This is a genomic window from Serratia sp. OLAL2 (genome assembly GCF_002752475.1).
Taxonomy (GTDB): Bacteria; Pseudomonadota; Gammaproteobacteria; order Enterobacterales; family Enterobacteriaceae; genus Serratia; species Serratia bockelmannii.
Genome location: NZ_MSTL01000001.1, coordinates 113,634 through 445,886, shown reverse-complemented (window position 1 = coordinate 445,886; position 332,253 = coordinate 113,634). Strand labels below are relative to the sequence as shown.

The following is a 332,253-nucleotide window of genomic DNA, read 5'->3' as shown; positions in this document are numbered from 1 at the left end:
TTTGCCTGGCGGCAATAGCGCGGTGGTCCCACCTGACCCCATGCCGAACTCAGAAGTGAAACGCCGTAGCGCCGATGGTAGTGTGGGGTCTCCCCATGCGAGAGTAGGACACTGCCAGGCATCAAATTAAGCGTGCTGATATGGCTCAGTTGGTAGAGCGCACCCTTGGTAAGGGTGAGGTCCCCAGTTCGACTCTGGGTATCAGCACCACTTTATTTAAAGTGGGTTTAGAAGTTCGGCAGAAAAAAAGAATTTGCTTGGCGGCAATAGCGCGGTGGTCCCACCTGACCCCATGCCGAACTCAGAAGTGAAACGCCGTAGCGCCGATGGTAGTGTGGGGTCTCCCCATGCGAGAGTAGGACACTGCCAAGCATCAAATAAAACAACAAGCCTCATGCGAAAGCATGGGGCTTTTTGTTTTGTCTGTTATTTGGTGTTCTGCTCGAGCATGGGCATGCGAAAGGCCCGTCGGGAACGGGCCTTAACGCCGCTTGCGGCGGCCCCGCAGGGGAGAGTCTCAGGATGAGACGAATACTGTAGGACACTGCCAAGCACCAAATAAGCCAAGAGGCCATCCGAAAGGATGGCCTTTTTGCTTTCAGTACCTCTCATCCTCCCTGCCAAAGATCCTGACGCAGTTCGCGCAATGAAACATTTTCACCTTTCCGCTGAATGCTCGACAGCGACGGAAAAAAACGCTATCTTCGGGCATCTAGAAGTCTAAACGTATAAATGGATGTGTGAGGGTTAAGCAATGCCGATTCGTGTTCCTGATGAGTTACCTGCGGTCAATTTCTTGCGCGGTGAGAATGTCTTCGTGATGACATCCTCGCGGGCAAAAACACAGGAAATCAGGCCGCTGAAAGTGCTGATCCTTAACCTGATGCCAAAGAAGATCGAAACGGAAAACCAGTTTCTGCGCCTGCTTTCCAACTCGCCGCTGCAGATTGATATCCAGCTGCTGCGCATCGACAGCCGCGAATCGAAGAATACGCCGGCCGAGCATCTGAATAACTTCTACTGCGACTTCGAGGATATTCAGAATGAGAACTTCGATGGTTTGATCGTCACTGGCGCGCCGCTGGGGCTGGTCGATTTCTGCGATGTTGCCTACTGGCCGCAGATCGAACGGGTGATCGACTGGGCTAAGAACCACGTTACCTCCACGCTGTTCGTGTGCTGGGCGGTACAGGCGGCGTTGAATATTCTGTACGGCATTCCCAAGATGACGCGCGAGGTGAAGCTCTCCGGGGTTTATCCGCACCAAACGCTACAGCAGCATGCGTTGCTGACGCGCGGCTTCGACGAAAGCTTCCTGGCGCCGCATTCACGCTATGCCGATTTCCCGACCGAGGTGATTCGCCAATATACCGACCTGGACATCCTGGCCGAATCCGAGCAGGCCGGCGCCTACCTGTTCGCCAGCAGGGATAAGCGCCTGGCGTTCGTCACCGGCCATCCGGAATACGATACAATGACGCTGGCGGGAGAGTATTGTCGCGACAACGAAGCTGGCCTCGATCCTGCCGTACCGCTCAACTACTTCCCCGATGACAACCCCGCACTGATACCGAAAGCCACCTGGCGCAGCCATGGCCACCTGCTGTTTTCCAATTGGCTCAACTATTACGTCTACCAGATCACGCCTTACGATCTGCGCCATATGAATCCGACGCTCGACTGATCTTTTCTGCCTGCCGGCGGCTGAATCGAGGCCGCCGCACTGCTCATCCTCTGCACGATCCTCTTTTTATCCGTCCTTTTATCCAAAAAACCATTTCACGACAAGGCGTTAGCGCGTCTTTATTAAATTATTGGAACCAGTTTCCTTACCTGTCATTGTTGTTATTTTGTCTAACCAATTGATAATAAAGTGTTAATAAAATATTTGATAATAAAATGGAAATGGTTTTTGATTTTTATTTTTTGTTGAGTATTCTTAGAGCTATCGGGATGAGATCTGACCAGTTGAGGATCGTTTCATCCGCCCTGATCCACAGTGATTTCTGATGAAAATGCGCCGGTCGCGCGGGCGCAACGATGGGAAGGAGCAAGGTCATGACGCAACAGATAGCAGGCACGGAATTAAGGTTTACGCAGGGTTTCGCCGCAGCGGAGCGCCAGGTGTTAACGGATGAAGCGGTTGAATTCCTGGCGGACCTGGTGGGAAAATTCACGCCGCGGCGCAACGAGCTGCTGGCGGCGCGTGTCCGCTGGCAACAAAATATCGATCGCGGTGAACTGCCGGGATTTATTTCGGAAACCGCTTCCATTCGTGAAGGTGACTGGCAAATCCGCGGCATTCCGCAAGACCTGCGTGACCGCAGGGTCGAGATCACCGGGCCGGTCGAGCGCAAGATGGTGATCAATGCGCTGAACGCCAACGTAAAAGTGTTTATGGCGGACTTCGAAGACTCGCTGGCGCCAAGCTGGGACAAAGTCATCGACGGTCAAATCAACCTGCACGATGCGGTTAACGGCACCATCTCTTACACCAATGAAGCCGGCAAGATCTACCAGCTGAAACCGAATCCGGCGGTGTTGATCGCTCGCGTGCGCGGCTTGCACCTGCCGGAGAAACACGTCTTGTGGCGTGATGAAGCCATCCCCGGCGGCCTGTTCGATTTCGCGCTGTACTTCTACCACAACTATCGCCAGCTGTTGGCCAAGGGCAGCGGCCCGTATTTCTATCTGCCGAAAACCCAGTCCTGGGAGGAAGCTGCCTGGTGGAGCGATGTCTTCAGCTTTACCGAGGATCGTTTCGATCTGCCGCGCGGCACCATCAAGGCGACCGTGCTGATCGAAACCTTGCCGGCGGTGTTCCAGATGGACGAGATCCTCTACCACCTGCGCGATCACATCGTCGGTCTGAACTGCGGCCGTTGGGATTACATCTTCAGCTACATCAAAACGCTGAAGAACCACGGCGATCGCGTGCTGCCGGATCGTCAGTCGGTGACCATGGAAAAACCTTTCCTCAGCGCCTATTCGCGCCTGTTGATCAAAACCTGTCATAAGCGCGGCGCGTTCGCCATGGGCGGCATGGCGGCGTTTATCCCGAGCAAAGACGCCGAAAAAAACGCCTGGGTGCTGAACAAGGTACGGGCGGACAAAGAGCTGGAGGCCAACAATGGCCACGACGGCACCTGGGTGGCGCACCCGGGCTTGGCGGACACGGTGATGGAGGTGTTCGGCAACGCATTGGGCGATCGTCAAAACCAGCTGGACGTGCTGCGTGAGCAGGATGCGCCGATCAGCGCCGCACAGCTGCTGGAACCGTGCGACGGCGAACGCACCGAAGCAGGGATGCGCGCCAATATCCGCGTGGCGGTGCAGTACATTGAAGCCTGGATCTCCGGCAACGGCTGCGTACCTATTTACGGTTTGATGGAGGATGCGGCGACGGCGGAGATCTCCCGCACGTCTATCTGGCAGTGGATCCACCACGAGAAGAGCCTGAACGACGGGCGCCCGGTCACCAAGGCGCTGTTCCGCCAGATGCTGCAAGAAGAGATGTTGGTGGTGCGTGAAGAAGTAGGGGAAGCGCGCTTTAACGCCGGCCGGTTCGAAGAGGCGGCGCGCCTGATGGAGCGCATCACCACGCAAGATGAATTAATCGATTTCCTGACGCTGCCCGGCTATGAGCTGCTGGCCTGAATTTTCCTAATCAACCCTACATGACTGAAAGGATAAAAATTATGTCTACCTCTCGCTCTCAACAGATCCAGCAGCTGGAACAGGAATGGAAATCGGCCCGTTGGGAAGGCATTACCCGCCCCTATAGCGCCGAAGACGTGATCAACCTGCGCGGTTCGGTCAACCCGGAATGCACCCTGGCGCAAAACGGCGCCGCCAAACTGTGGGCATTGTTGAACGGCAAGGCGCGCAAAGGCTACGTGAACTGCCTGGGCGCGCTGACCGGCGGCCAGGCGCTGCAGCAGGCCAAAGCCGGCGTCGAGGCCATCTACTTGTCCGGTTGGCAGGTGGCGGCCGACGCCAACAGCGCGGCGGCCATGTACCCTGACCAATCGCTGTATCCGGTGGACTCGGTGCCGAAGGTGGTCGAGCGCATCAACAACACCTTCCGCCGTGCCGATCAGATCCAATGGGCGAACCAGATTGAGCCGGGCAGCAAAGGGTACACCGATTATTTCCTGCCGATCGTCGCCGATGCGGAAGCCGGCTTCGGCGGCGTGTTGAACGCCTTTGAGCTGATGAAAGCGATGATTACCGCCGGAGCCGCCGGGGTGCACTTCGAAGATCAGCTGGCGGCGGTGAAGAAATGCGGCCATATGGGCGGCAAAGTGCTGGTGCCGACGCAAGAAGCGATCCAGAAACTGGTCGCCGCGCGCCTGGCGGCCGACGTGCTCGGCGTGCCGACGCTGGTGATCGCCCGCACCGACGCCGACGCGGCCGACCTGCTGACCTCTGACTGCGATCCGTATGACAGTGCCTTTGTCACCGGCGAGCGTACGGCGGAAGGCTTCTTCCGCACCCATGCCGGCGTCGAGCAGGCGATCAGCCGCGGCCTGGCCTATGCCCCTTACGCGGATATGGTGTGGTGTGAAACCTCAACGCCGGATCTGGATGCCGCCCAGCGCTTCGCCGACGCCATCCACGCCAAATACCCGGGCAAGCTGCTGGCCTACAACTGCTCGCCATCGTTCAACTGGAAGAAGAACCTCGACGACCAGACCATCGCCCGCTTCCAGCAGGCGCTGTCGGACATGGGCTACAAGTATCAGTTCATCACGCTGGCGGGCATCCACAGCATGTGGTTCAACATGTTCGACCTGGCGCACGCCTATGCGCAGGGCGAGGGGATGAAACACTACGTCGAGAAGGTGCAGCAGGCGGAGTTCGCCGCGGTGGATCGCGGTTACACCTTCGCGTCGCACCAGCAGGAGGTGGGTACCGGCTACTTCGACAAGGTCACCACCGTCATTCAGGGCGGCGCCTCTTCGGTCACCGCGCTGACCGGTTCGACGGAAGAACAGCAGTTCTGATGCGGCAAGCTTGAAGACGTTTCACCCGGAGCCTGCATGCGCAGGCTTCTTTTTCTGGCGGGGGTAAGGATGGCGGCAAAACTGGAGTTGTTGATCGCACAGACGATCCTGCAGGGCTTCGATGCGCAGTACGGCCGCTTTCTGGAAGTGACCGCCGGCGCGCAGCAGCGCTTCGAGCAGGCGGACTGGCCGGCGGTGCAGCAGGCGATGAAAAAGCGCATCCATCTGTATGACCATCACGTCGGCCTGGTGGTGGAGCAGCTCAAATGCATCACCGGGCAGAAATACTTCGATGCCGACTTCCCCAGCCGGGTTAAAGCGGTTTATATCGACCTGCTGCCGGACTATCCGCGTTTCGAGATCGCCGAAAGCTTCTTTAACTCGGTCTATTGCCGGCTGTTCAAGCACCGCGATCTGACGCCGGACAAGCTGTTCGTCTTCAGTTCGCAGCCGGAACGGCGCTTTCGCGACATACCGCGTCCGCTGGCGCGCGATTTTACCCCCAATGGCGATCTGCCGGCGATGCTGCGCAGCGTGCTGAGCGATCTGCCGCTGCGGCTGCCGTGGGAGGACTTGGCGCGCGATATTCGCGACATCACTCAGGCGCTGCAACGCGCCTTCAGCGCACCGCAGCTGGCGGGCGCAACCTTCCAGATAGCCAACGAACTGTTCTATCGCAACAAGGCCGCCTGGCTGGTCGGCAAGCTGCGCCTGGCCGACGGTGTTTATCCGTTCTTGCTCCCGATCCACCACAGCGAGTCGGGCGCGCTGTTTATCGATGCCTGCCTGACCGGAAAGGCCGAGGCCAGCATTGTCTTCGGCTTCGCCCGCTCTTATTTCATGGTCTACGCGCCGCTGCCGGCGGCGATGGTGGAGTGGCTGCGCGAGATCCTGCCGGGCAAAACCACCGCCGAGCTGTACATGGCGATCGGCTGCCAGAAGCACGGTAAAACCGAATGCTATCGCGAATACCTGACCTTTATGGCGCACTCACAGGAACAGTTCATCATCGCGCCGGGCGTGAAAGGCATGGTGATGCTGGTGTTCACCCTGCCGTCCTTCGATCGGGTGTTTAAAGTGATCAAGGATGAGTTCGCCCCGCAGAAAGAGGTGACGCAGGCGCAGGTGATGGCTTGCTATCAGCTGGTGAAAGAGCACGATCGCGTCGGGCGCATGGCGGATACCCAGGAGTACGAAAATTTCGTCGTCGACAAGGCGCGTCTCAGCCCTGAGCTGTTGGCGGAGCTGCGGCGTGAAGTGCCGGGCAAGCTGGAAGATCTCGGCGATCGCATCGTGATCAAACATTTGTATATGGAACGGCGCATGACGCCGCTGAACCTGTATCTGGAGCAGGCCAACGACCAGCAAATGCGCGATGCGATTGAAGAGTACGGCAACGCGATCAAGCAGTTGGCCGCTGCCAATATTTTCCCCGGCGACATGCTGTTCAAGAACTTCGGCGTGACGCGCCACGGGCGGGTGGTGTTCTACGACTACGACGAAATTTGCTACATGACCGAGGTCAACTTCCGCGACATTCCGCCGCCGCGTTATCCGGAGGACGAGCTGGCCAGCGAGCCGTGGTACAGCATCGCGCCCAACGATGTGTTCCCGGAAGAGTTCCGCCACTTCCTGTGCGGCGATCGGCGCATTCGGCAGGTGTTTGAAGAGTTGCACAGCGATCTGTTTACCGCGGAGTATTGGCGCGGGTTGCAGCAGCGCATCCGCGAAGGGCATGTGGAAGACGTATTTGCTTATCGCAAGAAGCAGCGGTTCAGCCAGCGCAGCGGGGCGGCGCTGCCGGCCGCCACCGCTGCGATGTAAATCAGGCCTGGGCGCCCGCGACGGCGGCGCGCGCCAGTTCGGTAATGCGCGCGTAGTCGCCGCTTTCGAGTGCGTCCGCCGGCACCAGCCAGGAGCCGCCGATGCACAGCACGCTTTTCAGCGCCAGATAGCTGCGGTAATTGTCCGGCGAGATGCCGCCGGTCGGGCAGAAACGCACCTGCGGGAACGGGCCGCCGATCGCCTGCAGCGCTTTTACGCCGCCGTTGGCTTCCGCCGGGAAGAATTTAAACTCGCGCAGGCCGTAATCCATGCCCTGCATCAGTTCGGAAACGGTGCTGATGCCCGGAATCAGCGGAATGGACCCGGCGGTGGCCGCCTTGAGCAGCTCGTCGGTCAATCCTGGGCTGATGGCGAACTGCGCGCCGGCTTCGGTCACTTCCCGCAGCTGCTGCGGATTGATCACCGTACCGGCGCCGATGATCGCTTCCGGCACCTCTTGAGCGATGGCGCGAATGGCGTCCATGGCGCAGGCGGTGCGCAGCGTCACCTCCAGCACCCGTACGCCACCGGCGACCAGCGCTTTCGCCAACGGCACCGCATGTTCCAGCTTGTTGATCACGATGACCGGCACCACCGGCCCCGCCGTCAGGATCTGCTCGGCGCTTGTTGTCCACTTGTTCATGCTGACGTTCTCCTCTGTGGCCGCCGCCAGGCGGCGATGCGGCCAGGCTATCGATTAAAATTTGATGCAGCAGGCGCCCTGCTCGGCGCCTGACAGCTGGCTGCGCAGCGCGCCGAACAGCTCGCGGCCGCAGCCGATGTGTTCCGCGCTCAGATCGGGTTGGCATGGCGTGCGCCGCGCCAGCTCGTCGGCGTCGACCAGCACCTGCAGCTCGCCGCTGCGGCCGTTGACGCGGATCGGATCGCCGTCGCGCACTTTCGCCAGCAGGCCGCCGCTATAGGCTTCCGGGGTGACGTGGATGGCGGAAGGCACCTTGCCGGAGGCGCCGGACAGGCGGCCGTCGGTCACCAGCGCCACTTTGAAACCGCGATCCATCAGCACGCCCAGCGGCGGCATCAGCTTGTGCAGCTCCGGCATGCCATTGGCCTGCGGCCCCTGGAAGCGCACCACCACCACGCAATCGCGATCCAGCTTGCCGGCTTCGAACGCCGGCACGATATCGTGCTGGCTGTCGAACACCACCGCCGGCGCTTCGATGATCTGGTTATCGGCGGGCACCGCCGAGGTTTTCATCACCGCGCGGCCCAGATTGCCGGCCATCACTTTGGTGCCGCCATGATGTTCGAACGGCTGGGCCACGCTGGCGATCACGCTGGCGTCGAGCGAGCCGGCCACGCCTTCGCGCCATACCAATTGGCCGTTGTCCAGCCACGGTTCCTGGGTGTAGCGGCGCAGGCCGAAACCGGCCACGGTGTGCACGTCTTCGTGCAGCAGGCCGTGTTGCAGCAGTTCGCGCACCACCAGCGGCACGCCGCCGGCGGCCTGGAATTGGTTGATGTCGGCCGGGCCGTTCGGGTAGATGCGGCACAGCAGCGGCACCGCCTCCGACAGCTCCGAGAAATCGTCCCAGGTGATGATGATGCCCGCCGCCCGCGCCATCGCCACCAGATGCATGGTCAGGTTGGTGGAGCCGCCGGTGGCCAGCAGCGAGACGATGCCGTTCACCACCACTTTCTCGTCCACCAGGCAGCCGATCGGCAGGTAGTTGCCGGCGGTATCGGTCAGTCGGGTCACCTGGCGCGCGGCGGCGTCGTTCAGCGCGTCGCGCAGCGGCGTGTCCGGATGGACGAAGGAGGCGCCCGGCAGATGCAGACCCATCACTTCCATCACCATCTGGTTGGTGTTGGCGGTGCCATAGAAGGTGCAGGTGCCGATGCCGTGATAAGAGGCCGCCTCGGCCTCCAGCAGCGCCAAACGGTCGGCCTTGCCCTCGGCGTACAGCTGGCGCACGCGCACTTTTTCCTTGTTCGGCAGGCCGCTGCTCATCGGGCCGGCCGGCACGAACAGCGCGGGCAGGTGGCCGAAGGAGAGGGCGGCCATCACCAGCCCCGGCACGATCTTGTCGCAGATGCCGAGGAACAGCGCGCCGTCGAACATATTGTGCGACAGGCCGACGGCGGCCGACATGGCGATCACGTCACGGCTCATCAGCGACAGCTCCATGCCGTCCTGCCCCTGCGTCACGCCGTCGCACATCGCCGGCACGCCGCCGGCCACCTGGCCTACGGCGCCGACCGCTTTCAGCGCCTGCTTCAGCCGCTGCGGGTAGTGTTCGTACGGCTGGTGGGCCGACAGCATGTCGTTATAGGCGGTGATGATGGCGATATCGCTGCGCACCATGTTTTTCAGCGACGCCTTGTCATCAGGCTGACAGGCGGCGAAGCCGTGGGCCAGGTTGCCGCAGGCGAGCTGCGCGCGGTGGACGGTTTGGGCGCGGGCCGCCTCGATACGCGCCAGATAGGCGGCGCGGCTGGCCTGGGAACGGTCGATGATGCGCTGTGTGACACGGGACAAGGTTGGATTAATCATGCCTTCCTCACATTGCTGTTGTTATAGTCGCCGCCTGTGGCGGTGCCCCCGGGGGTGATTTGCAGCCCTGGTGTGCAAGGCCGGGGGCGATTCAGGATTTAAAACATCGTGAATGCAATCATGCCGATGGCGCCGCCGACGCTGCCCAGAATGGTTTCCATCACCGTCCAGGTTTTCAGCGTTTGCAGTTCGTTGGCGCCGGTGAATTTGCCGAACAGCCAGAAACCGGCGTCGTTGACGTGGCTCAGCACGATGGAGCCACCGGCGATGCAGATGGCCAGCGCGGCCAACTGCCCGCCGTTCAGCCCGAGCTGGCTGGTGACCGGCAGCACCAGGCCGACGGTGGTCAGGCAGGCGACGGTGGCCGAGCCCTGGATCACCCGCACCATGGCGGACAGCGCGAAGGCGGCCACGGCGATCGGCAGGCCGGCGCCGATCATGGCGTCACCCAGCGCCGGCCCTACACCGGAATCCACCAGGATCTGCTTGAACACCCCGCCGGCGCCGGTCATCAGCAGGATGATTCCGGCCGGCTGCACGGCGGCGGAGCAGATGGCCAGGGTCTGTTCGTTGCTCATGCCGCGCGGTTTCGCCAGACCGTAAATCACGATCAGGCAGGCCAGCAGAATGGCGGTGAACGGGTGGCCGATAAACTCCAGCCACTGCTGCAGCTGCGAACCCGGGGTGACCAGCCGCGCGCCGATAGTCTTCATGCCGACCAGTACCAGCGGGCACAGCACCAGCGCCAGGCTGAAGCCGAACGACGGCAGATTGCCCTTGGTCAGCGTCGGCTCGTTCTCTTCCGGCGGCATTGGCCAGTTGACGAAGCGGCTGATAAAGCTGCCGTAAAGCGGGCCGGCGATCAGCATGCCGAGCACGGCCGCCACCAGGCCGATGGCGATCATCCAGCCGAAATCGGCCTTCATCTGCGATGCCAGCAGCATCGGCACCGGCCCCGGCAGCAGGAAGGAGGCGGCAGCGGCCACACCGGCGAACAGCGGGATGGCCAGCTTGACGATATTGCCGTCGGTGCGGCGCGCCACGGCGAACACGATGCCGATCAGCAGCACCACCGCCACGTCGAAGAACAGCGGCAGCGCGCAGATCAGGCCGGCGATGCCGAGCGCGTAGTGCGCCTTGCTTTGTCCGAATCGTTTCAGCAATTGCGCCGCAATTTGATCGAGCGCGCCGACCTCATGCAGGATCTTGCCGAACATCGCCCCGAGCGCCACCACGATCGCCAGGAAGCCCAGCGTGTCGCCCATGCCTTTTTGCATGGTGTCGGCGATGTGTTCCAGCGGCATGCCGGAGAAAATGCCGGCGGCGATGGACACCAGCATCAGCGCGACGAAGGCGTGCATGCGCGCTTTCATCACCAGGAATAACAGCAGTAAAACCGAGCCGACTGCGGTACCGACCAGCGTTACGGTACTCACGCGCACACGTCCTGCGGCAGGAAGCTCTGGATATGGCGCACGGTATCGGCGATCACCGCGTCCAGCGGCTGATTGATGTCGATCGCCATCACGTCGTTCTCGTCGGCGCCCGGTTGCTCCAGCGCGGCGAACTGGGTGACCAGCATCTGCGGCTTGAAGAAGTGGCCGTTGCGCGCCGCCAGGCGGGATTCGATCACCGGGAACTCACCGTGCAGATAGATGAATGACAGGTTGCCGTTGCCGGCGCGCAGGCGGTCGCGATACTGCTTTTTCAACGCCGAACAGACGATGATCGACACGTTGTTGGTGCGCTGCATGGCGAAGGCGGCGTCGTTGAGCGCGGCCAGCCACGGCGCGCGATCGTCGTCGTTCAACGCCTCGCCGGCGGCCATCTTCAGGATATTGCTGCGCGGGTGCAGGAAGTCGCCGTCGAGGAAGCCGGCGGAGAGTTGGCGGGCCGCGGCGGCGGCGACGGCGGACTTGCCGCTGCCGGAAACGCCCATAACGACGTAAATGCGATTTTGATTGTTGGTCATGGTTTGGCTCCAAAACACCGGGTGACGTTACCTTCGTTCAGTCTGATTGTTACCGGTAACATGTTATCGGTAACATTGTCGAAGGAAGTTTGAGCGGTTGCAATGGGCTTTCGCCGTGAGGATCGTTAACTGTGATCGGCTTCAAGCTTTTTGCCTGTGTGCTAAATAGGATGCCGACAGCCTGTTACATGCTGACAACAGAGCATGGCAGGGGAGCTGGGGCGCGCTGGGGCGCCCCTCGGATGGGCGGGATTAGCGCACGCCGCCGTAGGCCAGGCTGATCTCTTTCGCCGCGTGGATCACCAGCGCGCCCAGCTCGATCACGCGATCGTCGGTGATGCGCGACACCGGGCCGGAGATGGAAATGGCGGCGAAGGCTTCGCGGTGCTCGTCGAAGATGCAGGCCGCCACGCAGCGCAGGCCGAGCGCGTGCTCTTCGTCGTCAAAGGAGAAGCCCTGTTTGCGGATCTGCGCCAGCCCCTCTTTCAGGTTGTGTGGCGTCAGGGTATGCGGCGTGTAGGTGTGCATGCCTTTCTTGTGCAGCAGTTTGGTCACCTGATCGTCCGGCAGGGTGGCGAGGAACGCTTTGCCGGCGCCGGAGGCGTGCATCGGCAGTTTGCCGCCGATCGGCGCCGACATGCGCATCAGCGCCGTGCACTGCACCTGATCGATGATGATCGCCTGGTACTCGCTGGTATCCAGCACCGCCAGGTTGACGGTTTCGCCGGACTCCTCCATCAGGCGGCGCAGAGTCGGATGCACCATCGCCAGCAGGTTGCGGCTTTGCAGGAAGCTGCTGCCGACCACAAAGGCGTGCGAGCCGATGGTCCACAGGCCGAGATCGCCGACCTGGCGCACGAATCCCTGCTGCTGCATGGTGGTGAGCAGGCGGTGAGTAGTGGAATTCGGCAGGCCGGCCTGCTGGGCCAGATCGGTCAGCGCCACGTTGCCCTGGGCTTCCGAAATGTATTCCAACAGTTTCAGGCCACGGGTCAACGATTGTACCTGACCGGTCGCCGCACTGGCGGCGGGGGCTGCTGCGCGGGGCTTCTTGCCGCGCTTGGCGGGAGCAGGGGTGGCCATGGGTGAGATTCCTTTTTCCGTATGATGGAATTCATTTTCGTTTTTTGTCGATGAATTGCAAGCCGCCGTCAGCTCATCGGAGGTGTTGGCGCACAACCTGAAAAACTCTCAATTGTCGCCTGGCCCTTTGTCCTTACAAGCTGTGCTAGGATGACTCGTTGGTTTTTGCGGCAGTTGAGCAATGGGCTGGATGGCAATGGAAGGGGTTACAGTGACGAATCGAGTAGAACAACTGCGCCGCCAGTTAGCGCAGCGCATTTTGGTGTTGGACGGCGGCATGGGCACCATGATCCAGAGCTACCGTCTGGATGAGCGCGATTTCCGCGGTGAGCGTTTCGCCGACTGGCGCAGCGATCTGAAAGGCAATAACGATCTGCTGGTGCTGACCAAGCCGGAAGTGATCACCGCCATTCATTACGCCTATCTTGAGGCGGGCGCCGATATCCTTGAGACCAATACCTTCAACTCCACCTCCATCGCCATGGCCGACTACCACATGGAGTCGCTGTCCGCCGAGATTAACTATCAGGCCGCCTGTCTGGCGCGCGCCTGCGCCGACGAATGGACGGCGCGCACGCCGGAAAAACCGCGCTACGTCGCCGGGGTGTTGGGGCCGACCAACCGCACTGCGTCCATCTCGCCGAACGTCAACGATCCGGCGTTCCGCAACATCTCGTTCGATGAACTGGTGGCGGCTTACCGCGAATCGACTCGCGCGCTGGTGGAAGGCGGCGTCGATCTGATCATGATCGAAACCATCTTCGACACCCTGAACGCCAAGGCCGCTGCTTTTGCGGTGGAAACCGAATTCGAAGCGCTGGGGGTGGAACTGCCGATCATGATTTCCGGCACCATCACCGACGCCTCCGGCCGCACCCTGTCCGGCCAGACCACCGAAGCGTTTTACAATTCGCTGCGCCACGTCAAGCCGCTGACCTTCGGCCTGAACTGCGCCCTGGGCCCGGACGAGCTGCGCCAGTACGTCGCCGAGCTGGCGCGCATCTCGGAGACCTACGTCACCGCGCACCCGAACGCCGGTTTGCCGAACGCCTTCGGCGAATACGATCTGGATGCGGCCGAGATGGCGCGCCAGGTCGGGGAGTGGGCGCAGGCCGGCTTTCTCAATATCATCGGCGGCTGCTGCGGCACCACGCCGGAACATATCGCCGCGATGGCCAAGGCGGTCGAGGGCGTGCCGCCGCGCCGGCTGCCGGAGCTCCCGGTCGCCTGCCGCCTGGCCGGTCTGGAGCCGCTGACCATCGACGCCAACACGCTGTTCGTCAACGTCGGCGAGCGCACCAACGTCACCGGTTCGGCGCGCTTCAAGCGCCTGATCAAAGAAGAGAAATACAACGAGGCGCTCGACGTGGCGCGTCAGCAGGTCGAGAGCGGCGCGCAGATCATCGACATCAACATGGACGAGGGGATGCTCGACGCCGAAGCGGCGATGGTGCGCTTCCTCAACCTGATCGCCGGCGAGCCGGATATCGCTCGGGTGCCGATCATGATCGACTCCTCCAAGTGGTCCGTTATCGAGAAAGGCCTGAAGTGCATTCAGGGCAAGGGCATCGTCAATTCGATCTCGATGAAGGAGGGCGAAGAAGCCTTTATCCATCACGCCAAACTGGTGCGCCGCTACGGCGCCGCGGTGGTGGTGATGGCGTTCGACGAAGTGGGCCAGGCGGACACCCGCGAGCGCAAGTTCGAGATCTGCCGCCGCGCCTATAAAATTTTGACCGAACGCGTTGGCTTCCCGCCGGAAGACATCATTTTCGATCCGAACATCTTCGCCGTCGCCACCGGCATCGACGAGCACAACAACTACGCCGTCGACTTTATCGAAGCCTGCGCCGACATCAAAACCCACCTGCCGCACGCGATGATCTCCGGCGGGGTGTCCAACGTGTCGTTCTCGTTCCGCGGCAACGATCCGGTGCGTGAAGCGATCCATGCGGTGTTCCTGTATCACGCCATTCGCAACGGCATGGACATGGGCATCGTCAACGCCGGGCAGTTGGCGATTTACGACGATCTGCCTACTGAGCTGCGCGAGGCGGTAGAAGACGTGATCCTCAACCGTCGCGAGGACGGCACCGAACGCCTGCTGGAGCTGGCGGAAAAGTACCGCGGCAGCAAAGACGGCGAAGCGGCGGTGCAGCAGGCGGAGTGGCGCGGCTGGCCGGTGGAGAAGCGGCTGGAATACTCGCTGGTGAAGGGCATCACCGAGTTTATCGAGCTGGACACCGAAGAAGCGCGGCAGCAGGCCGAACGCCCAATCGAAGTGATCGAAGGGCCGCTGATGGCCGGGATGAACGTGGTCGGCGATCTGTTTGGCGAGGGCAAGATGTTCCTGCCGCAGGTGGTGAAATCCGCCCGCGTGATGAAGCAGGCGGTGGCCTACCTGGAACCGTACATCGAGGCCAGCAAGCAGCAAGGCACCTCTGCGGGGAAAATCCTGTTGGCGACGGTGAAGGGCGACGTGCACGACATCGGCAAGAACATCGTCGGCGTGGTGCTGCAGTGCAATAACTATGAAATCGTCGATCTGGGCGTGATGGTGCCGACGGAGAAAATCCTGCGCACCGCGCGCGAGGAGAACGTGGACATCATCGGCCTGTCGGGGCTGATCACGCCGTCGCTCGACGAGATGGTCAACGTGGCCAAAGAGATGGAGCGCCAGGGCTTTACGCTGCCGCTGCTGATCGGCGGCGCCACCACCTCCAAGGCGCACACCGCGGTGAAAATCGAGCAGAACTACAGCGGCCCGACCACCTACGTGCAGAACGCTTCGCGCACCGTGGGCGTGGTGTCGGCACTGCTGTCCGCCACCCAGCGCGACGAGTTTGTGGCGCGCACCCGCAAAGAGTATGAAACGGTGCGCATTCAGCACGCGCGCAAAAAACCGCGCACGCCGCCGGTCGATTTGCAGAAGGCGCGCGCCAACGCCATGGCGCTGGACTGGGCCGATTATCAGCCGCCGGCGCCGCGGCAACTCGGCGTGTTTCCGGTGGCGGCCAGCATCGAGACGCTGCGCCACTACATCGACTGGACACCGTTCTTCATGACCTGGTCGTTGGCGGGCAAATACCCGCGCATCCTGGAAGACGAGGTGGTGGGGGAAGAGGCCAAGCGCCTGTTCCACGACGCCAATCAGATGCTGGATCGGCTGGCCGCCGAGCGCAGCCTCAACCCGCGCGGCGTTTACGGCCTGTTCCCGGCCAACCGCGTCGGCGACGACGTGGAAGTATACCGCGACGAACGGCGTGACGAGGTGCTGGCGGTGAGCCGCCATCTGCGTCAGCAGACGGAAAAAACCGACTTCCCGAACTACTGCCTGGCGGACTTTGTGGCGCCGAAAAGCAGCGGCAAGGCTGACTACTTCGGCGCCTTCGCGGTGACCGGCGGGCTGGAGGAAGACGCGCTGGCGGCGGCCTACGACGCGCAGCACGACGATTACAACAAAATCATGGTCAAAGCGCTGGCGGATCGCTTGGCGGAGGCCTTCGCCGAATACCTGCATGAGCAGGTGCGCAAGCTGCACTGGGGCTATGCCGCCGACGAGAGCCTGAGCAACGAGGAACTGATCCGCGAGAACTATCAGGGCATCCGGCCGGCGCCGGGTTACCCGGCCTGCCCGGAGCACACCGAGAAAGCGACCATCTGGCAGCTGCTGGACGTCAACCGCCACACCGGCATGGAGCTGACGGAGTCCTTCGCCATGTGGCCGGGGGCGGCGGTGTCCGGCTGGTACTTCAGCCATCCTGAGAGCAAGTACTTCGCGGTGGCGCAGATCCAGCGCGATCAGGTGGAAGACTACGCGGCGCGTAAAGGGATGAGCGTGAGCGAGGTCGAACGCTGGCTGGCGCCAAACCTCGGCTACGACGCCGACTGATTTCCTCTTTAAGGGCGCAGCGATGCGCCCTTGTCATTTACTGCGCTTCCACGTCGATGTGCAGCGCGTCGTAACGCCAATATTCCAGGTCGCAATCGATCACTCTGTCGTGCTGATCGCGATTCACCCGCGTAATGAACAGCGCCGGGCTGCCGTAGGTCACCTTCAGCATGGCGGCGGCCTGCTGCGGCAGCAGGGTGGGCAGCATGTCGAAACGCACCCGCCCGTAGTGAATGCCGTAGCGCGCGGCGTACAGCGCGGTCAGCGACTGGGTCAGGTCTTCGTCCAGAATGCCGGGGAAATAGGCCGGGTTGAGGTAGTGCTCGCAGTACAGCACCGCGCGTCCGTCGATGTAGCGCAGCCGGCGAATGCGATAGGCCTCGGCGCCGGAGGGCAGCGCCAGGCGGCCGGCCAGCGGTGCGTCAAGCGTGACTACCGCGCTGTCGATCGCTTCGGTATGGGCGGCGCGCCCCTGTTGCTGCGCCATGGCGTGAAAATGGCTGCGCTGCAGCGGGTTGTAGATAAGACGTGGAGGCGAGATGAACCAGCCGCGCCGCACCTGACGGTAGATGACGCCCTGCGCCTCCAGCTGGCCGAGCGCCTCCTGCAAGGTAATGCGGGTGGTGGCGAACTGTTCGCTCAGGGCGCGTTCGGAGGGCAGCTTGCCGCCTACGGCAAACTCGCCCGCGGTGATGCGGGCGTTCAGCGTTTGGCAGATGGTGGCGACGGTCGTCGGTGCTTCACTCATACAGCGGGTGTCCCGTTTCAGTGCGTTTGGCCTTCCTTAAGGTAGACCAGCGTCGCGTTTTCGCCGTTGCAATGGGTGATAAAACTGTCGCTTTTTTAAGCTGACATATAATTATCACATTCGTCCGTTAGATTGGTTTGGTCCTTGCTGGACTAGTCCAGCCATCCCCACACTACCACCTGGAGCATCAGTTATGAAACGTTTGTGCGCTTCTGTGTTAACCAGTGCCATCGTGTTATCCAGCCAGATGAGCTGGGCCGCGGATACCGATCTGGCGGCGCTGGAGCAGGCCGCGAAGAAAGAAGGCGAAGTCAACAGCGTCGGCATGCCGGACAGCTGGGCCAACTGGAAAGGCACCTGGCAAGATCTGTTGAGCAAGTACGGCCTGAAGCATGTCGATACCGACATGAGCTCCGCGCAGGAGATCGCCAAATTCGATGCGGAAAAGAACAACGCTACGGCGGACATCGGTGACGTCGGCGCGGCCTTTGGCCCGGTGGCGGTGCAGAAGGGCGTAACGCAGCCCTACAAACCCTCTACCTGGGATCAGGTGCCGGACTGGGCGAAAGACAAAGATGGGCACTGGGCGCTGGCTTACACCGGCACCATCGCCTTTATCATCAATAAACAGCAGGTGAAAGACATCCCGCACAGCTGGGCCGATCTGCTCAAGGGCAGCTATCAGGTCACCATCGGCGACGTCGGCACCGCGTCGCAGGCGGCCAGCGGCGTGCTGGCCGCCACCTACGCCATGGGCGGCAACGAGAAAAACCTCAAGCCGGGCCTGGAATTCTTCGGCAAGCTGGCCAAGGCCGGCCGCCTGAGCCTGAGTAACCCGGTGATCGCATCGCTGGAGAAAGGGGAAGTGCAGGTTGGCGTGGTGTGGGACTTCAACGGCCTGAACTACCGCGATCAGATCGACAAAACCCGTTTTGAAGTGCTGATCCCGTCGGACGGCTCGATCACCTCCGGCTACACCACCATCATCAATAAATACGCCAAGCACCCGAACGCCGCCAAGCTGGCGCGCGAATACATCTTCTCCGACGCCGGCCAGATCAACCTGGCGCGCGGCTATGCCCGCCCGATCCGCGCCGAACATCTGACGCTGCCGGACGACGTCAAGGCCAAGCTGCTGCCGGCCGAGCAGTACAAGAATGCGCACCCGATCGCCGATCCGGCGGCCTGGGAACAGAGCGCCAAAGCGCTGCCGCGCCTGTGGCAGGAAAACGTCATTATGTTTATGCAGCAGTGAGTTAACGCACCATGAAAACGATCCTCGTGCTGCTGGACGGCCTCAACTACCGGGTGGCGCATGACGCCATGGGGTATCTGCAGGCCGAATGTGCGGCGGGACGCGGGCGGTTGTACCTGCTGGAGAGCGAGTTGCCCTCGCTCTCCCGGCCGCTGTATGAATGCATCCTCACCGGCGTCACGCCGGTGGAGAGCGGCGTGGTGCACAACCACGTCTCGCGCCTTTCTCATCAACAAAGCGTGTTTCATTACGCGCGCGCCGCCGGGCTGACCACCGCCGCCGCCGCGTATCATTGGTTCAGCGAATTGTATAACCGCACGCCGTTCGACGCCGCGCGCGACCGCCACACCGACGCTCCCGAGCTGCCGATTCAGCACGGCCATTTCTATTACGACGACGGCTATCCCGACAGCCATCTGTTCGACGACGCCGAAAGCCTGCGCCAGCGTCATCAGCCGGATTTCCTGCTGATCCACCCGATGAACATCGACGACGCCGGGCACCGCTTCGGCCTCTCTTCGCCGCAGTACCGCAACGCGGCGCGGCGCGCCGACGGCTCGCTGTCGCGCTACCTGCCCGAGTGGCTGGCGGCCGGTTATCAGGTGCTGGTCACCGCCGACCACGGCATGAACGACGATCGCAGCCACGGCGGGGTGTTGCCGGAAGAGCGCCAGGTGCCGCTGTTCGTGTTCGGCGCGGGCTTCAGCCTGGACGACGCCGATCCGCAGCAAACCGAGCTGTGCGGCACGATCTGCGATCTGCTGCAGGCGGCGCATGACAAGCCGCGCTGCCGGGCGCTGCTGGCGCAGGATGCGCGATGAACAGCAAAACCAAATGGATCGCCGCACTGTGCCTGCTGCCGTTTATCGTGCTGTTCGGCGCGTTTCAGATCGCCCCGCTGGTGTGGATCGCGGTTCACAGCTTTTTCAGCGAGACCAGCGGCTGGGGATGGGGCAACTATGTCGATATCCTCACGTCGCCGTTCTACCTGCAGGCCTTTCAGTTCTCGCTGGAGATCTCGCTGTGGTCGAGCGTCTACGGCTTGCTGATTGCATTAGTGGGCAGTTACTCACTTCGCCAGCTCGGCCAGACCCGCTTTCATGACTTCGTGATGTCGTTCACCAACATGACCAGCAACTTCGCCGGGGTGCCGCTGGCGTTCGCCTTCGTCATTCTGCTGGGGTTGAACGGCTGCCTGACGCTGCTGCTGCGCAAATACGGTTTGATGGAGAGCTTCAACCTCTATTCGAAGAGCGGCCTGATCGTGCTGTATACCTACTTCCAGATCCCGTTGGGCGTGCTGTTGCTGTATCCGGCGTTCGATGCGCTGCGCGCCGATTGGCGTGAGTCGGCGGCGCTGCTCGGCGCCGGCCCCTGGCGCTACTGGCGGCATATCGGCCTGCCGGTGCTGGCGCCGGCGCTGATGGGCACCTTCGTCATCCTGCTGGCCAACGCGCTGGGCGCCTACGCCACGGTGTACGCGCTGACCACCGGCAACTTCAACGTGATCCCGATCCGCATCTCGGCGTTGGTGGCGGGGGACATCTCCCTCGATCCGAACCTGGCCAGCGCGCTGGCGATGCTGCTGGTGGTGATGATGGCGTTTATCACGGTAATCCACCAATGGATGCTGCGCAGGAGCTACCTCAATGCGCGCTCATAATCGGATGGAGAATGCGCATGTCGCGTGCTGAACGCCTCTATCACCGCACGGTGACCGGCTTGCTGCTGCTGATCCTGCTGCTGCCGCTGGCGGCGACGCTGATTTATGCGCTGGCCACCCAGTGGGGCGCCACCATTTTACCGGACGGTTTTACCCTGAAGTGGCTGACGGCGCTGTGGAGCGACCCGCGCTTTTTGCAGGCGCTGTGGCATTCGCTGCTGATCTGCTTCGGCACGCTGCTGCTGTCGGTGGTGGTGATCCTGCCGGCGATGTTTGTGATTGCTTACTATTTTCCCAAGCTGGACGCGGTGATGAACGTGCTGATCCTGCTGCCGTTCGCCGTGCCGCCGGTGGTGTCGGCGGTGGGGCTGATGCAGCTGTTCGCCGCCGATCCGCTGCCGCTGCTCGGCACCCCCTGGATTTTGGTGGGCTGCTATTTCACCATCGCGCTGCCGTTTATCTACCGCGCCATCAGCAACAACATGCAGGCGATCAACCTGCGCGATCTGATGGACGCCGCGCACCTGCTCGGCGCCAGTACCTGGCAGGCGGCGCTGTGGGTGGTGCTGCCGAACCTGCGCAAGGGCGGAACGATCGCCGTGCTGCTGTCGTTCTCGTTCCTGATCGGCGAGTTCGTGTTCGCCAACCTGCTGGTGGGCAGCCAGTATGAAACGCTGCAGGTCTACCTGTTTAATATGCGCAACGGCAGCGGGCATTTCACCAGCGCGCTGGTCATCTCCTATTTCGCCGTGGTGCTGCTCGTCACCTGGCTGGCGAACTTGCTGAATAAAAACAAGGGCTAACCCGATGGCTTATCTCAACGTCACCCGCCTGAACAAACACTATGGCCAGACCCAGGTGTTTCAGGATATCGATTTCACAGCCGAAGAGGGGGAGTTCGTCACCCTGCTGGGGCCGAGCGGCTGCGGCAAATCGACGCTGCTGCGCTGCCTGGCCGGCCTGACACCGGTCGACAGCGGGCAAATTTTATTGCAGGGCCAGGATCTGGTACCGCTGGCGCCGCAAAAGCGCGGCATCGGCATGGTGTTCCAAAGTTATGCGCTGTTCCCCAATATGACGGTGGAAGGCAACGTGGCATTCGGCCTGAAAATGCAGAAGCTGGCGGCCGGGCAGATCGGCCAGCGGGTGCAGGAGGTACTGGCGCTGGTGGAGCTGAGCGATCTGGCAAAGCGCTATCCGCATCAGCTGTCGGGCGGCCAGTGTCAGCGCGTGGCGCTGGCGCGATCGCTGGTCACTCGCCCGCGTCTGCTGCTGCTCGACGAACCGCTGTCGGCGCTGGATGCGCGTATTCGCAAACACCTGCGCGAGCAGATCCGGCGCATTCAGCGCGAGCTGAACCTGACGGCGATCTTCGTCACCCACGATCAGGAAGAGGCGCTGACCCTGTCGGATCGCATCGTGCTGATGAACAAGGGGCAGATCGTGCAGAGCGGCGACGCGGAAACCCTGTATACCCAGCCGGCGGACGCCTTCGCCGCCGGATTTATCGGCAACTATAACCTGTTGACCGCCGAACAGGCCGCCCAACTGACCGGGCGCAGCTATGTCGGCAAGGTGGCGATCCGCCCCGAGTCGATCGGCCTGTTGCCGGCCGGACAGGGGATCGGCGGGGTGATCCTGGGTCACAGTTTGCTCGGGAATGTGGTACGGTATCGGATTCAGGTTTGCGAGGTAGAATTGCTGGTTGACGTGCTCAACCGTTCGGTGGCCGACCTGCGGCCCGACGGCGCGGAAATTGGGCTACACTTGGAACCTGTTGTATTGCGGGAAGTTGCATGACTTCGCAGCGCGGCGCCGGGGCCTTCCCGCCGCCGCATTAACCCTTCTCTTCTGCGGTCTGCCGCCCGCCCGCTGTCCTGCCAGACCCACGCCCGGCAGGCGGGACCGCGCGCTGTACCCGTCATCCTTTGGCTCGCCTCTCTGCGTCGCGTGACAAGCATCGGGTATCAGCCTCCTTTGGCCGGGCGTTAATGGAGCGTATCTTCCGTGCTGACCCTTCTTCACCTGCTTTCGTCCGTGGCGCTGTTGGTGTGGGGTACCCACATCGTGCGCACCGGGATCATGCGGGTTTACGGCGCCAATCTGCGGCGCGTGTTGAGCGACAGCGTTGAGAAAAAGCCGCTGGCGTTCGTTTCCGGCATCGGCGTGACCGCGCTGGTGCAAAGCAGCAACGCCACCGCGCTGCTGGTGACCTCTTTCGTCGCGCAGGGGCTGGTGGGGCTGGCGCCTGCGCTGGTGATCATGCTGGGCGCCGACGTCGGCACCGCGCTGATGGCGCGCGTGCTGACCTTCGATCTTTCCTGGCTGTCGCCGCTGCTGATCCTGGTCGGCGTCTTCCTGTTCCTCAGCCGCAAGCAAATGCGGATCGGCCAGATCGGACGCGTCCTGATCGGCCTTGGGCTGATCGTGCTGGCGCTGGAGCTGATCGTCGCCGCCGCCACGCCGATCACCCAGGCGGCCGGGGTGAAAGTGCTGTTCTCGTCGCTGACCGGCGACGTGATGCTGGACGCCCTGACCGGCGCGCTGTTCGCCATCGTCAGCTATTCCAGCCTGGCGGCGGTGCTGCTGACCGCCACCCTGACCGCCACCGGCGTGATTTCTCTGAAGGTGGCGCTCTGTCTGGTGATCGGCGCCAACCTCGGCAGCGGCCTGCTGGCGATGATCAACGCCAGCGGGCAGAACGCCGCCGGGCGGCGCGTAGCGCTCGGCAGCCTGCTGTTCAAGCTGGTGGGCTGCATACTGGTGCTGCCGTTCGTCTCCTATCTGGCGGATTTGATGGCTCAGCTGCCGGGCGGCAGCGAAGAGCTGGTGATCTATTTCCACGTGTTCTACAACCTGATCCGCTGCCTGGTGATGATCCCACTGGCCGGGCCGATGGCGACGCTGTGCGAGCGGCTGATCGTCGACGAAGCGGCCGACGATCCGCGCATGCGGCCGCGCCATCTGGACGCCAGCGCGCTGGACACGCCGACGCTGGCGCTGGCCAATGCGGCGCGCGAAACGCTGCGCATGGGCGACGTGGTGGAACACATGATGATCCTGCAACGTGAAGTGCTGCACGGTAAGCAGGGGGTCGATAAAGAGGTGCGGCGCCTCGACGATGACGTCGACGTGCTGTACACCGCCATCAAGCTGTATCTGGCGCAGATCCAGAAGGAAGATCTGGGCGAGGAAGACTCGCGCCGCTGGGCGGAGATCATCGAAATGGCGCTCAACCTGGAACAGGCGGGCGACATCATCGAGCGCATGGCCGGCGACGTGGGCGCCAAGTCGCACGCCGCGCGCCGCGCCTTCTCGGCGGAAGGGTTGGCGGAGCTGGACGGGCTGCACGAACGGCTGATCGGCAACCTGCGCCTGGGGCTGTCGGTGTTCCTGTCCGGCGACGTCACCAGCGCCAAACGCCTGCGCCGTTCCAAGCACCGCTTCCGCATTCTGGATCGCCGCTACGCGCACGCGCACGTCGATCGTTTGCACCAGCAAAACGTGCAGAGCATCGAGACCAGTTCGTTGCATTTGGGATTGTTGGGGGACATGAAGCGCCTGAACTCGCTGTTCTGCGCGGTGGCTTACAACGTGTTGGATCAGGATGCCAAGGACGACGATCGCGACTGGGAAGACACCCCGAGCACGCTGTAAAAAAACGCCCCCGGTTTTAACCGGGGCGTTGTGCAGGAAAGGCGCGTTATTTGCCGCTGAACACGCCGGCTTTGGCATCCGCCTGTTTTGTTGAGGCATGGCCGCTGACGAACGGCACGTTGCCGTCAACGCCCTGTTTCGCCGCACCGGCGGCCAGGCCGCCAACCGTGGCCGCCGCATCGACGCGGCCGCCGCCCTGATAGCGTTGGCCGTTGACGTCCTGCTGGCTGACCTGGCTACCGCCCAGTTCCACCTTGCCTTGCTGGCTGCGGATCTCGCCGCCGGTCAGTTGGGTTTGGCCGCCGACCTGCAGCGCCACGCCGTTCTTACCGGTGATCGCCGATTGCTCGCCGACCGCGTTGTTGTTCACCACGTCGGCATTGACCTTGAGGTGCCCCTGGCGACCGGCCGGCCCGGTGATGCTGTCTTTCACCGCGCCGCCGACGGTGCGTGCGCCGCGATCCCACAGCGGGCCTTGCGGTTTTTCGCCGGTCGGCGTTGCCGGCAGCGTGACTTTGCCTTCGGCCTTGCTGAAGCTGACCGCGCCGGTGGTGTCCTGCTGCGGATCGAGGCGACGCGCCACGCTGTTATACTTGTCGGTGGTGGCGTCGGCCACTTTGTTCACTCCGGCCTCCAGTTTCTCTTTCACCTTACCGGCGTAACGCGGTGTGCCGACCTTCGACAGCTTGGAGGTGATGCTGCTGCCCGGATCGTTGCTGTGGCTCAGGCCGGCATCCACATCGACCTTCACACCGTTCTCAACGTCTTTGCGGCTTTCAACGTGCAGATTGCCGCCCACCTTGCCTTGTACGCTGTCGGCATCGACACGCGCGCCGGCGAGACGGGTGTCTTTGCCGCTGTTGATCGCCACGTCGCCCGCGGTGATGCCGGTGTTGGCGTGGATGGTTTTATCCTGCTGTTCCACGCCGACCTTCAGACCGGCACCCAGCGTGTGGGTATCTTTGCCAGTGTTCGGATCGACCTTGCCGCCGGCGTCCTTATTGAAGGTTTGGCCGCCTTTGGCGTTGGCTTTGATGCCCAGGCTCCAGTTGTCCTTATGCTGCTCGTTTTTGGCTGACTCCAGCAGGATGCCGCCGTTTTTCGCCTCGAGCGCGGCGCTGCCGCCGCTGACTTTGGCCCCCTGCAGATGCAGTGCGTCATCGCCTTTGCCGTTGGCGGACAGGGTGACCTTGCCGTCTGAGGCGATAGTGGCGCCCTGACGCTCGGTCGTGGACTCATTCACCTTGGCGATGTCGAAGGCGCCGCCGGCGGAGAGGTTGCCGCCGGTTTTTTCCTTGCTGTCGCTGCTGCCGGCGCCCAGATCGATATTGCCGGACAGCTTGCTTTCCTTACGCGTTTGGGTCGATTCTGCCGCCTGCAGTGCGACCTTGTTACCCGCGCTCAGGCTGACGTCGCCCTGGCTCTTGACGTTGGTGCCCTGCAGCGTCAGATCACGGCCCGCCTTCAGCTCAACGCCCTGTTGGCCACTGACGTTGCCGACCTGCGCGGTGCTGCTGCTGCTTTCGCCGTTGTGGGTGCCGCCGCCGAACCCGGCGCCGAAGTTTTTACTGTCGGCGGTGAAACCGCCCTTGGCGGAGGCTTTGACGTTAAAGCCGCTGTGGCTTTCGCTCTGCTTGTCGCTGGCCTGATCAAGGCGGATATCGCCGCCGGCGTTGACGGCGGTTTTACCGCTGCCGCCGTTCAGCGCGGTGCCCTGATAGACCGCGTCTTTTTTCACGTTGACGTTGATGCCGTTGGCCGCGTCGATCGAGCCGGTCACCGCCTGGCTGGCGCTGCTGTTGCTGCGCTGGGTGCCGCCTTCGCCCTTGGCGTCCACGGTCAGATCGCTGCCGGTGGAGGTGTAGACGCGCACGCCGGCGCTGCCGCGGGTATCGCGGCTCTGCTCTTCCTGACGATTTGTCGCAGCTTCGCTGCGGTGGCTGTCCGCCGTCAGCGTGACCGCGCCTTTGTTGGCTTGATATTGCGTGCCCTGATCGCGCACTTTGCCTTTGGCGTTGATGTCGATGCTGCCGGCTTTCACCGAGCTGACGACCGCCTGCGAGCTGCTGCTGCGTTTTTCGCTGCTGCCGCCCTGTGCGCCGATATCCAGGCCGACGTTAGGCGCGCCGATGCCACCGATGTCGTTGATGACGCCCGTGGCGTCCAGCTTGGCCGCCTTGCCGACCGCACGCTCGACCGGACGGGTCACGGCGCTGTAATCGACGTTGGCACCGATGTTCACGCCGACGTCGGTTTTGGTGGTGTTGCTGCTGGTGGTGTCGGCAGCGGCCAGGTGATCGACGTCCGCGGCGTTTTCTTGATAGGTGCCGCCGACGCTGTGCTGCGCACCTTGCTGGGTCAGCTTGTCACGGGCGTTGACAGTCAGGTTGCCTTTGACGTCGCTGCCGGAGGTGACGGCCTTGCTGCTCTGCGCCTGTGTTTTGCTGTTCTCGTAGCCGGCCTCCACGCCGCTGCCGAGCTTGTCGATGCCGCCGGTGTAGTAGAAACCGCCGCCGACCTTGGTCTGCTCGGTATTCGAGGTGGTTTTGTCGTCGGCCGCCAGGAACGAAACCTTATTGCCGCTGACGCTGGCGTCGCCTTTGTCGGCGACCAATTTGGATCCGCTGAAGGTCACGTCCTTATCCGCGTCGAGCTTCACGCTGCCGCCGCTGAGGGTGGCGCCGCGGTTCTCGGTGCGGGTGGTTTTCTCGCTGTTGCGGGTGTGTTCGATGCGTAAACCGGCGCGGTATTGCTTGTCGCCGGCTTCTTTGGCGTAGCCGTTGACGGTGAGCGCGGTTTTCTGCTCGTCGATGTTCTGCTGCTGCTCGGCAGCCTTGACGTTGATATTGCCGGTCTGCGACGTGACGCTCAGCTCGCCGCCGCTGGCGACCTGGCTGCCGATCACGTCGGTGTCCTTACGGCTGACCAGCTTCAGGTTGGTGTCGGACTTCAGCTCGCTGGCGGTGCTGCTCTGATAACTGTTATCGGCCTTGTGCGAACTGCTGGTGATGTTGAAGGCGGTGCCGGTACGCGCGTCGATTTTATCCACGGTGGTGCTCAGCGCGTTGTCGATGCGCAGGCCGCCGTGGGTGGCGGTGACTTCGCCGCCTTTCTGGCCGCGCGCCTTACTGCCGGTAATGGTGACGCCTTGCTGACCGTTCAGGCGCAGGGTGCCGCCGCTGGTCAATTCGGAAGCGTGGCTGACTTCGCGGCGATTGCTGTTGTTCTTGTTGTCGCCGCCGCCGATGCCGCCCCAGGAGGTTTTGTCATCGCGCACCGCTTTGGCGTTGGCGGTTTTCTGCACCCCGACCTGGATTTGGTTATCTGCGTCGATCGTCAGATCGCGCTGGGCGTGGACCTTGGCACCCTGAGTCGAGACATTGCGGCCGGCTTTCACCGCCAGTTCGCCCTGGCTGCGCAGTTCACTGGCCTTCAGGCTTTCGCTTTCGTCGCTGCTGCTCCAACTGCCGGTGCGCAGGCTGGAGGTGTGGTTGCGCTGATAGCCGCGTTCGCTGGACTTATCTTTCTCCACCAGCCCGGCGAGGTGCACATCGCGAGCCGCTTTGACGCTCAACGCCCGGTCGGCGCTGACGCTGGCGCCCAACAGGTTCACGTCTTCCCGAGTACTGACGAGTTTGGCGTTGCCGCTGGCGGCGACGGTGCTGCCCGCCTGCTGCAGTTGCTCGCGTTCGCGGGTGATGTCGTATTGCCAGGAATAGAACCAGCGGTCGTCGGTGTGACCTTGCGTCTGCTTCAACTGCTGGCCGTCGAGCGTCAGCTTGCCGCCCTGCAGGGTGATGTCTTCGCCGCGAATATCGGTGGCGGTGAGGTGCGCGTGATTATCCGCCACCAGGCTGATGTTCTTGCCTTTCAGCTCGGTGCGGGTCAACTTCTGGCTGCTGCTGCGATCGTTGACATAGATGCCACCGCGGTAGTTCTGGTAGTTGTCGCCGCCGTTGCGGTTGCTGCTGGCATCTTCAATGCGGCTTTCGCTGCGAATATCGTAGGCTTTCACCTTGAGTTCGTCGCCGGCAGCCAGCGTGCCGGCCAGCTTCACGCCGCTGCCTTGCGCGGTGTTGATGATGTTGATGCGCCCGGCCTGCATGCTGCCGAGGTAGTAGCTGTCCAGCGCGGTCGTCGGCTGTTCGCTGGCCAGCACCTTGCCGTCGCGCGCCACGCGGTTAAGGCCGCTGATGGCGTTGATCGCCGCCGGCGTCACTTTGCCGTTGCGGTGGGTGAAGTCTTGTACGATCACGTCGCCGCGGCTGTCTATCTTCGGCGCGATCAGATCCAGCACGCCGCTGGCGTTCAGGGTGCCGTTGAGGCTCAGGGTATTGCGGTTGCCCAGGGTGCTGTAGCCCTGCAACAGGCCGTTTTCCACCAGCGGGTTGCCGACCACCAGCGAGGAGCGGCTGGTGTTGATGAACCCGCAGCCCTGGCAGCTGATGCCGTTCGGGTTGGCCAGCACGTAGTCGGCCGCCATGCCGAAGATCTCTTGCTGGCCGTGCAGCAGCGACGGGTTGCGGCCGATCACTTCATTAAGGATCACACTGGCTTCGCGTCCGCCCAGATTCGGGTTGGCACCCAGTTGCCCGGCCAGCTGCGACAGCCCCGCCTCGCGGGAGTTGTTCAGCACCGCGCCGGGTTGGTTGACGTTGAAGTCCTGGTATTGGTTATGCGACAGCCCGCTGCCGTTCGGCGCGACGATGTCGACCACCTGGGCGCCGGTGGCGGCGGTGGAAACGCCGGGGCCGTTGGCGCCGTTGGCCGCGACGATCTCTCCGGCGTAGGCGCCGGTGGAAGCGGCGAGAATTATCGCCAGCGCGGCGGCCAGTTTGCCTGCCGCCGAAAGTCTGAAGTTATTATTTTTCATCCATGTATCTCCGTATATTGCCGTGGGGTCCTGCAAAACTGCTGATTAAAAGGTGTAAGAAAAGCGCGCCAGCACCTGAACGGGATCCTCGGGCGTGGCGTGGTTCGACAAGATCCAGCCGCGGCTGACCTCCAGATCGACCAGCGCCTGGCGGTAGCGTAACGTGGCGCCGCTGCTCAGCCCGGCGCTGCTGCGCCAGCCCGAGTTATCCTGACGCGGCAAAATGCGGCCGACGTCGGCGCCAAGGCGCGGCGTCAGCGTGGCGGTGCCTAAATTGAAGCTGCGCGACAGCGTATTCTGCAGATACCAGCCGTTGTCGCCGGACTGGGTACTGCGGCTGAAGCCGCGTACGGCGCTGCGATCGGTGAGGCTCAGCCACTCCACGCCGGGCAGCGGGTCGCGGCTGTACTGGCCATAGAACAGGTTGTTGAGCTGATAGGTGGCATCACCCAGCTTGAGACGCTGGCTGAGGTTGGCGAACAGCTTGCCTTTGGTGAACTGGCTGTCGAGGTGCACCGAGCTCGGGTGGCGATCGGCGCCCAGCCATGGTAGGCCCTGTTCGACGCTGAGGTTGGCGCTGAACACCCCGTTGGGCAGAATCTGCAGGTGGCTGGCGCTCAGCTCGGCCAGGGTCAGCGTGGGGCTGCTGACCTCGAGGCGCACGCTTTCGAAGTAGTTATCGATGCGCTTGTAGGTCAGCTGTCCGCTCAGGCTGTCTATCTGATCGTGATCGCGGTAAAACACGTAGTCGCTGCGCAGACCGTACTGTTGGGTCTGGCCGTGCAGTTTGACCACGTTGTGCGGCAGCTGCTGGTGGTTCTCATAGGACGAGAAGCTGGCGAACCCGCTGAAGGTGAACGCGCCGTACGGCAGCGAATAGAGCAGGGTATAGGCGCGATTATAGCGGTGGGCCGGGTTTTCCAGCGTGCTGTTGGCATTCAGGCTGACGAAGTCCGACAGGCCGAACGGGCTGTCCAGCGTGGCGGTGGCACGTGCCAGCCACTGGCCGGTGCTTTTTTGGCCGTAATTATCCGTGCCGGCGGTAATCAGCCAGGGCTTGGCATGCTGGTTGCGCAAACGAATGACCGAACCGCCAACCTGATGGCCGGGCAATATATCCAGCTTGGTGGTATTAGATTGCAAACGGTTGGCCTGATCCAATCCCTGGTCGAGTTCGGTTAATTTCAACGGCTTGCCTTCCAGCCCCGGAAATAATAAACGACTGTTGACCCAGCGATCGCCGCCTTCTATTTTCTCGATAAATCCTTCGGTGACGCTTAACCCCAATTCTCCTTGTGAATTAGGGCGAACAATCTGCACGCGCGCGGTGATATAGCCCTTTTGCACATAAAGACGCGTTAATTCACGGGTCAGGCGATTGATATCGTTGCTGCTGATGCACTGTTCCGGCAACGCGCTCAGGGCGGATAAATCGCTCGGCGAGAGCAGGGTGACGCCCTGCAGATAAACGCCGGCGATCGGCAGGCACTGCGCGGACTGCGGCAGGGCGGGCGCGGCCGGCTCCGGCTCCGCCAGCAGGCGTTGCTGCTTCAGCTGCTGGTAACGGCGTTGCTCAATCAACTGGTTGACTTCACGCGTGCTGTCTTGCAGCGCGCGGCGCGACTCGCCCATCGACATATCCCGCATCATGTGGGCATCCGGCAGGGTTTCGGCGGAAAGGGCCGTGCTGACCAACAGCGTCAAGGCGGTGATTTTTTTTATCATTGTAATCCATTATGAGAGGCCGCCGGGGCAGCCAGCCCAATCCATGAGGTTAACCACGGGCGGCCGAGGGCCGGCCCGAAATAATGAGCGACATGCACATTGCGAGGTATCTTGATTTGCCGCAGCAAATAAGACGGTGGGTATATATCTAAATAATAATTAGGCTGCTTCTTTTATGGCGGGCAACCCTGGTGACTTAATTAATTAAAAAAAGTAGAACGTCTCTTCCTCTTGCCAACATTATCGGCATGGATAGGAAGAATCTGAATTTTTATTTTTCACGGATGATAGGGGATGAGGGGAATTATGACAATCCGACCAGTGGGAAATACGAAATTTCGCAGGGAAGAAACGGGACGCAATTGTTTGCGTCCCTCCAGGGGTTTATTTTTTCTTGATAGGGCGGCCGGACCAATACCCTGCCAGCAGTGAACCGGAGAGGTTGTGCCAGACCGAGAACAGTGCGCCCGGCAGCGCGGCCAGCGGCGAGAAGTAGATTTTGCCCAGCGTGGCCGCCAGCCCGGAGTTCTGCATCCCGACTTCGATCGCCAGCGTGCGGCAGGTGGACTCGTCGAAGCCGAACAGTTTGCCGCCCCAGTAGCCGCTCAGCAGACCGATGCCGTTGTGCAGGATCACCGCGACGATCACCACCAGACCGACCGAGGCGATATGGCTTTGGCTGCCCGCCACCACCGCGCTGATGATCGCCAGAATGCACACCATCGACAGCGCCGGCAGCAGCGGCTCGATGCGCTTCACCGTTTTGGTCAGGGTATGGTGGACGAGCAGACCCAGGCCGATCGGTATCACCACGATCTGCAGAATGCTCAACAGCATGCCCATGATATCGACGCTGATTTCGGCGTCGACGTACAGGCGGGTCAGCAGCGGCGTGGCGAACACCCCCACCAGCGTTGAGACCGCCGAGATGGTTACCGACAGCGCCACGTCGCCCTTGGCCAGATAGATCATCACGTTGGAGGCGGTGCCGCTGGCCACGCTGCCCACCAGCACCATGCCGGCGGACAGATCCGGCGGCATGCGAAACAGCATCGCCAGGATCCAGGCCGCCAGCGGCATGATCAGATAGTGCAGGAAGATGCCGGCCGCCACCGGGCCGGGGCGCGCCAGCACGCGTTTGAAGTCGTCCAGTCGCAGCGTGACGCCCATGGCGAACATGATCAGCATCAGCAGCGGGCTGACGTAGGGGCCGATGCCGGTAAAGGTGGTCGGGGTGTAATAGGCGGCGACGGACAGCAGTATCGCCCACAGGGGGAAGAGACGCGTGAGTAGAGCCAACATGCAGGTTTTCCTTAGCCAGATTGAGAACGATGGGTGTGGTTGTGTTTTTTGCGGGTTCAGCAGGCTGAACCCCTGCAGGTTTTGAACGGATTTTTTAGACGCAGGGGCGCAGCATGCTGCGCCCGCAATCAGGGATAATGACTTATTCGAACAGGTTGTGATGCAGGGTACGCACCACCTGTTCGGCTTCTTCGCCCGGCACCAGGAAGCACAGGTTATAGCTGCTGGCGCCGTAGCAGATCAGGCGGATATTGAACGGATCGAGCACGCCGAACACCTCTTTGCCCACGCCGCAGGCGCGCGACAGCTGGTTACCGATGATCGCCACCAGCGCCAGGTTTTCTTCCACTTCCACCCGGCACAGCGACGACAGTTCGGTCAGCAGTGAGGTGGTCAGCAGGCTGCCGCCGACGGAGGTGGCGCCGGTGGTGTCCATGGTCAGCGCGATGCTGACTTCCGAAGTGGTGATAAGATCGACGGAGACATTATGGCGCGCCAGGATGTTGAACACCTCGGCCAGGAAACCGCGCGCGTGCAGCATGTTCAGGCTGTGCAGCGTCAGCAGCGTTTGCTTGCGGCGCAGCGCCAGCGCGCGGAACAGCGGCGGATTCTCGGTGGTGTTGCACACCAGCGTGCCGCCGGCCGCCGGATCCTTGCTGGAGCCGACGAACACCGGAATGTCGCTGCGCACCGCCGGTAGCAGGGTGGCCGGATGCAGCACTTTGGCGCCGAAGGTGGCCATTTCCGCCGCCTCTTCGAAACCGATTTTGTCGATGCGCTTGGCCGCCGGCACCACCCGCGGATCGGTGGTGTAGATGCCCGGCACGTCGGTCCAGATATCTACCCGGCCAGCGCCGAGCGCCTCGCCGAGCAGCGCGGCGGTATAGTCGCTGCCGCCGCGGCCGAGCGTGGTAGTGCGGCCTTTCGGCTCGCTGCCGATAAAGCCCTGGGTGACCACCAGCGCTTCCTGCAGGCGTGGCTGCAACTGCGATCGGGCCAGTTCGCTGAGCGCGGCGCTGTCCGGCACGGCGCGGCCAAAGTGATCGTCGGTGCGCATCACTTTACGCACGTCGAACCATTCGGCCTGCACGTTGCGGGCGCGCAGGATTTCCACGAACAGCAGGGTGGACATCAGCTCCCCATGGCTGACCAGCTCGTCGGTCAACGCCGTCGAGGTGGCCAGCGACGCGGCCTCCGACAGCATGGCGATGTTTTCCAGCAGGCGGTCTATCTCGTCGCGGATCACCGCAGGCGCCGCGAGGCGATCGAGGATGGCGTACTGGATGCGACGAATTTCATCAAGCTGGTAGTTGCGCTTGTCGGCCTCGCAGCCTTCGGCCAGGGCGACCAACAGGTTGGTGACGCCCGCCGAGGCGGACAACACCACCAGGCGGACCTGCGGGTTGGCCAGCACGACGTCGGCGCTGCGGTTCATGGCTTCAAAGTCGGCGACGCTGGTGCCGCCGAACTTGGCTACCACGGTGGAATTCTGGGGTACTGCTTGGTTCATGTAGAAACCTCGTGTCAGGGATGCCCGTTTGGGGGCACTGTAATTCCATAGCCTTGGCACAAGGGGAGAGCGGTAAACAGGGGGCAGGCGTAGAGGTCAGGCTACGATACACCCAGAAGCGCCCCACCTTGTCGATCGCCCTGTGGCGATCCCCTGGTGACAACCCAGGGGATTCAGCCCCTGTAGTCGATACGATAATGGCCGGCCATTATCGTACCTCGGCGTCGCTCCCCCTCGGGTGCCGTCAACGGAGAAACGGCTCCTCTGACACTCTACCTGGGCGACGCGCCTCTTCTGGCTTGCGCACCGGGTGCGCAAGTAGGCTGTTAGGAATAGCCGGTTATCGCCATTCTGTCAACGTACAGACGGTGAGGGATTTTCATCTTGTACCAGCGCGATAAGCGTACAGGGCATCGTGGGCGTGGAACCGGCGCCAATCGGGTGCAGAGAACCGTCCTCCTTTTGGCTGAATAACGGGATAACGCCCTGATGTTTCTCCAAATACTCCAGCCAACCGAAATTTTCATTCAATTTGGTTGCTTTGATGGTGGCCCCCCTGGCGAGCAGGCTGCTCAGGCGGCCGTAGGTGGCTTCCTGATTAAATAAAATTTCATGCCGGCGGAAACGCGAACTTTCCGCGCTGGCACCGCGCCCTTTCAGCGGCGCCCCCGAACGGATGGCAAACACGTGATCCTCGCCGAAGAGATGGCCGAAGTGGTAGACCGCCAGCGCGTTCTGGTGGCGATTGGGCGACAGCGCCAACACCTGGGCGATATTGCTCAGATCGAGGTAGTTCTCGGCGTGTTCGGAGTAGGCGTGGCCATAATAGGCCGGAATGCCGTCCATACGCGCCTGACGGTAGTATTCCCAACTGCTGTCGGTGACTATCACCGGCACGTTCAGCTTGATCAGCGCCTGTGCCAGCATGCGCGCCACGCTGTTGGCGCCGACGATCAGTACGCCGCGCGGCTTTTGCTGCTGCACCCGCAGCCAGCGCGCCATCATGCCGCTGGTCAGGCTTTGCAACACCACGGTACCGATGATGATGGCGAACACCACGGTCACCAGCCGGTCGGCGCCCTGATAGCCGTTGCGCTGCAGCGTCAGCGCGAACAGCGAGCTGACCGCCGCGGCCACGATGCCGCGCGGGGCGATCCAGCACAGCAGCAGCCGATCGCGCCAGTGCAGGGAAGAGCGCCAGGTCGAGACCGCGATGCACAGCGGCCGGGCGATAAACTGCACCGCCAGCAGCAGCAGGAGCAGCGGCCAGCCCATATTCCACAGCGCCTGGATGTCGAGCCGCGCCGCCAGAATGATGAACAGCGCCGAGATCAGGATCGCCGACAGTTCTTCTTTGAACGCCAGAATATCGCTGGTATCGACGTCGCGCATGTTGGCCAGCCAGATGCCCATCACCGTGACGGTCAACAGGCCGGATTCGTCGGCGATGGCGTTGGAAACGCCGAAGGCGGTCAGCATGATCGCCAGCACCGCCAGGTTCTGCAGGTAGCGTGGCAGCCAGACGCGGCGCAGCGCCAGGCCGAGCAGGTAGCCGAACAGCGCGCCGGCGATAAGGCCGACGGCGGCAGTCACGCCCAGCGTCCAAAACAGGTGGGTATAGGACTCCGCATTCTGCTTCAGTACGATGAACTCGAACACCAGCAGGGTGAAGATGGCGCCAACCGGATCGATGACGATCCCTTCCCAACGCAACACCTGGTTAATGTTGGCGTTCGGTCGCACCACGCGCATCAGCGGAGCGATCACCGTCGGCCCGGTCACCACCGTCACCGCGCCGATCAGCGCCGCCAGCTCCGGCGGGAAATCCAGCAACCACCAGCTGGCGAGGCTGATGACCAGAAAGGTGACCAGCATGCCGACGGTGACCAGATTACGCACCACGCCGCCGAGGCCGCGTATCTCCTCGAAGCGCAGCGTCAGCGCCCCCTCGAACAGGATGATCGCCACCGACAGCGACACCAGTGGAAACAGCAGATCGCCGAACAGCAGATCCGGCTGCACCAGATGCACCGTCGGGCCGAGCACGATGCCGAACAGCAGCAACGGCAAAATGGCCGGCAGACGCAGCAGCCAGGCCAGCCACTGCGCCAGCAGCGACGCCAGGCCGATAAGCACCAACATAAGCGGGGCGGATAATTCCATAAGCGAGATCCCTTTCAAATGACGAAATAAGTAACGATGACACAGCCTGATGACAATTCGGCAACCCCGATAACAGGCCGTTAGCCAAAAGTATAGAGTGAAAGCTGAAACGAGGCGGCAATGCGTTGACAGTTAGCGCCTATCGCAAGAAAAGCGATCATAATCACAGTCGAACAGGCTACAATCGGACAAACGCGTCATTTTTATTCTCAAGCCTAAGAGTGTTGCTATGAAAAATATCAATCCTAGTCAAACCGCTGCTTGGCAAGCCCTGCAGCAACATTATGCACAGATGAAAGACGTACGGATCGCCGACCTGTTCGCCGAGGACAGCGATCGTTTCTCCAGGTTCTCCGCGACCTTCAACGATCAAATGTTGGTGGACTATTCCAAGAATCGCATCACGCAGGAAACCCTGGAGAAGCTGCAGGCGCTGGCGAAAGAAACCGATCTGCAAGGCGCCATCAAATCGATGTTCGCCGGTGAGAAGATCAACCGCACCGAAGATCGCGCGGTGCTGCATATTGCCCTGCGCAATCGCAGCAACAGCCCGATCCTGGTCGACGGCAAAGACGTGATGCCGGAAGTGAACGCGGTGCTGGCCAAGATCAAACAGTTCTGCGCGCGCGTCATCGGCGGCGAGTGGAAAGGCTACACCGGCAAGCCGATTACCGACGTGGTGAACATCGGCATCGGCGGTTCGGATCTCGGCCCTTACATGGTGACCGAAGCGCTGCGCCCGTATAAAAACCACCTGAACATGCACTTCGTCTCCAACGTTGACGGTACCCACATCGCCGAAACGCTGCAGCCGCTGAATCCGGAAACTACGCTGTTCCTGGTGGCGTCCAAAACCTTCACTACTCAGGAAACCATGACCAACGCCCACAGCGCGCGCGACTGGTTCCTGAGCAGCGCCGCCGATCAACAGCACGTGGCCAAGCACTTCGCTGCGTTGTCCACCAACGGCAAAGCGGTGGCCGAGTTCGGCATCGATACCGACAACATGTTCGAGTTCTGGGACTGGGTAGGGGGCCGTTACTCCCTGTGGTCGGCGATCGGTCTGTCGATTGCGCTGTCCATCGGTTACGACAACTTCGAGCAGTTGCTGAGCGGCGCGCACGCCATGGACAAGCACTTCGCCGAAACGCCGGCGGAGAAAAACCTGCCGGTGCTGTTGGCGCTGATCGGTATCTGGTACAACAACTTCTTCGGCGCCGAAACCGAAGCCATTCTGCCGTACGATCAGTACATGCACCGTTTTGCCGCTTACTTCCAGCAGGGCAACATGGAATCCAACGGCAAGTACGTCGACCGCAACGGCAATCCGGTGGATTACCAGACCGGCCCTATCATCTGGGGCGAGCCGGGCACCAACGGCCAGCATGCGTTCTACCAGTTGATCCACCAGGGCACCAAGCTGGTGCCGTGCGATTTCATCGCGCCGGCCATCAGCCATAACCCGCTGGGCGATCACCACGCCAAACTGCTGTCCAACTTCTTCGCGCAGACCGAGGCCCTGGCGTTCGGCAAGTCGCTGGAAGTGGTGGAGGCGGAGTTCGCGGCGCAGGGTAAAACCCCTGAGCAGGTTAAACACGTGGCGCCGTTCAAAGTGTTTGAAGGCAACCGTCCGACCAACTCGATCCTGCTGCGTGAAATCACCCCGTTCAGCCTGGGTAGCCTGATCGCGCTGTACGAGCACAAGATCTTTACTCAGGGCGCGATCCTGAACATCTTCACCTTCGATCAGTGGGGCGTGGAGCTGGGCAAACAGCTGGCTAACCGCATCCTGCCGGAGCTGGCGGGCAGCGAGAAAATCAGCAGTCACGACAGCTCGACCAATGCGCTGATCAACCGCTTCAAGGAATGGCGCTAATCGCCTGATCTGAAGCCAATAAAAAACCCGCCGCGGCGGGTTTTTTTACGTCTGCGAAAGTTACAGATTGATTGGCACTTCGAAGCTGACGCCCGCGCCCACGTCATCGGCGGTGCTGTGATCGTTGTCGGTGTACCACAGGCTGGTATCAAACTTAACCTGAGACGGGAAGGTGTAACCCCAGCCGACCTGAATGCCCTTCAGCGTATCGGATTTCGGGAACGCCTTGTTATAGTTCTGATTGCTTGGGTTCACTTTGGCGTATACCAGACGAGTGCTCCAGCGCTGGCTATCGTCCAGCACCAGTTCTACACGGCCAGACAGCATTTGGCCATCGCCGCCCATCGCATGGCCCAACGGGTAGCCTTGCTGATAGTAACCGCCGCGATAAACATAGTGTTGATAGATGACATTCTTGGTACTGAATTCAGAGCGTGTATCCGCCCCTTCAATATACCAGTTGATGGTGGTTGGACCCCATTCAGGGTGGCCTTCCAGCCCCAGCAAATAGGCGTTATGCGAAGGCAGCATACCGGCCTCGTCTTCTCCGATGGCCTGGCCGTATAAACTAACCGGTATGCCGAGCAAAGGTTGCAGTTTCAGCTTGAAGTCGAAACCGCCCAGCTGGTTGCTCGGATCGTTTTTCGGATCGCCGGTGTTGTCGTTACCGGTTACGCCATCCCAGAAGGAGCGCCACGACTGTGGACGACCTTCACCGCCCCACATCATGATGCGTGAAGCACCCAATTCAACGAAGTCGGTCGGCATCATGGTGAAACGGCCGCCGATCAGTTTGGTGTGCGGTACTGAACTGTACTGTGACAGCTGACCGGCGGTCAGCTGGTATTGCCAGCGGCCGATCCACGACAGCCACGGGGTTTCAAACGGCGATTGGTCTGCGCGCTGCAGCATAAAGCCCGCCACCGGGCGTGCGGCATCGGAGCGGATCAGACTGCCGTCGTAGCCAGGGCCCCACCACTGGGAAACTTCGCCGAAGGAGAGCCACTGATTCCAGATTTTCACCGCGCCGTAGGAGCCGTTCATATTGAATTTGGAGCCGTCGCTGACGCGCTGATCGCCTTCCACCGAGCCCTGCAGACGCACGTCCCAGAACTCGCCGTTGGCACCGGCGCCGATGGTCAGGCGATCGTCGGCGTACTCATTTTGGCCGAAGCCCTGCGGGGTGCCGGGTTTATCCGTCGAGGCGTAACCGCTGACGCGGATGTTGGCTTTCAAGGCATCGACACGGCGCTGCACGCGGTCGATGACGTTTTTCTCGGTATTGGTGACCGGCTTGGCCTGCGCGATAACGGAGCTGATCTCTTCCTGGCTCAGCGGCCAAGTGGACAGGCTGACGTTGATGACGCCGCGGTCAGACAACCAGGCGAGATCGTTACGCAGATCGTTGTCAGGAGTTACCAGGCCGGCGGCGTGGCCGGACAATGCACAGGTAAACAGGCCCGCAGCGACCAGTCCGTTAAGTTTAGCGCGCATAAAGAATTCCCTTGTTAATTCGAGGTTATTAGTTTTATGTAAAGATCTCTGTGACCCATGATAGTTGACATTTCGATTTGCTACAAATCTATAAGCCAGAAACATCTTATTATAACTTTATGAATTAAATGGGGTTTAAAGTGCTTTCGCGCGGGGCATAATTTTTAAGACAATGCCTATATTGGCACGGTTGAATCATATTAGCGGTATTCTGAGAGAGGTTTTATGGCAAAAACGTCGCGTTCGATCATGATAGCGAAAGGGCTGCAGCGGGTACTGAACGTAGGTTTGCTGCTGCTGGCGGCAATTCTGGCGGTGTTTCTGGTCAAGGAAACCCTCCACCTGGCGAAGGTGTTATTTATCAACAGCGAAGAGTCTTCTTCATACCTGTTGATTGAAGGCATTGTGATTTATTTCTTGTACTTTGAATTTATCGCCTTGATCGTCAAGTATTTTGAGTCGGGTTATCATTTCCCGCTGCGCTATTTTATTTATATCGGCATTACCGCGATTATTCGTTTGATTATCGTGGACCACAAGAATCCCATCGATACCCTGATCTACGCCGCGGCGATATTGGTGCTGGTGGTGACGCTCTATCTGGCCAACACCGATCGGCTGAAACGGGAGTAGCGATAAAAATGGCGGCCAAAGGCCGCCAAAGACACAGGATATCATTACCCGTCGTCTTTCAAGCGACAGCGTTGTTGACTGCACTCGCTAACCCCAGTTACTTACTGAAGTAAGCGCCTGGGCTTAGCGAGCTGGTTGCCTAGCTGTAACTTGAAATCCATAGGGTAAAAGATAAGGAAAGACATCAAACGCACTGCAGTGGCACAAATTACCCCTTCACGCCGCCGGCCGTCAGGCCGCCCACCAGCCAGCGCTGCGCCAGCAGGAACACGGCGGTAATCGGTATCGCCGACAGCACCGCGGCGGCGGCGAAGTCGCCCCACAGGTAGTTCTGCGGGTTGAGATATTGCTGCATCCCCACCGCCAGCGTGTAGCTGTTCACATCGCGCAGCAGCAGCGACGCGACCGGCACTTCGGTGATGGCGGCGATAAACGACAGAATGAACACCACCGCCAGAATCGGCACCGACAGCGGCAGCAGCACCAGACGGAACGCTTGCCACGGCGTGGCGCCGTCCAGCGCCGCCGCCTCTTCCAGCGAATTGTCGATGGTTTCGAAATAGCCCTTGATGGTCCAGACGTGCAGCGCGATGCCGCCCATGTAGGCGAAGATCACGCCGCCGTGGGTGTTCAGGCCGATAAACGGAATGTACTGGCCCAGGCGATCGAACAGAGCGTACAGCGCCACCAGCGACAGCACCGCCGGGAACATCTGGAAGATCAGCATGCTTTTCAGCAGCGTGCTCTTGCCGCGAAAGCGCATACGGGCGAAGGCGTAGGCGCAGGTGGTGGACAGCGTCACGATGCCGATGGCGGTGATCGCCGCGATCTTGATGGAGTTCCACAGCCACAGCAGCACCGGGAATGGCGGCGGCGTCACGCTGCCGTCGGCGTGGGTGACGCTGAAGCCGAGCGCCAGCCGCCAGTGATCCCAGGAGAGGGTTTCCGGTATCAGGCTGCCGGTGGCGAAGTTGCCGGCGCGCAGCGAGATAGCGATCACCATCAGCAGCGGGAACATGATCAGGGCGATAAAGCACAGCATCAAAATATGGGTGATCCACAGGCGCAGGCGCTGGGACTTGGGTTGAACCATGGCCATCGTTATTCTCCCTAATCGAAGTTCATCTTGCTGGCTTTCAAATTCAGGATCGCCAGCGCGCCCACCAACAGGAAGATCAGCGTGGCGATGGCGGCCGCCAGCCCGAAGTCTTGCCCGCCGCCGCCTTCGAAGGCGATGCGGTAGGTGTAGCTGACCAGCAGATCGGTATAGCCGGCCGGCGTGGTGGTGCCGATCATGTCCGGACCGCCGTTGGTCAGCAGCTGGATCAGCACGAAGTTGTTAAAGTTGAAGGCGAAGCTGGCGATCATCAGCGGCGTCAGCGGCTTGATCAGCAGCGGTAAGGTGATGCGGAAGAAGTTTTGCCACGGGTTGGCGCCGTCCATCGCCGAGGCTTCGTACAGATCGTCCGGGATCGCCTTCAGCAGCCCCATGCACAGGATCATCATGTAGGGGTAGCCGAGCCAGGTGTTGACGATCAGGATCATGCTCTTGGCGGTGAGCGGATCGCTGAACCAGGCCGGTTTGATGCCGAATAGATGGCTGAGCATCATGTTGATCTCGCCGAAGCTTTGGTTGAACAAACCTTTGAAGATCAGGATCGAGATGAACGATGGCACCGCATAGGGCAGGATCAGCAGCACGCGGTAGATCGCCTTGCCTTTCAGCGCCTCCCACTGCACCACGCAGGCCAGCACCATGCCGACCGCCACGGTGAGGATCACCGTCATCACCGAGAACACGATGGTCCAGATGAAGATCGACACGAACGGTTTTTTGATGCCCTCGTCCTGCAGCACCCGCAGGAAGTTTTTCCAGCCGGTGGTGACGGTATAACCCGGGCTCAGGGTTTCCTGCGCCCAGCCGCCGTCGGCGTTGATCGCCTGATAGAAGCCGATGTCGCCGTTTGGCCGGTAGCGTACCTGGGTCTGATTGTTGGTCAGCGTGCTGCCGTCTTTGTCCAGCGCATACAGCGGGCGGGTGCCGGAGAACTGGCGCAGGGAGCTCATGCGCAATTCCCCGCCGTCGGGCAGTTGCGCCACCAGCTGGCTCAGCGCCTGCCGGTTCTGGGTAATCACCCGCAGCGTGGCGCGTTCGCCCTGCGGCGCGGCGTTCTGCGCCGTCAGTTTCAGGGTTTGCGGCGCGGCGGCGTCGAGGCGGAAAGGCTCGGAGATCAGCGGCTGTTCACTGTCCGGTGGCGTCAGCTGCAGGCGCCACTGCTGGTTTTCCGCCGGGTAGAGGCCAAAGGTAAAGGTTTGGCCGCTCTGGAACTGGCGCTGCATCAGCACCGATTGCGCGCGTTCAAAAGTCAGCTGGTTGGTGCTGCTGTAGTTGGTGAAAGCGATGGCGATGGTGCAAATCAGCGGGAACAGGACGAACAGCCCCATGCCGGCGACGCCGGGATACACATAGCGCCAGGCGTAGGCGCGGCGGTTGGCGAAGACGTAAAGCCCGGCGCTGACCAGGATCAGCGTCAGGATGGCGAACAGGTATTCACCCTGTGCATACATCAACACAATCAGGTAGCAGGTCACCAGGCTGAACAGGCCGACCACCAGCCATTTCAGCGCGTCGCTTTGCCACCACTTCGATTTTTTACGCGCGGGCGTCCCGGCGTGAGCGAATTGCATAGGGCGTTCCTTTCTGTGAAGCAACGGCGGGGCACCGTGGCACCCCGCACGACGTCGTTACTTGGTGATACGGGTCTGCACGTCGTCCAGCGCGGCTTTCACCGTCTGACGGCCGCTGACGGCGTTGATCACCGCGCTGCGTTCGGCGTACCAGAAGGCGCTCATCTGCGGGATGTTCGGCATGATTTCCCCGTTTTGCGAGTTCTGCATGGTGGCCGCTATCTTCGGATCTTTGGCCAGCGCTTCCTGATAGGACTTCAGCGCCACCGCGCCCAGCGGCTTGTCTTTGTTGACGTCCGCCAGCCCTTCGTTGGTCAGCAGGTAGTTCTCGAGGAACTCGGTCGCCAGCTCTTTATTCGGGCTGGCGGCGTTGATGCCGGCGGTCAGCACGCCGACGAACGGCTTGGACGGCTTGCCTTTGAAGGTCGGCAGCAGCGTCACGCCGTAGTTGATTTTGCTCTGCTCGATGTTGTTCCAGGCCCACGGCCCGTTGATGGTCATCGCGGTCTGGCCTTTGTTGAACGCGGCTTCGGCGATCGAGTAGTCGGTATCGGCGTTGATGTGTTTGTTTTTCACCAGATCGACGATGAACTGCAGACCGGCCTGCGAACCGGCGTTGGCGACGCCGACATCCTTGATGTTGTATTTGCCGTTTTCATACTTGAAGGCATAACCGCCGTCGGCGGCGATGATAGGCCAGGTGAAGTAGGGTTCCTGCAGGTTCCACATGATGGCGCTCTTGCCGTTGGCGCGCAGCTGTTTGTCCAGCGCCGGGATTTCTTCCCAGGTCTTCGGCGGCTGTTTGACCAGGTCTTTGTTATAAATCAGCGACAGCGCTTCGACGGCGATCGGGTAGCCGATCAGCTTGCCGTCATAGCGCACGGCGTCCCAGGTGAACGGGAACAGCTTGTCCTGGAAGGCTTTGGACGGGTGGATTTCGGCCAGCAGGCCGGACTGCGCATAGCCGCCGAAGCGGTCGTGGGCCCAGAAGATGATGTCAGGGCCGTCGCCGGTGGCGGCCACCTGCGGGTATTTCTCTTCCAGCTTGTCCGGGTGCTCGACGGTGACTTTGATGCCGGTGTCTTTTTCGAATTTCTTGCCGACTTCGGCCAGGCCGTTATAGCCCTTGTCGCCGTTGATCCAGATAACCAGTTTGCCTTCCTCGATCTTGGCGAAGGCGGAAGAAGAGAGCACCAGGGTGGCCAGTGCCGAGAGTGCCAGCGTGCGGGCGAGGGTAATGCTGCGAGTCATAATCCAGTCCTTCTTTTTGTGGGCACATAAATCAAGGAGAGACGTTTCGCGGTAATAGTGGGTCACAACGCGACATATTCTCATCCTCCCCCCCTCTACGCCCCTGAGATGAGGAGTGTGATCCAGTTAACGTTGCGCTCTATTCTGTGGCGTCAGGCACAAAATAGGGGGGCGATTTTTGCCAGCCGGATCACAGAATTGCCTTAAGCGCGGAACTTCTCATCGCCGCGGTCGTTCTCTCATCCTCCCGCCTCCTCCCCCATGAAAAATCTTGTTACGGATGATTACCCTTTCCGGCGACTCCCGCACTATCGGCCCATTGATTTTCAACGCTACGCGCAGCAGGGATACCGGATTTATGTCGTCAACGCCTATCGCTACTCAGCCCACCCTGTACCGGATCCATCCGGCCAGTTTCCGTGACGGAAACGGGGACGGCGTGGGCGACGCGCACGGCATGCTGGCGGCGCTGCCGTATCTGAAAGCGCTGTCGATCGACGGCCTGTTGCTGCCGCAGACGCTGGCGCCGAGGGCCGAGGCGACGGTGACGGGCGAAGGGCTGACGCTGTGGTACGGCGATGAAGCCAACCGCGTTCGCAATGCCGTCGCGCCGCGGCGGTTCGCCCACGGTGCGCTGGCGCTGGACGTGATGCCGTTCAGCGCGGAGAAGCTGGTGGCGGTGCTGTACGCCCGTCGTGCCACGTTGGCGGACAGCCTGTGGAGCACCGGGGACGCCGATCAGCCCCGTGTGGTCAGCCGCTGGGGGCAGGGCGACCTGCGTTCCGCCGCCGCCTTTCTGACGCTGCTGGCGATGCTACCGGCGCCAATCTGCCTGTATCAGGGCGAGGAGCTGGGGCTGCCGCATGCCGCCGGCCTGCAAGATCCGCGCGGCGCGCAAACGCCGATGCCGTGGCACGAAGCCCCCGAACAGGTCACCGCCGGCGAAATCAGCTGGTATCAACAGGTGGCGATCGAACACCGCGCATTGGCCATCAGCCGCCAACAGCACGACAGCCACTCCACCTTACGTTACTGCCAGGCGCTGTTGGCCCTGCGTCGTTCGCCGCTCATCCAGCACGGCGAACTGAACGAAGTCAGCCAGCGCGATGGCGTGGTGCGCTTACTTATTACCCATCAGGATCAATGCCTTGAAGCGCTGATAAACCTGCAGCCTTATACTCAGGCGGCCGCGCCGTCTGAGGCGACCTTGCCGTTGGCATGGCAGCACGGCGCGCAGCAAGAGGGTCATCAATGGGTTTTGGCGGGCTTTGCCTCCGCCATTTTCACACGACATGTTAACTGCGAAAGCAGGGGAGTAACGCATGGCTAGCGTGACACTGCGCAGCGTTTATAAGGCCTTCGGTGAGGCCGTGATTTCCAAAGACGTCAATCTGACCATCGAAGACGGCGAGTTTGTGGTGTTTGTCGGGCCTTCGGGCTGCGGTAAATCGACGCTGCTGCGCATGATCGCCGGGCTGGAGGACATCACCTCCGGCGAACTGCTGATCGGCGAGAAACGTATGAATGAGGTGCCGCCTTCCGAGCGCGGCATCGGCATGGTGTTCCAGTCCTACGCGCTGTATCCGCACCTGTCGGTGGCGGACAACATGTCGTTCGGCCTGAAGCTGGCCGGCGCCAAGAAAGCGGAAATCAATCAACGGGTGAACCAGGTTTCCGAGGTGCTGCAACTGGCGCACCTGCTCGACCGGCGGCCGAAGGCGCTGTCCGGCGGGCAGCGTCAGCGCGTGGCGATCGGCCGCACGCTGGTGGCCGAGCCGGACGTATTCCTGCTTGACGAACCGCTGTCCAACCTCGACGCCGCGCTGCGGGTGCAGATGCGCATCGAGATCTCCCGTCTGCACAAGCGCCTGCAGCGCACCATGATTTACGTCACCCACGATCAGGTCGAGGCGATGACGCTGGCCGACAAGATCGTGGTGCTCGACGCCGGTCGCGTGGCGCAGGTCGGCAAGCCGCTGGAACTGTATCACTACCCGGCCAACCGCTTCGTCGCCGGGTTTATCGGCTCGCCGAAGATGAACTTCCTGCCGGTCAAGGTGACCGCGGCGGAGCCGCAACAGGTGCAGGTCGAACTGCCCAACCGCCAGCTGGTGTGGCTGCCGGTGGAAGGCGCGGGCGTTCAACCCGGCGCCAACCTGTCACTGGGCATTCGCCCTGAACATCTGCTGCCCGGCGAAGCCTCAGAAGTGCGGCTTACCGGCGACGTACAGGTGGTGGAGCAGCTCGGCAACGAGACGCAAATCCACATCCAAATCCCGGCCATCCGTCAAAACCTGGTGTACCGCCAGAATGACGTGGTGCTGGTAGAAGAAGGTGCCACATTCGCCATCGGCCTGCCGCCTCACCGCTGCCACCTGTTCCGTGAAGACGGTACGGCATGTAAACGGCTGCACCAGGAGCCGGGCGTTTAAAGCATCAAAGTCGGTATAACAGGAGAATAATGATGACTACTCTGCGCAAACTTCCTCTGGCACTGGCTGTCGCCGCCGGTGTTCTCTCTACTCAGGCGCTGGCCGTGGATTTCCACGGTTACGCCCGTTCCGGCATCGGCTGGACCGGCAGCGGCGGTGAGCAACAGTGTTTCAAGGCCACCGGCGCCGCGAGTAAATACCGTCTCGGCAACGAATGCGAAACCTACGCCGAACTGAAACTGGGGCAGGAAGTGTGGAAAGAAGGCGACAAGAGCTTCTATTTCGACACTAACCTGGCCTATTCGGTCTCGCAGCGTTCTGACTGGGAAGACGTGACCCCGGGCTTCCGCGAAGTCAACGTGCAGGGTAAAAACCTGATCGAGTGGCTGCCGGGCTCCACGCTGTGGGCCGGTAAGCGCTTCTATCAGCGTCATGACGTTCATATGATCGACTTCTACTACTGGGATATCTCCGGCCCGGGCGCCGGTCTGGAAAATATCGATCTGGGCTTCGGCAAGCTGTCCGCTGCCGTGACCCGCAACTCGGAGTCCGGCGGCTCTTACGGCTACCTGGATAACGAATGGAAACAGCGTCCAACCGTCAACGACACCTTCGACGTGCGCTTGGCCGGGCTGGAGCTGAACCCGGGCGGCACCCTGGAGCTGGGCGTGGACTACGGCCGCGCCAATGCGCAGGATAACTACCGCCTGGCCGACGGCGCCAGCAAAGACGGCTGGATGTTCACCGCCGAACACACGCAGAGTATCCTGAACGGTTACAACAAGTTCGTGCTGCAGTACGCCACCGACTCGATGACCTCGCAGAACAACGGCCGCAACGAAGGCGCCACCATTGATAACAACGGCAAGATGATCCGCGTGTTGGATCACGGCGCCATCGACTTCAACGATCAGTGGGCACTGATGTACGTCGCCATGTTCCAGGACATCGACCGCGACAACAACAACGGCACCACCTGGTACACCGTGGGCGTGCGCCCGATGTACAAATGGACGCCGATCATGAGCACCTTGCTGGAGGCGGGCTATGACAACGTCAAATCCCAGCGCACCGGCGATCGCAACGGCCAGTATAAAGTGACCCTGGCGCAGCAATGGCAGGCGGGCAACAGCATCTGGTCGCGTCCGGCCATCCGCCTGTTCGCCACCTACGCCAAGTGGGACGAGAAGTGGGGCTACGCCACCGGCGATGACACCGGGTATAACGCCGGCACCGCTTACAACGACACCAGCATGCATACCTTCAGCCGCGGCAAGGATGACGAAGTCACCTTCGGCGCCCAGATGGAAATTTGGTGGTAACGACGACAGGACGGGGAGGGCCGCCGGCTCTCCCCCAACCGCATTCGCCGCGGCCGGATCTCTTGCCTGATCCGCCGCGGCGCTGAAAGAGGATATAACGATGAAAAAGAATCTGCTGTCACTCTGCCTGTCGCTGGCGCTGACCGCCGGCGCGCCTCTGGCGGCCAACGCCGAGACGCCGGCTAACGTTTCCGTCGCGCCGGCCATCAGCGCCGCCACGCTGCAAAGCCTGCCGTGGCAGCCGCTGCAGCCGCCGGTGTCGCAAGAAGTGAAGCTCGACGCCGTCAGCCCGCAGCTCAATCAGGGCGAGATCCAGGGGGCGATCGCCGCCTATACGCTGCCGGCCGATCGCGGCTCGCTGGAAGTGACGCTGAGCAGCCTCGCTAAAAACAATTCGCTGTACGCGCCGAGCGTGCTGGTGCTGGACGAGCATCTGCGCCCGGCGGCGTATTACCCGAGCAGCTATTTCCCTTACCAGCCGCCGGGAGCAATGTCCTCCGATCGCCTCGAAGGCACGTTGAAACTGACGCCGGCGCTTGGTCAAAAACAGATTTACCTGCTGGTGTACACCACTCGGCAGGACTTGGCGAAAACCACGCAGTTGACCAATCCGGCTAAGGCCTATGCGCAGGGCGTGGGCAACGCGGTGCCGGATATCCCGGATCCAATCGCCGGCCACGCGACGAGCGGCACGCTGAAGCTCAAGGTGACCGCGGAACAGGGCACCGGCAACGTGATGATCGGTATGCTGCAGCCTGCGCCGACCGTGGCGCCGGTGGTGGTAGGATCAACCGCACCGGCCGCTGTGGCGGCGCCGGCACCGACCCCAGAGAAACCGGCGGAGCCGATGCTCAACGATACCGAAAGCTACTTCAATAATGGCATCAAGCAGGCGGTGAAGGCGGGCGATATCGACAAGGCGCTGAAACTGATGAATGAGGCCGAGAAGTTGGGCTCGACCACTGCGCGTAAAACGTTTATCAGCAGCGTTAAAGGCAAGGGGTAACACCCAGCGCTGCCGATGCTGGCTCGATGATTGGTGCGCCTTGGCGCACCTTTTTTCATCCGCGCGCCAGCGTTGCGCCGATCAACGCCAGTAGACGGGCGTTGTCCACCTGCTGCATGATGCGCACCGGCTTGCCCTGCGGCGGCGGCATGCCGACCGTCAGGCGTAGGCTGTCCGGCCGCCAACGGCGTGAGCTGCCGCGCGTCAACGCCCCTTCCAGCGCCACATCCACATGGAACATTTCGGTCGTGACCAGCTGCGGTTCCAGCAGCCAGGCGATCACCAGCGCATCATGGATCCAGCAGCCTGGCAGGCGCCGCGTATGGCGCGAATAGTCGATCCACGGCTGCGTGGTGGCGCGCAAATAGCGGCACAGCGGCGTATCCGGCTGCGTCAGTGCGGCCAGATCCGCCTGGGTCAGCATGGTCTGGGTGGTGACATCCAGCGGCGCCAGCGTGATAGCGGCGCCGCTGTTCAGCACCAGCCGTGCCGCTTCCGGATCCAGGCCGAAATTGGTGTCCTTGATGTACCCGTCGACGTTGAATACGCCACCCATGATTACGATCTCTTTCACCGCCTGCGCCATCTGCGGGTAAAGCTGCATGGCGTGCGCAACGTTGGTCAGCGGGCCGATCGCCGCCAGCGTGATCTCGCCGGGATGGCGGCAGATCAGCTCGCCGATGGCGATGGCGGCGTCCGGTGCGGGCGCGTTGGCGAGTGAGGGCGCGGGCAAGTCGCGCCACAGCGCTGCCAGCTTGGGATCGGCGATCGGGCGGTCCAGATGCGCGCGCCACGGCTCCGGCGGCTCACTCAGGGCGCGCGCCGCGCCGAGGGCGACAGGAACCTGATAGCCGCTCTGCGCCAGCAGATCGGTGGCGACGGCGAAGCCCACTTCGCGCGGGGTGTTGCCGGCCACGATGCTGATCAGCTCCAGCTGCAGCTGCGGTTTGGCCGCCAGCGCCAGGGCCAGCGCCAGCCCGTCGTCGACGTTGGCGCCGGGGACGCCATTGCCGGGATCGCAATCAATGATTAAACGCATATAAGGTGTCCTGAAAACCCGCTAACAGCCGCATGAATGGCGGATGCGCAGTTGAAAAGCGAATTCATGCAGCTCGGCGGGCGCGGCACCGGCGGCCAGCATGGCGATGGCCCGCTTGGCCATGGCGTCGATCGGCTGCTCGACCGCGCTGAGCGGCGGCACGCTGAATTCGGATTGCTGCGTGCCGTTAAAACAAATCAGCGCCAGATCGTCCGGTGCGCGCAACCCATGCTCTGCCAACGCCGACAGGCAGCCGAGCGCCTGCTGTTCGTTAGAGGTGAAAACGGCGCGTGGGCGTGGGCCTTGCACCAGGCACTGGGTGGCCTGGTAGCCGCCCTGGCGGGTGTAGGGCACCTCGAAAATCCACTCGTCGCGCGGCGCAATGCCCGCCTCCAGCAGCGCATCGCGCCAGCCGTTCAGGCGATCCTGCGCGTTGAGCATGGTCAGCGGGCCGATAAAAATGCCGATGTCGCGATAGCCGTGCTGCAGCAGATGGCGGGTCGCCTGGCAGGCGGCGTCGCGCTCGTCGACGCGGATGGCGCAGACGCCGGCCTGGCTGTCGATGGTGTCTATCATCACGCAGGGCGTGCCGGAGGCGCGGATCAGCTCGAACCACGGATGGCGATCGACGCTGGTGTACAGCAGGCCGTCGACCTGGCGGCGCAGCAGGTTGTTGATCAGCTCATACTCACGCTGCCGGTCATCGCCGGCGTCACCCAGCAGCAGCACGCGGCCGCGGCTGAAGGCCTCTTGCTGCAGCGCCCGCGCCAGCGTGGCGAAGAAAGGGTTGGAAATATCCGGCACCACCAGCCCGTAGGTTTGCGTGCTGCCGGAGGCCAATGCCCGCGCGATGTCGTTAGGCCGGTAGCCGGTCTGCTCGATCGCCGCCAGCACGCGCAGCCGGGTGGCTTCCGCCACCGGGCGCGGGCCGTTGTTGATCACATAGCTGACCACGGCGACGGAGGTGCCCGCTACGCGGGCCACGTCGGCGCGGGTAACGCGTCGCGCGGAGTGATTATCCAAATTGGGTTCCTGTTCGCCTTCTCGCTACGCGGCATCCTGCGGCAGGTTGAGATCGCGGCCGCGGGTTTCGGGAGCAAAGAAGGTGGTGATTAAGCCGATGGCCGCCATTACAACAAAATAGCAGGCGACAGGCCACCAGTGACCGAAACCGGACAGCAGCGCGGTGGCGATCAGCGGCGCGGTGCCGCCGGAGAGGATCGAACCGAGCTCCTTGGCGAACGCCATCTTGGAGTAGCGATTCTTCACGCCGAACAGTTCGACGCCGTAGGCCGCCTGCACGCCGAAGATCCCCAGCGATGCGATGCACATGCCGACCACGATCACCGAGATGACGATCGCCGGTTCACGGCTGTCGAGCAACCAGAACGCCGGGAAGGCGTACAGCACCAGCAGCAGGCAGAACCAGCGGTAGGTGATGCGGCGGCCGAAGCGATCGGACAGCCAGCCGGCCAGCGGGATCACCAGAAAACCGCACAGCGAGGCGATCAACACCGCCAGCGCCGGCACCGATTTATCGACCATCAGCACCTTGGCGACATAGCCGACGATAAAGCCCTGGCACAGGTAGGAAGGGCCGTTTTCGCCGATGCGCAGGCCGAGCATCACCCAGAACGCCTTGGTGCGCTGCAGGTAGCTGCGCGTATCCGGCGCGGCCTGGGCGGCGTCCAGCATGCGCTGGTGGTTTTGTTGCAGCTCGCGTTCGAAGACCGGCGTTTCCCGCACGTGGCGACGCAGGTACAGCGCCGCACCGGCGATCAGAATGCTGGCGAGGAACGGAATGCGCCAGCCCCAGCTCATCAGATCTTCCTTGTCCAGCTGCAGTACCAGCAGCCATACCAGCGACGCCAGCAGGGTGCCGCTGTTCGAGCCGATGGCGATGATCGACGCCACCAGCCCGCGTCGTTTGGCCGGCGCGTATTCCGCCAGCATCACCGCGCCGCCGGACAGTTCCGCACCGGCGCCGAACCCCTGCGCGAAGCGCAGGATCACTAGGCAGGTAGGCGCCCAGACGCCGATTTGCGCATAGGACGGGATCAGGCCGATCAGCGTGGTGGAGAGGCCCATCAGCGCCACGGTGGTGATCAGCACCACGCGGCGGCCTTTGCGATCGCCGATCCAGCCGAACACCAGCGCACCGATCGGCCGCGCGACGAAGCCGACGGAGTAGGTGGCGAAGCTGGCCAGCAGCGCCACCAGCGGCGTGGCTTCCGGGAAGAACACGTCGCCGAACACCATGCCGGCCGCCAGGCCGTACAGCGCAAAATCGACGTATTCCATGGCGGTACCGAGCCAGCAAGAGAAGGTGGCGCGCCAAAATTGGCTACGCCCCTCTTTGGTTGCCAGGCGTTCATCGGCCGCCAGCGCGGCGTCGGCGGTCTGTGAAGGGGCAAGCGTTGTTTCGCTCATGGCAGTGCTATCCTCTTTTGTTCTGCGCCTGGAGGGGCGCGGCTAAAGATGGTTTCCCTGGTGCCGGCAACAAAGGTGTGCCGACAAATCATGTCGGACGCATGGCGATTCAACGCTGCTGTATCAGGGTATCTACGCGCGTAGATAACACAACGCGAGGAAGCTGAAACTTTGCGGGCGATCACAGAATCGTCAGCGCGCCGGGAAATGAAGATAGAGAAGGCGGATGGCAAAAAGATGACAGAACCCCGGTTTTTCCGGCCGATAGGCCTGCCGTTTTCGCCACGAATCAGCCTGCCGCTTTCGCATTTCTGCGCTACAATGGGGGCCTGTTAACAGTTTGTATCGCCTGGCGCGCCACACCGGCCGCGGTTCAGGCGAGGAGTAAAACAATGTCTGGCATCAGGGATTCCATCCTGCCGCCGCTGGAGTGGTTGTCCGAACAGGATCCTCCGGCGCCCGCCGCCGTCAGCGACTGGCTGATGGAGTTAGGCTCCATGACCCGCCGATTTGAACGCCATTGCGCCCAGGTGCGCGTTGAACCGCAGCGCGAATGCTTCGTCACGCGCGAGGCGCTGGGCGACGAGGCGAACCACCTGCCCGACAGCCCGCGCTACTGGCTGCGCGAAGTGGTGCTGCTGGGCGACGACCAGCCCTGGCTGCTTGGGCGCACGGTGATCCCGGAACATACGCTGACCGGCCCCGATCAGGCGTTGGTGGATCTGGGGACGCTGCCGCTCGGGCGCTATCTGTTCAGCAGCGGCGAGCTGACGCGCGACTATATCCATATCGGCCGGCAGGACGCGCTGTGGGCGCGTCGTTCACGGCTGCGGCTGGCGGGCAAGCCGCTGTTGCTGACCGAACTGTTTTTACCGGCTTCGCCGCTGTATTCAGCGGTCCCCGCATAAAGAGAGGAGAGCAAGACGTTGGAGGGAAGCGTGACTCAAAGTAAATGGCGGGCTTACAGCCATTTGATGCGCATTGATAAACCGATCGGCACGCTGTTGCTGTTGTGGCCGACGCTGTGGGCGCTGTGGCTGGCCGGGAAAGGCGTGCCGCCGCTCTCGATTCTGGTGGTGTTCGTGCTCGGCGTGTTCCTGATGCGCGCCGCCGGTTGCGTGGTGAATGACTACGCCGATCGCGCGGTGGACGGCTACGTAAAGCGCACCGCCGGGCGGCCGATGCCGAGCGGTCGGGTGAGCGCGAAAGAGGCCAAGGTGCTGTTCGTGGTGCTGGTGCTGATCTCCTTCTGCCTGGTATTGACGCTGAACGCTATGACCATCTGGCTGTCGCTGGCGGCGCTGGCGCTAGCCTGGGTGTATCCGTTTATGAAGCGGGTGACCAACCTGCCGCAGTTCGTGCTGGGTGCCGCGTTCGGCTGGGGCATTCCGATGGGCTATGCGGCGGTCAGCGAATCGCTGCCGCTTAGCTGCTGGCTGCTGCTGCTGGCCAACATCTGCTGGACGGTGGCCTATGACACGCTGTATGCGATGGTCGATCGCGACGATGATCTGAAAATAGGCATCAAGTCCACCGCTATCCTGTTCGGGCGTTATGACAAGCTGATCGTCGGGCTGTTGCAGTTCGCGACGCTGTTGCTGCTGGTGTGGGTCGGTTATCTGGCGCAGCTCGGCGGCGCGTTTTACTGGTCGCTGTTGCTGGCGGGCGCACTGTTCATTCACCAGCAAAAGCAGATTGCCGGGCGCGAGCGCGAAGCCTGCTTCAAGGCCTTCCTGCAGAACAATTATGTCGGGCTGGTGGTATTTATCGGCATCGCACTGAGCTATCTGCCGGCGTAACGGTTTCCTGCAGCAAGAAAAAAGGCACCTCTCGGGGTGCCTTTTGTGTTTCTGCGCCGGGCGAAATCACTCGTCTTGCTCTTCTCCCGCATCGGTTTGCGGCAGGATGGTGGTCTCTTCCGGCATGTTGACGCTTTCGATGGTCAGCTTGATTTCCGGCGTGATCAGATCGCTCAGCATGTTGTACACCTCGAGGGTGTGCTCGCGGATCGCATCGCCGCTGTCGTTGATATAGCCTTCTTCGCGCAGCGTCGCCACCAGGGTGGAGAATACCGCCTTGTCGAAGAACTCCGGCGCGTTGATGCCGTGCAGCACCGACAGACGCTGCGCCATGATGCGGCTCTCTTTCTCCAGCGCGCCGCGGTTGATGCTCGGGTTGGCGCTGAGGATCGACATGGTGATGGCGTAGCGTTGCAGGGTTTCGCGCACCCCGGCGGCCAGCAGCTGCAGCGGGCGAATGCGCGCCGGGTTCAGCACCAGCTCGTCGCCTTTGTCGCAGATAAGCTGTTGACGGATCAGCTCGTCGATCATCGGCCGCAGCACGTCCGGCAGCTGCTCCTTGTCGTTATGCAGGAACAGCTCGGCTTTCAGCATCGGGTAAATCATGCCAATCTGGCGCAGCAGTTCGGCGCGCGATACCCGGCGATGATGCATGACGATGCTGGCGATCAGCGACGGCAACACCAGCAGGTGGTGGATGTTGTTGCGGTAATAGGTCATCAGCACCGCCTGCTCGCGCGGCAGGATGATGATGTCGCCGATGTTGTCCTTTTCCACCTCGAACTTGTTCATGTTCAGCGCGTGATCCAGCAGCTCGTCCGGCGTCTGCGTCGGTACGGTGACATCATGGGCGTAAGGCGCGTTGCGCATCAGCTGCAGGTAACACTCGAGCTGCTCGAGCAGCTGTTCGCGGGTCAGCGAACGCTGGCGCGAGGCCAGCAGCGCGGTGGAACACAGGTTCATGGCGTTGGCCGCGGCGGCGTTGTTGATGCGCACCATGATCTGGCCGGCCAGATCGTTGACCGTCGGCGTCAGCCAGCTTGGGCGTTGAGCTTCGATCGGATCGATCGACTCGCGCCACTGCGGCACGTGCTGGTTGAGGTAAGCGGTCAACGGCAGCGGTTCGCCGAAGTTGACGTAACCCTGGCCCAGATTGCGCAGCTTGCGCAGGCCGCGCAGCATCTGCAGCAGGCTCTCTTTTTCCTTGGTGGCGCCGCGCAGCTCTTTGGCGTAGGTGCCCACTTCCATCACATGCTCGTAGCCGATGTAGATCGGCACCAGCGTGATCGGACGGGCGCCGCCGCGCAGCATCGCCTGGATGGTCATCGACAGGGTGCCGGTTTTCGGTTCCAGCAGACGCCCGGTGCGGGAACGGCCGCCTTCCACGAAATATTCCACCGAGTAACCGCGAGTGAACAGCTCGCCGAGGTATTCGCGGAACACCGTCGAGTACAGCTTGTTGCCTTTAAAGGTGCGGCGGATGAAGAACGCGCCCAGGCGACGGAAGATCGGGCCGGCCGGCCAGAAGTTGAGGTTGATGCCCGCAGCGATGTGCGGCGGCACCAGGCCCTGATGATACAGCACGTAGGACAGCAGCAGATAGTCCATGTGACTGCGGTGGCAGGGCACGTAGACGATCTCGTGGCCGTCCTGCGCCAGCTGGCGCACGCGCTCGGCGTTGGTGACGTTGATGCCCTGATACAGCCGGTTCCAGGTCCAGCTCAGCACGCGGTCGGACAGACGCACGGTTTCGTAGGAGAAATCGGCGGCGATCTCTTCCATCAGCGCGATGGCGTTCTGCTGGGCCTTCTCGTGCGAGATCTTCTTGCTGCGCGCTTCGTCCTCGACCGCTTTTTCGATCGCTTTGGACGCCAACAGCTTGTTGAACAGGTCCTGACGGGCCGGCAGGCTCGGGCCTACCGCGGCCAGGCGCTGACGCGAGAAGTGCATGCGCGCCACGCGCGCCAGTTTCTGCGCGATGGTTTTATCCGTGCCGTGCTCGGTGGCCATGCGGCGCAGCGAAACGGTGTTGGAGAAACGCACGAAGCTGTCGCGGCCGAGCCACAGTACGGCGAAGAATTTCTGCACGCCGTTCAACAGACGCAGGTGTGGCGTGCCGTGACCTTCGCGGCCCGGCGAACGGCCGAACATGACCGAAACCGGCAGCATCTGAATGTCGAGATCCGGATTGCTGCGATGCAGATCCAGATAGTCGTGGAACAGCTTTACCGACTCTTCTTTCGGGGTGTAGTAGCGGAACACGCGCGGGCCGTCGTGAATGAACACGTAGCTCGGCAGCACGGTGCCGTCGATCTCCAGCGCGTTGAGCGGATCGGGCAGATCCTGCGCCAGGCACTGGGTGCGCAGCGTCAGCAAATCCGCCTTGGAATTGTAAGGTAAAACATACAAAATCGGCCGTGAGGGATCCAACCCTAGCTCGGTAACCGGATCTGAAGGGATGACCTTACTTCTTACCAACAATTTAAGTGGTAAATTCAATATTTTATAATAAATTTTACGCCAACCTGACATAACAACGTGAAGCCTCTTGTTAGCAATGCGCCGCAAGCATACCAGAAACCGGGTAGCAGATCTGTGGTGTTCGAAAACCGAGAGCCGTCAGCGCGGACTGTTCTAGACTCTTTTTATTATGACCGACCTCTGAGAAAGGCACGAAAACATGGCAAACCAAGCAACCGGATTGACCCGCATCATCAAGGCCGCCGGCTATTCTTATAAAGGGCTTTCCGCCGCCTGGCAACACGAGGCGGCGTTCCGCCAGGAACTGGTGGTGACCCTCCTGGCTATCATACTGGCTGTCTGGCTGGACGTGGGTGCGATAGCGCGCATTTTATTGATCGGATCGGTGGCGCTGGTGATGATCGTCGAGATCCTGAACAGCGCGATCGAGGCGGTGGTGGATCGCATCGGCAGCGAACACCATGAGCTGTCCGGGCGGGCCAAGGACATGGGATCGGCGGCGGTGTCGCTGGCGATCGTGCTGGCGCTGTTCGTATGGGGCACGGTCTTGTGGCAGCATTTTGGCTGACGAAAGTCGCCTACTGACTGATTTTTATTTATTCTTCGGTTCCCAATCCGCGCTTACCTGTATATACTCACAGCAAGACTGTATAAACAAACAGGGGGCGGAATGAAAGCACTAACTACCAGACAGCAAGAGGTCTACGATCTGATTCGCGATCATATTTCGCAAACGGGCATGCCGCCAACGCGTGCCGAGATCGCGATGCGTCTGGGGTTCCGTTCGCCTAACGCCGCCGAAGAGCACCTGAAGGCGCTGGCACGCAAAGGCGTGATCGAAATCGTCTCCGGTGCGTCGCGCGGTATCCGCCTGTTGATGGAAGAAGAAGAAGGGTTGCCGCTGATCGGTCGCGTCGCCGCCGGCGAACCGCTGCTGGCGCAGCAGCACATCGAAGGGCACTACCAGGTGGATCCTTCCCTGTTTAAACCGAGCGCCGATTTCCTGTTGCGGGTGAACGGCATGTCGATGCGCGACATCGGCATTCTGGACGGCGATCTGCTGGCGGTGCACAAAACGCAAGACGTGCGCAACGGCCAGGTCGTGGTCGCGCGCATCGAAGACGAAGTGACGGTCAAGCGCTTGAAAAAGCACGGTAACGTGGTTGAGCTGCTGCCGGAGAACAATGAATTCCAACCGATCGTGGTCGATCTGCGCCAGCAGAATTTCACGATCGAAGGGCTGGCGGTCGGCGTGATCCGCAACGGCGACTGGATTTAATCGCCGCGCCATCACCGCCGCTCCCTGTATCAATCGCCCCTGTTTTGGGGCGTTTTTGTTTCTGACCTCGCCCTTCGTCACTCTGTCACAGGAACATCCCATCATGCGCCTGATTTCCGCCTTCACCAGCGACACCGATAAAGCCCTGTGGCGCCTCGCCCTGCCGATGATTTTCTCCAATATCACCGTGCCGCTGCTCGGGCTGGTGGACACCGCGGTGATCGGCCACCTCGACAGCCCGATCTATTTGGGAGGCGTGGCGATCGGCGCGGTGGCGACCAGCTTCCTGTTCATGCTGCTGCTGTTCCTGCGCATGAGCACCACCGGCCTCGCGGCGCAGGCGCTGGGAGCGAAGAACCCGCAGGCGCTGGCGCGCGCCTTTATGCAACCGCTGCTGCTGGCGTTGTTGGCCGGGGGGGCGATCGTCCTGTTGCGCTACCCGCTGATTGAACTGGCGCTGCGGATCGTCGGCGGCGATGGCGAGGTGCTGGAGCAGGCGCGGCGTTTTCTTGAGATCCGCTGGTTGAGCGCACCGGCGGCGCTGGCCAACCTGGTGCTGCTGGGCTGGCTGCTCGGCGTGCAGTACGTGCGTGCGCCGGTGATCCTGCTGATCGTCGGCAACCTGCTGAACATCGTGCTGGATATCTGGCTGGTGATGGGCCTGGGCTGGAACGTACGAGGGGCGGCGGCGGCCACCGCCATCGCCGAATATGCCACGCTATTGCTCGGCCTGTGGCTGGCGTGGCGAGTGATGCGTCTGCGCGGTATTACCCTGGCGATGCTGCGTCAGGCCTGGCGTGGCGATCTGCGCCGCCTGCTGGCGCTCAATCGCGACATCATGTTGCGCTCATTGCTGCTGCAGCTGTGTTTTGCGTCGCTGACCATTTTCGGCGCTCGCCTGGGGAGCGATGTGGTGGCGGTTAACGCGGTGTTGATGAACCTGCTGACGTTTACCGCCTATGCGCTCGACGGCTTCGCTTATGCGGTGGAGGCCCATTCCGGCCACGCCTACGGTGCCCGGGACGGCAGCCAACTGCGTAAGGTGTGGCACGCGGCCTGCAGGCAGGCTGGGCTGGTCGCGTTGGCTTTCGGCCTGGCGTATGCCGTTACCGGCCAGCAGATCGTGGCGGCGTTGACCTCCTTGCCGGAGCTGCGTGCGTTGGCCGCCCACTATTTACCGTGGCAGGTCATTCTGCCGCTGGTCGGGGTGTGGTGCTATTTGCTGGACGGCATGTTTATCGGTGCCACGCGCGGCGCCGAGATGCGTAACAGTATGGCGGTGGCCGCGGCAGGATATGGTCTGACGCTGTTCAGCGTGCCGCTGCTAGGCAACCACGGGCTCTGGCTGGCGCTGGCGGTGTTTCTGACGTTGCGTGGCGTGGCGCTGGGTTGGATTTGGCACCGTCATCAGGTGCGCGGCAGCTGGTTTGCTGCACGTTAGACCGGACGCTTTGTTGGGTTAATTATTAATTTATCTTATGTTTTTATTCATGTTTGCTTACATGTTTCCAGCCTGAATATTTCCGGTTTAGTTCGTTGTTTGTTAGCGTTTTTTGTGTTTATTTTTCTTTTTAATGGTTTTTTATTCTGATATTTGGCTTTTTTATTTCCATGTTTAACTAGAATGAATCATGTGGCTGGTGAATGAAGGGGAGCGGTGCTTCTTAAGGTGAAGGGAGTATCAACCAGAAAAACTTCTGTTTAACCCCGGCCGGCGACAGGGATCACTGATTCACCACAGGTTAACGGAGAGACTATGAATAAAGATCAAGCCGACGGTAACTGGAAGCAGCTGAAAGGCAAAGTGAAGGAAAAATGGGGCAAGCTGACCGATGACGATCTGACGGTCATCGAAGGGAAACGCGAACAGCTAGTCGGTAAAATCCAGGAGCGCTACGGTTACCAGAAAGAGGCGGCCGAGAAAGAGGTGAAAGCCTGGGAAGATCACACCAAACACCGCTGGTAACACGCAGGGCCGCCACTGACGGCGGCCGGCAACAGCGCAGGCCGGCGTCGCTCCATCCTCTGGCGCCCCGGCTGCAGGTACAGGGAAGTACCTGACTTCGTCTTACTTCTTCTTGATGGCGATGCTGTGATCGTGTTCGGCGCAGTCATGCTTGCTGTCACAAGCCTCAACTTCAACGCAACCGGCGCACAGACCGTGCGCTTCCACCACGCTGTGCCGCAGCGCAAATCCGGCTTCCTGCGCCAGCTTCTGCAGCGTTTCCTCCACGCCTTCGGTGGTGCGTTCGGTCACCTGGCCGCAGCGGTCGCAGATAAACAGCGCGGACGTATGCATCGGCTGTTCGAAATGGTGGCACAGCACGTAGCTGTTGGCCGATTCCACTCTATGGATAAACCCTTGCTCCAGCAGAAAATCCAGCGCGCGGTAGACCGTCGGCGGCTTGGCCTGCGGTTCGGCGACGCGCAGCAGATCGAGCAGGTCATATGCGCTGATTGCACCGGGTTGCTGAGTCATCAGACGCAGCACTTCCAGCCGTTGCGGCGTCAATCGCACATTGCGTTGCTGGCAGAGGCGTTCAGCCTGCGCCAGCAGCTTTTCCTGGGTGGTTGAGTTCATCGCAAATATCCCGGTACGTAAAAAAGCCGATTTTACCATGATTACGGCGAATCGCCGAGAGTTGCCCCCTTTTCCCCTGAGGATAGCGCAGGGAAAGGCGCGTCGATCGCGCGAAAAGAGAGTTGCATCACAACTTTTCCCCGCCGTCGGGCGGCAAATCAACGTTGCCGGTTTTAGCGCTGGAGAGCGGGGGACGAGAGCGGTATAACGCCTTTCACCCGCGTGATGAGCAGGAGCCCTGTGTGATGACGGAAAGAGAGAAGCTGTTAAGCGGCCTGGAGTACAACAGCCGCGATGAAGAACTGATCGCCCTGTACCATCGGGCGAGGGCGTTGACCAAAAGCTTGGGGGCGCTGGACTCGCATCAGGCGGACGAGAAAAACCGCCTGCTCGGCGAGCTGTTTGGCGCCTGGGGGAAGGCGAGTTGGATTGAAACGCCATTCTGGTGCGACTACGGGCAGCATGTCCGCATCGGTAAAAACTGTTTTATCAACGTCAATGCGGTGTTCCTCGATTGTAATACCATCACCATCGGCGACAACACGCTGATCGGCCCCAACGTGCAAATCTATACGCCGAGCCACCCGCTGAAGGCCGCAGAGCGCTTCACCGGCGATCCGGATTTCCCTTTCCGCACCTCGGCGCAGCCGGTGTCCATTGGCAACAACGTCTGGATCGGCGGCAACGTAGTGATCCTGCCGGGAGTGACCATCGGCGACGGCACGACCATCGGCGCGGGCAGCATCGTCACCGGCGACATCCCGGCCAACGTGCTGGCGCTGGGGCAGCCATGCCGGGTTATCCGCTCGTTGGAATAGGGCGTTATCGACGAGCAGGAGGCAAGGGGGCGGGATGGCTCTCTTTGCGGTGCGGGCCGTCGTTTGCCAACGGGCGGTCATCGGCCAACGCCAAGCGTGCGGCCGCCAGGCGGCTCATGACGGTGCCGATTGGCACCGCCAGCACTTTCGAGGCCTCCCGATAGGATAGCCCTTCGATATACACCAGAAACAGCGCGTTGCGCTGAGCCGCCGGCAGCCGGCTGACGCGTCGCATCACTTCATGGAGCCAGACCGGCTGTTCACCGTTGTCCGCATCGCCCAGCTCTTCCGCCGCCATGCAGCCTTGCCCCTGGCGAAGATGTTGGGCGCGAACTTCATTGAGCCAGATGGAGTGCAGGATGGAAAACAACCAGCGATCCAGGTGCGAACCGGGAGTGAATTGCGCAGCGCGCTCCAGCGCACGCAGGCAGGTCGCCTGCACCAGATCGTCGGCGATATCCCGCCGGTGCGAAAGCACCAGTGCATAGCGCCACAGGCGGGAGAGATAGTGGCCGAGTTCATCGCGTATCGCATCGCCGCTGATAGTCACCTCCGCAGGCGCGTCGGATCAAGATTCCGGGTGGCGGTCGATGGCCGCCGCCAAATCGCGGTACTCCTCGCATTTGGTGCCGCACAGCGACTGGATCACCTGCAGCTGCTGGCGCGCCAGATCGGGTCGGCCTTTCAGCATGTAGGCTTCCCCCAGGTACTCGCGCACTTTAGGGTATTTCGGATCGAGAGCTACTGATTTTAAATAATAGCCGATACCCTCATCGGTGCGGCCAAGTTTGCGCGTGGCGTAGCCGCGATAGTTCAGCGCAACGGCGGTGTTGGGATCTTTCAGCGTGTTGAGCATATCGAGCGCTTCCTGATAGCGGCCGCTTTTCGCCAGCGCATAGGCGTAGTTAGTGCGGTCGACGTCGTCGACCTTGCCGCTTTTATCCACCATGCAGGTCTGAGTTTTGCTGTCGTAGACCTGGCCTTTCGGGCAGGTCGGCGGGGTTTGGCTGCTGCCGTCGCCGCCCATCGCCAGCGCCGCGCCGGAAAACAGCAGGCAGCCGGCAATGGCCGATGCCAGCAGGCGTTTAATGAAGCTGTTCATGGTTGTGTCCTCAAGGCAGAGGCGCCGTGCGCGCCCGTAATGATATAACACCTGAACGAGTGGGTTTATTCGCCTTGTCTCCGCTTATTTTTGCCGGCGGCAAGCGGGTTTTCCCAACGGCGCCGATTGTCGTTATAATAGCCGTTTGCGGCCGCGCGCCGTTCGTTGAACCCAGACAGACTCAGGTAGCCAGTAACTCAGCATGACGAAAGACAACCACGCCCCAACCTACGCCGCCAATCGTTTCTCCATCGCGCCGATGCTCGACTGGACCGATCGTCATTGCCGTTACTTCCACCGCCTGCTGACCAAGGAAACGCTGCTGTACACCGAAATGGTGACCACCGGCGCGATCATCCACGGCAAGGGCGACTATCTGGCCTACAGCGAAGAAGAGCATCCGGTGGCGCTGCAGCTGGGCGGCAGCGATCCGGCCGCGCTGGCGCATTGCGCCAAGCTGGCGGAGCAGCGCGGTTACGACGAGATTAACCTCAACGTCGGCTGCCCGTCCGATCGCGTGCAAAACGGCATGTTCGGCGCCTGTCTGATGGGCCAGGCGGCGCTGGTCGCCGACTGCATCAAGGCAATGCGCGACGTCGTATCGATACCGGTGACGGTGAAGACCCGCATCGGCATCGACGATCAGGACAGCTACGCCTTCCTGTGCGACTTTATCCAGACCGTCGCCGGGCGCGGCGAGTGCGACATGTTCACTATCCACGCTCGCAAAGCCTGGCTCTCCGGCCTCAGCCCGAAAGAGAACCGCGAAGTGCCGCCGCTGGACTACCCGCGCGTTTATCAGCTGAAGCGGGATTTCCCGGCGCTGACCATCGCCATTAACGGCGGGGTGAAAACGCTGGAAGAGGCGCGGCAGCATCTGCAGCATCTGGACGGTGTGATGATGGGGCGCGAGGCGTATCAGAATCCGGGTATCCTGGCGCGGGTCGACAGCGAACTGTTCGGCGCGCAGACCGCGGTGCCGGACAGCGTGGCGATCGTCGAAGCGCTGTATCCGTATATCGAGCGCGAGCTGTCCAACGGCACCTATCTCGGCCACATCACCCGTCACATCCTCGGTCTGTTCCAGGGCGTGCCGGGCGCGCGCCAGTGGCGTCGCCACCTGAGCGAGAACGCCCACAAGCCGGGCGCCGATGCGCGGGTGGTGGAGCAGGCGCTGGCGCTGGTGCGTCAGCCGCGCGTCGAAATGGCGTAACCCACCAAAAATTTGACCAACAGTTAGTCTTTTTCGCCAGGTATTCGGTACGTTACCGGATGCCTGTCCTATTTTTTCAATAGGTTAGCCCCTCCGCCATTCTGGCACGCTTCTTGTAATCCACTCTGCAGATACGTTGTATTGCAAAGGAGCAATCATGTTGGAAATCTTCTTTCTCATTGGCTTTGTGGTGATGCTGATGGTGACCGGCATCTCGCTGCTGGGGATCTTCGCCGCGTTGTTGGTGGCGGCGGCGTTCATGCTGTTGGGCGGGTTGTTCGCGGTGGTGATTAAGCTGCTGCCGTGGCTAATTTTGGCGGTGGTCGGGGTATGGATTTACCGTTCGATGCAGAAACCGCAGGCCAGGCGTTACTGATTTTTTGCTGAATAATCAGTCAGTCGCGATGAAACTTGCATAACTGCCCGCCACGCTAATGCGGCAGCGATCACAGCTTGGCAGTTTTACCCGGCGATGTGGCACATAAAGCGTGTTTTTTGCCGCACGGGGCTGTTAGGATGTGGGTCGATGCAGTGATGCGACCGATTTCATCACCGTGAGAGACAACCAAAATTCGTGTTGCTGAAGCAACCCCCTGTCTCTGGCGGACTCTGCTCTACCCCTACAAAACGCAGTAACAGAAAGGGCTCCGTAAGGAGCCCTTTTCTTTGGCCGCGATCAGGGGATCAGCAGGCTGGAGCCACTGGTGCTGCGGCTTTCCAATACTTGGTGTGCCCGCTGGGCGTCGGCCAGCGCGAATTTCTGCTCGTCTTTCACTTCTACCCGAATGGCGCCGCTGCCGATCAGGGAGAACAGCTCGTTGCTGGCGTACTGCAGCTCGGCGCGGTTGGTGATATAGCCGTTGAGGGAAGGGCGGGTGACGTACAGCGAGCCCTTCTGATTCAGCAGCGCCAGATCGACGCCGGTCACCGGGCCTGAGGCGTTGCCGAAGCTGACCATCAGGCCGCGACGCTTCAGGCTGTCGAGCGAGGCCAGCCAGGTGCTTTTACCCACCGAATCGTACACCACGCCGACCTTCTCGCCCTGCGTCAGCTCGGCCACCCGCTGGGCGATATCCTCTTTGTGGTAGTTGATGGTGGCCCAGGCGCCGGCCTGTTTCGCCAGCGCGGCCTTCTCGTCGGAACCGACGCTGCCGATCAGGCGCGCACCCAGCGCTTTCGCCCACTGGCAGGCGATCAGCCCGACGCCGCCGGACGCGGCATGGAACAGGAACACTTCACCCGGTTGCACGTCATAGGTCTGGCGCAGCAGGTAGTATACCGTCAGCCCTTTGAGGAAAGAGGCTGCACCCTGTTCAAAGCTAAGGTTGCCCGGCAGCAGCGCCACGCGTTCTGCCGAGACGTTGTGGATCTCGCTGTAGGCGCCGAGCGCCGATTGCGCATACACCACCCGGTCGCCCGGTTTGAGGACGCTGACCCCGGCGCCGACCTTGGTCACCACGCCGGCCGCTTCGGTGCCGAGGCCGCTCGGCAGGCTGGCCGGCGCGTACAGTCCGCTGCGCACATAGGTGTCGATGTAGTTGATGCCGATCGCCTTGTTCTCGATCTGCACTTCGCCGGCAGCCGGATCGAGCGGTGTAAAATCAACGTATTGCAAGACTTCCGGCCCGCCGGTGGCGGAGAATTGAATGCGCTTGGCCATGTTCTACCCTCATTTGGTTATCTGAATTCACCCTATGCCTTTTGGCTGCGGAGATCTAGCCTGCCCGTGCGCCGGCCTGTGGCAATTATGCGGCGGAATCGTGCGGAAAAATCACGTATACTCTTGCGTCAGCAGCTTCACCCTCATTCGCAACCGGATAAAGACTACGTTTCATGGCAGGAAAAAAACCAACCAACAAAACAAACGCGGACGAAACCAGAGAGCGTTCCAGAGATCGTCAGATGGAAGGGCTGAAGATGCCGCCGCACTCGCTGGAGGCCGAGCAGTCGGTGTTGGGCGGTTTGATGCTGGATAACGAGCGCTGGGACAACGTGGCGGAGCGCGTGGTCGCCAACGACTTCTTCAGCCGCCCACATCGCCTGATCTTTACCGAGATGCAGCGTCTGCTGGAGATGAGCAAGCCTATCGACCTCATCACCCTGTCCGAATCGCTCGAGCAGAAGGGTGAACTGGACTCGGTCGGCGGCTTCGCCTACCTGGCCGAGCTGTCGAAAAACACCCCGAGCGCCGCCAACATCGGCGCCTACGCCGACATCGTGCGCGAGCGCGCGGTGGTGCGCGAAATGATCTCGGTGGCTAACGAAATCGCCGACGCCGGCTACGATCCGCAGGGGCGCAGCAGCGAAGACCTGCTCGATCTGGCGGAATCCCGCGTATTCCAAATCGCCGAGAACCGCGCCAGCAAAGACGAAGGCCCGAAGGGCATCGAACGCATCCTGGAGGACACCGTATCGCGCATCGAACAGCTGTATCAGCAGCCGCACGACGGCGTGACCGGGGTCGATACCGGCTATCAGGACCTCAACAAGAAAACCGCGGGCATGCAAAAGTCCGATCTGATCATCGTCGCCGCCCGTCCATCGATGGGGAAAACCACCTTCGCCATGAACCTGTGCGAAAACGCCGCGATGACCCAGGAAAAACCGGTGCTGATCTTCAGCCTGGAGATGCCCGGCGAGCAGATCATGATGCGTATGCTGGCGTCGCTGTCGCGCGTGGATCAGACGCGCATCCGTACCGGTCAGCTCGACGACGAGGACTGGGCGCGCATTTCCAGCACCATGGGTATCCTGCTGGAGAAGCGCAACATGTACATCGACGACTCCTCCGGCCTGACGCCGACCGAAGTGCGCTCGCGCGCGCGGCGCATTTTCCGCGAGCACGACGGGCTTAGCCTCATCATGATTGACTACCTGCAGCTGATGCGCGTGCCGGCCCTGTCCGACAACCGTACGCTGGAGATCGCCGAGATTTCGCGCTCGCTGAAGGCGCTGGCGAAAGAGCTGCAGGTGCCGGTGGTGGCGCTGTCGCAGCTGAACCGTAGCCTGGAGCAGCGCGCCGACAAACGCCCGGTTAACTCCGACCTGCGTGAATCCGGCTCTATCGAGCAGGACGCCGACCTGATTATGTTCATCTATCGTGATGAGGTGTATCACGAGAACAGCGATCTGAAAGGGATCGCGGAAATTATTATCGGTAAGCAGCGTAACGGCCCGATCGGTACCGTGCGCCTTACCTTTAACGGCCAGTGGTCGCGTTTCGACAACTACGCGGGGCCACAATACGATGACGAATAATCAGCTAAGGAACTGAAATGAAAGCGGCAACCGCTGTAATCGACCGCCGCGCTCTGCGACATAATCTGCAACAGGTGCGCCGCCAGGCGCCGCAAAGCCGCCTGATTGCCGTTGTGAAAGCAAACGCTTATGGACATGGCCTGCTGGAAACAGCACACACCCTGCAAGACGCCGACTGCTACGGCGTGGCGCGCATCGACGAGGCGCTGATGCTGCGTTCCGGCGGCATCGTCAAACCGATCCTGCTGCTGGAAGGCTTCTTCAGTGCCGAAGATCTGCCGGTGCTGGTGGCGAACAACATCGAAACCGCGGTGCACTGCATCGAACAGCTCGAAGCGCTGGAGCAGGCCGAGCTGGCGCGCCCGGTGCCGGTGTGGATGAAGCTCGATACCGGCATGCATCGGCTGGGGGTGCGCCCCGAACACGCGGAGGCGTTTTATCAGCGCCTGTGCGCCTGCCGCAACGTGGCGCAGCCGGTCAATATCATGAGCCACTTCAGCCGCGCCGATGAACCGGAGTCCGACACCACGTTGAAACAGATCGCCTGCTTTGAGCAGTTCGCGCGCGGTAAACCGGGCCAGCGCTCGGTCGCCGCCTCCGGTGGCACGCTGCTGTGGCCGGATGCCCACAATGAGTGGGTGCGCCCCGGCATCATTCTGTACGGCGTGTCGCCGCTGGATAACGGCAGCGGCGCCGAGCATGGTCTGCAGCCGGCGATGACCCTGAAATCCAGCCTGATCGCGGTGCGCGAGCACAAGGCCGGCGAAGCGGTCGGCTACGGCGGCACCTGGGTCAGCCCGCGCGATACCCGGCTGGGCGTGGTGGCGATGGGATACGGCGACGGTTACCCGCGCAGCGCGCCGACCGGTACGCCAATCCTGATCAACGGCCGCGAAGTGCCGATCGTCGGCCGGGTGTCGATGGACATGATTTCGGTCGATCTCGGGCCGGACGCCGCCGATAAGGTGGGGGATGAAGCGGTGCTGTGGGGCCAGGCGCTGCCGGTCGAACGCATCGCCGCCTGCACCGGCATCAGCGCTTACGAACTGATCACCAAGCTCACGCAGCGTGTGGCGATGGAATACATCGGCGACTGATGCGCCGCAGGGGCCGACGCGCGTCGGCCCCGTTTCTCAGCGGGTTACTTCTTTACCGCCAACCACTTGTCGATAACCTTCTGATACTCGCCGGTCGCCTTGGCCAGGTGCAGCCACTGATCCACATACAGTTTCCAGCTCAGATCGTCGCGCGGCAGCATGTAAGCCTTCTCGCCGTACTGCATCGGTTTGGTCGGATTCACCGCGCACAGCTTCGGATAGCGCTTCTGCTGGTACAGCGCCTCGGAGGCGTCGGTGATCATCACGTCCGCCTTGCGATCCACCAGCTGCTGGAAAATGCTCATGTTGTCGTGCGTCAGCGTGAGTTTGGCCTTCGGCAGATAGGCGTGCACGAAGGCTTCGTTGGTGCCGCCCGCCGGTTCCAACAGACGCACCGACGGCTTGTTGATCTGTTCGATAGTGCGGTATTTCTTCACGTCGGTGCAGCGCACCAGCGGGATTTTGCCGTCGGTATCCAGCTTGTCAGCGAAGAACACCTGTTTTTGCCGCTCCAGCGTGACGGAGATGCCGCCCATCGCGATGTCGCACTTGCCGGAGGCGAAGTCCGGCGTCAGGGTTTTCCAGCTGGTTTTCACCCACTTCACATTGGCGCCCAGGCTCTTGGCCAGCGATTGCGCCATGTCGATGTCGATGCCTTCATAGCTGCCGTCTTCCTTGAGGAAGGTATAGGGCTTGTAGTCGCCGGTGGTGCAGACCTCCAGGGTCTTTTGCTGCAGCACTTTGTCCAGGTGGGATTGCGCGCTGGCGCTGCCGGCGCCGAGCAGCAGCGCGAGGGGGAGTAGCTTTTTCATCTGGCGTCCTTTTTATACATTCGTGGTTTTATGCGTTACTTCGCCGTTAATTGTCGTTTGTCTGCATGAGTTAGCCGTTTTTTATGCCGCTTACCGGCGAAAACGCCGGGCGTTGCTGCTGTACGCGATTCAAGCGCCAGGGTGTGACGTCGGCAACGGTAAAAAAACTGGTAGGCTGTAACGTCAACATTTATTAACACAGTTTACAGGTGGCTATGTACAACATTGACGATTTTGATATGAAAATCCTGACGCTGTTACAGGCCAACGGCCGTCTGACCAATCAGGAGCTGAGCGAGCTGGTCGGGCTCTCGGCCTCCCAATGTTCGCGGCGGCGCATCAGCCTGGAGCAGGCGCAGCTGATTCGCGGCTACCACGCGCGGCTGGCGCCGGAGGCGGTCGGCCTGGGGCTGGTGGGGCTGATTGAAGTCAGCCTGATCACGCACGCGCAGGAGCAAATCGACAGCTTTCATCAGATGCTGGAGGACGTGGACGCGATCCTTGACGCATACAAGACCACCGGCGACGCCGATTACCTGCTGAAAGTGGCGGTGGCTGACCTGCCGGCGCTGAGCGAATTCATCAGCCAGACGCTGTCGCCGCACAAAAGCGTGGCGCATATCAAAACGGCGGTGGTGCTCAATCGCATCAAGGAAAACGGTTTGTTGCCGGTGGCGCGAGAAAGCTGAAACCGAATGCGCTTTTCCGTCTATATTAGGAACGTAACGCTGTGCCTAAACCACAATAAATAAACCAGGAGAAAAACCCCGTGTTCCAGAACGTTGACGCCTATGCCGGCGATCCCATTCTGTCGCTGATGGAAAAATTCAAACAAGACCCGCGCGCGCACAAGGTAAACCTGAGTATCGGCCTGTACTACGATGCGCAGGGCATCATTCCGCAGATGCGGGCGGTCGCCGCGGCGGAAGCGCAGTTGAACAGCGTCGAGCACGGCGCCTCGGTATACCTGCCGATGGAAGGGCTGCAACCCTATCGCTCCGCCATCCAGCAACTGCTGTTCGGCGCGCAGCATCCGATGCTGCAGCAGGGGCGCATCGCCACCATTCAGACCGTCGGTGGTTCCGGCGCGTTGAAAGTGGGCGCCGACTTCCTGAAAAGCTACTTCCCGGATTCGCAGGTGTGGGTCAGCGATCCGACCTGGGAAAACCACGTCGCCATCTTCAGCGGCGCCGGTTTCAAAGTGAATACCTATCCGTATTTCGACAGCGAAAGCCTGGGCGTGAAGTTCGACGCCATGCTCGCCGCGCTGAAACAGCTGCCGAAGCACAGCATCGCGCTGCTGCATCCGTGCTGCCACAACCCGACCGGTTCCGACCTGACCCCTACCCAGTGGGATGAGGTGGTCAAGGTGATCGCCGATCGTGAAATCATTCCGTTCCTTGATATCGCCTATCAGGGCTTCGGCGGCGGCATGGAGCAAGACGCCTACGCCATTCGCGCCATCGCGGCGGCCGGCCTGCCGTGCCTGGTGAGCAACTCGTTCTCGAAGATCTTCTCGCTGTACGGCGAGCGCGTCGGCGGCCTGTCGGTGGTGTGCGAAAGCGAAGAGGCGGCCGGGCGCGTGCTGGGCCAGCTGAAGGCCACCGTGCGCCGCAACTACTCGAGCCCGCCGAACTTCGGCGCGCAGCTGGTGGCCAAGGTGCTGAACGACGCCCAGCTGAAAACCCAGTGGCTGGACGAAGTGGAGAGCATGCGCACCCGCATCCTCGAGATGCGTCACGCGCTGGTGGACACCCTGAAGAGCGCGCTGCCGCAGCGCAATTTCGATTACCTGCTGGCTCAGCGCGGCATGTTCAGCTACACCGGTTTCAGCGCGGCGCAGGTCGATCGCCTGCGTGAAGAGTTCGGCGTCTACCTGATCCACAGCGGCCGCATGTGCGTGGCCGGCCTGAACCACAACAACGTGCGTCAGGTGGCCGAGGCGTTTGCCGCGGTGCAGTAACGCCTGTTAGTCTGAACGGACGTTCATCGGGGAGCGATAGCGATATCGCTCCTTTTTTATTGCCGGTGCGCCGCCGAAGTTGCCGCAAACCGGAGAGAGAATATACTGATTGAGGGGCGCTCACTCATGTGGCATCAGCAAACGCTAATCCTCAGCGCAAAAGCGCGTGGCTTTCATCTGGTTACCGACGAGATCGTCAACCAGTTAACCCACTTACACCGCCTGCAAACCGGCCTGCTGCATCTGTTGCTGCAGCATACCTCGGCCTCGCTGACGCTCAACGAGAACTGCGATCCCACGGTGCGAGCCGATATGGAGCAGCATTTCCTGCGCCAGGTGCCGGAAAACGCACCCTATCAACATGACTACGAAGGGCCGGACGACATGCCGGCGCACATCAAATCCTCGCTGCTGGGCGCTTCCTTGACGCTGCCCGTCAGGCACGGGCGGCTGATGTTGGGCACATGGCAAGGCATCTGGCTGGGGGAGCACCGCATCCACGGCGGAGCACGCCGTATTGTGGCCACATTACAGGGGGAATAACCCAATGAATAACAGCGCATTGCTGGAGTACTGCATGGCGAAGCCGGGCGCGGAGCAAAGCGACCAGAACCAGTGGCAGGCCAGCCAGATCAAGGTGGGCGACGTGATGTTCGCGATGGTGTGCGAGGTCGAAGGACGGCCGGCGCTGGCAATCAAGTCCAGCCCGGAGCTGGCGGAAAGCCTGCGCGAGCACCACCCGGAGATCGTCGCCTGCGACGGCCTGAACAAGGCGCACTGGAATACGGTGTTTCTCGACGGCAACCTGCCGAACTCGCAGTTTTATACGCTGATCGACAGCTCCTATCAGCTGGTGGTGGAAGGCCTGCCCGAACACGTGCGCCAGGAACTGCGCGCCTGATTGCCGGGCGGCGGCACCGCCCGTTTTTCTCCTGCTTTTTCGTGTTAAATCGTGATCGCGGCTTTAAATTGGGAACGTTCCCTTTTTGTCGTCAGGAAAAAACGGCTACGCTTGGGCATTCAAGAAACGCGATAAGATTAAGGAGGCCGACATGGCCATCAGCGAAGAAAAGCGCAAGATGATCGCCGGGGAGCTGTACGACGCCGGTGATGACCTGCTGCGCAGCGAACGTCGGCGCGCGCGCCAGTTGACGCATCGCTATAACCACTCCTCGCCGGAAGAGGGCGAGCTGCGCAAACAATGGCTGGACGAGCTGCTGGGCGGCTATCAGGGCGGCACCATCGAGCCGACCTTCCGCTGCGACTACGGCTATAACATCTATCTCGGCAAGAACTTCTACGCCAATTTCGACTGCGTGATCCTCGACGTGTGCGAGGTGCATATTGGCGATAACTGCCTGCTGGCGCCGGGCGTGCATATCTACACCGCCACCCATCCGCTGGACGCCGAGACCCGCGTCGGCGGCGCGGAGTTCGGCAAGCCGGTCAAGATTGGCGACAACGTGTGGATCGGCGGGCGCGCGGTGATCAATCCGGGCGTGACTATCGGCGATAATGCGGTCGTGGCCTCCGGCGCGGTAGTGACCAAAGACGTGCCGGCCAACTGCGTGGTGGGCGGCAACCCGGCCAGGGTCATCAAGCAGCTATAAAAAAACGGGCGCCGCCGGGCGCCCGCTGTCATCAGGCTCGCAGCGAGTCGATATCCACCACGAAGCGGTACTTCACGTCGCTTTTCAGCATGCGCTCATAGGCCTCATTAATTTGCTGCATCGGGATCAGCTCGATATCGGACGTGATGCCGTGTTGGCCGCAGAAGTCCAGCATCTCTTGCGTTTCCGCGATGCCGCCGATCAGCGAACCGGCGATACGGCGGCGCTTCATGATCAGGTTGAACACCTGCGGCGACGGATGATCGTGCTCCGGCGCGCCGACCAGCGTGAGGGTGCCGTCGCGGCGCAGTAAGTTGAGGAACGGGTTCAGATCGTGCTGAGCCGCTACCGTGTTGAGGATGAAGTCGAAGCTATTAACGTGCTGCGCCATTTCATCCGGGTTGCGTGAAATCACCACTTCATGGGCGCCGAGGCGCTTGGCGTCTTCTATTTTCGACGGCGAGGTGGTGAACAGCACCACGTGCGCGCCCATCGCCTGCGCCAGTTTGACGCCCATGTGCCCCAGCCCACCGAGGCCGACGATGCCGACCTTTTTGCCTGGCCCCGCGCCCCACTGGCGCAGCGGCGAATAGGTGGTGATGCCGGCGCACAGCAGCGGCGCGACCCCGGCCGGATCGAGGTTTTCCGGCACGCGCAGCACGAAGTCCTGATCTACCACCAGATTGGTGGAGTAGCCGCCGTAGGTTACGGCACCGGTCTGACGATCCTGGCCGTTATAGGTGCCGGTAAAGCCGTTCTCGCAATACTGTTCCAACCCCTCATCGCAGCTCGGACAGCTGCGGCAGGAATCCACCATGCAACCGACGCCGACCAGATCGCCGACCCGGTAACGCGAGACATGGCCGCCGACGGCGCTGACGCGCCCGACGATTTCATGGCCTGGTACCACCGGGTAAATCGTATTGCTCCATTCGTTGCGAGCCTGATGCAGGTCCGAATGGCAGACACCGCAGAACAACACCTGAATTTGCACATCGTGGTCGCGCAGGGCGCGCGGTGGGTAATCGAAAGGCACCAGCGCAGACTTCGCATCATGCGCGGCATAGGCATGGGTAATGTTCATGGTCGCTCCAGTTATCAATGTAGGGGGGACAACGCTTGGCCGGCAGCGGAGTGCCGGTAAGATGCGGCCTGAATCAGACAGGGCGGCCGCCGAGGGAACATTGATGATAAAAGCGGTGAGTGCGGAGGGAAATGCCTGAAAATGTCGAAATCTTGCCCGTTTCTGTTTGATTGCAATGAAACGGGTCAGCGTGCGGGTCGCCTGAACGACGGCCCGCACGTTGGCGATATTACTTGTTCAACAGCGGTTTCAGGAAGCGCGCGGTGTGCGATTTTTCACACTCGGCCACGGTTTCTGGCGTGCCGGCGACCAGGATCTCGCCGCCGCCGCTGCCGCCTTCCGGCCCCAGATCGACGATCCAGTCGGCGGTCTTGATCACGTCCAGGTTATGCTCGATGACCACGATGGTATTGCCCTGATCGCGCAGCTGATGCAGCACCGCCAACAGCTGTTGGATATCGGCGAAGTGCAGGCCGGTAGTCGGTTCGTCGAGGATATACAGCGTCTGGCCGGTGCCGCGTTTCGACAGCTCGCGCGCCAGCTTGACGCGCTGCGCCTCCCCGCCGGAGAGCGTGGTGGCCGACTGGCCGAGGCGGATGTAGGACAGGCCGACATCCATCAGGGTCTGCAGCTTGCGCGCCAGCGCCGGCACTGCGTCGAAGAAGTCACGCGCTTCTTCGATGGTCATCTCCAGCACTTCGTGGATGCTCTTGCCTTTGTACTTCACTTCGAGCGTTTCGCGGTTATAGCGTTTGCCCTTGCACTGGTCGCACGGCACGTAGATGTCCGGCAGGAAGTGCATTTCGACCTTGATCACCCCGTCGCCCTGGCAGGCTTCACAGCGCCCACCCTTGACGTTGAAGCTGAAGCGGCCCGGCGTATAACCGCGGCTGCGCGATTCCGGCACGCCGGCGAACAGCTCGCGCACCGGGGTGAAGATACCGGTGTAGGTGGCCGGGTTGGAGCGTGGCGTACGGCCGATCGGGCTCTGATCGATGTCGATCACCTTGTCGAAATGTTCCAGGCCGGTCACTTCGCGGAACGGCGCCGGCTCGGCGATGGTGGCGCCGTTAAGCTGGCGCTGGGCGATCGGGAATAGCGTATCGTTGATCAGCGTCGATTTGCCGGAGCCGGACACGCCGGTGATGCAGGTAAACAGACCGACCGGCAGCGTCAGCGTCACGTCCTTCAGGTTGTTGCCGCGCGCGCCGCTCAGCTTCAACACTTTGGTCGGATCGGCCGGCACACGCTGCGCGGGAATGGCGATCTCGCGCTTGCCGCTGAGGAACTGGCCGGTCAGCGATTCCGGCTGCGCCATGATGTCGTCGACGGTGCCTTCTGCCACCACCTGGCCGCCGTGCACGCCGGCGCCGGGGCCGATGTCGATCACGTGGTCGGCGGCGCGGATGGCGTCTTCGTCATGCTCCACCACGATCACCGTGTTGCCGAGGTTACGCAGGTGGATCAGCGTTTCCAGCAGGCGCTCGTTATCGCGCTGGTGCAGGCCGATCGACGGCTCATCCAGCACGTACATCACGCCCACCAGGCCGGCGCCGATCTGGCTGGCCAAACGAATACGCTGCGCTTCACCGCCGGAGAGCGTTTCCGCCGACCGGGACAACGACAGGTAGTTCAGGCCGACGTTCACCAGGAATTTCAGGCGATCGCCGATCTCTTTCAGCACTTTCTCGGCGATCTTGGCGCGCTGGCCGCTGAGCTTCATGTTCTGGAAGAAGGTCATCGCATGGCCGATGCTCAGATCGGAGATTTCCGGCAGCGTGGTGTCTTCGACGAACACGTTGCGCGCTTCTTCGCGCAGACGGGTGCCGTGACACGAGGCGCAAGGGCGGTTGCTGATGAACTTCGCCAGCTCTTCGCGCACCGCGCTGGATTCGGTCTCTTTATAGCGGCGCTCCATGTTGTGCAGCACGCCTTCGAACGGATGGCGGCGCACGGTGGTGTCACCGCGATCGTTGATGTATTTGAATTCGATCGACTCTTTGCCAGAGCCGCTCAGCACCGCCTTCTGTACGTCGGCGCTCAGGGTGTTGAACGGCGCTTCGACGTCGAACTCATAGTGCTCCGCCAGTGAACGCAGCATCTGGAAATAGTAGAAGTTGCGGCGATCCCAGCCGCGGATCGCGCCGCCGGCCAGCGACAGCTCGGGGTTTTGCACCACGCGATCCGGATCGAAGAACTGCTGCACGCCCAGGCCATCGCAGGTCGGGCAGGCGCCGGCCGGGTTGTTGAAGGAAAACAGGCGCGGTTCCAGCTCGCGCATGCTGTAGCCGCAGATCGGGCAGGCGAAGTTGGCGGAGAACAGCAGCTCGTCCGCTTTTTCGTCGTCCATGTCCGCCACCACCGCGGTGCCGCCGGACAGCTCCAGCGCAGTTTCGAACGATTCGGCCAGGCGTTGCGCCATGTCGTCGCGCACCTTGAAGCGATCGACCACCACTTCGATGGTGTGTTTTTTCTGCAGCTCCAGCTTCGGCGGATCGGACAGATCGCACACTTCACCGTCGATGCGCGCGCGGATATAGCCCTGGGCGGCCAGGTTTTCCAGCGTTTTGGTGTGCTCGCCCTTGCGATCTTTCACTACTGGCGCCAGCAGCATCAGGCGCTTGCCTTCCGGCTGGCTCAGCACGTTATCGACCATCTGGCTGACGGTTTGCGCCGCCAGCGGCACATGGTGATCCGGGCAGCGTGGCTCGCCGACACGGGCGAACAGCAGGCGCAGGTAGTCGTGGATCTCGGTGATGGTGCCGACCGTGGACCGCGGGTTGTGCGAGGTGGATTTCTGCTCGATGGAGATCGCCGGCGACAGACCTTCAATATGGTCGACGTCCGGCTTTTCCATCAGCGACAGGAACTGGCGCGCATAGGCGGAGAGTGATTCGACATAGCGCCGCTGCCCTTCGGCGTACAGCGTATCGAAAGCCAGCGAAGACTTGCCGGAACCGGACAGGCCGGTGACGACGATCAGTTTGTCACGCGGGATGATCAGGTTGATGTTTTTCAGATTATGGGTTCGAGCACCACGAACTTCGATATTGTCCATTTACACTTCCCGTCTTGATGATACACCGCGCCTGTCGCGATTTTTGCGGGGGATTTTGTGATGGATCTCGCAAAAAACCGGCACAGCCAGGTCGAAACGCATAATTATGACACAAAAAAACCTGAATGAATATCCAGTATGAGAATGCAACAAGGTCGATCGAAAAGACAATTCTGGAATGCAATTCGCACTTATCAACACGGGTGTGGTTTCGTACTCAGCGTGGTAAACTGACGCGTTTATACTGTGTAGAAATCAATCATCGGGAGAAGTGCTCATGGCCAGCAGAGGCGTAAACAAAGTAATTCTGGTCGGGAATCTGGGTCAGGATCCAGAAGTCCGTTACATGCCGAACGGCGGCGCAGTGGCCAACATTACCCTGGCGACCTCCGAAAGCTGGCGTGACAAGGCGACCGGCGAACAGAAAGAGAAGACCGAGTGGCACCGCGTCGTGCTGTTCGGCAAACTGGCCGAAGTGGCGGGCGAATACCTGCGTAAAGGCTCTCAAGTCTACATCGAAGGCTCCCTGCAGACGCGTAAATGGACCGATCAGTCCGGCGTGGAAAAATACACCACCGAAGTGGTGGTTAACGTCGGCGGCACCATGCAGATGCTGGGCGGCCGTCAGGGCGGCGGCGCACCGGCAGGTCAATCTGCCGGCGGCCAGGGCGGTTGGGGCCAGCCTCAGCAGCCACAGGGCGGCAACCAGTTCAGCGGCGGCCAGCAGCAGTCTCGCCCGGCGCAGAGCAGCGCTCCGGCGGCCAGCAGCAACGAACCACCAATGGATTTCGACGACGATATTCCGTTCTAAGCCTGGCGACAGCGCTAAAAAAAACCCCGCTCAGGCGGGGTTTTTTGTGCTCGTTAGCCGCTGATTTTCTGCGGCGGTGTCGCCAGTCAGTAAATTGCTACCGGGTTGATGTTGACCTGGGTTGAACCGACATACAGCGGTTGCCCCAGTACGAACAGGAATTCCCAGGTTTTCGTGCGCACCAGTGGGCGGCTGTCGATCAGTTCCAGGTTATAGACGCCGCGCTTGGCCAGCAGGTATTGGTTGACCGGGAACTCTTCGTCATTTTTCGGGTTAGGGTACACTTCGGAAGCCCAGGTATCACCGCCAAAGGCCACGATGCCTTGGTCAGCCAGCCACTTCGCCGCTTCCATACCGATACCCGGTTCGACCTCCAGGAATTTTTTATTGTCCTTACCAATCAGCTCCAGCCAACCGGTATTAAATAAAACAACGTCGCCTTTTCTTAAGCTAATGCCCTGCTTCTTAAGCACCGCTTGAATATCCGCAACGGAAAATTCGGTGCCGCCCGGAACGATGTCTTTATGATAATAAGCCGTCATATCGAGCACCACGCCGCGGGTGACCATGGGCGGCACTTTTTCCACGCCCAATTTTTTCACGCCATCTACGGTGACGAAGTCCGCCGCCTTATTGCCGTTATAATAAACGTTGTCGATGCCGATATGGCCTATACCGTTCAACTGGGTGCCGACGCCGGTCCAGGCATTCACCAATTCATCATTAAAGGTGAATTTATTTGGGCCAAGCGTTTTGCCGTCCTGCTGACCAGGCTGAATATTATATAAACGGAAGCTACGGTGGCGGAACGCCGGGAAATCTTTATCGACGGGAACCGCCAATGACAATGTCTTGCCCTGTTTTACCAGTTGCACGGACTGTAGTACCCCTTCCGGCGTGAGCAGGTTGGCGGCGCCGATTTCGTCTTTTGCACCGTAAACAGAAGGGTACCAGTCTGACGGCTGAGCGGCGGACTCTGCGGCCTGTGCAGGCACTGTGGCAAGCAAAGGCAGCAAGAGGGAGAGGCGATACAATGATTTCATCAGTGACTCATCCTTATAACGACGTAGTGCAGAGTGAATGAAAATGAACCGTCCGGACATAGGCGACGTCAGGCCGCCGAATAATAACCGGTGGAGAAAGAGGCTCATTTTTAGTACGCGGGTGTTTTAGCGTAATGCTTTATAAAGCGTGGCGAATAACCACCCGACGATGACTTCCTTATGCGGAAATAGATAACGCCGTGCGAGCGGCGTCATTGATATTATTTTTTCAGCTCTGCACTCATGGTGACGAAATTGCCCATGTAGGCGCTGGTGATTTTGTAGCCGCTTGCACCGGCCTCTTGCGCTTTTTTAGCGATGAGAGCTTCGGTGGAGTCCAGCGTTCTACCGGTTGCGGTAACGCTTTCTGCTGCGGCGTTAAACGACAACATGGAAAACAGAGCGAGTGAAATAACGGTGGTCATGGTTTTCATATCTTTATCCTGTGTTCGACAATTCGAAAAATAAGGGTGTCCGGTACGACACGATGGAGCGAAGGATAAAGGGGACGGTGAGGTGAATAAATAACAGAATCGTCAATAAACTATTCCGTTTTTGTACATAAACTGATTCGATTGTTGTCTTTCAAGCGGTATTGGTGGGGTATAGCGGGGGTGGTGAACGGGTATGTATCGACCTTCAGGCTTACACTCCGCGGCAAGCGAATAAATAAAAAGCCCCTTACGGGGCTTGGACGTTACGCCGAGAAACCGCCGTCGATGCTCAGGCTGGCGCCGGTGATGTAACCCGCCTGCGGGCCGGCGAGGTAGGCGACGAAGCTGGCGATCTCTTCATCTTTGCCGTAGCGGCCGATCGCCATCAGCTGCTTGAGTTGATCGGCGAATTCGCCGGCGTCCGGGTTCATCTCGGTGTCTACCGGGCCGGGCTGCACGTTATTGACGGTGATGCCGCGCGGGCCGAGATCGCGCGCCATGCCTTTGGTCAGGCCGATCAGCGCCGATTTGCTCATCGCATACACCGCCGCACCGCCGAACGGCACGCGCTCGGCGTTGGTGCTGCCGATGTGGATGATGCGCCCGCCGTCATTCATGTGGCGCGCCGCTTCCTGGCTGGCGACGAACACGCTGCGCACGTTGACCGCTAGCATGCGATCCAGATCGTCCAGCGCCAGCGCTTCGGTGCTGCCCAGTGTAAACACCCCGGCGTTGTTCACCAAAATATCCAGGTTGCCGAAGTGGCTGACGGCCTGACGCACCGCCTGCTGCAGCGCCGCCGCATCGGCGCTGTCGGCCCTGATGGCGAGGGCTTTGCCGCCGGCGGCGGTAACGGCGCTTGCCACCGCTTCGGCGCGATCGGCCGAGGTGGCGTAGGTAAAGGCGACCGCGGCCCCTTCACTCGCCAACCGTTTCACGATGGCGGCGCCGATGCCGCGTGAGCCGCCTTGGACGAATGCGACTTTGCCTTGCAGAGGATGTGCTGTGGTCATGTTATTTCTCCAAAGTGGGTGAGGGTAAGGCGTTATTCCCAGTATCGGTGAAATGTCCGGCGGCCACTGTTCACAAAGAGCTTTGCCTGCCCACAACGAGAAAAGCCCCTTGCGGGGCTTCTTTCTTCCGTCGGTTGGCTGTTCGACGATCAGTTGAAGATTTCTGCGGTGCCGTACAGTTTGTTCTGGCCACCGGCGGCGACGATGCGGTAGGAACTGGCGCCCGACGCGGCGGCTTTGCTGGCCAGTTCGCTTTCCAGCGCGCTCAGGTTGGTGGCGCCGCTAACGGAGATTACGCCGATTTTTTGGGCGTCTGCAGCGGGTTGGCTGGAAGGCAGGTCAGCGGCGAAGGTAGCGAAAGAAGCGGTAGCCAGCAGCGCAGCGGTAGCAAAAATTTTGACGTTTTTCATGATGTGTTCCTCAGAGTATTTGTTAGGTGAGAGCCCGTTGCCTCTCGATGTGTTAAATAGTAGTGCACCGGGTGTGAATAAAAAATCGGAGAGTTTTGAGTATCTCTGTCAAATAAACTGATTGTTTTTCACCCGCTGGCGCGCGGTAAAAATCGCCACTACCCTTTACAGAGGATCTTTAACCGGAGAAGCGTAATGACGGTAAACGCGTTTATCGGCAGCTGGGCGCTGGTGTCGTCGGTGTTCAAAAACCAGAACGGCGAGCTGAATTACCCGCTGGGCGAGCAGGTGTTGGGGCGCATCCACTATGAGGCCAACGGCACGATGGCGGCGCAGCTGTATAGCGCCGTGCGGCCGCGTTTCGCCGCCGACGATTTGGCGCAGGGGTCTGAGCGGGAGATCCGCGCCGCCTTCATCAATATGATTTGCTACTTCGGCCACTATCAGGTGGAGGAAAGCGAACAGCGGGTGGTGCATCAGGTCGAAGGCTGTTCGTTCCCCAACTGGATAGGCAGCCGTCAGGTGCGTTTTTACGCTTTCAGCGGCGATCGGCTGACGTTGCGCACGGTGCCCTTGCAGCTCGGCAACGGCGTGCAGGTTGGCGAACTGGTGTGGCAGCGGACAGAGGCTTCGTCATGATCATTGTTCATCATCTCAACCACTCGCGATCGCAGCGCATTCTGTGGTTTTTGGAAGAGCTGGGTGTGCCCTATCAGGTGCAACGCTACGAGCGCGATCCGCAGACCCTGCTGGCGCCGGCGGCGCTGAAAAAGATCCATCCGCTGGGCAAATCGCCGGTGATCGTCGACGGCGATCTGACGCTGGCGGAATCCGGCGCCATCATCGAATATTTGCAGGAAGCCTATGACGCGCAGGGCATGTTCATGCCGACCGACTTCCACGCGCGCCAGCAGTATCGCTATTGGCTGCACTACGCCGAAGGATCGCTGATGCCGCTGTTGGTGATGAAGCTGGTGTTCAGCCGCCTTGGCCAGCCGCCGATCCCCTGGCTGCTGCGGCCGGTGGCCGGCGCGATCGGCAAGGGCGTGCAGCGCGAATACCTCGACAAACAGATCGCGCCGCACTGCGAATACCTCGAACAGCACCTGAACAAGGGCAGCTGGTTTGTCGGCAACGATTTCAGCGCGGCGGATATTCAGATGAGCTTTCCGCTGGAGGCGATGGCGGCGCGCGGCGCGTTGGACAATTGCCCGAAACTGCGCGGCTTCCTGCAGCGCATTCATGCCCGGCCCGCCTACCAGCGGGCATTGGAGCAGGGCGGCCCTTACGACCTGCTGAGTTAAGCGGATGGGCTATACTCGATGGGGTCATTCTTCATCGGAGGTAGCCCATGGCTACGCAAATCTTCGTTAACCTACCCGTACGCGATCTGCCCGCCTCGATGGCGTTTTTCACCCACCTGGGGTTCGCTTTCAACCCGCAATTTACCGACGATACCGCCGCGTGCATGGTGGTCAGCGACACGATTTACGTGATGCTGCTGACCCATGACAAATTCAGGATGTTTACCCCGAACCCGATCGGCGACGCCAAACAGGCCACCGAGGTGCTGGTGTGCCTGTCGCAACCCAGCCGGGCGGCGGTGGACGAACTGGTGCGCAAGGCGATCGCCGGTGGCGGCAACACTTATCATCAGCCACGCGACTACGGCATGATGTACGGCCATGGCTTTCAGGACCTGGACGGCCATATCTGGGAATTGATGTATATGGATCCCGCTGCGGTACAGGCGCAATAATCTCGCCGGGGCGTCCGTCGCCCCGGTTTTATCGTGCAGACGCCATTCCCGCCACTTTCTGCATAAATTGCCGCGATCTTTAGTTGATTAGACGCCATGGAAGGCAGGATAATCGTTTGCCTTGAATAAACCACCATAAATTACCCGTACCGCGCGCTGCGAGTTAAACGTTTGCCTTGGTGCGCATTGCCGTTGGCGATGCGACGGAAGGGCAAGGAAGCGGAACGTGACGTAAACGATTACGTGGCGATCGGGCGCGGGCGAGATGACAGGCCTGCTGTGACGGGCCGATTAATGAAACACAGGGGAAGTAACCTATGTCGAACTCTCAAGCGAACCACGCCGCAAAACCAACCGGCGGGCTTGATGGCTATTTTAAAATTTCCGCGCGCGGCAGCAGCGTGCGACAGGAAGTGGTGGCGGGGCTGACCACCTTCCTGGCGATGGTGTACTCGGTGATCGTGGTGCCGAGCATGCTGGGCAAAGCGGGCTTCCCGCCGGCGGCGGTGTTTGTCTCTACCTGCCTGGTGGCCGGGCTGGGCTCGCTGCTGATGGGGCTGTGGGCTAACCTGCCGATGGCCATCGGCTGTGCGATCTCATTGACCGCTTTCACCGCCTTCAGCCTGGTGCTGGGCCAGCACATCAGCATTCCGGTGGCGCTGGGCGCGGTGTTCGTGATGGGCGTGCTGTTTACCGTCATCTCGGTCACCGGCATCCGCGCCTGGATCCTGCGTAACCTGCCGATGGGCGTGGCGCACGGCACCGGCATCGGCATCGGTCTGTTCCTGCTGCTGATCGCCGCCAACGGTGTCGGCCTGGTGGTGAAGAACCCGCTGGATGGCCTGCCGGTGGCGCTTGGCGCCTTCACCTCCTTCCCGGTGGTGATGACGCTGGTCGGCCTGGCGGTGATCTTCGGCCTGGAGAAGCTGCGCGTGCCCGGCGGCATTCTGCTGGTGATCATCGCCATTTCCATCATCGGCCTGATCGTCGATCCGGCGGTGAAATACCAGGGGCTGTTCGCCATGCCGAGCCTGGCGGACGCTGACGGCAAATCGTTGATCTTCAGTCTGGATATCATGGGCGCGTTGCAACCGGTGGTGTTGCCGAGCGTGCTGGCGCTGGTGATGACTGCGGTGTTCGACGCCACCGGCACCATCCGCGCGGTGGCCGGGCAGGCCAACCTGCTGGATAAAGACGGGCAGATCATCAACGGCGGCAAGGCGCTGACCTCGGATTCCCTGAGCAGCATCTTCTCCGGCCTGGTGGGCGCCGCGCCCGCCGCGGTCTACATCGAGTCCGCTGCCGGCACCGCCGCGGGCGGCAAAACCGGCCTGACCGCCACCGTGGTCGGCATCCTGTTCCTGCTGATCCTGTTCCTGTCGCCGCTGGCCTATCTGGTGCCGGTCTACGCCACCGCGCCGGCGCTGATGTACGTCGGCCTGCTGATGCTGAGCAACGTCACCAAGCTGGACTTCAACGACTTCGTCGACGCAATGGCCGGCCTGCTGTGCGCGGTGTTCATCGTGCTGACCTGCAACATCGTCACCGGCATCATGCTGGGCTTCAGCTCGCTGGTCATCGGCCGCATCTTCTCCGGCGAATGGCGCAAGTTGAACATCGGCACCGTGCTGATCGCCGTGGCGCTGGTGGCGTTCTACGCCGGCGGCTGGGCGATTTAAGCCTCTTGGGTTTCCCTCGCCCATCGGGCGGGGGAGCCTGTGACGGCAATTCCCTTCTTAAGATAAGTCTTCTTCTGCTCTGCACCGCGTTTTGAAAGGCACAACAAGCTTTAACGGCTGTAAAAAAAGTGATCTACTATCGGGACCAACGCAGGCCCTGAGCCGATGTCGTCTGAATCGTAGAGTCTAAGGAAAGCATGGAAATCTTTTTTACAATCCTCATTTTGATCCTGGTGGTCTCCCTGTCCGGGGTGGTGACGCGCATGTTGCCGTTCCAGGTGCCGCTGCCGCTGATGCAAATCGCCATCGGGGCCCTGTTGGCCTGGCCGCATTTCGGGCTGCACGTCGACTTTGATCCCGAACTGTTCCTGGTGCTGTTCATCCCGCCGCTGCTGTTCGCCGACGGCTGGAAAACGCCGACGCGCGAGTTCCTGCATCACGGGCGTGAAATTCTCGGCCTGGCGCTGGTGCTGGTGCTGATCACCGTGGTCGGCGTCGGTTATCTGATCTACGCCATGGTGCCGGGCATTCCGCTGGTGGCGGCCTTCGCGCTGGCGGCGGTGCTGTCGCCGACCGATGCCGTGGCGCTGTCCGGCATCGTCGGCAAAGGGCGGATTCCCAAGCCGATCATGGGCGTGCTCGAGGGCGAGGCGCTGATGAACGACGCGTCCGGCCTGGTATCGCTCAAGTTCGCCATTGCGGTGGCGATGGGCACCATGGTGTTCACCGTGGGCGGCGCGACCCTTGAATTCCTCAAAGTGGCGATCGGCGGCCTGTTGGCCGGCGTGGCGGTCACCTGGACCTACAGTAAGTCGCTGCGGGTGATGAGCCGCTGGAGCGGCGACGATCCGGCGACCCAGATCGTGTTCCTGCTGCTGCTGCCGTTCGCTTCTTACCTGATTGCCGAACACATCGGCGTCTCCGGCATCCTGGCGGCGGTGGCGGCGGGGATGACCATCAGCCAATCCGGCGTGATCCGCAACGCGCCGCTGGCGATGCGTCTGCGCGCCAACAGCGTATGGGCGATGCTGGAGTTCGTGTTCAACGGCATGGTGTTCATCATGCTGGGCCTGCAGCTGCCGGGCATTCTTGAAACCTCCATCCTGCAGGCGGAGCTGGATCCGACCATCCAGACCTGGTATCTGTTCGCCGACGTGGCTACCATCTACGCCGCACTGCTGGTGCTGCGTTTCACCTGGCTGTGGGTGATGAAGAAGGCCAGTAACCGCTTTATGAAAAAGCGTCCGCTGCAGTTCGGCGATTACAGCACGCGTGAGCTGTGGGTGGCGTCGTTCGCCGGGGTGCGCGGGGCGATTACCCTGGCCGGCGTGCTGTCGATACCGCTGTTGCTGAGTGACGGCACCGCCTTCCCGGCGCGCTATCAGCTGGTGTTTATCGCCGCCGGAGTGATCCTGCTGTCGCTGATTGTCGGCGTGCTGGCGTTGCCGCTGCTGCTGCGCGGCGTGCAGGTGGCCGACAAGAGCGCCAGCAAGCACGAAGAGCGCATGGCGATCGCCATGGCGGCCGAGGTGGCGATCGAGAGCGTGAATAAAATGGAAGAGCGCCTGGTTGCCGATACCGAAGAGAACCTCGATCCGCAGGTGTTGAAAGAGGTCAGCTCGCGGGTAACGGGCATGCTGCGGCGGCGCATCGCGTCGAAAGACGATATCGAGAATGCGCTGGCGATGGAAAACCTCGAGCGGCGTTTCCGCCTGACGGCGCTGCGCGCCGAGCGCGGCGAGCTGTACCACCTGCGCGCCACGCAGAAAATCAGCAACGAGACGCTGCAAAAACTGCTGCACGATCTCGACCTGCTCGAAGCGCTGTTGATCGAACGCGAAGGGTAAACCCCAGAAGAGGAATAAACGTTTTTCCTCTTTATTTCTGTCCTGAAGGGCCGCCTGTGCGGCCCTTGTTTTTTGGCTACTTGAGCGGCGGCCAATAGTCGCGGCAGCAGGCGATCCAGGCCTGCGCGCTGTGCGACAGGTAGCTGCCCTGACGCCAGATCAGGCCGATTTTCCACTCCATGCGCGGCTCCAGCGGCAGCCAGACCAGGTTTTCCTTGTCCAGCCAGCGGCAAACCGGCTCCGGCAGCATGGCGATGCCCACGCCGGCCTGCACCATCGAGGCGAGGAAGTCCCATTGGCCGCTGCGCACCGCGATTTGCGGTTCAAAACCGGCCTGGCGAAACGCCTTCATCAGCATCTTGTAAAGCGCAAAGTCTTCGTTATAAATCAGGATCGGGCTGTCGGCCAATTCGGCGATATTGATGCGGGTGCGGTTGAGCCACTGCGGCGTGCGCGGCGCCACTACGCACATCGGATGGCCCAGCAGCGGCAGAAAGGTCAGCGGTTGTTCCGAATCGAAGGGTAACACCGTCATCGCCAGATCCAGTTCGCCGGACATCACCGCCTGTTCGACCGACAGCCCGCCCAGCTCGGAAATCTTCAATTCGATACCGGGGTAGGTTTGGCGAAAGCGGCGGATCAGATCGGCGATCTGCCTGCCCACCATTGGCGGAATGCCCAGCCGCAGCACGCCCTTTTTCACCGAGCTGATGTCTTCCAGCTCCGCCTCCAGTTGCCGGAATTCGTCGAGGATCGTCAGGCCACGCTGATACACCGCCTGGCCGCTGTCGGTCAGGCGCAGTTTGCGGCCTTCGCGGATCAGCAGCGTGCACTCCAGCTCCTCCTCCAGATGCCGCAGCATCTTGCTGATGGTGGGCTGGGTGACGAACAGTTTTTCCGCGGCGCGGGTGAAGCTTTGCTGGCGCACCACTTCAACGAAGTAGCGCAGGGTGCGGACATCCACGTTAGGGTTCTCCTTGGGGACGCTACCGGCGGGAAACTATTCCCGGACGGCATGATGTCGATAATTTTAATTCATTTCAGGCGTGGTTTCCCGGCTGCGTATACTGTAGGCCGTTAATTTATTGTTTGAGGTCATCTTTCATGTCTCTGGCGTTACGCCGCGTTGCCCCCTCCCTGCTGACCCGCTTGCAGGTGCCGATTCAGGTGGCGTTGTATGCGGCGCTGTTCCTGATCGCCGATCGTCTGGTGCAACAATTCCACCTGCCGCTCCCCGCCAATATCGTCGGCATGTTGATGCTGCTGGCGCTAATCCTGCTGCGCATTCTGCCGCTGAGCTGGGTTAAGGCCGGCTCCCGCTGGCTGCTGGCGGAAATGCTGCTGTTTTTCGTGCCGGCGGTGGTGGCGGTGGTCAACTATGCCCAGCTGTTGATGGTCGAGGGCTGGAAGATCTTTTTGGTGATCGCGGTCAGCACCATGCTGACGTTGGGCGCCACCGGGCTGGTGGTGGACAGGGTGTATCGGCTGGAGATTTGGCTGCAGCGCCGGAAGCAGCGTCATGAATGATTTTATCCTTAGCCTGGCCTGTTTTCTGGCGACGCTGGCGCTGTACTTCGCCAATAAGAAGCTGTATCGCCGCCGGCGCACGCTGTTGCTGATGCCGCTGGTGCTGACGCCAATGATCCTGGTGCTGCTGCTGGTGGTCACCCACATCTCCTATCAGGACTATATTGGTGAAACTCACTGGCTGCTGTGGCTACTGGGGCCGGCAACCATCGCTTTCGCGGTGCCGGTGTATGAGAACCTGCATATCATCCGCCGCCACTGGCTGTCGCTGACCGCCGGCGTAACGACCGCGGTGCTGGTGGCGGTGTACAGTTCGGTGTGGCTGGCGCGCCTGCTGACGTTGCCGGAAGAGGTGCAGCGCAGCCTGGCGGTGCGGTCGATCACCACGCCGTTCGCGCTGGAGGCCGCCAAACAGATGGGCGGGCAGCCGGATCTGGTGGCGCTGTTCGTGGTGATCACCGGGGTGTTCGGCATGGCGGTGGGGGATATTTTGTTTTTGCGGCTGGCGGTGCGCAGCCGTCTGGCGAAGGGCGCCGGATTTGGCGCCTCGTCGCACGGTGCCGGCACCGCTCGCGCTTATGAGCTGGGGCCGCAGGAGGGCGTAGTGTCGAGTTTGGTGATGATGCTGGCCGGCATCATTACGGTCGTGGCCGCGCCATTGATCGGCCGGCTGATGTGGTAAGACCTCTCGGGGCGGGCTCTGCCGCCCCTTTTACGTTATCTGTCGTTGGGAACGGTGCCGTTGGTGGACGCCAGAAAAAACGAAGAAATTTTTCAGCATAATTTTTCTCATCGTTATAACAAAAAACGATAGATGCGCCGCAGGCAAAATCGCCGTCCATTTTAATTGGAAGTAAATTAATTAAAAAATAAATTATTATCATTAAAACAATAAAGTATAACTTATTGATATCGAGGGGCTCTTACCGTAAGTATTGTTGCACATTAACTGTGGTGAATAATACAAAATAATATTAATCCCTCCATAATTATATCGAGTTAATAAAAACGGAATACGCTCGTCATCCCTGAGTAATATCGGGAAAATAAAATGATCATTTATCCCCTTTCGCACATTTCGCCAAAAAAAATATCCTCTCCTATACTTCACACCTCAGCAAATTGAGGCACAGGGGGAACCTCTGGATTAACCATTTCATTCTTTCTTAGTTGGGGGAGACCCAGCTTTTCTACGGTTTTTTATTCTGACTTGAACTGTCGGACGGCCAGGCTTTGCCTAAATCCGGACGGACCCTTTCATTAACGTAATGAAAACGTGCTAGAGAATATTATGAACAAACAAACTGATGTGAAGAGTGGGGAATTCCGTACGGGTGCTCATATTTCGTTGGAAAAAGTCGAACTGCATGAAATTACCACCGCTCAGCGCGAGCTTTGGCTGAGCGCCAGCATGTCTGAAGGCTTGCCATTCAATATGTGGGGATACGGCACGATACAAGGGCCGTTGCAGATAGCCCTGCTGCGCCAGGCGATAGACGCGATCATTGAAGAAACGCCGGCGATGCAGGCCCATTTCACCGAACAAGACGGCGAGCTTTATCAATACCGTGCGGCGCGCAGTCATGACCCGCTTTCCGTGCATGACTTCAGCAGCCAGGAATACCCTGAGCTGGCGGCGCAGCGCTGGATGCGGCAAGATGCCGATCGCGTGATCTCCGCGCTGGATCAGGACCTGTTCGGTTTTGCCTTACTGACGTTGGCGCCGGGCAACTATATCCTCTACCGACGTTTTCACCACATGCTGGTGGATGGCCGCAGCGCCGAAGAGTTTATGCGTCGTATCGCGCTGTATTACAACGCATTGGCTGAGAAAAAAAACATTCCTGAATTCAGTAATTGCAGTTTTACCCGGCTCTATGAACACGACCTGCAGTACCGCGATTCTTCCCGCTTCGCCACCGATAAACAGTTCTGGCAAGGCTATACGCTCGCCGCGCCTCATAGCCTGACGCGTCAGGAGAAACTCGTCCCTTATTCGTCCATGCAAATCAGCAATCACACATTAAAAATAAATGAGATAGCGGCGATTGATCGGGGGGCGGAAAAAGCCGGCGTACATCGCGCTCATATATTGGCGGCGGCCGTCGCATTATGTTTCCATAGTATTACTGGTCAGACCTTATTGAATTTCAGCCTGCCGGTGACCGGTACGCGAGAGCGAAACAGTATTGGTATGACTGCGAATGTGGTGCCACTGATTTTAGCTATTAACCCTGAAAGTCGTCTGGCTGATTTTGCACAACAGGTCGCTGCGGAAATAGCCAAAGTGGTTCGTCGGCAATTATATCGCGGTGAGGATATTCGTCGCGATCGCAGCACCATGAGTTCATCCTGGTTTGGTCCCGCCATCAATATCGTTTCCTTCGATCATGGCGATCCGTTTTGGGGATGTAAGACACGTTGGTACTACGGTGGCAACATCGCCGTCAGCGATATGCAAATTCTATTTTACGAAGATCAGCAGGCGCAAGAGTTGGACGTCATGTTTGCCGATGCGCCGCATGCCCATTCATTAAGCCAGCTTGAGAGTTTACAACGGCGTTTCCAATTTATTCTGCGGCTCCTCTCTGAACAACCTGAAGGCAGCATTGCCCAGGTGATGCAACAGATCTCTGCGCAGCCTGAAGCGGACGTCAGCGGCAGTTTCTATGATCTCCGTCGACTGCCGCCGGCCGCCGGCTTCATCCGCTGGGATCGCCCTGCTGCTGAGCTGGTGCGCCTCGCGACGTCACTCGGCCATCCTGCGGGGAATTGCCCGCTGAAAATCCTGTTGGCCGACCGGGCGCTGGGCGTTGGGCGCCTGGAAATGCTGCCTGACGCCGACAATGCGCCACCCGGTACGCTGCTCTGCGTCGACGATGCGGGTTGGAATATCGCCACGGCGGAAGGGGCGGTGCGGATCGGGGGTTGGTTCACCGCCGAAGGCGAGCTGACGGCGGGGGAAGCGCTGGCGCAGCTGCACGGTTTGACGGCGGGCGAGCCGTTACCGTTGCTTGATCCTTCGCAGGCGAAACGATTGGAGGAGCGACAGGCGGCCGGTGGGCATCATGCGGCCTTCTGGCAACCGCGATTGGCGCAGTTTGCCCCGGCGGCGTTCCCGGTGGCCTGGCAGCGCGAAGCCCGGCCGGCATGGCAGGCTACGGCCTGGCAACACGCGGGCAAGATCGAGGTTGAAGCGGTGTTGACCGGGCTGGCGCTGTATCTGGGATTGATGGGCGGCGAAAGTGATTTCCAACTTGGCTGGCTGAACGCGACGGACGACGTCATCGGCGAACCGGGCCAGGTTTGGACACTGCCGCTGCAGATCTCGCTGAATCCGACGCTGGGTTTCGCCGAGGCGCAGGTGCAGATGCGACGCGAATGGCAGCAGGCGCGCGCGCGTCGCGCCTACCATCCGGCATTGCTCGGCCTGGACACGCGTTCGCGCGCCTGGTCAACCGTCGTGACGCTATTGCGCCGCGACACCTCGCCGGGATTCGACGACAGTCAGGAGGGCGCAGCGGCGGTGAAACGCTCCGGCGCTCGGGCAGTGCTGCAAATCTGTGAAAGCAACGCCGCTTTCCGTTGGGTGTACGACAGCGCCGCGGTGGGGGACGAGCAGATGCTGCGTGCCGCGCAGCATCTGCTATTGCTGCTCCGGCAGGCCGCTGCGGCGCCGAATGCGCCGGTGCGAGGCGATCGTTTACTGAGCCAGGCGGAGCGAGAGCTATTGCTCAACGTGCGCAACCGCACGCACCGGGCTTTCCCGCAGGCGTCGAGCGTGTCGGCCCTGTTTGAAGCGCAGGCGCGGCGTACGCCGACGGTGCCGGCGCTGTCTCAGGGGGCGATGTCGCTGAGCTATGCGGAATTGAACGCGCGCGCCAACCGGCTGGCGCATTACCTGACGGCACGCGGCGTAGGGCCGGAAAGCCGCGTAGCGGTCTGCGCCGCGCGCAGCCCGGAGATGATCGTCGCACTGCTGGCGATCCTGAAAGCCGGCGGCGCCTATGTGCCGCTGGATCCGGCTTATCCCGCTGAGCGTCTGCACTATATCGTGCAGGACTGCGCGCCGGCGCTGCTGTTGGCGGATAGTACCGGCCGCGCCGCGCTGGGGGCGGTAGCAGCGCCGTTGTTGGCGCTGGAAGACGCGCTGCCAGAGCAGGATCACGACCTGCCGCCGCGCGCGCAGCCAGGCAGCCTGGCGTATGTGGTTTACACCTCGGGCTCGACCGGCAAACCGAAAGGGGTAATGGTGGAGCAGGCGCACCTGATCAACCTGATCATGTGGCACTGCGAAGCGACCGGTTTGCAGGCTGGTGAGCGAACGACCAGCATGGCCGGGTTGGGTTTTGACGCCAGCGTTTGGGAAATCTGGCCGACGTTGACGCAGGGGGCGACGCTGCTGCTGCCGCCGGCAGAGGCGGCGGGCAATGGCGAAGCGCTGCTGCAATGGTGGCGCGGCAGCGGTGTGCAGGTCGGGTTTATGGTGACGCCGCTGGCTGAGATCGCACTGATGGGCGAGATGCCTGCCGATCTGCGGATGCTGCTGATCGGCGGCGACAGCATTCGCCGCTGGCCGCTGCCGGCGCCGCCTGGTGTAACCATTGTGAATAACTATGGGCCGACGGAGACGACCGTGGTAGCGACTTCGGGCGAGCCGGCGGTCGGTACGGCGATGCCGTCTATCGGCCGGCCTATCGCCAACGGCCGGGCGTACTTGCTGGATGACGATGGCCAGCCGGTGCCGCTGGGCGCCGTGGGTGAACTGTATATCGGCGGCGCGCAGGTGGCGCGCGGTTACCTGAACCAGCCGGCGCTGACGGCGGAGCGTTTCCTGGCCGATCCTTTCGTGCCGGGCGACCGCATGTACCGCACCGGCGATCTGGCGCGCTATATGCCGGATGGCAGCCTGGAGTATCTGGGCCGCAACGATCTGCAGGTAAAAATTCGCGGCTTCCGCATTGAATGCGGTGAAATCGAGTCGCAGCTGGCTATGCATGCCGCCGTGCGCGACGCGGTGGTGGATGCGCTCACGGATGGCGAAGGCGACAAACGTCTGGTGGCCTGGATCGTGCCGCAGCCGGAGGCGGAGCGTGAGGCGCTGGCGCAGACGTTGCGCCGGGCACTCGCTACAACGTTGCCGGATTATATGGTGCCGACGGCCTTTGTGTGGCTGGAGGCGCTGCCGCTGTCGCCGAACGGCAAACTGGATCGGCGCGCGTTGCCGGTACCGGCGCCGGATGCCGCCATGCGCGAAGCCTATGTCGAGCCACAGGGGGAAACCGAAACGCTGCTGGCTCAGATTTGGCAGGGGTTGCTGAGCGTTGAACGCGTGGGGCGTCACGACAACTTCTTCGAGTTGGGCGGCCATTCGCTGCTGGCGGTGAAGCTGATGGCGCAGCTGCGCCAGGCCGGGCTGTCGGCGAGCGTTCAGGCGCTGTTCTCCACGCCAACGCTGTCGGCTCTGGCGCAAACGCTGGTGTCGCAGCAGCGGATTCAGGTGCCGGAAAACGTGATTGCGCCGGGCTGCCGTGCAATCACGCCGCAGATGTTGCCGCTGGCCGATCTGACTCAGGCGGAGATCGATCAGATCGTCGACGGTGTGGAGGGGGGCATCGACAACGTACAGGATATCTACGCCCTTTCCCCGTTGCAGGAAGGGATCTTGTTCCACCACATGCTGGCGGAAGAGGGCGACCCCTACCTGCTGTCGGCACTGCTGCGTTTCGACAGCCGGGCGCGTTTCGATCGCTGGCTGGCGGCGATGCAGCAGGTGGTGGAGCGTCATGACATTTTGCGCACGGCCTTTGTCGGTGCGGGGCTGTCCGAACCGGTACAGGTCGTCTGGCGTCGGGCGCGTTTAGCGGTGATCGAGCTGGCGCTGGATCCGGCCGAGGGGCCGGTCGGCCGTCAGCTGGAAGCGCGCTTCGACCCCCGACGGATCCGGCAGGATCTGACGCGGGCACCGCTGCTGTATTACGTTATCGCCGAAGAGAGCGACGGCAGCTGGTACGTCTTGCAGCAGTGGCACCACCTGATTGGCGACCACTCGACGCTGGCGATGATGGGAGAAGAAGTCAACGCCATTCTGGCCGGGCGAGGCGATACGCTGGGCTGCGCGCAGCCGTTCCGCAATGCGGTGGCGCAAGCGCGTTTGGGGCTCAGCGAACAGGAACATGAGCGTTTCTTCCGCGGCATGCTGGCGGACATCGATGAACCGGTACTGCCGTTCGGGCTCGGCAACGTACACGGCGACGGACAGTGCGCCAATACCGGCCGTCTGGCGCTGGCGCCTGCGCTGAATGCCGACCTGCGTCGACAGGCGAAGCGGCTGGGCGTCAGCCTGGCCAGCCTGTGCCATCTGGCCTGGGCGCAGGTGTTGGCGCGCACCAGCGGGCGTGATGCCGTGGTGTTCGGCACGGTGCTGCTGGGCCGCATGGAATCGGGCGAAGGCGCCGACCGGGCGCTGGGGTTATTCATCAATACGCTGCCGCTGCGGCTGGATATGGACGGGCGCAGCGTTGAGGCGTCGGTGCGGCAGGCGCATGCGCGCCTGAGCGGCTTGCTGGCGCATGAGCACGCCTCGCTGGCGTTGGCGCAGCGCTGCAGCGGCGTGAAAAGCGGTGCGCCGCTGTTCAGTGCGCTGCTGAACTACCGCCACAACGACGGGGAAGCCTTGGCACTGCCGGAAGGGGTCAGCCTGATCGGCGCGGACGAACGCACCAACTACCCGTTCGTGCTGTCGGTGGACGACGGCATGGATTCGCTGGCGTTGACGGCGCAGGTCATCGACCCCATTGAAGCCTCGCGGGTGTGCCGCTATATGCAACAGGCGTTGACCGCTCTGGTGAATGCGCTGGAACACACGCCGGAAATGCCGGTGCGTGAACTGTCGATTCTGCCGGACGACGAGTACGCCTTGCTGATCAATGGTTGGAACGCAACGGCACAGCCTTATCCGCAGGACGTTTGCCTGCATGGGCTATTTGAAGCGCAGGTGCGCCGCACGCCGGACGCCGTGGCGCTGGTTTGCGGCGACGCCGAACTGAGCTACGCCCAACTGAACGCGCAGGCCAATCGCCTGGCGCACGCGCTGATGCAGCGCGGCGTCGGGCCGGATTGCCGGGTGGCGGTGTGCGCTGAGCGCAGCCTGGCGATGGTGACGGCATTGTTCGGCATCCTCAAGGCCGGCGGCGCCTATGTGCCTCTGGATCCGGCTTATCCGGGCGAACGTCTGCAATATATCCTGCAGGACGCCGATCCGGTGCTGCTGCTGGCGGACGCCGCCGGCCGCGCGGCGCTGGGCGAACACGCGGTGCCGCTGCTGGCGCTGGATGAACCGTTGCCGGACGATCTGAACGCCGATAACCCGGCGCCGCGCGCGCAGCCCAATCATTTGGCTTACGTGATTTATACCTCCGGCTCGACCGGAAAACCGAAAGGCGCGATGAATGAGCATCGCGGCATCGTTAACCGCCTGATCTGGATGCAGCAGGCTTATGGGTTGACGCCGGCGGATACGGTGCTGCAGAAAACGCCGTTCGGCTTCGACGTCTCGGTGTGGGAATTCTTCTGGCCGTTGATGTATGGCGCGCGCCTGGTGATGGCGCGCCCGGAAGGCCACAAGGATCCGGAGTACCTGAGCCGCGCCATTGAACAGTATGGCGTGACAACGCTGCACTTTGTGCCGTCGATGCTGCAAAGCTTCCTGCTGTATGAAGGCGCGAGCCGCCGCTGTGGGCAGGTGGTGCGCGTCATGTGCAGCGGCGAGGCGCTGCCCGCCTCGCTGGTGGCGGAGTTCTACCGCCAGATGCCGCATGTCGAGTTGCATAACCTCTATGGTCCGACCGAAGCGGCGGTGGACGTGACCGCTTGGCACTGCACCCGCCAACCCGGGCTGGTGTCGGTGCCCATTGGGCGGCCGGTGGCCAATACGCGGATCTATCTGCTCGATGAACAAGGGCAGCCGGTGCCGCTGGGGGCGGTTGGCGAGCTGTATATCGGCGGCATCCAGGTAGCGCGCGGCTATTTCAACCGGCCTGAACTGACGGCGGAGCGCTTCCTGGCCGATCCGTTCGATGCCGGCCACGGCGGCCGCATGTACCGCACCGGCGACGTGGCCCGCTACCTGCCGGACGGCAATATCGAGTATCTGGGCCGCAACGATCAGCAGGTGAAGATCCGCGGTTTCCGTATCGAATGCGGCGAGATAGAGGCGGCGCTGGCCGCGCATCCGCAGGTGCGCGAAGCCGTGGTGGATGCGCGCGGCGGCGACGGCGGTGAGAAACGCCTGATCGCCTGGGTGGTGCCGCAGCCAGGTGCCGATGAGGCGTCGCTGGCGGAGGTGCTGCGCCGGCATTTGGCCGACAAACTGCCGGATTACATGGTGCCAGCCGCTTGCGTGCTGCTGGAGGCGCTGCCGCTGTCACCAAACGGCAAGCTCGATCGCCGCGCATTGCCCGACCCGTCGGGCGAGGCCTATCGTCGTGAAGCCTACGAGGCGCCGCTGGGGGACGTCGAGCAGCGTCTGGCTGCGCTGTGGGAAGAACTGCTGGGCGTGGATCAGGTTGGCCGCAACGACAGCTTCTTCGCCCTGGGCGGCCATTCGTTGTTGGCGGTGCGTTTGGCCAACCGCCTGCAGCAAAGCGGGTTGCCGCTGTCGCTGCAGGCGCTGTTCGCCAACCCGGTCCTGCAGGCGCTGGCGCGCCAGATCACGCAGGCGGAAAGCCTGCCGCCGATTCTGCCTGCGCCGCGCGATGCGGCCTTACCGCTGTCGTTCGCTCAGCAGCGCCTGTGGTTCCTGACCCAACTGGACGGCATGAGCGAAATTTACCACATGCCGCTGGCGCTGCGGTTGCGTGGGCCGCTGAATCTGGCCGCCTGGCAGAGCAGCCTCGACGCGCTTTATGCGCGCCACGACGCGTTGCGCACCGTCTTTATCAGCCGCGACGGCCAGCCGCAGGCGCTCATTTTGCCGATCGCCGGTTTGCCGCTGACAATCCACGATCTGCGCGGCGTCGCGGATGCGCAGGCGCGCGCCGCCATGCTGATACGGGAAGAGGCTGCGGCGCCCTTTGATCTGGCCGGGGGCCCGCTGTTGCGCGCCAGCCTTATCCGGCTGAGCGACGAGGAACAGCTGTTCGCGTTGACCTGCCACCACATCATTTCCGATGGTTGGTCGAACGGCATATTGCTGCGGGAGCTGGGTGCGTTGTATGGCGCGTTGTGTCGCGGCGAACCATCGCCGCTGCCGCCGCTGGCGTTGCAATACGCGGATTACGCCCACTGGCAGCGGCAATGGCTGCAGCCGGCGCGCTTGTCGAAGCAGGCCGATTATTGGCACCAGACGTTGGGCGATGCGCCAGCGCTGTTGACGCTGCCGACCGACCGTCCGCGCCCGGCGGTGCAGTCATTCGCCGGGGATCGGGTGGCCGTCTCGCTCGATGCCGAACTGACAGCAGCGCTGAGGCAATTCAGCCTGCGTCAGGGATGCACGCTGTTCATCACGCTGTTGACGGCGTGGAGCGTCGTGCTGTCCCGTTTGTCGGGGCAGCGCGATCTTGTGATCGGCACGCCGGAGGCCAACCGTCGCCGGCTGGAAACGGAACCGATGATCGGCTTCTTCGTCAGCACCTTGGCGCTGCGCATCGATCTGTCCGACGATCCGGATTTGTCGACGTTGGCGCTGCGCGTGCGCGATACGCTGCTGGCGGCGCGCGATCATGGCGATCTGCCTTTCGAGCAGGTGGTTGAACAGGTGAACCCGCCGCGTCATCGTGGCCATACTCCGTTGTTCCAGGTGATGCTGAGCTGGCAGGACGGTTCGGTGCACGACATCGGCCTGCCGGGGCTGCAGGCGGAAGCGATCGATGCCGGCTATGCCGCGGCGAAATATGACATGACGCTGGATCTGACCGAGATCGGCGAAGAGATCGCCGGTTCGCTGTATTACGCCACGGCGCTGTTCGATCGTGAAACCGCCGAGCGCTACGGGATCTATCTGCGCCAGGTGTTGCAGAGCATCGCGTTGGCGGCGCCGCAGCCGGTTTCGCAGCTTGCGCTGTTGCCGCAGAACGAACGGCAGCGGTTGTTGCATGGCTGGAACCGGACGCCGGACGAACCGCAGGCGGATCTCTGCCCGCACCATCACCTGGAGCGGCTGGCGCTGCGCACGCCAGAGGCGATCGCCGCGGTGTGCGGAGAAGAACGCCTCAGCTATCGGGCGCTCAATGAACGAGCCAACGCGTTGGCGCAGGTGTTGATCGCGCGCGGCGTCGGGCCCGATCGTCTGGTGGCGCTGTGTGCGGAGCGCAGCACGCCGATGTTGGTCGGGTTGCTGGCGATCCTGAAAGCGGGCGGCGCCTATGTGCCGCTCGATCCGGCTTATACCGGCGAACGTCTGGAGTACATTTTACACGATGCCCGGCCGGTGTTGCTGCTGGCCGACGCCGCAGGGCGTTCGGCGCTGAGTGGGGCTGATGTGCCGACGATGGCGCTGGAGGAAGACTGGGGCACCGAGGCCGCCAATCCGCAGGTTGCGGGGCTGACGGCGGCCAATCTGGCCTATGTGATCTATACCTCCGGATCGACCGGTAAGCCGAAAGGCGTGATGGTGGAACACCGTCAGGTTGAGCGCCTGTTTACCGCGACCGACGCCGGTTTCGGCTTTGACGCCGGGGATGTCTGGTGTCTGTTCCACTCGTTCGCCTTCGATTTCTCGGTATGGGAAATCTGGGGCGCGTGGCGCCACGGCGGCCGGTTGGTGATCGTGCCGCAGGAAACGGCGCGCTCTGCCCCCGCGTTCTATCAGTTGGTTTGTCACCAGGGCGTGACGGTGCTGAATCAGACGCCAAGCGCCTTTAAAGCGTTCATTCAAGCTCAGGACAACACGCCGCATCGGCTGCGCTACATCGTCTTCGGCGGCGAAATGCTGAATCCGGCCGATCTGGCGCCGTGGTATGCCCGTAATCGGCCGGACGCGCCGCGGTTAATCAATATGTACGGCATAACGGAAACGACGGTGCACGTCACCTACCGGGAAATGTCTCCTGCGGACATCACCGGCAGCGGCAGCCCGATCGGCCGCCGCATCCCGGATCTGCGCCTGTATCTGCTTGACGAACACGGTCAGCCGGTGGCGCAGGGCGCAGTGGGTGAGCTGTATGTCGGCGGGCTGGGCGTGGCGCGCGGCTACCTGAATCGGCCGGAGCTGAATGCGCAACGTTTCCTCGACGATCCTTTCGTGGCGGGAGAACGGATGTATCGCGCCGGCGATCTGGCGCGCTATCTGCCGAACGGTGAGCTGGAGTACCTGGGGCGCAACGACCAGCAGGTGAAAATTCGCGGTTTCCGCATTGAGTGCGGTGAGGTGGAGGCGGCGCTGCTGGACCATCCTGAGGTCCGCAGCGTGGCGGTTGACGCCTGGCAGGACAACGGCGGCGACAAACGTTTGGTGGCCTGGGCGGTGCCGGGCGAAGGGGGAGATCGGGAAACGCTGGCGCTGCGGCTGCGCCAGCATCTGGCCGGCCGTCTGCCGGACTATATGGTGCCGACGGCCTTTGTGTGGCTGGACGCGTTGCCGCTGACCACCAACGGCAAACTGGACAAACGCGCGCTGCCGGCGCCTGAGCTGGGGGCCGCCGCGCGCGCCGTTTATGAAGCGCCGGCCAATGAACGAGAACGCCTGCTGGCGTCCATTTGGCGTCAGTTGCTGAATGTTGAACGCGTAGGTCGTCATGATGATTTCTTCGCTCTGGGCGGACATTCGCTGCTGGCGGTACAGTTGGCCAATCGGGTACAGCAGGCCGGCTGGCGGCTGCCGCTGTCGGCGCTGTTCGCTGCGCCGGTGTTGCAGGCGCTGGCGCAGTGGCTGGAACGGGAGGGGGCGGCGCAGCCGACGGCCATCGTGCCGACCCCACGTCACGACGCATTGCCGTTGTCGTTTGCCCAGCAGCGGCTGTGGTTCCTGAGCCAAATGGGCGGGATCGGCGAGACTTACCATATCCCGCTGGCGTTGCGCCTTGACGGCGACCTGGATGCGCCGGCGTTCCAGCGCAGCCTCGACGCGCTGTATGCCCGCCACGAAGCCTTGCGCAGCGTGTTTGTTTGCCAGGATGGGCAACCTCAGGTGCGGATCTTACCGGAGGCGGCCATGCCGCTGGCACATCACGACTTGTGCGGCGAGCGTCATGCGGAGCAACGTTTGCACGCGCTGGCCGAGACGGCGATGAAAGCGCCGTTCGATCTGGAACGGGGGCCGCTGGTGCGGGCCAGCTTGCTACAAGTGAGCGAGCGGCGGCATCTGTTCCTGCTGACCTGCCACCATATCGTTTCCGACGGCTGGTCTACCGGGATCCTGATGCGGGAGTTGAGCGCATTGTATGGCGCCTTCCAACGCGGTGAACCGTCTCCACTGCCGCCGCTGGCGGTGCACTATGTCGATTATGCCGTTTGGCAGCGCCAGTGGCTGACGCAGGAACGGTTGGCCGAGCAGGCGGCGTTCTGGCGCCAGACGCTGGGCGATGCGCCGGCGCTGCTGACGCTGCCGACCGATCGGCAGCGTCCGGCGATGCAGTCGTTCGCCGGCGGCGAGGTGCCTCTGGTTATCGACGCGGCGCTCACCGACGCGCTGCGGCGGTTGAGCCGCCAATACGGCGGCACGCTGTTCATGACGGTGCTGGCCGCCTGGAGTTTGGTGTTGTCCCGCATGGCCGGCCAACCGCAGGTGGTGATTGGTACCCCGGAGGCCAACCGCAGCAGGCTGGAAATCGAACCGCTGGCCGGCTTCTTCGTTAGCACGCTGGCGATGCATGTCGATCTGCGCGGTGAGCCGACGCTGAAAATCTTGCTCGAACGCGTGCGCGAGACGGTATTGGCGGCGCGGGAAAACGGCGATCTGCCGTTTGAACAGGTGGTGGAGGTGGTGAATCCGCCGCGCCAGCTGGACGCGACGCCGCTGTTCCAGGTGATGCTGGCCTGGCAGGACGGCTCGGTGCGCGATATCGCATTGCCGGGCCTGCAAACGACGGATGCCGGGCTGAGCTATGACGTCGCGAAATTCGACATGACGCTCGAGTTGGCGGAAAGCGGCAGCGGCATTGTCGGCTCGTTGAACTACGCCAGCGCCTTGTTCGATCGCGAGACGGCGGTGCGCTACGGCGCGTATCTGCAGCAGGCGCTGCGAGCGATGGCGGCGGATCTTGACCAGCCGGCGGCGCGCGTCGATCTGCTGCCTGCGGCCGAACGCCAGCTGCTGCTGCACGAGTGGAACCGCACCGAGCGGGCGTATCCGGCGCAGGCGTGCGTGCATCAACTGTTCGACGAGCAGGCGCGGCGCACGCCGCAGGCGACGGCGTTGGTCGATGGCGAGCAGCTTATCTGCTACGCGCAGTTGGCGGAGCACGCCAATCGGCTGGCCTGGCGCCTGATTAAGGCGGGCGTGGAGCCCGGCCAGCGCGTGGCGGTCCGGTTTGAGCGCAGCGCCGCCCTGGTGATCGCCCAATTGGCGATCCTTAAGGCCGGTGCTGCCTATGTGCCGGTTGATCCGCAGCTGCCGGCCGGCCGCCAGAACTGGATCATCGCCGACAGCGGTGCAGTACTGTTGCTGAATGGCGGCGAGGACGACGCGCAGATCGGCGTCGGCGTCGCTCGTCTGCCTCAAAGCGATGACGCGGACCTGCTGTCCGGCGCGCCGATATTGGCGAGCAACAGTCTGGATCTGGCCTACATCATGTACACCTCCGGCTCAACCGGTAAGCCGAAAGGCGTGATGGTGCCGCATCAGGGGATCAACCGACTGGTGATCAATAACGGTTATGCGGAGTTCAGCGACTCGGATCGTATCGCTTTCGCCATCAACCCGGCGTTCGATCCGGCGACGCTGGAAGTTTGGGGAGCCTTGCTGAACGGCGCCGCGCTGGTGGTAGTGCCGCCGGCGGTCTTGCTGGACGCCTCGGCGTTCGCCGATTTGCTGACGCGCCAGGCGATTACGGTGCTGGTGCTGCCGACCTCGCTGTTCAATCAGCATGCGCACAGCATTCCCGCGACGTTAGCGGGGCTGAAATACCTGATCAGCGGCGGCGAAGCGGCGGATCCTCATGCCTATACCCGGGTGCTGAAGGAGGGGGGCCGGGTGCAGCTGATCAACGGATACGGCCCGACGGAAGCCACCACTGCCGCTACCTCGGCGCGCATCACCGTGGCGGCGGGGCGGCACCGTTTGCCGATTGGCCGGCCGATCGGTAATACGCGGGTGTATCTGCTGGACGAACATCGCCAGCCGGTGCCGCTGGGCGCGATCGGCGAGCTGTATATCGGCGGCGTGGGCGTGGCGCTGGGTTACCTGAATCGCGAAGACCTCACGGCCGAGCGTTTCCTGGCGGATCCGTTTAACGAGGGAGGCCGCATGTATCGCACCGGCGATTTAGCGCGCTATCTGCCGGACGGCAACCTCGATTACTGCGGACGCAACGATCAGCAGGTGAAGATCCGCGGCTTCCGCATCGAGTGCAGCGAGATTGAAGTCCTGCTGGAAACGCACCCGGCGGTGCGCGAAGCGGTGGTTGACGTGCGCGGTGCGCATCCTGCGTTGATCGCCTGGATCGTGCCGCAAGCCGAGGCCGAGGGCCGCGATCTGACCGACGAGCTGCGGCGGCATTTGGCGGCGCAGCTGCCGGACTACATGGTGCCGGCGGCCTGTCTGATGCTTGCCGACTTGCCGTTGACCCCGAATGGTAAAGTGGATCGCCGCGCGTTGCCGACGCCACAGGCCGGCGATTTTGCGCGCGTGGGCCATGAAGCGCCTCAGGGCGACACGGAAACCCTGTTGGCGGCGATCTGGGGCGAATTGCTCGGTCTGCCGAATGTCGCCCGACATGACAATTTCTTCGAGTTGGGCGGGCATTCGCTGCTGGCGGTGAAACTGATCGCGGAGCTGCGTCGCTGCGGCCTGACGGCGAACGTGCAAACGCTGTTTACCGCCCCGACGCTGGCCTCGCTGGCGGAGGCGCTGGAGGCGCGCTGCGAAATCGAGATCCCCGAGAACCTGCTGCGGCCGGATAGCGCGCGCATCACGCCTGAGTTGCTGCCGCTGGCCTCGCTGAACCAGGTTGAGATCGACAGCATCGTGGCGCGCGTGCCGGGCGGGGTGGCCAACGTGCAGGATATCTATGCGTTGTCACCGTTGCAGGAGGGGATTCTGTTCCACCACCTGTTGGCGGAACGGGGCGATCCGTACCTGCTGTCTACGCTGTTGCGCTTTGAGAACCGCGAGCGTCTGGATCGTTGGCGGGCCGCGATGCAACAGGTGATCGATCGCCACGATATTCTGCGCACGGCGTTCATCAGTGAGGCGATCCGCGAGCCGGTACAGGTCGTTTGGCGCGCCGCCGCGCTGCCGTGGACTGAGCTGACGCTCGATCCGGCGCAGGAGGCGATTGGCGATCAACTGCTGGCGCGCTTCGATCCGCAGCATGCGCGTCTGGATCTCAGCCGTGCGCCGCTGCTGAACGTCGTGGTGGCGCAAGATAGCGATGGCAGTTGGTGGATGCTGCAGCAATGGCATCATTTGGTGGGGGATCATTCCACGGCGGCATTGATCGAAGAAGAGATCGCCGCGATCCTCGCCGGCAAAGGCGCCGAGCTGGGCGCCGCGCCGCCGTTCCGCAATGCGGTGGCGCAGGCGCGTTTGAGCGTCAGCGCGCAAGAACATGAAACCTTCTTCCGCGCCATGCTGGCGGACATCGAAGAGCCGGTGCTGCCGTTCGGGCTCGGCAACGTGCGCGGCGATGGCAAGGGCGTCACCACGGCGCACCAGCCTATCGACAAGGCGCTGAACGAACGTCTGCGGCATCAGGCCAAACGGTTGGGCGTGAGCCTGGCCAGCCTGTGCCATTTGGCCTGGGCGCAGGTCTTGGCCCGCACCAGCGGCCACGACCGCGTGGTGTTCGGTACCGTGCTGCTGGGACGCATGCAGGCGGGGGAAGGCGCCGAGCGAGCGATGGGGCTGTTTATCAATACCTTGCCGCTGCGCCTCGACATCGGCGATGACGATGTGGCGACGGCGGCGCGCCAGGCCCACGCGCGGCTGAGCGGGTTGCTGCAGCATGAGCACGCGCCGCTGGCGCTGGCGCAGCGCTGCAGCGGCGTGGCGGCGGGGATGCCGCTGTTCAGCGCGTTGCTCAACTATCGCCACAACAACGGCAGCGAGCTGGTGTTGCCGGAAGGCATGACGCTGTTGAGCGCGCAGGAGCGCACCAACTATCCGTTCGTCCTGTCGGTGGAAGACGGCGGCGACTCTCTGGGGCTGACGGCGCAGGTCAGCGAACCGGTGCCGGCGGCGAGGATCTGCGGCTATATGCAACAGGCGCTGGCCTCATTGGCGCAGGCGTTGGAAAGCCAGCCGACCCTGCCGGCGAGCGAGCTGGAGATCCTGCCGCCGTCTGAGCGCCGGCTGCTGCTGGAGGAATGGAATCAGACGACGGCGCCTTATCCGGCAGAGCTTTGCGTGCATCAGCTGTTTGAACGCCAGGCGCAGCGTGCGCCGCAGGCTGTCGCGATCGTGCAAGGCGACCGTCGGATCGGCTATGCGGCGTTGAATGCCCAGGCTAACCGGCTGGCGCATGCTCTGATCGCCCACGGCATTCAACCGGGCGAACGCGTGGCGACGCGTCTGACGCGCAGCATCGATCTGGTGGCGACGCAGCTGGCGATCTTCAAGGCCGGCGCGGTGTATGTACCTATCGACCCGCAGCTGCCGGCGGCGCGTCAGCAGTGGATCCTGGAGGACAGCGGCGCGCGCCTTATCGTCGGTGAAGCGACGGACGGGGATACCTTGCCGCTGCTGCGGCCGGCAATCTCCGGCGGTGACGAGAACGACCCGGCGCTGTCGAGCGCTGAGGTGGCATACATCATGTACACGTCCGGCTCCACAGGGCTGCCTAAAGGTGTGATGACGCCGCACCAGGGCATCACTCGGTTGGTGATCAACAACCGTTATGCGGCGTTCGATGCGACCGAACGGGTGGCTTATGCCGCTAACCCGGCCTTCGACGCCGCGACGATGGAGGTGTGGGCGGCGCTGTTGAACGGCGGCGAACTGGTGGTGATCCCGGCGGAAACCGTGATGGATGCGGCGCGCTTGAGCGCCGCATTGACGCAGCATCGCGTGACGACGCTGTTCCTGACGACCGCGTTGTTCAATCAGTATGTGTACAGCATGGGCGCGACGCTCGCCCAGCTGCGCTATCTGATCTGCGGTGGGGAAAAGGAGGAGCCGAGCGCCTTCGAACGCCTGCTGCAGGAAGCGGGGCCGGTACAGCTGATCCATGCCTATGGGCCGACGGAAGCGACGACCTTCGCCACGACGGCGGCGATTGCCGAGGTGCAAGGCGCCATGCGTTTGCCGATCGGTAAACCGATCGGCAACACCCGCGCCTATGTGCTGGATGCGCGCGGCCGACCGGCGCCGCTGGGCGTGATTGGCGAGCTGTATATCGGCGGCGTCGGCGTGGCGCTGGGGTACCTCAACCGGCCGGAACTGACCGCGGAACGTTTCCTGAACGATCCGTTTAACCCGGGCGGGCGCATGTATCGTACCGGCGATCTGGTGCGTTACCGGGCGGACGGCAACCTCGAGTATCAGCGACGCAACGATCGTCAGGTGAAAATTCGCGGCTTCCGTATCGAGATGGGAGAGATAGAGGCGCGCCTGGCGGCGCACCCGGCGGTGAACGAAGCGGTGGTCGATGTCTGCTGCGTCGGTGCGGATACGCGGTTGATCGCCTGGATCAGCGTGCGTGAGAATGTGGCGAGCGACGGGTTGGCCGGTGAGCTGCGTCAGCACCTGGCGGCGCAGCTGCCGGACTATATGCTACCTGCGGCCTTTGTCTGGCTGGCGGCGATGCCGCTGACGCCAAACGGCAAGATTGATCGGCGGGCTCTGCCGGCGCCGGAGATGGCCGCCGCCGCAGGCGAAGCCTACGAAGCGCCGCGCGGCGATACCGAGACGCTGTTGGCGCAGGCGTGGGCGGAGTTGCTGGGGCTGCCGCAGATCGGCAGACACGACAACTTCTTCGAACTGGGCGGCCATTCGCTGCTGGCGGTCCGTCAGGCCAGCCTGGCGCAGCAGTGGGGGATCGCACTGCAGGTGCAGGCGATCTTTGACCACCCGGTGCTGGCGGATCTGGCGGCGCATGTCGAGCAGCGCACGGGCGGACAGCCGCTCAGGGCATTGCCGGCGCGCCGCAGCGGCCAGCGCCCGCCGGTCTTCTTCATGCCGACCGGTTATGGCGATCACTCCTATGTTTATGAGATAGCCAAAGAGATCGATGCGGACTTCCCGATTTATGCCGTGCCGTGGCCAGAGATGACCGACGCGCCGCCGGCAACGATGGAGGCGATGGCGGAGATCGTTGCCGGCGTTATCCGGCAGGCGCAAGCCAGCGGGCCGTATCATCTGTTCGGTTACTCTTCGGGCGGGATCTTGACCTACATGGTGGCGGAACGGCTGCAGGCGGAGGGGGAAGAGGTGGCGCTGGTGGGCCTGCTCGACACTATGCGGCCGCAGCAGGCGATGCGCGATGCGACACAGCTATTCCTCAGTTGGCTGGAGGTGGAACATCCGACGCTGGAGGCGCCGCTGTTCTCCCGCCTGCAGCCGCTGTCGGTGGAGGAGGCGTTGGCGGTGCTGCACGGCCAGGGCATCAGCACTTTCCTCGACGATCCGCTGAAGGAAGCCGCGTTATGGCGCAAGCGTTATCACTATGCGACCCTGGTCGGCGCCAGCGTCATCCGGCCGCTCGGCCTTAATCTGCACCTGTTTAAAGCGGTGGAGGAGATGCCCGGCTTGCTGAACGACGATCTGGAAGCCTACTGGCAGCGCATCAAGCCGGCGGGTTACAACCGCCGCGACGGCTCGGCACTCGGCTGGGAGGGGCATTTGCCGGCGTCGGCGGTGACGGTCAACCTGGTTGATGGCGATCATGTCACCATGATGTCGGAAGCCGTGAACCGGCGCGGCTTAGGGGAGCGCATCAGCGCCGTGCTGAATTCGCTCGTCCGACGCTGACCGCGTTGCTTGTCAATGAAGCCCTCGCAGGAGGGCTTTTTTTTACCCGTTGGCGGCTGTTTTGACGAGTTCCACCACCAGCGGTGAAAGCTCGCCGCGCAGCGCGGCGCGTTCCGACTGGAACAGCGTGGCGACGTAAAAACGCCGGCCCGGCAGTTCGATGGCGCGCACGTCGCCTTCGCTGTCGTGGCCGCTGATGATCAGCGGGAAGCGCTCAAGATCGGCGACGAATTCCGGATTCACGCCAAAGTTGCAGTGGTAGCCTTCATGGGTGTTCAGGCTGCCGTAGGCCTGTGCGACGCGGGTGTCGGGCTGAAAAACGATGTCGCCGGTTTTTTCCACCAGCGAGCAACTCAGCGGGGCGATCACCAGCCGGCCACCGCTGTCGGTTTCCGCATGGCCGGCGTCGTGCCAGCCCATCACGTTGCGGGCGTATTCGACGATGGCGTATTGAAAACCACCGCAGGAGCCGAGGAACGGCACGTCGTTTTCCCGCGCATGACGGATCGCCATAAAGGCGCCGTCGTCGTAACGATACGGGCTGCCTGGCACCACCCAGATGGCGTCGAAATTTTGCAGCGTTTCGGGGGAGATCAAGGTTTCGGTCGGTAGCCACTGGGGCTGCACGTCAATATCGAGATGGGCGGCGGTGAGCTGGAGCGCCACGGGGATGGCCTGATGGGCCACGGCTTGCGGGTTGTAATCACCGACCAGAGCAATGCGAACTTGAGCTTTCATCATTTCCGTTCCTGTGCGGGTAAAGAAGGAGATTACAGGAAAGTAGAGTGTCGAGCCGCCGTTTTTTAAAGGTGGCGCACAAAAAAGCCCGGCATTGGCCGGGCTGAAAAAAAAGGTCAGTACAGCGAGGGCGCACCAGCCGGTCGGGTTTTGAAACGGCGGTGCAGCCACATGTATTGCTCCGGCGCTCGCATGATCTCTTTCTCGATCACTTTGTTCATGTAAGCCGCCGCCGCCTGTTCGTCGCTGAGTGGATAGTCTTCCAGGGCCGGCTGGATCAGCAGGTCGTAGCCGCGGCCGCCTTCGCGGCGGATCAGCACTACCGGCACCAGCGCCGGGTTGGCCATGCGCGCCAGCATAAAGGTGCCGCTGGTGGTAGCGGCCTGATCGACGGCGAACAGCGGGGCGAATACGCTGCCGCGCGGGCCGTAGTCCTGATCCGGCGCGAACCATACCGCCTCGCCGCGCTTGAGCGCGTGCACCATGCCACGCAGATCTTTGCGGTCGATCATCGCCTTGTTGGAACGCATGCGGCCTTTGGTCTGCGCCCACTCCATCGCTTTATTGTTGTGCGGACGGTACATCGCCATCATCGGCTGGCACAGGCCCATTGCCCGGCCGCCCAGTTCCAGCGACATGAAGTGCACGCCGATCACCAGCACGCCGCGATCGTCGCGCTGCGCCATTTTGAGGTGGTTGATGCCGGAGACGTTGAACCAGCGTTTGACGCGTTTATCCGACCAGAACCAGGCCATGCCGGTTTCCAACAGGCCCATGCCGAGCGATTCGAAGTTGCCCACCACCTTGCGCTCGCGCTGCGCTTCGTCCATCTCGGGGAAACACAGCTCGAGGTTGCGACGAGTGATGGTGACGCGGCGTTTGAGAAATCGCATCGAGGTACGCCCCATCCACACTCCCAGCCGATTGAGCAACGGGTAGGGGAGCTGGACCAGCAGGAACAGCAGGGCGAGGCCGAACCAGGTTAACCAGTAGCGCGGGTGCAGCAAGGCCAGTTGAAATGCTTTGGCTGATTTCATAGAAACTCTTTTTATACGTTAAAAGGGGCAGCAAGCTGTAACGCATATAAAGGTTCCACTCGATAGCGATACGACTACTCAGACACCCAGGTACGGCCAGGGTTTAGTCGGAATTCCATAATTGACTAAACATTTACATTCGAAGGGCGGTTTGCGCTGCTATCAGGCTTCGGAGGGATAGCTGTTGGCCAGCGGAGGCGGCTCTAGGAACGTGTATGTTAACACAGGGTACGGGGTGTGGCGGAAGAGGGGCATGCGAATATTCTCATTCGCGTTGCCCCTGTGTTGACGATTGGCGACGGTTTACAGGCTGGGGAGGATGATGGCGGCGAAAATAGCGACGATCACCAGCCACTTCAGCAGGTAGTAACCACGGCGGTTGCGCGCTTTCAGGCGTTGGCCGGCATCGCGCACTGCGTTGACGTACTTGAAGATGCGGTTGATGCCGCCGGTGCGGTCCTGATCGTCGTTCGGCGAGCTGGCTGCCGACATCAGCGTGGCGCCGACCCAGTGGTTGACCGCCTGCGCCCAGCGCCATTTCATCGGCCGTTCGACGTCGCAAAACAGAATGATGCGCGTCTGATCGGTGGCGTTCTGCGCCCAGTGCACGTAGGTTTCATCAAAGATCACCGCCTCGCCGTCGCGCCAACTGTGCTGCTCGCCATCGACCTCGATGAAGCAGCGATCGTCGTTGGGCGTCATCAACCCCAGATGGTAGCGCACCGAGCCGGCGTAAGGATCGCGGTGTTTACCTAAATGGCTGCCGGGCGGCAGCTCGGCGAACATCGCGGCCTTGACCGACGGGATGCGGTTGAGCAGCTCGACGGTTTTCGGGCACAGCGTTTGCGCCGAAGGGTGGCTGTCGCTGTACCACTTCAGATAAAAACGTTTCCAGCCGCGTTTGAAGAAGGTGTTGAATCCGGCGTCGTTGTGCGACTGCGCCTTTTTGATGTGATCCTGCAAGCGCACGGCTTCCTCGCGGATCACCTGCCAGTTGTCGGTCAGCGTCTGTAGCTCCGGGAAGCCTTTTTCGTCGAAATAGGGCTGTTTGGCGGGCAAACGGGAGAAGCCGGTCATAAACATGTTGATCGGCCCCATAAAGGTGGAGTGATCGAACAGTTGGCGGGTAAGCTTTTGTTTCTCTTTGCCGCGGGAGTGTGCGTAGAGGAAGCTGATGATAAAAATGCCGATAATGATCGCGGCAACCATAGAATCCATCCCTGTTGGTGCTTGTTAAAAATTCGTACAAATTATAGTTTTGTGACAGGAAAAATTTAACTTTTTCGTGCGCTTTCCCCGCTCATACTGCTTGGTGGCATAAAAAATCAATAAAACCGTTGGTAATAAAATTTTGTATCGATTTTTTTGGTTTTAGTCCTATTCTTAAATCGTTCAAGGGGCATTTCATGCCATCTTGTTTCATGACGAATGGCACGTATCTGAGAAAAGAGGGACTTATGAAGAAATCAATCATTGCCTTGTCTGCACTGCTGCTCGCTTCCCCGGTGTTCGCTGCTGAAACCGCGACCGACACCGCCGCTCACGCCAGCAACGAGGTCGTCGCTGAGGCGCATAAAGGGGCGGATACCGCCAAAGAAAAGCTGCACCAGTCTCAGGACAAGGGTGAAGAGCTGAAGCTGAAAGCCAAGCACGCCGCCGAAGGCAAGAGCGACAGCGTCGGCAGCAAAGTGAGCGAAGGCTCGCAAAAGGCCTGGCACTCCACCAAACAGGGTACGGAGAAGGCTTGGGACAAGACCAAGCAAGGGGCGGAAAGCCTCAAGAACAAAGCGACCGAATAAGGTCTCCGCTTTACCCCAAGGGCCGCGCTGCGGCCTTTTTTATTGCCCGCAAACCAGAGCCTATGCCCCCGCTTTGTCGCCCCGAGTAAAACGTGAGAGTATTCTTCATCGATTGGCGACTCAATCGTAAGCAAGGAGGAAGCTCTATGAGATCCCACTGGGTAAGGCGTTTATTTACACCCTCACCAACCTGGACAGGCAGAGCATCGGTTATCTTGGGTCTGCTGGTGTTTGGGGTGTTGAGCGGGCTGGATAGCCTGGGTGTGGAGTTGGACGGGTGGAAGCGCTCCGTGATGGTCGCGGCCGTGGCGGGTATTTGCTATTTCATTGCCGGATATATTGATAAGCGCATTCCGCGCAAAGCCCCGCCAATGTAGGCATAAATCAGACAAAGAAAAAGGCGCTTATCAAATGAGATAAAGCGCCTTTTCAACACGTTAACTGACTAGTATCAGTTCATGCCGTATTTTTTCAGCTTCTTGCGCAGCGTGCCGCGGTTGATGCCCATCATCAGGGCTGCGCGGGTTTGGTTGCCACGGGTGTATTGCATCACCATGTCCAACAGTGGCTGTTCAACTTCAGCCAGTACCAGCTCATACAGGTCATTTACGTCTTGACCGTTCAGTTGAGCAAAATAGTTCTTCAGTGCTTGTTTAACCGAGTCACGCAGAGGCTTTTGAGTCACCTGATCTTGTGAGTTAACGGTAGAAACGGTCAGTACGTCAGAATTTACGCGTTGTTCGAACATAGTTCTGTCAGCTCTTTTTTTACGCTAAGATTTTCGAAATATGCCTCCAACGCCTCCAGCTGTTCGCTGGCATCCTCTATGGCGTTGAATGTGCGCCGAAACTGGTCATTCGGAGCGTGTTCCTGGAGATACCAGGACACGTGCTTACGAGCAATCCGGAATCCCTTGCCTTGGCCATAAAAGCCGTGCAATTCCCGAATGTGCCCAATCAACAAGCGCTTCACCTCGCCAAGCGGCAGCGGCGGCAGCAACTCCCCAGTGTCCAGATAATGCTGGATTTCCCGGAAGATCCAGGGTCTCCCCTGAGCAGCGCGGCCTATCATCAGGGCATCGGCCCCGGTGTAGTCGAGCACTGCTCTGGCTTTATGCGGGTCAGTAATATCCCCATTCGCGATAATCGGAATGGAAACACTCTGCTTAACTGCCCGAATGCTGTCGTATTCCGCGTTGCCGTTAAACAGACAGGCGCGGGTTCGGCCGTGAATCGTCAGGGCCTGAATACCACAGTCTTCGGCCAGTTGGGCAATCTCTACACAGTTACGATGCTCTGGCGCCCAGCCGGTGCGAATCTTCAGCGTTACCGGCACATCCACTGCGTCAACCACCGCGTGGAGGATCCGTTTAACCAGATCCGGGTACTGCAACAAAGCGGACCCGGCAAGCTTCCGGTTCACTTTTTTGGCCGGGCATCCCATATTGATATCGATGATCTGCGCGCCGCTGGCCACGTTGATACGCGCGGCGGCGGCCATATCATCAGGATCGCATCCGGCAATCTGCACGGAGCGGATCCCTGGTTCATCGCTATGCACCATACGCAGACGCGACTTATCCGTCCGCCACACCTCCGGGTTGGAGGAGAGCATTTCGGATACAGCCATCCCAGCACCCATTGCATGACAGAGGGTTCTGAACGGGCGATCTGTAATACCGGCCATCGGGGCCGCAATCAGGCAATTAGTAAGCTGGTGGTGTCCAATGCGCATAGACAAAGAGTGACCATACTGTGTCCGCAAGGGCGCGTATATTACGCATTTTTGCGTCGAGATGAAAGGCCAAACTTTAACCAATTGGCCCTGTATTAGGGCGAAAAATGCGCTACGCGGCGATTCATAAAAATATTATATATATTTTACAATGAGTTGACGAAAAGTGCTTATTTTGTGTGCGGCAAAATATTCGCCTTTGTGCAGAATATTATCTGCATTCGCCCGCTATTTTTGCTGGTATAGCCTGCCTGGAAGGCGCATTGTCAGGGCGATCCGTCGTTGAACGGCAAAAAATTGCATAAAATTTTGTCTCGTCCGTCTGGCGATCGCCGGACAAAAAAATCCACCGGCGCAGGGCCGGTGGATGAGGGGGCAATAGACCGTGACGCTTACTTGCGGCGGCCGGTGATACGGCACCACTCTTCGCGCTCGGCGACCGGATCGAGCGTGAACTTCTCTTCGTAGGCTTCCGCTACGCTGCTCGCCTGGCTGGCCAGCACGCCGGACAGCCCCAGATGACCGCCGGCCTTCGGCAGGCAACCAATCAGCGGCGCCAGCTCGCGCAGCGGGCCGGCGAGGATGTTGGCGACCACCACGTCCGCCAGCAGGTCCGCCGGCTGGTCTTTCGGCAGATACAGCTCCAGACGCTCTGAAACGCCGTTACGCTGTGCGTTATCGCGGCTGGCCTGAATGGCCTGGGGATCGATGTCGATGCCGATAGCGCGCGCCGCACCCAGCTTCAGCGCGGCGATCGCCAGGATGCCGGAACCGCAGCCGAAGTCGATGACGGTTTTGCCGGCCAGATCGAGGCCGTCCAGCCACTGCAGACACAGCGCGGTGGTCGGGTGGGTGCCGGTGCCGAACGCCAGGCCCGGATCGAGCATCACGTTAACCGCGTCGGGATCGGGAACGTCGCGCCAGCTCGGGCAGATCCACAAGCGCTCACCGAAGCGCATCGGGTGGAAGTTGTCCATCCACTCGCGCTCCCAGTCCTTGTCTTCCAGCTGTTCTATCTTGTGGCGGAAACCGGCGCCCAGCAGCGGGTGCTGTTCCAGCATCGCCACCACCTCGGCCATATCGGTTTCGGCGTCGTACAGGCCGATCACGTCGGTATCGCCCCACAGCAGGGTTTCACCCGGCAGCGGTTCGAACACCGGGTTGTCGTGGGTGTCCTGGAAGGTCACCGACACGGCGCCGCTTTCCACCAGCGCGTCGCTCAGGTCTTCCGCCTGGCTGCCGGTGGTGTTCAGTTTGAGTTGGATCCAAGGCATAGCAATTCTCTTTAAGAGGGTAATGATGACGCCGCCCGGCGCTTTTCGCCGACGATGTTACCGAGATAAAACGCCAACAGGCTGAGCAACAGCGAAGGCACGATAGGATGCAGCCCCGCCGGTTGCAGGTTGAAGCTGGCCAATAGCGTATAGCATACCGCACCCGACACCATTGAGCTAAGCGCTCCCTGAGCATTGGCGCGTTCCCAATACAGGCCCAGCACCAGCGGCCACAGGAAGACCGCCTCCAGCCCGCCGAAAGCCAGCAGGTTGAGCCAGATGATCATCTCAGGCGGCCGCCAGGCCGCCAGCAGCACCAGCAGACCGAGGATCAGCGTGGTCAGGCTGGAGAAGCGCTTGATCAACCGCTCGTTGTGGATCTGCTGTGGGCGTACGCCCAGGTAGAGATCCTTGATGATGGTGGCGGAGGATTGCAGCAGCTGGGCGTTGATGGTCGACATGATCGCCGCCATCGGCGCCGCCAAAAAGATCCCGGCGGCGTACGGCGGCAGCACGGTGATCATCAGCGTCGGGATCACCTGATCGGGGATCTTGAGGTCCGGCAAGACCGCGCGGCCGAGCGCGCCGGCCAGGTGCATGCCGAACATCAGCACCGCCACCACCACGGTGCCGAGCAGAATGCCGCGATGCACCGCCTTGCTGTCTTTGTAAGAGATGCAGCGCACGGCGGTGTGCGGCAGGCCGATCACCCCGAAGCACACCAGGATCCAGAACGACGCCATAAACGGCAGGCTGAGGATTTGATCGCCGCCCTGCGGCGACACTAGCGCCGGATCGATCTGCTGCAGCTTGTCCACCGCGCTGTGCAACCCACCGGCGGAGTGGATCACCGCCACCAGCAGCAGTACGGTGCCGAGCAGCATCACCAGCCCCTGCATGGCGTCGTTCAGCACGCTGGCGCGGAAGCCGCCGAAGGCGGTGTACAGCGCGATGCTGATGCCGAAGATCAGCAGGCCGGTGTCGTAGGGAATGCCGGCGGCGGTCTCCAGCAGGCGGGCGCCACCGATAAACTGCACCGTCATGGCGCCGAGGAACGCCACCAGCAGACTGAGGCTGGCCAGCCACACCAGCAGGCGGCTTTGGTAGCGGCCATACAGCATGTCATTGAGGGTGATGGCGTTGTAGCGCCGCGCCAGGATGGCGAATTTCTTGCCCAGCACGCCGAGCGACAGCCACACCGCCGGTAGCTGGATCATCGCCAGCAGCACCCAGCCCAGGCCGTATTTATAGGCGGCGCCGGGGCCGCCTATAAACGAACTGGCGCTGATGTAGGTGGCGGTCAAGGTCATCGCCAGCACAAAGCCGCCCATCGAGCGGTTGCCGAGAAAGTATTCGCTGAGGAAATTCCCGCTCTGGCGGCGGCTGTAGGCATACACCGACAGGCCGAATACCAGCAACAGGTAGGCGACCAGCGGCAGGATCACTTCAGTTTGCATCGCTGTCCTCCAGCGAAATGTCGCGGAACACCGTGCGCACCATCAGCCAGCACAGGCCGGTGAACAGCAGCGGGACCAGCAGGCAGGCCATTTCGAACCAGTGCGGCAGGCCGGTGACGCCGATGGCGCTGTCCGGCAGGTAGGCCGCCAGCCCCCAGGCCAGCAGGTAGAGCAGCGTCAGCCCCAGCGCCCAGCGCGCTTCGCGGTGCGCCTGAATAAAGCGTTTGTCCATCCGTGTCTCCCATAGGTTTACGGTGATGGATTCATCAAAGGTAGGGAATTTTACGGCATGACGGCGTTTTGCCAAGCCGTTACTGGCGGCAGCGCCAAAGAAAAAGGCCGGTGATTAACCGGCCTTTCGTCAGACGATGCTGCGTGGCTGCCTTAGGTTTCCTGCAGACCCAGCTTCTTCTCCAGATAGTGGATGTTGGTGCCACCGTGCTGGAAGTTTTCGTCGTTCATGATCTTCTGCTGCAGCTCAACGTTGGTTTTGATGCCATCGATGATCAGTTCAGCCAGGGCGTTCTTCATGCGGGCAATCGCCACGTCACGGTTTTCGCCGAAGGTGATCAGCTTGCCGATCATGGAGTCATAGTACGGCGGTACGGTATAACCGGCGTAGATATGAGATTCCCAACGCACGCCGAAACCGCCTGGCGCGTGGAAGCGGGTGATCTTGCCCGGGCTCGGCAGGAAGGTGTTCGGATCTTCGGCGTTGATGCGGCATTCTACCGCGTGGCCGTGGATCTTCACTTCTTCCTGTTTGATCGACAGCGGCTGACCGGCAGCGATGCGCAGCTGCTCTTTGATCAGATCTACGCCGGTGATCATTTCGGTAACCGGGTGTTCTACCTGAATACGGGTGTTCATTTCGATGAAATAGAACTCGCCGTTTTCATACAGGAACTCGAAGGTGCCCGCACCGCGGTAGCCGATTTCCACACAGGCTTTCGAGCAGCGCTCGCCGATGTAGCGGCGCATTTCGCTGGTGATGCCCGGCGCCGGCGCCTCTTCGACCACTTTCTGGTGGCGGCGCTGCATGGAGCAGTCGCGCTCGGCCAGATAGATGGCGTTGCCCTGGCCGTCGGCCAATACCTGAATCTCGATGTGGCGCGGATTCTCCAGGTATTTTTCCATATACACCATGTCGTTGTTGAAAGCCGCTTTGGCTTCCGCTTTCGTCATGTTGATGGACTGCTCAAGGTCTTTGTCGCTGCGCACGACGCGCATGCCGCGACCGCCGCCGCCGCCGGAGGCCTTGATGATCACCGGATAACCGATGCGCTTGGCGAAGGCACGGTTTTTATCCATGTCGTCGGTCAGCGGGCCGTCGGAGCCCGGTACGCAGGGCACGCCGGCTTTTTTCATGGCGTTGATCGCGGAAACCTTGTCGCCCATCAGGCGGATGGTTTCGGCTCTCGGGCCGATGAAGATGAAGCCGGAGCGTTCAACCTGCTCGGCGAAGTCGGCGTTCTCCGACAGGAAGCCGTAGCCCGGGTGGATCGCCACGGCGCCGGTGATTTCCGCCGCCGAGATGATGGCCGGGATGTTCAGGTAGCTTTTTACCGATGGCGCAGGACCGATGCAGACGGTCTCGTCGGCCAGCAGAACGTGTTTCAGATCGCGGTCGGCCGCGGAGTGAACCGCAACGGTCTTGATGCCCAATTCCTTACAGGCACGCAGGATGCGAAGCGCGATCTCGCCGCGGTTGGCGATAACAATTTTATCAAGCATGGGGGCGCCTCGTTATTCGATGACGACCAGCGGCTCGTCATATTCGACCGGCTGGCCGTTTTCCACCAGGATGGCTTTCACGACGCCGGACTTGTCCGCTTCGATCTGGTTCATCATTTTCATGGCTTCAACGATGCACAGGGTATCGCCGGCGTTCACTTTCTGGCCCACTTCCACGAAGGCTTTCGCGTCCGGGCTTGGGGTGCGGTAGAAGGTGCCTACCATTGGGGAACGAACGACATGGCCACTCACGGCCGCCGGTGCTGCAGGGGTTTCTGCCGCAGGCGCGGTGGCAACGGCGGTAGCCAGGGCTGGCTGCTGCTGTGCCGGCATCGCGTAGGCCTGCTGCATGACGGGATAAGCCTGCGCCGGTGCGGCACGGCTGATGCGAACCGATTCTTCGCCTTCAGAGATTTCCAGTTCAGAAATACCTGATTCTTCAACCAGTTCGATCAGTTTCTTGATTTTACGAATATCCATGAGTGTGATTCCGTACTCTTTTTGTGGAGCAATTAGTGGGTTTTCGACAGACGGTTAACCGCTGCCTGTAAAGCGAAAGCGTAGCCATCCGCGCCGAGGCCGCAAATCACGCCTACCGCTACGTCTGAGAGATAAGAGTGATGGCGGAAAGGTTCGCGGGCGTGCACGTTGGACAGGTGGATCTCGATGAACGGGATCTGCACCGCCAGCAACGCATCGCGCAGCGCCACGCTGGTATGCGTGAACGCCGCCGGGTTTATCAGAATGAAATCGGTGTTGCCGCGCGCCTGATGAATGCGATCGATCAGCTGATGCTCGGCGTTGGATTGCAGATGGCTCAGGGTAATATCCAATGCGGATGCCTGGTTTTCCAATCCGTTAACAATCTCTGTCAGCGTCGTGCTGCCGTACTTCTCCGGCTCACGCGTCCCCAGCAGATTGAGATTGGGGCCGTTCAGAAGCAAAATGTGAAACTTATCCGCCATTGTGCTGGTATCTCCGGCAATAAAACCATCATCGTAGAAAATAACCCGATGTTACCGATTTGTCACCTGTTAAGGGGCAAATTCACCCTGAGAACAGAAACAAGGTCGGGCATTATAACGATATCGTAGCAATTCGCAGCTAAATACTGGTCTTATCAGCGAAGATATTCAACCCCAAATCGAGGAACTGGGGGATCCGTGACAGGAATATGAGCGCTGGAACACAGAAAAAGTTCCCGCCGGCGGCGCGCGTTTTTCCGCGCCAATAACGCGCACCGCCGCGCGATTCAGCGCCACCAGGCGCGGAATTTCTTGTAACGCAGGCCCAACAGCGCCACCGCCAACAGCGCGTAAATGAACGGCTGGGGGGAGAATGTTTTGACCGACCACAGGTAGTGGATGGGGGCGAGGATCGCCGCCAGATAGACGAAGTTGTGCAACGTTTGCCATTTGGCCCCCAGCTTGCGCATTGCCCACAGCGTTGACGTGGCCGCCAGCGCCAGCAGGATCAGCCAGGTGAGGATGCCGAGCGTCAGATAGGGCCGGTTCACCAGTTCGCTGCCCAGCAGGCCGAGATTGCTCAGCCCCAGCTCCAGCGTGGAGTAGCTTATCAGGTGCAGCGTGCCCCAGGCAAAGCACCACAGCCCCACCAGACGGCGACAGCGGATCAGCAGCGGCTGACGGGCATAGCGCGCCAGCGGGGCGATAGCCAGCGTGGCCAGCAGCAGTTTCAGCGTCATCCTGCCGGTGAAATGCTGGATGTCCTTGGACGGATCGGCGCTGAACCAGCCTTGATCCACCGCCAACACCAGCCAGAGAAAGGGCAAAAACGCCGCCAGATGCAGGGCGGCTTTCAGCCATTTGATATGAACAGGCGTCAGGCGCACTTAGAAATTCTCCCGCAGATCCATACCGCGATACAGCGACGCTACCTGGTCGGCATAGCCGTTGAACAGCAACGTCGGTTGGCGTTTAACGTCGAGAATGCCGCCGGAGCCGATAAAACGCTCGGTGGCCTGCGACCAGCGCGGATGATCGACGTGCGGATTCACGTTGGCGTAAAAACCGTACTCGTTCGGCGCAGATTGGTTCCAGGTGGTCGGCGGTTGATCGCGCACCAAACGGATATGCACGATCGATTTGATGCCTTTGAAGCCGTATTTCCACGGCGTGATCAGCCGCAGCGGCGCGCCGTTTTGCGGCGGCAGGGTTTTGCCGTACACGCCGACGGTCAGCAGCGCCAGCGGATGCATCGCCTCGTCCAGCCGCAGCCCTTCGACGTAGGGATATTTCAGGCCACCGCCGATAAAGCGATCTTTCTGGCCGGGCATCTGCTCCGAATCGTACAGCGTCTGGAAGGCCACGTAGCGCGCGTTGCTGTTCGGTTCGGCCAGCTTGAGAAGCTTGCCCAGTTCGAAACCGATCCACGGCACCACCATCGACCAGGCCTCGACGCAGCGCATGCGGTAAATGCGCTGTTCCAGCGGGAAACGCTTCATCAGATCGTCGATATCCAGCGTGATCGGCTTCGCCACTTCGCCGTCGATGCGCACTTTCCAGCCTTCGGTCTTTAGCCCGCCGGCGTTGGCGGCCGGATCGGCTTTGTCGAGGCCGAACTCATAGAAGTTGTTGTAGCCGGTGACCTTGTCTTCCGGCGTCATCGCCAGCTGCGCCTGCCAGGCGGCCGGTTTGCTGAATTCCAGCGCTTTGCCCGGCGGCGCCTTGGGGCGATCGTTGCCCTTGAACCACGACAGCAGGTCCGCCTGTGCGCCGGTAGGCAGCGCCAGCGTGGCGGCGGTGATGCCGAGCGCCTGCAGCACTTTGCGCCGCTGATGGAATACGCTCTCCGGTGTGACGTCGGCCTCGGTCAATTTGGGGTGTTTGTTCATGCTTATGTTCTCCGCGACTGATGCCCGCCGCCCGCGAGCGGTTAACGGGGCTTTATGAAATAAGCATGGCGCTAAAGCCGGCCGGAAGCGAGGGGGCGCGGGAAAATATGAAATTTCGCAGACGCCGGTGAGCCCCCCGTCGCCGGGGGGAGTCCGTCAGCGGATTTTCACCAGGGTGCGGCCGGTGATTTGGTTGTTCAGCAGCGCGGCGGCGGTGGCCGGCGCCTGTTCGAGGGTGATTTCGTGCGTGGCTTGCTGATAGAAACTGTCCGGCAGAATACCGGCCAGCCGTTCCCAGGCGGTTTGGCGGCGGTGCAGCGGCGTATGCACCGAATCCACGCCCTGCAGGCGCACGTTGCGCAGAATGAACGGCATCACGGTGGTCGGCAGTTGATAACCGCCCGCCAGGCCGCAGGCGGCGACGGTGCCGTTATAGTTCATCTGCGCCAGCACCCGCGCCAGCAGTTTGTCGCCGACGGTGTCCACCGCGCCGGCCCACAGCTGTTTCTCCAGCGGACGCGGCGTGTCGATATAGCCATCGCGCGACATGACCTCTTTGGCGCCGAGCGCTTTCAGGTACTCGGTATTGCTGTCGCGGCCGCTGATGGCGGTCACCCGGTAACCCAGCGCCGCCAGCAGGGCGATGGCGGTGCTGCCCACGCCGCCGCTGGCGCCGGTGACCAGGATATCGCCGTCGTCCGGGTGTACGCCGCCTTCTTCCAGCGCCATCACGCACAGCATGGCGGTAAAGCCGGCGGTGCCGATGATCATCGCCTTGCGCTCATCCAGGCCGTTCGGCAGCGGCACCAGCCACTCACCGGAGACGCGCGCCTGCTCGGCCAGGCCGCCCCAATGGTGTTCGCCCACGCCCCAACCGGTGAGCACCACGCTTTGCCCCTCTTTGAAGCGATCGTCGCGGCTGTGGCGCACGGTGCCGGCGAAGTCGATGCCCGGCACCATCGGGAAGTTGCGCACGATCTTGCCTTTGCCGGTGATCGCCAGCGCATCTTTATAGTTCAGGCTTGACCAGTTGATGTCGACGGTGACATCGCCTTCCGGCAACCGATCGCTGCCGATATCTTTGATATGAGCCAGAGTTTGGTCGTCTTGTTGTTCCAATAACAGTGCACGCATGTCACTCTTCCTCTCGTTTACACTTTTCTATCAATGGCTGAATCACATTTATTTGACTATATGCATAATAAGCGGCCCAAGTCCTGATAAAGGACAAAAACGGCGCTTGCAGGTTTAATTCCTCGGCAAGGCTTGTTAGGGTTGGACGGCCCCTTTTAGCTAAAGGGTGAACACTCACTTAACCATAGCGGACAAGGCACAGGGATGCGATTTACCACCAAACTCTCTGCATTGATCACTCTGTTGGTCGCGCTGGCGATGTTTTTGATGCTGATGGGATGCTCATACAGCTTCTTTTACATTACCCAGGATCGCCAGGAGCGCCGCTTTGATTCGCTGGTCACCTCTCTCGATCAAGCCATGTTGCAGGAATCGCCGCGCGATCAGGAGAAATGGTTGCCGATTGTCATGCGTCCGCTCGGCATTGTGTCGATCCGCGTAGAGGCCGGTACCAGCAAGCTCCTCGACTATAAATTGCCGACGCTGAAAAAAGAGCCCTGGGATGCGCTGAACGGCTATCGTCAGGTCTCGCGAACTCTGTTGCAGCACCCGGGCAGTACGCTGCACATCACCTACCTCGATCCCTTCGCCAGCGACGTGCGCACGCTGCAATCCACCGCCGCCGTCACGCTGTCGATCGTCGTCATGGTGGTGGTTTTGCTGTTCAGCCTGCGCTGGCTGCGTGAGCAGGCCGACGGCGAAGATCGTCTGGAACGCCGTGCGCGGCGCATTCTGAACGGCGAGCGTGAAAACGTCATGCAGGGCGACGTGCGTGAGTGGCCTGCCAACGTCAGCGGCGCGCTCGACCGCCTGCTGGCCGATCTGGCGGAAGCGCGGGAAGAGCGCAGCCGGGTCGATACGCTGATCCGCGCCTTCGCCGCGCAGGATGCCAAAACCGGGCTGAATAATCGCCTGTTTTTCGATAACCAATTGACCACTCAGTTGGAAGATGAAGGCTCGCACGGCATCGTGATGATGGTGCGGCTGCCCGACTTCGAGACCCTGCGCGAGACGCACGGCAGCATGGCGGTGCAAGAGCTGATGTATTCGCTGGTCAACCTGCTGTCTACCTTCGTGATGCGCTACCCGTCGGCGCTGCTGGCGCGCTACTTCCACAGCGATTTTACCGTGCTGTTGCCGCATCGAACCCTGAAGGAAGCCGACGGCATCGCTTCACAGCTGGTCAACGCCATCGATGCCTTGCCTTCCACGGCGCTGATCGATCGCGAGGCCTTCCTGCACATCGGCATCGTGGCGTACCGCAGCGGTCAAACCACCGAGCAGGTAATCGACTATGCGGAGCAGGCGACGCGCCACGCTACGCTGCAGGGCGAAAACGGGTGGTATGTGTACGACAGCCAGGTGCCGGAAAAGGGGCGCGGCAGCGTCAAGTGGCGCACGCTGCTGGAACAGGTGCTGGCGCGCGGCGGCCCGCGGCTGTATCAGAAACCGGCGGTGACCGTGGAAGGCGAGGTGCACCATCGTGAGATCATGAGCCGGATCTATGACGGCACCCAGGAATTGCTGCCGGCGGAATATATGCCGCTGGTGCAGCAGTTGGGGTTGGCGGAGAGTTACGATCGCCAACAGGTGAGCCGCATCATTCCCTTGTTGGCGCAGTGGCCCGAGGAAACGCTGGCGTTTCCGCTGTGCGTGGACTCGATTTTGCAGCGCTCTTTCCAGCGCTGGCTGCGCGATACGCTGTTGCAATGCGAAAAAAGCCAACGTCGGCGAATTCTGATTGAACTTGCGGAGGCAGATGTGTGTCAACATATCGACCGTTTGCGTCCGGTGCTGAGGCTGTTGTCAGGGCTGGGCTGCCGTCTCGCGGTGTCCAAAGCGGGTTTAACCGTGGTCAGTACGTCCTATATCAAGTCGCTGCAGGTGGAGATCGTCAAGCTCCACCCGGGGCTGGTGCGGAGCATTGATAAGCGGGACGAAAACCAGCTGTTCGTGCAGAGCCTGACCGGCGCCTGCGCGGGCACGCGTGCTCAGGTGTTCGCGGCCAGCGTACGTACGCGCAACGAATGGCAGACGCTGAAAGAGCGGGGGATCCACGGCGGGCAGGGCGACTTTTTCGCATCGCCGGAACCTATCGACGCGGGGCGTAAAAAATATTCACGTCGTTATCGTGTTTAAGCTGATTGCCGGACAAAAATTGACGTAGAATGAGCGCCGGATCCATCTGGGCCATGTCACCCGTCATTTTGGAGTTTTCTCCAATCTGCCTGCGACAACGACGCCTATTTGAGATAGGCTCTTGTCAGCTTTTATCTGGTTGGCGTTGGTAGGTGCTTACCATCGGCGGCAATCAGGGAATATGTTAGATTTTATGAGCTGTGTTACGCCGTTTCGTGCGTTGACAGGGTGGTAAACTGAGCCTTTGTTCAGGGAATTCAGGCCTCATCCAATTTCCGTGCATTCGAGCAGAAACAATACAGACTATTTTTCACCGAAGTAGAACGTTTTTGCGCCTTGTCGCTGCTTCGTGTGGTTGGTAAAGTAGGCGGATTTTATTTTCCGCCCCCAGCTTGCAGGATTATCCTTTCGTTATGTTTAAGAAATTTCGTGGCATGTTTTCCAACGACTTGTCCATCGACTTGGGTACCGCCAATACCCTGATTTATGTTAAAGGGCAAGGCATCGTACTGAATGAACCTTCGGTGGTTGCCATTCGTCAGGATCGTGCCGGCTCCCCAAAGAGCGTCGCGGCCGTCGGTCATGACGCCAAACAGATGCTGGGCCGCACCCCCGGCAACATCGCGGCTATTCGCCCGATGAAAGACGGCGTGATCGCCGATTTCTTCGTGACTGAAAAAATGCTGCAGCACTTTATCAAACAGGTTCACAGCAACAGCTTTATGCGCCCAAGCCCGCGCGTGCTGGTCTGTGTGCCGGTCGGCGCGACCCAGGTTGAACGCCGCGCTATCCGCGAGTCCGCCCAAGGGGCCGGCGCGCGTGAAGTGTTCCTGATTGAAGAGCCGATGGCGGCGGCGATCGGCGCAGGTCTGCCGGTCTCCGAAGCGACCGGCTCCATGGTGGTGGATATCGGTGGCGGTACCACTGAAGTGGCGGTGATCTCGCTGAACGGCGTGGTGTACTCTTCTTCCGTGCGCATCGGCGGTGACCGCTTCGATGAAGCCATCATCAATTATGTGCGCCGCAACTACGGCTCGCTGATCGGCGAAGCCACCGCAGAGCGCATCAAGCACGAAATCGGTTCTGCCTACCCGGGCGACGAAGTGCGCGAAATCGAAGTGCGCGGCCGTAACCTGGCTGAAGGCGTACCGCGCGGCTTTACCCTGAACTCCAATGAAATCCTCGAAGCCCTGCAAGAGCCGCTGACCGGTATCGTCAGCGCGGTGATGGTTGCGCTGGAGCAGTGCCCGCCAGAATTGGCCTCCGACATTTCCGAACGCGGCATGGTATTGACCGGCGGCGGCGCGCTGCTGCGCAACCTCGATCGCCTGCTGATGGAAGAAACCGGCATTCCGGTCGTGGTGGCGGAAGATCCGCTGACCTGCGTGGCGCGCGGTGGCGGCAAGGCGTTGGAAATGATCGACATGCACGGCGGCGATTTGTTCAGCGAAGAATAGTCAGCCCCTGGAAGGAGGAATCGTATCGGATGAATGCGCACAGCGAAAATCGGGTACGGTTCCTCTTTCTGTTGTCGAGGAACTCGCATAATTTATGAAGCCGATTTTTAGCAGGGGGCCTTCCCTGCAACTGCGACTTTTTTTGGCGGTGATTGCGGCCATTGGCCTGATCGTTGCCGACAGCCGGCTCGGCACGTTCGTGAAGATACGCAACTACATGGACACCGCAGTCAGCCCTTTCTATTTTCTGGCCAACGGGCCACGTAAAGTTTTGGACAGCGTGTCAGAGACGCTGGCCACCCGCCAACAGCTGGAGCTGGAAAACCGCGCTCTGCGGCAGGAACTGCTGCTGAAAAACAGCGATATTCTTCTTCTTGGCCAATTCAAGCAGGAAAACGCCCGCTTGCGCGAGCTGCTGGGTTCTCCGCTGCGCCAGGACGAACACAAGATGGTCACCCAGGTGATCTCCACCGGCTCCGATCCTTACAGCGATCAGGTCGTTATCGACAAAGGGTCGGACAACGGCGTCTATGAAGGCCAGCCGGTGATCAGCGACAAGGGCGTGGTTGGCCAGGTGGTGGCGGTGGCGAAAGTCACCAGCCGCGTGCTGCTGATCTGCGACGCCTCGCACGCGCTGCCGATTCAGGTGCTGCGTAACGATATTCGAGTGATCGCCGCGGGCAGCGGCTGCGCCGACGATCTGCAACTGGAGCATCTGCCGAACAACACCGATATCCGCGTTGGCGACGTGCTGGTGACCTCCGGCCTCGGCGGCCGCTTCCCGGAAGGCTATCCGGTGGCGGTCGTTTCCTCGGTCAAGGTCGACAATCAGCGCGCTTACACCGTGATTCAGGCGCGGCCGACCGCCGGTCTGCAGCGCTTGCGCTACCTGCTGCTGCTGTGGGGCGCCGATCGCAACGGCGACATGCCGCTGCCGCCGGACGAAGTGCACCGCGTCGCCAATGAGCGCCTGATGCAGATGATGCCGCAGGTGTTGCCGCCTGCCGGTTCTGTTGGGCCGCAGCTGCCCGCACCGGCCACCGGCGTGGCGCCGCAACCCGCCGGCGCTACGCCATCGGCTCAGCCTGCCGCGGCGGGAGTGGTGCAATGAACAGTTACCGCAGCCACGGGCGCTGGATCATCTGGCTGTCGTTCCTGGTGGCGTTGGTGCTGCAAATCATGCCGTGGCCGGAGCAGATCTACATGTTCCGGCCTTCCTGGCTGGTGCTGATCCTGATCTACTGGGTGATGGCCTTGCCGCATCGTGTCAACGTCGGTACCGGCTTCGTGCTGGGGTTGATCATGGATCTGATCCTCGGCTCTACGCTGGGCGTACGCGCGCTGGCGCTGGGCATCATCGCCTATCTGGTGGCGTTCAAATTCCAACTGTTCCGCAATATGGCGCTGTGGCAACAGGCGCTGATCGTCGTGCTGCTGTCGCTGTCGATGGATGTGGTGGTGTTCTGGGCTGAGTTTTTAGTGATCAACGTCTCTTTCCGCCCAGAGGTATTCTGGAGTAGTGTGGTAAACGGCATTTTGTGGCCGTGGTTATTCCTGTTGATGCGCAAAATCCGCCGTCAGTTCGCCGTACAGTAAGGGTATATCAATGACTTCGCTTTATCTGGCCTCCGGCTCCCCACGTCGACGTGAACTGTTGACCCTGTTGGGCGTGTCGTTTGACATTCTGCTGACGCATACCGAAGAGCAGCGCCGGGAAGGCGAAGCCGCAGAGGCCTATGTGCGCCGTCTGGCGCAGGACAAGGCCAAGGCGGGCGTGGCGCTGGCGCAGGAAGATCGGCCGGTGCTGGGCGCAGACACCATCGTGGTGCTCAACGGCCGGGTGCTGGAGAAGCCGCGCGACGAAGCCCATGCGGCGGACATGCTGGCGGCTCTGTCGGGCAAACAGCATCAGGTGATGACGGCGGTGGCGATCGCCGATCGCCACGACGTGCGCTGCCAGCTGGTGGTGACCGACGTGACGTTCCGCAGCCTGTCACAACAGGATATCCGCGACTATATTGCTACGGGCGAACCGATGGATAAAGCGGGCGCCTATGGAATTCAAGGAAAGGGTGGTTGTTTCGTCAGAACGATAACCGGGAGTTATCACGCGGTGGTCGGTCTGCCGCTGGTCGAAACACATGAGCTGCTCAGTAATTTTGTCGCATTACGTGATGTAAGAACCGGTTGATGGGCGCTGCCATTATCGACCGGCTCTGAGGAGAAGGCATGACAGCTGAGCTACTGGTTAATATCACACCGTCTGAAACGCGGGTCGCCTATATCGATGGCGGCATTCTGCAAGAGATTCATATCGAACGCGAATCCAAACGCGGCATCGTCGGCAATATCTATAAAGGGCGCGTCAGCCGCGTCCTGCCGGGGATGCAGGCGGCGTTCGTCGACATCGGCCTGGACAAGGCCGCCTTCCTGCACGCCTCCGACATCATGCCGCATACCGAATGCGTCGCCGGCGACGAGCGGAAAAACTTTCATGTGCGCGACATCGCCGAGCTGGTGCGCCAGGGGCAAGACCTGATGGTGCAGGTGGTGAAAGATCCGCTCGGGACCAAGGGCGCGCGTCTGACCACGGATATCACGCTGCCTTCGCGCTATCTAGTCTTCATGCCGGGCGCGGCGCACGTCGGCGTTTCGCAGCGCATCGACAGCGAAGCCGAGCGCGAGCGCCTGAAGTCCATCGTTGCGCCGCACTGCGACGAGCTGGGCGGCTTTATTATCCGCACCGCGGCGGAAGGCATCGGCGAGGAAGAGCTGGCGCAGGATGCCGCGTTCCTCAAACGCCTGTGGACCAAGGTGATGGAGCGCAAGAAGCGCAACCAGACCAAATACAAGCTGTACGGCGAGCTGGCGCTGGCGCAGCGCATCTTGCGCGATTTCGCCGGCGCGGCGCTGGATCGCATTCGCGTCGATTCGCGGCTGACGCACGATCTGTTGGTGGAGTTTACCGGCGAGTACATCCCGGACATTACCAACAAGCTCGAACTCTACACCGGCAGCCAGCCAATTTTCGATCTGTACGACGTGGAAAACGAAATCCAGCGCGCGCTGGAGCGCAAGGTTGAGCTAAAGTCCGGTGGCTATCTGATCATCGATCAGACCGAGGCGATGACCACCGTCGATATCAATACCGGCGCCTTCGTCGGCCACCGCAACCTCGACGAAACCATCTTCAATACCAACATCGAGGCGACGCAGGCCATCGCGCGCCAGCTGCGGCTGCGCAACCTGGGCGGCATCATCATCATCGACTTTATCGATATGAACAACGAAGAGCATCGCCGCCGGGTGCTGCACTCGCTGGAGCAGGCATTGAGTAAAGATCGGGTAAAAACCACGATCAACGGCTTCTCTCAGCTAGGCTTAGTTGAAATGACGCGTAAACGCACGCGTGAAAGCATTGAACATGTGCTCTGTCACGATTGTCCTACTTGCAATGGGCGCGGCACCGTGAAAACGGTGGAAACCGTGTGCTACGAGATCCTGCGCGAGATTGTACGCGTGCACCATGCTTACGATTCCGATCGCTTCCTGGTGTACGCCTCCGCGGCGGTTGGCGAAGCGCTGAAGAGCGAAGAGTCGCATGCGCTGGCCGAAGTGGAGATCTTCGTCGGCAAACAGGTGAAGGTGCAGATCGAACCGTTGTACAGCCAGGAGCAGTTCGACGTCGTCATGATGTAGCCCGCCCGACATCGGTAGGGGCCCGGCACGCCGGGCCCGTCAGTGCATAGATATTCCCGTTGCCAGGCAGCGGAGCAAGGAGAACTGCGTGAGGCGACTGCCTGGGATTCTGTTAGCAACAGGCGCCACCCTAATCGTGATTGTGGCGCTGCTGATCAGCGGGCTGCGCCTGATGCTGCCGAAGCTGAACGACTATCGTCCCCAACTGCTGGCGCAGGTGGAGAAGCTATCCGGTGTGCCTGTGCAGATGGATTTCCTGCAGGGCAGTTGGGAAACGTTCGGCCCACAGCTTGAAGTGCGCAACCTGAGCGTTACGCTGCCCAAAAGCGATGTGCATATCGAACGCGTGACGCTGGCGCTGGACGTGTGGCAATCGCTGCTGCACTGGCGCTGGCAGTTCCGCGATCTGACCTTCTATCAATTCCGCCTCGATCTGAACGCCACGCTGGGCGGCGATCGTGAGGGCGACGGCCTTGAGCCCGGTAAAATCAGCGATCTGATGCTGCGCCAGCTCGACCATTTCGATCTGCGCGACAGCCGTATCTCGTTCCTGACGCCCGCCGGCGCGCGCGCCGAATTCGACATTCCCCAACTGACCTGGCTCAACGGCCGCGATCGCCACCGCGCCGAGGGGCAGATCAGCCTGTCGACGCTGAACGGCCAGCACGGTGTGGTGCAGCTGCGCATGGACCTGCGCGATAATCAGGGCCTGCTGGACACCGGCACGGTCTATCTGCAGGCCGATAACATCGACATGAAACCCTGGTTTACCCGCTGGCTGCGCGCCAACACCGGGCTGGAAAGCGCCGACTTCAGCCTGGCGGCCTGGCTGCAGGTGCAAAACGGCGAGATCGCCGGCGGCCATGCGTTGCTCAAGCAGGGGGCGGCCAACTGGAATACCGGCGCCGCGCAGCACCGGCTGGACGTAGACAATCTGGCGCTTTCGCTGCGCCGCCAGGGCACCGGTTGGCAGCTCGACGTGCCGCAGCTGCGGTTGAGCACCGACGGCCAGGCCTGGCCGCAGGGCGCGCTTTCTGCGCTGTGGCTGCCGGAAAACACCGAATTTATGGGGCCGGCGCAGAATGAAGAGCTGCGGGTGCGCGCGACCCATCTTCAGTTGGAGCGTCTATCGGCGTTGCTGCCGACCTTCTCGTTCCTCAGCCCGGACGTGCTCGATCGCTGGAACGATCTGCAGCCGCAGGGGAAGATGGAAGCGCTGGCGCTGGACATCCCGCTCAAGCAGCCGGAAAAGAGCCGTTTTCAGGCGCTGTGGCGCGATGTCAGCTGGCAGCGTTGGGAACTGCTGCCGGGCGTCAACCACTTCTCCGGCGCGTTGAGTGGCGGGGTGGAGAACGGCCGCCTGACGCTGGGGCTCACCGACAGCACCCTGCCTTACGGCGACATGTTCCGCGCCCCGCTTGAAATCAGCAGCGCGCGTGGCGCGCTGACCTGGCGTTACAACGATCAAGGCTGGGAGCTGGCGAGTCAGGGGCTGGACGTCAAGGCGAAGTCGCTGTGGGTCAACGGCGATTTCCGTTATCAGCAGCCGGCCAAGGGCGATCCGTGGCTGAATATCCTGGCGGGCATCCGCCTGTATGACGGCGCCGACGCCTGGCGCTATTTCCCGGAACCGCTGATGGGCAAGCATCTGGTGGACTACCTGGGCGGCGCCATTCAGGGCGGCCAGGTGGATAACGCCACGCTGATTTATTCCGGCGATCCGCAGCATTTCCCGTACCGCAAAAACGAAGGGCAGTTCGAAGTCTTCGTACCGCTGCGTCACGCCACCTTCCAGTTCCAACCGGGCTGGCCGGCGCTGACCGATTTGGCGATCGATCTCGATTTCGCCAACGAGGGGCTGTGGATGCATGCGCCGCAAACCCGCTTGGGCAAGGTGGCGGGCAAAAATATCAGCGCGGTGATCCCGGATTACCTGAAAGAGCGGTTGCTGATCGACGCCGAAGTCGCGGGTGCGGGCAGCGACGTACATGACTACTTCATGCAGACACCGTTGCATGATTCGCTGGGGGCGGCGCTGGATCAGCTGCAGATTGGCGGTGATGTCAGTGGGCGCTTACATCTCGATATCCCCCTGGACGGCGAGCAGGTCAGAGCCACCGGTGAAGTGGCGCTGAACAACAATTCGTTGCTGATAAAACCGCTGGAAAGCGAGCTGCAGAAGCTCAGCGGCAAGTTCCGCTTCGACAATGGCAATCTGGAGAGCGACACCCTGTCGGCCAACTGGTTCGGGCAACCGGTGGCGGTCAACTTCACTACGCAGGAAGGCGAGCGTGACTACAAGGTCAACGTCGGTCTGAAAGGAGACTGGCAGCCGGGCAAGTTCCCCGGCCTGCCAAAAGAGGCCGCCGATGCGCTCAGCGGCAGTGCGCCCTGGCAGAGCCAGGTGGCCATCACGCTGCCGCATCAGGGCTCGGCCAGCTACGATATCGGCCTTGACGCAGACCTGAAGAAAGTGAGCAGTCACTTACCTTCGCCACTGGACAAGGCGTCGGGAGAGGCGCTGCCGGTGAACGTCAAGGTCAAAGGCGGTTTGAACGGCTTTATGTTGACCGGCAGCGCGGGCAAACAGAACCGCTTCAACAGCGAATGGAACTTCGATAAAAAACAGGTGAACCTGGCGCGCGCCGCCTGGCAAACCAACGGGGGCGGCACCCCGCCTCTTCCGGCCGGCAAGTCGATGACGTTGAACCTGCCGGCGCTGGACGGCGAGCAGTGGCTGGCGCTGCTCGCGCCGGCGCTGAAACAGGGCGGCGGCAGCGGTCAGGTGGGCGGTTTCAGCTTCCCCACCACCGTGGCGCTGACCACGCCGCAGCTGCTGTTGGTCGGCCAGGCCTGGCATAAGCTGACGCTGTCGGCCGAGAAACAGCTTGGCGCTACCCTGGTGAGCGCCAAGAGCGACGAAGTGGATGGTAGCCTGCGGGTGGCCGATCGCGGGCCGTGGCGCGCCGATATCAACTACCTGTATTACAACCCGCAGTTCGCAGAGACGAAAAACGCGGCGGGCACGCCGCCGCCGTCGACCGAGAACGTTTCCTTCCGCGACTGGCCTTCGTTGATGCTGCGCTGCAAATCGTGCTGGGTGCTGGGGCAGAACCTCGGCAGGGTCGAGGCGGATCTGACCAATCGGGGCGATACCCTGACGCTGGATCACGGCCTGGTCGATACCGGCAAAGGGCGCATGACCGCCACCGGCCTGTGGAAACAAAATGCGCAGGAAGAGCGCAGCTCGCTGAAAGGCAAGCTGCTCGGCGGCAAGATCGATGAAACCGCCGCCTTCTTCGGCATCACCATTCCGCTTAAAGGCGCGCCTTATGACGTGGATTTCGATCTGTACTGGCATGGCACGCCGTGGCAGCCACGGGTCGATACGCTGAGCGGTGCGCTGCAGGTCAAGATGGGCAAGGGTGAAATCGACAGTATGGGCGGTGGCCGTGCCGGTCAGCTGCTGCGGCTGGTCAGTTTCGATGCCCTGCTGCGCAAGCTGCAGTTCGATTTCAGCGATACCTTCGGCAAAGGCTTCTACTTTGATTCCATCCGCAGTACCGCCTGGCTGAAAGATGGCATAATGCATACAGATAATCTATTGATCGACGGCTTGGCGGCGGATATTGCTATGAGCGGCCAGATCGATTTGGCGCGCCGCCGCATCGATATGGAAGCGGTGGTGGCGCCGGCGATTTCAGCGACCGTCGGTGTGGCCACGGCGTTTGTCGTTAACCCGATCGTCGGCGCGGCGGTGTTCGCCGCCTCGCAGGTGCTGGGGCCGCTGTGGAGCAAGATTTCGCTGATTCGCTACCATATCGGCGGCGATCTCGACCAGCCGAAGATCAATGAGGTACAGCGTAAGTCAAAGGAGGATAAGGCGTCATGAGGAATGCTAACGTTGCGTTGTTGCAGTTGTGCAGTGGCGATCAGGTGCGCGATAACCTGGCCCAGATTGAACAGCAGATTAAGCAGCTCAATGCCGGGGTAAAACTGGTCATGACGCCGGAGAACGCGCTGCTGTTCGCCAACTCCGCAGCCTATCGCCAACAGGCGGAAAAACAGGGCGATGGCCCGCTGCAGAATGCGGTGCGCGAACTGGCGCGCCGCTATGGCGTGTGGTTGCTGGTGGGCTCGATGCCGCTCGTCAGCCGTGAGAACCCGGAGCTTATCACCACCAGCAGCCTGTTGTTCGACGAGCAGGGCGAGATCCGCGCCCGCTACGACAAGCTGCACATGTTCGATGTGGACATCAACGACGCGCACGGCCATTACCGCGAGTCGGATACCTACCAGCACGGGCAGCACCTGACGGTGGTGGATACGCCGGTCGGGCGTTTGGGCATGACCATATGTTACGATCTGCGCTTCCCTGCGCTGTTCCAGGCGCTGCGGGCGCAGGGCGCCGAACTGATTTCGGTGCCGGCAGCCTTTACCCGGGTGACCGGCGAGGCGCATTGGGAAATCCTGCTGCGCGCCCGGGCGATCGAAAACCAGTGCATGATCCTGGCGCCGGCGCAGGTGGGGCGCCACGGGCCGACCCGCCGCACCTGGGGCCACTCGATGGCTGTCGACGGCTGGGGCAAGGTGTTGGCCGAGAACGCGGACGCCGTGGCGGCACTGAAGGTGCGTGTGGACGCCGCAAGCCTGAAAAATATTCGTGCGCAGATGCCGGTGCTGCAGCACAACCGATTCCAGACGTCGCTGACGGCGCCGTCTGACAAGTAATCCTCCAATCAAGAGTGAAACCATTATGAGCCTGACGTTTGTCAGTGAGCAGTTACTCGCTACCAACAAGCTGAGTCATCAAGACCTGTACAGGGTACTGGGTCAACTGGCAGAACGCCGTATCGACTACGCCGATCTCTATTTCCAGTCCAGCTATCACGAAGCCTGGGTGATCGAGGACGGCATCATCAAGGATGGCTCTTACAATATCGACCAGGGCGTCGGCGTGCGCGCCGTCAGCGGTGAGAAGACCGGCTTCGCCTATGCCGATCAGATCACCCTGAATGCGCTGCAGCAGAGCGCCCAGGCGGCGCGCAGCATCGTGCGTGAGCAGGGCGACGGGCGGGCGCATACTCTGGGCGAAATCGGTTATCAGGCGCTGTACCCGCTGCTCGATCCGTTGCAAAGCCTGCCGCGCGAAGAGAAAATCGCCCTGCTGCACCGCGTCGACAAGGTGGCGCGCGCCGCCGATGCGCGGGTGCAGGAAGTGAACGCCAGCATCACCGGCGTTTACGAGCAGGTGCTGGTAGCCGCCACCGACGGCACGCTGGCAGCGGACGTTCGCCCGCTGGTGCGCCTTTCCGTCAGCGTGCTGGTGGAGCAGGACGGCAAGCGTGAGCGCGGCTCCAGCGGCGGCGGCGGCCGTTTCGGCTATGACTACTTCCTGGAAGCCGTCGACGGCGAGGTGCGCGCCGATATCTATGCCCAAGAGGCGGTGCGCATGGCGCTGGTCAATCTTGGCGCAGTGGCGGCGCCGGCCGGCAATATGCCGGTGGTGCTGGGGGCCGGCTGGCCAGGCGTGCTGCTGCACGAGGCGGTGGGCCACGGCCTGGAAGGCGACTTCAACCGGCGCGGCACCTCGGTGTTCAGCGGCCATATGGGCGAGCTGGTGGCGTCCGAGCTGTGCACCGTGGTGGATGACGGCACCCTGCAAGGGCGCCGCGGCTCGCTGGCGATCGACGACGAAGGCGTGCCGGGCCAGTACAACGTACTGATCGAAAACGGCGTGCTGAAAGGCTACATGCAGGACAAGCTCAACGCGCGGCTGATGGGCGTTGCGCCGACCGGCAACGGCCGCCGCGAGTCCTACGCGCATCTGCCGATGCCGCGCATGACCAACACCTACATGCTGGCGGGCCAATCGACGCCGGAAGAGATCATCGCCAGCGTCGAGTACGGCCTGTACGCGCCGAACTTTGGCGGCGGCCAGGTGGACATCACCTCCGGCAAGTTCGTGTTCTCCACCACCGAAGCCTATCTGATCGAGAAAGGCCGTATCACTAAGCCGGTGAAAGGGGCGACGCTGATCGGCTCCGGCATTGAGGCGATGCAGCAGATCTCGATGGTCGGCAACGATCTGGCGCTTGATAAAGGCGTGGGTGTGTGCGGCAAGGAAGGCCAGAGTGTGCCGGTGGGCGTCGGCCAACCGACGCTGAAACTGGACACGCTGACCGTCGGCGGCACGGCGTAATTTTTCCTCAAGGGGCCGCATTGGCCCCTTGTTCATTCCCCATTTTGAGTTTTCTCTCGCCCGCGCAAAGAGTGCTGTGCGGCGATGATGCCGAGAAAGATGACGATGGCGTGCTTTGGTGTGTCTACCCGGCGTTGGCTGCTGGTGCTGGGGGTTCTCTCCTTGACGGGGTGCGCCCGTTCCGATGCGCTGTGGGGCGTGGTCGATAAGCTCTGCATGGCCAACTATCAGCAAAAGCGCGATCCGGCCCCGTGTGAGCAGATTTATATGCCGCAGGGGAAAGCGCAGGGCTTCAGCGTGCTGCAAAACCCGCGTTATCCCTATCACTTCATCCTGGTGCCGACGGCGCCGCTCTCCGGTATTGAAAGCCCGCAGCTGCTGGCCGGGGAACGGACGGACTATTTTGGCTATGCATGGCTGATGCGTTACCGGTTGGCCGCCGAGTATGGCGGGCCGGTGCCGGATGATATGTTGGGCATGGCGATCAACTCCGCTTACGGCCGTAGCCAGAACCAATTGCATATTCACCTGACCTGTCTGCGCGAAGATGTTCGGCGTCAATTGCAGGCGGAACGCCCCTACATACAGGAACAATGGCGGCCTTTGCCGGATAAGCTGTTGCGCCACACTTACTATGCCCGACGCGTGATGCAGCCAACCGCGATGGGCATTTACCCGATTAAGGATCTGGCGGGTTATTTCCATCTGTCGCCGCAGCAGCTGGCGGAATATGGCGTGGCGTTAGTGCCCACCACGTTTGCCGGCCAACGGGGTTTTATCTTGCTGGCCTCGAAGCGCGGCTGGGACGTTGGCAACCGCGCTTCGGTAGAGTCGCTGCTGGATAAAGAGTGCGCGATATTGCCGCGTTGATTTTACTACATAAAATGACACAGGTGAGAGCGACGAGGCATCGCTCTCACCTTGTTGTCCCTACCTAAACCGCGCATCCCGAGAAAACAGAAAAGCGGCTTCCCGCAGGCGAGCCTCGGCTTGTGCCTGATCCCCCTGATAGCGCAAGATCATGATCAGCGTGGCGTAGACGTTGGCGTCGATACGGCGCTGCAGATAGGCATTGGCCCACTGCCGATAGTCGGTCAACAGGGCATCATCGCGCGTTTGGTTATAGACCAGCAGCGCGTGAGATTGCTCGTCGAACGTTTTGCGCTCCCGATAGATCCAGGCGGCCGGCGGCGGCATCTGCTCGATGCTGTCGATGGAGGCCAGCATCGTGCGCTCCGATTGGGTGAGCGCCATGCGCCCTTGCCAGGCGAAGACCGCCATCACTAACACGCCGAGCGCCGCCATTGCTACAGGCAGACTTAGGGCTTTGGCTAACGGCAGCGGGCGTGGGGCGCCGGTTTGGCCGTCCAACAGTGCCAGCAGCAGCAGAAACGCCAGCCAATGCGGCGCAGACAGATAGAAAGGGTATTCCAGTTGGGTGTGTATCAACATTGGCAGCAGCACCAGAAACAGCCCGACGCGCGCACCGGCCGGCGCTTCGCGATCCCGTTGCCAGGCGCGTTTCAGCAGCAGCGCGCCGGCGACGATGACGATAGCGATACCTGCCAGCGCCGGCAGGCCGCCCTCAACCCACCACAGCAGGATTTCATTGTGCGGATGCCCGGCGACTTCCAGCACTTCTCGCCAGGGCATTGTCTGCAGGCGGAAGTGCGCGAAGCTGTATTCAAAGCCGCCATAGCCCCAGCCCAGCAGCGGTTTGGCGAAAATCATGGCGACGGTGTCTTGCAGCATGGTCAGACGTGAATAATTAGAGCCTTCGCGTGCGATGAGACCTGCGCGGCCATCCAGGCCAAAGCCGGTGAACAGCACCGTCAGACCGATCGCGGCGCCCAGCAGCAGCGCGCCACCCGCCCAGCGGCTTTCGAGCGTGCGGTGGCGGGCAAAGCGCCACAGCAGTAGCAGCGCCGCCAATGCGGCCCCCAACCAGGCGGCGCGCGACTGGATCAGCACCAGCAGGGCGGAGAAAGCGGCCAGCAGCGCGAGCAGCGGGATTTGCCGCCGCCGCGTTGGCGCAGAGAGGGGAGCCAGCAGCTGCCAGAGCGCCAAAGCCAACCCGGTGGCGATAAAGCTGCCCAGCACGTTCGGTTGCTGAAAGACGCCGTAGACCCGGCTGCCGTTAGGGGATACCCAAGCCAGCGCGGGGGCGAACAGTTGCAGAGCCGCCAGCAGTGCCTGAACGCCGACGGCGAACAGCAGACCGTACAGCAACAGGTTGCGCTGCCTGGGGGTTAGGCGCAGTTGCAGGCAGGCGACATAGAAAAGCCAACCACCGAGCAGACCGGCGCAGCGCCACAGGGCGTCTTCGCGCCACTCGGAGCGAGTATACAGCAGCGGCAGCGCCAGCACGGCGATGCCGAGCAGCAACAGGCGTGCGGTGGGGGTCAGCGAAAGACGGGTGCGGCCAAGGCAAACGGTGAACGTCACTATCAGCGTGGTGAGCGCCATGACGGCCCAGGCCAGAATGTTTTGCGGCAGCGCCAGACCGTCGCCGCCCATATTGGGGTAATAAATCGGCAGGATCACCGTCATCCAGATCAGCAGCAGGGGCAGCACGGCGATGGTCGCTGCGTTAGCGGGAGATTTATCGGCCATGGTTAACCTGCCATGGCCTGATAGCGTTTATTGAATGCATGTTTTTATTATTCCCTTTCCTTTGTCCTGATATTGAAATGCGTGTAATGTTCAATTCGCAAATGTCTCACGGGAAATTTAAACCGTCTTTATGGTGAAGCGATAAATAATGTTTGCCCTGAGAATGCGCGAGGCTGTGTACCCAAAGAAAGTTTAAGCCGTATTTTTCACCCGCAAAAGGTATGTTTGTTGTTTGCAAAAACAGACGCGCCATTTTCTCAAATCTATTGTGATTCAGTCAATTCATAATCTAATTCTTGTTTTTGTCAATTGAAATCAAATGGTTGATTGTGATTCCTACGTGCGCGAATATCGTGGGGTATCCCGGCAATGGCCTATATTGGCAGGCCCTGTGAAGAATAAAAGAGGTATCTGCTTTTTTAATTGACGTCGTCAGTGTCGGCGCGACGGCGGAAATTTACCTCATCGTTTCTCATTGCTGATTTTTAAATTCAATGTGATTTTCATTTTATTATTTTTATTGGGATTCTTCTTGTCTTTATCTGTTTTTTTAAATTTTCATGAAATGATTTATTATTAGGATTGTTCTGCTGCATTGGAAATAAAAGCGGTTATGACTTGAGCCTCCCCGTTGCCGCGGCAGAATACAGACTAACGCGCCTGCCCAAGCGCGTTAGTCTCGTCTCTTGTGCGCTTACTCCACGTCGCCGATCCGTTCCAGCGCATCCACCACCAGATCCCAGAATTTATCCTGATCCAGTTTGACCGCGACCTGGGTGTGGCAGTCCGGCGGCGGCGGCGCGCGGAAGTCCGCGACCGTCATGCCCAACGTCAGGGTGCCGGTCAACTCGATATCCACCGGCGCTTTGCGCACCGACATGACGCTCGGATCGATCACATAGGCCACCGCGCAAGGATCGTGCACCGGCGGGGCACTGAAGCCCTGCGCCTGCCGGTACATACGGCCAAAGAATGCCAGCAGTTCGCCGACGAAGGCGGCCGGCCGGGTGCCGAGGGCGGCGATGCGTTCGCAGACTGCCGGCGTGGCCAAAGCCTGGTGAGTGAGATCCAGCCCGACCATGGTCAGCGGCCATTTTTCGTTAAATACAATGTGCGCCGCTTCGGGATCGATTTTGATATTGAACTCCGCCACCGCGCTCCAGTTGCCCACATGGTAGCCGCCGCCCATCAGCACCACTTCCTTGACCCGCTCGGCAATGCGCGGCTCTTTACGCACCGCCATGGCGATATTGGTCAGGCCGCCGGTAGGCACCAGCGTCACGCTGCCGGGCGGGTGGGCCATCACGGTCTCGATGATCAGATCCACCGCGTGGCGCGAGTCCAGCTGCAGGTGGGGTTCCGGCAGCACCGGGCCATCGAGGCCGGAATCGCCGTGAATGTCGGGCGCCACTTCGATATTGCGCACCAGCGGGCGCGGGCAGCCGGCGGCGAAGGGTACGCCGGTGATATTGGCGATGCGGGCCACCGCCAGCGCGTTGCGCGTCACTTTGTCCAGCGTTTGGTTACCCACCACGGTGGTGACCGCCAGTAGGTCGATCTGCGGATTGCCCCAGGCCAGCAACAGGGCGATGGCGTCGTCATGCCCCGGGTCACAGTCCAGTATGATTTTTTTCATGGTTATTCCTGATGCAGGGAGAGGTTTCCGCAGCATAACGCAGCGCGGTGGCGTGGGATAATGCCGATGGTGCTTTTGTTAACGGCATCAAAGCCTTGCCACTTTTACGATGTAATGAAACGTAAATCCTGCTCGTCGGGCTTTACCCTGGAGTTTACTCCAGGGTTTACAGTGAGGTTCAGCGTCAATGCACAGAGGAGAGGCGGGATGAGCTTACTGAAACGGTTGTTGGGGCAAGGCGGTATTAACGGCGGTCATCTGCGTGCGAGCCACGGCGGTGGGCATCATGGCAACCGCTATAACCAGCATGGCGAGCCGGGGCCGCAGTGTCCGGAATGCCGGGCCGTGAATAAATCGGGCGCCCGTTATTGCCACCGCTGCGGTCAGCCGTTTGCCGCGGCGAGCGCCACCTGCGGACAGTGCGCCGCGCCGCTGCCGCCGGGGAGCCGCTTTTGTCCGCAGTGCGGCGGCGGTGTGCCGTGAACCGGGGCGGTTGGACACTCGCGCTGCTGCTGGGCGCCATGGTGCTGTGGACGCTGCTGGCCTGGGGCGTCGCCGGGGTGCTGGCCTGGCTCCCGTCGTTGGCGGAGGCGGCCGGGAACGCATCGTTGCCGGTGAACGGTGCGCTGAGCCTGGTGCCGCAGACGGTGTTGGACGTCTGGCTACCGTGGCTGAAACAGCTGGCCAGCGGGCTGGCGAGCTATTTTCCTCTGCTGCTGACCTGGGCGGGCTACGCCGTCTGGCTGCTATGGGGCCTCGGCATGCTGGCGCTGGTGCTGCTGGGCGCGCTGGCGCACCGTTATTTGAGCACGGCTCAGCGATAGCCCTGATAGACTGCCGCGACGCGTTCGAAATAGTCGGTTAAATAATTGATGCACACCTGCACCTTCAGCGGCAGTTTGTCCTTCTCGGTATAGAGCGCGTAGATCGGCCGCGGATCCGAATGGTAGCTTTTGAACAGGATCTCAATTTCGCCGCGTTTGATCTCTTCGATCACCCACATCAGCGGAGCGTAGGCGATGCCGGCGCCGTTTTTCAGCCAACGGATCATGGTGGAAGAGTCGTTGGTGACGAAGCGCCCCTGCGGGGAAATGCGCGTGGTGATGCCTTCCGGCGACATCAGTTCGAATTCGCTGTCGGGCCGCACGCTGTACTCCAGCCAGGAGAAGTTGACCATGTCGCTCGGCTTCTGCGGCGTGCCATGCTGGCTCAGGTAGCTTTTGGCGGCGCACACCACCATCGGCATCTGCCCCAGGCGGCGGGAGAACAGGCTGGAGTCCTGCAGCGCGCCGGTGCGGATCACCAGATCCAGCCCGTCGGTGATCAGGTCCGGTGCCGGAATGCCGGTCACCAGGTTGACCGTCAGACCCGGATACTCTTTCATCATCTCGGCGGTCATGTTCGCCAGCACGTTTTGCGCCATGGTGGATGAGCTGCCGATACGCAGCGTACCGGCGGGCGTATTGTTAAACGCATACAGTTGCTCATGCACTTCGCTGACTTCCTGCAGCATGCGTCGGCAGCCCTGATAGTAGATTTTGCCGGCCTCGGTCAGGCCGATGCTGCGCGTGCTGCGGTTCAACAGCTTGACCTGCAGCTCATTTTCCAGTTTCGAGACGGTTTGGCTGATCGATGAAACGCTCATGCCGAGTTGGCGCGCGGCCGCGGTAAACGACCCGAACTCAACCACTTTGGCGAATACCGACATCCGTTTTAATCTTTCCATTATTCACTCTGGCTTAAAAGTGATTTAGATCACAGATTGTTGATGCCTTGATAGTAAGCAGGCTAATATAACGTGGTCGGGTGAATAGACCTTACCAACGTGCGAGAGCGATCGGCGACGTAATCCTGCCGCTCCTCTGGCACCCTCGCAATCCCTGTCGTGGACGTCTGCCCCAAAGTTTAACCTTTTTTCGGGTTCGTGACCTGGACAAGCTGTCTGGTCAAGATTTGTGGCGCGCGCACGCTAAAATGTAAAGAGAATGTGAATGGCGAGATGTGTCTTTCCCCGGCGCAGTGAACAATAAGGAAAAAGTGATGAGTTTGCTTCCGGTTATGGTCATCTTCGGACTGTCGTTTCCGCCGGTGTTTTTCGAGCTGCTGGTGTCGCTGGCGCTGTTTTTTCTCTTGCGCCGCCTGCTGCAGCCGACGGGGATTTACGATTTTGTCTGGCATCCGGCGCTGTTTAATACCGCGCTGTATTGCTGCTTGTTTTATCTGATTTCGTGTCTTTTTGTTTGAGGTCGCTGTGAAAAATTTTTCGATAAAAATAACCCGAATCGCGATCACTTTGATTCTTGTGCTGCTGGGCATTGCCGCGGTATTCAAGGCCTGGGTGTTCTACACCGAGTCGCCGTGGACGCGTGATGCCAAGTTCACCGCCGACGTGGTGGCGATCGCGCCGGACGTCAGCGGCCTGCTGACCGACGTGCCGGTGGTGGACAACCAACTGGTGAAGAAAGGCCAAGTGCTGTTCGTGGTCGATCGGCCGCGTTATGAGCAGGCCCTGGCGGAAGCCGGCGCCGACGTCGCCTACTATCAGGCGTTGGCGGCGGAAAAACGGCGTGAGGCCGGCCGCCGCGTGAAGTTGGGCGTGCAGGCGATGTCGCAGGAAGAGATTGACCAGTCGAACAACTCGCTGCAGACCGTGCAGCACCAGCTGGCGAAGGCCATTGCGGCGCGCGAGCTGGCGCAGCTGGATCTGGAGCGCACCACGGTGCGCGCCCCGGCCGATGGCTGGATCACCAACCTCAACGTACACGCCGGTGAATACATCACTCGCGGGTCGGTCGCGGTGGCGCTGGTGAAGAAAGATTCCTTCTACATCCTGGCGTACCTGGAAGAGACCAAGCTGAATGGCCTGAATAAGGGCGATCGCGCGGAGATCACTCCGCTCGGCAGCAACCGCATCATGCACGGCACCGTCGACAGCGTGGCGGCGGCGGTGAACAACAGCAGCAGCACGGTGAACAACAAAGGGTTGGCCTCGATCGACAGCAACCTGGAGTGGGTGCGCCTGGCCCAGCGCGTGCCGGTAAAGATCCTGCTGGACGCCAAGGACCAACAGCATCCGTACCCGGCCGGCACCACAGCCACCGTGGTGATCGTTGGCAAAAACGATCGCAATGCCGACAGCGGCTCACCTTTTGTGCGCCTGATGCACCGGCTGCGTGAGTTCGGCTAATGAGCAGCCCAACCTTTATCCGGCTGAGATTCGCCTTCAAACTCAGCTTCGCGATTGTGTTTGCGCTGTTCGTCGGCTTCCATCTCAATCTGGAAACCCCGCGCTGGTCGGCGATGACCGCCGCCATCGTCGCCGCCGGCCCGGCCTTTGCCGCCGGCGGTGAACCCTTCTCCGGCGCCATCCGCCACCGCGGCTGGCTGCGTATCATCGGCACCTTTATCGGCTGCTTTGTCGGCCTGATCATTATCATCACCACCGCCCGCGCGCCGGTGGTGATGCTGCTGCTGTGCTGCATCTGGGCCGGTTTCTGCACCTGGCTTTCTTCACTCATCAAGGTGGAGAACTCCTATGCCTGGGGGCTGGCCGGATATACCGCGCTGATCATCATCGTGACGGTCGCTACCAGCGAGTCTCATCTGCTGGAAGCGCCGCAGTTCGCCATCGAGCGTTGCAGCGAGATCGTGCTGGGGATCGTCAGCGCCGTGTTGGCGGATCTGCTGTTCTCGCCGCGTTCGATCAAACAGGACATCGATCGGGCGGTGGATCAGCTGCTGGTGGCTCAATACCGCCTGATGCAGATGTGCATCAGCAACGCCGACAAAGAAGACATCGATCGCGCCTGGAGCAATCTGGTCAAGAGCACCACGGCCCTGTACGGCATGCGCAACAACCTGATGATGGAGTCCTCGCGCTGGCAGAAGGTCAATCGACGGGTGAAGGCGCTGCATACACTGTCGCTGACGTTGATCACCCAGGCCTGCGAAACCTATCTGATCTTGTTGAATCACCCGGAGGCACTGAAAGACAGCCTGCGGGAGCAACTGATGGTCCCGGCGGAAACCCCGCAGGAGATCCACAAGCGCATGAAGCTGTTGCGCCAGGTGCTGACCACGCATCGTTCCGAGGAAACGCTGCCGACCATCACCGGCTGGGTCGGCGCGGCGACGCGCTACCTGTTGCTGTCGAAAGGTGTGCACGCCAACTGCAGCATCAGCGCGGTGGAAGAAGGGGTGCTGAGCAACGAAACCGTGGTCAAACCGACCTCGGCGGAAGGGCATCACGCGATGATCAACGGCTTGCGTACCTTTGTGGCGACGGCCTTCGGCAGCCTGCTGTGGCTGTGGACCGGCTGGACGTCCGGCAGCGGTTTTATGGTGATCATCGCGGTGATCACCTCGCTGGCGATGCGCACCCCGGCGCCGCGCATGGTGGCGATGGATTTCGTGCTGGGCATGCTGGCGGCGATCCCGGTCGGTTCCCTGTTCTTCATGGTGATCCTGCCGGCGACCCAGCAGAGCATTTTGCTGCTGTGTCTCAGCCTCGGCCTGCTGGCGTTTTTCATCGGCATCGAGGTTCAGAAGCGGCGGCTCGGTTCGCTGGGGCTGCTGGCGGGGACCATCAACATTCTGGTGCTGAGCAACCCGATGGAGTTCAACGTGACCCAGTTTCTCGATGGGGCGCTGGGCCAGTTCCTCGGCAGCTGCGTTGGGCTGATGGTGCTGCTGCTGATCCGCGATAATTCGCGCGAACGCACCGGCCGCACGTTGCTCAACCAGTTCGTCAGCAGCGCGGTGTCGGCGCTGACCACCAAGGCGGCGCGCCGTCGGCAAAACCACCTGCCTGCGCTGTATCAGCAGCTTAATCAGCTGCTGATGATGTTCCCGAACGACATCGCCAAGTATCGTCTGGCGCTGAACCTGATCATCGCCCACCAGCGCATGCAGCGAGCGGAAATTCCGGCCAGCGAAGAGCTGTCTGCCTTCCACCGCCAGATCCGCAGCACCGCCGATCGGGTGGTCTCCGCCAAGAACGACGTCAAGCGCGCCTATTACTACGATCGCTTGCTGGGTGAGATGAATGAGTACCAGCAGAAGCTGGTGGACAATCAGGCGCCGCTCAGCGTCACCGGGCCCGTGAAACGCCTGGCCGATATGCTGCATCGCTATCGTCACGCCTTGATCGATTGATGCGTTCCCTCCTGTTGCGCCGCGTTGTGCGGCGCCTTCCCTGACTATACTGAAAGCAGTGCCCGATCTGGCGGGCCGTCTCATAAGAGGCGGCCCGTTTTCAGAGAGACTCCGAGTGCCAGAACGGCTGGAAAGTGGCATCATTGTCATGAATGGATGAAACGCTTACCGCCGCGAAAACGTGACGTGCCGGTCATCTTAGTTTCATCCAGGTCGACTATATACCTAACTAGCCTGGGGGAGCTGCGGCGCCTTCGGCGGCATAATTTCAGGGAATGTCATGAACAAGCGGATTCTGTTGGCGATTGTCATCGCCGTGGTCATCGCCGTCTTCAGCGCGCTGCGCGGCAACGAGCACCGTGCGATCGACGGCAATCCGGCGAGGGTGCCGGCACCGGCGGGCCAGCAGCAGAGCATCGACCGGCTCACGCAGCAGCAAACGGTGGTGAGCTACCTGCAGCAGCATCAGCGGCTGCCGGACTATTACGTCACCAAGAAGCAGGCGCGCGAGCAGGGCTGGGATCCGCGTTCAGGCAACCTCTGTGCAGTATTGCCGGGCAAGGCGATTGGCGGCGATCGATTCTCTAACCGTGAAGGGCAACTGCCGAGCGCCGGCGGCCGGATCTGGCGCGAAGCGGACATCAATTACCAGTGTGGCCGGCGCGGCGCCGATCGCCTGTTGTATTCGAGCGACGGTCTGATCTTCGTCACGCGCGACCATTACAAAAACTTCATTCGTGTGGAGTGAGTTTGATGGCAAAAGTAGAGTTTGATTTTGAGCAGATCCAGGACGTGCCAACCTTCTACCGCGATTTCGCGCACAAGTTTGCGCTGGACGAGGGGTTTGGCGCCAACCTCGACGCGCTGTGGGACGTGGTGACCGGCGATATCGGTCTGCCGGTGGAAATCGAGTTCACCCACCTCAATGCCCGCAGCAAGCGTCGTTTCGGCGCAATCATTCTGCTGTTTGAAGAAGCGGAAGAAGAGCTGGAAGGCAGCCTGCGCTTCAATATCCGCGAAAGCAGCGGCGAACCGGCGCATCACCGGGGATGAAACGGGTTCATCCCGGGACGGCGGCGGCGCTTAGTCAGCCGCTTCGGCCAGCTCGCGCAGGTATTGGAAGATCTGGCGGTAAGCCTTAGGCGGCTTGTTGGCGGCCTTCTCTTTCTGCGCGTTGCGCACCAGTGAACGCAGCTGTTGACGATCGGCTGCTGGATACAGATCCAGGATCGACGGAATGACGTCATCGCCTTCTTCCACCAGGCGGTCGCGCAGCGCTTCCAGCTTATGGAACAGCGAAACCTGCTGGTTGTGGCGGTTTTTCAGCTTGTCGAGCGCGGTCTGAATCGGCTCGATATCGCGGGCGCGCAGCATCTTGCCGATCAGCTGCAGCTGACGGCGACGGCCTTCTTTCTTGATCTTCTGCGCCAGCTCGATGGCGGCGCGCAAATCTTCGTCCAACGGAATGCGATCCAGCGCGTTTTTGCCCAGATCGACCATTTCGGCCCCCAGGTCTTTCAGCGCTTCGGCATCACGTTTAATTTCACTTTTACTGACCCAGATAATCTCGTCATCGTCCTCGTTTTCATTCTCCGGGACATCGTCGAGCCAGTCTTCAGGCTGTTTGTTCATGGTAGGCTCCGTTAAAAAGAGGCTAATCCTAACAGGTTGCCGGCTTTATGCGAAATTCAACGCGGTTCCTGTTAGACTCAACGGCAGAGATCTCAGGATTTTTGCGCGCCGCTCCGCGTGCACAACTACGCCGCTCCGGCACTTTTCTCAACGATTTTCTGATTAATTATGGCAGATTGATGAAAGTAGTCACTCAAGTTGCAGAACAGCGCAAGGCGCTGGAACAGGCCGTTTCTCAGGCGCTGGAGCTGGCCCGCGCCGGTTCCGACGCGGCGGAAGTGGCGGTCACCAAATCGACCGGCATCAGCGTCAGCACCCGCTTCGGCGAGGTGGAAAACGTCGAGTTCAACAGCGATGGCGCGCTGGGCATCACCGTGTATCACCGCCAGCGCAAAGGCAGCGCCTCTTCCACCGATCTCAGCCCGGATGCCATCGCCCGCACCGTACAGGCGGCGCTGGACATCGCGCGCTACACCTCTGAAGATCCCTGCGCCGGCCCGGCGGAGAAAGATCTGCTGGCGTTCGAGGCGCCGGATCTCGATCTGTTCCACCCGACCGAGCTGGACGCCGAGCGCGGCATCGAGCTGGCGGCGCGCGCCGAGCAGGCTTCGCTGGCGGCGGACAAACGCATTACCAATACCGAAGGCGGCAGCTTCAACAGCCACTACGGCATCAAGGTGTTCGGCAACAGCCACGGCATGCTGCAAAGCTACTGTTCCAGCCGCCACTCGCTGTCCAGCTGCGTCATTGCGGAGCAGGACGGCGATATGGAGCGGGATTACGCTTACACCATCGGCCGTGCGATGGGCGATCTGCACAGCCCCGAGTGGGTGGGGCAGGAGTGCGCCCGCCGCACGCTGGCACGTCTTGCGCCGCGCAAACTGTCGACCATGAAGGCGCCGGTGCTGTTCGCCTCCGAAGTGGCCACCGGGCTTTTCGGCCATCTGGTGGGCGCCATCAGTGGCAGCAGCGTCTACCGTAAATCCACTTTCCTGCTGGACTCGCTCGGCAAACAGATCCTGCCGGAATGGTTGACCGTCGAGGAGCATCCGCACCTGCTGAAAGGGCTGGCGTCAACGCCGTTCGACAGCGAGGGCGTGCGCACCCAGCGGCGCGATATCATCAAGGACGGCGTGCTGCAGACCTGGTTGATGACCAGCTACTCGGCGCGCAAGCTGGGCCTGCACAGCACCGGCCATGCCGGCGGCATCCATAATTGGCGCATTGCCGGGCAGGGCGCGGACTTCGCCGGCATGTTGAAACAGCTTGGCACCGGCCTGGTGGTCACCGAGTTGATGGGCCAGGGCGTCAGCGGCGTCACCGGCGATTACTCGCGCGGCGCCGCCGGTTTCTGGGTGGAAAATGGCGAGATCCAGTACCCGGTCAGCGAGATCACCATTGCCGGCAACCTGAAAGACATGCTGCGCAACATCGTCAGCGTCGGCAGCGATATTGAAACCCGCAGCAATATCCAGTGCGGTTCGGTGCTGCTGCCGGAAATGAAGATCGCCGGTCAGTGATCCTCTGCGCGGCCGGCGCCCGCCGGTCGCGCGTTATCCCGTCTCAACCTTGCTTACAAATCTCCGGTTTCGGTTTTGCCCGGCCTTGCCTATGGTAACGGTGGGTTAATTAAAACAATAACTGGAAGGTGAGCAAACATGCAGAATACCCTGAAAGCGCTGGCGGCGTTGACGCTGCTGGCAGCCAGTTCGCTGGCGGTCGCTGCCGATCTGGGCGACGATATGGACACCCTGGCGGAAAACTATAAAACGGTGCTGAATACCGATTCCGCCGCTACCCTCACACAGAGCCTGCAAAACATGCGCGCCGCCGCGCAGGATGCCAAACAGGGCACTCCGCCGAAGCTGGAAGACAAAGCCGCCGACAGCCCGGAGATGAAAGATTTCCGCAGCGGGTTGGATACCCTGATCGGCCAGATCGATCAGGCGCTGGCCCTGGCCAATCAGGGCAAAGTCGCCGAAGCGAAGCAGCTGGCGCAGGGCTTCAAGCAAACCCGCGACGCCAACCACAAGAAATTCCGCTAATCCGTCAACCGTCGCGCCCGTCTTCCGTCAAATAGGAGGAGGGCGCCTGCCCGAGCACGCGGCGAAACATGGTTGAAAACGCCGCGCTGCTGTCATATCCCATTTCCATCGCCACCTGCGTTACGCTGCGCCCTTCGGCCAGCAGCGCCAACGCCAGTACCACGCAGGCGCGCTGGCGCCATTGCGAAAACGGCAGGCCGGTCTGCGCGCGAAAGAAGCGGCTGAAGGTGCGAATGCTCATGTACAGACGAGGCGCCCACCGCTGCGCGGAGTCGTGGGCGTCGGGGTGCTGCAAAAAGGCGCGGCACAGCTCGCCTAACCGAGGATCGGCGGGTAGCGGGATGTGCAACGGCAAGGGCTGCAGCCTGGCCAGCTCATGCAGCAGCAGTGTTGCCAGCGCTCCGTCGCGCCCCTCTTGTTCATACTCCAGCGGCATGTCCACCGCCGCCATCAACAGCTGGCGCATCAGCGGAGTGACGCTGACCACCTGGCATACCTGCGGCCGTTCGGCGGGCAACGCGCCGGGTTCGAGGTATAGGCTGCGGGTGGTGACGCCGACCATCCTCACCGCGTGCGGCATCTGCGGCGGCAGCCATACCGCGTGCTGCGGCGGGACGACCCAATTGCCTTGCTGCGTGAAAACGTGCATGACGCCGGTGGCGCCGTACAGCAACTGCGCGCGCCGGTGGCTGTGCATCGGCAGCAGGTGTCCCGGCGGATAATCGGTGCCGATGGCGATCACCGCGCGCGTTACGTGGTCGATGTCATCAATGCGGACGTTGCGCATGTGTTTCCTTTGGCGGGCAGATTGGCCGAAACGCAATGATAGTTGGCCTTTCATATAAAGCAAGCCAGCGGCCGCCGCCCTACTATCGGGGCAGAAAAATAATGCTTGTTCGCGGTGCCGTTATTTTATCGGCCATAAAGCCCGTGCAAGTTTTCACACCGGGGTGGGACGAAGGTTTTCGTTCTCGCAATACAAGAAGTTAATAAGGAATAAAGCGTCATTTTATTCCAACACCTGAAGCAATAGTTCTTAGCGCAGTTCAATGACTATAAGGTGATATTTCATGTATAAGTTCGGTGTGGTTGGCGGCGGAGCCGCCGGGATCGCTTTTGCGTATAACTTTATAAAAAATAAGTCGGTTAATCATTGCAAAAGGCCGCTTTCCCTGACGGTGTTCGACAAGCAGGGCTTCAAGGGCGGAATGGCATACAGCAGCGATTTTGACAGCCATATATTAAATATGACGCCGGAAAATATGTCGGCGGATATTTTCGACGACACGCACTTCGTTGATTGGATCGCCATGCATTTCCCGCAGTTTTGCCAGGATCGTTATCCGCCGCGCTGGCTGTATCGGGAATATCTCGATTTTATTCGCGACATGACGATTTATATGGCGGCGGACAGTAACGTCGCGCTGAATTTCGTGACCGCCGAAGTAAATGCCATCGCGCCGCTCGAAGCCGGCTACCGGCTGACCACCACCTGTGGCAGCGCCGAACAGATGAATGCGCTGGTGCTGTGTTCGGGGCACAACCCGCCGGAATGTCTCTATCCGGTGGATGGCGTGATCGCTTATCAGGCCCACCAGGATCTGCCGCCGATCAACCCTTATTCGAGCATTGGCGTGATCGGCTGCAGCCTGACGGCGATTGACGCCATCGTTGAGCTGATGGAGCGCCTGGGGGCGACCGACATCTGTGCCCTGTCGCGTTCGGGCCTGTTCCCCAGCGTGCAGCCGGCGCTGATGCGTCCGCCGCCGGAAGCGTTTGTTGAGGCGCTGCGGCGCTTTGTCGCCGGCCGCGATTTTATTGACGCGCATCAGCTGGTACATGCGATCAATGCCGCGCTGGCGCGCCACTATCCGGGGCCGGAGCGGCTGACGGTGCTCTCGGCGCTGGGGGAAAGGCGCGATTGCTATCGCGATCTGGCAGACAGTCTCGATCGCGCGCGTTTTGCCCGGGAGCATATCTGCAGCTATCTGGCGGCGATCCACCCGGCGGTGTGCGCCGCCTGGGTCAAGATGGATGCCAACAACCGGCAGGTCTTCATGCGCTTTTACAACTCCTCCTGGATGCGCAATCGACATGCCATGCCGCTAAAGAACGCCAGCAAGATCGTGGCGGCGCTGGAGAGCCAACGTTTGCGTGCCTGCGGCGGCCTGGTGGATATCAGTAAGGGGGCGGACGGGTTTATCCTTCGTTGCCATGAGACGCGGGTGCATGCGCAGTATCTGTTCAACTGCACCACGCCTTCTTATCAACTGCCGCCCAACCGCCTGAGCCATCAGCTGCTGCAAGACGGACTGGTGCAAGAGAACCTGTTCGGCGGCGTGAAGTGCAACCCGCACACGCTGAAAATCGCCGACCGACGCGGCCGTGAGCAGCATCTCTACTCGCTTGGCGCGCCCGCCAAGGGCGATCTGTTTTACACCTCGGCGATGGAATCCATCACGCGGGATATCAGCAAGATCGTGTTCAACAACCCTATTTTCAATGCAAAGAAGGCTGAAGTATGAAAAACGTAGCGCTCTTTGTCGGCAACGACATTTTCTCCTGGCTGGTGTGTCAGGATTTGATCGCCGCCCTGAGGGACGAGTGTACTTTTACGGTGTATTTTCCCCTGGCGAAAAGCGCCGGGCGCACGCAGGAGCCGGCGGTTCGCCGCCTGGGGCTGTATGAGCGCGAGGTGCTGAATGATTTCGTGTTCCCGTTCGTTGGCCGCAACGCCGCCGCCTGTGAGGGCGCCTATCAGCCGCCGGCTCTGTTCCTGGCCGCCGCCGGGGTCAAAGCGCATCGCGTTCTCGACATCAATGACGCCGCGTTTATCAGCAGCCTGGGCCATATGGACGGGGTGATCTCTTTACGCTGTTATCAGAAATTTTCCGCCGACTATGTGCGCGCCTTCAGCCGACACGGCAAGCTGCTGTGGAACCTGCATCCGGGAGATTTGCCACGCTATCGCGGGGTGATGACGCTGTTCCGCGCGATGATGAACGGTGACAGGGACTGTGCGGTAACGCTGCATGAAATGGATGAGCACTGGGACGCCGGCCCGGTGATCGCCCGTCTGCCCGCCGAGCTGCGCCACGATCTGTCGTTCCTGGAAAACATGATGTTGCTGGGCGTACAAAGCGGCACCTTTTTGGCGCGCCAGCTGATGCGGGCGGAGCACAGCGAAGCGATAACGGCGGAAAAGCAGGGCGATTCGCGCTACTGGGGTTTCCCGGATGCGCAGACGCTGGCGCAGGCGGAACAGGCGGGCATTGAGCTGGTGGACCATGACGCCGTGCGTGAGCAGTATCTGGGGCTGTTCGTCGGCGATCGCTTCCACCCGCTGGCGGGGCAGTTCTGCGCCGGGTTCGACGACTTCGTGCGGGCGCACGGCCATGATTGAAACGTTGATTGTACTGGGGGCCGGTTTTCTGACCGGCATCACCACCATTCTGTTCGGCTTCGGCGGCGGCTTTGTAGTGGTGCCTTTCGTCTATCACTTGATCTCTGTGTCGGGCGAGCAGCCCGGCCAGGCGATGCATATCGCGGTGGCAACCTCGACGGCGGTGATGATCCTCAACGCGAGTTACGCGACGCTGACCAACTGGCGCAGCGGCAACCTGCTGCGCGAAACCATCGTGCCGCTGATCTTTTTCATCGGCATCGGCGCTGCGCTGGGCGCGTTCGCCTCCTCACTGCTGGCGGACGGCGTGATCCGCGGGCTGTTTGTGGTCTATATGGCGGTGACCATCGCCGACTGTCTGTTCCGCCGAGGTTTTCTGGTCAAACCGGCGCGCGCCGACCTGTCCCCCGCCACGTTGTGGGGCGGCGGCCCGCTGATAGGCGGTATCGCCACGCTGCTGGGGGTGGGCGGCAGCGTCATGACGGTGCCGCTGCTGCGCCGCCACGGCTACGACATGAAATATTGCGTCAGCGCCGCCAACCCGCTGTCGATCCCGGTGGCGGTGATCGGGGCGCTGATGTATATCGTGTTGGGGTGGCACGAGATGAGCGGGCCGCAGTATCTGGGCTACGTCAATCTGAACATTCTGGGGCTGCTGGTGGTGGCGGGGATTGCGGGGATCGTGTTTGCCAGGCGCTGTTTGCCGAAGGTGAGCGATGCGCTGCATGCCAAAATCTACGTGCTGCTGCTGATCGCCGTGCTGATCGCTATCTGCCTCTGAGACAGAAAGGGCGGCCGGATGCCGCCCTGAAAACCGCTTAACGGTGGTATTCGCCCGCCGCTTCCGGCTGGTACAACAACTCCAGCACTTCAATCCGCGCTTCTTCACCGTTCGGCAATTGCCAGGAGATCTGCTTGCCGACGTGCATGCCAAGCAGCGCTGCGCCCAGCGGCGCCATCACCGACAGCTGATCGTGGCTGTCTTTCAGCGATGCCGGGTAAACCAGCGTGCGCACGTGCTCTTCATCGGTGTGCAGATCGCGAAAACGCACGCGGCTGTTCATGGTCACCACGTTGGCCGGCATTTTCTCCGGCGGCAGGATTTCCGCGCGATCCAATTCGTCGTTCAGCGCGGCGGCGACGTCGGTATTGGCAAAGGCCGGTTGTTCCAATAGCGCATCCAGGCGTTCCGCATCCAGCTCATTAATAGTAATGATGGGTTTGGTCATTCCACTCTCCAGTCAAATCAAAGGGCGCCAGTCTGTGCGCCCATAAATTCGGAAAAACAACACAAAGCAACACCCCCGCGCCAGAGGAGCGGGGGTGTGGGTAATGTCGATTTGTCCTAGTGATAGTAGGCGGTTGGGGCAAGAAAAGAAAGAGATCCCGATCACGAAGGCTTTTATCGTCAATCGAGGCAAAAAAAACCGTTAGCCGGGTTATGTAATTGTTATCTCATTCACTTTTTCGCCGCAGCGCCGTTTTGCGAAATGGATCTCCGCGCGTCATTCGATTTCCACTTCGAACTGGAAAAAACCGGTCTACACAGAAAATCCTACCGGGAGTAGGGTAAAGACATCACAGAAAGCGGGTTATTCAGGTGATGCGCTTTACGGCTTACTGATTAATGTGGGATCTAGGGGTACTGAAAAGTGAATGATGGATCTGCTTCGATAAAAGAAATTGAACAATCCGATGTCAGCGAAGCCGGGGCGATCACCGCTCGGGTGTTGGCGGATATTACCGCGATGCTGAATGCTGAAAATATTTATACCAATGCGGTGCAGCAACAGATGCTGGAATCGCATATTCGTGCCATGGTGCTGCGTTCAATAACCGGCGAGCCGTTGCCGGAGGTAGATAAATCATTGTTCGACGAAATCTCCGCCGAATCCATGCAAATGGCGGAGCGCGTGGTGGATCAGTTTGACACATTGCCTATCGAAGAAGCCTATTTATTGTCAGTGCACTTCGAAGTGGCGAAAGATAATAACGCATAGCGGTTAATGCATCGATTTAAATCAGGAGAATATAACATGGGTCAAATTACCGTAGTGATCGGCGATCGTTTGGGCAAAGGGCAAAAAGTCGGCCAGGGTGTTGAAAACGCAGGCGGAAAAGCGGTGGTTATCCCCGGCGTGGCGGCGGACATGAAGCTGGGCGACGTCATGAAAGCGGAAAACGCGCAGCTGGGCATCTCTTTTTGCGGTAGCGGTGGCGCCGGCGCAATTACCGCGCAAACCAAATACGGCTACAAAGCCAAATACGGCATGCGTTCGGTGGAAGAGGGCGTGACGGCAATTAATGAAGGCTGCAACGTGCTGGGTTTCGGCTTTATGGATAAAGAAGAGCTGGGCCAGAAACTGGTGGAAGCCTACGTCAAAAAACATGGCAACCCATAATGAAAGAGCAATATACCACATCGGTAAAGGTGGAGGGTAAAGGCGACAGCAAAGCGAAAGCTTTTGCTTCCGCCTTGGCTAATGTGCAGGGCGCGGTATTAAAGTCCACCAACAATATTCTGCTGCGCATCGAGCCGCAGGACGTCAGCGTAGTGAAAGCGGAAGAGAAAATAACTAAAGAGAAATTTCTTTTCTTCTTTTTGCCGCGTGAAAGAAAGAGCTATGCCGTTTCTCTGGAAATAACCGTGAACGTAACCATTATCAATACCGAGAAGGTTGTCTTCGTCACGAAATAAAAACGTTAGCATAAATGAAAGGGTATACTGATGTTTTTAATCATCTTATTTAAATCGATAATTATCGGTGGGCTGGTGGGAGTCGGCGTAGGGGCCGGCGCCGCACGCATGTTCCACGCACCGACAACACAGGGCATGGGGGCGTTTCGTACCCTGGGCGAGCTGAACTCCTGCGAGGGCGATCCGGCTTCCCACTTCTCATTCGGTCTGGGCTTCTTCTTCAACGCCTGGGCGTCTTCCGTAGCGGCGGGCTCCTTCACGCAGGACGTCGATCACCGCATCATCCCGCACTGGGGCGCGGCGGCCCTGATGGTCAAGAACCGCAATCTGGCGCAAACGCTGCACGATCCGAAAAAAATGGCCATCGCCTGCGGCATCATCGGCATGCTGGTGGTGGCCTTCCTCAATACCACCGCTTCCGCCGTGCCTGCCGCGCTGCAGGTCACCGCGATCAAGGTGCTGGTGCCGGCGGCCAACCTGCTGGTGAATACCGTGATGCCGGTGATCTTCTGGCTGGCGGCGATCGACGCCGGGCGCCGTTCCGGCTTCTGGGGCACCATCTTCGGCGGCCTGGCGCAGCTGATCATGGGCAACGCCGTACCGGGCCTGGTGCTGGGCATTCTGATCGGCAAAGGCGTGGAAGAGAGCGGCTGGAACAAGATCACCAAGATCATGATGGCGGTGATCGTGCTGCTGTTCGTGCTGAGCGGCTTCTTCCGCGGCTTTGACATGAAAGTTCTCGAGTCCTTCAGCCTCGGCGTGCCGGGCTGGCTGGACGCCATTCACAACACCCTGAGCGGTAAATAAGGAGCGGGATGATGGAAGAGCAAACCCAAAAAGGCTTCTGGTACGCCGACTGGTCATTCCCGATTTTTGTTGGCCTGCTGTCCTCCGGCGTGTTCGCCGGGACGCACATGTACTACCTGTACGGCATCGGCGCCTTTAACGAAGTGGCCTTCGTCTCCATGCTGCGGGCGGGGATGGATACCGGCGTGTATGGCGCGGTGGCGGCGTTCGGCGCCAGCTTCCTGTTCGCGCGCATCATCGAAGGTTCACTGGTGGGCATCCTCGACATCGGCGGCGCGATCCAGACCGGCGTCGGGCTGGGCGTACCGGCGCTGCTTTTGGGGGCCGGCATCGTGTTCCCGGTCGCCAACTTTGCCGCTTCGCTGGCTACCGGCCTGATCATCGGCCTGGCGATCGGTTATGTGATCATTCTGGCGCGAAAATTCACCATCAATCAAAGCAACTCCACCTACGGGGCGGACGTGATGATGGGGGCGGGCAACTCCTCGGGCCGCTTCCTCGGGCCGTTGATCATCCTGTCGGCAATGACCGCCTCGATCCCGATCGGCATCGGTTCGCTGCTCGGCGCGCTGCTGTTCTATATCTGGGGTAAACCGATCACCGGCGGAGCGATCCTCGGCGCGATGATCCTGGGGGCGATCTTCCCGGTAGCCATTTCTTAAGAGGCCTGCGCCAGGCGCCGCCCGATGCTGCGGCGGCGCCCGGGCTAACAGGAGCAATGCGGTATGTATGACTTAGTAATCAGAGGCGCCAGACTGGCGGACGATACGCTGATCGATCTGGCGGTGAAAGACGGCAAAATAGCCTCGGTGGGGCGGCTGGCGGCGGACATCAGCGCCGTTCGCCAGCTGGATTTGGCGGGCAACTGCCGCCTGAGCGCCGGTTGGATCGATGCGCACGTGCACTGCTATCCCGAATCGCCGATTTATCATGACGAGCCGGATCGGGTCGGCGTCGCCAGCGGCGTCACCAGCGTGGTCGATGCCGGCAGCACCGGCGCCGACGATATCGACGCCTTTTATCAACTGACGCGCAGCGCCAAAACCAACGTTTTCGCCTTCCTCAATATCTCGCGCATCGGCCTGCTGCGGCAGAACGAGCTGGCGGAGTTGACGGACATCGACAAGCGCGAGGCCGGCCAGGCCATCGCCAACCATCCCGGTTTCATCATCGGTATCAAGGCGCGCATGAGCAGCAGCGTGGTGGGCAAGAACGGCACCCGCCCGCTGGTGTTGGCTAAAGAGATCCAGCAGGAAAACCGCCAGCTGCCGCTGATGGTGCATATCGGCAATAACCCGCCGGATCTGGACGAGATTGCCGATCTGTTGACCCGTGGCGACATCATCACCCACTGCTACAACGGCAAACCGAACCGCATTCTGACGCCGGCGGGCACGCTGCGCGAGTCTATCCAGCGCGCGCTGCGGCGCGGCGTATTGCTCGACGTGGGGCACGGCACCGCCAGCTTCAGCTTCGAGGTGGCGCGCCAGGCGATCACGCTGGGTATTTTGCCGCACACCATCAGCTCCGATATTTACTGCCGCAACCGCATGAACGGACCGGTGCACAGCCTGGCGACGGTGATGTCCAAATTCTTCAGCGTCGGCCTGACGCTGCCGCAGGTGATCGCCTGCGTGACGGAGAACGCTGCGTCGGCGCTGCAGCTGAGCGGCAAAGGGCGGCTGGAGCCGGGCTATGACGCCGATTTCACGCTGTTTGAGCTGCGCCGCGAACCGCAGGTCTTCGCTGACGCCGAAGGGCAAACCGCCGAGGGCGAACGGCTGCTGGTGCCGCTGGCTGCGGTGGTGGCCGGGGAAATCCTATTAACCGAACAAGGGGAGGCAAGCCATGTCTTCGATTTATGAAAAATACGGTTTGAAGCAGGTGATCAACACCTCCGGCCGCATGACCATTCTCGGCGTTTCCACGCCGCGCCAGGACGTGATCGACGCCGTTGATTACGGCCTGAACCACTATTTCGAAATCAAGGATCTGGTCAACAAGACCGGCGCCTACATCGCCGATCTGCTCAACGTGGAAGATGCGGTGATCGTCTCCTGCGCCTCGGCGGGCATCGCCCAGTCGGTGGCGGCGGTGATCGTTAAAGATAACGCCAATCTGCTGGTGAACCTGCACTCGATGCCGGTGACCGTGCCGCGCGAGATCGTGCTGCCGCGCGGCCACAACGTCAACTTCGGCGCGCCGGTGGACACCATGGTGGCGCTGGGCGGCGGCAAGGTGGTGGAGGCGGGGTACGCCAACGAATGTTCGCCGGAGCAGATTGAAGCCTGCATCACGCCGCAGACTGCGGCGATCCTGTACGTCAAATCGCACCACTGCGTGCAGAAAAGCATTTTGTCCGTCGAACAGGCGGCAGTGGTGGCGCGCAAGCATAACCTGCCGCTGATCGTCGACGCCGCGGCGGAAGAAGATCTGATGTGTTACTACCAGATGGGGGCCGATCTGGTGATCTACAGCGGCGCCAAAGCCATCGAGGGGCCGACCAGCGGTCTGGTTGTCGGCAAGAAACAGTACGTCGAGTGGGTGAAGTTGCAATCCGGCGGCATCGGCCGGGCGATGAAGGTCGGTAAAGAGGGCATCCTCGGCCTGACGCAGGCGATTGAAAGCTATCTGACGCTTGAGAAAACCACCGGGCAACAGATGGTGGAGCGGATGACGCCATTCCTCAACAGCCTCAACACCCTGACCGGCGTCAGCGCCAAGACCGTCTGGGACAGCGCCGGCCGCGATATCGCCCGCGCCGAGATCGCCTTTGACGAAGCGGTGCTGGGGCGTTCGACCTATGACATCGTCCAGGCGTTGAAAACCGGCGATATCGCCATCTACTTCCGCGGCTATAAGGCCAACGAGGGCAAGATTGAGGTCGACGTGCGCAGCGTCGACGAGCAACAGCTGATGACCGTCTTTAGCTGTATCAAAAACCTGTTTACGGAGAAACAAGCATGAAGCTGCAGCCTAACTACTATCGCGACCGCGTCTGCCTGAACGTGCTGGCCGGCTCCAAAGCCAACGCGCAGGACATCTACGCCGCGGCGGAAGGCCATGTGCTGGTGGGCGTGCTCTCCAAGAACTACCCGGACGTCGACAGCGCGGTGACCGACATGCTGCGCTATGCGCGCCTGATCGAAAACGCGCTGTCGGTCGGCCTGGGCGCCGGCGATCCGAAGCAGTCGGCGATGGTCAGCCTGATCGCTCAGCAGGTGCAGCCGCAGCACGTTAACCAGGTGTTTACCGGCGTCGGCGCTAGCCGCGCGCTGCTGGGCCAGAACGACAGCGTGGTCAACGGCCTGGTGTCGCCGACCGGCCGCGTCGGTTGGGTGAAGATTTCTACCGGCCCATTGAGCGCCGCGGCGCCGGACGGCATCGTGCCGGTGGAAACCGCCATCGCCTTGCTGAAGGACATGGGCGGCAGCTCCATCAAGTATTTCCCGATGGGCGGCCTGAAGTGCAAGGACGAATACCAGTACGTCGCCAAGGCCTGCGCCGAGCATGACTTTATGCTGGAGCCGACCGGCGGCATCGATCTGGAGAACTTTGAGCCGATCGTCGAGATCGCGCTGGCGGCCGGCGTGAAACGCGTGATCCCGCATATCTACAGCTCGATCATCGACGCCGCCAGCGGCGACACGCGTCCGCAGGACGTGAAAACCCTGCTGGCGATGACCAAAAAGCTGGTGGGCTGAACGCACAATGGGATGAGGTAAACGCTGGGAGGCGAAGGTTTTCCCGTGGCGCGGCATGCCGCGCCGTTACCTATAGCCTATAGCTTTCAAGTTGCAGCTAGGCGGCAAGCGCAGGAGCCCCAGGAGCTTACTTAAGTAAGTGACTGGGGTGAGTGTGGGCAGCCAACAACGCTGCGGCTTGAAAGATGACGGGTATATACTGAGGACTACTATGCGAAACTGGCAGGCTCCAACCCGACGCACCGCGTTGTTCCTGGCGCTGCTGGCCGTGACCGGCCCGGCGCTGCATGCTGAGGATGCAATGAACTCCACGTCATCTCATTTTGCCTATATCGGCACCTACAATCCCAACGGCGAAGGCGTTTACCGGGTGCAGGTCGATCCGGCCAGCGGCGCGCTGAGCCACGCCACGCTGGTCAGCAACGTGCCGAATCCGGCGCAGCTGACGCTGGGCGTCGGCGGCAAAACGCTGTATGTCGCCAGCGAAGTGGCCGATTTCAACGGCGGTAAGCACGGCGGCATCACCGCCTACCGGATCAATCCGGCCGATGGCGCACTGACACAGCTCAACCAGGTGGATTCGCAGGGGGCAGGGCCGGTGTATCTTACCTCGACGCCGGACGGCCGCCATCTGCTGGTGGCGAACTACGTCAGCGGCAGCGTGGCGGCTTTCCCGATCGAAGCGGACGGCCGCCTGGGCACCGCCAGCTCGGTGCAGCAACAACAGGGCCCGGCGGGCGCGGCCAAACCGGCGGCGGCGGTGAACGGCAGCTTCGCCATCAGCGATCACAACGGCCCGCATGCCCATATGATCGCCAGCGATCCAAGCGGCAAGTTTGTGTTCTCTACCGATCTGGGATTGGATCGCATCTACCAATGGCGCTTTGACGCCGCGAGCGGCCGGCTGACGCCGAACGATCCACCGTGGATCGCTGCCTCGTCCGCCGGCGCCGGCCCGCGTCACTTTGTGTTTCATCCGGATGGCGACACCGTGCTGCTGGTGAACGAAGAGGCTTCGACGTTGACCAGCTACCGTTTTGATCGCCAAAAAGGTACTCTGAAACAACTGCATGCAGTTTCCGCGCTGCCCGCCGACTATCAGGGTACCAGCTTCGCTTCGGGGCTGGCGCTCAGCAAGAACGGCGACACGTTGTACGTCGCCAACCGGCTGCATAACAGCATTGCCCAGTTCAGCGTGGGCGCCGGCGGCGAGTTGAAACCGGTGGCGGAAACCTGGACCCGCGGCGATTACCCGCGTTCGCTGGCGCTGAGCTTGGATGGCCGCTATCTGTATGCGTTGAACCAGCGCAGCGATAACGTCACTCGCTTCAGCGTCAACCCGACGGACGGCAAGCTCAGCTTTGTGGGCGGCTATCTGCCGATCGGCAGCCCCTCGCAAATGGCGTTTCTGCCGCCGGCGAAGTAACCCGTGGCCCGCCCGGTTCGCCGGGTGGGCCGCCTGATTGACGGATACAGAATGGTGCGATTTCCTTACCCGCGTTTGGCTTACTTGTTCGATGCTTTGCAAACCGAGACTTTGCCGCAGGATGAGCTGGCGAAGCGTTTCGCCGTGTCAACCCGCACGGTGCGGGCGGATATCACCGCGCTGAACGAGATCCTGGACAAGTACGGCGCGCGTTTCGTGCATAGCCGTGGGGCCGGCTATCGCCTGCAGGTCGATAACGCCGCGCTGTTCAGCGCCCTGCAGCATCAGGAGCGCCGCAAGCATGCTACCCCGCGCAGCGCGCAAGAGCGGGTGCATTATCTGCTGGTGCGTTTTTTGACCTCAGCCTTCTCCCTTAAACTGGAAGATCTGGCCGACGAATGGTTCGTCAGCCGCGGTACGTTGCAAAACGACATGGCTGAGGTGAGGGAACGTCTGGCTCACTATCAATTGACGATCGAAACCAAACCGCGCTACGGCATGAAGCTGTTCGGCGCCGAGATGGCGATCCGCGCCTGCCTCACCGATCTGCTGTTCCAGCTGCAGCTGGCCGATGCCGAGAACCCGCTGCTCAACAACGAGATCCTGCTGCAGCCGCAGGTAGCGGCGTTCGCCGGATTGCTGCATCCGCTGTTGTCGCAATATGCCATTCGCCTGACCGATGAGGGCGAACAGTACCTGATTTTCTACTGCGCGGTGGCGCTGCGGCGCATCAACGACGGCTATCCGCTGCCGGACTTCGAGGTGGAGGACGGCGACGACGCGGTGCGCCAGGTGTCGACCCGCCTGGCGGCGGAGCTGCGTGCGGCCTCCGGCAAAGAGATCTCGATGGCCGAAGAGGCCTATCTGCGGGTCAACATCGCCGCGCGCCGCGTGCAGGACGTGCAACCGACCGAGATCAATGCCGACGATGAAGAAGCGTTGGTGGACTACATCCTGTCCTACATCAACGCACACTATAACTATAACCTGCAGGGCGACGAGCAGCTGCGGGCCGATCTGCTCACCCATATCAAGACCATGATTACGCGGGTGAAATACCAGATCAATATCCCCAATCCGCTGTTGGCCAATATCAAGCAGCACTATCCGATGGCTTACGACGTGACGCTGGCGGCGGTCTCCAGCTGGGGCAAATACACCCCCTATACCCTGAGCGAGAACGAGATAGGCTATCTGGTGTTGCACATTGGCGTGGGGCTGGAGCGGCATTACAACATCGGTTATGAACGCCACCCGCAGGTGATGCTGGTGTGCGATACCGGCAACTCAACGGTGCGCATGATCCAGGCGCAGATTGCGCGCAAATATCCGCAGCTGGTGATGACGCGCATCGTCTCGCTGCGCGATTACGAGATGCTTGCGCATATCGACGAAGACTTCGTGATTTCCAACGCCCGTATCGGCGAAAAGAACAAGCCGGTGGTGGTAATGTCGCCGTTCCCGACCGATTATCAGCTGGAGCAACTGGGCAAGCTGGTGCTGGTGGATCGCACCAAACCGTACATGCTGGAGAAGTTCTTCGACGCCGAGCATTTCATGGTGCTCAACGAGCCGCTGACGCAGGCGGAGCTGTTCAGCCGGGTGTGCGGCCAGCTGGAGCGGGAAGGGTACGTCGGCGCGGACTTTTATCCGTCGCTGGTTGAACGTGAGGCGATCGTCTCCACGCTGCTGGGTGAAGGCATCGCGCTGCCGCACTCGCTGGGGCTGCTGGCGAAAAAGACCGTGGTAGTGACGCTGCTGGCGCCGCAGGGGGTCGCCTGGGGGGAAGGTGAGATCGCGCACGTGATTTTCCTGCTGGCGATCAGCAAGAGCGACTATGAAGAGGCGATGGCGATCTACGAGCTGTTCGTCACCTTCGTGCGTGAACGCTCAATGAGCCGCCTGCTGGGCAGCGACAGCTTCGACAGCTTCAAAGCGGTGGCGCTGGACTGCCTGAGCCGGAGTTGAGGGGCATGTGAGTGATTGGGCGCAGAAGTGCCCTCAGCGACTAATCTTCATCAAACCCGGAGTTGAACAGCTCGACCACCGCCGTCAGCGCGTTGACTTCGTCGGGGCCGGTCGCTTCGACTTCGATATGCCGGCCCTGGGCGGAGTCCAGCATCAGCAGCGCGATGACGCTGCTGGCTTCGGCCTCGGTGCCGCTTTCGTTGCGCAGCATCACTTCGGCGTCGAAGCTTTGCACCAACTCGAACAGTTTCATCGCCGGGCGCGCGTGCATGCCCAGCTTGTTTTTGATTTCAACCGTCTGTTTGACCGTCATTGTTTACGCTTTTCCAGCGTGCGGTGGCGCGACTGCACGTTCTTGCCGCGCGAGCGGAAGTAATCGGCCAGCTGTTCCGCCACGTACACCGAGCGGTGTTTACCGCCGGTACAGCCGATGGCGACCGTCAGGTAGCTGCGGTTGTTGGTTTCCAGCATCGGCAGCCATTGTTCCAGGTAGCTGCGGGTCTGGTAGATGAAGTTGTGCACTTCGGTATGGCGATCGAGGAACGACGCCACCGGCTTGTCCAGACCGGTCATCGGCCGCAGCTTCGGATCCCAGTGCGGGTTCGGCAGGAAGCGCACGTCGAACACGTAGTCGGCGTCGATCGGAATACCGTGCTTGAAGCCGAAGGATTCGAACACCATCGTCAGTTCGCGCTCGCGCTTGCCGAGCAGGCGGGTGCGCAGCATTTCGGCCAGTTCGTGCACCGACATTTCCGAGGTGTCGATAATCAGGTCGGCCCGGGAGCGCAGCGGTTCGAGGAGATCGCTCTCTTCGTCAATGGCGCTTTCTAGCGACAGGTTTTTGCTGGAGAGCGGGTGCAGGCGGCGGGTGTCGCTGTAACGGCGGATCAGCGTGTTGCGATCGGCGTCGAGAAACAGCAGCTGCGGCGAGAAGCTGTCCGGCAGTTGAGTCATCGCGTATTCGAACACTTCCGGCGATTCCGGCATGTTGCGCACGTCGATGCTGACCGCCGCGGAGATATTGCGTTCCGCCAGCGTATTGGCGAGCTGCGGCAGCAGAACCACCGGCAGGTTGTCAACGCAGTAAAAACCCATGTCTTCCAGCGCCCGCAAGGCGACGGATTTTCCGGAACCGGAACGGCCGCTGACAATCATCAGCACCATGTGGCAACTCCCCTGGCATCGCGGCGGCGTTCATCGCCACCGGTGTAAACTTTGTTATTCCGGCCGAGGCCGGATCCATCATCGTGAAACAGTAACGTTATCCGGGCTGGAAGTCACGCCGACCGGGTATCACTCGGTGATGATTTGGTAAAGTTCTTCGTCGCTTTGCGCGGCGCGCAGGCGGCGGCATACGGTTTTGTCGGCCAGGCGTTTGGCGACCAGCGACAGGGTATGCAAATGGGTTTTGCACTGATCGGCAGGCACCAGCAGCGCGAACAGCAGGTCGACCGGCTGGTTGTCGATAGCGTCGAAAGCGATGGGTTGGTCGAGACGGATAAACACGCCAACGGCCCGCAGTGTGTCCTCTTCCAGTTTGCCGTGGGGAATGGCGATACCGTTGCCGATACCGGTGCTGCCCATGCGTTCCCGGGTGAGAACCGCGTCAAACACCACCTGCGAAGGCAGATTGAGCTGTTTGGCGGCCAGTTCGCTGATAATTTCCAAAGCCCGCTTCTTGCTGGTGCAGTGTACCGAGCTTTTGGTGCACTCGATGTTTAACACCGAGCTTAATTGCATATATTCGTTGTTCATCTCATCTTCACTTAAAACCGCGCCGCCGGGCGCACCCGGCAAGGCGGTTTTTCGTCGGTTTTAACCCTGATTACCGTTCGGCGCGTCACCCATGCGGGTCACGCGCCGAAGGGCGAGGCTGCGACGGAGGCAACCTCACGGAATGGGTTAGGGTGTCAGTGTTGCTTCAATTTGTCTTTATGTTTGTTCAATTGACGTGCCAATTTATCGATCAGCGTATCAATTGCGGCATACATATTCTCGTCTTCCGAGGTGGCGTGCAACTCGCCTCCATTCACGTGCACCGTTGCTTCCGCAATTTGCTGCACTTTTTCCACACTTAATACAACATACACCTGATTGATGCGATCAAAATACTGTTCGAGTTTGGCGAACTTGTTGTTCACGAACTCGCGCAACGGATCGGTGATTTCGATGTGGTGTCCGGTAATGTTGAGCTGCATAGTGTCTTCCTTCTCAATAGAGGTCAAACCAACTGTTTACGCTGGTTCGACGGCGGGATGGACAAAGACTCTCGGTACTTGGCGACGGTGCGCCGGGCCACGATGATCCCCTGATCGGCGAGCAGGGTGGCCAGCTTGCTGTCGCTGAGTGGTTTGGCGGGGTTTTCCGCCGCAATCAATTTCTTCACCAACGCGCGGATCGCCGTCGAGGAGGCTTCGCCGCCGCTGTCGGTATTCACGTGGCTGGAGAAGAAATATTTCAATTCGAAAATGCCGCGCGGGCTGTGCAGAAACTTCTGCGTGGTAACGCGCGAGATCGTCGATTCATGCATCTCCACAGCCTGGGCGATATCCGCCAGCACCATGGGTTTCATAAACTCTTCGCCTTGCTCGAAGAACGCCTGCTGCTGGCTGACGATGCAGCGGGTGACCTTCAGCAGCGTTTCGTTACGGCTCTCCAGGCTTTTAATCAACCACTTGGCTTCCTGCAGGTTGCTGCGGATAAACTGGCCGTCGGCTTCGCTGCGGGCGCTGTTGCCCAGCGCGGCGTACTGCTGATTGATCTTCAAACGCGGCACGCTGTCGCCGTTGAGCTCGACCGTCCATTTGTTCTGCGTCTTGCGCACCAGCACGTCCGGGATCACGTATTCCGATTCGCCGGTATTGATCGACTGCCCCGGGCGCGGATCGAGCGACTGAATCAGCAGCATCGCTTCTTTCAGTGTATCTTCTTTTAGCCGGGTTGATCGCATCAGGCTGCGAAAGTCGTGGTTGGCCAACAGATCCAGATGCTCGCTGATGATCAGCCGCGCTTCGGCCAGATAAGGCGTATCTTTGGCGTATTGGGAGAGCTGCACCAGCAGGCAATCGCGCAGATCGCGCGCGGCGACGCCGATCGGATCAAAACGCTGCACGCGCTTCAGCACCGCCTCGACTTCCTCGAGGGTCACGTTCTCGTCGCCCAGGCTTTCCAGAATGTCTTCCAGGGGGACGGTGAGATAGCCGGTGTCATCCACCGCGTCGACGATGGAAGTGGCGATGGCGGCGTCGGTATCGGAGAACGGCGTCAGATCCACCTGCCACATCAGATAATCCTGCAGCGTTTGGGTGGTTTCGCCCTGATAGACCGGCAGCTCGTCGTCGCTGTAGTCGGTGCCGGTGCCGGACGGTGTGCCGGCGGTGTAGATCTCATCCCAGGTGGCGTCCAGCGGCAGCTCTTCCGGCATGTCTTTCTGTTCCAGCGCCTCGCGGGTATCGAGCCCCTCGGTCTCCTGGGTTTCTTTGGCGTCGATTTCGTCGTGCAGATCGGTCTGTTCAAGCAGCGGATTGCTCTCCAGCGCCAGCTGGATCTCTTGCTGAAGCTCAAGCGTGGACAACTGCAGCAGGCGGATCGCCTGCTGGAGCTGAGGTGTCATGGCCAGCTGTTGGCTGAGCCTGAGTTGCAAACCTTGCTTCATAGTTTTCTGTCTACTTCCGTTAACGGTGTCGCCCCACAGGGCGCGCCGGCGCTTAGAGGCGGAACTCTTCGCCCAGATAAACGCGTTTAACCTGCTCGTCGGCCAGAATAGCATCCGGCGTGCCGTGGGCAATCAGTTTGCCCTGGCTGACGATGTAGGCGCGTTCACACACGTCCAGCGTCTCGCGCACGTTGTGGTCGGTGATCAGCACGCCCAGGCCGCTGTCACGCAGGTGCTCGATGATTTTCTTGATATCGATAACGGAAATCGGATCCACCCCGGCAAAGGGTTCGTCCAGCAGAATGAATTTCGGGTTGGCCGCCAGCGCGCGGGCGATTTCGACGCGGCGGCGTTCGCCGCCGGACAGCGCCTGGCCGAGGCTGTCGCGCAGATGGGAGATATGGAACTCTTCCATCAGCTCTTTGGCGCGGTCTTCGCGCTGTTCGCTGGTGAGATCGGGACGGATCTCCAGCACCGCCATCAGGTTGTCGTACACGCTCAGGCGGCGGAAGATCGACGCTTCCTGCGGCAGATAGCCGATGCCGCGGCGCGCGCGGGCGTGCAGCGGCAGCAGGCTGATGTCTTCTTCGTCGATCACGATGCGCCCGGCGTCGCGCGGCACGATGCCGACCACCATGTAGAAGGTGGTGGTTTTACCGGCGCCGTTCGGCCCGAGCAGGCCGACGATCTCGCCGGATTTCACTTTCAGGCTGACGTCTTCGACAACTTTACGGCCTTTGTAGGCTTTCGCCAGGTTTTCTGCGATGAGTGTTGCCATAAGTGATTAGTTACTCTTTTTTTGCCCGTTTTTGTCTTGCAACTGCGACGGTACCAGAACCGTTGTCACGCGTTTGCCTTTGTCGCTAAACGCCTGCATTTGCTGCTGTTGCACCAGATAGGTGATGCGATCGCCTTTCACGTTGCTGTCGAGCTGCTCCAGATAGGCGTTGCCCGTCAGGGTCACCAGCTGGGTCGCCACGTCGTAGCGCACTTTTTGCGCGTGGCCTTTGACCGGCTTGCCGCTGTCCTGCATCTGGTAGAAGGTTACCGGGTTGCCGAACGCTTCAATATAGGTCTTATTCTGATCTCCGCCCGGGCGGGTGACGACCACCTTGTCGGCGCGAATATCGATGGTGCCCTGTTTGATCACCACGTTGTCAGTGAAGGTGCTGACGTTGCTTTGCATGTCCAACGACTGCTTGAGCGAGTCGATGCTGACCGGCTGGCTGGAGTCGGATTTCAGCGCCAGAGCGGGGGCGCTGGCGGCCAAAACTAAGCTGCCGAGCAACAGGTTACGGAGTTGGTTTTTGGTTCTGAATTTCATAGTTGGTCTTAACCTTATCAATCAGCTCAGCGGTTTTGGTCCGCAGGTTCCCACGCATTTTCATGCCGTTAGAGGTAAAATTGGTCCCGTAAAGCGTGACTTCGTCATCGGAGGTGACGTCCTGGGTGACCAGGTTTACCTGAGCGTTGTCCGTCTTAATTTTTTCCAGCTGCGAGGTGGTGGTCAGGCTGTTAACCTCGACGTGACCATACAGATACAGCATCCGGTCTTTAGTCAGTTTGGCGCGATCGGCGCGAACTGACCAGGTGGCCACCGCATTCTCATCGAACAGCGTCATCACCGGCTGGGTGAACCAGCTCAGCTCGCCGGCGGTGTAATACTTCGCGTCTTCCGCCACCAGTTTATAATTCAGCTTGCCGGCTGGGTTGTACACCACAGTGACCGTGTGCTGGCTCTGGTAAGTCGGATCCTGATCGTTGACCGGGCCCGGGGCCGTGTCGTCGCTGAAGTCCGTCATGTTCCAGCCGATCAGCGCCAGAACGATCACCGTCAACAGGATGGTGATCCACAGTTTGGTTTTACTCATATCGACAGCCCTTTGGCGTCCTCCAGCTTATTTTGAGCCAAAAGAATGATGTCGCACAGTTCGCGTACCGCACCGCGGCCGCCGGCAATGCGGGTGACGTAGTGGGCGCGCGGCGTCAGCAGCGGGTGGGCGTCCGCCACCGCGACCGCCAGGCCGACCTGCGCCATCACCGGCCAGTCGATCAGGTCATCGCCGATATAGGCGACCTGATCCGCCGTTAACGACAGTTTATCCAACAGTTCACGGAAGGCCAAAAGCTTATCGGACTGCCCCTGATACAGATGGGTGATACCGAGCGTTTGCGCACGGTCTTCCAGCAGCTTGGCGGAGCGTCCGGTAATGATCGCCACCTCGATGTCCGAGGTTTTCAAGCAGCGGATGCCGTAGCCATCGCGCACGTTGAACGCCTTCAGTTCTTCACCGTTGTTGCCCATGAAGATCAGGCCGTCCGACAGCACGCCGTCAACGTCGCAAATCAACAGGCGGATGTTACCGGCACGCGCCATAACCTCTTGTTCTACCGGCCCGTAGCAGGTTTCTACCATACCCATTCCGTTCTATTCCTTAATTAAACGACGCCGGCGCGCAGCATGTCATGCATATGTACCACACCCAGCAGTTGGTCGCCATCGGCAACCAGCAGCGCGGTGATGTGGCGTTGTTGCATCAGGTTCAATGCATCGACCGCCAGGATGTTGGGGCGCACCCGCACGCCGCCCGGCGTCATGACATCGGCGATCTTCGCCTCGTGCAGGTTGATGCCCATGTCGAACACCCGGCGCAGGTCGCCGTCGGTGAAGATGCCGGCGATTTTCATCAGGTCGTCGCAGACAACCGTCAGGCCCAGATTTTTGCGGGTGATTTCCAGCAGCGCGTCGCGCAACGAGGCGTCGGCGCTGACGTGGGGCATTTCGTCGCCGCTGTGCATGATATCGCTAACCCGCAGCAGCAGTTTGCGGCCGAGTGCGCCGCCCGGATGCGACAGCGCGAAATCTTCCGGCGTGAAACCGCGCGCCTTCAGCAGCGCGACGGCCAGCGCATCGCCCATCACCAGCGTGGCGGTGGTGCTGGTGGTCGGCGCCAGCCCCAGCGGGCAGGCCTCCTGCGGCACCTTGATGCACAGGTGGATATCCGCCGCTTTGCCCATCGAACTTTCCGGATTGTTGGTCATGCAGATGAGGGTGATCTGTTGGCGTTTCAACACCGGGATCAGCGCCAGGATCTCACTGGACTCGCCAGAGTTGGAGATGGCGAGCACGATGTCCTGCGGGGTGACCATGCCCAAATCGCCATGGCTGGCTTCCGCCGGGTGAACGAAGAATGAGGGGGTGCCGGTGCTGGCGAAGGTCGCGGCGATCTTGCAGCCGATATGGCCGGATTTGCCCATGCCCATCACCACCACTTTGCCGCCGCAGGCGGCGATCGTTTCGCAGGCGCGAGTGAAGTCCGCGTTGATGTAGCTGTCGAGCTGAGCCAGCCCTTCACGCTCTATCTGAAGCACTTCTTTGCCGGCCTGTTGAAAATCGAAGCCCGGTTGCAACTCAATGTTCGACATACTCATTCCCGTCGGTTTAGCCGAAAGTACTGAAAGGGTTAAAGAACAGCACCGCAAGATACGCAATAAAGCCGCATAATAACAGCGCGCCCGCCAGGTGGCCGATGCGATGTTTGCGGCCGATGCACAGCACGCTCAGCAGCACGCTGGCCGCCAGCATCACCCAGTAATCGCGCTGGAAGGCGGCGGCATCCACGCTGCCCGGCGACAGCAGGGCGGGTACGCCCAGCACGATAACCGTGTTGAAAATATTGGAGCCGATGATATTCCCAATCGCCATATCATCCTCGCCCTTCAGCGCCCCGGCGATGGAGGTGGCCAGTTCGGGCAGGCTGGTGCCGATGGCGATAATGGTCAAACCGACCACCAGTTCGCTCAGGCCGAAATAGTGTGCAATCACCGTCGCATTATCGACCACCATTCTGGAAGAGAGCGGCAGAATGATAAACGCCAGCACCAGCCACAGCACCGCCACGGTATTGCTGCTGTCCTGCGGCAGTTCGGCGATCTGCTCCATAGTCAGGCTGTCACTGCCCTCGCGCTGCGCCAGCCGCGCGATTTTCAGCATCAACAAGATGAAGCCGGCGGCGGCGGTCAGCAGCAGCACGCCGTCCAGCCTGCTCAGGGTACCGTCCATCAACACGAAACCGCACAATACTGTGACCGCTAACATCAGCGGCAGTTCGCGCCGCAGTATCTCGGAGCGCGCGGCCAGCGGGTGAATCAGCGCCGCCACCCCCAGGATCAATAAGATGTTGGTGATGTTGGACCCTAATACGTTGCCAACGGCCATATCTATCTGCCCGTTCAACGCGGCGGTGGTGGACACGATCAGCTCCGGCAGCGACGTGCCGATGCCGACGATGGTCATGCCGATGATCAACGGCGGTACGCCGAGCGAGCGGGAAATCACGGCAGCACCATAAACTAAGCGGTCTGCACCATACACCAGTAGAAATAAACCAACGATTAATAATGCTATCGCGAGAAACATGCAGGGTCCTTTGTCGGGTATTATCCCGGTTCGTTGGTTAAAGCCGTCAATGCGGCGGTATTGCTTGCCCTCCGTTGCACGCGTTTGAGCCGCAGCAACGGTTTTTCCCGGCTAATTGTTGAACAGTTTCGTTTTTTTTCGTTATGGCGCCAATTTTGACCGGGTGGCGCGGAAAAGTAAAACCAATGGCACCATTGGTTGCGAAATGGCAGTAAGTTTTTGTAAAGATGAGACGGATTGCGCCCATTGCTTTAACATCACGGGTAGATTCAGCAAAAGATGAGTCGTAAAGGGTCCATTAACATGCTCCAAAAGGCAGATAATTTGGTCGAAGTGCGCGACATGAGCTTCTCGCGTGGCGACCGACGGATATTTGAAGACATCAACCTGACGGTGCCTCGCGGTAAGGTCACGGCGATCATGGGGCCATCGGGCATCGGCAAAACCACGCTGCTGCGCCTGATAGGCGGCCAGCTGGCGCCGGACAGCGGGGAGATTTGGTTCGACGGCGACAACATTCCCGCGTTGTCCCGCCGTCAGTTATACGACGCGCGCAAAAAGATGAGCATGCTGTTCCAGTCGGGCGCGCTGTTTACCGATTTGACCGTATTCGAAAACGTGGCTTACCCGCTGCGCGAGCACAGCAACCTGCCGGAGCCTTTGTTGCGCAGCACGGTGCTGATGAAGCTGGAAGCCGTGGGGCTGCGCGGCGCGGCTCAGCTGATGCCCAATGAGCTTTCCGGCGGTATGGCGCGCCGGGCGGCGTTGGCGCGTGCGATCGCGCTGGACCCGGAAATGATCATGTTCGACGAACCTTTCGTTGGCCAGGATCCGATCACCATGGGGGTGCTGGTCAAGCTGATCGACGAGCTGAACCATGCGCTGGGCATTACCTGCATCGTGGTGTCGCACGACGTACCGGAGGTGCTGAGCATCGCTGACTACGCTTACATCGTGGCCGATCACCGGGTGATCGCTGAAGGCACCACGCAGCAATTGCAGAACAATCCTGATGCGCGCGTGCGCCAGTTCCTGGATGGTATAGCGGATGGGCCGGTGCCGTTCCGCTATCCGGCCGGGGATTATCAGGCCGAACTGCTAGGCTTAGGGAGTAAATAAGCTCATGTTATTAAGAGCGTTAGCGTCGTTGGGGCGCAGTGGCATCAACACCAGCGCCAGCTTCGGCCGCGCCGGGTTGATGCTGTTCAACGCGTTGATTGGCCGGCCGGAACCCGGCAAGCAGTGGCCGCTGTTGTTGAAACAGCTCTACAGCGTCGGCGTGCAGTCGCTGCTGATCATCATGGTTTCCGGGCTGTTTATCGGCATGGTGCTGGGCCTGCAGGGCTATATCGTGCTCACCACCTACAGCGCCGAGGCCAGCCTCGGCATGATGGTGGCGCTGTCGCTGCTGCGCGAACTGGGGCCGGTGGTCACGGCGCTGCTGTTCGCCGGCCGCGCCGGTTCCGCGCTCACGGCGGAAATCGGCCTGATGAAGGCGACGGAGCAGATCTCAAGCCTGGAAATGATGGCGGTCGATCCGCTGCGGCGCATCGTGGCGCCGCGCTTCTGGGCGGGGCTGATCAGCATGCCGCTGTTGACCATCATTTTCGTGGCGATCGGCATTTGGGGCGGCTCGGTGGTCGGCGTGGACTGGAAAGGCATCGACAGCGGCTTCTTCTGGTCGGCGATGCAGGGCGCCGTAGAGTGGAAAAAAGATCTGCTCAACTGCCTGATCAAGAGTGTGGTATTCGCCATTACCGTAACCTGGATTGCCATTTTCAACGGGTACGACGCCGTGCCTACCTCTGAAGGGATTAGCCGGGCGACGACGCGTACCGTGGTGCATTCGTCACTGGCGGTGTTGGGATTGGATTTCGTGCTGACAGCACTGATGTTTGGGAATTGATTCGATGCAAACGAAGAAGAGTGAAATCTGGGTTGGGGCATTTATGCTGATCGCGCTGTGCGCCATCGTGTTTATCTGCCTGCAGGTGGCGAACCTTAAATCGATCGGCAGCGAGCCGACCTACCGCATTTACGCAACGTTCGACAACATCGGCGGCCTGAAACCGCGTTCGCCGGTGAAGATTGGCGGCGTGGTGATCGGCCGCGTTGCTGACATCGAACTCGATTCGAAAACCTACACGCCGCGCGTGGCGCTGGATATCCAGAAAAAGTACGACCAAATCCCAGATACCAGCTCGCTGGCGATCCGCACCTCCGGCCTGCTGGGCGAGCAATACCTGGCGCTTAACGTGGGCTTTGAAGATCCTGAGATGGGTACCACCATCCTGAAAGACGGGGGTACCATTCAGGACACCAAATCAGCCATGGTTCTGGAAGACCTGATCGGCCAGTTCCTGTATAAAAGCGGCGGTCAGGACAGCGCCAAATCGGGAGACGCGGCCGCTGAGCCGGCTGCCGGCGCCGCACCGCAACCCGCTGTTCCAAATCATTAAGAGAGGATACCTGCATGTTTAAACGTTTACTGATGGTGGCTCTGCTGGTGGTTGCACCGCTGGCGAGCGCAGCCGACCAAACCAATCCTTACAGCATGATGCAAGACGCGGCGCAGAAGACTTTCAGCCGTTTGAAGAACGAACAGCCGAAGATCAAGCAGGACCCGAACTACCTGCGTGCCATCGTGCATCAGGAACTGATGCCGTTCGTGCAGGTGAAATACGCCGGCGCGCTGGTGCTGGGGCGTTACTACAAAGAGGCAACGCCTGCGCAGCGCGAAGCTTACTTCACCGCCTTCCAGGCTTACCTGGAGCAGGCTTACGGCCAGGCGCTGGCGATGTATCACGGCCAGACTTACCAGATCGCGCCTGAACAGCCGCTGGGCAATGCCGACATCGTGGCTATTCGCGTCACCATCATCGACAACGGCGGCCGTCCGCCGGTGCGTCTGGATTTCCAATGGCGCAAGAACAGCAAAACCGGCTACTGGCAGGCGTATGACATGATCGCCGAAGGCGTCAGCATGATCACTACCAAGCAGAACGAGTGGGCGTCTACGCTGCGTACTCAGGGCATCGACGGCCTGACCAAACAGCTGCAGGCCGCCGCCGCGCAGCCTATCACGCTGGACAAGAAAAACTGATGTCGGCAGCGCTCAGCTTCGAATCAGAGCAGCAGACGCTGATCCTGCGCGGTGAACTGGATCGGGAAACGCTGCAGCCGCTGTGGCGGCAGCGCGACGCGCTGATGGCGGATAAAACCGCGATCGACGTGGCGCAACTGCAGCGCGTGGACTCCGCCGGGCTGGCGCTGTTGCTGCATCTGCAGGAAGAGCAGCGCCAACGCGGCGTCGCGCTGAAAATTTTCGGCGCCACCGAGCGCCTGAAAACGCTGATCGCGCTCTACAACCTGCAGGCGATAATGCCTGTCGATACCGTCGGTTAGCGGCGTTTTACGCCGCCATTGCGTGGTAAAACGATACAAAGCCCCTGTTATGCAGGGGCTTTTTCTTTAGTTTAAGAAAACATCGTATTCCACTAAGATACTAGGCTGTTTATGATCCTTTAGCGGCAGAACTGGATACTATGGAAACCAACGAGATTAAAGACGTGCTGATGCAGGCATTGGCACTGGATGAAGCACATGTGACGGGCGACGGCAGCCATTTTCAAGCGATCGTGGTCGGTGAACTGTTCGCCGGCATGAGCCGCGTCAAAAAACAGCAGACGGTTTACGCACCGCTGATGGAATACATTGCTGACAACCGCATTCATGCCTTGTCTATCAAGGCGTACACCCCTGAAGAGTGGCAGCGAGACCGCAAACTCAACGGATTTTAAGGCTGTTTGCCCTGCTGGGCGGGCAGCTTCAGATTAGATAACAGAGAGTAGTCAGATGGATAAATTTCGTGTGCAGGGTCGGACCCGCCTGAGCGGTGAAGTGTCTATTTCCGGGGCCAAAAACGCCGCCCTGCCGATCCTGTTCGCCGCCCTGTTGGCGGAAGAGCCGGTCGAGCTGCAGAATGTCCCGAAGCTGAAGGACATCGACACCACCATTAAACTACTCAACCAGTTGGGTACCAAGATTGAGCGTAACGGTTCGGTCTTCGTGGACGCCAGCGGCGTGAACGAGTTCTGCGCCCCTTACGATCTGGTGAAAACCATGCGCGCTTCCATCTGGGCGCTGGGGCCGCTGGTGGCGCGCTTCGGCCGCGGTCAGGTTTCCCTGCCGGGGGGCTGCGCGATCGGCGCGCGTCCGGTCGATCTGCACATCACCGGCCTGGAGCAACTGGGTGCCGAGATCAAGCTGGAAGAAGGCTACGTTAAGGCGTCCGTCGAGGGCCGTCTGAAGGGCGCGCACATCGTCATGGACAAGGTGAGCGTGGGCGCGACCGTAACCATCATGAGCGCCGCGACTCTGGCGACCGGCACCACCGTTATAGAGAACGCCGCACGTGAGCCGGAAATTGTCGATACCGCCAACTTCCTCAATACGCTGGGCGCGAAGATCAGCGGCGCCGGTAGCGACAAGATCACCATCGAAGGCGTCGAGCGTCTGGGCGGCGGCGTGTATCGCGTGCTGCCTGACCGCATCGAGACCGGGACCTTCCTGATCGCCGCCGCGGTTTCCGGTGGCAAAGTGATGTGCCGCAACACCCGCCCGGATACGCTGGATGCGGTGCTGGCCAAGCTGCGCGAAGCCGGTGCCGATATCGAAGTGGGTGAAGACTGGATCAGCCTGGACATGCACGGTAAACGCCCGAAAGCGGTCACCGTGCGCACCGCGCCGCACCCGGGCTTCCCGACCGACATGCAGGCCCAGTTCAGCCTGTTGAACCTGGTGGCGGAAGGCACCGGCGTTATCACCGAGACCATCTTCGAAAACCGCTTCATGCACGTGCCGGAATTGATCCGCATGGGCGCACACGCGGAAATCGAGAGCAATACCGTGATCTGCCATGGCGTTGAGCAGCTGTCCGGCGCTCAGGTGATGGCGACCGATCTGCGCGCTTCCGCTAGCCTAGTGATCGCCGGCTGTATCGCCGACGGCGTGACCGTCGTCGATCGCATCTATCACATCGATCGCGGCTATGAGCGTATTGAAGACAAGCTGCGCGCGCTGGGTGCGAACATCGAGCGTGTGAAAGGCGAGTAAGGCATTAGCGCCGGCGCGACTGCGTCGGCAGGATGAAAATCAAAGGGCCGGCTATCAATGCCGGCCCTTTTTTAATTGCTGTCTTCCGGGAATTCACCCACCGTCATTTTCAGCGTAATGCGTTTGCCGTCGCGCAGCACGATGACCGGTATCTCGGTGCCCGGTCTGATCTCCGCTACCTGATCCATGGTTTCCAGCACGGACACCGCCGGTTTGTTATCCACGTTGATGATGATGTCGTTGATCTGGAAACCGGCGCTGCTCGCCGGGCCGTTCGGCGTAATTTCGGTCACGATGATGCCCTGCAGGCGATCGATGCCGGAATTGGAGGAGCGCAGCGGAATGATCTCTTTGCCCTGAATGCCGAAATAGCCACGGATCACGCGGCCGTCGCGGATCAGCTTGTCCATGATTTTGGTGGCCAGCTCGATCGGAATGGCAAAACCGAGCCCCTCCGGCGTTTCGCCGTCGGTGATTTTGTCATAGGTCAGGGTATTGATGCCGATCAGCTCACCCAGCGAGTTGACCAGCGCGCCGCCGGAGTTGCCGCGGTTGATTGAGGCGTCGGTCTGCAGGAACGTCTGGCGGCCGGTGGTGCTCATACTGATGCGCCCGGTAGCGCTGAGAATGCCCTGAGTCACGGTTTGCCCCAGGTTATACGGGTTGCCGATTGCCAGCACCACGTCGCCGACGTGGGCAACGCGATTTTTATTGGTCGGGATCACCGGTAAATTGCCGGGATCGATCTTCAGCACCGCCAAATCGGTCAGGCCGTCGGAGCCGACCAACAGTGCTTCGTAGCGGCGGCCATCCTGCAACACCACGGTGATCTGCTGAGCGTCTTTGATCACGTGGCGGTTGGTGATGATATAGCCGCGTTCGTTCATGATCACGCCGGAACCGAGCGACAGCACATTGGCGGCGCCGTTCAGGTTGCGGTTGTAGATGTTCACCACGGCGGGGGCGGCGCGGCGCACCGCCTTGTTGTAGCTCACCGGCGTTTCGTCGCTGGTATTCTCGGTTTTCTCTGCAAACAGGCCGTTGGAAGAGCGCAGCATGGGCAGAGCGACCAACAGCAGGCCGGCAACGATGAGACCGATAACGACAGAACGCAAGAGCTTAGCAAACATGGAGTTTTCGTGGTGTGGTGAACGATGTTCGGAGGATAGCATGAGTTAACCGGGCGCAGTATGTCACCGAGCCCGGTTTTTGCACAAATTAACGCAGTAGCAGATAAATGGTTTCGTTACCGCGCACGATATTGAGCGCCATCACCGGTGGCTTGGCCTCCAGCACTTTGCGCAGCGTAGTGATGTTGTCCACGCGCTGACGGTTGACGCCGATGATCACGTCGCCTTTCTGCAGGCCGATCTGCGCCGCCGTTGACCCTTTATCCACGTTCTCCACCTTCACACCCTTGTCACCGCTCGGCAACGCGCCGTTACTGAGGGAGACGCCCTGCAGCGCCGGCGACAGCGTTTCGGCATTGGTCGAGGCGCTCTCGCTGTTGTCCAGCGTGACCGAGACTTCCTGCGGTTTGCCATCGCGCAGCAGGCCCACCTTGAGGGTTTTGCCCGGCGCGGTGGTGCCCACCTTGGCGCGCAGTTCGGCGAAGCTGCTCACCGGTTTACCGTCGACGGAGACCAGGATATCCCCAGCCTTGATGCCCGCCTTGGCGGCGGCGGATTTCGGCAGCACTTCGCTGACGAAGGCGCCGCGCTGCGCGTCGGTGTTGAAGGCTTTGGCCATATCCGGGGTCATTTCGCTGCCCTTGATGCCCAGCAGGCCGCGTTTCACTTCGCCGAATTCAATCAGCTGCTGGCTCAGGTTCTGCGCCATATTGCTCGGAATGGCGAAGCCGATGCCGACGTTGCCGCCGCTCGGCGCCAAAATGGCGGTATTGATGCCGATCAGCTCGCCATTCAGATTAACCAGCGCGCCGCCGGAGTTACCGCGGTTGATGGAGGCGTCGGTCTGAATGAAGTTTTCCAGCCCTTCCAGATTCAGGCCGGAACGCCCCAGCGCCGAGATAATGCCGGAGGTGGCGGTTTGGCCCAGGCCGAACGGGTTGCCGACCGCGACGGCAAAGTCGCCGACGCGCAGCTGATCGGAGTCGGCCATCTTGATGGCGGTCAGATTCTTGGTGTCACTGAGCTGCAGCAGGGCGATGTCGGATTGCTCATCGCGGCCAACCAGCTTGGCGTCCAACTCGCGCCCGTCGTTCAACTGCACGCGAATTTTATCGGCGTTGTTGATGACGTGGTTGTTGGTCAGCACGTAGCCTTTGGCGGCGTCGATGATCACGCCGGAACCCAGCCCCTCAAACGGGCGGGAGCTCTGCTGTTGGCCGGGGAAGTTAGGGCCGAAGAAGCGTCTGAACTCTTCCGGCAGCTGTTGACGCTGCACCTGAGTGCCGGCGACATGCACGCTCACTACGGCCGGCAAGACTTTTTCTAGCATCGGCGCCAGGCTCGGCAGCGGCTGCCCCTGAACGGCGACGGGCAGGGCCGCGTTGGCCACCGGTACGGAGCTGAGCGTCAGGCCGAGGCTCATTGCCAATGCACTAAGAATTAACGACTTTTTCTTCATTGATTATAACTCTCTCAATACCTGCCGATGAAAATTTGATGATAAGGCAATCACCTTGTCATAGTGAAGGGTAAGACCGTGAATTTGCGTGCAAAGTTCAGTAAAGGTAATGCGAGGGAAGGTCAAGACGGTAAACGCGAGGAAGCCCGCGGGTGGCCCCGCGGGCGAAGGGGATCAGTCGCGGCGCGCGCTTTGCCCGCGCAGCAGGCCGGAGGCACCTTCCGAATAGTCGCGCGGCATTTCCACCGGCGCTTGATCGTTGTCTGCTTCAGCTTCGGTCAGGCGATAGCGGAACGGATTTTCCTGCATCGGCAGATCCGGCAGCAGGTTGTTCGAGCTTTTCGCCATGTGCTGATACAGCTGACGATAATCGCGCGCCATATTGTCCAGCAGCTCGGCGCTGCGGGCAAAGTGGCCGACCAGCTCCTGACGGTACTCTTCCAGCTCGGTTTTGCTCTTGTCCAGCTCGTTCTGCAGGACTTGTTGTTGACGTAATTTACGGTTGCCAAAACGCATCGCCACCGCACCAATCACGATACCGACGACCAAACCAATCAGCGCATACTCCCAGGTCATGATGACTCCTATTTTGACTTCGTTGTTCCGCAGGGATTTTTCACTTAATAATATCCACTATAACCGTTAACCTTGTCCGAGTGGAATCCTGATGCGCTTCCACCTAATTTTTACAGGGTTTTCAGCGGTGCCCGCAGCGGGCATTTGTGGCGATAACGGTGCGAATCGGCATCAACTTGCCGCCAACGTTGGCTAAATAATTTCTAAGCGTTCTTAGGGAACATCGAACAGATGCAGGCACTATCACCGTTATCTCGCTACCAGCAGGCGCTGGATGCGGGTGAATATCAGGCCGATGAGGTTCAACGCCGGGCCGTGACTCAACTGGATCGCATTTATCAGGCTCTGCTGCAAAAGCCGGCGGCGAGCGCGCCTGCCGGCGGGCTGCGCGGCAAGCTCAGCCGCTTGCTGGGCAAGGGCGGCGACACGGCGCCACAGCGCCCGGTGCAGGGGCTGTATATGTGGGGCGGCGTCGGGCGCGGCAAAACCTGGTTGATGGATATGTTCTTCCACAGTTTGCCGGGCGATCGCAAAATGCGTCTGCACTTTCACCGCTTCATGCTGCGGGTGCATGAAGAGCTGACCGAGTTGCAGGGGCGGGAAAACCCGCTGGAAATCGTCGCCGACGGCTTTAAGGCCGAGACCGACGTGCTGTGCTTCGACGAATTCTTCGTGTCCGACATCACCGACGCCATGCTGCTGGCCACGCTGCTGCAGGCGCTGTTCGCGCGCGGCATCACGCTGGTGGCCACGTCGAACATCCCGCCGGACGATCTGTACCGCAACGGTCTGCAGCGGGCGCGTTTCCTACCGGCCATCGATCTGATCAACGAGTACTGCGACGTGATGAACGTCGACGCCGGCATCGACTATCGTCTGCGTACCCTGACCCAGGCGCACCTCTACCTGACGCCGCTGAGCGACCAGACGCGCGAGACGCTGGATCGGATGTTCGTCAAGCTGGCGGGCAAGGCGGGGGAGGACGCGCCGGTGCTGCAGATCAACCATCGGCCGCTGCAGGCGATCCGTTCGGTGGACGGCGTGCTGGCGGTGGATTTCCACACGTTGTGCGAAGAGGCGCGCAGCCAACTAGACTACATCGCGCTGTCGCGGCTGTATCACAGCGTGATCCTGTATAATGTGCAGGTGATGGGGCCGCTGAAAGAGAATACCGCGCGCCGTTTCCTGGCGTTGGTGGACGAATTCTACGAACGGCACATCAAGCTGGTGATCGGCGCCGAAGCGTCGATGTTCGAGATCTATCAGGGGGTGCAGCTGAAATTTGAATTCCAGCGCTGCCTGTCGCGCCTGCAGGAAATGCAGAGCGAAGAGTACCTCAAGCTGCCGCATCTGCCCTGAGTCTGCCGGGCTTGCCGCCGCCATATCGCCGGTTGTCCGCCGCCGGCGATAAATTTATTTTCCATTCAAAAACCGTTCGATCTTTGTGAGCGACTTCTCTATAATCTTGCGACCCCACGTTACAACAAAGTTTTTTTTCCCAAAAACTTTATAGTGCCGGCAATGGCTATTCGAAGGGGTAGGTTTGCTGGACTTGTATGGTCGTGTGAGCCTCAACTGTTTTCGAGCGTTTGGGTGTTCACCAACGTGTAACTAATTATTGGGTAAGCTTTCTAATGAAAACTTTTACAGCTAAACCAGAAACCGTAAAACGCGACTGGTACGTTGTTGATGCAGATGGTAAAACTTTAGGCCGTCTCGCTACTGAACTGGCTCGTCGCCTGCGCGGCAAGCATAAAGCGGAATACACCCCGCACGTGGATACCGGTGATTACATCATCGTTCTGAACGCTGACAAAGTTGCTGTAACCGGCAACAAGCGTACAGACAAAGTGTACTACCACCACACCGGCCACATCGGTGGTATCAAGCAAGCGACCTTTGAAGAGATGATTGCCCGCCGTCCTGAGCGCGTGATTGAAATCGCGGTTAAAGGCATGCTGCCAAAGGGCCCGCTGGGTCGTGCTATGTTCCGTAAACTGAAAGTTTACGCGGGCACCGAGCACAATCACGCGGCACAGCAACCGCAAGTTCTGGACATTTAATCGGGATTAATGGCAATGGCTGAAAATCAATACTACGGCACTGGTCGCCGCAAAAGCTCCGCCGCTCGCGTCTTCATCAAGCCGGGCAACGGTAACATCGTTATCAACCAGCGCAGCCTGGAACAGTACTTCGGTCGCGAAACTGCCCGCATGGTAGTTCGTCAGCCGCTGGAACTGGTCGACATGGTTGGCAAACTGGATCTGTACATCACCGTTAAAGGTGGTGGTATCTCCGGTCAAGCTGGCGCTATCCGTCACGGTATCACCCGTGCACTGATGGAGTACGATGAGACTCTGCGTTCTGAACTGCGTAAAGCTGGCTTCGTCACCCGTGACGCTCGTCAGGTTGAACGTAAGAAAGTCGGTCTGCGTAAAGCACGTCGTCGTCCGCAGTTCTCCAAGCGTTAATTTTCGCTGCTTCGGCAGTGCGATTTACGCAAAAAACCCGGTGCTTCACCGGGTTTTTTTATGCCTGAAATCCGCCGTCCCCGACTAAAATCTGTGGCATATCAGACAATTCAACATGAATTCGCCGCACTGCCCCCACAAAACAAGCAAAATCTGGTAAACTATCACCCACTTTTGCGCCTGTTCGCCGTGCAGTTGACCTCCTGGGCCGGTTTTTTATGGGTTCGGGTCGCGCTGCGTGCTGCCGGCCTGCGGCAAGATTATTCAGGATAGCAGCCTGTCAGTTGGCTATTCGCAGTATTTTCTAGATAACTTGGAGGTTTTCATGGCTGTCGCTGCCAACAAACGTTCGGTAATGACGCTGTTCTCTGGCCCGACCGACATTTTTAGCCATCAAGTACGTATCGTACTGGCGGAGAAAGGTGTCAGCGTCGAGATCGAGCAGGTCGAAATGGATAACCTGCCGCAAGATCTGATTGACCTCAACCCTTACCAGACGGTGCCTACGCTGGTCGATCGCGAACTGACCCTGTATGAATCCCGCATCATCATGGAATATCTGGATGAGCGCTTCCCGCACCCGCCGCTGATGCCGGTTTACCCGGTTGCCCGTGGTGAGAGCCGTCTGATGATGCTGCGCATCGAGAAGAACTGGTACTCGCTGATGGACAAGATCGAGAAGAGCAGCGGTCAGGAAGCGGAATCCGCCCGTCGTCAGCTGCGTGAAGAGCTGTTGGCGATCGCGCCTATCTTCGGCCAGACGCCGTATTTCATGAGCGAAGAGTTCAGCCTGGTGGATTGCTACCTGGCACCGCTGTTGTGGCGTCTGCCGCAGCTGGGCATCGAATTGAGCGGCGCCGGCTCTAAAGAGCTGAAAGGCTATATGACCCGCGTCTTCGAACGCGACGCTTTCCTGGCTTCCCTGACCGAAGCCGAGCGTGAAATGCGCCTGCAAACCCGGGGCTAAGCGCGATGGACATGTCTCAGATGACGCCGCGTCGCCCGTATCTGCTGCGGGCGTTCTACGACTGGTTGCTGGATAACCAGCTGACGCCGCACCTGGTGGTCGACGTGACTCGCCCGGATGTTCAGGTGCCGAAGGAGTTCGCGCGTGATGGCCAGATCGTGCTGAATATCGCGCCGCGCGCGGTAGGCAACCTGGCGTTGGGCAACGAAGACGTGCAGTTTAACGCACGTTTCGGCGGCGTGCCGCGTCAGGTTTCGGTGCCGATGGCAGCCGTACTGGCGATTTATGCGCGTGAAAACGGCGCCGGCACGATGTTCGAACCGGAAGCCGCCTACGACGAGAGCGAAGGCGTGTTCGAAGGTCTGGACAATGAGACGATCCCTTCGGAAACCCTGATGTCAGTGATCGACGGCGATCGCCCGGATACCGCGGAAGATGACGGCCCGGACGACGAACCGCCGCAGCCGCCGCGCGGTGGCCGCCCGGCGCTGCGCGTGGTGAAATAAGCCCGCGTGAACAAACGAAAAAGCACCCCGTGGGGTGCTTTTTTTTGCCCGGACGAAGCGGATCAGCCTTTCAAGGCGGCAATGCAGGCATCGCGCGGCGCGCTGAGATCGCCTACGCGCACGGTGGACAGCGCGTGGGCTGCACGCTCACGGAAGCTGGTGATGGCGGTGTCGCCTTGCACTTCCGGTGGCGCGGTGCAGATGTCATTGAGCGGCAGATCGTTGCCTTTGTTGAGCGCCTGCAATACCGCTGCCGGGTTGTAGATCAGGGCCGCGGAGAGGGCAGATTTAATGCCGGCGGTAAATCCGGCATTGCCGCCGCCGGCCAGCTTGGGCGCCAGAGCAATCCAGTTGTCGTCCCCCAACCGGATGCTGTTTTCCACGGCGCTGAACTGCCCGGCCTTGCCCAACTGCGCCACGACCGGCCGCGCGCCGCGCGCTTCGATATTGTAACCGACCTCCTGCGAATCCAGCGCCAGGGCTGAGGCGCTGAAACTGACGGCCAGCAGCGCGCCGGCCAACAGGGAAATGGAGCATTTCATGTTCGCTATCCTTATCTCGGTGTCAGGCGCAGCCGCGCCCTGCAATGGTGCTAACTCAATACTATAGCGCGTTGAGGCAGTGAGGAGAGGGGCGGTTGTTACAAAGCGTGGCCGGTTAAAACAAAGGCCCGGCAACGTGCCGGGCCTTTGGCGGTACGGAAGGTTTACACTTCCAGGTAGTTCATGATGCCATCAGCCGCTTTGCGGCCTTCGGCGATCGCCGTCACCACCAGGTCGGAGCCGCGGACCGCGTCGCCACCGGCGAAGATTTTCGGGTTGCTGGTCTGGAATGCGTTGTCGCTGCCTTCCGGCGCCACGATGCGGCCCTGTTTATCGAGCTGCACGTCGTGCGCCGCCAGCCAGTCCATACGGTGTGGGCGGAAGCCGAACGCCATCACCACCGCGTCGGCGTCGATAACGTGTTCGGAACCCGGTACCTGCTCCGCCGCCTGACGGCCGTTGGCATCCGGTGCGCCCAGCTGAGTGCGCACCATTTTCACCCCGGCCACGCGGCCGGCGCTGTTCAGTTCGATGCTCAGCGGCTGCAGGTTGAACTGGAAGTCCACCCCTTCTTCCCGCGCGTTCTTCACTTCGCGCTTGGAGCCCGGCATGTTGGCCTCGTCGCGGCGGTAGGCGCAGACGACCTGCGTCGCGCCCTGACGCACCGAGGTACGCACACAGTCCATGGCGGTATCACCGCCGCCCAGCACCACTACCCGCTTGCCTTCCATGCTGACGTAAGGCTCGTGCTGCTCGGTTTCATAGCCCATCAGCTGCTTGGTGTTGGCGATCAGGAACGGCAGCGCGTCGTACACGCCCTGCGCTTCCTCATTCTCCAGGCCGCCGCGCATCGACTGATAGGTACCGACGCCGAGGAACACCGCATCGTACTCGCTCAGCAAGGTCTCCATGCTGATGTCTTTGCCCACTTCGGTGTTCAGCTGGAACTCGATGCCCATCTCGCTGAAGATGCCGCGGCGTTTGACCATCACTTCCTTTTCCAGCTTGAAGGCCGGGATACCGAAGGTCAGCAGGCCGCCGATCTCAGGATGACGGTCATACACCACCGCTTTGACGCCGTTGCGGGTCAGCACGTCGGCGCAGGCCAGCCCGGCAGGGCCGGCACCGACGATCGCCACGCGCTTGCCGGTCGGCTGCACGTGCGACATGTCCGGCTTCCAGCCCATTTCGATGGCCTTATCGCTGATGTAGCGCTCGATATTGCCGATGGTGACCGCGCCGAACTCGTCGTTCAGGGTGCAGGAGCCTTCGCACAGGCGATCCTGCGGGCATACGCGGCCGCACACTTCCGGCAGGCTGTTGGTCTGATGCGCCAGGTCCGCCGCTTCCATGATGCGGCCTTCGTTGGCCAGTTTCAGCCAGTTCGGGATGTAGTTGTGCACCGGGCACTTCCACTCGCAATACGGGTTGCCGCAGGACAGACAGCGGTCCGCCTGGGCCTTGGCCTGGGTTTCCGAAAACGGTTCGTAGATCTCGACGAACTCGATTTTGCGGATCTTCAGCGGTTTCTTTGGCGGATCAACACGCTGCAGGTCGATAAATTGATAAACGTTCTGGCTCATTAATGACCTACCTCTTACTGCGCCTGCACCCGCAGCTCGGCTGCGGAGCGGCTACGGTGACCCAACAGCGCTTTGACATCGCTAGACTTCGGTTTGACCAGGGCGAACTTTGGCGCCCACTCCGGCCAGTTGGCCAGGATCTCTTCCGCGCGGGAAGAGCCGGTCGCCTGCACGTGTTCGGTGATCAGGCCGCGCAGGTGCTCCTCATGGATCGCCAGCTGATCGACATCCAGCACTTCCACCAGCTCCGGATTCACGCGCTTGCGGAACTCGCCATCTTCGTCCAACACGTAGGCAAAGCCGCCGGTCATGCCGGCACCGAAGTTGATGCCGGTTTTACCCAGCACACAGACGATGCCGCCGGTCATGTATTCGCAGCCGTTGTCGCCGATGCCTTCCACCACGGTGATGGCGCCGGAGTTGCGCACCGCGAAGCGTTCGCCCGCGCGGCCGGCAGCGAACAGCTTGCCGCCGGTGGCGCCGTACAGGCAGGTGTTGCCGACGATACTGGCTTCATGGCTGCGGAAGGCGGAGCCGATCGGCGGACGCACTGCGATGCTGCCGCCGGCCATGCCTTTGCCGACATAGTCGTTGGCATCGCCGGTCAGGGTCAGCTCGACGCCGCCGGCGTTCCAAACGCCGAAGCTCTGCCCGGCGGTGCCGGAGAAGTGCGCCTTAATAGGATCGGCCGCCATGCCCTGATCGCCGTGCACGTCGGCGATCGCGCCGGACAGCATGGCGCCCACGGAGCGGTCGGTGTTGCGAATGTCGAAGTAGAAGGTTTTACCCTGCTTCGCTTCGATGTACGGCTGCGCCTGCGCCAGCAGCTCTTTGTTCAGCAGGCCCTTGTCGAACGCCGGGTTGCTGCTTTCGGTGCAGTACACCGCTTTGCCCGGATGCGGCGTGGCGGTTTTCAGCAGCGGCGACAGATCCAGCTTGTTCTGCTTGGCGGAGATGCCGTCCAGCTCGGTCAGGAACTCGGTGCGGCCGATCAGATCCACCAGTTGGCTCACGCCCAGTTGGGCCATGATCTCGCGGGTTTCACGCGCGATAAACTGGAAGTAATTCGTCACGCGTTCCGGCAGGCCGTGGTAGTGATCGCGGCGCAGCTTGTCGTCCTGAGTCGCGACGCCGGTCGCGCAGTTGTTGAGGTGGCAGATGCGCAGGTATTTGCAGCCCAGCGCCACCATCGGCCCGGTGCCGAAGCCGAAGCTTTCCGCGCCCAGGATCGCCGCTTTGACGATGTCCACGCCGGTTTTCAGGCCGCCGTCCACCTGCAGGCGGATCTTGTGGCGCAGGCCGTTGGCCACCAGCGCCTGCTGGGTTTCCACCAGGCCCAGTTCCCATGGGCAGCCGGCATATTTCACCGAGGACAGCGGGCTGGCGCCGGTGCCGCCGTCGTAACCGGCGATGGTGATGAGATCGGCATAGGCTTTCGCCACGCCGGTGGCGATGGTGCCCACGCCCGGCTCGGACACCAGTTTCACCGAGATCACCGCCTTCGGGTTGACCTGCTTCAGGTCGAAGATCAGCTGCGCCAGATCTTCGATCGAGTAGATGTCGTGGTGCGGCGGCGGGGAGATCAGCGTCACGCCCGGCACTGAATAACGCAATCTGGCGATGTACGGAGTGACTTTGTCGCCCGGTAGCTGGCCGCCTTCGCCCGGCTTGGCGCCTTGCGCGACCTTAATTTGGATCACGTCGGCGTTCACCAGGTAGGCCGGCGTCACGCCGAAGCGGCCGGAGGCCACCTGTTTGATGCGCGACACCTTGTTGGTGCGGTAGCGTGCCGGATCTTCGCCGCCTTCGCCAGAGTTGGAGAAGCCGCCGAGACCGTTCATGGCGATCGCCAGCGACTCGTGCGCTTCCGGGCTCAGTGCGCCGATCGACATCGCCGCGGTGTCGAAGCGTTTGAACAGCGACTCCGCCGGTTCGACCTGATCGACCGGGATCGGTTCACCTTTCGGCGTGATGGCCAGCAGATCGCGCAGCATGGCGATCGGTCGCTCGTTCACCAGCTTGGCGTAGGCCTGGTAGTCGCTGTACTCGCCGCTGTGCACCGCTTTTTGCAGTGAGTTCACCACGTCCGGGTTGTAGGCGTGGTATTCGCCGCCGTGTACGAACTTCAGCAGGCCGCCTTGCTCCAGCGGTTTGCGTTTCAGCCAGGCGCGCTTGGAGAGGTTCTGCAGATCCTGCTGGAAGTCGCTGAAGCTGGCACCGCCGATGCGGCTGACCACGCCCTGGAAGCACAGATCCGCCAGATCGCGGTGCAGGCCGACCGCTTCGAACAGCTTGGAGCAGCGGTAAGAGGCGATGGTCGAGATGCCCATCTTGGACATGATCTTGTACAGGCCTTTGTTGATGCCGTTGCGGTAGTTCAGCATCACGTCGCGGTATTTCTTGTCGATCGCCTGGCTGTCCACCAGCTTGGCCAGGGTTTCATAGGCCAGGTACGGGTAGATGGCGGTCGCGCCGAAGCCGAGCAGCACGGCGAAGTGGTGCGGATCGCGGGCGCTGGCGGTTTCAACGATCAGGTTGGCGTCGCAGCGCAGGCTCTTCTCCACCAGGCGGGTTTGCACGGCGCCCACAGCCATCGGAGCCGGTACCGGCAGGCGGCCGGGCGCGATGGCGCGGTCGGACAGCACCAACAGCACTGCGCCTTCGCGCACCTTGCGTTCCGCTTCGTCGCACAGGGCGCGAATGGTCTGCTCCAGATCCTGCTGCTGCGGATCGAAGGTCAGATCGAGCGTCTCGGCGCGATAGTATTCGCCTTCCAGCGTGGTGAGCTGTTTGAAATCGGAGTACAGCAGGATCGGCGATTTGAAGCTCAGGCGGTGCGCCTGGCCTTCGGCTTCGCAGAACACGTTCATTTCACGGCCGATGCTGGTGGCCAGCGACATGACGTGCGCTTCGCGCAGCGGATCGATCGGCGGGTTGGTGACCTGCGCGAACTGCTGGCGGAAGTAGTCGTAAACGATGCGCGGCCGGCTGGAGAGCACGGCGAACGGGGTATCGTCGCCCATCGAACCGGTGGCTTCCTGGCCAATCTCGCCCAGCACGCGGATCACCTGATCCAGCTCTTCGCTGCTGTAGCCGAACTGTTTCTGGTAGGTTTCGAGCTGCGCGTCGTCGAGCTCGCGGCTGCCGACCTGATCGTCCGGCAGATCTTCGAACGGCACCAGACGTTTGACGTTTTTCTCCATCCACTCTTTATACGGGTGGCGGCTTTTCAGATCGTTGTCGGTTTCCGCTGAGTGCAGGATGCGGCCGCTGCGGGTGTCGATCACCATCAGCTCGCCGGGGCCGACGCGGCCTTTTTCCACCACTTCATCCGGCTGGTAATCCCAGATGCCGACTTCGGAGGCGCAGGTGATCAGCTTGTCTTTGGTGATCACGTAGCGCGCCGGGCGCAGGCCGTTGCGATCGAGGTTACAGGCGGCGTAGCGGCCGTCGGACATCACGATGCCGGCCGGGCCGTCCCACGGCTCCATGTGCATCGAGTTGAAGTCGAAGAAGGCGCGCAGATCGCCATCCATGTCCGGGTTGTTTTGCCAGGCCGGCGGCACCAGCAGGCGCATGGCGCGGATGAGATCCATCCCGCCCGCCAGCAGCAGCTCCAGCATGTTGTCCAGCGAACTGGAGTCGGAGCCGGTTTCGTTGACGAACGGCGCGGCGGCCTGCAGATCCGGGATCAGCGGCGTTTGGAATTTGTAGGTACGGGCACGCGCCCATTGGCGGTTGCCGGTGATGGTATTGATTTCGCCGTTGTGCGCCAGGTAGCGGAACGGCTGCGCCAGCGGCCAGCGCGGCACGGTGTTGGTGGAGAAGCGCTGGTGGAACAGGCAAATGGCCGACTCCAGGCGCAGGTCCGCCAGATCGAGATAGAAGCGCGGCAGATCCGCAGGCATGCACAGGCCTTTATAGATCGTCACCAGGTTGGAGAAGCTGCAGACGTAGAAGCTGTCGTCCTGCACGCGTTTCTCGATGCGGCGACGCGCCACGAACAGGCGGCGTTCCATATCGCGCGGGCGCCAGCCGGCCGGGGCGTTAACAAAGATTTGCTCGATGCGCGGCAGGGAGGAGAGGGCGATCTCACCCAGCACGTCCGGGTTAGTCGGCACTTCGCGCCAGCCGACGATCGACAGCGTTTCGTTTTGCAGCTCTTCTTCCACGATGCGGCGGCTGAGGCGCGCTTCCTCTTCATTCTGGCTGAGGAACATCATGCCGACGGCGTAGTTCTTGGCCAAACGCCAGCCGCGCTCTTCCGCCACCATGCGGAAGAAGCGATCGGGTTTTTGCAGCAACAGGCCGCAGCCGTCGCCGGTCTTGCCGTCGGCCAGGATCGCGCCGCGGTGCTGCATGCGGGCCAGCGCGTGAATGGCGGTGCGCACCACCTTGTGGCTAGGTTCGCCTTCTATGTGGGCGATCAGGCCGAAACCACAGTTGTCCCTCTCTTGGGATTTATCGTACAACATATCGTGAACCTCCCCAGGCTCTGCGTGACTCTCACAACCTACTGCGAGGGGGCTTCCCAATTTCAGGCAGAAGTCCAATCAGCAAGTTAACCCCGCCAATCTGCTTTTCCGCCCTCCATCAATGGCCTCTCGTGACGGTCTCACAAGTGGTATAGGACTTGTTTTAAGAGGGAGTCTTCAATTACTGCATAAATATGACGAGACGTTTGCCCGTCCAGAAAGCTTCCAGCGGACTTCCAACTTAGCGAGAAAGAATTCGCAGGTCAAATGTGGGCTTAAGATAGATCCTTATCGAATTAATGATGTTTATTTATTTGATAAATAAGTAATTTAATGCATTTTTGCACTGTCGTGGGGCAACACCGATCCCCGCAGAAGTGTGAGCTGTCTCACTATAGTGCAACCCCTTAATCTCTGCACCATGCTAGTGCGGGGGTTAATGCCAGAATTTTATTCTATAAGATATTGCTTGGCTGATGTTTATGACTATTTTTCACCGTGTTGTCATATTGCCGTTAACGGTTGCGTGACGATTAGAATAATTCATCAGAATTATAGTGAATTGATTTGCGTTTATGATGAATAGTTATGCCTGGTGGCGCCTTGCGGGGAAAGCGTTGATCTCTGTCATCGCGGGAAAAGCCGTTTCTTATTAGCATCGCGGCTTTGAACACAGAGAATCACCAAGATTATGCAGTTGCCGCAATTAGTCAATATGTTTGGCGCAGATCTCCAGCGCCGCTATGGCGAAAAGATCCATAAACTCACGCTGCACGGCGGATTCAGCTGCCCTAACCGCGACGGCACGTTGGGGCGCGGCGGCTGTACGTTCTGCAATGTCGCCTCGTTCGCCGATGAAGCGATGCAGCGCCAGAGCATCGACGAACAGCTGGCGCAACAGGCCGCGCGGGTCGATCGGGCGCGGCGCTATCTGGCCTATTTCCAGGCCTATACCAGCACCTATGCGCAGATCGAACGGCTGGCGTCGATGTATCGGCAGGCGTTGGCGCAGAGCGCCATGGTCGGCCTGTGCGTCGGCACCCGGCCGGACTGCGTGCCGCCCGCCGCGCTGGATCTGCTGGCGGGATACCGCGAGCAAGGCTATGAAGTGTGGCTGGAGCTGGGGCTGCAGACGGCGCACGATAAAACGCTGAAGCGCATCAATCGCGGCCATGATTTTCGCTGTTATCAGCAGACGGCGCGGCTGGCCCGGCAGCGCGGGCTGAAGGTGTGCTGCCATCTGATCGTCGGGCTGCCGGGAGAAACTCAGCGCGATCATCTGCTCACGCTGCAGCGGGTGGTGGAGACTGGCGTGGATGGCATCAAACTGCATCCGCTGCACGTCGTGACCGGCAGTACCCTGGCCCGCGCGTGGCGCGCCGGGCGCTTATCCGAACTGGCGTTGGAGGACTACGCCGTCAGCGCCGGGGAGATGATCCGCCACACGCCGGGCGAGGTGGTGTATCACCGTCTTTCCGCCAGCGCCCGTCGGCCGACGCTGCTGGCGCCGCTGTGGTGCGAAAACCGCTGGAGTGGCATGCAGGCGGTCGGTGCTTATCTGCAACAGCGCGGTGGGCAGGGCAGCGCGCTGGATGAAAAGTGGCGCTACCGCCCTGGAATCCCGCTCTGAAGTGCAATCTTTGCCACACTTCGGCGTTTGCCGCCTTATCTCACCGCGGTTTTACGGTATGATTCAAAAGATTGTGTCTGATGGGAGCCGCTATGAAGCAAATCCGGGTGTTGGCCCAGTACTACGTTGATTTAATGGTGAAACTGGGGTTGGTACGCTTCTCGCTGCTGCTGGCCTCGGCGCTGGTGGTGCTGGCGATGGTGGTGCAGATGGCGGTGACCATGCTGCTGCGCGGCGAAGTGGAAAGCATCGACGTGGTGCGTTCGATCTTCTTCGGCCTGTTGATCACCCCGTGGGCGGTCTATTTTCTCTCGGTGGTGGTGGAACAGTTGGAAGAGTCGCGCCAACGGCTGGCGCGGCTGGTGGACAAGCTCGAAGAGATGCGCCACCGCGATCTGGAGCTCAATCAGCAGCTCAAAGACAATATCAGCCAGCTGAATCAGGAGATTGCCGACCGTATCAAGGCGGAAGAAGAGCGCCTGCAGGTGATGGAAAAGCTGACCGAAGAGATGGAACAGCGCGAGCTGGCGCAGATTGAGCTGGGCCAGCAATCGGCGCTGTTGCGTTCCTTCCTCGATGCCTCGCCGGATCTGGTCTACTACCGCAACGAAGACAAAGAGTTCTCCGGCTGCAACCGCGCGATGGAGCTGCTGACCGGCAAAAGCGAGAAGCAGCTGATCGGCCTGACTCCGTTCGATGTCTACGGCCAGGAGATCGCCGAAAAGGTCATTGAGACCGACGAGAAGGTGTTCCGCCACAACGTCTCGCTGACCTACGAACAGTGGCTGGTGTATCCCGACGGCCGCAAAGCCTGTTTCGAGCTGCGCAAGGTCCCGTTTTACGACCGGGTGGGCAAACGCCACGGGCTGATGGGCTTCGGCCGCGATATTACCGAGCGTAAGCGCTACCAGGACGCGCTGGAGAACGCCAGCAGGGAGAAGACCACCTTTATCTCCACCATCAGCCACGAGCTGCGTACGCCGCTTAACGGCATCGTCGGCCTGAGCCGCATCCTGCTCGATACCGAGCTGAATGACGAGCAACTGAAATACCTGAAGACCATCCACGTCAGCGCCATCACCCTCGGCAATATCTTCAACGACATTATCGAAATGGATAAGCTCGAGCGGCGCAAGGTGCAGCTCGACAACCAGCCGGTGGACTTCACTGGTTTCCTGGCAGATCTGGAGAACCTCTCCGGCCTGCTGGCGCAGCCGAAAGGGCTGCAGTTCATCATGGATCCGCAGACGCCGCTGCCGCAGCAGATCGTGACCGACGGCACGCGCCTGCGGCAGATCTTGTGGAACCTGATCGGCAACGCGGTGAAATTTACCCAGCAGGGGAAAATCGTGGTGCGCGTGCGGCGCGAGGCGCAGGAGAAGTTGGTGTTCGAGGTGGAAGATTCGGGCATGGGCATCCCGCAGGACGAGCAGGACAAGATCTTCGCCATGTATTACCAGGTGAAAGATCAGCGCGGCGGCCGTCCGGCCACCGGCACCGGCATCGGGCTGGCGGTCTCCAAGCGGCTGGCGCAGAGCATGGGGGGTGACATCACCGTGCGCAGCGAACAGGGGCACGGTTCTTGCTTCACTCTGACCATCCAGGCGCCGGCGGTGCAGGAAGCCGTCAGCGAGGTATCGGAGGAAGAGGAGCTGCCGTTGCCGGCGCTGCACATCCTGCTGGTGGAGGATATCGAACTGAACGTGATCGTGGCGCGATCGGTGCTGGAGAAATTGGGCAACAGCGTCGATGTGGCGATGAACGGCCACGATGCGCTGGCGATGTTCGACCCGGACGAGTTCGATCTGGTTCTGCTGGACATTCAACTGCCGGACATGACCGGGCTGGATATCGCCCGGGCGCTGCGCGAACGCTATGCCGGGCAGGCGCTGCCGCCGCTGGTGGCTTTGACCGCCAACGTGCTGAAAGACAAAAAAGAGTATCTCGAGGCGGGCATGGACGATGTGCTGAGCAAGCCGTTGTCGGTGCCGGCGCTGACCCAGGTCATCAAACACTATTGGGATCATCAACCTTCTCACACTTCAAAGAAAACGGAGCACAAGGCGATGCAGATTAATGAGTCGTTACTCGATACCGCGATGCTGGAACAGTACATGGATCTGGTTGGCCCGCAGCTGATCCACCAAAGCCTGGAGATGTTCGAACAGATGATGCCGGGCTACCTGGCGGTGCTGGACTCCAACATGACGGCGCGCGATCAGAAAGGCATCACCGAGGAAGGGCACAAGATCAAGGGCGCCGCCGGTTCGGTCGGTCTGCGCCATCTGCAGCAGCTGGCGCAGCAGATTCAAACGCCGACGCTGCCGGCCTGGTGGGATAACGTGCAGGATTGGGTGGATGAGTTGAAGCAAGAGTGGCGCAACGATGTGCAGGTACTGCGGGCTTGGGTTGAGAACGCTGAAAAAAAATGACCCCGACCTAAGCCGGGGTGCGCGAATATTGCGCCAACACCAGGGAAATTGTGAACCTGCGTATTGGTTTCAGTGTTCTGGTCGAGCAGGTTGTTGCGAATTCCTAAACATCATACAGCCAACAACATAGCAAATGTAAGCGCTCTTGTTAGAAGATTCATTAAAATGTGTGATGTAGATTAGTGTTTGTCAACTCAGAGCACGAACCAGTTGACAGCAGCGACAGGAGTAAGAGTGATGAAAAAGGTGGGTGTAGTCCTCAGCGGCAGCGGCGTTTATGACGGTACGGAGATCCATGAAGCGGTGCTGACGCTGCTGGCGTTGGACCGTGCCGGCGCCCAGGCGGTGTGCTTTGCGCCTGATAAACCACAATGCCATGTTATTAATCACTTATCGGGTGAGGAGATGGCGGAGTCGCGCAATGTCCTGATTGAATCGGCGCGCATTGCCCGCGGGGCAGTGCAGCCGCTGGCGCTGGCGGAAGCCGCCCAGCTGGATGCGCTGATCGTGCCCGGTGGCTTTGGCGCCGCCAAGAATCTCAGCAATTTCGCCGAAGCCGGCGCGGAATGTTGGGTCGATGAAGATTTGGCGCGTCTGACGCGCGAGATGCATAAGGCCAACAAACCAATTGGCCTGATGTGTATCGCGCCGGCGCTGTTGCCGAAACTGCTGGATCAACAAGCGCGGCTCACCATTGGCAACGATCCGGACCTGGGGGAAGTGATTGACGCCATGGGCGGCGAGCCGGTGATTTGTCCGGTGGACGACATCGTGGTGGACAGCGAGCACAAGATCGTGACTACGCCAGCCTATATGCTGGCGCCGTCGATCGCGCAGGCGGCCCTCGGCATCGATAAGCTGGTGGCGCGGGTGCTGGAACTGTCTGAATGAGAAAATCGCTCGGCGGATGGCGGCGGCTGCGCCCGTGGTATTGGCTGAAGCGCGGTGTCATCGCGATTATCGGCCTGTGGGTGTTGGGCATTGTGCTCTTTGCCTTCCTGCCGGTGCCGTTTTCCGCCGTGATGGTGGAGAGGCAAGTCAGCGCCTGGCTGAGCGGCGACTTCGGCTACGTCGCCCATTCGGACTGGGTGTCGATGGACGATATCTCGCCGCAAATGGCGCTGGCGGTGATGGCGGCGGAGGATCAGAAGTTTCCAGACCATTGGGGCTTCGATGTGGCGGCCATTGAAAAGGCGCTCAGCCACAACGAGAAACGCCCGACGCGCATCCGCGGCGCATCCACGCTGTCGCAGCAGACCGCTAAAAACCTGTTTCTGTGGGATGGCCGCAGCTGGCTGCGCAAAGGGCTGGAGGCCGGGCTGACGTCGGGCATCGAGCTGGTGTGGACCAAGCGACGTATTCTGACGGTGTATCTGAACATCGTCGAGTTCGGCGACGGGGTGTTCGGCGTGGAAGAGGCTTCACAGCGCTTTTTCCATAAGCCGGCCAAACGTCTGAGCGCGGCCGAAGCGGCGCTGCTGGCGGCGGTATTGCCGAATCCGCACCGCTTCAGGGCCGATGCGCCGTCCGGCTATGTGGTGCAGCGTCAACAATGGATTATCCGCCAAATGCGGCAACTGGGCGGGGAAGCGTTTTTACGCGAGAACAAGCTGGATTAAACGGGCGGGAGCGGCACGGTGCCGCTCCCGCCAAGCGGTTTATTTCACATAGGTAAAGGCGGTAGTGACGTGCTTCACGCCGCTGACCTGGCTAGCAATCTGCGCCGCTGACTGCCCTTCCTGCTGCGTGACCAGGCCCAGCAAGAACACTTCGCCGTTTTCGGTAGTAACCTTCACGTTGGACGATTTCACCGTATCGCTGGTGAGCAGCTGCGAACGCACCTTGGTGGTGATCCAGGTGTCGGAGGACGCGGTGCTCAGGCTGACCGGCGTGCCCTGACGGATCTCGTTATACACTTCGGTCGTGCCTTCCACGCCCATGGCGATCTGCTTGGCGCGCGCGGTGAGATCGGCGTTAGGCGACTGGCCGGTCAACAGCACTTTGCCCTGATAGGCGGTGGCGACCACCCGGGCATCTTTCTTCAACTGCTGGTCTTTGCTCAGGGCGCTTTCGACCCTGGCTTCCAGCGTGCCGTCATCCACCTGGGTTCCGACGCTGCGCGGGTCGGTGGCGGTTTTGGTTGCGACGGCTGCACTACCGACGACGACGCCGGCGATACAGCCTTGCAACAGCAGGGCGCTGGACAGCACTGCAAATGTGGCTTTTAGCTTCATCTCAGTTCCTTAATCGTCCTGGTGGGGGAATAACGTATTGTCTATCAGGTCGCACAGGCAGTTTACGGTCAGCATATGCATTTCCTGAATGCGCGAGCTGCGGTGCGACGGGATGCGGATCTCGACATCCTGCTGGCCGAGCAACCCGGCCAGTTCGCCACCGTCGTAGCCGGTGAGCGCGACGATGGTCATATCGCGCGTCACGGCCGCCTCGACCGCTTTCACAATATCACGGCTGTTGCCGCGGGTGGAAATCGCCAGCAGCACGTCACCGGTGTGCCCAAGTGCGCGCACCTGCTTGGCGTACACTTCGTCGTGCAACCGATCGTTGCTGATCGCCGTCAGCACCACGTTGTCGGCGTTGAGGGCGATGGCTGGCAGGCTGGGGCGCTCGGTTTCAAAACGGTTGATCATGCTGGCGGCGAAGTGCTGCGCGTTGGCCGCCGAGGTGCCGTTGCCGCAGCACAGGATTTTGTTGCCGTTGAGTAAGGATTGAACCAGCGTCATCGCAGCGCGGGAAATGGCGTCCGGCAGTGCTTCCGCCGCCGCGATCTGGGTTTGGATGCTTTCGGTAAAACAGACTTTAATTCTATCCAGCACGTTGTATTAATCCACTAAGTCAAAGGGCCGGTCTGCGCCGCAAAACCCCAATTAATCCGCATTGAAGGCGTTGGGTATCCATTCTAACTGGCTACCGGTAATGGCCAAAACATCAAAACGGCAAGATGATGTGTCAAAACTGGCTCCGCGCCCCGCCAGCCAGACGGCGGCGGCGTGCAGCAACCGCTGTTGTTTGCGAAAGGTGACGCTGGCGGCCGCGCCGCCGAAGGCGTCGTTGCGGCGGTAGCGCACTTCGACGAATACCCAGGTAGTGCCGTCGCGCATGATGAGGTCGAGCTCACCGCCGCGCACCGCGACGTTGGCGGCGCAGAAGGTGAGCCCGGCGTGTTCCAGGTGACGGCGGGCCAGTAACTCGTAGCCCGCCCCGGAGGCGCGTGGGTTCAAGAGACCGGAACGACCGTACCCTGACGGTATTGCAGCCAAGGCAGCTTGCGGTTGATCACGCAGTTCGGCGATGCGCTCAGCGTACCGGTGGTGCCGGAAACCTGGAAACCCGGCAGCTGGCGCATTTCAGCAAAGTGGTTGGCCAATGTCCAGGCATCCATCCCCATTGCATACAGGCGCACCAGCGAGTAATCGTTGCGGAAGCGCGCGCTGGCCTGCTGCAGCAGCTGAGGGTTTGAGCCGGCCAGCAGCGGGATATCGCTGAACTGCAGGCCTTCCATTTCCAGACGGAAGTCCGGGCCGGCGCCGGCCTGGTAGCTGCGCGAGCTGGCGTACATCGCCGGTTTGCCGCGCGAGCTGGTGGCCATGTCGATCATCGGTTTGATCAGCGTCAGTTGGGACTGGGTAGCGACGATATACACCGCGTCGACGCTGCCGCCGGTGGCGGCGGGCACGTCGCTCGGCGGCGCAGGAATGGTCAGCCCGGCGATGGTGACGCTCTGCGGCGCCGGGGCGCTCGACATCGGCGTGCCGGTCATGCGGATGCCGCCGCTGTTCACCATCTGGCGCAGCTCGCCGGCAGAGCCGATGTCCTGACGCAGCACGGTTTGCCCGCCTTGTTTCTGCCATTCCTGGTTAAAGGCCTTGGCGACGCGATCGCCGAAGGCGCCGCGCGGCACCAGCAGCAGCGGTTGACGCTTCTGCTGTTCCCAGATGTGGCGGGCGGCGTCGCGCGCTTCATCTTCCGGCGACAGGGCGAAGTAACAGATGTTCAGGTTGTCCTTCGGCGTTTCCGGCTGGTTGAGCGCCAGCACGTTCAGCGTGGTGGTGCTGGCGGACAGCTGATCGACGTTCTCTTTGAGCAGCGGCCCGACCACCAGAGTAGCGCCATCCTGCTGCGCCTGGCTCAGCAAGGCGGCCAGCGGCTGGCTGGTGGTGTCGTACACTTTGACCTGCGCATTAGCGGCCTGCAGCGGCGTTATCGGCGCGCTGGACGGTGCAGCGGGTTGCGCGGCGGTCACGGCCGGCTGGCTCTCTTGCGCCGAAGGGCTGACGGCGCCGTTGGCGTTGATGTCACCCGCTGCGGCCTGATCGGCCGGCGCCGTTTGGGCCGGTGCGCTGGCAGGTTGCGCGGCTTGAGGTTGCGGCGCCGGCATGGAACCGCCGTTTTTCGCCGCTTCGAAGCCTTGCTGGATGGCGTCGGCGAACACTTTCGCCTGGCCGTTCAACGGCAGCAGCAGGGCGATTTTCGAGGTGGAGGCCTGAGTGAAGTTCAGCACCTGGTTCAGGCGAGCCGGCAGCGTTTTGGCTGCCGGGTTCTTCGGATAACGGTTCTGCCAATCTTTGATGCCGGCCTTCAGCAGATCGGGATCCTGCTTGTTGTCCTGATAGACGCGCAGCAGATCCAGCCAGCCTTGCAGCACGTTCTCGTCGGCGTTGATCACCAGGCTGTTCATCTCCTGCGGCGTCAGCTGCAGCAGGGCCTGCCAGGTTTGATCCAGATTGTCCTGGTGCGGTTTGCCGGTCAGCAACGGCTCCTGAGCGATATAGGCGCGGATCAATGGCAGCGACGCTTTGCCTTGATTGGCGGCGATCTGCGCCTGGTAGTAGCGCACCTTCTGATTCGGCGACAGCGCACCGCTGTCCAGGTGGCCCAGCGTGCTGCGGGCGCTGACGTAGCTCTTGTTGGCGATCTGCAGTTCGGCGGTCAGCAACTGGCGCTCAGTCTGCTGTGCGCCGCTGAGGTTTTTCGGCAGCTGATTCAACTGGTCGCCGGCCTGCGGCAGTTTTCCTTCGCGCAGCAAGGCGCGAATAGCAAGTAATTGCCAGTCAGCCTTGTTATCATCGCTGCTTTGCTGCAACTGCTGCAGGTAGTAATCGGAGCTGGCGCTCGCTTCGTCCTGTATATTGGCGGGCGGCGTTTGCGGGGCCCGACTTGGACAGCCTGCCAGGAAAAGGGCGGCCGCGATGACTGCGGTAAGTCGGACAGGCTTGGAACGCCCTGCTTTGGTACGAACGAATGTTGAGGAAAGCATACTGTATCCAGTGATGTTTTTTTCAAGATGCTCAATATTAAATCGGCAACCCGGATGAAACAATGAATCAACACCAACAATCAGTCATTTCTGCATCAACGCTGTATGTGGTGCCCACCCCCATCGGCAATCTGGGCGATATCACTCACCGTGCGTTAGAGGTACTGAAAAGCGTTGATCTGATCGCGGCGGAAGACACGCGCCATACCGGATTGCTGCTGCAACACTTCGCGATCAACGCGCGTCTGTTCGCGCTGCATGACCACAACGAACAGCAAAAGGCCGATCAGCTGCTGGCGAAACTGCAGGAAGGCCAGAGCATCGCGCTGGTGTCCGACGCCGGCACGCCGCTGATCAACGATCCCGGTTATCACCTGGTGCGCCGCTGCCGCGAGGCCGGCATTCGCGTGGTGCCGCTGCCGGGCGCCTGCGCCGCCACCACCGCGCTGTGCGCTGCGGGTGTCGCTTCCGACCGCTTCTGCTACGAAGGCTTCCTGCCGGCGAAAACCAAGGGGCGCAAGGATACGCTGATGGCGCTGGCGGAGGAACCGCGCACGCTGATTTTCTACGAATCCACTCACCGTCTGCTGGAAAGTCTGCAGGACATGGTCACCGTTTGGGGCCCGCAGCGTTATGTCGTGCTGGCGCGCGAGCTGACCAAAACCTGGGAATCTATCCACGGCGCGCCGGTGGGCGAGCTGCTGGCGTGGGTGCAGGAAGATGAAGTGCGCCGCCGCGGTGAGATGGTGCTGATCGTCGAAGGCCACAAAGCGCAGGAGGATGCGTTGCCGCTCGAGGCGCTGCGCACGCTGGCGCTGCTGCAAAAAGAGCTGCCGTTGAAAAAGGCGGCGGCGCTGGCGGCGGAAATCCACGGCGTGAAGAAAAATGCGTTGTATAAGCACGCGCTGGAGCAACAACAGCCGTAAAGCGGTTGACCTGCCGCCGCCGCAACGCTACTATCCGCGCCGGAGTTGACCAGACAGTCGCCGCTTCATTGCCGTCCTCTTCGGGGAGACAGATGGAGGGGAGGAAAGTCCGGGCTCCATAGGGCAGGGTGCCAGGTAACGCCTGGGAGGCGCAAGCCTACGACTAGTGCAACAGAGAGCAAACCGCCGATGGCCCGCGCAAGCGGGATCAGGTAAGGGTGAAAGGGTGCGGTAAGAGCGCACCGCGCGGCTGGCAACAGTTCGTGGCACGGTAAACTCCACCCGGAGCAAGGCCAAATAGGGGTTCACATGGTACGGCCCGTACTGAACCCGGGTAGGCTGCTTGAGCCAGTGAGCGATTGCTGGCCTAGAGGAATGACTGTCCACGACAGAACCCGGCTTACCGGTCAACTCCCTCGACAAAAGAAAACCCCGCGCAACGCCAGTTGCGCGGGGTTTTTCGTTTTCCGGCCGGCCTTACACCGGCAGGTCAATCAACAGCGCGCGCAGCGGCGTCTCGGCGCGGATCGTCAGGCGATTCTCCTCGCGCACGAAGGCGCCGTCGCCGCAGGTCAGGCGCTGTTCCTCGTGGCGCTCGCCGGTGGCGGCGATGGTACCGTGTATCGACTGCAGATAAGCGCGCGGCCCATTAATCGTCAGCGTGTGTTCTTCGCCCGGCTGCAGATCGAGATGATGGATCCAGACCTGCTGGCGCAGCTGCAGGCTGCCCTGCGCGCCGTCAGGCGAGGCCAGCAGCAGGTTGCCTGCAGTCGGCAGCGTCAGACGTTGCACCCGCTCGTTGTTGCGTTCCGGGCAGGCATCCAGCCACAGCTGCAGACGAGTCAGCGGCGTATCGCTGCTGACGTTCTGTTCGCTGTAGCTCAGGCTTGGCTGGGTGGCCAACAGCAGCGCTTCGCCGGCTTTGGCGCGTGCGGTGTTGCCGTCGCTGTCGCGGTATTCCGCCTCGCCTTGCAGGATCAGGTTCAGGATATCGACGCTGGGATAGGTGCGCGGCTGGAACGACGCGCCCGGCGCCAGCACCTCCTGATTCAGCACGCGCAGCGACGCGTAGCCCATCAGTTTGGGATCGAAGTAATGACCAAAGGAAAAGGTGTAGCGAGCCTGCAGCCAACCAAAGTCAGCTTGCCCGCATTGTTGTGCTGTTCTGCATGTAATCATGGCAATCGGCTCTCTAAATTCATTATCCAAATGGTAAGCATCTGGACGTCGGATTGTTAGCCAGTTAATCTGGTCGGCATATTCAAATTTCCTGACAGAGGGATGCGATGGCCAGAGATCGGGCGCTCACGCTTGAGGCACTAAGGGTGATGGATGCAATCGACCGGCGCGGCAGTTTCGCCGCGGCCGCCGACGAATTGGGCCGGGTGCCGTCGGCACTCAGCTACACCATGCAAAAATTGGAAGAAGAATTGGACGTGGTGCTGTTCGACCGTTCGGGCCACCGCACCAAGTTCACCAACGTGGGGCGCATGTTGCTGGAACGCGGGCGGGTGCTGCTGGAAGCGGCCGACAAGCTGACCACCGACGCCGAGGCGCTGGCGCGCGGTTGGGAAACTCACCTGACCATCGTCAGCGAAGCGCTGTCGCCGCCGAGCCTGCTGTTCCCGCTGGTGGACAAGCTGGCGCTGAAGGCCAACACCCAGGTGTCGATTTTCACCGAGGTGCTGGCGGGCGCCTGGGAGCGGCTGGAGCAGGGGCGCGCCGACATCGTGATCGCGCCGGACATGCATTTTCGCGCGTCGTCCGAGATCAACACCCGCAAACTGTATAAGGTGATGAGCGTTTATGTCGCCGCGCCGGATCATCCTATCCACCTGGAGCCGGAGCCGCTTTCCGAAGTGACCCGCGTGAAATACCGCGGCATCGCGGTGGCGGATACCGCTCGTGAGCGCCCGGTGTTGACCGTACAGCTGCTGGATAAGCAGCAGCGTCTGACGGTGAGCACCATTGAAGATAAACGTCTGGCGCTGCTGGCCGGGTTGGGGGTGGCGACCATGCCGTATCCGATGGTGGAGAAAGATATCGAGGCCGGGCGGCTGCGCGTGGTGGGGCCGGAATACAGCCGCGAAGCCGATATCATCATGGCCTGGCGGCGCGACAGCATGGGGGAGGCGAAAGCCTGGTTCCTGCGCGAAATTCCGCGCCTGTTCGCGCAGCGTTAAGTCGGTTGGATGACATCCCCTTGCCGGGCGGCAAGGGGATTTTTTTCGCCTTAACCGAAGCGCTGGTCGCGGCCGTGCGGCTCGTCCAGATCCTGCGCCGGCCCGATGGAAATGATGCCGTGCGGGTTGATGGTGGCGTGGCTGCGGTAGTAGTGGTTGCGAATGTGCGGCAGGCTGACCGTCTCGTCGATGCCCGGCATCTGGTAGATGTCGCGCAGGAAGCCGTACAGGTTGAGGTAGTCGCTGATGCGGTGTTTATCGCACTTGAAGTGGGTGACGTACACCGGATCGAAACGCACCAGCGTGGTCCACAGACGCAGGTCGGCTTCGCTCAGCCGATCGCCGGTCAGGTAGCGATGCTGCCCCAGGATCTGCTCCAGGCGCTCCAGCGCGTTGAATACCCCGTTGACCGCTTCGTCATAGGCTTCCTGGCTGGTGGCAAAACCGGCTTTGTACACGCCGTTGTTCACTTGATCGTAAATCCAACCGTTCAGCTCATCGATCTTGCCGCGCAGCGCGGTCGGGTAGTAGTCGCCTGCCCGAGCGCCGACGCCGTCAAATGCGCTGTTGAACATGCGGATGATGTCGGCGGATTCATTGCTGACGATGGTTTGCCGCTGTTTATCCCACAGCACCGGCACGGTCACGCGCCCGCTGTAGTGCGGATCGGCCCGCAGGTAGATCTGGTACAGGAAGTCGGCGTGATACAGCGGATCGCCGGTGGTTTCCGGAAAATCCTGGCCGAAGGTCCAGCCGTTTTCCAGCATCAGCGGGTGCACCACCGAGACCGGAATGATCTGCTCCAGCCCTTTCAGTTTGCGCATCAGCAGCGTGCGATGCGCCCAAGGGCAGGCGAGAGAAACATAAAGGTGATAACGGCCCGCTTCGGCCTGGAAGCCGCCCACGCCGTGTTCGCCCGGCTGACCGTCGGCGGTCACCCAATTGCGAAACTGAGCGGTTGAACGTTTGAAACGGCCGCCGGTAGATTTGGTGTCATACCAGATGTCTTGCCAAACGCCATCGACGAGTTGTCCCATGGGAATCTCCTTGGTGTCCGAGTTAAAAAACGACAGAGCCCGGCATGCCGGGCCCTGAATGACAGTTTAGATTACCATTTCTTGTTCAGAAGACGGTCGATGCTGAAGCCGCCCGGGCCTGCGACCGCCAACACGATGAAGCCGCCGGCGATGGTCAGGTTTTTCATGAACATCAGCTGGTTTACGCCTTCCGCAAAGTCAGTGTGGAACAGCAGCGCGGTCAGGATGGTGAAACCGGCAGTGAACAGCGCCACGGTGCGGGTCAGGAAACCGAACAGGATCGCCAGACCGCCGCCAAATTCCAGCAGGATGGTCAGCGGCAGCAAGAAGCCAGGCACGCCCATCGATTGCATGTACTGTTGGGTACCGGCATATGCGTCACCCATTTTGCCGTAGCCTGCCACGATAAACAGGATTGGCATCAGAATACGAGCAACCAACAAACCTGTATCTTCTAATTTTTTCATCATCTACTCCAAAGTGTTTTTGTGCGCCTGTTCGGCGGTAGTCATATCAACGGGCGGCGTAGCGGGTCTCTGACCCTGTCCGCTCCGTATCGTATTGATGGAGTGAATGTTAAGCGGGAAGTGCTCAGGTTGTTAGCAAGTAAAACTGTCGTAATTTTTCAAAAAATCTGAATCTTTAGCGTGCTAATAAAATGCCGCCGATCAGCAGGTTGCCCGGCCCCGGGGTTGGACGCGTTGTATCAAGGGAGAAAATGCGGGCAGAGCAACAGGAGGTTTGAAGGAAAGACTAAGCGGCTTACTTGGCGGAAAACGTCTTTTTAAACAGACGGATAGCGCTCCATGCGCCGAAAGCGCGACGCGACCAGCGGATCATCTTGCTGGGATGGCGGATGCCGTACAGCGCCATGACGCTGGAACCGAGCACCAGATAGCGGCGCAGGCCAAACACCGTTTGCCAGCCGCGGTCGATGCGTTCGGTCTTTTCCAGCCACAGAGACTTGTGTTCGGCCAGATCCAGACGCTGTTGCTGGATCTGCCGAATCAGCCTCTCTTTTTTCCATTCCAGATAGCGGCGGCGGCTCATGGCTCGCGCTCCAGTTCGGCGCGGTCGAGTTCCAGCTGTTTGCGCGTGGCACCGAGCAGCGTGGTGCGACGGGCCTTGACCAGCGTCCAGATGGTGCCGACCACGGCGAGGAACAGCAGCACGCCGGTTGTCGCGCCCAGCGCCACCAGCCGGTAGACCGGATCGATGGCCCAGAAGATCAGGATCAGCAGGCTCATCAAACCGAAGGCGGTGAACAGCAGCGTCATGCCGGCCATGATCAGCAGCTGAATGAGGTTGGCTTTCTCCTCTTCCAGCTCGACCACTGCCAGCCGGACGCGGGTTTCCACCATGCCGACCAGGATCGTGATGATGCGCTGACCGATATCCAGGACCCCTTTAGCGGGGCCCTGCGCGCGCACTTGCGGTTGTTCAGCCATGATTAACGACGCGCGAGCAGCACGCCCAACACGACGCCGACCGCCGCGCCGATACCGATGCCGGTCCACGGGTTGTCGCGCACGTAGTCGTCGGCCTGGCCGGCGATCTGCTTGGTTTGCGAAGCCAGCTTGTCACCGGCGTCGCTCAGGCGAGCGCGGGTCTCTTTCAGCGCGCCTTCCGCTTTCGAGCGCAGCTTCTCCAGCTCGGCTTTCGGCTTGTCGGTGGAGGAGTTCAGCACTTCCTCCAGCGTATCGGCTAAGGACTTCAGTTCAGCGCGTAAGTTTTCTGCATTTGAATCATGTGCCATGTGATTATTCCTTAACGTTTATTTCGACAGACTTTTAACATAGCGGATTTTTTCGCCGGAGCAAAGGGGTGATGGCCAGCAGATAACACCAGACATCAATTTCATATGCTTAAGAAATCCCGTGTGATGGGGCTCTCATCGATAAATCCGCTGGTGTGAAAAAATTATTCCGCCTGGGCGCGTTTCAACTCAGCCTGCGCTTCCGCCAGCTTTTGCTGCTTCTTGGCGACCTTGTCCAGCTTGCCGGTTTGCTGCGTTTCTTTCAGTTCCTGCCGGCGCTCGTCGACCTTGCGCTGTTTCTCTGCGATGTTTTTTTGGCGTTCGGCCTGCAGGCCGGCTTCGGTGCAGTGAGTCTGCACTTCGCTCAGCGCTTTTTTTAGCCCGTCCACGCGGTGGGTGTTACCGTGCTGGGTGGCGTAGTCGATTTGCTGTTGGATGTTTTGCGCTTTGGCGGCACAACCGCCCTCAGCGGCCGCAGCGAGGGCCGGCAGCGTGCAGAGAGGCAACAGCAGTAACAGGGAGTGGCGTAATTTCATCTTTCAGTTCCTTTTCATGGGGTACCTGAACAGGCACCCGCTTTCCTGGCTGCCGAAGGTGGCAGCGCGAGAGGAGGGCGTTCATTGCCGGCTGAAGTTATCCTTCAGCATAGTCATGAAACCGGCGTGCCCCCAAAGAATCAGCCGTGACTCAGTGCTGACTGATTAATTCTTGAGCTAATCGGTGCGAATGAAAATGAAGATAATGGCAGTGAAAGGAAACCCCTTCATCTGAAGGGGGATTATCCCAGATTGAGTGGGGAACGCGCAAATTCGCGCACCCAATGCGATGGCACGGGGGATTCGCTCAACGCGATGTGGTAACCGGGCGGCAGGATGGTTTGCAGCGCTTCGCGCGCCAGCAACTGCTGCTCCGGCGAATCCAAACGGATGACCAGGCCATCACCTTCCGGCGTGATGCTTTTGATGCGGATGCCGCGCTCATCCAGGCGCTGGTAGACGTAAAAGCCGTCGGGCAGCGACAGCCCTTGCTGGCTGGCGCGAATGCGCAGCTCGCTCTCGGTGCGCACCATACAGGGCACCAGCAGCGTCGCCAACGCCAGTAGGGCGAGCGCGATCATCAAGACGTATTGCCAGCGCGGGCGCTTTGCTGTCACGCCCCTTTCCCCGGGTTCTGGCCGCTGGCGCGTTTCTTGCGCCACAGCACGATCAGCGAGCCGACCAGCCCAACCACCAGCAACACCAGCGGCAACATCATCAGGCAGAACATCAGCTGATCTTCATACTTGCGGAACACCGGGGTTTTCCCGAGGGCGAAGCCCAGCGTCGTCAGGATCAAGACCCACAGCAGGCCGCTCATCCAGTTGAAGAACTGGAAGCGCGCGTTGTTCAGGCCGGACAGGCCAGCGATGGTTGGTAGCAGGGTGCGCACGAAGGCCAGGAAGCGGCCGACCAGCAGGGCGGAAAGGCCGTGGCGGTGGAACAGGTTATGCGCACGCTGATGGTAGTGAGCCGGCAGATGCGAAAGCCAGCCTTGCACCGTTCGCGTATTGCCGAGCCACCGGCCCTGTATATAGCTGACCCAGCAGCCCAGGCTGGCGGCGACGGTCAGGATAACGATGGTCAATGGGAAGCCCATGGTGCCTTTGGCGATCAGCACGCCGACCAGGATCAGCAGGCTGTCGCCCGGCAGGAAAGCGGCCGGCAGCAGCCCGTTTTCCAAAAACAGGATCATGAACAGCAGGATGTAGAGGGTCCACACCAGCGAAGGGTTCGCCAGCGTCTCAAAATCCTGCTGCCATAAGGCATGTATCAGTTCTTTAATGATATCCATCCGGTGTTCCTAAAACGTCATTGTTTATTTTTATCTCAGCGGTGGAACGGGCGTGGGCTGAAAACGCGCGGCGATCCTGAATGCTGATAACGATGAAACGGCGTTGCTTTAAGGTTTCTAAGCGGTGCGACACCGGTCATAGGTGGTAAGTCAGCGTGCCACGGTACTGCATGTTACTTTCTTTCCAGCCGGCCTGCCGACTCTGTTGCCTGGAGGCGTCCAGCATCCCGTCGACCTGGGCAAGCCGGTTGGGAGCCGGCGTGTCCTGGCGGGGGAAGCGAATTCGGTAGCCCGGCTCTGCGGCCAGGGTATAGACCGGCACCGGCAGGGAGGAGGCGAGCAGCGAGCCGGAGAAAGAGTGCGCTCTGGGCAGCAGCAGCGGCAACTTGCCGGGGGCTTTGCGGCGCGCTTCGGCCGGCGCCCGATACACCTGATCATAGGGGGAAAGCGCCGGCTCCGCCAACAGCGGCAGGCTGCTCAGCGCGCTGGGGGTGGGCTTGGGTGACGCCACGCATAGCTGTGGGCCGGAGACCGAACCGGTCCAGCAGAAAACAGCAATCAGCATGGCAAACAACCAGCGCATTTATTCGCGTCCCGCCCCCGCAGCAATGGGTAAAAAAGTGGGCTAACTCTACCAAAATAGCACGATTGGCAACAGGGAAATCTACGTTGCCGACGGTGAAATAGTACACGGCAAACGGCGGTTCCGGCATCGATTCAGCGGATTTTACATTACCTGACATAAGCCGACGGTTTTTGACCGCCGTGGCTATTTCGGCTCGTGGCCCACGCCATCCAGATGCACCACCGGATTCTCGGCGAACAGGTAGCGATCGGCGTTGTATTCGAAGTCGTCGCTGGTGGCGTTGAACAGCATCTGCTTGGTGTTTTCCAGGTGCTGCCACATCGCCAGTTTGGCGGCGTAAGGATCTTTGCGCATCAGCGCCTTGAGGATCTGATCGTGATCGTCGCACCAGCTGGCGATCGAACGTTCGTCGATATGCTCGTGCAGTTTCTTCCAGTAAGGGTTGTTGACCCGCTGCACCCACATTTTTTCCACGATGGTGGCCATGGCGGTGTTCTGGGTGGCCAGCGCCACCTGCACGTGGAACTTCAGATCCCACTGCGAGTCGCGGAAACGATCCTCTTTGCGGGCATGCTCCTGGATCTCCATCAGTTGCACGATATCCTGCTTGGTCACCTGGGTGGCGGCAAATTCGGCGATGTTGCTTTCTATCAGTTGGCGCGCCTGCAGCAGCTCAAACGGGCCGGCGGTGGCGAACTCGATGCTGTCGCCCGGCACCACCAGGTGTTTTTGCTGGTTGGACACCACGTGGATCCCGGATCCCTTGCGCACGTCCACATAGCCTTCGACTTCCAGCATGATGATCGCCTCGCGCACCACGGTGCGGCTGACATTCATCTCTTCGGCGATGTATCGCTCGGCCGGCAGCTTGTCGCCTACCGGATAACGGCCGCTTTCGATGCGTTGCTTCAGCTCGGCGGCCAGTTGCTGATACAGGCGTCTGGTTTCAGTGAATTCCATAGTGAATGCTCTATACGGTGCGGTGGGAAGGGGCGCGTGGCCATCGGATTTGTTATACCACTTATTCGGCACCGCTGCCAGAGGAGCAAGGGGCCCGGCGCAGCGGCCGGGCGGGGGATCAGCTGCGCGCCGGGGTGGGCTGCAGCGCGGCGGGTTGCGGTTCGGTGGCCGGGCGGTTTTGCAACACCGTCCAGATGACGATGGCGCCGAGAATGTCGAAGACCGACAGCGCGGCGAACAGTGGGCTGAAGCCGAGGGTGTCCGCCAGGGCGCCGACCACCAGGGCGAACAGCGTGCTGGCGGTCCAGGCCGCCATGCCGGTCAGCCCGTTGGCGGTCGCCACCTCATTGCGGCCGAACACGTCGGAAGAGAGGGTGATCAACGCGCCGGACAGCGCCTGATGGGCGAAGCCCCCGACGCACAGCAGCGCGATAGCCGCGTAAGGGCTGGTGAACAGGCCGATCATGCCGGGGCCGATCATCAACACCGCCCCCATCGTCACCACCAGCTTGCGTGAGACGATCAGGTTGACCTTGAAATACTTCTGGAACAGCGGTGGCAGATAACCGCCGACGATGCAGCCGAGATCGGCAAACAGCATCGGCATCCAGGCGAACATGGCGATCTCTTTCAGGTTAAAGCCGTAGGCCTTGAACATGAACAGCGGGATCCAGGCGTTGAAGGTGCCCCACGCCGGCTCCGCGAGAAAGCGCGGCAACGCGATGCCCCAGAACTGGCGATTGCGCACGATCTGCCAGGCGGACATCTTTTTGGCGTTAGAGGTCTGGTGCTGCGCTTCCTGGCCTTCGAGGATGTAACGGCGTTCTTCCTGGCTCAGTTTCTTCTGATCTTTCGGGTGTTTGTAGAACAGCAGCCAGCAGATGGCCCAGATCAGGCTCAGCACGCCGGTGATAATGAACGCCATCTCCCAGCTGTGCGCGACGATGGCCCATACCACCAGCGGCGGGGCGATCATGCCGCCGATCGACGAGCCCACGTTGAAATAGCCGACGGCGATCGAACGCTCTTTGGCCGGAAACCATTCGCTGCTGGCCTTCAGCCCGGCGGGGATCATTGCCGCTTCCGCCATGCCGACCGCGCCGCGCGCCAACGCCAGCCCGCCCCAACTGTTGGCCAGTGCGGTACCCATGCAGAACAGCGCCCACAGAATGGCGAACATGGCGTAGCCGACCTTGGTGCCCAGCACGTCCAGCACGTAGCCCGCCACCGGTTGCATCACGGTGTAGCACGCGGAGTAGGCGGCGACGATATAGGAATACTGTTGGGTGGTGATGTGCAGCGTATCTTCCAGCGTCGGCGCCGCCACGGCAATGGCGTTGCGGGTCAGGTAACCCAGCACGGTGCCGATGGTCACCAGTCCGATCATGTACCAGCGTAACCCTTTAATTTTACGCATCCGAAGTGTCTCCCCGTTTGAAGGTGTGGCCGTCGATGCGGCTGGCGAGACAATAACCTGTCATACAGGTTTAAAGGTTGAGTGATATCACAAAAGGAATTATTCGCCTGAGCAATACTGTGGTCGGTGAAATAGGGCATTTTTGCCGGTAAATTGAGCGAAAAAGGGCGTAGAGAGAGGATGAACGGCAGACCTCGGGAAAAATCTGCTGGACGCTAGTGAAAATTGGTGTGATAACTTTTGTGATTCGAACCCCGTGCCGCACGGCAAGTAAGGAGCCCGAGATGGCGACGTTTTTGAGCGAAGATTTCCTGCTGGACAGCGAATTTGCCCGGCGCTTGTATCACGATTACGCGGCGCAGCAGCCGATTTTTGATTATCACTGTCATTTGCCGCCGCAGCAGATCGCGGAGAATACCCGCTTCAGCAACCTGTACGATATCTGGCTGCGGGGCGATCACTACAAATGGCGGGCGATGCGCACCAACGGCGTGGCGGAGCGGTTGTGCACCGGCGATGCGGGCGATCGCGAGAAATTCGACGCCTGGGCCGCCACGGTGCCGCACACCATCGGCAACCCGCTCTATCACTGGACGCATCTGGAGCTGCGCCGGCCGTTCGGCATCACGGATACGCTGTTGTCGCCGGCCACGGCGGATGAAATCTGGCAGCGCGGCAATGCGCTGCTGGCGCAGGATGAGTTTCGCGCACGTGGCATCATGCAGCAAATGAACGTGAAAATGGTCGGCACCACCGACGATCCGATCGACGATCTGCGCCATCATCGGGCGATCGCCGAGGATCATAGCTTCGATATCAAGGTGCTGCCGAGCTGGCGGCCGGACAAAGCTTTCACTATCGATGCGTCCGGCTTCAACGACTATCTGCGGCAGCTGGAGGCGGCGGCGGACACCGCCATCGGCCGCTTCAGCGCGCTGTGCGACGCCCTGTACAAGCGCATGGATCACTTCGCCGCTCACGGTTGCAAAGTGGCCGATCATGCGCTGGACGTGGTGGTGTTTGGCGAGGCCGATGAAGCGGCGCTGGATGCGATCCTGCTGCGCCGCCTGAACGGCGAGCTGCCGACGCCGGAACAGAGCGCCCAGTTCAAAAGCGCTGTGCTGCTGTTTTTGGCCGGCGAATACCGGCGCCGAGGCTGGGTGCAGCAGTATCACATCGGCGCGCTGCGCAATAACAACAGCCGCATGTTGGCCGCCGTCGGGCCGGATATCGGCTTCGACTCGATCAACGACCGGCCGCTGGCGGAACCGCTGTCGCGGCTGCTGGATGCTCAGGCGCGGCAGGGCGGTCTGCCAAAAACCATTCTCTATTGCCTCAATCCGCGCGATAACGAAGTGATCGGCACCATGATCGGCAATTTTCAGGGGGAAGGCACGCCGGGCAAGATGCAGTTCGGCTCCGGTTGGTGGTTCAACGATCAGAAGGACGGCATGCAGCGCCAAATGACGCAGCTGGCCCAGCTCGGGTTGCTGAGCCGCTTCGTCGGCATGCTGACCGACAGTCGCAGCTTCCTGTCGTATACGCGGCATGAATACTTCCGCCGCATCCTTTGCCAGATGATCGGCCGCTGGGTGGTGGACGGCGAAGCGCCGGCGGATATCGCGCTGCTGGGCGAGATGGTGAAAAACATCTGCTTCGACAACGCCAAAAACTATTTCGCCATCGAACTGGCGTAGCCGTTATCCGGGACTGGTTTATGCAAAGTACGATAAAGATTCACGAGCAGGATAACGTGGCGGTGGCGCTGCGCGATCTGGCCGCCGGAGAAATGCTTGAGTTGGACGGGGAGCGCATTCAGCTGGCGCAGCCGGTGGCGCGCGGGCACAAGTTTGCGCTCGGCCCGATCGCCGAGGGCGAAGACATCATCAAATACGGCCAGCCGATCGGCCATGCGCTCGCGGCCATTGCGCCTGGGGAGCACATTCATTCGCAAAACGTCAAAACCAACCTGAGCGATCTGGACAGCTACCGTTACCAGCCGCAGTTCCCAAGGTTGCCGCCGCAGGCGGCGGATCGCGAGGTGCAGCTGTACCGCCGGGCCGGCGGCGACGTGGGGATCCGCAACGAGCTGTGGATCGTGCCGACCGTCGGCTGCGTCAACGGCATCGCCCGTCAGATCCAACAGCGCTTTTTGCAGCAAACGCAGGCGGAGGGGATCGACGGCGTGCATCTGTTCAGCCATCCGTTCGGCTGCTCGCAGCTGGGGCAGGATCATGCCAACACCCGCATCATGCTGCAGAACATGGCGCGCCATCCCAATGCCGGCGCGGTGCTGGTGATCGGGTTGGGATGCGAGAACAATCAGGTAGATGCTTTTCGCGCCACGCTGGGGATGGCGGACGAGCGGCGGCTGCGCTTTATGGTGTGCCAACAACAGGACGACGAGGTGGAAGCCGGGCTGGCGCTGTTGCACGAGCTGTACCGGGAGATGCGCCACGATCGCCGCGAGCCGGGCCGCCTGAGCGAGTTGAAGTTCGGCCTGGAGTGCGGCGGTTCGGACGGATTGTCGGGTATCACCGCCAACCCGCTGCTGGGGCGCTTTTCCGACTATGTGATAGCCAACGGCGGCACCACGGTGCTGACCGAAGTGCCGGAGATGTTCGGTGCCGAGCGCATTCTGATGAGCCGCTGCCGCGATGGGGAGACCTTCGAAAAAACCGTCGATATGATCAACGATTTCAAACGCTATTTCATCGCCCATCAACAGCCAATTTATGAGAATCCGTCGCCGGGCAACAAGGCCGGTGGCATCACCACGCTGGAGGAGAAGTCGCTTGGCTGCACCCAAAAAGCGGGGCTAAGCCAGGTGGTAGACGTGCTGAAATACGGCGAGCGGCTGCGTGTGCCGGGGCTGAATCTGCTCAGCGCGCCGGGCAACGATGCGGTGGCGACCAGCGCGCTGGCCGGCGCCGGCTGCCATATGGTGCTGTTCAGCACCGGGCGCGGCACGCCGTACGGCGGCTTTGTGCCGACGGTGAAGCTGGCGACCAACAGCGAGCTGGCGGCGAAGAAACCGCATTGGATCGATTTCGACGCCGGCGGCCTGGTTCACGGCGTGGCGATGGAGACCTTGCTCGGCTGCTTCGTCGATCTGATCGTCGAGATCGCCAACGGCCGCCCGGCGCGCAATGAAGCCAACGATTTCCGCGAGCTGGCGATCTTTAAAAGCGGGGTGACGCTCTAAAGCTGACAAAAAAGGCGCTCGAGGGAGCGCCTTTTTATGAAGCAACTTGCGCTTAACGCACCTTCAGCGGGTCTTCGTTCGCCAGCCGTTGATCTTCCGCCTGGCAGGCGGCGGCGGTGAACAGCACGTCGGTGGAGGAGTTGAGGGCGGTTTCCGCCGAATCCTGCAGCACGCCGATAATAAAGCCGACCGCCACCACCTGCATCGCCACGTCGTTCGGAATGCCGAACATGTTGCACGCCAGCGGGATCAGCAACAGCGAGCCGCCGGCCACGCCGGAGGCGCCACAGGCGCACAGGGCGGCCACCACGCTCAGCAGCAGAGCGGTCGGGACGTCCACCGCGATGCCCAGCGTGTTCACCGCCGCCAGCGTCAGCACGGTGATAGTGATCGCCGCGCCGGCCATGTTGATGGTGGCGCCCAGCGGGATGGAAACCGAGTAGGTGTCCTCATTCAGGTTCAGCTTCTTGCACAGCTCCATGTTCACCGGAATGTTGGCGGCTGAGCTGCGGGTGAAGAAGGCGGTCACGCCGCTCTCGCGCAGGCAGGCGAACACCAGCGGATACGGATTGCGGCGGATTTTCCAGTAAACGATCAGCGGGTTGAGTACCAGCGCCACCAGCAACATGCAGCCGAGCAGCACCATCAGCAACTGGGCGTAGCCCCACAGCACACCGAAGCCGGTTTCCGCCAGCGTGGAAGCCACCAGGCCGAAGATGCCAAGCGGCGCACAGCGGATCACCGCTCGCACCACCAGCGTAACCGCATGGGACATGTCGTTGATCAGCCCTTTAGTGGTTTCGGAAGCGTGGCGCAGCGCCAGCCCCAGCCCGACGGCCCACGCCAGAATACCGATGTAGTTGGCGTTAATCAGCGCATGGAACGGGTTGGCCACCACGCTCATCAACAGACCCTTCATCACCTCCACAATGCCGCCCGGCGGGGTAATGTCCGTCGCGCCGGTGGTCAGCGCCAGCGTAGAAGGGAAGATAAAGCTGACGACGACCGCCACCAGCGCGGCGGCAAAGGTGCCCAGCAGGTAGAGGAACAGGATCGGGCGAATGTTGGTCTTCTGCCCCTGTTTATGGTTGGCGATCGAGGCCATCACCAGAATCAGCACCAGCACCGGCGCCACCGCTTTCAGCGCGCCGACGAACAGGGAACCGAGCAGGCCGACGGCCGCAGCGGCCGCCGGCGAAACCAGCGCCACCAGAATGCCGGCCACCAGGCCGACCATGATTTGTTTGACCAGGCTACCCTGCGTGATCCTTTGTAATAGTTTTTGCATAGTGCTTTCTTCCTGATGTTATCTGGCCGCCGCGGCGGGAACGACGTCGGGCAGCTTTATATGATTCTGTAACTAAGTGTGTTTGCCGAATTAGTATTCAGCAATCGAATGAGGTTGGAAAGAGGCGAGGGTGAAATTCTGAGCGCGGATCAACACTTGATAACATACTGGTTACATTTGTGTGATCGCAATAACGTTTGGCGTTTTGGGGGAATTGCCAAACAATCGCGGGGCGACTAGCGCCCCGGATAACAGATTATGGTTATTTCTTCGCCAGGCGATCGTTGCGGTGATTGACCCAGGCGTTGATCAGCAAAGTGAGCGTCAGGATGCCCGCCACCACGCCGAGCGAGATGCCGATCGGGATGTGGAAGAAGTCGATAATCAGCATCTTGATACCGATAAACACCAGGATCACCGACAGGCCGTATTTCAGCATCGAGAAACGTTCCGCCACGTTGGCCAGCAGGAAGTACATGGCGCGCAGGCCCATGATGGCGAACAGGTTAGAGGTCAGCACGATGAACGGGTCGGTGGTCACGGCGAAGATCGCCGGAATGCTGTCCACCGCGAAAATCACGTCGCTCAGTTCCACCAGGATCAGCACCAGCACCAGCGGGGTGGCGAACAGGATGCCGTTGCGGCGCACGAAGAAACGCTCGCCTTCCAGGCTGTCGGTCATGCGCAGGCGGCTGCGCAGCCATTTCACCAGCGGCTTGTCGCCGATCGCCGAATCATCTTCCTTCGCCAGCGCCATCTTGATACCGGTGAACAGCAGGAAAGCGCCGAACAGATACAGCAGCCACTGGAACTGGCTGACCAGCCAGCTGCCGGCGAAGATCATGATGGTGCGTAGCACGATCGCGCCCAGCACGCCGTAGATCAGCACCCGCCGTTGCAGGTTGGCCGGCACGGCGAAGTAGCTGAACAGCATCAGCCAGACGAACACGTTATCCACCGCCAGCGCTTTTTCGATCAGGTAGCCGGTCAGGAAGGCCAGCGCCTGGGTATCGGCGACGGCGCGCCCGGCGGTTTCATTCAGGTAGTACCAGAAACCGAAATTGAACAGCAGAGAGAGGCTGACCCACACCAGCGACCAGCTGGCGGCCTGCTTCAGGGTCATGGTGTGCGCGCCTTTACGGCCCTGCAACAGGAGATCGATTGCGAGCATCACGACTATGACGGCGGCGAAGCTGCCCCATAACCACGGTGTGCCAACGGAATTCATCATCAGAGGTATCCTTCAAAAACAAAAACGGCCAACGTCGGAAGACGCCAGCCGCTCTGTGAACGCTGCAAGCAAACCTCGCCTTCCGGCAAGGTCTCACTTACAACGTTGATGAAGGTGGTTACACCTTTGACATCAGGTTGCCCGGTAACCGGATGCTTGCGCATCGTAATGACGATTGACCGGCAATGAAGTTACTCCCCTTTGCAGAGCAGAAAGTAATGCAAAATGTGTCGGCGGTCAACGTGAATCGCGCTAGCCGGCCAGTGCTTTTTGCGCGCCCAGGCTGACGACGAATCCCTGCAGCAGCAGGCGGCTGAACGGTGTGTCGCTAACCTGTTGTTGTTGCTGCTGATAGCGGGCCTGCTGCTCGGGATGCAACTCGCCGAGCCACTGCAGGTACTGGCTCATCACCGCGCCGTTGAATTCCGGGTGGAACTGGGTGGTCAGGGCATGATCGCCATAGCGCAGGATCTGGTGCGCATCCTGCTGCGATCGCGCCAGCGTCTGCGCGCCGGCGGGCGGCGTCAGCACGCTCTGCGAGTGGATCAGGTTGGCTTTGAAGCGCGGCGGTAGCAGGGTGAACCGCCGGTCTTCGGCCGCGGCGGGCAGCAGTTCGATCTCCAGCGTGCCGACCTCCATGCCCTGCGGGTGGTAACCCACTTCGCCACCGAGCGCGTAGGCCAACAGCTGGTGGCCGTAGCAGACGCCAAACAGCGGCAGTTTGATCGCCATCGCCTGGCGCAGCCACTCGGCCGCCGCCTCGCTCCACGGCAGCCGTTCGGTCACCATCGCCGGCGAGCCGGTGATGACCACGCCGCAATAGGCGGCCGGCGGCAACGGCCGCTCGCCGGCGGGCAAGTGTACGATGTGCGCGCGTTCGGCGTCGATATTGCCCTGTTGCAGGAACATGCCATCAAAGTTGGCCAATTCCTGACGAATGGCCTGCGGCGCGTCGCCGGTTTGCATCACGAGCAGCGGTTTCATCTCATTCTCCGTCGGCGGGGAAAACGACGCCGGTCTGGCGGCGGATGTCGGTCAGCAGGCGGGCGACGATCAGCGAATTCTCCAGCCCTGGATGTTCCACCTGACGCTTCTCAACCAACTCGGCGAAGGCCAGCGCCTCATACAGCATGGTGTTGATGTGCTGCGGCTGGCTCAGATCCTGGCGGTTGCCGCCGCGCGGCGTCAGCGCCACGCCCTGGCACTCGGAAATCTTGTCGATAATCAGCGTGCCTTCCTCCCCCTGGATCTCGCTGGGGATCGCCGAGTCGCTGACCTTGGAATGGGAAAGCGTGACGTCGAAATCGCCGTAGTTCAGGCAGACGGTGCCGTGGGCGTCCACGCCGGTATCGAGCAGCGTGGCGCTGGCGAGCACCGACTGCGGCGCGCCGAACAGCGCCACCGCGCTGGCCAGGCAGTAGTAGCCGATGTCCATGATGGAGCCGTTGGAGAACTGTGGATTAAACGTATTGGGGTTCTCGCCGGCCAGGTAGCGCGGGTAGCGCGAAGAGTATTGGCAGTAGTTGATGAAGGCTTTGCGCAGCCGGCCGATTTTCGGCAATGCCTGTTGCAGCGCCAGAAAATTCGGCAGATAGGCGCTTTTGAACGCCTCGAACAGCACCACCTGATTTTCCCGCGCGCAGGCTACCAGCTGTTCCGCTTCGCGCTGGTTGGAGGCCAGCGGTTTTTCGCAGATCACGTGCTTTTTATGGCGCAGGAACAGCAGCGATTGCGGGCAGTGCAGGGAATTGGGGCTGGCGATATACACCGCGTCTATGGCGTCGGACTGGGCCATCGCCTCGAGAGAGTCGAAAAACTGCGTGACCTGATAGTTGGCGCCAAACGCCTGCGCCTGTTCCAGCGAGCGTGAATACACGGCGCTCAACTTGAGTTTGCCGCTTTCATGGGCGGCATCGATAAAACGTTCCGTAATCCAGTTGGTGCCGACGACGGCAAAGCGAATCATGGCGAGCTCCGGTCCAGGCTTAAAACCGCAGATTATCACGCCCTCACGCGCTATGCATACAGCTCGCCGAACAGCGAAAGGTGCGTCAGATACAGCCGGGTATCGAATTCCAACTGGTGGTAATCCGGCTCCATATGGCAGCACAGACTGTAGAATGCCTTGTTGTGATCTTTCTCTTTCAGGTGCGCCAGCTCATGCACCACGATCATGCGCAGGAACGGTTCGGGCGCGACCTTGAACACCGTCGCCACGCGGATTTCCGCCTTGGCCTTCAGCTTGCCGCCCTGCACGCGCGAGATAGCGGTATGCAGGCCGAGCGCGTGCTTCATGACGTGGATCTTGCTGTCGTAGGCTACCTTGCTCAGCGGCTGGGCGTTGCGCAGATACTGGTTTTTCAGATCGACGGTAAACTGATACAGCGATTTGTCGGTCGTGCAGTCGTGCACCTGCGGATAGCGCTGCAGCAGCACGTCCCCCAGCCGATTCTGATGGATCAGTTGTTGCACCTGGCTTTGCAGATGCGTTGGGTAGCCTTGCAGGTAGGTCAATTCAGACATTCTTGTTCCGTATCAACGGCCATTCAGCCGGTCATTCTATGCTGTTTTTTCGCTCAAATCCTGACATACGCAATTTATCCGAAAAAACATTTTACTGACGGGCGTTTTTAGGGGATAAACAGCCCAAATTTTATCAGTCAGGAGGGGCAATGAGCCAACTCGATCTGGGAACACAGCAACTTGAGCTGGAGCGTTATCCCCAACAGGAAGAATCCACCCAGCTGCAGGCGTGGGAAGCGGCGGACGAATATCTGCTGCAACAGCTTGAAAACGTAGATATCGGTGGCCGCCCGGTGCTGATTTTCAACGATAACTTCGGCACCCTGGCCTGTGCGCTGCACGCGCATCGTCCTTACAGCGTCAGCGACTCGTACATGAGCCAGCTGGCGACGCGTCACAACCTCAAGCTCAACGGTCTGGATCCTGAGCAGGTCACGCTGTTGGACAGCCTCGCCGAGCTGCCGGCGGCGCCGGCGGTGGTGCTGATTCGCGTGCCGAAAGCGCTGGCGCTGCTGGAACAGCAGCTGCGCGCGCTGCGCCACGTCGTGACCGAAGACACGCTGATCGTCGCCGGCGCCAAGGCGCGCGACGTGCATACCTCGACGATGCAGCTGTTTGAAAAGGTGCTGGGCCCGACGCGCACCAGCCTGGCGTGGAAGAAGGCGCGCCTGATCTTCTGTCAGGCGGCGGACATCGTCCCGCCGGCGGCAGCGGAAACCACCAACTGGACGCTGGACGGCACCGATTGGCTGATCCACAACCACGCCAACGTCTTCTCGCGTGGCAGCCTGGATATCGGCGCGCGCCTGTTCCTGGATCATCTGCCGCGTGGCCTGAACGGCCATATCATCGATCTGGGCTGCGGCAACGGCGTGATTGGCCTGGCGGCGCTGGCGCAAAACCCGGAAGCGCAGATGACCTTCGTCGATGAATCTTACATGGCGGTGGCTTCCAGCGAGCTGAATGTGGAGCACAACCTGCAGCAAGAGCTGGATCGCTGTCAGTTTGAGGTGAACAACGCGCTGGCGGGCATCGAGCGTGAAAGCGTGCAGGCGGTGCTGTGCAACCCACCGTTCCACCAGCAACACGCCATTACCGATCACACCGCCTGGCAGATGTTCTGCGACGCCAAGCGCTGCCTGCAGGTGGGTGGCGAATTGCGCATCGTCGGCAACCGTCACCTCGACTACCATCAGAAACTCAAGCGCCTGTTCGGCAACTGCACGCTGGTGGCCTCGAACAAGAAGTTCGTGATCCTGAAAGCGGTGAAATCCGGCGCGCGTCGCTGAGCGTGAATAACCAGGGGCGCCGGGCGCCCCTCAGTCTGTAGACAAAGGGGGAAAAAGCGTGGTTTTTCCCCCTTTGTGGTTATCAGCCGAAAATCAATAAATTGATTTTCCTTGTTTTCTTTTCGCTGGTCTCTGCCTACCCGGCATGGGGATGAGGTTTGTCATCAATATCAGGGGCGCCGGGCGCCCCTTTTTTACAGTGACATCGCCAGCCGCGTGCCCTGATCGATCGCACGGCGGGCGTCCAGCTCGGCAGCCACGTCGGCGCCGCCGATCAGGTGCACGCTTTTCCCCATCGCCAGCAGCGGCTGCTGCAGTTCGCGGCGCGGTTCCTGCCCGGCACAGACGATCACCGTGTCCACCGGCAGGCAACTTTCCTGCTCTGCGCGGGTGATATGCAGCCCTTCATCGTCGATCAGCCGGTAGCTGACGCTGTTGAGCATCTTCACGCCGCGCATCGCCAGGCTGGCGCGGTGGATCCAACCGGTGGTTTTCCCCAGGCCTTCGCCCACCTTGCTGGTTTTACGCTGCAACAGATAGATCTGCCGCGCGGCGCGTGGCGCCTGCGGGCCTTGCGCTGCAAGCCCGCCGCGTTGCTCAAGGCGACCATCGATGCCCCATTCGCGGTTGAATTCCGCCTGGTCCAAACTGCTGGATACGCCGTGCTGGCTAAGGTACTCGGCGGTGTCGAAGCCGATGCCGCCGGCGCCGATGATCGCCACCCGCTGGCCGACCGGTTTTTTATCGCGTAGCACGTCCAGATAGCTCAGCACCTTGGCGTGCCCGATGCCGGGAATATCCGGGGTGCGCGGCACGATGCCGCAGGCGAGGATCACCTCATCGAATTCGCTTAAATCCGCCGCCTCGACCTTGACGCCCAACCTGACCGTCACTTCGCGCAGCGCCAGCTGGCGGCGGAAGTAACGCAGGGTTTCATGGAATTCTTCCTTGCCGGGGATCTGTTTGGCGATGTTGAACTGGCCGCCGATCTGTTCGGCGGCGTCGAACAGCGTCACCTGATGACCACGGCTGGCGGCGGTGGTGGCAAACGCCAGCCCGGCGGGGCCAGCGCCGACCACCGCCAGTTTTTTCGGTTTCTCCGCCATCGTCAGCGGCATTTCGGTTTCGCGGCAGGCGCGCGGGTTGACCAGACAGGAAGTCAGCTTGCCTTCAAAGATCTGGTCGAGACAGGCCTGGTTGCAACCGATGCAGGTATTGATCTCGTCGGCGCGCCCCTCGGCGGCTTTCTGCACAAAGGCGGCGTCGGCGAGGAACGGGCGCGCCATCGACACCATGTCGGCGCAGCCGTCCGCCAGCACCTGCTCGGCCACCGCCGGATCGTTGATGCGGTTGGTGGTGATCAGCGGGATGCTGACCTTGCCCATCAGCTTGCGGGTCACCCAGCTGAATCCGGCGCGCGGCACCATGGTGGCGATGGTCGGAATACGTGCTTCGTGCCAGCCGATGCCGGTATTGATGATCGTGGCGCCCGCCTGTTCGATCGCCAGCGCCAGCTGCTCGATCTCCTCCCAACTGGAGCCGTCTTCCACCAGATCAAGCATCGACAGCCGGTAGATCAGAATGAATTCCGGGCCCACGGCCTGGCGTACCGCCCTGACGGTCTCGACGGCGAAGCGCATGCGGTTGGTGAAGCTGCCGCCCCATTGGTCATCGCGCTGGTTGGTGCGCGTCGTCAAGAATTGGTTGATCAGGTAGCCTTCGGAACCCATCACTTCAACGCCGTCGTAGCCGGCCTGCTGCGCCAGCGCCGCGCAGCGGGCGAAGTCGGCGATGGTCTGCGCGATCTCCGCTTCACTCAGGGCGCTCGGCGTAAACGGGTTGATTGGCGCCTGCAGCGCGGAAGGGGCCACCAGCTTGGGTTGATAGCTGTAGCGGCCGGTGTGCAGGATCTGCAGCGCAATTTTGCCGCCCGCCCGGTGGACGGCCTCGGTTACCGGGCGGTGGTGAGGCAATTGCGCTTCGCTGTTGAGGATCGAACCGCCGCGAAACACCACGCCCTGTTCGTTCGGGGCAATGCCGCCGGTGACGATCAGCGCCACGCCGGCGGCGGCGCGCTCGGCATAGAACGCGGCCAGGCGCTGCGGGCCGTCGGGCAGCTCTTCCAGGCCGGTATGCATCGATCCCATCAGCACCCGGTTTTTCAGGGTGGTGAAGCCGAGATCCAGCGGCGCCAGCAGGTGAGGGTAATTGCTCATTGCACTCTCCATCGGGTGAAATCGGGGCCCGTTGTTATAATTATGTGAACACAAGTGGTCGGATGAGATAAATCTAGCCGTTGTCATGCCGCTTGGGAATCTGCGTTGCGCCGAATGTGATAGACGTCATGAATCTCAGACTCTGTTTGCATAACGAACAAAAGATCGGTTAACCTTTGCGCGTTGTAAATTCCTTCTCTCTGCGGAGCCACTACCGAAAATGAACACCCACACCTGTTGATATCTGGTCCCACGCTGTGCGCTCTTGCGCCCTGTGGGGATGTTTTGATCTCATTCAGGAGTGCTTATGGCTCATTTTGCGCAGTCCCCTTATTTCGTTTTACATCAACTGACCTGCCAATTTGCTGACGGCGAAACGCTGTTCGGCCCGCTGGATCTCGCTTTCGATCGGCAGCGCTGTGGCCTGGTGGGGCGCAACGGCGTCGGCAAAACCCAGCTGCTGCGCCTGATCGCCGGGTTGGATCGGCCGGGTAACGGTCACGTCGAATCCCATGCCGCATTGGCTTACGTTGCGCAGCAGCCGGAGATCGCCGCGGACACCACGCTGGCCCAGCTGTTGGGCTATGGCGAGGTGTTTGCCGCGCTGGCGCGTCTCGAGCAGGGGCAGCCGCTGGCGGACGATATCGATCGTCTGGAAGGGCGCTGGGATCTCAACGATCGTCTGCAAAACGCCTTTGTCGCCGCCGGGCTGCCGGCCTTCGATCCGTTGCGATCCGCAAGCTCTCTGAGCGGCGGCGAGCGGATGCGCGCGGCGCTGTGCGGGGCGTTGCTGGGCGAAGCGGATTTTCTGCTGCTGGACGAACCGACCAACCACCTCGACAGCGTCGGGCGTGCCTGGCTGTATCAGCAGCTGGATCAGTGGCGCGGCGGGCTGCTGATCGCCAGCCATGACCGGCAGCTGCTGGCGCGCATGGAGCGCATTGTCGAACTGACACCCGGTGCGCTGCGCAGCTACGGCGGCAACTACGATGACTACCGGCGCCAGCGCGACACGGAACAGCAGGCGGCGCGCGCCGATCTGGAGCATGCGCGCGAGGAGCGTCGCCGCACCCGCGCTCGCCAGCAGAAAGAGCACGACATGAGCCAGCGGCGCTCGGCGCAAACGCTGCGCGTCGTCGATACGCTGAATATCGCCTCTTTTGAGCGGGTGGCCTACAAGTCGGCGGCGAAGGAGAGCCTTGGCACGCTGCGCAAACAGCATCAGGATCAGCGCGACGGCCTCGATGCGGCGGTGCGCGAAGCCTATCAGCGGGTGGAAGAGGAGCAGCCGGTGTTGCTGGCGCTGCCCGGCAGCGAAGTGAGCGCGAACAAGCAGGTGCTGGTGCTCGAGCAGCTGCAGCTGCCGTTCGTCAGCGCGCCGCCGCTGGATCTGCGTATCGACGGCCCGATGCGCGTGGCGTTGACCGGCCCCAACGGCTGTGGCAAGTCCACCTTACTGAAGACCGTTCTCGGTCAGCTGACGGCACTTTCCGGCCATTGTCATTGCCCGCTGTCGACGGCCTACCTCGATCAAACCCTGTCGCAGCTCGACCCGAATCTGTCGGTGATGGAGCATCTGGGGCTGCAGGATTCACCGTTGGCGGAAGGCGCGTTGCGCACCCGGTTGGCGCAGTTGCAGCTTGGCGCGGATCGCATCGCGCTGCCGCTGGGCTCGCTGAGCGGCGGCGAACGGCTCAAGGCGGCGTTGGCCTGTGCGCTGTGGCGGCGACAACCGGCGCAGCTGCTGTTGCTGGACGAGCCGACCAACCACCTGGATCTGGCGTCGTCGCTGGCGATCGAAACCGCCCTGGCGGATTTCCTCGGCGCGATGCTGGTGGTGTCGCACGACGAAGACTTCCTGCAGGCGCTGCGGCCGACACACCGTCTGCAGCGACAGATGGACGGCTGGCAGCTTCAGGCCTGGTAACGCGCGAAGGCGGCCCTAGGGGGCCGCCTTTTTCACCTCGGGCGTGTTGATGCAGGCCAGCAGCTGGGTGAAGGCCGCGGCCATCTGCTCTTCCGGTACGCAGGCAAACCCCATCAGCAGGCCGCGCCGGCGGTTGGGCAGCATGTAGTAGCGCGACAGCGGCCGCACCAGCACCCCCTGCGCGCCGGCGGCGGCGGCGATCGCCACGTCGTCGGCCTCGTCCGGCAGGTTGAGGATCAGGTGCAATCCGGCGTTGCTGTTGAATTCGCTGAGCGCCTGTTTGCCGAGGTGCTGTTCGATTAGGCCGGTCAGGAAGGCGCGCCGTCGGGCGTACAGCAGCCGCATGCGGCGGATGTGCGCGGTGTAGTGCCCCTCTTGGATGAATTCCGCCAGCGCGCTCTGGATCAGCAGGTGCCCGCCGCGATACAGCTCGGCGTGGGCGATTTTCAGCGGCTGCACCAGCGGCGGCGGCAATACCACATAGCCGAGGCGCAGCGCCGGGTAGAGCGTTTTGCTGAAGGTGCCGATGTAGATCACCGGCGCGTCGGCCTCCAGCCCTTGCAGCGCCGGGATCGGTTGGCCGGAAAAGCGGAATTCGCTGTCGTAGTCGTCCTCGACGATCCAGCCGCCGGCGTTGCGCGCCAGCGCCAGCAGCCGTTGGCGGCGCGCCAGGCTCATCACCGAGCCGAGCGGATACTGGTGCGACGGGGTGACGAAAATCAGGCGGGGTGGCGTCGTTGGCTGCTCCGGCGGCACCAGCCCGGCCTCGTCCACCGCCAGCGGGCAGATGTTCAACGCATTGATGCGCAGGATATTGCGGATCCCCCAATAGCCCGGTTCTTCGATCCAGGCGTCATCCCCCGGATTGCACAACATGCGCGTCACCAGATCGATCGCCTGATGGATGCCCTCAGTGATCAGGATCTGTTCCGGCGAACAGCGCACCGAGCGCGCCACCCGTAAATACTCCACCAACGCATGCTGCAGCTCCGGGCTGCCGCCCTGATTGCTGTAGGTCAGCCGCTGCGGCGCCGGGCGGCGGCTGAGGCGCGCCTGGATCTTGCTGAACAGCTGATGGGGAAAGGCGTTGACGTCAGGCACGCCGGGAATGAACGCCCCCCACTGTTTGGGGCTGGCGCTGGCGTGGTGCAGCAGCGTGGCGCCGCGCTCCGACAGTTCGACGCGCCGCGGTTGCCCGCTGCCGTCCGCCGGGGCGCCGCCGGTGGAGAGGCAGCTGTCCGGCACCGTGTCGGCGACGAAGGTGCCGCTACCGGCGCGCGCCGACACGTAGCCTTCCGCCAGCAGTTGTTCATAAACGGTTAATACGGTGTTGCGGGACAGGCTGAGCTCCTGCGCCAGATCGCGTGAGGCGGGCAGGCGGCTGGAGGGCGGCAGGCTGCCGTCGAGAATGCTGGTGCGGATCGCGTTGTAAAGCCGCTTGTGCAGCTTGTCATCGGGCTGTTCGCCGAGGCGCTGCAGCAACAGATCACCACTCAATGAGCGCAATTGGATCCCTCAATTATTCGTAACTGGCACTCGATTATAGGGCCACATCCTGTGTAAATAAACGGCATTGTTTCACGAATGTGAACGAAACGTGTAACTGGCACCGACCGGAGAGAACAGCATGAAAAACGCAGAATTGAACCAACGCCGTCAGGACGCCACCCCGCGCGGAGTGGGCGTGATGTGTGGTTTTTACGCCGAGCGCGCAGAGAACGCCACGCTGTGGGATGTGGAAGGCAAAGAAGTGATCGACTTTGCTTCGGGGATCGCCGTGCTGAACACCGGGCATCGCCACCCGAAAGTGATCGCCGCAATTGAAAAGCAGCTGCAGGCCTTCACCCACACCGCCTATCAGATCGTTCCTTACGAAAGCTATGTCTCGTTGGCGGAGCGCATCAACCAGCGCGCGCCGATCGCCGGTCCGTGTAAAACCGCTTTCTTCACCACCGGCGCGGAAGCGGTGGAAAACGCGGTGAAGATCGCCCGCGCTTACACCGGCCGTCCGGGCTTGATCACCTTCGGCGGCGGCTTCCACGGCCGCACCTATATGACCATGGCGCTGACCGGCAAAGTGGCGCCTTACAAACTGGGCTTTGGCCCATTCCCCGGCTCGGTGTTCCACGGCCAGTACCCGAACGCGCTGTACGGCGTGACCACCGAAGACGCGATGAACAGCCTGGATCGCCTGTTTAAAGCGGATATCGATCCCAAGCAGGTGGCGGCCATTGTGCTGGAGCCGGTGCAGGGCGAGGGCGGTTTCAACGTGGCGCCGGCCGATTTCATGCAGGCGCTGCGCGCGCTGTGCGACCAGCACGGCATCCTGCTGATCGCCGACGAAGTGCAGACCGGCTTCGCCCGTACCGGCAAGCTGTTCGCCATGGAGCACTACAGCGTTAAGCCCGATTTGATCACTATGGCGAAAAGCCTGGCGGGCGGCATGCCGCTGTCGGCGGTGGCGGGCCGCGCCGAGGTGATGGACGCGCCGGCGCCGGGCGGGCTGGGCGGCACCTACGCCGGTAACCCGCTGGCGGTGGCCGCCGCGCACGCGGTGCTGGACGTGATCGACGAAGAGCAGCTGTGCCAGCGCGCTCAGCGCTTGGGTCAGCACCTGGTGGAAGTGTTGCAGCAGGCGCGCAAAACCAGCCCGGCGATCGCCGATGTGCGCGCGCAGGGATCGATGGTGGCGGTGGAGTTCAACGATCCGGTTACCGGCAAGCCTTCGGCGGAGATCACCCGTCAGGTGCAGCAGAAGGCGATGGCGGAAGGGCTGCTGCTGTTGAGCTGCGGCGTGAACGGCAACGTGATCCGCTTCCTCTACCCGCTGACCATCCCGGACGATCAGTTCACCAAGGCGATGGGCATTCTGTCCCGCGCGCTGGCCCACTAAGGAGCTATCGGCATGAAATTGAATAATCCCGAGCTGTTGCGAAGCCAGTGTCTGATCAACGGCGAATGGTGCGATGCCCTGAGTGGCAAACGCGAAGCGGTGATCAACCCGGCCACCGGCGCCGAACTGGCCAGCATTCCGCTGGTCAGCGAAGAGGAAACCCAGCAGGCGATCGCGGCGGCGCAGCGGGCGCAAAATGACTGGAAACAGCTGACCGCCAAGCAGCGTTCTGCGCTGCTGTTGGCCTGGGCCGACAAGGTGTTGGCCGCGCAGGAAGATCTGGCGCAGCTGATGACCGCCGAGCAGGGCAAATCGCTGGCGGAAGCGCGCGGCGAAGTGGCGTACGCCGCGTCGTTCATCACCTGGTTTGCCGAAGAGGCCAAACGGGTGGACGGCGCGGTATTGCAGGCGCCGCAGGCTTCGCAACGTCTGGTGGTGGTGAAGCAGCCGATCGGCGTGTGCGCGGCCATCACCCCGTGGAATTTCCCGGCGGCGATGATCACCCGCAAGGTGGCGCCAGCGCTGGCGGCCGGTTGCGCCATCATCGTCAAACCGGCCGAGCAAACGCCGCTGACCGCGCTGGCGCTGGCCAAGCTGGCGCAGGACGCCGGCATTCCCGCCGGCGTTTTGCAGGTGGTGACCGGCGAAGCGGCGCAGGTGGGCAAGGTGCTGTGCGACAGCCCGGTGGTGCGCAAGCTGAGCTTTACCGGCTCGACCGAGGTCGGCCGCATCCTGATGGCGCAGTGCGCACCGAGCATCAAGAAACTGTCGCTGGAGCTGGGCGGCAATGCGCCGGTCATCGTGTTCGACGACGCCAATCTGGATGCGGCGGTGGCGGGCATCATGGCCTCCAAGTTCCGCAACAGCGGCCAGACCTGCGTCTGCGCCAACCGTATCTACGTGCAGGACGGCATCTACGAGCGGCTGGCGGAGAAGCTGGTGGCGGCGGTCGAGCAGTTGAAAGTGGGAGACGGCAGCCACGAAGGCACCACCCAAGGGCCGCTGATCGACAGCGATGCGGTGGCGAAGGTGCAGAGCCATATCGACGACGCGCTGATCAAAGGGGCACAGATCGCCACCGGCGGCCAGCCGCACGCGCTCGGCGGCACTTTCTTCCAGCCGACGGTGGTGACCGGCGTGACGCAGAAGATGCGCTTCGCCAAAGAAGAAACCTTCGGGCCGGTGGCGCCGCTGTTCCGCTTCCATGACGAGGCGGAAGCCATCGCCATGGCCAACGACACCGAATTCGGCCTGGCCGCCTACCTGTTCACGCAGAACGCCGCGCGCCAGTGGCGCGTGCCGGAAGCGCTGGAGTACGGCATGGTCGGCATCAACACCGGGCTGATTTCCAACGAAGTGGCGCCGTTCGGCGGCGTGAAACAGTCAGGGCTCGGGCGTGAAGGATCGCGCTACGGGATAGAAGAATATCTGGAGCTGAAATACCTGTGTATCGATGTGAGCTGTTGAGCGTCAGGACGTTAACCCATCCCGGCGGCCAGCGTCGCCGGGCGATAAAGGATGATGCATGTCTGATAATATCTCTGTTTCTCCGGCGCTTGCCGCCGGGGTGCGAGCACCTGCACCCGCCAAATCGTTAAGTTTCCTCGAAGGGGTGGCGATGATCGTCGGCACCAACATCGGCGCCGGGGTGCTCTCCATCGCCTACGCCTCCAGCAAGGCCGGCTTTCTGCCGCTGCTGTTCTGGCTGGTGCTGGTGGGAAGCCTGACCACCATCACCATGCTGTACGTTGCCGAATCCACGCTGCGCACCCGCGCGCATCTGCAGCTGAGCGGGCTGGCGAAGCGCTACGTCGGCGGCCTGGGCGCCTGGCTGATGTTCGCTTCGGTGTGCGTCAACAGCGTTGGGGCGCTCACCGCCTATATGACCGGCAGCGGCAAGCTGTTGCAATCGCTGTTCGGCATCTCGCCGGCGCTGGGCAGCCTGCTGTTCTTCGTGCCCGCCGCCGGCGTGCTGTACCTGGGGTTGAAAGCGATCGGCCGCGGCGAGAAGTTCATCAGCATCGGCATGGTGGTGATGTTGACCGCGCTGGTGGCGGCGACGCTGCTGAAAGACACCACCCAGATGCGCAACCTGCTGGACGGCGACTGGCGCTATATGGTGCCGGTGTTCAACGTGGTGGTGTTCTGCTTCTCGGCGCAGTACATCGTGCCGGAAATGGCGCGCGGCTTCGCCGACAAGCCGGAGCAGTTGCCGAAGGCGATCATCGTCGGCATGGTGGTGACCTTCATTTTGCTGGCGGCGGTGCCGATGTCGGTGATCGCGCTCAGCGGGCTGGATGACATCTCCGACGTGGCCACCATTTCCTGGGGCCAGGCGCTGGGGCAGTGGGCGTTCTTCTCCGCCAACATCTTCGCGCTGTGTGCGATGCTGACCTCGTACTGGGGATTGGGCGGCAGCTTCCTGACCAATATTTTCGACAAGTTCCGGTTGGGCAACGACGAGCTGCCGCTGCGCCGCTTCGGCGTGCTGCTGTTGGTGGTGGTGCCGCCGTTCGTGCTGGCCTACAGCGGGCTGGTGTCGTTCGTCAACGCGCTCTACTTCGCCGGGGTGTTCAGCGGGGTGATCCTGTCGATCATGCCGATGCTGATCCTGCGCGGCGCGCGCAAACAGGGCGACCAGACCCCGCGCTGGCAGTGCAACTGGATCACGCACCCGTTGCTGCAGGTCAGCATTGTGTTGCTGTATCTGGCCAGCGCGGTGTACGCCATCGCTTCATTGTTAGGCTATCTGCCCTCTGGATGGTGATTTGCCTTCCCTCAAGCAGTGATGTTGTTTCTCGGCATTGAGAACGGCGGCGTCGTGGCCGCCGATTTTTTTCTCAGGCGCGCCGTTTTTCCGACAATGCCAGCCACGCCTGCACCGACGGGCGCTGCCACTGCTTGTGCGCATAGTGGCGCACGCGCTCCGGCACCGGATCGCCGTGCATCACCAGCCGGTTGAGCATCAGCGCCAGATCGGTGTCGGCGATGCACCACTCCCTGAACAGATTATCCTGCCCGTGGCTCAGCAGCTTTTCCACGGCGGCGATCAGCTTGCGCGCGGCCTCCTGCGCGGCTTCGGACAGCGGCGGGAATTTGCCGTTGTTGAACACCACCTCGGTCGAACGCTCGGCGCGGATCGGCAGCAGATCGCTGCGCAGCCAGGCCTGGATCTCGCGCGCTTTGGCACGCAGCTTCACGTCGCGCGGGTACACGGCGTGGGCCGGGTGGATGTCTTCCAGGTATTCGGCGATCGCCGAAGACTCCGAGAGCTGGAACTCGCCGATCGCCAGCGTCGGCACCCGGCGGGTGAGCGACAGCGCCGCGTAGGCCGCCTCTTTGTTCTCTTCCTTCGCCAGATCCACCGGCTTCACGGTGAACGGAATGCCTTTTTCCGTCAGCACGACAAAGGCGGACATGGCGTACGGGCTGAAAAATTCACTGTCGGTATAAAGCTCGGTGATCGGTTGAGACATCGGCGGTTCCTCGGGGTTAAGGGGGGAACATTCATCATTGTCGAGGGGAGGCTAAAAATCAATCTGTTAGCTAAAAGTTCTTGGGCGGCGCGGTTTACGGCGCCGTGAGTTCCTTCAGGATGATGTGATATATTTGTTGCCAACAAGTGAATTGAGCCGTATTGGGTAACATGAAGACGCAGTGGATTGAACGGGTAAAAGTGGGAGTTGCGCGCCTGTGGCCGCACCCGCTGGCGGTGGGCAAGCGAGAGATGCTGATTTCCAGCGTCGGCGCCGGTTTGGGGCTGATGCTCGCCGGTTGGATCAGCCACTTTATTTTGGGCGAGGTGAACCTGTGGTTTATCGCGCCGATGGGCGCTTCGGCGGTTCTGCTGTTCGGCGTGCCCAACAGCCCGCTGGCGCAGCCCTGGTCGATCGTCGGCGGCAATGCGCTGGCGGCAACGGTGGGTGTCAGCGCTGGTCTGCTGATCCCCGATCCGGGCCTGGCTTGCGGCGCGGCGGCGGCGGTGGCCATCGGCCTGATGTTCAAGCTGCGTTGCTTGCATCCACCCGGCGGCGCGGTGGCGCTGACCGCCATCCTCGGCGGCCCCGGCATTCACCAGATGGGCTATGACTTCGTACTGTATCCGGTGCTGCTGAACTCGGTGCTGCTGGCGGCGCTGGCCATTCTGTTCAATAACCTGGCCGGGCGACGCTACCCGCATGCGCTGGCGCCGGCGGAGGCCAAACCGGCCAATCTGCCGATCGATGCCGTTTCCATCACCCGCGCCGATCTGCACGAGGCGCTGATGGAGGGGGATCTGTTCGATATCGACGAGGACGATCTGCAGGAGATCCTGCTGCGCGCCGAGCAGTTGGCGCATCAGCGGCAAAGCAAGATCGCCTGATCAGCCCAGCGTTTTATCGGATGGCGGAAGGCGCGTAACCAAAACGCTTTTGAAAGCGTTCGCTAAAACGCGCTCTGGATTTGTAACCGCAGGCCTCTGCAATGCGGGTCATATCCCATCGGGTGGTTTGAAGCAACATCATGGCGTGATGCATACGGACGTCTATCAGCAAGTCTTCGAAGCGCGTCTGTTCGGCGGCAAGGCGCCGCCGCAACGTTGCCGGGCTCATCGCTAACGTTTTTCCCGCCGTTTCTGCCGTCCAGTTTTGTTCCGGAGCCTCAAAAATCAAAGTGCGCAGGCGCTGTGATGGGCTATCCAATGGCAAATGCGTAAAAACATGTCCCCGTTCGGCCAGCGCGGTCAAAAAGTCCAGAAGGCGGTATTGCAGGCGAATATCACTGATTTCCTGTTTTTCCACGCTTTCAATCACGTGATAAAACGTCGCCGACAGGTCTTCGTCCAGAGGCAGCGTTTTCCACGCGTCATCTTTAGGGGGAATAGGGGGTGAAGCCTGCCGGGTTCGGTGAAAGACATCCAGCAGTTCTGCCGACAGCGTCAGGAGTATCGAGCGAAAAGGCCGATCGATATCGCCCGGCGTTTTGACTAAATCTGCGCGGGTGTTGGGGGGGACCAGGAGCAGTTCGCCGGGGGTCTCCAGAGACAAATGTTGTGAAGCCGATGTGATACCGAGTTGGCCCGCCACGATCAGCAAGACCGTCGCTTCATGGAAGACGAACTGCGGCGTGTGCAGCTGGCGTTTCAATGTCGGCTGGCACACCCCGCACAAGCGGCGCCTCAACACCGGAGCCCCCGACGGAGAGTGCCAGTGCAAAAGTTTCGCACCCTGCTCGCGTCTGGTTCGCACTGATCCGAAGGAACCGGTCCGGCTCATATTCGACTCCTTTATGCGATTATTTCGCCGTTGATGCTACGTTAGGGTTCAGGCTGTAAAGGCCTGTCAGGCTCGCCTGGGCTAACACCGGCGCTTCCGCCAGGGCAGCATTCACATTAGCCCCTGTCCAAGGCCCTTGTACATCCAAACCGGGGGTAGCAAGCGCATAAACCGTGAAAATATAATGATGAACTAACGTATCGTTCCACGGTGGGCATGGGCCATCGTAACCGTAGTATTCCCCCTTCATCTGCTCGTCGGCGGCAAACCAACCGGTATAGTCATTGATGCCGTGGCGATAGGCCGAAGGGGCGTTTGGCCCGGCTTTGCCACGCGGCGTTACGCCGTCCGATTGAGAGCCCGCCGCAATTTCCACGGTACTGGCCGGAATATCCAGCAGCAGCCAGTGAAAGAAATCAACGCGCGGCAACGATGCGGGCACAACCCGACCCTCTTGATTCACATCATCACCACGGCTTGGCACGTCGGGATCATGGCAGACGATCACGAAAGACTGCGTGCCTGCAGGCACTTCACTCCAGGCCAGATGGGGGTTGCGATTTCTCGATAAAGCGACATGGTTAGCGGCATCGGGGATAGCGAAGGCGAACTCACCGGGAATGAACTCTCCTTCTTTAAAGCTTTGGCTGGTCAGTTTCATAAATGCCAATCTCCTGTTCTATTGAGCGGTATCTGCGGGTATGTGATGTCCCCATTATAAGTTTTTCAAAATAAAGTAAGGCGACAAATCCAATCAAAATAGAACCAATTACGCTCATTGTGATTGTGTTTGATGGCCTTATGTCGATGGGCGACCGATACGATTGCTGTGCCGATGAGAGTGCCACGGCGAAAACGCTGGATGAGGAAGGGGGTTGGTTAATATTGGTGGGGAAGAGACTGCTGCGCGCCGAGCCGTTGACGCATCAGCGGCAACGCAAGGTGCCTGATCAGCCCAGCGTTTTGCGGTAAAACACCACCCGCTCCGTTTCGGCAAAGCCCAGCGCCGCATGCAGGCGTTGGGAATCCAGATTAGCGATGTCGGTATCCGACGCCAGCTCGCTGCACCCCTGTTGCTTCGCCCACTCCTGCACCTGCGCGATCAGGCGCGCGGCCCAGCCCTGGCGGCGGGCGCGTTCGGCGGTATAAATCCCTTCCAAAAACGCCACCGGCGACGATTCGCAGCCGTTGACATAATCGTAGCGCAGCGCGACCTCGGCAAAGCCAACGAAAGCGCCGTCCAGCCCCCGCGCCATAAACGCGGTGTGGTGCGGCGAAGCCAATATTTCGCGCATTTCTGCGCGGTGTTCTTCCCGCAGGCAGGTGGGCCACAGCGCCGAGCGCAGCGCCAGCCAGGCATCAAGGTTGTCGTGGTCGCAGTTGACGATCATGCAGGGGCCTTATGAGTCGGAATAAATCAGGAATGCCGAGAGGGAAGTGTGGCACGGCAGCGGGAAACAAAAAAGCCATTATGCCGAGGGGCGCCCTTCATTAGGATGAAAGGGGTGTTGATATTTTAAGCGAAGTTAGTATAGGGTACGGCCAGGGCGCTGATAAGGGATTGTTATGGATGCGAAAGCCGTAGCTCAAGGAATTCTTGAGGGAATAGAGTCTTTACCAAGGGGCATTGCCTATAGTGCTCGTAGGACATGGCAGGGAGCAGGGCTCGGCGGTCGAGAGCTTAAGCGCCGCAATGAAATCGAAACGGAACGGTTCATCAAGGTCGTTCGTGCCGGCTATGGTATCGAAGCCCCGCTACGTGAGCTGATAGCGGTGATTATCCGTGACTGCTATCAGCGGATGGATCTGCAAACACAAACCGTGCTAAGCCAAAAATTAAACCATGTAGAGGGTTATCTTACAGGACGTATGGGGACGCAGTTCATTCTGGTTCAGCAAATCACACACCATATTTTGAAAAAGGTTATCGGCAGCACACTTTTCAAATGGGTATTCAAAGGTGTCACCATTGCTGGGCTAAACATCATTCTTTTACAAGGAATTATTGAACAGGCCGCCGTTTCTTCGCGTCGTTTGCGGGAACAATATCCCTCAACGTACCATAAGCTCACGCCACGAAATTTGGACATGATCTACTTTCTGGCGGAGGAGTATCTTGAACCCTTTGTTGCCTATACCAGCAAATCGAAAATGTTCTGTGAAGGTGTGAATCATGAGCTATCTAAAGTCTTGGGGCAGTAAGCTCGGTAAAGGATTGTCGCACCTTGTGGAAGCGATTTTGGGCGGGATATTTTCTGTCGCTGCGTTTGGCTCACTGTTCTGGTTCGACGAATGGTGGCAACGAATTCTGAGCGCGGCAATATTCCTGTTACTGGTGTTTGTCACTATTGCTTTGTGTAGCCTTGTAAGAGGCGAGCGATAGCGGATAGATCAATCAAAAGCCAGCGGTTGGATTTTAACTAATGGTTAAGTGATGATGACTTCCTATCGTTAAGTAATAAAATCAATGAACTGGCTAAAATCCTTTCTTGTGAAGTTCGTTAAATTTGTTGGCCGACAAACTGCTGACTTGGCTGAGTCCATAGTCATTGGCCTGTTCTCTATAGCGGCATTTGTTGCCTTGTTCTGGTTTGATGAGTGGTGGAAATCTATCGCTGCGGCTGTCGCGATCTTCTTTGCCGGCTTCCTGGTAAGTCTGGCTATAGGCTGGTTAAGAGGGTAAAGATAGCTGAGAGTGTTGGCATACTGCCGCCATTTTACCGCCACTGTGAGCAAGAAATAAAAAAGCCACTTCGAGAAAAGTGGCTTTTTTATATGATTTTAAAGCAAAAATTTGGTGGCCCCTGTTGGGTTTGAACCAACGACCAAGCGATTATGAGTCGCCTGCTCTAACCACTGAGCTAAGGGGCCAAGCCGCGAGATTATAGGGAATCCTTAAGCGGCGGTCTACTGTTACCCGCCCGTATGTTGCTTTTCTGCACAGTTCTAGCCTGTTGTAATTGCTGGCGGATTTTGCGATAACCGCAGTAAATCCCTGCAATGGACTCACGATACTCATGGAACTTCTGGCGCCTGGCCTGCGGGTGGTGTTTTGCGGCATCAACCCCGGCCTTTCTTCCGCCCATCAGGGCTACCCTTTCGCCAACGGCAGCAACCGCTTCTGGAAGGTGATCCATCAGGCCGGCTTTACCGAGAGCCAGTTGGCGCCGGAGCAGTGGCAGCAGTTGAAGGATAACGGCTGCGGCATTACCGCGCTGGTGGCGCGCCCGACGGTGGCGGCCAGCGAGCTGTCGCGTGACGAGTTGCGCAGCGGCGGTGAGGCGCTGCAAGAGAAGATCCTGCGCTACCAGCCGCGCGCGCTGGCGATTTTAGGCAAGCAGGCGTTCACCACCGCCTTCGGGGTGAAAAACGCGCCCTGGGGCAAGCAGGCGATGATGCTGGGGCAAACCGAGGTGTGGGTATTGCCCAACCCCAGCGGATTGAACCGCGCCACGCTGGAGCAGCTTACCGCCAGCTATCGCGAGCTGTTCCTGGCGCTGCAATGACATAAGGGAGTTGCGATGACATCGATGATGAAAGGTTGTGTGATGGCGCTGTTATTGGTGACCGGCGCTGCACAGGCGGGGCATTCGCCACAGGAAGCGCGCAACAAGCAGAACGTGCTGGAGTTTTATCGGCAGGGGCTGAACAACAAGGATTTTGCGGCGGCGCGGCCGTTTTTGGGGGAACAGTACAAGCAGCATAACCCCAACGCCATGGACGGCGTGGCGGGTTTTCGTCAATTTGTCGAGCTGCTGAAAACGCGTTACCCCAACTCGCACAGTGAGGTAAAACAGGCGTTCGTCGACGGTGACTATGTGATTTTGCATGTGGAAGTCAGCGGGCGCGAGGCCGGCAAGACCGCGGCGATCATCGATATCTTCCGTCTCGACAGCGCCGGGAAGATCGTCGAGCACTGGGACGTGACGCAGCCGGTGCCGGAGAAGACCGCCAGCGGCAACAGCATGTTCTGAGGCATAAAAAAACCCCGGCAGGCCGGGGTTTTTGCTTTTGGTGCGGCAGCCGGACTTAATCGTCCAGGAAGCTGCGCAGCACTTCGGAACGGCTCGGGTGACGCAGCTTGCGCAGCGCCTTGGCTTCGATCTGACGAATACGCTCACGGGTAACGTCAAACTGCTTGCCTACCTCTTCCAGCGTGTGGTCGGTGTTCATGTCGATACCGAAACGCATGCGCAGCACTTTCGCTTCGCGCGCGGTCAGGCCGGCCAGCACATCGTGGGTAGCGGAACGCAGGCTCTCTGAGGTCGCGGAATCCAGCGGCAGCTCGAGGGTGGTATCCTCGATGAAGTCGCCCAGATGCGAATCTTCGTCGTCGCCGATCGGCGTTTCCATCGAGATTGGCTCTTTGGCGATCTTCAGCACCTTGCGGATCTTGTCTTCCGGCATCAGCATGCGCTCGGCCAGCTCTTCCGGCGTCGGCTCGCGGCCCATCTCTTGCAGCATCTGGCGCGAAATACGGTTGAGCTTGTTGATGGTCTCAATCATATGCACCGGAATACGGATGGTGCGCGCCTGATCGGCGATGGAGCGGGTGATAGCCTGACGGATCCACCAGGTGGCGTACGTCGAGAACTTGTAGCCGCGGCGATATTCGAACTTGTCTACCGCTTTCATCAGGCCGATGTTGCCTTCCTGGATCAGATCCAGGAACTGCAGGCCGCGGTTGGTGTATTTCTTGGCGATGGAAATAACCAGACGCAGGTTGGCCTCAACCATCTCTTTCTTCGCGCGGCGGGCTTTCGCTTCACCGATCGACATGCGACGGTTGATGTCTTTGACCTGCTCGATGGTCAGGCCGGTTTCTTCTTCGATCTGACGCAGTTTCTGCAGGCTGCGCTGCACGTCTTCGGCAACGTCTTTCAGCTTTTCCGACCATGGCTTGGCCATCGCCACTGCGGCTTCGAACCAGGAATCGCTGGTTTCGTTGCCGGCGAACAGGGTGACGAAGTTTTTCTTCGGCATTTTGCACTGTTCAACGCACAGCTTCATGATGATGCGTTCCTGGGTGCGAACGCGGTCCATCATAGTGCGCATGCTGTTGACCAGGAAGTCGAACTGTTTCGGCACCAGGCGGAACTGCTTGAACACTTCAGACAGCTTCAGGATCTCGTCCGCTGCGCTGGCGTGGCTGCGGCCGTTCTTTTTGATCACCAGACGCGTCGCTTCATACTGATCGCGCAGCTCGGCGAACTTCTGACGCGCCAGCTCAGGATCGATGCTGTTGTCGTCTTCGGTGTCGTCGTCTTCGGCGTCCTCATCTTCTTCGTCGTCGTCTTGCTCTTCGCTCGACAGTTCAGAACCGATGTGGGTCGCGGTTGGGGCGATGTCCTCTTCCGCGTTAGGATCGACGAAGCCGGTGATCAGATCGGACAGGCGCGCTTCGCCCGCTTCGACGCGATCGTACTGCTCAAGCAGGTAGGTGATGGCTTCCGGGTATTCGGCAACCGAGCACTGCACCTGGTTGATGCCGTCTTCGATGCGCTTGGCGATGTCGATTTCGCCTTCGCGCGTCAGCAGTTCGACGGTACCCATTTCGCGCATGTACATGCGCACCGGGTCGGTGGTGCGGCCGATTTCGGATTCCACGCTGGACAGAACCTGTGCGGCGGCTTCTTCCGCATCTTCGTCCGTGCTGTTCGAGTTTTCGGCGAGCAGCAGGTCATCGGCGTCCGGTGCTTCTTCCATCACCTGGATGCCCATGTCGTTAATCATCTGGATGATGTCTTCGATCTGATCGGAGTCGACGATATCTTCCGGCAGATGGTCATTGACCTCAGCATAGGTCAGATAGCCTTGCTCCTTACCACGGGTGACAAGTAGCTTCAGCTGTGACTGCGGGTTTTGCTCCATAAGACGGTATCCACACTTCAGAGTATTTAGGTTGGTGTCGGTCGGCGAAACCGCCAACAATAGCATTTGGGGCGTTTTCGTTATCGCCGCGGCCCACTATGGCGGCACTGTGCAGGGCTCTGCCCTCGCAATTATCGGCACTTAAGCCGTTTGGTATTCAGTTTTTCTTCGCTAAAACCTGGTTGAGAGAACGGACTTCCTCACGTTCCTCCGGGCTCAGGCCGCGCGTTCTGGCCTGGGCGATCAGCGTTTCCAGCCGTTGCTCGAGCACCGAGTCGTACAGGCTGGCCAACGTATCCAAAAAGGTCTGTTCGACCATGTCCTCAACGATCATATGGTTCCATGTCGCCAAGGTTTCAAGCTGCTGGCTGAATTTGTTGTCGCGATACAGCTCCAGCAATTGCCCGGTTGTCAGGCCCGGCTGCGCCAAACAGGTCTGCACCAGTTCGACGAACAGCGGCAATCCCGCCTGTTTGGTCTGCTCCAACCCTTCCAGCGAAGGGATAAGTGTAGCCAACTGCGGATTTTGCACCAGTAACCCTATCAGTATACGCATGGTTGTGCGTTTTAGCTGGGGCGCCTGATAAGGATTCGCATTTTCCGCCTGCTTGGGCATCAGCTTGTCGAGCTGGCTGTCGTCCAGCAGCCCCAGCTTGTTGCCGAGCTCCTGACGCAGGTACAAGCGCAACGTTTCGCCCGGCACCTGAGTAATCAGCGGCAGCGCCAGCGTGCTCAGCTTGGCGCGCCCGTCCGGGCTGCTCAAATCCACCTGCGGCAGCAGGCTTTCGAACAGGAAAGTGGACAGCGGCTGCGCCTGCTCCATTCGCTGTTCGAAGGCTTCTTTGCCTTCTTTGCGCACCAGGGTGTCCGGGTCTTCACCGTCGGGCAAAAACATGAACCGCAGCTGGCGCCCATCGTTCAGGTACGGCAGCGCGGTTTCCAGCGCCCGCCAGGCCGCTTCGCGGCCGGCGCGGTCGCCGTCGTAGCAGCAAACGACGTTGTCGGTAGCGCGGAACAGCAGCTGAATGTGTTCAGCCGTCGTCGAGGTCCCGAGCGAGGCGACGGCATAATCGATGCCGAATTGCGCCAACGCCACCACGTCCATATACCCTTCCACCACCAGCAGCCGCTGGAGGGTAGGGTGGTTCTGCTGTGCTTCATACAGGCCGTACAGCTGGCGGCCCTTATGGAAAACTTCGGTTTCCGGCGAGTTCAGGTACTTCGGCATACCGTCGCCCAGCACGCGGCCGCCGAAGGCGATCACGCGCCCGCGCTTGTCGCGGATGGGGAACATCACCCGTTCGCGGAAGCGGTCGTACGAACGCCCCTGATCGTTAGTCACCAGCATGCCGGCATCGTTCAATGCGCGGCGCGAGTCGGCATCGCGGCCGAAACGCTTCAGGGCGTTGTCCCATCCCGCCGGCGCGAAGCCGATGGCGAAATGGCGAATAACGTCGTCACTTAATCCGCGCTGCTGCAAATAGCTGCGCGCCGGTGCCCCGGAGGACTGCTGCAGTGACTGTTGATAGAACGCGCTGAGCTGCTCCATCAGTTGGTACAGGCTCTGGCGCTGATGGCGTTCGATCTGGGTCGGCCCGGTGCCCGCTTCGTAAGGCACTTCCAGCCCGTGCATGGTCGCCAGCTCTTCGATGGTTTCGACAAACTCGAGTCGGTCGTAATTCATCAAAAAGTCGACGGCGTTGCCGTGCGCACCACACCCAAAACAGTGATAAAACTGCTTTTCGCCATTAACGGTAAAGGAAGGCGTCTTTTCGTGGTGGAACGGACAGCACGCGTGGTAGTTCTTGCCTTGCTTCTTGAGCTTCACGCGGGCGTCGATCAAATCGACGATGTCGGTGCGAGCCAGCAAGTCATTGATAAATACGCGCGGAATTCGTCCAGCCATAAGCCCTTACTTCATTAGCCTATAAACGAGAACAAGCCGCGCATTCCTTTCGGAAAGCACGGCCTTCGTATGCAACTACTCGGTCTGCGCGATTTTGAAAATCAGAAATTCACGCGGTGGGGTTGCCCCCGAAGAATTAATACAGACGAGTGCGGCGTGCGTTTTCGCGAGCCAGTTTCTTCGCGTGACGTTTCACAGCAGAAGCTTTAGCGCGTTTACGTTCGGTAGTTGGTTTTTCATAAAACTCACGACGACGAACTTCAGCTAAAACACCCGCTTTTTCGCAAGAGCGTTTGAAACGACGCAGAGCAACGTCAAATGGCTCGTTTTCACGTACTTTAATTACCGGCATGTGCCTCTCACCTCAATAAAATTCGGTTTGCTGCTGGCCAAGCGCCAGCCTTTTCAAAATGGTGCGGAATTTTACTCCAATGGATGCTGCTTTGTAAAGCATCACAGCAAATTGAAACCCGCGTCGCTCTGCCGCAACGTGCGCATTTTTGCACCGGGCGCTGATTATAGACTAATCAGAAAAAAATGCTCGTATTTAATCGCTCGGGCATTTTCTGGATGAATCATCGACATAGGCGCAAGCCGGTGACAAGATGCGCCGCATCGGCGGTAAATGCGGCGGAATGTGGTAGACTGGCGGCCGCACGTGAATGATGGGAAATGTAATGCGAGTACTGGGTATAGAAACGTCCTGCGATGAAACCGGAATTGCAGTGTATGACGATCAAACCGGTTTGTTGGCCAACCAATTATACAGCCAGGTGAAGCTGCACGCCGACTACGGCGGCGTGGTGCCGGAACTGGCCTCCCGCGATCACGTGCGCAAAACCGTGCCGCTGATTCAGGCGGCGCTGAAAGAGGCCAACCTGACTCCGGCCGATATCGACGGCGTGGCTTATACCGCCGGGCCGGGCCTGGTAGGCGCGCTGCTGGTCGGCGCTACCGTCGGGCGTGCGCTGGCGTTCGCCTGGAACGTGCCGGCGGTGCCGGTACACCACATGGAAGGCCACTTGCTGGCGCCGATGCTGGAAGATAACCCGCCGGCGTTCCCGTTCGTCGCGCTGCTGGTCTCCGGTGGCCACACTCAGCTGATCAGCGTCACCGGCATCGGTGAGTATGCACTGCTGGGCGAGTCGATCGACGATGCCGCCGGCGAAGCGTTCGACAAAACCGCCAAGCTGCTCGGCCTGGATTATCCCGGCGGGCCGATGCTGTCGAAGATGGCGCAGCAGGGCACGGCGGGGCGTTTCACCTTCCCGCGGCCGATGACCGATCGTCCGGGGCTGGACTTCAGCTTCTCCGGGCTGAAAACCTTCGCCGCCAACACCATTCGCTCCAACGGCAACGACGATCAGACGCGTGCCGACATCGCCCGCGCCTTCGAGGATGCGGTGGTGGATACGCTGGCGATCAAATGCAAACGTGCCCTCGAGCAAACCGGCTTCAAACGCCTGGTGATGGCCGGCGGCGTGAGCGCCAACCGCACATTGCGTGCCAAGCTGGCGGAGATGATGCAGAAACGCGGCGGGGAAGTGTTCTATGCCCGCCCGGAATTTTGCACCGACAACGGCGCGATGATCGCCTATGCCGGCATGGTGCGGCTGAAGAGCGGCGCCAACCCGGAGCTGAGCGTTTCGGTGCGGCCGCGCTGGCCGCTGGCGGAACTGCCTGCGGTATAAAGCAAAGGGCCGGATAATCCGGCCCTTCTGTTATTCGTCTTCCGGCTGGTCGCCGTTATCCTCATCCGCGTCGTTTTTCTTCTTGCGGAACTTGCCCCAAATCTTGCCTTCCTGGCCGCGCCACAGGCGCTGGATATTGTCGTGATGCCGCATCAGGATCAGGCAGGAGAGCATCGCTACCGGGAAGGTGAACTGCGGTTTGAACCACCAGACGTAGAACGGGGCGATCAGCGCGCTGACGATGGCGCCGAGCGAAGAGTAGCCGCTGAGCAGCACCGTCAACAGCCAGGTGCCGGTCATCAGGCCGGTCAGATCCCAGCCGATAGGCGCGATGGCGCCAAACGCCGTCGCCACGCCTTTACCGCCGCGGAAGTGGAAGAACACCGGATAGATGTGCCCCAGACAGGCGGCGATCGCCGTCAGGCCGAGGTACAGCGGCGGTACATCGAGTTTGTAGGCCAGCCAGACCGGCAACATCCCTTTCAGAATATCGAACACCAGCACCGCCGCTGCCGCCAGCCGGCCGCCGATGCGCAGGACGTTGGTCGCCCCGGGATTTCCTGAGCCATGCTCACGCGGGTCCGGCAGCCTGGCGATCCGGCAAACCAGGATCGCGCTCGAAATCGAGCCGCACAGATACGCGAAGATAATCATGCCAAGCGCGGTAGCACTCATAACGCGGTTCCGTTTAATAATGGTCGTTTTACTCGCAACATCTATGGATAATACGCACATTCCGCTGGAAGTGGTATCCGGCAAGGCCAAAAACAGAGAATGACGTGATGGATATCGTATTTATTGAAGAGCTTACCGTAATTACCACCATTGGCGTTTATGAGTGGGAACAGGGCATTCGTCAGAAGCTGGTGTTCGATATCGAAATGGGCTGGGATAACCGGCCGGCCGCCGCCAGCGACGACGTAACTGACTGTCTGAGCTATGCCGACGTCAGCGATGCCGTGATCCAACACGTGGAGTCGAACCGCTTCGCCCTGGTGGAACGCGTGGCGGAGGAAATATCTGAAATTTTGCTTCAGCGCTTCAATTCCCCGTGGGTCCGTATTAAGGTCAGCAAACCGGGCGCTGTAGCACATGCCAATCGGGTCGGCGTGATCATTGAGCGCGGCACCCGTCCCGCATGATTTTATGTCATCTGCTTGCAACGAAAGACCGTTAAGCTGGTCTTAATCCTGAGAATTGTTTTAGCGGCATTGTCTTTAAGCACTGCCGCTTTTTTATGTGATAGCCGTTATTTTATAGGGTGAGCGAAGCACATGGCTGACATGCATTCACTGTTTATTGCGTTTGTTCTTGGGGTTGTCGAGGGGTTAACCGAATTTCTGCCGGTGTCTTCCACCGGGCATATGATTATCGTTGGCGAGTGGCTGGGCTTTACCGGCGACAAAGCCAAAACCTTTGAAGTCATCATCCAGCTGGGGTCGATCCTGGCCGTCGTCGTGATGTTCTGGCGCCGGCTGTTCGGCCTGATCGGCATCCATTTCGGCGGCAAGCCGGTGGAGCACGAGGGCAAAACCAGCGGTCAGCTGAAGTTGGGGCACATCCTGCTGGCGATGATCCCGGCGGTGGTGCTGGGCCTGGCCTTCCATGATTTCATCAAGTCGCTGTTCGCGCCGAAAAACGTGATGTACGCGTTGGTGGTCGGCGGCCTGCTGTTGCTGGCGGCGGAATGGCTGAAGCCGAAGAAACCGAGCGCGGAAGGGCTGGATGACATCACCTACCGCCAGGCGTTCATGATCGGCTGCTTCCAGTGTCTGGCGCTGTGGCCGGGCTTCTCCCGTTCGGGTTCCACTATCGCCGGCGGCATGCTGGTGGGCGTGAACCGCTATGCGGCGTCCGAATTCTCCTTCATCCTGGCGGTGCCGATGATGATTGGCGCCAGCGGCCTGGATCTGTACAAGAGCCTGCACTTCCTGACCTGGGGCGATCTGCCGATGTTCGCCGTCGGTTTCATTACAGCCTTCGTGGTGGCGCTGATTGCAATCAAGACCTTCCTGTCGCTGATCAAACGCATCTCGTTCGTGCCGTTCGCCATCTACCGCTTTATCGTGGCAGCCGTGGTTTATATGGTATTCCTGTAAGCCCGATACCAAGAAAAAACCCCGCTCTGCGGGGTTTTTTTATGCCTGATCGTTGATAATCGTTTGGCTGAGCTTCCAGTCGGCCAGCGCCTGCTGACGGCGGCGTTTGAGCTCGTCGCGGATCGCGGTGCCCTGCAGCCCGCTGGCCACCACTTCTTTAATCGATACCGCGTTCGCCACCTGATACGCCTGGCGCAGATAGTCGCCCTGCGGATAAGGATTCTCCTCAAAGCCGGTGCGGCCGCGCGCGTCCGCTTCGCTGGTCAGGATCATCTGCTCCAGCCTCTGGGGCTTGCGCCAGACGTCGATGGCGTCGAACAGCTTCAGCAGGGTCTCCGGCCGCAGCTTGTTCACGGTGTGGATCAAATCATGGTACTCGGCCACCAGCTTGCTCAGATCGCGCACCGGGTTAGGCACCCGCAGCCGCTGGCACAGCGCCTCGACCAGCCGTACGCCCGCCGGGCCGTGGCCGTGGTGATGCGGCCAGAACTCTTTTGGCGTCAACCCTTTGCCGAGGTCATGGCACAGGGTGGCGAAGCGCACGTCCACCTCCGGCGTGAGGCGGGCGGCGATCGCCAGCGCCATCAGCGTGTGCACGCCGGTGTCGATCTCCGGGTGCCACTTGGCGGGGGCCGGCACGCCGAACAGCGCGTCGATTTCCGGGAACAGCACCGCCAGCGCATCGCAGTCGCGCAGCACCTGAAAATAGACCTGCGGGCTCTGGCTTTGCAGCGCCTTTTCAGTTTCTTTCCAGACGCGTTCGGCGGTCAGCGCGGCCAGTTCACCGCCGTGCGCCATCCGGCGCATCAGGGCGAGCGTTTCGTCGGCGATGCGAAAACCCAGGTGGGCGAAGCGGGCGGTGAAGCGCGCCACGCGCAGTACGCGCAGCGGATCTTCGCCGAAGGCGTCGGAAACGTGGCGCAGCACGCGCGCCTGCAGATCGGCCACGCCGCCGTAAGGGTCAATCAGCTCCCCCTCGGCGGAACGGGCGATGGCGTTGATGGTCAGATCGCGCCGCAGCAGATCCTCCTCCAGCGTGACGTCCGGCGCGGCATAGCAGGTGAAACCGGTGTATCCCTGGCCGGATTTGCGCTCGGTGCGCGCCAGCGCGTACTCCTCGTGGGAGTCGGGGTTGAGGAACACCGGAAAATCTTTGCCGACCTGCTGGTAACCCAATGCCAGCAGCTCTGCCGGCGTGGCGCCCACCACCACCCAATCATGATCGACCACCGGAATATTGAGCAGGCTGTCGCGAACGGCGCCGCCGACCAGATAAATCTGCACTGTTGACTCCTGAATATCGTGTAAGGCTCTGTCTATCAGATTACATGAATTGACCGCGGGATGTCGGCGCCAATGAAAAGGGCGCCCGCAGGCGCCCATACTCAAACTGAACGATACTGAGATCAGTTCATCCAGCGATTGTTGTTCTTGCGACGCGGGATCAGGTGCGGCAACAGCAGACCCAACAGCAAACCGACGCCGGCAACGCCGCCGCCGTACATGAACCACTGCAGAATAATGGTGCGCTGCTTATCGTCGAGCTGCAGGTTAACGGCGTTGACCTTCTTCTGCGCGACCACCAGCTGGTTTTTCAGATCCTGGTTTTCCTTCTGCAGGCTGCTGATGGTGCTGTCGCTGCCCGCGACTTTTTCCTGCATTTCCGAGGTACGCTGGTTCCAGGTGTTATCGATGTTGGCCAGTTTGTCGGTCAGGGTTTTCACCTGCTGTTCCAGCTCGGGCACGCGGGTGCGCAGGCTTGGTGTCTGGCTGAGCTGATCGAGAGGGATCCAGGTGGTGCGGCCTTTGGGATCGCGGATCTGGCCGTAATTGGTGCTGTCGTTGACGCTCAGCAGGGTCACTTCTTCACCGGCGTTCAGAGTGCCGACAATACGGTACTGATTACCTGGGCCGCTATGGACATAAGTGCTTAACTCATCGGAGATATAGCGTTTATCTTCGGCATGTGCGGCCCAAGTGATGCTGAAGCTCAGCGCGGCAAGGAAAATCAGGCGTAATTTCTGCATTAGTTCATCGTTTCTGGGTGAATTTATGGAACGATAGTAGAGGGTTCAGTCTGACGACGCAACGCCAAAACCGGAATGAGAACTATCTTACTGTGGCTGATTCTGTGAGTTGCGCAGCGTTTTATAACGTAACAGGTTTTTTCTACAGTTAGCAGGGTTAAGGCGCCGGGAATCGCGGTAAGATAATGACAACTGTGCGTCAGTGGGCAGCATACGGCGGGCCGAGCGCGCCGCGCTGAAACCGACGCGAATGCGTAACTTATTGGTGTTAAAGAATTATGACCGTTGAAATTGAACTGAAATTCATCGCCGCGCCGCAAGCGGTGGCCGCTCTGCCACACTGGCTCGCCGCCTGGCCGCATCAGCATTCCGCGCCGCAAAAGCTGACCAACATTTACTTCGAAACGGCCGACAACTTCCTGCGTCGTCACGACATGGGGCTGCGCATTCGCGGTTTCGACGATCGCTATGAGATGACCATCAAAACCGCCGGTAAAGTGGTGGCCGGCCTGCACCAGCGCCCGGAATACAATGTCGCCATCGCCGAACCGCAGCTGGCGCTGGCGCAGTTTCCTGCCGACATCTGGCCGCAGGATTGCGATATCGCGGCGCTGCAGCAGGCGTTGCAACCGCTGTTCCGTACCGATTTTGTGCGTGAGAAGTGGGTGGTTACTTACGGCCAAAGTGAGATAGAGATTGGCCTGGATCAGGGTGAGGTGCGCGCCGGTGATCTCAGCGAAGCCCTGAGCGAGATAGAACTGGAGTTGCTGAAAGGCAACACCTCCGATCTGCTGGCATTGGCCGGTGAGCTGGCGGCGCACGATGGGCTGCGTCAGGGCAGCCTGAGCAAGGCGGCGCGTGGTTACCACCTGGCGACGGGCAATCCGCCGCGCGAGGTGCGCTCGTTGCAGGTGTTGAAGCCGGCGGCGAAGGCGACCGTGGAGCAGGGGATGATCGCCGCCTTCGAACTGGCGCTGAACCACTGGCAGTACCATGAAGAGCTGTGGCTGCGAGGCGACGCGCAGGCGCGCGGGGCGGTCATCGAAGCGGTCGGCACGATCCGCCAGGTGCTGGTGATCTTCGGCGGCCTGGTGCCGCGCAAGGCCAGCGCCGATCTGCGCGCCCGTCTGAGCGAACTCGAACCATTGTTGGCGGATAAAGCCGCGCAACCAGAGACCCTGTGCTACAGCACAGCTTACCTGCAATGTAAGTTGGCGCTCACATCATGGCTGGTGAGCGGCGCCTGGAGGCCGTTTATCGATGCCAAAGGGCAGACCAAGCTGGACGGTTCTTTCAAACGCTTTAGCGACATCATGCTGGGGCGCAGCGGCGCGGAGCTGAAAGAAGCCTTCAGCCGTACCCTGAACGAAGATGAATATCAGGAACAATTGCCGCGCCTGACGCGTCAGATTTCGGCGCTGATCCTGCTGTCGGGCGCTTACCCCGACGAGCAGACCGGGCCTTATATCGACGCCTGGCGCGAGTTGCAGGCGGCGCTGAGCGAGCGCCGCCAGGGCTGGTATGAAGCCAGCCGCAAACAGGCCTTATCGCATGCGCCATTCTGGTTAAACGGCGCGCTTCGTTAATCCAGTCGGCCCGCCAGCCGTGGGTCGCAGAACGGGTCATACACTATGTCGCCACTTTCAGCCGCGTTACAGGCTCAGGCACAGCAGGTTGTGCAGCGTTTTCAGGAAGTTCACGGCGCGGACAGCGCCTTTAGCGAGCAGGAGCAGTGGGTGCTGGCGTCGAGCGACTTCGTCAGCGACGCGCTGCTCGCCCAGCCGGCCTGGCTCGCGACGCTGCGCGAGCAGCCGCCGGCGCCCGGCGAGTGGCAACACTATGCCGCCTGGCTGCAGGACGAGCTGGAAGAGGTGCGTGACGAAGCGCAGCTGATGCGCACGCTGCGTCTGTTTCGCCGCGAGACGCTGGTGCGTATCGCCTGGGCGCAGGCGCAGGGGCTGTGTTCGACCGAAGAAACGCTGCTGCAGCTGAGCGGGCTGGCGGAGACGCTGATCGTCAGCGCACGCGACTGGCTGTACCAAACCTGCTGCCGCGAGTGGGGCACGCCGTGCAACGCCGCTGGCGAACCGCAGCCGCTGCTGATCCTCGGCATGGGCAAGCTGGGCGGCGGCGAGCTGAATTTCTCGTCGGATATCGATCTGATCTTCGCCTACCCGGAAAACGGCCAGACCCAGGGCGGAAGGCGCGAGTTGGACAATGCCCAGTTCTTCACCCGCCTCGGCCAGCGGCTGATCAAGGCGCTGGATCAACAGACCATCGACGGCTTCGTCTATCGCGTCGACATGCGGCTGCGGCCGTTCGGCGACAGCGGCCCGTTGGTGATGAGCTTCGCGGCGCTGGAAGATTATTATCAGGAGCAGGGGCGCGACTGGGAGCGCTATGCGATGGTGAAGGCGCGCCTGATGGGCGGGGCGGAAGACGCCTACAGCCAGGAGCTGCGCAAAACCCTGCGGCCGTTCGTGTTCCGCCGCTACATCGATTTCAGCGTCATCCAGTCGCTGCGCAACATGAAGGGCATGATCGCCCGTGAAGTACGGCGTCGCGGCCTGAAGGACAACATCAAGCTGGGCGCCGGCGGCATTCGCGAAATCGAATTCATTACCCAGGTATTCCAGCTGATCCGCGGCGGCCGCGAGCCGGCGCTGCAGGGGCGTTCGCTGCTGCCGACGCTGCAGGCGGTGGGTGAGCTGGGGCTGCTGGAGGCCGAGCAGGTACGGGCGCTGAGCGCCGCCTACCTGTTCCTGCGGCGGTTGGAGAACTTGCTGCAGGCGATCGGCGATCAGCAAACCCAGACGCTGCCGCAGGAGGCACTCGATCAGGCGCGGTTGGCCTACGGTATGGGATTGGCGGATTGGCCGGCGCTGATGGCGGCGCTGGACGCGCACATGCAGGCGGTGCGCGCGGTGTTCGACGACCTGATCGGCGACGATAGCCCGGATGTCGGCGAAGATCCCGATTACCAGCACTACCACAGCCTGTGGCAGGACGCGCTGGAGGAGAACGAGCTGGCGCCGCTGACGCCGCACCTCGATGAAGAGGGGCGCCGACAGATGCTGCGCACCATCGCCGATTTTCGTCACGACGTCGACAAGCGCACCATCGGCCCGCGCGGCCGCGACGTGCTCGATCAGCTGATGCCGCGCCTGCTGGCGGAGGTATGCCCGCGGCAGGACGCGCCGACCGCGTTGGTGCGGCTGGCGCAGCTGCTGCTCAGCATCGTCACCCGCACCACCTACCTCGAATTGTTGGTGGAGTACCACGCGGCGCTCAGCCATCTGATCCGCCTGTGCGCCGCGTCGCCGATGGTTGCCAACCAGCTGTCGCGTTACCCGCTGCTGCTGGACGAGCTGCTGGATCCGGCCACGCTGTATCAGCCGGTGGCGCTGGACGCCTACCGCAGCGAACTGCGCCAGTATCTGCTGCGGGTGCCGGAAGACGACGAAGAGCAAAAGCTGGAGGCGCTGCGTCAGTTCAAACAGGCACAGCAGCTGCGCATCGCCGCGGCGGATATCGCCGGCGCGCTGCCGGTGATGAAAGTGAGCGATCACCTGACTTATTTGGCGGAGGCGATCATCGACGCGGTGGTGCAACAGGCCTGGAGCGACATGGTGGCGCGCTACGGCCAGCCGACCCATCTGCAGGAACGCGAAGGGCGCGGCTTTGCGGTGATCGGCTACGGCAAGCTGGGCGGCTGGGAGCTGGGGTACAGTTCCGACCTCGATCTGGTGTTCTTGTTGGATTGCCCGCCGGAAGTGATGACCGACGGCGATCGCTGCATCGACGGCCGTCAGTTCTACCTGCGGCTGGCACAGCGGGTGATGCATCTGTTCAGCACCCGCACCTCCTCCGGCATTCTGTATGAGGTTGACGCGCGTCTGCGGCCTTCCGGTGCGGCGGGGATGCTGGTCAGCACCGTCGAAGCGTTCGCCGACTACCAGCAAAACGAAGCCTGGACCTGGGAGCATCAGGCCCTGGTGCGCGCGCGCATCGTGCATGGCGATCCGGCGCTGCATCAGCAGTTTGACGCAATCCGGCGCGAGATCCTGTGCAAAACGCGCGATGCGCAGACCCTGAAGCGCGAAGTGCGCGAGATGCGCGAAAAGATGCGCAACCATCTCGGCAGCAAGCAGCGCGATCTGTTTGATATCAAAACCGATGAGGGCGGCATAACCGACATCGAATTTATCGCCCAATATCTGGTCTTACGCTATGCGCCGGGTGAACCGCGCCTGACGCGTTGGTCGGACAACGTGCGCATCTTCGAGCTGATGGCCAATTACGACATCATGCCGGAAGAGGAAGCGCGCGCGCTGACCCAGGCCTATGTCACCATGCGCGACGAGATCCACCACCTGGCGCTGCAGGAACATTCCGGCAAGGTCGGCAGCGGGCTGTTTGCCGCCGAGCGCGAACAGGTACGCGCCAGCTGGGCCAAATGGCTGGATTAATACCTTTTTGCGGGTATTCCGGCGGTCTGTGGTAATATCTGCGCCACTAAAATTTTGTTCTTTTTTGGAGTTATCGGATGAAAGTTACGCTGCCTGATTTTCGCCGCGCCGGTGTGCTGGTGGTCGGTGACGTCATGTTGGATCGCTATTGGTATGGGCCGACCAGCCGCATTTCACCGGAAGCCCCGGTGCCGGTGGTCAAGGTCGATACCATCGAAGAGCGTCCCGGCGGCGCGGCTAACGTGGCGATGAACATCGCTTCGCTGGGCGCCACTTCCCGTCTGGTGGGCCTGACCGGCATCGACGATGCGGCGCGGGCGCTGAGCGCCAAGCTGAATGAAGTCAACGTGCGCTGCGACTTCGTCTCGGTGCCGACCCATCCGACCATCACCAAGCTGCGCGTGCTGTCCCGCAACCAGCAACTGATCCGTCTCGACTTCGAAGAAGGCTTCTCCAACGTTGATCCACAGCCGATGCTGGAGCGTATTCAGCAGGCGCTGCCGCAGATCGGCGCGCTGGTGCTGTCCGATTACGCCAAGGGCGCGCTCAGCCAGGTGCAGGGCATGATCCAACTGGCGCGCGCCGCCAAGGTGCCGGTGCTGATCGATCCGAAAGGATCTGATTTCGAGCGCTATCGCGGCGCGACGCTGCTGACGCCGAACCTGTCCGAGTTCGAAGCGGTGGTGGGCCACTGCAAGGATGAAGCGGAACTGGTGGAACGCGGTATGAAGCTGGTGGCGGATTTCGAGCTGTCGGCGCTGCTGGTTACCCGTTCAGAACACGGCATGACGCTGTTGCAGCCGGGCGTTGAACCGCTGCACTTGCCGACCCAGGCGCAGGAAGTGTTTGATGTGACCGGCGCCGGCGACACCGTGATCGGTGTGCTGGCCGCCTCGCTGGCCGCCGGTAACTCGCTGGAAGAGTCCTGTTTCCTGGCCAACGCTGCCGCCGGCGTGGTGGTGGGCAAGCTCGGTACCTCCACCGTGTCACCGATCGAGCTGGAAAACGCGGTGCGTGGCCGCGCCGAAACCGGTTTTGGCGTGATGACCGAAGCGCAGTTGAAGCATGCCGTCGCGCAGGCGCGTCAGCGCGGCGAAAAAGTGGTGATGACCAACGGCATCTTCGACATTTTGCATGCCGGCCACGTCTCTTATCTGGCCAACGCCCGCAAGCTGGGCGATCGCCTGATCGTGGCGGTGAACAGCGATGCGTCGACCAAGCGCCTGAAAGGGGAAACACGCCCGGTCAACGCGCTGGAGAACCGCATGATTGTACTGGGCGCGCTGGAAGCGGTGGATTGGGTGGTGCCGTTCGAAGAGGACACGCCGCAGCGCTTGATCGCCGACATTCTGCCGGATCTGCTGGTGAAAGGCGGCGATTACAAACCGGAAGAGATTGCCGGCAGTGCGGAAGTGTGGGCCAACGGCGGCGATGTCAAAGTGTTGAACTTTGAAGACGGCCTGTCGACCACCAACATCATCAAAGCGATTAAAGACGGGCGCGGCTAACGCCGGGTAATCTAAAGAACAAGGGCGCGCGGTTCATACAGGTGCGCGCCCTTGGCGGAAATTATTCGTCTTCCTGCTTGGCTGCCGGCGCCGTGCTCAGTTTGCTTTCCAGCTCGGCCATGCGCTGTTCCAACAGCGCCAGCTTCTCGCGGGTGCGCAACAGCACCTGAGTCTGCACGTCGAACTCTTCGCGGTTAACCAAATCCAGGCGGGTCAACTGCGATTGCAGGACCTGACGGATTTTTTTCTCAACGTCTTCCCCGAATTCACGAACGCCTTTAGGCATGGACTCATGAACCTGGCGTGCGATTTGTTCGATTTTTTTCGGGTCAATCATGGCGTATCCCTTTCAGAGTTTAATAGCTGCCGCTTAGTGTAATGCGAGTTGCCCGCCGGATAAACACCATTAAGCGCATTCGCCGCGCGTGGCCGAATTGTGCTTTTGCCAATTGCCCTGTCTATCCATTAGCGTTATAGTCATCTTGCTTATTCTCAGGGCGGGGTGAAAGTCCCCACCGGCGGTAAATCACCTTCTACGGTGAAAGCCCGCGAGCGCTCAGCCAGCCTGTAAAGGCCGGTTAGAGGTCAGCAGATCCGGTGTAATTCCGGGGCCGACGGTTATAGTCCGGATGGGAGAGAGTAACGGTATCTGCCGGGCATGCGCCCGCTTGCGTTATTTTTTTAGCTATTGCTAGCTACTCCTCAAGATCGCCCTGGTTCTGGTAATCCATAATTTTTAATGAGGTTTTTTACCATGAATCAGACGCTACTTTCAGACTTCGGCACGCCGACAGAACGCGTTGAACGCGCGATTGACGCACTGCGCAACGGGCGCGGCGTAATGGTGCTCGATGATGAAAATCGTGAAAACGAAGGTGACATGATCTTCGCCGCGGAAACCATGACCGTTGAGCAGATGGCGCTGACCATCCGCCACGGCAGCGGTATCGTGTGCCTGTGCATCACCGAAGAACGCCGTCAGCAGCTTGAGCTGCCGATGATGGTGACCAACAACTCCAGCCAGTTCCAGACCGCCTTCACCGTGACCATCGAAGCGGCGCAGGGCGTGACCACCGGGGTTTCCGCTTCCGATCGCCTGACCACCATCCGCGCGGCGGTGGCAGACAGCGCCAAGCCGAGCGACCTGAACCGTCCGGGCCACGTGTTCCCGCTGCGTGCGCAGCCGGGCGGCGTGCTGAGCCGTCGCGGCCACACCGAAGCAACCATCGATCTGGTCTCCATGGCCGGTTTCAAACCTGCCGGCGTACTGTGTGAACTGACCAATGACGACGGCAGCATGGCGCATGCGCCGGAAGTGATTACCTTCGCCAAACAGCACGACATGGTAGTGCTGACCATCGAAGATCTGGTGGCCTACCGCCAGGCGCACGAGAAAAAAGCCAGCTGATAGCCGGCCGCTTTCAACGATAAAAAAGCCGCGTAACGCGGCTTTTTTTGTGGCTACCGCTTTGACAGGCGTTCGCCGATGCGGCTGGCGTAATTCATCACGTGGAAGGTGTAGTTCTCCTCAACCGTACCCTGGAACAGATGCGCCCAGGGGCCGATGGCGTAGATGCCGAGATCTTCCCCGCCGTGCGTCTCGCTTTTCAGCGGCACCAGTGCCGGCTGAATAAAGTCGGGCGCGGTGGTTTGCTCCATGGTCAATGCCGGGCGCTCGGTCAGCGGGATCGCGCCGCCGGGGCCGTTGGCGAAACCGAGGGTGGTGTAGGGCTTGCCGTCGCTGCCCAGCCGAGGTTTATCGTCGACGCCGACGGAAATGCCGAGGATAGGATTGCCGCGCTTGGCATAGCCGGCGATGGTCAGCGTGTGGCTGTGATCGCCGGTCACGATCACCAGCGTTTCGTCCAGGTTGACCTTGCCGACGATGGTTTTCACCGCCTCGTTCAGGGCGACCGCGTCGCTCAGCGTGCGGTAGGCGTTGCCGTTATGGCTGCCGTGATCGACGCGCCCGCCTTCTACCAGCAACAGATAGCCTTCGGGATTCCTGGCCAGAATATCGATGGCCTTGCCGGTCATCTCTGCCAGTGAAGGTTCTCCCGCCGCGTCTTGCCGTCGATCGTGCTCGAAGTTCATGTGTGATGGCTCGAACAGGGCCAACAGATGGTCGACCTTACCCGGCTCGATTTTATCGAACTGTGCCTGATTCCATACGTATTGCCCACGCTCGCCGTAGCGCTGCAGCCAGGCCTGCGTCAGGTCGCGACCATCCTTTCTGGCGCCTGTTTTGCTGGGATATTCCGGATCGCTCACGCTGTCGGGCAGGAAGTTGGCGCGCCCACCGCCCATCGCCACGTTCAGGCCGTTGCCGTATTTCATTTCCACCAGCTGGCGCGCGATGTCGCGGCAGCCTGCGGCCAGGGCGTCCGCCGGCATTTTGGCGTCAGACTCCCAGTCGCGGTTGGCGATATGGGCATAGGTGGCGCCCGGCGTGGCGTGGGTAATGGTCGCGGTTGTCACGGCGCCGGTGGCCATGCCGAGCGTTGCGGCCATCTCCCAGAGCGTGGTGACGGCCTTGGTTTGCTGATCCTCGCAATTGTTGAGGGTGGCCGTATGGTTGAGGCCCATCAGATCGTTGATGGTTTTGACGCCGGTGGTCATTGCCACCGCGCTGGGCGCGGAGTCGGTGATTTGGGCGTCGGCGGAATAGGTTTTGGCCGCCGCCAAATAGGGGAAGGCTTCCCAGGCCAGCACGTTGGACTCGCCATCCACGCCGCGCTGCTGCCCTTCAAAAATGCGGGCGGCGGTCACGGTGGAAAATCCCATGCCGTCACCGACCACCAGAATGACGTTTTTGGCGCGGTTGGTGTTTGGCGTCTGCTTCAGCCGCTGTTGCAGCTGGGCTTGCGCCTGAAGGAAGTAAGGGTCTTCGCGCTGCGTCAGCGGCGCGTTGTCCACCGCGCCGGCGGCGACTGCCCCCGTGGCGAACAAGGTCATGGAAAGCGCCAGGCGGGTTGCCAGTGTGAGTCTGAACATGAATTCCTCCTTGGTGAGACGTGATTCCCGTAGCGCCGACGGGCTGCCAACACCCTGTCGACTGAAGGAGGAGTGTATAGATCGCGTTAACAAAGAGTACATAAATTGTTCACAAATTAGATCTGTGTGGCAGTAATGCCATGGTATTCACGTTGATTATTAATTATTTGAAAAATATGCATTTTTTAACTTTTTGTTTGCCAGTCTATTTTTCCGGCTTTTATTTCAAATTTATTGAATATCTTCATCACGGTTATCCGGCTGTGTTGATGCGTCAAAGCGCGTAATGTAGCGGCATAGCACAATTTGAACTGAGGATCCCACTATGAACACCTCTCGTATGCCGGCACTGTTTCTTGGCCACGGTAGCCCGATGAACGTGCTGGAAGACAACCGTTACACCCGGGCATGGCGTGCGTTGGGTGAGTCATTGCCGCGGCCGAAGGCGATCGTGGCGGTTTCTGCGCATTGGTATACCCGTGGCACTGCGGTCACTGCGATGGAAAAGCCCAAAACCATTCACGACTTCGGCGGGTTCCCGCAGGCGCTGTTTGATACCCGTTATCCGGCGCCGGGCTCTCCCGCGCTGGCCACGCAGCTGCAGCACATTCTGGCGCCGGTGCCGGTGACGGCCGATCTCGGTGAGTGGGGGTTGGATCACGGTACTTGGGGCGTATTGATCAAGATGTATCCCAATGCCGATATCCCGGTGGTGCAGCTCAGCGTCGACGGCACGCAGCCGGCAGCCTATCACTATGAGCTGGGTCGTAAACTGGCGGCGCTGCGGGATGAGGGTGTGATGATCGTCGCCAGCGGCAACGTGGTACACAACCTGCGCATGGTGAAATGGCAGGGCGATACCAGCGCCTACCCGTGGGCGGAATCGTTCAATAACTTTGTCCGGGATAACCTGCGCTATCGAGGCGACAACCACCCGCTGGTGGATTTCATGCGCCATGAGGGCGCGGCGTTGTCGAATCCGACGCCGGAACACTATCTGCCATTGCTGTACGTGCTTGGCGGCTGGGATGGAAAAGAGGCCATCAGCGTGCCGATCGACGGTATCGAAATGGGGGCGCTGAGCATGCTGTCGGTGCAGGTGGGGTAAAGAAAAAACGCCAGTCAGAGACTGGCGTTTTGTCTTCAGCGGGGTGATCAGCCGAGGATGGTGTGCGGATAGAAGCGCGACAGATCCTGCGTGATCAGCTCGCGATCTTCGCGCAGGCCGATGCCGCAGGGTTGATCGTTCACCAGCCAGCTGCCGATCAGCGTGTAGCTGTCTTCGAACTTTGGCAGCGGATGGAACTGCTGCACGATCATGCCCTCTTCGCCGTATGGCCCATCGACGCGCGCCACTTCCTGACCGTTTTCGACGATCTGGATATTGGCGCCTTCGCGTGAGAACAGCGGTTTGGTGACGTAATGATCCATCGGCGGATGATCGTCTTGCGCGAAATAAGCCGGCAACAGGTTAGGGTGGTTAGGGAACATTTCCCACAGCAGCGGCAGCAGCGCCTTGTTGGAGATGATGCTCTTCCAGGCCGGCTCCAGCCAACGCACGCCGGCGTCTTCCAGCTTGGTGGAGAACATCTCGCGCAGCATGAATTCCCACGGGTAGAGCTTGAACAGGTTGCCGATCACCTGATCCTGCAGATCGGTAAACTGGCCTTTCTCGCCAAGACCAATCTCTTCCATGAACAGGAACTCGGTCGGCAGACCGGCTTCCTGCGCGCAGTCCTGCAGATATTGCACCGTGCCGCGATCTTCTTCGCTGTCCTGGCAGCAGGCCAGGTGCAACAGGCCGAAGCCGTGATGCGCTTTCAGCTCGGCGAAACGCTCGATCAGCTTCTCCTGCAGGCTGTTGTACTGATCCGATTCCGGATCCAGCTTGCCGGCGTTGATCTGGTCTTCCAGCCACAGCCACTGGAAGAAGGCCGCCTCATACAGCGAGGTTGGCGTATCGGCGTTGTTCTCCAGCAGCTTCGGCGGGTTGACGCCGTCGTAGGCCAGATCGAGACGCGAATACAGCGACGGCTGGTTGGTGCGCCAGGAGCTGCGCACGAACTCCCAGGTGTGTTTCGGAATGCAGAACTTGGCCATCAGCTCATCGCTGCCGACCACCTTTTCCACCACCTGCAGGCACATCTGGTGCAGCTCGGCGGTGGCGTTTTCGATCTCTTCAATCTGCGCCAGCGTGAACTGGTAATAGGCGTCTTCACACCAGTACGGCTCGCCGTACATGGTGTGGAAACGGAAACCGAACTCGGTCGCTTTTTCACGCCAGTCCGGGCGCTCGGTAATAGCAATACGTTTCATGCATCAACCGCCCATGCTGCGAGAGCCGGAGTTGGAAGTGGCGCTGCTGCGCTGCATGCTGGTCTGCTTGGCCACGGTCTCGCCGAAACCACCGCGGGTCACGGTGTTGGTGACCGCAGGCTTTGGCGCCATGGCGGTTTTCGGCACCGTCATGGTGCGGCCGCCGGCGGTGGCCGGGCCGTAGCTCTTGCCGCTGGCGTCGACAAACTTGCCGTTCGCCGGGCTGGCGGCGTTCTTGGAAGTGAACAGTGGCTGCTGCGCGAAGCCGGAACCGCCCATCAGGCGGCCCATCATGTAGCCCGCCATCAGCGGCATCCAGAAGCTGCCGCTGCTTTGCGATTCCGCCGCCATGCCGGCCTGTGCCGGCGCCTGGGTGCACTGCGCTTCGCCGAACTCGGCGACGCAGTCTTCGCGGGTGGCGTATTTCGGCGCGGTTTTCGCCGCTTCTTGCAGGGCGTTGTTGTAGGAGGTGGTGCACTGCTCGCTCATCGAAGGATTGGCGCGCGAACAGTCATCGGCATTCTGATACAGGGAGACCGTTTCATCGCTCTTCTCGCAGCCGGCCAGCATAAAGACGGCGCTGATCGCCAAGGCCACGGGCGCGACACGGTAGCTGCGCCAGGATTTGCGGAACGTCTCTTGGTTGATGTTTTTTGTCCGTTTCATCGTTATCAATCCCATCATGCGGGCTGTTTTCGCCCTTTCCCAGTAGTGGCGCTAAGGATAGGGGAAACATGGTCAAAATTAAAGCTGAAACGCCCGTAGAATCCACTCTTTACGCAGTTATACGTTGGGGTGTGCGCCAGTTCGCTTTCGCGGCGAAAAAACGCGCGTTGGCGTTTCATCATGAAACGTTATCGCTATGATGATGTTCCATAATGGAACAAAAATCGCGAAGCTCGCCAGGCGGGTGGCAGGCGCTCATAGTCGAAGCACAACAACAAGCCGACGGCGAAGTCGGCGCGTCATCACCTGATATCTGAACGTTACCATCGCCAACTCCCTACAAGGATCCGGTTATGTTGAGAATCATCCAGTCACCAGGTAAATACATTCAGGGCGCCAATGCGCTAGCCGTCGTCGGCGAATACGCCAAATCCCTCGCCGATCATTACCTGGTGATCGCCGACGACTTCGTGATGCAGCTGGCGGGCGACACCCTAATGGGCAGCCTGCAGCAGCACGGCGTGAAACATCACGCGGTCCGCTTCAACGGCGAGTGCTGCCGCAAAGAGATAGACCGGCTCGGCCGCGAGCTGCAGGCCCACGGTTGCCGCGGAGTGATCGGCGTCGGCGGTGGTAAGACGCTCGACACCGCCAAGGCCGTCGCCCACTACCAACAGCTGCCGGTGGTGCTCATTCCCACCATTGCTTCCACCGATGCGCCGACCAGCGCGCTGTCGGTTCTCTACACCGAACAGGGCGAATTCGCCGAATACCTGATCTACCCGCGCAACCCAGATATGGTGGTGATGGACAGTTCCATCATCGCCAACGCGCCGGTGCGCCTGCTGGTGGCCGGCATGGGCGACGCGCTTTCCACCTATTTCGAGGCGCAGGCCTGCTTCGACGCTCAGGCCACCAGCATGGCCGGCGGCAAATCGACGCTGGCGGCGCTCAGTCTGGCGCGGCTGTGCTATGACACGCTGCTGGCCGAAGGGGTGAAGGCCAAGCTGGCGGTCGAGGCCGGCGTGGTAACGGAAGCGGTGGAGCGCATTATTGAGGCCAATACGTATTTGAGCGGCATCGGCTTCGAGAGTAGCGGGCTGGCGGCGGCGCACGCCATTCACAACGGTTTCACCGTGCTGGAAGAGTGCCACCACCTGTATCACGGCGAAAAAGTGGCGTTCGGCACCTTGGCGCAGCTGGTATTGCAGAACAGCCCGATGGCGCAGATTGAAACCGTGTTGGCGTTTTGCCATGACATCGGCCTGCCGATCACGCTGGCGCAGATGGGCGTCACCGGCGACGCGACGGCGAAGATGATGGCGGTGGCCGAGGCCAGTTGCGCCGCCGGCGAAACCATTCACAACATGCCGTTCAAGGTCACCCCTGCGGGCGTGCAGGCGGCGGTCCTGACGGCGGACAGGCTGGGCGCCACCTGGCTGCAGCGTCATTGATACCGTTGGGGCGCGGTGCGCCGCGCCCCTGGGCTTACAGAGGAAACCATCGTGAAAAAACTGATTAATCAGGTCGAGTCGGTGTTGGAAGAGCAGTTGCAGGGGTTGGCGGAGGCCCATCCCGAGTTGCTGGTGCACGCGGATCCGGTGTTCGTGACTCGCGCCGACGCGCCGGTGGCGGGCAAGGTGGCGATCCTGTCCGGCGGCGGTAGCGGCCACGAGCCGATGCACTGCGGTTTCGTCGGCGAAGGGATGCTCGACGGCGCCTGTCCGGGCGAGATTTTCACCTCGCCGACGCCGGATAAAATGTACGAGTGCGGTCAGGCGATCGACGGCGGCGCCGGCGTGTTGCTGCTGATTAAGAACTACACCGGCGACGTGCTCAACTTCGAAACCGCCACCGAACTGCTGCACGACAGCGGCGTCGCGGTGGCGACGGTGCTGGTGGATGACGACGTGGCGGTCAAAGACAGCCTGTTCACCGCCGGGCGGCGTGGGGTGGCCAATACCGTGCTGATGGAGAAACTGCTGGGCGCCGCCGCGGCGCGCGGCGACGATCTGGACAGCGTGGTGACGCTGGGGCATCGCATCAACAACCATGGGCATTCGATCGGCATTGCGCTGGGTGCCTGTACCGTCCCCGCCGCCGGCAAACCGTCGTTCACCCTGGCGGAGAACGAGATGGAGTTCGGCGTCGGCATTCACGGCGAGCCGGGCATTGCGCGCCGCCCGTTCACCACGCTCAACGCGGCGGTGGACGACATGTTCCATACGTTGATCGACCACGGCCACTATCAGCGCACGATCCGCGTCTGGGATCGTCAGCAGGGCGAGTGGCGCGACGAGATGCAGACCAAGCAGTCGCTGACGCGCGGCGATCGGGTGATCGCGTTGGTCAATAACCTGGGTGCCACGCCGCTGTCCGAGCTGTATGGCGTCTACCATCGATTGGCGGAGCGTTGCGCCGAGGCGGGCATCATTATCGAACGCAACCTGGTGGGTTCTTATTGCACCTCGCTTGATATGCAGGGCGTGTCCATCACGTTGTTGAACGTGGACGACGAGCTGTTGTCCTTGTGGGATGCGCCGGTGAAAACGCCTGCGCTGCGTTGGGGTTGCTGAGGAGGAATTATGGCGTTGACCAAACAACAGGTCGTCGATTGGCTGATGCGTTGCGGCGAAGTATTCAGCCGGGAGCGCGATTTTCTCACCCAACTGGACACCGAGATCGGCGATGCCGACCACGGTCTGAACATGAATCGCGGTTTCAATAAGGTGGTGGAAAAGCTGCCGTCGGTGGCGGACAAGGATATCGGCTTTATCCTGAAAAACACCGGTATGACGCTGCTGTCGAGCGTGGGCGGCGCCAGCGGTCCGCTGTTCGGCACCTTCTTCATCCGCGCGGCGCAGGCGGCGAACGCCAAGCAAAGCCTGGATCTGGTGGAGCTGCATCAGGTGATGCAGGAAGGGGTGGAAGGCGTGGTGATGCGCGGTAAGGCGGAGCCGGGCGACAAGACCATGTGCGACGTCTGGTGGCCGGTGGTGGAAAGCCTCGGCCAGTCCGCGCAGCAGAACCTGAGCGTGGCGGAGGCGCTGCAGCGCGCCGCCGACAGCGCCGAGCGGGCGGTGGAGAGCACCATTACCATGCAGGCGCGTAAAGGGCGGGCCAGTTACCTGGGCGAGCGTAGCATCGGCCACCAGGATCCCGGCGCCACTTCGGTGATGTTGATGATGAAAACGCTGGCCGAGGTCGCCGGCAGTTAGCAGGAGGCGAGATGATTAATATCGTGGTGGTTTCGCACAGCGCGTTGCTGGCGCGCGGCGTTGAGCAGTTGGCGCGGCAGATGATGCGCGGTGACGGCTGCAAACTGGCGCTGGCGGCGGGCGTGGATGACGAGCAGCACCCGATCGGTACCGACGCGGTCAAAGTGATGGAGGCGATCGAAGCGGTCGCCGGCGGCGACGGCGTTCTGGTGCTGATGGATCTGGGCAGCGCGCTGCTCAGTGCCGAAACCGCGCTCGATCTGCTGGACCCGGACCTGGCCGCCAAAGTGCGGCTGTGCGCGGCGCCGCTGGTTGAAGGCACCCTGGCGGCGGTGGTGGCCGCCAACTCCGGTGCTTCGCTGGAACAGGTGGTGGCGGAGGCGCAGGGGGCGCTGCAGGCCAAGCAGGCACAGCTGGGTGAGGCTTCACCGACGGCGAAAAGCGTGGCCTTGCCGCTGGCGCAGGGCAAAAGCGTAACCTGGACGGTGCAGAACCCGCACGGGCTGCATGCGCGCCCGGCGGCGCGGCTGGTCGAGACGCTGGCGCCGTTCAAGGCCGAGCTGGTGCTGGAGAAGCAGGGGCAGTGCGTCGATCCGCGCAGCCTCAATCAGCTGGCGCTGCTGCAGGTTCGTCACGGCGACACCGTTCGCCTGATCGCCGACGGTGCGCAGGCGGACGAGGCGCTGGCGGCGTTCAAAGCGCTGGCGGAACAACATTTCGGCGAGACGGTCTCCGAGCGGCAGCAGCCTTCGCTGCACGGTATCCCGGTGGCGGAAAGCGTCACCAGCGGACCCGTGTTCCAGGCCCACAGCTTCTGGCCGCCAACCGTCGATCGACGGATTGGTGCGGACGAGGTGTTGGGCGAACAGCAACGCCTGCGGGAGGCGCTACAGCACACGCTGAGCGATCTGAACCGGCTGGCGGAGCGTACCGGTACGCTGATCGGCAAGCCGCAGGCGGCGATCTTCGGCGCCCACAGCATGCTGCTGGACGATCCGGATCTGCAGCAGGCGGCTTACACCCGCATCGCGCAGCAGCTGTGCTGCGCCGAGCAGGCCTGGCGGCAGGTGCTGGGGGCGATCGCCGAAGAGTACCGTGAGCTGGATGACGACTACATGCGGGCGCGCGAATTGGACGTGCGCGACATGCTGCGCCGCACGCTGTGCCATCTGCAGGGGCTGCCGCTGCCGGCCATGGCGCTCGCAGAACCGTCAATCTTGGTGATGGACGAGCTGATGCCCTCGGAGGTGGTGATGCTCGACAGGCGGCTGGTGCTCGGCATCTGCCTGAGCGGCGGCAATGCCCTGTCGCACAGCGCCATTCTGGCGAAGGCGATGGGCATTCCTATGGTGGTCGGCATGCAGGATTGCCTGAGCAAAACCCGCAGCGGGCAGAAGGCGATGCTGGACGCCGCGCGCGGGGTATTGCAGCTCAGCCACTAGGCACGCAGCTTGAACTGGCGGATGTCGATCCCGTGCTGTTTGATCTTCCGCCACAGCGTGGTGCGGCCTATGCCCAGCAGCTGCGCCATCTCCGTCACCTGGCCACGGCTGACGGTCGCCGCGCGCAGGATCGCCTGGCGTTCCATGTCCGTCAGCGTCAACAGCGGTGCGCCGGGCTGCGGATCGCTTTCCAGCAGCGACGGCTGGCCGAGCAGGTGCGCCGGCAGATCCGCCAACTGGATGTGGTGGCCGTGGCAAATCATTGCCGCGCGCTCCACCACCCCTTTCAGTTCCAAATCGTTGCCCGGCCACAGATAAAGCGCCAACTGGGCCATCACCTCGTCATCGATCCGGAAGCGGCACTGAAAATGCTGCTCCAGCGTGCGCAAATGGTGTTTGACCAGCAGCGGAATATCGCTCAGCCGCTGGCGCAGAGGCGGGATCAGGATTTCGAACGCCTGCAGGCTGTAAAATAGCTGGCGGCGGAAACGGTTTTGCTGCACCAGCAGCGGCAGATCGGCGGCGCTGCCGGCGATCACACGCACATCGACCGGGATCACCCGGCTGGAATTGAGGCGGATCACCACGCCGGTTTTCAACACCTGCAGTAGCGCCGACTGCATCTCCGCCGGCAGGTATTCGATCTGTTCGAGGTACAGCGTGCCGCCGTTGGCCAATTCGAATTTACTGAGCTGGCCCGCCTCTTCTTCGCTGGCGTCGTTGCCCAGCAGCTCACGCAGCCCCTGCGCCTGCGTCAGCAGCTGGCAGTTGAGGGCGATATACGGCCCGGCGGCGCGTTCGCCGGCGTTGTGGATAGCCTGGCTGAGCAGCTCTTTGCCAACGCCTTCTTCCCCGCGCAACAGGATCGGATGCTGGCCTTTGGCCGCCTGCTGCCCGTAACGGATCAGTCGCCGCATTTCCAGCGAGGTGGAGGGCATCTGTTCGAAGCTGTGGCTGACGCGCCCCAGTTGGCTGCTGACATACTGGCGCAGCCGTTCGAGCGGGTGCAGCAGGGCGATGAAACTGCAGCGATCGCCGTCGAAAATCGGCTTGAGCGTCAGCAATGCGGCGATAAATTGTCGCTGACTTTCGAAGGTGACTTCGACGTGTTGCAGCGGTTGGCGATCGGCGATGGCGCGCTTGAGCAGCGCGGGCAGCGTCAACAGCTGCGTCAGCGGCTTGCCCTGGCTCTGTTGTTCGTCCAGCTTCAACAGGCCGGCGGCGCGCTGGTTGATGTATTGCAGGTAGCCGCGGTGATCCCAGGCCATGACGCCGTCGTCCACGCCGTCCAGCAGGCCGTAAAGCTGATTCAGATGGCGGTTGGATTCCGCCAGCAGGCCGTCGGCGTTCAGCGAGTTGCCGATTTCGCGGGCGATGGCCAGCGTCAGCGACAGATCGCCGGCGGCGCAGTCGGCCAGCAGACAGCCCAGCGCGATCGAGCCGCGCTGGCGGCCGCTGTTGTCGTAGACCGGCGTGGCGCAGAACGACCAGCCGTGCAGCGCCTGGCGCACATGCTCTTCACCGCTCACCCGCACCGGGTGGCCTTCCGCCGCCGCCAGCGCCGGAGCATTGGTGCCGATCTGTCCTTCGGCCCAGTAAGCGCCGGGGGCGAATCCCAGTTGCTGCAGATGTTCCCAGGTTTGGGCGTCGCCGCAATGCCACAGCGTGCAGCCGCTCTCGTCGAGGATCAGCAACAGACAACGTCGCGGCTCCATGTATTCGCAGGCGTCTTCCAGCGCCGCCTGGCCAAGCGTCAGCAGATCGTTCTTGCGGCGGCAAATCGATTCGAAGGTGGCGCCCTGAGCGCGGTGCGGTGCCTGCCAAACGTCTGGCTGCATCAGGCTGCGGCAGCGTAGCCAGGAGGCGTAAACGGCTTGTGTCGGGCGCAGCGGCGGCGGCAGTTCACCGTCGTTAATCAGCCGCTGCCAGCGTGAATCGTTGTCCATCGAACCTCATCCAGACTGCGAAAACGAGAGTGAAGATGATACCACCTGGTGTAGCGGCGGCTGTGAGGCGGTGGGCAGAAGCGGGGAAATCGGGGCAAAAAAAAACGGGGCGCGGCGCAGGCCGGACCCCGTGTTTGTCAGCGTGCGCGCATCAGTTGCGGAATGGGTTGCCGCTGTTGCGAGCCGGTTGGCTGGTGGTAACGGCCGGCGCGGATGCGCGAGTGGCCGCCGGTGCCGGCGCCGCAGTTTGTTGCATCGGCGCATTGTCCTGATAGCCGTCCGCATAGGCGTCCTGCGCGCGATTCTGCGGCGCGACGGCGTCAGGCGCGGTCGATACCGGTTTGCCCAACGCGCCGTTCAACAGCAGCAGATCGTTCTGGTTCAGCGTGCCGAGCGCCGACTTGATGTTCAGCTGGTTGATCAGATAGGTATAACGCGCGTCGGACAGTTGACGTTTGGCGTTATACAGCGTGGTGGTGGCGTCCAGCACGTCGACGATGGTGCGGGTACCGACCTGATAACCGGCTTCCATCGCGTCCAGGGAGCTTTGCGCGGAGATCACCGCCTGTTTGTAGGCGTTGATGCTGCTGATCGAAGCGTTAACGTTGTTGAACGACGAACGCACGGTCTGCACCACGCTGCGGTGTGAGCTTTCCAACTGCTCGCTGGCGCCGACGAAGCCGTACTGCGCTTGTTTCACCTGCGAATTGGTCGCGCCGCCGCTGTACAGCGGCAGGTTGAAGCTGATGCCGACCTTATTTTGGCCCGCATCGGAGTCGCTGTAGCGTGCGGCATTCGCGCCGCCGGTGTTGGAGCCGTTGTATTTGGTATTGCTGATGCCGGTCGACGCGCTGACGTCAATCGTCGGCATATAGCCAGTTTGGGCTGCACGGATTTGCTCACGCGCCAGATCCTGGCTCAGACGGGCGGACAGCAGGCTCAGGTTGCGCGCTTCCGCTTCTTTCAGCAGGTTGTTCACCGCTTCCGGGCGCTGGGTACTGAAGCGATCGGTATTCAACGAGGCCAGCTCCGGGTAGAAGGCCCCGGTCACCTGGCGCAGCGTTTCCAGCGCGTTATCCAGATCGTTGCGGGCGGAGACTTCGGCCGCCAGCACGGTGTCATAGTTCGAACGGGCGTTCTGCACGTCGGTGATCGCCACCAGGCCCACGTTGAAGCGTTGGGTGGTTTGATCCAGCGTGCGGTAGACCGCATCTTTCTGCGCCTGGGTATAGGACAGCGTGTCGATCGCTTTCAGCACGTTGAAGTAAGCGGTGGCGGTGTTGAGAATCAGCGACTGCTCTGCGGTCTGGAAGGTGACGTCAGAGATGCCGGCGGTCTTTTCCTGCAGCGTCAGCTGGCGCCATTTCGACATGTCGAAGAGGGTTTGCGTCAATGCCAGCGAACCGCTGGTCACGTTGCTGTTAACGCCATTGCTGTCACGATAACCGTTGGTGTAATCGTAACCTGCGGTTAAACCGAGCTGCGGCAACAGCGGGCTGCGCGCTTCATTGATCTTTTCGAATGCGGCGTCGCGGTCAGCAGCACTTTTGCGCAGATCCGGGTTACTTTCCCTGGCCTGTTTGTAGACCTGCAGCAGGTTCTCTGCCTGGCTCATTGCACTGAAGCCGCCCAGGCTCAGTCCGATAAGAAGGGGGAGCAGTTTCTTCATTTGCATTCCTTGTTGTGCAGCAATATTGCTATGTTAGCGCTGACGATAGACGAAATAGTTGCCGATTCTAGCAGAGTCTGCGGTACGCATCAGGTGGCTGAATGTGCCATCTCACGTAACTTTTACCTTTCAGACCGCCCATTTACCTTGGCGTACTGCCCCGGTCGACTGCAGCTGATATTATGGCTGACAATCCGGATTGTTTCCCGCTATTACCTGCGAGCGCACAAACGTGCCGCATCCGGCGGCGAGAAACAGCCTAACATAAAGCCGCGGCGGAGAGTCCCGCTGTTTCTGTCATCAAAACCGTTTATTTTATCGGCATACTCAAGCAGGAGAATTCGCGCATGAACCGTTCGCAGCCGTCGCCCGTTACTTTCGATAAAAAAGATGTAGAAATTATTGCACGCGAGACGCTGTACCGTGGTTTTTTTTCACTCAATTTATACCGGTTTCGCCATCGGTTGTTCAATGGCGAAATGAGCCCTGAAATCACGCGTGAAATTTTCGAGCGCGGCCATGCGGCGGTGCTGCTGCCCTATGACCCGGTGCGCGATGAAGTGGTGCTGATTGAACAACTGCGCATCGCCGCGGTCGATACCCGTAATTCGCCCTGGCTGCTGGAAATGGTGGCGGGTATGATCGAAACCGGCGAAAGCGTCGAAGACGTGTGCCGCCGCGAAGCGCAGGAAGAGGCCGGCGTGGTGGTCGGGCGCTGTAAGCCGGTGCTGAGCTACCTGGCCAGCCCCGGCGGTACCAGCGAACGTTTGTCGATCATGGTCGGCGAAGTGGACGCCCGCACCGCCGAGGGCATCCACGGTCTGGCGGAAGAGCATGAAGATATCCGCGTCCACGTGGTCAGCCGCGAGCAGGCTTACCGCTGGGTAGAGGAGGGCGCGATCGATAACGCCGCATCAGTGATTGCATTGCAATGGCTGGCGTTGCACCATGAATCGTTGAGAAAAGAGTGGGCCAACTAATGAAACAGCGCTATACCCCTGATTTCCCCGAAATGATGAGATTGTGCGAAACCAACTTCGCGCAATTGCGCCGCTTGCTGCCGCGCAACGACGAAGCGGGCGAAACGGTGACTTATCAGGTGAACGGCGCCGGCTATCGTTTGACCATCGTTGAGTCCACGCGTTACACGTCGCTGGTGGAGATCGAGCAGATCTTTCCGGCGGTCAGCTACTGGAGCCTGCCCGCGATGACGGTGCGGTTGTACCATGACGCCATGGTTGCGGAAGTGTGTTCCAGTCAGCAGATCTACCGCTTTAAAGCGCGTTATGATTATCCTAATAAAAAGTTGCATCAACGCGACGAAAAGCATCAAATTAACCAGTTTCTTGCTGATTGGCTGCGCTACTGTTTGGCGCATGGAGCGATGGCGGTTCCGGTTTGTTAGACAGACTGAAATAACAAAGGACACCATTTGGAAAGCCTGTTTAAACTGCCCGTGGCGAGTGGGGCCGCGGTCAGGATTCTACAAATAACAGATACCCACCTTTTTGCCGGCGAACACGAGACGTTGCTCGGCATCAATACCTATCGCAGCTATCACGCGGTGCTGGACGCAATCCAGGCGCAGCGCCGCGACGTTGATTTGATCGTCGCCACGGGAGATTTGGCGCAGGATCATTCGCAAGAGGCGTACCGCCACTTCGCCGCCGGCATCGCGCAATTGCCGGCCCCCTGCGTGTGGCTGCCGGGTAACCACGATTTCCAACCGGCGATGGTCGACGCGTTGGCCGCCGCCGGCATTGCCCCTTCCAAACAGGTGTTGCTGGGCGACGACTGGCAGGTGCTGATGCTGGACAGCCAGGTGTTCGGCGTGCCGCACGGCGAATTGAGCGAGTATCAGCTCGAGTGGATGGAGCGCTGCCTGCAGGCTCACCCCGAGCGCTATACGCTGTTGCTGCTGCACCATCATCCGCTGCCGTCCGGTTGCACCTGGCTCGATCAGCACAGCCTGCGCAACCCGCATATGCTGGGCGCGATCCTGCTGCGTTATCCGAAAGTGAATACCGTAGTGTGCGGGCACATTCATCAGGATCTGGATCTGGAATGGCAGGGCCGGCGCCTGTTGGCGACGCCGTCCACCTGCGTGCAATTCAAGCCGCACTGCACTAACTTTACCATCGACGACGTCTCGCCCGGCTGGCGTTACCTCGATCTGTTGCCGGACGGCCGCGTCGAGACGCAGGTGTTCCGCCTGGAAAACGACGATTTCCGCCCCGACATGGACTCGGATGGATACTGATGCCTTCGACGCTGCTCTACCTGCACGGTTTCAATAGTTCGCCGCAGTCGGCCAAGGCGGTGGCCTTCAAGGCCTGGCTGGCCGAACACCATCCCGACATCGAGATGCTGGTGCCGCAGCTGCCGGCCTTTCCGGCGGAGGCCGCCGAGATGCTGGAAAATATGGTGCTGGAGCGCGCCGGGCAAACGCTCGGGCTGGTCGGCTCATCGCTGGGCGGCTATTATGCCACCTGGCTGTCGCAGTGTTTTTCCCTGCCGGCGGTGGTGGTCAACCCGGCGGTCAAGCCGTTTGAGCTGCTGGTGGACTATCTCGGCGCCAACGAGAACCCCTACACCGGCCAGCAATATGTGTTAGAGTCTCGGCACGTTTACGATCTGAAAGTGATGCAGATCGATCCCTTGGAGTCGCCGGATTTAATCTGGCTGCTGCAGCAAACGGGCGATGAAATTCTCGATTACGGCCAGGCAGTGGCGTATTACACCGCGTGTCGGCAAACGGTGGAGTCGGGTGGAAACCACGCCTTCGTCGGTTTCGAGCACTACTTCCCCCAGATTGTGGATTTTTTAGGGCTAAACGCGGTCTGACGGACCGTTCCGGCACCTCCCTTTAACCACGAAAAAATAATCAACGATGACTCAATCCAGCTATAACGCTGATGCCATTGAAGTACTCAGCGGTCTAGAACCAGTGCGCCGTCGTCCCGGCATGTATACCGACACGACGCGCCCAAACCACCTCGGCCAAGAGGTGATCGATAACAGCGTCGACGAAGCGTTGGCCGGTCACGCCAAGCGTATCGACGTGATCCTGCACGCCGATCAGTCGCTGGAAGTGATCGACGACGGCCGCGGCATGCCGGTGGACATCCACCCGGAAGAGGGCGTGCAGGCGGTTGAGTTGATCCTGTGCCGGCTGCACGCCGGCGGTAAATTCTCGAATAAAAACTACCAGTTCTCCGGCGGCCTGCACGGCGTTGGGATCTCGGTGGTCAACGCCCTGTCGAAGCGGGTGGAAGTCAACGTGCGCCGCGACGGCAACGTCTATGGCATCGCCTTCGAAAACGGTGACAAAGTGCAAGACCTGACGGTGACTGGCACCTGCGGCAAACGCAACACCGGCACCAGCGTGCACTTCTGGCCGGACGAACAGTTCTTCGACAGCCCGCGTTTCTCGGTATCGCGCCTCACTCACCTGCTGAAAGCCAAAGCGGTGCTGTGCCCCGGCGTTGAGATCTATTTCATCGACAAGGTGAACAATACCGAGCAGCGCTGGTGCTACCAGGACGGCCTGACCGACTACCTGATGGAAGCGGTTAACGGCCTGATCACCCTGCCGGAAGCGCCGTTCGTCGGCAATTTCGCCGGTGATACCGAAGCGGTGGACTGGGCGCTGCTGTGGCTGCCGGAAGGCGGCGAGCTGCTGACCGAAAGCTACGTCAACCTGATCCCAACCATGCAGGGCGGCACCCACGTCAACGGCCTGCGTCAGGGGCTGCTGGACGCGATGCGCGAGTTCTGCGAATTCCGCAACATCCTGCCGCGCGGCGTGAAGCTGTCGGCGGAGGATATCTGGGATCGCTGCGCCTACGTGTTGTCGGTGAAGATGCAGGATCCGCAGTTCGCCGGGCAGACCAAAGAACGTCTCTCTTCGCGTCAGTGTGCGGCCTTCGTTTCCGGCGTGGTGAAAGACGCCTTCAGCCTGTGGCTGAACCAGAACGTTCAGGCGGCGGAACAGCTGGCCGAGCTGGCGATTTCCAGCGCCCAGCGCCGCCTGCGCGCGGCCAAGAAAGTGGTGCGCAAGAAGCTGACCAGCGGGCCGGCGCTGCCGGGCAAGCTGGCGGACTGCACCTCGCAGGATCTGGCCATGACCGAACTGTTCCTGGTGGAAGGGGACTCGGCGGGCGGATCGGCCAAGCAGGCGCGCGATCGCGAATATCAGGCGATCATGCCGCTGAAGGGCAAGATCCTGAATACCTGGGAAGTGTCCTCGGACGAAGTGCTGGCCTCGCAGGAAGTGCACGACATTTCCGTGGCGATCGGCATCGATCCGGACAGCGAAGATCTCAGCCAGCTGCGCTACGGCAAAATCTGCATCCTGGCGGATGCGGACTCCGACGGCCTGCACATCGCCACGCTGCTGTGCGCGCTGTTCGTGCGCCACTTCCGTTCGCTGGTGAAAGGCGGCCACGTTTATGTCGCCATGCCGCCGCTGTACCGCATCGATCTCGGTAAAGAAGTGTTCTACGCGCTGGATGAAGAAGAGAAGGCCGGCGTGCTGGAACAGCTGAAGCGCAAGAAGGGCAAGCCGAACGTCCAGCGCTTTAAAGGGCTGGGTGAGATGAACCCGCTGCAGCTGCGCGAAACCACCCTCGATCCGAATACCCGCCGGCTGGTGCAACTGACGGTAGCGGAAGATGATGTCGATCAGACGCTGGCGGTGATGGACATGCTGTTGGCCAAGAAGCGTTCGGAAGATCGCCGTAACTGGCTGCAAGACAAGGGCGACATGGCCGAATTGGCGGTCTGAGCCTGACCCTGGCCCGGTGAACGCCGGGCCTGCTTTCCCGCAGGGCGTTCATGCGGCGCCCGATAACCTGGGCCGAAATGCATGAAGATCACGCTCGAAGAATTGCTGGCGTTCACCTCGGTGGTCGACAGCGGTTCCATCACCTCCGCTGCCGATCGGCTCGGCCAAACGACATCCGGCATCAGCCGCGCGCTCAGCCGCCTGGAGAACAAACTCGATACCACCCTGATGCGCCGCACTACGCGTCGCCTGGAGCTGACCGAAGAGGGGGAAAGCTTCCTGAGCCATGCGCGTACGATCATCAACTCGGTGGAAAATGCCGAAGAACAAATGGCGGTGCGCCGGCAGATGCCGGCCGGGCGACTGCGGATAAACGCGGCTGCGCCTTTTATGGAGCACGTCATCGTGCCGCTGGTAGCGGGGTTCAGGGAACGTTATCCGCAAATTTCGCTCGAGCTGAATACTGACAACCTGGTTATCGATCTACTGGAAAAACGCACGGATATTGCCATTCGCATCGGTGCGTTGCGTGATTCGACCATTCATGCGCGCGCGCTGGGCGCCAGCCGGTTGCGCATCCTCGCCAGCCCGGCTTATCTGCAGCAGCACGGCACGCCGCAGAGCGTGGAGGCGTTGCATCGGCATTGTCTGCTCGGTTTTACCCAGCCGGAATCACTGAACCAGTGGCCGTTGCGCTATCGCCAGGCGCCGCATTTCACCATCACGCCAACGATCTCGGCGTCCAGCGGTGAAACGCTGCGGCAATTGGCGCTGCGGGGCGAGGGGATCGTACAGCTGGCAGACTTTATGACCCGGCGCGATCGGGAAGCCGGCAAGTTGGTGACGTTGCTGGAGCAGGAGACGCTGGACGTGCGCCAGCCAATCAATGCGGTGTATTACCGCAATACGCAATTGGCGGCGCGCATCACCTGTTTTCTTGACTACGTCAGCGCGCACATCGACGCGCAGACGTTATAAGGCGGGGCTTACAGGGCGTTTTCCAGGATGTAGATCTCGGTGTCCAGCACGCTGTCTTTGAGGGTGTCGCGGTGTTTGAGCATATGTTCAATGGCCAGGTGTTTTTCCAGATGCGCCATGCTTTCCCATTTCTCCAGCATGAACACCGAATCCGGCGACCGCTTCTGCCACGGCGCCTGGGTATTGCTGTCGACCATCGGCGTGTATTCGCCGCAGCCGTCTTCCGCCAGCACCAGCGGCACCAGTTTTTCAATGGCTTGCAGTACGGTGGCGCGGTGGCCGGGTTTCACTTTGATTTCTGCGATTACGGTGATCATGCTTACCTCGTTGATGAGAATGTTCTGCGTCAGTTAAGCAAAAATTTTCGCCAGATGCTCGCGATAACGCGTGATGTCGTCCGCGATATTCGGCTCTTTGATCACATTGTTGCAGATGAAGGTCGGCAGCGCTTCCATCCCCAGGAACTGGTTGGCCTTGTGGAAGTGCAGGTAAACGCCATCGACGCCGATGCCGTGGAAGAACTGATCGGGATCGGTGAAGGCCTCCAGCGGGGCGTTCCAGGTCAGGCTCAGCAGGTATTTTTTGCCCTGGATCAGGCCGCCGGAGCCATATTTTTTGCTTTCGTCGGAACGAGAGCGGCCGTCGTTGGCATACAGGCTGCCGTGGCCGGCGGTGAACACTTCATCGATGTATTTTTTCAGGATCCAGGGTTCGCCCATCCACCAGCCCGGCATCTGATAGATGACCGCGTCGGCCCACAGGTATTTCTGTACTTCGGCTTCGATGTCATAGCCGTCGTCGACCACGGTGACCTGCACATCGTGCTGCAGATCGCGCAGGAAGCTTTCCGCCACGTCGCTCAGGGTTTGGTTGAGTTCGCCGTTGGAATGGCCGAATTGTTTTTTAGCGTTGATAATCAGGATATTGCTCATCTTTCGCGGCTCCCGTCAGAGTTAAGATATGGCATGCTTCCCGCCGAAAAGGCGGAAACCATCTCGCTGGCGACGAGTGTAATCGTTAGTCAGGCAAGTAAAAATGCGATCCGGCGCACAACAGTGTTGACTGCCAGTCAATAAAGAAGCCGCCAGGTAGCGAAATTTTGCATAAACCGCATCGCGGAATTGGCCGTCGCCGGCGATCCTTGCGCCAACTGTGACAGCTACCCCGCAGATGGGTTACTATCGCGGGCAGAATCGACAAGCGATGCCTTTTGTCGTCCAAGGGATTGCCAAGCCACGGTCTGAGGATAATTGAGTAATGAGTGATCTGACTCATGACGGTGTAGAGCGTTTACCGCTGCACACATTCACTGAAAACGCCTATCTGAACTATTCCATGTACGTCATCATGGATCGGGCGTTGCCGTACATTGGCGACGGTTTGAAGCCGGTACAACGCCGTATCATCTACGCCATGTCTGAGCTGGGGCTGAACAACAGCGCCAAATTCAAGAAATCCGCCCGTACCGTGGGCGACGTGCTGGGTAAATACCACCCGCACGGCGACAGCGCGTGTTATGAAGCCATGGTGCTGATGGCGCAGCCGTTCTCGTATCGCTATCCGCTGGTGGACGGCCAGGGGAACTGGGGCGCGCCGGACGATCCCAAGTCGTTCGCGGCGATGCGCTATACCGAATCGCGCCTGTCCAAATACGCCGAAGTCTTGCTGGCCGAACTGGGCCAGGGCACGGTCGACTGGATCCCGAACTTTGACGGCACGCTGCAAGAGCCGAAGATGCTGCCGGCGCGTCTGCCAAACATCCTGCTGAACGGCACCACCGGCATCGCGGTCGGCATGGCGACCGACATTCCGCCGCACAACGTGCGTGAAGTCGCCGCGGCGGCGGTGGCGCTGCTCGACAAACCGGGCGCCTCGCTCGATGATCTGCTCGAGTTCGTGCAGGGGCCGGACTTCCCGACCGAAGCCGAGATCATCACTCCGCGCGATGAGATTCGCAAAATTTACCAGAGTGGCCGCGGCTCGGTGCGCATGCGCGCCGTGTGGAAGAAAGAGGATGGCAGCGCGGTGATCACCGCCTTGCCGCATCAGGTTTCCGGCGCCAAGGTGCTGGAGCAGATCGCCAGCCAGATGCGCGCCAAGAAGCTGCCGATGGTCGAGGATCTGCGCGATGAATCCGACCACGAAAACCCGACGCGTCTGGTGATCGTGCCGCGTTCCAACCGCATCGATCTGGAGCAGGTGATGAATCACCTGTTCGCTACCACCGATCTGGAACGCAGCTACCGCATCAACATGAACATGATCGGTCTGGACAACCGCCCGCAGGTGAAAGGGCTGGTGGAGATCCTCACCGAATGGCTGGCCTACCGTCGCGATACGGTGCGCCGCCGCCTGAACTACCGCCTCGAGAAAGTGCTCAAACGTCTGCATATCCTCGAAGGTTTGCTGGTGGCGTTCCTCAACATCGACGAGGTGATCCACATCATCCGCAGCGAGGATGAGCCGAAGCCGGTGCTGATGCAGCGTTTCGGCATCTCCGATACCCAGGCGGAAGCGATCCTCGAGCTGAAACTGCGTCACCTGGCCAAACTGGAAGAGGTCAAGATCCGCGGTGAGCAGGATGAGTTGGCGAAAGAGCGCGATCAGCTGCAGGCGCTGCTGGCGTCCGAGCGCAAGCTGAATACGCTGATCAAGAAAGAGATCCAGGCCGATGCGCAAACCTATGGCGACGATCGCCGTTCACCACTGACCGAGCGTGCGGAAGCCAAGGCGATGAGCGAGCATGACTTCGTGCCGTCCGAGCCGGTGACCATTGTGCTGTCGGAAATGGGCTGGGTGCGCAGCGCCAAGGGCCACGATATCGATCCTGCCGGGTTGAGCTACAAGGCCGGCGACAGTTTCCGTGGTGCGGCACGCGGCAAGAGCAACCAGCCGGTGGTGTTCATCGATTCTACCGGGCGCAGCTATGCGCTCGATCCGATGACGCTGCCGTCGGCACGCGGGCAGGGCGAGCCGTTGACCGGCAAGCTGACACCGCCGCCGGGCGCCACCATTGAGCAGGTGCTGATGGCGGCCGACGATCAGAAGCTGCTGATGGCGTCCGACGCCGGTTACGGCTTCGTCTGTACCTTCAACGATCTGGTGGCGCGCAACCGCGCCGGCAAGGTGATGATCACGCTGCCGGACAACGCCAGAGCGCTGCCGCCGATGGAAATTCACGGCGCAGACGATATGCTGCTGTCGATCACCGCCGCCGGGCGCATGCTGATGTTCCCGGTCGCCGATCTGCCGCAGCTGTCGAAGGGCAAGGGCAACAAGATCGTCTCCATTCCGGCGGCGCAGGCCGCAGCCGGTGAAGACAAGCTGGCCTGGCTGTTCGTGCTGCCGCCGCAGGCGTCCGTCACGTTGCACGTTGGCAAACGCAAGCTGACGCTGCGCCCGGAAGATCTGCAGAAGTTCCGCGCGGAGCGCGGCCGCAAGGGGACCCAGCTGCCGCGTGGCCTGCAGCGCATCGATCGCGTCGAAGTGGATGCGCCGGTGCGGGCGTCGGGTGGCGACAGCGAAGAGTAAGCGTTGGCGCTAGCGTTAACGGGCGGTCGCAGCATGCTGTGGCCGCCTTATTTATTTTTGCTGGCGTTTATTTTCCAAATAGTTAACATTTCTGCGCATAAAATTATTGTGCGTACTGCCGCCTGGCAGGAAAATAGCGAGAAATGCGGGCGACATGGGCGTGCTTATCGCCCGGCCGGCAAATAATGAGTAAAGGAATCTGCGCAGCGAAGTAAACTGCGTTGGCAGTGTGCTAATGAGGTTGTTATGTTATTGATTTTGCGTGCCGTTCTCGCCACTCTCTTCTGTATTCTGGTGTGTATTTTCGGTTCTATTTATTGCTTGTTCAGCCCGCGCAACCCCCGCCATGTGGCGACCTTCGGCCATCTTTTCGGCCGCCTGTCGACGCTGTTCGGCATCAAGGTTGAAACCCGCGTGCCGGCCGATGCGGCCAACAACGGCAAGTGCATCTATATCGCCAACCACCAAAATAACTACGACATGGTGACGGCTTCTAATATTGTGCAGCCGCGCACCGTGACCGTCGGTAAAAAAAGTCTGGTATGGATCCCGTTTTTCGGCCCGCTGTATTGGCTGACCGGTAATCTGCTGATAGATCGTGATAATCGCGCCAAGGCGCACGGCACCATCGCCCAGGTGGCGGAGCAGTTCAAAAAGAAAGACATTTCTATCTGGATGTTCCCGGAAGGAACCCGCAGCCGTGGCCGTGGGCTGATGCCGTTTAAAACCGGCGCGTTCCACGCGGCCATCGCCGCCGGCGTGCCGATTGTACCGATCTGTGTATCCACCACCAGCGGTAATATAAATCTTAATCGCTGGAATAACGGGCATGTGATCGTCGAGATGTTGGCGCCGGTGGATACCAGCAAATACGGCAAAGAAAACGTGCGCGAGCTGGCGGCCCATTGCCGCGAGCTGATGGAGGCGAAAATCGCCGAATTGGACGCTGAAGTCGCCCAGCGCAACGCCGCCAAAAAATAAGAGTCTACCGGCTTCAAAGAATAAGGTTTTAATTGGCGTTCAGCGCCGTTAACGCCTGAACGCCTGCTAATCTTGATTGGCGGGCGTTTGGGTTTTGCACACGGTTTAGTTATTGCTTTTCATGGAGAAGATATGTCACTCAGTCGACGTCAGTTTTTACAGGCATCGGGCCTGGCGCTGTGCGCTGGCGCCGTGCCGCTGAGGGCTGAAGCGAGCGGAACGCAGACCCCGTTACCCATTCCTCCGCTGCTGGAGTCTCGCCGCGGTCAGCCGCTGTTCCTGACCTTGCAGCGCGCCCACTGGGCGTTTATGGATAACCGCAAAGCGGCGGTGTGGGGCATCAACGGTATGTACCTGGGGCCGACGGTGCGGGTTTACAGCGGTGACGACGTCAAACTGATTTACAGCAACCGTCTGCAGGAGCCGGTGGCGATGACCATCAGCGGTCTGCAGGTGCCGGGCACCCTGATGGGCGGCGCGCCGCGCATGATGTCACCCAACGTTGACTGGTCGCCGGTGCTGCCCATCCGTCAGGCGGCGGCTACCTGCTGGTACCACGCCAACACCCCAAACCGTATGGCGCCGCACGTTTACAACGGGTTGGCCGGGCTGTGGCTGGTGGAGGATGCCGTCAGCAAAGCGCTGCCGCTGCCCAACCACTATGGCGTCGACGATTTCCCGTTGATCATTCAAGACAAACGCTTCGATAACTTCGGCACGCCACAATACGACGCGCCGTCGCAGGGCGGCTTTGTCGGCGATACGCTGTTGGTTAACGGCGTGCAAAACCCGTATGTCGACGTATCGCGCGGCTGGGTGCGTTTGCGCCTTCTAAATGCCTCCAACGCGCGGCGTTATACCCTGCAGCTCAGCGACGGGCGGCCGTTCAACGTGATCGCCAGCGATCAGGGCTTCTTGCCTGCGCCGGTCGCGGTGCAACAGCTTTCGCTGGCGCCGGGCGAACGCCGGGAAGTGCTGATCGACATGTCGAAGGGCGAGGAGGTGACCATCACCGCCGGTGAAGCGGCGGGCATCATGGATCGCCTGCGCGGCCTGTTCGAGCCGTCGAGCATTCTGGTGTCCACCCAGGTGCTGACGCTGCGCCCGACCGGCCTGCTGCCGCTGGTGACCGACAACCTGCCGATGCGCCTGCTGGCGGATCAGCTGTTGGACGGCAGCGCCAGTCGCACCCGCGATTTCCGCCTGGGCGACGGCGGCGCCGGCATCAACGGCGCGATTTGGGACATGAACCGCATCGACGTACAGGCACAGCAAGGCACCTGGGAACGTTGGAACATTCACGCGGATACGCCGCAGTCGTTCCATATTCAGGGCGTGCAGTTCCTGATCAAACGCGTCAACGGCGCGCAGCCGATGGCGGAAGATCGCGGCTGGAAGGACACCGTCTGGGTCGATGGCGACGTCGAGCTGTTGGTGTATTTCAACCAACCTACCTCCGAACACTTCCCGTTCCTGTATTACAGCCAGACGCTGGAGATGGCCGATCGCGGCACCGCCGGCCAGCTGATGGTACAGCCGACAATGTAACCCGCTCTGCGGGCCGCTTAGGGCGCCCGCAGCATCTCCAGGAAGGCCTGCACCACCGGCGTGACGCTGTCTGCGCGGTAAACCGCGTACAGATCCGCCGGCGGCGCCTGTTGCAGCGAGCAAAAGCGTACGCCGGGCCACGGAATGCGGCCGTAGCTGTCCGGCAGCAGCGTAATGCCGCAGCCTTCCGCCACCAGCGCCAGCAGGGTTTGCGGCTCGTTAACCTGATAAGCGACGTCCGGCAAAAATCCCTGCTGCAGGCACAGATTGTGCAGATACAGCCCCAGGCTGGCCTCATGCGGCGGCAGCACGATGAAGCTATCGTTCTGCAGCGCCGCCAGCGGAATGTTTTCCTGCTGCGCCAGCGGATGATCAAGCGGCAGCACGACGGCGATGCTTTCGCTTGCCAACCGTTGGCAGGTCAACCCCGGCAGCGTCTGTTGCTGTGCCTCTCGCCAGACCCCGATGTCGATATGCCGCTTTTGCAGCGTGATGATTTGCTGGCTGGGCGTCAGCTCGTTCAACGACCAGGTGACGCCGGCGCTCCGCTCGCTGAATCGCCGCAGCGCCGCGATCAGGCCGCCCCAGGCCGAGGTGCCGACCATACCGACCACCATATGGCCGCCTTCGCCACGCCCCATCTGTTGCACCTGATGCAGCGCGCTGTCGGCCTGATCCAGCAGTCGCTCGACGTTGCGCAGCAGCGTGCGGCCGGCCGGCGTCAGCGTCATGGAGCGGGTGGTGCGTTTGAACAGCACCACCCCGAGCTGGCTTTCCAGATCCTTGATGTGCTTGCTGAGCGGCGGCTGTGACATATTCAGCCGTCGCGCCGCTTGGGTGAAGTTCATCTCTTCCGCCACCACGCGGAAATAGTGCAGCAGGCGGAAGTTAATCCGGCCGGGATCGGGCAGGGCTTGGGGCGGGTTCATCCGGGGTAACGCCTCCTGTGACGCAGCTCAACTTATAGGTAAATGGAATAAATCGGCCGCCAAGAATGTATTGGTCTCGGCCGCGCCTCGCTCTCTACTATGGGGATTATTATCCCCCGCTGAAAGAGAGAATACGATGTTTAATCAAGAAGATGCTTTTACCTGCGCCGATGTCGTCCGCACCCGTTTGCCGGGCTTCCAGCCGAAAGCGGCCTTGATTCTCGGCTCCGGGCTCGGCGCTTTGGCGGAGGTGATGACCGAAACCGTCACCCTCGACTACGCGGAGCTGCCGGGTTTCCCGGTGAGCGGCGTCGCCGGCCACGCCGGGCAACTGGTCGCCGGCAAGCTGGAGGGCGTGCCGGTCCTGTGCATGAAAGGGCGTGGTCATTTCTATGAAGGACGCGGCATGCAGGTGATGACCACCGCAGTGCGCACCTTCAAACTGCTGGGCTGCGAATTCCTGCTGGCGACCAACGCCGCCGGTTCGCTGCGCCGCTCGGTGGCGCCGGGCAGCCTGGTGGCCATTACCGATCACATCAACTTCATGCCGGAATCGCCGCTGGTCGGCGCCAACGACGAGCGCTTCGGGCCGCGCTTCTTCAGCCTGGCGAACGCCTACGATCGCGATCTGCGCGCCCAACTGGCGGCGGTGGCCGAAAGCGCGGGCATCCCGCTGGCGGAAGGGGTATTCGCCGCCTACACCGGGCCGAATTTCGAAACGCCGGCGGAGATCCGCATGATGCGGACCCTGGGCTGCGACGTGGTGGGCATGTCGATCGTGCCGGAAGTCCTGACGGCGCGCCACTGCGGTCTCAAGGTGTTGGTGGTGTCCGCGATGACCAACTACGCCGAAGGGTTGTCGGACACGCCGCTCTCCCATGAACAAACGCTCAGCTGCGCGGCGCTGGCGGCGGACGATTTCATGCGCCTTATCCGCGAGCTGTTCAAAACGCTGTAAGACCGCAAGCAAACCGGCGGCGGGCTGCAGGGGGCCCGCCGCACCAATCATCGTTGAAAGCATAATAACAAGGTGATGGCGATGGCGATAAAAACACGATTAAAAGTCATGATTTTCCTGCAGTTCTTTATTTGGGGCGCCTGGCTGGTGACGCTGGGCTCCTACATGATCAACACGCTGCATTTCAGCGGCATGCAGGTGGGGATGGTCTACAGCGCCAAAGGCATCGCCGCGCTGATCATGCCGGGGCTGGCGGGCATCATCGCCGATCGGTGGATGAAGGCCAACTACCTGTATGCGCTTTGCCACCTGTTCGGGGCGCTGGCGCTGTACTGCGCGGCGCAGGTCGAGCAACCGATGCTGATGTTCTGGGTGATGCTGTTCAACGCCATGGTCTATATGCCGACCATCGCGCTCTCCAACGCCATTTCCTATTTTTGCCTCGAGAAGCACGGCTTTGACACGGTGAAGGACTTTCCGCCGGTGCGGGTGTACGGCACCGTGGGATTCATTCTGGCGATGTGGTTGGTCGGCTTTAGCCAAATCGAGCTCAGCAATCTGCAGCTGTATCTGGCTTCTGCGGCGTCGCTGCTGCTGTCCGCCTATTCGCTGACGCTGCCGCGCTGCCCGACCAACCGCGCGGCCGAGTCGAAGAGCTGGGTGAGCGTGCTGGGGCTGGATGCGCTGGTGTTGTTCCGCCAGCGGCGCATGGCGCTGTTTTTCCTGTTCGCCATGTTGCTTGGCGCGGCGCTGCAGATAACCAATACCTTCGGTAACCCGTTTCTGCACGATCTGTCGCTCAATCCGCTGTATCAGGACAGCCTCAGCGTCAGGTATCCAGCGGTGCTGCTGTCGCTGTCGCAGATCTCCGAAGTGTTCTTTATCCTTACCATTCCCTTCTTCCTGCGCCGTTACGGCATCAAGCAGGTGATGCTGATCAGCATGGCGGCCTGGACGCTGCGTTTCCTGTTCCTGGCGTACGGCACGCCGGTCGGCTTTGGTTTCGTTCTGCTGCTGCTGTCGATGATCGTCTACGGCTGTGCGTTCGACTTCTTTAATATCTCCGGCGCCATCTTCGTCGAGAAAGAGGCCGATCACCGCATTCGCGCCAGCGCGCAGGGGCTGTTCATGACCATGGTGAACGGGTTGGGCGCCTATGTGGGTGCGCTCGCCAGCGGCGAAGTGGTGGATTTCTTCAGTCATGACGGCGTGAAAGACTGGCAGAGCATCTGGCTGGTGTTTGCGCTGTATACACTGGTACTGGGGATTGTGTTCGCGTTGAGCTTCAACTATCGCCACTCGCCGCAGGAGAGCGCGGCGGCGGCGCACTAAGGCAGAAGGCGCCGAGTGACGGCGCCTTGAAACGTCAGGCCTGAGGGAAGCGCTGTTGCAGTTGGTGCCGGTCCGGCGGATTGGCGGCGCCGAGGCTGGCCACCACGCAAGCGGCGACCCGGTTGGCCAGATCGACCGCCTGCGGCAGCGGCCAGCCGGCGGACAGGCCCGCCAACAAACCGGCGCAGTGGGCATCGCCCGCGCCGATGGTATCGACCACGTCTACCGGATAGGCGGGAATGTGCAGCGGCGGCGTGCGGCCGTCGCAGATCCAGGCGCCGTCGCGATCCAGGCGACAGATCAACGTCAGGTTACGGGCGGCGGCATAGCGCTGCGCGGCCTCCACCGCGTCGCCGGCGCCGCACAGCGCGGCCACTTCGGCGCGGTTGAGCGTCAGCAGGGTGTGGCTGTCGCTGAGCATAGCGAAGAAATCTTCGCTGAGCTGGGCGATGCGCGGGCCGGGATCGATCAGACGCGGTTGGTCGAACGGCATGCGCGTCAGCCACTCGCGCAGCGCTTCGCCGTTTTCGCCCGCCAGCTCGTAGCCGCTGGCGTAGATCAGGGTGTGTTCCGTCAGCGGCAGCGTGGCCAGCTGCGCTTTATTCCATTGGCTTTCGCAACCGGAAACCGTGATGAAGGTGCGTTCGCCGTTCGGCTCCACCAGCGCCAGGCACCAGCCGTTGTCCATCTGGCCGTGGCGCAACAGCACCTCCAGCCCCAGTTCGCCCATGGCGGCTTCGATCGCCGCGCCCCATTCGCCGTTGCCAACCGGCATGCCGTTGATCACCGGCACTTCAAGGCGCGTCAGCGCGCGCGCCACGTTGAACGCGCAACCGCCGATTTGCCGCGCCTGCGGCTGGGCTTCGATATCTTCGCCGCTGGTCGGCAGGCGGGGCAGCGTCATCACCAGATCGCCGACCGCGCCCCCAATCACCAGGACAGGTGTTACAGCTTCCCACTCACTCATTGATGTTCTCTGCGTTGGGTCAGGTACAGACCGTAAGCGATCAGACTCACCGCAAACGACACAAACAGCCCCAGGCTGGAATCGGCAAACAAGCCTTTGGCCAGCGGGCCGTCGATAAAACCAGTTTTAGTGACCAGCAGGCCGCACAGGGCGCCGAGGAACCAGCAAAACAGCGGGGCTTTGCGCACGCCGCGGTTCTGGCCATGCAGGCCGTACAAAGCGTTGCCATCATACCCGTGGCGACGGCGCAGGCACAGGTAATCGAGCAGGAAAATCGCCTCCCAGGCCGCCAGGAACACCCCGCAGAACACCAGGAAGGAGATGAACGGCCCCATAAAGTCGCCGGAGATGAACAGCACATACAGGGCGATGCCCAGCACCACGACCGCGTCGATCGATACCGCCAACCACTGTTTGACCTGCACGCCGATGGTCAGCAGGTTAAGGCTGGCTGAATACAGGCTGAGCACCGCGATGGTGACGATGCCGGCGGTGGCGGCCAGCAGATAAGGGATCGCCATCCAGGCGGGCAGCACCGAGCCAATCAGCGCGATGGGGTTGGCGGCGCTGGCCAGATCGGGCAGCTGCACGGAAAGCAGAATACCGGCCAGCATCAGCAGCATTAGCGGCAAACAGGCGCCGCCCATCACCGCGGCGAAAATGCCTTTGCTCGACGAGCTCGGGCTTTGATAGCGGCTGTAATCGGCGCCGGCGATTGCCCAGCTGATGCCGGTGCCGGCGGCGATCACCGATACCGCCGGCAGGAAGCCGGTCAACCAACTGCCGGAAGGCAGCGCCAACACTTGGCTCCACTCGGTGTTGAACAGGATATAGAGCACCACGATCAGCGTCATGGTGCCGAAGATGCGGCTGAACCAGCTTTGCATCCAGACCACGGTATTTTGCCCCAGCAGGCTGACGACGACAGTGAGCCCGCCGAACAACAATAGGCTGAGCGCGGTCAGCAGGTGGCTGGCCCCCAACCCGAAGGCCTCGAACAGCGCCGCCAGCGTCAGGGTGCCGGTGATCACGTTGACCGCTTCCCAGCCCATCAGGTTGATCCAACTGAACAGGGTGGGCGCCACGTTGCCCTTCAGCCCGAAAATCACTCGCGACAGCGTCAGCGTAGAGGTGCGCCCGCGCTTGCCGGCGAAGCTGGTGAGGCCGACCAGCACGAAGCTGGCGACGCCGACCAGCGCGGCGAGTACCGATTGCAGAAAAGATAAGCCGAAGCCGACGATGATGGCGCCGTACACCACGCCGAGGATGCCGATATTGGCCGCCGACCAGATCCAAAATAGCTCGATGGGCTTGCCGGTCTGCTCCGCGTCCGGCACCCGGTCGATACCGGTGCTCTCTACCTTCCATGCTTCATTGCGATTGATATCGGTCATAGCAAATGATCCCTGTTGCGCAGGGCCGCGAGGGCCGCCGCAGTTGACTGAAAATCGATTCCGTTGGCGCGGTTGAGGCCGGCTATCCCGTTGTTGGGGGACGACGCTGATTCCGCGCAGTGTGTAGCGGCTGAGACCGCCAGGTCTGTCAAAATGAGGGCGGTATCCGCCTTATCGGGTGAGGCACGTCGGCCGCACGGCGCCAATGAGTGTAGCCAAAGAGTGGGTCTGCAGCGGGGGTTGGCGAAGCGGGTACGTTTCTATTTGCCGACATCAGTCCGGTTCGCTCACGCGATAGGATCCTGTGACGCGGCTATGAGCCGTGAGCAAGCTATCCATTAGCTCCGTTGCTTATTATCGGCCGTTTGTGCTGGCAGTATATGCCCGCTGCCGGCCATCAAGGGTATCCTTTAGGGCTGGCAGCGGGTTTTTTATTGTTTTTAAAGTGGGTCCCTGGTGTTGGTGCTATTGATGTATCAACATCAATAAGCACAGATTACGCGCGATCTAGATCCAATGAAAGTCCATTAGGCAAAAATTGTGATGCCACTCTGAAAACATTAGCGATATTTTAGTTAAGGTGAGGGGCTTATCGCTGGACAGGCGATAGGATAAAAATGAAATTCAGACAAATGGCATAAGCAGGAGGGCGGGCGAATGACGGATTTTATGGCCTGGCTGCGTGGCCATCTGGCGCAGGGGGCGGTAGCGCCGCGTTATATTCAGCTGGCGACGGCGATAGAAACTGCAATCAGGCAGCAGGTGTTGGCGGCGGAGGCGTTTTTGCCGCCGGAACGGCAGATGGCGGAAGGCCTGGCGCTGTCGCGCGTCACCGTCAGCAAGGCGATGAAGCTGCTGGAGGAGAAGGGGCTGATTTCGCGGCAGCAGGGCGTCGGTACCCGCGTGGCGATGCACATTGGTTATTCCCTCGATAAGGACAGCGGTTTCACCGCTCAGGCGCTGCGTCACGGCAGCCGCGTCAGCAATCGATGGCTGCTGCGCACCCGGGTCGGCGCACCGGCCAAGGCCGCGGCGGCGCTGGGGCTGGCGGAGGGAGACGAGGTGATTAAACTGCGGCGGTTGCGCTTGCTGAACGGCAGCCCGGTCTCGCTGGAAACTACCTATATACCGCCGCGCTTCCTGCCAGAACCGGGGCAGCTGGAACATTCGCTGTATGCGCTATGGCAATCGCGCGGCATCGTGCCTGAAGATAAACACTTTCTGTTGAAGGCGGTATCCTGCAGCGACGAGGTCGCCGAACTGCTCAACGTACCGTGCGGCGCGCCGTTGTTGCACATCATCCAGACCAGCCGCAACGCCCGGGGCGAGGCATTGGAGTACAGTGATATCTTGTGCCGCAGCGATGTTTATGAATTCGAGGTGAATGGTTAGCGAAATAACCATGCTCTTTTTGTCACTAGTGCGTATAATCGCCGCCCGGCGATTAATTAACCTGTAAAAAGAGCGGCAGAATGAGCACCACCAGCCTGATCCAACCCGATCGTGAACTGTTTTCCTATAAGCCTTATTGGGCGGAATGTTATGGCACCGCGCCGTTTTTACCGATGTCGCGAGCCGAGATGGATCAACTGGGCTGGGACAGCTGCGACGTGATCATCATCAGCGGCGACGCCTATGTCGACCACCCGAGCTTCGGCATGGCGATCATCGGCCGCATGCTGGAAGCGCAGGGCTTCCGCGTCGGCATCATCGCGCAGCCGGACTGGAGCAACAAAGAAGATTTCATGCGGTTGGGGAAACCGAACCTGTTCTTCGGCATCACCGCCGGCAACATGGACTCGATGATCAACCGCTATACCGCCGATCGCAAACTGCGCCACGACGATGCTTACACCGCCGGCAACGTCGGCGGCAAACGCCCGGATCGCGCCACCCTGGTCTACAGCCAGCGCTGCAAAGAAGCCTATAAAGACGTGCCGATCGTGTTGGGCGGCATCGAAGCCAGCCTGCGCCGCATCGCCCACTACGATTATTGGTCGGATACCGTGCGCCGTTCGGTGCTGGTGGACTCCAAAGCCGACATGCTGATCTACGGCAACGGCGAACGCCCGCTGGTGGAAGTGGCGCACCGTCTGGCCGCCGGCGAGAAAATCGGCGATATCCACGATATTCGCAATACCGCGGTGATGCGCAAAGAAGCGCTGCCGGGCTGGAGCGGCGTGGATTCCACCCGCCTCGACAAGCCGGGCCGCATCGAACCTATCCCGAACCCGTACGGCGAGGATCTGCCGTGCGCCGACGGCGCCAAGCCGAAAGAGCCGGAAGCCAAGCCTGTCACGGTGCGCGCCGCCAAGCCGAAGCCGTGGGAGAAGACCTACGTGCTGCTGCCGTCCTTCGAGAAAGTGAAGGGCGATAAGGTGCTGTATGCGCACACCTCGCGCATTTTGCACCATGAAACCAACCCAGGCTGCGCCCGCGCGCTGATGCAGAAACACGGTGACCGCTACGTGTGGATCAACCCGCCGGCGATCCCGCTGACCACGCCGGAGATGGACAGCGTCTTTGCCCTGCCTTATCAGCGTGTGCCGCACCCGTCCTATGGCCAGGATCGCATTCCGGCCTATGACATGATCCGTTTCTCGGTGAACATCATGCGCGGTTGCTACGGCGGCTGTTCGTTCTGTTCGATCACCGAGCATGAAGGGCGCATCATCCAGAGCCGTTCGGAAGATTCGATCGTTCGCGAAATCGAAGAGATCCGCGACAAGGTGCCGGGCTTTACCGGCGTGATCTCCGATCTGGGCGGCCCGACCGCTAACATGTACATGCTGCGCTGCACTAACCCGCGCGCCGAGCAGACCTGCCGCCGCGCCTCGTGCGTGTATCCGGAGATCTGCACTTATATGGACACTAACCACGAGCCGACCATCAAGCTTTACCGCCGCGCGCGTTCGCTGGAGGGCATCAAGAAGATCCTGATCGCTTCCGGGGTTCGTTACGATCTGGCGGTGGAAGATCCGCGCTATATCAAGGAACTGGCGACCCACCACGTCGGCGGCTACCTGAAGATCGCGCCGGAGCACACCGAAGAAGGCCCGCTGTCAAAGATGATGAAACCCGGCATGGGCAGCTACGATCGCTTCAAGCAGCTGTTTGATCACTATTCGAAGCAGGCGGGCAAAGAGCAGTACCTGATCCCGTACTTCATCTCGTCGCACCCGGGCACCCGCGATGAAGACATGGTGAACCTGGCGCTGTGGCTGAAGAAGAACCGTTTCCGCCTCGATCAGGTGCAGAACTTCTATCCTTCGCCGATGGCCAACTCCACCACCATGTATTACAGCGGCAAAAACCCGCTGAGCAAGGTGGGGTACAAGAGTGAAGACGTGGTGGTGCCGCGCGGCGAGCGCCAGCGTCGCCTGCATAAGGCGCTGCTGCGTTACCACGATCCTGCCAACTGGGCGCTGATCCGCACCGCGCTGGAAGAGATGGGGCTGAAGCACCTGATCGGCAGCCGCCGCGAGTGTCTGGTGCCGGCGCCGAGCATCGACGAGCAGCGCGAGGCGAAACGGCTGCAGCGCCACACCCGGCCGGCGCTGACCAAACATACCGATATTAATCGGCAGCGCACGCCGTCCAACCGGCCGCCGCGCAAGCCGATTCGCAAGGCCAAGCCGTAACGACCACGCCGCGTGCGCAAACAAAAAGGAGAACCCCCGGGTTCTCCTTTTTACTTTAGCTAATTACAACCGTTCGTAAGCGGCTTCCACTTTCATCAAATGGCGCGGCGCCTGCGGTGCGGGATGGTATTTGCGCACGTGCCAGTTAAAGGCTTCTGGCGACAGGTTGTTGATCATCGCGATCGCCTGCTGGCGATTACTGGAGAAGGTGCGCAGCAGCGCGCCGGTGCCGTTGACGTAGGCGATGATGGTGGCGTAGCGCAGCGTGACGGGATTGGCGATCCCTTTAAGCTGTTGTTTTTGCAAGGTGGCCAGATAGGCGGCGCCGAGATCGATATTGGTGTCGGGATCCCGCAGGTCATCGTCGTCCGGGCAGCCGCGTTTGCCTTTGTAGCGGTAGGCATCGCAGCCGGCGGTATCGGCTTTCAGCTGCATCAGGCCGATCGCATTGGATCTGCTCACTGCGGAAGGGTTGAAGCCGGACTCCACCTGGATCATGGCGGTGATCAGCTTGGCGTCCACGCCGTATTCGCTGGCGGCGTCTTTGATGGCGCTATCGAAGGCGTGGCGATCGTAGCTGACGCGCTGTTTCTTGCCGGCGCAACCCGCCAGCACCAGCATGATGCAAAGCATGCCCAGCCGTGACCCGTGTGAGAAAGAGAATTTCATGGTGCTCCGTGCTTGTCTGTTTTTTAACGGCGTTAACCGGTGGCCGGAGCCTCCGGCGTCGTCATCATAACGTCAGGCGGCGCAAAGGAGCAATGTGTGGGAAGGAAAAGCCCCCTCCGGCGGGAGAGGGCTTGAGCGTGGGTTTACAGGGTATCCGGATCCGGCCCCAGGCGGTTGCCGACGTCCAGCTTGGCGATCTCGCCCAGTTCGTCCTTATCGAGTTTGAAATCAAATACCTCGAAGTTTTCGCGAATGCGCGACGGCGTGACGGATTTCGGGATCACGATAAGACCGCTGTCCAGGTGCCAGCGCACCACGATTTGCGCCGGGGTTTTCTCGTATTTCTCGGCCAGGGCCTTGATCAGCGGCTGGTCGAATACCCCTTCACCGCCCTGCGCCAGCGGGCTCCAGGATTCGGTGGCGATATGGTGCGTAGCGTTCCAGGCGCGCAGCTGGCGCTGTTGCAGCAGCGGGTGCAGCTCGATCTGGTTGACGACCGGCGCCACGTTGGTTTCATCCAACAGACGCTGCAGGTGCGGCGTATGGAAGTTGCATACGCCGATGCTTTTCACCAGGCCTTGTTCGCGCAGTTTGATCAGCTCGCGCCAGGCGGAGACGTATTGATCCTGCTGTGGGCGCGGCCAGTGGATCAGATACAGATCCACATAGTCCAGCTTGAGCTTTTCCAGACTGGTTTCCAGCGCCGCCAGCGGATCGCCCTGATCGTCGTTCCACAGCTTGGTGGTGATGAACAGGTCGCTGCGCGGCAGCGCGCTGGACTGCAGCGCGGCGCCGACGCCTTCCTCGTTCTTGTAGATCGCGGCGGTGTCGATGGAGCGGTAACCGATCTCCAGCGCTTTGCTGACCGCGCGGGTGGTCTCTTCAATACTCGCCTGCCAAACGCCGAGACCCAACTGCGGCATCAGATTACCATCGTGGAGTTTGATGATGGGTTGTTGCGTTGTCATGCGCATCTCCTTGTGTACGGATTGCGGCGCCTGCGGCACCGAAACGGCTATAGATAAATTCTAGTTGGCAAAATGGGCGGTTGCCGGGTTTGCCAGCCTAATTTCAGCGGTGGCGGGAGGGCGATTCTCTCCCCGCTCTCCCTGCGAATGAGCGGTAAGACGAAGGGTGCGAAACGATCGGCGGCGCGCTGAGGCGCCCGACGGCGCCCGGCGATCGGCCGGGCGCCGGATGCGGCGAAAAATGGCTGACGGAGACTAAAGCCTAGCAAAAAATCGCCGTTTTGCGATTAACGCGCCGCTTCATAAATGCGGCGGCTGACGTCCAGGGTGATGTCCTGATGCTCGCCCAGTGCGGTCATGCCGTGCTGATGCAGCTTGTCGAGCAGCGCCGGAATGCTGCTGCCGTCGAGCTGATAATCCGCCATACGGGTCGGCACGCCCATCTGTTCGAAGAAGGCGCGGGTGGCGGCGATGGCGCCGTCGATGCGGCTGTCTTCGCTGCCTTCGCGCAGGTCCCAGATGCGGTCAGCGTACTGCAGCAGTTTTTCGCGCTTCTGCGCTTTCTTCTCGTGCAGCAGCGCCGGCAGCACGATGGCCAACGTTTGTGCGTGGTCGAGATCGTGCATGGCGGTCAGTTCATGGCCCAGCATGTGGGTCGCCCAGTCCTGCGGCACCCCGGCGCCGATCAGGCCGTTCAGCGCCATGGTAGCGCTCCACATCACGTTGGCGCGCACCGCATAGTTTTCCGGCTCGGCCAGCGCGCGCGGGCCGTCTTCCAACAGGGTCAGCAGCAGGCCTTCGGCGAAGCGATCCTGCACCTTGGCGTCGACCGGGTAGGTCAGATACTGTTCCAGGGTGTGTACGAAGGCGTCGACCACGCCGTTGGCTACCTGGCGCGGCGGCAGCGAGTAGGTCACGACCGGATCCAGCACGGCAAAGCGCGGCTGCACCAGCGGCGAGAAGAAGTGCTGTTTGTCGCCGCTGCTCTTCCGGGTGATCACCGCGCCGCTGTTGGACTCGGAACCGGTGGCCGGCAGCGTCAGCACGCAGCCCATCGGCACCGCGTCGGCGATGTGGCTGCCGACGGTCTGCAGAATATGCCAGGCATCGCTGTCGGCCGTATAACGGGCCGCGGCGGCGATGAACTTGGTGCCGTCAACCACCGAACCGCCGCCGACCGCCAGCAGGAAATCGATGTTTTCCGCTTTCACCACCTCGACCGCTTTCATCAGGGTTTCGTAGGTCGGGTTCGGCTCGATGCCGGAGAACTCACGCACGTCACGGCCGGCCAGCGCGCTGTACACCTGATCCAGCACGCCGTTTTTCTTCACGCTGCCGCCACCGTAGGTGATCAGGATGCGTGCGTCCGCTGGGATCTGGCCGGCCACGTCGGCAATTTGGTCCTTGCCGAACAGGATTTTGGTTGGGGTATGCAGAATGAAGTTTTGCATGGTTGATTTCTCTCTTTCTGTCAGGCGGGCGCCAACGCGGCGCAAAGGTGTCTGGCCCGTATTGTCAGGAACCTGGCGGCAACGCACAATGCACATTCCTGTTTGGTTCTTGCCTATTTCTACAACTGCCTGTAGAAATGGAGAGCTTTAAATTATGATTTATGCCGAATCGTTCTGACTGTAAGAGGGTGTTTCCGTGACTGAAATCGATGCGCTGCGCAGCCGCATGGCACGCCAGGCGATGGCTATCGCCACCGGCAACGGCTACACGTCGTCACCGGTGCCGCGGGTGAAGATCCTGTATGTCGATCGCCACTGCCCGCGTCAACCGGTAATGTACGAACCGGGGATCGTCATCATCTTTCAGGGGCACAAGGTCGGCTATTGCGGCAACAAGGTGTTCCAATACGATCCGCGCAACTACCTGCTGATGACGGTGCCGCTGCCGTTCGAGTGCGAAACCTTCGCCAGCCCGGAGTTGCCGCTGGTGGGGTTGGCGGTCAATATCGATACCCAAATGCTGCAGGATTTGCTGATCGACATCGGCGACGACGACTACCTGATGCAGCCGCGGGCGGAGAGCAACGGGGTAAATCTGGCCGAGCTGACGGAAGCGCTGCTGTGTGCCACTGAACGCCTGCTGGACGTGATGGCCAAGCCGCTCGACGCCCGGGTGCTGGGGCCGCAGATCGTGCGCGAGATCCTCTACTATGTGCTGCGCGGCACCTGCGGTGCGTCGCTGCAGGAGCTGGTTAATCGACATACCCACTTCAGCCAGATCGCCAAGGCGCTGCGGCGCATAGAAAATCAGTATGCCGACAATCTCAACGTCGAGCAGTTGGCCAGCGAGGTCAACATGAGCGTGTCGGCGTTTCACCATAACTTCAAGGCGGTGACCAACACCTCTCCGCTGCAGTACGTGAAATCGTACCGGCTGCATAAGGCGCGCCTGTTGATGGTGCATGACGGTCTGAAGGCCAGCACGGCGGCGATCCGCGTCGGTTACGAGAGCGCGTCGCAGTTCAGTCGTGAATTCAAACGGCTGTTCGGCATGACGCCGAGCGATGAAGTCGCCCGGCTGCGCGATGCCAATCCGCTGCTGCTGGAGGGCTGAGCCGCGTTTACGGGGTCAGAACGATCTTGCCGAACGGCCCGCGATCGAGATGATCCAACGCCTGCGGCAGCTGGTCGAAGCGGTATACCTGATCGATCACCGGCTGCAGGTTGACGGCGTCCACGGCGCGCACCAGATCTTCCAGCGCGCGGCGATGGCCGACGCCGATGCCCTGGATCTGCGCCGATTTCAGCAGCAGCAGGCCGGCGGGCGCGGAAATCTCGGCGCCCGCCAGCACGCCGATCACCGAGATGCGGCCGCCCACCGCCACGGCGCGTACTGAGTTGCCGAGATTCGGGCCGCCGACGGTGTCGATCACATGGTCGATGCCGCGATCCTGCGTCAGCGCATAAACCGCCTCCACCCAATCGCCGTTCAGCCGGTTGATGCCGTGACTGGCGCCCAGTGCCCGGGCGCGCGCCAGCTTTTCATCGCTGCCGGAGGTCACGTACACCTCGGCGCCGTGCGCTTTGGCGATCTGCAGCGCGAACAGCGCCACGCCACCGGTGCCTTGCACCAGCACCGTCTCGCCGGCATGCAGTTTGCCTTGCTCTACCAGCGCGAACCAGGCGGTCAGCCCGGCGCACGGCAGGGTGCTGGCCTGCGCGTCGTCCAGCGACGTCGGCGCCGCCACCAGCCAGTCTTCATGCAAAATCACGTATTCCGCCAGTACGCCCTGATAGAAGCCGCCAAGGGTGTGGTAAGGCACCTGGCGCGCATCGCCGTACGGTTTTTGCCGGCCGTCGAGCCAGCCGGGGCTGAAGGTAGAGATGACCCGGGCGCCGGGTTGGAACCGGCTGACGCCGGGCCCGACGGCGTTGACCTCGCCGGCCATGTCAGAGGCGGGGGTGAACGACTGCGGCAGCGTCAGCCCCATGCCGCTTTCAATCATCATTTTGTCGCGGTAGTTGAGCGCTACCGCTTTCACTTTCACTCTGATTTCGTGTGGCCCCGGCTGCGGAATCGCTTCGGTGGTCAGCTGCAGGTGTTCACGCCCCAGGGTATCCATCGTCCAGCGTTGCATCGTGTCGGTCATGATGTTCTCCAAAGTCAGCGATTAACGACCTGTCGATAATATCGTTGATAGAGGTTCGCCAGTGGCGATAAGATTTCCGCAGATTGTTTCTTTCAGAGCGACAAATCATGAGCGATCGATTGAGCGGCATTTCGGTATTCGTCACCGCCGTGGAGGCGGGCAGTTTTGCGTTGGCGGCCAGTCGGCTGCACCTGTCGCGTTCGGCGGTAGGGAAAACCATCGCCCGGCTGGAACAGCGGCTGGGCGTGCGGCTGTTTCATCGCACCACCCGCAGCCAGAGCCTGACCGACGACGGTGCGTTGTTCTATGAGCGCTGCCTGCGGGCGCTGGAGGAGATCCGCAGCGCGGAAACGTTGCTGGAGTCGGGCAAGCGGCAGGTCAGCGGCCGGCTGCGGGTGTCGATGCCGGTGCTGTTTGGCCGCATGTGTATTGCGCCGTTGCTGACCGATCTGACGCGTGAGCACCCTGGCCTGGAGCTGGAGCTGTCATTCAGCGATCGGGTGGTGGATCTGATTGAGGACGGTTTCGATATGGCGATCCGTAACGGCACGCTGGCCAACAGCAGCGGGCTGGTGGCGCGTCGTATCGGCGATCACCGCATGACGCTGTGCGCCTCGCCGGCCTATCTGCAGCGGTGCGGCGAACCGCATAGCATTGAGCAACTGGCTCAGCACGAGGCGGTGACCTATATGCGCGCCGGCGCGCGGCGCAGCTGGCGGGTGCTGGACGAGAACGGCAAACCGCAGGACGTGATGCCGAATAACCGGTTGCAGATGGACGATTTGCAGGCGATTGCGGATGCAGCGACGGCGGGTTTCGGCATCGCCTGGCTGCCGTGCTGGCTGGTGCGTGAGCAGCTGTTGAGCGGGGCGCTGGTGCGCTTACTGCGCGATCGGCCGGGCGCCGCCTTTGATGCGCATGCGGTATGGCCACACACGCCCCACCTGCCGCTGAAGGTGCGGCTGGCGGTGGATACGCTGGTGAGCAAGTTGCCCGCCAGTCTGGCGTTGGTCGAGAAGGCGCTGTAGTGCGCCTGGATCAGGAGGAGGAGGCGCGCTTTTTACGCCAGATCACCAGCATGGCGCCCAGCAGGCCGACGAACAGCAGCAACAGCGGCAGCAGCATCAGGCCGGTCATCACCTGGCTTTCGTAGCGTTTCACCAGAGGGATTTGGCTGAACGCGTAGCCGAGGCCGACCAGCGCGCAGACCCAGATCGCCGCACTCAGCCAGTTGAACACCTGGAAGCGCGAACTGTTGAGCCCGGAAATGCCGGCCATGGTCGGCAGCAGCGTGCGCACGAAGCCGAGGAAACGGCCGATCAGCAGCGCCGTCAGCCCGTGGCGATTGAACAGGTTATGAGCGCGCTGGTGATATTGCGCCGGCAATTGCAGCAGCCAGCCTTTCACCAGGCCGGTGTGGCCCAGCCAGCGGCCCTGGATATAGCTCAGCCAACAGCCGAGACCGGCGGCGGCGGTCAGAATCAACAGGGTGGGGGCAAAGCCCATCACGCCTTTGGCGATCAGCGCACCCGACAGCAGCAGCAGGCTGTCGCCGGGGAGGAAGGAGGCGGGCAGCAGTCCGTTTTCCAAAAACAGGGTGGTGAAAAGCACGGCATAAACCACCCAAATCACGCTAGGATCGGCGAGGGCGATAAAGTCCTGTTGCCAAAGCGCATGAATAATCTCTCGTAATACATCCATTTTATGTCCTGTTGCATGCCGGTTGCGCCCGGGGTCACGTTCTCCAGGATGCGGCGGTTACCGTATCTGACAGTTATCCGGTTAGTGTACCGCTAATAGCTTAAGCCGACATTAAACGAGACGAAGAAAATTACCGGAATCCGCCTTAGCGCACGCCGTTGAGGCGATCGAAACCGGCCGCCAGATCGGCGATCAGGTCTTCGACGTTCTCCAGGCCGATGTGTATGCGCACCAGCGTGCCGGAGAAATCGACGCCGCCCGCCGGCCGGATGGCTTCCAGCTCTTCCGGCTGGTTGGCCAGGATCAGCGACTCGAAGCCGCCCCAGGAGTAGGCCATGCTGAAGTGGCTGAAGTTGTCCAGGTAAGCGGCCAGCTGGGCATCATCCAGCCGCTCTTTCAGCACGAAAGAGAACAGCCCGTTGCAGCCGCTGAAGTCGCGGCGGTAGAACTCGTGGCCCTTGCAGCTGGGCAGGGCTGGGTGATTGACCGTCGCCACCTCCGGCCGTTCGGCCAGCCAGTTGGCGACCTCAATGCTGCTGCGCTCGTGCTGCTTCAGGCGCACGCTCAGGGTACGCAGGCCGCGGCTCGCCATGTAGGCGGTGTCGGCATCCACCATCTGCCCCATCAGATAGGAGTACTCGCGCAGTTGCTCCCAACAGCGCGCGTTGGCGACGGCGGTGCCGAGCATGTAATCGGAATGGCCGATCAGGTATTTGGTGCCGGCCTGAATGGAGATATCGATGTCGAAATCCAGCGCCTTGAACAGCACGCCTGCCGCCCAGGTGTTGTCGATCATGATCACCACCTCCGGCGCCACGGCACGAATGGCCTGCACCATGGCCGGGATATCCTGCACTTCCAGAGTGATGGAGCCGGGGGATTCCAGGAACACCACGCGGGTATTGGGTTGGATCAACGTGGCGATATCGGCGCCGATCAACGGATCGAAATAGGTGGTGCTGACGTTCATGCGACCGAGGATGTGGGTGCAGAAATCCTGGGTCGGTTCGTACGCCGAACCGGTGACCAGCAGGTGATCGCCGGCGCCGACGAACGACAGGATCGCATTGGCCACCGCCGCCGCGCCGCAGGGGTACAGCACGCAGCCGGCGCCGCCCTCCAGCTCGACCATCGCATCTTGCAGGGCGAAGTGGGTCAGCGTGCCGCGTCGGCCGTAAAACAGCTCGCCGTGGGCGCGTTGCGCGGTGGCGTGCTTTTTGGCGGCGACGGAGTCGAAGACCAAAGAAGAGGCGCGTTGCGTGACGGGATTGACGGAGCCCTGGGTGTAGCGTTTGCCGCGGCCGGCGCCGATCAGCGTGGTTTCGATGTGTTTTGACGTCATGGTACCTGGCTCACCTCTGGTTGCTCTGCACGTGCCCGTTTACGATAGCCCTTACGTTAGCATGAGTTGATATAGCCATCCAGACGTTTTAACTTCTGGATATAGAAACGGCTATAATTGGCTGTCAGCGGCGCATTTCTCGCCTCATCCTTCTGCCGAGCGGCGAGAGAGAAGCCCATTCATCGGTCGAGACGTCGTTCGGCAGGGTGGTCTTGTTGCACCGTTGTGGGAGAAAAGTAACGAAATAACCCCATAAAAGGAGCGTTTGGCGGTGAACGGGCGCGGATTGGCGCTTTGCCGCGGGGCTGGCTAAAATTTTCGCGTTTATTTGGTAAATAATAATGAGAACTACTATCAATCCCCGGTTGGTTTGATATGATCGCACGCTGAATTATTCCTTAATTTTGATCGGTAATGGGTGGAGGCACAGCGTGAAAACGGCTGGCAAGAATTTAAATCAAGGATCGTTCGGCCAGGGCCGGGCGCAGTGGGGCAAGGCCTTTGGCCGCAGCCTGATGGCTTCTATGGTGCTGGTCGTGGGGCTGGCCGGCAGCGCGCAGGCAGCGCCGGCGGCCAATCCGGCCGTTACCGAAAGCGTTGCGCCGACCACCGCGCCGGCACCTGCAGCCGCCGCGCCGGAGAACATCACGCCGGTGAACCCGGCACCGACGATCCAGCCACCGGAAACCCGCGGCATGGACCTGTCCATTTGGGGCATGTACCAGCACGCCGACGCGGTGGTGAAAGCGGTGATGATCGGCCTGGTGCTGGCGTCTATCGTGACCTGGACCATTTTGTTCGCTAAAGGCAGTGAACTGCTGCGCGCCAAGCGCCGTCTGCGCCGCGAGCAGTTGGCACTGGCCGAAGCGCGCTCGCTGGATGAAGCTTCCGAGCTGGCGCAAAACTTCTCCCCGGAGAGCGTCAGTGCGGTACTGCTGAACGATGCGCAAAATGAGCTGGAGCTGTCTGCGGAATCCAACGACAACAACGGCATCAAAGAACGCACCGGTTTCCGTCTCGAGCGCCGCGTGGCGGCCTACAGCCGTAACATGGGCCGCGGCAACGGCTTCCTCGCCACCATTGGTGCCATCTCGCCGTTCGTCGGCCTGTTCGGTACCGTCTGGGGCATCATGAACAGCTTTATCGGCATCGCCCATTCGCAGACCACCAACCTGGCGGTCGTGGCGCCGGGCATCGCAGAGGCGCTGCTGGCGACTGCGATGGGCCTGGTGGCGGCGATCCCTGCGGTCGTTATCTACAACATCTTCGCCCGCGTCATCAGCGGCCATCGCGCCCAGGTAGGCGACGTGGCGGCGCAGGTCTTGCTGCTGCAGGGCCGCGATCTGGATCTGGCCGCAACGGCGGAAGCCAAGCGCTCACAGCACGCACACCAACTGCGGGCGGGGTGAGTCATGGCGATGCGCTTAAATGAAGATCTGGACGACAGCGGCGAACTGCATGAAATCAACGTGACGCCGTTTATCGACGTCATGTTGGTGCTGTTGATCATCTTTATGGTGGCCGCGCCGCTGGCAACGGTAGATATTCGCGTCGATCTGCCGGCCTCCTCCGCCAAACCGCAGCCGCGGCCGGAAAAACCGGTGTTCCTGTCGGTGAAGGCCGACAAGCAGCTCTACGTCGGCGATCAGCCGGTGAATGCCGATCAGTTGACTTCGGTGCTGGATCAACGCACTCAGGCGAACAAAGAAACCACCATCTTCTTCCAGGCGGACAAGAGCGTGGACTATGAAACGCTGATGAGCGTGATGGACACCCTGCGTAAAGCCGGTTACCTGAAAGTGGGGCTGGTGGGCATGGAAGGTGCCGCCAAGTAGCGGCAGCACAACGATAAAGGGCGCTCAGGCGCCCTTTTTTATTGATACTGAGATATCACTCCCCGGCTAACAACGCCCGGGAACCGGCATGGCGCCAGTGGATGCGGCCCGGCAGATAAAGCGCATGCTGTTCCAGCGGCCGCTCGTCGATGAGCGCGGTCACCTGGTCGAAGCTATGCTGCGCCAGCGCCCGGCAGTCTTGCGCGACCGTATCTATCTTCAGCGTCATGCAATCGAACAGGTAGTGATCGTCGAAGCTGCACAGGTGGATATCGCTCTCCATCAGCTGATGCTGCGTCAGATAACGCAACACCCCTTCCAGCAGGCCACAGGCGGCGGTGAACAGCGCTTTGGGCGGACGCCCCAGCTGTGCGCACAGCTGAGCGAACATCTCGTAACCCGAACTGGGGTGGTAGCTGCCGTTGATGATCCATTCCGGTTTGCACGTGATGCCGGCGCGCTCCAGGCCAAGCTGGAAGCCGGCGAGGCGATCGCGGGTCGGCGAAATGCGCGGCTGCCCGCCGAGAAAATAGATCTCATCCGGATGTTGGCGCGCGACCTTTTCCACCAGGTCGGCGGTCGCATTAACCGAGTCGGTGATCACCAGCGGCAGTTCGGAACCGGCGATCAGGCGGTCCATCTGCACCACCGGTAGCCCGGCGTTGATCTTCTGGTATTCGGCATCGTTCAACTGGCTGGAGGCGACGATCAAGCCGTCCACCTGCCGCTGTACCAGACTGTTCACCGCCATCATCTCCTGCGCCGGGTTTTCATCGGTGCAGGCGATCAGCAGCTGCAGACCGGCTTCGCGGCACAGCGTTTCCAGCTCGCGCGAAATCACCGCAAAGCCGTAGTTGGTCATCTCCGGCACCACCAGCCCCAGCGTGTGGCTGCGGTTGGAGCGCAAAGAGCGGGCGTGGATGCTGGGCTGATAATGGTGTTCGTGCGCCAGCGCCAGAACGCGGTCGCGGGTGTCGTCGGACACCCGATATTCCTTGCTGCGGCCGTTCAGCACCAGGCTGGCGGTCGATTTCGACACCCCGGCCAGCGTGGCGATGTCACTGATGGTAATGCGTTTATTTTTTTTCACTGACGCCATCTGAAGTCATCGGAGGATGCGTCATTCTAGCATGCATGGCGTCAGCGGCCAGTATTCCAACGCCAGCGGCGCGCTTCCGGACAGCCGCAGTTGCGGCTCGCTGGCCGGGAAGTAGCGCGCGCTCATCACCGCCTCGCCGCGGTTGATGAAGATCTCCACGCTGGAACGATCGAACAGCAACTGCAGATGCGTGACCGGGCCGCGCCAGTAACGGTGCTCCGGCTGGCCGTCGGCCAGGGAAGCGCGCGTCAGCTGCAGCCTTTCGCCGTCCCAGTTCAGCGTCATTGCCTCGCCAAACGCGGCGCTGAACGCGCCCTGCGGCGTCAACTGCAGCTCCGCAGCCCCCAGCGCATAGGCGGGGGCATCATCGGCACAGCCTTGCCAGCATGCTCGCTCGCCGCGCAGCTGTTGCAGCTCGCGCGCCGGGCGCTGGTGGAGGCGGCCATGCCGCAGCGACAGCTCGCGTGGGCAGGTCATGGTGTGGATCCAGCCGTAACGGCGCGTCGGATGGGCTTCTTCATCTTGCTCGGGCACGCCCATCCAGCCGAACAGCAGGCGGCGGCCATCTTCCGCCAGCGTCGTCTGCGGTGCATAGAACTCGAAGCCGGCGTCCAGCTCGCGAAATTCGCCGTGGCTGAAGGCCGGCTGCAGGTAATCCAGCTTGCCGAGCAGATAGCCGGCCTGATAACGGTTGAGATAGCGTTCCGGCTGCGGCGCCAGCCCCTGCGGGCAGCATATCAACACGTCGGCGTCCTCCAGCGAGAACAGGTCTGGGCACTCCCACATGTAGCCGAATTCACCCAGGTCGTGCAGGCCGGAACCGGCGATCTCGCCCAGCGGTTGCCAGCCGCGCAGATCGCTGGAACGAAGCAGCAGCACCTTGCCGCGATCCTGCAAGTCACGCGCGCCGAGCACCATGTACCAGGTATCCTGATGACGCCACACTTTGGGATCGCGTACGTGCCCGCTGTAGCCGTCCGGCAGCGGCAGCACCGGCCCGAGCTTGCGGTATTCGCCCCGATCGCTTTCCTGAGCTAGACATTGATAGGCAGTGCGTGAGCCGTCGGGGAATTTCACATTGCCGGTGTAGATCAGCGTGATTTTATCTTCCGCCACCACCGCCGAGCCGGAATAACAGCCGTGGCTGTCGTAACAGGCACCTGGTGCCAGGGCGAGCGGCTGATGCGTCCAACGCAGCAAGTCGCTCGACTGCCAGTGTCCCCAGCACTTGTTGCGATGATCGCAGCCCAGCGGATTCCACTGATAGAACAGGTGATAAACGCCGTTGTGCTGGATGAAGCCGTTGGGATCGTTCAGCAGGCCAACGCTGGGCGCCAGATGCCAGGCCGGGCGGTGCGGATCGCGCAGCGCGCGTGGCTGGCCGTTCATGACCGCCTGCATCGCCTGTTTGATTAAGCTGAGTTCTTCCATCATTGCGCGTCCGTTTTATATTTCAACAGGAGGGAGAGTATGAAGGCGGTGCCAAACGCGATCGCCAGGCCGATGATATAGCTGACCAGCGAACTGGCCTGCACAATCGCCATGCCAGGGATCGCCGTCAGCCCGACCGCGTTCATGCCGACGTGGTTGGCCACCACCCAGGCGCCGCCGAGCGCGCCGCCCGCCAGCGCTGCCAGGAAGGGTTTCACGAAGCGCAGGTTGATACCAAACAGCGCCGCCTCGGTGATGCCGAGCATGGCGGAAAAGGCGGAAGGCACCGCGATGGCTTTGATTTTGGCGTCGCGGGTTTTGAAATACACCGCCAGGCAGGCGCCGCCCTGAGCGATGTTGGCCATCGACCAGATCGGCAGCAGGAAGTTGACGCCGATAGTGGGGTTGCCGAGCAGCCCGGCCTCTACCGCGTGGAAACTGTGGTGAATACCGGTGATGACGATAGCGGAATAGAGGCCGCCGAACAGCAGCCCGGCGAACCACCCCGCATGGGCAATCAGCGTGTTGAGCACGAAGGAGATGCCGTCACCCAGCGCGCGGCCGGCGGGGCCGATAAACAGCAGGGCGACAAACCCGGAGATCACCACCGTCAGGAACGGCGTCAGGATCAGATCGAGCGCGTTGGGGATCACCTTGCGCAGCCGTTTCTCCAACAGGCTCATGAACCACACCGTCAGCAGCACCGGGAACACGGTGCCCTGATAGCCGATCATGGCGATGTCCAGCCCGAAGAAGTTCATGGTGTGGAACCCTCCCGCGACGCCCCAGGCGTTGGTCAGCGCCGGATGCGTCAAAATGCCGCCGAGCGTGGCGCCCAGGTAGGGATTGCCGCCGAATTCGCGTGCGGCGGTGAAGCCGATCAGAATTGGCAGGATAATGAACGCCGCCGAGCTGAACATATCCAGCATGATGAACAGCGAGCTGTTGGCATCGGCCCAGCCGTAGGTTTTCACCATGCCGAGCAGCCCCATCAACAGGCCGGAAGCGACGATCGCCGGGATGATTGGCACGAAGATGTTCGACAGCAGGCGGGCGATGCGCTGCAGCGGGTTGAGCTTTTTCGCCGCGATATCGGCGGCTTCGGCCTTGCTGGATTCGCTGACGCCCGCCGCCTTGATGAATTCCGCATGCACCTTGTTGACCAGCCCGGTGCCGAAGATTACCTGGATTTGACCGGCGTTGCTGAAGCAGCCTTTGACGCCGTCCAGTTTGCCGATGGCCTCTTTGTCCACCTTGCTGTCGTCCACCAGCACCAGACGCAGGCGCGTGGCGCAGTGGGCGGCGCTGGCGATGTTCTCTTTACCGCCGAGCAGCGGCAACAGCGCGTTGGCGGTTGCGGTAATGTCCATGTTGTCCCCTTGCTAAATAAAAATGCCGCCGCGCAGTTTGCGACGCAGCGTCGTGAATCGATGTCAGAAGAAATACTTGAATCTGGCGCGCATGCCGTAACGTTGATCGTTGTCGCCGTTGGCGATCTTGTTGTCGGCGTTAGCTTCCAGCAGCGACACATAGGCGCCTAAATACAGATTGAAATTCTTCATATTCATAATGTTAGGTATCTGATACGACGCGTGAACGGTATGGATGTCGTAGTTGCCCGGTTCGCTGAGCGGGTTGTGGATATCGGCGGCGATCCCGGCGGTATTGAACTCTTTGATATTGTTATGGGCATAGATATAACCCAGTTCGAAGCGCCGCCACAGCACGTTCACGCCGGCGGTGAAGTCTTGCTCGCCTGAGGCATCCAGATAGGCGGTGCTCAGGTTGGCCACCACGCCGTTATCCGGGTTGGCGGCGCTGTTGTTCCAGCTCATCGTCATGCCGTAACCGTTGCGCTTGGACTGATCGACGAAGCGGCCCTGGCTGTCCTGATACCCGTAGGCGTTATTTACCACGTTGCTTTCCATTGCCGCCGCGATGCTGAAGGCGTCTTTTTTCCAGGCGATCACCGGGCGCAAATAGGCGACGTTTTTCTTATTGTCCAGGGCGTTGCCGTGATAGCGGCTGTCCTGGAACAGTGAAGTACCGTCCTCCACCAGCGTGTTCAGCTCGAAATAGACATCACCGGCGTATTTGCTCAACATCAGGTTGCCGCCGCTGCTGCTGCGGCCGCGGCCTTCTTTCATCATGTAGATATAGCCGAAGCCGTCGGCGTACAGATCGTTGGCGGTATTGCCGGAGTATTGAATGAAAGTGTCCTGATTCAGCGGGAACATGTCGTAGGCTTCGAAGCGGCCGATTTTGGTTTGCCAGTTCTTTTCATTGCCGAAGAAGAAGGCGGCGTCATCCAGGTTCATTTTGCCGCTCATGTCTGCCAGCGGTTGCACGCTGAAGCCGGAGAAGTTGCCGTCCGGATTGCGGCGGTAGCCGTCCAGCCCGACCAGAATGCGGCCGTTGATATCCCAGCGTTCTTTGTTGCCAGGCTTCCAGTCTTTGTGGTCGCTGCCTTTCAGCGACGTCAGCTGGCCGCTGCGGCTGGCGCCGTCCAGATTGAACTCCACGTCGCCGTACAGTTTCAGATCATTGAATCCATTCAGTTTCAGTGCGCTGATCGGGGCAATTGGCGTTTGCGGCGCGGCGGTATGCTGCGCAATCTGCGCGGTTTGCCGTTCCGTGTTGGCGGTGCGCTGCTCCAGCTGTTGCGCCCGGCGTTCCGCCGCCGTCGCGCGGGTTTCAGCCTGTGCGGCGCGCCGTTCCGCCTGCGCCAGGCGCTGTTCCAGCGCGTTGAGGCGCGCCTCGATGCTGCCGCTGCCCGAGGCCGCTGCATTGGAAGCAGAGAGGAAAAGCCCTGTTGTTATCGCCAAATAGCTGAGTTTTTTCATCATCGTCTATCATCCGGGTAAGGGTTGTTATTATTTTTTGCTAAATTGCTAAACCGGTTTTTCATGGCGAAAGATAACGATCAAGAAGCAGGCTGGCAATCAAGTTTGCTAACCCGATTCAGCTATTGTGATCGAGTGCGCAAATCGTGGGGAGTAAAAGACCACGGCGCCCAGGGGATCGCCGTGGATGCAGGGGATCAGCGCAGAAAAGCGGTGAGCTCTTCGGCGCGGGGCAGGGCGGTCATGGCGCCTTTGGCGGTGGTGGCCAGTGCGCCGCAGGCCTGAGCCTGGGCGATAACCGCCGGCCACTGCGTTTCCTGCGGCAATTCGTGAAGGCGTGCCAGCGCCGCTAACAGACCGGCGACAAACGCGTCGCCGGCGCCGGTGGTATCGACCGGCACGATCGACGGCGCGCGGAAATGGCGCAGGCGATGCCCATCGTGTACGCAGACGCCGTCGCCGCCCAGCGTCACCAGCAGCAGGCGTGTCGGGTAGGTTTGCATCATCCAGCGGATGCCGTTCTCTACATCGTCAAGGTGGCTGATGAAAGCCAGCTCTTCGCGCGACAGTTTCACCACGTCAGCCAGCAACAGCGCCTTTTGCAGGCAGGGGCGCAGCGCTTCCGGCTGGCGCCAGACCTCTTCGCGGATGTTGGGATCGAAACTGACCCGGCCACCGGCCGCCCGAATGCGTTCCATCGCCGCAAAGGCCGCGCTGCGGCTGGGTTCTTGTGAAAGCGCGATGGAGCAGAGGTGCAGCCATTCGCCCCGTTGGAAAGCCGGCAGATCGTCGGGCTGCAAAAACAGATCGGCGCTGGGCTGCACCATAAACGTGAATGAGCGCTCACCCTGCAGATCGAGATCCACCACCACCGTGGAAGTGTGGTGGTCGGGATCCGGTCTCATATGACCGATATCCACCCCTTCATCGCTCAGTACCTGCTGCAGAAAGGCGCCGAAGCCGTCTTGCCCCACACGCCCGATAAAAGCGCTGTCGCCACCGAGCCGGGCGATACCCACCGCCACATTCGCCGGCGCGCCGCCGGGGCATTTGAGATAACCGTTGGCATTTTCCGGCACCAGGTCGATCACGGCGTCGCCCAGTACCCATACGCGATTCATCATGCTTAATCCCTATTTTTGTCGTTGTCAGATGGTTAGCTAAAATAGAAGAACCGATTTAGCAAGGCAATGAAATAATCCTCAGAGCCGCTTGGGCAGTGAGGAAGATCAATCTTTCTACTGGGCTTGGGGGGAGGGAATCTGCCCCGCGAACCAGCGCGGGGCGAGATAGCAGAGCGTTTAGCCCAGCTTCGGATAGACGCCGGGACCGATTGGCAAGCCTAGCGCATACCAGACCAGCAGCAGCAAAATCCACACGCTGAAGAACACCAAAGGATAGGGCAGGATCAGCACGTAATAGGTGCCGAGCTGCGCGTCTTTGCGGTAGCGCTGCAGGAAGCCGAGGAACAGCGGCAGGAACGGCGACATTGGCGCCAGCGGCAGCACCGCAGAGTCGGCGATGCGAAAGATCATCTGGGCGAACGCCGGGTGGAAACCGAGCAGCATAAACATCGGCACGAAGATCGGCGCTAAAATTGACCAGATCGCCGAGCCGCTGGCGATGAACATGCACAGGAAGGCGGAGAGGAACATCAGGCCGAGAAATGCCGGTGCGCCACTCATGCCGGCGGCTTCCAGCATATCGGTCAGGCCGACGGCCATAAACTTGCCCATGTTGCTCCAGTTAAAGAACGCCACGAACTGCGACAGCGGAAATACCATCACGATAAAACCCGCCATGCTTTTCATCGGATCGAGCAAGTGGTGGGGAATATCGTCCGGCCGACGGATCTGTTTGGTGACTACGCCATAGGTAATGGCGACGGTGAAGAAGAACAGGATGATGATCGGCACGATACCCTTGATGAACGGGGAAGGGATCACCGAACCGGTGTTCGGGTCACGCAGCGGCGCGGCCTCCGGCACCACCAGAGCGGCGATGATGGCGATAAACACCAGCGCGGCGATACCGCTCATCATCAGCCCCCGGTTTTGCAGCGGGGTCAGCGCTGCGATTTTGTCTTCGGCGCTGCCTTGCCACTTCGGCAGACGGGGCTCGATAAATTTGTCGGTGAGCAGCGCGCCTGCGATGGTCAGCACGACCACTGAGGTGGCCATAAAGTACCAGTTGTCGATCACGCTGACGTGAACCGCGCCATCCACCGCTTTGGTGGCTTCGGTACTGATACCGGAAAGCAATACGTCGGTGGTGACGATCAACAGGTTGGCGGTAAAGCCGGAGGCGACGCCGGCGATCGCCGCCAGCAGTCCGGCTATTGGGTGGCGGCCCACCGCCACGAACATCAGTGCGCCAAGGGGCGGCATCACCACCAGCGCGGCGTCCGACGATATATGACTGAAGAAGGCGATAAACAGCACCATATAACTGGCGTAGCGGGCGCTGACGCGCGAGGCCATTTTGTACATCAGCGCCTGCAGCAGGCCGACCTTTTCCGCCAGGCCGGCGCCTATCACCAGCGCCAAAATAGCCCCCAGCGGCGCAAAGCTGCTGAAGTTATGGATGATGTTGGGAAATATCCACTGCATGCCCGCCACGCTCATCAGATTATTCACCTTGATGAGCTCGCCGGTGGCCGGATTTTTCACCGCCACGTCGAGCCAGGAAAATAGCGCGGTGGCCAGCATAAGCACCAGGATCAAATAGACGAACAGTAAAAACGGATTAGGGATCTTATTGCCGATGCGTTCCACCCAGTAAAAAACGCGTCCGGGGCTTTTATTGATTGGCGTTGTGGCCTCACTCATGATTTTACCCTCTGTGTTTGCTCTGTTGTGTGATTGTTATTATTTGATTTATTTATAATTATGCTTAGTGGCCCGGTGAACCGGGCCCTGTCTGTTCATGCTATTTCAATGGGGAGGGTTTTACCCCCTGTGGGATAGGGCATCGATACGGCTGTTCGGCGCGTTGGTGCTCAAACTCGCTGCGGCAGCTCGCCAGCAGGGCGCTGTCGCTCAGCAGATCGATGGCGGTCGCCGCCATCACCTTGCCGGCCAGGCACATGCCCTTATGGGCGATAGCGGTGCGGCCCTGCGCCACCAGTTGCCAGGTGTGCAGAGGAGTGCCGAGTGCGAAACAGGGGCTAAAGCATTGGGCGGTTGGCGCCACCCAGCTCACGTCGCCAACGTCGGTAGAACCGTACAGCAGGTCGTCGGACTCCACATAAGGAGCGACCTCGTCCATCAGCACCTTATCTCCCAGCAGTTGTACCCACTCGCGCCCGGCTGCGCCACCGGTGCGGGCTATGTTGAGTTTGGCGTTGCGCAGATCGTCGCGGCTCAGCGTCTGGCGGATTTCCTCGGCGAAGCGGCGTTCGGCGTCGCTGTACTCGGGCAGACCGAAATCACACAGGTTTTGATACATCGCGCGTTCCAGACTGCGGTTCGGCACATAGTTGGAGCAGGCTTTGTCGAAGCGCACGTCCATCTGGGTGTCAGTCATCAGCGCTGCGCCCTTGGCGATGTTAATCACCCGTTGGTAAATGTCCTGCGCCTGGTCGAGCTGCGGTGCGCGGATCAGGTACAACACCTCGGCGTCGGCCTGCACCACGTTGGGGGAGCTGCCGCCGGTGTGGGTGACCGCGTAGTGCAGCCGCGCTTCCTGCACGATATGTTCGCGCAGGAAGTTGGCGCCGGTATTCATCAGCGTCACCGCGTCCAGCGCGCTGCGCCCCAGGTGTGGCGAGTTGGCGGCATGGGCGGCGACGCCCTTGAAGTGAAACGCCGCCTGAATGTTGGCCAGTGTGCTGGTGTTGAACATGCCGCTGAAGCCTTCTGGGTGCCAGGTGAGGGCGGCGTCGACGTCGTCGAACAGACCTTCGCGCACCATAAAGGTTTTGCCGGAGCCGCCTTCTTCGCCTGGGCAGCCGTAGAAGCGCAGGGTGCCGGTCAGCCGGTTCTGCTGCATCCACGCCTTGGCGGCGAAGGCGCCCGCCAGCGCCGCAGTGCCCAGCAGGTTGTGGCCGCAGCCATGGCCGTTGCCGTTTTCCACCAGCGGCTGCGGCGTGGCGCAACCGGACCGCTGGCTCAGCCCGGCCAGCGCGTCGTACTCGCCCAGCAGCGCAATGACCGGGTGGCCGCTGCCGTAGCTGGCGATAAACGCCGTCTCGATGTCGCCCACGCCGCGTTCGACCGAGAAGCCTTCCTGTTCCAGCGCATCGGCCAGCAACGTGGCGGAATAGGTCTCGTTGAAGCGCGTTTCCGGGTGATCCCAAATCGCGTCGCTCAGCGTGCTGAAGCGGGGTTGACGTTGGTCAATGTAGTCGTCGATAAATGCCTGCAGTTCTGAGTTGCTCATGCTCCGCTCCCGAATGTCGGCAGGTTCAGCGCCAGCGACGCCAGCGTTTTCACCGCCACCGCCATCACCTGTTCGTTGAAGTCGAATTTCTCGTTATGGTGCCCGGCGCTCAGCTCGGTGCCGAAAATGACGTATGAGGCCTGGCCGCCGCGGGATTTCACCCGTTCCATCATGTAGGTGGCGTCTTCTGAACCCGCCGCCTGTTCGCGGCGATCGACCACCGAGGTCAGCTCGGTTATCTGCTGCGCCTGGCGGCGGATATAATCCACCCACGGTTGGGTCGGTTTGCTGCTCTGCGCCGCGCCCATCAGCGCGATGTCGCAGGCGACGCCGTGCATTTTGGCGGCGCCTTCGATGGCGTTCAGGGCCTGCTGATAGACGAACGTATTGATCTCATTGGTGGCGCCGCGCGTCTCCACCTTCATAAACGCCCGATCGGCGATCACGTTGCGGCCGGTGCCGGCCTGCAGCACGCCGACATTGATGCGTGAGCTGCCTTCGCTGTGGCGCGGGATGGCGTAAAGCCCTAGCGCAGCCTGCGCCGCCGCCAGCAGTGCGTTGCGACCGTCTTCCGGCTTGGCGCCGGCGTGGGAGGCGACGCCGCGGAAGGTAACGTCCAGCTTGCTGGTGGCCATAAAGCTGTCGCTGCCACATACCAGCTCACCGGCCGGCACGCCGGTGCCGATATGCACCGCGGTGAAGAAATCGACGTCGTCCACCACGCCGGCCTCCACCATCGATTTTGCGCCGCGTGTGCCTTCCTCCGCCGGCTGGAAGATCAATTTGACGGTGCCGCTAAGCAGGGACTCCAGGCTTTTGAACACGTGCGCCAGCCCCAGGCCGATGGTGGTATGGCCGTCATGACCGCATGCATGCATCATGCCGCTGTTGCAAGAGGCGAAGCCTTCACTGAACGGCAGGTGTTCGGGTTCCAGCAATTCGTTGAGATCGAGGGCGTCCATATCCACGCGGTAGGCGATAGTCGGGCCGGGGCGGCCGGTATCGAGCGTTGCGACGATGCCGGCGAAGCCGCCGGAAAAATGCGGCAACCATTTTTCCAACGCGCCCTGATTGCGGGCGCGCAGTTCCTGCGCCTCCAGCTCATCGGACGAGGGTAGTCCCATGCGCGCCTCGGCCTTGATGACCTCGCGGCCTAGCTGCAGGCGGTAACCCAGCCGATCGAGTTCTTCCGCCACCAGGGTGGCGGTGCGGAACTCAAACCAGCCGGATTCGGCATAGCGGTGGAAGTCGCGGCGCCAGGCCTGCAATTGCGGGTACAGATCGGCCACCAACATCGAAAGCGAATTAGTCATAGTGATATCTCATAAGTTATCGCGCGCTGGATCGCTCCAGGCAGCAGTTATGCTCTGAACTGAAATCAGACGGTGATGCTCTTGCAAATAAAAAGGTGTATTTGGTTACTAACTGCCGTGAATGGCGCTTATTGGCGCAGAAAATGCGCTTAATTAAGCGAAATAAGAATTTGGTTATTTATTATGTTTTTTCCGAATGTACACAATGGAATCTGGCTAAATAAGATGCCAATATCTTGCTATTGATAAATAACGGTTATCGCCTTTCGCCTATGCCAGCCTCGATAAAATTGCACCAATTACGTGCATTTGTGGACGTTAGCCGCCAGGGCAGCATCCGCGCCGCTAGCCGTACCTCACGCCTTTCCCAGCCTGCACTGACCAAAGCCATTCAGGAGCTGGAAGAGGTGCTGGGCGCCAAGTTGTTTATTCGCCGTAGCCAGGGTGTGGTATTGACCGACTGTGGCGATAACTTTTTCCAGCATGCCAGCCTGATCCTTGAGGAGCTGCGGGTGGCGCAGGAAGATATCCAGCAGCGGCTGGGGTTGGCGGGCGGCACGGTGAATATCGGCGTTGGTGGCAGCATTGCGCGTACTGTGATGCCGCAGGTGGTCACTCAGTTTCATCGTGAGTATCCCAACGTGAAGGTGCGCATCGTCGAGGGGCAGCTGGTGTCGATGATCCCTGAACTGCGTCAGGGCGAGCTGGATTTTACCGTCAATACCTATTACCCCAGCAGCCTCGACAACGAGTTGCAGTACGAACGGCTGATGGAAAAAGAGTATCGGGTGGTGGTGCGCAAAGGGCATCCGATGGAGGGGGCAACCTCGCTGAAACAGCTACAGCACTGCGACTGGACCATGCCGACGCCGAAAGGCAGTTATTACCGGCTATTGCACGATCTGTTCGGGGACTTGGGCATGGCGCCGTCGATCAGCGTAACCTGTGAGACCTTTATGGCCTGTACCAGCCTGGTGGCGCAGAGCGATTTTGTCAGCATTCTGTCGGTGGACGTGATTTCGGATCCGATTCTGGGCAAGCATTTGGTGCCGCTTGAGCTGGAAGAGAGTCTGCCGAAAGCGACGTTTTATCTTATCCAACGCAAGGACACCACCCTGACGCCGATGGGCGCGCACTTGGCGCGCCTGTTTCGTCTTTACTGTCGGTGATACCGAAGCCCCATCGGGGGCCCGGGTATCAGAAGGCGATCGACCCCTGCACGAAGAAGGTGCGCGGTTCACCGACGTACTTGCCGAAGTTATTGTCGTTGGAGCGGGTAAAGTAGCGCTGATCGAACAGGTTTTTCACCCCGGCGCCCAGCGTCAGGTTCGACAGCTGCGGCCCGAAGTTATATTCCCCGCGCATATTCCACACCATGTAACCGGCGATGTTGCCGAACTGGCCATCGGCGCTTTCCTGCGTGATGTACTCCGGCCCGGTGCCCGGCGAATGCTGTTTCGACTGCGCATAACCGTCCAGATTCCATACCCAGCTGCCGGTGGCGTAACGCGTGCCGACGGTATAGACCTGGCGCGAGTAGAACGGCAGATCTTTACCGGCGAAGTCGCCCTTGTCGGTGCTGGCTTTGGTGTAGGTATAGCTGGTGTAGACGCTGGCGCCGTCGAGCGCCCGATTCAGCTCGCTGAGATCGTAGCTGAGCGCCAGCTCGATGCCTTTGTGCTTGGTGGCGCCCATGTTGGTCCAGCCCACGTCGTTGCTGATGTACTGCAGCTGGTTATCGAAGTCGATGTAGAACAGCGTGGCCTCGGCCTTGACCACGGTGTCGTCGTAGCGGGTGCCGAACTCATAGGTGCGCGCTTTTTCCGCCGTCAGCCCCGGCGCCGGCTGGTTGCCGTTGCCGCCTTTGGTCAGTTGGAAATACTGCATGCTGCCGAACGAGGTGTTGGCGTTGGCGAACAGTTTCCAGGCGTCGGACAGGTGGTACATCACGTTCAATGACGGCAGCGGCTCGCTGTAGCTTTTCTCGCGGCTGATGTTGTTGAATGAATCGTCCACGTGGGTGCGAATGCTTTCATAACGCAGGCCCGGCGTGACCGTCCAGTTGCCGACGTTAATGGTGTCGTCGATATAGAACGCGTTGGCTGCGGTACCGCCGGAGGTATGCTGGTAATAGTCCGGGGTATCCGGCGTCGAGCCGATATTGGCCGGATTATACCAGGCGGAACGCGATGCTTTTTCGTCCATGGTTTCATTCAGATAGCGGTAACCGAGGGTGATCTCGTGCGCCATATTCCAGAAGCGAAACAGCTGCGAATAGCTTGGTTCGATCGCCCAGGTTGAATAGTGGCGCGGATAGGAGACCATGCGCCGCTGGCCCGCGTTTTTGCCGGTGCCTTCCGATTCGATGTTGCTGCCGCGGTAGCTGTCGGTGAAGTAGGTCAACACTTCGAACTGCTTGTCGTCTTCCTGATGTTTGTATTTGAACGACATATCCTTGCGGCGGCCTTCGAACTGATCCCACGGCCGCGTGGACTGGAACGGGTTCTGCGCGTATTGCGCGCTGCTCAGCCCGCCCGGCATGCCGGCTTTGGCGTCGTAGTAGTGGAAATTGGCCAGCAGTTCGTCGCGATCGGTGAACGCATAACGCGTTTTCAGCATGAAATCGTCGATGTCGGTGTTGTCGTTGTTGTCGCGGTAGCCCTGGCCGTGCAGGCCGGAATAGAGCAGCTCGGCGCCGAGGCCGTTGTCTGCGGTGCCGCCCACGGAGGCGCTGGTCAGGGTCTTCAGGCCGCCGTGGCTGGCGCCCTGGGTTTGTACGCTGGCGGTGCCGCCAAACGTTTTGGGAATGTCGCGGGTAACGAAGTTGATCACGCCGCCGACGTTTTGCGGCCCGTAGCGCACCGCACCGCCGCCGCGCACCACGTCCACCGATTGCAGGTTACCGATCGATAGCGGCGCCATCGACAGCTGCGGCTGGCCGTAAGGCGCAACCGCCAGCGGGACGCCATCCATCAGAATGGTGGAGCGCGGAGAAAGACGCGATGTCAGGCCGCGCACGCCGACGTTGAGCGAAATATCGCTGCCGCCGGTGCCGTTGCTGTCGCGCACCTGCACGCCGGGCACACCGCGCAGGCTGTCGGCGATGGTTTGGTCGCCTTGCTCATGCATCTGCTGCTGGGTGACGATGGAACGCGCGCCCGGATGGTTGAGCAGCACCGAACTGGTATCAGGGTTGTCCAGCCAGTTGCCGACGACGGTCACGGTGTCGGTATCGTTCTGAGATGAGTTATCAGTAGCAAGGACAGGGAATGCGACGGCGATGGAAGCCGTCAGCAGGGAAAGCCGAAAAAGAGGTGACATAATAATGCCTTAAGAGTTTCAGACCCGGATGTGTTTTTTTAGAAAAGACAATCTTAATGATAATTATTGGCAAGTAAATAGAATTGTTACGGGATAGTTAAGTGGGTAACTAAATAATGAATGCGGGAAACAGGACCCGACTGGCGGGCCCTGCGGGAGGTTATTGTGGCGTAAGCCAGAAGACGCCGCTGTAATCCAGCGCGGTGAATTTCTGGTGCACCATTTCGATATCCGCTTGCGGATCAATATCTTTAAACAGCGCCGGGTGCAGGAATTTGGCGATCGCTTCAACCGCGATAAAGTTGAGCGGCGTGTCGTAAAATTGATGATAAATCGCCATCACGCGTTTTTCTTTCACCGCTTTCAGCACGTTAATACCGGTACGATCCAGCAGATGCGCCAGTTTCTTTTGGCTGGTGGCTATATCGGTGGTGTAACCCAGCGGTACCGCCAGCGTGCCGCGATGGCCACGGCTCCAGTCGGCACCGGTCAGCAGATAGAAATCCGGGTTGCTGCTGATCACCTGCTCGACGTTCACTTCTCCGCCCATGTCTGAAAACAGCTTGCTGCCGATATTGTTGCCGCCGGCGGTATCGATGAACTGGCCGAAGCTGCCTTTGCCGAAGGTGTTGCAGCACTGTTCGCCTTTGATGCCGGCGCTGCGCTCGATGAAGACGCTGGGGCGCTGCTCCGGTTTCAGCGTGGCGACCCGCTGGCGCACCAGTTCGAGGCGTTGCTGATAGAGGCGGATAAAAGCATCGGCGTTGGGCTGCTCGTCAAACACTTTTCCCAACAGCGCCATGCTGGCGACGGTGTTGGTCAGCGGCTGCTGGCGAAAATCGATGATCAGCACCGGGATGCCGACTTTTTCCAGCTGGGTCAGCACGCCGCTGTCTTTCAATTTGCTCAGCAGGCCGATGTCGAAAATGATCAGATCCGGTTGGCGCACCACCGCGCTTTCCACGCTGAAATCACTGGTGTAGGGGTTGTCGAAGGTGGGGATCTGCATGACCTGCGGGAATTTTTTCGCGTAGGCCTCCACCAGATCCGGCGCTTTGACCTTCAGCGAGTTGTCCCAGGCGATGATGTTTTTCAGCGGCTCCTGCGGATGCAGAATATTCAGCGCCAGCAGCGCACGGGCATCGGCCAGGATAACGCGTTTGGCCGGTTGCGGCAGGGTGACCTGGCGGCCGGCGACATCGGTGACGACGATCGGCGCGGCTTGAGCGGTGCCGGCCAACAGCAACACACAGGCGGCCAACCAGCGGCCGGCTTTAGCGATAAGAACAGCGGGCATGAAGATCCTTGGGTAATCGGCGAAGAACGAGAACGCAATGATAAGCGATATCCTTTCGCTTTTTGAACTCCCTTGATGCCGATAGATCATCCCTGGCCCATCAGCGGGTCGCTGACGCTGTGCTCACCGTCCTCCAGCCGCCCCGCCAGGCGACGCAGCCAGCCGGGGCCTCGCAGCGTAAGATCATACCAGCCGCCGCTGGTGCGGGCGTCAAACGTTTGCTGGTGGCTGCCGCCCGCAGGCAGCGTAATAGGCCACGGGCCTTGCTGAGTGTAAGGGCAGCGTTCGAGGGTGACCGCTATCGCTTCGGTGCCCGGATTATTCAACTGCAGCTGCAGGCTGCGGCCCGTTGGGCGCAAACGCACTTCCGGCTGCGGCCGACTCAGGACGCCGCGCAGCTCGCGATGAAAGCCGTTGGGGCCGAGCAGCCATAGATGGTACTCATTGTCCGCCTGCCAGTCGTCGCTGACCGCCTTGCCGGCCTCGACGGTATAGCGGCGCGGGATTTGCGTCAGGTCTCGCCGGTCGTAGACGTGAAATACCGCTCCCTGCTCGCCGGTATTGAACAGGTTCAACGTCACGCGGCGCTGCTCGGTCGCGACGGTGGCCTCGACGTGCAGCTGGTAGGGCAGTGCGCGGGAAGGGCGCGCCAGGCGGCGTTGGTGCGGCAAACGCTGGTGGGCGGGCGATGGCAGCGGCACCTGCGGCAGCTGTTCCTGGCGCTGGCGCAGGCCATCGGCGGCGTGGCGGCTGGTGGCGGGCAGGCTTGGCAGCGCTTCGCCGTTAGGGTCGACAAAGTTGAACGCTGAGGTGAGATCGCCACACACCGCGCGGCGCCAGGCGCTGATGTTGGGTTCATGCACCTGAAAGCGCTTTTCCAGGAATTGCAGCACCGAGGTGTGATCGAAGACCTGCGAATTGACCCAGCCGCCGCGGCTCCAGGGCGATAGCACCAGCATCGGCACCCGCGGGCCGGGGCCGTAGATGCGGCCGTCCGGCGGCGGCTGATCCTGCGAGCCGGGCGGCGCCACGTGCTGGAAGATCTCGGTATCGAACGGCACCGTCGATTTACCGGCGAAGCTGCCGTCTTCGCGCAGCGACGGCGCGGAAGGTGAGGGCATATGATCGAAAAAGCCGTCGTTTTCGTCGTAGTTGACCAGCAGGACGGTTTTGCTCCACACCTCCGGGTTATCGGTCAGCGCGTTGAGGATCTCTTGCGTGAACCAGCTGCCCTGCACCGGGCTGGAGGGATCGGGATGTTCCGAATAGGCCGCCGGCGCGATGATCCAACTGACCTGCGGCAGTTTGCCCTGCTGCACGTCGGCACGGAATCCGGCCAGCATGGCGTCCAGATCGTTGCCGTCGGCGGCCGGCAGGGTGTTGCCGTTGCCCTTGTACAGCGGCGCGGTCGCGTTGAGCTCGTCGCGATAAGGTACGAAGGCGTTGAAGCCTTTCGGCGGCCGCGCCGGGTTGCCCACCTGAATGCTGGCGGCGCGGTATTGGCGGAAGCCCGCCAGCGGGTTGTCGGTAAAGTTGTCCGGCAGGAATTGGTACACCTTCCAGCTGACGCCGCTCGCCTCCAGCCGTTCCGGATAGGTTGTCCACTGGTAGCCGATCTCCGCCGGGCCGGGGCTGTCCCACTCGTTGACCACCACCGCCACGTCGGCGGCGGACGGGCCGTTGGTGCCGGTCCAGTGGAACAGCCGGTTGGTGTTGGTGCCGGCGTGGATAGCGCAGTGATAGGCGTCGCACAGGGTAAAGGCGTTGGCCAGTGCGAACTGGAACGGCAGCTCCTGCTGGCGGTAGTAGCCCATCGAGGCCGGCGTTTTGTAGGTGGGCCAGGCGCTCATGCGGCCGTGATCCCAGGCGGCTTGCTCATCCACCCACGAGTGCGGCGTGCCAGTGACGCGCTGTGCGTTGCCGCGTTTGCTGTCCAGATGGTAGGGCAGCACCAGCCGCTCGGCGCCCTGCTGCTGCCAGACGAGGCGATCGCCGGGCAATGGGATGGTAAAGCGATCGCTGAAGCCGCGTACACCCGGCAGGGTGCCGAAGTAGTGGTCGAAAGAGCGATTCTCCTGCATCAGGATCACCACGTGTTCGACGTCGCGCAGGGTGCCGGTGCGGTTATTGGCGGGAATGGCCAGCGCTTTGCGAATCGAGGCGGGCAACAGCGTGAAAGCCGATCCAATGGCGGCGGCCCGCAGTAGGTCTCTGCGAGTAAGGTCAGGCATGCGTCGTTAATCTCCGTCAGTGTGCTTTGAAGATAGCCGCTGACGACGATAATGGCGAAAAATAACAGGGAGATGAAAGCGAGGAAACAATGCTCCCTGGCGGGAGCATTGGGGGGTAACGCTTACTGCCTGATCAGGCGGCCGAGCGCTGGCGCCGTTTCGAAATCGCTGCGGAAGGGGTTGATGTCCAGGCCGCCACGGCGGGTGTAGCGCGCGAACACGCTGAGTTTTTCCGGGCGGCAGCTCTGCTTGATGTCGTTGAAAATGCGCTCGACGCACTGCTCGTGGAATTCGTTGTGCTGGCGGAAGGAGATCAGGTAGCGCAGCAGGCTTTCGCGATCGATTTTGCGGCCTTCATAGCGGATCACCACGCTGCCCCAGTCCGGCTGGTTGGTGACCAGGCAGTTGGATTTCAGCAGATTGGAAGACAGCGTCTCCGACACCGGTTCCCCTTGATCGGCCGCGCCGCTCAGGTACTCCGGTTTGAAGGCGAAGTCGTCGACCGCGATATCCAGATCGTCGATGTTGATGCCCGGCAGGCGATCGATCTGCGCGGGGTAACCTTCCAGCCCCGGATAGAGTTTGACGGTGACCTGGCCATTGGCCGCCTGCGACAGATCCTTCTGCATGGCGGCGCTCACCTGTTCCACGCTGTCGAAGCGCGTTTGGTTGAAGCTGTTGAGATACAGCTTGAACGATTTGGATTCGATCAGGTTGGAAGAAGAGTGCGGGAAGGTAAATTCGCCGATGCCCACCACCGGTTTGCCCTTGCCGTTGAGCCACGACAACTCGAAGGCGGTCCACAGATCGAAGCCGCTGAATGGCAGCTGCTGCTCGTCCACGCCGATCAGATCGCGGCCGCGCGCGCGCGGCAGGGCTTCGAGCAATGCGGGAGCATATTGATCCGGATAATCGGAGTTCGCGCCAAGATGGGTGATCTTATCTTGCTTTTGGATATGCATATTCATTGCCCTTTGCTTGTTCGGTATTGATGTAGCGGTTAAACAGACTGCGGGTGGCGTAGATCGGCCCGACGCCCAGCAGGGCGTAAACCACCTTGATCAGGAACTGCGACAGGATCATGGTTTTGATGATGTCCCAGCTCAGCACGTTGTAGAACGCCAGCGTACAGAACACCACGCTGTCGATGGCCGACGCCACTACGGTACTGGTGATCACGCGCACAAACAGGTAGCGGGAGTTGGTCAACTCTTTGATTTTGCAGAGCAGGTAGGAGTTGACGTTCTCGGAGATCAGATAGGCCGCCGACGAGGCCACCAGCACCGCCATGATGCTGTGCACGATACCGTTGTAGGTCTCGCTGTACTCCCACTGCGGAATACTCGGCACCAGCGTTGTTACCCAAACCCCCAGGACGAAGGTCAGGTTGGCGATAAACGAGATGATAATCGTGCGCCGTGCCAGCCGCAACCCGTAGAATTCGTTGAGGATATCCACCAGAATGAACGTGAGCGGGTAGATGAAGATCGCCGGCGGCGTGATGAGATTCAGCACCGGGATTTGGATCGGCTTGACGCCGCACAGCGTTGAGAAAATATAAATCACGCTGAGCGCCACGGTAATAATCAGGTAGGCGTACCAGGAGCGTTCGTGGCGATCGCTGAGCTCGTAGGCGGTTTTTTGTTGGTTGTCGCCATAGAGTTTGCGGTACAGCGCCTGCAGCTCGTGCCGGCTCAGATCTTCTGATATTTCGCTGTCGGCCAGCTCATTCAGCCCCATGGTAATGGTTTTGCCGGTGGCCAATACCATGACATTGGCCGCGATGGTGCCATGCCGGGTGAAGCCCAACAGCTTGAACTTCTGATTCGGTTCCATTTATAACCTTTCTCCAACGATGTAACCCAGGAATTGCACGGTGTCCTGAGGGCGTTTGTCCATGCTTTCGCTGTCTTTGTCGTCAACCACAAAGAAGCCGCGTTTTCCCGAGTGATACAGCAAAGGTGAATCGCAAATCAGTACCGGCGGCCTTTTGATGATGATGACCTCGCCGGGAATAAATGACCCTTTAATTTCGGTCTCTATTTTCATTGCCAACATGTTCGACTCATCGCCGAAGAAATAAGTCAGAGGAAACTCGGTGACCAGCTGCCCGATCTTGCGCTGCGAGACGGCCAGATAGCGCGACTGGGGGATCACCGGAATGGCGGAAGGGTTCTTGTTGCCTTCGGTGGACAGCGTTTCGTTGAGCAGCTCCAGTTTTTCCAGATCGTAGTCTTCGATCTCTTCACAGGAGACACCGAAGAAGTCGGAGATCCGATTCACGGTGGATTGCTGAACGTTGTTCACTCTTCCGTCAAGAATTTTGTAGAGGGTAGTGCGCGTCAGGCCGCTGCGATTGGAAAAGGAAGCCTTGGTTTCACCGCGGGTACGCATCAGATATTCAATATTTTTAATGATGTTGATTTTGCGCTGTGCGTTGGTGGTTTTCATTGGCTGTCCTTACAAACATTACGCAGGCTTCACTATATCTTACGCATTGGCGTTGTCCAGATAAAAAGGCGCAGACGAGCGGGTAACGAACTGATTATTAGCGGTAATTATTGTTTACCGTCAGCCGTTTAGCGCAGTGATGTCAGCGGGGGTAGCCTGCTTCCTCTGCGAGAAAGATAAAGCCGTGCAAATCAATTGATTAGGTTTTACTTATAGAAAAGTGAACACAAAAGCCGGTTTTATGTTTACTTTTATGTTGACCAAAGCCGATTTCATGGGCTACTGTTCATGCAAGCTGAAGTTTTTCTTTACGATCAAAATACGGAAGCCGACAGTTTTTATAATAAAAAGCTCAGAGGGGGCATTGCCACACTCTGAGCATAAATGGATAGCTTGCTACCGACACCAGGGACCCTAAACACCACGGCCGTTTGTCTGCGCGATCGGCCCCATCTTTTGCATTGAATCCCCTTTTCGAGCGTCAAACACTCCCCCGATACCGGAGGAGTGCATTACCGCGTGCGCGAAAATCAGAGAGACTTCTGCGAGGCCAGCGGTTTTTGCGCCCGACTGAAGGCCAGTTTAAGCACCCAATACAGCAGGCTGGCCGCTACCAGGGAATTGATGGTCGGTACGCCCCATTCGGTCGCCAGGCCAACGGCGCCGCCGGCGATGCTGGCGACGATCGCCGCCCAGCCGATGGTTGGCGTTTCGTTCGGCAACTGGCCCGTGCGGCGGCTCTCGTCCAGGATCTTGCGGTGGCTGCGCAGCAGGTAATAGTCCACCAACATGATGCCGATAATCGGCGGGAAGACCACGCCAAGCACCGTCAGGAAGTCGACGAAGCGGTCGAGAATGCCCAGCACCGACAGCGTAGTGCCCAGAATCCCGATCACCAACGTGGTGTAGGTGTACTTCAGCTTTTTGCCGGTGATGCCTTCCACCGCGTTGACGATGCCCAGCGAAGAGGAATACAGGTTGAGATCGTTGACGCGCAGGGTGGAGAACACCACTACCAGCAAACCGGCGCCGCCGGCCGCTTGTGACATGATGGTGACTACATCCGCGGTGCCCAGGGTTTTGGCGATCAGGATCGCCAGGCCGTTTACCACGAACTCGCCGGCGATGATGGTGAAGAGCGTGACGCCGAGCACGTGCTTGCCGTTTTTGGAGTAACGGGTCAGATCGGGGGTCATCAGGCTGGCCACGATGGCGCCGCCGACGACGATGGTGATGCCGGCGCTGATGGTCAGCGGTTCACCCGGCGGCGCCAGCTGGATGATCTCCTGCAGGTTATGCCCGGAAAGCGCGGTCACTGAAATAAAGGCCACCAGCATGATGAACATCGGCACCGCGATACGTGCGGCGATGCGCAGCGCCTTGAAACCGAATGCCACCAGGATAGTCAACAGCGTGCCCGAGAGCCCGGCGGCCAAGCCAAAGCCCAGCTTATTGCCGAGCGCGAAGTCGAGCGACTTGGCGAAAATGGCGTTCTGAATGCCGAACCATCCCAGCAGGCTGACGGCCACCACCACGCCGATCAGCACCGAGCCCAGACGGCCGAAGCCGCACCAGCGCGCCAGCAGGCTGCCGGAAATGCCTTCACGCATGCCCGCCAGCCCCAGGCCGTAGGTCACCACGCCGAAGATCAGGCTGCCGACGAAAATGGCGGTGAAAGCGTCAATCAGCGTCATGGAGTTGCCGAGTACGGCGCCGAGCATGAACTGGTCCAGCGCGGTCAACATGCCCATATGCACGATGGCCACGCTTAAAAACGAGACTCTTTTATCCTGCGGCACCCGGGTGAGCGGATAATCTTCGATCTTTATCACGGTGAGATCTTCCTTGCGGTTCAAATAAACTGAATGCCTTTGGTTATCAGGCGATCGGGAATGTAGTTATCCAGATTGGCGTATTTGCAGTATTCCTCAAATTGTTGCTGAGTATGCACGTTGGCCTTCTGGTAAATGTTATAAATGCGGTTTTCGATGGTCTTATTGCTGACGTTATAGATTTTTGCGATCTCTTTTACCGTAAATCGTTGCAGCATAAGAAAAATGACATCGAGTTCGGCACGGGTGAACAGCTCGTTATTGACTTCGGTGGTCAACACGCTGGGTTTTTGCTGATTGATGTATTTCAGCGGTGACAGGCTGTTCATCGGCTTGGCGTTCCAGATCACGCCAATCACCTGTTTGTCATCGTTGTACACCGGTAGCTTTTCGCTGATAAACGGCGTCAGGCTGTCTTTGCCGTACCAGTAGTGGGTTTCTATGACCGTGACCCGATCGCGCGCTGCTTCGGTCATCTTGTCATGCTCGATAAAGTCGGCGGCGGAGTCGGCCCAGTCGGCGGGGAATTCGTGGTCATATTTGCCGGCGACGTCGAAATTCAGCGGCGTATTGGTATAGAGATAAGCGGCACGGTTCATATAGAGGTGGCGGGACAGCTGGTCTTTGATGCCCCAGGGCTCGCTCAGGTGCTCCATCATGGTGATGAGGCCCTTAAAATAAGATTCATTATTTTTATGCGATGAATCCATACCTACCTCTGCGCCGCTCAGGCCGCGTTACAGGCTTTTAGCCAGGTAATGGCGGGTGTGGCGATGCGCGTAGTCGCCCAGCTCGCCGTAGACCCGGTAGCCCAGTTTTTCGTAGAAGCCTCGGGCCTGGAAATCGAAAGTATCGACATAGGCCATATGGCAACCGCGCTTGCGGGCTTCTTCTTCGGCCAGTTGCATCAGCTGGCGGCCGTAACCGCTTTTGCGACATTGATCGCCGACCCACAGATACTGCACTTCCAGGCCGCCCCACCAGGTGCGTGCGACCAGGCCACCGACGATCTGCTGGTTGTCGTCAGTGACGGTCAGGAACAGTGGGTGAATGTCTACGGGCTGGGTTTTATGGTTGTGAGCCCAGAGGCTGTCGATAACGAACTCTTCATCCTGCGGGTTGGGTTTGTCGGTGATATTAATATTCATTTTTAATATAATTCCCTGATTTAATTATTCAAAACTGAACTAGGCGCTTTCGCCCTAACCGCTTCTAATATCACTTTCATTAATGTATTTCAAGGGTGGTTTTCACCCTTTTCCGCCAGGTGAGAGGCCGCTTATAGTAGGTGCCACAGGGAGAAGAAAATAGTGAAACAGGCGGTATTAAAACGCTGAAATGCCCTGCTAACACCATCTTTTCCTACTTGCGCCTCACCAGGGCCCCACCGGGAAAACTGCAGTACTGTATGGCTCCACCGGATAGAGCAAGCTCACTTGCCGACGGGGGAGCCACTTTGTTTTTTGACGCCCCCACCATTCTCTGTCTCAGATAGTAAACACTCTTCTTATCAGAAGATATGCGCCGCAGATGAAAATGTGGCCGATAGCTTCTGATCCGCTGATTTAGTCCTCTGCAATGACGTTGCCCAGCGCCGGCTCGATGGCCGCACCCAGCATGGCGCCGTGTCCCAGGGCAGGCCATTCGCGATAGCCGACGGTGAGACCGTCGAGCTGTGCCAGGTGTTCGGCCAATAAACGCGTTGCGTCCGCCGGCAGAGCGGGGCTCTTCACGCCGGGCGGGGCAGCGCGATCGCGTTCTGCCAGGCCAACCCACAGTTGCAACCTGGCTGCCGGCGCCGCGCGCCGTTCTGTCATCTGCTGCGCTTCTTGCAGGATCATGCCGTTGCCCCACCACAGCGAGGGTTCCACGGCGATGTAGCGCTGAAAGGCGGTGGGATGGGTGAACAACGTATGCAGAACGAAGAGCCCGCCGTAGGAGTGCCCCCACAGCGTTTGCCGCTGAGGATCGACCGCCAGTTTGGCGGCGATCGCCGGTTTGATCTGGGTCTCAATCAATTGCAGGAACGCATCCGCGCCCCCGACGGCCCGCGGCGGTTTCTTCATGCCTGCCGGCAGAGGGAGCGTATAGTCGTAGGTGCGGCCGGCGGCATCGATGCGCAGATCGTTGTCATAGCCGATCATCACCAGCACCGGTGGCCGCTTCGTTGCTGCCAATTTGGCCAGTAAGGCGGCGTTCAACTCCATCAGCACCGCATTGCCGTCGAGGAAATAAACCGTTGGATAGCCGTCTGGCACAGGCGCCTGACGCGGTTGGGCGATGCGAACACGATAATGCCGTTGGCCATCGGCGGAGGTGAATCGCAGATCGCTGAAGCGGTAATCCGCAGTATCGCTATCGGCTACGGTAGTGCCGATCTTGCGTTCCAAATCGGGCCTGGCCATCACGGAGCCCGGCAGCCAAAGGCCGATGGCGAGCGCCAGAAGCGCGGAGATAAAATGCCGGTTGGACAATAACATGCGGATCAACATCCTCGAAAAAGGCCGATAGTAGCATCCGTTCGCGCCCGGTAAAAACCTACCTTTAGGGCGGACATTCCGGTCGCGAAGCGCTGCCAGCCGTTGCTTTGCCAGGTTAATAGCAACTCATTGTTATTATTGGTAAGTCAGGAATAAGAGGGATTACAATTAATTAGAAATAGTTATGGTTTTTATGGAGGGGGAAATGGTGAAGGTAGGTAAAAACACACGGTTATCAACGATTTTTAGCGAAAAAAGCCCTATAAAATAGGGCAAAGACACACAACAACACCAGGGAAACTTTCCTGTATCTTATATTATAGCTTCCTATACATATAGAACATTTTATTATAAATATGTAAGTGATTCTTATTAATCACTTAATACCATTGTTTTTCAAATGGTTATGTGATCTGACTGGCGTATTGCACTTGGGTCGGGTGTGGGCTGCCAGGGATAGGCAGCAGAGATTTTGCTGTAACGGTGGCATGAACAGGCGAGGTCATCGGCCCGATATCCCTCAGGGCAATACCGGCCCGCGGGCTGCAAAAAGGCCGGCCGGTATTTATCCTCAGGCGCAGCCGATCTTCACTGTGGGATGTGGGACCAGGTGAAAATCAGTGCTGTTGCAACGTCAACATCTCGCCAAGCAAAACATCGGTTGGCGGCAGAATATCCGTATCCAGCCCGGCGGATGGGGTAAAGGTCAATTCGCCGAAAATGATCTGGCCTTTGGAGATGTAGAAATCAACGCGAACAAACTCGAAGGGCGCGGACAAGCGTGAGGCGTACTCAAACAGCTCATCGTAGCCTTCTGGCTTCACGAAGGCGTCTATTTCTTCCTGGCTCAAGGCCAGGCAGTCATCGCTGTAGCACAGAAACTTGAAATCTTTGTCAAAGAAGTAATACTTCGGCGACCCGGTTTCTCTGCCGACACACAGCAACGTGCAGTAAGGTACACCGCGGAAACAATAGATTTTATAGTCTTCAGGTCCGTGACCATTGGCCGATTCGATATATTTCTCCCCAATGATCTTTTTTTGTATCCCTTTGTAGTTGAGCTCTACATAAGTTTTCCAATAATCGTCTTTCATCCAAGCGTCGATCAATTTTTTTGCGCTCTTGATATTCAGCAATTTTTTATTCTGGCAAATCAGGTTATACCCGGAACCGTGATTCCCTTTGATCACAAACTTATCCGGCAATGCGTCCCACGGAATATCGTTTACTGAATCACAGGCAAAGTACAATTCATTAAGGATCTCTTCGCACCCTTGATCTTTGATGTACTGTCTTACCGCATATTTATCTGCACACTGCTTCACCAACGCATTGTGACTATAGCCATTCAATTTCAGGTGATTGATCTTTTCATTCCAGGTGGACGGCGCCTGCAAGTTTAACGGTTTGCCAAATGCTTTTTTGTAGAGCAATCTGGCCTTGAATTCGGGGGCCAATACGGCCAGCTGCTTCGTAATAAATTTAATGACTTGTCTTTTCATATACGTAATTCCATCAAAGCGTAGTGACAATGATTAAGTCGTTCTTGTATTTAAAACGCGGGTGGTGCGCTTTCACTGCGCCATTGAATGGCTGTCGGCGTTGTTCCCAGATCAAATGGCTTGTGGTCTAACGCCCGATTAAGAATGCGAGCCGACCGCCACGCCATCAGGCTCAACTGCGGATCGGCAATGCCGTGATTGTGCATACTGGCGTTCATGGCGAATAAGCAGTTCTCCGCCGGGCCTTCCCACTCAAAGGTAAAGTCTGGGGCGATGCGGTATTCGCCCTCCGCAGTGGTTAGTAAGCGGTGGGCCAAAGGTTCAAGGAACTCTGGCGTGGCCGATTGATAACCGGTGGCAAAGATCACCACGTCCGCCTTGAAGGCTTCTTCGCCGTGATCGAGATGATGACGCGTTTCGAGTTGGTAGGCGTTATCCAGCGTGTGTTTCACGGCCGTCAGCGAACGGCTGGGCAGCAGGCGCACCCATAATTTCTCGCGCAGGACGTCGAAGCGGTGGTACATGGCGCGATAAATCGCTAGCAGCGACTCACTGGTGATGCCGTCTGAGGTCATTTTCTGTTCGGCCAGCATATGCCGTTTGGCCGCGCTATCCAGTGAGTAAAAGCTCTCGACGTAATCGGGCGTGAAGTATTCGTTGGCAAAGGCCGCTTCATCGAGCGCATTATAGTTGTTGCGGCGCGATATCCAGTCGAGCTGCTCCGGTTGCCCCCATTCCCCTTTAAAAATATTGAGGAACAGGTCTGCGCCGCTCTGGCCGCCACCGACGATCGCCACGCGTTTGCCGGTCAGATCGGGGTTGCGCAGCATCATTTCGCTGGCGTGGAAACAGCGATCGCTTTGCGTCGTCACGCAATCAGGCAGCTTTATTTTCTTGCCAATACCGATACTTACGTGCCTGGCGTGGAAGACCTTATTCGAGGTGGTCACCACGAACTGGCGCTGCCGATCGTCAAATTCGACCCGCTGAACGTCTTGATTGAATGCCAATGATCCCATCCCGGCGGCGGCCCAGGTGAGGTAATCGGCGAACTCTTCGCGCGATGCGGTGCGCTGCTCCGTCGTCAGGAAACGATAAAATTTTCTGTTTTTTACCAGATAGTTGAGAAAGCTGTAGCGATTGGTTGGGGCAACCGCGCTCACTAAATCTTTTAAAAAGTTGGTCTGCATACTGCAGTCCGCCAGGATCATCCCTGGGTGCCAGGAGAAATGAGGTTTGCGTTCAAGGAATTGTCCCGTAAATCCCTCTATTTCACTTCCTAAGGCTGCCAGGCTAAGATTCGACGGGCCAAGGCCAATACCGATGATATCCAAATGCTGATTCATTAATAAGCTCCAGTATAATGAGAATAATACCCAGAAATACGGCCGCAGATAGGGTGGCTTATAGCAACCAGGCTGCCTTTTTCTTATAAGTAAGCTTCACGAATTAAATGTAATTAAACGGTGTGCAGGCCAAAAATACCGCACTTTTAAATACCCGTTTAGAATTCGGTAGCGCATTAGGTAAAGGCTACGGGTGTATTTCTTTCCATGAAAATTCCTATGAAGGTTTTGCGCGTGTATTTAATGAATATTCCTAAGTAAAAATCCGATCTCTCCCTGATTCATCAAGCCATGAAAACGGCCACCAGGGAGGATGCCCACCGTATGAGTTCTTATCTGCTTATCTGGTGTCTATGCCATTGCATTGCCGGGATCGGTGTATTCGTTGCTTAGAATAGCCTTAAAATAGGCACGGGGAAGGTGAAATAACGTGATATTAGAGGCAGGATGCTTTTTGCAAAGATGAAATCGGAAGTGAAATTATGAAATCTGCGCATTGTGATTTAGTTTTTATCATTAAATTCAATGTGTTATTTTGTTTTTTGCGGCAGGGTATCACACTCTTTCACTAAGGTGATACGCACACTTCTGTACCTTTATCTCTTCTTGTTGCCCCCCGAATGGCAATATTTTACCCCGAGTTGCATCACCCTATGGGCGCGGATGGTTCGCGTTAACTACCGGTGTTAGGGTTCGTTTAATTAATGCCGGGCAAAGGCTGGCCGGAGAGGACGCTTGCTCGAGGCGAGTGTGAAAAACCTGGCCACGCTGGCGCAACGGTTGAATCCGATCCGGCAATCTGCCTTGTCATCATCATTGACCATTCTTACCGACAATAAAAATCTTTTGGTCAGCTCGAGGCATTTTTGCCCCCTGGACTGAATGGCTACCGTTGCGCCACAAGCGTGAAGACCTGCCAGGTTGATCAATCACGGGAGCTTCAAATTGCTGAGATAGTCATACTGGGCTTTCGAAATGTCCAGTTCCCCATCGCTGAAAAAAACTTTTATAAACATATCGCCCTGGCCGACGATATCTACACGCTCGTAGGTTCCCGTTACAAAACGGCGCACGATGGCCTGAATGGTCTCGGCATAGTTAGCAGGAACTGCATTATTATCCGTGACTTTTTGTTCAAATGTAATAGGGTACTCTGCTTGAGGATCGGGGCTGTATTGTGCGCGTTTGGCTGCGCTTTCAAACTTGAAATCATTAAAGGCATTGTGGGTAGAGTTAAACATATCGGCAAGGTTTTTGATATGCGCCGCCATCTGATTCACGACCATGGTTTTATTGGTCACGAAGCGTTTACCCAAATAAGTGCCTGTCACTACAGCGAGCTGGGCGGCATTTCGGCCTAAAATGCTGCCAACGCCAGAACCGGCTCCCGTCCATAATCCCGCGATCAAAACCAGACCGGCCCCGCCTACGGTACTCGATGCGATATTCTCAAAATGCTGAACACGGGCTCCCATTTGCCATGAGGTTCCGGGAAAAGAGACATTAATTCGGTTATCCAGGTGATTAATTCTTCCGCCTGGTCGTTGTCCTGACTCAATAGTATTGGCTGTCAACCGGCGGTTGTTTTCATCTTTGAGTTCACCCAGCGTAAACGCGATCTGGCCGGTCTCCGTTTTTGTTAATCGAAAGACTTCTTCTGGTGACAGAGACCTGACGAGGATCAGCGCCTCATTTAAAATCTCGCGGGTCAAAAAGTTGGCCGACACCCGATTATTCGATTCGTGTTGCGATGTCAGAGCTAAAATTTCATGTGACTTAGGAAATGCCATAATGCCCCCGTCATTACGATATGCACCGTAATATGATTAGCTTTCTTTATTTTGCTTAATATCCCAGCCCATCTGCACCGAAGCCCCTTTATTACCTTGCTTCGCTTGCTCCCAGTATTCCATCGACACTTTACCGGCCTGAAAAGAGTACTCAATGCCTAGCGTGGAACCGTGCTCGACACCGATGAAGTCGGTATGAGTCACCAATACATCTTCCAGGGTAATGCGGGTATATTCCACTTCCTGCCCACCGGCTTTGCAAAGAGACAACTGCACCTTGGCGAGATGTTTACCGGCCGAGCAGTATTTCAATAAGGCAGGTGTCGCTTTATCTATCAGAGCCTGTACGGTCAGATCGCGAAAGTTCACTTTACCCGCACCGCCGCCGCCGCCAACGGCCATATTGCCAGGCTGTCGCGCTCCCCAGTTAAAGGAAAAGACATCGATCCATTGCTTGTGATTCGCATTTTTCGATTCACCATTAATGCCTTCAACTTTTAAAAACATATCCATTGCCATGATTTTATCACCCGATCATTAACGTATTGTTAGGTGCCAGAATGCGCTTAGCTCTCTTTATTCTGCTTGATATCCCAACCAGATTTGCTTTCCGCGCCTTTAGTGCCGCTGCTGCCTTGTTCCCAGTAACTCATGGTGACTTTTGACGCCTGGAAGGCGTAATCAACCACGATCGCATCATTTTGGCCTACACCGTTAAAATCGGTTTGCGTCACCAGAACGTCTTCGAGAACGATTTTGGAATACTCCACCTGGTTGCCGCCCGCTTTGCATACGGAAAGCTCGATTTTCGCGACATGTTTTCCACTGGAACAATATTTGAGAATAGCGGGCGTAGATTTGTCGATAAGGGCTTGAATACGGAGGTCTTGATAATTCACTTTTCCGGAGCCACCCCCGCCACCAACAGCCATATTTCCTGGCTGTGAAGCGCCCCAGTTAAACGAAAGTACGTCGGTCCATCCTTTATGATTGCTGTCTTGGGACTCGCCCGTCATTCCTTCAACTTTCATATACATATCAATGGCCATTGTCGCCGGATCCTCCATTATTTCGTGTTGGCAGCGGAATAGGTTAAAAATGCCTTATCAATGGGTAAAATTCAGCATAGCCCTATATGAATGAATTGACAGTAATGTCGTTTTTATTCGGAATGTTCCTAGTTTTTGTGCAATATATTATTATTTAACAATGGGATGCGGTTATATGTTCGTAACTGTATCCCATCACCGTTCGACAATAAAACACTCAATAAACACGGAATATGAGCGCGTTCGTTTGACGTTCGGGTAGTTGGGGATTAGGGGCGCTCTTTCGAGAGAGTCCACCTGTAATGCGAAGTTACACCCCATCGGATGAAGCGATGGGGAATCCGTACCCCAGAAAGCGAAAAACCCGCCATAGGCGGGTTCTTCTGAATAGGGCGACCGGACTCGGACAACCGGCGCTGGCGCCGTGTTGAACAACGCTTTAGCGCTGGCCCGCAGGGTGAGGTCTTCAGACCGAATAATCGAACGCAGTTCGATGGAGAGTCCGTACTCCAGAAAGCGAAAAACCCGCCATAGGCGGGTTCTTCTGAATAGGGCGACCGGACTCGGACAACCGGCGCTGGTGCCGTGTTGAACAGCGCTTCGGCGCTGGCCCGCAGGGTGAGGCCTTTAGGCCGAATAATCGAACGCAGTTCGATGGAGAGTCCGTACTCCAGAAAGCGAAAAACCCGCCATAGGCGGGTTCTTCTGAATAGGGCGACCGGACTCGGACAACCGGCGCTGGCGCCGTGTTGAACAGCGCTTCGGCGCTGGCCCGCAGGGTGAGGCCTTTAGGCCGAATAATCGAACGCAGTTCGATGGAGAGTCCGTACTCCAGAAAGCGAAAAACCCGCCATAGGCGGGTTCTTCTGAATATGGTGCCCGGACTCGGAATCGTGGAATGTATTAACTGTTTGAAATAAATGAAAAATAATCATAATAACCTTAACTGTACCAACGAATGTACCATCAATTTATAAGCGTGAATGTAAATAAAGTCAATTATATTCAATTGGTTATGACAACATACCCTGCTAAACCTCACTGAACAATCGTCAAGTCTGGACTGATTGCTCCTCTGCTTTTCCCTGCTCTATTCAATAGATTACCGTCATCAAATCCGATATGTTTACTCATAACATATCAAAGCGATAAGTAAAGCCAGAAGGATAGATGCCACATGACCAAAGCGGAGATCGCCAGCGCTGTTAATGAATGGTTCAACATTGAGAACTACAGCGTCCTGCAAAATTTGACAGTGGAACAGCTTTTCCAAGAGATAGAGAACAGGATTGTCGCCTATCGTATGGAACAAAATCGGGCTGAGTTGTCTCCCGAAAACCTTAGTAGGCATCAGAAATATTACGAAGAGTTGATTGAAGGTAAAGTCGTCTTTGGTGATGTTTTCGGTGGACCAGAGAAAAGACTATCTTCCAGCTATGCCATCAAGCCTGTAACACACCAAGGGCTATGGGAGGTGGCGGGTTATGTTGCTGCTTTCGATAAATACGTAAACCCGGAGGGAAAACCCCTGCCTCATATGGAAGTCTCGCACTATCTGAAGGAAGCCGAGGTAAACAACGAAGGGCTGATGCTGGTTCAAATTAATCTGGCAGAAACATCACCCGAAGAAATCATCAATCACCTGAAAGTCATGGTTCCTGAGTGGAAACAGCAGCTACAGGCTCCTGAGCCTCCAGCGAGAGATTTTCGCTTTGGGGTCAGCAACCTTAAAAAAATACTCGATTACAACATTATCCCCATCATGGACCTGCTGTACTGGGCGCAGGATGAAGAGGTCAGGATTGGTATGCCACAACTGACCAGCTTTTTATACCCTGATGAGTTTAAAGACGGTATCCGTGATGTAGATAAGGTGAAGTCAACAGATCATCCTCTGGCAGTTAAGTATCTGACAAACCTTGCTCACTATCGCTCTTTTGTCGATTTTACATATAGATACGACGACAGAAGACACTGGAATATTCAGGATCTAATCAGAGCGGAACTTGGTAAGGATGAGCAATCCGATCAGGACTGATCTTCCAAAAGGCGGTGTTTTGCGCAATGTAAATATCGCCTATATTCACTAAGGCTGAACATACCCTATTTTTCCCACTCCAAAAATCTGCGTAAAAAGCTTATCCCTGAACGTCCCTCCTAAATCACAAGAAAAATCCATACAATTATCTCATCGAACAACACACCATAAAACGAAATATCATAGGTATTACGGGAAAAATAATGGAGGTAAATATGATTCAAACCAATAAAGAAAAACACCCGAAACTTATCCGGTTGCCGGAAGTAATAAGAAAAACTGGATTTGGCAGGACATGGATTTATGAGCTTATAAAGGCTGGAAGATTTCCAAAGCAAGTAAAGATAAGTGAAAGGTCTATTGCTTTTATTGAAAGTGAGATTGATGAGTGGATTGAAAAAATGATTGCGAAATCTCGCTGTGTATCTGAATTTAAACATTTTAAATAAAAGGAGAATATATGAAAAGTAAAAACGTACTGCCTTTTGTGGTGACTGTTACGAATGATGAGACAGAAGTATTTATGGAAATGGCGATCAATAACTTTAGAAAACATCTTCAGGCCATGATTGATTGTATGGGAAATGATTATGAGCGTCACTTTAAAGACAGGCGCTATATTGAAGAAGTGATTGCTAAAGTGATCGAACGAACAAAACAAGAGTTTGCTGAATCAATGAAAGATAATAAAGGAAAAGAATATTACCTGTTCTTAGATGAGGTTCGAAGGAATCTGAGAGTTATTTATTTGGCGTATCGTAAAAACTATTAATAGGAGATAAATATGGACGAAAAAAGTTTAGATTGGAATGAAATACCAGTAAAAATAACCGCGAGTAATCCTGAGACAGCAAACTTTACTACTGATGTTATAAATACCTATAACGAGTTAATACATTACTTATACTTTAATCTAAGTGAAGATGTATTTCTGAAGGAATTGATGGATGGGTTTTACAGGGAGATATTCATAATGGATATTATTAATCTCAAGCTACATGAATGGCTTGAAAGTTCTGAAGAGATAAAGATTAAATACATATCAGTCCCAGAGGTTAAAACTATACTAAGTAGCTATCATGAGTTTTTGATTAAATGCTTTAATGGTGATGGTTATGTTCGTTATTACAAAAAAGTAGAAATCAGCGCAAATAAACAGTCTGTGATGTGATATAAGAGGTAATGAGATGAGTGAAAAACTGATAAAAGAATCAAGAAAAGTATTCCTGCACCTTGCTGAGTTATTTTATGAAATGAGAATAAATACGCTGAAGGAAACACGGCCTAATGAAGCAGAGATGTTAATGGTAGATGATGCCTTCATGGAAGGTATTTATAAAGAGTGCATTAAAAATGCAAGTGCTACTTTTAAAAAAGCAGCCAGAGCTGAGTATTATGAGCAAGGGCATTCAGTAAAAATGGTTGATAAGGAGGTGGTATTGATAACACTGCGTGTTAATCATAAAAGAAGATGAGCATATAAGTTTCAAAAATATAGCCCTGTTTAGCCCCACATATGGGGCTGGAAATAATAAACCAATAAATATCATTTTAAAATGAGGAATCATTATGTCTAAAAATATTGAAATTAAAAATACATCTACTGAGCTGTTCTATGATCTGGCAAAGCGTTCTTTCGAAGCAAGCTGGAAAACAATGCAAAATATGTGTAGTGACAGCATTTCGCACCTTGTTGATGACGCTGATTTTATGAGCGCATTTATACGACTCACTATTAATCATATTTGTCATAACTTTGAGAAGTTTACTACACAAGAAGGAAATCAAGGAAACCTTACAGAGGTCAACTTTGAAGAGGTTGCAGAACGGCTTGTGCGTAATGCTTGGGTGTTTTGTTAATACTAACTGTTTTTTTATTGAATACTAAAAATCAAAAAAGAGGATATAGATGAAGAAAGATAATCTGAGTAAAAAAGATGAAACAATGATATTCGCCATTTCAGCAACGCTAATGTTGTATGTGGACAGGATATACAGCATGGCAAGTGTAAACAAAGATGATGCAGTGATTTATGTAAATGATGAAGATGTTGTTGAGTTTGCACTACGAATTCACATGAAGGAAGTATTAACTGAGTTTGAGTATTACAAGTCTGCTTATGGTACAGGAAAGGAAAAGTATGAATATATAAATATAACAGAGCTATTAAAAAGGGTGATGTTTTTTCATGATTTATATGTCAAGGATATGTTGATAAGAAATATAGAGTCGGGACGATCTTTTGATGATTATAGTGTGTTGGACTGGGATGTGGACATAAATAGATAATATCAGTAATGTTATTCAGAGGAATGTATGAGTATATCAATAGTGTAATGACGGAATGGATTCCAGTATTACATATAGCCTGATTTTTAAAACCGTCAAAATATATTGACGGCCTTAGAATGATCAGATTGCAAAGTCTTCCAATGTTTTACCTGCTTCAATAGCAGTAGCAATTGCTTTAGGAGTACGGCCCTGACCAGTCCAAGTCTGCTCATTACCGTTATCATCTGTATATTTATATTTAGCAGGGCGTGGAGTGCGTGTCGATTTGGTTTTAGGCTTAGTGGAACCTACCGCTGAAAGTAGCTCCGCAGGATCGATACCATCTTCTAACAGTTTCCGGCGGAAGGCTTCAAGCTTAGCCTGACGTTGTTCTTGTTCCTTGAGTACTGCATGTTCTTCCTCACGGCGCTCATCCACGATAACAGAGAGTTTTTCCAGCATCTCTTCCAGCGTTTCCAGATCAGTTTCACGAGCCTGTGCGCGAAGTATACGAATATTGTTCAGTACCTTTAATGCTTCACTCATACTATGCCATCCTGTGTTTGAAATGGGGGATCGAAGGGTGTCCAGTATTGTCTGATGATCGATTTAAAACACACCAACATATTAATAATATAGTAAATATTATCATTAGAGCAATCTATTAGAACCATTTCAAACGAAAAGCGGAGGACTGATTTATAGGGCCATTTTTCGTCGTAGTTGACTTGATCGTTCGAACTCTGACGATATGTTAGAAAGTTGCTCAAGACTCTGTTCAACAGAACGTTGGAACTCAAGAGCAGCTTCTGTACGCTGTTTTATGACGAGAGCGAAGAGTTCATCAGGTGTTTTTTCCAATAAAGTTTTTCTGTAGAGTATGGATTCCTGAACCTTCTCAAGGCTCTTGGATGCAAGAGCCGATGCATGGCTAATAGGATTAAGTTCTTCAATAAATTTTTCAAGCAGTGATTTTTTCTTTCGGTCTAATCTAAGGAGATTAGTGTGTGCAGATTTAAATTCTTTTGCTTCAATCAAGGGGGAGCCATTGGTTCTTAATCTGCGATATTCATCTCTGTATTCAGACATCGTTGGATATTTTTTTAATGCTTTGATGGTGTTCAGATACTGAATTAAATCATCATTGTCTAATTTTACTTTCCTCATATATACCTCGTAAATAAAACAGTGGATATATTTATATTACGAGATATAGTGTAAGTGTCAAATATAACCGGGAAATAAGAATGATAATATTCAGATGAAAACTATATTCTTTCTTTTTGATCAACATCTTCAGAATAATCAACAAAAATGTCATCTTCTGAAACAGAGTCCCAGTCAACATCTTCGTCGGGAGTAGAGAGTAAAGGTTTATCATCTTCTTTATCGATTGTTTTCTCTACGTTATTTGTAAGTACCGTATCTTTATAAACGGTGACGAATACGTCTTCTATACCTTCACTGGTCGTTCTCAGCGACTTCTTAACATATTCTTTCCTTGTGGCATTTAATGTTCTGTACTGGCCTTTCAGAAAGAGATTTGCGTTTATCATGGTATGCTTCCCTTCTTTGACCAGAATGCCTTTATTTATTAGCTTGTTCCAGCATTTACACACGTTAGATTTGCTCATATTAAGCTCTTCTGCGAGTGCCGACTGAGATATACTGGCAATGAGGTTTCCATGCTGCATGAGTTTACATAAGCGGATCATTATTGTGTATTCTGCGCCAGACATATTTTTTCCGAGCTTTTCCAGATTATCAAGAAAAGCATGAACATAGGCTATTCCCGGTTGAATATCAGAACCTCTCTCTTTTTTTACATTTACGGTTATTTTATCTTTTCTGTTTCTGTTATAAAAACTGTAAATATCCAGTTTCTGTTTGTCCGTAAAATGATTTCTGTTTATATATTCTTCCACTTCTTCACTGCTGGAGGTCATTATTGTATTGTAATCAATGCTCATCGCTTATCCTTTTATTGTTTTTATGTTTATTCTATATAATGCAGGATATACTTTTGTCAAAAATAAATGTGAAAAAAGGAAAAATAATACACTTTTGCGAAATAGCGTTCACTTCTTTCTGGAAATTTTAACTATAAAAAAGTTTCCACAGAAGAAACTTTGGTTTCCGTACAGGAAACTTCGGTTTCCACAGAAGAAACTTAAATTTCCGTACAGGAAACTTTTTCCGTGAAATCTCTTTTAAATATAATAGGTTACGCCTCCTTAATACTATAATATGTTTAATAACCTTAACGGGGAGTGTGCCGGTTAAATGGCACCGTCTATTTTTCTTTTGCTTTGTTTTTACTTGATTTTATGGACAGCAAGTGATTGTTTTATACAATCACGAAGCGCAGCTGATTTTTTAGTAAGTATACAATTGTTTTTCCTCTACGTTATAGCGGCTACGCCGCAATTCTTTATGGATAAATCCATCATTAACAGGGATGAACCCTGTTTCAGCAGTGTGATTGTCTTGAGCAATCACTAAGTGCTGCTTCTATGAATATAGTTTTCCTATGCGTTTAAGAGCAAATACTATATCTTTTAGTGCTAATGCTGTTATGAAATATAGGATCGAAAATATTTAATCATGAATAAAAGAATAGATGTTGATCCTTTTGGCTTTACCCTAAAACATAGCAAGGACCATTGTTAAATCGTTAAATATATTTTACAGAGTTAGGGCGTAGCCGTGCGTCAGCACATGAGCTTTAGCTCATAAGAGATATATCTTTTCAAAAGAATAAGAAAAAACAGGTAAAACGTTTATTAAATGAGTTAAATTTGATTTTTACCGATTCGATATGGTATTAAATAATAAAAAAGAAGGAAAATAAAGAATGAACAACATTAAGATTATTACGCTCTTTCATACAAATAAAAAAATACCATTTATGACTTGTATTGTTAAAGATGTTGAAGAGAATGAACAAGTAATAAAACTCACTTTGCAAAATGGTGATAATATTCATGTCAAAGATTATGACTATTTCTTCTTATCAGAATCAGCACATGAGTGTGATCAGGAACGAATGATTAATACATATAGAAGATTGATTTCTGAACTGAGCCAAGTTAGCGAAGAAACAATAGAGTCCTTAGTTCCGAAGATATCGAATAATATGAAAAGCAATTTCCCGGCAAGCGGTGTGAGTGCTTTGGAAGATGATTGAAAAATCTGAATGGTAGCAACCATTCCATATGAAACAGCATATTAAAACATGCGTTGCATACAGGTTTTTGCAACACCATATCGGAAGATAGCTACGTTACCTGAGATCTAACAATCCCTGTCTGCGTAATGGTCGACAGGGTATTACCTGTTCCGACTTATACCTTTCTATCTCCATCCATGTGCAAACAGCTACTGACATGGCTCTTCGTGCACATTACACCACTTATTGATCGATATAAAAGATCAATAAATTATATTTGATAGTTTTCAGCTATCAGTTGAGAGTCAATTGATCGGTGTTTTAATTGTTTATATCGATCAATTTTATATTTATGATAGCCTTTATCTATCAAATGATTTGAATTCGATCGATACAAACGATATGACGAACAGAAAAATAAATTGAATCCTATCAATTGATTAATGCTTTTTTTCAGCCCAGAGAGACCAACCTATGGGTAGGGCTGTCTTTGACATAAAGTTTCCACACATTGGGGATAGATATGAAATTACGGATAGTGATGCCACTGGTACTGTCTGCTGCCGCACTAACAGGTTGCCAGCAGCTCAACGATGGCGTGAATACAGTTAATGGAGCAATCAGTTCTTCGTTGTCTTCAGTAGGTAAAGCGCTGGGGGGAACTGCCACCACTCAAAGCCTTGGCCCGGTATCGTCTGTATCTGGCCTTGGTGCTGTTTGCAAAGACTATGAAGAAAATGCAATGGCAGCAGAAAAGAAATGGACAGGCAAAAGGATCTCTATCATCAATGCCACTGTTCTTGAAGTTACGAAGGGCAGAAGTGCCAGCGACATGATGACGGGAATGCCCAAATCAGCCCCTAACTATTATCTGCTCTTTAAAACAACCGATACCAGCTACTGCGGCGGGATGCTCTGGCTGGATTACTACTCCGGCCTTGATGATGCCGTTCTGACTTACAAGAAAGGCCAGAAAGTCAGCGTCACCGGAACTGTAAACAATTTCGAAGTCCGTGGATTCGCTACCGTCAACAATGCCGATATGCCAGTTCGTCTGGTTGTTCTGAAAAACGGCACTATCAGTCACAAAAAGGGATAAGAACCATGCGTAAATTTTTAGCCATTGCGGGCCTTACCGTGTTGTTATCAGGCTGCGGTGAAAAAGGTGATTTTGAGAAAGCTATCAATGCGAAGATTTCACATTCAAAGCTGTGCTACTCCTTG

Annotated in this window: 289 protein-coding genes, 2 tRNA genes, 2 rRNA genes, 1 other RNA gene and 2 riboswitches (1 of these 296 cut by a window edge); of the genes, 149 read left to right on the top strand and 145 right to left on the bottom strand. The window is 60.0% G+C overall.

Translation table 11 applies throughout. The annotated features are described in order from the left end of the window. Nucleotides 1-4 precede the first annotated feature (4 nt). The 7 genes from rrf (BVU99_RS02040) (at nucleotide 5) to aceK (ending at nucleotide 6,830) form a co-directional block, all read left to right on the top strand. Nucleotides 5-120 (top strand): 5S ribosomal RNA (gene rrf, locus BVU99_RS02040). A gap of 14 nt (nucleotides 121-134) precedes the next feature. Continuing rightward, a tRNA-Thr gene (locus tag BVU99_RS02035) sits at nucleotides 135-210 on the top strand. A gap of 46 nt (nucleotides 211-256) precedes the next feature. Beyond that, nucleotides 257-372, top strand: a 5S ribosomal RNA gene (gene rrf / locus BVU99_RS02030). A 382-nt stretch (nucleotides 373-754) separates the two neighbouring features. Beyond that, the gene (gene metA / locus BVU99_RS02020; RefSeq protein WP_025304485.1) at nucleotides 755-1,684 is read left to right on the top strand and encodes a homoserine O-succinyltransferase; all 930 of its coding nucleotides are present in this window, start codon (nucleotides 755-757) and stop codon (nucleotides 1,682-1,684) included. A gap of 374 nt (nucleotides 1,685-2,058) precedes the next feature. Further along, nucleotides 2,059-3,657 carry a malate synthase A gene (aceB, locus tag BVU99_RS02015; protein WP_025304484.1) on the top strand — a complete coding sequence of 533 codons (1,599 nt, stop codon included), beginning with the start codon at nucleotides 2,059-2,061 and terminating at the stop codon, nucleotides 3,655-3,657. 41 nt (nucleotides 3,658-3,698) lie between these two features. Further along, entirely contained in the window at nucleotides 3,699-5,006 is a 1,308-nt protein-coding gene (aceA, locus tag BVU99_RS02010) for an isocitrate lyase (RefSeq protein WP_025304483.1), read from the top strand. A 69-nt stretch (nucleotides 5,007-5,075) separates the two neighbouring features. Beyond that, nucleotides 5,076-6,830 (top strand): bifunctional isocitrate dehydrogenase kinase/phosphatase, encoded by a 1,755-nt coding sequence (gene aceK / locus BVU99_RS02005; protein ID WP_049296302.1) that lies wholly within the window; start codon nucleotides 5,076-5,078, stop codon nucleotides 6,828-6,830. Nucleotide 6,831: 1 nt separating this feature from the next. Here the strand turns inward: aceK and BVU99_RS02000 are convergent, their stop codons facing one another. From BVU99_RS02000 to iclR, 5 genes are all read right to left on the bottom strand, one after another. Further along, a complete protein-coding gene (locus BVU99_RS02000; RefSeq protein WP_025304481.1) occupies nucleotides 6,832-7,473 on the bottom strand; it encodes a bifunctional 4-hydroxy-2-oxoglutarate aldolase/2-dehydro-3-deoxy-phosphogluconate aldolase in 642 nt (213 codons plus the stop codon). A 54-nt stretch (nucleotides 7,474-7,527) separates the two neighbouring features. Next, nucleotides 7,528-9,342 carry a phosphogluconate dehydratase gene (edd, locus tag BVU99_RS01995; protein WP_099816675.1) on the bottom strand — a complete coding sequence of 605 codons (1,815 nt, stop codon included), beginning with the start codon at nucleotides 9,340-9,342 and terminating at the stop codon, nucleotides 7,528-7,530. A 98-nt stretch (nucleotides 9,343-9,440) separates the two neighbouring features. Beyond that, nucleotides 9,441-10,778 (bottom strand): gluconate transporter, encoded by a 1,338-nt coding sequence (gene gntU / locus BVU99_RS01990; protein WP_099816678.1) that lies wholly within the window; start codon nucleotides 10,776-10,778, stop codon nucleotides 9,441-9,443. Beyond that, nucleotides 10,775-11,314, bottom strand: coding sequence for a gluconokinase (gene gntK / locus BVU99_RS01985; protein WP_004936645.1), 540 nt, complete (start codon nucleotides 11,312-11,314; stop codon nucleotides 10,775-10,777). Before gntK ends, gntU begins: the two co-directional genes overlap by 4 nt. A gap of 252 nt (nucleotides 11,315-11,566) precedes the next feature. Continuing rightward, nucleotides 11,567-12,397, bottom strand: a complete 831-nt coding sequence (gene iclR, locus BVU99_RS01980; protein ID WP_004936648.1) for a glyoxylate bypass operon transcriptional repressor IclR — start codon at nucleotides 12,395-12,397, stop codon at nucleotides 11,567-11,569. Between the two features lie 196 nt (nucleotides 12,398-12,593). Between iclR and metH the strand changes: the two genes are divergently transcribed. Continuing rightward, on the top strand, nucleotides 12,594-16,289 hold the full coding sequence (gene metH / locus BVU99_RS01975) for a methionine synthase (RefSeq protein ID WP_099816674.1): 3,696 nt from the start codon (nucleotides 12,594-12,596) through the stop codon (nucleotides 16,287-16,289). A gap of 37 nt (nucleotides 16,290-16,326) precedes the next feature. Here the strand turns inward: metH and BVU99_RS01970 are convergent, their stop codons facing one another. After that, the gene (locus tag BVU99_RS01970; protein ID WP_099816673.1) at nucleotides 16,327-17,037 is read right to left on the bottom strand and encodes a UTRA domain-containing protein; all 711 of its coding nucleotides are present in this window, start codon (nucleotides 17,035-17,037) and stop codon (nucleotides 16,327-16,329) included. Between the two features lie 193 nt (nucleotides 17,038-17,230). Here BVU99_RS01970 and BVU99_RS01965 point away from each other — a divergent pair, with 193 nt between their 5' ends. The 6 genes from BVU99_RS01965 to BVU99_RS01940 all read left to right on the top strand — a co-directional run bounded on the left by BVU99_RS01965 (nucleotide 17,231) and on the right by BVU99_RS01940 (nucleotide 23,612). Next, on the top strand, nucleotides 17,231-18,292 hold the full coding sequence (locus tag BVU99_RS01965) for an ABC transporter substrate-binding protein (protein WP_004936660.1): 1,062 nt from the start codon (nucleotides 17,231-17,233) through the stop codon (nucleotides 18,290-18,292). Nucleotides 18,293-18,303: 11 nt separating this feature from the next. After that, entirely contained in the window at nucleotides 18,304-19,113 is an 810-nt protein-coding gene (locus BVU99_RS01960; RefSeq protein WP_043139627.1) for an alkaline phosphatase family protein, read from the top strand. Continuing rightward, entirely contained in the window at nucleotides 19,110-19,955 is an 846-nt protein-coding gene (locus BVU99_RS01955) for an ABC transporter permease subunit (protein ID WP_015379247.1), read from the top strand. The genes BVU99_RS01960 and BVU99_RS01955 overlap by 4 nt, the downstream gene beginning before the upstream one ends. A 17-nt stretch (nucleotides 19,956-19,972) precedes the next feature. Continuing rightward, nucleotides 19,973-20,758, top strand: a complete 786-nt coding sequence (locus BVU99_RS01950) for an ABC transporter permease (RefSeq protein WP_025304475.1) — start codon at nucleotides 19,973-19,975, stop codon at nucleotides 20,756-20,758. 4 nt (nucleotides 20,759-20,762) lie between these two features. Continuing rightward, complete coding sequence (locus BVU99_RS01945; RefSeq protein ID WP_099816672.1) at nucleotides 20,763-21,755, top strand: ABC transporter ATP-binding protein; 993 nt, start codon at nucleotides 20,763-20,765, stop codon at nucleotides 21,753-21,755. Nucleotides 21,756-21,962: 207 nt separating this feature from the next. After that, on the top strand, nucleotides 21,963-23,612 hold the full coding sequence (locus BVU99_RS01940; RefSeq protein WP_016930295.1) for a Na/Pi cotransporter family protein: 1,650 nt from the start codon (nucleotides 21,963-21,965) through the stop codon (nucleotides 23,610-23,612). Between the two features lie 46 nt (nucleotides 23,613-23,658). Here the strand turns inward: BVU99_RS01940 and BVU99_RS01935 are convergent, their stop codons facing one another. The 5 genes from BVU99_RS01935 to BVU99_RS01915 all read right to left on the bottom strand — a co-directional run bounded on the left by BVU99_RS01935 (nucleotide 23,659) and on the right by BVU99_RS01915 (nucleotide 35,185). After that, a complete protein-coding gene (locus BVU99_RS01935) occupies nucleotides 23,659-28,485 on the bottom strand; it encodes a hemagglutinin repeat-containing protein (RefSeq protein ID WP_099816671.1) in 4,827 nt (1,608 codons plus the stop codon). 45 nt (nucleotides 28,486-28,530) lie between these two features. After that, on the bottom strand, nucleotides 28,531-30,210 hold the full coding sequence (locus BVU99_RS01930) for a ShlB/FhaC/HecB family hemolysin secretion/activation protein (RefSeq protein WP_099816670.1): 1,680 nt from the start codon (nucleotides 30,208-30,210) through the stop codon (nucleotides 28,531-28,533). Nucleotides 30,211-30,594: 384 nt separating this feature from the next. After that, the gene (panS, locus tag BVU99_RS01925; RefSeq protein ID WP_049296295.1) at nucleotides 30,595-31,512 is read right to left on the bottom strand and encodes a ketopantoate/pantoate/pantothenate transporter PanS; all 918 of its coding nucleotides are present in this window, start codon (nucleotides 31,510-31,512) and stop codon (nucleotides 30,595-30,597) included. A gap of 142 nt (nucleotides 31,513-31,654) precedes the next feature. Continuing rightward, nucleotides 31,655-33,022 carry a lysine-sensitive aspartokinase 3 gene (lysC, locus tag BVU99_RS01920; RefSeq protein WP_060434723.1) on the bottom strand — a complete coding sequence of 456 codons (1,368 nt, stop codon included), beginning with the start codon at nucleotides 33,020-33,022 and terminating at the stop codon, nucleotides 31,655-31,657. Between the two features lie 108 nt (nucleotides 33,023-33,130). Next, nucleotides 33,131-33,324, bottom strand: a riboswitch (Lysine riboswitch). 52 nt (nucleotides 33,325-33,376) lie between these two features. Then, complete coding sequence (locus BVU99_RS01915) at nucleotides 33,377-35,185, bottom strand: sodium:proton antiporter (RefSeq protein WP_099816669.1); 1,809 nt, start codon at nucleotides 35,183-35,185, stop codon at nucleotides 33,377-33,379. A 229-nt stretch (nucleotides 35,186-35,414) separates the two neighbouring features. On the opposite strand from BVU99_RS01915, the gene pgi reads away from it, so the two are divergent. Beyond that, on the top strand, nucleotides 35,415-37,061 hold the full coding sequence (gene pgi / locus BVU99_RS01910) for a glucose-6-phosphate isomerase (RefSeq protein ID WP_004936690.1): 1,647 nt from the start codon (nucleotides 35,415-35,417) through the stop codon (nucleotides 37,059-37,061). A gap of 60 nt (nucleotides 37,062-37,121) precedes the next feature. Here the strand turns inward: pgi and BVU99_RS01905 are convergent, their stop codons facing one another. Further along, nucleotides 37,122-38,555: a capsule assembly Wzi family protein gene (locus tag BVU99_RS01905; RefSeq protein WP_099816668.1), complete on the bottom strand. Its 1,434-nt coding sequence runs from the start codon at nucleotides 38,553-38,555 to the stop codon at nucleotides 37,122-37,124. Nucleotides 38,556-38,780: 225 nt separating this feature from the next. On the opposite strand from BVU99_RS01905, the gene psiE reads away from it, so the two are divergent. Beyond that, on the top strand, nucleotides 38,781-39,188 hold the full coding sequence (gene psiE / locus BVU99_RS01900) for a phosphate-starvation-inducible protein PsiE (RefSeq protein WP_099816667.1): 408 nt from the start codon (nucleotides 38,781-38,783) through the stop codon (nucleotides 39,186-39,188). A 208-nt stretch (nucleotides 39,189-39,396) separates the two neighbouring features. Here the strand turns inward: psiE and malG are convergent, their stop codons facing one another. The 3 genes from malG to malE are packed head-to-tail and all read right to left on the bottom strand — an operon-like array spanning nucleotide 39,397 to nucleotide 43,127. Further along, on the bottom strand, nucleotides 39,397-40,287 hold the full coding sequence (malG, locus tag BVU99_RS01895) for a maltose ABC transporter permease MalG (protein ID WP_099816666.1): 891 nt from the start codon (nucleotides 40,285-40,287) through the stop codon (nucleotides 39,397-39,399). 11 nt (nucleotides 40,288-40,298) lie between these two features. Continuing rightward, nucleotides 40,299-41,876, bottom strand: coding sequence for a maltose ABC transporter permease MalF (gene malF, locus BVU99_RS01890; protein WP_099816665.1), 1,578 nt, complete (start codon nucleotides 41,874-41,876; stop codon nucleotides 40,299-40,301). A 57-nt stretch (nucleotides 41,877-41,933) separates the two neighbouring features. Then, a complete protein-coding gene (gene malE, locus BVU99_RS01885) occupies nucleotides 41,934-43,127 on the bottom strand; it encodes a maltose/maltodextrin ABC transporter substrate-binding protein MalE (RefSeq protein ID WP_025304464.1) in 1,194 nt (397 codons plus the stop codon). Between the two features lie 358 nt (nucleotides 43,128-43,485). On the opposite strand from malE, the gene BVU99_RS25385 reads away from it, so the two are divergent. From BVU99_RS25385 to malM, 4 genes are all read left to right on the top strand, one after another. After that, nucleotides 43,486-44,457 (top strand): alpha-amylase family glycosyl hydrolase, encoded by a 972-nt coding sequence (locus BVU99_RS25385; RefSeq protein WP_043139716.1) that lies wholly within the window; start codon nucleotides 43,486-43,488, stop codon nucleotides 44,455-44,457. Then, the gene (malK, locus tag BVU99_RS01875) at nucleotides 44,450-45,559 is read left to right on the top strand and encodes a maltose/maltodextrin ABC transporter ATP-binding protein MalK (RefSeq protein ID WP_025304462.1); all 1,110 of its coding nucleotides are present in this window, start codon (nucleotides 44,450-44,452) and stop codon (nucleotides 45,557-45,559) included. Before BVU99_RS25385 ends, malK begins: the two co-directional genes overlap by 8 nt. A gap of 32 nt (nucleotides 45,560-45,591) precedes the next feature. Further along, complete coding sequence (locus BVU99_RS01870; RefSeq protein WP_025304461.1) at nucleotides 45,592-46,881, top strand: maltoporin; 1,290 nt, start codon at nucleotides 45,592-45,594, stop codon at nucleotides 46,879-46,881. 100 nt (nucleotides 46,882-46,981) lie between these two features. Next, the gene (gene malM, locus BVU99_RS01865; RefSeq protein WP_099817741.1) at nucleotides 46,982-47,887 is read left to right on the top strand and encodes a maltose operon protein MalM; all 906 of its coding nucleotides are present in this window, start codon (nucleotides 46,982-46,984) and stop codon (nucleotides 47,885-47,887) included. A gap of 55 nt (nucleotides 47,888-47,942) precedes the next feature. Here malM and BVU99_RS01860 read toward each other — a convergent pair whose 3' ends face one another. From BVU99_RS01860 to BVU99_RS01850, 3 genes are read right to left on the bottom strand one after another with little or no spacing between them, the layout of a single operon-like run. Next, entirely contained in the window at nucleotides 47,943-48,926 is a 984-nt protein-coding gene (locus BVU99_RS01860) for a nucleoside hydrolase (RefSeq protein WP_043139664.1), read from the bottom strand. A gap of 21 nt (nucleotides 48,927-48,947) precedes the next feature. Next, a complete protein-coding gene (locus tag BVU99_RS01855) occupies nucleotides 48,948-49,949 on the bottom strand; it encodes a LacI family DNA-binding transcriptional regulator (protein WP_025304458.1) in 1,002 nt (333 codons plus the stop codon). A gap of 24 nt (nucleotides 49,950-49,973) precedes the next feature. Next, nucleotides 49,974-51,356, bottom strand: coding sequence for an MFS transporter (locus BVU99_RS01850; RefSeq protein WP_025304457.1), 1,383 nt, complete (start codon nucleotides 51,354-51,356; stop codon nucleotides 49,974-49,976). Nucleotides 51,357-51,748: 392 nt separating this feature from the next. On the opposite strand from BVU99_RS01850, the gene ubiC reads away from it, so the two are divergent. Together ubiC and ubiA are read left to right on the top strand one after the other, a co-directional pair. Beyond that, the gene (gene ubiC / locus BVU99_RS01845) at nucleotides 51,749-52,264 is read left to right on the top strand and encodes a chorismate lyase (RefSeq protein ID WP_025304456.1); all 516 of its coding nucleotides are present in this window, start codon (nucleotides 51,749-51,751) and stop codon (nucleotides 52,262-52,264) included. Nucleotides 52,265-52,282: 18 nt separating this feature from the next. Continuing rightward, nucleotides 52,283-53,155 (top strand): 4-hydroxybenzoate octaprenyltransferase, encoded by an 873-nt coding sequence (ubiA, locus tag BVU99_RS01840; protein ID WP_025304455.1) that lies wholly within the window; start codon nucleotides 52,283-52,285, stop codon nucleotides 53,153-53,155. Nucleotides 53,156-53,221: 66 nt separating this feature from the next. On the opposite strand, the gene plsB is transcribed toward ubiA, so the two are convergent. Next, nucleotides 53,222-55,687 carry a glycerol-3-phosphate 1-O-acyltransferase PlsB gene (plsB, locus tag BVU99_RS01835; protein ID WP_049204320.1) on the bottom strand — a complete coding sequence of 822 codons (2,466 nt, stop codon included), beginning with the start codon at nucleotides 55,685-55,687 and terminating at the stop codon, nucleotides 53,222-53,224. Between the two features lie 148 nt (nucleotides 55,688-55,835). On the opposite strand from plsB, the gene BVU99_RS01830 reads away from it, so the two are divergent. The 4 genes from BVU99_RS01830 to BVU99_RS01815 all read left to right on the top strand — a co-directional run bounded on the left by BVU99_RS01830 (nucleotide 55,836) and on the right by BVU99_RS01815 (nucleotide 58,881). Then, entirely contained in the window at nucleotides 55,836-56,204 is a 369-nt protein-coding gene (locus tag BVU99_RS01830) for a diacylglycerol kinase (RefSeq protein ID WP_015379225.1), read from the top strand. 102 nt (nucleotides 56,205-56,306) lie between these two features. Further along, nucleotides 56,307-56,915: a transcriptional repressor LexA gene (gene lexA, locus BVU99_RS01825; RefSeq protein WP_025160136.1), complete on the top strand. Its 609-nt coding sequence runs from the start codon at nucleotides 56,307-56,309 to the stop codon at nucleotides 56,913-56,915. 103 nt (nucleotides 56,916-57,018) lie between these two features. After that, nucleotides 57,019-58,356, top strand: a complete 1,338-nt coding sequence (dinF, locus tag BVU99_RS01820) for an MATE family efflux transporter DinF (RefSeq protein ID WP_025304452.1) — start codon at nucleotides 57,019-57,021, stop codon at nucleotides 58,354-58,356. A 315-nt stretch (nucleotides 58,357-58,671) separates the two neighbouring features. Next, on the top strand, nucleotides 58,672-58,881 hold the full coding sequence (locus BVU99_RS01815) for a CsbD family protein (RefSeq protein WP_004936743.1): 210 nt from the start codon (nucleotides 58,672-58,674) through the stop codon (nucleotides 58,879-58,881). A gap of 102 nt (nucleotides 58,882-58,983) precedes the next feature. Here BVU99_RS01815 and zur read toward each other — a convergent pair whose 3' ends face one another. Beyond that, nucleotides 58,984-59,496, bottom strand: a complete 513-nt coding sequence (zur, locus tag BVU99_RS01810) for a zinc uptake transcriptional repressor Zur (protein ID WP_015379223.1) — start codon at nucleotides 59,494-59,496, stop codon at nucleotides 58,984-58,986. A gap of 245 nt (nucleotides 59,497-59,741) precedes the next feature. On the opposite strand from zur, the gene BVU99_RS01805 reads away from it, so the two are divergent. Next, entirely contained in the window at nucleotides 59,742-60,314 is a 573-nt protein-coding gene (locus BVU99_RS01805; RefSeq protein ID WP_025304451.1) for a sugar O-acetyltransferase, read from the top strand. A 4-nt stretch (nucleotides 60,315-60,318) separates the two neighbouring features. Here the strand turns inward: BVU99_RS01805 and BVU99_RS01800 are convergent, their stop codons facing one another. After that, nucleotides 60,319-60,864, bottom strand: a complete 546-nt coding sequence (locus tag BVU99_RS01800) for an RNA polymerase sigma factor (protein WP_099816663.1) — start codon at nucleotides 60,862-60,864, stop codon at nucleotides 60,319-60,321. Nucleotides 60,865-60,882: 18 nt separating this feature from the next. Further along, nucleotides 60,883-61,416 (bottom strand): tetratricopeptide repeat protein, encoded by a 534-nt coding sequence (locus BVU99_RS01795; RefSeq protein ID WP_060434710.1) that lies wholly within the window; start codon nucleotides 61,414-61,416, stop codon nucleotides 60,883-60,885. A gap of 202 nt (nucleotides 61,417-61,618) precedes the next feature. On the opposite strand from BVU99_RS01795, the gene dusA reads away from it, so the two are divergent. Beyond that, a complete protein-coding gene (dusA, locus tag BVU99_RS01790; protein WP_042785464.1) occupies nucleotides 61,619-62,629 on the top strand; it encodes a tRNA dihydrouridine(20/20a) synthase DusA in 1,011 nt (336 codons plus the stop codon). Nucleotides 62,630-62,786: 157 nt separating this feature from the next. Beyond that, nucleotides 62,787-63,005: an envelope stress response protein PspG gene (pspG, locus tag BVU99_RS01785; protein WP_025304448.1), complete on the top strand. Its 219-nt coding sequence runs from the start codon at nucleotides 62,787-62,789 to the stop codon at nucleotides 63,003-63,005. Between the two features lie 300 nt (nucleotides 63,006-63,305). On the opposite strand, the gene BVU99_RS01780 is transcribed toward pspG, so the two are convergent. Further along, on the bottom strand, nucleotides 63,306-64,289 hold the full coding sequence (locus BVU99_RS01780; RefSeq protein WP_025304447.1) for a quinone oxidoreductase: 984 nt from the start codon (nucleotides 64,287-64,289) through the stop codon (nucleotides 63,306-63,308). Between the two features lie 173 nt (nucleotides 64,290-64,462). Between BVU99_RS01780 and dnaB the strand changes: the two genes are divergently transcribed. After that, nucleotides 64,463-65,887: a replicative DNA helicase gene (gene dnaB / locus BVU99_RS01775; protein ID WP_025160134.1), complete on the top strand. Its 1,425-nt coding sequence runs from the start codon at nucleotides 64,463-64,465 to the stop codon at nucleotides 65,885-65,887. A 17-nt stretch (nucleotides 65,888-65,904) separates the two neighbouring features. Beyond that, entirely contained in the window at nucleotides 65,905-66,984 is a 1,080-nt protein-coding gene (gene alr, locus BVU99_RS01770; protein WP_049204323.1) for an alanine racemase, read from the top strand. Between the two features lie 44 nt (nucleotides 66,985-67,028). On the opposite strand, the gene BVU99_RS01765 is transcribed toward alr, so the two are convergent. Then, nucleotides 67,029-67,796: a transporter substrate-binding domain-containing protein gene (locus BVU99_RS01765; protein WP_025304445.1), complete on the bottom strand. Its 768-nt coding sequence runs from the start codon at nucleotides 67,794-67,796 to the stop codon at nucleotides 67,029-67,031. Nucleotides 67,797-68,011: 215 nt separating this feature from the next. Between BVU99_RS01765 and BVU99_RS01760 the strand changes: the two genes are divergently transcribed. The 5 genes from BVU99_RS01760 to maa all read left to right on the top strand — a co-directional run bounded on the left by BVU99_RS01760 (nucleotide 68,012) and on the right by maa (nucleotide 71,369). Then, complete coding sequence (locus BVU99_RS01760; protein WP_038874314.1) at nucleotides 68,012-68,485, top strand: Lrp/AsnC family transcriptional regulator; 474 nt, start codon at nucleotides 68,012-68,014, stop codon at nucleotides 68,483-68,485. 80 nt (nucleotides 68,486-68,565) lie between these two features. Next, nucleotides 68,566-69,759 carry an amino acid aminotransferase gene (locus BVU99_RS01755; protein ID WP_049208295.1) on the top strand — a complete coding sequence of 398 codons (1,194 nt, stop codon included), beginning with the start codon at nucleotides 68,566-68,568 and terminating at the stop codon, nucleotides 69,757-69,759. Between the two features lie 126 nt (nucleotides 69,760-69,885). Continuing rightward, entirely contained in the window at nucleotides 69,886-70,302 is a 417-nt protein-coding gene (locus BVU99_RS01750; RefSeq protein WP_004936779.1) for a secondary thiamine-phosphate synthase enzyme YjbQ, read from the top strand. 4 nt (nucleotides 70,303-70,306) lie between these two features. Beyond that, nucleotides 70,307-70,660, top strand: a complete 354-nt coding sequence (locus tag BVU99_RS01745; RefSeq protein ID WP_025304442.1) for an MmcQ/YjbR family DNA-binding protein — start codon at nucleotides 70,307-70,309, stop codon at nucleotides 70,658-70,660. 151 nt (nucleotides 70,661-70,811) lie between these two features. Next, nucleotides 70,812-71,369, top strand: a complete 558-nt coding sequence (gene maa, locus BVU99_RS01740; protein WP_025304441.1) for a maltose O-acetyltransferase — start codon at nucleotides 70,812-70,814, stop codon at nucleotides 71,367-71,369. Between the two features lie 31 nt (nucleotides 71,370-71,400). Here the strand turns inward: maa and BVU99_RS01735 are convergent, their stop codons facing one another. After that, nucleotides 71,401-72,453 carry an NAD(P)-dependent alcohol dehydrogenase gene (locus BVU99_RS01735; protein ID WP_025304440.1) on the bottom strand — a complete coding sequence of 351 codons (1,053 nt, stop codon included), beginning with the start codon at nucleotides 72,451-72,453 and terminating at the stop codon, nucleotides 71,401-71,403. Between the two features lie 229 nt (nucleotides 72,454-72,682). Next, complete coding sequence (gene uvrA / locus BVU99_RS01730; protein WP_025304439.1) at nucleotides 72,683-75,511, bottom strand: excinuclease ABC subunit UvrA; 2,829 nt, start codon at nucleotides 75,509-75,511, stop codon at nucleotides 72,683-72,685. 277 nt (nucleotides 75,512-75,788) lie between these two features. On the opposite strand from uvrA, the gene ssb1 reads away from it, so the two are divergent. Next, nucleotides 75,789-76,322 carry a single-stranded DNA-binding protein SSB1 gene (ssb1, locus tag BVU99_RS01720; protein WP_025304438.1) on the top strand — a complete coding sequence of 178 codons (534 nt, stop codon included), beginning with the start codon at nucleotides 75,789-75,791 and terminating at the stop codon, nucleotides 76,320-76,322. An 86-nt stretch (nucleotides 76,323-76,408) separates the two neighbouring features. On the opposite strand, the gene BVU99_RS01715 is transcribed toward ssb1, so the two are convergent. From BVU99_RS01715 to BVU99_RS01700, 4 genes are all read right to left on the bottom strand, one after another. After that, nucleotides 76,409-77,473 (bottom strand): cyclase family protein, encoded by a 1,065-nt coding sequence (locus tag BVU99_RS01715; RefSeq protein WP_237651423.1) that lies wholly within the window; start codon nucleotides 77,471-77,473, stop codon nucleotides 76,409-76,411. A 113-nt stretch (nucleotides 77,474-77,586) separates the two neighbouring features. Further along, a complete protein-coding gene (locus BVU99_RS01710; protein ID WP_004936800.1) occupies nucleotides 77,587-77,799 on the bottom strand; it encodes a DUF1471 domain-containing protein in 213 nt (70 codons plus the stop codon). A 263-nt stretch (nucleotides 77,800-78,062) separates the two neighbouring features. Beyond that, a complete protein-coding gene (locus tag BVU99_RS01705) occupies nucleotides 78,063-78,812 on the bottom strand; it encodes a 3-oxoacyl-ACP reductase family protein (protein WP_099816662.1) in 750 nt (249 codons plus the stop codon). A gap of 149 nt (nucleotides 78,813-78,961) precedes the next feature. Then, entirely contained in the window at nucleotides 78,962-79,222 is a 261-nt protein-coding gene (locus tag BVU99_RS01700; protein WP_099816661.1) for a YdgH/BhsA/McbA-like domain containing protein, read from the bottom strand. A 195-nt stretch (nucleotides 79,223-79,417) separates the two neighbouring features. On the opposite strand from BVU99_RS01700, the gene BVU99_RS01695 reads away from it, so the two are divergent. The 5 genes from BVU99_RS01695 (at nucleotide 79,418) to BVU99_RS01675 (ending at nucleotide 84,507) form a co-directional block, all read left to right on the top strand. Further along, nucleotides 79,418-79,861 (top strand): lipocalin-like domain-containing protein, encoded by a 444-nt coding sequence (locus BVU99_RS01695; protein WP_099816660.1) that lies wholly within the window; start codon nucleotides 79,418-79,420, stop codon nucleotides 79,859-79,861. Beyond that, nucleotides 79,858-80,526 (top strand): glutathione S-transferase, encoded by a 669-nt coding sequence (locus tag BVU99_RS01690; RefSeq protein ID WP_025304433.1) that lies wholly within the window; start codon nucleotides 79,858-79,860, stop codon nucleotides 80,524-80,526. The genes BVU99_RS01695 and BVU99_RS01690 overlap by 4 nt, the downstream gene beginning before the upstream one ends. A 47-nt stretch (nucleotides 80,527-80,573) precedes the next feature. Beyond that, a complete protein-coding gene (locus tag BVU99_RS01685; RefSeq protein WP_025304432.1) occupies nucleotides 80,574-80,981 on the top strand; it encodes a VOC family protein in 408 nt (135 codons plus the stop codon). 317 nt (nucleotides 80,982-81,298) lie between these two features. Further along, nucleotides 81,299-82,660, top strand: a complete 1,362-nt coding sequence (locus BVU99_RS01680; RefSeq protein WP_025304431.1) for an NCS2 family permease — start codon at nucleotides 81,299-81,301, stop codon at nucleotides 82,658-82,660. A 197-nt stretch (nucleotides 82,661-82,857) separates the two neighbouring features. Continuing rightward, nucleotides 82,858-84,507 (top strand): Na+/H+ antiporter, encoded by a 1,650-nt coding sequence (locus tag BVU99_RS01675; protein ID WP_025304430.1) that lies wholly within the window; start codon nucleotides 82,858-82,860, stop codon nucleotides 84,505-84,507. A gap of 76 nt (nucleotides 84,508-84,583) precedes the next feature. Here the strand turns inward: BVU99_RS01675 and BVU99_RS01670 are convergent, their stop codons facing one another. Continuing rightward, nucleotides 84,584-85,471: a LysR family transcriptional regulator gene (locus BVU99_RS01670; protein ID WP_025304429.1), complete on the bottom strand. Its 888-nt coding sequence runs from the start codon at nucleotides 85,469-85,471 to the stop codon at nucleotides 84,584-84,586. Between the two features lie 140 nt (nucleotides 85,472-85,611). Here BVU99_RS01670 and BVU99_RS01665 point away from each other — a divergent pair, with 140 nt between their 5' ends. The 3 genes from BVU99_RS01665 (at nucleotide 85,612) to BVU99_RS01655 (ending at nucleotide 105,100) form a co-directional block, all read left to right on the top strand. Next, complete coding sequence (locus tag BVU99_RS01665) at nucleotides 85,612-86,034, top strand: CidA/LrgA family protein (protein WP_004936830.1); 423 nt, start codon at nucleotides 85,612-85,614, stop codon at nucleotides 86,032-86,034. Next, a complete protein-coding gene (locus BVU99_RS01660) occupies nucleotides 86,027-86,716 on the top strand; it encodes an LrgB family protein (protein ID WP_004936833.1) in 690 nt (229 codons plus the stop codon). The genes BVU99_RS01665 and BVU99_RS01660 overlap by 8 nt, the downstream gene beginning before the upstream one ends. Before the next feature lie 609 nt (nucleotides 86,717-87,325). Beyond that, entirely contained in the window at nucleotides 87,326-105,100 is a 17,775-nt protein-coding gene (locus BVU99_RS01655) for a non-ribosomal peptide synthetase (protein ID WP_099816659.1), read from the top strand. A 42-nt stretch (nucleotides 105,101-105,142) separates the two neighbouring features. Here the strand turns inward: BVU99_RS01655 and BVU99_RS01650 are convergent, their stop codons facing one another. The 3 genes from BVU99_RS01650 to lpxO all read right to left on the bottom strand — a co-directional run bounded on the left by BVU99_RS01650 (nucleotide 105,143) and on the right by lpxO (nucleotide 108,084). Then, entirely contained in the window at nucleotides 105,143-105,841 is a 699-nt protein-coding gene (locus BVU99_RS01650) for a CTP synthase (RefSeq protein ID WP_169540440.1), read from the bottom strand. A gap of 113 nt (nucleotides 105,842-105,954) precedes the next feature. Then, the gene (gene lpxP, locus BVU99_RS01645; RefSeq protein WP_016930250.1) at nucleotides 105,955-106,875 is read right to left on the bottom strand and encodes a kdo(2)-lipid IV(A) palmitoleoyltransferase; all 921 of its coding nucleotides are present in this window, start codon (nucleotides 106,873-106,875) and stop codon (nucleotides 105,955-105,957) included. 303 nt (nucleotides 106,876-107,178) lie between these two features. Then, nucleotides 107,179-108,084 (bottom strand): lipid A hydroxylase LpxO, encoded by a 906-nt coding sequence (lpxO, locus tag BVU99_RS01640; protein ID WP_025304427.1) that lies wholly within the window; start codon nucleotides 108,082-108,084, stop codon nucleotides 107,179-107,181. A 248-nt stretch (nucleotides 108,085-108,332) separates the two neighbouring features. Here lpxO and BVU99_RS01635 point away from each other — a divergent pair, with 248 nt between their 5' ends. Next, nucleotides 108,333-108,674 (top strand): hypothetical protein, encoded by a 342-nt coding sequence (locus BVU99_RS01635; protein WP_016930249.1) that lies wholly within the window; start codon nucleotides 108,333-108,335, stop codon nucleotides 108,672-108,674. A gap of 451 nt (nucleotides 108,675-109,125) precedes the next feature. On the opposite strand, the gene fis is transcribed toward BVU99_RS01635, so the two are convergent. The 11 genes from fis to BVU99_RS01580 all read right to left on the bottom strand — a co-directional run bounded on the left by fis (nucleotide 109,126) and on the right by BVU99_RS01580 (nucleotide 118,861). Further along, a complete protein-coding gene (fis, locus tag BVU99_RS01630; protein WP_000462905.1) occupies nucleotides 109,126-109,422 on the bottom strand; it encodes a DNA-binding transcriptional regulator Fis in 297 nt (98 codons plus the stop codon). Then, nucleotides 109,404-110,408 (bottom strand): tRNA dihydrouridine synthase DusB, encoded by a 1,005-nt coding sequence (dusB, locus tag BVU99_RS01625; RefSeq protein WP_025304426.1) that lies wholly within the window; start codon nucleotides 110,406-110,408, stop codon nucleotides 109,404-109,406. Before dusB ends, fis begins: the two co-directional genes overlap by 19 nt. 392 nt (nucleotides 110,409-110,800) lie before the next feature. Next, nucleotides 110,801-111,682, bottom strand: coding sequence for a 50S ribosomal protein L11 methyltransferase (gene prmA, locus BVU99_RS01620; protein ID WP_016930246.1), 882 nt, complete (start codon nucleotides 111,680-111,682; stop codon nucleotides 110,801-110,803). 11 nt (nucleotides 111,683-111,693) lie between these two features. Then, nucleotides 111,694-113,139, bottom strand: coding sequence for a sodium/pantothenate symporter (gene panF / locus BVU99_RS01615; RefSeq protein ID WP_099816658.1), 1,446 nt, complete (start codon nucleotides 113,137-113,139; stop codon nucleotides 111,694-111,696). Beyond that, on the bottom strand, nucleotides 113,129-113,371 hold the full coding sequence (locus BVU99_RS01610; RefSeq protein ID WP_025304424.1) for a YhdT family protein: 243 nt from the start codon (nucleotides 113,369-113,371) through the stop codon (nucleotides 113,129-113,131). Before BVU99_RS01610 ends, panF begins: the two co-directional genes overlap by 11 nt. A gap of 152 nt (nucleotides 113,372-113,523) precedes the next feature. After that, a complete protein-coding gene (accC, locus tag BVU99_RS01605) occupies nucleotides 113,524-114,873 on the bottom strand; it encodes an acetyl-CoA carboxylase biotin carboxylase subunit (RefSeq protein ID WP_019453177.1) in 1,350 nt (449 codons plus the stop codon). A gap of 12 nt (nucleotides 114,874-114,885) precedes the next feature. Then, nucleotides 114,886-115,353: an acetyl-CoA carboxylase biotin carboxyl carrier protein gene (gene accB / locus BVU99_RS01600; RefSeq protein WP_004936889.1), complete on the bottom strand. Its 468-nt coding sequence runs from the start codon at nucleotides 115,351-115,353 to the stop codon at nucleotides 114,886-114,888. A gap of 32 nt (nucleotides 115,354-115,385) precedes the next feature. After that, on the bottom strand, nucleotides 115,386-115,838 hold the full coding sequence (aroQ, locus tag BVU99_RS01595; protein ID WP_004936891.1) for a type II 3-dehydroquinate dehydratase: 453 nt from the start codon (nucleotides 115,836-115,838) through the stop codon (nucleotides 115,386-115,388). Nucleotides 115,839-116,125: 287 nt separating this feature from the next. Continuing rightward, entirely contained in the window at nucleotides 116,126-116,725 is a 600-nt protein-coding gene (gene msrQ / locus BVU99_RS01590) for a protein-methionine-sulfoxide reductase heme-binding subunit MsrQ (RefSeq protein ID WP_016930241.1), read from the bottom strand. Further along, nucleotides 116,726-117,727 (bottom strand): protein-methionine-sulfoxide reductase catalytic subunit MsrP, encoded by a 1,002-nt coding sequence (gene msrP / locus BVU99_RS01585; protein WP_099816657.1) that lies wholly within the window; start codon nucleotides 117,725-117,727, stop codon nucleotides 116,726-116,728. 156 nt (nucleotides 117,728-117,883) lie between these two features. Then, nucleotides 117,884-118,861, bottom strand: coding sequence for an MDR family oxidoreductase (locus BVU99_RS01580; RefSeq protein ID WP_021505125.1), 978 nt, complete (start codon nucleotides 118,859-118,861; stop codon nucleotides 117,884-117,886). A gap of 204 nt (nucleotides 118,862-119,065) precedes the next feature. Here BVU99_RS01580 and csrD point away from each other — a divergent pair, with 204 nt between their 5' ends. The 10 genes from csrD (at nucleotide 119,066) to BVU99_RS01530 (ending at nucleotide 133,228) form a co-directional block, all read left to right on the top strand. Beyond that, nucleotides 119,066-121,000, top strand: a complete 1,935-nt coding sequence (csrD, locus tag BVU99_RS01575) for an RNase E specificity factor CsrD (protein ID WP_099816656.1) — start codon at nucleotides 119,066-119,068, stop codon at nucleotides 120,998-121,000. Nucleotides 121,001-121,413: 413 nt separating this feature from the next. Next, nucleotides 121,414-122,457, top strand: a complete 1,044-nt coding sequence (mreB, locus tag BVU99_RS01570; protein ID WP_003855260.1) for a rod shape-determining protein MreB — start codon at nucleotides 121,414-121,416, stop codon at nucleotides 122,455-122,457. Nucleotides 122,458-122,551: 94 nt separating this feature from the next. Continuing rightward, nucleotides 122,552-123,568 (top strand): rod shape-determining protein MreC, encoded by a 1,017-nt coding sequence (mreC, locus tag BVU99_RS01565; protein ID WP_025304420.1) that lies wholly within the window; start codon nucleotides 122,552-122,554, stop codon nucleotides 123,566-123,568. Continuing rightward, nucleotides 123,565-124,053, top strand: a complete 489-nt coding sequence (gene mreD, locus BVU99_RS01560; RefSeq protein ID WP_004936918.1) for a rod shape-determining protein MreD — start codon at nucleotides 123,565-123,567, stop codon at nucleotides 124,051-124,053. The genes mreC and mreD overlap by 4 nt, the downstream gene beginning before the upstream one ends. A 10-nt stretch (nucleotides 124,054-124,063) precedes the next feature. Then, on the top strand, nucleotides 124,064-124,648 hold the full coding sequence (locus BVU99_RS01555; protein WP_004936921.1) for a Maf family protein: 585 nt from the start codon (nucleotides 124,064-124,066) through the stop codon (nucleotides 124,646-124,648). 38 nt (nucleotides 124,649-124,686) lie between these two features. Then, nucleotides 124,687-126,156: a ribonuclease G gene (gene rng / locus BVU99_RS01550; RefSeq protein ID WP_025304418.1), complete on the top strand. Its 1,470-nt coding sequence runs from the start codon at nucleotides 124,687-124,689 to the stop codon at nucleotides 126,154-126,156. 88 nt (nucleotides 126,157-126,244) lie between these two features. Next, entirely contained in the window at nucleotides 126,245-130,048 is a 3,804-nt protein-coding gene (yhdP, locus tag BVU99_RS01545) for an AsmA2 domain-containing protein YhdP (RefSeq protein WP_099816655.1), read from the top strand. Next, nucleotides 130,045-130,887, top strand: a complete 843-nt coding sequence (nit1, locus tag BVU99_RS01540; RefSeq protein WP_038629939.1) for a deaminated glutathione amidase — start codon at nucleotides 130,045-130,047, stop codon at nucleotides 130,885-130,887. Before yhdP ends, nit1 begins: the two co-directional genes overlap by 4 nt. A gap of 25 nt (nucleotides 130,888-130,912) precedes the next feature. Continuing rightward, complete coding sequence (gene tldD, locus BVU99_RS01535; RefSeq protein ID WP_025304416.1) at nucleotides 130,913-132,358, top strand: metalloprotease TldD; 1,446 nt, start codon at nucleotides 130,913-130,915, stop codon at nucleotides 132,356-132,358. A gap of 105 nt (nucleotides 132,359-132,463) precedes the next feature. Beyond that, nucleotides 132,464-133,228, top strand: coding sequence for a CDP-diacylglycerol diphosphatase (locus tag BVU99_RS01530; protein ID WP_043142154.1), 765 nt, complete (start codon nucleotides 132,464-132,466; stop codon nucleotides 133,226-133,228). A gap of 60 nt (nucleotides 133,229-133,288) precedes the next feature. Here the strand turns inward: BVU99_RS01530 and BVU99_RS01525 are convergent, their stop codons facing one another. Then, nucleotides 133,289-134,971 carry a Wzy polymerase domain-containing protein gene (locus BVU99_RS01525; protein WP_099816654.1) on the bottom strand — a complete coding sequence of 561 codons (1,683 nt, stop codon included), beginning with the start codon at nucleotides 134,969-134,971 and terminating at the stop codon, nucleotides 133,289-133,291. A 694-nt stretch (nucleotides 134,972-135,665) separates the two neighbouring features. Then, the gene (locus BVU99_RS01520) at nucleotides 135,666-136,607 is read right to left on the bottom strand and encodes a nucleoside hydrolase (RefSeq protein ID WP_025304397.1); all 942 of its coding nucleotides are present in this window, start codon (nucleotides 136,605-136,607) and stop codon (nucleotides 135,666-135,668) included. A 207-nt stretch (nucleotides 136,608-136,814) separates the two neighbouring features. On the opposite strand from BVU99_RS01520, the gene BVU99_RS01515 reads away from it, so the two are divergent. After that, nucleotides 136,815-137,090: a zinc ribbon domain-containing protein gene (locus BVU99_RS01515; protein ID WP_025304396.1), complete on the top strand. Its 276-nt coding sequence runs from the start codon at nucleotides 136,815-136,817 to the stop codon at nucleotides 137,088-137,090. After that, entirely contained in the window at nucleotides 137,087-137,431 is a 345-nt protein-coding gene (locus BVU99_RS01510; RefSeq protein ID WP_099816653.1) for a hypothetical protein, read from the top strand. Before BVU99_RS01515 ends, BVU99_RS01510 begins: the two co-directional genes overlap by 4 nt. Here BVU99_RS01510 and aaeR read toward each other — a convergent pair. After that, on the bottom strand, nucleotides 137,422-138,333 hold the full coding sequence (gene aaeR / locus BVU99_RS01505; protein ID WP_025304394.1) for an HTH-type transcriptional activator AaeR: 912 nt from the start codon (nucleotides 138,331-138,333) through the stop codon (nucleotides 137,422-137,424). The two genes, BVU99_RS01510 and aaeR, sit on opposite strands and share 10 nt — an antisense overlap. A gap of 314 nt (nucleotides 138,334-138,647) precedes the next feature. On the opposite strand from aaeR, the gene aaeX reads away from it, so the two are divergent. From aaeX to BVU99_RS01480, 5 genes are all read left to right on the top strand, one after another. Beyond that, entirely contained in the window at nucleotides 138,648-138,851 is a 204-nt protein-coding gene (gene aaeX, locus BVU99_RS01500) for a p-hydroxybenzoic acid efflux pump operon protein AaeX (protein ID WP_004936952.1), read from the top strand. Nucleotides 138,852-138,858: 7 nt separating this feature from the next. Then, nucleotides 138,859-139,794 (top strand): p-hydroxybenzoic acid efflux pump subunit AaeA, encoded by a 936-nt coding sequence (gene aaeA / locus BVU99_RS01495; protein WP_099816652.1) that lies wholly within the window; start codon nucleotides 138,859-138,861, stop codon nucleotides 139,792-139,794. After that, a complete protein-coding gene (gene aaeB / locus BVU99_RS01490) occupies nucleotides 139,794-141,761 on the top strand; it encodes a p-hydroxybenzoic acid efflux pump subunit AaeB (protein WP_099816651.1) in 1,968 nt (655 codons plus the stop codon). The genes aaeA and aaeB overlap by 1 nt, the downstream gene beginning before the upstream one ends. Before the next feature lie 280 nt (nucleotides 141,762-142,041). After that, nucleotides 142,042-142,509, top strand: a complete 468-nt coding sequence (locus tag BVU99_RS01485; protein ID WP_099816650.1) for a ribonuclease — start codon at nucleotides 142,042-142,044, stop codon at nucleotides 142,507-142,509. A 5-nt stretch (nucleotides 142,510-142,514) separates the two neighbouring features. After that, complete coding sequence (locus tag BVU99_RS01480; RefSeq protein WP_004936963.1) at nucleotides 142,515-142,814, top strand: barstar family protein; 300 nt, start codon at nucleotides 142,515-142,517, stop codon at nucleotides 142,812-142,814. Between the two features lie 30 nt (nucleotides 142,815-142,844). On the opposite strand, the gene yjgA is transcribed toward BVU99_RS01480, so the two are convergent. Further along, nucleotides 142,845-143,393, bottom strand: a complete 549-nt coding sequence (yjgA, locus tag BVU99_RS01475; protein WP_004936968.1) for a ribosome biogenesis factor YjgA — start codon at nucleotides 143,391-143,393, stop codon at nucleotides 142,845-142,847. 179 nt (nucleotides 143,394-143,572) lie between these two features. Here yjgA and pmbA point away from each other — a divergent pair, with 179 nt between their 5' ends. Together pmbA and cybC are read left to right on the top strand one after the other, a co-directional pair. Then, entirely contained in the window at nucleotides 143,573-144,913 is a 1,341-nt protein-coding gene (gene pmbA, locus BVU99_RS01470) for a metalloprotease PmbA (RefSeq protein WP_025304390.1), read from the top strand. Nucleotides 144,914-145,051: 138 nt separating this feature from the next. After that, nucleotides 145,052-145,438, top strand: a complete 387-nt coding sequence (cybC, locus tag BVU99_RS01465) for a cytochrome b562 (RefSeq protein ID WP_016930224.1) — start codon at nucleotides 145,052-145,054, stop codon at nucleotides 145,436-145,438. A 4-nt stretch (nucleotides 145,439-145,442) separates the two neighbouring features. Here cybC and BVU99_RS01460 read toward each other — a convergent pair whose 3' ends face one another. Continuing rightward, complete coding sequence (locus tag BVU99_RS01460) at nucleotides 145,443-146,225, bottom strand: helix-turn-helix transcriptional regulator (RefSeq protein ID WP_025304388.1); 783 nt, start codon at nucleotides 146,223-146,225, stop codon at nucleotides 145,443-145,445. Nucleotides 146,226-146,508: 283 nt separating this feature from the next. Here BVU99_RS01460 and BVU99_RS01455 point away from each other — a divergent pair, with 283 nt between their 5' ends. The 3 genes from BVU99_RS01455 to BVU99_RS01445 are packed head-to-tail and all read left to right on the top strand — an operon-like array spanning nucleotide 146,509 to nucleotide 149,622. After that, nucleotides 146,509-147,963: an FAD/NAD(P)-binding protein gene (locus BVU99_RS01455; RefSeq protein WP_025304387.1), complete on the top strand. Its 1,455-nt coding sequence runs from the start codon at nucleotides 146,509-146,511 to the stop codon at nucleotides 147,961-147,963. After that, nucleotides 147,960-148,841, top strand: coding sequence for a formyltransferase family protein (locus BVU99_RS01450; RefSeq protein ID WP_060448025.1), 882 nt, complete (start codon nucleotides 147,960-147,962; stop codon nucleotides 148,839-148,841). The genes BVU99_RS01455 and BVU99_RS01450 overlap by 4 nt, the downstream gene beginning before the upstream one ends. Then, nucleotides 148,834-149,622: a sulfite exporter TauE/SafE family protein gene (locus BVU99_RS01445; protein ID WP_025304385.1), complete on the top strand. Its 789-nt coding sequence runs from the start codon at nucleotides 148,834-148,836 to the stop codon at nucleotides 149,620-149,622. Before BVU99_RS01450 ends, BVU99_RS01445 begins: the two co-directional genes overlap by 8 nt. Nucleotides 149,623-149,659: 37 nt before the next feature. Here BVU99_RS01445 and rnk read toward each other — a convergent pair whose 3' ends face one another. Then, nucleotides 149,660-150,070 carry a nucleoside diphosphate kinase regulator gene (rnk, locus tag BVU99_RS01440; protein WP_004936993.1) on the bottom strand — a complete coding sequence of 137 codons (411 nt, stop codon included), beginning with the start codon at nucleotides 150,068-150,070 and terminating at the stop codon, nucleotides 149,660-149,662. Between the two features lie 423 nt (nucleotides 150,071-150,493). On the opposite strand from rnk, the gene BVU99_RS01435 reads away from it, so the two are divergent. The 10 genes from BVU99_RS01435 (at nucleotide 150,494) to BVU99_RS01385 (ending at nucleotide 159,444) form a co-directional block, all read left to right on the top strand. After that, nucleotides 150,494-150,841: a glycine dehydrogenase gene (locus tag BVU99_RS01435; protein ID WP_025304384.1), complete on the top strand. Its 348-nt coding sequence runs from the start codon at nucleotides 150,494-150,496 to the stop codon at nucleotides 150,839-150,841. Between the two features lie 36 nt (nucleotides 150,842-150,877). Continuing rightward, nucleotides 150,878-151,243, top strand: a complete 366-nt coding sequence (locus BVU99_RS01430; protein ID WP_004937000.1) for a glycine-rich SFCGS family protein — start codon at nucleotides 150,878-150,880, stop codon at nucleotides 151,241-151,243. Continuing rightward, on the top strand, nucleotides 151,243-151,539 hold the full coding sequence (locus tag BVU99_RS01425) for a DUF4312 family protein (protein WP_004937003.1): 297 nt from the start codon (nucleotides 151,243-151,245) through the stop codon (nucleotides 151,537-151,539). The genes BVU99_RS01430 and BVU99_RS01425 overlap by 1 nt, the downstream gene beginning before the upstream one ends. Before the next feature lie 30 nt (nucleotides 151,540-151,569). Then, nucleotides 151,570-152,346 (top strand): DUF4311 domain-containing protein, encoded by a 777-nt coding sequence (locus tag BVU99_RS01420; protein WP_004937006.1) that lies wholly within the window; start codon nucleotides 151,570-151,572, stop codon nucleotides 152,344-152,346. An 11-nt stretch (nucleotides 152,347-152,357) separates the two neighbouring features. Beyond that, nucleotides 152,358-153,008, top strand: coding sequence for a DUF4310 family protein (locus BVU99_RS01415; RefSeq protein ID WP_004937013.1), 651 nt, complete (start codon nucleotides 152,358-152,360; stop codon nucleotides 153,006-153,008). 63 nt (nucleotides 153,009-153,071) lie between these two features. Continuing rightward, entirely contained in the window at nucleotides 153,072-154,211 is a 1,140-nt protein-coding gene (locus BVU99_RS01410) for an amidohydrolase/deacetylase family metallohydrolase (protein WP_099816649.1), read from the top strand. Beyond that, complete coding sequence (locus BVU99_RS01405) at nucleotides 154,195-155,313, top strand: DgaE family pyridoxal phosphate-dependent ammonia lyase (protein WP_099816648.1); 1,119 nt, start codon at nucleotides 154,195-154,197, stop codon at nucleotides 155,311-155,313. The genes BVU99_RS01410 and BVU99_RS01405 overlap by 17 nt, the downstream gene beginning before the upstream one ends. Next, nucleotides 155,310-156,050: a KDGP aldolase family protein gene (locus tag BVU99_RS01400; protein ID WP_025304381.1), complete on the top strand. Its 741-nt coding sequence runs from the start codon at nucleotides 155,310-155,312 to the stop codon at nucleotides 156,048-156,050. The genes BVU99_RS01405 and BVU99_RS01400 overlap by 4 nt, the downstream gene beginning before the upstream one ends. 211 nt (nucleotides 156,051-156,261) lie before the next feature. Next, a complete protein-coding gene (locus tag BVU99_RS01390) occupies nucleotides 156,262-157,476 on the top strand; it encodes a lactonase family protein (protein WP_099816647.1) in 1,215 nt (404 codons plus the stop codon). A 51-nt stretch (nucleotides 157,477-157,527) separates the two neighbouring features. Continuing rightward, the gene (locus BVU99_RS01385; protein ID WP_038629931.1) at nucleotides 157,528-159,444 is read left to right on the top strand and encodes a PRD domain-containing protein; all 1,917 of its coding nucleotides are present in this window, start codon (nucleotides 157,528-157,530) and stop codon (nucleotides 159,442-159,444) included. Between the two features lie 40 nt (nucleotides 159,445-159,484). Here BVU99_RS01385 and npr read toward each other — a convergent pair whose 3' ends face one another. From npr to BVU99_RS01330, 11 genes are all read right to left on the bottom strand, one after another. Next, nucleotides 159,485-159,757, bottom strand: coding sequence for a PTS phosphocarrier protein NPr (gene npr, locus BVU99_RS01380; RefSeq protein ID WP_043141958.1), 273 nt, complete (start codon nucleotides 159,755-159,757; stop codon nucleotides 159,485-159,487). After that, a complete protein-coding gene (rapZ, locus tag BVU99_RS01375; protein WP_015379177.1) occupies nucleotides 159,754-160,608 on the bottom strand; it encodes an RNase adapter RapZ in 855 nt (284 codons plus the stop codon). Before rapZ ends, npr begins: the two co-directional genes overlap by 4 nt. A 129-nt stretch (nucleotides 160,609-160,737) precedes the next feature. Next, nucleotides 160,738-161,199, bottom strand: coding sequence for a PTS IIA-like nitrogen regulatory protein PtsN (gene ptsN / locus BVU99_RS01370; RefSeq protein WP_016930212.1), 462 nt, complete (start codon nucleotides 161,197-161,199; stop codon nucleotides 160,738-160,740). A 155-nt stretch (nucleotides 161,200-161,354) separates the two neighbouring features. Beyond that, complete coding sequence (hpf, locus tag BVU99_RS01365) at nucleotides 161,355-161,642, bottom strand: ribosome hibernation promoting factor (protein ID WP_004937038.1); 288 nt, start codon at nucleotides 161,640-161,642, stop codon at nucleotides 161,355-161,357. 23 nt (nucleotides 161,643-161,665) lie between these two features. Then, nucleotides 161,666-163,099 (bottom strand): RNA polymerase factor sigma-54, encoded by a 1,434-nt coding sequence (gene rpoN / locus BVU99_RS01360; protein WP_043141961.1) that lies wholly within the window; start codon nucleotides 163,097-163,099, stop codon nucleotides 161,666-161,668. Nucleotides 163,100-163,151: 52 nt separating this feature from the next. Then, a complete protein-coding gene (gene lptB / locus BVU99_RS01355; protein WP_004937040.1) occupies nucleotides 163,152-163,877 on the bottom strand; it encodes an LPS export ABC transporter ATP-binding protein in 726 nt (241 codons plus the stop codon). Between the two features lie 6 nt (nucleotides 163,878-163,883). Continuing rightward, nucleotides 163,884-164,423, bottom strand: coding sequence for a lipopolysaccharide ABC transporter substrate-binding protein LptA (gene lptA, locus BVU99_RS01350; protein WP_025304377.1), 540 nt, complete (start codon nucleotides 164,421-164,423; stop codon nucleotides 163,884-163,886). Continuing rightward, the gene (lptC, locus tag BVU99_RS01345) at nucleotides 164,392-164,970 is read right to left on the bottom strand and encodes an LPS export ABC transporter periplasmic protein LptC (protein WP_004937047.1); all 579 of its coding nucleotides are present in this window, start codon (nucleotides 164,968-164,970) and stop codon (nucleotides 164,392-164,394) included. The genes lptA and lptC overlap by 32 nt, the downstream gene beginning before the upstream one ends. Continuing rightward, entirely contained in the window at nucleotides 164,967-165,521 is a 555-nt protein-coding gene (gene kdsC / locus BVU99_RS01340) for a 3-deoxy-manno-octulosonate-8-phosphatase KdsC (RefSeq protein WP_021505108.1), read from the bottom strand. Before kdsC ends, lptC begins: the two co-directional genes overlap by 4 nt. A gap of 17 nt (nucleotides 165,522-165,538) precedes the next feature. Then, a complete protein-coding gene (gene kdsD / locus BVU99_RS01335; RefSeq protein WP_025304376.1) occupies nucleotides 165,539-166,525 on the bottom strand; it encodes an arabinose-5-phosphate isomerase KdsD in 987 nt (328 codons plus the stop codon). Nucleotides 166,526-166,541: 16 nt separating this feature from the next. Further along, nucleotides 166,542-167,519, bottom strand: a complete 978-nt coding sequence (locus tag BVU99_RS01330; RefSeq protein WP_033644493.1) for a calcium/sodium antiporter — start codon at nucleotides 167,517-167,519, stop codon at nucleotides 166,542-166,544. Between the two features lie 303 nt (nucleotides 167,520-167,822). Here BVU99_RS01330 and mlaF point away from each other — a divergent pair, with 303 nt between their 5' ends. From mlaF to murA, 7 genes are all read left to right on the top strand, one after another. Next, nucleotides 167,823-168,638, top strand: a complete 816-nt coding sequence (mlaF, locus tag BVU99_RS01325) for a phospholipid ABC transporter ATP-binding protein MlaF (protein ID WP_043141965.1) — start codon at nucleotides 167,823-167,825, stop codon at nucleotides 168,636-168,638. Nucleotides 168,639-168,642: 4 nt separating this feature from the next. Continuing rightward, nucleotides 168,643-169,425, top strand: coding sequence for a lipid asymmetry maintenance ABC transporter permease subunit MlaE (gene mlaE / locus BVU99_RS01320; RefSeq protein ID WP_004937059.1), 783 nt, complete (start codon nucleotides 168,643-168,645; stop codon nucleotides 169,423-169,425). 4 nt (nucleotides 169,426-169,429) lie between these two features. After that, complete coding sequence (mlaD, locus tag BVU99_RS01315) at nucleotides 169,430-169,978, top strand: outer membrane lipid asymmetry maintenance protein MlaD (protein ID WP_025304373.1); 549 nt, start codon at nucleotides 169,430-169,432, stop codon at nucleotides 169,976-169,978. Nucleotides 169,979-169,992: 14 nt separating this feature from the next. After that, nucleotides 169,993-170,622 carry a phospholipid-binding protein MlaC gene (gene mlaC / locus BVU99_RS01310; RefSeq protein ID WP_025304372.1) on the top strand — a complete coding sequence of 210 codons (630 nt, stop codon included), beginning with the start codon at nucleotides 169,993-169,995 and terminating at the stop codon, nucleotides 170,620-170,622. Beyond that, nucleotides 170,622-170,924, top strand: coding sequence for a lipid asymmetry maintenance protein MlaB (gene mlaB / locus BVU99_RS01305; protein ID WP_025304371.1), 303 nt, complete (start codon nucleotides 170,622-170,624; stop codon nucleotides 170,922-170,924). Before mlaC ends, mlaB begins: the two co-directional genes overlap by 1 nt. A 140-nt stretch (nucleotides 170,925-171,064) precedes the next feature. Beyond that, the gene (gene ibaG / locus BVU99_RS01300) at nucleotides 171,065-171,319 is read left to right on the top strand and encodes a BolA family iron metabolism protein IbaG (protein ID WP_025304370.1); all 255 of its coding nucleotides are present in this window, start codon (nucleotides 171,065-171,067) and stop codon (nucleotides 171,317-171,319) included. A gap of 55 nt (nucleotides 171,320-171,374) precedes the next feature. Next, on the top strand, nucleotides 171,375-172,634 hold the full coding sequence (gene murA / locus BVU99_RS01295; protein WP_004937068.1) for a UDP-N-acetylglucosamine 1-carboxyvinyltransferase: 1,260 nt from the start codon (nucleotides 171,375-171,377) through the stop codon (nucleotides 172,632-172,634). 71 nt (nucleotides 172,635-172,705) lie between these two features. Here the strand turns inward: murA and degS are convergent, their stop codons facing one another. From degS to zapG, 3 genes are all read right to left on the bottom strand, one after another. Continuing rightward, nucleotides 172,706-173,764 carry an outer membrane-stress sensor serine endopeptidase DegS gene (degS, locus tag BVU99_RS01290; RefSeq protein WP_025304369.1) on the bottom strand — a complete coding sequence of 353 codons (1,059 nt, stop codon included), beginning with the start codon at nucleotides 173,762-173,764 and terminating at the stop codon, nucleotides 172,706-172,708. A gap of 88 nt (nucleotides 173,765-173,852) precedes the next feature. Beyond that, nucleotides 173,853-175,223: a serine endoprotease DegQ gene (gene degQ, locus BVU99_RS01285; RefSeq protein WP_025304368.1), complete on the bottom strand. Its 1,371-nt coding sequence runs from the start codon at nucleotides 175,221-175,223 to the stop codon at nucleotides 173,853-173,855. Between the two features lie 174 nt (nucleotides 175,224-175,397). Then, on the bottom strand, nucleotides 175,398-175,799 hold the full coding sequence (gene zapG, locus BVU99_RS01280; protein WP_004937074.1) for a Z-ring associated protein ZapG: 402 nt from the start codon (nucleotides 175,797-175,799) through the stop codon (nucleotides 175,398-175,400). Nucleotides 175,800-176,030: 231 nt separating this feature from the next. Here zapG and zapE point away from each other — a divergent pair, with 231 nt between their 5' ends. From zapE to sspB, 5 genes are all read left to right on the top strand, one after another. Beyond that, nucleotides 176,031-177,158, top strand: a complete 1,128-nt coding sequence (gene zapE, locus BVU99_RS01275) for a cell division protein ZapE (RefSeq protein ID WP_047729785.1) — start codon at nucleotides 176,031-176,033, stop codon at nucleotides 177,156-177,158. 275 nt (nucleotides 177,159-177,433) lie between these two features. Continuing rightward, nucleotides 177,434-177,862, top strand: a complete 429-nt coding sequence (gene rplM, locus BVU99_RS01270; protein ID WP_004937079.1) for a 50S ribosomal protein L13 — start codon at nucleotides 177,434-177,436, stop codon at nucleotides 177,860-177,862. 15 nt (nucleotides 177,863-177,877) lie between these two features. After that, nucleotides 177,878-178,270, top strand: a complete 393-nt coding sequence (rpsI, locus tag BVU99_RS01265) for a 30S ribosomal protein S9 (RefSeq protein WP_004937080.1) — start codon at nucleotides 177,878-177,880, stop codon at nucleotides 178,268-178,270. Between the two features lie 325 nt (nucleotides 178,271-178,595). Then, nucleotides 178,596-179,237: a stringent starvation protein SspA gene (gene sspA, locus BVU99_RS01260; RefSeq protein ID WP_025304366.1), complete on the top strand. Its 642-nt coding sequence runs from the start codon at nucleotides 178,596-178,598 to the stop codon at nucleotides 179,235-179,237. A gap of 5 nt (nucleotides 179,238-179,242) precedes the next feature. Beyond that, nucleotides 179,243-179,743 carry a ClpXP protease specificity-enhancing factor gene (gene sspB, locus BVU99_RS01255; protein ID WP_099816646.1) on the top strand — a complete coding sequence of 167 codons (501 nt, stop codon included), beginning with the start codon at nucleotides 179,243-179,245 and terminating at the stop codon, nucleotides 179,741-179,743. A gap of 62 nt (nucleotides 179,744-179,805) precedes the next feature. On the opposite strand, the gene BVU99_RS01250 is transcribed toward sspB, so the two are convergent. The 3 genes from BVU99_RS01250 to gltB form a co-directional block, all read right to left on the bottom strand. Then, entirely contained in the window at nucleotides 179,806-180,285 is a 480-nt protein-coding gene (locus BVU99_RS01250) for a hypothetical protein (RefSeq protein WP_025304364.1), read from the bottom strand. A gap of 164 nt (nucleotides 180,286-180,449) precedes the next feature. Next, entirely contained in the window at nucleotides 180,450-181,868 is a 1,419-nt protein-coding gene (locus BVU99_RS01245; RefSeq protein ID WP_043141970.1) for a glutamate synthase small subunit, read from the bottom strand. A 14-nt stretch (nucleotides 181,869-181,882) separates the two neighbouring features. Next, the gene (gene gltB, locus BVU99_RS01240; RefSeq protein WP_025304362.1) at nucleotides 181,883-186,343 is read right to left on the bottom strand and encodes a glutamate synthase large subunit; all 4,461 of its coding nucleotides are present in this window, start codon (nucleotides 186,341-186,343) and stop codon (nucleotides 181,883-181,885) included. A 691-nt stretch (nucleotides 186,344-187,034) separates the two neighbouring features. Here gltB and BVU99_RS01230 point away from each other — a divergent pair. The 4 genes from BVU99_RS01230 (at nucleotide 187,035) to mtgA (ending at nucleotide 192,024) form a co-directional block, all read left to right on the top strand. Beyond that, nucleotides 187,035-187,973 (top strand): TIGR01212 family radical SAM protein, encoded by a 939-nt coding sequence (locus BVU99_RS01230; RefSeq protein ID WP_049208324.1) that lies wholly within the window; start codon nucleotides 187,035-187,037, stop codon nucleotides 187,971-187,973. Nucleotides 187,974-188,065: 92 nt separating this feature from the next. Then, on the top strand, nucleotides 188,066-190,405 hold the full coding sequence (gene arcB / locus BVU99_RS01225; RefSeq protein WP_025304360.1) for an aerobic respiration two-component sensor histidine kinase ArcB: 2,340 nt from the start codon (nucleotides 188,066-188,068) through the stop codon (nucleotides 190,403-190,405). 237 nt (nucleotides 190,406-190,642) lie between these two features. Then, a complete protein-coding gene (elbB, locus tag BVU99_RS01220) occupies nucleotides 190,643-191,296 on the top strand; it encodes an isoprenoid biosynthesis glyoxalase ElbB (RefSeq protein ID WP_043141979.1) in 654 nt (217 codons plus the stop codon). Continuing rightward, a complete protein-coding gene (gene mtgA, locus BVU99_RS01215) occupies nucleotides 191,293-192,024 on the top strand; it encodes a monofunctional biosynthetic peptidoglycan transglycosylase (RefSeq protein WP_049208328.1) in 732 nt (243 codons plus the stop codon). Before elbB ends, mtgA begins: the two co-directional genes overlap by 4 nt. 39 nt (nucleotides 192,025-192,063) lie before the next feature. On the opposite strand, the gene dolP is transcribed toward mtgA, so the two are convergent. From dolP to BVU99_RS01195, 4 genes are read right to left on the bottom strand one after another with little or no spacing between them, the layout of a single operon-like run. Next, nucleotides 192,064-192,639 (bottom strand): division/outer membrane stress-associated lipid-binding lipoprotein, encoded by a 576-nt coding sequence (dolP, locus tag BVU99_RS01210; protein WP_004937101.1) that lies wholly within the window; start codon nucleotides 192,637-192,639, stop codon nucleotides 192,064-192,066. Between the two features lie 9 nt (nucleotides 192,640-192,648). Next, on the bottom strand, nucleotides 192,649-193,239 hold the full coding sequence (gene diaA / locus BVU99_RS01205) for a DnaA initiator-associating protein DiaA (RefSeq protein WP_004937103.1): 591 nt from the start codon (nucleotides 193,237-193,239) through the stop codon (nucleotides 192,649-192,651). Between the two features lie 51 nt (nucleotides 193,240-193,290). Then, on the bottom strand, nucleotides 193,291-193,644 hold the full coding sequence (locus BVU99_RS01200; protein WP_015379164.1) for a YraN family protein: 354 nt from the start codon (nucleotides 193,642-193,644) through the stop codon (nucleotides 193,291-193,293). Then, entirely contained in the window at nucleotides 193,641-195,680 is a 2,040-nt protein-coding gene (locus BVU99_RS01195) for a penicillin-binding protein activator (RefSeq protein ID WP_043141990.1), read from the bottom strand. Before BVU99_RS01195 ends, BVU99_RS01200 begins: the two co-directional genes overlap by 4 nt. A gap of 62 nt (nucleotides 195,681-195,742) precedes the next feature. On the opposite strand from BVU99_RS01195, the gene rsmI reads away from it, so the two are divergent. Both rsmI and rnpB read left to right on the top strand, forming a co-directional pair. Next, nucleotides 195,743-196,606: a 16S rRNA (cytidine(1402)-2'-O)-methyltransferase gene (rsmI, locus tag BVU99_RS01190; RefSeq protein WP_004937108.1), complete on the top strand. Its 864-nt coding sequence runs from the start codon at nucleotides 195,743-195,745 to the stop codon at nucleotides 196,604-196,606. Nucleotides 196,607-196,647: 41 nt separating this feature from the next. Next, an RNA gene (gene rnpB, locus BVU99_RS01185) (RNase P RNA component class A) lies at nucleotides 196,648-197,025 on the top strand. Between the two features lie 58 nt (nucleotides 197,026-197,083). Here rnpB and BVU99_RS01180 read toward each other — a convergent pair. Next, a complete protein-coding gene (locus BVU99_RS01180; RefSeq protein WP_043141999.1) occupies nucleotides 197,084-197,785 on the bottom strand; it encodes a pirin family protein in 702 nt (233 codons plus the stop codon). Between the two features lie 107 nt (nucleotides 197,786-197,892). On the opposite strand from BVU99_RS01180, the gene BVU99_RS01175 reads away from it, so the two are divergent. Continuing rightward, nucleotides 197,893-198,789, top strand: a complete 897-nt coding sequence (locus BVU99_RS01175) for a LysR family transcriptional regulator (RefSeq protein ID WP_025304355.1) — start codon at nucleotides 197,893-197,895, stop codon at nucleotides 198,787-198,789. A gap of 50 nt (nucleotides 198,790-198,839) precedes the next feature. Here the strand turns inward: BVU99_RS01175 and BVU99_RS01170 are convergent, their stop codons facing one another. The 11 genes from BVU99_RS01170 to BVU99_RS01120 form a co-directional block, all read right to left on the bottom strand. Beyond that, nucleotides 198,840-199,826: a glutathione S-transferase family protein gene (locus tag BVU99_RS01170; protein ID WP_099816644.1), complete on the bottom strand. Its 987-nt coding sequence runs from the start codon at nucleotides 199,824-199,826 to the stop codon at nucleotides 198,840-198,842. Nucleotides 199,827-199,897: 71 nt separating this feature from the next. Continuing rightward, nucleotides 199,898-200,293 (bottom strand): DoxX family protein, encoded by a 396-nt coding sequence (locus BVU99_RS01165; protein ID WP_004937119.1) that lies wholly within the window; start codon nucleotides 200,291-200,293, stop codon nucleotides 199,898-199,900. A gap of 295 nt (nucleotides 200,294-200,588) precedes the next feature. Continuing rightward, nucleotides 200,589-200,876, bottom strand: coding sequence for a YqjK-like family protein (locus BVU99_RS01160; protein ID WP_004937121.1), 288 nt, complete (start codon nucleotides 200,874-200,876; stop codon nucleotides 200,589-200,591). Next, entirely contained in the window at nucleotides 200,873-201,274 is a 402-nt protein-coding gene (locus BVU99_RS01155) for a phage holin family protein (protein WP_015379160.1), read from the bottom strand. The genes BVU99_RS01160 and BVU99_RS01155 overlap by 4 nt, the downstream gene beginning before the upstream one ends. 2 nt (nucleotides 201,275-201,276) lie before the next feature. Further along, nucleotides 201,277-201,582: a YqjD family protein gene (locus BVU99_RS01150; protein ID WP_004937125.1), complete on the bottom strand. Its 306-nt coding sequence runs from the start codon at nucleotides 201,580-201,582 to the stop codon at nucleotides 201,277-201,279. Between the two features lie 164 nt (nucleotides 201,583-201,746). After that, nucleotides 201,747-202,118 carry a DUF1090 domain-containing protein gene (locus BVU99_RS01145; protein ID WP_025304353.1) on the bottom strand — a complete coding sequence of 124 codons (372 nt, stop codon included), beginning with the start codon at nucleotides 202,116-202,118 and terminating at the stop codon, nucleotides 201,747-201,749. A gap of 242 nt (nucleotides 202,119-202,360) precedes the next feature. Then, the gene (gene mzrA / locus BVU99_RS01140; RefSeq protein WP_004937130.1) at nucleotides 202,361-202,735 is read right to left on the bottom strand and encodes an EnvZ/OmpR regulon moderator MzrA; all 375 of its coding nucleotides are present in this window, start codon (nucleotides 202,733-202,735) and stop codon (nucleotides 202,361-202,363) included. Then, the gene (locus BVU99_RS01135; RefSeq protein ID WP_025304352.1) at nucleotides 202,732-203,412 is read right to left on the bottom strand and encodes a DedA family protein; all 681 of its coding nucleotides are present in this window, start codon (nucleotides 203,410-203,412) and stop codon (nucleotides 202,732-202,734) included. The genes mzrA and BVU99_RS01135 overlap by 4 nt, the downstream gene beginning before the upstream one ends. Nucleotides 203,413-203,548: 136 nt before the next feature. Continuing rightward, on the bottom strand, nucleotides 203,549-203,995 hold the full coding sequence (locus tag BVU99_RS01130) for a hypothetical protein (RefSeq protein WP_025304351.1): 447 nt from the start codon (nucleotides 203,993-203,995) through the stop codon (nucleotides 203,549-203,551). A gap of 186 nt (nucleotides 203,996-204,181) precedes the next feature. Continuing rightward, on the bottom strand, nucleotides 204,182-204,958 hold the full coding sequence (exuR, locus tag BVU99_RS01125; RefSeq protein ID WP_025304350.1) for a transcriptional regulator ExuR: 777 nt from the start codon (nucleotides 204,956-204,958) through the stop codon (nucleotides 204,182-204,184). A 118-nt stretch (nucleotides 204,959-205,076) separates the two neighbouring features. Next, nucleotides 205,077-206,375, bottom strand: a complete 1,299-nt coding sequence (locus BVU99_RS01120; protein WP_043142012.1) for an MFS transporter — start codon at nucleotides 206,373-206,375, stop codon at nucleotides 205,077-205,079. A 284-nt stretch (nucleotides 206,376-206,659) separates the two neighbouring features. Between BVU99_RS01120 and uxaC the strand changes: the two genes are divergently transcribed. Beyond that, a complete protein-coding gene (uxaC, locus tag BVU99_RS01115) occupies nucleotides 206,660-208,072 on the top strand; it encodes a glucuronate isomerase (protein WP_099816643.1) in 1,413 nt (470 codons plus the stop codon). A 20-nt stretch (nucleotides 208,073-208,092) separates the two neighbouring features. Beyond that, on the top strand, nucleotides 208,093-209,580 hold the full coding sequence (locus BVU99_RS01110; protein WP_099816642.1) for an altronate dehydratase family protein: 1,488 nt from the start codon (nucleotides 208,093-208,095) through the stop codon (nucleotides 209,578-209,580). A 52-nt stretch (nucleotides 209,581-209,632) separates the two neighbouring features. On the opposite strand, the gene sstT is transcribed toward BVU99_RS01110, so the two are convergent. From sstT to BVU99_RS01085, 5 genes are all read right to left on the bottom strand, one after another. After that, nucleotides 209,633-210,868, bottom strand: a complete 1,236-nt coding sequence (gene sstT / locus BVU99_RS01105; RefSeq protein ID WP_025304346.1) for a serine/threonine transporter SstT — start codon at nucleotides 210,866-210,868, stop codon at nucleotides 209,633-209,635. Between the two features lie 262 nt (nucleotides 210,869-211,130). Continuing rightward, on the bottom strand, nucleotides 211,131-212,099 hold the full coding sequence (locus BVU99_RS01100) for a TerC family protein (protein ID WP_043142026.1): 969 nt from the start codon (nucleotides 212,097-212,099) through the stop codon (nucleotides 211,131-211,133). Nucleotides 212,100-212,351: 252 nt separating this feature from the next. Continuing rightward, nucleotides 212,352-213,083, bottom strand: a complete 732-nt coding sequence (locus tag BVU99_RS01095) for a glutamine amidotransferase (RefSeq protein WP_025304344.1) — start codon at nucleotides 213,081-213,083, stop codon at nucleotides 212,352-212,354. A gap of 1 nt (nucleotide 213,084) precedes the next feature. After that, a complete protein-coding gene (locus tag BVU99_RS01090; protein WP_025304343.1) occupies nucleotides 213,085-214,065 on the bottom strand; it encodes a Gfo/Idh/MocA family oxidoreductase in 981 nt (326 codons plus the stop codon). A 50-nt stretch (nucleotides 214,066-214,115) separates the two neighbouring features. Next, the gene (locus BVU99_RS01085; protein WP_004937154.1) at nucleotides 214,116-214,622 is read right to left on the bottom strand and encodes a M48 family metallopeptidase; all 507 of its coding nucleotides are present in this window, start codon (nucleotides 214,620-214,622) and stop codon (nucleotides 214,116-214,118) included. A 149-nt stretch (nucleotides 214,623-214,771) separates the two neighbouring features. Between BVU99_RS01085 and rlmG the strand changes: the two genes are divergently transcribed. Continuing rightward, a complete protein-coding gene (rlmG, locus tag BVU99_RS01080; RefSeq protein ID WP_099816641.1) occupies nucleotides 214,772-215,911 on the top strand; it encodes a 23S rRNA (guanine(1835)-N(2))-methyltransferase RlmG in 1,140 nt (379 codons plus the stop codon). A gap of 194 nt (nucleotides 215,912-216,105) precedes the next feature. Here rlmG and BVU99_RS01075 read toward each other — a convergent pair whose 3' ends face one another. Next, nucleotides 216,106-218,127 (bottom strand): NADPH-dependent 2,4-dienoyl-CoA reductase, encoded by a 2,022-nt coding sequence (locus tag BVU99_RS01075; RefSeq protein WP_099816640.1) that lies wholly within the window; start codon nucleotides 218,125-218,127, stop codon nucleotides 216,106-216,108. Between the two features lie 307 nt (nucleotides 218,128-218,434). On the opposite strand from BVU99_RS01075, the gene BVU99_RS01070 reads away from it, so the two are divergent. Beyond that, nucleotides 218,435-220,054 (top strand): ABC-F family ATP-binding cassette domain-containing protein, encoded by a 1,620-nt coding sequence (locus BVU99_RS01070; protein WP_099816639.1) that lies wholly within the window; start codon nucleotides 218,435-218,437, stop codon nucleotides 220,052-220,054. Between the two features lie 15 nt (nucleotides 220,055-220,069). Here the strand turns inward: BVU99_RS01070 and BVU99_RS01065 are convergent, their stop codons facing one another. Beyond that, nucleotides 220,070-221,560, bottom strand: coding sequence for a PLP-dependent aminotransferase family protein (locus BVU99_RS01065; protein ID WP_099816638.1), 1,491 nt, complete (start codon nucleotides 221,558-221,560; stop codon nucleotides 220,070-220,072). Between the two features lie 121 nt (nucleotides 221,561-221,681). Between BVU99_RS01065 and BVU99_RS01060 the strand changes: the two genes are divergently transcribed. From BVU99_RS01060 to BVU99_RS01050, 3 genes are read left to right on the top strand one after another with little or no spacing between them, the layout of a single operon-like run. Next, on the top strand, nucleotides 221,682-222,947 hold the full coding sequence (locus tag BVU99_RS01060) for a 4-aminobutyrate--2-oxoglutarate transaminase (protein ID WP_099816637.1): 1,266 nt from the start codon (nucleotides 221,682-221,684) through the stop codon (nucleotides 222,945-222,947). Between the two features lie 12 nt (nucleotides 222,948-222,959). Next, on the top strand, nucleotides 222,960-224,414 hold the full coding sequence (locus tag BVU99_RS01055) for an NAD-dependent succinate-semialdehyde dehydrogenase (RefSeq protein WP_043142047.1): 1,455 nt from the start codon (nucleotides 222,960-222,962) through the stop codon (nucleotides 224,412-224,414). A gap of 58 nt (nucleotides 224,415-224,472) precedes the next feature. After that, on the top strand, nucleotides 224,473-225,714 hold the full coding sequence (locus tag BVU99_RS01050) for an amino acid permease (RefSeq protein ID WP_043142048.1): 1,242 nt from the start codon (nucleotides 224,473-224,475) through the stop codon (nucleotides 225,712-225,714). Between the two features lie 73 nt (nucleotides 225,715-225,787). Here the strand turns inward: BVU99_RS01050 and yfcF are convergent, their stop codons facing one another. After that, nucleotides 225,788-226,423, bottom strand: coding sequence for a glutathione transferase (gene yfcF / locus BVU99_RS01045; protein ID WP_004937171.1), 636 nt, complete (start codon nucleotides 226,421-226,423; stop codon nucleotides 225,788-225,790). A 170-nt stretch (nucleotides 226,424-226,593) separates the two neighbouring features. On the opposite strand from yfcF, the gene BVU99_RS01040 reads away from it, so the two are divergent. Then, nucleotides 226,594-227,310, top strand: a complete 717-nt coding sequence (locus tag BVU99_RS01040) for an HPP family protein (RefSeq protein ID WP_025304335.1) — start codon at nucleotides 226,594-226,596, stop codon at nucleotides 227,308-227,310. A gap of 13 nt (nucleotides 227,311-227,323) precedes the next feature. On the opposite strand, the gene BVU99_RS01035 is transcribed toward BVU99_RS01040, so the two are convergent. The 3 genes from BVU99_RS01035 to aac(6') all read right to left on the bottom strand — a co-directional run bounded on the left by BVU99_RS01035 (nucleotide 227,324) and on the right by aac(6') (nucleotide 229,593). Next, the gene (locus tag BVU99_RS01035; RefSeq protein ID WP_197538603.1) at nucleotides 227,324-228,073 is read right to left on the bottom strand and encodes a response regulator transcription factor; all 750 of its coding nucleotides are present in this window, start codon (nucleotides 228,071-228,073) and stop codon (nucleotides 227,324-227,326) included. A gap of 148 nt (nucleotides 228,074-228,221) precedes the next feature. Then, nucleotides 228,222-228,863 carry a YbhB/YbcL family Raf kinase inhibitor-like protein gene (locus BVU99_RS01030; protein WP_025304333.1) on the bottom strand — a complete coding sequence of 214 codons (642 nt, stop codon included), beginning with the start codon at nucleotides 228,861-228,863 and terminating at the stop codon, nucleotides 228,222-228,224. Between the two features lie 289 nt (nucleotides 228,864-229,152). After that, the gene (gene aac(6') / locus BVU99_RS01025; protein WP_099816636.1) at nucleotides 229,153-229,593 is read right to left on the bottom strand and encodes an aminoglycoside 6'-N-acetyltransferase; all 441 of its coding nucleotides are present in this window, start codon (nucleotides 229,591-229,593) and stop codon (nucleotides 229,153-229,155) included. Nucleotides 229,594-229,768: 175 nt separating this feature from the next. Between aac(6') and BVU99_RS01020 the strand changes: the two genes are divergently transcribed. Both BVU99_RS01020 and BVU99_RS01015 read left to right on the top strand, forming a co-directional pair. Continuing rightward, complete coding sequence (locus BVU99_RS01020; protein WP_060660224.1) at nucleotides 229,769-230,404, top strand: hypothetical protein; 636 nt, start codon at nucleotides 229,769-229,771, stop codon at nucleotides 230,402-230,404. Nucleotides 230,405-230,669: 265 nt separating this feature from the next. Further along, entirely contained in the window at nucleotides 230,670-230,885 is a 216-nt protein-coding gene (locus BVU99_RS01015; RefSeq protein ID WP_033644548.1) for a hypothetical protein, read from the top strand. A gap of 112 nt (nucleotides 230,886-230,997) precedes the next feature. Here BVU99_RS01015 and BVU99_RS01010 read toward each other — a convergent pair. Then, nucleotides 230,998-231,073: transfer RNA gene (locus BVU99_RS01010), tRNA-Ile, on the bottom strand. 146 nt (nucleotides 231,074-231,219) lie between these two features. Here BVU99_RS01010 and mug point away from each other — a divergent pair. Further along, entirely contained in the window at nucleotides 231,220-231,708 is a 489-nt protein-coding gene (mug, locus tag BVU99_RS01005) for a G/U mismatch-specific DNA glycosylase (RefSeq protein WP_033644588.1), read from the top strand. A 24-nt stretch (nucleotides 231,709-231,732) separates the two neighbouring features. Continuing rightward, nucleotides 231,733-232,176 carry a nuclear transport factor 2 family protein gene (locus tag BVU99_RS01000; protein WP_210403903.1) on the top strand — a complete coding sequence of 148 codons (444 nt, stop codon included), beginning with the start codon at nucleotides 231,733-231,735 and terminating at the stop codon, nucleotides 232,174-232,176. Nucleotides 232,177-232,231: 55 nt separating this feature from the next. Here BVU99_RS01000 and rpoD read toward each other — a convergent pair whose 3' ends face one another. From rpoD to rpsU, 3 genes are all read right to left on the bottom strand, one after another. After that, nucleotides 232,232-234,073 carry an RNA polymerase sigma factor RpoD gene (gene rpoD, locus BVU99_RS00995; protein WP_043142056.1) on the bottom strand — a complete coding sequence of 614 codons (1,842 nt, stop codon included), beginning with the start codon at nucleotides 234,071-234,073 and terminating at the stop codon, nucleotides 232,232-232,234. Nucleotides 234,074-234,230: 157 nt separating this feature from the next. Continuing rightward, nucleotides 234,231-235,979, bottom strand: a complete 1,749-nt coding sequence (gene dnaG, locus BVU99_RS00990) for a DNA primase (protein WP_025304325.1) — start codon at nucleotides 235,977-235,979, stop codon at nucleotides 234,231-234,233. A 136-nt stretch (nucleotides 235,980-236,115) separates the two neighbouring features. Next, nucleotides 236,116-236,331, bottom strand: coding sequence for a 30S ribosomal protein S21 (rpsU, locus tag BVU99_RS00985; RefSeq protein WP_001144069.1), 216 nt, complete (start codon nucleotides 236,329-236,331; stop codon nucleotides 236,116-236,118). Nucleotides 236,332-236,656: 325 nt separating this feature from the next. On the opposite strand from rpsU, the gene tsaD reads away from it, so the two are divergent. After that, nucleotides 236,657-237,670, top strand: a complete 1,014-nt coding sequence (gene tsaD, locus BVU99_RS00980; RefSeq protein WP_025304324.1) for a tRNA (adenosine(37)-N6)-threonylcarbamoyltransferase complex transferase subunit TsaD — start codon at nucleotides 236,657-236,659, stop codon at nucleotides 237,668-237,670. Between the two features lie 30 nt (nucleotides 237,671-237,700). Here the strand turns inward: tsaD and plsY are convergent, their stop codons facing one another. After that, complete coding sequence (plsY, locus tag BVU99_RS00975; protein WP_144334731.1) at nucleotides 237,701-238,345, bottom strand: glycerol-3-phosphate 1-O-acyltransferase PlsY; 645 nt, start codon at nucleotides 238,343-238,345, stop codon at nucleotides 237,701-237,703. A 107-nt stretch (nucleotides 238,346-238,452) separates the two neighbouring features. Between plsY and folB the strand changes: the two genes are divergently transcribed. Then, nucleotides 238,453-238,812: a bifunctional dihydroneopterin aldolase/7,8-dihydroneopterin epimerase gene (gene folB, locus BVU99_RS00970; protein WP_004937203.1), complete on the top strand. Its 360-nt coding sequence runs from the start codon at nucleotides 238,453-238,455 to the stop codon at nucleotides 238,810-238,812. Nucleotides 238,813-238,944: 132 nt separating this feature from the next. Continuing rightward, nucleotides 238,945-239,769, top strand: a complete 825-nt coding sequence (bacA, locus tag BVU99_RS00965) for an undecaprenyl-diphosphate phosphatase (RefSeq protein WP_025160107.1) — start codon at nucleotides 238,945-238,947, stop codon at nucleotides 239,767-239,769. A 39-nt stretch (nucleotides 239,770-239,808) separates the two neighbouring features. On the opposite strand, the gene BVU99_RS00960 is transcribed toward bacA, so the two are convergent. Next, complete coding sequence (locus BVU99_RS00960; RefSeq protein ID WP_099816633.1) at nucleotides 239,809-241,053, bottom strand: multifunctional CCA addition/repair protein; 1,245 nt, start codon at nucleotides 241,051-241,053, stop codon at nucleotides 239,809-239,811. A gap of 122 nt (nucleotides 241,054-241,175) precedes the next feature. Next, nucleotides 241,176-241,796: a TIGR04211 family SH3 domain-containing protein gene (locus tag BVU99_RS00955; RefSeq protein ID WP_016930153.1), complete on the bottom strand. Its 621-nt coding sequence runs from the start codon at nucleotides 241,794-241,796 to the stop codon at nucleotides 241,176-241,178. 278 nt (nucleotides 241,797-242,074) lie between these two features. Between BVU99_RS00955 and BVU99_RS00950 the strand changes: the two genes are divergently transcribed. From BVU99_RS00950 to hldE, 3 genes are all read left to right on the top strand, one after another. Next, entirely contained in the window at nucleotides 242,075-243,382 is a 1,308-nt protein-coding gene (locus tag BVU99_RS00950; protein WP_099816632.1) for an inorganic triphosphatase, read from the top strand. A gap of 45 nt (nucleotides 243,383-243,427) precedes the next feature. After that, complete coding sequence (gene glnE / locus BVU99_RS00945; RefSeq protein WP_049208361.1) at nucleotides 243,428-246,265, top strand: bifunctional [glutamate--ammonia ligase]-adenylyl-L-tyrosine phosphorylase/[glutamate--ammonia-ligase] adenylyltransferase; 2,838 nt, start codon at nucleotides 243,428-243,430, stop codon at nucleotides 246,263-246,265. A 77-nt stretch (nucleotides 246,266-246,342) separates the two neighbouring features. After that, nucleotides 246,343-247,773, top strand: a complete 1,431-nt coding sequence (gene hldE, locus BVU99_RS00940) for a bifunctional D-glycero-beta-D-manno-heptose-7-phosphate kinase/D-glycero-beta-D-manno-heptose 1-phosphate adenylyltransferase HldE (RefSeq protein WP_019453075.1) — start codon at nucleotides 246,343-246,345, stop codon at nucleotides 247,771-247,773. Nucleotides 247,774-247,834: 61 nt separating this feature from the next. Here hldE and BVU99_RS00935 read toward each other — a convergent pair whose 3' ends face one another. After that, entirely contained in the window at nucleotides 247,835-248,110 is a 276-nt protein-coding gene (locus BVU99_RS00935) for an accessory factor UbiK family protein (RefSeq protein ID WP_025304319.1), read from the bottom strand. Between the two features lie 147 nt (nucleotides 248,111-248,257). Further along, nucleotides 248,258-248,418: riboswitch (FMN riboswitch) on the top strand. 109 nt (nucleotides 248,419-248,527) lie between these two features. Between BVU99_RS00935 and ribB the strand changes: the two genes are divergently transcribed. Beyond that, on the top strand, nucleotides 248,528-249,181 hold the full coding sequence (gene ribB, locus BVU99_RS00930) for a 3,4-dihydroxy-2-butanone-4-phosphate synthase (protein ID WP_004937218.1): 654 nt from the start codon (nucleotides 248,528-248,530) through the stop codon (nucleotides 249,179-249,181). Between the two features lie 53 nt (nucleotides 249,182-249,234). Here the strand turns inward: ribB and BVU99_RS00925 are convergent, their stop codons facing one another. Further along, nucleotides 249,235-250,767 (bottom strand): alkaline phosphatase, encoded by a 1,533-nt coding sequence (locus BVU99_RS00925; protein WP_099816631.1) that lies wholly within the window; start codon nucleotides 250,765-250,767, stop codon nucleotides 249,235-249,237. Nucleotides 250,768-251,092: 325 nt separating this feature from the next. On the opposite strand from BVU99_RS00925, the gene ygiD reads away from it, so the two are divergent. Continuing rightward, nucleotides 251,093-251,875: a 4,5-DOPA dioxygenase extradiol gene (ygiD, locus tag BVU99_RS00920; protein ID WP_025304317.1), complete on the top strand. Its 783-nt coding sequence runs from the start codon at nucleotides 251,093-251,095 to the stop codon at nucleotides 251,873-251,875. A gap of 47 nt (nucleotides 251,876-251,922) precedes the next feature. Here ygiD and BVU99_RS00915 read toward each other — a convergent pair whose 3' ends face one another. Continuing rightward, a complete protein-coding gene (locus tag BVU99_RS00915) occupies nucleotides 251,923-253,083 on the bottom strand; it encodes a glutathionylspermidine synthase family protein (protein WP_025304316.1) in 1,161 nt (386 codons plus the stop codon). 3 nt (nucleotides 253,084-253,086) lie between these two features. Next, nucleotides 253,087-253,749 carry a DUF1190 family protein gene (locus BVU99_RS00910; protein WP_025304315.1) on the bottom strand — a complete coding sequence of 221 codons (663 nt, stop codon included), beginning with the start codon at nucleotides 253,747-253,749 and terminating at the stop codon, nucleotides 253,087-253,089. 353 nt (nucleotides 253,750-254,102) lie between these two features. On the opposite strand from BVU99_RS00910, the gene BVU99_RS00905 reads away from it, so the two are divergent. Genes BVU99_RS00905 through dhaM form a run of 4 tightly spaced genes read left to right on the top strand, consistent with a single transcriptional unit; the run spans nucleotide 254,103 to nucleotide 258,409 of the window. Then, nucleotides 254,103-255,203, top strand: coding sequence for a glycerol dehydrogenase (locus tag BVU99_RS00905; protein WP_099816630.1), 1,101 nt, complete (start codon nucleotides 254,103-254,105; stop codon nucleotides 255,201-255,203). 51 nt (nucleotides 255,204-255,254) lie between these two features. Next, a complete protein-coding gene (dhaK, locus tag BVU99_RS00900; RefSeq protein WP_099816629.1) occupies nucleotides 255,255-256,325 on the top strand; it encodes a dihydroxyacetone kinase subunit DhaK in 1,071 nt (356 codons plus the stop codon). Between the two features lie 9 nt (nucleotides 256,326-256,334). After that, nucleotides 256,335-256,967: a dihydroxyacetone kinase subunit DhaL gene (gene dhaL, locus BVU99_RS00895; protein ID WP_025304312.1), complete on the top strand. Its 633-nt coding sequence runs from the start codon at nucleotides 256,335-256,337 to the stop codon at nucleotides 256,965-256,967. Between the two features lie 11 nt (nucleotides 256,968-256,978). After that, nucleotides 256,979-258,409, top strand: coding sequence for a dihydroxyacetone kinase phosphoryl donor subunit DhaM (dhaM, locus tag BVU99_RS00890; RefSeq protein WP_025304311.1), 1,431 nt, complete (start codon nucleotides 256,979-256,981; stop codon nucleotides 258,407-258,409). Here dhaM and dhaR read toward each other — a convergent pair. After that, entirely contained in the window at nucleotides 258,406-260,355 is a 1,950-nt protein-coding gene (gene dhaR / locus BVU99_RS00885; RefSeq protein WP_089196274.1) for a dihydroxyacetone kinase operon transcriptional regulator DhaR, read from the bottom strand. The two genes, dhaM and dhaR, sit on opposite strands and share 4 nt — an antisense overlap. A 151-nt stretch (nucleotides 260,356-260,506) precedes the next feature. Then, entirely contained in the window at nucleotides 260,507-262,024 is a 1,518-nt protein-coding gene (hasF, locus tag BVU99_RS00880; RefSeq protein WP_089196273.1) for a multidrug efflux transporter outer membrane subunit HasF, read from the bottom strand. A gap of 347 nt (nucleotides 262,025-262,371) precedes the next feature. Between hasF and nudF the strand changes: the two genes are divergently transcribed. The 6 genes from nudF to BVU99_RS00850 all read left to right on the top strand — a co-directional run bounded on the left by nudF (nucleotide 262,372) and on the right by BVU99_RS00850 (nucleotide 267,788). After that, a complete protein-coding gene (gene nudF, locus BVU99_RS00875; protein WP_043142088.1) occupies nucleotides 262,372-263,004 on the top strand; it encodes an ADP-ribose diphosphatase in 633 nt (210 codons plus the stop codon). Beyond that, nucleotides 263,004-263,429, top strand: coding sequence for a DUF1249 family protein (locus BVU99_RS00870; protein ID WP_004937244.1), 426 nt, complete (start codon nucleotides 263,004-263,006; stop codon nucleotides 263,427-263,429). Before nudF ends, BVU99_RS00870 begins: the two co-directional genes overlap by 1 nt. 27 nt (nucleotides 263,430-263,456) lie before the next feature. Then, nucleotides 263,457-264,284, top strand: coding sequence for a 3',5'-cyclic-AMP phosphodiesterase (gene cpdA / locus BVU99_RS00865; protein WP_060434581.1), 828 nt, complete (start codon nucleotides 263,457-263,459; stop codon nucleotides 264,282-264,284). Then, nucleotides 264,284-264,868, top strand: a complete 585-nt coding sequence (gene yqiA, locus BVU99_RS00860) for an esterase YqiA (RefSeq protein WP_025304306.1) — start codon at nucleotides 264,284-264,286, stop codon at nucleotides 264,866-264,868. The genes cpdA and yqiA overlap by 1 nt, the downstream gene beginning before the upstream one ends. A gap of 46 nt (nucleotides 264,869-264,914) precedes the next feature. Then, entirely contained in the window at nucleotides 264,915-266,810 is a 1,896-nt protein-coding gene (gene parE, locus BVU99_RS00855) for a DNA topoisomerase IV subunit B (protein ID WP_099816628.1), read from the top strand. Nucleotides 266,811-266,891: 81 nt separating this feature from the next. Further along, the gene (locus BVU99_RS00850) at nucleotides 266,892-267,788 is read left to right on the top strand and encodes a LysR substrate-binding domain-containing protein (protein ID WP_025304304.1); all 897 of its coding nucleotides are present in this window, start codon (nucleotides 266,892-266,894) and stop codon (nucleotides 267,786-267,788) included. A gap of 8 nt (nucleotides 267,789-267,796) precedes the next feature. Here the strand turns inward: BVU99_RS00850 and BVU99_RS00845 are convergent, their stop codons facing one another. Next, nucleotides 267,797-268,105 (bottom strand): putative quinol monooxygenase, encoded by a 309-nt coding sequence (locus BVU99_RS00845; protein ID WP_025304303.1) that lies wholly within the window; start codon nucleotides 268,103-268,105, stop codon nucleotides 267,797-267,799. A gap of 33 nt (nucleotides 268,106-268,138) precedes the next feature. Next, nucleotides 268,139-268,720, bottom strand: a complete 582-nt coding sequence (locus BVU99_RS00840; RefSeq protein ID WP_025304302.1) for an NAD(P)H-dependent oxidoreductase — start codon at nucleotides 268,718-268,720, stop codon at nucleotides 268,139-268,141. Nucleotides 268,721-269,045: 325 nt separating this feature from the next. On the opposite strand from BVU99_RS00840, the gene parC reads away from it, so the two are divergent. From parC to ftsP, 3 genes are all read left to right on the top strand, one after another. Then, a complete protein-coding gene (gene parC / locus BVU99_RS00835) occupies nucleotides 269,046-271,319 on the top strand; it encodes a DNA topoisomerase IV subunit A (RefSeq protein ID WP_025304301.1) in 2,274 nt (757 codons plus the stop codon). A 246-nt stretch (nucleotides 271,320-271,565) separates the two neighbouring features. Beyond that, the gene (locus tag BVU99_RS00830; RefSeq protein ID WP_025304300.1) at nucleotides 271,566-272,300 is read left to right on the top strand and encodes a 1-acylglycerol-3-phosphate O-acyltransferase; all 735 of its coding nucleotides are present in this window, start codon (nucleotides 271,566-271,568) and stop codon (nucleotides 272,298-272,300) included. A gap of 132 nt (nucleotides 272,301-272,432) precedes the next feature. After that, a complete protein-coding gene (gene ftsP, locus BVU99_RS00825; RefSeq protein WP_025304299.1) occupies nucleotides 272,433-273,848 on the top strand; it encodes a cell division protein FtsP in 1,416 nt (471 codons plus the stop codon). A gap of 17 nt (nucleotides 273,849-273,865) precedes the next feature. Here ftsP and BVU99_RS00820 read toward each other — a convergent pair whose 3' ends face one another. After that, nucleotides 273,866-274,777, bottom strand: coding sequence for a LysR family transcriptional regulator (locus tag BVU99_RS00820; protein WP_099816627.1), 912 nt, complete (start codon nucleotides 274,775-274,777; stop codon nucleotides 273,866-273,868). A 136-nt stretch (nucleotides 274,778-274,913) separates the two neighbouring features. On the opposite strand from BVU99_RS00820, the gene xapA reads away from it, so the two are divergent. Both xapA and BVU99_RS00810 read left to right on the top strand, forming a co-directional pair. Then, complete coding sequence (gene xapA / locus BVU99_RS00815) at nucleotides 274,914-275,735, top strand: xanthosine phosphorylase (protein WP_099816626.1); 822 nt, start codon at nucleotides 274,914-274,916, stop codon at nucleotides 275,733-275,735. Between the two features lie 81 nt (nucleotides 275,736-275,816). Then, a complete protein-coding gene (locus BVU99_RS00810; protein WP_025304296.1) occupies nucleotides 275,817-277,067 on the top strand; it encodes a nucleoside permease in 1,251 nt (416 codons plus the stop codon). A 34-nt stretch (nucleotides 277,068-277,101) separates the two neighbouring features. Here the strand turns inward: BVU99_RS00810 and BVU99_RS00805 are convergent, their stop codons facing one another. Together BVU99_RS00805 and BVU99_RS00800 are read right to left on the bottom strand one after the other, a co-directional pair. Next, the gene (locus BVU99_RS00805) at nucleotides 277,102-278,034 is read right to left on the bottom strand and encodes a PfkB family carbohydrate kinase (protein WP_043142104.1); all 933 of its coding nucleotides are present in this window, start codon (nucleotides 278,032-278,034) and stop codon (nucleotides 277,102-277,104) included. Then, nucleotides 278,031-279,428 (bottom strand): cytosine permease, encoded by a 1,398-nt coding sequence (locus BVU99_RS00800; RefSeq protein ID WP_049204426.1) that lies wholly within the window; start codon nucleotides 279,426-279,428, stop codon nucleotides 278,031-278,033. The genes BVU99_RS00805 and BVU99_RS00800 overlap by 4 nt, the downstream gene beginning before the upstream one ends. A gap of 657 nt (nucleotides 279,429-280,085) precedes the next feature. On the opposite strand from BVU99_RS00800, the gene BVU99_RS00795 reads away from it, so the two are divergent. Then, complete coding sequence (locus BVU99_RS00795; RefSeq protein WP_043142111.1) at nucleotides 280,086-280,820, top strand: GntR family transcriptional regulator; 735 nt, start codon at nucleotides 280,086-280,088, stop codon at nucleotides 280,818-280,820. A gap of 80 nt (nucleotides 280,821-280,900) precedes the next feature. Further along, a complete protein-coding gene (locus BVU99_RS00790; RefSeq protein ID WP_025304292.1) occupies nucleotides 280,901-283,069 on the top strand; it encodes a YgiQ family radical SAM protein in 2,169 nt (722 codons plus the stop codon). A 63-nt stretch (nucleotides 283,070-283,132) separates the two neighbouring features. Here the strand turns inward: BVU99_RS00790 and BVU99_RS00785 are convergent, their stop codons facing one another. The 3 genes from BVU99_RS00785 to yqhD all read right to left on the bottom strand — a co-directional run bounded on the left by BVU99_RS00785 (nucleotide 283,133) and on the right by yqhD (nucleotide 286,157). Then, the gene (locus BVU99_RS00785) at nucleotides 283,133-283,738 is read right to left on the bottom strand and encodes a transglycosylase SLT domain-containing protein (protein ID WP_025304291.1); all 606 of its coding nucleotides are present in this window, start codon (nucleotides 283,736-283,738) and stop codon (nucleotides 283,133-283,135) included. Nucleotides 283,739-283,881: 143 nt separating this feature from the next. Then, complete coding sequence (gene dkgA / locus BVU99_RS00780; RefSeq protein WP_016930128.1) at nucleotides 283,882-284,706, bottom strand: 2,5-didehydrogluconate reductase DkgA; 825 nt, start codon at nucleotides 284,704-284,706, stop codon at nucleotides 283,882-283,884. 287 nt (nucleotides 284,707-284,993) lie between these two features. Further along, on the bottom strand, nucleotides 284,994-286,157 hold the full coding sequence (gene yqhD, locus BVU99_RS00775) for an alcohol dehydrogenase (RefSeq protein WP_025304289.1): 1,164 nt from the start codon (nucleotides 286,155-286,157) through the stop codon (nucleotides 284,994-284,996). Nucleotides 286,158-286,353: 196 nt separating this feature from the next. Between yqhD and BVU99_RS00770 the strand changes: the two genes are divergently transcribed. Next, nucleotides 286,354-287,271, top strand: coding sequence for an AraC family transcriptional regulator (locus BVU99_RS00770; RefSeq protein ID WP_025304288.1), 918 nt, complete (start codon nucleotides 286,354-286,356; stop codon nucleotides 287,269-287,271). 7 nt (nucleotides 287,272-287,278) lie between these two features. Here the strand turns inward: BVU99_RS00770 and BVU99_RS00765 are convergent, their stop codons facing one another. Next, nucleotides 287,279-288,307 (bottom strand): NAD(P)-dependent alcohol dehydrogenase, encoded by a 1,029-nt coding sequence (locus BVU99_RS00765; protein WP_043142117.1) that lies wholly within the window; start codon nucleotides 288,305-288,307, stop codon nucleotides 287,279-287,281. Nucleotides 288,308-288,414: 107 nt separating this feature from the next. On the opposite strand from BVU99_RS00765, the gene BVU99_RS00760 reads away from it, so the two are divergent. Then, complete coding sequence (locus BVU99_RS00760) at nucleotides 288,415-289,335, top strand: LysR family transcriptional regulator (RefSeq protein ID WP_025304286.1); 921 nt, start codon at nucleotides 288,415-288,417, stop codon at nucleotides 289,333-289,335. 10 nt (nucleotides 289,336-289,345) lie between these two features. On the opposite strand, the gene BVU99_RS00755 is transcribed toward BVU99_RS00760, so the two are convergent. Then, nucleotides 289,346-290,008, bottom strand: a complete 663-nt coding sequence (locus tag BVU99_RS00755) for a DedA family protein (RefSeq protein WP_025304285.1) — start codon at nucleotides 290,006-290,008, stop codon at nucleotides 289,346-289,348. 145 nt (nucleotides 290,009-290,153) lie between these two features. Next, a complete protein-coding gene (gene metC, locus BVU99_RS00750; RefSeq protein WP_043142120.1) occupies nucleotides 290,154-291,350 on the bottom strand; it encodes a cystathionine beta-lyase in 1,197 nt (398 codons plus the stop codon). Between the two features lie 431 nt (nucleotides 291,351-291,781). On the opposite strand from metC, the gene exbB reads away from it, so the two are divergent. Further along, a complete protein-coding gene (gene exbB / locus BVU99_RS00745) occupies nucleotides 291,782-292,759 on the top strand; it encodes a tol-pal system-associated acyl-CoA thioesterase (protein ID WP_080287144.1) in 978 nt (325 codons plus the stop codon). Nucleotides 292,760-292,762: 3 nt separating this feature from the next. Next, a complete protein-coding gene (gene exbD / locus BVU99_RS00740) occupies nucleotides 292,763-293,185 on the top strand; it encodes a TonB system transport protein ExbD (RefSeq protein WP_004937307.1) in 423 nt (140 codons plus the stop codon). 55 nt (nucleotides 293,186-293,240) lie between these two features. On the opposite strand, the gene BVU99_RS00735 is transcribed toward exbD, so the two are convergent. The 8 genes from BVU99_RS00735 to BVU99_RS00700 form a co-directional block, all read right to left on the bottom strand. After that, nucleotides 293,241-294,284, bottom strand: a complete 1,044-nt coding sequence (locus tag BVU99_RS00735) for a LacI family DNA-binding transcriptional regulator (RefSeq protein ID WP_025304281.1) — start codon at nucleotides 294,282-294,284, stop codon at nucleotides 293,241-293,243. A 21-nt stretch (nucleotides 294,285-294,305) separates the two neighbouring features. Beyond that, nucleotides 294,306-295,715 carry a sucrose-6-phosphate hydrolase gene (locus BVU99_RS00730; protein WP_099816677.1) on the bottom strand — a complete coding sequence of 470 codons (1,410 nt, stop codon included), beginning with the start codon at nucleotides 295,713-295,715 and terminating at the stop codon, nucleotides 294,306-294,308. Beyond that, nucleotides 295,715-297,085, bottom strand: a complete 1,371-nt coding sequence (locus BVU99_RS00725) for a sucrose-specific PTS transporter subunit IIBC (protein WP_099816625.1) — start codon at nucleotides 297,083-297,085, stop codon at nucleotides 295,715-295,717. The genes BVU99_RS00730 and BVU99_RS00725 overlap by 1 nt, the downstream gene beginning before the upstream one ends. A gap of 63 nt (nucleotides 297,086-297,148) precedes the next feature. Continuing rightward, nucleotides 297,149-298,558: a carbohydrate porin gene (locus BVU99_RS00720; protein WP_025304278.1), complete on the bottom strand. Its 1,410-nt coding sequence runs from the start codon at nucleotides 298,556-298,558 to the stop codon at nucleotides 297,149-297,151. Between the two features lie 197 nt (nucleotides 298,559-298,755). After that, entirely contained in the window at nucleotides 298,756-299,682 is a 927-nt protein-coding gene (locus BVU99_RS00715; protein WP_025304277.1) for an aminoimidazole riboside kinase, read from the bottom strand. Nucleotides 299,683-299,859: 177 nt separating this feature from the next. Beyond that, a complete protein-coding gene (gene abgT / locus BVU99_RS00710) occupies nucleotides 299,860-301,386 on the bottom strand; it encodes a p-aminobenzoyl-glutamate transporter (protein WP_025304276.1) in 1,527 nt (508 codons plus the stop codon). Nucleotides 301,387-301,486: 100 nt separating this feature from the next. Then, the gene (locus tag BVU99_RS00705; RefSeq protein ID WP_025304275.1) at nucleotides 301,487-302,938 is read right to left on the bottom strand and encodes a M20 family metallopeptidase; all 1,452 of its coding nucleotides are present in this window, start codon (nucleotides 302,936-302,938) and stop codon (nucleotides 301,487-301,489) included. Then, the gene (locus BVU99_RS00700; protein WP_060434562.1) at nucleotides 302,935-304,251 is read right to left on the bottom strand and encodes a M20 family metallo-hydrolase; all 1,317 of its coding nucleotides are present in this window, start codon (nucleotides 304,249-304,251) and stop codon (nucleotides 302,935-302,937) included. The genes BVU99_RS00705 and BVU99_RS00700 overlap by 4 nt, the downstream gene beginning before the upstream one ends. A gap of 272 nt (nucleotides 304,252-304,523) precedes the next feature. On the opposite strand from BVU99_RS00700, the gene BVU99_RS00695 reads away from it, so the two are divergent. Next, nucleotides 304,524-305,420 carry a LysR family transcriptional regulator gene (locus BVU99_RS00695; protein ID WP_025304273.1) on the top strand — a complete coding sequence of 299 codons (897 nt, stop codon included), beginning with the start codon at nucleotides 304,524-304,526 and terminating at the stop codon, nucleotides 305,418-305,420. A 28-nt stretch (nucleotides 305,421-305,448) separates the two neighbouring features. Here the strand turns inward: BVU99_RS00695 and BVU99_RS00690 are convergent, their stop codons facing one another. The 15 genes from BVU99_RS00690 to BVU99_RS00620 form a co-directional block, all read right to left on the bottom strand. After that, the gene (locus BVU99_RS00690) at nucleotides 305,449-307,572 is read right to left on the bottom strand and encodes a TonB-dependent siderophore receptor (protein ID WP_043142139.1); all 2,124 of its coding nucleotides are present in this window, start codon (nucleotides 307,570-307,572) and stop codon (nucleotides 305,449-305,451) included. A 160-nt stretch (nucleotides 307,573-307,732) separates the two neighbouring features. After that, a complete protein-coding gene (locus tag BVU99_RS00685; protein WP_099816624.1) occupies nucleotides 307,733-308,869 on the bottom strand; it encodes an ABC transporter substrate-binding protein in 1,137 nt (378 codons plus the stop codon). Between the two features lie 86 nt (nucleotides 308,870-308,955). Continuing rightward, nucleotides 308,956-311,100 carry a phospholipase C, phosphocholine-specific gene (locus BVU99_RS00680; RefSeq protein ID WP_099816623.1) on the bottom strand — a complete coding sequence of 715 codons (2,145 nt, stop codon included), beginning with the start codon at nucleotides 311,098-311,100 and terminating at the stop codon, nucleotides 308,956-308,958. Nucleotides 311,101-311,222: 122 nt separating this feature from the next. After that, nucleotides 311,223-312,062, bottom strand: a complete 840-nt coding sequence (gene queF / locus BVU99_RS00675; RefSeq protein ID WP_025304269.1) for an NADPH-dependent 7-cyano-7-deazaguanine reductase QueF — start codon at nucleotides 312,060-312,062, stop codon at nucleotides 311,223-311,225. Then, nucleotides 312,040-312,936 carry a queuosine precursor transporter gene (locus BVU99_RS00670; protein ID WP_004937338.1) on the bottom strand — a complete coding sequence of 299 codons (897 nt, stop codon included), beginning with the start codon at nucleotides 312,934-312,936 and terminating at the stop codon, nucleotides 312,040-312,042. Before BVU99_RS00670 ends, queF begins: the two co-directional genes overlap by 23 nt. Beyond that, on the bottom strand, nucleotides 312,937-313,551 hold the full coding sequence (locus tag BVU99_RS00665) for a helix-turn-helix transcriptional regulator (RefSeq protein ID WP_025304268.1): 615 nt from the start codon (nucleotides 313,549-313,551) through the stop codon (nucleotides 312,937-312,939). Between the two features lie 530 nt (nucleotides 313,552-314,081). Beyond that, nucleotides 314,082-315,383, bottom strand: coding sequence for a cytosine permease (locus tag BVU99_RS00660; RefSeq protein WP_025304267.1), 1,302 nt, complete (start codon nucleotides 315,381-315,383; stop codon nucleotides 314,082-314,084). 20 nt (nucleotides 315,384-315,403) lie between these two features. Beyond that, nucleotides 315,404-316,093 carry a PAS and helix-turn-helix domain-containing protein gene (locus BVU99_RS00655; protein WP_025304266.1) on the bottom strand — a complete coding sequence of 230 codons (690 nt, stop codon included), beginning with the start codon at nucleotides 316,091-316,093 and terminating at the stop codon, nucleotides 315,404-315,406. 27 nt (nucleotides 316,094-316,120) lie between these two features. Continuing rightward, the gene (locus BVU99_RS00650; RefSeq protein WP_019453029.1) at nucleotides 316,121-316,531 is read right to left on the bottom strand and encodes a GNAT family N-acetyltransferase; all 411 of its coding nucleotides are present in this window, start codon (nucleotides 316,529-316,531) and stop codon (nucleotides 316,121-316,123) included. A 417-nt stretch (nucleotides 316,532-316,948) separates the two neighbouring features. After that, complete coding sequence (locus tag BVU99_RS00645; RefSeq protein WP_099816676.1) at nucleotides 316,949-317,863, bottom strand: alpha/beta hydrolase-fold protein; 915 nt, start codon at nucleotides 317,861-317,863, stop codon at nucleotides 316,949-316,951. Between the two features lie 617 nt (nucleotides 317,864-318,480). Beyond that, a complete protein-coding gene (locus BVU99_RS00640; protein ID WP_025304264.1) occupies nucleotides 318,481-319,365 on the bottom strand; it encodes an ATP-grasp fold amidoligase family protein in 885 nt (294 codons plus the stop codon). A gap of 50 nt (nucleotides 319,366-319,415) precedes the next feature. Further along, on the bottom strand, nucleotides 319,416-320,711 hold the full coding sequence (locus tag BVU99_RS00635; protein ID WP_025304263.1) for a lysine N(6)-hydroxylase/L-ornithine N(5)-oxygenase family protein: 1,296 nt from the start codon (nucleotides 320,709-320,711) through the stop codon (nucleotides 319,416-319,418). A 929-nt stretch (nucleotides 320,712-321,640) separates the two neighbouring features. Next, nucleotides 321,641-322,501, bottom strand: a complete 861-nt coding sequence (locus BVU99_RS25255; RefSeq protein WP_225735547.1) for a hypothetical protein — start codon at nucleotides 322,499-322,501, stop codon at nucleotides 321,641-321,643. A 36-nt stretch (nucleotides 322,502-322,537) separates the two neighbouring features. Further along, the gene (locus BVU99_RS00625) at nucleotides 322,538-323,020 is read right to left on the bottom strand and encodes a type VI secretion system tube protein Hcp (protein WP_025304261.1); all 483 of its coding nucleotides are present in this window, start codon (nucleotides 323,018-323,020) and stop codon (nucleotides 322,538-322,540) included. Nucleotides 323,021-323,067: 47 nt separating this feature from the next. Next, on the bottom strand, nucleotides 323,068-323,550 hold the full coding sequence (locus tag BVU99_RS00620) for a type VI secretion system tube protein Hcp (protein WP_025304260.1): 483 nt from the start codon (nucleotides 323,548-323,550) through the stop codon (nucleotides 323,068-323,070). Between the two features lie 1,177 nt (nucleotides 323,551-324,727). Between BVU99_RS00620 and BVU99_RS00615 the strand changes: the two genes are divergently transcribed. The 7 genes from BVU99_RS00615 (at nucleotide 324,728) to BVU99_RS00585 (ending at nucleotide 327,878) form a co-directional block, all read left to right on the top strand. Next, on the top strand, nucleotides 324,728-325,588 hold the full coding sequence (locus BVU99_RS00615) for a DUF6387 family protein (protein ID WP_000158645.1): 861 nt from the start codon (nucleotides 324,728-324,730) through the stop codon (nucleotides 325,586-325,588). Between the two features lie 215 nt (nucleotides 325,589-325,803). Further along, on the top strand, nucleotides 325,804-326,037 hold the full coding sequence (locus BVU99_RS00610; RefSeq protein ID WP_048291717.1) for an AlpA family transcriptional regulator: 234 nt from the start codon (nucleotides 325,804-325,806) through the stop codon (nucleotides 326,035-326,037). Between the two features lie 11 nt (nucleotides 326,038-326,048). Then, complete coding sequence (locus BVU99_RS00605; RefSeq protein ID WP_000837633.1) at nucleotides 326,049-326,360, top strand: hypothetical protein; 312 nt, start codon at nucleotides 326,049-326,051, stop codon at nucleotides 326,358-326,360. Nucleotides 326,361-326,372: 12 nt separating this feature from the next. After that, nucleotides 326,373-326,759 carry a hypothetical protein gene (locus tag BVU99_RS00600; protein WP_064185462.1) on the top strand — a complete coding sequence of 129 codons (387 nt, stop codon included), beginning with the start codon at nucleotides 326,373-326,375 and terminating at the stop codon, nucleotides 326,757-326,759. Between the two features lie 16 nt (nucleotides 326,760-326,775). Beyond that, nucleotides 326,776-327,063: a hypothetical protein gene (locus tag BVU99_RS00595; RefSeq protein WP_001291073.1), complete on the top strand. Its 288-nt coding sequence runs from the start codon at nucleotides 326,776-326,778 to the stop codon at nucleotides 327,061-327,063. 94 nt (nucleotides 327,064-327,157) lie between these two features. Continuing rightward, nucleotides 327,158-327,448, top strand: coding sequence for a hypothetical protein (locus BVU99_RS00590; RefSeq protein ID WP_000041813.1), 291 nt, complete (start codon nucleotides 327,158-327,160; stop codon nucleotides 327,446-327,448). Between the two features lie 49 nt (nucleotides 327,449-327,497). Beyond that, nucleotides 327,498-327,878, top strand: a complete 381-nt coding sequence (locus tag BVU99_RS00585) for a hypothetical protein (protein ID WP_021569616.1) — start codon at nucleotides 327,498-327,500, stop codon at nucleotides 327,876-327,878. A 123-nt stretch (nucleotides 327,879-328,001) separates the two neighbouring features. On the opposite strand, the gene BVU99_RS00580 is transcribed toward BVU99_RS00585, so the two are convergent. The 3 genes from BVU99_RS00580 to BVU99_RS00570 form a co-directional block, all read right to left on the bottom strand. After that, on the bottom strand, nucleotides 328,002-328,406 hold the full coding sequence (locus tag BVU99_RS00580) for an H-NS family nucleoid-associated regulatory protein (RefSeq protein WP_064185463.1): 405 nt from the start codon (nucleotides 328,404-328,406) through the stop codon (nucleotides 328,002-328,004). Nucleotides 328,407-328,559: 153 nt separating this feature from the next. Then, on the bottom strand, nucleotides 328,560-329,027 hold the full coding sequence (locus BVU99_RS00575) for a DUF4756 family protein (RefSeq protein WP_029404513.1): 468 nt from the start codon (nucleotides 329,025-329,027) through the stop codon (nucleotides 328,560-328,562). A 101-nt stretch (nucleotides 329,028-329,128) separates the two neighbouring features. Next, complete coding sequence (locus BVU99_RS00570; RefSeq protein ID WP_064185464.1) at nucleotides 329,129-329,830, bottom strand: hypothetical protein; 702 nt, start codon at nucleotides 329,828-329,830, stop codon at nucleotides 329,129-329,131. Between the two features lie 884 nt (nucleotides 329,831-330,714). Between BVU99_RS00570 and BVU99_RS00560 the strand changes: the two genes are divergently transcribed. From BVU99_RS00560 to BVU99_RS00550, 3 genes are all read left to right on the top strand, one after another. After that, a complete protein-coding gene (locus BVU99_RS00560) occupies nucleotides 330,715-331,047 on the top strand; it encodes a hypothetical protein (protein ID WP_001059602.1) in 333 nt (110 codons plus the stop codon). Between the two features lie 505 nt (nucleotides 331,048-331,552). Further along, complete coding sequence (locus tag BVU99_RS00555) at nucleotides 331,553-332,128, top strand: hypothetical protein (protein WP_064185465.1); 576 nt, start codon at nucleotides 331,553-331,555, stop codon at nucleotides 332,126-332,128. A 5-nt stretch (nucleotides 332,129-332,133) separates the two neighbouring features. Then, a protein-coding gene (locus BVU99_RS00550; protein WP_064185466.1) for a hypothetical protein crosses the window boundary here: on the top strand, nucleotides 332,134-332,253 show its start. The gene runs 432 nt beyond the window's last position; only the first 120 of its 552 coding nucleotides appear in the window; its start codon is at nucleotides 332,134-332,136; the stop codon falls past the right edge of the window.

What these genes read in the sequence shown, in the direction of transcription:
- metA (WP_025304485.1), top strand. Translation starts at nt 755, where the DNA reads ATGCCGATTCGTGTTCCTGATGAGTTACCTGCGGTCAATTTCTTGCGC.
- aceB (WP_025304484.1), top strand. Translation starts at nt 2,059, where the DNA reads ATGACGCAACAGATAGCAGGCACGGAATTAAGGTTTACGCAGGGTTTC.
- aceA (WP_025304483.1), top strand. Translation starts at nt 3,699, where the DNA reads ATGTCTACCTCTCGCTCTCAACAGATCCAGCAGCTGGAACAGGAATGG.
- aceK (WP_049296302.1), top strand. Translation starts at nt 5,076, where the DNA reads ATGGCGGCAAAACTGGAGTTGTTGATCGCACAGACGATCCTGCAGGGC.
- BVU99_RS02000 (WP_025304481.1), bottom strand. Translation starts at nt 7,473, where the DNA reads ATGAACAAGTGGACAACAAGCGCCGAGCAGATCCTGACGGCGGGGCCG.
- edd (WP_099816675.1), bottom strand. Translation starts at nt 9,342, where the DNA reads ATGATTAATCCAACCTTGTCCCGTGTCACACAGCGCATCATCGACCGT.
- gntK (WP_004936645.1), bottom strand. Translation starts at nt 11,314, where the DNA reads ATGACCAACAATCAAAATCGCATTTACGTCGTTATGGGCGTTTCCGGC.
- iclR (WP_004936648.1), bottom strand. Translation starts at nt 12,397, where the DNA reads ATGGCCACCCCTGCTCCCGCCAAGCGCGGCAAGAAGCCCCGCGCAGCA.
- metH (WP_099816674.1), top strand. Translation starts at nt 12,594, where the DNA reads ATGGAAGGGGTTACAGTGACGAATCGAGTAGAACAACTGCGCCGCCAG.
- BVU99_RS01970 (WP_099816673.1), bottom strand. Translation starts at nt 17,037, where the DNA reads ATGAGTGAAGCACCGACGACCGTCGCCACCATCTGCCAAACGCTGAAC.
- BVU99_RS01965 (WP_004936660.1), top strand. Translation starts at nt 17,231, where the DNA reads ATGAAACGTTTGTGCGCTTCTGTGTTAACCAGTGCCATCGTGTTATCC.
- BVU99_RS01960 (WP_043139627.1), top strand. Translation starts at nt 18,304, where the DNA reads ATGAAAACGATCCTCGTGCTGCTGGACGGCCTCAACTACCGGGTGGCG.
- BVU99_RS01955 (WP_015379247.1), top strand. Translation starts at nt 19,110, where the DNA reads ATGAACAGCAAAACCAAATGGATCGCCGCACTGTGCCTGCTGCCGTTT.
- BVU99_RS01950 (WP_025304475.1), top strand. Translation starts at nt 19,973, where the DNA reads ATGTCGCGTGCTGAACGCCTCTATCACCGCACGGTGACCGGCTTGCTG.
- BVU99_RS01945 (WP_099816672.1), top strand. Translation starts at nt 20,763, where the DNA reads ATGGCTTATCTCAACGTCACCCGCCTGAACAAACACTATGGCCAGACC.
- BVU99_RS01935 (WP_099816671.1), bottom strand. Translation starts at nt 28,485, where the DNA reads ATGAAAAATAATAACTTCAGACTTTCGGCGGCAGGCAAACTGGCCGCC.
- BVU99_RS01930 (WP_099816670.1), bottom strand. Translation starts at nt 30,210, where the DNA reads ATGATAAAAAAAATCACCGCCTTGACGCTGTTGGTCAGCACGGCCCTT.
- panS (WP_049296295.1), bottom strand. Translation starts at nt 31,512, where the DNA reads ATGTTGGCTCTACTCACGCGTCTCTTCCCCCTGTGGGCGATACTGCTG.
- lysC (WP_060434723.1), bottom strand. Translation starts at nt 33,022, where the DNA reads ATGAACCAAGCAGTACCCCAGAATTCCACCGTGGTAGCCAAGTTCGGC.
- BVU99_RS01915 (WP_099816669.1), bottom strand. Translation starts at nt 35,185, where the DNA reads ATGGAATTATCCGCCCCGCTTATGTTGGTGCTTATCGGCCTGGCGTCG.
- pgi (WP_004936690.1), top strand. Translation starts at nt 35,415, where the DNA reads ATGAAAAATATCAATCCTAGTCAAACCGCTGCTTGGCAAGCCCTGCAG.
- BVU99_RS01905 (WP_099816668.1), bottom strand. Translation starts at nt 38,555, where the DNA reads ATGCGCGCTAAACTTAACGGACTGGTCGCTGCGGGCCTGTTTACCTGT.
- psiE (WP_099816667.1), top strand. Translation starts at nt 38,781, where the DNA reads ATGGCAAAAACGTCGCGTTCGATCATGATAGCGAAAGGGCTGCAGCGG.
- malG (WP_099816666.1), bottom strand. Translation starts at nt 40,287, where the DNA reads ATGGCCATGGTTCAACCCAAGTCCCAGCGCCTGCGCCTGTGGATCACC.
- malF (WP_099816665.1), bottom strand. Translation starts at nt 41,876, where the DNA reads ATGCAATTCGCTCACGCCGGGACGCCCGCGCGTAAAAAATCGAAGTGG.
- malE (WP_025304464.1), bottom strand. Translation starts at nt 43,127, where the DNA reads ATGACTCGCAGCATTACCCTCGCCCGCACGCTGGCACTCTCGGCACTG.
- BVU99_RS25385 (WP_043139716.1), top strand. Translation starts at nt 43,486, where the DNA reads ATGTCGTCAACGCCTATCGCTACTCAGCCCACCCTGTACCGGATCCAT.
- malK (WP_025304462.1), top strand. Translation starts at nt 44,450, where the DNA reads ATGGCTAGCGTGACACTGCGCAGCGTTTATAAGGCCTTCGGTGAGGCC.
- BVU99_RS01870 (WP_025304461.1), top strand. Translation starts at nt 45,592, where the DNA reads ATGACTACTCTGCGCAAACTTCCTCTGGCACTGGCTGTCGCCGCCGGT.
- malM (WP_099817741.1), top strand. Translation starts at nt 46,982, where the DNA reads ATGAAAAAGAATCTGCTGTCACTCTGCCTGTCGCTGGCGCTGACCGCC.
- BVU99_RS01860 (WP_043139664.1), bottom strand. Translation starts at nt 48,926, where the DNA reads ATGCGTTTAATCATTGATTGCGATCCCGGCAATGGCGTCCCCGGCGCC.
- BVU99_RS01850 (WP_025304457.1), bottom strand. Translation starts at nt 51,356, where the DNA reads ATGAGCGAAACAACGCTTGCCCCTTCACAGACCGCCGACGCCGCGCTG.
- ubiC (WP_025304456.1), top strand. Translation starts at nt 51,749, where the DNA reads ATGTCTGGCATCAGGGATTCCATCCTGCCGCCGCTGGAGTGGTTGTCC.
- plsB (WP_049204320.1), bottom strand. Translation starts at nt 55,687, where the DNA reads ATGTCAGGTTGGCGTAAAATTTATTATAAAATATTGAATTTACCACTT.
- BVU99_RS01830 (WP_015379225.1), top strand. Translation starts at nt 55,836, where the DNA reads ATGGCAAACCAAGCAACCGGATTGACCCGCATCATCAAGGCCGCCGGC.
- lexA (WP_025160136.1), top strand. Translation starts at nt 56,307, where the DNA reads ATGAAAGCACTAACTACCAGACAGCAAGAGGTCTACGATCTGATTCGC.
- dinF (WP_025304452.1), top strand. Translation starts at nt 57,019, where the DNA reads ATGCGCCTGATTTCCGCCTTCACCAGCGACACCGATAAAGCCCTGTGG.
- BVU99_RS01815 (WP_004936743.1), top strand. Translation starts at nt 58,672, where the DNA reads ATGAATAAAGATCAAGCCGACGGTAACTGGAAGCAGCTGAAAGGCAAA.
- zur (WP_015379223.1), bottom strand. Translation starts at nt 59,496, where the DNA reads ATGAACTCAACCACCCAGGAAAAGCTGCTGGCGCAGGCTGAACGCCTC.
- BVU99_RS01805 (WP_025304451.1), top strand. Translation starts at nt 59,742, where the DNA reads ATGACGGAAAGAGAGAAGCTGTTAAGCGGCCTGGAGTACAACAGCCGC.
- BVU99_RS01795 (WP_060434710.1), bottom strand. Translation starts at nt 61,416, where the DNA reads ATGAACAGCTTCATTAAACGCCTGCTGGCATCGGCCATTGCCGGCTGC.
- dusA (WP_042785464.1), top strand. Translation starts at nt 61,619, where the DNA reads ATGACGAAAGACAACCACGCCCCAACCTACGCCGCCAATCGTTTCTCC.
- pspG (WP_025304448.1), top strand. Translation starts at nt 62,787, where the DNA reads ATGTTGGAAATCTTCTTTCTCATTGGCTTTGTGGTGATGCTGATGGTG.
- BVU99_RS01780 (WP_025304447.1), bottom strand. Translation starts at nt 64,289, where the DNA reads ATGGCCAAGCGCATTCAATTCTCCGCCACCGGCGGGCCGGAAGTCTTG.
- dnaB (WP_025160134.1), top strand. Translation starts at nt 64,463, where the DNA reads ATGGCAGGAAAAAAACCAACCAACAAAACAAACGCGGACGAAACCAGA.
- alr (WP_049204323.1), top strand. Translation starts at nt 65,905, where the DNA reads ATGAAAGCGGCAACCGCTGTAATCGACCGCCGCGCTCTGCGACATAAT.
- BVU99_RS01765 (WP_025304445.1), bottom strand. Translation starts at nt 67,796, where the DNA reads ATGAAAAAGCTACTCCCCCTCGCGCTGCTGCTCGGCGCCGGCAGCGCC.
- BVU99_RS01760 (WP_038874314.1), top strand. Translation starts at nt 68,012, where the DNA reads ATGTACAACATTGACGATTTTGATATGAAAATCCTGACGCTGTTACAG.
- BVU99_RS01750 (WP_004936779.1), top strand. Translation starts at nt 69,886, where the DNA reads ATGTGGCATCAGCAAACGCTAATCCTCAGCGCAAAAGCGCGTGGCTTT.
- BVU99_RS01745 (WP_025304442.1), top strand. Translation starts at nt 70,307, where the DNA reads ATGAATAACAGCGCATTGCTGGAGTACTGCATGGCGAAGCCGGGCGCG.
- maa (WP_025304441.1), top strand. Translation starts at nt 70,812, where the DNA reads ATGGCCATCAGCGAAGAAAAGCGCAAGATGATCGCCGGGGAGCTGTAC.
- BVU99_RS01735 (WP_025304440.1), bottom strand. Translation starts at nt 72,453, where the DNA reads ATGAACATTACCCATGCCTATGCCGCGCATGATGCGAAGTCTGCGCTG.
- uvrA (WP_025304439.1), bottom strand. Translation starts at nt 75,511, where the DNA reads ATGGACAATATCGAAGTTCGTGGTGCTCGAACCCATAATCTGAAAAAC.
- ssb1 (WP_025304438.1), top strand. Translation starts at nt 75,789, where the DNA reads ATGGCCAGCAGAGGCGTAAACAAAGTAATTCTGGTCGGGAATCTGGGT.
- BVU99_RS01715 (WP_237651423.1), bottom strand. Translation starts at nt 77,473, where the DNA reads ATGAGCCTCTTTCTCCACCGGTTATTATTCGGCGGCCTGACGTCGCCT.
- BVU99_RS01710 (WP_004936800.1), bottom strand. Translation starts at nt 77,799, where the DNA reads ATGAAAACCATGACCACCGTTATTTCACTCGCTCTGTTTTCCATGTTG.
- BVU99_RS01705 (WP_099816662.1), bottom strand. Translation starts at nt 78,812, where the DNA reads ATGACCACAGCACATCCTCTGCAAGGCAAAGTCGCATTCGTCCAAGGC.
- BVU99_RS01700 (WP_099816661.1), bottom strand. Translation starts at nt 79,222, where the DNA reads ATGAAAAACGTCAAAATTTTTGCTACCGCTGCGCTGCTGGCTACCGCT.
- BVU99_RS01695 (WP_099816660.1), top strand. Translation starts at nt 79,418, where the DNA reads ATGACGGTAAACGCGTTTATCGGCAGCTGGGCGCTGGTGTCGTCGGTG.
- BVU99_RS01690 (WP_025304433.1), top strand. Translation starts at nt 79,858, where the DNA reads ATGATCATTGTTCATCATCTCAACCACTCGCGATCGCAGCGCATTCTG.
- BVU99_RS01685 (WP_025304432.1), top strand. Translation starts at nt 80,574, where the DNA reads ATGGCTACGCAAATCTTCGTTAACCTACCCGTACGCGATCTGCCCGCC.
- BVU99_RS01680 (WP_025304431.1), top strand. Translation starts at nt 81,299, where the DNA reads ATGTCGAACTCTCAAGCGAACCACGCCGCAAAACCAACCGGCGGGCTT.
- BVU99_RS01675 (WP_025304430.1), top strand. Translation starts at nt 82,858, where the DNA reads ATGGAAATCTTTTTTACAATCCTCATTTTGATCCTGGTGGTCTCCCTG.
- BVU99_RS01665 (WP_004936830.1), top strand. Translation starts at nt 85,612, where the DNA reads ATGTCTCTGGCGTTACGCCGCGTTGCCCCCTCCCTGCTGACCCGCTTG.
- BVU99_RS01660 (WP_004936833.1), top strand. Translation starts at nt 86,027, where the DNA reads ATGAATGATTTTATCCTTAGCCTGGCCTGTTTTCTGGCGACGCTGGCG.
- BVU99_RS01655 (WP_099816659.1), top strand. Translation starts at nt 87,326, where the DNA reads ATGAACAAACAAACTGATGTGAAGAGTGGGGAATTCCGTACGGGTGCT.
- BVU99_RS01650 (WP_169540440.1), bottom strand. Translation starts at nt 105,841, where the DNA reads ATGATGAAAGCTCAAGTTCGCATTGCTCTGGTCGGTGATTACAACCCG.
- lpxP (WP_016930250.1), bottom strand. Translation starts at nt 106,875, where the DNA reads ATGAAATCAGCCAAAGCATTTCAACTGGCCTTGCTGCACCCGCGCTAC.
- lpxO (WP_025304427.1), bottom strand. Translation starts at nt 108,084, where the DNA reads ATGGTTGCCGCGATCATTATCGGCATTTTTATCATCAGCTTCCTCTAC.
- BVU99_RS01635 (WP_016930249.1), top strand. Translation starts at nt 108,333, where the DNA reads ATGAAGAAATCAATCATTGCCTTGTCTGCACTGCTGCTCGCTTCCCCG.
- fis (WP_000462905.1), bottom strand. Translation starts at nt 109,422, where the DNA reads ATGTTCGAACAACGCGTAAATTCTGACGTACTGACCGTTTCTACCGTT.
- dusB (WP_025304426.1), bottom strand. Translation starts at nt 110,408, where the DNA reads ATGCGCATTGGACACCACCAGCTTACTAATTGCCTGATTGCGGCCCCG.
- prmA (WP_016930246.1), bottom strand. Translation starts at nt 111,682, where the DNA reads ATGCCTTGGATCCAACTCAAACTGAACACCACCGGCAGCCAGGCGGAA.
- panF (WP_099816658.1), bottom strand. Translation starts at nt 113,139, where the DNA reads ATGCAAACTGAAGTGATCCTGCCGCTGGTCGCCTACCTGTTGCTGGTA.
- BVU99_RS01610 (WP_025304424.1), bottom strand. Translation starts at nt 113,371, where the DNA reads ATGGACAAACGCTTTATTCAGGCGCACCGCGAAGCGCGCTGGGCGCTG.
- accC (WP_019453177.1), bottom strand. Translation starts at nt 114,873, where the DNA reads ATGCTTGATAAAATTGTTATCGCCAACCGCGGCGAGATCGCGCTTCGC.
- accB (WP_004936889.1), bottom strand. Translation starts at nt 115,353, where the DNA reads ATGGATATTCGTAAAATCAAGAAACTGATCGAACTGGTTGAAGAATCA.
- aroQ (WP_004936891.1), bottom strand. Translation starts at nt 115,838, where the DNA reads ATGGCGGATAAGTTTCACATTTTGCTTCTGAACGGCCCCAATCTCAAT.
- msrP (WP_099816657.1), bottom strand. Translation starts at nt 117,727, where the DNA reads ATGAACAAACACCCCAAATTGACCGAGGCCGACGTCACACCGGAGAGC.
- BVU99_RS01580 (WP_021505125.1), bottom strand. Translation starts at nt 118,861, where the DNA reads ATGCGTGCACTGTTATTGGAACAACAAGACGACCAAACTCTGGCTCAT.
- csrD (WP_099816656.1), top strand. Translation starts at nt 119,066, where the DNA reads ATGCGATTTACCACCAAACTCTCTGCATTGATCACTCTGTTGGTCGCG.
- mreB (WP_003855260.1), top strand. Translation starts at nt 121,414, where the DNA reads ATGTTTAAGAAATTTCGTGGCATGTTTTCCAACGACTTGTCCATCGAC.
- mreC (WP_025304420.1), top strand. Translation starts at nt 122,552, where the DNA reads ATGAAGCCGATTTTTAGCAGGGGGCCTTCCCTGCAACTGCGACTTTTT.
- mreD (WP_004936918.1), top strand. Translation starts at nt 123,565, where the DNA reads ATGAACAGTTACCGCAGCCACGGGCGCTGGATCATCTGGCTGTCGTTC.
- BVU99_RS01555 (WP_004936921.1), top strand. Translation starts at nt 124,064, where the DNA reads ATGACTTCGCTTTATCTGGCCTCCGGCTCCCCACGTCGACGTGAACTG.
- rng (WP_025304418.1), top strand. Translation starts at nt 124,687, where the DNA reads ATGACAGCTGAGCTACTGGTTAATATCACACCGTCTGAAACGCGGGTC.
- nit1 (WP_038629939.1), top strand. Translation starts at nt 130,045, where the DNA reads ATGAGGAATGCTAACGTTGCGTTGTTGCAGTTGTGCAGTGGCGATCAG.
- tldD (WP_025304416.1), top strand. Translation starts at nt 130,913, where the DNA reads ATGAGCCTGACGTTTGTCAGTGAGCAGTTACTCGCTACCAACAAGCTG.
- BVU99_RS01530 (WP_043142154.1), top strand. Translation starts at nt 132,464, where the DNA reads ATGGCGTGCTTTGGTGTGTCTACCCGGCGTTGGCTGCTGGTGCTGGGG.
- BVU99_RS01525 (WP_099816654.1), bottom strand. Translation starts at nt 134,971, where the DNA reads ATGGCCGATAAATCTCCCGCTAACGCAGCGACCATCGCCGTGCTGCCC.
- BVU99_RS01520 (WP_025304397.1), bottom strand. Translation starts at nt 136,607, where the DNA reads ATGAAAAAAATCATACTGGACTGTGACCCGGGGCATGACGACGCCATC.
- BVU99_RS01515 (WP_025304396.1), top strand. Translation starts at nt 136,815, where the DNA reads ATGAGCTTACTGAAACGGTTGTTGGGGCAAGGCGGTATTAACGGCGGT.
- aaeR (WP_025304394.1), bottom strand. Translation starts at nt 138,333, where the DNA reads ATGGAAAGATTAAAACGGATGTCGGTATTCGCCAAAGTGGTTGAGTTC.
- aaeX (WP_004936952.1), top strand. Translation starts at nt 138,648, where the DNA reads ATGAGTTTGCTTCCGGTTATGGTCATCTTCGGACTGTCGTTTCCGCCG.
- aaeB (WP_099816651.1), top strand. Translation starts at nt 139,794, where the DNA reads ATGAGCAGCCCAACCTTTATCCGGCTGAGATTCGCCTTCAAACTCAGC.
- BVU99_RS01485 (WP_099816650.1), top strand. Translation starts at nt 142,042, where the DNA reads ATGAACAAGCGGATTCTGTTGGCGATTGTCATCGCCGTGGTCATCGCC.
- BVU99_RS01480 (WP_004936963.1), top strand. Translation starts at nt 142,515, where the DNA reads ATGGCAAAAGTAGAGTTTGATTTTGAGCAGATCCAGGACGTGCCAACC.
- yjgA (WP_004936968.1), bottom strand. Translation starts at nt 143,393, where the DNA reads ATGAACAAACAGCCTGAAGACTGGCTCGACGATGTCCCGGAGAATGAA.
- pmbA (WP_025304390.1), top strand. Translation starts at nt 143,573, where the DNA reads ATGAAAGTAGTCACTCAAGTTGCAGAACAGCGCAAGGCGCTGGAACAG.
- cybC (WP_016930224.1), top strand. Translation starts at nt 145,052, where the DNA reads ATGCAGAATACCCTGAAAGCGCTGGCGGCGTTGACGCTGCTGGCAGCC.
- BVU99_RS01460 (WP_025304388.1), bottom strand. Translation starts at nt 146,225, where the DNA reads ATGCGCAACGTCCGCATTGATGACATCGACCACGTAACGCGCGCGGTG.
- BVU99_RS01455 (WP_025304387.1), top strand. Translation starts at nt 146,509, where the DNA reads ATGTATAAGTTCGGTGTGGTTGGCGGCGGAGCCGCCGGGATCGCTTTT.
- BVU99_RS01450 (WP_060448025.1), top strand. Translation starts at nt 147,960, where the DNA reads ATGAAAAACGTAGCGCTCTTTGTCGGCAACGACATTTTCTCCTGGCTG.
- BVU99_RS01445 (WP_025304385.1), top strand. Translation starts at nt 148,834, where the DNA reads ATGATTGAAACGTTGATTGTACTGGGGGCCGGTTTTCTGACCGGCATC.
- rnk (WP_004936993.1), bottom strand. Translation starts at nt 150,070, where the DNA reads ATGACCAAACCCATCATTACTATTAATGAGCTGGATGCGGAACGCCTG.
- BVU99_RS01430 (WP_004937000.1), top strand. Translation starts at nt 150,878, where the DNA reads ATGGGTCAAATTACCGTAGTGATCGGCGATCGTTTGGGCAAAGGGCAA.
- BVU99_RS01425 (WP_004937003.1), top strand. Translation starts at nt 151,243, where the DNA reads ATGAAAGAGCAATATACCACATCGGTAAAGGTGGAGGGTAAAGGCGAC.
- BVU99_RS01420 (WP_004937006.1), top strand. Translation starts at nt 151,570, where the DNA reads ATGTTTTTAATCATCTTATTTAAATCGATAATTATCGGTGGGCTGGTG.
- BVU99_RS01415 (WP_004937013.1), top strand. Translation starts at nt 152,358, where the DNA reads ATGGAAGAGCAAACCCAAAAAGGCTTCTGGTACGCCGACTGGTCATTC.
- BVU99_RS01410 (WP_099816649.1), top strand. Translation starts at nt 153,072, where the DNA reads ATGTATGACTTAGTAATCAGAGGCGCCAGACTGGCGGACGATACGCTG.
- BVU99_RS01405 (WP_099816648.1), top strand. Translation starts at nt 154,195, where the DNA reads ATGTCTTCGATTTATGAAAAATACGGTTTGAAGCAGGTGATCAACACC.
- BVU99_RS01400 (WP_025304381.1), top strand. Translation starts at nt 155,310, where the DNA reads ATGAAGCTGCAGCCTAACTACTATCGCGACCGCGTCTGCCTGAACGTG.
- BVU99_RS01390 (WP_099816647.1), top strand. Translation starts at nt 156,262, where the DNA reads ATGCGAAACTGGCAGGCTCCAACCCGACGCACCGCGTTGTTCCTGGCG.
- BVU99_RS01385 (WP_038629931.1), top strand. Translation starts at nt 157,528, where the DNA reads ATGGTGCGATTTCCTTACCCGCGTTTGGCTTACTTGTTCGATGCTTTG.
- npr (WP_043141958.1), bottom strand. Translation starts at nt 159,757, where the DNA reads ATGACGGTCAAACAGACGGTTGAAATCAAAAACAAGCTGGGCATGCAC.
- rapZ (WP_015379177.1), bottom strand. Translation starts at nt 160,608, where the DNA reads ATGGTGCTGATGATTGTCAGCGGCCGTTCCGGTTCCGGAAAATCCGTC.
- ptsN (WP_016930212.1), bottom strand. Translation starts at nt 161,199, where the DNA reads ATGAACAACGAATATATGCAATTAAGCTCGGTGTTAAACATCGAGTGC.
- hpf (WP_004937038.1), bottom strand. Translation starts at nt 161,642, where the DNA reads ATGCAGCTCAACATTACCGGACACCACATCGAAATCACCGATCCGTTG.
- rpoN (WP_043141961.1), bottom strand. Translation starts at nt 163,099, where the DNA reads ATGAAGCAAGGTTTGCAACTCAGGCTCAGCCAACAGCTGGCCATGACA.
- lptB (WP_004937040.1), bottom strand. Translation starts at nt 163,877, where the DNA reads ATGGCAACACTCATCGCAGAAAACCTGGCGAAAGCCTACAAAGGCCGT.
- lptA (WP_025304377.1), bottom strand. Translation starts at nt 164,423, where the DNA reads ATGAAATTCAGAACCAAAAACCAACTCCGTAACCTGTTGCTCGGCAGC.
- lptC (WP_004937047.1), bottom strand. Translation starts at nt 164,970, where the DNA reads ATGAGTAAAACCAAACTGTGGATCACCATCCTGTTGACGGTGATCGTT.
- kdsC (WP_021505108.1), bottom strand. Translation starts at nt 165,521, where the DNA reads ATGGGTATGGTAGAAACCTGCTACGGGCCGGTAGAACAAGAGGTTATG.
- kdsD (WP_025304376.1), bottom strand. Translation starts at nt 166,525, where the DNA reads ATGTCGAACATTGAGTTGCAACCGGGCTTCGATTTTCAACAGGCCGGC.
- BVU99_RS01330 (WP_033644493.1), bottom strand. Translation starts at nt 167,519, where the DNA reads ATGTTTCTCGCGATAGCATTATTAATCGTTGGTTTATTTCTACTGGTG.
- mlaF (WP_043141965.1), top strand. Translation starts at nt 167,823, where the DNA reads ATGCTCCAAAAGGCAGATAATTTGGTCGAAGTGCGCGACATGAGCTTC.
- mlaE (WP_004937059.1), top strand. Translation starts at nt 168,643, where the DNA reads ATGTTATTAAGAGCGTTAGCGTCGTTGGGGCGCAGTGGCATCAACACC.
- mlaD (WP_025304373.1), top strand. Translation starts at nt 169,430, where the DNA reads ATGCAAACGAAGAAGAGTGAAATCTGGGTTGGGGCATTTATGCTGATC.
- mlaC (WP_025304372.1), top strand. Translation starts at nt 169,993, where the DNA reads ATGTTTAAACGTTTACTGATGGTGGCTCTGCTGGTGGTTGCACCGCTG.
- mlaB (WP_025304371.1), top strand. Translation starts at nt 170,622, where the DNA reads ATGTCGGCAGCGCTCAGCTTCGAATCAGAGCAGCAGACGCTGATCCTG.
- ibaG (WP_025304370.1), top strand. Translation starts at nt 171,065, where the DNA reads ATGGAAACCAACGAGATTAAAGACGTGCTGATGCAGGCATTGGCACTG.
- murA (WP_004937068.1), top strand. Translation starts at nt 171,375, where the DNA reads ATGGATAAATTTCGTGTGCAGGGTCGGACCCGCCTGAGCGGTGAAGTG.
- degS (WP_025304369.1), bottom strand. Translation starts at nt 173,764, where the DNA reads ATGTTTGCTAAGCTCTTGCGTTCTGTCGTTATCGGTCTCATCGTTGCC.
- degQ (WP_025304368.1), bottom strand. Translation starts at nt 175,223, where the DNA reads ATGAAGAAAAAGTCGTTAATTCTTAGTGCATTGGCAATGAGCCTCGGC.
- zapG (WP_004937074.1), bottom strand. Translation starts at nt 175,799, where the DNA reads ATGACCTGGGAGTATGCGCTGATTGGTTTGGTCGTCGGTATCGTGATT.
- zapE (WP_047729785.1), top strand. Translation starts at nt 176,031, where the DNA reads ATGCAGGCACTATCACCGTTATCTCGCTACCAGCAGGCGCTGGATGCG.
- rplM (WP_004937079.1), top strand. Translation starts at nt 177,434, where the DNA reads ATGAAAACTTTTACAGCTAAACCAGAAACCGTAAAACGCGACTGGTAC.
- rpsI (WP_004937080.1), top strand. Translation starts at nt 177,878, where the DNA reads ATGGCTGAAAATCAATACTACGGCACTGGTCGCCGCAAAAGCTCCGCC.
- sspA (WP_025304366.1), top strand. Translation starts at nt 178,596, where the DNA reads ATGGCTGTCGCTGCCAACAAACGTTCGGTAATGACGCTGTTCTCTGGC.
- sspB (WP_099816646.1), top strand. Translation starts at nt 179,243, where the DNA reads ATGGACATGTCTCAGATGACGCCGCGTCGCCCGTATCTGCTGCGGGCG.
- BVU99_RS01250 (WP_025304364.1), bottom strand. Translation starts at nt 180,285, where the DNA reads ATGAAATGCTCCATTTCCCTGTTGGCCGGCGCGCTGCTGGCCGTCAGT.
- BVU99_RS01245 (WP_043141970.1), bottom strand. Translation starts at nt 181,868, where the DNA reads ATGAGCCAGAACGTTTATCAATTTATCGACCTGCAGCGTGTTGATCCG.
- gltB (WP_025304362.1), bottom strand. Translation starts at nt 186,343, where the DNA reads ATGTTGTACGATAAATCCCAAGAGAGGGACAACTGTGGTTTCGGCCTG.
- BVU99_RS01230 (WP_049208324.1), top strand. Translation starts at nt 187,035, where the DNA reads ATGCAGTTGCCGCAATTAGTCAATATGTTTGGCGCAGATCTCCAGCGC.
- arcB (WP_025304360.1), top strand. Translation starts at nt 188,066, where the DNA reads ATGAAGCAAATCCGGGTGTTGGCCCAGTACTACGTTGATTTAATGGTG.
- elbB (WP_043141979.1), top strand. Translation starts at nt 190,643, where the DNA reads ATGAAAAAGGTGGGTGTAGTCCTCAGCGGCAGCGGCGTTTATGACGGT.
- mtgA (WP_049208328.1), top strand. Translation starts at nt 191,293, where the DNA reads ATGAGAAAATCGCTCGGCGGATGGCGGCGGCTGCGCCCGTGGTATTGG.
- dolP (WP_004937101.1), bottom strand. Translation starts at nt 192,639, where the DNA reads ATGAAGCTAAAAGCCACATTTGCAGTGCTGTCCAGCGCCCTGCTGTTG.
- BVU99_RS01195 (WP_043141990.1), bottom strand. Translation starts at nt 195,680, where the DNA reads ATGCTTTCCTCAACATTCGTTCGTACCAAAGCAGGGCGTTCCAAGCCT.
- rsmI (WP_004937108.1), top strand. Translation starts at nt 195,743, where the DNA reads ATGAATCAACACCAACAATCAGTCATTTCTGCATCAACGCTGTATGTG.
- BVU99_RS01180 (WP_043141999.1), bottom strand. Translation starts at nt 197,785, where the DNA reads ATGATTACATGCAGAACAGCACAACAATGCGGGCAAGCTGACTTTGGT.
- BVU99_RS01175 (WP_025304355.1), top strand. Translation starts at nt 197,893, where the DNA reads ATGGCCAGAGATCGGGCGCTCACGCTTGAGGCACTAAGGGTGATGGAT.
- BVU99_RS01170 (WP_099816644.1), bottom strand. Translation starts at nt 199,826, where the DNA reads ATGGGACAACTCGTCGATGGCGTTTGGCAAGACATCTGGTATGACACC.
- BVU99_RS01165 (WP_004937119.1), bottom strand. Translation starts at nt 200,293, where the DNA reads ATGAAAAAATTAGAAGATACAGGTTTGTTGGTTGCTCGTATTCTGATG.
- BVU99_RS01160 (WP_004937121.1), bottom strand. Translation starts at nt 200,876, where the DNA reads ATGAGCCGCCGCCGCTATCTGGAATGGAAAAAAGAGAGGCTGATTCGG.
- BVU99_RS01155 (WP_015379160.1), bottom strand. Translation starts at nt 201,274, where the DNA reads ATGGCTGAACAACCGCAAGTGCGCGCGCAGGGCCCCGCTAAAGGGGTC.
- BVU99_RS01150 (WP_004937125.1), bottom strand. Translation starts at nt 201,582, where the DNA reads ATGGCACATGATTCAAATGCAGAAAACTTACGCGCTGAACTGAAGTCC.
- BVU99_RS01145 (WP_025304353.1), bottom strand. Translation starts at nt 202,118, where the DNA reads ATGAAATTACGCCACTCCCTGTTACTGCTGTTGCCTCTCTGCACGCTG.
- BVU99_RS01135 (WP_025304352.1), bottom strand. Translation starts at nt 203,412, where the DNA reads ATGGATATCATTAAAGAACTGATACATGCCTTATGGCAGCAGGATTTT.
- BVU99_RS01130 (WP_025304351.1), bottom strand. Translation starts at nt 203,995, where the DNA reads ATGCGCTGGTTGTTTGCCATGCTGATTGCTGTTTTCTGCTGGACCGGT.
- exuR (WP_025304350.1), bottom strand. Translation starts at nt 204,958, where the DNA reads ATGGAATTCACTGAAACCAGACGCCTGTATCAGCAACTGGCCGCCGAG.
- BVU99_RS01120 (WP_043142012.1), bottom strand. Translation starts at nt 206,375, where the DNA reads ATGCGTAAAATTAAAGGGTTACGCTGGTACATGATCGGACTGGTGACC.
- uxaC (WP_099816643.1), top strand. Translation starts at nt 206,660, where the DNA reads ATGGCGACGTTTTTGAGCGAAGATTTCCTGCTGGACAGCGAATTTGCC.
- BVU99_RS01110 (WP_099816642.1), top strand. Translation starts at nt 208,093, where the DNA reads ATGCAAAGTACGATAAAGATTCACGAGCAGGATAACGTGGCGGTGGCG.
- sstT (WP_025304346.1), bottom strand. Translation starts at nt 210,868, where the DNA reads ATGCAAAAACTATTACAAAGGATCACGCAGGGTAGCCTGGTCAAACAA.
- BVU99_RS01100 (WP_043142026.1), bottom strand. Translation starts at nt 212,099, where the DNA reads ATGATGAATTCCGTTGGCACACCGTGGTTATGGGGCAGCTTCGCCGCC.
- BVU99_RS01095 (WP_025304344.1), bottom strand. Translation starts at nt 213,083, where the DNA reads ATGAAACCGCTGCTCGTGATGCAAACCGGCGACGCGCCGCAGGCCATT.
- BVU99_RS01090 (WP_025304343.1), bottom strand. Translation starts at nt 214,065, where the DNA reads ATGATTCGCTTTGCCGTCGTCGGCACCAACTGGATTACGGAACGTTTT.
- BVU99_RS01085 (WP_004937154.1), bottom strand. Translation starts at nt 214,622, where the DNA reads ATGTCTGAATTGACCTACCTGCAAGGCTACCCAACGCATCTGCAAAGC.
- rlmG (WP_099816641.1), top strand. Translation starts at nt 214,772, where the DNA reads ATGAGCCAACTCGATCTGGGAACACAGCAACTTGAGCTGGAGCGTTAT.
- BVU99_RS01075 (WP_099816640.1), bottom strand. Translation starts at nt 218,127, where the DNA reads ATGAGCAATTACCCTCACCTGCTGGCGCCGCTGGATCTCGGCTTCACC.
- BVU99_RS01070 (WP_099816639.1), top strand. Translation starts at nt 218,435, where the DNA reads ATGGCTCATTTTGCGCAGTCCCCTTATTTCGTTTTACATCAACTGACC.
- BVU99_RS01060 (WP_099816637.1), top strand. Translation starts at nt 221,682, where the DNA reads ATGAAAAACGCAGAATTGAACCAACGCCGTCAGGACGCCACCCCGCGC.
- BVU99_RS01055 (WP_043142047.1), top strand. Translation starts at nt 222,960, where the DNA reads ATGAAATTGAATAATCCCGAGCTGTTGCGAAGCCAGTGTCTGATCAAC.
- BVU99_RS01050 (WP_043142048.1), top strand. Translation starts at nt 224,473, where the DNA reads ATGTCTGATAATATCTCTGTTTCTCCGGCGCTTGCCGCCGGGGTGCGA.
- yfcF (WP_004937171.1), bottom strand. Translation starts at nt 226,423, where the DNA reads ATGTCTCAACCGATCACCGAGCTTTATACCGACAGTGAATTTTTCAGC.
- BVU99_RS01040 (WP_025304335.1), top strand. Translation starts at nt 226,594, where the DNA reads ATGAAGACGCAGTGGATTGAACGGGTAAAAGTGGGAGTTGCGCGCCTG.
- BVU99_RS01030 (WP_025304333.1), bottom strand. Translation starts at nt 228,863, where the DNA reads ATGAAACTGACCAGCCAAAGCTTTAAAGAAGGAGAGTTCATTCCCGGT.
- BVU99_RS01020 (WP_060660224.1), top strand. Translation starts at nt 229,769, where the DNA reads ATGGATGCGAAAGCCGTAGCTCAAGGAATTCTTGAGGGAATAGAGTCT.
- BVU99_RS01015 (WP_033644548.1), top strand. Translation starts at nt 230,670, where the DNA reads ATGAACTGGCTAAAATCCTTTCTTGTGAAGTTCGTTAAATTTGTTGGC.
- mug (WP_033644588.1), top strand. Translation starts at nt 231,220, where the DNA reads ATGGAACTTCTGGCGCCTGGCCTGCGGGTGGTGTTTTGCGGCATCAAC.
- BVU99_RS01000 (WP_210403903.1), top strand. Translation starts at nt 231,733, where the DNA reads ATGATGAAAGGTTGTGTGATGGCGCTGTTATTGGTGACCGGCGCTGCA.
- rpoD (WP_043142056.1), bottom strand. Translation starts at nt 234,073, where the DNA reads ATGGAGCAAAACCCGCAGTCACAGCTGAAGCTACTTGTCACCCGTGGT.
- dnaG (WP_025304325.1), bottom strand. Translation starts at nt 235,979, where the DNA reads ATGGCTGGACGAATTCCGCGCGTATTTATCAATGACTTGCTGGCTCGC.
- rpsU (WP_001144069.1), bottom strand. Translation starts at nt 236,331, where the DNA reads ATGCCGGTAATTAAAGTACGTGAAAACGAGCCATTTGACGTTGCTCTG.
- tsaD (WP_025304324.1), top strand. Translation starts at nt 236,657, where the DNA reads ATGCGAGTACTGGGTATAGAAACGTCCTGCGATGAAACCGGAATTGCA.
- plsY (WP_144334731.1), bottom strand. Translation starts at nt 238,345, where the DNA reads ATGAGTGCTACCGCGCTTGGCATGATTATCTTCGCGTATCTGTGCGGC.
- folB (WP_004937203.1), top strand. Translation starts at nt 238,453, where the DNA reads ATGGATATCGTATTTATTGAAGAGCTTACCGTAATTACCACCATTGGC.
- bacA (WP_025160107.1), top strand. Translation starts at nt 238,945, where the DNA reads ATGGCTGACATGCATTCACTGTTTATTGCGTTTGTTCTTGGGGTTGTC.
- BVU99_RS00955 (WP_016930153.1), bottom strand. Translation starts at nt 241,796, where the DNA reads ATGCAGAAATTACGCCTGATTTTCCTTGCCGCGCTGAGCTTCAGCATC.
- BVU99_RS00950 (WP_099816632.1), top strand. Translation starts at nt 242,075, where the DNA reads ATGACCGTTGAAATTGAACTGAAATTCATCGCCGCGCCGCAAGCGGTG.
- glnE (WP_049208361.1), top strand. Translation starts at nt 243,428, where the DNA reads ATGTCGCCACTTTCAGCCGCGTTACAGGCTCAGGCACAGCAGGTTGTG.
- hldE (WP_019453075.1), top strand. Translation starts at nt 246,343, where the DNA reads ATGAAAGTTACGCTGCCTGATTTTCGCCGCGCCGGTGTGCTGGTGGTC.
- BVU99_RS00935 (WP_025304319.1), bottom strand. Translation starts at nt 248,110, where the DNA reads ATGATTGACCCGAAAAAAATCGAACAAATCGCACGCCAGGTTCATGAG.
- ribB (WP_004937218.1), top strand. Translation starts at nt 248,528, where the DNA reads ATGAATCAGACGCTACTTTCAGACTTCGGCACGCCGACAGAACGCGTT.
- BVU99_RS00925 (WP_099816631.1), bottom strand. Translation starts at nt 250,767, where the DNA reads ATGTTCAGACTCACACTGGCAACCCGCCTGGCGCTTTCCATGACCTTG.
- ygiD (WP_025304317.1), top strand. Translation starts at nt 251,093, where the DNA reads ATGAACACCTCTCGTATGCCGGCACTGTTTCTTGGCCACGGTAGCCCG.
- BVU99_RS00915 (WP_025304316.1), bottom strand. Translation starts at nt 253,083, where the DNA reads ATGAAACGTATTGCTATTACCGAGCGCCCGGACTGGCGTGAAAAAGCG.
- BVU99_RS00910 (WP_025304315.1), bottom strand. Translation starts at nt 253,749, where the DNA reads ATGAAACGGACAAAAAACATCAACCAAGAGACGTTCCGCAAATCCTGG.
- BVU99_RS00905 (WP_099816630.1), top strand. Translation starts at nt 254,103, where the DNA reads ATGTTGAGAATCATCCAGTCACCAGGTAAATACATTCAGGGCGCCAAT.
- dhaL (WP_025304312.1), top strand. Translation starts at nt 256,335, where the DNA reads ATGGCGTTGACCAAACAACAGGTCGTCGATTGGCTGATGCGTTGCGGC.
- dhaM (WP_025304311.1), top strand. Translation starts at nt 256,979, where the DNA reads ATGATTAATATCGTGGTGGTTTCGCACAGCGCGTTGCTGGCGCGCGGC.
- dhaR (WP_089196274.1), bottom strand. Translation starts at nt 260,355, where the DNA reads ATGGACAACGATTCACGCTGGCAGCGGCTGATTAACGACGGTGAACTG.
- hasF (WP_089196273.1), bottom strand. Translation starts at nt 262,024, where the DNA reads ATGAAGAAACTGCTCCCCCTTCTTATCGGACTGAGCCTGGGCGGCTTC.
- nudF (WP_043142088.1), top strand. Translation starts at nt 262,372, where the DNA reads ATGAACCGTTCGCAGCCGTCGCCCGTTACTTTCGATAAAAAAGATGTA.
- BVU99_RS00870 (WP_004937244.1), top strand. Translation starts at nt 263,004, where the DNA reads ATGAAACAGCGCTATACCCCTGATTTCCCCGAAATGATGAGATTGTGC.
- yqiA (WP_025304306.1), top strand. Translation starts at nt 264,284, where the DNA reads ATGCCTTCGACGCTGCTCTACCTGCACGGTTTCAATAGTTCGCCGCAG.
- parE (WP_099816628.1), top strand. Translation starts at nt 264,915, where the DNA reads ATGACTCAATCCAGCTATAACGCTGATGCCATTGAAGTACTCAGCGGT.
- BVU99_RS00850 (WP_025304304.1), top strand. Translation starts at nt 266,892, where the DNA reads ATGAAGATCACGCTCGAAGAATTGCTGGCGTTCACCTCGGTGGTCGAC.
- BVU99_RS00845 (WP_025304303.1), bottom strand. Translation starts at nt 268,105, where the DNA reads ATGATCACCGTAATCGCAGAAATCAAAGTGAAACCCGGCCACCGCGCC.
- BVU99_RS00840 (WP_025304302.1), bottom strand. Translation starts at nt 268,720, where the DNA reads ATGAGCAATATCCTGATTATCAACGCTAAAAAACAATTCGGCCATTCC.
- parC (WP_025304301.1), top strand. Translation starts at nt 269,046, where the DNA reads ATGAGTGATCTGACTCATGACGGTGTAGAGCGTTTACCGCTGCACACA.
- BVU99_RS00830 (WP_025304300.1), top strand. Translation starts at nt 271,566, where the DNA reads ATGTTATTGATTTTGCGTGCCGTTCTCGCCACTCTCTTCTGTATTCTG.
- ftsP (WP_025304299.1), top strand. Translation starts at nt 272,433, where the DNA reads ATGTCACTCAGTCGACGTCAGTTTTTACAGGCATCGGGCCTGGCGCTG.
- BVU99_RS00820 (WP_099816627.1), bottom strand. Translation starts at nt 274,777, where the DNA reads ATGAACCCGCCCCAAGCCCTGCCCGATCCCGGCCGGATTAACTTCCGC.
- xapA (WP_099816626.1), top strand. Translation starts at nt 274,914, where the DNA reads ATGTTTAATCAAGAAGATGCTTTTACCTGCGCCGATGTCGTCCGCACC.
- BVU99_RS00810 (WP_025304296.1), top strand. Translation starts at nt 275,817, where the DNA reads ATGGCGATAAAAACACGATTAAAAGTCATGATTTTCCTGCAGTTCTTT.
- BVU99_RS00805 (WP_043142104.1), bottom strand. Translation starts at nt 278,034, where the DNA reads ATGAGTGAGTGGGAAGCTGTAACACCTGTCCTGGTGATTGGGGGCGCG.
- BVU99_RS00800 (WP_049204426.1), bottom strand. Translation starts at nt 279,428, where the DNA reads ATGACCGATATCAATCGCAATGAAGCATGGAAGGTAGAGAGCACCGGT.
- BVU99_RS00795 (WP_043142111.1), top strand. Translation starts at nt 280,086, where the DNA reads ATGACGGATTTTATGGCCTGGCTGCGTGGCCATCTGGCGCAGGGGGCG.
- BVU99_RS00790 (WP_025304292.1), top strand. Translation starts at nt 280,901, where the DNA reads ATGAGCACCACCAGCCTGATCCAACCCGATCGTGAACTGTTTTCCTAT.
- BVU99_RS00785 (WP_025304291.1), bottom strand. Translation starts at nt 283,738, where the DNA reads ATGAAATTCTCTTTCTCACACGGGTCACGGCTGGGCATGCTTTGCATC.
- dkgA (WP_016930128.1), bottom strand. Translation starts at nt 284,706, where the DNA reads ATGACAACGCAACAACCCATCATCAAACTCCACGATGGTAATCTGATG.
- yqhD (WP_025304289.1), bottom strand. Translation starts at nt 286,157, where the DNA reads ATGCAAAACTTCATTCTGCATACCCCAACCAAAATCCTGTTCGGCAAG.
- BVU99_RS00765 (WP_043142117.1), bottom strand. Translation starts at nt 288,307, where the DNA reads ATGACCGACACGATGCAACGCTGGACGATGGATACCCTGGGGCGTGAA.
- BVU99_RS00760 (WP_025304286.1), top strand. Translation starts at nt 288,415, where the DNA reads ATGAGCGATCGATTGAGCGGCATTTCGGTATTCGTCACCGCCGTGGAG.
- BVU99_RS00755 (WP_025304285.1), bottom strand. Translation starts at nt 290,008, where the DNA reads ATGGATGTATTACGAGAGATTATTCATGCGCTTTGGCAACAGGACTTT.
- metC (WP_043142120.1), bottom strand. Translation starts at nt 291,350, where the DNA reads ATGACGTCAAAACACATCGAAACCACGCTGATCGGCGCCGGCCGCGGC.
- exbD (WP_004937307.1), top strand. Translation starts at nt 292,763, where the DNA reads ATGGCGATGCGCTTAAATGAAGATCTGGACGACAGCGGCGAACTGCAT.
- BVU99_RS00735 (WP_025304281.1), bottom strand. Translation starts at nt 294,284, where the DNA reads ATGGCGTCAGTGAAAAAAAATAAACGCATTACCATCAGTGACATCGCC.
- BVU99_RS00730 (WP_099816677.1), bottom strand. Translation starts at nt 295,715, where the DNA reads ATGGAAGAACTCAGCTTAATCAAACAGGCGATGCAGGCGGTCATGAAC.
- BVU99_RS00725 (WP_099816625.1), bottom strand. Translation starts at nt 297,085, where the DNA reads ATGGACATTACCGCAACCGCCAACGCGCTGTTGCCGCTGCTCGGCGGT.
- BVU99_RS00720 (WP_025304278.1), bottom strand. Translation starts at nt 298,558, where the DNA reads ATGAAAAAACTCAGCTATTTGGCGATAACAACAGGGCTTTTCCTCTCT.
- BVU99_RS00715 (WP_025304277.1), bottom strand. Translation starts at nt 299,682, where the DNA reads ATGATGAATCGCGTATGGGTACTGGGCGACGCCGTGATCGACCTGGTG.
- abgT (WP_025304276.1), bottom strand. Translation starts at nt 301,386, where the DNA reads ATGAGTGAGGCCACAACGCCAATCAATAAAAGCCCCGGACGCGTTTTT.
- BVU99_RS00705 (WP_025304275.1), bottom strand. Translation starts at nt 302,938, where the DNA reads ATGAGCAACTCAGAACTGCAGGCATTTATCGACGACTACATTGACCAA.
- BVU99_RS00700 (WP_060434562.1), bottom strand. Translation starts at nt 304,251, where the DNA reads ATGACTAATTCGCTTTCGATGTTGGTGGCCGATCTGTACCCGCAATTG.
- BVU99_RS00695 (WP_025304273.1), top strand. Translation starts at nt 304,524, where the DNA reads ATGCCAGCCTCGATAAAATTGCACCAATTACGTGCATTTGTGGACGTT.
- BVU99_RS00690 (WP_043142139.1), bottom strand. Translation starts at nt 307,572, where the DNA reads ATGTCACCTCTTTTTCGGCTTTCCCTGCTGACGGCTTCCATCGCCGTC.
- BVU99_RS00685 (WP_099816624.1), bottom strand. Translation starts at nt 308,869, where the DNA reads ATGCCCGCTGTTCTTATCGCTAAAGCCGGCCGCTGGTTGGCCGCCTGT.
- BVU99_RS00680 (WP_099816623.1), bottom strand. Translation starts at nt 311,100, where the DNA reads ATGCCTGACCTTACTCGCAGAGACCTACTGCGGGCCGCCGCCATTGGA.
- queF (WP_025304269.1), bottom strand. Translation starts at nt 312,062, where the DNA reads ATGCATATCCAAAAGCAAGATAAGATCACCCATCTTGGCGCGAACTCC.
- BVU99_RS00670 (WP_004937338.1), bottom strand. Translation starts at nt 312,936, where the DNA reads ATGGAACCGAATCAGAAGTTCAAGCTGTTGGGCTTCACCCGGCATGGC.
- BVU99_RS00665 (WP_025304268.1), bottom strand. Translation starts at nt 313,551, where the DNA reads ATGAAAACCACCAACGCACAGCGCAAAATCAACATCATTAAAAATATT.
- BVU99_RS00655 (WP_025304266.1), bottom strand. Translation starts at nt 316,093, where the DNA reads ATGGATTCATCGCATAAAAATAATGAATCTTATTTTAAGGGCCTCATC.
- BVU99_RS00650 (WP_019453029.1), bottom strand. Translation starts at nt 316,531, where the DNA reads ATGAATATTAATATCACCGACAAACCCAACCCGCAGGATGAAGAGTTC.
- BVU99_RS00645 (WP_099816676.1), bottom strand. Translation starts at nt 317,863, where the DNA reads ATGTTATTGTCCAACCGGCATTTTATCTCCGCGCTTCTGGCGCTCGCC.
- BVU99_RS00640 (WP_025304264.1), bottom strand. Translation starts at nt 319,365, where the DNA reads ATGAAAAGACAAGTCATTAAATTTATTACGAAGCAGCTGGCCGTATTG.
- BVU99_RS00635 (WP_025304263.1), bottom strand. Translation starts at nt 320,711, where the DNA reads ATGAATCAGCATTTGGATATCATCGGTATTGGCCTTGGCCCGTCGAAT.
- BVU99_RS25255 (WP_225735547.1), bottom strand. Translation starts at nt 322,501, where the DNA reads ATGGCATTTCCTAAGTCACATGAAATTTTAGCTCTGACATCGCAACAC.
- BVU99_RS00625 (WP_025304261.1), bottom strand. Translation starts at nt 323,020, where the DNA reads ATGGCAATGGATATGTTTTTAAAAGTTGAAGGCATTAATGGTGAATCG.
- BVU99_RS00620 (WP_025304260.1), bottom strand. Translation starts at nt 323,550, where the DNA reads ATGGCCATTGATATGTATATGAAAGTTGAAGGAATGACGGGCGAGTCC.
- BVU99_RS00615 (WP_000158645.1), top strand. Translation starts at nt 324,728, where the DNA reads ATGACCAAAGCGGAGATCGCCAGCGCTGTTAATGAATGGTTCAACATT.
- BVU99_RS00610 (WP_048291717.1), top strand. Translation starts at nt 325,804, where the DNA reads ATGATTCAAACCAATAAAGAAAAACACCCGAAACTTATCCGGTTGCCG.
- BVU99_RS00605 (WP_000837633.1), top strand. Translation starts at nt 326,049, where the DNA reads ATGAAAAGTAAAAACGTACTGCCTTTTGTGGTGACTGTTACGAATGAT.
- BVU99_RS00600 (WP_064185462.1), top strand. Translation starts at nt 326,373, where the DNA reads ATGGACGAAAAAAGTTTAGATTGGAATGAAATACCAGTAAAAATAACC.
- BVU99_RS00595 (WP_001291073.1), top strand. Translation starts at nt 326,776, where the DNA reads ATGAGTGAAAAACTGATAAAAGAATCAAGAAAAGTATTCCTGCACCTT.
- BVU99_RS00590 (WP_000041813.1), top strand. Translation starts at nt 327,158, where the DNA reads ATGTCTAAAAATATTGAAATTAAAAATACATCTACTGAGCTGTTCTAT.
- BVU99_RS00585 (WP_021569616.1), top strand. Translation starts at nt 327,498, where the DNA reads ATGAAGAAAGATAATCTGAGTAAAAAAGATGAAACAATGATATTCGCC.
- BVU99_RS00580 (WP_064185463.1), bottom strand. Translation starts at nt 328,406, where the DNA reads ATGAGTGAAGCATTAAAGGTACTGAACAATATTCGTATACTTCGCGCA.
- BVU99_RS00575 (WP_029404513.1), bottom strand. Translation starts at nt 329,027, where the DNA reads ATGAGGAAAGTAAAATTAGACAATGATGATTTAATTCAGTATCTGAAC.
- BVU99_RS00570 (WP_064185464.1), bottom strand. Translation starts at nt 329,830, where the DNA reads ATGAGCATTGATTACAATACAATAATGACCTCCAGCAGTGAAGAAGTG.
- BVU99_RS00560 (WP_001059602.1), top strand. Translation starts at nt 330,715, where the DNA reads ATGAACAACATTAAGATTATTACGCTCTTTCATACAAATAAAAAAATA.
- BVU99_RS00555 (WP_064185465.1), top strand. Translation starts at nt 331,553, where the DNA reads ATGAAATTACGGATAGTGATGCCACTGGTACTGTCTGCTGCCGCACTA.